This is a genomic window from Streptomyces sp. TLI_185, from assembly GCF_003814765.1.
In the GTDB taxonomy this organism is placed as follows: Bacteria; Actinomycetota; Actinomycetes; order Streptomycetales; family Streptomycetaceae; genus Streptomyces.
Genome location: NZ_RKRB01000001.1, coordinates 6,502,650 through 6,960,343, shown reverse-complemented (window position 1 = coordinate 6,960,343; position 457,694 = coordinate 6,502,650). Strand labels below are relative to the sequence as shown.

The window sequence follows — 457,694 nt, the reverse complement described above, 5'->3', positions numbered from 1 at the left end:
GGCGGACTCCTGGTCCTCCTCCGTCGGCAACCTGGACGTCCACTACTCGTCCGGTGTCGCGAACCACTTCTTCTACCTGCTGTCCGAGGGCAGTGGCTCGAAGACGATCAACGGCGTGACCTACAACTCGCCGACGTCCAACGGCTCCACGGTCACCGGCATCGGCCGGGACAAGGCGCTGCAGATCTGGTACAAGGCGCTGACGACGTACTTCACGTCGACGACGAACTACAAGGCGGCGCGTACGGGTACGCTCTCGGCCGCGTCCGCGCTGTACGGCTCCAGCAGCACGGAGTACAAGGCGGTCGCCGCGGCCTGGTCCGCGGTCAACGTGAGCTGACCCGAGGGGGGTCGGCGGGCGGTACCCGGGAGGAAGGCATTCCCGGGTGCCGCCCTACTCTTGTGTCCCATGCGCCTGGAGGACTTCACCTACGACGACGTCGGCGGCACCCGCCGCGTCGGTTTCTGCCCGCCGGGCTTCCGCCCGATGCATGTGCGCACGCGCATCGGCGAGGGCGAAAAGGTCTTCCGCAGAGCCTCCGAGGCGATCCTGACCTGGGAGATGCACCGGGAGCTGGGTGTCGGCATCGACGCGAGCGCGGACCGGGCGGCGCCCGGCGTCGAGGTCACGGTCACTCTCGCCGGAATGATCAAGGCGCCGTGCCGGATCATCTACACGGTGGACGAACCCCGTCGCGCCGGCTGGGCGTACGGCACGCTGACCGGTCACCCCGAGTGCGGCGAGGAGGCGTTCGTCGTGGACCGCACCGGTGACGGCACGGTGTGGCTGACCGTGGATGCGTTCAGCCGCGCGGCGAAGTGGTACGCCCGGGCGGGTGGTCCCGCGACGCGCGGCCTTCAGCATGCGTATGCACGGCGGTGCGGCAAGGTTTTGCAGCAGTTGTGTGCGCCGCTCTCCGAGGGGTGAGCGGGGGTCGGCGCACCGTTGACTGGGGGCTGCCGCCCCCAGACCCCCGCTTCGGCCTGAACGGCCTCGTCCTCAAACGCCGGACGGGCTGAAAAGATCAAGCCCCGCCCGGGACTGAAGTTGCTCCCCCGGGGCTGAAACGGCCTACCGCATCAGCACTCCCGCCTCCTCCCCCATCTCCTCCGAAGGCACCGCCACCAGACCCAGCTCCACGCCGGACGCCAGGAGTCGATGGGCCGGCAGGATGCGGACCGTGTAGCCGTAGGGGCCGGTGCGGTCGAGGGAGAGGGGGCCCTCGTAGAACCACCTGCCTTCGGCGTCGGGGCCGCCCGCCGGTTTCAGGGGGACGGTCGTCGCGTCCGCGATGCGGTCCTCGGGGTCGACGCGGCCCGAGACGACCTGGACATCCACGTCGTCGGGGCCGAGCTCGCCGAGGCCCACGCGCACCCGTAGTCCGAGCGTGCTGCCGAGTTCCGCGGTGGCCGTGGCGGCGGACGTCTCCACGTGGTCGACGGTGACGCCGTGCCAGGCCGCCCGCACCCTTGCCTTCCAGGCGGCGAGTTCGCGGGCGGAGCCGGGGTCCATGGCGCGGTGTGCGTGGGCGGCCGGGGCGTAGAGGCGCTCGACGTACTCGCGGACCATGCGGCCGGCCAGCACCTTCGGGCCGAGCAGGGTCAGGGTCTGGCGGACCATCTCGATCCACCGGTCGGGCAGGCCGTGCTGCCCGCGCTCGTAGAAACGCGGGGCGACTCGCTGTTCCAGCAGGTCGTAGAGCGCGTCGGCCTCTATGGCGTCGCGGTGGTCGGGGTCGGTGCCCGCGCCGTCGGCCGTGGGGATCGCCCAGCCGAAGTCGGGCTGGAACCACTCGTCCCACCAGCCGTCCAGGACGGAGAGGTTGAGGCAGCCGTTCAGCGCGGCCTTCATGCCGGACGTGCCGCAGGCCTCCAGGGGGCGCAGCGGGTTGTTGAGCCAGATGTCACAGCCCGGGTAGAGCTTCTGCGCCATCGCCATGCCGTAGTCGGGGAGGAAGACGATGCGGTGGCGCACCCGTGGGTCGTCGGCGAACCGGACCAGCTCCTGGACCAGGCGCTTTCCGCCGTCGTCCGCCGGGTGGGCCTTGCCCGCGACCACGATCTGGATCGGGCGCTCCGGGTGCAGGAGCAGGTCCATGAGGCGATCGCGGTCGCGCAGCATCAGGGTCAGGCGCTTGTACGAGGGGACGCGGCGTGCGAAGCCGATGGTGAGGACGTCCGGGTCGAGGACGCCGTCGATCCACCCCAACTCCGCTGTTCCCGCGCCGCGTTGACGCCAGGAGGCACGCAGCCGCACCCGTACCTCGTCCACCAGTTGCTCGCGCAGATTCCGCCTGAGCTCCCAGATGTCCTGGTCGGGGATGTCCCCGACGGCGTCCCAGCGGTCCGAGCCGCCGACGGTCAGCGCGTCCTCGGTGCGCTGGGCGCCGATCTGCCGGGCGCCGAGCCGGAAGACCTCGGGGGCGACCCAGGTGGGTGCGTGCACTCCGTTGGTCACGGAGGTGATCGGCACCTCGTCGGGGTCGAATCCCGGCCACAGTCCGGAGAACATCTCGCGGCTGACGTGACCGTGCAGAAGGGAGACGCCGTTGGCGCGCTGGCCCAGGCGCAGGCCCATCACGGCCATGTTGAAGAGGTTCGGTTCGCCGCCGGGATAGGTCTCCATGCCCAGGCGCAGGATGCGTTCGACGTCGATGCGCGGGAGTTCGGCGTCGGGGCCGAAGTGGTGGGCGACCAGCTCGCGGTCGAAACGGTCGATACCGGCGGGGACCGGGGTGTGGGTGGTGAAGACGGTCCCCGCGCGGACCGCTTCCAGGGCGGAGTCGAAGTCCAGCCCGCCGTCGCAGAGTTCGGCGATCCGCTCCAGGCCCAGGAAGCCGGCGTGGCCCTCGTTGGTGTGGAAGACCTCCGGCTCGGGGTGGCCGGTCAGCCGGCAGTAGGTCCGTACGGCCCGCACACCCCCTATGCCGAGCAGCATCTCCTGCAGCAGCCGGTGCTCGCTGCCGCCGCCGTAGAGCCGGTCGGTCACCCCGCGCTCGCCGAAGTTGTTGTCCTCGACGTCCGAGTCGAGCATCAGCAGGGGGACGCGGCCGACCTGGGCGAGCCAGATGCGGGCGTGCAGCTGCCTGCCGCCGGGCAGGGCGAGGGAGACCTGGGCAGGGGTGCCGCCGGGTTCCTCGAGGAGGGCCACGGGCAGCTCGTTGGGGTCCAGGACCGGGTAGTGCTCCTGCTGCCAGCCGTCCCGGGACAGCGACTGGCGGAAGTAGCCGTGCCGGTAGAGCAGCCCCACGCCGACCAGGGGTACGCCGAGGTCGCTGGCCGCCTTCAGATGGTCGCCCGCCAGGATGCCGAGGCCGCCGGAGTACTGGGGCAGGGCGGCCGTGATGCCGAACTCGGGCGAGAAGTAGGCGATGGCGGCTGGGAGTTCACCGGAGTGGCTCTGGTACCAGCGGTCGCCGGTCATGTAGTCGTCCAGGTCGCCCGAGACCTCCGTCAGCCGGCGCAGGAAGCGGTGGTCCCCGGCCAGCTCCGCGAGCCGCGCCGGCGACACGCTGCCCAGGAGCCGTACGGGATCGCCGTCCGAGGCGGCCCAGCGCTCGGGGTCGACGGACTGGAACAGGTCGCGGGTCTCCGCATGCCAGGACCAGCGCAGATTGCGGGCCAGATCGCTGAGCGGCCGCAGGGGTTCGGGGAGAACGGGTCGGACGGTGAATCGACGGATCGCCTTCACTTTCCACCTCGACGCGTGTCGCTGTGCGGACGCACAACGCTGTGCGCCTCGTCGTCAACCTCGACGGTATCCGTGCGGAGGGCTCCGCAACCACGGCACGTCCAAGAGCACGCCACACTCCTACGCCGTCCGGAAAACGCCGCAACCTTCACGCGTCCGCCATGGCGGACATGGCCGATTCCGCCCCGTAGGCCCTCTTGTGGGCCTTCTACACCGCACGAGAGGCTGCCAAGTGGAGTCAATGGAGGGGAAATCGGACCATGGCACGGACGCGAACACGGCGTCTGCGCTGGACAGGGGCTTTGACCGCGGCGGCCTGCACTGCCGCGCTCTCGGCCGTCACCCTGCCCGCGCACGCCGCACCGGAGGGTCAGATACTCGGCGCCGGTGAGCCCGGCTCCGTCAGCGGAAGTTATCTGGTGACACTCAAGGGGGGAACGAAAGCTCCGTCGGCGAACGGAAAAGGCATCGCCGAGAAGTACGGGGCGAAAATAAGCCACACCTATGGCTCGGTCCTCAACGGCTACGCCATCAAGGCCGACGAGAGACAGGCCAAGCTGCTCGCGGCCGACTCCCAGGTCGCCTCGGTCGTCCAGGACACGCGCGTGTCCCTCGACCACACGCAGAAGAACCCGCCGTCCTGGGGCCTGGACCGGATCGACCAGCCGAGCCTGCCGCTGAACAGGAGCTACACCTGGCCGGAGTCCGCGGGCGCCGGGGTCACCGCTTACGTGATCGACACCGGTATCCGCATCTCGCACAAGGACTTCGGCGGCCGGGCGAGCTACGGCTGGGACTTCGTCGGAAACGACAAGGTCGCGGCTGACGGCAACGGGCACGGCACACACGTCGCCGGCACCATCGCCGGCACGAAGTACGGCGTCGCCAAGAAGGCCAAGGTCGTCGCCGTCCGCGTCCTCGACAACGCCGGTTCCGGTACGACGTCGCAGGTCATCGCGGGCATCGACTGGGTGACCAAGCACGCGAGGAAACCGGCGGTCGCCAACCTCAGCCTGGGCGGCTACCACAACGCCCAGCTGGACGCCGCCGTACGCAACTCCGTCGCGTCGGGCGTCACCTACGCGGTTGCCGCGGGGAACGACGGCCTCCCGGCCGCCCTCTACTCCCCGGCGGACGTGCAGGAGGCACTCACGGTCGGCGCGACCGACAAGACGGATGCGCGGGCGAGCTTCTCGAACTTCGGCTCGGCCGTGGACCTGTTCGCGCCCGGGGTGTCGATCACCTCGGACTCCTATGCGAGCGACACCGGGAAGGCGACCTTCTCCGGTACGTCGATGGCGACCCCGCACGTCACGGGCACGGCCGCGCTGTATCTGGCCGACCACCCGAAGGCCACTGCGGCCCAGGTCTCCAAGGCACTCGTGAAGCTGGCGGTGTCCGGGAAGGTCTCCGGCCGGGGCCTCGGCTCACCGGACGAACTTCTGCAGGTGCCGCCTTCTTAGTGGCACAGTCCCCGGACCGGTCCCGTTCGTTCACGAACGGGACCGGTCTTGTGTGTAGACATACGCGTGAGTAGTTAACAAAGTGCCGGATTGCGTACCCGAATAGGGTGGGAAGGCTCCTCCGGTACACCACACAGGCAGTTCACGGGAACCACCCGCAGGACCCACCTCCCCACAGCCATCCGCCCACCCACGTTGACGCGGACAGGAGCGGTCATGCCCGCCACGCACCACTCGTCAGCACCCCCGACGACCAGCACCGAAGCGCCCCCCGTGCGCCTCGCCGACGCCGGACCGCCGGCCCCGGAGCCACCCTCCGCGGGCGACGCTCCGGGCATCGGGCGCATACCCGTCCTCGATGTCCGCCCGGTGGTCCAGCACGGGCGAAGGCCGGCCAAGGCCGTGACCGGGGAGTCGTTCGAGATCTCGGCCACCGTGTTCCGCGAGGGCCATGACGCGGTCGCCGCCAACGTCGTCCTGACGGATCCGGAAGGCCGTCCCGGTCCCTGGACGCCGATGCGGGAACTGGCCCCGGGCACCGACCGCTGGGGCGCCACGGTCACCGCCGGCGAACCCGGCCACTGGACCTACACGGTGGAGGCCTGGGGCGACCCGATCACCACCTGGCGCCACCACGCCCAGATCAAGATCCCGGCGGGCATGGACACGGACCTGGTCCTGGAGGAGGGCGCGCGGCTGTACGAGCGCGCGGCCGACGGCGCCCCCGACGGCCGACGCGACGTGCTCCTCGCCGCCGTCGCCGCCCTGCGGGACGAGACCCGCCCGGCCGCTTCGCGTCTGGCGGCGGCGTTGACGCCGGAGGTGGACGCGGTGCTGGCCCGGCACCCGCTACGGGAGTTCGTCACCGCCTCACAGACCCTGCCGCTGCTGGTGGAACGCGAACGCGCCCTGTACGGCGCCTGGTACGAGTTCTTCCCCCGCTCCGAGGGAACCGAACAGCAGCCGCACGGCACCTTCCGCACCGCCGCCCGCCGCCTGCCGGCGATCGCCGCCATGGGCTTCGACGTCCTCTACCTGCCGCCCATCCACCCCATCGGCACCACCTTCCGCAAGGGCCGCAACAACACCCTCTCCGCCGGCCCCGACGACGTCGGCGTGCCCTGGGCCATCGGCTCCCCCGAAGGCGGCCACGACACCGTCCACCCCCAGCTCGGCACCCTGGAGGACTTCGCCTGGTTCGTCCAGCAGGCCCAGGCACACGGCCTGGAGGTGGCCCTGGACTTCGCCCTGCAGTGCTCCCCCGACCACCCCTGGGTCCAAAAACACCCCGAGTGGTTCCACCACCGCCCCGACGGCACCATCGCCCACGCCGAGAACCCGCCCAAGAAGTACCAGGACATCTACCCCATCGCCTTCGACGCCGACCTGGACGGCCTGATCACCGAGACCCTGCGAGTGCTCAGGGTGTGGATGGGCCTGGGCGTGCGGATCTTCCGCGTCGACAACCCCCACACCAAACCGGTCGCCTTCTGGGAGAAGGTGATCGCGCAGATCAACGCCGCCGACCCCGACGTGATCTTCCTGGCCGAGGCGTTCACCCGCCCGGCCATGATGCACACCCTGGCCCAGATCGGCTTCCAGCAGTCCTACACCTACTACACCTGGCGCAACACCAAGCAGGAACTCACCGAGTACCTCACCGAGCTGTCCGGCGAGGCGGCCGCCTACATGCGGCCCAACTTCTTCGTCAACACCCCCGACATCCTCCACGCGTTCCTGCAGCACGGCGGCCGCCCCGCCTTCGAACTGCGCGCGGTCCTGGCCGCCACCCTCTCCCCCACCTGGGGCGTCTACTCCGGCTACGAACTGTGCGAGAACGTCCCGCTGCGCGAGGGCAGCGAGGAATACCTCGACTCGGAGAAGTACCAGCTACGCCCACGCAACTGGGAGACGGCCGAACGCGAGGGCCGCACCATCACCCCCCTGATCACCCGGCTCAACGCCGTCCGGCGCTCGAACCCCGCCCTGCGTCAGCTGCGCGACCTCCACTTCCATCACGCGGACAAAGAAGAGGTGATCGCGTACTCGAAGCGGAGCGGCTCGAACACGGTTCTGGTGGTCGTCAACCTCGACCCGCACCACACCCAGGAGGCCACGGTCTCGTTGGACATGCCGCAACTCGGCCTGGAATGGCACGAGTCGGTGCCGGTGCGGGACGAACTCACCGGCGAGACCTATCACTGGGGCAGGGCAAATTACGTACGCCTACAGCCTGGCCAGGCACACGTGCTTACTGTCGGCCGGGGGTCCGGGGGTTGGCCCCCGGATGAGCACAGCAGCGTCCTGCGACCGTCCAACCCGCAGATCGGGGGGTCACCCACAACATGATCGTCAATGAGCCCGTTCAGGACACCTTCGAGGACACGCCCGCCAAGGACCGCGACCCGGACTGGTTCAAGCGGGCGGTCTTCTACGAGGTCCTCGTCCGTTCCTTCCAGGACAGCAACGGCGACGGCATCGGCGACCTCAAGGGCATCACCGCCAAACTCGACTATCTGCAGTGGCTGGGCGTCGACTGCCTGTGGCTGCCGCCCTTCTTCAAGTCACCGCTCAGGGACGGCGGTTACGACGTCTCGGACTACACGGCCGTCCTCCCGGAGTTCGGTGACCTCGCCGACTTCGTCGAGTTCGTCGACGCCGCCCACCAGCGCGGCATGCGCGTGATCATCGATTTCGTCATGAACCACACCAGTGACCAGCACCCGTGGTTCCAGGAATCGAGAAAAGACCCCGACGGGCCCTACGGCGACTACTACGTCTGGGCCGACGACGACAAGCAGTTCCCGGAAGCGCGGATCATCTTCGTCGACACCGAGGCCTCCAACTGGACCTTCGATCCGGTCCGCAAGCAGTACTACTGGCACCGCTTCTTCTCCCACCAGCCGGACCTCAACTACGAGAACCCGGCCGTCCAGGAGGAGATGATCTCCGCTCTGCGGTTCTGGCTGGACCTGGGCATCGACGGCTTCCGGCTGGACGCGGTGCCGTACCTGTACCAGCAGGAGGGCACCAACTGCGAGAACCTTCCGGCGACCCACGAGTTCCTGAAGCGGGTGCGGAAGGAGATCGACGCCTCCTACCCCGACACGGTGGTGCTGGCGGAGGCCAACCAGTGGCCGGAGGACGTCGTCGACTACTTCGGCGACTTCGAAAGCGGCGGCGACGAATGCCACATGGCATTCCACTTCCCGGTCATGCCACGCATCTTCATGGCCGTACGGCGGGAATCCCGCTACCCCGTCTCGGAAATCCTCGCCAAGACACCCGCCATCCCCGCGGGCTGCCAGTGGGGCATCTTCCTGCGCAACCACGACGAGCTGACCCTGGAAATGGTCACCGACGAGGAACGCGACTACATGTGGGCGGAATACGCGAAGGACCCGCGTATGCGCGCCAACATCGGCATCCGCCGCAGGCTCGCCCCGCTCCTCGACAACGACCGCAACCAGATCGAGCTGTTCACCGCCCTGCTGCTCTCCCTGCCCGGCTCGCCGATCCTGTACTACGGCGACGAGATCGGCATGGGCGACAACATCTGGCTCGGCGACCGGGACGCCGTACGCACCCCGATGCAGTGGACACCGGATCGCAACGCAGGTTTTTCGTCCTGTGACCCCGGGCGGCTGTTCCTGCCGACCATCATGGACCCGGTCTACGGCTACCAGGTCACCAACGTCGAGGCGTCGATGTCGTCGCCCTCGTCGCTGCTGCACTGGACCCGCCGCATGATCGAGATCCGCAAGCAGAACCCGGCCTTCGGACTCGGGTCCTACACGGAACTCCAGTCCTCCAACCCGGCGGTGCTGGCCTTCCTGCGGGAGTACGAGGACGATCTCGTGCTGTGCGTGCACAACTTCTCGCGGTTCGCGCAGCCGACCGAGCTGGATCTGCGGATCTTCAACGGGCGGCATCCGGTCGAGCTGTTCGGCGGTGTGCGCTTTCCGGCCATCGGCGAGCTGCCGTACTTGCTGACCCTGGGCGGGCACGGCTTCTACTGGTTCAGGCTCCGCAAGGACCCCGCGTAGAGCCGCGCAGCGCCCACGCAGAACCCGGGGTGGGGCGGTTTCTCCTGTCCCACCCGGGGCACGCATCAGTAACACCCCGACCACCCGGGGAAAGGAATGTGACACCATGGCAGAAACTGTCACACTTTCCGGCAAGACAAGTCCTGGCCTGCTCGCGTCCCTGGATCCCCTGCTGCGGGAATGGCTGCCGCGGCAGCGCTGGTTCGCGGGCAAGGGGCGGCCGGTCACCGGGTTCTCGCTGGTCGCGGCCACCGAACTGTTGCCGGCCGACGGCAGGCTGGGCCTGTTCCATCTGCTGGTGCGCGCCCATCAGCCGCTCACGCTCGGCGCCGAGCCCCACCCCGGCGACTGCTACCAGTTGCTGATAGGCGTGCGCGAGGCGCTGCCGCCCCGGCTCGCGCCCGCGCTGATCGGACACGTGGATCAGGGCCCGCTCGCCGGACGCACGGTGTACGACGCCCTGTACGACTCCCGGCCCGCCGAGGTGCTCCTGGAGGCGCTGCGCACCCAGGCCCGCATCGGCGGGCTGCGCTTCGAGCGGGAGCCCGGCGAGGAGATCCGCACCGGGCTCGTCCCGCGGCTGGTGACCGCCGAGCAGTCGAACTCGTCGGTCGTCTACGGAGATACGTTCATCCTCAAGCTGCTGCGCCGAGTCGTGCCCGGCGTCAACCCCGACCTGGAACTGCCGCTGGCGCTCGCCCACGAGGACTGCCCCCGGGTGCCCGCGCCGACGGCGTGGCTGCGGGCGGAGCTGGCCGGGGAGTCGTATGTACTCGGCGTGCTCCAGCCGTTCCTGCAGGGTGCCATGGACGGCTGGGAGCTGGCGCTGCGCGAGCTGGCCAAGGGCGAGGACTTCGGCGCGGAGGCGCGGGCACTGGGCCGCGCCACGGCCGAGGTGCACACGGCACTCGCCCGCGCACTGCCGACCGTCACCCTGGGCCACACCCAGCTGCAGCTGCTGGCCGACGGCATGATCGAGCGCCTCGAGGTGGCCGCGCAGGCGGTGCCCGCGCTGCGGCCGTACGCCCCCGCCCTGCACACCGCGTTCACGGCGCTCGCCGACCTGGCCGCGGAGGGCCGTACCTGGACCGCGCAGCGCATCCACGGCGACCTGCACCTCGGGCAGTGCCTGCGCTCACCGGCCGGCCAGTGGTGGCTGATCGACTTCGAGGGCGAGCCGTCCAAGCCGCTGGCCGAACGGCGGATGCCGCAGCCACCGGTGCGGGACATCGCGGGAATGCTGCGGTCCTTCGACTACGCGGCCCACTCCGCCGTCCCTCAGTCAGAGGGCTGGGCCGAGGCGTGCCGAGCGGCGTACTGTTCCGGATACGCCGAGGTCAGCGGCCGAGATCCGCGCATGGATCCGGTACTGCTGCGCGCCTACGAAACGGACAAGGCGATCTACGAGGTCGTCTACGAGGCCCGCCACCGCCCCGACTGGCTGCCCGTGCCGATGGCGGCGATAGAGCGTTACGCCGCATCCGACCCCCTCTGACCCACACCCCCTCAGCCCACCCCCGACCGACCTCACCTTCGCCGAGGAGGCGCCGCCCGTGACCCCCCGCCCCACGCCCAGCGGTTCGGATCCGAAGAAGAAGGCCGCGAAGGCCGCGGAGAAGGCGACCGAGCCCAAGAAAACGGTGAAGAAGGCGGCGGCGAAGACCACCGCCAAGAAGGCAGCCGCGAAAAAGGCCGTCGCGGCGAAGACCACGGCGGCCGGGACAACAGCGAAGAAGAGCCCGGCAAAGAAAAGCACGGCGAAGAAGACAGCCACCAAAGAGACAGCCGGCAAGCAGACAGCGGCCAAGCAGGCGACGGTCAAGAAGACAGCGGCCAAGAAGACAGCAGCCACAAAGACACCCGCCAAAAAGGCCGTCAGCGCCGCGAAGAAGGTCGCCGCACAGGTTCCCGTTGCGTCCCCGGAGGTGCCCGTCGGTGACCGCGAGCGGCTGCTCGCCGGTACCCATCACGACCCGCACACCGTGCTCGGCGCCCACCCCGTCCCCGGCGGGGTCGCCTTCCGGGTCTTCAGGCCGTACGCGCTGTCCGTGACCGTCGTCGCCGCGGACCTGCGGGCCGAGCTGCACGACGACGGGGACGGGTTCTTCTCCGCCCTGCTGTTCCTGACCGAAGTCCCCGAGTACCGGCTCCTCGTGCGGTACGAGGAGACGGCCCTGGAGACCGAGGACGCGTACCGCTTCCTGCCCACGCTGGGCGAGCTCGACCTGCACCTGATCGGCGAGGGGCGGCACGAGTATCTGTGGCAGGTGCTCGGCGCGCGCCCGATGACGCACCAGGGCGTGCCCGGCACCCGTTTCTCCGTGTGGGCGCCGAACGCGCGCGGTGTGCACGTGGCCGGCACCTTCAACTTCTGGGACGGCACCGGCCATCCGATGCGTTCGCTCGGCTCCTCGGGTGTCTGGGAGCTGTTCGCGCCGGGGATCGGCGAGGGCGAGCTGTACAAGTTCGAGATCACCCGGCCCGACGGTTCGAAGACCCTGCGCGCCGACCCGCTGGCCCGGCGCACGGAGGCCCCGCCGAACACGTCGTCGATCGTCACCGCCTCCCACCACGAGTGGCACGACGCGCAGTGGCTCGAGCAGCGTGCGGAGGTCCCCGCGCACGAGGCGCCGTTCTCGGTCTACGAGGTCCACCTCCCGTCCTGGCGCCCGGGCCTGACGTACCGTCAACTGGCCGAGCAGCTCCCCGCCTACGTCAAGGATCTCGGCTTCACCCACGTGGAACTGATGCCGATCGCGGAGCACCCGTTCGGCGGCTCCTGGGGCTACCAGGTCACCGGTTTCTACGCCCCCACGGCTCGCCTGGGCACCCCCGACGACTTCAAGTACCTGGTCGACGCCCTGCACCAGGCGGGCATCGGTGTCCTGATGGACTGGGTGCCGGCGCACTTCCCGCGGGACGACTGGGCACTGGCGGAATTCGACGGCCGGCCCCTGTACGAACACGAGGACCCGCTCCGCGCCGCGCACCCCGACTGGGGCACGCTGGAGTTCGACTACGGCCGCCGTGAGGTGCGCAACTTCCTGGTGGCGAACGCCATCTACTGGTGCGAGGAGTTCCACATCGACGGCCTGCGCGTCGACGCGGTCGCCTCCATGCTCTACCTCGACTACTCGCGTGAGCCCGGACAGTGGGTCCCGAACGAGCACGGCGGCCGGGAGAACCTGGACGCGGTGGCCTTCCTGCAGGAGATGAACGCGACGGTGTACCGGCGGGTGCCGGGCGTGGTCACGATCGCCGAGGAGTCCACGGCCTGGGACGGCGTCACCCGGGCCACGCACCACCGGGGCCCGGGCGGCTTCGGCGGGCTGGGCTTCGGCCTCAAATGGAACATGGGCTGGATGCACGACTCCCTCGACTACATCAGCCACGAGCCGATCCACCGCAAGTACCACCACAACGAGATGACCTTCTCGATGGTGTACGCGTACAGCGAGAACTACGTGCTGCCCATCTCGCACGACGAGGTGGTCCACGGCAAACGCTCACTGGTGTCAAAAATGCCGGGCGACTGGTGGCAGCAGCGCGCCAACCTGCGCGCCTATCTGGCCTTCATGTGGGCCCACCCCGGCAAGCAGCTCCTCTTCATGGGCCAGGAGTTCGCCCAGGGCGCGGAGTGGTCGGAGGCGCACGGCCCGGACTGGTGGCTCCTGGACCCCGCGTACGGCGCCGAACCCGACCACCGCGGGGTCCGCGACCTGGTTCGCGACCTCAACATCGTCTACCGCCACACCCCCGCCCTGTGGCAGCGGGACACCGACCCGTCCGGCTTCCAGTGGATCGTGGGCGACGCGGCCGAGGACAACGTCTTCGCGTTCCTGCGCCTCGCTGCCGACGGGACCCCGCTGCTGGCGGTCTCCAACCTCTCGCCCGTCGTCCGCCACGACTACCGCCTGGGGGCCCCCGACGACGTACCCGCCTGGCACGAAACCCTCAACACCGACATCGGGAAGTACGGCGGCAGCGACGTGACCAACCCCGACATCATCAAACCGGAACCCCAGGGCCACCACGGCCGCCCGGCCAGCATCAGGCTGACCCTGCCACCCCTTGCAACGGTCTGGCTGCGCCCGGCCTGACCCCCGCTCCTCAAACGCCGGAGGGGCTGGTCTTTCAGCCCGTCCGGCGTTTGAGGACGAGGCCGTTCAGGCCGAAAGCGGGGGTCTGGGGGCGGCAGCCCCCAGGGTCGGGACGGGAAGGGGCGGCGGGGGCGCTGCATCCATCAGCGGCTCCGCCGCGGGCCCGTTCAGGCGAACGCCGCAGCCAACGCCTTCGGCAGCGCCCGGCTGTGCAGCACCCCCAACCGCTGCGTAGCCCGAGTGAGCGCCACATACAGATCACTCGTGCCATACAGCCCCGGCTCAACCACCAGCACCGAGTCGAACTCCAGCCCCTTCGACTGCCGAGGATCGAGCAGAACGACGCGCTGCGTCAGATCGGGCTCACCCCCCGCCACCACCCCGTCCAGCCGAGCGGCCAGCTTCCCGTGCAGATGCCGCGGCGCAATCACCGCCAACCGCCCCTCCGCAGGCGTCAGCTCCTCCACCGCCTTGGCCACCGCGTCCGGCAGATCGTCCACCGCCCGCACCCACGGCCGTACACCCGTCGAACGGACCGAACTCGGCGGCTCGAAGTCCGGCTGCTCGGCCCGCACCACAGCCGCCGCGACCTCCATGATCTCTGCCGGCGTGCGGTAGTTGACGCCCAGCCGGGCATGCTCCCAGCGGTCCTCGACATACGGTTCGAGAATCCCGGCCCACGATCCGACCCCTGCCGCCTCCGCCGTCTGCGCCGGATCCCCGACCAGCGTCATCGACCGCGTCGGGCAGCGCCGCATCAGCAGTCGCCACGCCATCGGCGACAGCTCCTGCGCCTCGTCGACGATGATGTGCCCGAACGCCCAGGTCCGGTCGGCCGCCGCACGCTCGGCGGCGCTGCGGTGGTCGTCCTCCTCGTGCCGCTCGGCGAACCGCTCGGCGTCGATGATGTCGTGCGCGGACAGGACCTCGGAGTCCTCCTCGTCCTTGTCCTCGAACTCGTAGGTCCGCGAGGCGTACGAGACGTCGAGCACGCCCTGCGCATACGCGACCTGCGACTCCCGCTCCCGCTCGGCCCGTGCCCGGGCGACCCGTTCGTCCACGCCGAGCAGTTCCGCGGCCTCGTCCAGCAGCGGTACGTCCGCCACCGTCCATGCCCGTGTCACCGGACGGCGGATCGCGGCCGCGTCCTCGTCGGGGAGATAACCGACGGGATCGGCGAGGAAGTCCGCGACCAGGCGCTGCGGGGTCAGCCGCGGCCACAACTGGTCGATGGCGGCCCACACTTCGGGGTTCTCGGCGATCTCGTCGCGGATCTGCGTGATGTCGCTCGGGTCCAGCAGACTCGTACCGTCGAAGGGGTCCGTCCCGACCCGCTCGGCGTACATCTCGGTGAGCGTATTGAGGATGTGCCCCTCGAAGTGCTCCCGGGCCACGTTGTGCGGCAGCCCGGCGGCACGGGTGCGCTCGCGGGCCATCTTCACCAGGCCGTCGTCGAGCATCAGGATCTCCCGGTCGTGCTCGATCGCGATCACCGGGTCGGGCAGCGCCTGCCAGTCGCGTACGGCCTCGGCGAGGACGTCCGCCATGTCGGCGCGGCCCTTCACCGCGGCCGCCGCGCGGCTGTCGCCCGCCGTCGCCTTCACTCCGGGGAACAGCTCCCCGACCGTCGCGAGCAGCACCCCCGTCTCACCGAGCGAGGGGAGCACCTCGCCGATGTAGCCGAGGAAGGCGGGGTTGGGGCCGACGATGAGGACGGCCCGCTTGGCGAGCAGTTCCCGGTGTTCATAGAGGAGATACGCGGCGCGGTGCAGGGCGACGGCCGTCTTGCCGGTGCCCGGGCCGCCCTCGACCACCAGCACACCCCGGTGCGGCGCCCGGATGATCTCGTCCTGTTCGGCCTGGATGGTCTGCACGATGTCGTGCATACGGCCGGTGCGCGCGGCGTCGAGGGCGGCGAGCAGCACCGCGTCACCGGTCGGGTCCTCGTGGCCGGTCCGCTCCCGGTCCCCCAGGTCGAGGATCTCGTCGTGCAGGGCGGTCACCCGGCGCCCCTCGGTGGTGAGGTGCCGGCGCCGGCGCAGGCCCATCGGGGTGTGGCCGGTGGCCAGGTAGAAGGGGCGGGCAACGTCGGCACGCCAGTCGATCAGTACCGGTGTGCGCTCGGCGTCGTCGGTGCGCAGCCCGATGCGACCGATGTGGTGCCGGGTGCCCGAGGTGAAGTCGATACGGCCGAAGCACAGCGAACCGTCGACGGCGTTCAGCGCGGCGAGCAGCCCGGACCGCTCGGCGACCAGGATGTCCCGCTCCAGCCGGGCCTGCATGGGCGTGTTGCCCTGGCCGAGCGCATCCGTGACGCCCGCCTCGGTGTGGCCGCGCAGGGCGTCCACGCGCGCGTACAGGGCGTCGATGAATTCCTGTTCCCTGCGAATTTCATCGCTGTTTGACAATTCCACTCCCGGGCAGATACAATGACGCCAGTGAACTTCTTTGCGACCCAATCCCCTTGAAGTCGCGAATCATTAAACTTACACAGAGAAATCCCCCGAGCGCAATTGCTCGGGGGATTTCTTGTGTGTACTGCGTGAGGTCAGAGGACGTCCGCCAGCTCCGCCAGCAGCCGCCGCTTGGGCCGGGCCCCCACCATCGCCTTGATCGGCTCACCGTCGCAGAAGACCATGAACGTGGGCATCGAGAGGACCTGGTAGGCGTTCGTGGTCACCGGATTGCGGTCCACGTTGAGCTGCACCACCTTGAGACGATCGGCCTCCTCGGCGGCGAGGGCGTGCAGGACCGGTCCCATCTGCCGGCACGGCGGGCACCAGTCCGCCGTGAACTCCACCAGCACCGGCAACTCGGACCCGATCACCTGCGCCGCGAAATCCTCGTCCGTCACGTCGATCACAGTTCCTGCCCTCCCAGTTCGCACAACGGTGATTCCACGTCGGCCATGGCCGCCAGCCGCACGCCGATCGTCGCCCGCACGGCCTGCAGCTCGCCGATCAGCGCGTCGAGTTCGTCCAGCTTGCGCCGGTAGACCGCGAGCGAGGCCGGGCAGGAGTCGCCCTCGGGGTGCCCCGCCCGCAGGCACTCCACGAACGGCCGCGTCTCCTCCAGGTCGAACCCGAAGTCCTGCAGCGTCCGGATCTGCCGGAGCAGCTTCAGATCGCTCTCGTCATAGGTGCGGTACCCGTTCCCGCCGCGCCGCGCGGGCAGCAGCCCGCGCGACTCGTAGTACCTGAGCGTCCGCGTCGTGGTCCCGGCCCGTTCGGCCAGCTCGCCGATTCGCATGCATACGAACGTAATCCTTGACGCCGACGTCAGGGCAAGGGCGGCAGCAGCGGCTTCCGCTCGACCGGGGACGTGAGCACGATCGAGGTCGTGGTGCGGCCCAGCACCGAGGTCTGTTCCAGGATCTCCTCCAGGTGGACCGTGTCCTGGACGGCGACCTTGAGGATCCAGCAGTCCTCGCCGACCACGTGGTGCACCTCGGTGATCTCCGGGCGCGCGGTCAGCTCCAGGGTCCTGGGGTGCCTCAGGTTGTAGCCGCCGTGCGGGTTGACCCGGACGAACGCCTGGATGCCGTAGCCGAGGCGGGCCGGGGCGACCTGGGCGCCGTACCCAGTGATCGCACCCGTCGCCTCCAGCCGCCGCACCCGCTCGGTCACCGCGGCCGGGCTCAGCCGGACCCGGCGCCCCAGCTCGCTCAGCTTGATGCGGCCGTCCGTCTGGAGCAGCTCCAGGATCTGCCGGTCCACCGCGTCGAAGCCCACCGAGGATTCGTTGGCGGCGGCTCGCGGATGCCGTGGTTCTTTCGGTGCCGCAGCCTGAAGTCCCATGTCTCCCCCTTCGGATCGCGCTGATGCGCCGGGAGAATTATGGTCATGGAAAAGGAACGCGGAGCCGGGACGGACGAGGCAAGGACCAGAGAAGTACTGGTCATCGGCGGAAACCGCTATTTCGGCAAGCGGCTGATCGCCCGTCTGCTGGCCGCGGGAGACCGGGTCACGGTCCTCAATCGCGGTTCGTCGGCGCCACCCGCCGGAGCACGGCAGCTGATCGCCGACCGCAATGACGAGAACTCGCTGTCCGACGCCCTCGGTTCACGCACCTTCGACGTCGTCGTCGACCAGGTCTGCTACACTCCGCGCCAGGCGGCGATCGCCCGCCGGGTCTTCGCCGGCCGCACCCGGCGCTATGTGATGACCTCGACGGTCGAGGTGTACGAGTACGAGGACTCGCTCACGCTGGTGAGGGAGGAGGACGTCGATCCGCGTACGGTCGCCGTGGACCTCGAACTCCCCTGGGACGACCAGGAGTTCCTCGAATCCCACTACGGCGAGGGGAAGCGCCAGGCGGAAGCCGTTCTCGCGGCGGCCGGACCCGGGTTCCCGTACACGGCCGTGCGCGTGGCCCACGTCCTGGGCGGCGAGGACGACTTCACGGGACGGATGCACCACTACGCGGAGCGCATCCGCACCGGCGAACCGATCTCCGTGCCCGTCACCAACCGGTCGGCCACCTACATCCACGTCGAGGAGATCGCCGACTTCCTGCACTGGGCGGTGGGCGAGGACTTCACGGGCCCGGTCAACGCGGCCTCGCACGGGCTGCTCACCACGGAGGAGCTGTGCGAGGCGGTGGCGGCCCGCTTCCCGGAGGGCAGGACGGTCCTCCGGCCGGTCGAGGTCGGCGAGGTCTCCCCGTTCTCCTTCACCCGCTCCTACGGCATGGACAACTCCCGGGCCACCCGGCTCGGTTTCACCTTCGGTGAGGTTCGGCACTGGCTGCCGGGCGCAGTAGCCGAGACTCTCGGAAAGGGCGGCAACTGACATGCGGTACCGCATACTCGGCGACCGGCGGGTGAGCGCGATCGGCCTCGGCGCCATGCCCCTGTCCATCGAGGGCCACCCGGACGAGGCGCGCGCCCTGGCGACCGTGCACGCCGCACTGGACGCAGGCGTGACCTTGCTGGACACCGCGGACTCGTACCACCTCCCCGGCGCCGAACCCGGCCACAACGAACACCTCGTCGCCCGCGCCCTCGCCACCTACGGCGGTGACACCGCCGACGTACTGGTGGCCACGAAGGGCGGCCGGGGCAGGCCGGCCGACGGCAGCTGGACGGTGAACGGCACCCCGCGCCATCTCAAGGCCGCGGCCGAGGCCTCCCTCAAACGGCTGGGCGTCGAGGCGATCGGCCTCTACCAGTTGCACAAGCCAGACCCCGAGGTGCCCTTCGAGGAGTCGGTCGGCGCGCTGCGTGAGCTCCTGGACGAGGGCAAGATCCGGCTGGCCGGCGTCTCCAACACGGATGTGGACCGGATCCGCGTCGCCCACGCGATCCTCGGCGACCGTCTGGTCTCGGTGCAGAACCAGTACTCGCCCGCCGTACGGGACAGCGAGGCCGAGCTGCGGTTGTGCGCGGAGCTGGGGCTGGCGTTCCTGCCGTGGAGCCCGCTGGGCGGTATCTCCCAGAGCTCTCTGGACGGGCCGTCGAGGGTTGGGGGTCAGGTGCGCTTCGGTGCGTTCCACGCAGTGGCGGCCGCGCACCGGGTCAGCCCTCAACAGGTCTGTCTGGCCTGGCTGTCGGCACGGTCTCCGGTCGTCGTCCCGATTCCGGGGGCGAGCCGTCCGGAGACGATCCGGGACTCCGCGGCCGCGGCGGACCTGGTTCTCGCCACGGAGGAGCTGGCACGGCTGGACGAGGCGGTCGCTCCGGCCGGCTGAGGAGTCCCGCGTCCGGACGTCCGCCCGTCAGCGGGGAGACCGGCCGGGGCGCGGGCCCAGCAGCCACTCCCCTGAAGGCGGTCCGCCGTGACCCCGAACGTCCACGTCGTCGTCCTCGTCCTCGTCCTGAGCCGAGAACCACTCCTCGTCCTCGCTTCCGTCCCGCACCCCGAGCAGCCGGCGCGTGAGGCGGTCGCGGTCGGAAAGGAGTTCGTCGAGGGCCTCGCGGACGTCGGCCGGTTCGGTGCGGGGGGCCTCGCGTTCCGCCGCGATCAGGACCGAACGCCGTACGAGCTCCTTGGTGAAGGACGCCGTCGTGCCCTCCGTACGAGCCACGACCTCGTCCGCGATGTCCTTGCCGAGGCCGAGCCCCGCACCGTAGAGGGCGAGCAGGGCGGCGCGGCCCTCCGCGTCCGGGAGCGGGATCTCCACGGCGAGGTCGACGCGGCCGGGGCGCTGGACGAGGGCCGGTTCCAGCAGGTCGGCGCGGTTGGTGGTGAGGAGGAAGGCGACGTCGGCGTCGTCACCGAGGCCATCCATCTCGTTCAGCACCTGGAAGAGCAGGGGCTGCTCCCCGCCGCCGTAGTCACGGGCCTCGGCGATCAGGTCGCAGTCCTCGAGGACGACGAGGGCGGGCTGGAGCATACGGGCCAGGGCGCAGGCCGGGCCGATGGCCTCGATGCTGGTGCCGGAGAGGATGACCGCCGTGAACTGCGGGAGATGGGAGAGCAGATAGCGGATCGTGTGCGTCTTGCCGGTGCCGGGCGGCCCGTAGAGCAGCAGGCCCCGGCGCAGGTGCTGGCCGACCGCGCGCAGCTGCTCGCGGCGCCGGGCCACGCCCACCACCTGGCGCTCCACCCGCTCCAGCAGGCCGGCCGGCAGCACGATGTCGTCGCGGGTCAGGCCCGGCCTGCGGTGGAAGCGGAAGGGGCCCAGGCCGTGCCCGAACTGCGAGCCCTCGAAGGACAGGACCTGGCCGCGGAAGATGTTGTGCTCGCGCACGATCGCGTCGATCTCGGCCAGCAGCCGGTCCGCGAACTCCTTGTCCTGCGCGAGGACCTCGATCTCGACCTTGTTGCGCCCGTACTCGTCCGCCGGTCCGCGCAGCAGCACCGCGAACCGCTCGTCGCCGGCCGTACCGAGGTAGAAGCCGCAGGAGACACAGGCCAGTTCCTCGTCCGGCGAGACGGGCAGGTGCGCGTAGTCGACCGCGCCGATCGTGAACCGGTCATAGCGGTCTGCGGCTTCGAGGATGTCGCCGAGGGTGAGCTCGCCGTGGTGCTGGGCGCCGCGCATGCCGATCAGGTCGTAGGAACGGCCGTCCGCCGCGAACCAGCGCTCCAGCGCCAGGTGCACGTTGGGCAGGTCGTAGGGCGGATACGCGGCCTTGACCACCGGGCGGTCCGTCGGAGCCGTACCCAGGTGCTCGCGCAGCCGCTTGGTGAGGTTGCGGCGGTCGTCGTCCTCCTTGCGCCGGGGGTGGGCCACGGCGGCGAGGAACTCGTGAAACAGCTCGTTGACCTGCTCCATCGACAGCGGCGACGGCTCACGGTCCGCGCCGTACCGCCGCTCGTACTCGGTCGAGCTGACGATTTCGACCCGTTCGGACTCCCCCATGTCGCCTCCGTGCGTCCGGCCGTGCGCTCCGAGGTCCTCCAGCCTGGGCCCAACCGGCCCGGGAGGCAAAGGATTTAGGGCAAGTGTCGCCAAACGGTCGCCTGGCATGCCCGGAGTGCGTGCCAGAGCCCGCGGCGCCGGGCTGATCCGCCGGACAGGTCCTGGAACGCCGGGACGGGCCTGGACGGCTCAGACGGCCTGCGTGGAGTGGGCCGGCACGCCGGCCGACTCCTCGACCTCCAGCAGCGACGCGCTCTCCCGCTCCTCCTCGAAGGCCTTACGGCCGCCCCGGAGCCCGAACAGTCGCTTGGCGAGGGCGATGTAGAGCACGGCGAGGATGTTGAGGACCAGGGTCGCGATCTTCAAGTAGCTGACGTGCTCGGTTAGTTCGTAGATCTCCAGCGGCAGGAAGGCGGCGGTGGCGACCACCGTGAGATACTCCGCCCAGCGCTTGGCGTACCAGAGGCCGACCGCCTCGACGAGCTCGATCAGGGCGTAGACCAGGAGCAGTACGGCCACCAGCACCAGCGTGGAGTGCTTGTAGCCGAAGGTCTTCTGGATCGTGCCGACGATCGGCGAGTTGTCGAGGTCGTAGTGGAAGTGCCGGAAGACGGGCCGGAAGACGTCGAGGTACTCGTCGAAGAGCCGGCGCACCGAGTCCTGGCTGTTGCTGAACTTCCACACGGCCAGCGCCACCAGCACGATGAACACGCCGCGCACGGCCCGCTCGATCGCCAGGAAGCGCAGGATGAACAGGTCGCGCAGGACCTTGCCGCGCGGCACGAGGGGCGCGTGGTCCGCGGGCCCCGAGCCGTGCGGCTCGCCGAGTACGAAGTCGCCGCAGCGCAGACAGCGCCAGACGTCCCCGAGAGCGGTCTGTGCATGCAGTCGCGCCTTCAGCCCCGGCTCTTCCGGCGCATAGGTGACGTGCCCCTTGCGGGCACACGTGCGCCGATCCCAGTCGATCTTCATCCCCCGTGCCTCCAACCAACGAAAACGCGCCGCGCGTGTACTGCACCGGCGCGGCACGCTAGTGGACTTCGGTAAGAGATCGGTGAGGATCACCGGGCGTCAGCGCGAGGAGATGACGAAGCCGAGCGGTCGGGTCCACGGGGGAGGAACCCGACCGCTCGGCTTCCCGGCCGGGCGGCTGACCGACGGGGGAGTGTTCAGCCGCCCGGAGTCCCGGCGGGGCTCAGGCCTTCGCCAGTTCCTTCTCGCCGCCCTGCTCCGGCACCTCGGCGAGCGGCTGCTCCTCCTCGTCCAGGAGGGTCGTCTCGTCGAAGGGCAGTTCACCGGCGAGGACCTGGCCCACGCGGTCCTTGTCGATCTCCTTGGTCCAGGTGCCGATCAGGACCGTGGCCACGGAGTTGCCCGCGAAGTTCGTCAGGGCGCGCGCCTCGCTCATGAAGCGGTCGATGCCGACGATCAGGCCGACGCCGTCCACCAGGGCGGGCTTGTGCGACTGCAGACCACCGGCCAGGGTCGCGAGGCCGGCACCGCTGACGCCCGCCGCGCCCTTGGAGGCCAGCAGCAGGAAGAGCAGCAGCGGGATCTGCTCGCCGATCGCCATCGGCGTACCCATGGCGTCGGCGATGAACAGCGAGGCCATGGTCATGTAGATCATGGTGCCGTCGAGGTTGAAGGAGTAGCCCGTCGGGACGGTGATACCGACGACCGACTTGCTGACACCGAGGTGCTCCATCTTCGCGATCAGCCGCGGCAGCGCGGACTCGGAGGAGGAGGTCGACAGGATCAGCAGGAACTCACGGCCCAGGTACCTGAAGAACGTGAAGATGTTGAGCCCGGCGACGATCCGCAGCAGCGCACCGAGCACGATGAAGACGAAGAGGAAGCAGGTGAGATAGAAGCCGACCATCAGGATGGCCAGCTGCTTCAGCGCGTCGAGACCGGCGGACCCGGTGACGGCGGCGATGGCACCGAAGGCACCGATGGGGGCCGCCCACATCACCATGCCGAGGATGCGGAAGACGAGCTTCTGGAGGTGCTCCACACCGCGCAGGATCGGCTGCCCGGCCGAGCCCATGGCCTGCAGGGCGAAACCGGTGAGCAGGGCGACCAGCAGGGTCTGCAGCACCTGCTGCTGAGTGAAGGCCGAGATGAAGGTCGTCGGAATGATCGACAGCACGAAGTCGACCGGCGGCAGCGCCTCACTGTCCACCTGGTCGTGCCCGGTCGCCTTGATCGCGTCGGTGATGTGCAGCCCGTCGCCCGGGTGCAGGATGTTGCCGACGACCAGACCGATGGTCAGTGCGACCAGCGACATCGCCACGAAGTAGCCGAGCGCGATACCGCCGACGGCGCCGACCTTGGCGGCCTTCCGTACCGAGCCGATACCGATCACGATCGTGCAGAAGATGATCGGGGAGATCATCATCTTGATCAGGTTCACAAAGCCCGTACCGAGCGGCTTGAGCTCGACGCCCACGCTCGGCCAGATCAGACCCACGGCGATACCGAGGGCCACCGCTGCGATGACGGCGATGTAGAGATAGTGGGTGCGGTCCCGCTTCCCAGCGGGTGCGGCAGGTGCCGTATCGGGGGTGCTGGCGGCCACGGCTGCCCTCCTTGACGTCTTCGTCGGCATCACCGGCGTGCGGCTCACGTCCGGGGGATGGGGATGGGGGTGCGGATCTCTGTGGGGAGGCGGTGGCTGGAACCGTACGGCCCGCTTCCACTGCTTCCTCGATGCGGTGACTATCCCGTGCCCTGTGAGGGCGGTCACCCTTCCGTTCATTTAGTTCACACTTAACGTGAGAGGCACACTGACGACATGCGCATCCCCGTACCGCGCCCCCGCAGCCTGGCCGCCCAGCTCTTCGCCATGCAGGCCGTGCTGATAGCGGTCGTCGTCGCCGGTTACGCGCTGTTCACGTACGTCAGCGACCAGCGCCAGGCCGAGGACGCCGCGCGCCGCCAGGCCACGGCTGTGGCCCGTTCGGTCGCGGACTCGCCCTCGGTGCGGGAGGCGATCGGCACGGCGGATCCGACGGCCCGGCTGGAGCCGTACACGCTGCAGGTCCAGAAGCACACCGGGGTCGACTTCATCACGATCATGAGCCCGGAGGGGATCCGCTGGACCCACCCGGTCCGGTCGCAGATCGGCAAGCGCTTCCTCGGCCACATCGGTCCCGCCCGGCACGGCCAGACCTTCACCGAGAGGTACACCGGCACGCTCGGCCAGTCCTGGCGTGCCGTGACGCCAGTGTGGAACGGCAACCGGGTCATCGGCCTGGTGAGCGCCGGCATCAGGGTGGAGGCGATCAGCCAGCGGGTGCAGGACCAGGTGACGGCCCTGATCGGCGTCGCGGCCGGAGCGCTCGGGCTCGGTGCCATCGGTACGTACGTAGTCAACGCCCGCCTGCGCCGGCACACCCACGGCATGAACGCGGCCGAGCTCAGCCGGATGCACGACTACCACCAGGCCGCGCTGCACGCGGTGCGGGAGGGGCTGCTGATGCTGGACGGGCAGTACCGGGTGGCGCTGATCAACGACGGGGGTCAGGAACTGCTGGGGGTGCCGTCCGAGGAGGGCGTGGTGGGGAAGTCGGTCGCGGAACTCGGCCTGCCCGCGCCGCTGACGGGGGCGCTGCTCGCATCGGAGCCCCGGGTGGACGAGGTGCATCTCACCGCGGACCGCGTCCTGGTCGTCAACACCTCCCCGGTGTCGGGCGGCGAGCGCCGAGGCACCGTGGTGACCCTCCGCGACGTGACCGAACTCCAGTCCTTGATGGGCGAGTTGGACTCCGAGCGGGGCTTCACCCAGGCGCTGCGCTCGCAGGCGCACGAGGCGGCCAACCGCCTGCACACCGTGGTCTCCCTGATCGAGCTCGGCCGGGCGGAGGAGGCCGTGGACTTCGCGACGGCCGAACTGGAACTGGCCCAGGCGCTCACCGACCAGGTGGTGGCGGCGGTGAGCGAACCGGTGCTGGCGGCACTGCTGCTGGGCAAGACGGCGCAGGCCAACGAACGGGGCGTGGAGCTGGTGGTCTCGGAGGACAGCCGCCTCGACGACGGGCTGCTGCCGCCGAGCCTCCCGGCCCGCGACCTGGTGACGATCCTCGGCAACCTGATCGACAACGCGGTGGACGCGGCGCAGGGCAGCATCGGCGCCCGGGTGACGGTGACGGCGTACGCGGAGGGCGCGGAGCTGGTGATGCGGGTCGCGGACACCGGCACGGGGGTGGATCCCGCCCATGCCGAGCTGGTATTCCAACGGGGGTTCTCGACGAAGCCGGCCGGTCCGGGCGGGCGGGGCCTCGGGCTGGCGCTGGTACGGCAGGCGGTCACCCGGCAGGAGGGCACGTTGACGGTGGCGGAAGGTCAGGAGGGCGGTGCGGTGTTCGAGGTACGGCTGCCGCTGGGAGCGTCCGCCTCTCCGGCCGACGTGACCGGGCGCGCCGCGATGAGAGGTGACGCATGACGAACCAGCAGCCCATCCGCGTCCTGGTCGTGGACGCCCCCGTGGCTCCGGACCCGCACACCGGCCGGGCGCCGGACAGCGCCGGCCTCCGGGACCAGCGCACACGGCCTGCCGCGGAGAGGCAGGAACGCGGCGCCGCGTTCGGAGCACGGCTGCCTCGGGACGCAGCGGCCCGGCCCACCGGAGCGACCGGGCACGCCGCCACGAGAGGTGACGCATGACGACCCAGCAGCCCATCCGCGTCCTGGTCGTCGAGGACGACCCGGTGGCCGCCGACGCTCACGTCATGTATGTCGGCCGGGTCCCGGGCTTCGTGGCCGTCGGCAAGGCGCACACGGGCGCGGAGGCCCGCCGCCTGCTGGAGCGCACGCCGGTGGACCTGCTGCTGCTGGATCTGCATCTGCCGGATGTGCACGGGTTGCAGCTCGCGCGGTCGCTGCGGGCGGCCGGGCATCACGCGGACGTGATCGCGGTGACGTCGGCGCGGGATCTGACCGTGGTGCGGGAGGGCGTGTCGTTGGGCGTGGTCCAGTACGTGCTGAAGCCGTTCACCTTCGCGACGCTGCGGGACCGGCTGGTGCGGTACGCCGAGTTCCATGCGGCGGTGGGCGAGGCGAGCGGCCAGGACGAGGTCGACCGGGCGCTGGCTTCCCTGCGGGCGCCTTCGCCTGCGGCGCTGCCCAAGGGGCTGAGCGCGCCGACGCTGGAGCGCGTGACTGTGGCACTGCGGGACTGCGGGGAGGGGCTGACTGCGGCGGGGCTGGCGGAGGCGGTCGGGATCTCGCGGATCACCGCTCGGCGGTATCTGGAGCATCTGGTGGACGCGGGGCGGGCGGCGCGGGCTCCGCAGTACGGGACTGTGGGGCGGCCGGAGTTGCAGTACCGGTGGGTCAGCGGTCCTTGACCGCTCTCTAGCGGAACGGCCTTGCATATACGACGACTTGGACGCCGAGGCCGATGACGGTGAGCGCCTCGGCGACGGACAGGACCAGGAGACCGGCGGTCGTCTGCCCCGCCGCCCAGTAGACGGTGAGACCGGCGAAGGGGACGACGCAGAAGGCCAGCAGGTCGATCGCGCACTGAATGGCCTTGCGTGAACGGCGGCGGGTGTCGGTCCGGTGCGCGGTCTCCCAGGCGAAGGCGCTCTCGGCCTGGGCGAGCCGGGAGAGGCGGGGGCCGAGGTCGTCGCGGATGAAGCTGCCGATCGCGGAGATCTTCTCGTCGTTCACGAGGTACGTCCATCCGAGGACGACGGTGACGGGCGGGAGCGCGAGCAGCATCGAGGACTGCTCGGCCTGGGCGGCCGCAGCGATGACGGCGGCGACCACGGTGAGGGTGACGTAGAGGAGGTTGTCGCGGAAGCCGATGCGCGTTTTCTGCTCGTCCTTGATGGTCTGGTATTCGGCGAGGAGCAGCTGGGCGGCGGTGACGCCTTGTTCCGGATGCTCCGGTCGTTCCGGCATGTCGTCTCCCCCGGGTTGGCGCCAACGCGACGTCTGTGCAGGTCACTTGGAAGTACCTTAAAGGCGTGACGCAACCCACTGTGGCGGTGCTGACCGCGTTGTCGTTGGAGTACTCGGCCGTGCGGGGGCACCTGACGGACGTACACAGGATCACGCACGAGCGGGGGACGGTGGCCGTGGTAGGGCACCTGCCCGACACGCCGTGGGACGTCGCTCTGCTGGAACTCGGCGAGGGCAATCTGACGGTCGCGACGCTGACGGAACGGGTGGTGTCGTGGCTCGACCCGCAGGCGGTGCTGTTCGTCGGGGTTGCCGGGAGCTTGAAGAGCGACATCGGGTTGGGCGACGTGGTGGTCGCGACCAAGGTGTACGGCATCCATGGGGGCAAGGAGACGCCCGACGGGTTCCTGGTGCGCCCGGAGGCGTGGCGGGCCTCGCACCGCCTGGAGCAGGCGGCGCGGGAGGCGCTGCGGGACGATCCACGGACGCATCTGAAGCCGGTCGCGGCGGGGGACGTGGTGCTTGCGTCGGCGGAGTCGGCGTTGGCGGCGCATCTGAAGACCCACTACAACGACGCGGCGGCCATCGAGATGGAGGGGTCCGGCGTTGCCACCGCCGTGCATCTGGCGGGCGGGGATGCGCTGGTGATCAGGGGGATCAGCGATCGGGCCGACGCAGAGAAGTCCGAGCGTGATGCGGAGAACTGGCAGCCTCGCGCGGCGGAGAAGGCCGCGGCGGTGGCGGTGGCCGTGTTGCGGGAGCTGCAGCCGTTTCGGGGGCGGGGGCGGGCCGGGGACTCCGGGCGAGAGGGGCGTCCGGACTCTGAGGAGGGGCCCCATCTGGGGTCCACGTATGGAGGGGATCACCTCGACTTCAGGGGGAGCACCTTCAACGGGCCGTTCGTGGCCAAGCAGGTGGAACGGGGGGATGGGGGGCGGTAGTGGGTCGGGGCGGCGGGGGGCCGTCCATGGACCGGTGCCGGTGGCCACGGCCGCGTTGCCGGGGGTGCCTGCTGGGTTCACCGGACGCGAGGACGACCTTGCCCGACTGCTCCCGGTGCTGAAGCCCACCGCGGGCTCCGGCCTGCCCGTGGTCATCTGCGCGGTGTCGGGGCTGGGCGGAGTGGGGAAGACGTCACTGGCGTTGTACGCGGGGCACCAGGCGGTCCGGGACGGGTGGTTTCCGGGCGGCACGTTGTTCGTGGACCTGCGGGGGTACGACGAGGATCCGGTCACCGCCGACCAGGCACTGGTGGCGTTGCTGGACGGCTTCGGCATACGCGGGACCGACCTGCCGCAGACCTCGACGGCCCAGTACGCCCTGTACCGCACCCTGCTCGCCGCACACACCGAGCCGATGCTCCTGGTCCTGGACAACGCCTCGGATCCGGATCAGCTCACACCCTTGATCCCCGGTGCTGACCGGCACCGGGTGCTCATCACCTCCCGCGACCGCCTGACCGATCTGCCGGCGCGGCAGATCGACCTCGACGCTCTGAAGCCGGAAGATGCGGCCGCTCTCATCGCCAAGTCCCTGCTGCTCAGCGACGAACGGGACGACCGGGCGGCTCGCGAACCCGGGGCGGTCGCGGAGCTGGCGGCGGCCTGCGGCTTTCATCCGCTCGCCCTCCGGGTTGCGGCCGGTGCGCTGCGGAAGCGGCGCTATCGCACCATCGCCTCGTTCGTGGACGAGCTACGGGGCAGCGACGACCGGAGCGGGGCTCTGGGCCTGCGGCCGATCTTCGAGAAGGCGTACGAGCAGCTTTCGTCGGAGCAGCGGCGGTTGCTGCGGCTGCTGTGCCTTGCGCCGGTGGCGGAGGTCAGCACGGAGGTGGCTGTCGCGCTGGCCGATCTCCCGACGGTCCGGGCTGTCGAGCTGCTCGAGGAGCTGAGCGCCTGCCACCTTGTTACGCCGGTGCCGACGGGTGGGAAAGTGCGGTGGCGGTTGCATGACTTGGTGCGGGCGTTCGGGGTGGGGGTGGTGGAGGGGGATGCAGGGTTTCGGGAGGAGGGGGATGCGGCGCAGGAGCGGGTGTTGGGGTTCTATCTGCGGTGGGCGAGTGCGGCGGATGACTGGTTGCGGTGGCTGCCGGGGAGGCCGGAGCCGGAGCGGTTCGCGGACCGGGCGGGGGCGCTGGCGTGGCTGGATGGAGAGCGGGGCGGGCTGGTGGCAGCGGTGCTGTGGGCGCGGGAGGAGCGGTACACGGATGCGGCCGTGCGGCTGTCCCAGCGCCTGGGGGAGTATCTGAACTGGCGGCGCTATTTCGACGACTGGATCACCCTCTGTCGTGTCGCGCGGGAGGCCGCCCACCGCGCCGGGGACCGGGTTGGCGAGGCCAGCGCGTGGAACAACCTGGGCCTCGCCCTGCGGCAGGCTGGCCGGGCGGGGGAGGCGATCGACGCCCACACCCGCGCTCGCGACCTGTGCCAGGCCGCCGGGGACCGCCACCGCGAGGCCGGCGCGTGGAACAACCTCGGCATCGCCCTGCAGGAGGCCGGCCAGGCGGAGCAGGCCATCGACGCCCACACCCGCGCCCTCGACCTGTACCAGGCCATGGGCGACCGCCACCGCGAGGCCAAGGCATGGACCAACCTCGGCCCCGCCCTGCAGGAGGCCGGCCAGGCGGAGCAGGCCATCGACGCCCACACCCGCGCCCTCGACCTGTACCAGGCCATGGGCGACCGCCACCGCGAGGCCATCGCGTGGAACAACCTCGGCATCGCCCTGCAGGAGGCGGACCGGGTGGAGGAGGCGATTGAGGCGTACGGGAAGGCCCTGGAGGTGTACCGGGAATTCGGGGACGGGTATCGGGCAGGCCACGCCCTCTCCAATCTGGCTCTCGCCCACGAGGCCGCCGCGCGCCCTGCCGAGGCCCGCGCCCACTACCTCCAGGCCGCCGACGCCTACACCCGAGCCAACGCGCCCACCGAAGCCGCCAACTCCCAATCCCGCGCAGACGCATTGACCTGACTAGACCACTCCTCCTACCTTCACCGGGCAACCATCTCGGCCGACAACGACGTTAGGCCCGCAGGAGGTCATGCCCGTGCGCCCCACCGCCGCTCTCCCCACCCTCCTCCTCACCACCGTCCTCGCCGCAACCACCCTCACGGCCTGCGGCAGCGGCTCCGGCAGCAGTCCGGACACCGTGAAGGTCTCCTTCAAGCAGTCCACGGACAACTCCATCAAGGTGATGGACACATACCTCGCGGACATCAAGAAGCAGTTCGAGAAGAAATACCCCGGCAAGAAGGTCGAGCTCATCCCCATCAAGGCGCCGGACTCGGAGTACTACACCAAGGTCCAGCAGATGCTCCGCTCCCCCAAGACGGCCCCCGACCTGGTCTACGAGGACACGTTCCTCATCAACTCCGACATCACCAGCGGCTACTTGAAGCCCCTCGACCCCTACCTCGCCAAGTGGCCGGACTGGAACCAGTTCATCGGCACGGCGAAGAACGCGGCCGAGGGCGAGGACGGGAAGACGTACGGCGTCCCGGACGGCACCGACACCCGCGGGCTCTGGTTCGACAAGGGAATCTTCAAGAAGGCCGGCCTGCCCGCGAACTGGCAGCCGAAGACCTGGGACGACGTCCTGACCGCCGCCCGCACCATCAAACGGAAGGTCCCCGACGTCACCCCCCTCAACGTCTACACCGGCAAACCCGCCGGTGAGGCGGCGACGATGCAGACGTTCGAGATGCTCCTCTACGGCATTGGCGACGGCACGTCCGACCCGCTGTACGACAAGGCGTCGAGGAAATGGATCGCGTCGAGCCAGGGGTTCAAGGACGCGCTGTCGTTCGTGCACACGGTGTTCCAGGAGAAGCTCGGGCCCGACGTCTCCACCGCCCTCGACCCCAACATCCAGACCATCGTGGCCGGCGAGCTCCTGCCCAAGGGCAAACTGGGCATCGCCCTCGACGGATCCTGGTTGCCCCAGGCCTGGCTGAAGGGCAGCGGGCACGAATGGCCGCAATGGTCGAGCGAGTTGGGCCTGGCGTACATGCCGACCCAGCACGGCCAGGCCCCCGGCAAGGTGAGCATGTCTGGCGGCTGGACCTGGGCGATCCCCTCCAAGGCGGGCAACCCCGACCTGGCCTTCGACTTCATCAAGACGATGCAGACCAAGGCGAACGCCGAAAAGTGGTACATCGCCAACTCCGGTATCTCGGTGCGGAAGGACGTGGCCGCCGACTCGGCGTATGCCAAGGCCCAGCCCGGCATCAAGTTCTTCACGGATCTCGTCGCGAGCACGCACTACCGGCCCGCCTACCCCGCGTACCCGAAGGTCTCCACGGCCATCCAGGAGGCGATGGAGGGCGTGACGACGGGCGACATGTCGGCGGACAAGGCAGCGAGTTCGTACGACGACGCGCTCAAGTCGGCCACGAACAACCAGGTCGTCCAGAAGTGACCGGCGGCGACCACCGATGACTGCCGTACCGCAGCACGCGGGCCCGGACATGGCCAGCACCCCTCCGGGCCCAGCGCCTCACACCCCCGCCCGTCACCCCCGCTCCCGCCCCCACCCCCTCCTCCGCACCCTGACCCGCGCCCTCCCCCTCTCCCCCGCCCTGGTCCTCCTGCTCCTCTTCCTCGTCGGCCCGATCGCCTACTGCGCCTACCTCGCCTTCACCGACCTCCAGCTCACCGGCCAGGCCCACTCCTCCTTCGTCGGCTTCGCGAACTTCCGTACGGCCTTCAAGGACGAGGAGTTCCTCAACGCCGTATGGCTGACGGTCGTCTTCACGGTGCTGTCGTCGCTCATCGGCCAGAACACCCTGGGCCTGGCGCTGGCGGCGCTGATGCAGCGCGCGTCGAAGCCGGTGCGCACACTGACGGGCGGGATCGTGATCACGGCGTGGGTACTGCCGGAGGTGGTGGCGGGCTTCCTCCTCTACGCCTTCTTCCGGCGCGAGGGCACCCTGAACGCCATCCTCGACTGGCTCCATCTCCCGTCCCAGAACTGGCTGTTCACGCTCCCGATCCTGGCGGTGTCGTTCGCGAACGTCTGGCGGGGAACGGCCTTCTCGATGCTGGTCTACTCTGCCGCCCTGAACGAGATCCCCCAGGAGATCACGGAAGCGGCGGAGGTGGACGGCGCGGGCGGCTGGCGCCGCATGTGGCACATCACGTTGCCGATGATCCGCCGCTCCATCGGCACGAACCTGATGCTGAACACCCTCCAGACCCTGTCCGTCTTCGGCCTGGTCTGGGTGATGACGAGAGGCGGCCCGGGAAACAAGAGCCAGACCCTCCCCCTGTACATGTACGAACAGGGCTTCCAGAACAGCATGATCGGCTACGCCACGGCGGTCGCCCTGCTGCTCCTGGTCGTCGGCTCCCTGTTCTCGGTCGTGTATCTGCGCCTGCTGCGGACGGAGGTCTGACGCATGCCACGCCGACGTACGACCCTTGCAACCCGCCGTGTCTCCCACCGCCTGGCCGCCGACGCGGGCCTCCTCGTCGCGGCCGCCGCCTTCGCGCTCCCCCTGGCCTGGGTCATCCTGTCCTCCCTGGACCCGCAGGCCGGCCTCAAGGTGAAGGCCCCGGACAGCCTGACCCTGGACAACTTCGACGCCGTACTGAAGCCGGACATCACCCTCACACCCCTGCTGAACAGCCTGATCCTGTGCGGGGGCGGGACGCTGCTGACGGTGTTGTGCGCGGCGCTGGCGGCTTATCCGTTGTCCCGGTTCCGGTCGCGGTTGAACCGTCCCTTCCTGCTGACGATCCTCTTCGCGACGAGTCTGCCGATCACCGCAATCATGGTGCCGGTGTACGCCTTGTTCGTGCAGGTGAATCTGATCGACACCATGCAGGGCACGATCTTCTTCTTCGCCGCGTCCCAACTCCCCTTCGCCATCTGGCTGATGAAGAACTTCATGGACGGGGTGCCGAAGGAACTGGAAGAGGCCGCGTGGACGGACGGGGCGGGATCCCTGCAGTCGCTGGTGCGGATCGTGCTGCCGCTGATGGGGCCGGGGGTGGCGGTGGTGACCGTCTTCTCGTTCGTGATGATGTGGGGGAACTTCTTTGTTCCGTTCATGCTGCTGCTTACGCCGGATCAGATGCCGGCGAGCGTGAGCATCAATGAGTTCTTCGGGAATCGGGGGATGGTGGTTTATGGGCAGCTGGCGGCGTTTTCGGTTATTTATTCGACGCCGGTGATTTTGCTTTATGTGCTGGTGGCGCGACGGTTGGGTGGGGGGTTTGCGTTGGGTGGGGCGGTCAAGGGGTGAGGCCCCGCCAGGGCGGGCGCAGGCGACGTCAGGGCAGTCGGTCGGCCCAGCCGCGCGCTTGGTCAGCCTTGGCGGCATCACCGGAGCGGATGTACGCGTCGGCTGCCTTGAGGTAGTTGATGCGGGCCTCGGCCGGCTGGTCGGCCTCCTCGTGCGTGGCTCCCAGGTTCCCAAGGGTCACGGCCGCCCCGTACCAGTCCTCGAATTCCTCGCATATTTCCAGGTCCTTGCCGTACGCCTCGATCGCCTCCGCCACCCGGCCCGCCAACCGCAGCGCGTTGCCGAGGTTGTTCCACACCCCTCCCTCGGCGTGGCGGTTCCCGGCCGCCTGGTGCAGGACGAGAGCACGCGTGTGGGCGTCGACCGCCTCGTCCGCCCGGCCCGCGTCCTGCAATGCGGCACCGAGATTGGTCCAGGCACCGGCCTCACCCTGAGAATCGCCCGCGGCCTGAGTCAGGTCGCGGGCGCGGATGTAGGCATCGAGCGCCTCCTCCACCCGGCCAGCTTCCCTCAGCGCACTACCCATGCTGTTCCACGCCGCGGCTTCCCTGCGCACGTCTCCGGTGGCCCGGAACAGGTCGCGTGCCTGGGCATGGGCGTCGACCGCCTCCTCCGCGCGGCCCGCCTCGCGCAGCGCGATGCCTAGATTGTGCGACGCGATGGCCTCTGCAAGTCCGTCCCCCCGCTGATGGGCGGCATCCCGCGCCGCGCGGCCCACAGAGATCCAGTCATCAAGGTACCGCCGCCACCTCAGATACGTCGACAAGCGCGAGGCCAGCCTCGACACGGCTTCCGCGTTCCGCTCCCCTGGAGCCCACTGAACGGCCGCCACCAGTCCCTGCCGCTCCCCGTCGAGCCAGGCAAGCGCCTGCCCCCGGTCCTCGAACAGCTCGGGCACCGGCATTCCGGGCAGCCACCGCAACCGGTCATCAGCCGCGTCCGCCCGTCGTAAGTAGTACCCCAACACCCGATCCCGGGCCGCCGCCCCCTCCTCCCGCAACCCCGCATCCTGCGCGACGACACCCGCTCCATATACCCGCACCAGGTCATGCAACCGCCATCGCCCCCGCCCGCTCCCCTGTTCGACGAGATGGGCGCGGGACAGCGCGTTCAGGACTCTGGTCGGTGCGTTGTCCGCCCCTGTCAGGACAGCGACGACATCGGTGGTCGCCTCGGGCCCCGGGGCAAGGGCGAGCAGGCGGAGCAAGCGAGCCTGCTCGGGCGGGAGACGGCGGTACGACAGGTCGAAGGCGGCGCGGACGCTCCGCTCGCCGTCGTCCAGGTGGGCGAGACGGTCGCTGAGCTCGGTGAGTTCCGCGACGAGTTCGGCTACCGGTTTGTCCCGGTCGAGTACCAGGCGTGCCGCCGCGATCTGGAGGGCCAGTGGCAGGTGTCCACAGCAGGAGGCCAGTTCCGAGACCGCCTCGCGCGCGTCCGCGACACGACGGTCGGCCGGGTCGGCGATCCGCAGGGCCCGGTCGAGGAGGTCGAACGCTTCCTTCCCCGGCAGCTCGCCCAACGACAATAGTCGAGCGCCCAGTTGAGGCAGCCTGTTCCGTGAGGTGGCGATGAGCCGGTGCCACTTGCCACCGGGAAGTAGCGGACGGACCTGCTCCGCCGAGGACGCGTTGTCGGACAGGACCAGCACAGCACCCCGCTCGCGCCCCCGCTTCGCGAGCGCCGAGCGGTACAGCGCCGCGCGCGCGTCCGCCCCTGGCGGAATGTACTCCGGGTCGATGCCTAGGGCTCGCAGCAGTGCTTCCAGTGCCTGTTCCGCCGTGATGAGATCGTCGTCGTAGCCGTGGAGGTTGACGAAGAGCACCCCGCCCGGGAACCAGCCCCTCTCGCAGGCCGCGTGCGCCGCCTCCACCGCCAGGGCGGTCTTTCCGATGCCCCCGAGCCCGGAGACGGCAGCGACCAACACGGCTTCCGGCGTTTCGCGCCCATCCGGGTCGAGCGCCCCGAGCAGTTGCCCCAGTTCACTTTCCCGCCCGGTGAACCCGGCCACCCTCGGAGGCAGGGAATCGAGCGCGGTGGGCGCCGGCCCGTGCTCGTGATACTCCGCCTTTGCGTAGAAAGGCCCGTTGAACTCCCCGCCCCGGAAGTCCTGGTGATCCCCGCCGTACTGGTCGCCCATCGCGCCGTCCCCCGTGCCGCCCCGAACCTTGGGTACCACCACGGTACGCCCGCTCCGCCCGCCCAACACCCGCTCTGGCCAGGCGACTTGGCAGTACCGTGAAGACGTGCCCGCCACTTCGCCCACGGTCGCCGTCCTGACCGCACAGCCGCTCGAATACACGGCGATCCGCGCCCGTCTGACGGACATCGAGAAGCAGGTTCACCCGACGGGCACACGTGCCGAGACGGGCCAACTCCCCGGCACTTCTTGGCGCTTGGCCCTGCTGGAGCTGGGCGAGGGCACGCGCGGAGCCGCCACGCTCACCGAACGCGTGATGTCGTGGTTCAGGCCGGAGGCAGTGCTCTTCGTCGGTACGGCGGTGGGACTGCCGGAGGACATCCACGTCGGCGACGTCGTGATCGCGACCAAGGTGTACGCCGTCCACGGCGGCAAGGAGACCCCGGACGGCTTCCTCGACCGCCCGGAGACCTGGCACGCCCCGCACCGCCTCGACCAGGCGGCCCGCCACGCCCTCCGGGGGCACAGGTACATCCACTCCCACTTCAAGCCGATCGCCGCAGGCGACGTGGTCCTCGCCGACCCGACCTCCCCTCTCGCCCAGCGCATCCACCATCGCTTCAACGACGCCGTGGCCATCGAGACGGAGGGTTCCGGCGTCACTCACGCGGCTCATCTGGCGGGCACGACAGGGGCGTTGATCATCCGGGGGATCAGCGGCGGGGCGGGCGCGGAGGCCGACCACCGGACGGCAGCGGCAAACGCGGCGGAGGCGGCCGTAGCCGTACTGACGGAGTTGGAGCCGAAGCCGACCCCACACGACCGGGGCCAGGCCCCGGCATCGAAGCCGGACACGACGCACGGCCCGGTGCCGATCGCCACGACCGTCCTCCCGCCCCGCCCCCTCGGCTTCACCGGCCGATCGGCAGAGCTTGGCCGCCTGCTCCCCCACCTCGCCCCGGCTCCACCCGATGCACCGGGCCTGCCCGTCCTGATCTTCGCCGTCACCGGAATGGGCGGCATCGGCAAGACGGCACTGGCGATCGAGGCCGCGCACCAAGCCCGTAGCGAGGGCTGGTTCCCGGGTGGAACGCTCTTCGTCGACCTCCGCGGTTACGACGACAACCCCGTCACCGCCGACCAGGCCGTCCTGGCTCTGCTCGACGCGCTCGGGGTACGCGGCCCGGATCTGCCGCAGACGACAGCCCGCCAGTACGACAGATACCGCGAGCTCCTCACCGAGCGACGCGAGCGCACGCTACTCGTCCTGGACAACGCCTCGGACCCGTCCCAGTTCCTCCCCCTCCTGCCCGGCACGGACCACCACCGGGTGCTGATCACCTCCCGGGACCGTCCGCACGCCCTGCCGGTGCGCCTCATCGACCTCGAAACACTCACTCCGGAAGAGTCGGTTGCACTCCTCACCCGCGCCTTACACGACAGCGACGAGAGAGACGACCGACCGAAGCGGGAGCCTGACGCAGCACGCGAACTGACCGACCTGTGCGGGCACTTGCCCCTCGCGCTCCAGATTGCCGCCAGCATGCTGCGCAAGCGCTGGCCACGTGACATCGCCTCGCTGGTGGCCGAGATCAAGGAGGCCGAGGACCCCACCGCCGTACTCGACAACGGCAGTCCGGGCAGTGATCTGTACGGCCGCTCACTTGTCCTCCGGCCTGTACTGGAGACCTCGTACCGCCGACTGCCGCCCGACCAGGCCCGGTTGCTGCGACTGCTGGCCCTGGCCCCGGGCCCGGACACGGGCACGGAGGCGGTGGCTGCGCTGGCTGATGTCGCCGTGGAGGCTGCCCTCGCCTTGCTGGAGGATCTGGCGGCGACTCATCTGGTCGCGCCGGTCCAGGGTGTCGATGGCGCGGCTTCCGGAATGCGGTGGCGGTTGCATGACTTGGTGCGGGTGTTCGGGGTGGGGCTGGTGGAGGGAGATGCGGGGCTGCGGGAGGAGGGGGATGCGGCGCGGGAGCGAGTGCTGGCGTTCTATCTGCGGTGGGCGAAGGCGGCCGATGGCCGGTTGCGGTGGCTGCCGGGAAGGCCGGAGCCGGAGCGGTTCACGGACCGGGCGGGTGCGCTGGCGTGGTTGGACGTGGAGCGGGCCGGGCTGGTGGCGACCGTGCAATGGGCAAGCGAGACCCGGCATGCGCAGACGGCGGTGGAGGTGGCCGCGTGCCTGGCGGAGTACCTGCGCTGGCGGCGGTACTTCGACGACGGGGTCACGGTGGCGGTTGCCGCACGGGAGGCCGCCCACCGCGCCGAAGACCGCGACGGCGAGGCCGATGCGTGGACCGACCTCGGCCTAGCCCTCGGGGAAGCCGGGCGGGTGCTTGAGGCGATCGACGCCCACGGCCACGCTCGTGTCCTGTACCGGGCCGTCCGGGACCGCGTCGGCGAGGGCATGGCGTGGGACAACCGCGGCACCGCCCTGCGGGAGGCTGGCCGGGCGCAGGACGCCATCCACGCCCACACGTACGCACGCAACCTGTTCCGGACCGCCGGAAGCCGTCACGGCGAGGGCATGGCGTGGAACAACCTCGGCAATGCCCTGCGGGAGGTCGGCCGGACAGAGGAGGCCATCTACGCCCACGCCCACGCGCTGGGTCTGTACCAGGCCGCAGGGGACCGCCACCGCGAGGGCACGGCGTGGCACAACCTGGGCAACGCGGTGGGGGAAGCAGGCCGGGTGGAGGAAGCATGCGAAGCGTACGGAAAGGCCCTTGAGATCTGCCGCGAGTTCGAGGACTGGTACGGGGCGGGCCACGCCCTCTACAACCTGGCCCGCATCCACGCGACCACCCGCCATCTCGTCGAGGCCCGTGCTCTCTACCTTCAGGCCTGCGACGCCTACACCCAAGCCAACGCCCCCACCGAAGCCGCCGAAGCCCACACCCAAGCCGACTCCCTGAACTAAGCCCCCACACCACCCACGCTTTACCCCATCCCTGCACAACCTCCCACCCCCACCCCCACCCCCACCCTCGGCAAGACCGCCCACATCCGAGTCCCACCCCCAGGTTCCCGAGCCTCCCCAAACCCCCACTCCCCCTCGCACCCCCGCACCACGCACCCCAACACCCGCAAAGCCGCCCGCCGCCGAGCATCGCAAGCCGCAGCGAGCCGCGGATGCGCATGCCGGGGATGCCCGTCCCACACGATCACCCGTAGCGCGCCCTCCCGATACCGGAGCGACACGTACATCTCGGCATCACCCGCGAACCGGCATGCGCAGGCGGCCAGTTCACCCACCACCTGCACTGCCCTTCCGTCATGTCGTCCAGCCCGTGCGTGTGCAGGACGGCCCGTGTGGCGGTCCGCGCGACACGCGAACTCGCCGGTCCGGCGGGCAGGGTGAGGCTGTAGGCGAGCGAATCGGGACACGGCGCCAGTGTCCGGTCGACGTCGGTGGAGATGGGGCACGCAGAGACAGCGTGAGTTGCGAACACGAGTAACTCCCTGAACTGAAGCGGACGTTCGACGACATGAGCACAGCGATGCGAACCGAACCGACAGCTGGACGGTGGCTTGTCTCCCTGGCGCGGACCCACCCCTCCCAGGGAAGGAGAATCCGGGCAGGCTCGCGCGATGCGCTTCCGACGACGTCGTTCCGTAAGCGGCGCATCACCGACTGTAGAGGAAATCGGGAGTACACGTACTACTCTCACCGAAGTTCCCGGTGGACCGACCGCCCGTCACCCCGGCAGACTGACCCCGTCACATGGCTGAACGGGAGGGGCGGATGCCGCCGAGGAGTACACCGACGGCGCGTCAGAGACGGCTCGGCACGGAATTGCGGAGGCTGCGAACGGCGGCCGGCATGACCACAGAGCATGCCGCCGGACTGCTCAACGTGCCCCGCACCAACGTCCCGAACATGGAATCCGGCCGCTCAGGAATCAGCCCCGACCGCGTCCGCACCCTCGCCCGGAACTACGGCTGCACGGACCAGGACCTCGTCGAGGCACTGGCCGCCATGGCCGCCGACCGGGACAAGGGCTGGTGGGAGGCGTACCGGGGCCAACTGCGCGACGACTTCCTGGACATCGCCGAGCTGGAGTGGCACGCAAAACGGCTGCGCCTCTCCGTGACCGTGCACCTGCCGGGACTCCTCCAGACCGAGGAACACGCGCGTGCCGTCTTCGACGCCGTGATCCCGCGCCTGCCCGCCGCCGACGTCGACATCCGCGTGGCGCACCGCATCGACCGCCAGCAGGTACTCGACCGCTCCGAGCCCCCGGCCCTCGACGCGATCGTCCACGAGGCCGCACTGCGTATGGAGTTCGGCGGACCGGCCGTGGCGCGGCGGCAGTTGGAGCACCTGCTGCACATGACCGAACGCGACACCGTGACCGTTCGGGTGATCCCGTTCAAGGCGGGCGGCTTCCCCGGCGCCGGGCAGTCCGTCATCTACGCCGAGTCGACGGTCCCCCAGCTCGACACCGTCGAACTCGACAGCACACACGGGCCGGAGTTCATCCACACGGAGGCGCAGCTCCGCAAGTACCGAGCCCAGCTCGACGCAGCATCGTCCGCGGCACTCAGCCCCGGCGCCTCGCGCGAGTTCATCCACACCCTTGCCGACGACCTCTAGGAGAAGCGATGCCGGACATCACCTGGGAAGAACCCTTCTGCGGCGAGGGAGCCAACTGCTTCCGCATAGGCACCGACCAATCCGGCAACGCCTACATAGCCCTCGCCGGCCAGGAAGACCACTACCTCACCGACACCCGCGAAGCCCTCCGCACCCTCATCCGCGACATCAAGGCCGGAAAAGCCGACCACCTGCTGTGAGTCCTCGGCCTCCAGCCGTCGCCCCCCAGCCCCCTACTCCGGCAGCACCCCCGCCCGGAACGGCTCCACCCCCACAACCCTCCGCACCCGCACCGGCTCGATCAACAACATCACCCGCTGCTCCCCGGGCAGCAGCCAGGGATACCGGTCCTCGCCGATGTACTTCCGCGCCAGCCGGTCCATGCCCCGCTCCGCCTCCTCGCCCTCCACGAACCGGACGACCCGCCCCCGGATCTCGGCCCGGTCGTAAGGGTTCTCGGGGTCATGATGAGACAGCGAGACGTTCGGATTGAGCCGCAGGTTGTCGATCTTCACGCGGCCGATCGACGTATTGACCATGGCGTACTCGTCTTCGATGTCCGCCCACATGGGCGAGACGTGCGGCATCCCGTCCGCGCCCACCGTGGCGAGGTGCCAGAAGTTCGGCGCCAGCAGACGCTCGCGAATATGCCCCTCGAGCTTGACGTTCACAAAGTCACCGGCCTTTCCCGCCGCCCGCCCGGACGGCTTCGCGCCATCCTCGCCAGCGCGCCCGCCCCGCCGACAGACGATCTTCGGCCACCCCGTACGGCCCGTACGCGTGGCCGAATCCGTACGTTCCTACAATCCGTGATCCTGGCCGAACAGACCGTAGTCACCGCGTCACGGCCCGCCTACGTTGTGGCCCGTGCACCAACGTCCAGCCCGCTCGAACCAGCCCGCCCCGCCCTTCGACGCCCCCGCCGCCCGCCGGCTCCGTACGGCCCTCAACATGGGCCCCGAACATGTCGCCTATGGCCTGCGTGTCTCGTACGGGCTGCCGTATGTCTCCCCGGATCTGGTCCTCGCCTGGGAGCGCGGTTCCATCTCCCCTTCCAGTCCGGAGCTCACCGCTCTCGCAGGCGTGTTGTGGTGTTCCCCCGGTGAGATCACCGGCCCGCCCCGCACCCTGCGCGAGCACCGCATAGCCCGCGGCCTCGCCCCGGAGGACGTCGCCCGCACCGTCGGCCTGGAGTTCCTCGCCTATATGCACATGGAGGAGCACAACGCCTGGCGCGGCAACGAGCGCCAGGCGGCCGCCCTCGCCGACCTCCTCGCCCTCTCGCTCCCGGACTTCGTCACCGTCACGGGGCGCGAGCCGAAACTGGCCGAGCTGCTGCGCAGTGCGGTGACCACGCGCTGGCAGGCGTACGTCCGCCCGGTGGCCAAAACCGTGCCCCTGGACCGGCACCTCCTGGAGGACGCCCTCCAGACGCTGCACCAGGACTACCAGGGGCAGATGGCCGCTTCGCTGAGCTGGGCCGACGGAAACGCGGCCGGCGACTCGAGTGACGCCGGCCGCGAGTTCCTGGAGCGGATCGTCGACCGCTTCTGGGCCACGATCCAGCACAACAGCAGCTGAAGGGGTCGGCTCCGGAAGTGCCCGCACGGAGCCGGTTCGATCATGGTTGAATGCTGCGCGTCGTGGCGCTCGGGGGGGTGCTGATGCTGCGCCCCTGCCCCCCTTTGCGATGTGATGCGGGTCACACCGACCTCACGTCACGAACGGAAGGGCAGCTTGCGTCTGGTGGTCGTCCGCACAGCGGGAACGACCGACACGAAAGAGGCAGCAGAGCGATGGACGCGACAGCAGCGCAGCAGCACGAGGTCCTGGTCCTGGGCGCGGGCTACGCCGGGCTCTCCGCGGCGATCCAGCTCGCGGCGCGCACCAGGAAGCGCGGGAACCTGCGAGTGACGCTGGTCAACCCCTACGACACTTTCACCGAGCGGCTCCGCCTGCACATGACTGCCACCGGCCAGGGGACCGCCGCGATGCACATCCCGGAGCTGCTGGACGGCACCGGCGCCGGCTTCGTACGCGGCTGGGTCACGGCCGTGGACACCGAGGCCAAGACCGTCCGGATCGACGACGACCGGGTCCTGCGCTACGACACCCTGGTCTACGGCCTCGGCAGCATCGCGGACACCGTCGCCGTCCCCGGCGTGGACGACCATGCCTACACCCTCAACAGCCCGGAGGACGCCGCCCTCCTCGCCGACCGACTGACCCGGCTCGACGGCGGGACCGTCGTGGTCGGCGGCAGCGGCCTCACCGGCGTCGAGGCCGCCGCGGAGATCGCCGAGCGGCACCCGCAGCTCCAGGTGGTGCTGCTGGGCCGGAACGAGCCGGGCGCGAGCATGCACCCGAAGGCCAAGGCCTACCTTGACGCGGCGCTCGCCCGGCTCGGCGTGCAGGTGCGCAGCGGTGTCGAGGTGGCCAAGGTGCTGCCGGACAGTGTCGAGCTCGCGGACGGCTCCGGCATCCCGGCGGCCGCGGTGCTGTGGACGAGTGGCACCCGCGTCTCGCCGCTGGCCGCCGCCGCCGGCCTGACCGTCGACGAGCGCGGCCGTGTGGTCACCGACAGCGCGCTGCGCTCGGTCTCCCACCCGGACGTCTACGCCGTGGGCGACGCGGCGGCGATCCGCCAGGGCTACGGCGTGATGCACGGGACCTGCCAGGGGGGCATGCCCACCGGCGTGCACGCGGCGCTCTCGATCCTGCGGGTGCTGGCCGGCAAGGAGCCCAAGCCCTTCCGCTTCGGCTACTACCACACACCCGTCAGCCTGGGCCGGAACGACGCCGTTGTGCAGTTCACCCGTCCCGATGACAGCCCGCGCCGGATCGTGCTGACAGGCATGCGGGCCGCGAAGTACAAGGAGACGGTCACCGCCGCGCCGTGGCCGACCTTCGCCCGCATGAAGAAGATGCCCGCCTCGGGCGCCCTCTGGCCGCACGGCGGCCGCTACACCCGGATCCGGAGCGCCAAGTGACCCAGCCGCAGCAGGTCGGCCCCGACCAGCTCGCCTTCCAGCAGTACCGCACCCTGCTCTTCTCCGTCGGCTACCGCATCCTCGGAACCGCCGCCGACGCCGAGGACGTGGTCCAGGACGCCTGGCTCAAGTGGTCGGCGGCCGACCGTTCCCAGGTCGCCGACCCCAAGGCATATCTGACCCGAATCGTCTCCAACCTGGCGATGGAGCGGCTTCGTTCGACCCGCCACCAGCGCGAGACCTATGTCGGGCCATGGCTACCCGAGCCGATCCTCACCGGCCCGGACACCGCCGACGGCGTCGCCGCGGCCGACTCGGTCTCCATGGCCCTGCTGGTCGTCCTGGAGACGCTGAGCCCCCTGGAGCGCGCGGTCTTCGTCTTGAAGGAGGTCTTCGCCTTCACTTACGCGGAGATCGCGGAGGCGGTGGAACGCTCGGAGCCGGCGGTCCGGCAGGCCGCGCACCGCGCCCGCGAGCACGTCCGGGCCCGCCGGCCCCGTTTCACGGCGGACCGCGCCCGCCAACGCGACGTGACCGAGCGTTTCTTCGCGGCGACGACGGGCGGGGACATCAACACCCTCATGGAACTGCTCTCCCCGGACGTGACCCTGTGGACCGACGGCGGCGGCAAGGTCCGCCAGGCCCTCAAGCCGGTCGTCGGCCTGGAGACCGTGGCCCGTTGGTTCGCCGGGCTCGGCACCGTGACCTACCAGGGCATCGAGCCCGCGCAGATGCGGGCGGAGCTCACCTGGATCAACGGCGGCCCGGGCGTGGTCTTCCGCGGCCCGGACCGCGTGATCGCCACGCTGACCTTCGACTTCGACCCGGAAGGCCGCATCTCGACCATCCACAACGTCGCCAACCCCGACAAGCTCCACGCCGTCGCCGACGGCACTCGGCACGAACTCTCCTGAGCCGCCCGATCGTTGACGAAGCCCTCCGGAAACCCCGTGAGTGTCCGGGTCTGCTGCCCCAGCACGGCCCGGGCCCAGGTGGAGCCGACAGGCACAGTCGAGGGCGTCCAAGCCCTGAGTGAGTCGACCACAGCTCTCGCCGAGGCGCGGCATACGGGCCCAGTCCTAGAAGACCGACTCCGCCTCGTCCATCCGGTCCTTCGGAACCGTCTTCAGCTCGGTCACCGCCTCCGCCAGCGGCACCATCACGATGTCCGTGCCGCGCAGAGCCGTCATCCGGCCGAACTCACCCCGGTGCGCCGCCTCCACCGCGTGCCAGCCGAAGCGGGTGGCGAGGACGCGGTCGTAGGCGGTGGGGACGCCGCCACGCTGCACATGGCCGAGGATGACCGGCTTGGCCTCCTTGCCGAGCCGCCGCTCCAGCTCGTACGCCAGTGCCGTACCGATGCCCTGGAAGCGCTCGTGGCCGAACTGGTCGATCTCGCCCTTGCCGTAGTCCATGGTGCCCTCGGCGGGGTGGGCGCCCTCCGCCACGCACACGACCGCGAACTTCTTGCCGCGGGAGAAGCGCTCCTCGACCATCTTGACGAGGTGGGCCGGGTCGAAGGGGCGCTCGGGGAGGCAGATGCCGTGCGCGCCGGCGGCCATGCCGGACTCCAGGGCGATCCAGCCCGCGTGCCGGCCCATGACCTCGACGACCATCACACGCTGGTGCGACTCGGCCGTCGTCTTCAGACGGTCCATCGCCTCCGTGGCGACCCCGACCGCGGTGTCGAAACCGAAGGTCCGGTCCGTGGACGAGATGTCGTTGTCGATCGTCTTCGGGACGCCGACCACCGGCAGGCCCGCGTCGCTGAGCATCCGGGCCGCGGTCAGCGTGCCCTCGCCGCCGATCGGGATCAGCGCGTCGATGCCGAAGTCACGGGCGATGTCGGCCGCGCTCTCGCAGGCCTCGCGCAGCCGGTCCCGCTCCAGCCGGGACGAGCCCAGGATCGTACCGCCGCGGGCCAGGATGCCGCCGACATCGTCGAGGTCGAGGGAGCGGTAGCGGCCGTCGAGCAGACCGGCGTAGCCGTCCTCGAAGCCGATGACCTCGTCGCCGTACTGGGCGACCGCTCGGTGCACGACCGACCGGATCACGGCGTTCAGGCCGGGGCAGTCGCCGCCTGCGGTGAGAACTCCGATGCGCATCGTGCTGTGTCTCCTGCTCGCTGTCGTTACCGGTGAGCCAGCCCGGTGGTTCCGGTGAGCCGGTCCGATTGTTTCATGCCCGACAGGACGATATCCGCTCTGCCGCCTATGACCCGATTGGCCCCATCGGGACGCCCGTCCCGCCCCCGATCCTGACGGGCGCCTTATCCAGCGTCAGGGGTATTGTCAAGAGGGTTCTGCTCACCTCGGTGGGCGATTTTTGTACCGGCGTAAGGAAACGGAGAGCACGCGTGACGCGCAGCGTGTACGTGACCGGGATCGACCGAGGAGACGGCCGTCAGGTCGTGGAGCTGGGGGTCATGGAGCTCCTGACCCGGCAGGTCGACCGGGTCGGGGTGTTCCGGCCGCTCGTCCACCACCAGCCCGACCGCCTGTTCGAGCTGCTCCGCGCCCGCTACCGGCTCTCCCAGGACCCGGCCACGGTCTACGGCATGGACTACCACGAGGCGTCCGCCCTGCAGGCGGAACGGGGGACGGACGAGCTGGTGTCCACCCTCGTCGAACGCTTCCTCCTCGTCGCGCGCGAGTACGAGGTCGTCCTCGTCCTGGGCACGGACTTCGCCGACACCCAGCTCCCCGACGAGCTCTCCTTCAACGCCCGGCTGGCGAACGAGTTCGGCGCGTCCGTGATCCCGGTCGTGGGCGGCCGGGGGCAGACCGCCGAGTCCGTGCTCGCCGAGACGCGCAACGCCTACCGCGCGTACGAGAACCTGGGCTGCGACGTCCTCGCCATGGTGACCAACCGGGTCACGCGCGACGACCGGGAGGAGATCGCGCAGAAGCTCGGCTCCCGCCTCCCCGTGCCGTGCTACGTCGTCCCGGACGAGCCCGCCCTCGCCGCCCCCACCGTCTCGCAGATCGGCCAGGCGCTCGGCGCCAAGGTCGTCCTCGGCGACGACTCGGGGCTGGCGCGCGACGCCCTGGACTTCGTCTTCGGCGGTGCCATGCTGCCGAACTTCCTGCCCGCCCTGACCCCGGGCTGTCTGGTCGTGACCCCCGGCGACCGCGCCGACCTGGTCGTCGGCTCGCTGGCCGCGCACAGCGCCGGCACCCCGCCGATAGCCGGCGTGCTGCTCACCCTGAACGAGGTGCCGAGCGACGAGATCCTCACCCTCGCCGCCCGCCTCGCCCCGGGCACCCCGGTGCTCTCGGTCGCCGGCAACAGCTTCCCGACCGCCGCCGAACTCTTCGCCCTGGAGGGGAAGTTGAACGCGGCGACGCCCAGGAAGGCCGAGACCGCGCTCGGACTCTTCGAGCGGTACGTCGACACCGGCGACCTCATCAAGCGGGTCTCCGCGCCCAGCAGCGACCGTCTCACCCCGATGATGTTCGAGCACAAGCTGCTCGAACAGGCCCGCTCCGACAAGCGCCGGGTCGTCCTCCCGGAAGGCGCCGAGGAGCGCGTCCTGCACGCCGCCGAGGTGCTGCTGCGCCGCGGGGTCTGCGACCTCACGCTGCTCGGCCCGGTCGAGCAGATCCGCAAGAAGGCCGCCGACCTCGGTATCGACCTCGGCGGGTGCGAGCTGATCGACCCCGCCACCAGCGAGCTGCGCGACTCCTTCGCCGAGAAGTACGCACAGTTCCGCGCCCACAAGGGCGTCACCGTGGAACTGGCGTACGACGTCGTCTCGGACGTCAACTACTTCGGCACGCTGATGGTCCAGGAGGGGCTCGCCGACGGCATGGTGTCGGGATCGGTGCACTCCACGGCCGCGACAATCCGCCCGGCCTTCGAGATCATCAAGACGAAGCCGGACGCCGACATCGTCTCGTCCGTCTTCTTCATGTGCCTCGCCGACAAGGTCCTCGTCTACGGCGACTGCGCCGTGAACCCCGACCCGAACGCCGAGCAGCTGGCCGACATCGCCATCCAGTCGGCCGCCACCGCCGAGCAGTTCGGCGTGGAGCCGCGGATCGCGATGCTGTCGTACTCGACGGGTACGTCCGGCTCGGGCGCCGACGTCGACAAGGTACGGGAGGCGACCGAGCTGGTCCGGGAGAGGCGTCCCGACCTGAAGATCGAGGGGCCGATCCAGTACGACGCCGCGGTGGAACCGACGGTCGCGGCGACCAAGCTGCCGGAGTCCGAAGTCGCCGGGCAGGCAACGGTTCTGATCTTCCCTGACCTCAATACAGGTAACAACACCTACAAGGCCGTGCAGCGTTCGGCCGGCGCGATCGCCGTCGGACCGGTGCTGCAGGGTCTGCGCAAACCGGTCAACGACCTGTCCCGGGGCGCGCTTGTCTCGGACATCGTCAACACCGTCGCCATCACCGCCATACAGGCCCAGCACCCGAACGAGAAGGCGTCCGCACAGTGAGCCCGACCCGTGTCCTCGTCCTCAACTCCGGTTCCTCGTCGGTGAAGTACCAGCTGCTCGACATGCGGGACAGCAGCCGGCTCGCCGTGGGCCTCGTCGAGCGGATCGGCGAGGAGACCTCACGGCTGAAGCACACGCCCCTCGCGAGCGGCGGCGCGTCCCGGGAGTGGAGCGGGCAGATCGCCGACCACGAGGCCGCCCTGAAGGCCGTCTCGGAGGAGCTGGCGAAGGACGGGCTGGGGCTGGACTCCCCCGAGCTCGCCGCGATCGGGCACCGGGTCGTGCACGGCGGGAAGTCCTTCACCGAGCCGACCGTGATCGACGGCGCCGTGCTCGCCGAGATCGAGCGGCTGATACCGGTGGCGCCCCTGCACAACCCGGCCAACCTGACGGGCATCCGTACGGCACAGGCCCTGCGTCCCGATCTCCCCCAGGTCGCCGTCTTCGACACCGCGTTCCACACGACGATGCCGGAGTCGGCCGCCCGCTACGCGATCGACGTGAAGACCGCCGACGAGCACCGGATCCGGCGGTACGGCTTCCACGGCACCTCGCACGCGTACGTGTCCCGGGCCACCGCCGAGCTGCTCGGGAAGGCCCCCGAGGAGGTCAACGTCATCGTGCTGCACCTCGGCAACGGGGCGTCCGCGTCTGCCGTACGGGGCGGGAAGTGCGTGGACACCTCCATGGGGCTGACGCCTTTGGAGGGACTCGTGATGGGTACGCGATCCGGGGACATGGATCCGGCCGTCATCTTCCATTTGATGCGTGTTGGCGAAATGTCCACGGACGAGATCGACACTCTTCTCAACAAGAAGAGCGGGTTGATCGGGCTGTGCGGTGACAACGACATGCGGGAGATCCGTCGCCGGGTCGACGAAGGTGACGAAGAGGCACAGCTCGCCTTCGACATCTACATTCACCGGCTGAAGAAGTACATCGGCGCCTATTACGCCGTACTCGGCCGGGTGGACGCGGTCGCCTTCACGGCGGGGGTCGGGGAGAACGCGAGTCCGGTGCGGGAGGCTGCCGTTGCGGGCCTTCAGGAGCTGGGCCTGGCGGTGGACAGCGAGCTGAACGCCGTACGCAGTGACGAACCGCGGCTGATCTCGCCCGCGCAGGCGCGCGTGGCGGTCGCCGTGGTGCCGACCGACGAGGAACTGGAGATCGCCACACAGACCTATGCACTGGTCGGGCAGTAACGATATGCGGCTTCGTCGCATGACCGGCTGAAGAACCCCGAGGAATACACCGCAGTAACACGCCTGAGCGCGGACCCGCCCATTTGTATCTTCCGCCAGACGGAATATTCCGCGGCGAAACAAACCGATAGGATCGCCCCATGCGCCGTTCGAAAATCGTCTGTACTCTCGGCCCCGCGGTCGACTCCCACGAAATGCTGGTCTCGATGATCGAGGCCGGAATGAACGTGGCCAGGTTCAACTTCAGCCACGGCACCCACGCCGAGCACCAGGGGCGGTACGACCGCGTCCGGGCCGCCTCCAAGGAGACCGGCCGTGCCATCGGTGTCCTCGCCGACCTGCAGGGTCCGAAGATCCGTCTGGAGACCTTCGCGGAAGGCCCGGTCGAGCTCGAGCGCGGTGACGAGTTCGTCATCACCATCGAGGACGTCCCGGGCGACAAGTCCATCTGCGGTACGACGTACAAGGGCCTGCCCGGTGACGTCGACCGCGGCGACCAGATCCTGATCAACGACGGCAACGTCGAGCTGAAGGTCCTGGACGTCGAGGGCCCCCGGGTCAAGACGATCGTCATCGAGGGCGGTGTCGTCTCCGACCACAAGGGCATCAACCTGCCCGGCGCGGCCGTGAACGTCCCGGCGCTGAGCGAGAAGGACGTCGAGGACCTCCGTTTCGCCCTCCGCATGGGCTGCGACATGGTCGCGCTGTCCTTCGTCCGGGACGCCAAGGACGTGGACGACGTCCACCGGGTGATGGACGAGGAGGGCCGTCGCGTCCCCGTCATCGCCAAGGTGGAGAAGCCGCAGGCGGTCGACAACATGGAGGCCGTCGTGATGGCGTTCGACGCCATCATGGTCGCCCGTGGTGACCTGGCCGTCGAGTACCCGCTCGAGAAGGTCCCCATGGTGCAGAAGCGCCTCATCGAGCTGTGCCGCCGCAACGCCAAGCCGGTGATCGTGGCGACCCAGATGATGGAGTCGATGATCACCAACTCCCGTCCCACGCGCGCCGAGGCCTCCGACGTCGCCAACGCGATCCTGGACGGCGCGGACGCGGTCATGCTGTCCGCGGAGTCCAGCGTGGGCGCCTACCCGGTCGAGACCGTGAAGACGATGTCGAAGATCGTCGCCGCGGCCGAGCAGGAGCTGATGAGCAAGGGCCTGCAGCCGCTGGTGCCGGGCAAGAAGCCGCGTACGCAGGGTGGTTCGGTCGCACGCGCCGCGTGCGAGATCGCGGACTTCCTGGGCGGCCGGGGCCTGGTGGCCTTCACGCAGTCCGGTGACACGGCCCGCCGGCTGTCGCGCTACCGCGCCCAGCAGCCGATCATCGCGTTCACCACCGACGAGAACACCCGCAACCAGCTCACCCTCAGCTGGGGCGTCGAGTCGCACGTGGTGCCGTTCGTGAACACCACGGACGAGATGGTCGACATGGTCGACCAGGAGATCGCCAAGATCAACCGCTTCAACCCGGGCGAGATCGTCATCATCACCGCCGGCTCGCCCCCCGGCGTCCCCGGCACCACCAACATGCTCCGCGTCCACCACATCGCGGGCGGCGGCACCAACTGACGAGCCCGCAAAGGCTCTTGTGCGGCATAGAGGGCGCCCTCCGCTGAGTGACAGCCGGGGGGCGCCCTCAGTCGGCGCACGGCTCTTCTTCCGCAAGGTCGACGGCGGCTTCAGGATCGTCGGTAAGTCCGACAAGCCGAACGAGTCGGATGTCATCAAGGAGTTGCTGAAGATCTATGGCTCATGAGCCACTGGTGACCGTGGAGACGGCCGACTTCTCCGTCACGTATGTACTCGCCCTGGATGACGATCCCGAAACCGTCGAAGACGTCGACGCGATCATCCGTGCCCGTGACAGTAAGAAGGGGTGGACCGCGACCTGCATGACTCCTCGGATGATCGCCGAGGAGATGGACCACCGGTCCACCACCGGCGAGTGCGCCGGCGGTCTGTACCTGCGGATCCCTGACATCGTGATCGTCCGTGAAGGCGGCCTGGACGCCATGACCAGAGCCCTGGTCGACCTCTTTGGCAGATACGGCATGGACACCGATGTCCTGCCGTGCTTCGAGGACGACGAGGACGAGGACGACTGACCTCAGGTACCCGCCCCACCGAGCCCCGGCGGAAGGCACCCCCTCCCGCCGGGGCCCCGGCTCAGCGGCTCCAAGCCACCGGCCCGTAAAGGCGGTTGTACGGCACTGAGGGCGCCCTCTGCGACAGGGGGCGCCCTCTTCCTTGTGCGCTCAGCGGTGCCGGAGGGCATCCACGGCAGCCTGCCTGATCCTCTTGGTCCGGCCTTTTCGGGAGACGACACGCAGGACATCCTGGTCGGCGGTCGCTCCGACCGCTCTCCCTTGAAGCCAGTCGGACCAGCCGTCGATGAGATCGTCGACGGCCGCTGCCGGCACGGCGCCCTGCTCAAGCGATTCCAGGACCCCGAGGTCCCGCGCCCGTCGGGCCGAGAAGCCGCGCACCGCCGGCGGGAGGATCCCTACCCATCGCTCGCGCTCGTCCCCCGGAACGCGTTCCAGTACGTCCCCGACGACTCCGGATGCCAGAGGGCCGTCCGGCTCCAGGGACACCGCGTCGAACAGGAACGGCAGTGCGGCGGGGGTGTCCATCGCCGCACGGTAGAGGGCCCAGCGGTCGTGACCGTCGGCGTACGAGGCATCGTCCTCGTATCGGCCGACAGCCCGGGCGAGGTGCCGCAGCGCCTCGCCCAGAGCCGGGGAGGGATCAGCAGCCACGCGCCTTGAACCTTTCCATGGCGACTCGGATGTTCTCCCTGATCGTACGGATGTTCTCGGTGACCACGGACTGCTGGTGCCTGGTCAGTTCCGGGTCACCGGCCAACGGCTTGCCGTTCTGGCCGATCCGGACCTCCGCGCCCTTGCCCTTCACGTGCGCGTGCGGCGGTGCGTGGTCGTTCGAGTAGATCTGGATCTTCACTCCGTCCTGGTTCACGATCGTACCGACCCCCGGGAAGTCCGAGCCCTCCGCAGCCGGTGCGGAGGCAGCCCCCACGATCAGGCCCTTGGCGGACGGCGCCGCCAGAACCTTGGGCTTGACCGGACAGGTCTTCACCTTCCCCTCGCGGATGTCCTTGATGAGGGCCCGCATCTTCTCGAGCGTCCGCTTGGCCGTCACCGACTTCTCCAGGAAGCCGGTGACGCGCGTGCCGATGCGTACGAGTGCCTTCGCCACCGCGGGGAACTTCGTGACGGGAATCGCCACACCGACAGCGTCCACCAGGGTCCACAGGCAGCTTTCGACATCGCCCTCGGTGAAGCACCGCTTGATGTCGTTCACGCCGATGTACTCGAGGATGATCTCGGCGCCGTTGGCCTTGATCCAGTCCAGCACTCCCTGCCCGGCGAGTGCTCTGGCCTCCCGGAACTCCTCGACGCACTCCGGTCCGCAGCCGTCCAGGAGCAGCGACTCCTCATCGGCCGTGAGATCGGAACCGGCGCCGGAGCCGTTCTCCTCCAGCAAGGCCTGGGCGGCCTTCCGTTCCCGCTCCCTCTCCTCCTCCTCGGCGCGGGTGGCGGCCGCGTCCGCCTCCTTCGCCGAGTTGTCCGCGTTGGACGCCGCCTTCTCGGCCTTGACGGCGTCGGACTCGGCCTGGGTGGCGGCCCGGCCGGCCGCGGCTGAGTCGGACTCGGCCGTAGTAGCCGCGGAGCGGGCACCTGCGGCGTCCCTCTCGGCCTCCGTGGCGTCGCGGTCGGCCTGGGCCGCCGCCGATTCGGCCTCGTTCGCGGCGAAGTTCGCGTAGAAAGCGTCGGTGCCCGCCTGCTGGTCGTACTTCTGGGCGTTCGCGTCGGCCTTCCTCGCAGCTGCCGCGTCCGTCGCGGCGGCGGTGGCGGAAGCGTTGGCCGCAGCGGCGGAGTTGACCGCCTGGACCGCGAAGTCCGCGGCGTCGGCCGCCGCCTGGAGGGCGATCTTCGCGTCGCCGGCGGCCTTCTCGGCGAGCGCCTTGGCCTGTGCCGCCGCCTTCTTCGCCTCGTCCGACTTGGCCTTGGCCGCGGTGGCCTGCTGCTCCGCGAGCGTCTTGGAGGTCTGCCCGATCAGCACCGCGTACGCCGCCGAGGTGTCGCTCTCGCGGTACGGGGAGCCGATGGTGATCGCCTCGTCGGCCGCCTTGGTCACCGCGGTCGCGGCGTCCCGGGATGCCTGGGCGTACTGGGCCGTGGCGAGGGCGTACCCGGCGGTCTTGGCCGACCACGCGGCCGTCTTCGCCGCCTCGGCCACCGCCGCGGTGGCCTCCTTGCGCGCGGTGACCGCCGCCGCCTGGGCCTTCTTGGCCTCGGCATCCGCCTTCTTGGCGTTGTCCTTCGCGGCCGCGGCCGCGTCGATGGCCTCGGCTGCCGCGGCATGCGCGGTGGCGGCTGCCGCGTGCGTCTTCGCGTACGCGGCCTGGGCCGCCTCGGCGGCGGACCGGGAACGCTCGGCCGCGCCCTGCGCACGGGTCGCCGCCGCGCGGGCGTTGACCGCCGCCGTGGTCGCCTCGTTCGCCGCGGTACGGGCCCGGGTCGCCGCGCCCGCCGCTTCGGTGGCGGCGGAACGTGCCTCCGTGGCCGCCTGCCGGGTCTCGGCCGCGGCCGCGGTGCCCTCGGCAGCAGCGGCGGCGGATTCCAGCGCGGCCGCCCGGGAAGCGGTGGCGTTCTTCTCGTGCTCGGCCTTGACCGCCTCGTTGCGGGCCTTGTAGGCGCGCAGTTCGGCACCCTCCGCCGCCGCCAGCTTCTCCGCCGCCGTCGAACCCGCGGTCTCCGCGTCCGTACGGGCCGTCCTGGCCTTGTCCGCCTCGCCCCGCGCCCGCTCCTCGGCGGCACTGGCCTTGGCACGCTCACTCGCAGCGGTGTCGCGCTCGCGCTCGGCGGTGGCCTTCTCGGCCTCCGCGATGCCGCGCTGCCGCTTTGCCTCGGCGGCCTGGTCCTTGGCCGTCTGCTCCGCCTTCTCGGCGGTCGCACGGGCGTTCTTCGCGGTGGTGGCGTTGGCCGCGGCCTCGGTGGCCAACTTGGCCGCGGAGTCGGCTGCCGCCTTGGCCTGCGCCTTCGCCTCCAGCGCCGCCGTCTTGCGGAACTCCGTGTTCAGTGCGTGCGCCTGGGTCTTCGCCAGCGCCAGCAGGGTCTGGGAGTCGGCCACCGTGGCCTTCGCCGCGTTCGACGCCGTCAGCGTGGCCTTCGCCGCCGCCTGGGTTGCCGCGGCCGAGGCCTTGGCGACCTGCACCGACTGCTGCGCGTACAGCAGGCCCCGGCCGCGCGGCAGCTTCGCGGCGTCGGCGATCGCCCACGCCTTGGTCTGCTGGGTTCCCGCGGTGTCCGCGGCCGTCTTGGCCCGGCCGGCCGCCGCGTCCGCCACCGCCACCTGGGCCGCGGCCTTGGACTTCGCCGCGTTCAGGTCCGTCGTGGCCTTGGTGAACTCGGCCTTCGTCGGGTAGTCGATGGAGTCCTTGTGCGCGGCCCAGTACTTCTGCCAGTACAGGATCTGGTCCGCCTGCCACGCCTGCCGTACCGCCTCGATCATCGCCGCAGTGGCGGCCCGGGTCTCCTTCGCCGCAGCGGCCTCGGCGCCGACGATCGCCTTGCGCTGCTCGGACTGGCCGGAATACTCCGCCTCCCACTCCGAGTACGCCTGCACGACCGGCCCGGTCAGCACCCGGTAGTGGTCGATCGGGTTGTTGCTGTCACAGGCCGCCCAGGCCGTCTTCAGCGCCTCGACCTCGGTACGGAACTCCAGCGAGTCCGGCTCGGGGGCCTTGGTCGGAAAGCCACCGAAGCGCAGGAAGGTCGCGACGTCGTTGGCCGAGGAGTAGCCCAGGTTGCTCGTGTCGAGCAGTTCCTTACCGGCGACGTCCTTGTACGCGGCAGCCCACTCGTCGCCGCCGGTGTCGAACGCGTCGAGCACCTTCTTGGCCTGGTTCAACGAGGCCTGGCCGGGCCTCGGTGTCGGGTTCTCCCACGTCCTGTCGTACAGGTCCTGCTGGGGGCCGAGGGTGAAGGCGACGATGTCCTTGCCGAAGTCGGGCGCGAAGTAGTCTCGCCCGCCGGAGGAGTTCACCGCGGCATAGGGCTTGTTGGCGGCGTTCAGCTTGTCCTGGCGGTCCCGGTAGGTCTGCAGGTCGGCCAGGCTCGCGTCCTTGTCCCGCCGGTGGGCATCGCCGAGTTCGCCGAACGTCCAGTTCGCCACGATCGTGCGCAGGTCGGCGTCGGTGCCGGCGAGTTTGGTCGCCGCGTACGTCTTCATCTCGGGCCCGCCGAAGTGCACGGCCCGCGCCACCTGGCATCGGTCCTTGCGGGCCTGGGCGCCGAGGCTGATGCGGAGGGTGCGTTCGTGCGGATTGGCTGGGTTGTCCCCCGGTTCGTCGGCGGCCGCGGGGGCCGTGGAGACGAGACCGCCGAGCACGGCCGTCGCGGTCACCAGCGCGACTGCCGCGAACTTCCTTCGTGCACGCCCTCTCGGGAAAGGTCTGTGGGGTCTTCTTCGTGTCGTTCGCACGTCTGCCTGCCTGGATGGTCAGTCCGAATGGTCGGTCTCGTCCGCGCGGGAAGAAGGCACACCAAAGCGTCGGCGGTGCCCGGCCGGTGGTCATGCCGTTTCGGACCCGCCATGCGAGAAAGTCAGGAAATGAAGAGATCCCCGTCTGTATCGCGTGTGGTCAACACGCGCCCCCGCGCCCCTCCCCAGGGGACGCGATCATCATGGCATCGAGAAAGATTTTACGAAACCCTGGATCGCTTTTGAATTCGACTGAGGGGCCCGCGTCGCACGGCAGGACCGGCACAACTGTGCCCCCGCCGGGTCAACGCCTGGCGGGGGCACAGTCTTTTGCGGCTCCCGAACGGGTCTGTGACGGCGCTCAGCCGGTTCCGTCGGTCGTGTAGACGTGCATACCGGGCACGTGCAGGGTGCCACCGAACTGAGCGGCCTGGACGACCTTCACGTTGGTGAAGTAGATCTCCGGGAGGTTCAGCGGAGGCGGGCTGTCCGGGGTGAACGTGAGCGGGATCAGACCGAGCAGGTTCCCGGAGATGGACTCCGTGTACATCGTCGTCGGGCCGCCGGTGATCTTGGACGTCGTACCCCGCCCGGCCTGCACGTGGTAGGTCTTGTTGATGTCGTGGTCCTTGACCGTCTGGTGCAGGTCGCCGATGTCGGTGCCGCCGGAGATGACGTACTTCAGCACCCTCTTGATGGTGCCGTTGGCCGTCCTCACCTTGACGATGCCCTGGTAGTCGGCACCCTTCAGCGTCAGCGAGCTGGCGTTCAGGTACCAGGGGTCGTCCGCCACCGGCACCTTGTTGTCGACGCCGCCCGTGTCGTCCGTGGCGGCCGGGCAGTTCTCCGCATCCGTGGACGAGCTCGGCGAGGGGCTGGCAGAGGTGGCCGAATCGGCCGCCTTCTGGGCCGCCTTGGTGGCCTCCTCGACCGTCTTGGTCGCCTTGTCGGTCGTGTCCTTCACGGTGTTGTTCACCGTGTCGGTGACCTTCTTGGTCGTGTCCTTGAGGGTGTCCGAGGCGCTTGTGTCCGAGGACGACGAGTCCGTGCTCGTGCTCGTGCTCGCCGAGGCGGACGGCGTGGGCGTCGGGCTCGCGCTCGACGTCGAACTGTCGCTGCCGCCGGTGAAGATGCCGGTGATCGCGTCGCCCAGGTCGCCCAGCAGGCCGCCACCGCTGCTCGCGGACGCCGAGGGGCTCGGCGTGGCGGTGTCGCTGCTCGACGTGTCCTTGCTCGAGCTGTCCGAGGGGGACGGCGTGGGCGTGGCCTTGTCGCCGGAACCTGAATCCGACGAAGAGGTCTTGCCCGAGTCCGAGGAGTCCTTGGACGTGCCCGCGGAGGACGAGGGCGAGGGCGTCGCCTTGTCGGTCGTGTCACCGGAGCTTGCCGAGGCGGACGGCGACGGCGAGGCCGAAGCGTCGTCGCCCAGCGCGGTCACACAGTCCTTGTACTCGTCCGCGGTCAGGCTCTTCGACGACGGCGACGGGGTGCCACTGCTGGCGGCGAGCGCGAGCGACGACGTGAACCCCATTCCCATGAGGACTGCCGTGGGCATCGCCACCGTGGCTATCGCCTTGCCCGCCGGCATGTGGAACCTGGTGAACAGCGGCTTCCTGGGGGCCGCATGGCGCGGCCCGGTTCTCACACGGGACTCGTCCACATCAGTCCCGTGGGTCACCTCGTCAGCCGGCACTGTGCCTCCCGTTCGCCCCGTTCGCCGGGCTCGTTCCTGACAGATCGTTCGGCTCGCCCACCACGGGCTTGAGGATCGTGGTGTCCGTGTCCATCGCCTGAGGGGCGCCGCCCGCTCCCGGCGCGTACTCCTGCGCCGCCTCGGCCGGCGGCTCGCCCGGCGACCAGGCCACGGCCATCGCCCCGCCGACCAGGGCGAGCAGGAAGCCCATCAGGAAGCCGCCGAGGTTGGACACGGGAATCGACACCAGCCCCAGCAGAATCGCCGCGACGCCCGCGAAGGTACGCACGTGCTTCTGGAACCAGAGGCTGAAGCCCAGGACGATCAGCAGCACGCCGATGATCAGGGACCCGGCCCCCGCGGTGGTGGACATCGCCAGTGTCAGATGCCCCACCTGCAGGTGGGCGTACGGGAAGTAGGCGATGGGGAGTCCGCCGAGCATGACGAACAGACCGGCCCAGAACGGCCGGGTGCCCCGCCAGGCGCGGAACTGCGCCCTCCGGCGACTGAACTGGCCGGCGGGTACGGCAGGAGTCTCGGCGCTCATGGAAAACAGCTCCCTGGTGCGGCTTTGCTGTGGTGATGGTGCTGTGGTGGTGAGTTGCAGTACGTGTGAAGAATGTGATGGAAGGTGGACGGGCGGGGGCGCCATCGGCTCCCCCGCCCGTCACGGAGTGCTTAGTAGCACTCCTTGGCATCCGTCGAGATCGACATCCTCAGTCCGCTGAGCTTGAAGGTTCCGGCCGTGGTGGCCCACGCCGTCTGCTTCACACCGGTCAGCGAGGCATGCCTGGCCTCTTGCGCGAATCCGTTCGGGTTCGTCTTGTCGTTCTCCGCGATACCCGGACCCTTGGTCGCGGACTTGGCGGCGACACCGATGTTGATGTCGCTGAAAGTCGCGTCGGCACTCAGGTCATCGAGGTCGATGTACAGCTTGTCGGCCTCGACCTCTTTGGCGCCGGTGCGCGGGTCGCCCGCCCTCAGGATCAGGCTGACCTTCCCGAAGATCGGGACGTTCGGCGTGACCACTGACTGGCACAGGTTGGTGATCTTCGCGGAGTTGAACGCCGAGACCGCCACCGGACGAACCGTCGACTTGCCTTCGAGCGTGTAGCCCGCGTCGACGGCACCGTACTGCTCGAAGCCATCACCTTCCAGCGAGTCGGCCGAGACCTTGAACTGCTGACCCGACACGCTGAACGACGCGGCGAGAGCGCCCTGCGCGAGGGCGACACCTATCGCGGCCGTAGCGGCGACGCTGGGCACCATGACCACAGCGAACCGCTTCCATCTGGTCCCGCCACGCACCTGGGACTCCATATTTCCTCCTTCTCGGACGTACATCTCCTGGCCCTGACTGCTGCCTGTCGGCGGCTCAGCCGGGCAGGGATGGGAGAAGTGCTACGTCCTCGGGAAGGAGAGCGCCCGCACTCGGAGGCGCAAACCGCGCACCGATCACCGGCGATCACCCCCGAGCGACAACCACTGGTCGCGCCTGACACACATCACGCACAACCTTGCTGGACAGGCTTCGCCGAGCCGGCGAAGACCCCCCTGCCCAAGAGCCGGCGCCAGGGGCGCAGGCTCTGCTCGGTGGGGACCCAGGAACTCCCGCAACCCAACCGGCTGTCGGGGTACGGGAAAGGACCGAGCGTCGCCGATCGTGGTGCATTCTCGCCGCCCGCACAAGGGGCTTCGTTACTGGGTAGTAACGGCCGGATAACCGAAGGACGACCCACAGGTCTCGGGCGGCGACAGAGGGTGCTGTCAAGGGGAGGGATAAAACTATTGATCATTGGACAGAATCCGACAGATCGACGCCCAGAACTTACTTGCAGTAACAGCGGCCGCGTTTACCAAGTTTTGGTAAAGCGCGGCCGCACTGACGTTCCTTCGGCAAATCTTTCACTCGGGCATCACATGCCCTGGTGTTTAGCGACTGGTCAGAACCGGGCCGCCGCCCTGCTCAGAACAGTGCCCGCGCGAGCGCCCTGCGGGCCGCCGCCACCCTCGGATCATCCGCCCCAACGACCTCAAAGAGCTCCAGCAGTCGCAGACGTACCGTGTCCCGGTCGTCACCCGCCGTGCGCTGGATCGTGGCGATGAGCCGCCCGAATGCGTCCTCCACATGACCGCCGACCAGATCCAGATCGGCCGCGGCGATCTGGGCCTCGGGGTCGGCCGGCTTCTCGGCGGCATCCTTGCGCACCCGCTGCGGGTCGAGTCCGCCCACGCGCTGCAGCAACTCGGCCTGGGCGAGGCCCAGTTTGGCCTCCGGGTTGCCCGGGTCCTCGCTCAGCACGTTCTTGTACGCCTGCACCGCACCGCCGAAGTCCCCCGAGTCCAGGGCCCGTACGGCCGCCTCGAGCAGCGCGTCGTAGGGTCCGGCAGGCTGAGCCTCGGGCGCGGCCTGGCTGCCGCCCGGCTCGGCGTCGGGGTCAACGGTCAGGCCGGTCAGGCCGAAGCGCTGCTCGGCCACCTGCACGAGCTGGTCGAGGGTCTGGCGGATCTGCTGTTCGCCGGCGGCCCCCTGGAAGAGCGGCAGCGCCTGCCCCGCCACCACGGCGAAGACGGCCGGGATCCCCTGGATCCCGAACTGCTGCATCAGCATCTGGTTGGCGTCGACGTCGACCTTGGCAAGGAGGAAACGCCCGTTGTACTCGACGGCGAGTCGCTCCAGGACGGGGCTCAGCTGCTTGCAGGGCTCGCACCACTCGGCCCAGAAGTCGATGACGACGGGCACCTCGGTGGACCGCTGCAGGACCTCGCGCTCGAACCCGGCCTCGTCGACGTCGATGACGAGATCGGCCGGGGAGACGGCTCCCGGGCCGCCGCCCTGGCGGGCCGCTTCGGCGCGCGCCTGCTCCGCCTTCGTCTTGGCCTCCTGGGCCGCCTTCACCGCGGCGAGGTCGACGACTCCGCTCATGGACATGTTCCGTGGCTGCATGCGTCTATCCTCCCCCGTTCCCGCGCATGAGTGAAAAGCGTTGAGAAAGCCGGTCCTGTTGCGTTCTGTTCGACGCGGGGTCCCCACCCCATGCCAGTGGTCGTCGCCCATGGAGTCACTCACGAGCTTTCGCTACGAGTCGTAGCGTAATGGCACCGAGTGCCTCCGGAAAACCACCCCCTGGTGATCTCCCTCACGGCCTCACAGGAACCGCCGGTTATGGTCGTGGGATGCAGAGCCGCACTCCCGCCACCCGCGCCTCGGGACGCCCGCGCAGCGCCGAGGCGGACGCCGCGATCCTCGCGGCCACCCGGGAGGCCCTGGTGGAGCTGGGCTGGTCGAAGCTCACCCTGGGAGACGTCGCGATGCGGGCGCGGGTTGCAAAAACCACGCTCTACCGCCGCTGGTCCGGCAAGAACGAGCTCGTCGTCGACGCGGTGGCCGAGCTCTTCGACGAACTGGTCCTCCCCGAGCGCGGCAGCCTGGCCGCCGACATCGAGGGCGTGGTCCTGCAGTTCGCGGCGATCCTGGCCCGCCCGGAGGCGGCGAGCGGCCTGATGGCGGTGATCGCCGAGTCGACCCGCGACGACGCCCTGCGCGAGCGCATCCGCTCCTCGATCGTGGAACGCCAGAAGAGACTGGTCCTGGAGGGCCGCGCCCGTGCCCAGACCCGCGGCGAACTGCCCCCCGAGACCGACCCCGAGGAGGCCGTCCGCACGGTCGACCTCATCTTCGACGTGGTCGCGGGCGCCGTGGTCCACCGCACCCTGGTGAGCGGCCGCGCCGCCGACGAGGAGTGGGTACGCGACTTCACCGCACTGCTCCTCGGCGGCCTGGGAGCGGGCACCCCGGAGCCGTAGCCGCCCCCGCTTCCAGGAGGTCTACGACGCTGGGCGGGCCGGCGGGGCGCCGGTGACCGCGTCGCCGTAGAGCTGACCGACGCTCTTGCCGAAGTAGGCGCTGTAGGAGATCTGCGAGGTGTAACCGCCGGTGTGGTAGCCGCCGATGACGCCTACCACCGCCCAGCCGCCCTTCCACGGCACCAGCATCGGTCCGCCACTGGTGCCGCCCACGAACGCGTCACAGGCGATGCGCGGATAGCTGCCGGGCTCGTCGGGGTCGTCGCTGTCGTAGCGGGTGGTGCGGCTCCAGCACTCCAGCGGCTTGTCCGCGCCTCCCGGGTAGCCGATCATCCGCACCGGGGCGTGGTGGTACCCGGTGTCGGTGAGCAACTGCACCGCGCCGGCTGCGTCCTGCACCTGCTTGCCGTCCTGGTTGGGCTCGGTGACGGCGAAGCCGTAGTCGTACTGGGCGCCGGCGTGCTCCTTCAGGTCGTAGTACTGCTGCGGGACGTAGACGCCGTTGACCCGGACCGGGAACACGCCGAACGGCTTGAGTCCGTCGTGGTACTGCGGCACGAAGGCCAGATTGCGGCGCGGAGAGGTGCCGGAGTACCCCCTCAGACAGTGGCCCGCGCTCAGCACCAGGTCGTGGCCCGGACTGCGCACCACGGAGCCGCTGCAGGTGCGCCCGGTGCCGCCGACGTCGGTCCAGAAGAAGGTGCCGGTCTGGGGCATGCCGTCGAAGCTGTGGCTGGGCGGGATGAACTCGCCGGGCATGGGGCCGTCCACCGAGGAGGAGGCGGCGGCGCCGGTGTCCGGGGCGGTGGAGTAGAGGGAGTCCCTGTCCAGGCCGGTGTCGACGGGCAGCGCGGCTGTCAGCCGGGCCGGGTTCCAGTAGGCGTCCAGCCTTTGTGCCACCGGGTTCGCCGGCGGCGCGACGGAATGCGCGGACGCGACCGGGACGAGCGCGGCGCACGGCAGCACGGCCGCCGCGACCGCGACGGCGGCCCGTACCACTCTGGGTCTGAAAAACCTACGCACCGTCAGTTCCCCTGAGCATCGGCGGACTCGACGAGCCGATGCTATGCACGGGAACGATCGCAGGAAAGGAGGCAGGTCACATTTTCATAAACCCTTCCCCTTTTCGTAAACCCTTCTCCGCTGCCGGCCGTCAGAACCCCGCCGGCTCGGTGTACACCCCCCACTCGTCCCGCAGCACCCCGCAGATCTCACCGAGGGTCGCTTCTGCGCGTACGGCGTCCAGCATCGGCTCGATCATGTTGGCGCCCGAGCGGGCGGCGGCGAGCATGGCATCCAGGGCCGCCCTCGCCCCGGCCTCGTCCCGCGCGGCCCTCCGGCCGCCCAGCACCCGCACCTGCTCCCGCTCCACCTCATGACTGACCCGCAGGATCTCCAGGTCCCCGGTGACGGACCCGTGGTGGACGTTCACGCCGACGACCCGCTTGTCACCCTTCTCCAGGGCCTGCTGGTACCGGAACGCCGACTCGGCGATCTCGCCCGTGAACCAGCCGTCCTCGATCCCTCGCAGAATCCCGGAGGTGATCGGACCGATGGGGTGCCGGCCGTCGGGATGCGCCCGCAGCCCCCGCTCCCTGATCTGCTCGAAGATCTTCTCCGCCTCCGCCTCGATCCGGTCCGTCAGCTGCTCGACGAACCACGAACCGCCCAGCGGATCGGCCACGTTGGCGACCCCGGTCTCCTCCATCAGCACCTGCTGCGTGCGCAGCGCGATCTCCGCCGCCTGCTCGCTCGGCAGCGCGAGGGTCTCGTCCAGCGCGTTGGTGTGCAGCGAGTTGGTCCCGCCGAGCACCGCCGCGAGCGCCTCCACGGCCGTACGCACAACGTTGTTGTACGGCTGCTGGGCGGTCAGGGAGACACCGGCGGTCTGCGTGTGGAAGCGCAGCCACTGCGCCTTCTCGGACTTCGCCCCGTACACGTCCCGCATCCAGCGCGCCCAAATGCGCCGTGCCGCGCGGAACTTGGCGATCTCCTCGAAGAAGTCGACGTGCGCGTCGAAGAAGAAGGACAGCCCGGGCGCGAACACGTCCACGTCGAGCCCGCGGGACAGGCCCAGTTCGACGTACCCGAAGCCGTCCGCCAGCGTGTACGCCAGCTCCTGTGCGGCCGTCGCCCCGGCCTCGCGGATGTGGTAGCCGGAGACGGACAGCGGCTTGTAGGCGGGGATCCCGGCCGCGCAGTACTCCATCAGGTCGCCGATGAGACGCAGATGGGGCTCCGGCTGGAACAGCCACTCCTTCTGGGCGATGTACTCCTTGAAGATGTCGGTCTGCAGCGTGCCGTTGAGCACTCCCGGATCGACACCCTGCCGCTCGGCGGCCACGAGGTACATGCAGAAGACCGGGACGGCCGGACCACTGATGGTCATGGACGTCGTCACGTCACCCAGCGGGATGTCCTTGAACAGGACCTCCATGTCGGCGGCGGAGTCGATGGCGACCCCGCAGTGCCCGACCTCGCCGAGCGAGCGCGGGTCGTCCGAGTCGCGCCCCATGAGGGTCGGCATGTCGAAGGCGACGGACAGACCGCCCCCGCCGTTGGCGAGGATCTTCTTGTAGCGCTCGTTGGTCTGCTCGGCGTTCCCGAACCCGGCGAACTGCCGGATGGTCCATGTACGCCCCCGATAGCCGGTCGGATACAGCCCGCGCGTGAAGGGGTACTCCCCCGGCCACCCGATCCGCTCGAAGCCGTCATACGTGTCCCCTGGCCGGGGCCCGTACACGGGCTCCACGGGATCCCCGGAGAGCGTGGTGAAGTCGGCCTCACGCTTGCGCGAAGCGTCGTACCGGGCCTGCCAGCGACGGCGGCCCTCCTCGATGGCGTCAGCGTCCATACCCTCGAATTTACTTGGACGTCCTAGTAAATGTCGAGAGCAGCCAGAGGGCGGCCGTCCGATCCGAAACGGTCGGCGCCCTCTCAGAAATGCCCTACCTTGTGCCGTATGACGCCTGATGGACCACGCCATCTGCTCGTGCAGGCCCGGGGCGAGCCGTCCCCCCTGTACGAGCCCGCAGGCGGCCCGTGGGACGAGGATCCCGATTCGTTCACCGTCGGCCTACCGCTGGAGGACACCGCTCTCGCCCTGCCCGCGGACCTCCTGGACACCCTGCGCTCCTGGTCCCTGTCCGGCCCTCCGCACGACGAGCGGGGCCTGACGGCGACACAGCGCCTGGCCCGGCACCTCGGCCCGTCCTGGGCGGTCCGCTACTGGGAAGAACGCCGTCGCACGGTGAAGTGGGTGTGCTGGGGCTGCGACCGTCTCCACTGGGAACGCGACAGCCACGGCGCCCCGCCGCATCCCGTGGACATCACGGTCGAGGGCGAGTTCAAGTACGGTCCGCTGCGCTCCGACGGCTTCGGGGACTTCTTCCCCGACGATCCTGCCGCCGCGCTGGACCTGTCCGACGGCCTCGTCGCCGATCTGTACACGTGGGCCAAGGGCATCGACGACACGCTCAACCTGGAACTGCGGGACCGGGAGGACGGCAAGAACGACGCCGAGTGGGAGCGGCTCTTCCGTGAAGGCTCGGCGCTGGCGCAGCGGCTCGCGCACGAGCTGGGCCCGTCGCGGACGGTGACCTACAAGGGACTGGCCAACGGCGGCCTGGCGGCCATCACGTCGGTCAGCCGGCGAGGGGGCCGCCAGGTGTAGAGCAGCCGCCAGGTGTAGAGCAAGGGTGTGTACCCAGCGGGCCTCCCGCCGGGTACACACCCCGATTCATGCCTGCGGTGGCCGCTACGCCTTGGCGACCACGGGCGAGCCCTCGGCGAACTTCGCCTCCAGCTCGTGGCTGATCTTCCGCTCGACGAAGAAGGCGGCCGTCGGGATCGTGCCGGCGAGCAGCACCCACAGCTGCTTGCCGACCGGCCACTTCGCCTTGGAGCCCAGGTCGAAGGCGAAGATCAGGTAGACCACGTAGAGCCAGCCGTGCGCGATGGCGACGACGCGGGTGAAGTCCGCGGCACCGTCGACGTCCAGGCCGTACTTGGCGATCATGCTCAGGCACAGCAGGACCAGCAGCACACCGGTGACGTAGGCCATGACGCGGTAGCGGGTCAGCACGCTCTTCTTCATGGCGTCGAGCGTAACCGCCCGTTCCGGGAGATCTTGGGCCGGGTCAGTCCTCGGCGAAGTCGCTCGCCGCCACCCGCAGCGGTCGCAGCATCGCGAAGATCTCCGCGCACTCCTCGGCGTCGTACGCACCGAGGCCGAAGTCCATCGCCATCAGGTCGCGGGTGGCCGCCTCTACGACCTCGCGGCCCTTGTCGGTGATGGAGGCGAGGGTGCCGCGCCCGTCGTTGGGGTTGGGGCGCTTGGCCACCAGACCCGACTTGACCAGGCGGTCGACGGTGTTCGTCACCGAGGTGGGGTGCACCATGAGCCGCTCGCCGATCTTCGACATCGTCAGCTCGCCCTCCTTGGAGAAGGTGAGCAGCACCAGCGCCTCGTACCGCGCGAAAGTCAGTCCGTAGGGCTTGACCACAGCGTCGACCTCGGCGAGCAGGATCTGGTGCGCGCGCATGATCGAGGTGATGGCCGCCATGGACGGCACGTTTCCCCAGCGCTGCTTCCAGAGCTCGTCGGCGCGGGCGATCGGATCGAAGGGAAGACTGAGCGGCTTTGACACGGAACCGACCTTACCGGCCGGTCACATGGTGGTCAGCCCCGTCTCGCCTTTCGGTCCGCCGGGCTTCCAGAGCGAGCACCGCGCAGCACACCGCGCCCAGCGCTCCGGCCCCCGCGACCGTGGCCGGCACCCCGGCGAACTCCGCGACGACTCCCGCCAGCGCCATCCCCACCCCCTGGATCGTCATCAGCCCGGCGGTGAGGAGGGTCATGGCCCGTCCGCGCAGTTCCTCGGGCACGGCCCGCACGAACCACTGGTCCAGGCCCAGCGTGTACGCCGAGCCCGCCCCCGAGAGCAGGAGCAGGAGCAGGGAGGGGGCGAGGCCGGGGTGCAGGACGTAGCCGAGGTACGGGAGAAGGGTGACGGCGACCAGGGGAAGGGCGATGCGTTCGCGGGTCGCGGGGCGCAGGCGGGAGCCCGCGTACAGCTCGCCGGCGATCGTGCCCACCGGCAGCGCGCACATCAGGAGGCCGAGGCCGACCGAACCGGCGGCCAGTTCGTCGGCATAGGGGGCCGCCAGTGCCTCCGGCGCCACGGCGAACATGGGCGGCACCCAGAAGAGGAGGAGCAGGGCGCGTACGCGACGGTCGGCGAGGAGCTGGCGGGCGCCCTTGAGGGAGTCCTTGACCAGGGCGTTCCCCGCCGGGGTGCGAGCGGGTCTGCGCCGGGTGCCGAAGCGCAGGAGGGCGGCGGAGGCGCAGAAGCCGGCCACGGTGATCAGGAGGGCGTGGCGCGGGGTCACGGCGATCAGGAGCAGTCCGCCCAGGCCGAACCCGACGAGCAGCGCGCTCTGCGACACGATCCGCAGCAGGGAGCGGCCCAGCACGAACAGGTCGCCGTCGCCGAGGATGTCGGCGAGCGTCGCCATCCTGGTCCCCTGGAACACCGGTGAGACGAGGGCGACGCAGCAGCGCAGGGCGAGCAGGACGGCGATGTGCGGGCCGGCCGCCACCATCAGCGCCACGCACGCCGCCTGTGCCATGTCACACACCACCAGCACCCGCCGGGGCGGGAAGCGGTCGGCGACCCCCGCGAGGAGGGTTCCGCCCACGACGTACGGCAGAAAGCCCAGCGCGAAGGTGAGCGCGCTCATCAGGGGCGAGCCGGTGAGGTCGTAGACGAGGACGGACAGCGCGATCTCGCTGACGATCACACCGAGCAGGGAGAGCGCGTGCGTCGCGAAGACGGCACGGAACTCGCGGACGGCGAACACGTCGGAATAGCGGCCGTGACCGGCGGGAGGGGCCTGAGCTGGTGCGGGCAGGGTCGTGGTGCCCTCGGGCTCGTCTGGTGGCATGGGCAGCAGCGTCCTCGGCCGGGGTGGGGCATCCTAGAGAATCGGCAGCAGCCGAATGTCGACGTCACCCGAATGTCGATGTCACCCGAATGCCGAGGGAGGCCCGTGCCGTCACGGCTGCACTTCGGGGAGGACGACTTCCTCCGGTGCCGCTTCGCCGTGTCCCCGCTGTGGGAGGCCCAAGAGGTCGTACGGATGCTCAAGCGGCCCGAGCGGCAGGGCTACCACGCCCACTGGCTGCGCCGTACGGGCCGGGTGGCGGCCGGGCTCGACCTCACCGCCCTGTGGCTGCTGATGCCCCGGCGCGGTCACTGCCCCGACTGGCTCTGCCCGCCCCCGATCGGCCCTGCCGCCACCTTCGAGGAGGAGATCGCGGCCGTACGGGCGAGCGACCCGGAGGCGGCACGCGCGGACACCGCGATGTCCCTTGCAGACACCCCGGGCGCCCTCGACTCCCCTCGGGCCCAAAAGTGGCTGCAGGACCCCGTCCGCATGATCGAGGAACTGTCGGACGCGATGGAGGAGGCCTGGCGCGCCCTCATCGCCCCGGACTGGCCCCGGCTGCGCACCCTCCTGGAGGCCGACGTCACCTTCCACTCGCGGCGGCTGGCCGAGGTCGGGCTCGGCGGACTACTGCCGGAGATCAACCGGCGGTTCGGCTGGCAGGCCGGCACGCTCACCGTCGAGTTCAAGGGCCGGCACGAGCGGCGGCTCGGCGGGCAGGGCCTGGTCCTGATGCCGAGCGTCTTCATCTGGCCGGACGTGGTCAGCACCTTCGATCCCCCGTGGCAGCCCACCCTGGCCTACCCGGCGCGCGGCATCGGCGGCCTGTGGGCCGAGCCCGCCGATCGCGCCCCGGACGTTCTCGTACGGCTCCTCGGGCGCGGGCGGGCGGCCGTGCTCGCCGCGCTCGACGAACCCGCCACCACCAGCGCCCTCGCCCACCGCCTCGGCCTGGCCCCGTCCTCCGTCTCCGCGCACCTGACGCTGCTGCGGGACGCCGGCCTCCTCACGGCACGGCGGTACGGCCATCAGGTGCTGTACGAGCGCACGCCGCTGGGCATCGCGCTGGTGTCGTCGGACGCCTGACCGGTCGCGCGGCTGCCATGTCGAACCCTGCAGCCTCAAATCCCTTGTGCAACGATTACTGACGAATCATCAGTAAATGTCACCTTCGCCCCAGGGAGCAGCATGTCCCGGCTGATCCACATCCTCGCGGCTGTCGCGGTCCTCGGGCTTGCGGCGGGCTGCTCGTCCGCGTCCGACATCGACACGGCCGCCGCGGCGGGCCGCGCCGCGAAGAAGGCGGCCCGCGCCGGCGCCCTGGACTTCTGGGTCGACCCGGACAGCCCGGCCGCCAAGCAGATCAAGGAGTGGCGACGGGCGGGCCGTGCCCAGGACGCGCACCTGCTCAAGCGGATCGCGGACGAACCGGAGGCACTGTGGCCGGCCGGCGAGATCGACCCGGGCCCCATCGTGAAGGCGGCCGTCGAGTCCGCGGCCGAGGAGAACCGCACGGCGCTCTTCGTGGCATACGACATCCCGCACCGCGACTGCGGCCAGCACTCCGCGGGCGGGGCAGCCGACGCGGACGCCTACCGGGAGTGGATCGGCAGGTTCGCGGACGCTCTCGGGGACGGCAAGGCCCTGGTCGTCCTCGAACCGGACGCGGTCGCCCACATCGTGGACGGCTGCACACCGGCCGGCTACCACGACGAGCGCGAGCAGCTGCTGAACGAGGCGGTGGTCCGCCTGAAGCAGCAGCCGAACACCAAGGTGTACCTGGACGCGGGCAACCCGGCCTGGATCCGAGATCCGTGGAAGCTGGTCGACCCGCTGAAGCAGGCCGGCATCGAGAAGGCCGACGGCTTCTCCCTCAACGTCTCCAACTTCCAGACGGACGAGCTCACCAAGGCGTACGGCCTCGAGCTCTCCGCCGACCTCGGCGGCAAGCACTTCGTCATCGACACCAGCCGCAACGGCAACGGCCCCCTGTCCGGCGCCTGGTGCAACCCGCCCGGCCGCGCGCTGGGCACCCGCCCGACGACCGACACCGGCGACCCCACCCTCGACGCCTACCTGTGGATCAAGCGGCCCGGGGAGTCCGACGGGACGTGCGGGAGCGGGCCGGCCGCGGGGAAGTGGTGGCCGGAGTACGCCCTGGAGCTGGCACGCAACTCCAAGCCGTAGCAGCCGAGTCGGGCATCGGGCCGGATCAGCGGGGCGGGTCAGCGAGGCGGGTCACTTCACCTGGATCCACCTGGCCTCGGACGGCGTGCCCTGCGCGTCCGTCACGAACAGCATGTACCAGCCGGGCGGCACCAGGGCCCGGTCGTCCGGTACGGAGACCGTCACCGAGTGCGCGTCCTTGGTCAGGCCGAGCTCGATGGAGCGCTGCTCGACGTCGGTGGTGTGGGTGACCGCGCTGGGCCGCATGAGCCGGGCCTTCGCCACCCGTTCGGGGTGGTCGGTGCGGTAGGTCGCGCGGCGGTCCTTGCCGAGCTCTCGCGGGCCGCCCTCCAGTACGGGGCGGTTCTTGCCGTTGCGATGCAGCGCGGGCGGTGTGAAGACCTCCATGCGCTGCTCGAAGTGGCCGAGCTTGGTGTTCTGCTGGTCGTCGAAGAGCGGGTCGGAGCCGAAGGTGGCGACCCGGCCGTCGGGCAGCAGCAGGGCCTCGGAGTGGTAGTTGCGGCCGACGGTGGGCGCGGCCGCCTCGTGGAAGGCGTTGCTCTTCGGGTCGTAGAACTGGGCCTTGAAGATGTTGCTGGCGCTGCGGCCGCGGTAGTCCTCGGAGCCGTTGGTGGTGAACACCGAGTCGTCGGGCATGATCACGCTGTTCAGGTACCGCGTGCCCTGGGGGAGGTCGGGCCCGTCCTTGAAGACCGGGTTGTCCTGCTTCAGATCGACGACGGCCGTGCGCGGGGTCGACCTTCTGGACTCGCCGACGCCTCCGCCGCCCAGGATCATCACCTTCTGGTCCTGCGCGGGCGGCAGCAGCAGGGAGGAGGAGGTCTCCGTCTCGTCGGGGTCGCGCAGCCCCGGCACCTTCCGGAAGGTGTTGCTCCTCAGGTCCCACAGCCCCGGTTCCCGCCCCTGGTCGGCGGGCCCGTAACCGGCGTTGGAGGACGTGTAGAAGAGCTTGCCGCCCTTGGTCAGGAAGAGTGCGGGGTACGTGGGGAAGTACCGCTTCGGGCCGGGCGACCACTTCTTGGTCCTCGGGTCGTAGATCTCGTTGTCCCCGGGATCGATCATGCCGACGTCGTCCAGCCCGGAGACCGCGAGCACCCGCCCGTCGTCGAGTCCGACCAGCGTCGGATACCAGCGGGCCTTCTGCATCGGGTCGACGGGCACGTACCGCTCGGCCACGGGATCGAACTCGTAGGCGGCCCGGATCCCCTGGAAGTCCTGCTTGTCGAGGGTGATCTTCTCGCTCAGCCCGTAGGTGTTGGCCGCGTCCTTGCCGGTCAGCCCGACGATGTCGTACTGCGCCTGCTTCTCGGTCACGGACATCGGACCGGCGTCGACGGCCTCGACGAAGACGCGGGCCTCGCCCGCCACCACCGGCGCCGGAGCCGGGGCCGGGGCCTGCCCGGGCCGCACCGCGCCGCCGGCGCCGGCCGCGGGTGCGGCTGCGGGCTTGGCCTTCGGGACGGTGACGTCGAACCTGCTGACGTACTCGACGCCCGCGGGCGAGCGGAAGCGGGTGCCCTTCTTCAGGAAGACCGGCTTCAGGGGGTTCTCGTTCTTGATCCGCATACCGCCGCCGGCCCGTTTGACCTCGCCGTCGAGCAGTTCGTAGCGGGCCGTGCCGCCCGCCACGAGGAGCCGCCCGTCCGGGAGCTGGGTGTGGCCGGAGCAGAAGAAGTCGGCGGGGGTGGGGATCTTCTTGAAGGTGTTCGCCTTCGGGTCCCACAGGACCGTGTCGAAGGACCCGGCATTGAATTTCTTCTGCTCGTTGCCCGACCCGGCGACGATCAGCACCTTGCCGGTGTGCAGGAGCGCCGCATGGATGGCGTTGGTGCGGTACTTCGCGGGGATGTCGACCCGCCGCCAGGAGCCGTACTTCGCCTGGTACTCGGGCTGGGCGATCTTGTACTCGTGGTACTCCTCGCCGGCGAACTCGACCGCGGCAGGGGCGTTGAGCCCGGCCAGGACCATGATGCCCCCGACCCCGAGGACGGTCCTCCTGGTCGTCCTGTTCCTGGAACTCTTCCGGTACTTGTTCTCAGCGTTCCGGGCCATGGCGCTAGCTGCCTCCTGTCGTGGTTCCGGAGACCGGGGAGCCCGCGCCGCTGGTGGCGAGGGCGGGCTCCGTGCCGTCGACGGCACGAGTGGTCCGATGCGGTGCCTGCCGCTTCCGCCGCTCCTTGAGAAGCGTGGAGCACCACACCGCGACCGGCGCGAGGGCGATGGCCATGGCCAGGACCGCCCAGGTGCGCATGGCCGCATGGGTGTGGTCCAGGACGACCGAGGCGGCCAGGGAGACCGCGAGGAGGATCGCCCAGAAGAGGTGGATACGGAAGGTGAGCAGCCGGTCGGCACTGGCGTCCGCGCCCTTGGGGGTCACGACGAACCTGCTGGGCCGGCGGACGAGCGCCTCACCGAAGGACTTGAGGTAGATCGGGGCGGCCAGGGCCGACATGGCCATGCCGGCGAGACCGCCGGACCCCTCCGGCTCATGGGGCGAGATGTTGTGCCGACGGTTCCACAGATACAGCCCGATCTGCAGAGCGGCGGCATCGCTGTAGAGCATCAGCCACACCGAGGAGGCCACCTGCGTGCCCGAGGCCCCGAACCAGAGGAAGAGAACACAACTGAGGATGCCCAGAAGCCAGTTGACGGCCGTCATCGGGTAGTAGACGAGCATCAGGGTGTACGAGAACAGCCGCCCCGGGGGCATCCTGAACAGCGCTCTCCCGTACTGCTTGAACAGCGTTTCGTAGGTCCCCCGCGACCAGCGCATCTGCTGCGTGAAGAAGTCGGTCCAGGAGGCGGGCCCCTCTCCGACGGCGAGTACGTCCGGTGTGTACACGGACCGCCAGTGGTTGCCGGTGACGGGATTGCGCCGCTGGTGTATCTCGAAACCGGTGGCCATGTCCTCGGTGATCGAGTCGTACAGCCCGCCTATCTGCTTCACGGCGGCGATCCGCACCACATTGTTCGTACCGACGAACATGGGCGAGCGATACCGGTTCCCGGCACGCTGGATCAGCGCATGAAAGAGGAACTGCTGCGACTCGGCGGCCTTGGTGACGGGATGGTCGGCATAGTTCCCGTACACCTGGGGCCCGACCACGAAGGCGACATCGGGATCCCGGAAGTACCCCATCATCCTTTCAAGAAAGTTGGGGCGCGGGACGTGGTCCGTGTCGACGGAGGCGAAGAAGTCGTACGCGTCGCCGTGCACGGCGATCCAGGCGTTGTAGTTGCCGTGCTTGGTCAGGGCCTTGTGCACACCGCCGGCCTGGTTCCACTCCGCAACGCCACGCCGGGTGAAGTGCCGGACCCCGAGCTCCGCGCACAGGGCCTTCGCCTGCTCGTCGTCACCCTCGTCGAGGAGCCATACGTCGAGGACGCTGCCGGGCCCTGTGTGGGTGATCCGGACGGCTCCCTCGAGGGTGGCGCGGACCATCGAGAGGGGTTCCTTGCCAGGGACGTACGTGGTGAGAAAAGCGACGCGGGTACCGGCTTCGGGGACGACCGGAACGGGGTCACGGGCCACCAGCGTGGCATGCGCGACGGAGGCGACATTGACCACCATGAACAGCTCGATGAGCCCGATGGATATGAGCATCGAGACATCGAGCCCGACCAGCCAGCTCTCCCCGCCGTCACGCTCCACCCAGTGGGTCGGCCAGACGAGGTACACGAGCAGCGTGCCGGTGAGCACCGGGGCAAGGGTCATCAGCAGGACAGCGTGTATTCGGCGCGGCTCACTGGAGAGCAGCGAGGTGTACTGCACCTGGTACGACGACGCGTCGCTCGGCTCCGTGAGAGGTCCGGCCAGTCGGCTGTGGGTGTCGTATGCGTAGCCCTCCGACTGCACGGCGCCCTCCAGTGAGTGAGGTGTGATCGGGAGACGAATACCGATCACCGATCACTCCATACAAAAGTGGACTTTCGGGGCCATGGCGACCTGGGGGCGTCCAGCCGGGTGGGCCGAGGGCACCCCCCGCACCCCGCCCTCGCGCCCCACCGAAGGAACGACACCCACGACGAAAGCGGCACCTCCCGCCAGGAAGGGGGCTCCCGCCAGAGGGGGACCTACCGCCGGAAGGAGACCTCCCCCCGGAAGGGGACCTCCCCCCGGAAGGGGACCTCCCGCCGGAAGGGAGAGACTCCCGCTGGGAAGGAAGCGACTCCCGCCAGACAAGGGCGGCTCCCGCCAGAAGCAGCGACTCTCGACGGGCGGGGCGACTCCCGTCGGACAACGGCATCTCCCGCCGGAAGCAGCGACTCTCGACGGGCGGGGCGACTCCCGTCGGACAACGGCGACTCCTGCCGGAAGCAGCGACTCTCGGCGTACTGGGCGACTCCCGTCGGACAACGGCAACTCCCGCCGGACTGCGGCGACTCCCGCAGAAGCAGCGACTCCCGCCCGACTGGGGCGACTCTCGGCGGGCTGGGCGACTCCCGCCGACGGGGCGCTGATCTTCGCCGGCCGGGGATCGGTCTTTCAGCCCGTCCGGCGTTTGAGGACGAGGCCGTTCAGGCCGAGCGGGGGCCTGGGGGCAGAGCCCCCAGCGGGGCTCCGGGGCAGCGCCCCGGGACGGGACGGGTAGGGGCGGCGGGGGCGAGAAAACCCCCGCCGCCCACACCCCTCACCCCCGCCCCACCCGCCGCAACCGATGCCGCACAGCCCGCTGAGCCACCGGCCCGAGCTCCTCCAACACCGCCACCACAGCCCCCAGTTGCTCCAGCGCATCCAACGCCGCAGAAGCCCCCACCGCATCCACCCCCTCGTACAACTCGATCCCCACAAACGCCGCCGCCACAGCCCGAGCCAGCCCCACCGGATCCGCAAACTCCCCCAGCGGCGTATCCGCCAGCACCCTCCCCAGCACCTGCTCGATCTCCACGATCCACAGATCGAGCCCCGCAGCAGTCGCCGGCCCCAGCGTCGCGTGCGTCTGCGCCCCCGCCAACAGCTGGCCGAGCAGCGCGACATGCCCCCCGGCACGCTCCGCCTCGTGCATCTCCCGCCCCACGGCGAGCAGTTCGGACAGCGACGTCACCGCGGCGAACCGTTCGCGATACCGCGCCACCGACTGCTCCGCCCCGTACCGGCAGGCCGCCGCGAGCAGTTCGTCCACCGAGCCGAAGTGGTAGAAGACCAGCGCCTGGTTCACTCCCGCCGCCGTCGCGATCGTACGGGCCGACACCTTCGCGATCCCCTGCTCGGTGAGCGTCCGCAACGCCCCCTCGAGGAGTTTGGCCTTGGTCTCCTGGGACTTCGCCGTCTCGGGACTCACGCGCGCCGCTCCTCGCGCACGGGCCGCAGCCCGGGCCGCACCCCACAGGCCCGGATGTCCGTGTACGTCGCCTCGAAGGACCCCTCGTAGCCGAACAGCGGCCCGAAGTACCTGTTCACCACCCGGACCCGGATACGGAACCGCCCGGCCACGTCGTCGAACGACTCCCGCACCTCGGCGCTCGCTCCGACCAGCTCCGGCACCCGCACGTCCACCACCCCCTCCCGGAACCGGTGTTCGCCGGAGCGGATCAGCAGCGACCCGTCGGGCTCGGCACGGAAGTACAGGTCGCTGGCGAGGTGCTGGTGGGTCCCGAGGTAGTCCAGGATGCGGTCCCCGCGCGGGCTCAGCACCATCTGGGCGTCGAAACGCCGGGAACGTCCGGGCAGGTCGAAGGTGCGCACGAAGGTCACCGTCTCACGCCCGAAGGTGTCGACGTACGGCACATTCTCGATCACAAAGGGAACCTGACGGCCCGGCCTCGGGACGAGGATGTTGCGCGTGGTGCCGAGCGCGAGAAAGGGCTTCACAAAGGATCCGCCGTGCCAGATACGGTCCATCACGCCGCGGCCGGTGCACGCCTCCCCGCTCGCCAGACCGACGGAGAAGCGGCGCTGCAGCTGGGGGTGGAGGCGGTCGAAGTCCGCACCCATGACCGTGCGGAAAATCGAGTCCGTCGAGTCCGTCGAGTCCGTCGAGTCCGTGGAGTCCGTGGAGTCCGTGGAGTCCGTGGAGTTCGCCGTCATCGGTGGTTCTCCAGAGTGCGCAGAACCCGCGGCGCACGCACGCGCGTGGGCGGCGTCCGCAGACAGCGGCGAGCGGCCGGGGTGGCGGACAGCGGCGGTGCGAGGAGAGCCAGCGACAGGGCGACCACCGCCAGCAAGGGCATGGCGTAGAAGAACAGCGGGGCGAACGGTCCGGTCAGCTGCAGCAGGTTGCCGTAACCGAAGCCCGTGCCGGCGAGGGCGATCACCAGGATCCGCACCAGCAGTTCGACGAGCCAGTTCGTCCGCGCCCGCTCCGGAGTGATCCCGCGCTCCAGCCACAGCCGGAGCCGGTCGAAGGACCAGGCCGTCGCCCAGCCCATCAGCGGGCGGAAGAGGAACCGGTCGGCGAGTGCGCCGAAGCCGCCCCAGCGGGGCCGGTAGTCGTAGCCGGTGAGGAAGCGGACGCCGTCTCCGTCGGGGATGTAGCGCCAGTACCCGCTGCCCTCGGCCAGCAGCGAGAGCGGATGCGGCGAGGCGAAACGGAGCGCGGACGTCCGGGTTCCGTCGGGACGCTCCCGCTCGCCCGCCGAGACTCCGGTGCCGGCGACCGTGAGGAAGGGCAGCACCTTTGTGGCGTACCGGAAGCGCTGCGGTCCGCCCTCCGCGTGCGGGAGGTGGTGGATCTCGGTGAAACGGAGGTCCCAGCGCTGGTGCTGGGACGGGTCCTGCGTGCGTGACCACAGTTGGTCGAGGTCGGTGCGGATCCGCGCCTCTATGTAGAGCCCCGAGTGCGTCATATGAATCCCCCAGGTCAGTCCACTGTTTGAGCGAATGCTCAAACAGCTCGACCATGAAAGTACACCTCTTTGAGCGATCGCTCAAAGAGGTGGCACAAGAAAACCCCGGCCCGCGCGGGCCGGGGTTTCACACGAAGGGCTCTTACGACGCCCTGGAGGCTCTACTCGGCGAGATACCGCTCCACCGTCTCCACCTTCGCGGTGAGACCGTCGGTCACTCCCGGGCGGATGTCCGCCTTGAGGACCAGGGACACGCGCGGCGCCCGCGCCTCGACGGCGGCGACGGCGCGCTTGACGACATCCATGACCTCGTCCCACTCACCTTCGATCGAGGTGAACATCGCGTCGGTGCGGTTGGGCAGGCCGGACTCGCGTACGACGCGGACGGCGTCGGCGACGTACTCCCCCACCTCGTCGCCGACACCCAGGGGCGTCACGGAGAAGGCGACGATCATGCGTTGACGATCCCTTCCTTTTCCTTGCGCGCGCGAGCCGCGATGACCTCATCCTCGGCGGCGCGGCGCAGTGTGCGCTCGATGATGAAGCCACCGCCCGGGATGATCGAGTATGCGAAGTAGAGGGCGGCCTTGCCCTTGTTCCACTTGGTGCGGTTCCAGGCGTCGGCCCAGAAGAGCACATAGAGGATGAACAGCACGCCATGGATCGGGCCGAGCACGCGGGCGACGTCGACATCGGGGTTGATCGCGTACTTGATGACCGTGCAGCTGAAGAGAATGATCCAGGACACACCCTCCGGCACGGAGATCAGTCGGAGGCGGCGGATGGCGGAGGCTGTCTTGAGGTCCACGGGTCACCTTCGGGAGTTGCGACGTCGGTCTGCCGGTTTGTGAACGCACGCACAAGCGTCCGCCTATTGTGACAAACGGTTCCCCTGAGGGTGCGGTCAGGGTGCGTCTCCACCCCCGGGCCCTGTGCGGTGCACCCGCCCAGCGGCTACCTTCACGGCGTGGCGATGTTCCGACTGCAAGGCAGCAAGGTGCTCGCCGTCGACATGACCGGGGACGCCGTGAAGGCGAAGAACGGCTCGATGGTCGCGTACGACGGGCAGATGGCCTTCAAGAAGATGAGCGGCGGCGGTGAGGGCATCCGGGGCATGGTGACCCGGCGGCTCACCGGTGAGCAGATGACCGTGATGGAGGTGAAGGGGCACGGGACGTGCTGGTTCGCGGACCGGGCCTCCGAGATCAATCTCGTGAGTCTCCAGGGGGACAAGCTGTATGTGGAGTCGAGCAATCTGCTCGCGACCGACGCCGGCCTCAGGACCGGCACGACCTTCACCGGGCTGCGCGGCGCCTCGCAGGGCAACGGGCTGTTCACGACGACCGTCGAGGGCCACGGCCAGGCGGCGATCATGTCGGACGGCCCGGCGGTGGTGTTGCGGGTGAGCGCGCAGTACCCACTGACGGTGGACCCCGGCGCCTACATCGCGCACCAGGGGAATCTGCGGCAGTCCTTCCAGTCCGGTGTGACGTTCCGCACGTTCTTCGGCGAGGGCGGCGGCGAGGCCTTCCAGATCCGGTTCGAAGGGGACGGGCTGGTGTACGTACAGCCGAGCGAGCGGAACACGATCGCGGGGGATGTGTGACATGCCCTTCCGTGAGATCAACTCCAAGATGGTCGAGGCGACGGTGCTGCCCGGCCAGCGGCTGTTCAGCCAGCGCGGCGCGATGCTCGCGTACAAGGGCGAGGTGTCCTTCACCCCCAACATCCAGGGCGGCCAGGGCGGGATCATGTCGATGATCGGCCGCCGCGTGGCCAACGAGGCCACGCCGCTGATGTCCGTGGAGGGCAGCGGCACGGTCCTGTTCGGGCACGGCGGTCACCACGTCCAGGTCATCAACCTCACCGGCGACACCCTCTACGTGGAGGCGGACCGTCTGCTCGCCTTCGAGGGCACGCTCCAGCAGGGCACGATGTTCATGGGCTCGCAGGGCGGGGTCATGGGCATGGTCCGCGGCCAGGTCACCGGCCAGGGGCTGTTCACGACCACCCTCAAGGGACAAGGCTCGGTGGCCGTGATGGCCCACGGCGGTGTCTTCGAGATCCCGATCACCCCCCAGCGGCCGGTCCACGTCGACCCGCAGGCGTACGTCGCCCACCACGGCGACGTACGCAACAAGCTGTCCACGGCGCTGGGCTGGCGCGACATGGTGGGCCGCGGCTCCGGCGAGGCCTTCCAGCTGGAGCTCAGCGGCAACGGCGCGGTGTACGTCCAGGCCTCGGAGGAGAAGCTGTGAGCGCGTACGGCACCCCGGGCGGCCCGACGGTCTTCGACCCGATGACGCTGCCGGTGGACGACAACGTCAACAAGTACACCTTCTGCGTGGAGCTCAAGGGGAGCCAGTGGTTCCTGCAGAAGGGGAAGATGATCGCCTACTACGGCTCGATGGAGTTCAACGGCATCGGGCACGGCCGACTCGACCGTCTTGTCCGTACGTCCTTTCATTCGCCACTGCATGCGAGCGACTGGGTCGTGGCGGAGGGCTCGGGCAAGATGCTCCTCGCCGACCGGGCCTTCGACGTGAACTCGTACGACCTCGAAGACGGCAACCTGACCATTCGCTCGGGCAATCTGCTCGCTTTTCAGCCAAGTCTCGCGCTCAAGCAATCGATTGTTCCGGGTTTTCTGACCCTGATCGGAACCGGAAAGTTCGTGGCTGCATCTAACGGTCCGGTGGTGTTCATGGAACCGCCGATCCGGGTGGACCCGCAGGCGCTCGTCGGCTGGGCCGACTGCCCGTCGCCGTGCCATCACTACGACCATGGCTACCTGACGGGTGTCATGGGCGGTCTACGTGCGATGACGGGCCTCGGCGGGGCCTCCGGGGAGGAGCACCAGTTCGAGTTCGTGGGGGCCGGCACGGTCCTGCTCCAGTCCTCGGAAACCCTCATGGCCGAGCAGGCCACGGGGGCGGTTCCGCCGGAGCCCGGGGTGCCGGGTGGGGGCGGGGCACAAACGGGCCCTTCACAGCAAGCCGGCTCACCGCGCCTTCCCGGACAGCTGGGGGACCTCCAGCGTCGCTTCGGGCTGTGAGCGGTAGTCTGCGGAGTGTGACGTCGAACGTGTGCGCGCCGACATCACACCACCCTCACTAGTTCGCCTTTCAACATTTTAGGTAGACTTCATTCATGGAGACCGAGACGGCCACGCGCTGGCTGACCGATGCGGAGCAGTGCGCCTGGCGCACCCACCTGGAGGTCAACAGGCTGTTGACGTACCAGCTCGAGAGGGACCTGCAGCCGTTCGGCCTGACTATGAACGACTACGAGATCCTGGTGAACCTCTCCGAGTCGGAGGACGTACGGATGCGGATGAGCGACCTCGCGTCCGCCACCCTCCAGTCCAAGAGCCGCCTCTCCCACCAGATCACCCGGATGGAGAACGCGAACCTGGTCCGCCGTGAGAACTGCGAGTCCGACCGCCGCGGGCTCTACGCGGTCCTCACGGAGCACGGCATGGAGACGATGAAGAAGGTCGCTCCGCATCATGTGGCGTCGGTGCGCAGGCACTTCATCGACCTGCTGTCCCCCGAGGCGATGGCGGAACTCGACAAGGCCCTGAAGCCCATCGCGGAGCACCTGCGCGGGCAGCGGGGACGCCCCTAGCGGTTCAACGGCGCAAGCGGCAGGCGGAGTCCGAAGACGGCCCCGCCTGCCGGTGCGTCCGGACGGCATTCCGCCGTGCCGTACGGCGTGCTCGGGTGGTCCCGAAGAATGGCGATCACTCGCCCCAACTGCCCTTACGATCCAGCCACTTCCGTACGGCAACGACGGCTGACACGTCGTCAGGCTGTGGGGGCGATCTCCTGGCCGCTCCGGTCCGGCACCGCCCGAACGGTGCTCCGCTCACGGCCGCGCCGCACGGTCGCGAGGGCCGTCAGCAGGGCTGCCGCGCCGGCCGCCGTGAAGCACAACGCAGTCGGCAGCCCTCCCACCAGGAGCCCCGCCACGGCCGCGCCTGCCGTACCGCCCGCGTTCACCCCCGTGTTGACCCAGGCACCGGCCCGGACCCGAGCCTCGGGGGCCGCCGCGTCGTCGGCGATCAGATAGGCGGTGGTCAGCGTCGGCGCGACGAAGAACCCCGCGGCCGCCAGCGCGACGGCGAGCGTGCCGAGCCCGGGGGCGAACCCGGCACCGAGCAACGCCACCCCCAGGCCCGCCACCGTCAGGGGCAGCCGCACCGGGGCCGGGACACGCCAGTGGACAGCCCCGTTGACCAGACCGCCGACCGCACTCCCGGCCGACAGCGCAGCCAGCGTCCAGGCCACGGCGCCATCCCCGTAGTGCCGCTGCTCGGCAAAGGCCACCACCACCAGGTCAACCACCCCCAGCGTCAGCCCGACACCACCCGCAGCAACAACGGGCTGCAGAATCCCACGCAGCACACCCGGCCGCCCCGCCCCGCCCCGCAGCCCAACCCGGCGCCCCACGCTCCGCCCGTCAGCCCCCGGCCTGAGCCCGCGCAGCCGACCAGGCGCGATCCCACCCCACCCGGCACGGACTCGGCGCACCACACTCCGCCCAGCAGCCCCCGGCCCGAAGAGCAGCCCGCGCCGCGCCCCCTGCGCGACCGCACCCAGCCCGGCACGGACTCGGCGCAGCACACCACCCAGTCCAGAGACAAGCCCACGCAGCCATCCGCCCACGCCCGCGCCCCGCGCAGAACGGGGCCCGCGCAACGATTCCCGCGCGGCAACACCCCTCCCCGAACGGCATCCACACAGCGCACTCCCCCCAACAGCACACGACTCGCAGAGCACCTCACACCGCGACCTCCGCACGAGCACGCCCCGCCCGGACACGAGCCCACGCAGCCATCCGCCCACGCCCACGCCCCACGCAGAACGGGGCCCGTGCAGCGCACTCCGCCCTGCGCCACTCCGCCCGGGGCCAAGCCCCCTCAGCCACCCCCGCGCGACCACGCCCTGCGTGGGGAGCAGCCCACGCAGCCGTCCCCGCATGCCCGCATCCCGCTTGCCCCCACCCGTGCCCCCTTCGACGGCCCTCGCCGCCCCGACAGCCGGCGACATGACGAACCCGGCCGTGCCTGCCACGATCAGCGCCGTGCCGAAGACGATGCCGGCCGTCGGTGGAGCGAAGCCGACGAGGATGCCGACCAGGAGCGGTCCCGAGACGAAGAGGAGTTCCTCGGCGACGCCGTCGAGGCTGTAGGCGCGCTGCAACAGGGCGCGGTCCGGGGCGATCCTGCCCCATACGGCGCGCATGGTCGGGCCCAGCGGAGGAGTGCAGGCGCCCGCCGTGGCGGTCACGGCGCCCAGGACGAGCGGTGAGACGGCACCGGGGCGCCGGACGAGCAGCGTGAGCAGCCCGAGCAGGGCCGCATACGCCGTGACCATCGGGACGAGCGTGCGGCGCGGCCCGTGCCGGTCGATCAGGGCGGCCCGCGCAGGCGACAGGAAGACGCTGGTGGCGCCGAACAGCGCCATGACGGTGCCCGCCACCGCGTACGACCCCGAGGCGCGGGTCACGGCGAGCATCACCGACAGGGGGACGATTCCGTACGACAGCCTGCCGAGCAGGGCGGCGGCGAAAGTACGGCGGGCATGCGGAATGCGGAGGACGGCGGCATACGACGGCCGTCCCGCTGGCGTGGAAGACACGGGAGTTCCTCGACTCGAGGCGGAAAAGGGGACGCCTGTTCGCCGCGGCGGCCGTGCAGTCAGTCAGTCGGTTCGTCGTTCGACTGCCGCTCGCCGTACGCGGGCCTGGGCGTGCCCTATGCCAAGAGGAGGTACATGCGCATCAACGTAACAGCGCGGGCCAGGAGTTGGCCACGCCATACGTCGCCTCAGCCCTGCGTCAGCCCCGCCACCAGTTCGTCCGCCGCACGGTAGGGGTCCAGGTCCCCGGCCACGATCCGTTCCGCCAGTGCGCTCAGGCGGCGGTCGCCGTGCAGGTCGCCGATGCGTTCCCGTAGGGCCGTCACGGCGATGGTCTCCACCTCGCGCGAGGCGCGGGCCAGGCGGCGTTCCGCCAGTACGCCCCGCTCCTCCATCCATGCGCGGTGCTTCTCCAGGGCTTCGACGACCTCGTCGACGCCCTCGGCGCGCGCTGCGACCGTCTTGACGATCGGCGGGCGCCAGTCGCCCGGGCCGCGGGACTCGCCCAGGCCCAGCATGTGGTTGAGCTCGCGGGCGGTGGCGTCGGCGCCGTCGCGGTCGGCCTTGTTGACGACGTAGACGTCACCGATCTCGAGGATTCCGGCCTTCGCCGCCTGGATGCCGTCGCCCATCCCGGGGGCCAGCAGCACCACGGACGTGTCGGCCTGGGAGGCGATCTCGACCTCCGACTGGCCCACGCCGACCGTCTCGACCAGGATCACGTCGCAGCCCGCCGCGTCCAGCACCCGGATCGCCTGCGGGGCGGCCCACGCAAGCCCGCCCAGGTGGCCTCGGGTCGCCATCGAGCGGATGTACACGCCGGGGTCGGAGGCGTGCTCCGACATCCGCACGCGGTCGCCGAGCAGGGCGCCGCCGGAGAAGGGGGACGACGGGTCGACGGCCAGGACGCCGACCCGCCTGCCCTGCTTGCGGTACGCCGTGACGAGCGCGGACGTGGACGTCGACTTGCCGACGCCCGGCGAGCCGGTCAGACCGACCACGTACGCATTGCCCGTCAGCGGAGCGAGCGCCTCCATGACCTCCCTGAGCTGCGGGGACGCCCCCTCCACCAGGGAGATCAGCCGGGCCACGGCCCGCGGCCGGCCTTCCCTCGCCTGGGCGACGAGTGTGGAGACGTCCTGCATCACAGCTCCGTTCAGAGAGGTACGTGGAGAGAGGGTTCAGGCCTTGGGTACCCGCACGATCAGTGCGTCACCCTGTCCGCCGCCACCGCACAGCGCGGCCGCACCCACACCGCCGCCCCGGCGCTTCAGCTCCAGCGCCAGATGCAGGACGAGCCGGGCACCGGACATGCCGATGGGGTGGCCCAGGGCAATCGCGCCGCCGTTGACATTCACCTTTTCCGTTGAAACTCCGAGGTCCTTCATTGACTGCACGGCCACGGCGGCGAAGGCCTCGTTGATCTCGATGAGGTCCAGGTCCTCGACCTCCAGGCCCTCCTTCTTCAGGGCGTGCAGGATCGCGTTGGACGGCTGCGACTGAAGCGAGTTGTCCGGGCCCGCCACATTGCCGTGGGCGCCGATCTCGGCGATCCAGTCCAGGCCCAGCTCCTGTGCCTTGGCCTTGCTCATCACGACCACGGCCGCCGCACCGTCCGAGATCTGCGAGGCGGAACCGGCCGTGATCGTGCCGTCCCTGGTGAACGCCGGGCGCAGCTTGCCCAGGGACTCCGCGGTCGTGTCGCCGCGGATGCCCTCGTCCTTGCTGAAGAGGACCGGGTCGCCCTTGCGCTGCGGGATCTCCACCGGCGTGATCTCGGCCTCGAAGATGCCGTTCTTCTGGGCGGCGGCCGCGCGCTGGTGGGACAGGGCGGCGATCTCGTCCTGCTCGGGGCGCTGGATGCCCAGGCGCGTGTTGTGCTTCTCCGTGGACTCGCCCATGGCGATGTTCTCGAAGGCGTCGGTCAGGCCGTCGTACGCCATGGCGTCGAGCATCTCGATCGCGCCGTACTTGAAGCCCTCACGGGACTTCGGCAGCAGGTGGGGCGCGTTGGTCATGGACTCCTGGCCGCCCGCGACGATCACGTCGAACTCGCCGGCGCGGATCAGCTGGTCGGCGAGCGCGATGGCGTCGAGGCCGGACAGACACACCTTGTTGACGGTGAGTGCCGGGACGTTCATCGGGATGCCGGCCTTCACGGCGGCCTGGCGTGCCGGGATCTGCCCTGCCCCGGCCTGCAGCACCTGACCCATGATCACGTACTGCACCTGGTCGCCACCGATCCCCGCACGGTCGAGGGCGGCCTTGATCGCGAAGCCGCCGAGGTCGGCTCCGGAGAAGGACTTGAGGGAGCCCAGCAGTCGTCCCATGGGCGTACGTGCCCCCGCGACGATCACCGAGGTGGTGCTGTTCGATCCAGACATGAGCTGCGATCCCCTTCCGGCTGCACTGCCGAGGAGTGAACGAGGGTTTACTTCGAATGTACTGAGTGGCACTCCGTGCCGTCACCCGGCAGTCGGTGTGATCGCTGGCACGTTGCGTAACCACCTCCGGAGCGCTGCACTAACACCATGCTGACGCGAATCGACCACATCGGAATCGCCTGTTTCGATCTCGACAAGACCGTCGAGTTCTACCGGGCCACATACGGCTTCGAGGTGTTCCACTCCGAGGTCAACGAGGAGCAGGGCGTCCGCGAGGCCATGCTCAAGATCAACGACACGTCCGACGGCGGAGCCTCCTACCTGCAGCTTCTGGAGCCGACGCGACCGGACTCGACCGTCGCCAAGTGGCTCGACAAGAACGGCGAGGGTGTCCACCACATCGCTTTCGGTACGGCAGACGTGGACGCCGACGCGGCCGAGATCAAGGAAAAGGGCGTACGCGTTCTCTACGAAGAGCCCCGACGCGGCTCCATGGGGTCACGAATCACGTTTCTGCACCCCAAGGACTGCCACGGCGTTCTGACAGAACTGGTCACTTCGGCGCCTGTTGAGTCACCTGAGCACTGACCCCCGTACATATGGGCCGGTAGGGTTGGGGGCGGTCGCCGCTATTTGGGGGGTGACCGCACGCCGGGGTCCGGGTTTCGGGGGGCGAGCGTCGGGGCAGCAGCCCATGCTCCGCCGTTGATCTGACACCATTCCCCGGGGGCCCCGTTCGGCGGATGGACGGAGCTCGTTTGGCCAGACTTGCGACCAGGGGACGGATGGGACCGCGCAGTGCGGGGCTACGAACGCCAGGAGCGAGAGCCGGCGGCTGACGTCGACCACCTCTCTCGGTTCGAGGCCGAGATGGAGCGGCTGAAGACCGAGCGGGAAAAGGCGATCCAGCACGCCGAGGACCTCGGCTACCAGGTCGAGGTGCTGCGCGCCAAGCTTCACGAGGCGCGCCGCACCATCATGTCCCGGCCCTCCTTCGACGGCGGTGACATCGGCTACCAGGCCGAACAGCTGCTGCGGAATGCGCAGATCCAGGCCGACCAGCTGCGTCAGGACGCCGAGCGCGAGCTCAGCCAGGCGCGGGCGCAGACCCAGCGCATCCTCCAGGAGCATGCGGAGCAGGCCGCCCGGCTGCAGGCCGAGCTGCACCAGGAGGCGGTCACCCGCCGCCAGCAGCTGGACCAGGAGCTGGCGGAGCGCCGGCAGACCGTCGAATCGCACGTCAACGAGAACGTGGCCTGGGCGGAGCAGCTGCGCGCCCGTACCGAGTCCCAGGCGCGCCGGCTGCTCGACGAGTCCCGCGCCGAGGCCGAGCAGGCCCTGGCCGCCGCCCGTGCGGAGGCCGAGCGGGTCGCGACCGAGGCCAGGCAGCGGCTGCAGAGCGAGGCCGAGGAAGCCCGCGCGGAGGCGGACCAGCTGCTGCGCCGGGCGCGTGCGGACGCCGAGCGGCTGCTGAACGCCGCGTCCACGCAGGCCCAGGAGGCCACCGACCACGCCGAGCAGCTGCGCAACTCCTCCGCCACCGAGTCGGACTCCGCCCGCCGCCAGGCGCAGGAGCTGAGCCGGGCCGCCGAGCAGCGCATGGCGGAGGCCGAGGAGGCGCTGCGCAAGGCGCAGGCCGAGGCCGACAAGCTGGTCACCGAGGCCACAGCGGCCGCCGAGAAGGCCCTCGCCAGCGCCGAGTCGACGAACGAGCAGCGCACGCGTACGGCGAAGGAGCAGGTCGCCCGCCTGGTCGAGGAGGCCACGAAGGAGGCCGAGGCCACCAAGTCGGACGCCGAGCAGGCCGTCGCGGACGCCCGATCCGAGGCCGAGCGGATCGTCGCGGAGGCCTCCGAGAAGGCCCGCACGATCACGGCCGAGGAGAGCGCGACCCAGCTGTCCAAGGCGGCCAAGACGGCCGAGGACGTCCTCAACCGGGCGCAGGAAGACGCGAAGAAAACCACCAAGGCCGCCGCCGAGGAGGCCGAGCGGATCCGCTCGGAGGCCGAGGCCGAGGCGGACCGGCTGCGCGCCGAGGCGCACGACATCTCCGAGCAGCTCAAGGGCGCGGCCAAGGACGACACCAAGGAGTACCGCGCCAAGACGGTCGAGCTGCAGGAGGAGGCGCGCCGGCTGCGCGGCGAGGCCGAGCAGCTGCGCGCCGACGCTGTTGCCGAGGGCGAGAAGATCCGCGCGGAGGCCCGCAAGGAGGCCGTACAGCAGATCGAGGAGGCGGCCAAGACCGCCGAGGAGCTGCTGGCGAAGTCCCGGCAGGACGCGGACGAGCTGCGCCAGAAGGCCACCACGGACAGCGAGAAGGTCCGTACGGAGGCCATCGAGCGGGCGACCACGCTGCGCCGGCAGGCCGAGGAGACCCTCCAGCGCACCCGTCAGGAGGCGGAGCGGCACCGCGAGGAGGTCGTCGAGCAGTCCGAGGGCATCAAGGCCGAGGCCGAGCGGGCCGCGCGGGAGCTCCAGGAGGAGACCGAGCGGGCCCTGGAGGCACGCCGCGCAGAGGCAGCCGAGGAGCTGACGCGGCTGCACACGGAGGCCGAGGAGCGCCTCGCCGCCGCCGAGCAGGCGCTGACCGACGCCCGCGAGGAGGCGTCGCGGATCCGCCGCGAGGCCGCCGAGGAGAGCGAGCGGCTGCGCGGCGAGGCCGCCGAGCGGATCCGCACCCTGCAGGCGCAGGCCGAGGCGGAGGCCGAGCGGCTGCGCAACGAGGCCGCGTCGGACGCGTCCGCATCCCGGGCCGAGGGCGAGGCCATCGCCGTACGTCTGCGGTCCGAGGCCGCCGCGGAGGCGGAGCGGCTGAAGTCGGAGGCGCAGGAGAGCGCCGACCGGGTGCGGGCGGAGGCGCTGGCCGCCGCCGAGCGGCTCGGCACCGAGGCGTCCGAGACGCTGGCCGCCGCGCAGGAGGAGGCCAACCGGCGCCGTCGTGAGGCCGAGGAGACCCTCGGCGCCGCGCGCACCGAGGCCGACCAGGAGCGCGAGCGGGCACGCGAGCAGAGCGAGGAGCTGCTGGCCTCGGCGCGCAATCGCGTGGAGGAGGCGCAGGCCGAGGCCGTGCGGCTGGTCGAGGAGGCCGACCGGCGCGCGAACGAGATGGTCTCGGGCGCCGAGCAGCACGCCCAGCAGGTACGGGACTCGGTGGCCGGGCTGCACGAGCAGGCCCAGGAGGAGATCACCGGGCTGCGCAGCGCCGCCGAGCACGCGGCGGACCGTACCCGCCGCGAGGCGCAGGAGGAGGCGGACCGGGTCCGCGCCGACGCCTACGCCGAGCGGGAGCGGGCCAGCGAGGACGCGGGCCGTATCCGGCGCGAGGCGAACGAGGAGACCGACGCCGCCAAGTCGCTTGCCGAGCGCACGGTTGCGGAGGCGATCGCGGAGTCGGAGCGGCTGCGTTCGGACGCGGCCGAGTACGCGCAGCGGGTGCGTACGGAGGCGTCCGACGCGATCGCCGAGGCCGACCAGGCGGCGGCGCGCACCCGGGCCGACGCCCGCGGGGACGCCAACCGCATCCGCTCGGACGCGGCGACGCAGGCGGACGCCCTCATCACCGAGGCGCGCAGCGAGGCCGAGCGGCTCACCACCGAGACGGTCCGGGACACCGACCAACTGCGCACCGAGACGGTCGCGGAGGCCGAGCGGGTGCGGGCCGAGGCGGTCGCCAAGGCGGAGAAGCTCATCGCGGACGCCACCGGGGACGCGGAGCGGCTGCGCGCCGAGGCCGCCGACACGGTCGGGGCGGCGCAGCAGCACGCCGAGCGGACCCGCAGCGAGTCGGAGCGGGTCAAGGCGGAGGCAGCGGCGGAGGCCGAGCGGCTGGTCAACGCCGCGCGCGAGGAGGCCGAGCGCACCCTCGACGAGGCCCGCAAGGACGCGGGCAAGCGGCGCCGGGACGTTGCAGAGCAGGTCGACACCCTCATCACGGAGACCACGGCCGAGGCCGACAAGCTGCTCTCCGAGGCACAGCAGCAGGCCCACAAGACGACCGCGGACGCCGAGGCGCAGGCCGACACCATGGTGGGCGCGGCCCGCAAGGAGGCCGACCGCCTGGTCTCGGAGGCGACGGTCGAGGGCAACGCCCGGGTGGAGAAGGCCCGTGCCGACGCGGACGAACTGCTCGTCGGCGCCCGTCGGGACGCCACCTCCATCCGCGAGCGCGCGGAGGAACTGCGCGACCGCATCACCGGTGAGATCGAGGCGCTGCACGAGCGGGCCCGCCGCGAGTCCGCGGAGACGATGAAGACGGCGGGCGACCGCTGCGACGCGCTCATCAAGGCCGCCGAGGAACAGCTGGCCAAGGCGCAGGCGAAGGCCAAGGAGCTGGTCTCGGAGGCCAATTCCGAGGCGGGCAAGGTCCGTATCGCCGCCGTGAAGAAGGCCGAGGGGCTCCTGAAGGAGGCCGAGCAGAAGAAGGCGGCGCTCGTGAGGGAGGCCGAGGAGCTCAAGGCCGAGGCGATCCGCGAGGCCAAGCGCACCGTCGAGGAGGGAAAGCGCGAGCTGGAGATCCTGGTGCGCCGGCGCGAGGACATCAACGCCGAGATCTCCCGTGTCCAGGACGTCCTGGAGGCGTTGGAGTCTTTCGAGGCCCCGACTGCGGGCAAGGACGGTGGCGTCAAGGCGGGCGCCACGGTCGGCGCCCCTCGTTCGGGTAAGCCGTCGGACAGCTGATCGACAGGTCCAAATGGGGGGCCGTCTGGGGCCTTTGACCAATTTTTTGGCAAGCCGTCCGCCGGTTAGCCACCCAAAAGGGGTCTCATTCTGCAGATCAAACACGTATCCGCTCGATGACACACCGCTTCGGCCCCTAGGATTCCCCCTATCACCTCACCGGTCTCATTTGACAGGAACCCCATGAGCGACACTTCCCCCTACGGCTTCGAGCTTGTGCGGCGTGGGTACGACCGCGCTCAGGTGGACGAACGAATCTCCAAGCTCGTCTCCGACCGTGACAGCGCTCTCGCCCGCATCACCGCTCTGGAAAAGCGCATCGAGGAGCTCCACCTCGAGACGCAGAACGCCCAGGCCCAGGTAACCGACGCAGAGCCGTCGTACGCCGGTCTCGGCGCGCGTGTCGAGAAGATCCTCCGCCTCGCCGAGGAAGAGGCCAAGGATCTGCGCGAGGAGGCCCGTCGCGCGGCCGAGCAGCACCGCGAACTTGCGGAGTCGGCGGCCCAGCAGGTCCGCAACGACGCAGAATCGTTCGCTGCGGAGCGCAAGGCCAAGGCCGAGGACGAGGGCGTCCGGATCGTCGAGAAGGCCAAGAGTGACGCCTCGCAGCTGCGTTCCGAGGCGCAGAAGGATGCGCAGTCGAAGCGCGAGGAGGCCGACGCCCTCTTCGAGGAGACCCGCGCCAAGGCCGCGCAGGCCGCCGCCGACTTCGAGACGAACCTCGCCAAGCGCCGCGAGCAGTCCGAGCGCGACCTGGCGTCCCGTCAGGCCAAGGCCGAGAAGCGCCTCGCGGAGATCGAGCACCGCGCGGAGCAGCTCCGCCTGGAGGCCGAGAAGCTGCGCACCGACGCCGAGCGCCGCGCCCGCCAGACGGTGGAGACGGCTCAGCGCCAGGCCGAGGACATCGTGGCCGACGCGAACGCCAAGGCCGACCGGATCCGTTCGGAATCCGAGCGCGAGCTGGCCGCCCTCACCAACCGCCGCGACAGCATCAACGCCCAGCTGACGAACGTCCGCGAGATGCTCGCGACGCTCACCGGTGCGGCCGTGGCCGCCGCCGGTTCGCCGGCCGAGGACGAGCCGATCTCCCGTGGGGTTCCGGCGCAGCAGACCCGGTAACACCGCCTGACGGCAGCCAAGGCCCGCACCATCTCCCCCGAGGGTGCGGGCCTTGGCATGTTTTCACCGCGGTCCCGTACGAGGCTCGCCGTGCTTCTGCAACGCGGCGGTGGCATGTGCGCAGCCTTCGCCCGCACCTTCCCGTGGACCGCCCTCTTCGCCTTCCTCGCGGCCGGCATCGCGCTCCTGCTCCCCGCCCGGCGCCAGGAGACGGGCCCCGAGCCCGCTCGAGTGGCAGCCCCCGAACGCCGGTCTTAGCGTGACTTCATGATCGAGCTCGAGGGCCTGACCAAGCGGTACGGCGAGAAACTGGCGGTCAACAACCTCACCTTCACCGTCAGACCCGGCATGGTGACCGGGTTCCTCGGGCCGAACGGGGCCGGCAAGTCGACCACGATGCGGATGATGCTGGGGCTCGACCGGCCCACCGCGGGGGACGTCCGGATCGACGGCAGGCACTACGACCACCTCAAGGACCCGCTGAGGTACATCGGCGCCCTGCTGGACGCCAAGGCCATGCACGGAGGCCGCAGCGCCTTCAACCATCTGCTGTGTCTCGCGCAGAGCAACGGCATCCCGAGACGGCGGGTGGCCGAGGTCCTCGACACGGTGGGTCTCACGGCGGTCGCGAGGAAGAAGGCCAAGGGGTTCTCGCTGGGCATGGGACAGCGGCTCGGGATCGCGGGTGCGCTGCTCGGCGACCCACGGATCCTGATGTTCGACGAGCCGGTCAACGGCCTCGACCCCGAGGGCATCCACTGGATCCGCAATCTGATGAAGTCCCTGGCCGCCCAGGGGCGGACCGTCTTCGTCTCCTCCCATCTGATGAGCGAGATGGCGCTGACCGCCGACCATCTCGTCGTCATCGGACAGGGGCGGCTGCTCGCCGACACTTCCATGGCCGACTTCATCGAGCGGAACTCCCGCTCGTACATCCGGATCCGCTCCCCGCAGCGCGAGCGGCTGCTCGACGTGCTGCACGAGGAGGGCGTCACCGTCATCGAGTCCGGCAGCGGGGCGCTGGAGGTGGAGGGCGGCAAGGCCGAGCAGATCGGCGAACTGGCCGCGCAGCACCAGATCGTGCTGCACGAGCTGAGCCCCCAGCAGGCCTCCCTGGAGGAGGCGTTCATGCAGCTGACCGCGGGGGCGGTGGAGTACCACGCGCACGCCGACACACCCCTCGGGACACGCTTCGACACGCCCTTCGAGACGCGCCCGCAGCGGCAGCACTGGGGCGAGGACTGGAAGAGGAGATGAGCATGGCGGCGATGCAGGTCGTACGGTCCGAGTGGACCAAGATCCGGTCGGTGGCGTCCACGGTGTGGACGCTCTCCCTGGCCGTGGTCGTCACCATCGCCCTCGGCATGCTGATCTCGGCGCTGTCCAGACACGAGTTCGACAAGATGAGCCGGCAGGACCGCCTGACCTTCGACCCGACCTTCATCAGTTTCGCGGGCATGAGCCTCGGCCAGCTCGCGATGATCGTGTTCGGGGTGCTCGTCGTCTCGAACGAGTACAGCACCGGCATGATCCGCACCTCGCTGGCCGCCGTACCGCAACGCGGCACCTTTCTGTTCAGCAAGATCGCCGTGGCGACCGGCCTCGCGCTCGTCGTCGCCATGGCGACCAGCTTCGTCGCCTTCTTCCTCGGGCAGGCGATGCTCGGCTCGCACCGCGCCTCGATCGGCGACCCGCACGTGCTGCGCGCCGTGATCGGCGGCGGCATCTACATGACCCTCATCGCGGTGTTCTCGATGGGTGTCGCCGCGATGCTGCGCTCGCCCATGCTGTCGCTGGGCATCCTGATGCCGTTCTTCTTCCTGATCTCCAACATTCTGGGCAATGTCGACGCGACGAAGAAGATCGGCCGGTTCCTGCCGGACCAGGCCGGCAGCAAGATCATGCAGGTGGTCCCGCGGATCGACGAGGACAGCCCGTACGGGCCCTGGGGCGGCCTCGGGATCATGGTGCTGTGGGCGGTCGCGGCCCTCGCGGGCGGCTATGTGCTGCTGAAGAAGCGGGACGCGTAGCGCTCCCGGGACATGACTCTCCGCCGGGAAGTGGAGTCACATCGCTTTACTTTCATTTGAGCGGAACCGTCAGCTCCTCGATATCCTCCTAACCCTTACGGGGGCGTGTGCCCCGCTGTCCTGAACCTTTCGATGGGTGCGGAGCATGATCGAGGCTGTAGGCCTGACCAAGCGCTACGGCGACAAGACCGCCGTGTACAACCTTTCCTTCCAGGTGCGGCCGGGTGCCGTCACCGGCTTCCTCGGGCCCAACGGCTCCGGCAAGTCGACGACGATGCGCATGATCCTCGGCCTGGACAACCCCACCGCGGGGCAGGTGACGATCGGCGGCTACCCGTACCCGAAGCTGCCCAACGCCCCCCGCCAGGTGGGCGCCCTGCTCGACGCCAAGGCCGTGCACGGCGGCCGGTCGGCCCGAAGCCATCTGCTGTGCCTGGCCCAGCTGTCCGGCATCCCGGCGCGCCGGGTCGACGAGGTGCTGGGCGTGGTCGGGCTCCAGGAGGTGGCCAGAAAGCGCTCCAAGGGCTTCTCCCTCGGCATGGGGCAGCGGCTCGGCATCGCCGCCGCACTCCTCGGCGACCCCCAGGTGCTGCTCTTCGACGAGCCGGTCAACGGCCTCGACCCCGAGGGCATCCTCTGGGTGCGCAACCTCATGAAGGCGCTCGCGGCGGAGGGCCGTACGGTCTTCGTCTCCTCCCATCTGATGAGCGAGATGGCGCTGACCGCCGACCACCTCATCGTGATCGGACGCGGGCAGCTACTGGCGGACATGAGCGTGAAGGACTTCATCTCGGCGAACTCCGCCGACTTCGCGCGCGTGCGTACGCCGGACACCGAGCCGCAGCTGCGCGAGAAGCTGACGGCCGCGCTCACCGAGGCGGGCGGGCACGTGATGCCCGAGCAGGACGGCGCCCTGAGGATCACGGGGCTGGCACTCCCCCGCATCAGTGACATCGCGCACGACGCCGACGTACGCCTGTGGGAGCTGTCACCGCACCAGGCGTCGCTGGAGGAGGCATACATGCGGATGACGCAGGGGGCCGTCGACTACCGCTCGACCATCGACCAGAAGGCGGGGCTGCAGCAGCCGCTGCCCCCCGGTGTGCAGCCGCCGATGCCGGTGCCCGGACAGGGCCAGCCCGACTGGTACGCCCCGCCGTCGCCCCAGGAGGGCGGGCAGCCGTTCGCGATGCCGCAGGGACAGCCGGGGCCGTACGGCGCCGGGCAGCCCCCGGCGGGCCCGTACGGCACTCCGGGCGCCCCGGGCGCGGGTCAGCCCAATCCGTACGCCCAGTCGGCGCCCGCGGCGCGCAAGGCGCCGGCCGCGCCGCCCCAGCCCCCCGCCTCCGCCGCCCCCGCCGACGTGACCAAGCCCGAGGACGCCCGATGAGCACCCCGCAGCCCCCGATGCCGCAGGCCGCCGCACCCGACTGGCAGGCGGCGGCGCCCGGTTCGCCGTACCCCACCTACACCTCGCCGATCCCCGTCGTGCGCACCCATCTCGGACACGCGATCTCCTCGGAGTGGACGAAGATCAGATCGGTGCGCTCCACGATGTGGACGCTCGGCGTGTTCCTGCTGCTCGTCGTCGGCATCGGGCTGCTGGTCGCCGTGCTGGTCGCCGCCAACCAGGGCGAGGACAGCCTGAAGGGCCAGAACCCGCTGTCCTTCGGCGTGTTCGGGCTGCTCCTCGGCAGCATGTGCATCATCACGCTCGGCGTGCTGACCACCGCCTCGGAGTACGGCACCGGCATGATCCGGACCACGATGACCGCGTGCCCGTCACGCGCGCGCGTGCTGACGGCGAAGGCGATCGTGTTCTTCGCGGTGGCGTTCACCGTCACCTTCGCCTCGGTGCTCCTGGTCGCCGTCGCGGACGTCGCCATGCTGAAGGGTGCGAAGGACCCGTCCGCCGGCGAGTGGTTGAGGGGCACGTTCGGCATCTCGCTCTACATCGCGCTGCTCGGGCTGCTCTCGCTCGTCGTCGGCTCGATCATCCGGCACTCGGCGGGCGCCATCACCATCATGATCGCCCTGGTGCTGGCGCCGCTGGTGATCGCGCTGTTCATGTTCTCGTCGGCCCTGGAGAACGTGCGCCAGGCCCTGTTCGACTACTCGATCCCGAACCAGCTCAGCGCCTTCTACACCAACACCCTGAGCGACACCGGCCCGACCGGCTGGGACCCGGTGTGGATCGCCCTGGGCGTGACGGCCGTCGCGTTCGCCGGCGCGGTCGCGCTGCTGCAGCAGCGCGACGTGTAACCGGCTTCAGAACTTCGGCGCGTTACGGGACCGCTGCACCCGCGTGGTGCGGCGGTCCTTCGCGTTCCAGCACGCCTTGTGCCAGTGGCGGCGCTCGTCGACGCCCGAGTGCTCGGGCCAGGCCACCACGTGCGGGACTCCGGAGGGGATCATCTGGTCGCAGCCGGGGCAGCGGTACGTCTTGCCCTGCGCGCTAGCGCCCGCCACGTGCCGCACGCTCCACTCCTCCCCCTGCCAGCTCTCGGTGGACTGCCAGCCGCCGTAACGGCCGGACCGGTCGTCCTCGCCGCTCCGGCCGGGCGAGCCCGACGGGTCGGCACCCTTGGGTCGGTTGCGACGCGGGGACACGGGACACCTCACGGGGCTATACAGGGAGCACGGGTCGTGTCCAGCCTACGGGGCGCGGACGGGGGTAGGCGTAGAGCACCGGCCGCCCCCCGCCCCGCCGCGACCACCCATTCTGCAGACAATCCGCAAATCTCTTCGCCAGGCCGTGTCCTCGGCACGTGTCAGACGGTTATGCGGGTGGGGGAGCTCCGCGTCGGAGCCAAGGAAGCAGGAAAAGCAATGCGCGTAGGAAGTTTCGTGTTGGCGGCCCAGTTCCCGGGGCAGGGCCAAGGGGAGGCGCTGCACCGCGCGGTCCGCTCGGCCGAGGTCGCCGAGGAAGCGGGTCTCGACTCGGTCTGGCTGGCCGAGCACCACTTCGTGCCGTACGGGACATGCCCGTCGGCGATCACCCTGGCGGCGTTACTCCTCGGCCGGACCCGCAGGCTCCGGGTGGGCACGGCGGTCACCGTACTGCCCACCGCCCACCCGGTGGCGGTCGGCGAGCAGGCCGCCCTGTTGCACATCACCTCCGGCGGGCGCTTCTCGCTGGGCGTGGGGCGCGGCGGACCGTGGGTCGACCTGGAGGTGTTCGGCTCCGGCATCAAGGCGTACGAGGAGGGGTTCCCCGAATCACTCGATCTGCTGCTGCGCTGGCTGCGCGAGCCGTCGGTCGGAGCCATGGGGGAGCGCTTCGGTTTCCGCGAAGTGCCCGTCGTACCAAGGCCGTCGGAGTCCCTGTCGGAGGTGCCGGGCCCCGAGGTCGTCGTCGCGTGCACCTCGCCGTCGAGTGTGCGGCAGGCCGCCGAGCGCGGGCTGCCGATGCTGCTGGGCATGCATGTGGGTGACGAGGAGAAGGCCGAGATGGTCTCCCTGTGGCGGCAGCTCGCGCGCGCCGCCGGACACTCCGCGGAGACGGTCCTGGGCGCGGCCCATGTCTCGGCCGGCGTCTGCCAGATCGCGGACCGGCGTACGGACGCCGTGGAGGCGCTGACGAAAGCGATGCCGGGCTGGCTGAAGCAGGGGCTGGAGGCCCATGTCACGGTGGACGGCCGGACCCGGCAGATGCGCGACCCGCTGGCCTACACCGAACTGCTCTGCGGACTGCACCCGGTGGGCACCCCGCGCCTGTGCGCCGACCGGCTCGCCGCGACCAGCGAGCGGACCGGCATCTCCCGCTTCGCCCTGCTCGTGGAGGGCTCGGGAGACCTGGCGGCCACCGAGGAGAACGTACGGCGGCTGGGCGCCGAGGTGCTCCCGCACCTCGGTTGAACGGGCCTGCCCGGCTGCGCGGAGCTTGCCGCCCCAGTACTGAATGCACCTCCCGCGTACGGAGCGGCAAGCAAGCGGCTTGCTCCTCAGCAGTCCCGGAACTCCGGGGACTGGTTGAGTACCTGACTGCGGACCGAGGTGAAGCGGGCCAGCGTCTCGTCGACCGAGGCGTCCAGCGGGAACACCGCCACCCGGTGGCAGTTCTGGAAGGCCAGCCGGACACCGAAGTGCCTTTGCAGCGCGCCGCGTATCGCGTCACTCGCGAGCGCACGCAGCAGCTGTCCGCGTGCCTGCTCGTCCGGCGGGGGCGTCTGGTTGTCGGCGAAGTTGCCGCCGTCGACCTTCAGCTGGGCCACCAGGGAGCTGATCATCTCCCATGCGTAAGGCAGGGAGGTCCGGACGCAGTCGACGAATTCTGCTTCGTCGACCTCGCCTCGCTCGGCCTTCTCGAGTAGGGCCGGTGAGACGTCGAGCGACATGGGTTCTCCTCTCGCACCCCCGTGGTCGACAGGGGTTGCCGGACAGATAAGGGAGTTCGCGATACCGAACACGCTGAGTACTCGTCTCGCGACCTCCCGTTTACTACCGTAAGCAACGGACGGTGACGGCACCAGGAAAATGCGTACATGGAGCGCCCTCTTTGGGCACACAATCAGCCACGAATGAACATGGGTTGTCTCGGGTCTTCCAGGACAACAAGGGCGGCCCGGAGGGCCTCGTTCAAGGGTGGTGGTGGGAGACGGGAGGGCGAATCGCGTGGACCCGCACCCGTCGAGTAGCGTTGCCGACCATGCGTCTCGTCATTGCCCGATGCTCCGTGGACTACGCGGGCCGGCTCACCGCCCATCTCCCTTCGGCGCCCCGCCTGATCCTGGTGAAGGCCGACGGCAGCGTCTCCATCCACGCGGACGACCGCGCCTACAAGCCCCTGAACTGGATGTCCCCGCCCTGCACCCTGAAGGAGGGTGCAGGCGACGACGAGGGCGTCTGGACCGTCATCAACAAGGCGGGCGAGAAGCTCATCATCACGATGGAGGAGATCCTCCACGACTCCTCGCACGAACTGGGCGTGGATCCCGGCCTGATCAAGGACGGCGTGGAAGCACACCTTCAGGAGCTGCTCGCCGACCGCATCGAGACGCTCGGCGACGGCTACACGCTCATCCGCCGCGAGTACATGACGGCCATCGGCCCGGTCGACATCCTGTGCCGGGACGCCGAGGGGCAGACCGTCGCGGTCGAGATCAAGCGGCGCGGCGAGATCGACGGCGTGGAGCAGCTCACCCGCTACCTCGAGCTGCTGAACCGCGATCCCCATCTCGCCCCGGTCCGCGGCATCTTCGCGGCCCAGGAGATCAAGCCGCAGGCCCGGGTCCTCGCGACGGACCGCGGGATCGGGTGCGCGGTGCTGGACTACGACGCCCTCAGGGGCATCGAGGACGACAAGTTGCGGTTGTTCTGACCCCCGTTGCCACGCGCAAGAGGGCCGGGTCCGTCGAGACGGACCCGGCCCTCTTGCGTGTACGGGACCTCACATGACCGGGCTGGAGCTGCTGCTCTGCGGCGCGGTCGCCGAACTGCTCGTCGACGCCGGGGCGCTGGAGGACGCGGGAGCGCTGGACGCCGGGCCGCTGGCCGAGGTGGACGTGGTCGGGGACGACGGCGGCTGCGATGTCGGCGTGGGCGTCGGGGACGGCGAGGGCGGAGGCGTGGACGGCGGCGGCGTTGTCGGCGGCTTGGTCGTCGGGCTCGACGACGGCGGCTTGCTCGTCGGGGACTTCGACGGCGAGCTCGACGAACCGCCGCCCGACCCCTTCGTGCCGCTCGGGTCGTCCGACGGCCGGGTCGTGCTCGACGGCGGTGTCGGGTCGTCCGAGGTGCCGTACGTACCGTCGGGGCCCGGGTCCGTCGGACGGCTGGTCGCGGTGCCCGTGTCGCCGTTGCCCGAGTCGTTCTTCGGGGTGTCCGCGCCCAGGCTGCCGTCGTCGGCGCCCTGGCTCGCGGACGGGTTGACGCCGACCTTTTCGGACGGGTTGTTGGCGTCGTTGTTCGACGTGGCCCCGAGCGTCACGACCGTGCCGAGCACGGCGGCGAGGAGTGCGCCCGCACCGGCCGCGACGAGGTTGCGCCGGGCGAGGCCGCGGATGCCGCCCCGGTGGGTCTTGGGCGGCGAGCCGGACACGGCCCGGTTGACGACGATGGTCGAGGTGTCGCCGGACGAGGGCGGCGGGCTCGCCGGGAACGCGGCCGGCACGCCGCCGGGCGGCGACTGGGACTCCTCGTAGCGCGCGTCCGGGACCTCCTCGCCCGCGGTCGAGCCAAGGCCCGGCGTGGTGCCGGAACGGTCGGAGACCAGGGCGAGGGCGCGGCGGCCCGCGACCGTACCGCGCTTGTCGGCGAGCGCGCCGCGCAGCCCGATGGAGGACTCCAGCTCGGCGCGGGCCCGGTCGAGCTGTCCGCCGCAGAGCGCGAGGATGCCCAACTCGTGGTGGAAGTAGGCCTGTTCCGACACCTCGCCGGCGAGCCGGGAGGCCTCGGCACCGGACCGCAGCGCCCGCTCCCAGGCGCTCCAGTGCAGGCCGGCCGCGAACGCGGGCGCCGCCGTGCGGGCCAGCTGGACGGTGACGCTCTCCTCGCCCTCGGCCGGGGCGGTCGTGCCCGGCACCAGAATGCCGAGCGCGGCGAGCAGGGCGTCGGCTTCGGCGCACACCCGCTCCGGGGTGACCGAGGGGTGCCCCGCCCACCAGGCGTAGTGCTGGGCGGCGGTCAGGGCCTGCGCCTCGATGTCGTCGCCGTATCCGGCGGCCTCGAGCTGGGCGAGGACCCCGGCGGCGAGCCGGTAACGGGAGCCGACCGGCGAGACCAGGCCGCAGGAGGCCAGTTCGCCGAGGGCGGCGTCCGCGTGGGTGTCGCCGACCAGCGCGGGCAGATGCGCCTGGTGCGGCACCTCGCCGCCGAGCGCGACGGCGAACCGGAGCGTGGCGCGCGCCGAGGCGCTGAGCCGGGAGGCCAGCAGCGGCGCGGGCGCGGCGGCCTCGCCGAGCGACGGCAGGGGTACGTCGTCGCCGTCCTCGGCGTCGAGAGACGCGTCGAAGGGCGCGTCCACGGGGATCGCGTCCTCGAAGACGCCGAACGCCTCGACGGCGCCGGTCCCGGCGCGCTGCTGGTCGCGCTGGCGCAGCAGGGCGCCGGCCTGGACGAAGCGCAGCGGCAGGCCCTCGGACTCGAACCAGAGGTCGCCGGCCCAGTTGGCCTCCTCCTCCGTCAGCACCCGGCCGACGGCGCGCTCGATGAGCTCCACGCCGCCCGCGCGGTCGAGCCCGCCGAGGAAGACCTCTTCGAGGGTGGAGTCGGCGGAGGGCGCGGGCACCTCGGGCGTCGCGCCGATCACAAAGGCGCACTCGGGCGTCGCGTCGAGCAGTTCGTCGAGTCCGGCGCCGCCGAACTCGACGTCGTCGAGAACGACGACTGCGCCGATCTCCCGGACCAGTTCGAGCAGTTCGTCCTGTTCCGGGCGGTGCAGGGGTGCGTTGTAGACGGCGTAGAAGAGGTCGTACAGCAGGTCGCTCGCCGTGCGGTGGAAGCCGCTGAGGCGGACGACACCGTCGGGGGCGAGGTCCGCGCAGTCCTCGGCGACGAGGTCGAGGAGGGCGGTGCGGCCGGAGCCCGCGGGGCCGGTGAGACGCACGGAACGACCGCGGGCCAGCAGCCGGACCAGGCGCTCGCGCTCGTCCTGGCGTTCCAGGAGATGCAGCGAGGGCCGGGCCGGGCCGGGCGGAACGGGCGGCTTGGCCGCGCGGTTCACCTCGGCACGCTCGGCCACCGTGAACTTCTCGGGCCGCCCCGGGCGCTCGCCCGGCGGGCAGGCCTCTATCTCGCTGCCGTCGACGGGATTGACGGTGAGCAGGTAGTCGCCCGTGACGAGCTGTACCGTGCGCGCGAGCGCGGGCGAGTGCTGGCCGAAGTCGGGTGTGAGGGGGTCCCTGGGCGGGCGCTGGCGCGGCGCGCTGCTGTCGCCGTCATGGCCGTACTCCTCGGGTCCCCGGCTGTTCGGGTCCATAGGTTCAAGCCCCCCAAAAGCGTCGTGTGTGCGTTGAGCCCCTCCCGGCCTTGCTGCACACCGCGCTGTCGCTTCTGGTCCGGGCCCGCTCGCAGGGATGTCAGGCAGCGGGCGACCGAACCTTAAACCTTTGCCCAGTATCTACGACAGTCCGGAATGCCGCGCCGTGCGAGACGTCACAGTCTCATGAGGATTGCGCGCGACGGTCACACACGGGGCAGTGACTCCACCCCGATGCCGCCCTCGATCGCCAGGATCCGGTGCAGTCGGGTGGCCACCAGCAGGCGCTGCATCTGCGGCGGAACGTCGCGCAGCACCAGGCGCCGGCCGCAGCGGCCGGCCCGCCGGTGGACGCCCATGATCACCCCGAGTCCGGTGGCGTCCCAGGAGTCCAGTTCGGACAGGTCCAGCACCAGGTCGCCGACTCCGTCGTCGACGGCCGAGTGCAGGACCGTACGGGCGTCCGCCGCGCTGCGGACGTCGAGGCGGCCCCCGACGACCAGCTCGGCGTGGTCGCCCCTGATGTACATATGCGCTCCCCGAGAGTGCGGTGACGTACTCCGTGACGGTGGCTGTGCAACGTCTGACTGCTTCAGCGGCGACGAGGTTGCCGTCTGTAAGCGAACCGATACCGAATTCACCCCCGCGGGTGATACCCGCGGGGCCTGTGCGGTTTCAGTGGCTGTACGTACTGATGTGTCAGTACGTGTAGAAGCCCTGCCCGCTCTTGCGCCCGATGTCACCGGCGTCAACCATCCGGCGCATCAGCTCCGGCGGCGCGAACTTCTCGTCCTGCGACTCGGTGTAGATGTTGCTGGTGGCGTGCAGCAGGATGTCGACGCCGGTCAGGTCCGCCGTGGCCAGCGGACCCATCGCGTGTCCGAAGCCCAGCTTGCAGGCGAGGTCGATGTCCTCGGCGCTCGCCACGCCCGACTCGTAGAGCTTGGTCGCCTCGACGACGAGCGCCGAGATCAGACGGGTCGTCACGAAGCCCGCGACGTCCCGGTTGACGACGATGCAGGTCTTGCCGACGGACTCGGCGAACTCCCGCGCGGTGGCGAGGGCTTCGTCGCTCGTCTTGTAGCCGCGGACGAGTTCGACGAGCTGCATCATCGGCACCGGCGAGAAGAAGTGGACGCCGACGACCCGCTCCGGGTGCTCGGTGGCCGCCGCGATCTTGGTGATCGGGATCGCGGAGGTGTTGGAGGCGAGCACGGTGTCCGGGCGGACGATCTTGTCGAGCGCCCGGAAGATCTCGTGCTTCACTTCCAGCTTCTCGAAGACGGCCTCGACGACGACGTCCGCGTCGGCGGCGGCGTCCAGGTCGGTGGTCGCGGTGATGCGGCCGAGGGCGGCGTCGGCGTCGTGCGCCTCCAGCTTGCCCTTGCTCACGAACTTGTCGTACGAGGCCTTGATGCCGTCGGTGCCACGCTTGAGGGCTTCGTCGGTGACGTCACGCAGGACGACGTCCCAGCCCGCCTGCGCGGAGACCTGGGCGATGCCGGAACCCATCAAGCCGGCGCCGATGACGGCAAGCTTCCGTGCCACGTTTACGACTCCCCTTTGAAACGCCTTACACACCGTTTATGTATGCCTCTTCGGCGGACCTTAGCGCTCGTGAGGTGCCGTGTGACCGGTAAGTAATGCGCGTCACGTCTCATCTGACGGACATCACACCGGGGCGGGTCATTCCGTGCCTCGGACGGCGTAGTTGAGCACCTTCTCGCCCAACAGCTCCTCGATGTCGTCGAGGAGGACCAGTACCTCTCGTGACACTTCGCGCGGATTGCGCCCCTTGACCATCTCGCGGCCGATGACGCCCATCACACAGCTGTGCACCCAGCCGAGCTGACCGGCAATCAGATGCGGCATCGGGTCCTCGTCGGCCGCGCCCGTCTCCTCGCGCAGGGCCTCTTCGAGATTGGCCTGAACCTCCTGCCCGATCGCCCACAGCCGGGAGCGCAGCCCGGGCGCGTTCTCGATGACGCGCATGAAGGCGGCGTACCCCGGAATCAGTCCGACCCTCGGCGAGACCGCTTCGACCTCCTCGCGCAGCTCCCGCAGGACCGCGGCGGCGGCCGACTCCCCCTTGTTCCGGCCGCGCACCCATCGCCCCATCCGGTCCACGAGGCCGGCGGAGCGGTCGAAGAAGAGGTCCTCCTTCGCCGGGAAGTAGTTGTAGACGGTGTTGACGGAGACGTCGGCGGCCTCGGCGATCTCCGCGACGGTCACCGAATCAAACCCGCGCTCGACGAACAGGCCCGTGGCGACGTCCGAGATGTACTGCCGGGTCTGCCGCTTCTTCCGCTCCCTGAGCCCCTCTGTCATGTCCGAATCCTACCTTTCGCTGGGTCCACTGAAAACTTGGTGTCATTGCAAAATTTAAGGGACTCTGTTTTTCTGGTCGGCATGACAGCAGTCATCAGCGCGGCCGGACTGGCCCGCACCTTCCAGACCAAACGCGGCCCCGTGGAGGCCGTCCGTGGTATCGACCTCACCGTCCGCGAGGGCGAGATCCTCGGCTTCCTCGGCCCGAACGGCGCCGGCAAGACCACCACCCTGCGCATGCTCACGACCCTGCTCGCCCCGACCGGCGGCGCGGCCACCGTCGCGGGCCACGACCTCGACGCCGACCCGGCGGGCGTACGGAGGGCCTGCGGTTACGTCGCCCAGTCCGGCGGGGTCGACGGGCAGATCAGCGTGCGGGAGGAACTGGTCACGCAGGGCCGCCTCTACCGCCTGACAAAGCCGCAGGCGATCGCGCGCGCCGACGAGTTGGCCCGTGACCTGGGCCTCGCCGACCTCCTCGACCGCAAGACATCCGCGCTCTCCGGCGGTCAGCGGCGCCGCCTCGACATCGCGATGGCCCTCACCCACCGCCCGAAGGTCCTGTTCCTCGACGAACCGACGACCGGCCTCGACCCCGGCAGCCGCGCCGACCTCTGGGACCTGATCCGCCGCCTGCGCGACGAGCACGGCACGACCGTCTTCCTGACCACCCATTACCTGGACGAGGCCGACGCTCTCTCCGGCCGTCTGGTGATCGTCGACCAGGGAGTGGTCGTGGCGGAGGGCACGCCCACAGCGCTCAAGCTCCAGCACGGCGGCTCGATCGACGCGAGCCTCCAGGACACCTTCCTCGCGATCACCGGCCGCGGTCCCGCCCCGGCCGACGCCGCCCCCGTAGCCGTATAGGAATCCGATGCTGCTTCACGACACCGCACTGATCTACGGCCGCTACCTCCGCCAGTCCCTTCGCTCCCGCTTCGCGCTGCTCTTCGGCGTGCTGATGCCGCTCCTGTACCTCCTCTTCTTCGGACCGCTGCTGACGGGCCTGCCGCTCGGCGGGCGGGGCAGCTCCTGGCAGCTGCTGGTGCCGGGGCTGCTGCTTCAACTCGGCCTGTTCGGGGCGTCGTTCGCGGGATTCTCGATCATCATCGAGAAGGGGCAGGGGGTGGTCGAGCGGATGCGGGTGACGCCCGTCAGCCGGCTCGCGCTCCTGCTGGGCCGTGTGCTGCGCGACGCCACGGTGTTCGTCTTCCAGGCGGTGCTGCTGGTGGTCGCGGCCGTGGCGATGGGGCTGCGGGCGCCGCTCGCCGGGGTCCTGATCGGCTTCGGGTTCGTCGCCCTGCTCACCGTCTCGCTCGGCTCGCTGTCGTACGCGTTGGCGATGAAGGTCCACACCCCGCAGGAGTTCGGGCCGCTGATCAACGCCATGACCATGCCGTCGATGCTGCTGTCCGGGCTGATGCTGCCCATGTCCCTGGCCCCGGTCTGGCTGGACGTGCTCTCGCACTTCATGCCGTTCCGCTATCTGGTGGACGCCGTGCGGGACGCATACGTCGGGTCGTACGCGACGGATCACATGCTCTACGGGGTGCTGGTGGCCCTCGCCTTCGCAGGTCTGGCCGTGACAGTGGGCACACGCGTGTTCCGGACGGCCGGAGCGTAACTACGCTGGTCACATGGTCAATCTGACGCGCATCTACACCAGGACCGGCGACCAGGGCACGACCGCCCTCGGCGACATGAGCCGGGTCGCCAAGACCGATCTGCGGATCTCCGCGTACGCGGACGCCAACGAGGCGAATGCGGTGATCGGCACGGCGATCGCGCTGGGCGGGCTGGAGGAGGAGATCGTCAAGGTCCTCACCCGTGTCCAGAACGACCTGTTCGATGTCGGGGCGGACCTGTCCACACCGGTGGTGGAGAAGCCGGAATTCCCGCCCCTGCGTGTCGAGCAGTTCTACATCGACAAGCTGGAGGCGGACTGCGACCGCTTCAACGAGCGGCTGGAGAAGCTGCGCTCCTTCATCCTCCCGGGCGGTACGCCGGGCGCGGCCCTGCTGCACCAGGCCTGCACGGTAGTACGGCGGGCCGAGCGCTCCACGTGGGCTGCCCTGGAGGTGCACGGCGAGGTGATGAACCCGCTGACCGCGACCTACCTCAACCGGCTCTCCGACCTGCTGTTCATCTTGGCGCGCACGGCCAACAAGGACGTCGGCGACGTGCTGTGGGTGCCGGGCGGGGAGCGCTGAGGCACAGCGCTCCCCGCCCTCCCCCCTCTTCTCAGCGGTCCGTGTCGTCCTGGGTCGCGTCCTGGTCCGCCCGGGCCACCGCGGACTCGGCGGCGGCCACCTTCTTCTGCATCTCCGGGTAGCCGGAGGGGGTGGCGGGTGTGGCGGGCGCCTTGTCCGCCGTACCGCCGTGCGGCGTGCAGCCCGCGGTGAGCCCCGCGAGGAGGGCCACCGCGACGGCCGCGACCTTCAGGCGCATCAGCTTGCGCCCTCGTTGTTGTTCCGGCACCAGGTCCGGACGTCGGACAGGTCCTTCTGCCGTTGCTGCAGCGTCGTCACCAGGGACTTGCGGAAGGTCAGCCGGTCCTGAAGGTAGGTGGCGATCTCGTTGTGACCCGCCGCCTTCGCGTTGTCCACCCGCTGCTGCAGCCGGGCAATGGAACCGCGCTTGTCGGCCCCGGCGTTCAGCCGCTTCAGGGCGCGGTCGATGCGGTGGTCGATCTTCGGCGCCCGCTTGCACAGGGCCTGTGCCCCGTCACCGGTCGGCGTCGCCGCCGGCGCGGGTGTGCTGTCGGCCGCCGCCAGGCCGGTGCCGGTCGCCAGAAGGGCCGCCGCGGCCAGCCCCACCAGGAGGGTGCGCCGCCTTCGTCGTACGTACATCTCAGCCTCCGTTCCGCGGACGGCCCCCTTCGTCCGTCCGCCTGCCGTGGAGGCTAGGAAGGCTCTTTGGGGAAACTCTGTGACCGGTTTGCCCCGGCTGTGCCGATCAGCCAGTCCCGGCGGGCCGGCGGGGCCGCGCCCGTGGACGGCAGCCGTACCTCGAAGCGGGCCCCGACGCCGTGCGGCCCGGCCGTCACCGTGACGCTCCCCCGGTGCAGGGCCGTCTGCTGGGCCACCAGTGTCAGGCCGAGTCCGGAGCCCGAGCTGCCGGGTCCGCGGGCGAAACGCTCGAAGATCCGGGCGCGGGCCGGCTCGGGCACGCCGGGCCCACGGTCGTCGACCGTGATCACGATCTGCCCGCCCGCCTGCCGCACCCCGACCGTCACGGTCGCCTGCCCGGCCGCGTCCCGCCCGTGCGCCAGGGCGTTGGCCAGCAGGTTGTCGAGGAGCACGCGGAGGCCGGGTTCCCAGCCGTGGACCGTGGTTCCGGGTGCCGCCTCCAGGGTGATGCGGGCGTCCGGTGCGCGGCGCCGGGCCTCGGCGACCGCGGCGTCCGCCGTCTCCGTCACATCCACCGTCCGGAAGGCCTCCGCCTCGACGAGGTCGCCGCGGCCCAGTTCGCGCAGCATCACGAGCAGGTTCAGCAGGCGGGCGTGTTCGCTGCGCAGGTCGGCCAGGACCTCCGTGCGGTCCGGCTCCGGCAGGTCGGGGTGGTCGACGAGGATGTCGAGGTTGGTGCCCATGCTCATCAGCGGGGTGCGCAGTTCGTGGGAGGCGGCCGCGGAGAAGGAGCGGGCCGTGTCCAGTGCCTCGGCGGTGCGGGCGGCCTGCTCGTCGTAGCGGGCGAGGACCGTGCGCAGGGTGGTGGCCAGTTCGTCGACCTCGGTCACCCCGGTGGGCTTGTCGGGCGGCCGGGCGGCGCTGGTGCGCGGGTCGAGTCCGGCGGTACGGCGGCCGAGGCGCCGCAGCGGACCGGTCGCACCGGTGGCGATGCCCCAGGCCAGCAGGCCGGACAGGGGCGCGGCGAGCAGTGTCGTCACCGCCACCCGGCGCCGTACGAGCCGTAGTTGGGCCTGGTCGGCGGCGTTGGGCGAGAAGACCCACAGGGTCCCCGCACCCCGGGCCGTGGTGATCGGCACGGACAGCGCGCGCCAGCTGCTGCCGCCGTCCCGGACGGTGACCGGCGCGCTCGCCTGCGCCGGCAGCGGCACCGAGGCGTCCGGCTGCGGCCCCCCGCTGAAGGTGGCGTCCGGTCCCATGACGCGTACGCCGACGTCGAGGGCCGCGCTGTAGAGGAGCCGCTCCTTGTTGTCGGCCGCCTTGGGCCGGCCGTTGGCACTGGCCCTCAAGAGGGCGCGGGCGTCCGGGACCACCGCTGTGGCACGCGCCTGCAGATGGCTGTCCTCGGCGCTGTGCAGATCGTGGTTGACCAGCTGCAGCAGCAGCCAGCCGGAGGCGAGCACGAGGAGCGGCACGGTGACCCCGACGGCGAGCCCGATGCGGGTGGAGAGCCTCACGGCGACTCGTCCCGCAGCACGAATCCCACCCCGCGCACGGTGTGTACGAGCCTTGGCCGTCCGTCCGCCTCCAGCTTGCGCCGCAGATAGCTGACGAAGGTGTCGACGGCGTCCGTCCGCACGTCGAAGTCGTAGCCCCATACCCGTTCCAGGAGCTGGTCGCGGGTGAGGACGAGCCCGGCGTTGCGGGCGAGCACCTCAAGGAGTTCGAACTCGCGCCGGGTCAGCTCCAGTGGCCTGCCGTCCCGCTCCGCGGTGCGGGCCGCCGGGTCGATCACCAGGCCGGCGACCCGCAGCGCCTCCCCCGCGGGCGGGCGGCGGCGCAGCAACGCGCGCAGCCGCAGCACGAGTTCCTGCAGGGCGAACGGCTTGACCAGGTAGTCGTCGCCGCCCGCCTGGAGCCCGGCGATACGGTCGGCGGTCTCGTCGAGCGCCGACAGCATGAGGACGGGGAGGTCCTGGCCGTCGTCGCGGAGCCGTTCGCAGACCTCGATGCCGCTCATGCCGGGCATCGAGACATCGAGGACCAGGACGTCCGGGGGCGTCTCCTCGATCACCGCGAGCGCCTCACGACCGCCGTCCACCGTCCGCACCCGGAAGCCGCTCAGCCGCAGCCCGCGCTCCAGAGAACGCCGGATGGCGGGGTCGTCGTCCACGACCAGCACCGCCCCGGGGCTGCCCGTCTCGCTCATCCACCCCTCCCCTCACCGTCCGGTCAGGGTACGGCTCTCCTCCGAGGGCGCGGCAGCCTCTGCCGGGGCCTTCTTGGGCCAGATCAGATACGTCAGCGCGATCACCCCATGGACGCCCAGGGTCCGCAGCGCCGTCCACTGGAAGGCCCGCAGCGACGAGGTGTCGCCGTCGCCGACGTACCAGATCGCCGCCTGGAGCAGGACGCAGGCGACGGCCGCCGCGAGGAGGGTGCGCAGCCAGAGGCGGCCCTCGTGGCGGGCGCGGGCCAGACCGTGGCGGGGCGGCTTGGGCGGGCGGGGGCCGCCGGCGAGGCGGTGGGCGGCGTGGCCGTCGAGCCAGGTGATCGTGTAGTGGCCGTAGGCGACCGTGTAGCCGATGTAGAGGGCGGCCAGGCCGTGTTCCCAGCTCGGGTCGGCGCCGTTCTTCAGGTCGACCGCCGTCACCACGAACAGGACCAGCTCAAGCAGCGGCTCGCACAGCAGCAGCGCCACGCTCGTGCGACGCCATTTCAGCAGGTAGCGGACGGCCAGCCCAGCCGCCAGCAGCACCCAGAACCCGACCTCGCAGGCAATGATCAACCCGACGACCAAGACACGCTCCTTCCCTCGTCCTTCCAGGCTTCCGGCGGGTTCGGGCGCTTTCGTCGTCGGCGGTGACGAACTCGCGGTACATCGAAAGATGCAGTCCAGGACCGTTCGCGGGGATCACGCGGTGAGCACCCGTCCCGTGTTGGATGGGGACATGGCCGTACGACTGCCCCGCCCGCACCGCTTCGACGTGTACATCGCCATCGGCGGGCTGCTCGGCGGCCTGCTGCTGGCGGGCATCGGCCTGGCCACGCGGCCCGCCAAGGATCCGATCACGCTCTTCGACGGCCCTTGGCCGATCCTGGTGCCGCTCGTCGTGATGGCCGGCTGCGAGCTGCTGCGTCGGACGGCCCCCCGCGCAGCCCTGCTGATCGGCACACCCGCGATCTGCGCGGACGTCGTGACCCAGGGCAGCCTGGCCACGATCCTGATGTTCACCGACATCGTCTACGCGGCCGTGCTGTACGGCCCGCTCGCCTCGGCCCGCCGTATCCAGTGGATCACCGGGCTGCTCACGGTGGCCGGCACACTGGTGCCGTTTGCGGTGTGGCGGGTGCCGCAGGCACTGCTGATCGGCGTGGTCGTCGGTGTCGTGGCGTACGGGCCCGCCGCCACCGGCTGGATCGTGCGCAACCACCGCGACGCCGCCGAGGCCGCCCGGCTGCGTGCCGAACAGACCGCGCTGCTCGCCGAGCTCGACCGTTCGCAGGCGGTCACCGCCGAACGCTCCCGGGTGGCAAGGGAGTTGCACGACATGGTGGCCAACCACCTGTCCGCCATCGCCATCCACTCCACGGCCGCGCTGTCCCTCGACGATCCGAAGACCTCCAAAGAGGCCCTCTCCGTCATCCGGGAGAACAGCGTCGAAGGGCTCGCCGAGATGCGCCGGCTCATCGGCATCCTGCGCGACAGGGGCAACGACCACGCGCCCGCTGCCACCCCCACCCTCGACGGCCTCGCCGCCCTCGTCGACGGCGCCCGCTCGAACGGCCTCGACATCACCCTCGACACCGAGCACGGCACGGTCCCCGCGCCGGTCGAACTCGCCGCCTACCGCATCGTCCAGGAGTCCCTGACCAACGCCCTCAAGCACGCCTGCCCGGGGAAGGTCACCGTTGCCCTCGCCCAACGGGACGGCGTCCTCCGCGTGCGGGTGGCCAGCCCCTACGGCCACCGGGACGGCCCGCGCGCCCCCGGCTCCGGCGCGGGCCTGGTCGGTATGCGGGAGCGGGCGGCGCTGCTGGGCGGCACGTTCGAGGCCGGCCCCGACGGCGCGCTGTGGACCGTACACGCCACGCTCCCCCTGACCGAAGGAGATTCCGCATGATCCGCGTCCTGGTCGCCGAGGACCAGTCCGCCGTCCGCGCCGGGCTCGTCCTCATCCTGGGCAGCGCACCCGACATCGAGGTGGTCGGCGAGGCGGCCGACGGGGAGGCCGCGGTGGCGCTGGCACGGGAGTCGAGGCCCGATCTCGTGCTGATGGACGTACAGATGCCCCGTCTGGACGGGGTGTCGGCGACCCGGCAGGTCGTCGGAGAGGGGCTCGCCGACGTCCTCGTCCTCACCACCTTCGACCTCGACGAGTACGTCTTCGGGGCCCTGCGCGCCGGCGCCGCCGGCTTCCTGCTCAAGAACACCGAGGCGAAGGACCTGTTGGAGGCGGTACGCACCGTGGCGCGCGGGGAGGGCCTGATCGCCCCGGCCGTCACCCGCCGTCTGATCGCCGAGTTCGCCACCACGTCCGTACGCGAACCGACGGCCGATCCCGCCGTGCTCGACAGCCTCACCCGCCGCGAACGCGAGGTGCTGTCCTGCCTCGGCGAGGGCCTGTCCAACGCCGCCGTCGCGGCCCGCCTCGACATGGCGGAGGCAACGGTGAAAACGCACGTCAGCCGCCTCCTCGGGAAGCTGGAGCTGCGCAGCCGGGTCCAAGCGGCCGTACTGGCCCAGGAGTTGGGGATCTAGCACGCCTGCTCCAGAGTGGTCCAGACCTATTGACCGATGGTCCAGACCTTTCTATTCTCGCGGCACTGTGGGCGTGAAGGCTCAGTCATGCCCCCCAACTCCCCTAGGAGGCGCAGCATGCGCTTCAGACACAGAGCCGCGGCAGGCTTCGCAACCCTGTTGCTGCCGCTGGCCGGTCTGGTCGGCCTCGCAAGCCCCGCCCAGGCCGCGACCACCGCGACGGCGACCTACGCCAAGACCCAGGACTGGGGCACCGGCTTCGAAGGCAAGTGGACGGTGAAGAACACCGGCACCACGGCCATCAGCTCCTGGACCGTCGAGTGGGACTTCCCCTCCGGCACATCCGTCACCTCGGCCTGGGACGCGGACGTCACGTCCTCCGGCACCCACTGGACCGCCAAGAACAAGTCCTACAACGGCTCCATCGCCCCGGGCGCCTCCGTCTCCTTCGGCTTCAACGGCGCGGGCTCCGGCTCCCCCTCCAACTGCAAGCTGAACGGCGACAGTTGCGACGGCACGACGGTCCCCGGCGACGCGGCACCCTCCGCACCGGGCACCCCCACCGCCTCCTCCGTCACCGACACCTCGGTGAAGCTGTCCTGGAGCGCGGCCACCGACGACAAGGGCATCAAGAACTACGACGTCCTGCGCGACGGCAAGGTCGTCTCGACGGTCACCACCACGTCGTACACGGACACCGGCCTGACCGCCGGCACCGACTACTCCTACACCGTCCGGGCCCGTGACACCGCCGACCAGACCGGCCCGGCGAGCGGCTCGGTCGCCGTGCACACCACGGGCGGCACCACCGACCCGCCGCCCACCACCGGTGGCAAGGTCAAGCTCGGCTACTTCACCGAGTGGGGCATCTACGGCCGCAACTACAACGTCAAGAACCTGGTGACGTCTGGTTCAGCCGCGAAGATCACGCACATCAACTACGCCTTCGGCAACGTCACCAACGGCCAGTGCGCGATCGGTGACTCCTACGCCGACTACGACAAGGCCTTCACGGCCGACCAGTCCGTCAGCGGGGTCGCCGACACCTGGGACCAGCCGCTGCGCGGCAACTTCAACCAGCTGCGCGAGCTGAAGGCGAAGTACCCGAACATCAAGGTCCTGTGGTCCTTCGGCGGCTGGACCTGGTCCGGCGGCTTCGGACAGGCGGCGGCCAACCCGACCGCCTTCGCGAACTCCTGCTACAACCTGGTCAAGGACCCGCGCTGGGCGGACGTGTTCGACGGCATCGACATCGACTGGGAGTACCCGAACGCCTGCGGCCTGTCCTGCGACACCAGCGGCGCGGCGGCCTTCAAGAACGTGATGTCGGCGCTGCGCGCGAAGTTCGGCTCCAGTGCACTGGTCACCGCCGCGGTCACCGCGGACGGCTCGTCCGGCGGCAAGATCGAGGCCGCCGACTACGCGGGCGCCGCCCAGTACGTCAACTGGTACAACGTGATGACGTACGACTTCTTCGGCGCCTGGGACGCCCAGGGCCCGACGGCCCCGCACTCCCCGCTCACCTCGTACAGCGGCATCCCGAAGGCCGGGTTCACCACGGCCGACGCGATGGCCAAGTACAAGGCGGCCGGCGTCCCCGCGAGCAAGCTGCTGATCGGCATCGGCTTCTACGGCCGAGGCTGGACGGGCGTGACACAGGACGCTCCCGGCGGCACCGCGACGGGCCCGGCTGCGGGCACGTACGAGCAGGGCATCGAGGACTACAAGGTGCTCAAGACGTCCTGCCCGGCCACCGGCACCGTCGCCGGCACGGCGTACGCGCACTGCGGCAGCAACTGGTGGTCGTACGACACCCCGTCGACCATCGCCGGAAAGATGAACTGGGCCAAGTCCCAGGGTCTCGGCGGTGCGTTCTTCTGGGAGTTCAGCGGTGACACCGGCAACGGTGAGCTGGTGAGCGCCATCAGCAACAACCTGTGAGTACCTAGGCCACGTTGACGCGCTGACCGGGCGGGGCTGCCTCCAGCCACGCGAGGAAACCGGTCAGCGCGTCTTCGCTCATCGCGAGTTCGAGACGCGTGCCCCGGTGCAGACAGGTCAGGATCACCGCGTCGGAGAGCAGCGCCAGCTCCTCCTCGCCCTCGGGGAGGCGGCGGCCGGCGACCTCGATCGCGGCGCGCTCCAGGATGCGGCGCGGGCGGTAGGCGTAGGAGAAGACGCGGTACCACTCGATGCGGTCGCCGTTGTAGCGGGCGACTCCGTAGCTCCAGCCTTTTCCGCTGGTGTCGGGTTTCTCCGCGACGTCCCAGCGCAGGCTGCAGTCGAACGTGCCGCCCGAGCGCTGGATCAGTCTCCGGCGCAGGCCGAAGACGAACAACCCCAGCACCACTAGGGCGACCACGACTCCGCACACAGTCAGAGCGAGGACCATCGACACCGACCTCCTCGTCTCCTAGGTACCGAAAATAGGTAACGGAACGGAAAAAACCCTTATATCTGCCTCAGCCGCGGTCGGCTCCGGATTGCTCCGGTGCCGGCCGCGGCTGAGTGACGTCTTCACATGGTGTGTGGCTTCAGCGGGTCGCCGTCGCCGCACGCAGTCGTACGTCCGCGCGACGCTCGGCAGAGGCATCGCCCTCCGCCTTCGCGCGCTCCAGCTCTCGCTCCGCGCGCTGGACGTCGATCTCGTCCGACAGCTCGGCGATCTCGGCCAGCAGCGACAGCTTGTTGTCCGCGAACGAGATGAAACCGCCGTGCACCGCGGCGACGACCGTTCCACCATCACTCGTACGGATGGTCACCGGGCCCGACTCCAGCACACCGAGCAGCGGCTGGTGACCGGGCATGACGCCGATGTCGCCGGACGTGGTGCGCGCGACGACCAGGGTGGCCTCGCCGGACCAGACCTCTCGGTCGGCCGCGACCAGCGCGACGTGCAGCTCAGCAGCCAAGGTGGCTCCTCGGGTCACCACCCGGCGGTTCGGCCGGGTGTTGGTTACAAGTCTAGTGGGCGTGGATGAGGGGGCGGGACGTGCCCCGCCCCCTCAGGTGTGAACCACAGGGCTCACTTCGAACTCAGGGAGTTCAGGAGACGCCCAGCTCCTTGGCGTTGGCCTTGAGGTCCTCGATGCCACCGCACATGAAGAACGCCTGCTCCGGGAAGTGGTCGTACTCGCCGTCGCAGATCGAGTTGAAGGCCGCGATCGACTCGTCCAGCGGGACGTCCGACCCGTCGACGCCGGTGAACTGCTTGGCGACGTGGGTGTTCTGGGACAGGAAGCGCTCCACGCGACGGGCACGGTGGACGACGAGCTTGTCCTCCTCGCCGAGCTCGTCGATACCGAGGATCGCGATGATGTCCTGGAGGTCCTTGTACTTCTGCAGGATCGTCTTGACGCGCATGGCGGCGTCGTAGTGGTCCTGAGCGATGTAGCGCGGGTCCAGGATGCGGGACGTGGAGTCCAGCGGGTCCACGGCCGGGTAGATGCCCTTCTCGGAGATCGGACGGGAGAGAACCGTCGTCGCGTCGAGGTGGGCGAAGGTGGTGGCCGGAGCCGGGTCGGTCAGGTCGTCCGCGGGGACGTAGATCGCCTGCATCGAGGTGATCGAGTGACCACGGGTCGAGGTGATGCGCTCCTGGAGGAGACCCATCTCGTCGGCCAGGTTCGGCTGGTAGCCCACCGCGGAGGGCATACGGCCGAGCAGGGTCGACACCTCGGAACCGGCCTGCGTGAAGCGGAAGATGTTGTCGATGAAGAACAGCACGTCCTGCTTCTGCACATCGCGGAAGTACTCCGCCATGGTCAGACCCGCGAGGGCCACGCGCAGACGGGTGCCCGGGGGCTCGTCCATCTGACCGAAGACCAGCGCGGTCTTGTCGATGACGCCGGAGTCCGACATCTCCTCGATGAGGTCGTTGCCCTCACGGGTGCGCTCACCGACACCGGCGAACACGGAGACACCGTCGTGGTTGTTGGCGACGCGGTAGATCATCTCCTGGATGAGCACCGTCTTGCCGACGCCGGCACCGCCGAACAGACCGATCTTTCCACCCTTGACGTACGGGGTGAGAAGGTCGATGACCTTGACGCCGGTCTCGAACATCTCGGTCTTCGACTCGAGCTCGTCGAAGTTCGGGGCCTTGCGGTGGATGCCCCAGCGCTCGCCCTCGTACTTCTCGTCGACGTTCAGCACCTCACCGAGGGTGTTGAACACCTTGCCCTTGGTGAAGTCGCCGACCGGCACCGTGATGGAGTTGCCGGTGTCGGTCACCGGGGCCTGGCGGACCAGACCGTCGGTGGGCTGCATGGAGATGGTGCGGACCAGGCCGTCACCCAGGTGCTGGGCGACCTCCAGGGTCAGGATCTTCTTCTCGCCGGCGTTGGCCGGGTCGGCCACCTCGACGTGAAGCGCGTTGTAGATCTCCGGCATCGCGTCGACGGGGAACTCCACGTCGACGACCGGGCCGATGACCCGGGCGACGCGGCCCGTGGCCGTCGCGGTCTCAACAGTGGTGGTCATTAGCGGTCACTCCCCGCGGTCGCGTCGGCCAGGGCTGCGGAGCCACCGACGATCTCGCTGATTTCCTGGGTGATTTCGGCCTGGCGGGCCGCGTTGGCAAGTCGGGAGAGCGTGGTGATGAGCTCTCCCGCGTTGTCGGTCGCCGACTTCATCGCGCGCCGTGTGGCGGCGTGCTTCGAAGCGGCCGACTGGAGGAGCGCGTTGTAGATACGGCTCTCCACGTAGCGCGGCAGGAGGGCGTCGAGGACGTCCTCCGCCGAGGGCTCGAAGTCGTACAGCGGAAGGATCTCGCCCTTGGGCGTGGCTTCCTTCGCGACCTCTTCGAGGCTGAGCGGCAGCAGACGGTCGTCGAGGGCCGTCTGCGTCATCATCGACACGAACTCGGTGAAGACGATGTGGAGTTCGTCCACGCCGCCCTCGGCCGTCTCGGTCTCGATGGCCTCGATCAGCGGCGCCGCGACCTTCTTGGCGTCCGCGTACGTGGGCTCGTCGGTGAAGCCGGTCCACGACTCCGCGACCTTGCGCTCACGGAAGTTGTAGTGCGCGAGACCACGGCGGCCGACGATGTAGACGACGACCTCCTTGCCCTGGCGCTCCAGCCGCTCGGTGAGCTGCTCCGCCGCCTTGATGGCGTTGGAGTTGAAGGCACCGGCGAGACCACGGTCGCTCGTGAGGAGCAGCACCGCGGACCGCGTGACCGTCTCGGCCTGCGTGGTCAGCGGGTGCTTGGTGTTCGAACCGGTGCCGACCGCCGTGACCGCACGCGTCAGTTCCTGCGCGTACGGCGTGGAGGCCGCCACCTTGCGCTGCGCCTTGACGACGCGCGAGGCGGCGATCATCTCCATCGCCTTGGTGATCTTCTTGGTCGCGGTGACGGATCGGATGCGACGCTTGTAGACCCGGAGCTGGGCTCCCATGAGTCAGGTCCCTTCCTTACGTCACTTGGCGGCGGCCGGGGCGTCCTCGCCGAGAAGCTTGCCGTCCGAGGTCTCGAACTGCTTCTTGAACTCGGCGATCGCGTCGGCAACAGCGGTGAGGGTGTCGTCCGACATCTTGCCGCCCTCGCGGATGGAGGTCATGAGGCCCTGCTCCTTGCGGTGCAGGTACTCCAGGAGCTCCTTCTCGAAGCGGCGGATGTCGGCCACCGGGACGTCGTCCATCTTGCCGGTGGTGCCGGCCCAGACGGAGACGACCTGGTTCTCGGTGGACATCGGCTGGTACTGGGCCTGCTTCAGGAGCTCGACCATGCGCTGACCGCGCTCCAGCTGGGCCTTCGACGCGGCGTCCAGGTCGGAACCGAAGGCGGCGAACGCCTCCAGCTCACGGAACTGGGCGAGGTCCACGCGGAGGCGGCCGGCGACCTGCTTCATCGCCTTGTGCTGCGCGGAACCACCGACTCGGGAGACGGAGATACCGACGTTCAGCGCGGGGCGCTGACCGGCGTTGAACAGGTCCGACTCCAGGAAGCACTGGCCGTCGGTGATGGAGATGACGTTGGTCGGGATGAACGCCGAGACGTCGTTGGCCTTGGTCTCGACGATCGGCAGACCCGTCATCGAGCCGGCGCCCATGTCGTCGGAGAGCTTCGCGCAGCGCTCCAGCAGACGGGAGTGCAGGTAGAAGACGTCACCCGGGTAGGCCTCACGGCCCGGCGGGCGGCGCAGCAGCAGCGACACGGCGCGGTAGGCGTCGGCCTGCTTCGACAGGTCGTCGAAGATGATCAGGACGTGCTTGCCCTCGTACATCCACTGCTGACCGATGGCCGAACCGGTGTACGGCGCAAGGTACTTGAAGCCGGCCGGGTCGGACGCGGGGGCGGCGACGATGGTCGTGTACTCCAGCGCGCCGTTCTCCTCCAGCGCGCGGCGGACCGACGCGATGGTGGAGCCCTTCTGGCCGATGGCGACGTAGATGCAGCGGACCTGCTTCTTCGGATCGCCCGAGCGCCAGTTGTCGCGCTGGTTGATGATCGTGTCGACGGCCAGGGCGGTCTTGCCGGTCTGGCGGTCACCGATGATCAGCTGACGCTGACCACGGCCGACGGGGGTCATCGCGTCGACGGCCTTGTAGCCGGTCTCCATCGGCTCGTGCACCGACTTGCGCTGCATGACCGTGGGGGCCTGCAGCTCGAGGGCGCGGCGGCCGGACGTCTCGATCTCGCCGAGGCCGTCAATCGGGTTGCCGAGCGGGTCGACGACGCGGCCGAGGTAGCCCTCGCCGACTGCCACGGAGAGCACCTCACCGGTGCGCTGCACCGGCTGACCCTCCTCGATGCCGCTGAACTCACCGAGGACGATGGCACCGATCTCGCGCTCCTCGAGGTTGAGGGCGAGGCCGAGGGTGCCGTCCTCGAACTTCAGCAGTTCGTTGGCCATGGCCGAGGGCAGGCCCTCGACCTTCGCGATGCCGTCGCCGGCAAGGGTGACCGTACCGACCTCCTCGCGCGAGGCCGCGTCCGGCTTGTACGACTGGACGAAGTTCTCCAGCGCGTCCCGGATCTCCTCCGGCCGGATCGTGAGCTCCGCCATCTGGGTTCCCTGCTCTCCTTGTTGGGCCCGAAGTTTCAACTTGGGGGTCTGGGGGCGACCCCCAGGAATCCTCTGCACGACCCAACCGGGCCGTAGGTACGTACTGCTGTACTGCTGTTCTGCTTATGAAGTTGCTGCTCAGCCCGCCAGGCGGCGACCGGCGTCCTCGATGCGGTCCGCGATCGAGCCGTTGATGACCTCGTCGCCGACCTGCACCCGGATCCCGCCGAGGACCTCGGGGTCCACGTCGATGTTGAGGTGCATCTTGTGGCCGTAGAGCTTCGCGAGAGCTGCGCCCAGGCGCTGCTTCTGCGAGTCGCTCAGCGGCACCGCCGAGGTGACGACGGCGACCAGCCGGTGCCGGCGCTCGGCGGCGAGCTTGGACAGGGACTCCAGTCCCGACTCCAGGCTACGTCCCCGCGGCGCGGTCACAAGGCGCGTCACAAGCCGCTCGGTCGACGCAGCGGCCCGGCCGCCGAGCAGCCGGTGCAGCAGCTCGATCTTGGCCGCGGTGGTCGCGGCGCGGTCGGTCAGCGCGGCACGCAGCTCGGTGTTCGAGGAGACGATCCGCCCGAAGCGGAACAGCTCGTCCTCCACGTCGTCGAGCCTGCCGGTCTTCTGCGCGGCGGTGAGCTCGGCGGTGTCCGCCAGCTCCTCCAGCGCGTCCACCAGGTCACGGGACTGCGACCAGCGGGAGCGCACCATGCCGGACACCAGGTCGGCAGTCGCCCCGCCGACCTGGGAGCCGAGCAGGCGCTGGGCCAGCTCGGCCTTCGCCTCACCGGCCTGCGCCGGGTCGGTCAGGACCCGACGCAGCGACACCTCGCGGTGGAGCAGCGCGGTGACGGCGGCCAGCTCGTCGGCGAGCTTCGTCACGTCGGCGGACGTGGAGTCCGTCAGCGCGTCGAGACGCTCGCGTGCGGCGGCCAGTGCCTCGCGGCTCGCTCCGTTCATCGCGCGGCCTCGGCCTTCTCCTCGAGGTCGTCGAGGAAGCGGTCGATGACGCGGCTCTGCCGGGCGTGGTCCTCGAGGGACTCGCCGACGAGCTTGCCGGCCAGCTCGGTTGCGAGGTGACCGACGTCCTGCCGGAGCGCCTGCGCGGCGGACTTGCGGTCGGCCTCGATCTGCGCGTGACCGGCGGCGACGATCTCCTCGCGCTGCCGCTGGCCCTCGGCGCGCATCTCGGCGATGAGCGCGGCACCCTGCTCCTGCGCCTCCTGGCGCAGACGCGCGGCCTCGTGCCGGGCCTCGGCGAGCTGGGCCTTGTACTGCTCGAGAACGCTCTGCGCCTCGACCTGAGCGGCCTCGGCCTTCTCGATGCCACCTTCGATCGCCTCGCGGCGCTCCTCCAGAACCTTGTTGATGTTCGGGAGCAGCTTCTTCCAGAAGAAGAAGAACACGATGGCGAAGGCGATGGCTCCAACAAGCAGCTCGGGGCCGGCCGGGATAAGCGGGTTCTGCTTCTCCTCGGCCGCGAGCGCTACCAGGTTGGCGATCACATCAGTGCCTTTCGTCGGAACGTGTCAGGTAAGGCGGATCAGGTACCGAACACGAACGGCATAACGATGCCGATGAGGGCGAGAGCCTCACAGAAGGCGAAACCCAGGATCTGGTTGGCGCGGATCAGACCGGCCGCCTCGGGCTGACGGGCCAGGGCCTGGGTGCCGTTACCGAAGATGATGCCGACGCCGACGCCGGGGCCGATGGCCGCGAGGCCGTAGCCGATGGAGCCGATGGAGCCGTGGACGGTGTCAGCAGCAAGTGCCTGGAGAGCGGACATGCCGATTCTTCCTTCTCTTTCATGGACCGGTGGGGGTTGGCCACCGGACGTCTCGAGGGTGCGGGCGGGTGGTACTCGGCTCAGTGGTGCTCGGCGAGAGCGCCCTGAACGTAGGAGCAGGCCAGCAGCACGAAGACGTACGCCTGGACGGCCTGCACGAAAAGCTCGAAGAGGATCATGACCACGGTCATGACGAAGGAGACACCGGCCGCCGGGACCATCCAGCTGTTCATCAGGTACCAGGAGGCGACGGTGAACATCACCAGCATCAGGTGGCCGGCGAACATGTTGGCGAAGAGTCGCACCGCGTGCGTGAACGGGCGGACCAGCAGGTTCGAGAAGAACTCGATGACCATGACGAGGGGCAGCACGCCACCGAGCGACTTGTCGTAGCCCGTCACGTTCTTGAAGAAGCCGACGAAGCCGTGCTTCTTGAAGGTCAGCGAGACCCACGTGATGTAGACGACCGCGGCCAGCACCACCGGGAAGGCGAAGACCGAGGCCACCGGGAACTGGGCCAGCGGAATCACGGACCAGATGTTCATGATCCAGATGAAGAAGAACAGCGAGACCATGAGCGGGACGTACTTCTCGCCCTCGCGCTTGCCCAGCGTCTCGTAGACGATGCCGCGGCGCACGAAGTCGTAGCCGGCCTCGGCCACCATCTGGAGCTTGCCCGGGACCACCTTGGCCTTACTGAAGGCCAGCGTGAAGAAGGTGACGACGAGCAGCGTGGTGATGAGCGCGAGCAGCATCACCTTGTTGAACTCGTAGCCGCCCACGGTGAACAGGGGCTTGAACAGGAAGGAGTGCAGGCCCGGAGCCGGGAAGCCACACCCGTTGTCGGACATGATCCGACAACTCCAGTCAAAGGCGAGCTGGGTCTGGTCAGCACTCACCGCGGGCTCCTTCGGCGTGACGCATGGGTACGGCAACCTCGTTGTGTCGGCGCGGCGCGCAGCCGCGGGTCGGCACTGGACTGGTGTTACGGATGTGAGGGCGGCTGGGGGGCATCAAGCCTCGCGATTGAGCAGGCGTCAGCTCAGATGCCCGCGCCCGCGATGCCGCAGTTGGCACCGGACGATAGCAGGAGATCTCACAAGCCTTTATCCCGCCCCTATCCCTCACGACGACGACCCTGTCTTCTCGGACTTTCCACTCTTCTCGGAGTCGGGGTCGATGTAGAAAAGCTTGGCCTTCATATGCGCACGAGCCTGCGCAGCCATCCACACGACGGTCGCGACGACGAGCGAGACGGCGAACGTCTTCGCGTTGAAGAGGGTGGTGTCCTTGAAGACGGCCACGAAGATCAGGAGCAGCAGGAGCTGAGCGACGTACAGCATCAGCCCCATGGCCTGGAACAACTGCGGGAGCGTTTTTGCCGTCCACTGCAGGACGTACAGACCGATTCCCATGAACAGGATCGCGAGCAGTGTGCCGACCGCCGCACCGAGCGCACCCTTGCCGCCGGCGACCACAGCGCTGACGGCGACGACGATCGCGCCGACAGCCGCTGTGGGCACAGCGGTCTGCAAGAGGTTCCGGGCGTCATTGGACGGCATGGCGGCAACTCCGCTTTCACAGGGGGGCAGGTGTCGTCATGGACGAGCGTAGTCCCGGATCGAGAGGGGAACTCACGGCCAATGGGCCGTCGCACTGCGGCCCTTCAGCTCTCTCCGGGGTTCTCGTGAACCGTATCACAAACTATTTGATGCGGTCTTTACCTAGCCGGTGTGCTTGCTGTCACACATGAGAGTGACAGTGCGCGTCTGTGCAGAAACAGAACCGGCTTGTCTGGTATTGGGGGACTTTGCTCCCCCACGAGTTGGCAATGCTCTAGTCAGATTCTTACCTTGCCGAGTCAGCGCGGGGTACCGGCCTTCCGGCGGTCCAGGAAGCGCGGACGGGCGCCGAGGGCGGTCGCACCGTTGACCCCTGCCACACCGGCCACGACGGGTGCGCGCTGCTCCTCTTCGACCCCGGCCGGGTGCGCGGGGGTCGAGGCGGATTCGGCGACGGCCCTGCGGCGGCGGTAGCGCGGCGGCACGAAGTGCTCGGCCCAGCGCGGGGCACGCGGGGTGAAGCGCGGCAGCAGGAGGAGGAGCAGGCCGATGGCGCTGAGGATCACGATGCCCAGGACGATCCACATGGACGCCGAGTTGACCGAGTACGCCAGGGCGCCGAAGGCGATCAGCGCCGACCAGAAGTACATGATCACCACTGCCCGGCTGTGCGAGTGCCCGATCTCCAGCAGACGGTGGTGCAGATGCCCGCGGTCCGCGGCGAACGGCGACTGGCCGCGCCAGGTGCGGCGCACGATGGCCAGGATCAGGTCGGCCGCCGGGATCGCGATGATCGTCAGCGGCAGCAGCAGCGGGATGTACACCGGGACCATCTGGTGCACGGCCTGACGCTGGGACCCACCGAACAGGCTGTCCGGGTCGACCTGCCCCGTGATGGAGATCGCGCCCGCGGCCAGTACCAGCCCGATCAGCATCGAGCCCGAGTCGCCCATGAAGATGCGCGCGGGGTGCATGTTGTGCGGCAGGAAGCCCAGGCACATGCCCATCAGGATGGCCGCGAACAGCGTCGCGGGGGCGGCGGCCTCGATGCCGTACGAGTACCAGAGGCGGTAGGCGTACATGAAGAACGCGGCGGCGGCGATGCACACCATGCCGGAGGCGAGTCCGTCGAGGCCGTCCACGAAGTTGACCGCGTTGATGGTGATGACCACCAGCGCCACCGTCAGCAGGGTGCCCTGCCACTGGGTCAGCGCGACGGTGCCGACGCTCGGGATCGGCAGCCACAGGATCGTCAGACCCTGCATGACCATGACGCCGGCGGCGATCATCTGGCCGCCGAGCTTGATCAGGGCGTCGATCTCGAACTTGTCGTCCAGGACGCCGATGAGCCAGATGAGCGCCGCTCCGGAGAGCAGCGCCCGCGGTTCGTTGGACTTCTCGAAGACCTCGTTGAGGTTGGTGAGATGGTCCGCGACCAGCAGGCCCGCGCACAGGCCGAAGAACATGGCGATCCCGCCGAGGCGCGGAGTGGGCTCCCGGTGCACGTCACGGGCCCTGATCTCCGGCATGGCTCCGGCCACGATCGCGAACTTACGTACCGGCCCTGTCAGCAGATACGTCACCGCGGCCGTGATGCAGAGCGTCAGCAGGTATTCACGCACAGGCTTCCCCACAGGTCTCGCTGGCCATCTCAGCCCCACACCCTAGCGACGCACGCATATGAATGGGGACTGCCGGGTAGCGACGATGGTTGCACGCGTGCCTGTGCACGCAGGCTGCACCCAGTGGTACGCAGGTGCGTCTACCCCCGCTCAGCCGGTGTACGGCTGAAATCTACCGGTGAGCTCACGCACCTGATCACGCGCCTTCTGGCTCTCGGTCTCGCCCCGCAGCACACCCGCCAGCAGCGCGGCGATTCCCGCCATTTCCTCCTCTCCCATCCCCTGTGTGGTCACGGCCGCCGTGCCCAGCCGCAGGCCACGGGCGTCCCCGTGCGGGAGGGCACAGCAGTCCAGCACCATTCCGGCCGCGGCGAGGCGGCCGCGCGCGGTGCGTCCGTCGACGCCGAGGGGCGCCGGGTCGGCGGTGATCAGATGGGTGTCCGTGCCGCCGGTGGTGACGACCAGGCCCTCGGCGGCCAGCAGAGCCGCCAGTGCCCGGGCATTGGCGACCACCTGATGGGCGTACAACTTGAACGCCGGTGTTGCCGCCTCGCCGAACGCGACGGCCTTGGCGGCGATGGTGTGCATCTGCGCGCCGCCCTGGGTGAACGGGAAGACGGCCCGGTCGACCCGCTCGGCGAGTTCGGCGCCGCACAGGATCATCCCGCCGCGCGGCCCGCGCAGCACCTTGTGCGTGGTCGCGCAGACCACGTCGGCGTACGGCACCGGGCTGGGCGCCGCTCCCCCGGCGACGAGCCCCATGGGATGGGCGGCGTCGGCGATGAGATACGCCCCGACCTCGTCGGCGACCTCGCGGAAGAAGGCGTAGTCGATGTGCCGGGGGTAGGCGATGGAACCGCACACGATCGCCTTGGGGCGGTGCGTACGCGCGAGGGTGCGCACCTGGTCGTAGTCGATGAGCCCGGTCTCGGCGTCGACGCCGTAGCCGACGAAGTCGAACCAGCGGCCGGAGAAGTTGGCGGGCGAGCCGTGCGTGAGGTGGCCGCCGTACGGGAGGCCGAGGGCGAGGACGGTGTCGCCGGGCCGCAGCAGTGCCGCGTACGCGGCGAGGACTGCCGAAGATCCGGAGTGGGACTGCACGTTGGCGTGCTCGGCGCCGAACAGCGCCTTCGCGCGGTCCACGGCGAGGCGCTCGGCGACGTCGACGATCTCGCAGCCGCCGTGGTGGCGGGCGCCCGGGTACCCCTCGGCGTACTTGTTGGCCAGCGGCGAGCCGAGCGCGGCCAGCACCGCGGGCGAGGAGAAGTTCTCGGCGGCGATGAGCTGCAACGTCGTCGACTGCCGGTCGAGCTCACCGAGCAGGATCTCGGCCAGCTCGGGGTCCTGCCGGCGCAGGACATCGGCCTCGAGGCTATGAGTGACCGGCATGATGGGCTCCGGGGGCGTCGACGGTGACGTACGACCAATGTAGGCCCGGTACCGGTGAGGTGCTCGGTTGTTACGCCCTTCGCAGGTACACCGGTGAGCGCTGGGACGACCGGAACCCGGTCTCCGCGCGTCCCGCGTCAGGCGCGCGCAGGCCCCCGTCAGCGCCGTCACCACCGGAGCCCAATCCGGGGCGCGACCCGTTTCAAGCGCGCGCAGGTACCCCCGTCAGCGCCGTCACCACCGGATCCAGCGCCTGGTGTATCTCCTCCCCGATGGACCGGAAGAAGGTCAGCGGGGCGCCGTACGGGTCGTACACCTCGTCCGCCTCGGCGGTCGGGGCCAGGAGCCACCCGCGTAGAGCCGCCGCAGCCCGGACCAGCGCACGCGCGCGTGCCACCACACCGTCCTCCAGGGGCGGCAGGGTCGCGGGGTCTATCGCCCGCACCAGGCGGGTGAACTCCTTCAGCGTGAAGGTGCGCAGGCCCGCCGAGTGGCCCATGGAGATGACCTGTGCGCGGTGGTCGCGGGTCGCCGTCAGGACGAGGTCGGCCATGATGACGTGCTCGTCGAGGAGTTCGCGGCCCATGAAGCCGGAGGCGTCCGCGCCGAAGTCCGCGAGGACCGCCTCCGCGTTGGCCTCCATGGGCGCGCCCTCGTGGCCCCAGGTGCCCGCGCTCTCCACGATCAGCCCGCCCCACAGGGGGTCGCCGAGCCGGTCCGCCAGGGCATGGCGGGTCAGCCGCTCGGTGATCGGCGAGCGGCACACGTTGCCGGTGCTGACGTGGAGGATGCGGAAGTTGGTCATGGGTACCCCGAAGGTCCCTGTCTCTACCCCGTTGCCTATGCCACGCCCCGCGTCAGGGGCCGTCAATTCGCCACCTCGAGGTCGGGTACGACCTTCCGCAGCTCGTCCGGCGAGATCGCGCCCTCGCGCAGCAGCACCGGCACCGGGCCGGTGACGTCGACGATGGAGGACGGGACGTTGCCGGGGGTCGGGCCGCCGTCGAGGTAGACGGAGACGGAGTCGCCGAGCATCTCCTGCGCGGCGTCACAGTCCTCGGGGGCGGGGTGGCCGGTCAGGTTCGCCGAGGACACGGCCATGGGGCCGACCTCGGTCAGCAGCTCGATGGCGACCGGGTGCAGCGGCATACGGATGGCGACCGTGCCCCGGGTGTCCCCGAGGTCCCACTGCAGGGACGGCTGGTGCTTGGCGACGAGCGTGAGCGCACCCGGCCAGAAGGCGTCGACGAGCTCCCAGGCCAGCTCGGAGAAGTCGGTGACGAGACCGTGGAGCGTGTTCGGGGACCCGATCAGCACGGGGGTGGGCATGTTGCGGCCCCGGCCCTTGGCCTCCAGCAGGTCGGCGACCGCCTCCGAGGAGAACGCGTCGGCGCCGATGCCGTACACGGTGTCGGTCGGGAGGACCACGAGCTCGCCACGGCGGACGGCGGACGCGGCCTCGCGCAGACCGGTCGTGCGGTCCGTCGCGTCGTTGGTGTCGTATCGCCGAGCCATGTCTAGCGGGCCTCCTCGTACACGTACATCGGGAAGTGGGTCGTCGGGGTGCTCACGGCAGTGCCTTGCGGGCCGTCGCGAACCGGGGGCGGTTGTTGAGGTCCGGGTGGTCGGCCGCGTCGGCCCAGCCCCGCTCCTCGGTGAAGATCCACGGCACCTGGCCACCCTGGGTGTCGGCGTGCTCGATGACGACGACACCGCCCGGGCGCAGGAGCCGGTGTGCGGTCCGTTCCAGACCGCGGATGAGATCGAGGCCGTCCTCCCCCGAGAACAGGGCGAGTTCGGGATCGTAGTCCCGCGCCTCGGGAGCGACGTACTCCCATTCCGTCAGCGGGATGTACGGCGGGTTGGAGATGACCAGGTCGACCTGGCCGTCGAGGTCCGGGAAGGCGTCAAGGGCGTTGCCCTGGCGCAGGTCGACGCGCGAACCCTCGACGTTCTTGCGGGTCCACTGGAGCGCTTCCTCGGACAGCTCCACGGCGTGCACGCGCGAGCGCGGTACCTCCTGGGCGAGCGCGAGCGCGATGGCGCCGGAGCCGGTGCACAGGTCCACGATGCACGGCTCGACGACGTCCATGGCGCGTACGGCGTCTATGGCCCAGCCGACCACGGATTCGGTCTCGGGCCGCGGCACGAACACGCCCGGTCCCACCTGGAGTTCGAGGTAGCGGAAGTAGGCCCGCCCGGTGATGTGCTGCAGCGGCTCGCGCTGTTCGCGCCGGGCGATGACCTCCCAGTACCGGGCGTCGAAGTCCGAGTCCTTCACGGAGTGCAGTTGGCTGCGCTTCACGCCGTGCACGAACGCGGCGAGCTCCTCCGCGTCGGTGCGCGGCGAGGGCACGCCGGCGTCGGCCAGCCGCTGGGTGGCCTGTGCCACCTCTGCGAGCAGCAGGTTCACGCATTCCTCCGTGTCGTACTGGGTCGTGCGCAGATGCCTTTATGCAGCCGCCAGCTTCGCCGCCGAGTCCGCGTCGACGCAGGCCTGGATCACCGCGTCGAGGTCGCCGTCCAGGACCTGGTCCAGGTTGTAGGCCTTGAAGCCGACGCGGTGGTCCGAGATGCGATTCTCCGGGAAGTTGTACGTGCGGATCTTCTCGGAGCGGTCGACGGTGCGGACCTGGCTGCGGCGGGCGTCGGCGGCTTCCTTCTCCGCCTCCTCCTGCGCCGCTGCGAGCAGCCTGGAGCGCAGGATACGCATCGCCTGCTCCTTGTTCTGCAGCTGGCTCTTCTCGTTCTGGCAGGAGGCGACGACTCCGGTCGGGATGTGCGTGATGCGCACCGCGGAGTCGGTGGTGTTGACGGACTGGCCGCCGGGTCCGGAGGAGCGGTAGACGTCGATGCGGAGGTCGTTCGGGTTGATCTCGACGTCGACCTCCTCCGCCTCGGGCGTGACGAGGACACCGGCGGCGGACGTGTGGATACGGCCCTGGGACTCGGTGGCCGGCACGCGCTGCACGCGGTGCACACCGCCCTCGTACTTCATCCGCGCCCAGACACCCTGCCCGGGCTCGGTGGCGCCCTGGCCGCCCTTGGTCTTCACGGCGACCTGTACGTCCTTGTAGCCGCCGAGCTCCGACTCGGTGGCGTCGATGATCTCGGTCTTCCAGCCGACGCGCTCGGCGTACCGGAGGTACATGCGCAGGAGGTCACCGGCGAAGAGCGCGGACTCGTCGCCGCCGGCGCCGGCCTTGATCTCGAGGATCACGTCCTTGTCGTCGGACGGGTCCCGGGGTACGAGCAGCAGGCGCAGCTTCTCGGTGAGTTCCTCGCGCTGCTTCTCCAGCTCCTTGACCTCGGCGGCGAAGTCCGGGTCGACGGCGGCGAATTCCTTCGCCGTCTCGATGTCGTCGCCGGTCTGCTTCCAGGAGCGGTACGTGGCGACGATCGGGGTGAGCTCGGCGTAGCGCTTGTTCAGCTTGCGCGCGTTGGCCTGGTCGGCGTGGACCGACGGGTCGGCGAGCTTCGTCTCCAGGTCGGCGTGCTCACCGACGAGTTCCTCGACGGCCTCGAACATCTTGGGCTCCTGTACTGCGTGGAAAAGGGCGGAAGGCGGGCGACCAAAAACGCCGGTCCCGGCACGCCTGTTTCAGGGCGCGGCCGTGGACCGGCGGATTGGAGCCAGCTACTTCTTGGAGCCGGCAGCAGCCTTGCCGAAGCGGGCCTCGAAGCGGGCCACACGGCCACCGGTGTCGAGGATCTTCTGCTTGCCCGTGTAGAACGGGTGGCACTCGGAGCAGACCTCGGCGCGGATGTTGCCGCTCGAGATCGTGCTGCGGGTGGTGAACGACGCGCCACAGGTGCAGCTGACCTGCGTCTCGACGTACTCGGGGTGGATGTCGCGCTTCAAGGTGTCTCCTAGTTTCGGGAGGGCGCCGGGTCGCTCCCGCGGGGTGCAGGGGCGTGAACCGGGGCCGACGTACCAGTCTGCCAGGACTGGGGCCATCCCCCAAAACCGGGGGCGACTGCAGATTGTTCCCTGCAGGCCGGTGGGGGCTTGTCGCGGCCCGCGGCGGAGCCGCAAATCGACACAGCCCCGCGCCCCTAATTACCGGCGGTGACCACGCCCTTGGCTTCGCCCGTCGCGGTGCCCTTCGTGGCGCTCGCCGGGATCGCCTGGTCGTTCTTCAGGGCCGTCCAGACCTGCTGGGCCTTCGTCTTCTCCACGATCACGCGGTTGGGATTGGACGGGTCGTACTGGACCGGCATCGTGATCATGTGCATCTTGCTCGAGCTGATGCTCTTGAGGCCGTTGGCGAAGCCCATGAGGGAGTTGACCGAGCCGAGGTCCGAGTCGGTCGTCACGGCCTTGGTGGCGGTGTCGGCGAGGTCGTAGAGCCTCTTCGGGCTGGTGAAGATGCCGACGTGCTTGACCTGCTCGACCAGGGCCTTGATGAAGGCCTGCTGGAGCTGGATGCGGCCGAGGTCGGAGCCGTCGCCGACGCCGTGCCGGGTGCGGACCAGGCCGAGGGCCTGCTCCCCGTCGAGCTTGTGCGTGCCGGCCTTGAGGTTCAGATGGCTCTGGGAGTCCTTGATGTCCTTGGTCGTGGTGACCGGGACACCGCCGAGCTCGTCGATGAGCTTCTCGAAGCCGCTGAAGTCGACCTCGAGGTAGTGGTCCATGCGCAGCCCGCTGATCGACTCCACGGTCTTCACGGCGCAGGCGGCGCCGCCGGTGGAGTACGCGGTGTTGAACATGACGCCGGACGCGGCGGGATGCGTCTTGCCTTGGGTGTCGGTGCACTCGGGGCGGTCGATGAGGGTGTCGCGCGGCATGGAGACCACGCCGGCCTTCTTGTGGCCCTTGTAGACGTGCACGATCATCGCCGTGTCGGAGCGGGCGCTGCCGTCGTCCGTGCCGCCGCCGAGCTTCTTGTTGCTGCCCGAACGGCTGTCCGAACCGAGGACCAGGATGTTCTCGGAGCCGTTGTCGACCTTCGTCGGCCGGTCCGTGCCCAGGGCCGAGTCGATGTCGACGCTCTTGATGTTGCCGTTGAGCTTGAAATACAGGTATCCGGCTCCGGTGCCGCCCAGCACGACGATGCCCGCAGCGGTCCACGCCGTGATCAGCAGGCCTTTGCGGCGCGTGCTGCGGGGCTTGCGACGACGGCCCTTGGCTCGGCCGCGCGTGCCGTTGGTGCCGGACCCTCCCGGTATGCCGGGTTCCGGCGTGCTCTCGGCGGACATGTGCTCCTCGTTCTCGTCCGGTCGGTTACCCCCTGCTGTCGGGATCAGGCTTGGTCGATTCGCCCGTACCGCACCATGTTCACCCCGGCTGGTCAGACGGGAGAACTCGGGAAAGGGTTGCACAACGCACTGTGCCCGACTTGTGGAAAGTCGGGCACAGTGCGTAACGGGTTATTCGGGGCGTGCCCCTCTCACCTGCGGCATCAGCCCCAGATGTCGTACGCCTGGAAGCCGGTACCGACCGAGATCCTTGTGGCAAAGATCTCGCTCGTGGCCTTACCGGTGCCCGCGTACAGGTAGAGCGTGCCTCCGGACGTACGGGCCAGGAAGTCGGCCTTGCCGTCGCCGGTGATGTCGCCGACCGCGTCGAAGGCGTTGTAGCCGGTCCAGGCGCTGCGCACCTTGATACGGCTGGAGAAGGCGCCGGAGCCGGAGGTGCCGGTGCCCTTGTACAGGTACACGTCGCCGGTGCTGCCCTGACGGGCGATCAGGTCGGCCCTGCCGTCGCCGGTGAAGTCACCGTGTGCGCGCAGCGAGTTGTACTGGCCCCAGCCGGAGCCGACCTCGACACGGCTGGGGAAGGTGCCGTTGCCCTTGCCCTGGTAGATCCACAGGATGCCCGAGGAGTCGACCGAGAGCAGGTCGGGCAGGTAGTCGCCGGTGACGTCACCGGGGGCGACGATGAACTTGCGGGTGGACCAGTTGCTGAAGGTCTGGGTCTTGCTCCAGCTCTGGGTGGACGGGATGTAGTGCAGCCAGAAGACCGCCCCGTCGCTGCTGCGGCGCAGGATGAAGTCCTGGTAGCCGTCCCGGTTGAGGTCCGTCTGCAGGATCGTGTTGTAGCCGCTGAAGCTGCCCCAGGAGATGCGGGACCCGAACGAGGTGCCCTTGGAGTCCTTCTCGTAGCCGGTGTTCGTGGAGTGCTCGCGCACGAACATGTCGGCCTTGTGGTCACCGCTCAGGTTGGTGTCGTCGATGCGGGGGTATGCCGCGCCGACGTACGCCTTCACCTTGGTGAACACGCTGTACGCGCCCTTGGCCACGCAGTCCTGCACGCCCCACGACACGATGCCGACGATCCGGTTGTTGACGATCAGCGGACCACCGGAGTCGCCGTTGCAGGCCGTGGTGGTGCCGGAGTCGCTGCCGGTCGCCGGGGTGCCGGCGCAGACCATGTGGCCCGCGATGAAGTCGCTGCCGTAGTAGCCGGAGCAGGTGCTGTCGGACTGCACGGGCAGCGTCGCCGACTGCAGGGTCTGCGAGATGTCGTTGCTGGTGGAACTGGTACGGCCCCAGCCGTAGACCTTGGCGCTGGTTCCGGCCGCGTACGACGCCGTGTCACTGGAGGTCGTCATGCGGATCGGGGTGGCGGTGATCGGGTTCGGCAGGGTCAGGACGGCGACGTCGTTGTCGACGGTCGTCGAGTTGTACGACGGGTGGTTCCACTGCCGCCAGATGCCGGAGACGGTGCCGCCGTGCAGGTCGGTGTTGCCGGAGCTGTCGGTGGTGGGCAGCTGGTCGGTGCCGGTGACGATCGCCCCGTACGCGTGCCAGTTGAAGCCCTTGACGCAGTGCGAGGCGGTGAGGATCTTCGTCGGCGCCACGACGGTACCGCCGCAGAAGAAGCCGATGTCGTCGCTCTCGTCGGTGGTGCCCTTGTCGTCGTAGTACCAGAGCTGCGCCATCCAGGGCGCCGAGGTGATGCTCGTCGAGGTGCCGCCGATGATCATCGGGCTGACCGGGGAGGTGGACGAGGTGCCGGACGAGGTCGAGGTCGAGGACGTGGACGACGTGCTCGACTTGTCCGTCTTGGCGTCCTTGGTCTTCGACGCCTTCTTGAAGTCCTTGTCGGTGGCGAGCGCGCCCGCGACACGGACGGTCAGCTCGGACAGCGAGGCGGAGCTGGTGCTGGGCTTGACGGTCGGATCCGCCGACGCGGTCGCGGCGTTCGCGGACGACATGAACAGCGCGGCGGCCACCGCCGCGGCAACGCCCGTCGCGACGACGGGCAGGGCGATACGTATCCGGCGTCTGTGACGACCGCTGCCGGACATGGGTGTGGTCAAGGAAGTCCCCCACAGAGACATGAGTTTGGGAGGGGCGCACGCTGCGCCCCTCCCTCTCTGCGCCAAAAGGCCACCCCCCGTTACCGGAGTAACGGGGGGTGGCCTGAGTGAAGGCTGTGCCTCAGTCGCCGTTGCCGGGCATCGGCGTCGTCTTCTGAATCTGCAGCAAGAACTCCGCGTTGGACTTCGTCTGCTTCATCTTGTCCAGCAGCAGCTCGATCGCCTGCTGCTGATCGAGCGCGTGCAGCACCCGGCGCAGCTTCCAGACGATGGCGAGCTCGTCGCTGCCGAGCAGAATCTCTTCCTTACGCGTACCGGACGCGTCGACGTCCACCGCCGGGAAGATCCGCTTGTCCGCGAGCTTCCGGTCGAGCTTGAGCTCGGCGTTACCCGTGCCCTTGAACTCCTCGAAGATCACCTCGTCCATGCGGGACCCGGTGTCGACAAGAGCGGTCGCCAGGATGGTGAGCGAGCCACCGTCCTCGATGTTCCGCGCCGCACCGAAGAAGCGCTTCGGCGGGTACAGCGCCGTCGAGTCGACACCACCGGACAGGATGCGGCCGGAGGCGGGCGCGGCCAGGTTGTAGGCACGGCCCAGACGCGTGATGGAGTCCAGCAGGACGACCACGTCGTGCCCGAGCTCCACCAGCCGCTTCGCCCGCTCGATGGCGAGTTCGGCGACCGTGGTGTGGTCCTCGGCCGGGCGGTCGAAGGTCGAGGAGATGACCTCGCCCTTGACCGACCGCTGCATGTCGGTGACCTCTTCCGGACGCTCGTCGACCAGGACGACCATCAGGTGGCACTCGGGGTTGTTGTGCGTGATCGCGTTGGCGATCGCCTGCATGATCATGGTCTTGCCGGTCTTCGGCGGGGCCACGATCAGACCGCGCTGGCCCTTACCGATGGGCGCGACGAGGTCGATGATGCGGGTCGTCAGCACACCCGGGTCGGTCTCCAGGCGGAGCCGGTCCTGCGGGTACAGAGGCGTCAGCTTGTTGAACTCCGGGCGGCCGCGGCCGTGTTCGGGCGCCATGCCGTTGACGGAGTCGAGACGGACCAGCGCGTTGAACTTCTCGCGCCGCTCGCCTTCCTTGGGCTGACGGACCGCGCCGGTGACGTGGTCGCCCTTGCGCAGGCCGTTCTTGCGGACCTGGGCGAGGGAGACGTACACGTCGTTGGGACCCGGCAGGTAGCCCGACGTACGAATGAAGGCGTAGTTGTCGAGGATGTCCAGGATGCCCGCGACGGGGATCAGGACGTCGTCCTCGTTGAGCTGCGGCTCGGCGCCGCCCATCTCGTCACGGCCACGGCGGCCACGGCGGTCCCGGTAACGGCCCCGACGGCCGCGGCGGCCGCCCTCGAAGTCGTCGTCGTCCTGCGGGCCGTTGTCGCGCTGCTGGCGGTCCTGACGGTCCTGGCGGGCGCCGCCCTGCTGGCGGTCCTGGCGGTCCTGGCGCTGGCCACCGCCCTGGCCGCCCTGGCCGCCCTGCTGCTCGTCGCCCTTGTTGCCGCGGCGGTCGCGGTCGCGGCCTCCGCGGTCGCGGTCCCCCCGGTCCCGGCGGTCACGGCGGCCCTGGCGGCCGTCACCGTCGGCGGCCTCGCCCTGCGCCTGCGGGGCGGGCGTCTCGGCCTTCGGCTCGCTCTTCGCCTCGGCGGCGACCGTCTCGGGGCTGCCCGCCTCGGCGGTGGCGCGACGACGGCGACGCTCCGCGGGAGCGGCGTCCTCGCTGGCCGGCTGGCCGGGGATCTCGATCTGCTGCTGGGCCACGGCCTTCTCGGCCGAGGCGGCCGCCTTCTTCTCGGCGGCGGGAGCGGCGTCCTCGCCCGTACGAGCCTTGGAGGTGGCGCGGCGCTTGGGCTTGGTCTCGGCGGCGGCCTCGGCCTTCGCCGGGGCAGCACCGCCTCCCGCCTGCGCCTCCTTGATGACCTCGATCAGCTGGCTCTTGCGCATGCGCGCGGTGCCCCTGATGCCGAGGCCGGATGCGACCTGCTGCAGCTCGGCCAGCACCATGCCCTCGAGGCCGGTACCGCGGCGCCGCCGGGAGCCTGCACCGGTGGCAGGCGCGGAGGCGTCCGTGGCGGGCGCGGCAGCGGTCTCCTCGACACGTGCGCCCATCAGATCGGTGGTGTCGCTCACGAAGGGTCCTTCCCTGGAGCGGACGTCGGCCTGTCTGGCTCGGCGACCGGTTGTGCTTCCGGCTTCGGTCCTTGCTGTGTGGACCGTGCCGGGGCGGTGGTCCGCCAAAGGTGGCGGAGGCAATATCTGGGATGGCGCTTCCCAAAGCCGTGGCCGTGGCACCGAGTGTCGGTGTCACGTGGCTTGGTCGCACCGATTCCGGAGCGTGCCCGGCAAGTCGCTCAGTGCCCGCGTACGAGGTACTGCCCGCGTACGTCGTACGGAACACAGTGCGGCTTGGGAGGCTCCCGGAAGAATGTCTGTCCCGGACGGGGACACGAAGCACCTCGCCATGGTGGGGTCGGGTGCAGACTTGAGATTAACACTACCGGATCCAACAAACATTCCCCCTCTCGAAATCCGGCAACCGTGTGTCAGGTCGCAAGCGGCAGCACGCTCGCTCCCTGGGCGTCGAGGTCGAGCCGGTTCGCGGCCCACCCTTCGCCTGCCAGATGGGCGACCTTGTCGGCGCTGTCGGCGTCGGCCAGCGCCAGCACAGTGGGTCCGGCACCCGAGATGACTGCCGGGACTCCGTCGGCCCTCAGTCGCTCCACCAGCGCGGCGCTCTCCGGCATGGCGGGCGCGCGGTACTCCTGGTGGAGACGGTCCTCGGTGGCAGGCAGCAGCAGCTCGGGGCGCCTGGTCAGGGCCTCGACGAGCAGGGCGGCACGGCCCGCGTTGGTGGCGGCGTCGACGTGCGGCACGGTGCGCGGGAGCAGGCCGCGCGCGGTCTCGGTGAGGACCGGCTTTCCGGGCACGAAAACCACCGGAACGATGGAATCGGCGGCATCCATCCTGATCGCGCGGGCGGCGCCCGCCTCCATCCAGGACAGCGTGAAACCGCCGAGCAGACAGGCCGCCACGTTGTCGGGGTGGCCCTCGATCTCGGTCGCGAGCTCGAGCAGGGCCGTGTCGTCGAGCTTCGACTCCCCGCCTATGGTCACGGCGCGCGCGGCGACGATGCCGGCGCAGATGGCGGCCGAGGAGGAGCCGAGGCCACGGCCGTGCGGGATCCGGTTGGCACAGACGATCTCGAGGCCGCGCGGCTGTCCGCCGAGGAGGTCGAAGGCGGTGCGCAGCGAGCGTACGAGGAGGTGTTTCTCGTCACGCGGCAGCGTCTCGCTGCCCTCGCCCGCGATGTCGATGTGCAGCCCGGAGTCGGCCACCCTGACGACGACGTCGTCGTAGAGCCCCAGCGACAGGCCCAGGGCATCGAAGCCCGGGCCGAGGTTGGCGCTGGTGGCGGGGACGCGCACCCTTACGGCGGCGGCGCGGAAGGCGGGACCGGCCATCTCTCGATGACTCTCCTTGAGCTGCGTGATGGTCGAAAACATTCGATACGACATCGGATACGTACGTGGAGACCCTCAGGCCGCAAAGACGGCGCGGCACCGTCCAGACGCTCCATGGGCGGAGGCATATGCGGCGGGCGGGTTCGGTACAGCCTATCGAAGGATGCTTCTGTGGCGACATAGGGCGCACAGGAGGCGCACGATGCGTGCCGTAAGCCCCCTGTGCACCCCTCGGAGGGAGTTCCCGGTCGGGCCGGACGTCAGGCCAGACCGAGGCGCTCGGCCGCCGTCACCGCGTCGACCGGGACGGTGACGGGCTGCGGGGCGCCGGCGACGGCCCAGTCGGGGTCCTTCAGGCCGTTTCCGGTGACCGTGCACACGATCTTCTGGCCCGGGTCGACCTTGCCCTGCTCGGCGGCCTTCAGCAGACCGGCGACGGACGCGGCGGACGCCGGCTCGACGAAAACGCCCTCCTGCGCGGCCAACAACCGGTAGGCGCGCAGGATCTCACGGTCCGTCACCTCGTCGATGAGACCGCCGGACTCGTCCCGCGCGGCGAGCGCGTACTGCCACGATGCCGGGTTGCCGATGCGGATCGCGGTGGCGATGGTCGAGGGGTCCTTGACGATCTCGCCGCGCACGATCGGCGCGGAGCCGGAGGCCTGGAAGCCCCACATGCGAGGGGTGTGCGTGGCGACACCGTCGGCGGCGTACTCCTTGTAGCCCTTCCAGTACGCGGTGATGTTGCCCGCGTTGCCGACCGGGAGGACGTGGATGTCCGGGGCGTCGCCGAGCATGTCGACGATCTCGAAGGAGGCCGTCTTCTGGCCCTCGATGCGCACCGGGTTGACCGAATTCACCAGCGCCACGGGGTAGTTGTCGCTCAGCGCGCGGGCCAGGGTGAGGCAGTCGTCGAAGTTGCCGTCGACCTGGAGGATCTTGGCGCCGTGCACGAGTGCCTGGCCCATCTTGCCGAGGGCGATCTTGCCCTGCGGCACGAGAACGGCCGAAACCATGCCGGCGCGTACGGCGTAGGCGGCGGCGGAGGCCGAGGTGTTGCCGGTGGAGGCGCAGATGACGGCCTTCGCACCCTCCTCCTTCGCCCGCGTGATGGCCATGGTCATACCGCGGTCCTTGAAGGACCCGGTGGGGTTCGCACCCTCCACCTTGAGGTGGACCTCGCAGCCCGTGCGCTCGGAGAGCACCTGCGCGGGCACGAGGGGCGTGCCGCCCTCGCGGAGCGTCACGACCGGCGTGGTGTCGGATACCGGCAGTCTGTCCCGGTACTCCTCGATGATTCCGCGCCACTGGTGGGTCATTGCTGGTTACTCTCCTTCAACCCGCATGATGCTGGCGACACCCCGCACGGTGTCGAGCTTGCGCAGCGCCTCGACGGTCCCGGTAAGGGAGGCGTCGGACGCGCGGTGGGTGACGACGACGAGCGATGCGTCGCCGTCCCCTTCTGGCCGGCCTTGCTGGCGAACCGTATCGATGGACACACCGTGCTCCGCGAAGACGGTCGCCACCTGGGCGAGAACACCCGGTTTGTCCGCCACGTCGAGGCTGATGTGGTAGCGGGTGACGACGTCACCCATGCCCGACACGGGCAGCGCGGCATACGCCGACTCGCCGGGCCCCGTTGCCCCGCTGAGCCGGTTGCGGCAGACGGCGACGAGGTCGCCGAGCACGGCGGACGCGGTGGGCGCACCGCCGGCACCGGGCCCGTAGAACATGAGCTGCCCGCTCGCGTCGGACTCGACGAACACGGCGTTGTACGCGCCGCGCACGGAGGCGAGGGGGTGGCTCAGCGGAATCATGGCGGGGTGCACGCGCGCGGTGACCGAGCCGCCGTCCTGGGCCCGCTCGCAGATGGCGAGCAGCTTGATGGTGCACCCCATGTTCTTCGCCGAGGCGAAGTCGGCCGCGGTGACCTCGGTCATGCCCTCGCGGTAGACGTCGTCGAGACGCACCCGCGAGTGGAAGGCGATGCCGGCGAGGATGGCGGCCTTGGCGGCGGCGTCGAAGCCCTCGACGTCGGCGGTGGGGTCGGCCTCGGCGTAACCGAGCGCGGTGGCCTCGTCAAGCGCCTCCTGGTACCCGGCCCCCGTGGAGTCCATCTTGTCGAGGATGAAGTTGGTCGTCCCGTTGACGATCCCCAGCACCCGGTTGACCTTGTCGCCGGCGAGGGACTCGCGCAGCGGGCGGATCAGCGGGATGGCGCCGGCGACGGCGGCCTCGTAGTAGAGGTCCTTGTCGTGCTCCTCGGCGGCGGCGTGCAGAGCGGCGCCGTCCTGGGCGAGCAGCGCCTTGTTGGCGGAGACGACGGACGCGCCGTGCTCGAAGGCGGTGGTGATGAGGGAGCGGGCGGGCTCGATGCCGCCGATGACCTCGACCACGACGTCGATGTCGCCGCGTTTGACGAGCGCGGTGGCGTCGGTGGTGACGAGGCTCGGGTCGATGCCCTCACGCACCCGGTCGGGCCGGCGCACGGCCACGCCCGCCAGTTCGACGGGCGCCCCGATCCTGGCGGCGAGGTCGTCGGCGTGCGTCGTCATGATGCGCGCCACCTCTGAGCCGACAACCCCACAGCCCAGCAGCGCCACCTTCAGCGGACGCGTACGCATCATCCGACCTCGTTTCCTCATACCGTCTACGGTTGGACCAGTCTCACTCACCGGACGGGACTTTCTGCCCCATGTCCGGATCGTGAGACATCTATTTCATTTGTACGGGGGCGGAAGACAGGAGATCTTCCACCCCGCCGGAATATCCGGTTGCCCGTTCCTTATCCGACGTCTCTTATCCGACGTCGAGACGCAGGAGGTCCTCCTCCGTCTCACGGCGGACGATGACGCGAGCCTCGCCGTCGTTCACGGCGACGACGGGCGGACGGAGCACGTGGTTGTAGTTGCTGGCCATGGAACGGCAGTACGCACCCGTGGCGGGCACGGCGACGAGGTCACCCGGTGCCAGGTCGGAGGGCAGGAAGGCGTCCTTCACCACGATGTCGCCGCTCTCGCAGTGCTTGCCGACGACACGGGCGAGCATGGGCTCGGCGTCGGAGGTCCGCGACACGAGCGCGACGCTGTACTCGGCGTCGTAGAGCGCGGTGCGGATGTTGTCCGACATACCGCCGTCGACGGAGACGTAGGTACGGAGGTTGTCGAGGGGCTTGATGGTGCCGACCTCGTAGAGCGTGAAGGCCGTCGGACCGACGATGGCGCGCCCGGGCTCGACGGAGATGCGCGGGGTGCGCAGCCTGGCCGACTCGCACTCCCGGGTCACGATCTCGGTGAGCGCCTTGGCGATCTCGTGCGGCTCACGGGGATCGTCGTCGCTCGTGTACGCGATCCCGAGCCCACCCCCGAGGTCGATCTCGGGCAGCTCGACGCCGTGCTCGTCACGGATGTCCTTGAGCAGCCCGACGACCCGGTGCGCGGCGACCTCGAACCCGGACATGTCGAAGATCTGCGACCCGATGTGGCTGTGGATCCCGATGAGCTCGAGCGAGTCGAGCTGGAGCGCACGGCGGACCGCTTCCGCCGCCTGCCCTCCGGCCAGCGGGATCCCGAACTTCTGGTCCTCGTGGGCGGTGGCGATGAACTCGTGGGTGTGGGCCTCGACGCCGACGGTGATACGAATCTGCACGCGCTGCCGCTTGCCGAGTTCCTGCGCGACGTGGGCGACGCGGACGATCTCCTGGAAGGAGTCGAGGACGATCCGCCCGACACCGGACTCGATGGCCCTGGTGATTTCGTCGACGGACTTGTTGTTGCCGTGGAAGGCGATGCGGTCGGCGGGCATGCCGGCGGAGAGCGCGGTGGCGAGCTCGCCGCCGGAGCACACATCCAGATTGAGCCCCTCCTCGTGCAGCCACCGCACGACGGCACGCGACAGGAACGCCTTCCCGGCGTAGAAGACGTCGGCGTCGGCCCCGAAGGCGCTGCGCCAGGCCCGCGCCCGGGCCCGGAAGTCGGCCTCGTCGAGGACGTAGGCGGGGGTGCCGTACTGCTCGGCGATGGTCTTCACATCGATACCGCCGACGGTGGTCACACCGTCCTCGTCGCGGGTGACCGTCTGGGCCCAGACCTTGGGGTCGAGGACGTTGAGGTCGGTGGGCGGGGCGGAGTAGTGGCCCTCGGGGAGGACGTCGGCGTGACGGGGCCCGGCGGGGTGTGCAGAACGGCTCATCTTCTTTGCTGGCTCTCTAGAGGTGTTGGGGTGCGTCGATGCCGAGCAGGGACAGGCCGCCGGCCAGCACCGCCCCGGCGCCTTCGGCGAGCGCGAGCCGGGCACGGTGGGCGGCCGAGGGTTTCTCGTCGCCGCGCGGCAGCACCACGGGAAGGACGGCGAGAACGGCGTCGGCGACGGTGACGAGGTGCCGGGCGAGGCTGTCGGGCGTGCGCTGCGCAGCCGCGCGGGCGAGAACGCGGGGGTGATCGGCGAGGACGGCGAGCAGGGCGGCCACGTCCTCTTGTACGTGCTCCACGTCTCCGGGCTCGGGGGTGAAACCCAGGTCGGCGGCGTTACGGCTGAGGGCCCGGGTGCGGGCGTGGGCGTAACGGACACGGAAGAGAGGGTTGCTCTCGCGCTGGACCAGATGATCGGCGGTGATACGGGGCCGGTCGTGGGCGGCGGGGTGCAGAAGCGCCCAGCGGGCGGCGTCGGGACCGAGGAGCGCGGGGTCGTCGGGGGCCGGGACGGGCCGGAGGTTCACCGGCTCGCCGTGGTCGACCTCGACGCGGCCGCCCTGGGAACCGACGATGCGCACGAGGGCGTCCGCGACGACTTCCGCCCGGACCTCGTACGGGATACGCAGCTCGACGACCTGCCCGGCGAGTGCGTCACTGTGACCGTACGCCGTGCCGTCCCGGAGGATCTCGCGCGTCAGGGCCGCAGCGGTCGCCCCTGCCCCGTGCAGGCTGATGTTGATGAACCCCGGCCCGGTGACGACGACGTCCTCGACGCCGTCCGTCCGGGCGAGGTGCTGCTGCAGGATCTCGGCAACACGCCGGGGCGGCTGCCCGGCGGGCCGGGCGAGCTGCAGGGCGATGTTGGTGGCGTAGTCGCCACAGCCACCCGGACCGGGCGGCACCACAACGGCCCGTTGCGGCACGGCCACGCTCAGCTCCCCCTCGTCGACAGCACGACGCACCGCGCGCAGCACGGTGCGGGAGAGCTCGACGGGGGTCACGGCACAAGCGTATGGGAGGAGGGGGGTGGGTAGGCGAGTTGGTTTGGCGAGGGTCCGGGATGTGGACGCGGCGCGTGGACGGCAGGACGTCCGCCCGGATCAGCCGCCGGCCCGCCCGGCCCGCTCGGTCTCACCGAACCCGAGAACACTCCCGAGCCCGGCCCCACCGCCCTCTCCCCTGCCCCTCCCGCTCCTCCTCCGCTCGATCAACTGCTTTACGAGACAGACGAGTTCGGCAGGCTCGAACGGCTTGGCAAGGAAGGCGTCGACCCCCACATCCAGCCCGGTCTCGACCTCGTACGGCGTGCAGGCGCTGACGATGGCAAGGGGAAGGTCACGGGTCAGCGGATCGGAACGAAGCCGGGAGGCGGTCCGCAGCCCGTCCAGTCGGGGCATGACCACATCAAGGGTCACGACGTCGGGCCGCACCTGATGAACGACATCCAGACACTCGGCACCGTCAGCCGCGGTCACCACCTCGAAACCCTCCAGCTCGAGATTGACCCTGATCAGCTGCCGGATGACCTTGTTGTCGTCCACAACAAGCACCCGGCCCGACGCGCCTGGCACAACTCGAGAGTAGGTCCGGACCGGCCACCGCGTCCGGGTTTTCCCTACTTCTGGCCCTTGCGGGGGACGGGGCTCCGCCGGCCACCGGAGCGCGCGCCGACGCCGGAAACCCGTTCATGAACACCCCGGATGAACTGGTAGTGTTCTACCCGTCGCCGCGCACAGCGCAGCGGACACGCCCCCGTAGCTCAGGGGATAGAGCAACGGCCTCCGGAGCCGTGTGCGCAGGTTCGAATCCTGCCGGGGGCACTCGCCGAGGATCAGCAAGAATCAAGCGCTGACCAGGGCGGATGCCGACATAGAAGAGCGGGGCCCAGTCTCACTGGGTCCCGCTTTTTGTCGTTGGTGAGCACTGGTCGCGATAGACCTGCGATAGACGGCGACGCCGTGAGAAACGGGCGCACCGACGCCTGGCGCGTAGACCGATCTGAGCGCCGTCACTTGCCCGTCCGGCCCACCGTCTGTGCGCCCAAGTCAGCAAGACGGACGCATGGAAGAAGATCGCCGACGAGAACCACTAGCCCCGAGATTGAAGCCCGAGAGCGAACCTCCACCAGGGGTGAGCCGCCTCATACCGCGCCACCTCCCGATCAACCGCCTGCGCGGCACGTGCTCTCACAGCCTCAAAATATTCCTCGGCCGTAATGTCTCCGGAGGCTGCCTGATGGGCCTTGATCGCAATGTCCCGCTCAGTGATCTCATCATTGAGATCGCTCCCCCGCTGCGGGGTGGTGGCCTGCGCCATGGCTTCCTCCAGGTGAGTGCCTACTTAACGGGATTTTGAATGCTGTGCACGTGGGCCAAGCCGGTAGCCAGGATGACGGCGAGCATACGCAACGCTTGACCATCCGTGGAAGTGAAACTCGTAGCGTCCTTGGAGTCGACCGCCAGCAGCCCGTATGCCTTGTCGTCAGTGTAAACAGGTATCGACACGAAGCTTCGGTAGTGTTCCCCGCTTGCCCGCCCGCGTGAGGTCTCCTTCTTCACATCCTTGAGGATGTCTGGAGAAGGTGTGTCATGGGCTGCAGCACGCACCCAGGCAACTACATTCCGCTCCGGGCTCACGTCAGGCTGAAACACATCACGAGGCCTCGGATCCTCCCGTCGACCTCGCTTGTCAACGTACCGGAGAGCATCCCCATTGAACTCGTATATGACGGATCGGCGCTTCTCTCGATCCCTGCGGGGGTAGGGGCCGCACGCCTCCCTTGCGGTCTCCAGTACCGAACTCCGCAAGCGATCTAGCGCCGATTTTGCTGATGCCTCATCAACTGACTTGCAAACAGCTGACAGAGACTCAAGCACCAACAGCCCGGAGCCGTACACGCGCTCAAATGCCTTGTCGGCAGCATCGTGGTACCCACCAGCCCGCTGGCTGCTCAGTGCCACTCTTACCGCGTTGGCAAAGGTGACGACCAAGGCGTACGCGAACAGATTGATCCACTTCGCCGTACCACTGGTCAGCGCGACCGCCGGACCAGCGCCAAACAACGCCACCGTGAGTACAACGCCGGTCGCGGGATGCAGCAGCCACACTTTGAGGTTCTGCCTCACGCCTTTTGGTCCTTCTATGGGCATAGTGCCCCCCAGAAACCTGTTGGCGAGCCTTTCACCCTAGATGTTCGATTTTACCCGTATGTCGCATCTCTTCGCTCGGGAGAGTCCTGCGGGGGTAGCAAGCTTTCGCCCGCAGTCCTGGGCCCCACGAGGCCCAGGACGTGGCTCTGCTACCCCCAGCCAAGCTCTTGTTCGATCTTCTTGTTCATGGCCTCTTCCTGGCCGTAGATGCACCCCTCATAGACGCGGTGGATCACCTCGGGCGAGTTGCCGACCCGACGGGCGACCTCGGCCACGGGCACGCCGGCGTTCAGCCATGTCGTGATACAGGTGTGCCGCAGGTCGTACGGCCGACCCCCGAGGATGGATGCCTGAAGGTCCGGCGAGAGTGCGTACTCCCGAGCATCCCGCCACACACGCCAATAGGTGCTGCTGCCCACGAGACCGCCCCGCTCGTTCGTAAAGAGCCGCCCGTCCTTGGCCGTGCCGAACTCCTTCAGGTGGGCGCGGAGCATGGCCACGAGCGGCGGCGGAATCGGGACCGGCCGGTCTTCCTTCGCCTCCCTCGACTTCAGGCCGCGCTTATCGTGGCGCTCTCCGCTGTCTGTCCACTGCTTGCCAGACACGGGGTGGGTGTCGTGGAGCGTCAGAACGCCCCACCCCTTCTCTGGGAGGAAGCAATCAGCCTTCCTGAGCCCCACAGCCTCACTCGGACGGAGCCCCGCGAAGTACATGACCGCGTAGAAGCCCACCAGGCGCCGGCCCTTCTTGCGATCCCATGTCCCGACGTACGAGACCGACGCGAGGAGTTGAGCAGCCTGCGTCTTGTTCACGAGAACACGGGGGTCCACACGGTCCGATGAGGAACTCTTCACTTTCTTGAGGGCGGTGAGTGGGTTCTCCGTCAGAAGCTTGCGCTCGATGGCGTATTCAACCGCCGTGTTGAGCGCGCGCCGCCGACGACGGGAGGTCTCCCCCGCGGCGGGGGTGCCGTCCAGTTTGAAGGAGATCCGATACTGAACATCGCGGAGAATCTTCGGGTCTTCCAGCGAGGAGACGAGAAGCGATTTCTTGGAGATCCACCCATAGGCGTCTTCAAGTTCCTCTGGCGGGTCAAGTTCGGCGTTCTTGGGAATGACCGCCCACCGGAAGGCGAGGCGCAGCTCTTCCGGTGACGGCATCTTCTGTTCCTGCTCCACCAGGGCCAGCGTCACCGCTGCGAGCCCGTCGGCGATTCCCTCACGGGTCTTGGCCGCAGCGGTCGGCCAGCGCATCGCCATGTACTCGCGGCAGAATGCGAACCAGGGAAGTTCCTCACGGACTTGCTCCGCAGTGGCCTCAGCCCGTACCTCGGATTCAGGCAGACCGTCGGCGATGCGGAATGCCTCGCCGCGGCGCATTGCCTGCCACAGTTCAGATCTGCGGCTCTCTGCGAGAGCCACCGTGGCGAAGGTGGCACTGTTGACCTTTCCTCCGACTTTCCAACGGAGTTGGTAGGGACGCGTCTTGCTCTGCGCCCTGGCGACTTTCCACAGGCGCACATCGAGCGAGAACCCGTCCGGGGCCGAGCGGTTGTTCTGCTCGGCCCCGTTGTCGGTGTCTTTCGTCACGCGCTCTCCTCCAGCGTCTGGAGCCACCGACTCAGTTCGGACCTACGGATTCGCACCGCGCCGTTCGGGAGCTTGATGGACTTCGGGCCCTTCTTGTACTGCCGCCAGCGGTAGAAGGTCGCTCGCGGTACGCCTATCTCTTCGATCACTTCGGGGATGGTCAGCATCTCGTCGCGGGGCTTGGCCACGACTCCTCCTTGGGCGAGAGAGCAAGGGAAGGTGGTGGGACCAGCCGAGAGCCGCCACAGAAACCACGAAAACCACAGAAACCCTGGATTGGTGGGCTGACCTGCGGTGATGCCGCGCGGTGGGAGCTGCCACAGAAATCGCGGGAAGTTCCACAGAAATAGGTGGCCGGACCGGTGGTGCCGGCGCCGGGTTATTTCTGTGGCTTCTCGGTTGGTTTCTGTGGCAGCGCTCCGCGAGCCCCTGACCGGGCTGTCTGTGCTGGTCAGGGGCTTGTCAGGGGTATTTCTGTGATTCTGTGGTTTCTGCGGCGGGGGTCAGGCGGTCGGGTCGGTCAGGCGGGGGTGGATGAGGTAGCGGGGGGAGGGTGGCCGGCCACGTCCTCCGGTGCGCTGGACGGCTTGGGCGCGCACGTAGCCGTGGTCTTCCAGCAGCGCCAACACGGGGTCGAGGTCGTTGGCGGTGCGGAACTCGGAGCGGGAGAGCTTGACCATCAGGTCCCGCTTGCTGACCTCACGCCATCCGTGGGTGTGGAGCACTTCCAGCACGGTGCGGGCGCGCTCGACGATGCGGTCGGCGCCCATCGAGTCGAACGCGGCGAGGCTGTGGCTGATGAAGTACTCCGCCAGCGCGATCGCATCACGCATGGTCGCTTCCGCCACAGGCACCATGTGCCCCTTGGTGAGGTGTTCGGCGAGGTGGAGCAGGGCGGCCATGCGCGCGGTGGCACCGACCAGCTTGCCGCCCCAATCGCCGATCTGGCCCATGATGCCGCCGCGAGCTTCCAGCATCGGTTCCACCCGTGCCTGAAAGGCTTTCAGGGCCGCGACGGCCTCGGGGGTGAGCTGGATGAGGGCCGGATCGGTCCACTCGGCGAGGAACAGCGTCAGGTCGAGGACGTGACGCCGATAGGTCTCCATCACCTGCTCGGGGATGGGCTCCGGCTCGATCTTGCGGCGGCCGACCAGCGACTCGGGAACCGAGTAGAGGAACCTGCCGAGCAGGCCGCGGCCCTTGAACCCGTCCTGGCGTCCGATGTCGTCCAGGACCTGCGGCTGCACGCACAACCCCATGGTGAGGGCGGGGTGTTCGATGTATTCCTCGCGGGTCTGCCGGTCGACCTTGAGCCGGTCTCCGGCGTGGCCTTTGAGGAAGACGCCCATGTTGGGCTTGCCGGAGTAGCGTCCGGCGATGATGTCGAAGATGTCGCCCTCCGCGGACATGACGGAGATCCGGCCGCCCTGCTCGGCCATGCGGGAGGTGACGGTCTCGGCGGTGGTGTCGTCGGCGAGCAACTGTGGTTTGGCCGGCACGCTGACGCTCTCCGCGGTCTGCGCCAGCGCGATCGCAGTGGAGACCAGTTCGTCCCGCTCGTCCGCGCCTGCCGTGGCTGCCTTGGACGCGGCCTTGTCGGCTGCCTCCTTGGCGAGCCGGGCGGTCATCTCGGCTTCCACGATGGCCGGTTGGGTCAGCGTCCGGAGTTGCTGTTCCGCCTCGTACAGCGGGTCGGTGAGCAGCCCGAACACGGCGGATTTGCGGTTGGCGGGCGGCAGCGAGACGACGACGTAGAGGTTGGTGGGCTCGCGCCAGTGCCCGCGCACCTGCACGACCGCCCTTCCGCCCGCCGCGGTGGCGAGCACGGACAGGGCGATGCATCCGGCGAGGTCGACGGGGGTCTGTGTCTCCTCGGCGACCGCGGCCACGAACTCCCGCAGCCACCCCGGAAGGGAGGCGGTGGGGAAGGGGGCGAGCTTGCGGGGTCCGGCGAGGGGAACGGGGTCCTCCCACACGGGTGCGGGCGGCTCGTCGAGGGTGGGCAGTCCGGCCCACAGGTCGGTGTTGTCCACAGGCTATGCGGTCATGAGGCTGCCCTCCCTTCGGTGGGATCGCCGACGTGCGGGTCAAGGCCAAGAGCAGTGCGGACGCCTTCGGCGACGTTCCTTCGGTCGCCTACGGTGACCCGTAGTGCGGCCTGTGTGGCGTTCCGAGGCTGTTTCAGGGGATTGAATGGCTTATAGGTCATGCGGCGCCCCTCTCGGCCGCGGTGAGCCCATTGGTGACCGCGCGGCGGGCGTAGGGCTCGGGGACACCGACCGAGATGGCCGCGGCCACGATCTCTTCCCCGATCACGTCCAGTCCGCACGGTCCGGGGCAGCCGGTGTGCTGGGCGGCGAGGAACCGGGCGACGCCGAACGCCTGTGATCCGGCACCGGATTCGATGCGGGAGCGCACGAGGGTGAGGCCGCGTTCCAGGCCGGTGCGGACGTAGCCGTCGGTGTGGCGGCATCCGGTGGCAACCGTCCGGTCCCACGTGGCGCGCTCGGGGAGGGAAGAGACCACATCCCCGCGGGCGGGGGTGGTCTCTTCCTTCACCACCAGGGCGCGGACGGCCGACGGTAGATCGGCCGTGCGGCCGACGCCCGGACCGAGCCAACGGGCATACGACATCGCGGACTTGATGTCGACCCCTGCCCGAACCGCGTTGTGCGAGCCCATGACGCCCCGGTAGATCCAGTGCTCACCGCGCGTCGTCGCCACGGTTCGGGTGGCGGGCAGGGTCTCGCGGGCCCAGGAGACGGCCGCCGCGTTGTCGAGGTCGACCACGGTCAGCCCCGCTCCTCCGGGGTGGTAGCCGACGCACACGGCCCGCTCCCATGCCGCCACCCACAGCGGCGAGGTGATGACGTTCCGGTCGGTGGTGGCAGCGGCCCACGCGTGGCAAGGGGCGGGGCAGCGGCAGGTACCCGCGCGCTTCATGTTCGGCCGCCCGCCGCACGCGTTCTTGGCGCACGCGCGGCAGTTGCCGAACGGCACCTTCCCGTCCCGCAACGGCAGCACTGGCACACCGGCGGTGGCCAGCTGGAGGGCGGTCTGCAGGCGGCTCGTGTCGGGGTGGTTCCAATCGAGGGGGAGCCGGGTCTTGCGGGCAGGTGTCATGCTGGAGGTCTCCTGTTTCTGTCGAAGGGACGGAGAACCGGGGCGGTCGCGGTCTTTGGCGAGAGGCGACCGCCCCAGCCATAGCTAGTGGTGCCTGACCCAGTGGGCGTATTCCTGGCGGACGTAGCCGCGGGGGTTGGCGAGGGTGTCAGCCGCGATGGTGGAACCGGCCTTGTCCGTGTGGAGAAGGCGCAGAGCTGCCCCTACAGCGGTTTCGGTGGCGTCGCCGTGCGGTTCGTCAGGCTCGTCCAGGAGCGCGATGCGGTCGAGTAGGGCCGCTTTGCGCAGGTAGAAGTCCCGTTCCAGCGCCGTGAAGCACTTCGTGGCGGCCAGGGTACGGGCCGTCCATCCGATCTCGCTGATGATGCTCGGGGCGAGCGCGTACGCCTCTTCCGGCGTCGGCCACGGTCCCGGCTCGGTGCGGTGGTCAGCGGTGACGTACAGGCGGGTACGCTCACCGTCGCGGGTGGGGTAGGTGCGCACGGCACCGGTGGCGAACGCGCCACTGAGAGCGGTGGTGACGTGCTCGGTGTCGGCCGGGTCACAGATGATGCGGATCTCGAACATGACTTCCTTTCGTCAGGCCGCGTCGAGGAAGGGCTGTTGCCAGGGCGGCAGGCTGGCCAGGACGCGGGTACGCCAGCGCATGGCGTAGTCGATGCAGTTGGCGCAGTTCTTGTGCGTGTGGCCGGGCAGCGGGGGCCTACGGCGGGCGTGATAGCTCCACGCGGCGGAGTCGGCCGATGCGAGCAGGTGGCCGACCCGTTCCAGTCCCAGCGTCTTGAAGCCGAAGCCGTGCAGCTTCAGCCCGCGCGCGGCCATCGCGGTCACGATCGCCGCTCCCTCGCGGGTGGACTGCAAGCGGCAGACCGAGCCGAGCCCCACCGTGGGTTCGCGGGTCAGGTCGACCCCGGCACGCTCGTACAACTCGGCACACGACTCGTAGTCCGCGACCGTCCGGCCCTGAAGGACAGGGGCTATGCGCAACTCCGGGGCGAGGGAGCGCAGTTCGAGGAAGTTGGCGACAGTGCGGCGGATGTGCTCCGGCACGCTGAGATGGGTGCCGACGAACACGTTCGGTCCGGCGGTGCCCCCGTGGATGATGAGGTCTTCGCACATCCAGTCCTGCGGAGCGGCCCAGTCATACGGGCCGACGCATTCCCAGATACGGCGCAGGTCCTCGATGTACTGGCGCGGGGAGCGCGTCCAACGGCCGTGTCGCTGGAGCTCCGAGAACCCGCCCGAGTCCACCGCGTACGGACCGCGCGCCGCATCCAGCTTGACCGCGTTCACGAAGTGCTCGGACTTCAAGAACAGCGGCACCCTGGTCAGCCGAACCCAATGCCGCTTATGGGTGGTCAGGTAGAACCTCACCGATCCCCCCGCGGGATCTCCGGGAGTCCCGCGGCTTCCAGCGCCTTGGGGTCGAAGCCGGGCAGCGTGGAGCGGGTGACGAGTGCCTGTGCGAGCTGTTCGGCGTACGCGGCTCCGGTGCGGGCGACCTCGATCTGTGTCGTGGCGCGCAGGGTCTCGACACGCTCGACGTGGGCGTACTCCTCGCGCCGCTCGCTCGTCTGCCGCTCGTACGCGACGGTCTCGCGGCGGTCGTGGCGCCAGTAGCGGGCGGCGAGGCCGTAGGCGCCGGCGGTGGCCAGGGACCACAGCAGCAAGGGCAGCGAGAGCCCGTCGGCGTATCCGGCCACGCCCGCGAAGGCGAGCGCCCCGGAAGCGGCGAACGCGGTCCCCACGAGGACGGAGTCACCGGTTGCGTTGCCCGCGGCCACGCCCGCGGCGGCGGCCCCGGCGGACAGGACGGCCATCAACGCGGCGTTGCCGGTGGAGTGTTCGGCGCCGTTGGCGTTCCAGATCCGGGCGAGCGCGAGCACGGTGGTGGTGGCGAGGGCGGGCGCGGCCTTGGGCGCGGCGGCGGCGAGCCAGTGCCGCGCGACGATGGGTTCGTTCACGAGTACTCCTCGGGTCAGTTGCCGAGCTGGGACAGGAAGCGGGCGAAGGACGCCACCAGGTCGTGTATGGGGCCGTAGGCTCCGGTCCCGGCGGTGAAGAAGCCGAACAGGAACAGCAGCACCGCACCGCCCGCGTTGGCGGCTCGGGTCTTCACCGCGATGACGGAGGCGATGCCGAAGAGCAGCACGGCGGAGATGGTCAGGGTCATCGCGAGCCCTCCGGGCGCGGGGTGTCGGTGCCCGCGCGGTAGATGCGGGCCCAGCGGTTGTAGAGCCAGCGGCCGACGCGTATGCGCTTGCCCGTGGCCTGGCAGCGGCGGCAGTCCTTGCCGCGCTTGAGCCGTCCCTTGCGGTCGGTCTTGAGCTGGTGGCCCATGCCGCGGCACCTGCGGCAGTTGCCGAACGGCGAGGCTGCACACACGGCGGCGTAACACAGCGTGACGCCAAGCAGGAGCGTGATAGCGAGCAGGGTGAGGGTCATGAAGTGCCCTTCCAGGCGGGTTTCAGGGGTTTCCGCAGGTGGGCTGCTATGCGCTAGCGGCCTGATCAGGGATGGTTTGGGCCGCTATCGGGGCCGCTATCGATAGCAGGGTGTGGCGCTATCGATAGCGGCCCCGCAGACTCAGCCCGCGTCCCGCTTTCCGTCACGCTCCGCAATCGCTGCGGTGACGTGGGAGCGGTCGATCCCCCGCTTGTTGGTGAACTTGCCCTCGATGCGGCGCCCCACCTGGACGGTGGAGACGCCGCGCGGCTTCAGGGCCGCGGCGAGCGCGTCGGAGTCCCAGCCGTCGTAGACCTCGGGGCGCAGTTCGGCGAGCCGCGCTACGACGGTCTCGGACCACGCCTTGGTCTCCTTGGCGGGGACCACGGCGAGGATGTCGGCGAGCAGGTCGTAGCCGGTGCTCGCGTCCGTCTCCGGCTCCTCCCCGAGCGCGTGCCCGGACAGCAGTCCGGCCAGCTCACGGGCCTTGCGAGCGCGGGCGGCGATGCTGTCGGCGCCGGGCCCGTCGACGTACACCGAGCCCACGATCCGGGCGTCCGAGCCTTCACCCACGAAGTAGTGGATGCCCTTGTCGCCCCAGGCGAACATGGTCGCCCGCACGCCCCGCTTGTAGGCGGACGTGCCGAGCACCATGTCGTTCTCCAACTGCCCCATGACCTTCAGGCACCAGCGCGCCGACGCATTCGCGCTGATGCCCGTGGGCAGCGCCTTCGCGTCCGGTCGCTGGGTGGCGAGCAGCAGCACGATACCGGTGGCCGGACCGCGCTTGACCAGGTCGGTAGCGATCTCCTCGAACTCGTCCTTGTGCTTGGGGTGTTCGAAGAGCACCTGGCACTCGTCCACCCCGATCACGATGGGGTGCAGACCAAGGGAGCGCTTGTCGGCGAGTTCGCTGGTCACCTTCGACTCCGGGCAGATGTCCCGCGGAAGCGAGCGGATCACCTTCGTGCGACGGCGCAGTTCCTCGCGCAGCGCCCGGAAGTCCTTGAGCGCGTACTCGATGGCCTCGTCATCGTCGCCCGCGGCGTGCCGGTGCGAAACGGCGTTGCCGACCGGGTCCAGATCGCCGGTGCCCTTCATGTCGTAGGTATGCAGCTCAGCCCGCGGATCCAGCGCGGCGATCAGCAGCAGGAGGCGGAGCAGGAACGTCTTGCCCATGCGCGGGATGGCACCGATGATGCCCGCGATGTACATCAGAGTGACCTCGACCCAGCGTCCGCGCTGGTCGGTGCCATAGGCGACGGGCTTGAACAGGTTCACCGAACCGCTGGTCAGCAGCGGCCACTTGGGCTTGCGGGAGGTCGACATGTCCTGATCGCCGACCCACAGCACCAGGTGCCCGGTGTGCTCGTTCGGTACCGCCTCGGGCCACACACACCCGAGCGGCCTGCGCAGACCGGAGGCGAGCCGGTCGCGCCGCTCGATGACGTCCGTGACCGTGACGCCGTACGGGAGGTTGCCCTCCGCACGCCAGCCCGGACCGTCCCGCGTGATCGGGGCGGTGAACTCGAACCCGTCACGGCCCTTGCCCTGCGCCTGGTTGATCGCGGGAATGCCGAGCGAGCCGAGCGCACGCAGCACAATGTCACTGGTGAGCTTGACCGCCTTCGGGAGCTCCACCGCACGGTGGATGACCGGGTCGTCCGCCTTGCGTCCGGCGAACCCGAGCGCCATCACGACCGCGCTCACCGACACCGCCTGAAGCCAGTCGGGGGCAAGGACGTAGATGGCGAGCGCGGAGCCGAGCCCGATGAACATCGCGAGCACGGCCACGAGGGTCCGGAGTCGGACCCGACCATCACGCTGCCGCGACAGCTTCAGGTACTCGGCCGCGTCCTCGCGTCGGACCGCGGCGAGGCGGACCGGTTCGCCCTCGCGGTCGGCCACCCACCGCAGGGTGCCGCCCAGGAACTTCGCGGCCCCGGACGGTGCCTGCAGCGTGAGCCGCGCGGCGTAGACCGGCGTGCGCAGCGCGTGGTAGCCGACCGAGTGGGCGTAGTGGCGGGCCACCCATCCGGTGGCGGTCTTCAGCTCCGCCGTGGACTTCAGCCACGCCGGAACGACGTCACGGCGCTGCGCGGCGAGCAGCCGACCGAGGTAGCCCGGACCGGCCGCCTTGGCGGTCGGAAGGTCGACCAACCGGCGGGCGGTCGGGTCGCCCGATTCGGCAGCCGACCGACGGTTCTCGGGGTCGGCCGACGGGTCGGAGTCGGGTCGGGTGGTCGGGTCGGCCGACTCGCTGCGGGCCGATCGCGCCTTGTCGAGGTCGACCACCTCGCCGCCGGAGTCGGCCATTTCGGCTTCCAGCCGGTTGAAGAGTTCGTTGTCGTCGTCGGGGTGCTTCACTTAGATTCCTTCCACTTTCGGGTGTGAAAGAGAGCGGGTCCGGCCGACGCTGTAGGAGGTGAGCGGCCGGGCCCGTGGGGTTACATGCCGGGCGGGAGCGCGCTGCCGTGGGGGAACTCGAAGACCGTGACCAGGACTTCAAGGCCGGGATCCTCGACGTAGGCAACGCGGGTGTAGATGACCGTCAACGGGGTGCCTTCGCGGCCGGTAGTCGGATAGGAGCGGACGTCATGTCCCCAGGCCCGGCGGCGGCTGACCGTGAACCGGGCGTAGGACGCCGGGATCACGCCGTGCACGCCGAAGTTGCTGCCGGCCAGGCAGACGACCCGCGCGGAGTCGGAGGGTAGCGGCCGACCGAGCGAGTCACCCGAGCCGCGGAAGTGACGGGTGATCCGTTTCAGGTTCACCACCAGCTCGACTTCCTCTTGGGCACGAGGTACGGGCAGCCGTTGTTCATGTGGTCCAGGCACGGCCGGCAGTCCTCGCGGGGGCGGAGCCTGCGGTGGATGCTCCGGTCGTGGGCGTGCTGCCAGCACTGCGGACACTCGCCCGGAGGCGTCTCCCGTGCAGCCATGGTCACCACCACCCCGAAGACTTCTTGGCGGCCTTGGCGGCGGCCTCGTTCACGATCCGCTGCCGCTCCCTCTGCAACGCGGTCAGCTCCGCGGTGAGTCGGGACTGCACCGACTGCCACAGCGTCTCCAGCTTCCGTTCCGCGCGGCCGGTGCTCTTGCCTCGGACGACCTTGTACGAGCCTGCGGCGAGCGCCCGCAGCACCGCCCGCCGCTCCTGGCCGGTCAGCGGCCACATCTCTTCCTTGCGGACCGCTTCGAGCTTGCGTTCCGTCTGCCGGATCTCGCGGTCCAGGCGGCTGGTGTTGGGCTTGGCCATGGTTAACCCCTCCTCGGGGTGTCGGAGAAGGCGCAGGGCACGCACAGGCCGATCGAGGTCGGGATGACGTATCCCGCGTCGGTGCGGCACTGCGGGCAGGTGCGGCGTGCGCACATCGCCTTGGCGAGCGCGGCCCGCTTGCCGGGCGTCATCGGCCGCACGGGCTTGGCGCGGTCGATGCGGTAGAGGTAGGCGACCAGCGGGCCGCGGCGGTAGCGCGGGCGTAGCACCTGAGCCGCGATCGGCTGACCGCCCGGACGTAAGCCGCGGGCGCGCAGTTGGCGGCGCGTGGCGAGCCCGTCGGGGGCGTAGCGCCACGGGTAGGTGGGGATGCCGTACTGGCTTCCGGCCGGGTCGTAGCACTTGCCGAATGCCGCGGGCATCAGGCGGCCTCAGCCTCGGTCGCCTCGCCCTCCGCGTCGTCCACGGAGTGCAGCGGGCAACCGTCGGCGCGCTCGGTCTTCAACGCGTCGCGCAACGCACGGGCGTTGGTTGCCGAGCAGTGCACCGCGGCGCGGATGCGGTCCGCGGTCAGCTCCGCCTGGGTCCATTCCGCGGTGACCGTGCGCGCCTCGGTCAGCAGCTCCTCGAAGGTGCGCTGTGCCTTCACCTTGGTCTTGGTGGCGGTTTGCCGGCGGGGGCGCGGCTTGGGGGCGGCCGGGGGTTCCGGCGTGTCCGCCGGGGGCGGGGCGGGGGTGGTCTCTTCGGTGGTGGGGGCGAGGTCGCCCATGCGCAGCATCACGCGCTCGCGCCGCGGGGTCTTGGACCGCCACTTGCGGCCGTACTGCTCGCGCAGGTCCGCGCGAGCCAACTGCCGCTCCTTCTCCCGCGCCAGCGCCTCGGTGTAGGAGGTGACCTCCCACAGCGTCATGCGGCGCCACAGCGCGAAGGTGGAGGGGAAGGCGAGCAGCCAGCGGGAGAACCGGATCTTCTCCATCCGACGGCCGGTGGCTGCGCCGATCCGCACGGCGTAGATGTGCGCGCCGATCTCGGAGAACACCACCCACAGCAGCGGCATCGTGCCATGCGCGACCTTGGCCGACAGGGAGTGTCCGGCCGCGATGTTCAGCCCGCACGTGATCAGCGTCAGCGCCCAGGGCACGAACCGCACCCACCCAAGCGCCATATCCATGCGGATCAGCAGCAGATTGGCGACGGTGAACACCGGAATGGCCACGTCGATACCGACCGGCAGCATCCACGGCGAGTGGAAACCCCAGCTCAGCGCGGCGGCGGACACCGCGTCGAAGGAGGAGATCAGACCCAGCGCGCCGACCGCGGCGGCAGCGAACGCGCCGACTCCGGCAAGTCCAAGCTCGGGGCGGGTCAGCGGCGGCACCCCAGGCGCGGGCGCCTGGGGGGCGGGGGTGGTGGTCATGCCGCAGCCCCCTTGCGGGCCGTGCGGCGGCGGGCGGGACGGACCAGGGAGACAACGTCGAACAGGTCCGGGTTCTCCTCGATGACCTGCGCAGCGACGCGGATCAGGTCGTCGGGAAGGTTCGGGTTCTCGGCGAGGATGTCGCGCGCCGCGTCCTCGCGGGCCGCGCGCTCTTCGTCCGTCTCGCCCGCGACCCCGAGCCACAGCTCAACCGGGGTACCGAGCGCCAGTTCCGCGAAGTCCTCGGTAGAGATGGCCTGTTGGCGGCCGATGTAGGTACGCATGGCAGTTCTCCTGACATCGAAGGGAAGCCGGGGCGGTCGCGGTCTTTTGGCGAGAGGCGACCGCCCCGGAAGACGAGAGCCGCACCGCAGACGGGGGGCGGGGTGGTGCGGGGTGAGCGGGGAGGGTCAGACCGTGGCGATGATGAGCGCGGCGACCAGCAGCCACAGGTGATGGAAGGACTGGTCAAGCGCGTAGGCGCCGGTCCCGATGTGCGGGTTGTCGTCGCGGCCGGCGCGCGGAGCTCCGAGCCGGTAGAACTCGCCCTTGCCGGTCACCCTGGCCAGCCACGCCAGCGTGCTGCGCCGGTCCGCCCACCAGTGCGTAACCGCGTCGATGCCGAGCCCGGCGAGGATGCCGAGCACCGACATGCGCAGGTCCAGCAGCCAGACGACCGGCAGCAGGACCACCAGCTTGGTGGCCGTCAGGGTGGCGACGTGCCGGGCGTCGGCGAGGCAGCCGACCCAGCCGGGGCGACCCTTGTGCGCGGCCTGGTGGGAGCTCTGCACCCAGTGGTCGCCCACGCTGTGCGCGACGTACAGGGCGACGAACACGGCGGCGAAGGTGGCAGCGTGCACGGCGGTCACCGGCACTCGTCGCGGGACTGGACAAGCTGAATGGCCAGCCGGGCGAAGTGCGCAACGGCGTCGAAGTCCGCGAACGTCACGCCGTAGGTCTCGGCCGCCTGAAGCATGCCGTGAAGGATCGAAGCGGCATCGGCCACCTGAGCGGCCGTCGGCCGGTGACCGGGGGCGAACTCCATGGCGGCCGAACCGATGCGGTGAGCGATGTTGTCGAGGTCGCGCTGATTCACGGATTTTCTCCTGGTGTCGAGGGACTTGAAGTCGAGGCGGTCGCGGTCCTTGGCGAGAGGCGACCGCCTCGCGGAGCGTGGCGGCGGGGCCAGAGACGATCCCGGCTCCCCTCAGCGCTGCTCGTACGAGACGAGCAGCGGAGGCAACCGGCCGCCGTGCCAGAGCGCGGCGGCGAGGTGAGGTGGTGCGTTGTCTCCTTCATCGCGACCGCGCTCCCGTGTCAGGTAGAGCTGTCCGGCCTCGAAGTAGGCGTATGGAGACGTGACCTTGCGGTCTAAGCCCTCCGGTTAATGCCAAGGCGCCGGGTCGCCTCCCCCCGTCCGATGCGGGGCTCCTGGTCGTGCGCTCGTTCGGGTTGCTGCCGCGACCCGAACGAGAGGAACATGTATTACGTGTTCCTCATCTTGCAGAGAGAGGTTCGCCCCGTCAAGCCCTTCGGCTGTTGGAGGTCTGCGAGCCCCTCGCGCTCGATGTACCTACAGACTGGCGTCGGCAGCGACGACGTTCGACTTCGCGGTTGCGCGACTCAGGTCGTCCTTAGCTACCGTGAAGTCGAACCAAGTCGTCCCAGGAAGTCGGAGGTTGGTGTGGCTAACGAGCGACTGCGCGGCGCGATAGTGGACTTGGGCCTGACGCTCGATGAGGTCGCCGAACGACTCGGGGTGGCGGCCAAGACGGTCGAGCGATGGATCAACGAACCTGAGCGCAAGCCATACCGCCGCTTCCAGTTCGCAACAGCATCGCTGTTGAGGTGCGAGGTGTCGTACCTGTGGCCGGACGAGCGCACGTCAGCCGAGGTCGCGGCCGCCGGCAACGCGGAGTTGGTCAGGCTCTATCCGCACCGGTCCGTCGTGATGCAAACCCTCTGGACCAGTCTCTACTCCAAGGCGACCCGTCAGTTCGACCTGTTGGTGTACTCCGGGTTCTGGCTCACGGAAGACGCGTCGTTCCACCGCATCGTGAAAGAGAAATCAGCCGACGGAGTGCCCATCCGCTTCATCCTGGGGGAGCCCACCTCGCCGGCCGTAGCGGTGCGCGGCGAGGACGAAGGGATCGGTGCGGCGATGGCTGGCAAGATCCGGAACGCCCTCATCAACTACGGCCCACTCTTCGGCCTTCCCGGAGTGGAGTTCCGGCTGCACAGTACGACCCTCTACAACTCCATCTATCGGGCCGACGACGAGATGCTGGCGAACGGGCACCTCTACGGCGTCGGCGCCTACATGGCACCCGTACTGCACCTGCAACGCGTGCCCGGCGGTGAACTCTTCGACGCCTACGCTGAGAGCGTTGAGAAGGTCTGGGAATCGGCCCGCCCCATCTCGTCACCTGCCGATTGGGAAGGCACTGCCTGATGAGCCGCATCGACTACTTCCGCGACCCGAACGCTCCTCACGCCAACTCTGTGGTGCCCTCGGTCACCGCGGTCGTCCGAGACGACGCGGGGCGGTTGCTGCTGATCCACAAGACGGACAACGATCTGTGGGCACTGCCCGGCGGTGGCCACGACATCGGCGAGCGCATCGGTGACACAGCCGTCCGTGAGGTCGCGGAAGAGACCGGCATTGACGTTGAAGTAGACAGCATCGTAGGGCTCTACACCGACCCTGAACACGTGCTTGCGTATGACGACGGAGAGGTCCGGCAACAGTTCTCCATCTGCTTCCGAGCCCACCCCATCGGCGGTTCCCTGCGTACGAGCAGCGAGTCAAAAGAGGTCCGCTGGGTTGACCCAACGGACCTTGACGGATTGGACATTCATCCGTCGATGATGCTGCGCATCCGCCACGGTCTCGACGACACGCGGCGAGAGCCCTACATCGGCTGACTGTCAGCAGAGACCTGTGCCAACCGACCATCAACACGCTTCGCCGCCGCGTGGATCTCAGGTGCCGCGCGCTGGATGAACCGTCCGACGATGGTGTCCGGGCCGTACCGCTGCACGATCTCGTCGAGCCGCTCGGTCGAGGTGGTCGGCGTCCCATCGGGCGTCGTCGTCATGTCGCAGTACAGCAGAGCGTCGACCAGGTCCGGACGCTCTAGCTCGAACTCCCCCTCTAGCTCCTGCCTCAGCCCGCGCTCCTCGGCTTCCAGCAGGGCGCAGGAGTGGTGGGCCACGAGACGAACGACCCGCTCGTCTGCCTTCTCCTGGTCTCTGAGGAACCGCGCACCATCCAGGGGGTGAAAGCCGGTCGTGGCGATGGCCGGCGAGTACCCGATGTCATGCAGCACTGCCGCAGCTTCCAGCAACTCCGCATCGTCCCCCATGATCGGGCCCAAGGAGCGAGCGCGCTTGGCGACCCCCAGCGAGTGCGCCCACCGACGCGGGAGCGGATCGGACAGCAGCGATTCGGAGAGCGAGTACGCCCACTCAGTCAGTCCCATGGCGGCCAAGACTACGGCTGGACGGTGGACGTCGGGAGAGCGCGCACTGTTCGCCCCTTCCCATGAACAGTGGTGAGCAGACCGTTCCCCTCCATCTGAGCGAGGACGCGACGCACAGCCGTACGAGAGGCCTCGAACCTCTCGCACAGCTTCGCTTCGGATGGGTAGGTGTCGCCCACTGAGAGCGCGTCATCTGCGATCACGCCCATCATCCGCTCGGCAAGAGACCGACGATCGCCACCTTGGGCTACGCGCCACCCGATGCCGGGCGCCGACTCAACGAGACCGTCGGCTTCGAGAATCTTGAGGGCTCGACGGATTGTGTTCCGGCCGACGCCGTGCGAGCGCATCAGCTCAGCCTCGGAGGGGAGAGCGTCGGTCCCCTCCCTCTCTGCGATCTCGGTTCGCAGTGCCTCCGCAATGACCAGGTAGGTTCCACGAGGACTGGCCTCCGGCACTTCGGCTCCTCTCGCCTCGCTCCATTGCTCCAGGCCAAGGATCCCACGACCCTGGAGCACGCGGTGGGTCCTCTACCCCAACTCGCGCTCCTGTCTCCTACTCCGTGCAGGAGAGTTAAGGGGTCCGACCCCAGCAGAAGCAGCACCAAGGAGTGGCCGCGGTGCTACATTACTATTATGTCGCAGCGAAGCGCCGAAAATGCTTCGAGCGTTGAAGAAACAATGCTCAAGCTACATAAGTCGTGCAGGGATCACATCGAGCAAGCAACGAGATCAAATGAATCTGAAATAAATCGGGTTCTGCACCTTGAAGCCGATCTCGCCGTATGGCTCGAAGTGCTGGAATCACAACCAGAAGTGCAGCAGCTTCAATCTGCGCATCGCGACTTCGGATTCGCATTCTATGCCGCCATAACCGGACTTTACCGTCAGGCGTTCTCCAGCCTTAGGTCATTCCTCGAAGTAACAACCGGAGCGGCCTATCTCAGCGCCCTGGAATTCAAACGTCGTCAATGGGTAAGTGGAAAGATAGACATAAGCTGGTCGGCAATTACTTCGCCCGACGATGGTTTGTACTCGGCGCCGTTTCTCAGAGAGTTCTGCCCCGAAGCACTCGACGAACGAGAGGAGATGCTTACCAGCCTCAAGAAGGCTTACAGGAGATGCTCTGAGTACATACATGGAAACATCCCAACTTCCCAACTGCTGCCCACCGAGATCTCATACCGAGACGACATCACCAAGGAATGGCTGTCCGTTGCAGACTCTACCCTCACTGCAACAATTCATTTTTTGATGGTTAGATACTACAAGGATCTATCTCAAAGCCAAAGAGGGCCCGTTGAAGGCTCCCTTGAGGATCATTTTTCACATCTGATCTCCGCAAGAAAACTGCTTGGTCTTCCGCTGGAGGAAGGAACATCGTGAGCGCGAACGAACTGCACTTCCGAACGGAAGACCTCACACTAGAGGACGTCGGCAATTATTTTGTCGAAACAGAATTTGACCGCTCGACGATCAATGACCTGAAAAGCAAGAAGACCGTCGTCCTTCAAGGCGCACGCGGCGTCGGAAAATCCTTTCTTCTGAAGGTCGCCCAGAAGGAGTTGGATGAGGAATTCCCGGCATCCAAGACCCTAGCCGTATATGTGACTTTCAATAAAGCCGGGCTCCTCCAAACCTCTGACGCCCAACAGTTCAAGCATTGGATGCTAGCAAAAATCTGCAATAGGGTCATCCGTGAGGCGCGGAAGAAGGGTGTTCTTCAAAGTCAGAGCAGTGTCTTTGCGCAACTCTCAAACGGCCAAAGCGACGAAGCCGTCGCCTCTCAGCTAGAGACCCTTTGGAAGAGTCTGGAAGACGCCTGGAAGAACGAAAGTGCTCCCGTCGAAGCCAACTCTGGGATTGACCCGGAGATGATTAAGGATGCGGTCGAGGACCTGTGTGATCAGACAGGTTTGGGAAGAATCGTGCTACTCGTCGATGAAGCGGCACATGTCTTCATTCCCGAGCAACAACGTCAATTCTTTACCGTAATGCGTGACCTGCGGAGCCCATACCTCTCGGTCAAGGCTGCGGTATATCCAGGCGTAACGTACTTCGGCGACTCTTTCCAGCTGAGTCACGACGCAGAATTGATCAACGTTAATCGCAATATCCTGGATCCAAGCTACCTCGGCTCCATGCGGGAAATTGTGATCCGCCAGGACGCTTCGCTGGAGGCATCAATAACCAGGAATGGGGGAATATTCGACGCTCTAGCCTTTGCCTCAAGCGGTAATCCGAGAACTCTACTCAAGACAATTTCAGCCACAACATCACTGAACACGAGCAACGCACAGCGCGTCATGAGGGAGTATTACCGCGACACCATATGGAGCGAGCATTCCTCCCTAGGCGATCGATATATTGGCCACCGAGCCGTGATCGATTGGGGTCGCGAATTTCTGCAACAGCATGTAATCCCTATGTTGAGAAGGAGGCAGCGCCAGACAGGAGATCCCGACAAGCGAATATTTATATGGATCCATCGTGATGCCCCTGCCGCCGTAAAGGAAGCACTTCGCCTTCTCTGCTACAGCGGAATTCTTCACGAGGCCGGGAGCGGGTTGGTTGCGACTCGTGGCCTCACTGGAACCAGATACATGTTGAATATCGGCACACGGACCGGGCCTGAAGCCGATCCAGTAACCGCAACGAATTGGCTACGTGGATCCATATCGATCAAGCGGATGGTCGAATTTGGGGCCAACCATGAACTCTACGAGAGCATCGCTCGACTTGATGTCGAAAAGATGGACGAAGAGCGGCAAGAATTCATCAAATCACAGCTTGGCCGGACAGTCGATGAGCTAGATATGACCGCTTTTGCCCGTGGGCGGCTCAGGGAGCTTGGTTTCGATACGGTGGGCAAGATTCTCGCAGCCTCCGAGAAAGACTTTCAGCAGGCAAAATGGGTGGGCCCGGTACGGTCACGTCAGATGATGAACATAGCAACGGCAGCGGTGATGGAGTACCTGTCCGGCTGACACATGTGAGTGCTGCTAGCAAGTCACGGCGTATACAGGCCCGGGCCGGCACCTCGGCTCCCAGACCTGAGTGCCTAATTGCGTGACAATAACCGCGTACGGCGGGCGCACGTCCACGCATATTCAGGAACAGTCGGCCTAGGTCAGCGCAGTGATTGCCGCTAGCCCGATCACTGCCAAGCTTGCTTCGGGACGAAGAGGTCGTGGTACGCACAGCCGCATCCCGGGACTCAGGGGCAACCAGCTCGCAGACTCTGTGCATGACATGCGATAGAGATCCCGCATCCGGTCGACGGCATCCGACATAGATGCAGGTCAAAGCGGGTTTGGGCCGCACTCTAGGCATGCCCTCCGGAGCCGTGTGCGCAGGTTCGAATCCTGCCGGGGGCACCCTGTATGAGGTGCCCAAAGACCCCGTCACCAGCGGAACCGCTGAGGCCGGGGTCTTCGCGTATGTGCAGTCGTATGCCACTCTGAGCGGCCCTATGTCAGACTCCGTGGACTATTTGTGGACACGATCTTGAGGCATCGGCCCAGGTCAGCCCCGACAAACGGCAGGCCCTGGAAGGTTGAGAAGCCGGGCAGCAGGCACCACACGGAAAAGGGGCGCCCCGGATGCCATGCCTCAGACTGCTCCCTCGGCGATCACTAGCGTTTGGACCAGGGCTTACACGCGCAATGGCTACGGTCTGCACGTCAGGGGAATTCAGGTGACTGCCAGGGGGTGTGGGGATGTCCGGCGCGACTGTCTCTGTAATCGTTGCAATCGTTGGTGTAGGCGGACACTGGCCTCGTCAGTGATCACTCAAGTCCTCGCCCAGCGAGCGAAGTCGCGGAGGTCGGACCGGGAAGAACGGGTCCGCATCGCGGAACAGCGAGCTTCTGAAGATCAGCGCAAGATCGATCAGCTGCGGAGCTGCTACGTGCAGCTGAGTGCACATGACGGAGCCGCGTCGAACTCGTGCTCTTTGAGGGCGAGGAGATGGGCGAGGAGGGCGTGCGCGATACGCGGCGCTGGGCGTTCCACCATGGCATCGTGGCGGAAGACCGCGCCCGCGTTCACCATGCCGCCGGCCCGGGCCTCGCCCTCTGCCTTCGCGCCATCAAGCCGTTTGTGGGCGGTCTGGAATGAGCCGAGCTCGTAGGGGGAGGTCCCGCCAGGGCGAGTTGGCGCGGCGCTTCCACGCGATGGCATCGAGCGTGCGGCGGTGGTCAGTCCACCGCCGCACGCGAACTGGATCGGCCGGCATCAGCGGCTCGTCCTGCTCCTCAACGCATGAGTGGTCAGTTGATCGATCGGACAGACACGTCCGATCAACTGACCTGCCCATCAAGGAGACACGCGCTAGCGGGACCCCTCGCTGGTGCCGTGTCTGGTGTCGGCGAGCCAGCAGGCACCGCCCTGGGGGCGCCAGTCGAACCCGTCGAGCATGGCGACGACTCGCCGCACCAGAGCCTCGGGGCTCCCGCTCCACGCCTCGAAACCGCTGTGGCCCAGGTCTCCCACGGCCATCAGCCCACCGCTCAGCAACTCGGTGAGTACTTCCACGGCCACGGCCCGGAAGTCGCGGCCGGACTGTTCGGCGGTCTCCTGTGCGAGCCCGATCAGGCGGTCGATGGGCACCCAGTCGTCCTGCCCTTCCTCCAGCAGCTCGCCGATGATGAACTCCATGCTCATGACGGCAGGTGCACCTTCTTTCCCTTGCCTGTGACGGGGAAGATATCGATGGTCTCGCCACCCGAGGCGGATGACGCACGCCACTGGATGATCGTGCCGTCGGGGAGCTGGTACACATCCGGGATCTTCGGTCCGCGGGCGGGCAGCCGCTTGGCGTCCTTGGTCCACCGCTCGAAGGTCTTGCGGAGCTCCGCGGCGGTCGAGATCTCCTTCACATGACTCTGCTTGCCGTTGGGGAGAGCGTCGAACTCGGCCTTCCACTTGCCGCAGCCGTTGGTGTTGTGAACCAGCAGCGGTGTGCTGCCGGCCAAGACGTAGAAGGTGTGCAGATCATCGACGGAGAGGTTGCGGACCTTCTGGTCGGAAGCGGTCCAGGCCCTCACCGCGCCGACCTGCACCCGGGTACCCGCGCTGGTCCGGAGCCAGGCTCCCGGTCGCAGCTGGTCCGCCGTCGCCCAGGCTCCGAGGTCGTCCACCCAGAACGGGTGCTCGTCCGTGGCCGTGACCGTGGCGGGCCCTTGGTCGGTCTGCACGGTGACGTCGACGAGGTTCTTCTCGCCCTGACCGGTGATCAGATCCGTGACCGGCTCGGGCTGCCGGCGGCCGGTGTCGGGATCGGCGGCCAGGACGCGATCCCCTTCCTGGACCTGTTCGATGGGCACCTGGGAGCCGTCCGCCATCAGCACCCTGGTGCCGTCGGGGAAGCTGTTGCAGGTGACGACCTGTTCACCCTTGCGGGCCTTGCGTATCTCGTCCGCCGTGAGCAGTCGGTCGCCGGTCCGCAGCCAGCTCAGCACGGACACGCCGCCGAGCAGGCGTTCTTCGGTGGTCAGCTGCTGTCCGGTGGCCAGGTCCTTGCCGACGAGCGCCTCGACTACGCCCTTGCCGTCGCCGACCCCGGGCAGCAGGTCCAGCAGCAGTGACATCCTCCGCTGCTGCTCGGCGTCGTCCAGGAGGGACTTTCCGGAGGCCCAGGTTTCCCCGAGGCCGGAGAAGTCGAAGTCGAGCCCCGACATGTCGCGGAGTTTCTCCGCGCCCTTCTTGATGCCGGGTACGTGCTTGTTCGCCTCGTCGACTCCCTTGTTGGCCTGGCGGATTCCCTCGTTGAGCTCCTTCATGCCCCTGTTGGCCTTGTCGATGCCCTTGTTGGCCTCGGCCAGGCCCTTGTTGACATCGCGGACACCCGAGTTCATCGTGTCCAGGCCGCGGTTCATCTTGGCGAAACCCGCGTTGATCTGGTCCAGCGTCTCGTTGAGCTCGTTCAGCTCCTTCTCGAAGTCGAAGACCGGCTTCGCCTCCGGGTACTTCTTCTGCTCGGGGAAGTACTCGCCCAGCGCGACGGTCAGGAAAGTGAGGGCGAGCAGGGAGTCGTTCTGGTCCCCGAGCAGGGAGTCCGCCTTGGCCAGGTTCTCCCCGAGCTTGTCCAGGTGCGGCCGGGCGCTCTTGAAGGTCTGGACGGCCTTTTCCAGAAGCTTCAGCTGCTCCGCGGGATCCGGCGACTTGCTGGGATCCACGAGATCCAGCGGCTTGAGGGCTTCGATGCCCTTGATGTTCTTGTCGAGGTCCTTGAAGCTCGCTCCGTGGTCCTTCATGGCGTCCTGCGCGGTGTAGAGGAACACCCCTACACCGACGCCCAGCGCGATGGCCTTGCCCGCGAACTGCTTCAGGCATGCCGGCCGTTCAAGCAGTGGCAGACGGTCGCAGTTCGCGTACTGGGCCACCTTGCGGACGATCTCCGCGAGCCTTTCCACTCGACCCTGCTCCGTGGCCTGGGCACTGGCCGCGGAACCCACGCAGCCCGTGAAGGCGACGGCCAGGGCGACGAAGAACGCCGCGATTCTTGATCTGAAATTGTTGTGCATGCATTCCTTGACCGGCGCGCGCGAATATCGGTCGGCGCATCGGCTTTAATTCCCCGTGCCGGAAAGGCAACTTAGCTACTGACCGGTAGTCAGATGGTCGTGAGCACTATAACAGGGACGGAAATGCTCACCGCGGCCGGCGCAAGAGTTGCGCTCGGGCAGCGATGAGCGCGCGGACCGGAGAGGGCGGACGGCTCTGCCGGGATTGGGTGACCTTCCTGCCAGACGCATGCGCGAACGGCCATCTATGCTCGAAGCCGCCAGGGCGTCGTGCAGTGTCAATCCGCGGTTGTGATAGTGCGGGCCAGCTCGGGACAGGCCTCCTCCCATACAGCGCGAATGTGACGGCTGATCAGCCTGCGCAGGACGGCCCACTGCTCGATCAGCACGTCTGAGCCCTCGGCGGGCTCGATCTCTACGTTGCACCAGCTCGCCTCTACCTCGTAGGCGTCCCAGGAGGACGACCTCGCCCTCCAGCCGGCCCGCACAAAGCGCTCGGCAACACACGAGGCATCCCGGCAACCGCGCACGATGCCGCATACGTTGTTGTCCGCCTCGGTCCACTCCTGATCAAGCTTTGGGCCGTCGTCGGATACGTCCACGTCCACGCTCGGGGTATGAAGCATCACGCATTGCAGGTGCGCCTCTAGTCGGACTCGCGCAGCAGCTCTCGACCTTGCGATCACAAATAGATCCGTCGGGCGGTGTCAGGCCGTGCGTTTGCGGGATGTCGTCTTCTTTGCGGTGGTCTTCTTGGCGGCGGTCGTCGTTTTTGCTGTGGTCGTTTTCGCCGCCGTCTTCTTCGCACCCTGCGTCGATTTCGCCGTCGACTTCTTTGCTGAGGCCGACGCCGTCGTCTTCTTCGCGGTTGTCTTCTTGGCCGTGGACGTCGACTTCTTTCCGCTGGGCTGCTTCGGGGCCGTTCGACGGGGCGGGAGGCGTCTGACCTCTGCCGGCTCCTCCTCGCCGCGCGACTCCTTGGCGGCCTTCACGCTCTTTTCCAGTGCTGCCATGAGGTCCAGGACCTTGCCGCCCTTCGCCGGTTCCGGGGCCTCCGGTGGTGCCTCGCCGGCCGCCTTTGCCGCCACGACCTCCTCGAGCGCCTCGCGGTACTCGTCGTGGAGTTCGTCGAGCTCGATGCCGCCCAGGGTGTCCATCAGGGCGTCCGCCAGGTCGAGTTCCTTGTCGTTGATGCTGACCTTTGCGTCGGGGGCCACGCCCTCGGGGGCGCGGACCTCGTCCGGCCACAGGAGGCCGTGCATGGCGATGGCGTCCTCCACCACCCGCAGCATGCCCAGCCGTTCCCTGCCACGCAGGGCGTACTTGGCGATCGCCACCTTGTTGCTGCGTTTGAGGGCCTCGCGCAGGAGGGTGTACGGCTTGGCGGCCGGGGCGCCGCCCGCGGCGAGGTAGTACGCCGCGTCCATCTGGAGGGGGTCGATGCTGTCCGCCGGAACGAAGGCCACGATCTCGATCGTCTTCGCCGTGGGGAGCGGCAGATGGGCCAGGTCCTCGTCCGTGATCGGGATGATCGTGCCGTCCGCGTCCTCGTAACCCTTGCCGATCTCCGACCCGCTCACCTCCTTGTCCTCCAGTTCGCAGACCTTTCGGTAGCGGATGCGGCCGCCGTCCTCCACATGGATCTGGCGGAAGGAGATCGAGTGGCTCTCGGTGGCGTTCACCAGCTTGATCGGGATGCTGACCAGGCCGAACGAGATGGCGCCGTTCCATATGGATCGCACGTGCAGCACCCTTTCGGTCGGTTTGCGCCATTTACGCAGCTCTCTTGTGGTTTGCGTGACATTCTCATCGTATGACGCCGATCACAGAGGTGGAGGGGAGACGGCTCGCGCTCAGCAACCTGGAGAAGGTGCTGTATCCCGGGAGCGGGTTCACGAAGGGGGAGGTGCTGCACTACTACGCGACCACCGCCGAACACCTTCTCCCTCACCTGCGCGATCGGCCCGTCTCCTTTCTGCGGTATCCCGACGGGCCCGGCGGTCAGGTGTTCTTCGCCAAGAACGTTCCGCCGGGTACGCCCGACTGGGTCACGACAGCAGACGTGCCCCGTTCGGAGGGGCCCGCGCGGATGGTCCTGCTGCAGGATCTGGCCAGCCTCATGTGGGCCGCCAACCTCGTCACCGAGTTCCATACGCCGCAGTGGGTCGTCCAGGACCCGGGCGTCGCCGACCGGATCGTCTTCGATCTCGATCCCGGCGCACCCGCCTCCGTCGTCGACTGCTGCGAGGTCGCCCTCTGGCTGCGGGACCGGCTCGCCGCCGACGGTGTCGACGCCTTCGCCAAGACCTCCGGGTCCAAGGGGCTGCACCTGCTCGCCGCCGTACGGCCGACCCCGTCCGAGCAGGTGAGCGAGTACGCCAAGCAGCTCGCGGTCGAGGCCGAGCGGGCCATGCCCCGGCTCGCCCTGCACCGGATGACCCGGAGCCTCAGGCCCGGGAAGATCTTCGTCGACTGGAGCCAGAACGCCGCCCGGAAGACCACCGCCACCCCCTACACACTGCGCGCCCGGCCCGAGCCCACTGTCTCCGCGCCCGTCACCTGGAGCGAGATCGAGGAGTGCGGGGCGCCCGCGCAGCTCACCTTCCGCGCGCCCGACATCGCGCCCCGCCTCCAGGACTACGGCGATCTGCTCGCCCCGCTGCTGGACCCGGAGGGTGCCGCGCCACTGCCCTGAACCCGCCACCCGGCACCGCAAACCCACGTAAACCGCTCAAACGGGTGCACCATGCACGCCGTTCGCTGGGCACCTCATGACCGGGGACTCCAACACGCACGGCAACACGCATCGCAACACGCGCAGCACCACACACCGCGAGCCACGCTTCAGCACCAAGGAGCAGCATGGAAGCACGACCGCCCTCCCGCACCCGTCGCACCCTGCTCGTCGGCCTCACCGCCCTCGGCCTCGGTGCCCTCCCCCGGGTCGCCGCCGCGAGCCCGCGGGACGGATCGCGCGCCGCCGCCGACGCGGGCGTCATCGCCGACTGGAACAAGACCGCCGTCGACGTCGTCGCCGGTGACGCGCAGCGCCCGTCCGCCGAGCCGTTCCTCTGGTACGGCTTCGTCCATGCCGCCGTGTACAACGCGGTCGTCGGGATCGAGGGGCGGTACGCCGGGTACAAGTGGGACGTGCGGGGGCCGCGTCACGCCTCCTCCGAAGCTGCCGCCGCGGCTGCCGCCCACCGCATTCTGCTCACGTACTTCCCGGCCTCACAGGCCCGCATCGACGCCGCCTATTCCGCCTCCCTCGCCAAGATCCCCGCCGGGCCCGCCGCGGACCAGGGTGTCCGGTTCGGCGAACGCGCTGCCGACCGCATCATCCGGCTCCGGCAGGACGACGGTCGCAACGCCGACGTGCCCTTCGACCCGGCGCCCGCCCCCGGCGTCTGGCGCCCCGCCCCGCCCGGCTACAGCCCCGCCGTCGACGCGTGGCTCGGCAAGGTGCGGCCCATGACCTTCGACTCGCCGGACAGGTTCATGCCGGGGCCGCCGCCCGCGCTGACCTCGCAGCGGTACGCCCGGGACGTTGCCGAGACGAAGGCCGTGGGCGGGAAGAACAGCGCGGCACGGAGTGCCTACGGCACCGAGACCGCGCTCTTCTTCTCCGATCCGCTTCCGCAGCAGTTGCAGGCCGGCTACCGCGATCATGCGGCGCGCCACCGGCTGGACATCGTCGAGGCGGCCCGGTTCTTCGCCGCCCTCAACACCGCCGCCGCCGACGCGACGATCACCACCTGGAACGCCAAGTTCACGTACGCCTTCTGGCGGCCGATCCATGCCATCCGGCTCGCCGACACCGACGGCAACCCCGCCACCGTGGCCGACCCGTCCTGGGAGCCACTGCTGCGCACGCCGCCGTACCCGGAGTACATCGGCGGGCACTGCACCAACGACGGCGCCGTCATGGCCGTACTGGACGGGCTGACCGGTGGCGACATCGACCTGCGGCTGTATTCGGCCGTCACGGACACCAGCCGTACGTACACCCGGTCCGCCGACTTCAACCGTGACGTGATCAACGCCCGCATCTGGAGCGGGATCCACTTCCGTACCGCCGATGTGGTGGGGAACCTGATCGGGCGGGACATCGGCCGCTGGACGCTCGCGCACCACTTCCGGCCCCTGCGGTGACACTGTCGCCAGGGGACGGCCACCTCTGCCGACCGCACCACACAGCGGCTCAACCGCGGACGGGAACCCTCACACCCGCGTCCACGTCCCCCTGTCCCGCGCCATCGCGTGCAACGCCTCCACGTCCGCCGGCTTGAGGACGCCGCCGAGGCGGGCCAGGCCCTCCAGTTCCGTGTCCTTCAGGACGCGGACCTCGCGGAGGGGGGCCGGGATCGTGACCTCCGCGGGCTCCACGAGGGCCAGGACCGGGTGGACCTCGGCCGTCAGCGCGTACGACGCCCGGTCGGCGTCCGCGCGGACGCGGCGCAGCAGGGGGTGGGGTTCGCGGCGGCCCAGGGTGACCATGGGGTCGGCGACCGTCACCTTCTGCTTTCGGGCGTACACCGTGTGGACGGCGAACAGGCCGCCCGGGCCGATCGCCAGGTGGTGGATGCGGTCGCCGCCGGGCAGCGGGATCGAGTGCAGGGCGTGCCAGCCCGCGCCGTCGAGGCGGTCCAGGGCCTCGCCGACCGTCTGTTCCGCGGCGAGCGCCCGGCGGCGGGGGTCCGGACGCAGCCGGTGCGGCGATCCGGGTTCCCGGTCCAGGGCGACCAGCAGCGCCTCGCCGGGGCGGTTGGGCGCCAGGTCGTCGTCGGGATGGAGGGAGAGCCGGGCCAGCTCGGCCGGAGTCGGGACCGGCGGCGGGCCGACGGTCACCGGGCCGGTGAGGAAGGGGCCCAGAGCCTGCAGCACGCCCTCCCTCTCGTCCTCACTGAGCAGGTTGACCCTGGCGGCCTCCCTGTCGTACCAGGCGACGTTCCGCCCGTCCGTGAGGCATACGTAGAGCCGCTCCTGGCCGTGCCGCCAGGACGGTACGACACGCAGTCCGGTCATGCACCATCACCCCTTGACCATGGGAACAGGCGGGGTGCTCCCCGGGCAAGAACCCGGTTACCTTTGAAGAGGAGTTGGGCTCCACGGAAGCGGCGCTTGGGGAGGCGTGATTGCGTACCCGCAGGAAGCAGCCCGACGTACCGGCTCCGGACAGTCCATGGAGTGAGATAGTGCCCGGACTGTGGATGGGCGGGCACGAGTTCAGAGGTCACACCGGGCAACTGGAGTTCGCTGTCGTGCGGGGCGAGTTCGATCTCGTACAGACCCTGCTGAGACTGCCGGGGCACGGGCCCGACCCCGGTGTGGAGCACCATGTGTGGGCGATACCGGACGGGCCGCTGGACGGCACCCAGCTCGCGGGTGTGATGCGTCTGGCGCAGGCCGCGGGCGAGGCACTGGACGAGGGCCGCAAGGTCCTCGTCCGCTGTTACCACGGGTACAACCGCTCGGGGCTGGTCGTCGCGCACGCCCTGGTCCGCCGGGGGCACGCCACCGAGGAGGCGATACGGCTGATACGGTCCCGCCGCTCGCCCTGGGCGCTGCACAACGAGCTGTTCGTGGACTATCTGCGGGCCGGGCTGTCCACGGCCCGGCTGCTGGAGGAGCTGGCCGAGTAGCGAGGTAATCGTTTCGCCGGACGAATAGGGTGTACCGGGTCACCGATCGTTCTCAGCCACAGGAGTACAGTGCTCCGCACTCGCGCCGCATGCACCGCCCTCGCCACTGCAGTCCTCGCCCTGCTGGCGGCGGGCTGCGGTGACGCGGGCGGGCTGCAGGGCGCCGGGGCGACCCCGACCGCGACCAGCCCGGCCAAGCTGTGGCCGACTCTGAGCCCCGCGGCCAGCCCTGCCTGGAACTACGACAACGGCGAGTCCGAGGCCATGAAGGGGATCACCGCTCCGGGCGACGACATCCGCAAGGTGGATCCGGTGGCCGTCGTCAGGGCCGAGATGTCCCAGCATCCGGACGACTACTCCGGCTCCAAGGCGCCGTACCGCGAGACGGCCCGCCGTATGGCGTACTGCGGCAAGCAGCCGGCGAACCCGAAGTGTCCGCTGCTCAAGCCGTACTACCAGGACATCACGGGCGACGGGCGCGCCGACCTGACGCTGGGCTTCCGGCTGCTGCCCGGCAACCAGACGGCCGTGCGCGTGTACACCGTGGAGGCGGGCCGGGTGGTCCAGGTGATGTCCAACAACGACGCGGTGAGCGGCGTCGAGCTGGCCGGGCGTTCCGTGATCATCCACGCGCCGTCCGATCTCGCCGACTACGAGTACCGCTTCCAGTGGACCTGGGACCCGGACCAGCGCGTGATGCTGCTCACCCACGACGAGATGCTGCACATCGGCAAACGCGAGCGCCTGACGAGCCCCAACGCAACGCCGTCCGCATCGCCCTCCGTCTCCCCGTCCCCCTCGGCGACCCCATGACGAGGCTCGCGCTCCCCCAGTGGGCCGGCACGCTCGCCCTGAAGGCCGCCGTCTTCATCGCCGTGATGTGCTGTGCGCTCGCCGCGCTGCTCGGCGTGCTCGTGCACGTCTCGGTGACGAACCAGACCGTCGGCCAGGCCCGCGACCTCGCACTGTCGCGCCTGACGGACGCGACGAAGGCGTACAAGGCCGGGGACTCCCTGCTGCCGGGCGCGGGCGTCGACCCTCCGGGGCTGCCGACGGCACTGCGGAGGCTGGCGGTGGACGGGGACCGCGGCACGATGGTCTCCGAGCACCACGGGCATCCCACGATGTGGGCGGCGGGTCCCGCGGACCGGAACAGGGCGCTCGCCGTCGAGGTCGACTACTCGCAGCAGTCCCGCACGATCGCCGGGCTCGACCGGGCGATCCTGTGGTCCTCGGGCCTGGCGATCACGGTGACGCTGCTGGTGGGCGCGTTCGCGGTGACCCGGGTGACGCGGCGGCTGCACGCCACGGCGCAGGTGGCCCGGCGGATCAGCGGAGGCGACCTGGACGCGCGCGTCGACGACCCGCGTACGAAGGATCCGACGCACCCCCAGGACGAGGTGGCCGCCGTCGCCGCCGCGCTGGACTCCATGGCGGCCTCGCTGCAGGGCAAGCTGCTGAGCGAGCAGCGGTTCACCGCGGACGTGGCGCACGAGCTGCGCACCCCCCTGACCGGGCTGCACGCGGCGGCCGAGCTGCTGCCGCCGAGCCGGCCGACGGAACTGGTGCGGGACCGGGTGGCCGCGCTGCGCACGCTCACCGAGGACCTGCTGGAGATCTCCCGGCTGGACACCGGGCGGGAGCGGCTGGAGCTGGACGCGGAGGAACTGGGTGCGCTGGCGACGCGCGTGGTGCGGGCGTCGGGGACCGACACGGAGGTCGTCGTCCTGCGGGACGCCCGCGTGGAGACGGACCGGCGGCGACTGGAGCGGGTGCTGGGGAATCTGGTCGCCAATGCGCACAAGCACGGGCGGGCGCCGGTGTCCCTGACAGTGGACGGGGCGGTCGTGACCGTGCGGGATCACGGGGACGGGTACCCGGGCTATCTCCTTGAGCATGGGCCGCAGCGGTTCCGCACAGAGGGCGGTGCCAAGGGGCACGGGCTGGGGTTGACCATTGCGGTCGGGCAGGCGGAGGTCTTGGGGGCGCGGCTGGAGTTCGCCAATGCGGTGGACGGTGGGGCGGTTGCGATTCTGACGCTTGGTTCGGGGGACTGAAAGCTCGGGGCTGCGGCTCGTTGGTTGTACGCGGGCCGGTGGGGGCTTGTCGCGCAGTTCCCCGCGCCCCTTCAAGGGCGCTCCTATGGACCAGCGTGACAGGCGCAGCCCGGCCCCTCCTCCTAATGTGGCTGGCATGTGGCGAATAGTCAGCTTCGCCCCCGTTCATGGAGGTATCCCCCATGTCCCTGCGCTCCACCCTCATACGCCTGGCCACCGCCACCGCCGCCTGTGCTCTCGTCAGCTCTGCGGCCGTCTCCCCCGCCCTCGCGGACGACGAATGGGGCGACGGTGGCGGGGACCCCGGCTTCGGTCAGGGGGACGACCACCACCACGACCGGCTCGCGCAGGGCGTCGTCACCGCGGGCACGCTGTTTCTGCGCAGTGCGCCGAACCGAGGCAGCCAGGTGATCCGGGTGGCCCACCGGGGCGATGTGGTCTCGATCTTCTGCAAGACCCCGGGCCAGAGCGTCGACGGCAACAACCTCTGGTACCTCCTCCCGGACGGCACCTGGGCGTGGGGCGCGGCCCGCTTCATCGACGTCACCGGTCGCGAACCGCGCTGGTGCTGAGGCACTGAGATCACAAGACCGACTATTTGGGTAGGTTCCGGACATGACCAACGCCGGACCCACCGTGGCACAGGCGGAAACCCCGGACACCCTCGCTCCCGTGACCCGCCTGCCCCGGCGCCGTGGCATCGAACTCGCCCTCATCGTCGTCGCCGTACTGCTCTGCGTGTACGGTTACTGCGCCGTGGGCCTCGCCAGGAACGGCACCGTCCCGCCCGGCGCCGCCGGTTACGGCGCCGGGCTCGGCGTGCTCGCGCTGCTCGCCCACTGCGCGGTGCGGCTGCGGGCGCCGTACGCCGACCCGCTGCTGCTGCCGATCGGCGTGCTGCTCAACGGCATCGGTCTGGTGCTCATCCACCGGCTCGACCTGGAAACCCCCCACGACCGTGCCGCTCCCGCCCAACTCGTGTGGTCCACGCTGGGCGTGAGCCTGTTCATCGTGCTCGTGCTGATGCTCCGGGACTACCGGGTGCTCCAGCGGTACGCGTACGTCTGGGTCGTCGCCGCGCTCTTCCTGCTTGCGCTCCCGATCCTCTTCCCGGCCGTGAACGGCGCCCGCATCTGGGTGCGGATCGCCGGATTCTCCATCCAGCCGGGCGAGTTCGCGAAAGTGCTGCTGGCGGTGTTCTTCGCCGCGTATCTGGCGGCCAACCGCAGCGCACTCGCGTACACCGGGCGTCAGGTCTGGCGGTTCCGGAGGGTCCAGCTGCCCACGGGCCGGGTGCTCGGTCCGATCCTCGCCATCTGGCTGCTGAGCGTGGGCGTGCTGGTGCTGGAGCGCGACCTCGGCACCTCGCTGCTGTTCTTCGGCCTGTTCGTGGTTCTGCTGTACGTCGCCACCGGCCGCACCGGCTGGATCGCCGTCGGACTGCTGCTGGCCGCCGCGGGCGCGGTGGCCGTCGGCTGGCTGGAACCGCATGTGAACAGCCGGGTCCAGGACTGGCTGCACCCCTTCGCGACGATCGAGGCGGGGCAGGGCCCCAATCAGGTCGCGCAGTCCCTGTTCGCCTTCGCGGCGGGCGGCGTCCTCGGCACCGGCCTGGGCCTCGGCCATGCGATCCTCATCGGCTTCGCGACGAAGTCCGACTTCATTCTCGCGACGGCCGGGGAGGAACTGGGCCTGGCGGGCCTGTCCGCGCTCTTCATCCTCTACGGCCTCCTCGTGGAGCGCGGCTACCGGGCCGGCCTCGCCCTGCGCGACCCCTTCGGCCGGCTGCTGGCGGTCGGGCTGGCCTCGATCGTGGCGCTGCAGGTGTTCGTGATCGCGGGCGGTGTGACCGGGCTGATCCCGCTGACCGGCATGGCGATGCCGTTCCTCGCGCAGGGCGGTTCGTCGCTGGTCACCAACTGGGCGATCGTGGCGCTGCTGATCCGGGTGAGCCATTCGGCACGGCGTCAGTACAACGGGGAGGTGGCGCCCTGATGGCGAAGCACATCCGGCACGCCGCGTTCTTCTGCGCCCTCCTCCTCGTCGCGCTCCTCGTCAACGCCGTCCGCATCCAGATCTTCAGCGCCAGGTCATTCGACGACAATCCCGCCAACCGCCGTGCCACCATCGCCCGTTACGAGCGGCCGCGCGGCAACATCCTGGTCGGCGGAGAGAGCGTCACCGGCTCCCGGGACTCCGGCGAGCAGCTCCGCTACGAACGGACGTACACGGACGGCCCGTTGTACGCGCCCGTCACCGGCTTCGCCTCGCAGGTGTACGGCACCACGCTGCTGGAGCACACCGGGGACTCCGTGCTGTCCGGCACCGACCCGATGCTCTCACCGTTCCCCCTGGTGGGTGACCTCACGCGCGCCCAGGGCCGGGGCGGCAACGTCGTGACGACCCTCAACCGGGCGGCGCAGCAGGCGGCGTACGAGGGCCTCGACGGGCGCAGGGGTGCGGTGGCGGCGATCGAGCCGGCGACGGGGCGGGTGCTGGCGCTGGTGTCGAGTCCGTCGTACGACCCGGCCGTGCTGTCGGGGAACGCCGCGGCTACGGAGCGGTCCTGGACCCGGCTGAACGAGGATCCGGACAAGCCGATGCTCAACCGGGCGGTGCGGCAGACGTATCCGCCGGGTTCGACGTTCAAGGTGGTCACCGCGGCGGCCGCGCTGGACTCCGGTGTCGTCCTGGACATCGACCGGCCGACCGATTCGCCGGACCCGTACCGGCTGCCGGGTACCACGACCATGCTGATGAACGAGGGCGACGGCTGCGAGGACGCCCCGCTGCGGGAGGCCTTCGCGTGGTCCTGCAACACGGTGTTCGCGAAGCTCGGTGTGGATGTGGGGGTGAAGCGCATGGGGGCCGCGGCGAAGGCCTTCGGCTTCAACGACGCCCGGCTGCGGATCCCCTTCTCCGTGGCGCCGAGCACCTTCGACACCTCCGTCGACCGGGCGCAGCTCGCGCTGTCGTCGATCGGGCAGTACAACACGCGGGCCACGCCGTTGCAGATGGCGATGGTGGCGGCGGCCGTGGCGAACGCCGGGCAGGTGCGCGCGCCGTATCTGGTGGAGCGGACGACCACGGGCAACGGCGCCACGATGACCACGGCGGGCTCGCGCCCGGTGCGCCAGGCCATGCGCCCGGAGACCGCCGACGTCATGAAGCAGCTGATGGAGGACGTCGTGACGGACGGCACCGGCACGAACGCCGCGATCCTGGGCGCGATCGTCGGCGGCAAGACCGGCACCGCCCAGCACGGGCTCGGCAATGCCGGTATGCCGTACGCCTGGTTCGTGTCCTGGGCGCAGAGCGAACGCGAGGTGGTGCCGAAGGTCGCGGTGGCCGTGGTGGTGGAGGACGCGTCGGCGGAGCGGGAGGACATCACCGGGGGCGGTGTGGCCGCGCCGATCGCCCGCGACGTGATGCAGGCGGTACTGAACTCCTCACCGGACACCGGAAGTTGACGTCCGTCCCGGCAAGCTCCGACCACATGGCGGCCGGGAAACGGCCGGGGCGACGAGGAGCACGCCGATCACCCGAACCGGCACACCCATCGTGCTGAACCCCTCACCCGACAACAGCAGTTGACGGCTGCTCCTGCACCAGCTTGGCCGGCAGGGCGACGTATGCGGTGACGCCCGTGCCCTGGGTGGGGCGCAGTTCGACGTGGGCGCCCAGGCGGGCCGCGAGGGCGCCGACGACATGGTGGCCGAGGAAGCGGGTGGGGGCCGCGAGCAGGGCGCCGCCCCGGCCGGTGAGCAGGGAGTTGGCCTGCGCCATCCTTTCCCGTGTCATGCCGATCCCCCGGTCGACGACGGCGAGGCAGTACTCGGTGCCGTCCCGCCAGCCGTAGATCTCGACCGGCTGCTTGGGCGGGCTGAACATCAGGGCGTTCTCCACCAACTCGGCGAGCAGATGGGAGAGTTCGGCGACGGCGTGACCGCGGATGCGGCCCTGTTCGAGGTCGACGGCGGTGACCCGCTGGTACTGCTCGACCTCCGCGACGGCCGACCGCACCACGTCGGCGACGGCGATCGTGCCGGACCAGGAACGGGCCGGGGACTCCTCGCCGGCCAGCACGAGCAGCGACTCGGCGTTGCGGCGCATGCGGGTGGCGAGGTGGTCGAGCTCGAACAGCTCCCCGAGGGCGTCCGGGTCGAGTTCCTGGCTCTCCAGGGTGGTGATCAGGCCGAGCTGGCGGTTGAGGAGGGTCTGGTTGCGGCGGCCGAGGCTGGCCAGGGACTCGGTGCTGTTGCGTCGTAGCACGGCCTGTTCGGCGGCGAGGTCGACGGCGGTGCGCTCCACGTTGCGCAGCGCGGCGGCGAGGCGGGTGATCTCCCGAGCGCTGCCCGGGAGCCCGGCGCTGCCTTCCTGCGCGGGCGGCGGGGTGTCCGGGTCGGCCTGCTGGATGCGCCGGACCGCTTCGGGCAGCCGGTGCCCGGCGACGGCGTCCGCCTCGTCGGCGAGGGCTCCGAGGGGGCGGGTGATCGAGCGGGCCGAGACCACGGCGAGGGCGGTGGCCACGGCGAGGATCAGCGCGCCGAGGGCGAGGTAGCCGACGAGTTCCCGGGTGGCGGAGTCGCCGGTGTCCGCCGCCTGCGCCCGTACGTCGTCGCCCACCTGCTTCTGCACGCGGTGCAGGTCGTCGACGAGGGTGGTCATGTCGGCCCACCAGCGGGCGGGGGCGACGTCGAGCCTGGACCCGTCGGCGCCGGACTCCGCCTGCTTCTCGTACCCGGAGACCCGGTGGGCGGCGGCGGTCGCGAAGGCCTTGTCGAGCGCGGACTCCTGTGCCCCGCCCGCGAGTTGGCGGAACTGGCCGAGGGCGGCGACGCGGGTGGCGCGGATCTCGGTGAAGTCGAGGTACTCGCCGGAACGGAAGTGCTTCGCCGCGAACACGCCGTTCAGGGAGCCGCGTTCGAGGGCGACGGCCTCGGTGGCCCGGGCGAGCGCCTGGAGCGCCTGCACCCCCTGGGCGATCCGGCCGTCACCGCCCGGCGCCCCGGCGGACTCGGCGTCGATGAGGGCGGTGACGGCTTTGGTGTAGGTGTTCAGGGTGGCGGTGCGGTCGGCGGTGCCGGCGTCCACGCCGGTACGGGTGGAGGTGAGCGCGGCGAGGGGAAGCTCGGCGGCGTCGAGGGCGGTGACGGCGGCGCGGGGCAGGTCGCCGCGCTCGTCGTCGAGGGCCGCCGTCAGCTTCTCCTCCGCCGCGTCGGTCCGCTCCCGCTGCTTGCGTACGTCGTCCCGGTACTCCTCGGCGCCGCCCAGCAGCCCGTTGGTGAGGCCGCGTTCACGCTGCACCTCCCGTACGACGTCCTGCACGCGCAGCAGGACGCCGACGTGCGCCTCGGTCGCCCGTGCGGCGGACCAGTCGGAGGCCCGGCCGGCCACGCCCAGCCCGGTCAGGGCGAGCAGGAGGCAGGTCGGGACGGCCAGGACGATGGCCATGCGGCCGCGGATGGAGTTCCAGCCGGGCAGCGCGGGCAGGCGGAACCAGGCAGGTCGGAGGGTGGTCGATACGTTCCCCGTCATGCTCGCCGAGACTACGGACGGGCCGGTCAGAGCGCGGTTTCTCCGCCGTAAGGTGCCGGTGCACAGGAGCTCACTCGGACGGTGGGAGGACTGTGAAAGGCGGACATTGCTCACATGCTGAGACGGGGTCTGGGAACGCGCGGCCCTCCCGACCTATCGTTCGGTCCATGACGACACCCGATGCCGCGTACCAACTCGCCCAGGTCAACATCGGACGCCTCAAAGCCCCGCTGGATTCACCGCAGTTGAAGGCCTTCGTCGACAACCTCGACCCCGTGAACGCCGACGCCGACACGGCGGACGGTTTCGTCTGGCGGCTCCAGTCCGACGGGGGCGACGCGACGGACATCGCGGTCTTCGGCGACGAGTGGCTGATCATCAACATGTCGGTGTGGCGGGACACCAACGCCCTGACCGCGTACATGTACCAGGGCCGCCACCGCGAGATGCTGGCCCGCCGCCGGGAGTTCTTCGAGCGGGTGGAGGAGGCCATGGTGGCCCTGTGGTGGGTCCCGTCCGGCCACCGCCCGACGGTGGCGGAAGCGGAGGAACGCCTGCTGCACCTGCGGGCGAACGGTCCGACGCCGTATGCCTTCACGCTGCGGACGTCGTTCCCGCCGCAAGGGGCGGAGCCGGTGTCACTGGCGGTTCCAGAGGATCTGGGGTGCTCGGTCTAGCGGCGGCGGTTGATCGCGGTGAGGTCGATATCGATGCGGAACGGGACGGTCAGCTTGAGCTTGTCGTGGAAGATGCCGGTCAGGCCATAGGCCTGGGTCGCGGGGTCGAGTTCGTAGACGTAGACCACCGGAAGCCCCTCGTTCTCCTCGACACGCCAGTAGTGCGGAATGCCTGCCTCGGCGTACTTTCGCGGCTTGACCTCCCGGTCACGGTCCTCGGAGTCCTCCGAGACGACCTCAACGGCGATCACGACGTCTTCCGGGCGATACCAAGTCTGCTTCGGCCCCGTGTCAGCCCCGGCACGGAACACCAGGACATCGGGTTCCGGTCGATTGCGCTTGTTGAGCTTGATGGTCATCTCGCGGATGACATCCAGCTCATCCGGGACCTGACCCAGCAGGGTGTTGTCCAACAGGCGGATCGCACGTGAGTGGAAATTGGTCTGCGGACTCACGAAGACGAGGCTCCCATCGATCAGCTCCGTGTGCGGAGGAAGGTTGGGAAGCTCATCAAGGTCGTCCGCAGTCCAGCCACCCTCCGGCGGACGGGCCCACTCATAGTCCTCGTCCAGCCCGTACTCGCGTGCGGCGCTCATGATCACTCCCATGCGGTGGAGCCTGGCAGACACGGCCAGCCTACCCAGGCAGAACGCCAGATCGCCCCTCCCGCGAGTGACAGCCGAGCGCACGGTTGACGTTCACGTCATTCGATCGCCTTCCGCATCTCCGAGCGGACCTGGAGGGTCGCCACGGCCGCCTTGTTCAGGTCCACGTCGGCCGGGTTCTGGGTTCTGGTGGCGGCCGCGGCCTCGGCCATCGACCCGCTCGTGTTGTCGTCCGCCCAGCCGCAGAGGGTGACCGTCACCTCCGTGCCGAGCTCCGTCTGGGTGCTGACCTCGCAGGTGATCGTGAGGCCGTCGGAGCCGTCCGGGTGGAAGTCCTTCGGCCCTACGGCCACCTTGGCGCCCTCGGCGTCCCCTCCGCCCTTCATCATCCCGTTCCGGATCGAGTCGGGGTACTTGAACCGGCCGTACATGCCCGTCACCGCGAGTGTGCCCTTCGCCTGGTCACCGCCCAGGCCATAGTGCCCGACCACGACCCCGTCGAGCTTGCCGTCCCAGGCCCCGGCCGCCTGGTCCTGGAGCTTTCGACCCTCGGAGTCGGAGAGGTCCTCGGCGAGTTGGTAGCGGCCGTTCTCCAGCGTCTTGGGCAGCGAGAGCTCGTACTCGGCCTCCGGGAAGCCGCTGTTCGCCATCTTCGAACCCGCGAAGAGCACCACCGCGATCATGGCGACGACTCCGCCGACGATGCCGAACACCAACCCGGTCCGCCGCTTCGACGGAGGCGGCGACATCGGCGGCGCGCCCCAGCCGTAGGGCTGCTGTTGGGGGTACGGGGTCTGGGCATACGGGGTTCCGTACGGCGGCTGCGGCTGCGGCTGCGGTGCGAGCGGCTGGCCATACGGCTGCTGAGCATTCGGGCCGGCTGCGTAAGGACCCTGCGGCGGCGGCTGGCCGTAGGGGTTCTGCGGCCCGTACGGGCCTTGAGGCGTGGACACGTCAGAACGTTACTGCATGCGCGTGATCCGTCACTCCTCGGCGGCCCCCGCCTCGATCGCCTCCTCCACCTCCGCGACCCGCTCCCGCTCCTCCACCGCGAACCGTTCCGCGTCCAGTTGCTCGGCGATCTCCTCGTCCTGGGCCATCAACAGGTCCAGGTTCGAGTCACCCATCTCGAACACGCCCATGTCGACGTACGCCTGCTGGAGCCGCTTGCCCCACAGGCCGATGTCCTTGACGCAGGGGACGATGCGGGAGAACAGCAACTGCCGGAACAGCGCGAGGAATTCGGACTGCTCGCTGTACTCCTCCGCCTCGGCCGTCGGGATGCCGAAGTTCTCCAGGACCTCGACCCCGCGCAGCCGGTCCCGCATGAGATAGCAGCCCTCGATGACGAACTCCTCGCGTTCGCGCAGTTCGGCGTCGGTGAGCTGCTTGTAGTAGTCGCGCAGCGCCATCCGGCCGAAGGCCACATGCCGGGCCTCGTCCTGCATGACGTAGGCGAGGATCTGTTTCGGGAGCGGCTTGTCCGTCGTGTCGCGGATCATGCCGAAGGCGGCCAGCGCCAGGCCCTCGATGAGGACCTGCATGCCGAGGTAGGGCATGTCCCAGCGGCTGTCGCGGAGGGTGTCGCCGAGCAGGGACTGGAGGTTGTCGTTGATCGGGTAGAGCATCCCGATCTTCTCGTGCAGGAAGCGGCCGTAGATCTCCGCGTGCCGTGCCTCGTCCATGGTCTGGGTCGCCGAGTAGAACTTCGCGTCCAGATCGGGGACCGATTCCACGATCCGGGCCGCGCAGATCATCGCGCCCTGCTCGCCGTGCAGGAACTGGCTGAACTGCCAGGAGGCGTAGTGCTTGCGCAGCTCGCCCTTGTCCTTGTCGGTCATCTTGGCCCAGTGCTTGGTGCCGTACAGCGACATCGACTCGTCGGGGGTACCGAGGGGGTCGTACGGATCGACTTCGAGATCCCAGTCGATCCGCTTCCGGCCGTCCCACTGCTTGTCCTTGCCCTTCTGGTACAGGGCGAGCAGGCGGTCGCGGCCGTCGTCGTACTCCCAGCTGAAGCGGGCCGCGCCGGTCGCCGGCACCTGCCAGAGAGGGTCTCCCGAGTCCTTGGCGTACAGGTCGTAAGTCGGCATGCCTCGCAGGCTCACACGTGGTAGACGCCGGGTCAACAAGTCGCGCACAGGGGATTGACGAGCTTGCTGACAAGCAGTCTCATAAGCGGTGGAGGATGTGACCCCGGGTAACAGAGGTGGGAGAAAGATGACGACCCTGACGGAAGCCGACGCGCTGGACGGTCTGCGCGACGCGCTCGGGCTGCTCAAGGACCGCGAACAAGTGGCCGAACGGCTCCTCGCCTCCTCCGCCAAGCACTCCTTCGACCCCGACAAGGAACTGGACTGGGACGCGCCCTTCGAGGAGGGCAAGTGGTTCTGGCCGCCGGAACTGGTGTCGCTGTACGACACGCCCCTGTGGAAGCGGATGGGCGAGGAGCAGCGGATCCTGCTGTCGCAGCACGAGGCGGCGGCGCTGGCCTCCCTCGGAATCTGGTTCGAGCTCATTCTCATGCAGCTGCTCGTCCGGCACATCTACGACAAGGCGGCCACGAGCGCGCATGTGCGGTACGCGCTCACGGAGATCGAGGACGAGTGCCGGCACTCGAAGATGTTCGCGCGGCTGATCTCGCGCGGGGACGCGCCGTGGTACCCGGTGGCCCGGGTGCACCAGAACCTGGGGCGGCTGTTCAAGACGATCTCGACCACGCCCGGGTCCTTCACGGCCACGCTCCTCGGTGAGGAGGTTCTCGACTGGATGCAGCGGCTGACGTTTCCGGACGAGCGGGTGCAGCCGCTGATCAGGGGGGTCACGCGGATCCATGTCGTGGAGGAGGCTCGGCATGTGCGGTACGCGCGGGAGGAGCTGCGGCGGCAGATGGTCACCGCGCCGCGGTGGTCGCAGGAGTTCACCAGGGTGACGTCCGGTGAGTTCGCGCGGGTGTTTTCCGTCGCCTTCGTCAACCCCGAGGTGTACACGAATGTCGGGCTGGACAAGCGGGAGGCGATGGCGCAGGTGCGGGACAGCGGGCATCGGCGGGAGGTCATGCAGACCGGGGCGAAGCGGTTGACTGATTTCCTGGATGACATCGGGGTGCTGCGGGGTGTCGGCCGACGGCTGTGGCGGTCATCGGGGCTGCTGGCCTGATGCAGTCTGCGGGTCGGTGGGGGTTGCTCGCGCAGTTCCCTGCGCCCCTGAAGGGGCGCAGGGAACTGCGCGACCAGCCACAACGAACCCGCACCCGGCCGACTACCCTGCGAGGCATGACCCCCTCCGCCCCCGCGTACCGTCGACTCAGTGTCGAGGAGCGGCGAAGCCAGCTCCTCGACGCCGCGCTGAACCTCTTCGCGCACCGCGCCCCCGAGGACATCTCCCTCGATGACGTGGCGGAGGCCGCCGGGGTCTCGCGGCCGCTGGTCTACCGGTACTTCCCGGGGGGCAAGCAGCAGCTGTACGAGGCTGCGCTGAGGTCCGCGGCGGACGAGTTGCAGCAGTGCTTCGACGAGGCACGGGTCGGGCCCCTGCTGCCGAGGCTGGCCCGGGCTCTCGACCGGTATCTCGCCTTCGTCGACCAGCACGACGCCGGGTTCAGCGCGCTGCTGCAGGGCGGCAGCGTGGTCGAGACGTCCCGGACGACCGCCATCGTGGACGGGGTGCGGAGGGCCGCCGCCGAGCACATCCTGAGTCATCTGGAGGTCACGGACCCCGGGCTGCTGCTGCGGATGACGGTGCGGATGTGGATCACCGCGGTCGAGGCGGCCTCCCTGATCTGGCTCGACGAGGACAAGCAGCCGCCGCTCGACGAACTGCGGGACTGGCTGGTCGAGCAGTTCGTGGCCGTCCTCTCGGTGACCGCGGCCCGGGACCCGCAGACCGCCGCGCTGGTGCAGGCGCTGGCCGAGGATGTCTGAGACTGGTGCCGTGAAGAGCGAAGAGACACCGTTCGAGGGCGGGCCGATGGACGGCCGTGTGCTGCCCGTCCTCGTGGGCCCCACCGGGCACCCGCCCAAGACGTACCGCATCCCCGTACCGGACGCCGCCGGAGGCTCGCCCACCGTGCTCGTCTACCGGCGCGTCCCGCGCGGCCACAGCAAGCGGCTCGGGCTGCCGCAGGGGTGGAAGTACACGTACGACCCCGAGGGCAAGGCCACGGACGGCAAGCTGAAGTGGCCGTGGTCCAAGCCGGACGCCGATCCAGACGCCACGCCGAACCGCAAGCCGGACGACACCGACGGGTGACGAGGTTGCGCCGATCAGCGCACACGCGGCGCGTCTTTCGCCGTAGAGACGTCAACACCTGACTGTGCGGAGCAGAGGGGCTGCCCCGCACCGGAGGTGATGATGTGTCAGGAAAGTTGCTGCGCCTGGTCTGTACGGTGGCGATGGCCGCCGGCGCTCTCCTCGTACCGCCGCCCGCCGCGGCCGTCCCCGGGCCGGAGCCCGGCGGGCGTACCGTCGCCGCGCAGCTGACGGACCTCCAGCGGCTGTACCGGGAGGCCGAGAAGGCCACCGAGACCTACAACGCCACCGCGGAGAAGCTGACGAAGCAGCGCGCGGAAGTGGCCCGCCTCGACCGCGAACTGGCCTTGGCCCGCCGCTCGCTGCACGACAGCCGGGTCGCCGCGGGACGCCTGGCCAGACAGCAGTACCAGGGCAGCACCGAGATCTCCGCGTACGTACGCCTGCTGCTCGCCCGCAACCCGCAGCAGGCGCTCGACGAGGGGCATGTGATCGGCCAGTTGGCGCGGGAGCGGGTCGAGGCGGTCGGCCGGCTGACCGCGAGTGAGAAGCAGGCCGGCGAGCTGGACCGCGCGGCGCGGAAGGCCCTCGACGGTCAACTCGCCCTCGCCGAACGGCAGAAGAAGGACCGCGACGACGTTCAGGCGCGTCTGAGGGACGTCGAGAAACTGCTCGCCTCCCTCACCCCCGGACAGCTGGCCGCGCTCGGCGAGTTGGAGAAGAAGGGCACCGACGCGGCGCAGCAGCGGCTCATGGCGTCCGGCGTGCTGAGCAGCACACGCCGTCCCTCACGGAAAGGCAACCGGGCCCTCGGGTACGCGGTGCGGCAGATCGGGAAGCCGTACCGGTGGGGAGCGGAGGGCCCGAAGTCGTACGACTGCTCGGGTCTGACGTCTCAGGCCTGGGCCAAGGCCGGTAGGCCGATCCCCCGCACCAGCCAGGAGCAGTGGGCGCGGCTGCCGCGGATCCCGCTGAAGAAGCTGCGCCCGGGCGACCTCGTGATCTACTTCCCGGATGCCACGCATGTGGCGATGTACCTGGGCGAGGGCATGATGATCCAGGCGCCGCGGACGGGCGAGACGGTCAGGGTCTCGCCGGTCGCGTCGTACCCGATCCTGGGAGCCGTACGTCCGGACCAGCGCCGCAAGGACGCCTAGCCGGTCACTTCCGCGAGGTAGGCAGCGGTCTTCTCCGGCTCGTAGAAGAAGTTCTCGTAGTCGGACGGGTCGTTGAAGCCGTTGGCGAAGCGGTCGGCGACCGGCTGCAGCTGGCCGGCCGCGCCGATCAGGTTGAGGATGTGCTCCGGCGGCGGGGCGAGCATCGCGTTCGTCCACTTGGTGACGTGCTGGGCGGTGTCCCAGTAGCGGTCGAAGGTGGCCTGCATCCAGGTCTCGTCGAACTCCTTCTCGCCGTTCTCCAGGATCGATGCGAGATACGAAGCCGCGCACTTGGAGGCCGAGTTGGAGCCCTGGCCGGTGATCGGGTCGTTGGCGACGACGACGTCCGCGACGCCGAGGACCAGTCCGCCGCCGGGCAGTCGGCCGATGGGGTTGCGGACCGTGGGGGCGTAGCGGCCTGCCAGCGTGCCGCCCGCGTCGGTCAGTTCGACCTGCTTGGCCCGCTCGAACTCCCAGGGCGTGAACTTCTCCATGAGTTCCAGGGTCAGGGAGAGGTGCTCCGCCGGGTCCTTGACGCCGTTGAAGACGTCGAGCGGGCCGCCGGGTATGCCCTCCCAGAAGAGGATGTCGGCCCGGCCGGAGGTGGTGAGCGTCGGCATGACGAACAGCTCGCCCACGCCGGGGACCAGGTTGCAGCGGACCGCGTCGTAGTCGGGGTGTTCGGGGCGGGGGCCCAGACCGTGGACGTACGAGACGGCGAGGGCGCGCTGCGGCTCGGCGTACGGCGAACGGGAGGCGTCCCGGCCGAACATGGACACCAGCTCGCCCTTGCCCGCCGAGACGAGGACCAGGTCGTACGTACGGGAGAAGTAGTCGAGGTCGGAGACCGCCGCGCCGTGGATGACCAGCTGGCCGCCGCGCTGGGCGAAGGTCTCCATCCAGCCGGCCATCTTCACCCGCTGGTCCACGGACTGCGCGTACCCGTCGAGTGTGCCCACCCAGTCGATCGCACGCTGCGTCGGGCCCGGGTCGTGCGAGCCGGGGGCCGCGACCGAGACGCCGAGTCCTTCGATCTTCGGGGCCTGGGACTCCCAGAAGTTCAGCTGGAGATCGCGCTCGTGCTGCAGTGCGGTGTGGAACATGCACTGCGTCGACATGACCCGGCCGGAGCGGATCTCGTCCGCCGTCCGGTTCGACATCAGGGTGACCTCGTACCCGTGCGACTGGAGTCCGAGGGCGATCTGGAGACCGGACTGGCCGGCTCCTACGACGAGTATCTTCCGCATGCGGGGCTGTTCTCCTACTCGGGGACTGCTCGGGGGGCTGCCGGGGCTACTCGGGGGTGACGTCCAGCGCGTGGCCCACCAGGGACAGCAGGGTCTCGATCACCGAGATCCGGCGGCGCGCGTCCATGATCATTACAGGTATGTGCGCGGGGATCGTCAACGCCTCCCGCACGTCCTCCGGTTCGAACAGCTCGCTGCCGTCGAAGTGGTTGACCGCGACGACGTACGGCAGTCCGCAGCTCTCGAAGTAGTCCAGCGCGGGGAAGCAGTCCTTGAGGCGGCGGGTGTCGGCCATGACGACCGCGCCGATCGCGCCGCGCACCAGGTCGTCCCACATGAACCAGAACCGCTGCTGGCCCGGTGTGCCGAACAGGTAGAGCACCAGGTCGTCGTCGAGCGTGAGACGGCCGAAGTCCATGGCGACGGTGGTGGTCAGCTTGCCCGGTGTGGCGGTGAGGTCGTCGGTCTCCTCGCTCGCCTCGGTCATCAGCGCCTCGGTCTGCAGGGGCGTGATCTCCGAGACGGCGGTGACCAGGGTGGTCTTGCCTACGCCGAAACCGCCCGCCACCACTATCTTCGTGGCTATGGGGGCGCGGGTACGGTCCGTCTGCCAGGGCTGTACGGGCCCCTCTTCGTCGAGGAACGAGTCGGGGCGGGGGGAGACACCGCGAGCGGCGTCAGAGACGACGGAGTCCACTCAGCACCCTTTCCAGCAGAGCGCGGTCCGGACGGCCCGTGCCGTGACCGGTACCTGTTCCGTACACGCGGATCCTGCCCTGGTCCGCGAGGTCGCTGAGCAGCACGCGGACCACACCCAGTGGCATCTTCAGCAGTGCTGCTATCTCGGCCACCGTGCGCATACGGCGGCACAGTTCGACGATGGCCTGCATCTCCGGCATGACCCGGGTGCTGAGGGAACCATTCGTCAGTTCCTTTCGCTCCTCGGGGGCGTCGAGCGCGGCCACGAACGTCTCCACGAGGAGGACGTGGCCGAAGCGGGTACGGCCGCCGGTGAGCGAGTAGGGGCGGACGCGGGCCGGCTTGCGGACGCCGCCACGCACGGGAAGCCTCTCGGGCGTACTGCTCATCGGGTGCTCCCAGCGGATTCCGACTCCAGGGATTTTCGTAGCTCGCTGCGGAGCTCCGGCGTCAGGACGTGGCCGGCCCGGCCCACGAACAGGGCCATGTGATACGCCACCACGCTCATGTCGCAGTCCGCGGAGCCGTGCACGCCGAGCAGGCTGCCATCGCTGATCGACATCACGAACAGGCTGCCCTCGTCCATCGCGACCATCGTGTGCTTCACGGGGCCGGAGTCCATCAGCCTGGCCGCGCCGATGGTGAGGCTGCCGATGCCGGAGACGATGGTGGCGAGGTCGGCGGAGGAGCCCCGGGGGCCCGTGGGCTTCGTGTCCCGGGTCTGACGGGCCTCGTCGTTGCGTCCGGGGTCGGAGGAGAGCAGGAGCAGGCCGTCCGAGGAGACCACCGCTACTGACTGGATGCCCGGCACCTCCTCGACCAGGTTCGTCAGCAGCCAGTGCAGGTTGCGGGCTTCACTGCTCAGTCCGAAGGTACTGGGCGCGGTCAACTGCTTGCCTCCTCGACAGTGCCCCCCGTGACTTCTTCGGATACGGCTGGTTCGGTGCCCGGCACCTGGTTCTGGGCCGTGTGTTCGGCGATCTCCGCTTCTACGGCGCGGTAGCCGGCCTGGGCGCCTGTCCGGAAGCCGCCGAGTCTCCGGCGGAGTGCTTCCGCGTCCACAGTGCCTTGCCGCCGGGACGGGGCCTCTGCGGGGGCGGTGATCTTGGGGGTGCGCTTGGGGAGGCCCTTGTCGGTGAGCTGCTCCTCGTCCGGGGCGCGGGTGTGTTCCGCCTCGGCTTCGCCTTCGGCGTGGATGTTCCCACCCGCACCACCCGTACTGCTTTCGTCGTCGGGTGCGGGTGGCCCCTGTGGGGGTTCCCCGCCGTCGGCGGCCGCGGGCCCGTCGTGGGTCTGCTCCGGCTCCGGGGGGGTCGCCTGCTCCGGGATCAGGAGTTCCATCGTCGTCTCGGCGGGGGGTGCCTCGTGCTGCAGTGCCTTTTCCGCCAAGGCCACCAGGGGGTCCGTCGGCTTCGGGCGGCCGTGGAGTTCGTTGGAGTTGGCCTCCGCGTCCGCTCCCGGGAGGGAGAACGTGAGCGTGCCGCCGGTCGTGGGGGCGGTCGACGACGGGACCGCGGCGGACGGGGCCGGCGCCAGCAGGGGGTTCGGGAGGACCACCACCGCCGCGACGCCGCCCTGCTTCTGCTCGCGCAGCTGGACGCGGACGCCATGGCGGTGGGCGAGGCGGGCGACGACGTAGAGGCCGAGGCCCAGGCCCTCCTCGCCCTCCTGGTCGTAGGGGGACTCGGGGTCGAACTCGGCGAGGCGGGTGTTGAGGCGGGTCAGTCGTTCGGCGGTCATGCCGATGCCCTCGTCCTGGACGGAGAGCATGACCTCGCCGTTCTCCAGGAGCCAGCCGGAGACCTCGACGGGCAGGTCCGGTGGGGAGAACGAGGTGGCGTTCTCCATCAGTTCGGCCAGCAGATGGGAGAGGTCGTCCGCGGCGAAGCCCGCCACGTGCGCGTGCGGCGGCAGCACGGCGATGCGGACACGCTCGTAGCGCTCGATCTCGCTGACCGCCGCGCGGACGACGTCGACGAGCGGGACGGGGTGCGCGCTCTGCTGGACGTGCTCGGTGCCGGCGAGGACCAGGAGGTTCTCGCTGTGGCGGCGCATGACCGTCGCGAAGTGGTCGAGCTTGAAGAGCGTCGCCAGGCGGTCGGGGTCCTGTTCGCGCTCCTCCAGGCTCTCGATGACGGCGAGCTGGCGCTCGACCAGGCCGAGGGTGCGCAGGGAGAGGTTCACGAACGTGCCGCCGATACTCTCGCGCAGCCGCTCCAACTGGGCTGCCGATTCGGCGAGTTCGGCGCGCAGTTCCTCACGGGCTTCCGCCATCTTCTGGCGCTGGCCGACCAGGTGCTTTCGGTCGGCCTCCAGGGTGACGATGCGCTCGTTCAGAGCGGCGGCGTGCGCGTGCAGGGCGTTGACGGAGCGGACCACCTGCGCGAACTCGTCGTTGCGGCCGGTGAAGGTGACCGGTTCCTCGGCGGCGGGGTCCGCCGCCTCGGCGAGCCGGGCCGAGCCGCGGCGCAGGACGGAGAGCGGCCGGGTGAGGGTGCGGGCCATCGCCGTGGCGATGCCGACGGCGAGCAGCATCAGGGCGCCGAGGACGGCGATACGGAGCTCCAGCGCGCTGACGTCGTCGTCGCGCAGCTGGGCCAGGTCCTTGGTGCGGCGGTCGTAGAGGGCGGATTCCGCGCCCCGCATCGCGTCGATACGGGCGGAGAGCGCGGCGTCGACCTTCGAGGCGCTGGTGCCGAGTTCGGATTCGGAGAACGTCGGCTGGTCGGTGAGGGCGGCCAGGTACTTCTCGGCGGAGTTGACCTCGGGGCCGGTGACCGTGGAGTCGTACGACGTCCGGGCGGCCTTGGTCGCGGTGTCGTGGAAGTCGGCGAGGGCCGCGTCGGAGCGCAGCCGGGCCTGCTGGGCGGCGGCGGTCAGCGCGCCCCGCTGCCTGGTGTCGGCGGCCGAGGAGGAGGTGACCGTGGTCGGCAGTCCGGTGACCGGGCTGATGACCGTCTGGGTGGTCCTGGGCACATTGAGCGCCGCGAGGAGCAGGCCGCGGGCGGCGGCGGCCTGCTGCACGGCCGAGTCCAGCTCGGCGAGGGCGTAGGCGCCCGATCCGGCGCGGGGCGGCATCTGCTGGGCCAGCTGCTCGGCGAGCCCGTGCAGTTCGGTGATGGCGGCGGAATAGGCGTCGTGCGTCTGCAGGGCGTCGCTCTTGCCGGTGAGCGCGGAGCGGCGCAGCGCGGCGATGCCGTCGAGGTCGCTGCGGAGGGAGGGGGGTGTGTCGGTGTTCTCCCGGAGCTCCTCGAGCTGCCGGTCGACGCGGGCGCTGCGCTGCTCGGAGGGCGCCTTGGACTTGGGCCGTCCGGCGGCGATGTAGGACGTCACCTCGTCGCGCTCGTCGGCGAGCGAATGAGCCAGGGCCAGGGCGTCCTGGGTCTGCCCGGCGAGCGTCACCAGGTCCTGGGAGTCGCTGAGCTGCCCGGAGGCGGTGAGGACGGAAGGGACACCGGCCCCGGCTATTGCGGCGGCCACCACGGCCACGGCGACGACGAGCCGGTTGCGTACGTGCGTGGGCCGGCCCTTGCCGGTGGTGTTGCCGGTGCTGCCGGGCGTGCCCTCCACGCCCGCTGCGGGATCCGTCTGCTTGCCTGTGCGACGAGGCCGCGTCTTCTGCACCGGTGCTCGCATTCCTGACTCGTGATACTCATGGGCCCGGGTGACGCTCCGTCAACTGACGTCGACCGTGCGTACTCCCAGTACGGTGCCGACCCTCCCAGTGCCGGTGGGCAGTGGACGAGCATCACCTGACCCGCCACCCGAAGGAGTGAACATCGGAGGAGAGTTGGCGGGCAAGTTCCTGGGAACGGTTCAGCGGCCCTGTGCGGCAGGCCGGTTGGACGTCCGCGCCGGGCGGTGGCAGTATTCGCCGCCACGGATTCCCGGAACAACGAATTCCACCCCAAACAGGGCGCCTGACCTGCGCGAGTGCGTCAATTACGCGACCGATGCCAGGCTTTGGCGAACCTTGTGAAGACGTCGTGCAGACTGGCCGAATGCATACGGAACTCGCCTCGGAGCCCGGTGATCCCGACTACCCCAACGAGGACTTCGCCGCGGCCGCACTCCCCGCTTCCGGCCAGGGCGGCACCCTCGTCGCCCTGGACGGAGTGACGCCACCGCGCGGCGGGACGGGCTGTCTGCATTCGGTCCCCTGGTACACGGCCCGCCTCGGCGGAGCCCTGACCGAACTGACCGTTTCCCTCCCGGATGTTCCACTGCAGGAGGCGCTGGCCCGCGCCATCGAACGTACGGCCGAGGCCCATGCCGCCACCTGTGACCTTTCTCACCCACGCACCCCACAGGCAACGGTGGTTGTGGCGCGGTGGGGCGTGGAGACGGTCGAGTACCTGGTCCTGTCGGACTCGGCCCTGCTGGTGGAGTCCCCGGACGGCGTGGTCGCGTCCCTCCTGGACGACCGCCTGTCCCGGCTGCCGCGGTCCTCCCTGGCCACCGACGCCCTGGTGGACTCCACCCTCCGCAACAAGGAAGGCGGCTTCTTCACGGCGGCCGCGGATCCGACGGTGGCGGCGCGGGCGGTTACGGGGGTGCTGCCCCGGGGCGACGTGCGGGCCCTGGCCGCCCTGACGGACGGCGCCACCCGGTGGGTGGAGAAGTTCCGGGAGGGCGACTGGGCGGACTGCTTCCGGTTCGTACGGAAGGAGGGGGCGCAGGCGCTCGTGGACCGGGTACGGCAGCTGGAGCGGGCCGACGCGGAGGAGCGGAGGTATCTGCGGCGCAGCAAGACGCATGACGACGCGACGGTCGTGTACGTGGAGTTGTGAGCCGTGGGCTACTTGGCGGCGCCGCGTATGAACGCCGTCCAGGCGCCTGCGGAAACGATCAGGACCGGGCCTTCCTGAACCTTGCTGTCCCGGACGGGGACGATGCCGGGGAAGCCGTCGGCGACCTCGACGCACGCGCCGTTGTCCCCGTTGCTGTACGACGACTTGCGCCAGCGGGCGGAGTGCAGGTCGTACGTGCCGCTCATAGTGAGTAGTCCTTCGCGAGTAGACCTTCGACGAAGGCGAGGGACGCCTCCGGCGAGAGGGCTGCAGCCCTGGCCAGATCGTAGGACTTGGTGCAGCTCGCGACCAGCGCCGGATCCTCGGTCAACTGCCCCGAATAGGCAGACTCGGTGTACATCACAGGCGGCTCGTCGACGAAGGTCATGAGGGTTGTCGTCCCATAGAGGAGTGGGCTCAACCCGGCCGAGAACGGCATCACCTGGATGACGGCCTGATCGCTTCGCGCCACCTCGGCGATGTGCTCCAACTGCTCTCGCATCATCTGGTTCCCACCGGGGGCCTCCATGTGCAACGCCGCTTCATGGAGGATGAACCACAGGTCGGGGTCAGCCGGGTCCTTCAGCAGTGCGTGCGCCCGCTCCTGCCGTAGGTTGACGCGCCGTTCGACCTCCTCAGGGTCGACCCGGGGACGGCTGGCCCGGACGAGGGTGCGGGTGTACTCGGGGGTCTGCAGCAGCCCGGAGATGCCCGACGTGTCGAACTCGCAGATAGTCAGAGCCCGCTGCTCCAGCTCGGCAGCGGTCGCAAAATACGAGGCGAACTTGGCCTTGGACGCCTTGATGATGGCCTCGCAGAGCCGCCGGAAGAACCCGTCGTCTTAAGGATCGTGTCGATCTGCTCGGACATGTCCAACTGCGGGCTGCGGGTGGCCACTTCCATCTGCCCGATGTACGACCCCGAGCAGAAGAGCAGCTCCCCGAGCCCGGACTGTGAGAACCCCGCATCCTCACGTCGCCGCCGCAACTCGGCGCCGTAGAACTCCTTCATGGAGGCGGGGTCCAGATTCTTCGGCTGAGACAAGTTCCGAGAGCAGGCACGCAGTGAAGCCGGTCGGGCACGGACGGTGAAATTCATGGTCCGGGTGTCGAGCCCGTGCGCGAGCGTGCGCGGCGTGCGGCCGGTACTGGCCGTTCACGGGGGGCCGGTTGCGGCGGATCTACCCGCTGAACAGCCGACGGGCTGCGGCCCGGCTCGGCCTCGATGGCCCGGACCGTGGCCTTCTCCCGCAGCCGGTCGGCGATGCGTCTCCGCTCGTCCTCGCCGAGATGACGGGAGTCGCCACGGACCTCGACAAACCGCGTCGTCGCAGACCGGACCGCGACCGCCGACGCGTCCTGCGCCCGCGGTCGCGGTCTCTTCACCCGGCCTTCGGGCCGTTCGTCACGCCAGTCCCGGCCGGTCCGGGGACGCACCCCCACGATCCGGTCGGCCTGCGTGCTGCTCATCCCTTGATCCACAAGGGAAAGGCAGTGCTCACGCTCCGTCAGGAGCTCCCTGGGGCCTGCGGCCTCCGATCCTTCCGGATCTCGAAGTCCATCGCGTTCCCCTGCATCGGAGTGCTGCAACGACCTCTGGAACTGAAGTCCGGTCCCGGGGTTCCTGCCGCCCCTGTGACTGACTAGAACTTACCGACGTAGATGAAGGCCTTGTGGTGGTTCCGCGTGAACCGCACGTCACCGGTGCTGATCGCACGCACGAACCGGTCCGTGCCCGTCCTCTCGCCCTCCCCGCTGGGGTCGTGGTCGAAGGTGTGCGCGATGTACCCCCGGAACGATCCCTGGTGGTTCCGTGACGACTGGCCCGCACCGCCCTCGTTCATGAACTCCCGGAGCCAGTCGAGGCCCCGCCAGAGCTTCAGGGTCTTGTCCTGCACCTTTCCCGGAGTCAGCTTTCCGGGGTTCTGTGCGTCGCCCGTGATCGGCGCCTTGCCCTTGTCGGGCTGCCCGCAGTTCGAGGACGACCCAGGGGGGCACTGGGGGGAATCGGCGGCGTGCGCGGTGGCGGTCAGGCCGAGCCCGCCGACGGTGAGGCTGAGCAGCATGGCGGGAACGGCGACCATCCGGGCACGCCGCCCTGCGAGGCCGCGCCGCTTCCCGGGCGGCGTCTCCAACATCTCGGATGAGGACATGATGGCTCCTTGGTCTTGTCTCGGGTCCTGGTTCCGGACCCTTTCCGGGGCCGTGCGCCCCGGCTGACCAAAGAAGACCAGCCGCGCATGACAGTGGCCCGGCGGCCGGATCACGGCTGCCGGACGGAAATGACGTACGGCTGTTACAGAGATGTGGGAGCGCTTCCATCCGTGGAGATGCCCGGATCGCCGCCTCCGTGAACGCCATGGCTGACGCGCTCGCCGCCCGGCTGGAGGCCGAGCGGCGGGTGACGGCCGACATCGCTCACGAACTGCGGAGCCGCCGTAGTACTCCGAGGCCGGGAGAACCGGCCACATGGGAAGAGCCCTGGTTCCCCCAGGGCCGAGTGCCGGGTGGCAATGATCCGAGTCACGCCAGGAACGCCGACGCGCGGCTGTTCGTCGGCTGTGCGGCGACCACGTATCGATGTCGATGACACATCGCCGGGCAGCTGTTACATGTGCAGGTCAGGCAGCTGTTCTCGGATGACGCCGGCGGAAGCGCGGCCTTGCTCCGGGCCGTGGGACGGCCGTACGACGCCGACGCCGCTGCCGCCCCTGAATGACCGGCACCGACCGGCCGTAGCATGGCTTCCGCTTGTGGAGAAACGATCTCCCCAGGACCCGGCAGCCCGGAGGAAGGAGCAGGGATGCGGCTTCGCCGACTCGTGCCGTGGGCCGTGCTGGCCGCCTGCCTGACCGGGTGCGGCGGCGTGGACGGCGGCGTCCGCGTCGAGGGTCCGGCGGTGACGACGGTCCCCTGGACGGGGCCGGTGTTCGTGACGAACTTCAACGGCCGGCCCTGGCAGCACCCCAAGGAGATCGAGACGCAGTTTGTCCTCCTGGGCAAGCTGACATGGCGGGACTGGGGCTCGCCCCGGGCGCGGGCCACCGGCGTCGCCAGGGACTCGAGCTGCCTGTCCGGCTGCCCCGACGGCTTCGACAACCCGCCGCCGAGCTACCGGGTCAACGTCGTCCTGAGCGATCTGGCCAGGCGTGGGACCGTGGCGTTCTACAGCCACATGACCCTTACCCCCGTACATCCCCCGGCGCCGTCCTGGGCGAAATACAGCGCCGATACGGACCTGGAAGTACCGAATGCCTGAGTACGGCACGGGAGAGGACCGTCGGAGAGGGAACGCGATGCACGCTGCTCAGGAGGTGCTGCTGGTCGAGGACGACGAGCTGATCCGGGAGGCCACGCGGCTCACGCTTCAGGAGCGCGGCTACCGCGTCCGTACCGCGGCCGACGGCCTGACCGGGCTCGCCCTCTTCCGCGAACGACATCCGGACGTGGCCGTCCTCGACATCATGCTGCCGGGCCTCAACGGGGTGAGCGTGGCCGGCCGGATCCGCGAGGAGTCGGGGGTGCCCGTACTGCTGATCTCGGCGCGCAACGACCCGGTGGACGTGGTGCTGGGCCTGGAGGCGGGCGCCGACGACTACGTCACCAAGCCGTTCGACGGCCCGGTCCTCGTGGCCCGCATCCGCTCCCTGCTGCGCCGGGCGGCACCCGCCGAGCAGCCGGATCACAGCCCGCGCCTGCGCTTCGGGGACCTGGAGTTCTGCCCGGCGTCCCTGACCGTGCACCGGGACGGAAAGCCGCTCGCGCTGACCACGACCGAGCTGAAGCTGCTGAGCGAGTTCGCCGCCGCGCCGGGCACCGTGCTCTCCCGGGACCTGCTCCTGGAGCGGGTCTGGGACTACGCCTGGTCCGGTGACACCCGGGTGGTGGACGTCCATGTGCAGCGCCTGCGCGCCAAGATCGGCCGGGAGCCGATCGAGACGGTGCGCGGCTTCGGCTACAGGCTGCGCCCATGAGACGGCCCGCCTTCAAGAACCTGCGGCCGCCCACCTTGAACGTGGGAGCGAAGGTCGCCCTTGCCGTCGCCGCCGCGGCCCTCTGCGTGGCGGGCGCGATCGGGGTGCTGGTGCACCGGACCACCGCCGCCGAACAGCTGGCCACCGCCCGCTCCGGCCTGGACCAGCAGCTGCTGAGCGCCGCCAAGGACCACGCCGACGGACGCCCGTCGGACGCCAGGGTCGACCCCCCTGATCTGCCCGGCCCGTTGGCACGTGCCGTGCCCGACGGCCTCCGGGTGACCTACCTGCAGGAGGGCGGCAAGGAGCCGGTGCTGTGGGCGGCGACCCGGCTCTTCGACGGGACGGTGCTCGCGATCCGCCGTTCCTACGGCCCCGAGGAGGAGTCGCTGGCCGCACTCGACCGGACGCTGGCGGCCACGGGCGCTGCCGTCACCGTCCTGGTGTCCCTGGCCGGACTGGTGCTGGGGGTGCGCATGGGACGGCGGGCCACCGTCGCCGCGCGTACGGCGGAACGCATCGCCGACGGCGACCTCGACGCCCGGGTCCGCCCCCACGGCCATGACGAGATCGCCCGGCTCGCCGCCTCCGTCAACACCATGGCGGACGTGCTCGGCGCCCGTCTGGAGGCCGAGCGCCGGGTGACCGCCGACATCGCGCACGAACTGCGCACACCGGTCGCGGGCATGGCGACAGCCGTCGGCCTGCTGCCGCCCGGCCGGGCGTCCGAGCTGGTGGCGGGCAGCGTGCAGAAGTTGCGCGGGCTGGTGGAGGACGTGCTGGAAGTGGCCCGGCTGGACTCCCAGGCGGCGGCGGTGGAGACCGAGGAACGTGAGGTCAGCGCGATGACCCGGCGCGCGGTCGCCGGGCTCGACGACGTGCGCGTGACGGTGGTGACGGACGCGGTCGTGGCCACCGACCCGCGCCGCGTCGAACGCATCCTGGCCAACCTGGCCGCCAACGCCCTGCGGCACGGTGCCCCGCCCGTGGAGATCGAGGTCGACGGCCCCGTGGTCCGGGTCCGCGACCACGGCCCCGGCTTCCCGCCCGATCTGCTCGCGGTGCTGCACACCTCCGGCCCCCAGCGCTTCCGCACGGGCTCCAGCACCGGCGGCACCGGCCTCGGCCTGACCATCGCCACCGGCCAGGCCCGCCTGCTCGGCGCCCGCCTGACCTTCCGCAACCGTCCGGAGGGGGGCGCGGAGGCGACCCTGCGCCTCATCGAGGACGGCGGCGCCGACGCCTGAGGGGCGGTCGGGTGCCGGGTGCAGCCTACTTCTCCATCCCCCGGTTCAACTCCCCCAGCAGCCGCGCCAGTTCCGCCACCTCGCGCCGGTCCCAGTGGGCCAGCTGGCTGACGTAGCGCGCCCGCCGGGCGTCACGGACCTTGCTCACCCGGCGGTGCCCCTCGTCGGTGAGGCGGACCAGCCAGGCCCGCCCGTCCGCCGGGTCGGGCTCGCGGGCGACCAGGCCCAGGTCCTCCAGGGCGCGCAGCTGGCGGGACATGGTGGCCTTGCCCACGCCGATGTAGGCGGCGAGCTCGGTGGCGCGCAGGCGGTCGTGCTCGTCGAGGCGTACGAGGAGGCCGTACGCGGCGGACTCCAGGTCGGGGTGGACCTCGCGGGCCATCTCGCCCTGGCTGGCCCGGGCGCGCCGCAGCAGAACGGTCAGTTCGCGCTCCAGGGACAGGTACTCCTGGTCCGCGCCACTCGGTGACGTCTGAGCCGGAAGTCGGCGCTCGTCCCGGTTTCCGCCTTCGTGCACGTCAGCCCCTGCCTCGGTTTCCCGATCCTGAAAGTTTCCGCCAGACCCCGTCGTTGCCGCAGCTCCACAAGTATTTCGCAGGGCTAGACCAACGGCAGCCTCCGGCCCCCCTTCCCACCCGCTCTTCCACGTGCGTAGCTTCCTTACCAGGCAATGGCCGGCTTGCCCACGCCGACGGCACCTCGGCACTTCAGCGCTTCCTCACCGAGCATCACCGAGCCTTCGGAGGCACGCTATGCCCGTGCACAGACCCGGATCGGTTCGCCCCCGGCGCCTCTTCCGCGCCGGACTCCTGCTCGCCGCCCTCTCCCTTGCCCTGCCCTTCGCCGTCCCGGCCTCCGCCGCAGACGGGCCCGCCCGCGGCTCTGCTCACATGGGCATGGGCGTCCTCGCCCACGACGGCCGGCGCGGCACCCCTTCCCCCACCGCCGTCACCCAGACGGAGGGTGTCGACGTCTCCGCCCACCAGGGCAACGTCGCCTGGTCGACCCTGTGGAGCAGCGGGGTCAAGTGGGCCTACACGAAGGCGACCGAAGGCACGTACTACACGAACCCGTACTTCGCCCAGCAGTACAACGGCTCGTACAACGTCGGCATGATCCGCGGCGCGTACCACTTCGCCACCCCCGACACCACCAGCGGCGCGACCCAGGCGAACTACTTCGTCGACCACGGCGGCGGCTGGTCCAAGGACGGCAAGACCCTCCCCGGCACCCTCGACATCGAGTGGAACCCGTACGGCGCCGACTGCTACGGCAAGTCGGCGAGCGCGATGGTCAGCTGGATCGCCGACTTCCTGAACACGTACAAGGCGCGTACGGGGCGGAATGCCGTGATCTACACGGCCACGAGTTGGTGGAGCGCCTGCACGGGGAACTACGCGGGGTTCGCCTCGGCCAACCCGCTGTGGATCCCCCGGTACGCGTCGGACGCGGGGACACTGCCGGCGGGGTGGAGCTACTACACGATGTGGCAGTACACGTCGTCCGGTCCGACCGTAGGGGACCACGACAGGTTCAACGGGGCGTTGGATCGGGTGCAGGCACTGGCCAACGGCTGATCCTCCGCCCGTACGTACGGGCGGAGGCCCGGGCCTCCCTCACGGGACCCGGGCCTCCCCTATCCGGTTGCGTCCGTCACGCCGCCACCGGAACCTCCGGCCTCGCGTCGCTCGTGGCGGGCGCGAGGGCCAGTTCCAGGACCTGGCGGACGTCGGTCACGGCGTGGACGTCGAGCTTGTCCAGCACCTCCGCGGGGACGTCGTCCAGGTCGGCTTCGTTGCGCTTGGGGATGATCACCGTGGTGACACCCGCCCGGTGTGCGGCGAGCAGCTTCTGCTTCACGCCGCCGATGGGCAGGACCCGGCCGGTCAGCGAGACCTCGCCGGTCATCGCAACGTCCGTGCGGACCAGGCGGCCGGACAGGAGGGACGCCAGGGCCGTCGTCATCGTGACGCCCGCGCTGGGGCCGTCCTTCGGGACCGCGCCCGCCGGGAAGTGGATGTGCACTCCACGGTCCTTCAGGTCCGCGACCGGCAGCTCCAGTTCGGCGCCGTGGCTGCGCAGGAAGCTCAGCGCGATCTGCGCCGACTCCTTCATCACGTCGCCCAGCTGGCCCGTGAGGGTGAGGCCCGCCGCGCCCGTCTCCGGGTCGGCCAGGGACGCCTCTACGAAGAGGACGTCGCCGCCTGCTCCCGTGACCGCGAGACCCGTCGCCACGCCCGGGACCGCCGTGCGGCGCTCCGCCGGGTCCTGAGCGGACTCGGGCACGTGGTGCGGCCGTCCGATCAGGTCGCGCAGGTCGCCGTCCGTGATGGTGAACGGCAGCTCACGGTCGCCCAGTTCGTGCTGCGCCGCGACCTTGCGTAGCAGCCGCGCGATCGAGCGCTCCAGGGTGCGGACGCCCGCCTCCCGGGTGTACTCGCCGGCGAGTTTGCGCAGCGCGCCCTCGTCGACGGCGACCTCGTCGGACTGCAGTCCCGCGCGCTCCAGCTGACGCGGCAGCAGGTGGTCGCGGGCGATGACGACCTTCTCGTCCTCGGTGTAGCCGTCCAGGCGGACCAGCTCCATACGGTCGAGCAGGGCCTCCGGGATGGCCTCCAGGACGTTCGCCGTGGCGAGGAAGACGACGTCGCTCAGGTCGAGTTCGACCTCCAGGTAGTGGTCGCGGAAGGTGTGGTTCTGCGCCGGGTCCAGGACCTCCAGGAGCGCGGCCGCGGGGTCGCCGCGGAAGTCCGAGCCCACCTTGTCGATCTCGTCCAGCAGGACGACCGGGTTCATCGAACCGGCCTCCTTGATGGCGCGGACGACACGGCCGGGGAGGGCACCGACGTACGTACGGCGGTGGCCGCGGATCTCGGCCTCGTCGCGGACGCCGCCGAGGGCGACCCGGACGAACTTGCGGCCCATGGCGTGCGCGACGGACTCGCCGAGCGAGGTCTTGCCGACACCGGGCGGGCCGACGAGAGCCAGTACGGCACCGCCGCGCCGGCCGCCCACGACACCCAGGCCGCGCTCGCTGCGGCGCTTGCGCACCGCCAGGTACTCGGTGATGCGCTCCTTCACGTCCTCCAGGCCGGCGTGCTCGGCGTCGAGGATCGCCTTGGCGCCCTGGATGTCGTACGCGTCCTCGGTGCGCTCGTTCCAGGGGAGTTCGAGGACGGTGTCCAGCCAGGTGCGGATCCAGGAGCCCTCGGGGGACTGGTCGCTGGACCGCTCCAGCTTGTCGACCTCTTTGAGCGCCGCCTCGCGGACCTTCTCCGGCAGGTCGGCGGCCTCCACGCGGGCTCGGTAGTCGTCGGACTCCTCGCCGTCCTGCTCGCCGTTGAGCTCGCGCAGTTCCTTGCGTACGGCTTCCAGCTGGCGGCGGAGCAGGAACTCGCGCTGCTGCTTGTCGACGCCCTCCTGGACGTCCTTGGCGATGGTCTCGGCGACATCCTGCTCGGCGAGGTGGTCGCGCAGGTGCTGGGTGGCCAGCTTGAGGCGGGCGACCGGGTCGGCGGTCTCAAGGAGCTCGATCTTCTGATCGGTGGTCAGGAAGGGCGAGTAACCGGAGTTGTCGGCGAGCGCGGAGACGTCGTCGATGGCCTGCACCCGGTCGACCACCTGCCAGGCGCCGCGCTTGCGCAGCCAGGCGGTGGCAAGGGCCTTGTACTCCTTGACCAGTTCGGTGACGTGACCCGGCAGCGGCTCGGGCACACTCTCGTCGATCCTCGTCCCCTCGACCCACAGCGCCGCACCCGGGCCGGTGGTGCCGGCGCCGATCCGCACGCGGCCGCGGCCGCGGATCAGGGCGCCCGGGTCACCGTCGGCGAGCCGGCCGACCTGCTCGACGGTGCCGAGCACGCCGGTGCCCGGGTAGCTGCCGTCGATGCGTGGCACCAGCAGGACCTTGGGCTTTCCCGGCTCGGAGCGGGCGGCGGCCTGGGCGGCCTCCACCGCGGCGCGTACGTCGGTGTCGTTCAGGTCCAGCGGAACCACCATGCCGGGCAGCACGACCTCGTCGTCGAGCGGCAGCACGGGCAGGGTGAGCGGTGTGGACGTCGAAGCCATGATCTACCCTCCGGCAGTCAAGTTGAGTTATGCCGACTCAATGCACGGCGCTCCGCTAATGTTCCCGGGGCGCCGTTCGCTGTCAGCGATCACGGCGGTGAAGTGGGCGTTGCTGGGGGCTTGCAGCCCCCGGACCCCCGCCTTTCGGCCTGAACGGCCTCGTCCTCAAACGCCGGACGGGCTGAAAAACATCCCCGCGCCCCAAAGGGGCGCGGGGCTGTGTCGATAAGCGGCTCCGCCGCGTGGGCGCGACCAGTCACGACGGCGCGGCGCACGATCAACGACCCGTTGCGGCACTCCCAGCGGAGCGCTCCGTCGCCGTGCGGTACCAGCGGCGGATCATCGGCCAGGTCGCGATGCCTATGGCCAGCGAGATCAGATGGCCCCAGTTGGTCATCGGGTCCGTGAACTCGATCAGGTCCTCGACCAGCATGCTGCCGAACAGGACCAGCACCGGCCAGCGCAGCCAGGGCGTCAGCAGCCCGGCCAGGGCGCCGACGCTGGCGGCGACGCCGAAGCTGATGCCGTAGTCGAGGCGGTGCAGGGAGCTGTCGGGGAGGTGGCCGACGAGCACGGCCAGGCCCACGGGGACCTCGGTCGCGAGTGTGGCCAGGACATGGCCGAGCAGGAAGACGACTGCGGTGCGCGCACCGCCTATCCGCCGCTCCAGCGCCGTCAGGACGAGCAGGAAACAGATCGCGTACGGCGACGCGAGCCCGCCCGCGATCCACAGCGCGCTGGCGAGCAGCACCAGCACGGGCGTCTGCACGAGGTGCGCGACGTCCGTGCTGGAGGCCTGGTACAGGGTGACCACGAGGGACGGGGCGGCGTACGTGGCGAACACTGAGGTGAGGGCCAGGACCGCCGCGTAGGCGAAGGTGAACGGCGTACCGGTGGGGGTCGGCAGGAGGCGCCAGGGGCGGAGGGTGGGGGCCGCGGGGACGGGCACCTGCACGGTCGGTACGACGAGGGTGGCCGCGCCGCGCTGACGCGGCATGGCGTCGAGGAGTCCGGACACGTCGGGAAGGGGCGCGACCGAGGGTTCGTTGTCGGCCGTCGCGATGGGTTCCACGTTGCGGCGCTCCTTCCGTTGCGCCCCACCCTTCGCAACCACAGGGGTCCCTGTCTGTGACCGACGCCACGCGAGAGGCGATTCACAGCAACCTCTCATGCTTTTCTTGCATCAGAGGACAACCCCCGCTTCGAACGGGTTTCCTCACGGCCTCAGCAGGTCGACCTCCCTCGTGTGGGCAGCCTGTGTCGCCGGGTCCCAGTCGCCGGTGCAGTACACGGACGCCTCGCTGATGGCGCCGTCGCGGATGTCGGCGCGCATCAGCTCCCTGCAGTACCAGGTGCCGCCGTGCTCGTCCTCCCACTGCTCCTCGAACTCGAGGACGAGGCCGGTGGGCGTGGCGTCGACGCGGTGGCGCGGCACGGTGCCGAGGAAGGGGTGACTGCGGCGGCGTGCGGCGACGAGATCGTCGCGGCCGGAGGCCTGCAGCCGCCACTGAGGGACGGTCAGGTCGAGGAAGACGTCGTCCGTGAACAGCCCCTCCGGGGCCGTGTTGGTCTCCAGGAATCGCACGAAGAGGTCGGCGAGTTCCTTCACTCGGGTGCCGGTGTCGTCATCGGTGTCGGTGTCGGTGGTCATGACTGCGCTCCCGCGAGGTTGCGGCCGACGACCTCCATGGTGCGGTTCAGCTCCGCGGTGGGGCTGAACTCGACGATCTCGGTGCCGGCGAAGATCAGGGGGAGATGGCCGGGGGCGCCGTAGTAGGCGTCGCCGGCGTGGAAGACCTCGTCGTGGTCGGCGTACCGGAACACGATCCGGCCGGAGACGACCTGGCCCCAGTGCGGGCACTGGCAGCGGTCGTCGGGCAGGCCCCGGAAGAGCGGGGCGGGGTCCATGTCCTCCTTCATCGACTCGTACGAGACGGTGTACGGGCCGAGCTGGGCGTAGCGCCCCTCGATGACGGGCTCGTCGACCTTGAGTTCGGCCTCGGCCTTGGTGGTGCGTGGCATGGTGTCCTGCCTTCCCTGGGTGCTTTCGGGTGCTTCACCCAGGAGGCGTGAGATCGGACATCACGGTGTGGGACGGGGCCTCACAGCCGCCACTCGGGCGTCCGTTCCGGCTGGTAGACGCAGAGAGTGCCGGTGTGCAGGGCGGTTTCGAGGTGCCGGCCGAGTTCGGGGTGGGCGGCGGCGATCCGCCGCACGGCGGCCCGGATGCGGGCGGTGACGGTGGTGCGGGCGCGCTCGGCGTCCGATCCGGTACGGCGCACCCGGCCGCCGATGCCGTACGCGGCCGCGAGCTGCCCGACCAGGGCGTCCCGCTCGACGGCGATCCGCTCCGACCGTCCGGCGTCCCCGGCCTCGTCGGCGTCCCGGGCCTCCTCCTCCAATTCCCGCAGCCTGCGCCGGTAGGCGGCCCGCGCGGCGGCGTCGACGACCTCACCGGTGTCGCCCTGCGGATGCAGGCCCTCGACGTGCTCCCCCTTGGCGGCCGGTGCCGCCAGCTCGACCGCGGGCACGGGTGTGCCGGGACGTGCGAGCAGGACGGCGATGTCGTTCAGCCCCTTGCTGTCGGGGAGACGGATGTCGTGACCGGCGTAGCGGAGGTGCCAGAGGGGGCCTTCGCGCTGGAAGAGCGAGGGGCTGGAGGTATCGGGCGGAGTGTCGGCCTTCGCCCCGCCGCCCCGCCCCCTGCCGGTCGTCTCGCCCGCCATGCGCTCTGCCAGTGCGACCGCACCCGCCGCCCCGGCCGCCCGCAGTGCCCTCTCGCGGTGTTCGCGGGCGCGGTCCGGGTCGCCCATGGCCGCCGCCAGCAGCGCCAGATGGCGGTCGACCGGGCCGCGCACCGCAGCACCGATGCCCTCCACCGCGAACAGGCCGGCGTACGGGGCGAGGAGGTCGTAGAGGGCGGGCGCGCAGGGGTGGGAGCCCACGGCGGCGACCGTCTCCGCGGCCTGTGCCAGCATCGGCAGCCACTCGCTGTCCCTGGGCGCACCGCCGAGCCGGGGTGCGACGGCCGACAGACGGCGCGCGGCCTCGTCGAGCCGGCCGGACTGTGCCGCCACGAGCGCGAGTGCGACGCGGGGCCAGAGCATCGGGGAACGCTCCAGCTGGGCCGCCTCCCCCTGCACCCGCTCCAGCCCGGCCGCGTCGCCCGTCTCGGCGTACAGGCACCAGCGCTGGGTGACGGCGAGCATCGCCGCGTTGGCGCTGCCGGCCCTGCGGCCCAGTTCCTCGACCTCGTCGAGCGCGGCGGCGCACGCGTCGTACCGGCCCTCCATCAGGGCCCGCGCCCCACGCCACAGGGGCACGTACCAGGCGTACAGGGGGCGCCGCAGCGGTCGTACGGCCGTCTCGTACGCGACCGCCTCCGCGTCGGCCCCGGCGAACTCGCCCGTCTCCATCAGCGCGACCAACCGCAGCCGCCGGCCGAGGAGTTCGAGCACGGGGTCGCGCAGGTCGCGGGCGGTCGTCACGATCTGCGTGGACCAGTCGAGCCGGTCGCGGCAGTGGTCGGGGCCGGGCCGGGCGTCGCACAGCGCGGCCAGGGCCGGGCCGAGGGACGCCGGATCACCGGCCTGACGGGCGGTGCGGACGGCCTCCTCGGCCAGCGCGATGCGGTGCTTCTCCGGTTCGACCAGCCCGGCGGCGAGCGACAGCCGTGCGGTGACGGCGGCGCGCAGCGCGGCGTAGGCAGGCTCGGCGGCCAGGGCGGCGCGGGCCTCGGTCAGCAGGTCGAGCTGTTCACGATCCTGAAGGTCGACCTCGAACCCGACGGCCCCGGTTCCGAGCCCCAGCGCGGCCCGCGCCAACAGATCGGCCCGCCCGGCCTCCCGCGCCAGCGCCGCGGCCCTGAGCAGCGCGGCCCGCGCGGCCTCCCGCTCCCCGGCCCCGAGCCGCGCGGATCCGAGCCCGAGCAGCACCTCCACGAGTTCCACGCGCTCGGCACTCGCGGCGCCCCACGCCTCCACCGCCCGCTGGTACCACCGGGCCGCATCCTCGAACGCGGACAGCGCCTCCGCCCGGACCGCCGCCTCGCGGGCGTACCTCGCGGCCTCCCCCGCCTGCTCGGGGCCGGACAACAGCAGGTGGTGGGCGACTTCCGCGGGGCCGGTGTCGCGGCCGCGGCGGGCGTATCCGGCGAGGACCTCGGCGGCCGCGTGGTGGAGGGCGGCGCGTGCGGCCGGGGCGAGGGTGTCGTAGACCGCGTCCCTGAGCAGGTCGTGCCGGAAGGCGGCCCGGTCGGACCCCGCCTCGGCCAGCAGCCCGGCCCCGGCGGCCTCCCCCAGCAGTGTGCGCAGCTCGCCGAGGGGCACCTCCGCGGCCTCGGCGAGCACGTCGAGCCGGAACCGGGTGCCGAGGACGGCTGCCACGTCCAGCACGCGCGCGGCCCGCGGGGTCAGATCGTCCAGCCGGTCCCGTACGGCGGCCCGGACGGCCACCGAGGAGACACCGGGGCCGCCCCCGTTCCCGGGCGGCGCAGCGCCCCAACTCCCGGCCCGCAGCAGCTCGGTGACGAAGAACGCGTCCCCGCCCGTACGCCGCACCAGCGCACGCACCGCATCCGCCTCCGGTGCGGCCCCCGTCACGGCCTCCACCAACACCGCAACGTCCCGCTCCTTCAACGGCCCGAGTCCCAGCGCCCGCCCCCGCCGCAGCAGTTGGGCCCGGGCCCAGCCATCGTCCCCCCAGGCCGCATCCTCGTCGCGAGCCGTTGCCAGCAGCAGGACCGGGCAGGTGCGGGCTGCGTCCGCGGTCTCCAGCAGCAGCCTCAGCGAGGAGGCGTCGGCGGCATGCACGTCGTCCAGCACCAGAAGCAGGGGACGGCGGCGCGCGGCCGTGGCCAGGAGCTCGGAGACATCGCCTGCGAGCCGCAGCCGAGCGGTCTCCGGGTCGGCACCCTGCAGGGCGCCGGTCGCCGCACCCGAGACCAGGGCCCGTAGCGGCGGTGACGCGGCCACCAGCCGCCCGCAGGCCACATCCTCCGCGACCAGCTCCCGCAGCAGCCGCGACCAGGGCCGGAAGGCGCGTCCGGCAGTCTGAGGCGGACACCAGGTCCACAGGACGCGAAAGGCTCCGGCGCGCTCGGCGACCTCCTCGGCGGTACGGGTCTTACCCGCGCCGGCGGGCCCGGTGAGGGTGACAAGCCCACCCCTGCCGGACCCGGCGCGCTCCAAGGCAGCCCGAAGCTCACCGAGCACGTCCTCACGTCCCACGAACGGGTGCTGCATCGTCCCGGGGGCCGCTCTGTCCGATTGCCGCTTCGCGGCGGGCCGGACCCCCGGCAGAAAAGCAGGCCGGCCAGCGGGACCGGCGCTGACATCGCGCGGCAAACCCGAGTCATTCACGGCCATGCCGGTCACCACCCACTTCCAGCAGGCCTCGCAGCTCTCTCAGCCCTGAGCGGCCCTGAGGAAGTCGGCAGCGGCCGCAGCGCCCCGGAAGGGGCGCGGGGAACTACGCGACCAGCCACGACGGCCCCGCAGACGATCTGCAACCCATCGCGCCCCTTCCCGCGGAGCGCTCCGCTTCGAGGGTAGGCACGCCCCGCACCGCGCGCGAGGCGCGCGCCCCCCGTCCCGGCCGCACGCGCGCCCCCCGGGACCCCCGCCCCCCGGTAATTCCCCTCGCCGTAAAGCCGAGTTCATGCAGGATGGAGCCATGACCGCCACCTACGACACCCCTGTGGTCCTGGACCGTCGCGAGGGCCCGTACGGCGAGGTCGTGCTGCGCCGGCACGGCGAGTTGCTGCAGATCATCGCCAACGGCTGCTTTCTGATGGACACCTCGGACGGCCGCTCGGAGCGGCTCCTCGTGGACGCCGCGCTCGACGCCCTGGGCCCCCGCAAGGAGCCGGACGTCCTGATCGGAGGCCTCGGTGTGGGCTTCTCGCTCGCCCATGCGGCGGCCGACCCCCGCTGGGGCGCGATCACCGTCGTGGAGCGCGAGCGCGCGATCATCGACTGGCACCTGAACGGGCCCCTCGCCGCCCTGTCGGCGCAGGCCGTCGCAGATCCGCGCACGGAGATCGTGGAGACGGATCTGATCGAGTACGTCCATGAGACATCCGCCACTTATGACGCCCTGTGCCTGGACATCGACAACGGCCCCGACTGGACCGTCACCGAGGGCAACGACGATCTCTACTCGTCCACCGGACTGACAAGCTGCGCAAGGGTGTTGAAGCCGGGCGGGGTGCTGGTCGTTTGGTCCGCCCAGCCCTCTCCGGATTTCGAAGAAACCTTGCGGAATGCCGGGTTCCAGCGGGTGCGTACCGAAGAGATCCCGGTTGCCCGTGGCGTTCCCGACGTTGTGCACATCGCCGTCCGACCTGGATAGCCGAGGAACGGTGACTCCCCGTACTCTGCTTCTCTGGCGCAGATCATTCAAGCGTCAATCGCAAGCATGCGCAGGCATGAGCCAGGTAACGGATCACCCCACGGATTCCGGAAAGCAACTCAGGGGCGGGCGATGGAGCAGACCCACACATCCCACAACGGCACGACGGCGACTCCGGGCGCACAGCGCAGGGTCCTGGTGGTCGAGGACGACGCGACCATCGTCGACGCCATCGCGGCCCGCCTGCGCGCAGAGGGTTTCCTCGTGCAGACCGCGGGTGACGGCCCGGCCGCCGTCGACACCGCCGAGGCCTGGCAGCCCGACCTGCTGATCCTCGACATCATGCTGCCCGGCTTCGACGGCCTGGAGGTCTGCCGCCGTGTGCAGGCCCAGCGCCCGGTGCCGGTGCTGATGCTGACCGCGCGTGACGACGAGACCGACATGCTGGTCGGGCTCGGCGTCGGCGCCGACGACTACATGACCAAGCCCTTCTCCATGCGGGAGCTGGCCGCACGCGTGCATGTGCTGCTGCGCCGGGTGGAGCGGGCCGCACTGGCCGCGGCGACCCCCAGAAGCGGCATCCTGCGCCTCGGCGAGCTGGAGATCGACCACGCCCAGCGGCGGGTGCGCGTGCACTCCGAGGACGTGCACCTGACGCCCACCGAGTTCGACCTGCTGGTGTGCCTCGCGAACACCCCGCGCGCGGTGCTCTCCCGTGAGCAGCTGCTTGCCGAGGTGTGGGACTGGGCGGACGCCTCCGGCACCCGCACCGTCGACAGCCACATCAAGGCGCTGCGCCGGAAGATCGGCGCCGAGCGGATCCGCACGGTGCACGGCGTGGGCTATGCGCTGGAGACCCCGACGCCATGAGCGGCGGTCCGGCCGGCCGGAGAAGCCCCGGGGAGCCCGAGCCCTGGGGCGGTGTGAGCCCGTTCTCGATCAAGACCAAGCTGGGCGCACTGGTCGTCATCGCGGTCCTCATCACCACCGGGCTGATGATGATCGCGATGCGCACGGCGACCGAGCTGCGCTTCATCACGGTCTTCTCGATGATCGCCACCCTGCTGATCACGCAGTTCGTGGCGCATTCGCTGACCGCGCCGCTGGACGACATGAACGCCGTCGCCAGCGCCATCTCGCACGGCGACTACACCCGCAGGGTGCGCGAGAACCGTCGTGACGAGCTGGGCGACCTGGCGCAGACGATCAACCGCATGGCCGACGACCTGGAGGCCCAGGACCGCCAGCGCAAGGAGCTGGTGGCGAACGTCTCGCACGAGCTGCGCACCCCCATCGCGGGCCTCAGAGCAGTCCTGGAGAACATCGTCGACGGTGTCTCCCCGGCCGACCCGGAGACCATGCGCACGGCCCTGAAGCAGACCGAGCGGCTGGGCCGGCTGGTGGAGACGCTGCTGGACCTGTCCCGGCTGGACAACGGCGTCGTACCCCTGCGCCGGCGGCGCTTCGAGGTCTGGCCGTACCTGTCGGGCGTGCTGAAGGAGGCCAACATGGCCGTGCCCGCCCGCGCGGGCATCGCCTCCGGCTCCGGCAGCCACACGCGCACGGACGTCCATCTGCACCTCGACGTGTCCCCGCCGGAGCTGACCGCGCACGCGGACCCCGAGCGGATCCACCAGGTGGTGGCGAATCTCATCGACAACGCGGTCAAGCACAGCCCGCCGCACGGCCGCGTCACCGTGAAGGCGCGGCGCGGTACGCACCCGGAGTCGCTGGAGCTGGAGGTGCTGGACGAGGGCCCCGGCATTCCGCGCTCGGAGTGGCACCGCGTCTTCGAACGGTTCAACCGGGGCGGCGCGAGCGCCTCCAACGGACAGGGCGGCGACGGCGGTACGGGGCTGGGCCTCGCGATCGCCCGCTGGGCCGTAGACCTGCACGGCGGCGGGATCGGAGTGGCCGAATCCGAGCGGGGCTGCCGGATTCTCGTCACCCTCCCGGGAGAGACATCCGTTCAAAGTTGACGTAAAGTCCGAACCGGAGCCTCAAGATCCACCGCGGTCCGCCCTGACGGACACGTGTGATCAGGCACACGCCCGCACGCTGCGCGTGCAGGGCTTGCTCCGGCGTTTCCCGCCACCCTCGTTCCGTAGCGGAACCGCGTTTGTTTCCCGCCATTTCCAGGCCCGAAACACGGTTTCCGATGTGACTTACACGACGATGAACCTGCCCGGCCTGACCTTCCGGGTCTTGGGGGCGTAGCCTTTATTCCCGCTGTCCATCACCTTGTGAAGCGGAAGAGGGCGGTTGCCGCCGTGTCGCCACAGTCCCCCAGTAACTCGAGCATCTCGACCGACGCAGACCAAGCGGGCAAGAACCCCGCTGCGGCGTTCGGCCCCAACGAGTGGCTCGTCGACGAGATCTATCAGCAGTACCTCCAGGACCCGAATTCGGTAGACCGAGCCTGGTGGGACTTCTTCGCCGACTACAAGCCTGGGGCGGCTGCCGCCTCGGCTCCGGCGGGTACTGCGGCCGCGGGGGCCGCAGAGACCACCACCGCGGCGCCCGCTCCGGCCGCACAGGCCCCGGCCGCCCCCGCGGCTGCCGCGCCGGCCCCCGCGGCCCCGAAGCCCGCGGCCGCCGCTCCGGCGCCCGCTCCCGCGAAGCCGGCCGCCGCTGCCCCGGCTCCGGCGAAGCCCGCCGCTGCCGCCAAGGCCGCTCCCGCGACCGAGGCCACCGGCGGCCCCGAACTGGTGACCCTGCGCGGTCCCGCCGCCGCCGTCGCGAAGAACATGAACGCCTCGCTGGAGCTGCCCACGGCCACGTCCGTGCGCGCGGTCCCGGTGAAGCTGCTGTTCGACAACCGCATCGTCATCAACAACCACCTCAAGCGCGCCCGGGGCGGGAAGATCTCCTTCACGCACCTGATCGGCTACGCGATGGTGCAGGCCATCAAGACGATGCCGTCGATGAACTGGCACTACGCGGAGAAGGACGGGAAGCCCACCCTCGTCAAGCCGCCGCACGTCAACTTCGGCCTGGCCATCGACCTGGTGAAGCCGAACGGCGACCGCCAGCTCGTCGTCGCCGGCATCAAGAAGGCCGAGACGCTGAACTTCTTCGAGTTCTGGCAGGCCTACGAGGACATCGTCCGCCGCGCCCGCGACGGCAAGCTGACGATGGACGACTTCACCGGCGTCACGGTCTCCCTGACCAACCCCGGTGGCCTCGGCACCGTCCACTCGGTCCCGCGTCTGATGCCCGGTCAGTCGGTCATCATGGGCGTCGGCTCCATGGACTACCCGGCCGAGTTCCAGGGCACCAGCCAGGACACCCTGAACAAGCTCGGCATCTCGAAGGTCATGACGCTCACGTCGACCTACGACCACCGGGTCATCCAGGGCGCCGCCTCCGGCGAGTTCCTGCGGATCGTCGCGAACCTCCTCCTCGGCGAGAACGGCTTCTTCGACGAGATCTTCGAGTCCCTGCGCATCCCCTACGAGCCGGTCCGCTGGCTCAAGGACATCGACGCCTCGCACGACGACGACGTCACCAAGGCCGCCCGGGTCTTCGAGCTGATCCACTCCTACCGGGTCCGCGGCCACGTCATGGCCGACACGGACCCGCTGGAGTACCGCCAGCGCAAGCACCCCGACCTGGACATCACCGAGCACGGCCTCACCCTGTGGGACCTGGAGCGCGAGTTCGCCGTCGGCGGCTTCTCCGGCAAGTCCCTGATGAAGCTGCGCGACATCCTGGGCGTGCTGCGTGACTCGTACTGCCGCACCACCGGCATCGAGTTCATGCACATCCAGGACCCGAAGCAGCGCAAGTGGATCCAGGACCGCATCGAGCGCCCGCACTCCAAGCCGGAGCGCGAGGAGCAGCTGCGCATCCTGCGCCGGCTGAACGCGGCGGAGGCCTTCGAGACCTTCCTGCAGACGAAGTACGTCGGCCAGAAGCGCTTCTCCCTGGAGGGCGGCGAGTCCGTCATCCCGCTGCTCGACGCGGTCATCGACTCCGCCGCCGAGTCGCGCCTGGACGAGGTCGTCATCGGCATGGCCCACCGCGGCCGCCTGAACGTGCTCGCCAACATCGTCGGCAAGTCGTACGCGCAGATCTTCCGCGAGTTCGAGGGCAACCTCGACCCGAAGTCGATGCACGGCTCCGGCGACGTGAAGTACCACCTGGGCGCCCAGGGCACCTTCACCGGCCTGGACGGCGAGCAGATCACGGTCTCGCTGGCCGCCAACCCCTCCCACCTGGAGACGGTCGACCCGGTCATCGAGGGCATCGTCCGCGCCAAGCAGGACATCATCAACAAGGGCGGCACGGACTTCACCGTCCTGCCGGTCGCCCTGCACGGTGACGCGGCCTTCGCGGGCCAGGGCGTGGTGGCCGAGACCCTGAACATGTCGCAGCTGCGCGGCTACCGCACGGGCGGCACGGTCCACATCGTCATCAACAACCAGGTCGGCTTCACGGCCGCCCCGGAGTCCTCCCGCTCGTCGATGTACGCGACGGACGTGGCGAGGATGATCGAGGCCCCGATCTTCCACGTGAACGGCGACGACCCGGAGGCCGTGGTCCGCGTCGCGCGGCTGGCCTTCGAGTTCCGCCAGGCGTTCAACAAGGACGTGGTGATCGACCTCATCTGCTACCGCCGCCGCGGTCACAACGAGTCGGACAACCCGGCCTTCACCCAGCCGCTGATGTACGACCTGATCGACAAGAAGCGCTCGGTGCGCAAGCTGTACACCGAGTCGCTGATCGGTCGCGGCGACATCACCCTGGAAGAGGCCGAGCAGGCCCTGCAGGACTACCAGGGCCAGCTGGAGAAGGTCTTCACGGAGGTCCGCGAGGCCACCTCGCAGCCGGGCGTCGCCCCGGTCTCGGACCCGCAGGCCGAGTTCCCGGTCCCGGTGAACACCGCGATCACCTCGGAGGTCGTGAAGCGGATCGCCGAGTCCCAGGTCAACATCCCCGACACCTTCCACGTGCACCCGCGTCTGCTGCCGCAGCTGCAGCGCCGGGCGACGATGGTCGAGGACGGCACGATCGACTGGGGCATGGGCGAGACGCTGGCCGTGGGGTCGCTGCTGCTTGAGGGCACCCCGGTGCGCCTCTCCGGCCAGGACTCCCAGCGCGGCACCTTCGGCCAGCGCCACGCGGTCCTCATCGACCGCGAGTCGGGCGAGGAGTACACCCCGCTGCAGTACCTCGCCGAGGAGCAGGCCCGCTACAACGTCTACAACTCCCTGCTCTCCGAGTACGCGGTCATGGGCTTCGAGTACGGCTACTCGCTGGCCCGCCCCGACGCGCTCGTGATGTGGGAGGCGCAGTTCGGCGACTTCGTCAACGGCGCGCAGACGGTGGTCGACGAGTACATCTCGGCGGCCGAGCAGAAGTGGGGCCAGACGTCCGGCGTCACGCTCCTGCTCCCGCACGGCTACGAGGGCCAGGGCCCGGACCACTCCTCGGCCCGCGTCGAGCGCTTCCTGCAGCTGTGCGCGCAGAACAACATGACGGTCGCGATGCCGACCCTGCCGTCGAACTACTTCCACCTCCTGCGGTGGCAGGTGCACAACCCGCACCACAAGCCGCTGGTGGTCTTCACCCCGAAGTCGATGCTGCGCCTGAAGGCCGCCGCGTCGAAGACGGAGGAGTTCACGTCGGGTCAGTTCCGCCCGGTCATCGGCGACTCCACGGTCGACCCGGCCGCGGTCCGCAAGGTCGTCTTCGTGGCGGGCAAGCTGTACTACGACCTGGAGGCCGAGCGCACCAAGCGCGGCGCCACGGACATCGCCATCGTCCGTGTCGAGCGGCTGTACCCGCTGCCGGGTGCCGAGCTCCAGGCGGAGATCGCCAAGTACCCGAACGTCGAGAAGTACCTGTGGGCCCAGGAGGAGCCGGCGAACCAGGGTGCCTGGCCGTTCATCGCCCTCAACCTGATCGACCACCTGGACCTGGCGGTCGGCGCGGACGTCCCGCACGGCGAGCGGCTGCGACGCATCTCGCGTCCGCACTCGTCGTCTCCGGCGGTCGGTTCCGCGAAGCGGCACCAGGCGGAGCAGGAGCAGCTCGTTCGCGAGGTGTTCGAGGCCTGAGCCTCTGCACGTGCCTGGCCGAGGGCCCGGTTCCGAGACATGACTCGGGGCCGGGCCCTCGGCCGCGCGGGCGAAGCGGCCGGACTCAACCGGGTTCCCCTTCCGGGGGCCGCAGTTGGGCCGCGAGCTCCTGGTACGCGCGCTCCGCCGGCTCCGCGAGCGCGCCTTCCCCCACCCGCCGAGCCTCGTCCGCCGCGCGCCGCCAGTGCCCGGCCGCCTCGTGCAGCAGCGTGAAGTCACGGTTCCGCCAGCCGAGTTCACGCTTCACGAGACCCAGCTCGTACCAGGCTCGGGCGACGGCTGCGGGCGGCCCCGCGGTCCCCGTGGCGCGGCTCAGGACGCGTTCGGCCTCGTCCGGGTCGGCGCCGCGCAGCGCACGGCCGAGCAGGACGAGCCGCCCCACCAGCGCGGAACTGTCCGCGCGGGTGGCGCCGACGCAGTCCGTGAGCACGCCGACCGCCTCGTCCAGGGCATCCGCGCCGGTGTCGGCCAGGAGGAGCAGGGTGGTGCCCCACTCCTCCAGTACGGCCGCCCGCTCCGGGTCCCAGTCGGGCAGCAGCCCGGCCGCGCGCCCGAAGGCGTCGGATGCGAGGTGCAGTGCCTCGCTGCCACCGGCGGATGCGGACCGGGCCAGGTGAGTACGGGCGATGCGCAGCGCCACGGCCACGCGCTGCCCCGGTGCGAACTCCGTGGCCCGCTCGGCCTCTTCAAGAGTCCGGAGCACGGAGGCGGTGTTCTCGCCGCTCCGCTCCCGGGCTTCGGCGAGATCGAGCAGCAGCGAGGTCATCCGGCCAGGTCCGTCCGCTTCGGCCGCCAGCACCTCGCGGGCCGCAGCCAGTTCCTCCGCCGCGTCGGCGGCGTACGGCCGGGCCCGCTCCGGGGCCTCGGCGGTCGCGACGCCCAGCAGGACCCGCCCCAACCGGAGCCGGAGGTCTGCGGTGTGCGGGGCCCAGAACGACTGGGCCCCGGCGATCGCCCGCAGGCTGCCCGCCGCCTCGTGCAGCAGCGCGAGGTCACCGCACAGCCGCCACAGCTCGTAGAGGACGTCGGCGCGTTCCAGTACGGCGTCGAGCCCGGCGCCGGTGTCGGGGGCGAGCCGGCGCACCGCCTGGTACAACTCCCGGTCCGCGGAGCGCAGACAGGCGCAGGCGCCGTCGGTGTCGCCCGCCGCACGCCGGTTGTCGGCCTGCGCGCGCAGCAGCCGGCCCAGGGTGAGCAGAGCTCGGCCGTGCCACGGGCCGGGCCGGTCCGAGTCCGGTTGCTGTGCCAGACATGCCTCCACCCCGCTTCGTGCCTCGTCCAGCGTGGCCGGGTCGCGTTCGCTGCGGTAGAGCGCGAGCAGCGCCTCCGCGAGCAGCGCGCCGGCCTCGACCGGTGCGTGCTCCCACCCGCTCGCCCGGTACTCGCGCAGTAGCCGCACGGCCGACAGCAACGCCCGCCCGTCCTGCTCCCGTTCGTATGCGGCCAGGAACTCCCGTGCCCGGGCCAGCTGTTGACCCGGCGAGGGGGGCGGGACGTCCGGCTCGGGCAGGAACCTGCGGACGACCTCGGCCGACACGACGGCGAACGGCGCGGGTGGCCGGGACGCGTCGGGCGCGTCCGGTGTCACAGCCAACACAGCCTCAGCGCCACCGAGTTGGGCGACGGCCAGCGCCGGGAAGTTGCGCGTCCGGCCGCTGAACCGTGCTTCCACGTACTCTGAGCAGGTCTTGAGCACCAGAGCCGCCTCGTCCCTGGTGAGCCGGCTCAGCAGGAGGTCTCGAACGCCGGGCGCGAAGTCGTACCACGTCTCGCCCCGCGTGCCCGCCGGGTTGGCGTGCGAGAGAAGGCCGCCGAGCAGTACTTCCGCCAGTTCCGCCGGGCCCGACTCCTCCTTGAGCATGGCCCGTTGGACCAACAGCATCACCGGCAGGACAAGGGGTGCCGCGGCCAGATAGGCGGCGAGCCGTTGAGCGGTGGGCGAGGCGTCGGCACGGAACCGGCTCACGCGCTGATCCGCAGTGCGCCACGGTCCGGGGGCGGTCGGTGGGGGTACCTGGGTGTGGTCCGGCCGTACCCAGGCCGCGGCCCCTCTGATCCGGGTGGGTGCCAAGCCGGTGAGGAGGCCCGCCCAGCGCTCGAGGGCGCGCGGCGACGGCGGCAGCACCGGGACCGGGAGCGCGGTGCCGTGCGGCTTGGCCGAGGGGTCGGCGGGAGTGAACGCGCACTCCAGTCCCTGGGTGCCGCGCAGCCGCAGGGTGCCGGGCTGAGGCAGCAGCGCGGTGCGCGGCCACAGCCGCTGGGGCAGAGGTTGCAGTACGGCGACTGGTGCCGGCTGCTCGGCGAGCCGGTACAGGAACCGCTGGGCCGTGCCGGTGCGCCACAGCGGTCCCGCGCAGTCGCTGATCAGCAGGGTGAAGGTGCCGCCGGTGGGGTCGAGGACACCCCGGGCCGGGCGCGGGCGCTCGCCGGGGCCCCGGCCGGTGGAGACGAGGATGTCACCGTCCGGTCCCGGATGCAGATGGTGGCGCCGTACGTCGCGGAACGCCCCGATGCGGATCAGGACCTGGGTGAGCTCCTCCACCACCCGCTCCCACACCACCATCGACGAGGAGGAGTCCACGAGGAGTTGCAACGAGGCGGTCCGGCTCCGGACGCTGGTGAACATGGGAAGGATCACGCCGGTGCTGGCCCGCAGTTCGGCCGTGGCCGGTTCGTCCAGCGCCCCTGCGGCGGGGCGGCCCGTGGTGCTGCGGTGCCGTCGCAGCGGGCTCAGTGCCCTTTGGAGCTCCCGCAGACCCGGCAGGGAGTCCGGGGCCGGGATGGATCTGGGCGGTACATGGCGCGGGGGCGCCACGGGGGTGGGCGTCAGCAGGACCCGGTGGTCCGGCTCAGCAGCGGCCGCCGCATGCGCCAGCCCGCCGGGAACGGCGGGAACAGGGACCGCGAAGTCGGCGGACCGCCCTGCGGCGGCGGGGGCGGGGGTGCCGTGTGAGGTCCCGTCGTTCGAGGCGTCCGACGGGGGTGTCCACTGCGCCAGCCACAGAGCGTCGGCGAGGGACCGCGCGTCGGGTTCGCAGCCGCCCGCGCGCAGTCTCCCGATCAGCTCGTCGCCGGACAGATCCGTCACCAGGTATCACCCCTGTGGGTCGAGGGGCCTCATGAGGAGGTCCGCGAGCCGTTCCCGGGTCATGTCGTCCTGCCCCGTGAACCCCGCGAGGTAGAGGGCGTTGAGCAGTTGGTCCACGGCGAGCACATCACGGCCGCCGCGATCGAGGAAGCGCGCGATGTACTCCGCCATCCGGCCGTCCGCCGAGTCCCCGAAATGGGCCCGCACCATCGCGGCCAGCCGTCGCTCGTCGGGGCGGGGCATCTCCAGGTGCAGGCAGCGTCGCAACAGGGGGGCGGGGAAGTCCCGTTCGCCGTTGCTGGCCAGCACGACGAAGGGGAAGGCGCGGCAGCGGACACGGCCGCCGCGTACGGTGACGCGCAGGCCGTCGTCCGTGAAGACCGTGGCCTCGGGGATCCTGTCGGCGGCCCGCTCCAGTTCGGGAATGGCGAACTCGCCCTCCTCCAGCACGTTGAGCAGGTCGTTGGGCAGATCGATGTCGCTCTTGTCGATCTCGTCGATGAGCAGTACCCGGGGCAATCTCGACGGCAGCAGTGCCGTTCCCAGCGGGCCGAGGCGGATGTACCTGCCGATGTCGTCGACGGCCGCTCCCAGTTGGGAGTCCTGGAGCCGGCCGATGGCGTCGTAGGAGTAGAGCCCGTCCCGGACGTTCGACCGGCTGACGATGGGCCATCGCAGCACCCGGCCGAGCCTGAGCTCATCCGCGACCGAGTAGGGGATCGTGCTCTTTCCCGACCCGGGGGCGCCGGTGATCAGGAGTGGTCGTCGCAGGTAGAGGGCGGCATTGATGATGTCGAGTTCGTCTCCGCCGGGCGAAGCGCCGGCCGCACGGGACCCGCCCGAGCCGAGACGTCGCCGGGAAAGTGCCCAGTCTGGTTCCGGATCGGCCGTGACGAGGGGCCCTCCGTCGAAGTCGCGCCAGGGGGGCGGGGCGGGGAGCATCTCCGCCCCGTCGTGGGGCTCCCCCGTACCGCGGTAGATCAACCAGTCCGTCACGTCGTCACTCCTCGGGCCGTCACGGTGTGTCCAGGAGATCGCTGGTCAACGCGGATCGCAATACGGGATCGTCCCAGAGCAGTGCGATACCGTGCGCCCAGTCGGAGGCCGGATCGTCCGGGCCGGAAGTGGCACGCAACTCGGCCACCGCGGCAGGGAGTTCGCCGAGATTCCGCAGGCCCAAGACCAACTCCCGTACTCCCCGGTCGAATCGCTCGCACACCTCGGGTCCCGCCTGGTCACGGCGCCACAGGACCACGGCGTGCCAGGCGTCGAGGGCAACGCGCAGGGCGTCGGCGGCGGGTCCGGTGCTGATCGGGCCGCAGTGGTACAGAACGGGGGCCGGGGCGCCGGGATCACGCCCAGGACCGTCCCTGTACCCGCGCCCAAGGCCGTAATCGCGCCCGTACTCGCCGAGCAGCGGCACCGCACGCGGCGTGGTGTCCTCGGGTGGCCACTCCCGGGAGAACCTGCGCACTTCAGGGGCGGTACGGCCGTACGACAGCTGGTCGACGACGCTCACGAAGCGGACGGCGCCCAGTCCGGCGCTCTCGTGGCGTGAGGAGCGGCTGATCTCCCATTCGTCCACGGGGATGTCGAACAGTTCCTGCGGCAGGACCACGCACAGCGGGGCGATGTTCCTGCCCGCGTCGGCCTGCAGGAACACCTCGCGCAGCGCGTCGGCCAAGTCCGGTGGCGGACGGTCGAGGCCGTCCACGGGCACGCCCTGGCCCACGGCCATGAGTTCCACGTCCCCGGTGTGACTCATCAGCCGCACGGTCCAGCTGTAGAGGCCCTCCAGCCACCAGTCGCCGCGGAACTCCAGCAGGACGACGGCCGATCCGTCGGTCAGCGCCGCTTCCGGGTCGGGCCGGGGCCCGGACTCGGGGCGGGAACTGCGACGGGGGCCGGACCGGCCGTGCGCTCCGAAGGCACCGTTCGGGTCGAAGGCGCCGTTCGACGCTCCGTTGGGGTCGGAGGCCTGGTCGGCGCCCGGCTCCTCCCGCTCCGCGTCGGCGCGGTGCACCAAGGGGCCCGGGTCCGCGGCGAATCCGCCCGGTGCGTCCGACCGCACGCCCGCGTGGCCGATCCGGATCGGTTCCGGGGCCGCGAGGCGGGCCAGTTCCTCGCGCTCGTCCGGGCGCAGCGACCGCGCACGTTCGAGGGCCCAGTCGATGAGCTCTCCGGCCGGGCCCGGTGCCGCGCGACGCTGCTGCCGGGCCACGTTTACGAGGTAGCCGAGCACGGCCTTCTCCTCGCGCTTGTCGAACGGGTCGTACAGAAGCCCGGCGCCATCCCGCCAGGCGCCCGGCCTCTCCATGCGCGAGGTGCGCTGGCCCGGACAGACCTCGTCGACGAGCTTCCCGATCGTGCCCACGTCCGGGGCGGGCGGAAGCTTCGCGAGCAGGCCCAGGGCCTGTACCCGGTCGAGGGGGCGCCAGGGTCTGCCGCGGCTGAGCAGGTGGGACTGGACCGAGGCCCAGGTGTGGTTGTCGGCCCCATGCCGTTGTTGCGCGTCCCAGTGCCAGCCGTCGTGGGCGAGGATCAGGTCCTGGTAGGGATCCTCACCGAGCGTTCCGGCCGACCGCAGAGCGCGGAGCGCCGTGACACGGACGCAGTTTCCGCCGTCCCGGTCGTTGCGCCGCGACTTGATCACGCCGACGACCGCGCCCCGTCCCAGATCGACCACGGGCCCCCCGGACAGGCCTTCCTTGATCTCTCCCCCGTGGCCGGTCAGCCGCAGCACGTACCGCCCGTGTACGCCCGCGACCTGGCAGTAACCCTCCCAGTCGGAGAGGGAGCCGTACTCGTCGTAGGTGAATCCCCGGTACAGGAGCCATCCGCCGCTGTCGCTGGGCGGTGTGGACAGGTCCGAGAGCCATACGCAGGGGTGGTCGACGTGCTCGGTCAGTTCGACGATCGCCAGATCGGGCGTCGGCCACAACCCCCGCCGCCCTTCGGGCACTTCGTCCATGCCGGGCAGGCAGTGCCACAGCCGCCCCGCCACCGTCGCCTCGCCGGAGCCGTCCGGCGTGCGGTACGTGATGCGTATCTCCCCGTCCCCGCGCCACACCCGTCGGCCGTCGACCAATTCGGACAGCACATGCGCACAGGTCAGCACCCGGCCCGGCGCGACGAAGAAGCCGCTGCCCCAGATCCCGGGGGACCGGCCGTCACCGGCGTCCATCGGCCCATGGACCTTGACGGTGGCGTCCTGGACCAGGCCGCTGAGACGTTCTTCCATCTGCCGGCGCTCTTCCGAGCCGTGCCGACGTTCGCCGCCCTCGGGCATGGTCTCGTCCGGCACCCGATCAGGCGCCGGCCCCGTCCGCGTCACCTGGGCCGTCGGCATCACCACCCGCTGTGCCGCGCCGGGCACCGCGGTCGCTCCAGGTCAGGGTCACGACGATCGATCCCTTGGCCTCGCCGTCGGCCAGGACGCTCACCACCCGGCCCGGCTTGGCCGCCAGCTCGACCCCGAAGGCCACGCTCACCTCGTCGGGTTCCGCGGCGACCGTCGCCGCGCGCATCGTCGTGGCGACGCCCCGCACGAGCTCGGTGAGACCTTCGAGGCGTGCGGTGAACGCCTCCGACCACCCGGTGTCGCTGTACTCGCCCGCCCTGTCGCCCAGCAGTTCCGCGTCGGACACCCGCGCCTCGACGAGCGTGCCGTCCGGCAGCTCGATCCGCGTCACCTCGTCGGCCATGCTTCCCCGCCCCCGTCCTCAGTGACCTCGATTATCAGCCGGACATCACCCATCGCGCGAGGGATTCGGTGTACTCCCCGCCCGGACCGGGGAGCGGGAAGTCCGGATAGCCTGGTGGTGTACGTGTCAGCCGACTTCCGTCCGGAGCATCCGTGTACTTCACCGACCGAGGCATCGAAGAACTCGAGAAGCGTCGCGGCGAGGAAGAGGTCACCTTCGAGTGGCTCGCCGAGCAGCTGCGTACGTTCGTCGACCTCAACCCGGACTTCGAGGTTCCGGTGGAGCGGCTGGCGACGTGGCTGGCGCGGCTGGACGACGAGGACGACGAGTAGGAGTCCGGGGAGTCGGGGGTCCGGCTGTCGGGGCGCCCGCGTGGCGCCCCTTTTTTCGTGCCCCTCGGTCCCAGGGCATTCGTGTCCCTGAGTCCCAAGGCTTTCGCAGCCCTCGGTCCCGGGGCTGCACGGCCCGCAGTCCCAAGGCTTCCGCGGCCCGCAGTCCCAGGGCTCACGTGGCCCTCAGTCCCACGGCCACACCAGGTCGTACGCCAGCCCCACCGCCCCGTGCGCCAGCAGCAGCACCCCCGCCGCGGTCCAGCCGCCGCTGCGGTGCCGTAGGCCCCATGCCGTGAGCGGGAGCCCGGCCGCCACCTGGGCCAGGGCCAGAGCGCTCGCCCGTGGCGTCCCCGACCACGGGAGCCACGGGCCGGGACGACTGCTCTCGAGGGCGTCGAGTTCCGCCCGTACCGCCTCGCGCCAACCCGGCCACTCGGCAGGGCGGGCGTCCGGCAGGGCTTGCGCGGCCTCGCGCAGGCGGTCGGCGGGCTCGCCCGGGGTGATGCCCTCGGGGAGAGCGACTCCCGCGCGCGTGAGGACGGCGATCAGGGCGCGCAGACGGGCGCGGGCGTCGGTCCCGGGGTCGGGCTTCGTGAGGTGGTCCAGGTCCTGTACGTCGAGCACGGGGTCCAGGCCCAGGCGGGCCGCGAACGTGCGCATCGCCTCGTCCTCGCCGGCCGGGGTGCCGTTCGCGAGCCAGACATAGCCGACGGGGCGGCGGAAGCCGGACGCGAGGGTGAAGCCGGCGCGGTCGGCGTCCCACCACAGGGCGAGTACGGGCCAGGGGGCGCCGACGGCGAGAGCGGTGGCCCAGCCGGTGAGGACGCGGTCGACGGGTTCGCCGCCGTGCAGCCAGGGCCGGCCCTCGGGAAGGAGCACGCTCCAGGCGTCGCCTGCCGGGGCGAGCAGCATGCGGTCGCGCAGCAGGTGGGCGGCGGGGGCGACGGACGCGGGCTGCGCCCGGCACAGGAGCAGGGCACCGACGTTCGACATGCTCACACGCTAGGGCGATTCGACCGCTTTGGTCATTTCCGAGACCGCGGAGATCACCGGAACGAGTGTCTTGACTTTCCCTGTCCGCGATATATCGTGAATTGCAGGAGACGCGATATGGCGCGTTGTGACGGGGAGGTCTGCACCATGTCCGAGTGGTCTGTCGGTGAGCCGCGGAAACTCACCTTCGACAAGCCCGTGCGCGAACTCCACGTACGCATCGTCAACGGAACGGTGAACGTGGTGGGCACGGACGAAGGTTCCGCCCGACTGGAGGTCTCCGAGATCGAGGGGCCACCCCTGCTGGTGAGCCAGCAGGGCGGCACGCTCACCGTCGCGTACGACGACCTGCCGTGGAAGGGCTTCCTCAAGTGGCTCGACCGCAAGGGTTGGCGGCGCAGCGCCGTCGTCTCCCTCGCCGTCCCGGCCGACACGCGCGTAGAGGTGGGCGTGGTCGGCGCCGCGGCCGTGGTCTCCGGAATCGACGGGCGTACGGAGGTGAAGGGGGTCACCGGGGACACCACCCTGGTGGGGCTGACGGGCCCGGTGCGCGCCGACACCGTTTCGGGGAACCTTGAGGCGCAGGCCCTCCGCGGCGACCTCCGTTTCAACTCCGTCTCCGGTGATCTGACCGTGGTCGAGGCGGGCTCCTCGGTCAAGGCGGACTCGGTGAGCGGCTCGATGATCGTCGACCTGGATCCGGCGAGCCGCCCGACCGACATCGTCCTGGCGAACGTTTCCGGCGAGATCGCCATCCGGCTGCCCCACCCGGCGGATGCGGAGGTGGAGGCGAACACGGCGAGCGGGACGGTCTCCAACGCCTTCGAGGACCTGCGGGTCAGCGGCCAGTGGGGCGCCAAGAGGATCACCGGCCGGCTCGGCTCGGGCAGCGGAAGCCTGAAGGCGACGACCGTCTCGGGTTCGATCGCCCTGCTGCGGCGGCCCCCGGCGGAGGAGGAGCCGTGGGACGTGGCTCCGGAGGACATCGGCCCCCTGGTCGAGGACACGCCTCCGGCGGATTCGGACCCGTCCGCGCAGACCGGCCCGGCGAGCACCCCGGCGGACGGACCACACAACGACTCGGGGGACAATTCCGTTTCCGGCCAGGACGACCAATCGACCGACGACTCGACCGACGACCCGGCCGACGGCACGACCGACAAGAAGGTGCTCTGACATGCCTCCCGTCTTCGCCCACGGCCGCCTCCGCCTCTACCTGCTGAAGCTGCTGGACGAGGCCCCGCGCCACGGCTACGAGGTGATCCGCCTCCTCGAGGAGCGCTTCCAGGGGCTGTACGCACCGTCGGCGGGCACCGTCTACCCCCGCCTGGCCAAGCTGGAGGCCGAGGGCCTGGTCACCCACACCACCGAGGGCGGCCGCAAGGTGTACGCCATCACGGACGCGGGCCGCGCCGAACTGGCCGACCGCAGCGGCGAGCTGGCCGACCTGGAGCTGGAGATCCGCGAGTCGGTCGCGGAACTGGCCGCCGAGATCCGGGCCGATGTGCGCGGCGCGGCGGGCGATCTGCGGCGCGAGATGCGGGCCGCGGCCACGGAGGCCCGGCGGGGTGCCGGCGGCAAGGGGCGCGGCGAACAGGACGGCTCCCTCGGCGACTTCGGGGAGTACGCCGACAAGGAGTCGTGGCGTGTCGCGAAGGAGGAGATGCGGCGCGTCAAACAGGAGTGGAAGGAGCAGGCGCGGCGCGCCAAGGACGAGAGCCGCCGGGCCCGCGAGGAGGCCCAGCGCGCCCGGCGCCAGGCCAAGGAGGCGCAGGAGCAGGCCCGGGCCCAGGCCCAGGAGGAGCTGCAGCGCATCGCCAAGCGAGTGCAGGAGCAGGTGCAGGACCACTTCGCGCGGGGCGACTGGCCGACGGGGGTGCGGGAGGGCCTGACCGAACTGGCCAAGGAGTTCGGGGACTTCGGAAGGGAGTTCGGAAAGGACTTCGGGTTCGGACGGGGCGGCACCGGCACCTCGGCACCCCAGCCCGAGTACTCGCACACCAAGGAGGCCTTCCCGGCGGAGTACGAACCCTCGTGGGCGCACGAGGCCACCACCGGAGACCCGGCCCGCGACCTCGACCGCCTGCTCGACCGCTTCCGGGACGACATCCGTGACGCGGCCCGGGACCACGGCGTCACGGACGAACAGCTCCGCGACGCCCGCCGCCATCTGTCGACGGCGGCGGCGCATATCGGAGCGATACTGCGCGCACCGAGGGTCTGAGAGCCGGCGGGCCGCTTTCCGCGAAGGCAGTCGTCAGACGCTCAGGTGCACTGCCAGAGGAAGCGGCCCTCCTTGCCGTCCGGGGAGAGGAAGGCATAACCGACGCCCGCGTCACCGAAGTTGACATCGAAGGGCAGCTTCCCGGAGTCCAGCTGGACCACCAGCTGCCATCCGTCGCCGGGCGTCTCGTCGCCCTGGAGCCAGTGCGGTTCGACACCGGGACCGCCGAGGAACTGCCAGGGCCGACGGTCCTCCTCCTCATCGGAGTGCTCACCGGAGCCCTCGCTGGAGCCCTCGCCGGAGTCGATGTGCCGCGGCAGATGGTCGGCCCCCGCGCTCGGGCCCTCCGCCCGCCGTTCGACGGTCACGAAGTCCGGGATGTGGCCGCCGGGTTGGATCACCAGGGCGTTCTCCCCGCCCTCCGGCTCCCACGTGCCGTCGACGTACTCCCCCTCGTCCCCGGTCATGAACAGATGGGCGAGCCGGCCGCCCTCCAGGGCGAACTGGCCCAGGAACTCCATCGGCCGGCCGGTCTGACGCGACAGCGGCCACTGCGGCTCCTCCAGCCACACGGGCTGCCCGCCCGCCTTGGTCACCGCCTCGCGCACGACCCCGTCCGCGGGGACGAACACGAGCGGCACGGGCTCGGACGCGGTCATGAGAGCTCCTTCGAAGGACCAGGCCAACCTCGGCAGGCCCCACCCTAGGACCCGCCACAGACACCCAAGGCCCAGCACGCCCGACCTCCGCGACCGCCTCCGCCTCCGACTCCGACTGTGTACGCCCCCTGGAAAGCGCCCGCCACGGACACCCCCGGCCCAGCACACCCGCCCTCCCCGACCGCCCTCCGACCCCGCCCGCGTACGCCCGCCCTGGAGCGCACCCGTCACGCGCGCCGGGCCAGGAACCCGGTCATCCGGCCTTCGCATCACCGCCCCCGCCGAACAGCACCCGTATCAGCGACTCGTGTGTCACCCCGCGGTCGGCGAGGACTTCGGCGGGGATCCCGGGGCGGGCGGTCAGCGCCAGGAGGATGTGCTCGTCGCCGATGTGCCGGTCCCCCTGGGCGACGGCGGTGTGCAGCGACGTCGTGAGGATCTGCTTGGCACCCCGGCCGAAGCTGCGGCGCCCCGACCACGAGCCCTTGTCCCTGCGGTCGCCGGACATCGCCCCGACGCCGTGCACCTCCTCGACGCGGGCGACGATCTCCGACACGTCGATCCCCAGCCCGGCGAGCGCGTCGGTCTCGGACTGGGACAGCCCGGCCCGCCGACGGGCCTCGGCCACCGCCTCCCGCACCGATTCCCTGCGTTCGCCGGCCACCCCCAGCGAGGTGAGCGCGAACGAGGCGCGGCTGCCCTCGCGGTCGAGCAGCGCGAGCAGTATGTGTTCGGCGTCGACGGACGGCACCCCTGCCCGTTCCGCGTGCTCGACCGCCGTCCGCACCACGTCACGGGCGTCCTTTGTGAACCGCTCGAACATCAATGCCTCCCGTACTTCTTGTGCACGGCCTGCCTGCTGACTCCGAGTTCCGCGGCGATCTCCTGCCACGACCAGCCCTGATGGCGCGCACTGCGCACCTGCACCGCCTCCAACTGCTCCAGCAGCCTGCGCAGTGCGGCGACGGCGCGCAGTCCGACCCGTGGATCGCGGTCGCCCGCGCGCTCGGCGAGATCCGTTGCTTCGGTCATGATGTCAACTTACGTTGACAGTCCCGCCATGTCAACCATGGTTGACAAACGCCGACGGCCGACCCGGTTCCGGGTCGGCCGTCGGCGAAAGGGGCTGTCAGTCGTTGGTGAGCACGATCTTTCCGAACTGCTCCCCGGATGCCATCCGTTCGAAGCCCTCCCGCGCCCGGTCCATCGGCAGCACTTCGTCGATGACGGGGCGCACGCCGGTGGCGGCACAGAAGGAGAGCAGGTCCTCCAGCTCGTCCTTGGTGCCCATCGTGGAGCCGACGACCTTGAGTTCGAGGAAGAAGATGCGGGTCAGTTCGGCATGCGAGGGCCGGTCACCGCTCGTCGCCCCCGAGATGACGAGCGTGCCGCCGGGCTTCAGCGACTTCACCGAGTGCGACCAGGTGGCGGCCCCGACGGTCTCGATGACGGCATCGACGCGCTGCGGCAGCCGCGCCCCCGACTCCAACGCCTCGACGGCACCCAGTTCCACGGCCCGCTTCCGCTTGGCCTCGTCCCGGCTGGTGGCGAAGACCCGCAGCCCCGCAGCCTTCCCGAGCACGATCGCGGCCGTCGCGACTCCGCCCCCGGCGCCCTGCACGAGGACCGAATCGCCGGGCCGTACGCCCGCGTTGGTGAAGAGCATGCGGTACGCCGTCAGCCAGGCGGTCGGCAGACAGGCGGCCTCCGCGAAGGAGAGCTCCTTGGGCTTGGGCAGGATGTTCCAGGTCGGCACGGCGACCTGCTCGGCGAACGTGCCCTGGTAGTGCTCGGTGAGGATGGAACGGGGTTCCCTGGGGCCGACGCCGTGACCGCTCTGTCCGATCACGGAGTGCAGGACGACCTCGTTGCCGTCCTCGTCGACACCGGCGGCGTCGCAGCCGAGGATCATCGGCAGTTTGTCCTCGGACAGGCCGACGCCCTTGAGGGACCAGAGGTCGTGGTGGTTGAGGGAGGCGGCCCTGACGTCGACGACACTCCAGCCGGGCCGGGCCCCGGGAGCGGGCCGGTCCCCCAACTCGAGGCCGTTCAGTGGCTGGTCACGGTCGATTCGGGCGGCGTAGACGGCGAACATGACCTTGACGATAGGCGGCACACCGGCTCGACGGAACCGCAGGGCTCTGTGACACACACCCTCTTGCCGGCACCATTTCAGCCCGTCCGGCATTTGAGGACGAGGCCGCTCAGTCGGAAGGGGGGTCTGGGGGCACAGCCCCCAGGGCCACAAGCCCCCACCCACCGGCAGCCGCCGCCGGCGGGCTCCACCCACGACAGACGTGCACCGCGTCAACCACCCGAACGGGCGGGCGCGTGGGCAAAAAAATGGTCCCGCCCACCCGGGCGGGACCATTCAACAGACGGTACGTCAGCGCCGCGCAACACCTTCGGCCCGAGCCGCAGCCGCAACAGCCGCCGTAACAGCCGGAGCAACCCGCTCATCAAAGGGTGACGGAATCACATAGTCCGCAGCGAGGTCGTCCCCGACGACCCCGGCCAGCGCCTCGGCCGCCGCGATCTTCATCCCCTCGGTAATCCGAGAGGCACGAACCTGCAGCGCGCCCGCGAAGATGCCCGGGAACGCCAGCACGTTGTTGATCTGGTTCGGGAAGTCCGACCGTCCGGTCGCCACGACCGCCGCGTACTTGTGCGCGACGTCGGGGTGCACCTCGGGGTTCGGGTTGGCCATGGCGAACACGAACGCGCCCTCGGCCATCGAGGCGACGGCCTCCTCCGCGACCGTACCGCCGGAGACGCCGATGAAGACGTCCGCACCCTCCAGAGCCGCCTCCAGCGACCCGGTGATGCCGGCCTTGTTGGTGAACCCTGCGAGCTCCCGCTTGACGGACGTCAGGTCGTCCCGGTCGGCCGACACGACACCCTTGCGGTCGGCCACCGCGACATCCCCGATACCGGCCTCGACCAGCATCTTGGCGATGGCGACACCGGCCGCACCGGCACCGGAGATGACGGCCCGCAGATCCCCGATGGCCCGCCCGCTCAGCCGCGCGGCGTTCCGCAGGGCCGCCAGCGTCACGACCGCCGTACCGTGCTGGTCGTCGTGGAAGACCGGGATGTCCAGCCGCTCCTGCAGCTTCCGCTCGATCTCGAAGCACCGCGGCGCCGAGATGTCCTCGAGGTTGACGCCGCCGAACGAGGGCGCGAGCCGCACCACGGTCTCGACGATCTCGTCGACACCCGTGCAGTCGAGCGCGATCGGCACGGCGTCGACGCCGCCGAACTGCTTGAACAGAATCGCCTTGCCTTCCATCACCGGAAGGGAGGCCTCGGGGCCGATGTCCCCGAGTCCGAGCACCGCCGTGCCGTCGGTGACCACGGCCACGACGGACGACTTCCACGTGTAGTCGTGGACGAGCTCCGGCTGCTCGGCGATGGCGCTGCACACCTTCGCAACGCCGGGCGTGTACGCCAGGGACAGGTCGTCCTTGTCACGGACCGGCACGGTGGCCTGCACGGCCATCTTGCCGCCGCGGTGCAGCGCGAACGCCGGATCGAAGGAATCGAGGGGCTCGCCCCCGCCGTCCTGATCCGTACTGCTGTCGCTGCGAGGATTGACGATCTCCGCTGCCACTTTGTTTTACCCCTTAAGTCTTCATTGGTTGAGGGTGGCCACTCCTGGTGAGGGGTGGGCGGGCACCGCGTCAGTCCCGGTCGGTGTTGCGTACGGGTCCTGCGCGACGGGCGCGCCGCACACGCGCCCTGAGCCCCGGATGAGGGGTGTAAAGAACCTTCTTACCGGACGCACCGGGCCAAGGACGAGTCCAATAAGTGCAAGGTCACATCGCGGAACCCGAAGGTCACATCTCGGCCACAAGGTTCGTCCCGAAATATAGGGACCCGTCCCCGACGAATCCGCGACGAGCCCTTGACTGGCGGCCGAACAGTGATCAACACCTCGGAGCGCAGGTCCGCATCCCGAGATGCGTCGAAGATCTTCCGGCCGGAACGCCGGATTCCCGCAGATGGTCCGGCCATGTTGTACCGGCCTGGTGTGGTTCGGGGGTCACCCGTTATCCGATTTTGACATGACGGGTCCCCTGAAGGGCTGAGTCCGAATGGCAAGATGCCGTAAACCCACGAGGTCGCGACACTCGAAGGTGTGTGTTCTCGTCGACCGATCGGCAACTCCACCCATCCGCCGGAGGAACCCAAAATGACCGCAAGCTCCACCCGTCGTACGACCGCCGCACGCACCCGTCTGGCAGCGGTCGGTGCGGTCGCGGTCGCAGGCGCCCTGATCCTCACCGGCTGCGGTGACCAGACGGACAAGGGCGGCAGCAGCTCGGATTCGGCGTCCTCGTCCTCGGCGCCGCTCGCGAGCAAGCTCCCCGCCGACATCCGCAAGGCGGGCGTCGTCAAGGTGGGCTCCGACATCGCCTACCCGCCGGTCGAGTACATGCAGAACGGCAAGGCCGTCGGCATCGACCCGGACGTCGCGGACGCCCTCGGCAAGCAGCTGGGCGTGAAGTTCGAGTTCCAGAACGGCAAGTTCGACCAGCTCATCGTCGGTCTGCAGTCCAAGCGGTTCAACGTGATCATGTCGGCCATGAGCGACACGAAGGACCGCCAGGAAGGCATCGACTCCGACACCGGCAAGAAGGCCGGCAACGGCATCGACTTCGTCGACTACTTCACCGCCGGCACCTCGATCCTGGTCCAGAAGGGCAACCCCAAGGGCATCAAGTCCCTGGACGACCTGTGCGGCAAGGTGGTGGCACTGCAGCGGGGCACCACCTCCGAGGGCATCGCCAAGACCCAGAGCACCAAGTGCAAGAAGGACGGCAAGAAGGCCATCACGCTGCAGACCTTCGACACCGACCCCGAGGCGCTGCTCCGCCTGAAGCAGGGTGCGTCCGTCGCCGACCTCAACGACTTCCCGGTCGCGGCCTACAACGCGAAGACCTCGGGCGGCGGCAAGGACTTCGAGGTCACCGGCGAGCAGATCGAGGCCGGCCCCTACGGCATCGGCGTCAGCAAGGAGAGCACCCAGCTGCGGGACGCCCTGCAGGCCGCCGTGAACGCGATCATCCAGAACGGCGAGTACAAGAAGATCCTGGAGAAGTGGAACGTCACGGACGGCGCGGTGACCGAGGCCAAGGTCAACGGCGGTTCCTGACCCCTGCCTGACGCAACGCTGAAGGGCAGTCACTGTGACTGACATTGTCGACAAGGTTCCGGCGCCATCGGTGCCGCCGGAGCAGATCAAGGCCATCCCGGTGCGCCACTACGGCCGCTGGGTGGCCGGTGCCGTGGTCATCGGGCTCCTGGTTCTGATCGGGATCGCATTCTCCAACGCGAAGATCAACTACGACATCATCCCGGACTACCTCACGGACGATCTGATCCTGTCCGGCCTCTGGCACACGCTGTACATCTCCGTGCTCGCCATGGTGCTCGGACTCGTCCTGGGCGTGATCCTTGCGGTGATGCGGATGTCGTCGAACCCGGTCACCAGCACGGTGTCCTGGCTCTACATCTGGTTCTTCCGCGGCACCCCGGTACTGGTGCAGCTGCTGCTCTGGTACAACATCGCCCTCGTGTTCCCCGTCCTCAACCTGGGGTTCTACAAGGACGAAATGAACGACGTGATGACGCCGTTCCTGGCGGCCCTGCTCGGTCTCGGCCTGAACGAGGCCGCGTACATGTCCGAGATCGTCCGGGCCGGTATCCAGTCCGTCGACGAGGGACAGACCGAGGCCTCGCACGCGCTGGGCATGACCCACGCCAAGACGCTGCGGCGCGTGGTCCTCCCGCAGGCGATGCGGGTGATCGTGCCGCCGACCGGCAACGAGTTCATCAACATGCTGAAGACCTCGTCGCTCGCCTACGCGGTCCAGTTCAACGAACTGCTCAAGCGGGCCACGGACGTCTCCAGTACCTCGCTCGCGGTCGTCGAGATGTACTTCGTGGCGTCGATCTGGTACCTGATCCTGACCAGCGTCTTCAGCGTCGGCCAGTACTACCTGGAGCGCCGCTACGCCCGCGGTTCGTCGCGCAGCCTGCCGCCGACCCCCTTGCAGCGTCTGAGGAAGAACCTCCGTCTGTTCGGTTCGTTCCGCCGCCCGGAGGTGACCCGATGACCCGTCTCGGCAAGGACATCGCCAAGAGCACGAGCGGCCATCCGATGGTCAAGGCGGAGGGCGTGCACAAGTCCTTCGGGCTCGCGCACATCCTCAAGGGCATCGACCTGGAGGTGAACCCGCGCGAGGTGTTCTGCCTGATCGGCCCGTCCGGTTCCGGCAAGTCCACGTTCCTGCGGTGCATCAACCACCTGGAGAAGATCAGCGCCGGCCGGCTGTACGTCGACGGCAGCCTGGTCGGCTACCGGCAGAGCGGCGACAAGCTCTACGAACTCAAGGAGAAGGAAGTCGCCGCGCAGCGGCGGGACATCGGCATGGTGTTCCAGCGCTTCAACCTCTTCCCGCACATGACGGCCCTGGAGAACGTCGCGGAGGCGCCGATCCAGGTCAAGGGCGAGTCCAAGTCCGTCGCCCGGGAGCGGGCGCAGCGGCTCCTGTCCCGGGTCGGCCTCGGTGACAAGAAGGACCACTACCCGGCCCAGCTCTCCGGTGGTCAGCAGCAGCGCGTCGCCATCGCCCGGGCGCTGGCGATGGAGCCCAAGCTGATGCTCTTCGACGAGCCGACCTCGGCCCTCGACCCGGAGCTGGTCGGCGAGGTACTCGACGTGATGCGGGACCTCGCGGAGGACGGTATGACGATGATCGTCGTCACCCACGAGATGGGCTTCGCCCGCGAGGTCGGCGACTCGCTGGTCTTCATGGACGACGGGGTGGTCGTCGAGTCCGGCCACCCTCGCGAGGTCCTGACGAACCCGCAGCACGAGCGCACCAAGTCGTTCCTGTCCAAGGTGCTGTAGCAGTACGACGGGAAAGGGGCGGTACGGGCATCCCGTACCGCCCCTTCTCAGTTCCGGCCGGCTGACATCACTTCAACGCCAGCAACAACGTGTCCGCCGGCGAACACCACACCGCCCGGGCCTCCCCGAACCCCTTCTCCTGCAGCACGCGCGCGTGCCACTGAGGCGAGGGCATGTCGCCGTCCGCGTGGTCGCCGTAGATCTCGAAGCGGCGGGCCGTGGGGCCCGCGAGGGCCGGGTCCTTGGCGGCGAGCTGCCACCACTGGGCCCAGTCCAGGGCTCCGTCCCGCATGGCCTGATCCATGCGGGCGTGGCGCAGGCTGCGCTCCGCCGCGTTGATCCGGGGCGTGCTCTCGTCGATCATGTGGTCGGCGTTCATGAAGACGCCGCCGTGGCGGACCAGCCCGGCGATCCGGCCGTACAGGGCCGCGAGGGGGGCGCTGTGCAGCCAGTGGAGGGCGGTGGCGGTGAGCACCGCGTCATACGTCTCGTACGGCAGCCGCGCCGGCCAGTCCGGGTCCTTGAGGTCGGCCTCGACGAAGGTGACCCGGTCGTCGCCCTCGAAGGTGCCGCGCGCGATGGCGAGGAGCGCGGGGTCGAGATCGATGCCGGTGCTGGTGGCGTCCGGGAAGCGGGCGAGCAGCCGGGCCGTGATGCTGCCGGTGCCGCAGGCGAGGTCGAGGATGCGCGGCTCGGTCCCGACGCAGGCCTCGACCATGTCGAGCATGATGCGGAACCGCTCCTCGCGGTCCGGCATGTACACCTCCTGCTGCCGGTCCCAGCTCTCTTGCCAGCCCTGCCAGTCGGTCCCCGTGGTACCTGTTCCGGTTGCAGTGGTTTCCGTCATGGAAGCCCTCTCCCCTCACCCGCGTAATACCCTGGAAGTACAGGCAGTCGTTACCTCTTCGCACCCACGACCATAGAGCGCCTTCGTAAGGACCACAAGTGGAACTGGCCTATTACTCGGACTACGCCGTACGCCTCGTCAACACCGAGGAACCGGCCCGGGGCAAGGACACCCTGACCTCCGTCGAGGCCGTCCGCGACCTGTTCGGCGGCAACGCGTCGGCGGCCCGCCGCGCCACCGACGCCGACGTGACGCGCTTCCGCTCGGTCAGGGGCCGGCTGCGCGCGGTCTTCGAGGCCGCCGACAAGGGCGACGAGACGCTCGCCGTGGACCTGCTGAACTCACTCCTGCTGGAGTTCCCGGTCAGCCCGCAGATCTCGGGCCACGACTTCCGGGACGACGACGGCCGACCGCTGTGGCACATGCACCTGGCCGACCATCCCTCGAACGCGACCGCCGGCTACGCGGCCATCGCGGCGATGGGCCTGGCCTTCCACCTGACGGAGTACGGCGTCGACCGGCTGGGCCTGTGCGAGGCGGCGCCGTGCCGCAACGCCTACCTGGACACGTCCACGAACCGCTCCCGGCGCTACTGCTCCGACCGCTGCGCCACCCGGGCCAACGTGGCCGCCTACCGCGCCCGCAAACGCCTGGAGGCCGACCGGTCCGACAGGACGGGCCTCGCGGCCGACAGCACCCAGCGGGCGAGCGCGAACGGCGAGCGCTGATCCGCCTTCAGCGGCCGGTACCGAAAGCGCACCTTGCCGAGGACCAGATCCTCCGGGACGGTCCCGTAGTCCGTGCTGTCGCCGCCCGCGTAGGCGTTGTCGCCGAGTACCCACCAGCCGCCGTCGCGCCGCTCCGCGGCCCGCTTCACGACCAGCAGGTCCTGCTGGAACGGATGCCGCAGGACCACCACGTCACCAGGCCTGATCCGGGCGCCGTACTGCACCACGAGCCGGTCCCCGTGGTGGAGCGTGGGCACCATGGACGGGCCGGTCACCTCTGCCGCCCCGAAGGGCAGCAGCGCCCGCCCGCGCTCGATCTCCTGCGACAGCTCCGGCATCCCCGGCACCTCCCCGGTCCGATCCTCCACCAGTCTCAGTCTCACCCCGGACTTTTGTCCTAAGCCCATGGGGGCACCCGCGAAATCCCCTCCCCCAGGGAGTAATGTCCCACCTGAGAAGACGATCACGAGGAAGGAATGCTCCATGCTTTCCCGCCTGTTTGCCCCCAAGGTCAAGGTCAGCGCACACTGCGACCTGCCCTGCGGTGTGTACGACCCGGCCCAGGCCCGCATCGAGGCGGAGTCGGTGAAGGCCGTGCAGGAGAAGATGGCCGCCAACGACGACCCGCACTTCCAGGCGCGCGCCACCGTCATCAAGGAGCAGCGCGCCGAGCTCGCGAAGCACCACGTCTCGGTGCTCTGGAGCGACTACTTCAAGCCCCCGCACTTCGAGAAGTACCCGGAGCTGCACCAGCTGGTCAACGACGCCCTGAAGGCCCTCTCGGCCGCCAAGGGCTCGACCGACCCGGCCACGGGCCAGAAGGCTCTGGACTACATCGCCCAGATCGACAAGATCTTCTGGGAGACCAAGAAGGCCTGACGAACGCCCCGTTCGCGTGACCCGCGATCGGTGCACCATCGCAGGTCCACGGGCACTCCGAAGGGGTCCGGCCGGGAAACGGCCGGGCCCCTTCCGCTTCTGCCGCGAGGCGGTCTCACCGACGGCAGAGCAGGATGCCGCTCCTGCAGCTGATCTCGAACGCTCCCCGCCGGGCGATGTGGTCCGCGAGGAGGGCGCGAGCGCGTTCGACGGTTTCGGCGAACGGCACATCGTGCTGGTCCGCCCATGCCCGGTACGAAGCCATGTGCGCGATGACCGGCCCGGGATCGCGGACGGTGATGGTGCCGGGCAGTTCGATCGTCTCCACGCAGCCGAACTCGTCCCCCAGGAAGGCCGGAGCCTGCTCCAGGGAGAAGCGGGCGCTGAGCGAGATGCGTGCAGGGCCGCGACCGGTGCCGAGGACGTCGCCGGAGGACCGCTGCCACAGGTCGTCGAGTTCGGGCTTGTCGCGCGCGCTGTTGGTGGAGACGACCAGCAGCCCGTCACGGGCCACGACACGGGACAATTCCCCGATCGCTCGGGCGATGTCAGGGACGTGGTACAGCATGTGCATCGCCAACGCCGCGCCCACGCCCGCCGTCGCCAGCGGCAGACGGGCGACGTCCGCCACGGCCACCGGACCGGGGACCCCGGCGAGTATGCCGGGAGCGATGTCGAAGCCCAGCACCTCCAGGTCGGGCCTGTCCCGGCGGAGTCGACGGATGTACCTGCCGTTGCCGCAGCCGACCTCGACGACGCGTCCGCGCACCTCGCTCAACTGCTCGGCGACGATGCCGGGCAGGTCGTAGCGGGGCGTCTTCCACTCGTAGAGCGCCTGGCGTGCGGCAAGGTCTCGGTCGCTGCTGTAGGCGTGCCCGGCGAGCCGGGCCCGGTCGGTGACGGCGGCAGCCTGTGCGGCGGACAGTTCGGTCATGTCGGGAACGGTGACATGCCTACCGACCGTCGGCCAGCCCCCCGTGATCGTCCTCCCCGGCCTCCAGCAGCCCCGCGGCCGCCCCCACGATCCGCGGATCGGGGCTGCCGACGACCTCCTCGTCCTTGCCGGTGTAGTCGAAGCGGGCGAGCACACTGCGCATGGCCTCGACGCGGGCCCGTTTCTTGTCGTTGCTCTTGACCACCGTCCAGGGCGCGTGCTCCGTGTCCGTCTCGCGGAACATGGCGACCTTCGCGGCGGTGTAGTCGTCCCAGCGGTCCAGGGAGGCCAGGTCCATCGGGCTGAGCTTCCACTGCCGTACGGGGTCGACCTGACGGATGGTGAAGCGGGTGCGCTGTTCGCCCTGGGAGACCGAGAACCAGAACTTGATCAGGTCGACACCGTCGTCCGCCAGCATCCGCTCGAACAGCGGGGCCTGGCGCATGAAGCGCCGGTACTCGTCGTCCGAGCAGAACCCCATGACCCGCTCGACGCCCGCCCGGTTGTACCAGGAGCGGTCGAACAGCACGATCTCGCCCGCGGTCGGCAGGTGTTCGACGTAGCGCTGGAAGTACCACTGCCCGCGCTCGCGTTCGGTCGGCTTCTCCAGCGCCACCACCCGGGCCCCGCGCGGGTTGAGGTGCTCGGTGAAGCGTTTGATGGTGCCGCCCTTGCCGGCCGCGTCCCGGCCCTCGAAGACGATGACGAGCCGGCGCCCGGTCTCCTTGATCCAGCTCTGCAGCTTCAGCAGCTCGATCTGCTGGAGCCGCTTGTGCCAGTCGTACTCCTTGCGCTCCATGCGCTGCCCGTACGGGTAGTTCTCCCGCCAGGTGTCGATCGGGCTGCCGTCCGGGCGGATGAGCACCGGGTCGTCGGGGTCGGTGTAGTCGACCTTCAGGTCGGCCAGCAGGGGTGGCGTCGTCATCCCGATGTCCTTCCGAGTCCTTCCGATGTCCTGCTGATGCGCTTCCGGCTGATGTGCCTTCCGGCGCTCAGTGGAACTGCGGCACGATCAGATAGATCCCGTACGCCACCACGGCCGCGCAGGCGAGGAAGCACAGGCCGGCCTGGGCGAGGCCGATGGAGGAGGTCCCGCCGCCATCCTCGCGTGCCCCCTCGAAGCGGGCGAGGCCGAGTACGCCGAGGGCGAAGACGACGACCACGGCGACGGTGACGCCGATGCTCACCGCGGTGACCTGGCCGAGTGCGTTCCAGTCGAGGCTCATTCTGCGAACTCCCCGTGTTTCAGGCGGCCGTGCCGACGTGGGCCGGCGGTGCGGTGCGGACGGCGACCTCGTGGTGGTCGTTGACGTTGTTGGCGTGTACCGGGTTGCGGCGCGAGACGACGACGATGCCGGCGGCCACGGCGGCGCCGACCAGCGCGACGACGACCGTGCCGAAGTTGCCGCCGTGCTTGACCGCGGCCGCGGAGATGCCGCCGACCAGCGCGGCCGAGGGCAGCGTGATCAGCCAGGCGGCGACCATGCGGCCCGCGACGCCCCAGCGGACCTCCGCGAGGCGCCGGCCCAGGCCCGCGCCGAGGATGGAGCCCGAGGCGACCTGCGTGGTGGACAGGGCGAAGCCGAGGTGGGCGGAGGTGAGGATGACGGCCGTGGAGGCCGTCTCGGCGGCGAAGCCCTGCGGGGACTGGATCTCCGTCAGGCCCTTGCCCATGGTGCGGATGATCCGCCAGCCGCCCAGATAGGTGCCGAGGCCGATGGCGAGACCGGCGGAGGCGATCACCCAGACCGGCGGGCCGGCGTCGTGGCCGAGGGCGCCCGCGGAGATCAGGGTCAGCGTGATGATGCCCATGGTCTTCTGCGCGTCGTTGGTGCCGTGGGCGAGCGAGACCAGCGAGGCCGAGGCGATCTGGCCGAGGCGGAAGCCCTTGGTGACGGAGTCCTTGCGGCCGCGGGCGGTGAGCTTGTAGGCGAGGTAGGTGGCGAGCAGGGCGGCGACACCGGCGACGACCGGCGAGGCCACCGCCGGGATCAGCACCTTCTCGACAACCTTGTCGAAGTGCACGCCGTTCGAGCCCGCACCCACCCACACAGCGCCGATCAGGCCGCCGAACAGGGCGTGCGAGGAGCTGGACGGCAGCCCGACCAGCCAGGTCAGCAGATTCCACAGGATTGCCCCGACCAGCCCGGCGAAGATCATTCCCGGACTGACGAGGGTGTCGTCGACTATTCCCCCCGAGATCGTCTTGGCGACCTCCGTCGACAGAAAGGCTCCGGCGATGTTGAGGACTCCGCTCACGAGCACCGCTGTTCTCGGCTTGAGCGCGCCGGTGGCGATGGAGGTGGCCATCGCGTTGGCGGTGTCGTGGAATCCGTTGGTGAAGTCGAACGCCAGGGCCGTGACGATGACTACCGCCACGAGGAACGTGATGTGGTCCATTCCCTTATGGGAACAAGCGCTTTCATACAGCAGGCGAACTGAAGGCAAAGCCCACGCCAGAACCCAGCGCCCAGCCGGTGAGGGTCGTGCGATGCTGACGTGGTGAATCGTGAGGATCTGGTACGACTGCGCAAGGCACGCGACCGCATGGACCGCGAGTACGCCGAGCCCCTCGATGTGGCCGCCCTCGCGAGCACCGCCCTGATGTCGCCGGGGCACTTCCAGCGCAGCTTCCGCGAGGCGTACGGCGAGACCCCGTACGGCTATCTCATGACGCGCCGCGTCGAACGCGCCAAGACCCTGCTGCGCCGCGGCGACCTCACCGTCACCGAGGTCTGCATGGCGGTGGGCTGTACCTCGCTGGGCTCCTTCAGCGCCCGTTTCACCGAGCTGGTGGGCGAGACGCCGAGCTCCTACCGGGCCCGCTCGCACGAGGAGAGCGCGGAGATCCCGCCCTGCGTGGTGCGGGCGTACACGCGTCCCAGACGGACGTGAGGCCGTATCGACCTTAGGTTGGACCCATGGACCTGAAACTGAACAACTGTTTCATCGCCGTCGACGACCACGACAAGGCGATCGCCTTCTACTGCGACGTCCTGGGCCTGGAGATCCGCAACGACGTCAAGTACGAGGGAATGCGCTGGACGACCGTCGGGTCGCCGCTGCAGCCGGACGTGTCGATCGTCCTGGAGCCGCCCGCGGCCAACCCCGACCTCTCCCCCGCCGACCGCGACGCGATGGAGCAGCTCCTGGCCAAGGGCGTGCTGCGCGGGGTCAACTTCACCACCGAGGACTGCGACGCCCTCTTCGCCCGCGTCCAGGAGTCCGGCGCCGAAGTGCTCCAGGAACCGACGGACATGCCGTACGGGGTCCGGGACTGCGCGTTCCGGGATCCGGCGGGGAACATGCTGCGGTTCATGGAGCGGAAGGGATGAGCCGACAGGTCCGGTGGACCTATGCCTTCGTGGACCGGCCGGCCGGACTCCTCGCGTCCGCCTGCGAGTTCTGGACGGCCGTCACGGACACGCGTCTGTCCGGACTCCGGGGCGGGAACAAGGAGTTCACGACCCTTCTGCACGAGGGGGCCGACGCCTGCGTCAAGGTGCAGGGGGTGGCCTCGGGTCCGGGCGGCGCGCATCTGGACTTCCCGGTCGCCGACGTACGGGAGTTCATGCGGTCGGCGGTGGCTCTCGGGGCCGAGGTCGTCGCCGATCACGGGACGTGGGCCGTGCTGCGGTCGCCCGCAGGACAGCAGCTGTGCACCATGCCGTGGCGCGCGGAGACGACGCGCCCGCCCGTGGTGCGGGGCAGCCGCCTCGACCAGGTCTGCGTCGACATCGCGCCTTCCGCATACGACGCCGAAGTCGCCTTCTGGAGCGCCCTGTTGCCCGAGTGGCAGTCGCGGCCGGGCTCGCTCCCCGAGTTCCATGTGCTCACGCCGCCGGCGGGCCTCCCGATCCGCATCCTCCTCCAGCGCCTCGGCGAGGAACGCCCCACCACCGCCTACCTGGACCTGGCCTGCACCGACATCGAGGCGACCCGCGCCGCCCACGAACGTCTCGGTGCGCAGCCGGTCGCCCTCGGGACGCACTGGACGGTGATGCAGGATCCGGCGGGCGGCACGTACTGCCTGACGGGACGCGATCCGGAGACGGGCGGGTTGCCGGCGCAGGAGGGCCGGGGCTCCTGAACGGGTGGCGCGAATTCCGCTGCGGGTGGGGCGAATTCCCCTGCGGGTCAGGCGGAGCCCGCTGCGGGTCGGGCCAACTCCGCTGCGGGTCGGCCGCGCCCTGAAGGGGCGCGGGGCTGTGTTGAATATGCGGCTACCGCCGCGTGGGCGCGACCAGCCACGACGAGCCCGCTGACGACCAACGGCCAGTCGCGGCACTCGCTGCGGAACGCTCGGGGCCGCGGAACGCTCGGGGCCTGCAGATCAGCTCGGCGTCGCGGGCCCTCAGGGCCAGGCATGGACGCACGCAACGGCCGTGGCCTCGTCGTCGTGCGGGCACTCGGTGGCATTCAGCAGCGGGGCGGCCGGCTCCTCGGAGGGATCTGCCCGTTCCCAGCCGACCGGCGGCCGCGGTTCCGCGGAGTCCTGCAGCCAGAGGGTGAGCCCTCCCCCGACGGCCACGGCAATCGCCCACACCACCACGGCCCACCGCCACGCACGGCGGCGCGATGCCCTCAACTCGCCTGTCATGGGGTCACGTTACGACCTCAGCCGGGCCGCCCGCCCCTGCAGATAGCGCTGTTCGGGCAGGCTCAGGGTCTTGGCAGCCGCCGACTCGTAGGCGGAGCGGGCCTCCTCGTAGGCCCCCGCGCGCTCCAGGAGGTGGCCGCGGACCGCGTCGAGGCGGTGGCCCAACCCGGGTTCCAGCAGGTCGAGTTCGGCGAGCCCGGCCTCCGGGCCGTGCACCATGGCGACGGCCACGGCGCGGTTGAGGCGTTCGACAGGGCCCGGGACCAGGCGCACCAGCACCTCGTACAGACCGAGGATCTCCTCCCAGTCGGTCGCCCGGGCGGACGGCGCCTCGTCGTGTACGGCGGCGATGGCCGCACGCACCTGGTAGGGGCCCGCGCAGCCCCGGGACAGCGCCCGGGTGACCAGGGCGACGCCCTCCTCGATCGCGGCCTTGTCCCAGCGGGCGCGGTCCTGTTCGTCGAGGGAGACGAGCTCGCCGTGCGGTCCGGTGCGGGCGTCGCGGCGGGCGTCGGTGAGGAGCATCAGGGCCAGCAGGCCGGCCACTTCGCCGTCGTCGGGCAGCAGGCGGTGGACGGTACGGGCCAGCCGGATCGCCTCGCCGGCCAGTTCGCGGCGCTGCAGGACCGCTCCGGACGTCGCCGTATAGCCCTCGTTGAAGATCAGGTAGAGGGTGTGCAGGACGGCGGGGAGCCGCATCTCCCACTGGTCCGGCCGTCCGAAGCGCACGCCCCGCACCTTCTGCTTGGCCCTGCTGATGCGCTGGGCCATCGTCGCCTCGGGCACCAGATACGCGCGGGCGATCTCGGCCGTCGTCAGACCGCCGACCGCCCGCAGGGTGAGCGCGATCTGGGCCGGCGGGGTGAGGTCCGGGTGGCAGCACAGGAAGAGCAGCGTGAGGGCGTCGTCCTCGCGGGGCGCCCGGTCCGGTCCGCTCGCGAGCCGTGAGGCCAGCGCCGCCGCCCTCTCCTCCCGCGCCCGCCGGGCCTGCTCCGACCGCAGCGCGTCCGTCAGCCGCCGCGAGGCCACCTTGATCAGCCAGCCGCGCGGGTTGTCCGGCACACCCGCCGAGGGCCACTGCCCGGCCGCGGCCAGCAGTGCCTCCTGTACGGCGTCCTCGGCGGCGTCGAAGTGCCCGTACCGCCGGACCAGCGCGCCGAGGACCTGCGGCGCGTGCAGGCGCAGCAGGTCCTCGACCTCGATGGTCGTGCCCATGGACGCTCAGACGTCCGCGGAGCCGTTGTCGATGGGCCGGATCACCACGGGGTAGCTGTTGGCCCCGGCGGGCTGGGGGCACTGGAGGATGCGCTCGGCGATCTCCGTGACGCGCTCCAGGCTCGCGCAGTCCAGGACCCAGTAGCCGGCCAGCAGCTCCTTGGTCTCGCTGTACGGGCCGTCGGTGATCACGGGCTTGCCGTCGTCACCGAGGCCGACGAGCCGGGTCTTCGCCGGCTCGCTCAGGCCCTGCCCGTCGATCATCTCGCCGGTCTCGGCGAGATCGTCGTTGAGGGCGCCCATGAAGGCGTACATGGCCTGCACGTCCTCCTGGCTCCAGGCCGGAGAGGTCGCGTTGGCCCTGCCCTGCATGCCCTCGTAGTCCGCCTGCGTGCACTGCACCATGACCAGGTACTTCATGACTCTGCTCCTTCGGCTCGTACCGCCCGCGGTGGCGGCTCTCACGGGGGACGTCGGAGCCGGGCCGGGATTCTCGACACGGGGCTCAGGAATTTTTCGCGGCGGGTTTTCCGGGCTCCTGGACCGGTGCGGCGCCTTCGGCGACGTACGCCTCGCACGCGGGGTTGCGGCAGGGACCCGGCACCCAGACCGGGACCCACGCGCCCAGGGTCTTGTGGCGCTTGACGACCGTTTCCACTGGCTGTCCGCAGACCGGACAGACGCTTTCTGAGCTGTCCATGCCCTCAGCGTAGGCCGGTCAGCGCCGGCGCGCGTATGTGCGGAGGAGGACGCCGTTGCCGAAGGTCCGCACCGACTCCAGCGTGAAGTCGGTGACGGAGAAGCCGACGCCGAACACCGGCAGGCCCGAGCCGTACACCTGCGCGTACGTCCTGGACGGCGTGCTGCCCGGGGTCGGGGTGCCGGAGGGGCTGGTGGAGCGGATCGTGGCGACGGTCGTTCCGGAGAGGTAGCGGCCGTCCCGGAGCGGCAGGTCAGCCGCGGGGCTCCCGCCACATCGGCCACATCTGCGGGCCGTTCGGGAGGTCGAGCGGGCGGCCGGTGAGCTCGAAGCCGAGGCGCTCGTACAGCCCGCGGCTGCGGGCGCTGCTCGCCTCCAGATAGGCGGGCAGACCCTCGCGGTCACAGCGGTCGAGGACGTGCTGGACGAGCGCGCTGCCGATCCCCTCGCCCTGGTGCTCCGGAGTCACCCCGATCATCCACAGGTACTCGTGGGCGCGACCGGCAGGGTGGATCTCCGCGGTCAGCCGGCCGATCAGCTCGATGCGCTCGTTCCCGGGATCGACGGCGGCGCGCAGTCGGGCGGGCCCGTCGTCGGCCGCGTCCTCTTCGGCGTCGTGCTGTCCTGCGTCGTGCTCTTCGGCGGGCACGGACAGCCACAACGCGCACGCGCTGCCGTCCTCGGTGACGTCGATCCGCCCCTCGGCGAGCACGATCCCGGTGAAGGCGGCCATCAGCCTGTGGTGGGTCGTACGGCGGTACTCGTCCCCGGGAAAGACCCAGCCGCTGACCGGATCGTCCTGGAAGGCCTCGTCCAGCAGCCGCACGACCAGTTCTTGGTCGCCTTCGTCCGCCGTCCGGATCGCCACGCCCATGTGCCGCCCTTTCCCCTCAACCAACCTCGGCCGTACGGCTGTTGAGCCTATACGGGACTGTCCATGGGGGAGAGGCAGGCCCCGCACACCGTGGGGATGTGCGGGACCCGCCCGGCCGGAGCCTCGACGGCCGGGCGGGGTCAGGAGCCGCGCGGCCGCCCCGGTGGGCTCCGGGGTCTGTGAGGACTGCAGTCAGCTGGTGCGCCGCGTCACGAACTCCGCCAGCGCGAGCAGACCGCCTGCCGCCTCCGGGTCGGGGACCGCGCGGGCGAGCTCCTGCATCGCGCGGGCCATCCGGTCGGCGGCCTGGGCCTGAGCCCAGTCGCGCCCGCCGGCCTGCTCGACGGCGAGAGCCGTACGCGCGAGTTCCCCGTCGCCCCCTTTCCCGTACGCCACCCCGTACAGCTCGGCCAGTTCCGAGGCCGCCGGGGTGCCCGAGGTGAGCGCGGCGACCACCGGCAGGGACTTCTTGCGGGCCATCAGGTCCGCGCCGACCGGTTTTCCGGTGCGGTGCGGGTCGCCCCATATGCCGATGACGTCGTCGATGAGCTGGAAGGCGAGCCCGGCCTGGCGGCCGAACGCGTCCAGCGCCTCGACGTCCTCGTCGGACGCCCCCGCATACAGCGCGCCCAGGGCGCAGGCGCAGCCGAGCAGCGCGCCCGTCTTGGCCTCCGCCATGGTCAGCACCTCGTCGAGGGTGATCTCGGCGGGGCCGCGCCGCTCCATCTCCGTGTCCGCGTGCTGGCCCGCGCACAGCTCGACGACGCAGGCCGCGAGCCGGGCCGCGGCCGGCCCCGACGCCGGGTGCGGGTCCTCGGCGAGCAGCCCGAGGGCCAGTGCCTGCAGGGCGTCCCCGGCGAGGATCGCGTCGGCGTCGCCGAACACGCTCCACGCGGTGGGCCGGTGCCGGCGGGTGGTGTCCCGGTCCATCACGTCGTCGTGCAGCAGCGTGAAGTTGTGCACCAGCTCCACCGCCGCGGCCGCCCGCCTCGCCGCCTCGCGCGCGCCCGGGCCGCCGAGCGCGGCGGCCGCGGTGAGGACGAGCGCGGGACGGATCGCCTTGCCCGCGTTGCCCGCCGCCGGGGTGCCGTCCGCGTGCTCCCAGCCGAAGTGGTAGAGCGCGATCCGGCGCATGGAGCCGGGCAACGAGTCGATCGCCGCGCGCAGTTCGGGGTCGACGCAGGACCGGGTGCGCTCCAGGATCGCGGCCGCCTCGTGCCCGTCGAGCGGCTGCGCCCCCGTGGTGCGCTGCTTCTCCTCCGTCATGAACTCGGCCATGGGATCTCCCTCGGTCAGTTCGCGGACGGTGGCGCTTCCGCTGTGGCTGGGCGCATACGACCGGGGTGTACCCGCCCCGGAGGGCGGGGACACGGCTCCCAGGTGCAGAAACGTCACCGCCACCGGCCGATCTCGACGTTCTCCAGCACGCCGAGCGCGTCCGGCACCAGGACCGCTGCCGAGTAGTAGGCCGTCACCAGGTACTTGATGATCGCCTGTTCGTTGATGCCCATGAAGCGCACGGACAGGCTCGGCTCGATCTCGTCCGGGATGCCGGCCTGCTGCAGTCCGATGACGCCCTGCTCGGCCTCGCCGGTACGCATGGCGATGATCGAGCTCGTACGGGCCTCGGAGACCGGGATCTTGTTGCACGGGTAGATCGGCACACCGCGCCAGGTCGGGATGCGGTTGCCGGCCACCTCGATCGTCTCCGGGACGAGTCCGCGCTTGTTGAGCTCACGGCCGATAGCGGAGATCGCACGCGGGTGGGCGAGCAGCAGCTTGGTGCCGCGCCGCCGACTGAGCAGCTCGTCCAGGTCGTCGGGGCTGGGCACGCCGTCGTGCGGCTGGAGCCGCTGGTCGTACTCGCAGTTGTGCAGCAGTCCGAACTCGCGGTTGTTGACCAGTTCGTGCTCCTGACGCTCCTTCAGCGCCTCGACCGTGAGCCTGAGTTGCTGCTCGGTCTGGTTCATGGGCTGGTTGTAGAGGTCGGCCACGCGCGAGTGGATGCGCAGCACGGTCTGGGCGATGCTCAGTTCGTACTCGCGGGGCCGGGCCTCGTAGTCCACGAAGGTGTGCGGGATGTCCGGCTCGCCGCTGTGGCCGGCGGCGAGGTCGACGGCCTTCTCGCCGTACTTGTTGGTGCGCTGCTCCGGGATCGCGCGCAGCTGCTGGAGGTGCTCGCGCAGGGAGTCGCTGCGCTCCGCGACCAGTTCGACGTCCTGGCGGGAGAGGGTCAGCACCGTGCACGCGGTGTCCGCGCGGGCCGTGTACTCCCAGATGGCGTCCGGGTCGAGCAGCGCCGCGTCGCCGAAGTAGGCGCCGTCGGCGAGCACCCCGAGGACCGCGTCGTCGCCGTACGGGCCCGTGCCGATCTTCTCGACCCTGCCGTGTGCCAGCAGATACACCTCGTCGGTCTGGCTGCCGAACGAGGCGATCACACTGCCGGGCGCGAACTCCTGCTGCCGGCAGCGCTGGGCGAGCTCCGCCAGCACCTCCTCGTCCTCGTACGACCGCAGCGCGGGAAGTTCGCCCAGCTCCGCGGGGATGACCTCGACCCGGTCGCCGGTCTTCACGAACGTGATGCGGCCGTCCCCCACTGCGTAGGTCAGTCGCCGGTTGACCCGGTACGTACCACCCTGGACGTTCACCCACGGCAGTGTGCGCAGCAGCCAGCGTGAGCTGATCTCCTGCATCTGGGGTGCCGACTTGGTCGTCGTGGCCAGGTTCCGCGCGGCGGCAGTGCCGAGGCTCTGCTGCGGCTTGCCCTGCTCCGAACGGACCTCTTCGCCTACCGACATATGAGAATTGCCCTCCCGCTCCCACAGCCGGCGCGTTGTGCGCCGCTGCATCGATCTCCGCGGTGCAAGCCTTCCATCACGGAACGTGTCTGTGCTATTACCCGAAAGAGCGGGAATGGATCACCGCCCACTGGGCACAAATGGGGATCCTGTCCAAGAGCCAGGCCGCGCGGAGTGGCCGGATCCGCTCCCTCGCCGTGAACACCATGTGTGACGGCATCATTACTTTCGGTACAACCCCCTGCACAGGCGGTCGCGTCGGGCGGCCGTCGGCACGGTACGAAGGAGGCGGTCATGGCCTCACCCATGTCCGCGGGCAGTTTCCTCGACGGCCTCAGGGCGGAGGGCCTCACCGTCGTCGAGGTCGGCGACTGGGAACATCACAACCGCAACCACAAGGGGCCCTGGGGCCCGGTGCACGGCGTGATGATCCACCACACCGTCACCAGCGGCAGCGAACGCACCGTCGAGATCTGCCGGGACGGCTACGCCGGCCTGCCCGGCCCTCTCTGCCACGGCGTGATCACCAAGGACGGCACGGTCCACCTGGTGGGCTACGGCCGCGCCAACCACGCGGGCCTCGGTGACGACGACGTGCTGCGTGCGGTGATCGCCGAGAAGGCGCTCCCGCCGGACAACGAGGCGAACACCGACGGCAACCGTCACTTCTACGGCTTCGAGTGCGAGAACCTCGGCGACGGCGAGGACCCCTGGCCCCAGGCCCAGCTGGAGGCCATCGAGAAGGCCGCGGCAGCGGTGTGCCGGCACCACGGCTGGACGGAACGGTCGGTGATCGGTCACCTGGAGTGGCAGCCGGGGAAGGTGGATCCGCGGGGGTTCACGATGGCGTGGTTGCGGGAGCGGATCCACGAGCGGCTGAAGTGACGGCACCCGGCGGTGGTGCGCGCCCTGCTGGGGGCTGCTTCTTGAACTCCCCCACTCTCGGCTTCGCTCGAGCGGGGCCCCCATGACGGGCTGAAAGACCAAACCCCGGCAGGCGGAATACCCGGCCGGCGTGACAATGGTGCCGTGGTCAGCCCAGACGTCCCCGATCTCGCCGCTCTGCACCCCCGGCTGCCCTCCCCCCTGCAAGAGCTCGAGGACGACCGCTTCACCAGCCGCGGCCTGCGCCTTCTCCTCAAGCGCGACGACCTCATCCACCCCGAGCTGATCGGCAACAAGTGGCGCAAGCTGGCGCCCAATCTCGCCGCCGCGGCCGGTCGTACCGTCGTCACCTTCGGCGGTGCGTACTCCAACCATCTGCGCGCGACAGCGGCCGCGGGCCGGCTCCTCGGGCTGCCGACCGTCGGTGTGGTCCGCGGCCAGGAGCTGGCCGACCGCCCCCTCAACCCCTCCCTGGCCCGGTGCGCGGCCGACGGGATGCGGCTGCACTTCGTCGACAGGTCGACGTACCGCCGCAAGACCGAACCGGACGTCCTCGCGCGCGTGCTGCGCACGGTCGGCGCGGAGGACGCGTATGTCGTCCCGGAGGGCGGCAGCAATGCCGAGGCCGTACGCGGCTGCCGGGCGCTGGGTGAGGAGCTGCGCGGGCGGGCCGATGTCGTCGCCCTCGCCTGCGGTACTGGCGGAACGCTGGCCGGGCTGGCCGCCGGGCTCGCCCCCGGTCAGCGCGCGCTCGGCGTACCCGTCCTCAAAGGCGGCTTCCTGTCCGCCGGCACAGAGAGGCTCCAGGAGCGCGCATTCGGCGGCCGGTGCGGCGCGTGGACCCTCGACGACCGCTTCCACTTCGGCGGCTACGCGCGCGTGCCCGGCGAACTCGACGCCTTCGCCGAGGACTTCGAGGAGCGTCACGGAGTGCCCGTCGAGCGTCTCTATGTCGCCAAGTTGCTGTACGGACTTGTCACCCTGGCCGACGAGGGCGCGTTCACGCACGGGACGACCGTCGCAGCCGTCGTCACCGGGCGGCCCTTCCCTCAGGAGCCCTCCACCGTCTCCCGGTAGGCCGCCGCCTCCTCCAGGTCCAGCCTGCGCAGCAGCGTGCGCAGCATCTCGTCGTCGATGTAGCGGCCGTCCCGCAGCCTCACGAACATCGCGCGCTCGGCGCCGATCATCTCCCGGGACAGCCGGCGGTAGGTGTCGTCGACGGATTCACCGGTGACCGGGTTGGTCTGCCCGAGGCGTTCCCAGACGGCGTTGCGGCGGCGCTCCAGGACCTGGCGCAGACGGTCGGCGAGGGGCGGCGGGAGGGCGTTGCGCTCGTCGGTGAGGAGTTCGTCCAGGCGCCGCTCGGCGACCCGGGAGGCCTGCGCCTGGGCGTTGGCCTCGGCGAGGGTCTCGGCCTGTACGTCCCGGCCGGGGAACTTCAGCAGGCGGATCACCGGGGCCAGGGTGAGGCCCTGCACCACCAGGGTCCCGATGACCGTCGTGAAGGTCAGGAAGAGGATGAGGTTGCGCTGCGGGAAGGGGCCGCCGCCGTGCACGGTCAGCGGGATCGAGAAGGCAATGGCGAGGGAGACGACACCGCGCATCGCGGCCCAGGAGGTGACGATCGGCCCTCTCCAGGTGGGGTTGTCCTCGCGTTCCCTGATCCGCGCGGACAGCATGCGGGGCACGAACGTCCCCGGGTACACCCACACGAACCGGGTCACGACGACCACCAGGAAGACGGCGACCGCGTACCAGGCGGCGTCCACGCCCTCGTACTCACCGAGGCCCTTGAGGACCACGGGCAGTTGCAGGCCGATGAGGGCGAACACCGCGGACTCCAGGACGAACGCGACCACCTTCCACACCGCCTCCTCCTGGAGACGGGTGGCGAAGTCGACCTCCCACGCGCGGTGCCCGAGGTAGAGGGCGACGACCACGACGGCGAGGACACCGGAGGCATGCACCTGCTCGGCGACGGCGTAGGCGACGAACGGGATCAGCAGGGACATGGTGTTCTGCAGCAGCGCCTCCCTCACGTGCGTGCGCAGCCAGTGGATCGGCAGCATCAGAACCAGCCCGACCACCACGCCGCCGACCGCCGCCAGCAGGAACTCGCCGATCCCGCCGACCCAGGAGGCGCCCTCCCCGACGGCGGCCGCGACGGCCACCCGGTACGCGGTGATCGCGGTCGCGTCGTTCAGCAGCGACTCGCCCTGCAGGATCGTGGTGATCCGGGAGGGCAGCCCCACCCGGCGGGCGACCGCCGCCGCGGCGACCGCGTCCGTCGGCGCCACCACCGCGCCCAGCACCAGCGCCGCGGGCAGGGGCAGTCCGGGCACGACGAGATAGGCGACCCAGCCGACGACGAAGGTCGCGAACAGCACGTAGCCCACCGACAGCAGCGCCACCGGCCGCATCGTCGCGCGCAGATCGAGGTACGAGCTCTCGACGGCCTCCTTGTGCAGCAGCGGGGGCAGCACCAGCGGCAGCACGATGTCCGGGTCGAGGGTGTAGTCCGGTACCCCGGGGACGTACGAGACGGCGAGCCCCACCGCGACGAGCAGCAGCGGGGCCGGCACCGGGGTGCGCCGGGCCACGGCGGCGATCGCGGCGCTCCCCGCCACCAGCAACAGCAGTGGCATCACGTCCATCGTCCTCGCCCGCCCTCGTTTTTCCGCGCGGTCATCCGCACACCCGTCGTAATCTGGCAATCATGAAACAGTGCACGCACGCCGACGCGCTGCCCGATCCGGAACCCGGTCCACGGACCGAGACATGTCCGGAGTGTCTGGCAGCGGGCACGCACCCGGTACAACTGCGGCTGTGCCTCACCTGCGGCCACGTCGGCTGCTGCGACTCCTCGCCCGGCCGGCATGCGACGGAGCACCACAAGGACTCCGGCCACCCGATCATGCGCACATTCGAACCCGGCGAGAACTGGCGTTGGTGCTTCGTGGACCACGTTCTCGTGTGACCCTGGACAGCCGGGGGACGACCCACGATCCGGACGGTTCGACCGTCTGACGTCTGGGTACGTCAACCCGGCGCGCGTTCTTCCCAATTGGAGCCGCAGACCCCTAGACACGGAGCGTGTCCACAGTTTTACTGTGAGTGACGGCAAGGGGTTGGGGTCCCGGGGACGGGAAACTTGAGAGCGCGATAGCGTCACCGCTGAACCACACATCGCGTTATCCCGGGGGGCAACCCTCGGCCCCGAGAAGCTTGTACCACCTTGGAGGTGAGGGTGTCCCAGATCGCAGGCGAGCCCGCGACCCAGGACTTCGTGGAAGTCCGGCTGCCGGCTGCGGGTGCCTACCTGTCGGTGCTGCGTACGGCGACTGCCGGCCTCGCGGCCCGTTTGGACTTCACCCTCGACGAGATCGAGGACCTTCGCATCGCGGTGGACGAGGCCTGCGCGATCCTGCTCCAGCAGGCCGTGCCCGGCTCGGTGCTGAGCTGCGTCTTCCGGCTCGTCGACGACTCGCTCGAGGTCACCGTCTCGGCACCGACCACGGACGGCCACGCCCCCTCGCGGGACACCTTCGCCTGGACCGTCCTGTCCGCACTCGCGGGCAAGGTCTCCTCCGCCGTGGACGAGGACAAAACCGTTTCGATCAGCCTCTACAAACAGCGCGGCGCGGGACCCGGGCCGGCGTGAGGACAGGGGACGGGCCGGTGCGTGACGAAGAGCGCGGCACACGAGAGCTGCCGGCCGAGGGCGCAGACGGGTCCCGACGCATCGGGGACTCCGTGGGCGGCGCCGACGGCATCGACGGCATCCCCGAGCAGGCCCGGCCGCATCCGGAGGACGACGCCGACAGCGCAGCGGCGGCCGGCTTCCCGGAGGACGGGCAGCGGGATCGGGAAGGTGCCGTGCAGAGCACGCCTCTGGACGGACGGAACGGGGTCACCCCGGTCCGAGCGGAGGCGAGGGCTCGGAGAAGGGCGACGGGCGGGACGATGAGCGAGCACGAGCGAAACGCCGAGGGCGACGGGCAGGACGCGCAGCGCGTGCCGCAGGCCACGCAGCACGACGCACAGGACCGCAGCGGGGCGCGCAAGATGTTCATCGAGCTGCGCAGCCTGAAGGACGGCAGTCCGGAGTACGCGGAGCTGCGCAACAAGCTGGTCCGCATGCACCTGCCGCTCGTCGAGCATCTCGCGCGCCGCTTCCGCAACCGCGGCGAGCCGCTGGACGACCTCACGCAGGTCGCCACCATCGGCCTGATCAAGTCGGTCGACCGCTTCGACCCGGAGCGCGGCGTCGAGTTCTCGACGTACGCGACCCCGACGGTCGTCGGTGAGATCAAGCGCCACTTCCGCGACAAGGGCTGGGCGGTGCGCGTGCCCCGGCGCCTGCAGGAACTGCGCCTGGCTCTGACGACGGCGACCGCCGAGCTCTCCCAGCAGCACGGCCGCTCCCCCACGGTCCATGAGCTCGCCGAGAAGCTGGCGATCTCCGAGGAAGAGGTCCTGGAGGGCCTGGAGTCCGCCAACGCGTACTCCACACTCTCCCTGGACGTCCCGACACGGACGACGAGTCCCCGGCCGTGGCCGACACCCTGGGCGCCGAGGACGAGGCGCTGGAGGGCGTCGAGTACCGCGAGTCGCTCAAGCCGCTCCTGGAGGACCTCCCGCCCCGGGAGAAGCGGATCCTGCTGCTGCGTTTCTTCGGCAACATGACCCAGTCGCAGATCGCGCAGGAGGTCGGCATCTCGCAGATGCACGTGTCCCGGCTGCTGGCCCGCACACTGGCCCAGCTGCGGGAGAAGCTCCTGGTGGAGGAGTAGGACTACTGCTTGCCGTCCTGCGCACGGCCCGGGCCCTTGATCCCGAGGGCCTGGGTCGTCGCCGGATTCACCAGCAGGACCAGCGCGACGACGGCCACGACGGCGAGCGCGATGCCGGCCGGGATCGCCACGCTGTCGGCCTGCAGCAGGTTGTAGGCCACCGGCAGCGCCATGATCTGCGTGATCACGGCCGGTCCCCGGCTCCAGCTCTTCTGCTTGAGCAGCCCGCGTGCGGCCAGCAGCGGCAGCAGGGCGAGGACGACCAGCGTGATACCGCCGGTGACGGCGGACCGGCGGTCGTCCGGGGCACCCGTGAGGCCCTCCACGAGCATCCAGACGCCTCCGACGGCCAGTGCAAACCCCTCCAGCGCGGCGAGCGCCGCGGCGTACGTCAGGCGGCGCGGGCGGGGGCCGGTGTCTTCCTCGGTGGCGGGGGTCTTCTCACTGGTCACCCCTGAAGGGTAGCCCTGGGGGCGTGCGCCGCCAGGGCGAGCCCGGGGGACGCGGACCGCCGGGGCGGAGTTGAGCCGCAACCCGTGGTGAGCCTCACGCCCCCACCTCTTACCTGATCCCTACCTCGACCTGTGCCCGGTACTTCCCAGTAGGTACGCTGCAACTCATGCGTGCACTTCTCGTGGCCAATCCGGCAGCAACCACCACAAGCGCACGTACGCGCGATGTCCTGACCCATGCGCTGGCGAGCGAGATGAAGCTCGAGGCGGTCACCACGGAGTACCGCGGACACGCGCGCGACCTGGGCCGGCAGGCGGCGGAGAGCGACGACATCGACCTCGTCGTGGCCCTCGGCGGCGACGGCACGGTCAACGAGGTGGTCAACGGTCTACTGCACGCGGGCCCCGACCCGGAGGGCCTCCCCCGTCTCGCCGTGGTCCCCGGCGGCTCCACGAATGTCTTCGCCCGCGCCCTGGGCCTGCCCAACGACGCCGTCGAGGCGACCGGCGCACTGCTGGACGCCCTGCGTGAGGGCAGCGAACGTACGGTCGGCATGGGCATCGCCGAAGGCACGCCGGGCAGCGAGGACGAGGCGGTGCCGTCCCGCTGGTTCACCTTCTGCGCGGGGCTCGGCTTCGACGCGGGCGTGGTGGGGCGGGTCGAGCAGCAGCGCGAGCAGGGCAGGAAATCCACGCATGCCCTGTACCTGCGCCAGGTCGCACGCCAGTTCCTGCAGGAACCCAACCGGCGGCACGGGTCGATCACTCTGGAGCGGCCCGGCGAGGAGCCGGTGACCGATCTGGTGCTGTCGATAATCTGCAACACGTCACCGTGGACCTATCTGGGCAATCGTCCGGTGTACGCGGCGCCTAAGGCCTCGTTCGATACCGGGCTCGACCTGCTGAGTCTCAGCCGTATGTCCACGGTCTCGGCTGCCCGGTATGCCACGCAGTTGCTCACTTCGTCCCCCGAGCGCGGACCCCATGGCAAGCACGTCGTATCCCTGCACGACCTGGACCGGTTCACCTTGCATTCGAAGGTGCCCCTGCCCCTCCAGATGGACGGCGACCACCTGGGGCTGCGTACGAGCGTGACGTTCACAGGCGTACGCCGTGCACTGCGTGTGATTGTGTGAGCAGAAAGGGCTGAAGTCCTTTCACTCGAACGTTTAGGCCAGGATCCACCCCATGGAAGTACGGCTGTGACCTAGTCGACACCGAGGAATCAAAAAAAACTTTCCGGAAGGGGTTGTATCCGCCGCTGAGGTTTGCGAGTCTCTACGTGGCGATCGAGACGGCCCGCAACACCGGCCTCACCAGATCACCGGAACCCCTCTCCAAATCACAGGACCTCGCCAGGGAACCTGGCGCTCGGCCCTTCACTTGTTGAGGGATTCGTGAAAGCGTTCACATTCACAAGCAACCTGCATGTAATACCAAGGAGAGGTAGCAGCCATGGACTGGCGTCACAACGCCGTTTGCCGCGAGGAAGACCCCGAGCTCTTCTTCCCCATCGGCAACACCGGTCCTGCGCTGCTGCAGATCGAGGAAGCCAAGGCCGTCTGCCGCCGCTGCCCCGTCATGGAGCAGTGCCTGCAGTGGGCGCTCGAGTCCGGCCAGGACTCCGGCGTCTGGGGTGGTCTCAGCGAGGACGAGCGTCGCGCCATGAAGCGCCGTGCCGCCCGCAACCGGGCACGTCAGGCCTCCGCCTGACAACCCGCCCCGCAACAGCCTGAGCTTGGCGGCGCGTACAGCGAGTACGCATCTCCCGCCCCCGAGCCGCAGCGCGCAGTACCCCCGATGCGCAGCACAAGCTGGCAACGAGCATTTCAGCCCCGGACCTGGGAACGGTCCGGGGCTTCTTGCTGTGCACGGACCTGTCGTACGGCACCTCTTGTGTACGGCGCTACTTGTTCGCCCGCACCGGAACGTCCAGGATCACCCGCGTCCCCCGCTCCGGCGCCGGGACCATGTCGAACGTGCCGCCCAACTCCCCCTCCACCAGGGTCCGTACGATCTGCAGCCCCAGGTTGCCGGCGGTATGCGGGTCGAAGCCCTCGGGCAGGCCGACGCCGTCGTCCTGGACGGTGACCAGGAGGCGGGCCTCCTTTGTCGTGCCGCCGCGGACCGCCGAGACCTCGACCGTGCCGGTGTCGCCCTCGCGGAAGCCGTGTTCGAGCGCGTTCTGCAGGATTTCCGTCAGGACCATGGACAGCGGGGTGGCCACCTCGGCGTCCAGGATGCCGAAGCGGCCGCTGCGCCGGCCGGTGACCTTGCCCGGCGAGATCTCCGCGACCATGGCCAGCACCCGGTCGGCGATCTCGTCGAACTCCACGCGCTCGTCGAGGTTCTGGGAGAGCGTCTCGTGCACGATCGCGATCGATCCGACACGGCGGACGGCTTCTTCGAGGGCCTCCCGGCCGCGGTCGGACTCGATGCGCCGGGCCTGCAGGCGGAGCAGGGCCGCGACCGTCTGGAGGTTGTTCTTCACCCGGTGGTGGATCTCCCGGATGGTCGCGTCCTTGGTGATCAACTCGCGCTCGCGGCGGCGCAGTTCGGTGACGTCACGGAGCAGGACCAGCGAACCGATGCGGGTGCCCTTGGGCTTGAGCGGGATCGCGCGGAACTGGATGACCCCGTCCCTGGCCTCGATCTCGAACTCGCGGGGCGCCCAGCCGCTGGCCACCTTGGACAGCGCCTCGTCCACCGGGCCGCGGGTCGGGGCGAGTTCGGCGGTGGTCTTGCCGAGGTGCTGGCCGACGAGGTCGGAGGCGAGGCCCATGCGGTGGTACGCCGACAGCGCGTTCGGGGAGGCGTACTGGACGATGCCGTCCGCGTCGAGGCGGATCAGGCCGTCGCCGACGCGCGGCGCGGCATCCATGTCCATCTGCTGGTTCGCGAACGGGAAGGAGCCGGCCGCGATCATCTGCGCCAGGTCCGAGGCGCTCTGCAGATACGTCAGCTCGAGGCGGCTCGGGGTGCGCACGGTCAGGAGGTTGGTGTTGCGCGCGATGACGCCGAGGACGCGCCCGTCCCGTCGTACGGGGATCGACTCGACCCGGACGGGAACCTCCTCGCGCCACTCGGGATCACCCTCGCGCACGATCCGGCCTTCGTCCAGCGCCGCGTCCAGCATGGGGCGGCGGCCGCGCGGGACGAGGTGGCCGACCATGTCGTCCTGGTAGGAGGTGGGGCCGGTGTTGGGGCGCATCTGGGCGACGGAGACGTAGCGTGTGCCGTCGCGGGTGGGGACCCACAGGACGAGGTCGGCGAAGGAGAGGTCGGACAGCAGCTGCCACTCCGAGACCAGCAGATGGAGCCACTCGAGGTCGGAGTCGTCGAGGGCGGTGTGCTGGCGGACCAGTTCGTTCATGGAGGGCACGTGTGTGAGCGTACCTGGGGGTATGTGCAGGTCCTAAATACGACCTAAGGACGACCGGAGGTCCGTACAGGCCCTGAGAACACCCGCGGGCCGCGGCGCCTGGGAGGGACCCTCAACCCTCCCGGCACCGCAGCCCGGAGCAATATCGGCCGCGGGGTGTGCGGTCCCGGATGGCCGAAGGATGAGGAGCCGGGGCAGTCAGGGCAGAGAGCTCCGGATCCTCCGTCCGTCTTCCTGTGCGGGGAAGACGGAAGTCTCACTACTTCAATTGTGGACTAGACCACTGTGCGTGTCCATGCGTTGGAGCCTGTTCGTTGTTGTTATTTCCCGGACCGACTCCAACAGGTTGGACGCCCCTGGTGTCCACCACGCAGCCTAACCCGTGTGGGTTCATGTGCGGGGCCAGATGGACATGGCAATTTCCGCGAGCGCTTCCGGCTCCTCGCGACCGAGGGTGCTCATCTGGCCCTGTAGGACACGCAGGGCGTCCGGCGGGGCGGCGGGCGGCTGCCGCCGAGACCGCGGTGGGGCTCAGTGCGTCTCCGTCACCTTCGCCAGCGCGCGCGGGGCGTCGGGGTCCTGGCCGCGGGCGATGGTGATCTCGTGGGCCAGCAGCTGGAGCGGGATGATCTCCAGGATCGGCTGGACCTCCTCGGCCACGCCCTCGGTGGGCAGGACGAAGCCGGCCGAGGCCTGCTCGACCTGGTGCGCGGGGCCGACGACGAACAGGTCGGCGCCGCGGCCGCGCAGCCGGTCGAGGACGGGCTGGAGGGCCTCGCCGCCCCTGCCGTCGGTGACCACCGCGATGACCGGGGAGACGTTGTCGACCATGGCGAGGGGGCCGTGCAGGAGGTCGGCGCCGGAGTAGGAGAGGGCGGGGATGTAGCTGGTCTCCATGAGCTTGAGGGCGGCCTCCTTGGCCGTGGGGTAGCCGTAGCCGCGGGAGGTGATGACCATGCGTTCGGCGAAGCGGTAGCGGGCCGCGAGGGCGCGGATCTCGTCCTGCCGGGCGAGCAGCTGCTCGGCGAGGTCCGGCAGCACCTTCGCGGGGGCGCCGTCGCCGCCGCGCAGGCCCTCGACGAAGAGGTAGAGGGCGAGGAGGGAGGCCGTATAGGTCTTGGTCGCGGGGAGGGCCTTCTCCGGCCCGGCCATGATGTCGAGGTGGTACTCGGAGACGCCGGCCAGCGGTGAGCCGGGGTTGTTGGTCACGGCCAGGGTGATCGCACCGGCCTCGCGGGCGGCGCGGGTCGAGGCCACCAGGTCCGGGGAGCCGCCGGACTGGCTGACGGTGACGACGAGGACGTCGGTGAGGTCCGGGCGGGCGCCGTAGGCCGTGGTGGTGGACATCGAGGTGAGGCCGCAGGGCAGGCCGAGGCGGATCTCCAGGAGGTACTTGGCGTAGAGGGCGGCGTTGTCGGAGGTGCCGCGGGCGGTCAGCAGGACGAAGCGGGGTCTGCGGGCGGCGATGTCCTGGGCCACCTGCCGGATGCCGGGGGCGCCCTCCTCGAGGATGCGGCGCAGCACGGCGGGCTGCTCGGCCATCTCGCGGGCCATGATCCGGCCCGGGACGTCGGTCCGGGGGTCCGGTGTCGCGGCGGTCATGGTGGGGTCCTTCCCGGTCGGCTGCGGAGTGCTGCGAGGTGCTGCGCAGGGCAGCACCGCCCCCATTCGACTCCCCCACGGCGAATGGCGTCTGTCCTCCGCATGGAAAGACGATGACCCCACTCGACCTGGGCCACAAGGGGCGACTCTGTTAGATTGGTCTAAACCACATAGCCCGTTCCGGGTGCCGGTTGAGCCCCCCTTCGGACCGTTTCTTCAGATCGGCAGGCCAGCGTGGAAGTTGTCATCGTTCCGGACGCCAAGTCGGGCGGCGAGCTCATTGCCGAGGCCATGGCGCAGCTTCTGAGGCGCAAGCCCGCGGCGCTGCTCGGCGTGGCCACCGGCTCCACCCCGCTGCCCATCTACGAGGCGCTCGCGGCCAGGGTGCGCTCCGGTGCCGTGGACGCCTCGCGGGCGCGGATCGCGCAGCTCGACGAGTATGTGGGGCTGCCGGCCGAGCATCCGGAGTCGTACCGTTCGGTGCTCAGGCGTGAGGTGCTGGAGCCGCTCGGGATCGGGATGGACGCGTTCATGGGGCCCGACGGGACGGCCGAGGACGTGCAGTTGGCGTGCGCCGCGTACGACACGGCGTTGACCGAGGCCGGCGGGGTGGATCTGCAGTTGCTGGGGATCGGGACCGACGGGCACATCGGGTTCAATGAGCCCTGCTCCTCGTTGGCCTCGCGGACCCGGATCAAGACGCTGACCGAGCAGACCCGGGTCGACAATGCGCGGTTCTTCGACGGGGACATCGAGCAGGTGCCGCATCACGTGATCACTCAGGGGATCGGGACGATTCTTGAGGCACGGCATCTGGTGCTGCTGGCGACCGGTGAGGGGAAGGCCGACGCGGTCGCCGCCACTGTTGAGGGGCCGGTGGCTGCGGTGTGTCCTGCCTCGGCGTTGCAGATGCATGCGCATGCGACGGTGGTTGTCGATGAGGGGGCGGCTTCCAAGCTGAAGTTTGCGGATTACTTCCGGCACACGTATTCCAACAAGCCTGACTGGCAGGGGATTTAAGGGCGGTCTCGTCTGCCGGGTTCGGTTTTCTGCCGGGTGCGGGTTGATTGTGGCTGGTCGTGCCCACGCGGCGGAGCCGCATATCGATACGCCCCGCACCCCTACGGCACAACTGGCGCCGGTCCCCTTGAAAGGGGACCGGCGCCAGTTGTGCCGTAGGGGCTATGCCCCCGCAATGACCTCCGCCGCCGCCCTGCCGCAGACCCGGGCCGCCCCATGAGTGGCGATGTGGAGGGCGCCTCGGGGAGTGGCCTGGGGGAGGCCCATCTCCACCACGATCGTGTCGGGGCGGGCCGACAGCAGGGTGTCCAGGGCGGATGCCATCCAGGGGTGGCGGTGTTCGTCGCGGACTACGGCCACGATGCGGCGGGGGCCGGCCGCGGCCAGGGCGGTGCGGCCCGCGTCCTCTCCGGCGAAGCTGCCCGTCTCCGTGCCGGGGAGGAGGCGGAAGAGTTCCGCCGCGACGCCCCAGGGGGTCTCGTCACCGACCGCGAAGTTGGCGACGGGAGTGAGGGCGGCGACGTAGGGCGGTTCGGTGAGCGGGGTGAAGGGCTCCGCGGCGGTCGTCCTCAGGGCGCGGCGGGCTGCGCGGAGGCCCACCTCGGTGTCGGGGGTGCGTTCCGTGTCCGTTGCCTGCGGGGCGGCGGTCCAGCGGGCCAGCGCCCGGACCCGTTCCGCCGCCTCCGCCAGGCGTTCCTCGGGGAGTTCGCCGGTGCGGACCGCCGAGACGAGGGCGTCGCGCAGGCGTCGTACCGTGTCGTCGTCGGCGAGGCCGCCGCCCACGCAGATCGCGTCGGCGCCGGCGGCCACGGCGAGGACGCTGCCGCGCTCGATGCCGTACGTACCCGCGATGGCCTGCATCTCCATGCCGTCGGTGACGATGAGGCCGTCGTAGCCGAGTTCGCCGCGGAGCAACTCCGTGAGCACGCGCGGCGACAGGGTCGCCGGCTGGTCCGGGTCCAGGGCGGGGATCAGGATGTGCGCGCTCATCACCGCGCGGGTTCCGGCCGCGATCGCGGCGCGGAACGGGGCCAGTTCGCGGGACTGGAGTACCGACGTGTCCACGTCGATGCGCGGGAGCGCGTGGTGGGAGTCGACGGCCGTGTCGCCGTGGCCCGGGAAGTGCTTGGTGCAGGCGGCGACTCCGGCGGACTGCAGACCGGTGACGTAGGCGGCGGTGTGCCGGGCGACCAGTTCGGTGTCGGCGCCGAAGGAGCGTACGCCGATCACAGGGTTGGACGGGTTGGAGTTCACGTCGGCCGACGGGGCCCAGTTGAGGTTGACCCCGCAGGCGGCGAGGCGGCGGCCGAGTTCGGCGGCCACCTCCGTGGTCAGCTCGACGTCGTCCACGGCGCCCAGCGCGTTGTTGCCGGGGAAGGAGGAGCCGTTGCGGACCTCGAGGCGGGTGACGTCGCCGCCCTCCTCGTCGATGGCGACGAGGACGTCGTCACGTTCGGCGCGCAACTGGGCGGTCAGAGCGGCCAGTTGATCGGGCGAGGCGATGTTGCGGCCGAACAGGCCGACCGAGGCGAGGCCTTCGCCCAGGCGCCGCAGCAGCCAGTCGGGGGCGGTGGTGCCGGTGAAGCCCGGCTGCAGGACCGTCAGGGCGTCGCGCGTCAGAGTGTCGGTACCGCTGGCGAAAGTCGTCATCGGGTGGCGTTATCCCTTCACTGCGCCGGCGGTCAGGCCCGCGGCCATCTTGCGCTGGACGAGGAGGAACAGGGCGACGATCGGCACGGCCATCATCGTGGCTCCGGCCATCATCGGGGCGTATTCGGTGCCGTGCTTGGTGGTGAAGTTGCCGAGCCAGACGGTCGCGGTCTGGTTCTTCTGGCTGAGCAGCATCAGGGCGTAGAGGTATTCGTTCCAGGCCTGGATGAAGCCGTAGACCGAGGTGGCGACCATGCCGGGGGCCAGGAGGGGGAAGACGACCCGGATGAAGGCGCCCGTGCGGCTGCAGCCGTCGACCATCGCCGCCTCCTCCAGTTCCTTCGGGATGTTGACGATGAAGCCGCGCAGCGTCCACACCGTGAAGGGGAGGATGAAGGTCAGGTACGTGATGATCAGGCCCGAGAGCTTGTCGTACTGCTCAAGGTCGTTGAGGAGCAGGAAGATCGGGATGATCATGGCGACCAGGGGGACCATCTGGACCGCGAGGATGCCGACGATCACGATCTTGCGGCCGCGGAAGGCGAACCGGGAGATGGCGAGCGCCGCCAGCATCCCGACGACGATGCCGATCGCCACGACCGAGACGGAGACGATCAGGCTGCGGCCGACCGGGCCCCAGAAGTCCGCGATGGCCAGCGCCCGGCGGAAGTTGTCGAGGGTGAAGCCGGTCGGGAACAGGCTCGGGTCGGGGTCGATGGTGTCCTTGGCCGGCTTGATGGCCGTGTTGAGCATCCAGTAGACGGGGAAGCCGGCGGTGAGGAAGACCAGCAGGCCGAGGAGGTTCCAGCCGGCCTTCGTCTTCCGGGGCCCCCCGGTGGTGGTGGCGGGTCCCCCGGCGGTGGTCGCGGGTCCTCCGGTGGTGATCGCGCTCATTCGACCTCTCCGATCTTCAGCATCTGGCGCATGTACACGGCGACCACGCCGAGCAGCAGCACCACGGTGATCAGGGCGATCGCGGAGCCCTGCGCATAGTCGTTGACGACGAAGGCACGGTCGTAGGAGTAGGTGGTGAGGAGCTGGAACTCCGCCTCCGGGTGGCCGTTTCGCATCACGAAGACCTGCGGGAAGACGCCCATGTCCCAGATGACCGACAGGGTCGTGAGCATCACGATGATCGGCTTGAGGATGGGCAGGGTGACGTACCGGAAGACGCCCCAGGCGCCCGCGCCGTCGAGGCGGGCCGCTTCCTCCAGTTCGGCGGGGACCTGGGTGAGGCCGGCGCTGAGCGTGATGACGACGAAGGGGACGGCTCCCCAGACCACCAGGAGCATGATCACGGCCAGGCCCTGCGGGCCGCTGGCGAACCAGTTGTGGCCGATCAGCTCGACGCCGGGCAGCTTGCTGAGCAGGGCGTTGAGGATGCCGTAGTCCGCGTCGAACAGCCACTTGAAGACGGTGGTGGCGACGATGATCGGCATGCCCCAGCTGGCCACCAGGACGATGTTGACCAGTGTCTTCATCCAGCCGGAGACCCGCTGCAGGAGCAGGGCGATCAGCATGCCGAGCACCATCGTGAAGACGACCGAGCCGGCCGCGAAGACGATCGTGCGCAGCACGACCTGCCAGAACTCGCCGTCGCCCAGCACCCCGGTGAAGTTGTCGAACCCGACCCACTGGGCCGGCAGGAAGCCCCACAGCTGGGACTGCCCGAACTTCTGGAAGGAGAGGGTGACCAGGCGGACCAGCGGATAGCCGAGGACCAGGCCCAGGATCAGCAGACAGGGGGCGAGCAGCAGCCAAGGGGTGGCTGCTCCGCCCGAAGTCCGGGCTCTGCGTGGGTTCCTGGCGACCGGCGGGGGTGGCGGCGCCTGCCGCGGCGGCGGCACCTTGGCAGGGGTGGTCGTGTCTGCGGCACTCATCGCGCGCTCCTCAGCGGTCCCTCAGGTCGTACGGAGAGCGGGGTTCCGCCCAGGCGGAACCCCGCTGCAGGTCACTTGGTGTTGATGACCTTGTCGATCGCGGCGTCCGCGTCCTTGGCGGCGGCCTCGACCGACTTCTTGCCGGTGCCGATGTCCTGCAGCATGGTCTGCAGGACCTGCGCCTTCTCGACCTGGCCCCAGCCGGGGGCCATCGGGACGAACCAGTTGGACTCGGCCGCGGTGGCCGGGACCGCCGTCGCGGGGTCGTTCTTCAGCGTCGCGAGGTCGGTCTTGTTGTTGGGCAGGTTGCCCTTGGCCATCAGGCCCTTCTGGCCGGAGGGGCCGGTGAACGCGTTGATCCACTCGGCGGCGACGGCCTGCGCCTTGGACTTGACCGGGACGGCGAGGTCGGAGCCGCCCAGGAAGACCGGGAGGTTCTTGCCGGACGGGCCGGGGACCACGAAGTTCTCGAGGTTGTCCTTGAGCTTGCCGGTCTTGTCGTTCTTCGGGTCGGCCGAGGTCGCACCCTCCCAGGCGGCGCCGAAGATCATGCCGGACTTGCCCTGGCCGTAGACGATGTAACGGTCGGACTCGTCCTTGGTCTTGTCGCCGTGCATGTACTTGTCGACGACGTTCTTGAACTCGGTGAGTCCCTTGACCGACTCGGGCGAGGAGAGGCTGGCCTTCCACTGGCCGCCCTCCTCCTTGGCGATGGAGCCGCCGGCGTCGTAGACGAAGGACATGGCCGCGTACCAGTCACGGGTGGGCTGGTACCAGGCGGAGAACTTGTTCCCCTCCTTCTTCTGCACCTTGTCGAGGTCGGCGGTGAGCTCGGCGTACGTCTTCGGCGTGGACTTGACGCCCGCCGAGGCGAAGACGTCCTTGCGCCAGTTGCCGACCCGGCCGCCCGCGTAGTACGGCACGCCGTAGGTCTTGCCGCCGTAGGTCACCGAGGCCTTGAGGCCGTCCAGCCAGGCGGCGGAGTTGCTGAACTTCGCCGGGTCCAGGGGAGCGAAGGCGCCCTTGACCATGTAGCCCAGCATCTCGGTGTTGCCCATCTCGACCACGTCGGGGGCCTTGTCGGTGGCGAGGACCGCGTCGAGCTTGGTGTTCTTGTCCGGCCAGCCGTAGTACTCGTGGTTGATCTTGATGCCGGGGTGCTTCTTCTGGACGGCCGCGTCTGCGGCCTTCACCAGGTTCGGCCAGTTGTTCTGGGCGTCGACGGTGAGCCAGACGGTCAGCTCCTTGGCGTCCGCGCCGCTGTTGGAAGAACCCTTGCCGTCGCTGCTGCCACACGCCGCGATGGAGACCATCATGCCCGCGATACCGATCGCGGCTATGAGCTTGCGCTTCACGCCACCCTCCTCAGGGATGCCCACACCTCCCCGCTCATGCGCCGGGACCTGAACCAATGGTGTAGACCAGTACCGGGAGCTTGGACCAGACCAGCAAGCCTGTCAAGGGTGCTCGAAACGGCTCTGACCAGCCGTTATGCGACCTACATATGCAGGAACCTTTAAGTAAGAAGGCAGCGAAATCAGCGGTGCCGGAGTACTCTCGTCCGCTAGACCACTTGGCCCTCCGTGGACTAGACCAAAAGAGCTGGCGACGGTATACAGAAGGGATCACGAAGTGACCCGCATCCGGAGCCGGGAAGGCAGAGCATGAGCAGCGACGTCAGCAGTGCGGAGACCGAGGGCGGGGCAGGTGTCCGTACCGCGCGCGTGCCCAAGTACTACCGCCTGAAGAAGCACCTGCTCGACATGACGGAGACGCAGTCGCCCGGCACTCCGGTACCGCCCGAGCGCACCCTCGCCGCCGAGTTCGACACCTCGCGCACGACGGTGCGGCAGGCGCTGCAGGAGCTCGTCGTCGAGGGCCGCCTCGAACGCATCCAGGGCAAGGGCACCTTCGTCGCCAAGCCGAAGGTGTCCCAGGCGCTCCAACTCACCTCGTACACCGAGGACATGCGCGCCCAGGGCCTGGAGCCCACCTCGCAGCTGCTGGACATCGGCTACATCACCGCCGACGACCGCCTCGCCGAGCTCCTCGACATCACGGCCGGCGGCCGGGTGCTCCGTATCGAACGCCTGCGCATGGCCAACGCCGAGCCGATGGCCATCGAGACGACCCACCTGAGCGCGAAGCGCTTCCCGGCACTGCGCAGGTCTCTGGTGAAGTACACATCCCTGTACACGGCGTTGGCCGAGGTCTACGACGTCCATCTCGCCGAGGCCGAGGAGACCATCGAGACCTCCCTGGCCACCCCGCGCGAGGCGGGCCTGCTCGGCACGGACGTGGGCCTGCCGATGCTGATGCTCTCCCGCCACTCGTACGACAAGACGGGCGAGCCGGTGGAGTGGGTGCGGTCGGTGTACCGGGGGGACCGGTACAAGTTCGTGGCGCGGCTGAAGCGCCCTCAGGACTGAGCCCCCGCAGTACTGCACGCGGTGTAGCGCTGTCGCCGCTCCTGTTCTACGGTCCTCCCGACTCCGTCTGGACGGGAGGACCGCCTCGTGCGTACCGCGAACGTCCGCTCCATCGTCATCTGGACCCTCGTCGCCCTGGTCGGAGCGGCGGGCTGGTCCGTGCTCGCGCTCTCCCGGGGCGAGAACGTCTCGGCCGCCTGGATGGTCGCGGCCGCCCTCGGCTCGTACGCGATCGCCTACCGCTTCTACGCGAAGTTCATCGCGCACAAGGTGCTCAAGGTCGACGGCACCCGGGCCACCCCCGCCGAACGCCTCGACAACGGCATCGACTTCCACCCCACCGACCGCCGCGTCCTGCTCGGCCATCACTTCGCAGCGATCGCCGGTGCCGGACCCCTGGTCGGGCCGGTGCTGGCCGCGCAGATGGGCTATCTGCCCGGCACCATCTGGATCATCGCCGGTGTCGTCTTCGCGGGCGCGGTCCAGGACATGGTGGTGCTGTTCTTCTCCACGCGCAGGGACGGCCGTTCGCTCGGTCAGATGGCCCGCGAGGAGATCGGCCCCTTCGGCGGGGCGGCGGCGCTGATCGCCGCCTTCGCCATCATGATCATTCTGCTCGGGGTGCTGGCGCTGGTCATCGTCAACGCGCTCGCCGCCTCGCCGTGGGGCACCTTCTCCATCGCGATGACCATCCCGATCGCCCTGCTGATGGGCTTCTATCTGCGGGTACTTCGCCCCGGCCGGGTCGCCGAGGTCTCCCTGATCGGGGTGGCCCTGCTGCTGCTCGCGCTGGTCGCGGGCCGCTGGGTCGCCGAGTCGTCGTGGGCCGGCACGTTCACCCTCGCGCCCTCGACCCTGGTCGTCTGGCTGGTGGCGTACGGCTTCATCGCCTCGATCCTGCCGGTGTGGATGCTGCTCGCGCCCCGCGACTACCTGTCCACCTTCATGAAGATCGGCACGATCGCGCTGCTGGCACTGGGTGTGGTCATCGCCCTGCCGACGCTGAAGATGGACGCGGTGACGGACTTCGCCTCGCGCGGCGACGGCCCGGTCTTCGCGGGGTCCCTGTTCCCCTTCGTCTTCATCACCATCGCCTGCGGGGCCCTGTCGGGCTTCCACTCCCTCATCTCCTCCGGCACGACGCCGAAGATGATCCAGAAGGAGACGCAGGTCCGGATGATCGGCTACGGCTCCATGCTGATGGAGTCGTCGGTCGCGATCATGGCGCTGGTCGCGGCGAGCATCATCGACCCGGGGCTGTACTTCGCGATGAACGCACCCTCCGGCGCGATCGGCACCACCGTGCAGAACGCCTCGCAGGTGGTGACCGGCTGGGGCTATCACATTACCCCCGCCGACCTCGCCCAGGCCGCCAAGAACGTCGAGGAGTCGACGCTGCTCTCCCGCACCGGCGGCGCGCCCACGCTCGCCATCGGTGTCTCGGAGATCTTCTCCAAGGTCACCGGCGGGAGCCTGAGGGCCTTCTGGTACCACTTCGCGATCATGTTCGAGGCGCTGTTCATCCTGACCGCGCTGGATGCCGGTACGCGAGTGGGCCGGTTCATGCTGCAGGACATGCTGGGCAACGTCATCCGGCCCTTCAGGAACGTGAGTTGGAAGCCGGGCCTGGTCATCACCAGCGCGGCCGTGTGCGCGCTGTGGGGGTACTTCCTCTGGGTGGGCGTGCACGAGCCCCTCGGCGGCATCAACCAGCTGTTCCCGATCTTCGGCATCTCCAACCAGCTGCTCGCCGCGGTCGCGCTGGCCGTCTGCACGACCCTGCTGGTGAAGTCGGGGCGCCTCAAGTGGGCCTGGATCACCGGCATTCCGCTGGCCTGGGACGCGACCGTGACGTTGACGGCCAGCTACCAGAAGGTGTTCTCCAGCGATCCCAAGGTCGGGTTCTTCAAGCAGCGGTCCGTGTTCCAGGACGCGATCGACGCCGGGAAGGTGCTGCCGCCCGCCAAGAGCATGGACGACATGCACACCGTGGTCACCAACTCCACGGTGGACGGCGTCCTTTCGGCGGTCCTGGCCGTCCTGATCGTCGTGGTGATCGCGGACGCGTTGCGGGTCTGCATCCGGCACATCCGCCGGCCCGCCCTTTCCTCGCTGAGCGAGTCGCCGTACGTCGAGTCGAGGATCACCGCCCCGGCCGGGCTGATCCCCACCCGGGAGGAGAAGGAGGAGGAGCGCCGTGCGGTCGTCGGTACTGCTGCGCCGGGCGATTAGGGGTGTGCGCTGGTATGTGCGGGAACTGACGGACGAGTCGGCGTACGACCGTTATGTCGCGCATCTGCGCAAGACCCGCCCGGGCGCGCAGGTGCCGTCCCGGCGCGAGTTCGAGCGGATGCGGACGGACCGTCAGGAGGAGGATCCGCGCCAGGGCTTCCGTTGCTGCTGACAGCGATGTCTGGCCGATGTCGCACCGATGTCGGGCCTTCACGGAATCGACATACCGATATGCGGACGAGGTCTTCCGCTCTCGCGACACCGTGACCTAGATTGCCTGCGCATTACACAGGTGATCAGTTCAGGTGATCACAGGTGATCGGTACAGGTGATCGGTGAGGGGACGGAGCCGGTATGTCAGATGTGTCCGAGGCGAGACCACCGGTGGTGACACCGGTCCGCGTGGTCATCGCCCTCTGTCTCGTGGCGCCCTTCGTGGCGATGCTCTGGGTCGGCTCCTACGCCAGGACGGACCCGGCGCTCGGCGGCATCCCGTTCTTCTACTGGTACCAGATGCTGTGGGTGCTGATCTCCACGGCGCTGACCATGACGGCGTACAAGCTGTGGCAGCGTGACCAGCGCGCCCGCGCCGCACAGAAGGGCGGTGCGTCGGAATGAACGACGGCGTGAACGGCGTCGCACTCGGCGTCTTCATCTTCTTCTTCCTGGCCGTCACGGTCATGGGCTTCCTGGCCGCGCGCTGGCGCAAGGCCGAGAACGAGCAGAGCCTCGACGAATGGGGCCTGGGCGGACGGTCGTTCGGCACCTGGATCACCTGGTTCCTGCTCGGCGGCGACCTGTACACGGCGTACACCTTCGTCGCCGTACCGGCGGCGATCTACGCGGCGGGCGCGGCCGGCTTCTTCGCCGTGCCCTACACGATCCTGGTGTACCCGCTGATCTTCACGTTCCTCCCCCGCCTGTGGTCGGTCTCGCACCGGCACGGGTACGTGACCACGTCGGACTTCGTGCGCGGCCGCTTCGGCTCGAAGGGCCTGTCGCTGGCGGTGGCCGTGACCGGCATCCTGGCGACGATGCCGTACATCGCCCTGCAGCTGGTGGGCATCCAGGCGGTCCTCGACGTCATGGGCGTCGGCGGCAGTGCGAACTCCAACTGGTTCGTGAAGGACCTGCCGTTGCTGATCGCCTTCGGTGTGCTGGCGGCGTACACGTACTCGTCGGGCCTGCGCGCGCCCGCCTTGATCGCGTTCGTCAAGGACGCGCTGATCTACATCGTCATCGCCGTCGCGATCATCTACATCCCGATCAAGCTCGGCGGGTTCGAGCACATCTTCGCCGCGGCGAACGACAAGTACACGGCGGCCAAGGCCGGTGGACTGGTCCCCGCCGAGGCGAACCAATGGACTTACGCCACGCTGGCGTTGGGCTCCGCGCTCGCACTGTTCATGTACCCGCACTCGATCACCGCGACCCTCTCCTCGAAGAGCCGTGACGTGATCCGCCGCAACACCACGATCCTGCCGCTGTACTCGCTGATGCTGGGCCTGCTCGCGCTGCTCGGCTTCATGGCGATCGCCGCCGGGATCAAGGTCACCAACGGTCAGCTGGCCATCCCGCAGCTGTTCGAGACGATGTTCCCGAGCTGGTTCGCGGGAGTGGCCTTCGCCGCGATCGGCATCGGCGCGCTCGTCCCCGCGGCGATCATGTCCATCGCGGCCGCGAACCTCTTCACCCGCAACATCTACAAGGACTTCATCAAGCCGGACGCGACGCCGGAGCAGGAGACCAAGGTCTCAAAGCTCGTGTCCCTGCTGGTGAAGGTCGGCGCCCTGGTCTTCGTCCTCACGATGGACAAGACGGTCGCGATCAACTTCCAGCTGCTGGGCGGAATCTGGATCCTGCAGACCTTCCCGGCCCTGGTCGGCGGCCTGTTCACGCGCTGGTTCCACCGCTGGGCGCTGCTCGCCGGCTGGGCGGTCGGCATGGTCTACGGCACGGTCGCCGCGTACGGCGTCGCCTCCCCGACCAACCCGGGCCAGAAGCACTTCGGCGGCTCCAACGCCGCGATCCCCGGCATCGGCCAGATCGGCTACATCGGCCTGACGTCGTTCGTCCTGAACGTGCTGGTGACGGTGGTTCTCACGTTCGTCCTGAAGGCGCTGAAGGCCCCCGAGGGCGTCGACGAGACGAAGGCGCAGGACTACACGGCGGACGCGGGCGACCCGGGCGTCCAGGTGGAGCTGCCGCCGGCGACCGCCGGGGCGTCCCACTAGCGGCTACGGCGATCAGCGGGCCGCCGGAGAAATCCGGCGGCCCGCTGTCGTACCCCTCCGGCAGACTCGGTGCCATGGACATCGTGATCCGGCAGGCGGAGCCAGGCGAGTACGAGACCCTCGGCGAGATCACCGCCCAGGCCTACCTCGGGGACGGGCTGCTCGATTTCGAAGGCAGCGACTGGTACCTCGGCGAGCTGAAGGACGTCGCCAAGCGGGCGGCCCACGCTCAGGTCCTGGTCGCCGTGGAGAACGACCGGGTGCTCGGGGGCGTGACCCTCGTGCCGTCCGGCGGCCCCATGTCCGAGACGGCCGGGCCCTCGGAGACCGAGATACGGATGCTCGCCGTCGCCCCGGCCGCCCGCGGCCGGGGCATCGGCGAGGCTCTCGTGCGCGCCTGCATCGACCGGTCCCGGGCCATCGACGGCCGCACGGGCCTCGTCCTGTCGACCCAGGGCTCGATGCGTGCCGCCCACCGGATCTACGAACGCCTGGGCTTCGTCCGCGTCCCCGAGCGCGACTGGCATCCGGTTCCGGGGAACGACGACATCCTGCTGCTCACCTATCAGTTGACGTTCTGACACGCTCCGAAGTCGCCGCGACACAACATATGGGGGTGCTGTTCTCACCCGGCACAAGATGTATGCTCATGCTCGCTGTCGCCGCAGGGGAATCCGGTGCGAATCCGGAACTGTCCCGCAACGGTGTACTCATGCGTGTTCGCACACGTATGGGAGTCAGTCCGAGGACCTGCCGACAGTGCGCCCGGCCCATCCGGCCCGGGTGCTTTGACGTCCGGGCCTCGTGGAGTGGGCCGGTGGACGCGACGCCGTGCGCGCTCGTGACTGCCCCCTGCCCTCCGCAAGGCCCCCGTGCCGAGCGAGGGAGAGCCTCACGTGACCATCGCGCCAGCAGCCCCGGTTTCAGCGAACACCGCCGTGGCCGACGACGGTCCCGGAGCCGCGCTGCTGCGGACCCTGACCGAGCTGACCGCCGACCTCCCCGACGCCGACCCCGGCCGGGTCGCCGCCGCCGCGCTGCGCGGCCGGTCCGCGCGTGCGGACGAGACGGAGCTGCGCGAACTGGCCACGGAGGCAGCTGCCGGCCTCATCTCGGAGGACCCCGCCTACTCGCGGCTGGCCGCACGTCTGCTGACGATCAGCATCGCCGCGGAGGCCGCCTCGCAGGGCGTCACGTCCTTCACCGAGTCCGTCGCCGTCGGCCACCGTGAGGGGCTCATCGCCGACCGCACGGCGGAGTTCGTCCGCGTCCACGCGACCCGGCTCGACGCGCTGATCGACGCCCAGGGCGACGACCGCTTCGGCTACTTCGGTCTGCGCACGCTCCACAGCCGTTACCTCCTGCGGCACCCGATCACCCGCCGCGTGATCGAGACGCCCCAGCACTTCATGCTGCGGGTGGCGAGCGGACTGGCCGAGGACGACACGAGCCGGTCTGTGGACGAAGTCGCAGCGCTCTACGGCCTGATGAGCCGCCTCGACTACCTCCCCTCCTCCCCCACCCTCTTCAACTCCGGCACCCGGCACCCCCAGATGTCGTCCTGCTACCTCCTCGACTCCCCCCTGGACGAGCTGGACTCCATCTACGACCGCTACCACCAGGTCGCCCGCCTCTCGAAGCACGCCGGCGGCATCGGGCTGTCGTACAGCCGGATCCGCTCCCGCGGCTCCCTCATCCGCGGCACCAACGGCCACTCCAACGGCATCGTCCCGTTCCTGAAGACCCTCGACGCCTCGGTCGCCGCCGTGAACCAGGGCGGCCGGCGCAAGGGCGCCGCGGCCGTCTACCTGGAGACCTGGCACTCCGACATCGAGGAGTTCCTGGAGCTGCGCGACAACACGGGCGAGGACGCCCGCCGTACGCACAACCTGAACCTCGCGCACTGGGTCCCCGACGAGTTCATGCGCCGGGTCAACGCAGACGAGCAGTGGAGCCTGTTCTCCCCGTCCGACGCGCCGGAGCTGGTGGACCTGTGGGGCGAGGAGTTCGATGCCGCCTACCGCAAGGCAGAGGAGGCGGGGCTCGCGAAGAAGACCATCCCGGCCCGCGACCTCTACGGCCGCATGATGCGCACCCTCGCCCAGACCGGCAACGGCTGGATGACCTTCAAGGACGCCGCCAACCGCACCGCCAACCAGACGGCCGAGCCGGGCCACGTCGTCCACTCCTCCAACCTCTGCACGGAGATCCTGGAGGTCACGAACGACGGCGAGACCGCGGTCTGCAACCTGGGGTCGGTCAACCTCGGCGCGTTCGTGGCCGGTCAGGACATCGACTGGGAACGGCTGGACGAGACGGTCCGCACGGCCGTGACCTTCCTGGACCGCGTGGTCGACATCAACTTCTACCCCACCGAGCAGGCAGGCCGGTCGAACGCCCGCTGGCGCCCCGTCGGCCTCGGCGCGATGGGCCTCCAGGACGTCTTCTTCAAGCTCCGTCTGCCCTTCGACTCCCCCGAGGCCAAGGCCCTCTCCACCCGGATCGCCGAGCGCATCATGCTCGCCGCGTACGAGGCCTCCGCCGACCTCGCCGAGCGCAACGGCCCGCTGCCGGCATGGGAGAAGACCCGTACGGCTCGGGGCGTGCTGCATCCCGACCACTACGAGACGGACCGTGCCTGGCCCGAACGCTGGGCCGCCCTCCGCGAGCGCATCGCCACCGTCGGTCTGCGCAACTCCCTGCTCCTCGCCATCGCCCCCACCGCGACCATCGCGTCGATCGCGGGCGTGTACGAGTGCATCGAGCCGCAGGTCTCCAACCTCTTCAAGCGAGAGACCCTCTCCGGCGAGTTCCTCCAGGTCAACTCGTATCTGGTGCAGGAACTCAAGGAACTCGGTGTCTGGGACGCCCGTACCCGCGAGGCCCTGCGTGAGGCGAACGGCTCGGTGCAGGACTTCGCCTGGATCCCGGCCGACGTACGCGCCCTGTACCGCACGGCCTGGGAGATCCCGCAGCGCGGCCTGATCGACATGGCGGCGGCCCGCACCCCCTACCTCGACCAGTCCCAGTCCCTGAACCTCTTCCTGGAGACGCCGACCATCGGCAAGCTCTCCTCGATGTACGCGTACGCCTGGAAACAGGGCCTGAAGACGACGTACTACCTGCGCTCCCGCCCGGCGACCCGCATCGCCCGCGCGGCCCAAGCCACTGTCCCCGTTCAGCAGGCAGCCGACCCTGACGCGATCGCCTGCTCCCTGGAAAACCCCGAGTCCTGCGAGGCCTGCCAGTAATGACCACCCGTAACGCCAATCTCCTCGACCCGGGCTTCGAGCTGACCCTGCGCCCCATGCGCTACCCGGACTTCTACGAGCGCTACCGGGACGCCATCAAGAACACCTGGACCGTGGAGGAGGTCGACCTCCACTCGGACGTGGCCGACCTCGCGAAGCTCACGCCCGCCGAGCAGCACCTGATCGGCCGCCTGGTCGCGTTCTTCGCGACGGGCGACTCGATCGTGGCGAACAACCTGGTCCTGACCCTGTACAAGCACATCAACTCCCCGGAGGCGCGCCTGTACCTGTCGCGCCAGCTGTTCGAGGAGGCCGTCCACGTCCAGTTCTATCTGACCCTCCTGGACACCTACCTCCCCGACCCGGAGGACCGCACCGCCGCCTTCGCGGCCGTCGAGAACATCCCCTCCATCCGCGAGAAGGCCCAGTTCTGCTTCAAGTGGATGGACTCGGTGGAGCGGCTGGACCGCCTGGAGTCCAAGGCCGACCGTCGCCGCTTCCTGCTCAACCTGATCTGCTTCGCCGCCTGCATCGAGGGCCTGTTCTTCTACGGCGCCTTCGCGTACGTGTACTGGTTCCGCAGCCGGGGCCTCCTGCACGGGCTGGCGACGGGCACCAACTGGGTCTTCCGCGACGAGACCATGCACATGTCCTTCGCGTTCGACGTGGTCGACACCGTCCGCAAGGAGGAGCCGGAGCTGTTCGACGACGAGCTCCAGCAGCAGGTGACGGACATGCTGAGGGAAGCCGTCGAGGCCGAGCTGCAGTTCGGCCGCGACCTGTGCGGGGACGGTCTGCCCGGCATGAACACCGAGTCGATGCGCCAGTACCTGGAGTGCGTCGCCGACCAGCGCCTCACCCGCCTCGGGTTCGCCCCGGTGTACGGATCCGAGAACCCCTTCTCCTTCATGGAGTTGCAGGGCGTCCAGGAACTGACCAACTTCTTCGAGCGCCGCCCTTCGGCGTACCAGGTGGCGGTGGAGGGGACGGTCGACCTGGACGAGGACTTCTGAGGGCCCGGCTGTGATATGCCGGGAGGGTGATCGGCCGCCTCCCCCTCGATGACCAACTCGACTCCCTGCGTGCGGTGTTGTCCCGCAACAGCGTCCTGACCGAGGTGCTGGAGCGGACCGCGACGATGGCGCTGCCCGGCTGGTGTCTCACCGCCGACGCCGGCGACCTGTCCGGGGAGGCCGAGGATGCAGTGATCAAGGCCGGCCGGGAGATCTTCGCGGATCTCCCGGCCGAGGTCGAGGTCCGCAACGAGGCACGCGTGCACCTCTGGTACGAGGACAGGTTCGGAGTGCCGTGCCCCCCGTACGACTCCACCGAGGCGGCGATCGACAGCTTCGCCGCCACAACCTGCTGCCTCGGCGTACGGCCGGCGGCCGGTGGCGGGTCTACGCACCGCACGGTCTCTCCGACGTCTTCAACCTCGTCGTGCTGCCCAACCCCGTACTCGCACCACGGTCCGTATACGAAGCCAAGTCGGCGCGCCGGCTGACGCAGTGGCCGGAGTTGACCGTGCTGGACCGGCCTCGCCGGGTCTCGTCCATGGAGCATCCATAGGGCCTCCATCGGACGGCCATGGACCTCCCACGGGGCGGCAAAGTTCTTCCTTCCCATCTGTTCCGGGCTGCTCGCCTCCCGCTACTTTCTGGCCGTCCTGCCATGTACACACAACACCGGCGCAGGATGTCCTAAGTGTCATGCCCATGACGGCACCGCGCACCGCCGCCGCTACGCGCGTCACAGGCCTGCCACCAGCGTCGAGAACCCCACTCCAACGACGGAGGCAGTACCCCCATGCGTGAGAAGCCCAGACGGAGCCTGCGAAGACTCCTGGCCACCGCCATACCCGCCCTCGCCCTCGGCCTCGCCGGCCTCGTGGCCGCACCGGCACATGCTGCGCCCGCGGCGACGCACACCACCCGGACCGCCCAGAACGCCAAGGCCCTCACCTCCCCCGAGCGGCAGACGTTCCACTCGACCGGCAAGGCCGGCCAGAAGGTGCCGACCACGCACCTGTGCGCCACCGCCGCCCCGGGTCACGCGTCCTGCTTCGCCCAGCGCCGCACCGACATCAAGCAGCGGCTGGCCTCCGCGGTCGCCGCCGCCGCGCCCTCCGGCCTCAGCCCGGCCAACCTGCACAGCGCCTACAACCTGCCGTCAACGGGCGGCTCTGGCCTGACCGTTGCCGTGGTGGACGCCTACAACGACCCCAACGCCGAGTCGGACCTGGCCACGTACCGCTCGACGTACGGCCTGTCCTCCTGCACCAAGGCCAACGGCTGTTTCAAGCAGGTCAGCCAGACCGGTTCCACGACCTCGCTGCCCACCAACGACACCGGCTGGGCGGGTGAAGAGGCGCTGGACCTCGACATGGTCAGCGCCGTCTGCCCGAACTGCAACATCATCCTCGTCGAGGCCAACTCCGCGAACGACACCGACCTCGGCATCGCCGAGAACGAGGCCGTGTCGCTCGGCGCGAAGTTCGTCTCCAACAGCTGGGGCGGCTCCGAGTCCTCCTCCCAGACCAGCGAGGACACCTCGTACTTCAAGCACCCGGGTGTCGCGATCACCGTCTCCGCCGGTGACTCCGCCTACGGCGCCGAATACCCGGCGACCTCGCAGTACGTGACGGCGGTCGGCGGTACGGCGCTCTCCACGTCCTCCAACTCCCGCGGCTGGTCCGAGTCCGTGTGGCACACCAGCTCCACCGAGGGCACCGGCTCCGGCTGCTCCGCGTACGACCCGAAGCCGAGCTGGCAGACCGACAGCGGCTGCAGCAAGCGCATGGAGGCCGACGTCTCCGCCGTCGCCGACCCGGCCACGGGTGTCGCGGTGTACGACACGTACGGCGGCTCCGGCTGGGCGGTCTACGGCGGCACCAGCGCCTCGGCCCCGATCATCGCGGGCGTGTACGCCCTCGCCGGCACCCCGGGCTCCAGCGACTACCCGGCGAAGTACCCCTACAGCCACACCGGCAACCTGTACGACGTGACCAGCGGCAACAACGGCTCCTGCTCCACGGCGTACTTCTGCACCGCCGGGACCGGCTACGACGGCCCCACCGGCTGGGGCACCCCCAACGGCACCACCGCCTTCACCTCGGGCAGCACCTCCGGCAACACGGTGACCGTCACCAACCCGGGCAGCCAGTCGACGACGACGGGCAGCTCGGTCAGCCTGCAGATCAAGGCGAGCGACAGCGCGGGGGCCACGCTGACCTACAGCGCGAGCGGCCTGCCGAGCGGGCTGTCCATCAGCAGCTCCAGCGGCCTGATCTCCGGTACGGCCTCCACCGCGGGCACCTACCAGGTCACCGTCACCGCCAAGGACTCGACCGGCGCCTCCGGCTCGACCTCCTTCACCTGGACGGTCGGCTCCAGCGGCGGCACCTGCACCTCCTCCCAGCTGCTGGGCAACCAGGGCTTCGAGTCGGGCAACACCACCTGGACGGCGTCCAGCGGTGTCATCACCAACTCCAGCAGTGAGTCGGCGCACGCCGGTTCGTACTACGCCTGGCTGGACGGCTACGGCTCCTCGCACACCGACACGCTGTCCCAGTCGGTGACCGTGCCGAGCGGCTGCAAGGCGACCTTCACCTTCTACCTGCACATCGACACCGCGGAGACCGGCAGCACCGCCTACGACAAGCTGACGGTCACCGCCGGTTCGACCACCCTGGCCACCTACTCCAACGTCAACGCGGCCTCCGGGTACGCCCAGAAGTCCATCGACCTGTCCTCGTACGCCGGCTCGACCGTCACCCTGAAGTTCAGCGGTGTCGAGGACTCCTCGCTCCAGACCAGCTTCGTCCTCGACGACACCGCCGTCACGACCAGCTGATCCCGATCCATCCCGTTCGACCCCGGGCCCCGGCCGCCGTCTTCGCGGCCGGGGCTCCGTGTGGATCCGGACGCGGGGGTCACACGTCACAGAGGTGAGGAGGCCCCCCCCATGCGCCGAACGATCCGCCACACGACATTCGCCCTCGCGGCACTGACCCTCGCCCTGGCCGGCTGCGGCAACCAGACCGACAGCGGCAAGGGCGGCAACAGCAACAGCGTGTCGTCCTCCCCCACCCCCCACAAGAGCCCGCCGGCCAGCCCGACGCCCAGCCCCACGGGCGGCTGTACGACGGCCTCGACGCTCGGTGCCGCCGACAGCGGCCGTATGGTCTGTCTGGCGGTGGGCGACACCGTCCGGATCAGCCTGGACGGAACCGCGAAGCGACCCTGGAAGCCGGTCACCGCGAGCGGCTCCGTCCTGGAGGCCGCCAACAGCGGCTTCGTCCTGCAGCCCGGCGATGCGAGCGCCGCCTTCAAGGCCGTGGCGGACGGGAAGACCCGGCTGCAGTCCACGCGGCCGCTGTGCGCCGCCCAGACCGGCCGGGTCTCGTGCCTGGGGATTCAGGAGTGGTGGGTCACCGTGGTGGTGAAGTAGCGCTGCCGGCGAGCGGGACGCCCGGCGGGGCCGAGGCCCTCGGCCTCCCGGCGGCCCTGCTCGGCCTCGCGGATCTGCCGGTCGATGCGCCGGTCGCGCGCGATACCGAGCACGGACGGGAGGACCAGGAGAACGAAGATGGCGAGAACGGTCAGCATTCCGATCAGTCCTTCGAGGTGTGCCGTATCCATGGACACCACTGTCGCGCCGATTGCTCCTGACAAACAGTGGCAGGACTGCCGTAGACCCTCGAAATACTGCCAATGGCGAGGCACACTGGTGACATGCTGCAGAACGTTGCCGCCGTGGTCCTGGACGGCGTGAATCCCTTCGAACTGGCCGTCGTCTGCGAGGTGTTCGGCACAGACCGCAGCGACGACGGACTGCCTGTCTACGACTTCGCGGTCGCCTCGGCCGAGGGTCCGGTGCTGAGCACGCGCGCGGGCTTCTCCATGAACGTCGAGCACGGTCTGGAGCGGCTGGAGGAGGCCGACCTCATCGCCGTGCCGGCCGGCGCCCGCTTCGAGACCCGGGAGTTCCCGCCCGAGCTGCTGGAGGCGCTGCGGCGCGCGGCCGACCGGGGCGCCCGCATCCTCAGCGTCTGCTCCGGCGTCTTCGTGGTCGCCGCGGCCGGGCTGCTCGACGGCCGGCGCTGTGCCGTGCACTGGTACCACGCGGAGGAGCTGGCACAGGCGTACCCGCAGCTGACGGTCGAACCCGACGTCCTGTACGTCGACGAGGACCCGGTGATCACCTCCGCGGGCACCGCCGCCGGCATCGACGCCTGTCTGCACATCGTGCGCAAGGAGCAGGGCCCGGAGGTCGCCAACAGGATCGCCCGGCGGATGGTGGTGCCACCGCACCGGGACGGCGGGCAGGCCCAGTACATCGAGCGCCCGCTGCCCCTCTCGCACGGCGACACCGTCGCCGAGGTGCTGGTGTGGATGGAGCGGCACCTCGACGAGGAGGTCACGGTCGAGCAGCTCGCCGACCGCGCCCACATGTCGCCGCGCACCTTCGCCCGCCGCTTCCAGCAGGAGACGGGGACGACTCCCTACCGGTGGATCCTGCGGCAACGCGTGCTGCTGGCCCAGCGGTTGCTGGAGGGGACGGACGAGACGGTGGACGCGATCGCGGGCCGGGCGGGGTTCGGCAACGCGGCCGCACTGCGCCACCAGTTCGTCCAGGCGATCGGAACGACCCCGAACGCCTACCGGCGCACCTTCAGGGGCCCCGAGGCGGCCGCCTGACCCTCGCCGGGGCGCTCAGTCGTTGGCGACGACGGGGTAGCGCGGCTCGTTCTCGGCCATCTGCCGCAGCGCGTCCTTGCGCTCACGCTTGGACAGCCGGTCGATGTACAGGTAGCCGTACAGGTGGTCGGTCTCGTGCTGCAGGCACCGGGCGAAGTAGCCGGTGCCGCGGACCTTGATCGGGTTGCCCTTCTCGTCCTGGCCGGTCACCTCGGCGTAGTCGGGACGGGCGAGCGGCGCATACGCGGTGGGCACGGACAGGCAGCCCTCGTTGCTGTCGTCCAGACGGCGCCGCTCGGCGGGCAGGTCGACCAGCTTGGGGTTGCAGACGACACCGACGTGCCGGACGCCCTCGTCGTCACCGCAGTCGTAGACGAAGACCTTGAGGTCGACGCCGATCTGGTTGGCGGCCAGGCCCACACCCTCGGCGGTGCGCTGCGAGGCGAACATGTCCGCGACCAGCTGCTGCAGTTCCTCGCCGAACTCAGTGACGTCCTTGCACTCCTTGTGCAGCACCGGGTTCCCGACGACGGTGATCGGCCGCGAGGTGCCCCGCTCACGCCAGGCGTTCTCGCGCTCCTCGGTCTCCTCGGTGTCGATGACGAAGCCCTCGTCGTCCACGGGGAGCACGCCCACGTGCTGCTGATCGGTGTCCTGCTGCGCCATGACCGACGTATGCCTTCCTCAGAAAAACAGGGGTGCGATGCGGATACAGGGTACGGGGGAACGCGCCCCGACAGGGGCGCGGGACTGTGTCCATATGCGGCTCCGCCGCGTGGGCGCGACCAGCCACAACAAGCCCGCACCCGGCAACGGCGCTAGCAGACCTCTTCGAGATCCCGCCAATCCCGCGAGTCGGGACTATCGGCGACCCACCCGTCCAGCAGCCCCCTGACCAGCGAAGCCGGGGCGGCCACGCCACACTCCCGCTCAGGCACCCAAAGCTGCCCATCGGTCCGATGCCCCAGCGGCCCCGGATGCCCGGGCTCACTGTGATCATGGGGATCCAGATGTTCCCCGTCCCCCTCGTCGGACGGCATCCGCGACTCCGAGCACATACGACAAAGCAGCCGCACCGAGGACGACCAGTCCTCCGCGGCAAACCCCGCGTCCGCAGCCAGCTGCTCCAAGGCATCCCGGTCCGCCTCCGTGGCGGCCTCCAACAGCACCACCCACGTCGGCACCGGCGACGGCGCCCAAAGCTCGATCTCGTCGAACACCGGGTAGGCATGCCCGGCAGCGGTCGTCCGCTCCCCGTGGGGAACGCCGTCGTGCAGCACGACCTCACCCCAGCGCCGCCCGGAAGACGGCAGCGGAATCGACAGCACCTCGATGCGCGCGGGGTCCAGCCGCCGCCCCCACACCACCTCGGCCTCCCCCTCCGGGGACAGCCGCACCGCAGCGCTGCCCAGCTCCATGCCGACGGGCTCACCGTTGGCCGCGGCAGCCCCCGGCACCCGCAGCCCGTACGCCTGCCAGGCCCGCCGGGCCAGCGGCCAGTCCTGCAGGGCGGTGGCCGCGATGCCCACGTTCCACCAGTCGGGGGCGCCGGTCTCCCGGTCGAGCAGGGCGACGGCGCGCAGGCCTGCGGCGCGGGCCTGCTCCCAGTCGTGCCGGAACTTGTGCAGCAGGGCGAGGTTGAACCAGGACTCGGACAGCCAGGGCTCCAGGTCGGCGGCACGTGTCAGCAGCGCTCCCGCGTCCTCGTACCGGCCGTCGCCGATCAGCGTGAACGCGCGGTCGGTGGCCTGCCGCCAGGAGGCGGAGGGCCGGTGCCGTCCCTTGCCGAAGATCCTCACGATTCCCTGCCAGTTCCGTGGAGTGGGCTGGCTAGTGCTGCCCCCGGACACACCCTCTCATTCGCATCCAACCACGTACGGCTGGAAGGGCGCTCATTACCCATGGGTTACCCAGCCGCAGGCAGGGTCAGACAGTCCCGTGCGAGGACCCGGGCCAGCGATTCCACCACTTCGGGCGCATAGTCCCCGGCGGTGGCGAGCCGCAGCTCCTCCAGCGCCGTGAGGGGCCCGCCGGGCCCGGCGTCACGTGCTTTCTCGTCGTACGCGTTGACGGCCCGCACGATCCGGGCGGCAAGGGGCTGCTCCCGGTAGGGGTCGGCCTGCCGCTCGACGACCACGGCGACCGCCGCATCGACGCCGGTCTGGCGTACGACGGCCCCGCCGAGCAGGGCGATGCGGCGCTGCTCGGCCGTGGGCAGGCCGGCGGTGGCGCCCGCCGGTACCGGGTCGACCAGGCTCAGCTGTCCGATGTCGTGCATGAGGGCGGCGTACTCCAGCACGGTCAGTTCGGGCCGGGTGAGTCCGAGGTCACGTCCGACGGCACGGCTGAGGGCGGCCACCCGGCGGGCGTGCCCGGCGGGGGTGTACCCGGCGATCTCGGTGGCGCGAGCCAGGGAGGTGATGGTCTGCCGGTAGGTGGTCCGTACGGCCGCGTACCGCTTGAAGGACAGCTGGGTCAGCAGCAGCGGCAGCGAGAAGACGGGAAGCGCCCACAGCCCGACGACGGCGACCGCGAGCGCCATCACCGCGCCCGTGGCGCACACGGCGGAGCCGATGCCGAGGAGGGCGTGCAGTTCGTCCCGCAGCAGCGGGCCGAAGGGCCACCGGGTGCGGGAGTGGGCGAGTGCGGCGGCGAGCACGGCGTCGCACAAAGCGGTGAGCGCGAGGAGGGCCAGGAGCAGCAGGGCGTAGGCGGGGCCGCGCCATTCACCGAACGCCCCCCGGTTGTACAGGGGTTGGAAGCAGACCGCGGCGAATCCGACGGTGAGCACGCGGCGCGCAAGGTGGTCGAGCACAGGTCCGCGTCCGCAGGCGATGTGCGGCACGCTGCCGATGAGGGCGGCGGCGAGGACGACGGCGACGACCTGGGTGACGCCGTGGTGGGTGGGCTGTCCGGCGTCCTCCCCGAGCAGGGCGTACGACATCGCGCCGGCGGCCCCGAGCGGCGCGGCCTCCCGGACCCGGGCGCCGGTCCAGCGGCTGAGTTCGCCGATGGTGACGAGCAGGCCGAAGGCGAGGGCCGTGGGGCGCTCCTCCAGGCCGGTCCGGTGGGTGACGGCGAGGGAGACGGCGGCGAGGACGGCGGCACAGGCGTGGATGAGGAGCATCAGCGGCGGCCGGGCGCTCATCGGCGGCCTCCGGGCCGACTGGAGAGGGTCGCGGCGGGTGCAGGCAGGCGGGGCCGCTCCCTCATCGCGACCACCGGGCGCTCATCCCCGACCCCCCGACCGGCTGAAGACAACCGCACCAGATCCAGGAACACACGGCAACTCCCCCACCGCGACCACCAGGCGCTCATCCCCGGGCTCCCGGCCGACTGGAGACGGCCTGGGCGGGTGCCGGAACGCGCGGTTGCTCCTCCGCGGTGACCGCGGGATGCCAGCCGCACCGGCCGAGCGCCTGCACCAGTGCCGCGACCATGCGGGGGTCGAACTGCGCCCCCGCACACCGCTCCAGCTCCTCCAGGGCCACCGGGACGGGCCGGGCGCGCCGGTAGCAGCGCGTGGACGTCATCGCGTCGAAGGCGTCCGCGACGGCCACCACCCGTGCCGATTCGGGGATCTGGCTTCCGCGCAGCCCGTACGGGTATCCGCTGCCGTCAAGGCGTTCGTGATGGTGGAGCACGGCGGCCCGGGCCTCGCCCAGAAAACCGATTCCGCGCACCATTTCGTGGCCGTACTCGGGATGCAGCTCGATCACCCGCCGTTCTTCGGGGGTCAGCGGCCCGTCTTTCCTCAACAGCCGTGTGGGGACGCCGAGTTTGCCCACGTCGTGCAGGATTCCGGCGAACCGGAGGACCTCGACGCGCTCGTCGTCCATGCCGAGTTCCCGGGCGATCATCATGGACGCCTGACCGACCCGCTCGCTGTGGCCGCGCGTGTACTCGTCCTTGATGTCGACGGCCTGCACCAGCGCCCGGATCGTCGCCTGGTGGGCGGCGCGCTCCCGGTGGTACTGCGTGAACACCCACCAGGACACGCACATCGGCAGCAGCACCAGCAGCGCGGCGACGGGGCCGTACGGGCTGCGCCACAGGACGGCCATCATCAGCCCGGCGAGGCCGTGCACGACGACCGGCGCGAGGGACCGTACGAACAGCCCACGCCAGGCCCGCCGCACCGGTACCCGCTCGGCCAGCACGCGGATCCCGCCGTCGAGGGCGGTCAGCACCAGGCAGAACGCCAGCACCGCGGCGCCCGCGGGCACGAGCGCGTACGGGAAGTCGGAGGCCACGACCGCGTCCCGCCCGCCCAGCGACCAGTGCACCCGGCCGGCGGCCCACACGCCGAGGACCAGCTGTGCGGCCCGCCAGCACCGCCGCAGCCTGCGCGGCCGCTGGTCGACCCGGGAGAGCAGCGCCCCCGGCAGCGCGACCAGGGCCGCGGCCGGGGGCGGCAGCAGGAAGGCACCGGCGAGCAGCACCGGGTAGAACGTTCCGGCAAAGCGCCATCGGGTGGCGGCCTGCTCGCAGCCGGCGTACAGCAGGGCGAGCAGGGCGACCGCCCGCCAGGAGGTGTGGACGGCGCGCAGCGGAAGCAGGCACAGCAGCGCGCCGAGGACCGTACAGGCGACGTACGCGCGTGCCCGTGCCGGAACCGCCTCCATCACGCCCCTCCCGGCCGAACCTGCTCCGGCTGAGGAGACTAGGGCGGCCCGGGGGGACTCCGCGGGCTTATGAACCGCGGATTAGCACGTTCGAGTGACGACAGCCCGTTCCCGGCATTCCGGACGAAGGTCCGGGGGAGTTCAGGATTCCTGCGGGGTCGCGGTGATGTCGTGCTCGGGGACAGGCTGCCCGGAGCGGATCAGGTCGAGCCGCCCCAGGACCTTGGCGCGCAGGTCGGTCGGTACGTCGTCATGGCCGCAGCACCGCTTGACCAGCTTCTTCACGGCCTGCTCCAGGCCGTACTTCTCGAGGCACGGCGAGCACTCCGTGAAGTGCTGCTTGAACTTGTCGCGGTCGACGTCCGGCATCTCGCTGTCGAGGAACTCGTAGAGATGGTCGAGGACCTCACTGCAGTCCGTCTCGTGCGGCTCTCCGCAGCTCATGAGCCCGAGCCTTTCGCTTCGTCCGACTCTCCGGCGCCGGCCGGGACCAGCCCGCGCTCGCGCGCGTAGTCCTCGAGCATGCCGCGCAGTTGACGGCGGCCCCGGTGCAGCCGGGACATCACCGTACCGATGGGTGTCCCCATGATGTCCGCGATCTCCTTGTATGCAAAGCCCTCGACGTCGGCGAGGTACACGGCGATGCGGAACTCCTCGGGGATCGCCTGGAGTGCTTCCTTCACGTCCGAGTCGGGCAGGTGGTCGAGCGCCTGCGACTCCGCGGAGCGCAGACCGGTCGACATGTGCGACTCGGCCCGGGCGAGCTGCCAGTCCTCGATCTCCTCGGCCGCGGAGCGCTGGGGTTCGCGCTGCTTCTTGCGGTACGAGTTGATGAAGGTGTTGGTGAGGATCCGGTACAGCCACGCCTTGAGATTGGTGCCTTCGCGGAACTGGTGGAAGGACGCGTACGCCTTCGCGTACGTCTCCTGCACCAGGTCCTCGGCATCGGCCGGGTTGCGCGTCATGCGCAGCGCCGCCGAGTACATCTGGTCGAGGAATTCGAGCGCGTCCCGCTCGAAGCGCGCGGTGCGCTCCGCGGTCGACTCCGCACTGATGCCCTGGCCCTCGGGCAGCTCCGCCTGGCCGTTGTCGGTCCCTGCGTCGGTACCGGTGACCGGACCCACCTCCTCAAGATTCCGGGCAGCACCGAAACCGGTGTCGCCAGAATCGGAGGATAGACGACGACCCGTCCCCGCCGCCCCTCGAATAGGGGTGGTCTTGGCCGCAGTCAGCACCGTCCAGTCCAGGTCAGTGCGGCTGCTGCGGCTCGGGCATACGGTCGAACCCATGCGGCGGACTTCCTCTCCCACGACGATCTGTGCTGGTCTCCAGCACTTCTGTCCGCCTCAACAGTGGCCGCCCGCCCGGCATTCCCCGCCGTCACCCGAGTGACGCGGTCCACCGGGTGACGCCGTCCGTGATGATCTCCAGCGCCTGCTCCTGCGTGATCTCCGCCCGCTTGGGCACGGCGAACCCGTGGTCGCCGTAGGGCACATCGACCAGCTCGTACGTCCCTTTCGGGAACTCCTCGGGCTTCCCGAAGGGGTCGTTCCCGCCCTGTACGACGAGGGTGGGCACCCCGGACCCGAGCAGCTCATCGGCGCGGGACTTCTCGGGCCTGCCCGGCGGATGCAGCGGGAAGCTGAGGGCGAGGACGGCACGGGCACCGAGCTCGACGGCCGTACGACAGGCGACCCGGGCTCCCGCGCTCCGTCCGCCCGAGATCACCGGCAGTCCGGGCTCGGCGAGCGCGGGCCAGATCCCGCGCCACCCGAGGTCGAGCGTCTTCGGGGCGGGCGCCAGCTTCTTGCCGGCCACCCGCCAGGGCTGTTCGACGAGGGCGACCGTCACTCCGTGTCCGGGCAGGACCTGGGCGAGGGCCTGCAGGTCCCGTGCCTCGATGCCGCCGCCGGCGCCGTGACTGACGGCGAGGACGAGCCGCGGCTGCGCGGCGTGACGCCAGGTGATGCGGGCCGGACCGGCACCGGTGTCGACGTCCTGTGTCACTTCTGTCAGCTCTGTCACATCAGAAGAGTGTGCCTTCTTCGGGGCCCTCGAGCTCCTTCAGCAGCTCCGGTCCGTTGTTGCGGACGTTGCTGACCGCGGTGGACACGGGGTAGGCGCGCATCAGTCCGGCGGGCGGCGGCTCCAGGAGCGACCGCAGGTCCTCGGGGTCGGTGCGGGCCGGGTCGAGCCAGGCGTCCCAGCGGTCCGGGGTGAGCATCAGCGGCATCCGGGGGTGGATGTCGGCGAGCGCGTGCGGGCCCTCGGCCGGGGCGACGGCGAGCGGTGTCGTCTCCGCCTCGGTCGTGATCACCGAGCAGGTCACCCACCAGGCCTGCGGGTGGTCGTCCGGCAGGGTCTTGTCCCGCCAGAACTCGTACAGCCCGGCCATCGCGAAGACCGACCCGTCGGCGGGCAGCACGAAGTACGGCTGCTTGCGGGGCCGCTTCTTCTTCCCCTCGACCTCCAGGTCCCGCTCCCCCTGGCCGGTGACCCACTCGTAGTAGCCGTCGGCGGGGATGATGCAGCGGCGGGAGGAGAAGGCCCGCTTGTACGACGGCTTCTCATGGACGGTCTCCGCACGCGCGTTGATCATCCGCGCCGCGCCCTCCGGGGTCTTCGACCAGGACGGCACCAGGCCCCACTTCAGCTTCCGCAGCTGCCGAACCGGCCGCCGGTCGTCGACGTCCTTAAGAGGGCGGTCCAGGACGGCGTAGACCTCCTTGGTGGGGGCCACGTTGTAGTCGGGCGCCAGGGTCTCCTCGGGTTCCCACTTCTCGATCTCAAAGATTCCTGCGAGATCCTCGGGCCTACGACTCGCTGCATACCGTCCGCACATACGTGCCACACTGCCAGATTCGACGAGACCCATGGGAGCCACCGCCGACAATGGACAGCCTCGCTATCGCCTCGCTCGCCTCCCTCTGGGACCGGGTCTTCGGAGACCAGCCCGACCCCGACATGTGGGTGGTGATCGCGACGCTCGTCGCGGCGCTCGCCGCGATCGTCCCGCAGGGTGTCTGGCGCATCTCGCGCAACGCCATCACCATCGCCCACGAGGGCGGCCACGGCCTGATCGCCCTGCTCACCGGCCGCCAACTGACGGGCATACGACTGCACTCCGACACCAGCGGTCTCACCGTCAGCCGCGGCAAGCCGCACGGCCTCGGCATGATCCTCACCGCGGCCGCCGGCTACACCGCTCCCCCGCTCCTGGGCCTGGGCGGCGCGGCCCTGCTCGCCGCCGGCCACATCACCCTGCTGCTGTGGCTGGCGACAGCCCTGCTCGTCGCCATGCTGGTGATGATCCGCAACGCGTACGGCGCCCTGACGGTGGTCCTGACCGGCGGCGCATTCCTGCTGGTGTCGTGGCTGGCGGGCCCCCAGGTACAGGCGGCGTTCGCGTATGCGGTGGTGTGGTTCCTGCTGGTGGGCGGGGTACGCCCGGCCTTCGAGCTGCAGGCGAAGCGGATGCGAGGGGGTGCCGGGGACTCGGACGCGGATCAGCTGTCGCGGTTGACGCATGTGCCGGCGGGGCTGTGGCTGTTCCTGTTCCATGCGGTGAGCCTGTGCTCGCTGATAGGTGGGGGGCGTTGGCTGCTGGAGGTGTGACAAAGCCCCGAAGGGGCGAGTCACGCAGGGGCGCGGGGCCCCGCCGCGGCAGCGGCTGATGTCACAGCCGATCAGCGGCTCCGCCGCGATGGGGACACCCCCGCTCGAGCGAAGCCGAGAGTGGGGGAGCGACCAGCCCCAACGGCGCCGCAGCTGAACGACCGCCTCCTTATAAAGTGAACCCATGGCCCAAAACCCCGCCGCACACACCGCCCTCTGGCCCGCCCCCCTCGCGAGCGGAGCCGTCGACGCGACGGTCCACGTGCCGGGGTCCAAGTCGGTCACCAACCGCGCCCTGGTGCTCGCGGCTCTCGCCAGCGAACCGGGCTGGCTGCGCCGCCCCCTGCGTTCCCGCGACACCCTGCTCATGGCGGCAGCGCTCCGCGCGATGGGCGTCGGCATCGAGGAGGGCGTGGGCCCCGACGGCACCGGCGAGACCTGGCGGGTGCTCCCCACCGGACTGCACGGCCCGGCCACGGTCGACGTCGGCAACGCCGGCACGGTGATGCGCTTCCTGCCCCCGGTGGCCGCGCTCGCCGACGGCCCCATCCGCTTCGACGGCGACCCGAGGTCGTACGAGCGTCCCCTGAACGGCGTGATCGACGCCCTGCGCGTGCTCGGCGCCCGCATCGACGACGACGGCCGCGGCGCACTGCCCCTGACGGTGCACGGCGGGGGCGCCCTGGACGGCGGCCCGGTGGAGATCGACGCCTCGTCGTCCTCCCAGTTCGTGAGCGCCCTGCTGCTCTCCGGCCCGCGCTTCAACCAGGGCGTCGAGGTCCGTCACATCGGCAGCTCCCTGCCCTCCCTCCCGCACATCCGCATGACCGTCGACATGCTGCGCGCGGTCGGTGCCCAGGTGGACACCCCGGAGTCGGGCGGCGAGCCCAACGTGTGGCGGGTGACGCCGGGCGCGCTGCTCGGCCGGGACCTGACGATCGAGCCGGACCTGTCCAACGCGCAGCCGTTCCTGGCGGCCGCCCTGGTGACCGGCGGCAAGGTCGTCGTCCCCGACTGGCCGTCCCGTACCACGCAGCCCGGCGACAAGCTGCGGGAGATCTTCACCGAGATGGGCGGTGCCTGCGAACTGACCGAGTACGGCCTCGAGTTCACCGGTTCGGGCGTGATCCGCGGTATCGACGTGGACCTGGGCGAGGTCGGCGAGCTGACCCCCGGCATCGCGGCGGTCGCAGCCCTCGCGGACTCCCCCTCCACCCTCCGCGGTGTGGCACATCTGCGGCTGCACGAGACGGACCGGCTGGCCGCGCTCACCAAGGAGATCAACGAGCTCGGCGGTGACGTCACCGAGACCGCCGACGGTCTGCACATCCGCCCGCGCGCCCTGCACGGCGGGATCTTCCACACGTACGAGGACCACCGCATGGCGACGGCCGGCGCGATCATCGGCCTCGCGGTCGAGGGCGTGCAGATCGAGAACGTGGCGACGACGGCGAAGACCCTGCCGGACTTCCCCGACATGTGGGCCGGGATGCTCGGAGCGTAGGGACTCACGCCATGCGCCGCTACGGCAAGCACACCGACGAGGACGACATCCGCAGCCGCCCGAACCGCAAGGGCACCCGGCCTCGCACTAACATCCGCCCCGCCCACGAGGACGCGGCCGAGGGCATGGTCCTCACCGTCGACCGGGGCCGGCTGACCGTCCTCGTCGACGACCGGATCGTGATGGCGATGAAGGCCCGCGAACTCGGCCGCAAGGCGGCGATCGTGGGCGACCGGGTGGCCCTCGTCGGTGACATGTCCGGCAAGAAGGACACCCTCGCGCGCATCGTCCGCATCGAGAAGCGCACCTCGGTCCTACGCCGCACCGCCGATGACGACGACCCGTACGAGCGCGTGGTCGTCGCCAACGCCGACCAGTTGGCGATCGTCACGGCCCTGGCCGACCCCGAGCCGCGGCCCCGTCTGATCGACCGCTGCCTGGTCGCGGCGTTCGACGGCGGACTGACCCCGCTGCTGGTGCTGACGAAGTCGGACCTCGCCCCGCCCGACAAGCTCCTCGAGTTGTACGGCGCCCTCGACATCCCGTACGTCGTGACCAGCCGTGAGGAGCTGGAGAACGGCAGCGCGGTCGCCCGCGTGCGCGAGCAACTCGACGGCAAGATCACGGCGTTCGTCGGTCACTCGGGCGTCGGCAAGACGACCCTGGTCAACGCGCTGGTCCCGCTGGAACAGCGGCGTTCGACCGGACATGTGAACGCGGTGACCGGCCGCGGCCGCCACACCACCACCTCCGCGCTCGCCCTGCCGCTCGCGGACAGCGACGACGGCTGGGTGATCGACACCCCGGGCGTACGGTCCTTCGGCCTGCACCACATCGATCCGTCCCGCGTCATCCATGCCTTCCCCGACCTGGAACCGGGCACGGAGGGCTGCCCGCGCGCATGCAGCCACGACGAGCCGGACTGCGCGCTGGACGAGTGGGTGGCCGAGGGCCACGCCGACCCTGCCCGGCTCTATTCGCTGCGCCGACTGCTGGCCACGCGGGAACGCACGGAGGGCGACTGACCTCCGCGTTGTTTGTGAGGCGCCGAGCCCGGTAAGTGCATAATCGCACCGAGCCGGACATACGGGAGGACAGCACATGGCGTGGCTGCTGGTAGTGGTGGCCGGGTTGCTCGAGACGGGTTTCGCCGTGTGCCTCAAGCTCTCCCACGGTTTCACCCGCCTGTGGCCGACGATCGCGTTCTGCGTCTTCGCCCTGGGCAGCTTCGGCCTCCTCACCCTGTCCCTGAGGAAGCTGGACGTCGGCCCTGCCTACGCGGTGTGGACCGGCATCGGCGCGGCGGGCACCGCGATCTACGGCATGATCTTCCTCGGCGACCTGGTGTCCACGCTGAAGCTCGTCTCGATCAGCCTGGTCATCGTGGGCGTGATCGGCCTCCAGCTCTCCGGATCGGCCCACTAAACGTCCTGCCGTACGGGCGGGAAGAGGACCTGGTCGGCCATCTCGTACGAGAACGCCCGTGAGGGGAGGGCGAGTTCGGGGACGCCGACGAGGTCGAGCAGTTCGACGGCGCGTTCCGGCGTCTGTTCGCGGGTCATGTCCTGGCGCGGATATGCGTCAACTCCCGTGCCCCGGCGCCGACCAGCTCCTGCCCGTCGAGCCGTACCTACCCCCGCACCTCCGCGTTTCCCGGCAGCAGTCCGAGCACGGTCGGCGCGGTCGGTGACTTCGCGGGCCCCGACTCGCCGACCAGCCCCAGCACTTCGCCGCGCTCCAGCGTGAGGTCGGCTCCTGGAAGCTCGGCCACTGCGTCGCGCTCTGCCGGCGCCCGCAGATCGTCCCCGTCCGCAAGCACCTCGCCGACTACGCAGCGGAAGGGCTCGCGAGCCTCGACCACACGAGGGTTCGGCTGACGCAACCCCTCACACCGCCTGCCGGGGCAGGGTCGTGCGGACCAGCTCCGCCACCCCGCCCTCGCCCGGCGGCGCCGCCACGCAGGACAGGGCGAGCCGCACGACCAGCTCACAGGAGCGCGCCAGATCCGCCGTGTCCGACTTGACCGCCCCCGGCTTCGACAGCACCGCCACGGCCCGGTCCCGGACGATCGCCACGAAGTCGCCGGGAGACGGCAGCGGACCGTCCGCCCGCCGCTGCGCCGGCACCGCGGAGGAGGACGGCACCGCGGACAGCGTCGGCGAGGGCAGCCGTTCACTCCAGCAGCCGGTCAGCATGGCCCGTACGAGTGCGTTCTCGCGCGCCGTGGACGCGGTCCATTCGGCGGTCGCGGTGAGCCGGTCGCGGGCGTCGCTGTGGGTGGCGAGCGCGCGTTCGACCCCGGCGAGGTAGCCGTCCGCCTCCCTTCTCACAAGCGCCCTGGCGAGCCCCTCCTTGCTGCCGAACTCGTTGTAGAGGGTCTGCCGGGACACTCCGGCGGCCGAGGCGACGTCCACCATCCGTACGGCGGACCACGGTCGGCGCGCCAGCGCCGTGTACGCGGCGTCCAGTAGGGATTCCCGCGCTGCAGGCATCATCGCCTCCCTGGGGCGAGCGGCTCTGCGCCCAGATTTGACGCGCACAAGGGCACTGTCAAGGGTTCGCGGGCGCACGCGGGGGCGCCATTCGGCCGCCATGTGCCGTCCCCCGGGGCGGCAATGTGCCGCCAAACCGTGAGCATGGCCTGGTGGCCCCATCGCGACCTCGCCGGATAGCGTTCGTTCCATGCCGGACTACCTCGACGATCTCCGTTTCGCCCACGTCCTCGCGGACGCCGCCGACGCGGCAACGATGTCCCGCTTCAAGGCGCTCGACCTCAAGGTCGAGACGAAACCGGACATGACCCCGGTGAGTGAAGCGGACAAGGCGGCGGAGGAGCTCATCCGCGGCCAGCTCCAGCGCGCCCGCCCCCGCGACGCGGTCCTCGGCGAGGAGTACGGCCTGGAGGGCACGGGCCCCCGCCGCTGGGTGGTCGACCCGATCGACGGCACCAAGAACTACGTGCGCGGTGTCCCGGTGTGGGCCACCCTGATCTCCCTGATGGAGGCGGGCGAGACCGGCTTCGAGCCCGTCGTCGGCGTCGTCTCCGCCCCCGCCCTGGGCCGCCGCTGGTGGGCCGCGAAGGGCCACGGCGCCTTCACCGGCCGCAGCCTCTCCTCCGCCTCCCGCCTGCAGGTCTCCCGCGTCGCGAAGCTGTCGGACGCCTCGTTCGCGTACTCCTCCCTGACGGGCTGGGAGGACCAGGGCCGGCTGGGCGGCTTCCTGGACCTGACCCGCGAGGTGTGGCGCACGCGCGCGTACGGCGACTTCTGGCCCTACATGCTGGTCGCCGAGGGCGCCGTCGACATCTGCGCCGAGCCGGAGCTCTCCCTCTGGGACATGGCCGCCAACACGATCATCGTCACCGAGGCCGGCGGCACCTTCACGGGCCTGGACGGCCGCCCGGGCCCGCACAGCGGCAACGCGGCCGCGTCCAACGGCCTGCTCCACGACGAGTTGCTGGGCTATCTCAACGAGCGCTACTGAGGAGTACCCGCAAAAGCACAGATGAGCGCGTGCGCCCTCAATTGGCCGCACGCGCCCTCTTGTTGACCCCCGCTTTACCTGCGACTCTGAGAGTCCCCCCACTTGTGAACTTGTGAATCCCTGCACTAGATGGATTCCTTTGGAGGTGGCTCCATCCCATGCTCGTCCGCGACGCCATGAGCACAGTGGTCCTCACCATCGGCCCCGCCCACACCCTCCGCCAGGCCGCAGCCCTGATGTCCGCCCGCCGTGTCGGCGCGGCCGTGGTCCTCGACCCGGACGCCGGCGGTATCGGCATCCTCACCGAACGCGACATCCTCAACTCCGTCGGCCTCGGCCAGAGCCCCGACACCGAGCGAGCCCACGACCACACCACCAACGACGTCGTCTTCGCCGCCCCGTCCTGGACGCTGGAGGAGGCGGCCCGCGCCATGGCCCACGGCGGCTTCCGCCATCTCATCGTCCTCGACCACGGCGAGCCGGTAGGCATCGTCTCGGTCCGCGACATCATCCGCTGCTGGGCACCGGTACGGCAGCACGTGCCCGCCTGACCTCGCAGGGGGACCAGAGGCCATATTGGACCAAGTCCAAGTCCAGCAGCGATCCAAAGTCACACCTGTTCGGAAAATGGTCCCCCTGCTGTTAGGCTGGATTTCATGAGTGACCTTCTGGAACGGCTGCGCGGACGCGGATGGCGGATGACCGCGCAGCGGCGCGTCGTGGCCGAGGTTCTCGACGGCGAGCACGTGCATCTGACCGCCGACGAGGTCCACTCCCGGGCCGTCGCCAAGCTGCCCGAGATCTCCCGCGCGACCGTCTACAACACGCTGGGCGAGCTGGTCTCCCTCGGCGAGGTGCTCGAGGTCTCCACCGACAAGCGCGCCAAGCGGTACGACCCGAACGCGCACCGGCCGCACCACCACCTGGTCTGTGCCCAGTGCGGCGCGATCCGCGACGTCCACCCGAGCGGCAACCCGCTCGCCGACCTCCCCGACACGGAGCGCTTCGGCTTCACCGTCTCGGACGTCGAGGTCACGTACCGCGGCATCTGCCCGAACTGCGCGGCGGCGTAACCACCTTCTCGCGGGCGGCGGGCTCCGCCGCCCGACCGCACGCCGGCAATTCTGGAAACACCGAGGGCCGGAATCCATTCACTGGATTCCGGCCCTCGGCCTTCAGTAGCGGGGACAGGATTTGAACCTGCGACCTCTGGGTTATGAGCCCAGCGAGCTACCGAGCTGCTCCACCCCGCGTCGATGAACGCAACGTTACGTCAGTGACGACGGCGATGGCAAATCGCTTCTTTTCAGCCCGTCCGGCGTTCGAGGACGAGGCCCTTCGGGCCGAACGGGATCCAGGTCAGAGCCCCTGGGGACGGGACGGGTAGGGGCGGCGGGGGCGAGAACACCCGGGCCCCGCCACGGCACCCCTACGCCGACAGCTCCTCCCGCAGCGCATCCCGCAACCGAGTCGCCCGCTCCGAAACAGCCACCGGTCCCAGCGCCACCGCCCGCTCCGCCCACCGCTGCCCCTCCGCCAGCTCACCCCGACGCGCGTAGACCAGGGCCAGCCGCAGCGCGGCCCGGCCGTGCCCCGCGTCGGCGGCCCGCGTCCACCACACGGCCGCCTCCGGCTCGCTCCCCTCGCGGGCCAGCAGCAGCCCGAGGTTGAAGGCGCCGTTGCGGGACCCGGCCTCCGCGGCCGCCCGGTACCAGCGCGCCGCCTCCACCACGTCCCCGCGGGCGGCGGACATCATCCCGACCCGCACCTGCGCCCGCCGGTGCCCCTGGGAAGCCGCGCGCTCGTACCACTCCTCGCACTCGGTCTTCTCGTGCGCGGACTCCCCGAGCTCATGCGCGGGCGCAGGCGGCCGCCGGGCGTCCAGGACGGTCGCCAGCCGGTACGCGGCCTCCGCGCTGCCGCCTCCTGCCGCGCAGCGCAGATGCCGCTCCGCCGCGCGCTCGTCCCCGCCCCGCAGCCGCGCCATGCCGACCTGCAGCGCCGCCTCCGTGTGCCCGGCGGCCGCAGCGCGCTCGTACCAGCGCAGCGCGACGTCGTCCTCGGCGCGCCCGGCGTGCAGGATCCCCAGGTTGAACGCGGCGTCCACGCTCCCGGCCTCCGCGGCCTTGGAGAACCACGGCTCGGCACCTGTCGTGTCGCCGCCCTGGAGCAGCAGGATGGCCAGCGCGTTCGCCGCCTCGCGGTGTCCGGCGTACGCGGCGCGGCGGTACCACTGCTCGGCCTGTGCGGTCCTCCCCTGTGCGGCGCAGAGCAGCCCGAGGTTGTAGGCGCCGTTGTCGTCGCCGGCGTCCATCGCCGCCCGGTACCAGCGCTCGGCGGTCTGCGTCTCCCCGCGCTCGGCGTGGAGGGCGCCGAGCGCGTTGGCGGCGTTGCCGTCCCCGTCCTGCGCGGCCCTGAGCCACCACACGGCGGCGCTCTCGGTGTCGCCGGCGTCCCGCAGCAGGAAGCCCAGCGCGCAGGCGGCGCGCGCCTCGCCGTCCTTGGCGGACGTCAGATACCAGCGCCCGGCCTCCTTGAGCTCACCGCGCTTCTCCAGGATCGCGCCGAGGTGCAGCGCGGCCCGCCGGTGGCCGCGCGCGGCGGCCTGCCGGTAGAACTGCTCGGCCTGGGCCAGCAGTTCGACACCGTTGTCAGCCCCGTCTTCGCCCTGGCAGGCCGCCTTGCGGTCGAGCGCGCGCGCCAGGCGGTACGCCGCCTCCCGGTGCCCGCGCTCCGCCGCGGCCCGCATCCAGTCCTCGGCGCCGGTGTCCCCGCGGTGCTCCAGCAGATCGGCGAGCGCGTAGGCGCCGAGGGCGTGCCCCTGTTCGGCGGACTGCCGCAGCCAGTACTCGGCGGCGGGCTCGTCCCCGCGCTCGCGGTGATGGCGCCCGAGCGCGTGTGCGGCCGCCGCGGACCCGGCGACGGCGGCGATGCGCCACCAGCCGGCGGCGTCGTCGGCGTATCCGCGCTGATGGAGAAGGACTCCCAGGTTGTTGGCGGCGGCACGGTCTCCCGCGGCGGTGGCGGCACGCAGATGGGGCTCGGCTCCGTCGAGATCACCGCGGCGCAGCAGCATGGCCCCGAGGACACTCATCGCCTCGACGTCGCCGGCCTCGGCGGCGAGCCGCTGACGAACTTCCTCGACGGCCTCCTCAGCCACCTCCCCGGCTTCGCCGGGTTCGGAAGGCTGCACAAATCGCCCTGTCTCGAACAGAGTTGCCTTGTCCCCCATAACGTCCATCGTCGCACCACCTGCAACCTGGGTACACCTGGTATACCGCAGCCAGTGAGGTCACTTCAGCGTTTTGTCGACATGCCCACAGAGAGACAAGTCAAACACAGTTGTCCCAACTCCCCGAGGCGGCATGACGATCCCCCTGACCGGCACATGCGTTCGCACATCACGAAGGCCCGGATCCTTGAGGATCCGGGCCTTCGACTGCAGTAGCGGGGACAGGATTTGAACCTGCGACCTCTGGGTTATGAGCCCAGCGAGCTACCGAGCTGCTCCACCCCGCGTCGTTGTGTGGCAACCGTACCACGACGCGGGGCGGGCATGATCAGCCGCTGCCGGAGCTGCCGCTCGGGCTCGGACTGCCGCTCGGACTGGGGCTGCTGCTCTTGTTGCCGCCGCCACCCGTCTTGCCCGCCTTGGCCTGTGCGTCCTCGGCCCGCTTGAGGGCGTCCTGGAGGTCCTTCTGCGCCTTGCCGTACGCCTGCCAGTCGCCCTTCTTCAGGGCTTCCTGACCGGCGTCGAAGGCCTTCTGGGCGTCGTTCAACGCCTGCTGGACCGTGGGATTACTGGACGTCGGCGGTGGGGTCGTTCCCGTGTCCGGCGGCGGTGTGGTCGAACTCTCCGCCCCGAAGACCTTGTTGAGGGCCTCGTCCAGAGTGTCCTCGAAGGCGGTGTTGCCTCCGTAGGTCACCAACACCTTGCGCAGCAGCGGGTACTTGAGTCCACCACCGCGTACGTAGACCGGCTCCACGTAAAGCAGTCCTCCGTCGAGTGGCACCGTCAGCAGGTTGCCGTACTCGATGTCGGAGTCGCCGCCCTTGAGGAGCTTGATCGCCGCGGCGATGTCCTGTTCGGAGTTGAACTTGCTCTGTACCTGTTTGGGTCCGTCGACGGTCGTGCTCGTCGGCAGTTTCAGGATTCTGATCTTGCCGTAGTCACCGGTGCTCGCATCGGCGTCGACCGCCATGAACGCACTGAGGTTGTCCCGTCCGTTCGGCGTGAAGGTCGTCGTCAGCGAGAACGCCTGCGAGGACTGGCCGGGCATCTTCATGCTCAGGTAGTACGGCGGCACCGCGTTGCCCGACTTGTTGGTCGGGTCGTCCGGCACCTGCCACACCTCGCTGCCGGTGAGGAAGGTCTGCGCGTCCGTCACGTGGTAGCGGCTGAGCAGCTCGCGCTGGACCTTGAACAGGTCCTGCGGGTAACGGAAGTGGGCCTGCAGGTCGTGCGTGATGGCCGACTTCGGCTTCACCGTGCCCGGGAACGCCTTCATCCACGTCTTCAGGACGGGGTCCCCGGTGTCCCACTGGTAGAGCTTGACGTCGCCCGTGTACGCGTCGACGGTCGCCTTCACCGAGTTGCGGATGTAGTTGACCTGGTTCTGCTGGGCCACCACCGCGCGGTTGGTGTTGGTCGCCGTCAGCGAGTCGGCGGTGGTGTCGCCGAGGGTCGTCCGGGAGGCGTACGGATATCCGTTCGTCGTCGTGTAGGCGTCGACGATCCACTGGATACGGCCGTGCACCACCGCCGGGTAGGCGTCGCCGTCGATGGTCAGCCAGGGCGCCACCGCCTCGACGCGCTCCTTGGGAGTGCGGTTGTAGAGGATCCGCGAACCCTTGCCGATCGCCCCGGAGTACAGCATCTGCGGCTCGTTGAACGCGACCGCGTAGGCGGCCCGGTTGATCGGGTTGGCGAGGTTGACGCCGCTGTTGCCCTTGTAGCTGGTGGTCTTCTCGCCGCTGTCGTCGGAGTAGTCGATCTCCTGCTGGGGACCGCCGACGATCGAGTAGGTGGTGGTCTTCTCGCCGTAGTAGATCTGCTGCTTGTACTTTCCGAGGTCACCGGTGGACGGCAGGTCGGACTCGGTGAAGACGGGCTGGCCGTCCTCGACCTCGGTGCCCTTGGCGGCGACCACGCCGTAGCCGTGGGTGTAGCGGAAGTGGTCGTTGATCCAGTTGTTCTTCGGAATGCCGTTGAGGTTCAGCTCGCGCAGACCGATGACGGTGTCCTGCTCCTTGCCACCCTTGCTGTAGCGGTCGACGTCCAGGTTGTTCGGGAACGCGTAGTAGTTCCTGATCTGTTGGAGCTGCTGGAAGGTGGGCGAGACGATGTTCGGGTCCAGGATCCGGATGCTCGCCGCGTCGTCGACGCCGTCGCGCAGCTTGGTCTTGTCCTTGGCGGTGCTCGTCCCCGAGTACTCGCTCACCTTGGTGTCGTCGATGCCGTACGCCTCGCGTGTCGCCTTGAGGTTCTTCTGGACGTACGGCGCTTCCTTGGCCTGCTCGTTGGGCTGGACCTGGAACTTCTGGATGATCGCCGGGTACAGGCCACCGATGAGGATCGCCGAGAGCACCATCAGGCCGAAACCGATCACGGGCAGCTGCCAGGTGCGCCGCCACAGGGTGGCGAAGAACAGCAGTGCACAGATGACGGCGATGCAGAACAGGATCGTCTTGGCCGGCAGGTAGGCGTTCGCGTCGACGTACCTGAGGCCGGTCCAGTTGTCCGTCGCCTTGAAGTCGCTCGACTTCACCGCGAGGCCGTACCGGTCGAGCCAGTACGCGACCGCCTTCAGGGCGACGAAGATGCCGAGCAGTACCGAGAGATGACTGGTGGCGGTGGCGGTTGCGCGCGCACCCGGGGAGGTGATCCTGAGGCCGCCGTACAGGTAGTGCGTGAGCGCGGCGGCGATCAGGGAGAGGATCGCGGCGGCGAAGCCGAAGCCGAGCAGGAAGCGGTACCAGGGCAGGTCGAAGGCGTAGAAGGAGACGTCGAGGTGGAACTGCGGGTCCTTCTGGTGGAAGGGCACGCCGTTGACCCACATCAGCCAGGTGCGCCACTGGCTGGACGCCGAGGCGCCGGCGATCAGACCGACCAGGGCGGTGATCCCGAGCAACAGCCAGGTCTTGTACGGGGCGATGCCCATCCGGTAGCGGTCGAGGCTCTGCTGCTCCATCGACATGGCGCTCAGCGGCGGTCGCAACCGGTGCGCCAGCCAGATGTTGAAGCCGACCGCGAGGGCCATCAGCAGACCGAAGACGAAGAACAGTCCGATCTTGGTCCACAGGGTGGTGGTGAAGACGGACGAGTACTTCACGGAGCGGTACCAGAGCCAGTCCGTCCAGAAGCCCGCGAACATGGTGAACGCCATGCCGAGGACGGCAAGGACGCCCAGTGTCATGAGCAGGGTCCGGACTCGCCGGGACGGGCGGCCCACTCTGATCCGTGGCCCCGTCGGGCCTCCGCCGCGGTCCGGCATCTGGAAAGCCAAGGTGCGCACCTCGAAGTCGCTGTCGGTTCGTCAGGCCCCCGCGTGTTCGTGAGCCCCTCCGTGGCCCCCGTGATCGCGGGCCCACACCTATGCAACTTACTCACCGTTTACTCGGTTCCCGATTCCGGCCATGAACGAGGCAGGATTGTGACCATGTCCAACACTCCCATGGCAGCGAGCCCGCTCACCCGGGCCGTACTCGAGATCGACGAGTACACCTCCGGCCTCGGCTGGGACCAGCCCGCCCGCCTCTTCGCCCTCGTAGACACCGCTCGGCTGCGGTCCCAGGAACCCGCGCTCGCGGCTCAGCTGGGTCTTGCGGACGAGCCCGACACCACCGGTCTCACCCCGGTCGAGCAGGACGAGATCCCGGCCGGCAAGCCGCTGGACGAGTTCCTCGCGACGATCGCCTGGCCCGACGCGGTGGCCGGCTGCGCGCTCACGGTGGAGCGGCTGATGCTGCCGCCGTCCGCCGAGTCCCAGGTCCCCGAGGGGCTGGACGAGGCCGGGCTGGCGAAGTGGGTGGCCGGGCACCCGGACCGTCAGGAGGTCCGGATGACGGTGGCCGTGCTGCGCGACGGTGCCCGCGACTCGGCGCTGCGGCTGCGCGAGAAGGACACGCCGACAGAGGTCCTCACGGGCTCCGACCTGGTTCCGGGCCTGGCTCAGGCCCTGGCCGCGACCTTCGAGGAGTAGGCGGTCGTAGCCCTTCGGGCTACTTGGCCGTGCACTTCGGCAGGTCGGCGGTCTTTCCGGTGCGGAGGTCCTTCAGCGCGCCGAGGGCGTCGTCGATGGTGTTCACCTTGACCAGGGTGAGCCCGCTGGGGGTGTCCTTGGCGGCAGCCTTGCAGTTCTCGGCGGGCGTGAGGAAGTACTGGGCGCCCTTGTTGCGTGCGCCGACCGTCTTCATCTCGATGCCGCCGATCGGGCCGACCTTGCCGCTGTCGTCGATCGTCCCGGTGCCCGCCACGAACCTGCCGCCGGTCAGGTTGCCCGGGGTGAGCTTGTCGTAGATGCCGAGCGCGAACATCAGACCGGCGCTCGGCCCGCCGACGTCGGCGAGCTTGATGTCGATGGTGAACGGGAAGGTGTGATCGGTCCCCGCGGAGATCCCGACGATGGCGCGCTTCTTGGCGCTGTCGTCGGAGGTGGTGGTCGTGATCGTGATGTTCCGGGTCTTCGTGGCCGTCGCGTTCTTCTTCTCGGCGGCGGCCTGCTCCTTGCCAGGGACGATCGTGAAGACGACCTTCTGGCCCGGCTGGTGCTTGGTCACGAGCTTCGCGACGTCGGCCGGCTGCTTCACGGCCGTACCGTCGACGGCCTTGATCACGTCTCCGGCGTGCAGTTCGCCCTGCGCGGGGGAGCCCTTGACCACGGTCGAGACGATCACCCAGCTCCTCACCGGGATGCCGAGTTCCTTCAGGGCGGCGACCTTGGCGCTCTCCTGGGACTGGCTGAACTCCTCGGCGTTCTCCTGGGTCGACTGCTCCTCGGTCTTGCCGTCCGGGTAGAGCGTGTCGTGCGGCACGACCTTGCTGTCGTGGGCCAGCCAGCCGTAGACGGCCTCGACGAGGTTCATCCTGTAGTCGGCGCTGGTGACCCGCACGGTGGTCATGTTCAGGTGACCGTCGGCCGCATAGGTCTTGCGTCCGGAGATCTGCAGCACCGGCTCGCCGTCGTGGTTCCCGAGCGTGTTGACCGTGGGTCCCGGGGACATCTCCGAGTACGGCACGGGAATGAAGACTCCCGCGCACAGGAGCGCGATCAGCATCAGGGTGGAGGCGAGCATCGTCGCGGTGCGGCGTGGCATGCCAAGACAGTACGGGAAGGTCCTGTCAGCGCACCGTCAGCCCTACCTCTGTCATGTCACGTACCGGAGTGGGGCTTCTCCATGGCCTCACGGAAGCGGGCGTAGCCGTCGAGCTCGGGCCCGTCTCCGCGGACCCTGCGGGTCCGGTTGGCCCAACTGCCCCACAGCCCGGCGCCGATCGCTGCCATGAACGGAATCAACAACCACAGGAGCGCCCCCATGCCGACCTCCCGACCCCAGTGAGCGACCGCAAGAACTGACTGATCAGCAGATTAACCAGCCACACTGAGAACGCTGACGCCAGGGGTGCAGTTACGCAACCTGGGTGTGGCGCAGGGGTTCAGCAGGCCCCGACCCATTCCTCCGTACCATCGCTGAAGGTCTGGTGCTTCCAGATCGGCACCTCGTGCTTGAGATCGTCGATCAGCTTCCGGCAGGCCTCGAAGGCCTCGCCCCGGTGCGGACACGAGACGGCGACGACCACGGCGAGATCCCCGACGGCCAGGTCACCGACCCGGTGGACGGCGGCCAGGGCCCGCACCGGGTATCCGGCCACGACCTTCTCGGCGATCCGCCGCATCTCGGCCTCGGCACTGGGATGGCACGAATAGCCGAGCCGGTCGACATCGGATCCCCCGTCGTGGTTCCGCACGGTCCCCACGAACAGTGCGGTGCCGCCGGCGGCGTCGTCCCCGACGGCCTGGAAGACCTCGTCCAGCGAGAGCGCGGTCTCACGGACGGCGATCAGCTTGATGGGGTCCTGCGCGGCCTGCTCGCCGGGATGGTCGTTGGTGGGTGCCATGCCCCCATCGTGCCGCACGCGTCTGACAACCCGGAATACAACTTTCACCAGGCACACGCGCGTGCCCTTTTGGAGGCTCCTACAGCCACGCCGAGCCTGCGGACATTCGTGCCGCCCAGTGCGGCTCCCGACCCAAAGAAATGCGGCACCCCGCCCGCGCCGGGCTGCGCACCCGCCCTCCGCCCAGCCCCCACGCCGGGCCCCTTCCGGAGCCTCCTCAGATGCGCCGCCGGGCCTTCCGCGCCCGCCGCACCACGGCCGCCGCCCCCAGCAGCGCCACCGTCGCACCCGCGGCCCCCGCCGCAGTCGCGTCCTTCCGCCCGAGCCGCCGCCCCGCAACCGTGTGCCGCCCGGAGACCTCCTCCAGGAGCTCCGCGAGCACTTCCTCGTTGGTCCACTGCGGCCGCCAGCCCGCGTCGTGCAGCCGGCTTCCGCTGACCACCCAGGGGTACATCGTGTACGCCAGGTCCCCGGCCGGGGACGGTGTCAGGCCGATCCGGTGCAGCCGGGCAGCCGCACCAAGGGCGACAGCCGACGGCAGCTCCATCCGCCGGATCCCGCTGAGCTCCTCGACCTCCTCCTGCTCCAGCCACCCGTCGCATCCCACCGTGAGTTCCCCGTCGACCTTCTCCAGGACGGCGTACTCCAGGGCGCTGCACAGGTCCTCGACGTGGCAGAACTGCCAGGCGGGCCGCGATCCGGCGACGACAAGCAGCCGGGGGGACTCGAAGTACCTGGTCAGCGCGGTGTCGGTGCCTCCGACGAGCACTGCGGGCCGTACGACGGTGACATTGAGTCCCGGGTGGGCGCGCGGCGCGCGCCGGGCGAGCCGCTCGATCTCCAGGAGGTCCCCGACGCCGGTGGCCTCGGCCGTGGCCCGCAGCTCCGCGTCCTCGGACAGCGGCAGCTCGTTCTCCGGCAGCGCCCCGTACACCATGGCGGACGTGCACAGCACGACCCGGTGGACTCCGGCCGCGGCGGCCGCGGTCAGCACGGTCTGCGTCCCCCGTACGTTGTAGGCCGTACGGGCGGCGGGGTCGGTCTCCAGATCCAGATCAAGCGCCAGGTGCACCACCACGTCGGCGCCCCGCAGCTTGTCCGCGATGGCCGGATCCCGTACGTCCAGGATGTGCCACTGCGCCCCCGCGCACTCGCCGCGCCGTTCGTCGATGGCGATGACCTGCTTGATCTCGTCGGAGGCGACGAGCCGTTCGGTGAGCAACGCGCCGATGCCGGACGCGGCGCCGGTGACCGCGACGACGGGCCCGCGCGTGGCGGAATTGGTTGACTCGTTTCGCGCTGCGCGAACCTGCGGATCTGGGGAACTCACCGGGCGTCTCCAGCGGTTGTCTTCAGTACGAACGCGAGTGACGCGTCCGTACCAGGTGGCATCCATCCTGCCGCAGGCCAAGAGTCGGCGAAGCACCGAGGCCCGATCCGCCCATGGTGTCTACGCTGGGTGGTGTTATCGGGCAGTCGTGCCGTCGGAGACAACCGGCGGCCTTACCAGCCGAGGAATCCCGTGAGTGACACCCCATTCGGATTCGGCCTTCCGCCGGAGGAGCCGGAAGACGGCGACGAGGGCAAGAAGAAGGACCAGGAGAGCGGTGGTGGTCAGGGACCGGCCAACCCGTTCGGTTTCGGCGGGCTGCCGGGGGCCGGAGGCTTCGGCGGCCCCGGTGCGGACAATCCGCTCGCTGCCATGTTCGGTTCGCTGAACCCCACCGACCTGGGCGCCGCCTTCCAGCAGCTGGGCCAGATGCTCTCGTACGAGGGCGGCCCGGTGAACTGGGAGATGGCCAAGCAGATCGCCCGCCAGACGGTCTCCCAGGGCACCCCTGACGGCACCAAGGACGCGAGTGTCGGCGCCGCCGAGCGCACCGCGGTCGAGGAGGCCGTCCGCCTGGCCGACCTGTGGCTGGACGACGCGACGTCGCTGCCGTCCGGCGCCGGCTCCGCGGTGGCGTGGTCCCGCGCGGAGTGGGTCGAGGCGACCCTGCCCGCGTGGCAGGAACTCGTCGACCCGGTCGCCGAGCGGGTCGGCGCGGCGATGGGCGATGTCCTGCCCGAGGAGATGCAGGCCATGGCGGGCCCGCTGATCGGCATGATGCGCTCCATGGGCGGCGCGATGTTCGGCACGCAGATCGGGCAGGCCGTCGGGGTGCTCGCGGGAGAGGTCGTCGGTTCCACCGACATCGGCCTGCCGCTGAGCCCGGCCGGAAAGGCCGCGCTGCTGCCGGTGAACATCGAGGCGTTCGGCAAGGACCTGGGCGTGCCGAAGGAGGAGGTGCGGCTGTATCTCGCCCTGCGCGAGGCCGCCCACCAGCGCCTGTTCGCGCATGTGCCGTGGCTGCGCTCGCACCTGTTCGGCGCGGTCGACGGGTATGCGCGCGGGATCAAGGTCGACACGGCCAAGCTGGAGGACGTGGTCGGCCAGTTCGACCCGCAGAACCCGGAGCAGCTGCAGGACGCCCTCCAGCAGGGCATGTTCCAGCCGGAGGACACCCCGGAGCAGAAGGCGGCCCTGGCCCGTCTGGAGACGGCTCTGGCGCTCGTCGAGGGCTGGGTGGACGCGGTGGTGCACGCGGCGGCGAAGCCGCGTCTGTCGTCCGCGGACGCGCTGCGTGAGACCCTGCGCCGCCGCCGTGCGACGGGCGGGCCTGCGGAGCAGACGTTCGCCACGCTGATCGGCCTGGAGCTGCGTCCCCGCCGCCTGCGTGACGCGTCCCGCCTGTGGGCGTCCCTCACGGACGCGCGCGGGGTGGACGGCCGGGACGCCCTGTGGTCCCACCCGGACATGCTTCCGACGGCCTCCGACCTGGACGACCCGGACGGCTTCGTGCACCGCGAGCAGCTGGACTTCTCCGAGCTCGACAAGATGCTCGGTGAGGCGGCGGGCGGCGGCTCGGCACAGAAGCCGAACCTGAAGAAGGACGACCCCTCCCAGGACGACGACAAGGGCGACGACACCGAGTGAGCCTGTACGACGACGCGGTCCTCGTCCTGAAGGGGTACGAGGACCAGGAAGAGCTGCGCCAGGCGTATCTGGACCACTTGGCGGCCCATCCGGACGGCATGTGGAAGGCCTGTCAGGCGGGTCATGTCACGGCGAGCGCCCTGGTGATCGACCCGTCCCGTGAGCGCGTGCTGCTGACCCTCCACAAGAAGCTGCGGATGTGGCTGCAGATGGGCGGCCACTGCGAGCCGGGGGACGCCACCGTGGAGGCCGCGGCACTGCGCGAGGCGACCGAGGAGTCCGGGATCGCGGGACTGACGCTGCTTGCAGGCGGCCCGGTGCGGCTGGACCGGCACCCCATCCCGGCCCCCTGCCACTGGCATTTCGACGTCCAGTACGCCGTCCTGGCACCGTCCGGGGCCGTCCAGGAGATCAGCGACGAGTCGCTCGACCTGCGCTGGTTCGCCTACGACGAGGTGGCGGACGTGGCGGACGAGTCCGTCGTACGGCTGCTGGAAGCGACGCGCGCCAGGCTGTGAGCCTCGGGAGTCTGCGACTCTCAGCGACGCGTAAGGGGCGCCCGCAAAGCGGGCGCCCCTTACGTTGGATTGCTGGACGCTCAGCTCCAGACGTTCCCCTGGTTCTGCGCCCGCGCCCCGTGCTGCCCCACGCCGTACTGCGCGGCGAGACCCTGGCCGATCTGGGCGTTCTGCGGAGGCAGCAGCTCGCTCGGCTGCACGAGCGCGTAACCGCTGCCCATGAAGCTGAGCTCCCAGCCCTCGCCGGTGTTGCCGCGGCGCCGCCACACGCCCGAGGAGTGCGTCTGGGCCTGCATCTGGACGCGCAGCCCGGTCGACCAGGCGACGATCGCGTCGGCGTCGCAGTTGACGTACTTGTCGGGCGTCACCTGCATCATCAGCGGCGCACCCGAGGTCATCAGGGCGACCTTGCCGCGGCCGGTGATGTTGAGCTGGTACTTCCCCGAGCCGGAGATGCCGTAGAGGCTGTCGACGGCGATGACCTCGTGGTGCAGCGAGGAGTCCATCGCGAGGACGTAGCTGCTGTCGACGGTCAGACCGTCCTGCTCCACGTCCACCACATGGATGTGCTGGGCGAGGTTGGCGAAGTAGACCGTGCCCTGCCCGTGGCAGCGCATCAGGCTGAGACCCTCGCCCGTGTGCGCACGCGCGCGTGCCTGCTGGTTGCTCCGGTACTCGGCATCGAACTCGACGAGCCCCTGGTAGGCGACCATGGTGCCCTTGCGGGCCAGGATGTCGTCGTGGCCCTCCAGGGTGACGCGCAGCATCTGCTTGTTCTGCAGGCTGTAGCGCTCCTGGGACTGCGAGTCGTTGAAGGCGAAAAGCGGACTCTGCATGACGTTTCTCGCTCCCCCTCAGCCCCGGAACCGCAGGCGGTCGGTGCTGTCCTCGCTGGGCTGGACGACGACGATGCCCTGACCGGAGAAGGCCATCTGGTAGGCCTCGCCGCTGCCGCGGCCGATCAGCGACTGCGCCTTGAAGCTGCGCTTGCCCTTCACCTTGAGGTTCGGGGACCAGGCGACGAGCGCGTCCGGGTCGACGTATGTCTCGTCCTCGCCGCCGCCGCAGTCGACGACGATCGGCTTGCCCCGGGAGGTCAGCGCGACCCAGCCCTGCCCGGAGATCTTGGTGTTCCACAGACCCTGTCCGGCGAACTTCGCCAGCCCCTTGACCCGCTCCACGCCCCAGGTGAGGGACGCGTCGAAGGCGAGCAGGTTGGTGGCGTTGACGGAGATGCCGTCGCCGTTGAGATTGATGACGACGACGTCGGCTCCGTAGTCGGCGAGGTAGAGCAGTCCGTCGCCTGAGCACTTCATCAGGGGGGCGCCCTCGCCGGTCATCCAGTCGCGGGCGATCTGGCGCACGGCCGGCGGGTTGGGCTCGTACTGGATGAAGCCTTCGTAGGCGATCATCGAGCCCACGCGCGCGAGGAGGTCGTTTCCGGTCTGCATGGCGACCTTCAGCATGTTGTTGCCGTGGTTCTCCATGCGGGCGGTGACGGGTGCGGGGGCGTAGCCCGCGAGTGGCTGGTTCATGACGGGCTCCCTCAGACCTCGTACGGCTGGACGACGATGAAGTTGCCGGGCGCGCCCCGGAACTGCAGGTTGACGCTCTCGCCGGTGTCCCCCGGGTAGGCGTTGCGGCGCATGCGGACCTGGCTGGAGACGATCACCTGGGAGGCGGCCGACCAGGCCACGACGGCGTTGGCGTCGGCGAACGTGGTCGGCGTGACCGGCAGGACCACGGGCGTGCCGTGCGTCTTGACGACGATCGTGCCGGTGCCCTGGAACTGCATCGTGAACAGCGCGCCCCCGGGGATGCCGTGTCCCTCGATGCGGCGGACCTCGTACTGGAGGCTCTCGTCGAAGGCGAGGACGCTCTCGGCGGAGACGCAGATCGCGTCACCCTGGAGCTCGACGGGGTGCAGATGCGTGGCGTTCTCGGCGAGGAACACCTGACCCTGGCCGGTACAGCGCATCAGCTGCATCTCCTGGCCGGTCGCGTTGCCCACGATCCGGCCCGCGAAGCCCGCGCCCTTGTAGCCGAAGTCGACCTTGCCCTGGTAGAGCACCATGCTGCCCTGCCGGGCGAGCACGGGCTGCCCGCCGATGCCGAGGTCGACGCGGATCAGCTTCTTGTTCTGCTGCGTCCAGCGCTGCCCGGTGGGCGTCTCCTTGAACATCTGGAGCGCTGCGGTCACCCCGGCGCCGCCCTGGGGGGCGCCCTGAGGCCCGCCGTAGGGCGCCTGCTGTCCCGGGACCTGTCCGAAGGGCGGCTGCTGGCCGTAGCCGGGCGGCGGGCCCGGGGCGTGCGGAGCCGGGGGCTGGCCGTAGCCCGGCGGCGGCGGTGCGCTCTGGCCGTACGGCTGCTGCTGGGGCGGCTGGCCGTAGGGCGCGGGCGCCGGACCGGGGGGCGGCACTTGGGCGCCGCCGGGCGGGGACACGGGCGCGATGATGGTGGGCGCGGCGTGCACATTCGGCGCGGGCGCGGGGGCCGGGGGCGGAGTCGGTGCCGGGGGCGGGGCGAAGCCCTGCGGAGCCGGGGCGGGCGCGGGCGCGGGGGCCGGGGCGCCGAACGCGGGCGGGGCGAAGCCGGGAGCGGCTCCGGTCTGGGGCTGCGGAGCAGGCGCCGCAGGTGCCTCCTCCTCCATGACCTCGCCGCCGAAGTTCTTCAGCAACGCATCGAGGCCGCCGTCGAAGCCCTGCCCGACGGCCGCGAACCGCCACACGTCCTTGAGGTAGAAGTCGCCCAGCATGACGGCCCGTTCGGTGGAGAACTCCGAGCCGTTGAAGGCGTACCGGGCCACCTCCTCGCCTCCCGCGACGATGCGGATGTACCCGGGGGCGATCTGCGACATCTGCCCGGCGCCGTCGAGCGTCGCCGTGAACGACAGCTTCTGGATCTGCGCCGGGATCTTGTCGAGCGTGACCCGGAAGGCCTCCGTGTCGCCCGCCTGGCCGCCCAGGAGCTGGATGGACTCCTCGGGGGACTTCGGCTGGTTGAAGAAGATGAAGTAGCGGTCGTCCGAGAGCCGTTCGTCGGCGTCAAGACCGAAGCAGCTGATGTCGAAGGTCAGTCCGGGGCCGCTGATCTGCACGCCTACGTACAGATCGGTGCCCGCGGTGAGGTCACTGATCCTGGCCTTGTGGCCGCGTTGGAATTCCCTGGCCATGCGTAACGACCGTCCCCCATCCCGAATGTGAGTGCGTCGCGCCAGGTTAACGGCTAACTCGGACACCGGAAGAAGTCGGTACAGACCCGGTACACAACCACCGCCCCAGGGCGGCCGTCACTCCCCGCGCGCCCCCGGCAGGTGCGGCAACCGTTCTGCGGCGACCACTCCTTCGAGGTAACCCCGGGCCCGCTCCGTGCGCGGATACGCCTCGAGGAGCCGCCAGAAGCGGGGACCGTGTCCCGGCACCAGCAGATGCGCCAGCTCGTGGACGAGGACGTAGTCCACGACGTACTCGGGCATGCCCTGCAACCGGTGCGACAGACGGATACTGCCTTCGGACGGGGTGCACGAGCCCCAGCGCGTGTTCTGATTGGTGACCCAGCGCACCGAGGTGGGCCGGGCACGGCCGTCGAAGTACTGGACCGACAGCCGCTCGGCGCGCTCGGCCAGCTCGTCGTCACCGAGGACCCGTTTGCTCTCCTGGGCGGCCAGCTTGTCGAGCATGACGGTCACCCAGCGCTGCTCCTCCGCCTCGGACATCCGGGCAGGGATGAGTACAACGGTGCGATCGCCCTCGCGGTACGCGGAGACCGTTCTGCGTCGACGGGAGCTCCTGCGGACCTCGATCGCGCTCGCCCCCGAGCCGCTCGGCGGCTGGCTCGTCGTGCTGCGCTGTGGCATTCCGGCGCGGTGCAGTGGGTCGGCGGGCACGCCCCGACGTTACCCGCTGCACACGGGGGAAGTCCCGACTCCTGGACGGTTCCGTCTCGATCCGCCACCAAGCGTTTGATTTGTACGACGAATATCCACCGCCTGTGGACAACTTTCGGCACCTGTCCGCCCGTCCAGGCATGCTGGTGTTCGCCGGGACAGCCTCGGCGGACCGTCGACCGACCATCGACGGCCCGCCGACCGAGCTGACCCGGCGGACGGGAATGATCTACGAGGGCTACGGGGGCCTGTCATGGATGCGATGGTTCCGCTTGCGCCGGCGGTGAAGCCCGCGCTCAGGCGCGGCTGGCGCGATCTCAACACCGTGCAGTTCGGTATGGCACCGGCGCACGCGCTGACGCTGGGGCCGGTGGACACGGCAACGGGCAGCTTTCTCGACTTGCTCAACGGCACCCGCGGACTGCCTCTCCTGCGCGAGGAGGGACGCCGTATGGACCTGCCAGACGGTCATGTCGACAGACTGGTGGAGCGGCTGGCACGGGCCGGCCTCCTGGACGACGCAAAGGGCGGCGGGCCGGCCGCCGACGCACTGCGCGGCAAGAAGGACGTCCTCGCCCGGCTGCGCCCTGACCTCGCCTCACTGTCCCTGACCACCACCGAACCGGGCGACGCGATCAGCCGCCTGGCCGCGCGCCGCTCACTGCGGGTGCAGGTGCGGGGCGCGGGCCGGGTGGGCTCGGTGCTGGCCTCACTGCTGGCGGGCGCCGGCATCGGGGAGGTCGACGTGCGGGACGTCGGCCGGGTCGAGGCGGGCGACGTGGCGCCGGGCGGGCTGCCCGCCGAGTCCATCGGCGACCGCAGGGACGAAGCCGCCCGGCAGGCCGTACGCCGGTCCGCCCCGGACCGCCCGCCACGCCGCGGCAACACCACCCCGCCCGCGGACGGCGAGCCCGGCTTCTCCCTGGTGATCCTCGCCCCACGCGACGACGTCGCCGTCCACGCCCCCGCGCCATCCACCGCCGAACCTCTCATCGCCTCGGGTACACCGCATCTGTACGCCGGCGTCGTGGAGGCGACCGGCGTCGTCGGTCCCCTCGTCCTGCCCGGTGAGACGGCCTGCGCAGGCTGTCTGCACGAAGGCCGCACCGACCGGGATCCGGCCTGGCCCCGGCTGGTCGCGCAGTGGCGCTCCGGCGCCCCGCGCCAGCCGCGGCCCTGCGACCTGGCGCTGGCCACTACGGTGGCCGGGCTGGCGGCCGCACACGCGCTCGCGTTCCTGGAGGGCCGGGTCACGACGAGTGCCGGAGCACGCTGGGAGGTCTCCCTGCCCGCTCTGACCTGGCATGCGCGACCGGTGTGGGCGCATCCGGCATGCCCGTGCGGGGCCGCGGAGAAAGGTAAGGGAGAACACACCTCCGAGGACGAGGAGTCACACGAGACAATGACGGGGCAACGGTCGCCGAAGGAGCTCTGCCGTACGGCAGAAGCGGCGCGGCCGGCAGGGACTTGGAGGGCGCATGTCTGATCTTCCCCGCAAGGCGGTCACCCGGACCGCCAAGCTCGCCGCGCTCCCGCTCGGCTTCGCCGGACGGGCGACCTGGGGACTGGGCAAGCGGATCGTCGGCGAGTCCGCGGAGATCGTCGGCCGCGAGCTGCAACAGCGCACGGCGGAGCAGCTGTTCAAGGTGCTCGGCGAGCTCAAGGGCGGGGCGATGAAGTTCGGCCAGGCCCTGTCGGTCTTCGAGTCGGCGCTGCCGGAGGAGGTCGCCGGTCCCTACCGTGCAGCACTGACGAGGCTGCAGGAGGCGGCGCCGCCGATGCCGACCAGCACCGTCCACCGGGTACTCGGCGAGCGGCTCGGCGAGGACTGGCCCGACCTGTTCCTCGAGTTCGAGGACAAACCCGCCGCCGCGGCCTCGATCGGACAGGTCCACCGCGGAGTGTGGCACGACGGCCGCGAGGTGGCGGTCAAGGTGCAGTACCCGGGTGCCGGCGAGGCCCTCCTGTCGGACCTGAACCAGTTGAGCCGTTTCGCCCGCCTGCTGGGTCCGCTGATCCCCGGCATGGACATCAAGCCTCTGATCACAGAACTGCGGGACCGTGTCTCGGAGGAGCTGGACTACGGTCTGGAGGCCCAGGCCCAGCAGGCGCATGCCGAGGAGTTCACGGACGATCCGGACGTGGTGGTGCCGGGTGTGGTCCACCAGTGCGACCAGGTCCTGATCACCGAGTGGATCGACGGAATCCCTCTCTCGGAGATCATCTCGGACGGCACCCGGGAACAGCGCGACCGGGCCGGTCAGCTCCTGGCCCGCTTCCTCTTCTCCGGCCCGGCCCGCACCGGCCTGCTGCACGCCGACCCGCACCCGGGCAATTTCCGGCTGCTGCCCGGTGGCCCGGGAGGCGAGGACGACTGGCGTCTGGGCGTCCTGGACTTCGGCACGGTCGACCGCCTCTCGGGCGGCCTGCCGGCCCCCATCGGCGACTCCCTGCGCATGACCCTCGACGGCGAGGCGGAGGCCGTCTACGAACTCCTCTGCGCGGAGGGCTTCGTCAAGGAATCGATCGAGCTGGACCCGAGCGCCGTCCTCGACTACCTCCTGCCGATCATCGAACCGGCCCGGGTCGACGAGTTCACCTTCACCCGCGGCTGGATGCGCAGCCAAGCGGCCCGCATCGCCGATCCCCGCTCCCCCGCCTACCAACTGGGCAAGCAGCTGAACCTGCCACCGGCGTACCTCCTGATACACCGGGTGACATTGAGCACAATCGGCGTGCTGTGCCAGCTGGGGTCGACGGTGCGACTGCGCGAGGAGTTGGAGGAGTGGCTTCCGGGGTTCGCAGAGGAAGCCACTGACGAGGAGCCGGCCGCGGAGGCTTGATCGGGGGTGCCGGGCTGCGGGCTGCCGCCCTGCTGTGGGCTGCTGGGCTGCGGGCTGCTCAGCTCCGGGCTGCTGAGCTCCGGGCTGTGGGCTGCTGGGCTGCGTGTCCGAGGGGTGGGGGTGGGGCGGGGGGGGGAGGCCCCAGAGGAACGGTCTCACCACCAGGCGGAGTCCAGCCGCCCCTCGATAGCCCTGAGGTTCTCCCGCGAACAGGCGTCGCAGAAATACTGGCGGGCACCGTTTTCCACGGAGCAGGTCCAGGTGGGCTGCGGACCTCCCGCCCGGGCGCCGCAGCGGCCGCACACCAGAGGTTGGGGCTCCGCGGGGGAGCCTGAGTCGTCACTGCCTCTGGGAAGACTCGTCACCCGGTGACGATAACGCCGCGGTGGGTGGATCGCAGGCACAACGCACCGCGGGGGCCGGTCCGTTCGGACGGACCGGCCCCCGCGGGGAGCTACTGCCTCCCGGGGTCGGGAGGCCACCGCTTCAGGTGTGATCGGTTACTGCATGACCGCCATGGCGAGCGCGCGGCGGGCACGCCGCGAGGCGCGCTCGGCCCGGCGCTGCATCCGGTGGGCGCTCGCCAGGCGCACTGCCTGGCGTTCCCGCTCGGCCTCATGCAGTCGGTCGTGCATATGCGCACGAGCCAGGGCTTCTTGGAGGAGTTGCATCTCTCGGGTCCTGTTCTGACGCGAGTCCGTCGCGCCTGTGGTGGTGAAATCTTCGATCGCGGAGCCGGCGGGCTCGGTGGTGGACGGCTTCATCGGGGCCTGCTTCTTGGGGTCGTTCGTGAGGGGGCGGTCGATGGTTCCGGTGAGGTTCATGCTGTGACCGGGTTCTTGCGCGGGCGGCCACGCGGCCGCTTCCGGGCGACGACGACACCCTGGACGAACAGCTCGCCACCCCAGACGCCCCAGGGCTCACGCCGCTCCTTGGCGCCGGCGAGGCAGGCCTCGATCAGCGGGCAGGTGCGGCAGAGGGACTTGGCGTACTCGACGTCGGCCGGCGACTCGGCGAAGAAGACCTCCGGGTCGTAGGAGCGGCAGGGGACGGGTACGCCGAGGTTCTCGATGGCGTCGTCGAGCGCGGTGAGCGCAGTGAGCGGGATCAAGGTGGAGTCCTCCGTGAGGCCGGGCGGGGGGATCGTTTCGGAAGGCGGTACGGACGGGGCGTGCGCTTCGAGTTGCACGGTTCGTCTTCCTCGTCTGGTCGTTCCGGCCCTGTTGGGCCGGGTGGCGGCTGGTACCGGGTTCAGCTCTTGTCCCGAGGCCCCTTCGCTCCGTCGTCCCCGTTCGGGGAAAACAGAAGGGCCGCGGATCCCGGATGGGGTTCCGCGGCCCTGAAGGCGCCGGCCTGATCGGCGATCAGGCTGGATCACTCCAGGGTTCTGGCCCACGGAAGGCCCACATCAGGTGGTGCTGCGTCGTCTGCTTCCGGCTTCCGGCACCGGCCGCCGTAAAGGCATAGGCCTGCGCCTGTGCCACTACTGCTTCCAGTGCCTTGGTCGGTCGCTCATTGCGCTCACGGTTGGGAAGACCCGCGAGAGAAACGGGGGCGGACGCCAGACGACCGGCAGGAATGCCGGACAGACCGGTGCCCTGGTTCGAGGCGCCGAGCATGCACGTGGAGACGACCGAGCGATCGGTCAGTTTGGCGGTGCTGATGGAGCTGGTGCTGATGCTGATCACTTCAATCGCCTCCTCTCGGCGTCTCGGGGGACTGGGGGTGAACCAGTCCGACGGATATGCAAGTAGAACACGGAATTGGGGCCTCCGAGAAGGCCTCCATCCCCGTGGCTAAGAACCTATGGGGATTGCTGGGGCATGCGCAAACTATTTTTTCGACGAGTTTGAATCAGTCCCCTTCGTCCTGTTCTCCGGGTTCGCGACCTGCACACAGGGCCAGTACATCGGCCCCGTAGCGGTTGAGCTTGCGTACGCCGACCCCGGGGATCCGCGCCAGTTCGCCCTCCTCGTCGGGGGCGGCCTCGGCGATGGCCATCAGGGTCTTGTCGGTGAAGACGCAGAAGGCGGGCTGTCCGCTGCGCTGCGCCTGGTCCGCGCGCCACTCGCGCAGGCGCTCGTAGAGGCCCTCGTCCATGTCGGAGGGGCAGTCCTCGCAGCGCATCAGTTTCATCTCGCCGGCGTCGGTGAGCGTGCGTCCGCACACCCGGCAGCGGGCCGGGGTGCGCTGTGTGCGCCGGGGTACGGCGTCCGGTCTGCTCGTGAAGCCCCGCTCGACGCCCCCTGCGCTGCCGGCCGCGGTGCGGCCGACGGTGGCGGTGGAGCCCGGGCGCAGCCCGTCCAGGAAGCGGCTGGGACGACGGTTCGGGCGGCCGCCGGGTGAGCGGGACAGTGACCAGGAGACGTGGAGGTGCTGCCGGGCCCGGGTGACGCCGACGTAGAGGAGGCGGCGTTCCTCCTCGATCTGTTCGTCGGTCTTTGCGTAGGTGATCGGCATCATGCCCTCGGCGACGCCGACCAGGAAGACGACGTCCCACTCCAGGCCCTTGGCGGAGTGCAGGGAGGCCAGGGTGACGCCCTGAACGGTGGGGGCGTGCTGGGCGTTGGCCCGCTCGTCGAGTTCGGCGACGAGGTCGCCGAGGGTGGCGGCGGGTTTGGCGGCGGCGAAGTCGTGCGCGAGGTTCACGAGGGCGGCGAGGGAATCCCAGCGCTCTCGGACCGCGCCGGAGCCTGCCGGGGGCTGCGGGGTCCAGCCTTCCCCGGACAGCACGGCGCGGACCTGGGAGGGCAGGTCCACGGCGTCGTCGAGGAGGGAGTCGTTGCCGCCGAAGCGGGCCGCGCCGCGCAGGGCGATGCCCGCCTTGCGCACCTCGGGACGGTCGAAGAACCGCTCGGCGCCGCGCAACTGGTAGGGGACTCCCGCGTCGGCGAGAGCCTGTTCGTAGGTCTCTGACTGGGAGTTCGTGCGGTACAGGATGGCGATCTCGCTGGCGGGGACGCCGGCGTCCATGAGTTCGCGGATGCGGCGGGCGGCGCCCTCGGCCTCGGCGGGTTCGTCGGTGTACTCGGTGTAGCCGGGTTCGGGGCCCGGGTCGCGTTGCGAGATCAGTTCGAGGCGGTGGTCGGCTGCGCGGCCTCGGGCCTGGGCAAGGAGGCCGTTGGCGAGATGGACGACCTGGGGGGTGGAGCGGTAGTCGCGGACGAGTTTGACGACGGTGGCTCCGGGGTGGCGGGTGCGGAAGTCGAGGAGGTGGTCGGGGGTTGCTCCGGTGAACGAGTAGATCGTCTGGCTGGCGTCGCCGACGACGCACAGGTTGTCCCGTTCGCCGAGCCACAGGTCGAGGAGGCGCTGCTGGAGGGGGCTGACGTCCTGGTACTCGTCGACGACGAAGTGCTGGTACTGGGAGCGGACCTGGTCGGCGATGTCGTGCCGGTCCTGGAGGATGGCGACGGTGAGCAGCAGGACGTCCTCGAAGTCGATGACGGAGCGGTTCCGTTTGAGGTCTTCGTAGACGGAGTAGAGCTGCGCGATCTCGGCCGGGTCGCGGGGGGTGTCGCGGCCGGCCTTGGCGGCGGCGGGGGCGTAGTCGGCGGGGACGGTCTGGGTGACCTTGGACCATTCGATTTCGGCGGTGACGTCCCGCAGTTCGCCGCGGTCGAGGCGGATGCGGCAGGCGGCGGCTGCGTCGGCGACGAGTTGGATCTTGCGGTCGACGAGCCGGGGCATGGAGCCGCCGACTGCTTTCGGCCAGAAGTACTGGAGCTGGCGCAGGGCGGCCGAGTGGAAGGTGCGGGCCTGGACTCCGGCGGCGCCGAGGTGGCGCAGCCGGCCGCGCATCTCGCCGGCAGCGCGGTTGGTGAACGTGACGGCCAGCACGCTGGAGGGCTGGAGGATTCCGGCGCGTACGCCGTAGGCGATGCGGTGGGTGATCGCTCGGGTCTTGCCGGTTCCGGCGCCCGCCAGTACGCACACCGGTCCGCGCAGGGCGGTGGCCACCTCGCGCTGCTCGGGGTCGAGCCCTTCGAGCACGGCATCGGGCGTGGCCGGTACCTGCGGGAAGAGCGTGGAGTGCGTTGCTGCTGTCACATGGCCATGCTGCCAGGTCGTCGGAGACGGGTGCGGCGGTTGTCCACAGGCAGGTACCTGCAGTCGTACTAATGCGGCAGGCGTCACGTCCGGTGCGGTACCGCGTGTGGGAATGGTGGCTCTTTCAAGTACGTTCCATCACTGCGACCAAGCATCCCCGAGCAGCTGAGGAGCGCGAGAGACATGCCGGGCACTGTGACGATGTACAGCACCACGTGGTGTGGCTACTGCCGTCGGCTGAAGAGCCAGATGGACCGTGAGGGCATCACGTACAACGAGATCAACATCGAGCAGGACCCGGATTCCGCGGCGTTCGTGGAGAAGGCGAATGGCGGAAACCAGACGGTGCCGACGGTGCTGTTTCCGGACGGTTCGACGCTGACGAACCCGTCGCTGGCGCAGGTGAAGCAGAAGATCGGCGCGTAGGCGCTGCGCGTTTTCGTTCGGAGGGCGGTTCCTGGGTCGGTTCAGGAACCGCCCTCTTGTGGTTTGTCCCACACTGCGGTGTAGCGCCACAGCAGTCGGCGGCGGAAGCGGCAGCCGGGCAGCAGGCGGTGGGCCGCTTTGCGGGCCTCTGCCCAGTGCATGGCCGAGTCCTTGACGGGCATGCCGGCCGGGCCCCGTTTGCCGCCGCGCAGCCGTGCGTTCAGCAGGCTCGCGGGCAGGCCGCAGCCGCTGATCACCCAGTCCAGGGCGGTGTGGTTGTACGCCATCCCGACGATCACCAGCCGGCCGCGGGGGGCGAGCAGTCGTACCAGGCCCTGCACCGCGTCCTCGAACCGTGTGTGGTGGACCACGGCGACGGCGCTGACGAAGTCGTACTTGCCCTCGGTGAGGGTCGCGTCGTCGAGGTAGTCGCCCTCCTGGAACGTGACGTTGTCCGGGGTCTGCTGGCGGGCCAGCCGGATCATTTCCGGCGAGCGGTCCACGCCTGTCACCGATTCGGCTTTCTGTGCCAGCTTGCGTGCGAGCAGCCCGTCGCCGCATCCGACGTCCAGGGCCGCCCGGCAGCCGTCGGGGACGGCTTCGAGGACGACGGGGTGGTACTGGACGTTGTGGTTCCAGTACGGGTCTGTCATCGCGGCGTCCGGCTCAGACGAAGCTCCTCGTCGGCAGGGGCTTGCCGTACCACATCTCGATCAGGCGGGCGGCGATGGAGATTCCGTAGGGGGGCAGTACCTCTCCGGCTTCGAAGGCGGCGCCCAGTTCGTCCCGGGAGAACCAGCGGGCTTCGTGGATCTCGTCGCCGTCGACGTTGATCTCGGTCGAGGTGGCGCGGGCCATGAAGCCGAGCATGAGGCTGGACGGGAAGGGCCAGGGCTGGCTGGCGACGTACTCGACCGTGCCGACGGTGATGCCGGCCTCCTCGAAGACCTCGCGGCGTACCGACTGCTCGATGGACTCGCCGGGTTCGACGAAGCCGGCGAGCGTGGAGAAGCGGCCTTCGGGCCAGTGGACCTGGCGGCCGAGCAGGATGCGGTCCTGCTCGTCGGTGACGGCCATGATCACGGCGGGGTCGGTGCGCGGGTAGTGCTCGGCGCCGCAGGCGGAGCAGCGGCGGATGTGGCCGGCGGCGGCGATGACCGTGCGCTCGCCGCAGCGGGAGCAGAAACGGTGGGTGCGCTGCCAGTTCTCCAGGCCGACGGCGTGCACCATCAGGCCTGCGTCGCGGGGTGACAGCAGGAGGCCGGCCTCGCGCAGGCCCGCGGGGCGTGCGGACTGGTCGATGCGGCCGGGCAGGGCGTCCTTCTGGAGCGCGAAGTAGCTGACGCCGTCCTCGTCGGTGCCCAGGAAGTAGCGGTGGGCCTCGGTCAGGGGGGCTTCGAAGGAGGGGGTCATGACGAGTTCGGTGCGGCCGTCGGCCGTCTCGTCGATGAGGACCTGGCCGCCGGAGACCACGAAGCAGCGGGTCGTGGGGTGGCTCCATGCCGCTGCGAGCCAGGCCTCGTCGAGGCGGTGGTGGGCGGCGCGATCGATGCCGCTGGGGGCGGTGAGGGAGATGGGGCGGTCGGCGGTGTGGTCGGTCCAGGTGGTCACGGGTGCTTCCAACTCCCCCAGTGGAACGGATTGTTTCGGCAGGCGGTTCGGCGGGATGCAGGGCGGGAGGCGACTGGATCCGGCGGGGCTGGGCGGTGCGGGGCGGCCTTTTCAGTGTGCCCCGTGGGCGGTGGCGCTACGGACGGCGCTGGGCGCTCAGGGTGCATGGCGCCAGGTCTCGGCGAGGTCGTCCCACAGGTACGCGCTGGTCTCGACGCCTTTGAGGAGCAGGTCGAGCTCGACTTTCTCGTTCGGTGCGTGCCAGCCGTCGGAGGGGACGGAGATGCCCAGGAAGAGCACGGGTGTCCCGAGGACTTCCTGGAGGTCGGCGGCTGGTCCGGAGCCGCCCTCACGGGTGAAGCGGACGGGCTTGTCGAAGGCACGGCCCATGGCGCGGGCGACGGACTGCAGGGCGGGGTGGTCCAGCGGTGTCAGGCACGGGCGGGTGGCCGCGGCGAACGTGATCTCGTACCGGATCCCGGCGGGCACCTGTTCGGCGGCCCATGTGCGGACGGCCTTCTCGATGTGGTCGGGGTCCTGGCCCGCGACCAGGCGGAAGGAGAGCTTCACCATGGCCTTGGACGGGATGATCGTCTTGCTGCCGGGGCCCTGGTAGCCGCCGCCGATGCCGTTGACCTCGGCGGTGGGGCGGGCCCAGATGCGCTCCAGGGTGGTGTGGCCGGCTTCGCCGTGGGTGGCGTACGACTTGGCGGTGCGCAGCCACTGCTGCTCGTCGAAAGGCAGTTCGGCGAAGAGTTCGCGCTCGCGGCCGGTGAGTTCGACGATGCCGTCGTAGAAGCCGGGGATCGCCACGCGTGCGTGCTCGTCGTGCAGTGCGGCGACCAGGCGGGCGGCGGCGGTGGCCGGGTTGGGGACGGCGCCGCCGAAGGAGCCGGAGTGGATGTCCTGGTCGGGGCCGGAGAAGTGGATCTCGCACTCGGCGAGGCCGCGCATGCCGGTGCACACGGTGGGGGTGTCCTCGGCCCACATGCCGGTGTCGGAGACGATCACGGCATCGGCGGCGAGTCGGGCCGCACGCTGTTCGACAAGGGTGCGGAAGTTCGGCGAGCCGGACTCCTCCTCGCCCTCGATCAGCAGCTTCAGGTTGACCGCGGGGGCCGTGCGGCCGGTGGCGGCGAGGTGGGCGCGGACGCCGAGTGTGTGGAAGAACACCTGGCCCTTGTCGTCGGCCGCCCCGCGCGCGTGGAGACGGTTTTCGCGGACGACGGGTTCGAAGGGCTCGCTGTCCCAGCCGTCCTCGCGGGCGGCGGGCTGCACGTCGTGATGGCCGTAGACGAGGACGGTGGGTGCCGCGGGCTCGGTGGCGGGCCACTCGGCGAAGACGGCCGGGGCGCCCGGCGTCTCCCAGACCTCCGCGGTCGTGAAGCCGGTCTCCTTGAGTTTGGCGGCGAGCCAGTCTGCGCTGCGTCGCACATCGGGTGCGTGGTCGGGCTGGGCCGACACGGACGGGATGCGCAGCCACTCGGCGAGGTCGTCGAGGAAGGCGGCGCGGTGCTGCTCGATGTACGTACGGACGGCGCTGACGGCACTGTCAACGGGCTGGCTCATGGTCACGAGCCTATCGGCCCGCACCGACATCCTCGTTGGGCGGTTCCTCACAGTTTGCTGCCGCGGCCGGCTCGTCCAGCAGCAGCCGCTCCAGTGCGGACCGGTCCGGCAGGCCGTCCGGTCGTACAACCTCACCAGTGCGTACGTAAAGGAACGCGGCGTTGACGGACTCCAGGGGCACGTCCTGCTGCTCGGCCCAGGCGAGCCGGTACAGGGCGAGTTGGAGTGGGTCGGCGGTGCGCGAGCGGCTGGTCTTCCAGTCGACGATCTCGTACGTCGTCCCGTCGCCGTCGTCCTCCTTGTAGACGGCGTCGATGCGGCCCCGGACCACACGGCCGGCGATGGCGAGCTGGAAGGGCGCTTCGACGCGGTGGGGTGTGCGGTGGGCGTACTCGGTGCGTTCGAAGGCGTCCTTGAGGGCTTCCAGCTCGCGTTCGTCGGCGATCTCGGTCTCGCTGCCGGGCAGTTCCTCCGGCTCCAGCATCGGAAGGGTCAGTTCTTCGAAGCGGGCCTCGATCCAGGCGTGGAAGCGGGTGCCCCGGCGTGCGGCGGGTTGCGGAGGGCGCGGCATGGGGCGTGCGAGTTCCTGTGCGAAACCGTCCGGGTCGGTGGCCAGGCGCAGCACCTGCGAAGCGGTGAGGGACGCGGGGAGGGGGACGTCCGTGACGGCCTCCCGGGCGCGCAGGAGTTCGCCGGTGAGGGTGTCGAGGTCGCGGTCCCAGGAGGCGAGGGTGCGGGCCTCCTCCGGGGTGAGGCGGGTGGGGGCGGCGGCGCGGGGGCGCCCGGGGGCGGTACGGGCGCGCTCCGCAGCGGATTTCGGCGTGGCGGGGTGCGGGCGCGCGCCCTGGTTGCCGGTTCCCTCCGGAGCCGCTGCCTGGTGCGGGACGGTCGGGCGGGCTGTGGACCAGGCGTCCCAGTCGGTCGGGTTCTCCCCTGCGAACGGGTCCTCGTCGGCGAACGGGTCCTCCTCTTCGTACGGCATGTCCTCGTCGTCCGGCGGCGGGGGCCACTCCGGGTCGTCGTGGCTGTCCGGGTCGTGCGTGGCCGCGGGGTGGCCGTCCTCGTGGGAGGCGAGGTCGTCCAGGTGGGCGAGGACCGTTTCGGCGGCCGTCCGGCGCCGGGCCAGGGATGCCTCGTCCAGGGGCAGGGGCCAGACCTGGTCGGCGGTCGCCGTGTGCAGGGCCGGGTTCTCCTCGCCCTCGGCGGGTTCGTCCGCCCACACCTCGATCGCGCCGTATCCGGCGGCGCAGTGGTCGTGGAGGGCCTCCAGGAAGTCGGACGGGCCACGGGGCTTCTTCTGGGTGGGGCCCCACCAGTGGCCGGATCCGAGGAGGAGGGAGCGGGGGCGGGTGAAGGTGACGTAGCCGAGGCGGAGTTCCTCGGTGTGCTGGTGTTCCTTCATGGCCTCCTGGAATGCCTTGAGGCCCCGGGAGTCCCAGGCGTCGACGTCGGGCAGGGTGTCGGCGTCGCCGCGCAGTTCGTGCGGCAGGACCTTGCCCTGGGCGGTCCACTTCTCGCGGCCCTGGGTACTGGGGAAGGTGCCGGTGACCAGGCCGGGGACGGCGACGACGTCCCACTCCAGGCCTTTGGACTTGTGGGCGGTGAGAACCTTCACGGTGTTCTCGCCGCCCGGGAGGGCGTTGTCGAGGCCCTTCTCGTACTGGGCGGCGGTGCGCAGGAAGCCCAGGAAGGCGAGCAGGGTGGCCTCGCCGTCTCCGGCGGCGAAGGAGGCAGCGATGTCCAGGAAGTTGGAGAGGGTCTCGCGGCGGCGGGCGGCCAGGGCGTGCGGGGACGCCGACAGCTCCACCTCGAGGCCGGTCACGGCGAGGACGCGGTGCAGGACGTCCATGAGCGGGTCGGCCAGCGAGCGGCGCAGGTCGCGCAGTTCGGCGGCCAGGCGGGCGAACCGCACGCGCGCGTCCGGGGAGAAGGGCAGCCCGTCGTCCTCCTGTTCGGCGTGAAGCGGCATCTCCAGGAAGGTGTCGAGGGCGTCCGCGAGCGAGGTCACCTCGGAGGGGTCGACGCCCTCGACGGCTTCGGCGAGCCGGCGGTCGCGGTCGTCGTCGCCGTCCACGCGCGCGTGGGCGACGAGGAGCCGGGCGCGGCGCCCCAGGAGGGCGAGGTCGCGGGGGCCGATGCGCCAGCGCGGGCCGGTCAGCAGGCGGACCAGGGAGGCATTGGCGCCGGGGTCCTGGAGGACCTCGCAGACGGCGACCAGGTCGGCGATCTCGGGCAGGTGCAGCAGCCCTGACAGGCCGACCACCTCCACGGGGACGTCCCGGGTGACGAGTGCGCCCTGGATCTCGGCGAAGTCGGTTGCCGTACGGCACAGGACGGCGATCTCGCCGGGCGCCTTGCCGGTGTTCACCAGGTGGGCGATCGAGTCGGCGATCCAGTCGATCTCCTCGGCGTGGGTGGCCAGCAGCGCGCAGCGCACCGTGCCGTCGCGTTCGGCACCGGGGGCCGGGCGGAGGGCCTCCACGCCCGCGTGCATGGCCCGCAGGGGCGTGGCGAGGCCGTTGGCGAGGTCGAGGAGACGGCCGCCGCTGCGGCGGTTCTCGCTGAGTGCCTGGCGGGTGGCGGGGTGGCCGTCGGGGTGCGCGAAGTGCTCCGGGAAGTCGTCCAGGTTGGCGACGGAGGCGCCGCGCCAGCCGTAGATCGCCTGGCAGGGATCGCCGACGGCGGTCACGGGGTGGCCGGTGCCGTCGCCGAACAGGCCCGCCAAAAGGATGCGTTGGGCGACCGATGTGTCCTGGTACTCGTCGAGGAGGACCACGCGGAACTCGTCGCGCAGGATGCGGCCCACCTCGGGGATGCGGGCGAGCTGTGCGGACAGGGCGATCTGGTCGCCGAAGTCGAGGAGGTCGCGCTCGCGTTTGGCGGCGCGGTAGCGGACCACCAGGTCGGCGAGTTCGCGGCGGGCGGCAGCCGCTTCGGGAACCTTGCGCAGGTCGGCGTTGGTGAGCTTGGCGCCCTCCAGGGTGCGCAGCAGCCCGGCGTCGTATGCGCGCAGCTCCTCGGGCCGCACGAGGTGCTCGGCGAGTTCGGCGTCGAGGGCGAGCAGGTCGCTGACGAGGTCCGCGAAGGAGCGGGTGAGCGCCGGGTAGGGGCCCGGGGCCTCGCGCAGCACGCGCGCGGCGAGCTGGTAGCGGGTGGCGTCGGCGAGCAGGCGGGCGGTCGGTTCGAGGCCGATGCGCAGGCCGTGGTCGGTCAGGAGGCGGCCCGCGAAGGCGTGGTACGTCGAGATCACGGGCTCGCCCGGCGGATTGTCCGGGTCGATGACGTCCGGGTCGGTGACGCCTGCCTTGACGAGCGCCTTGCGGACGCGCTCGGCGAGCTCGCCGGCTGCCTTGTTGGTGAAGGTGAGGCCGAGGACCTGCTCGGGTGCGACCTGGCCGGTGCCGACCAGCCACACCACTCGTGCCGCCATCACCGTCGTCTTGCCCGAGCCGGCTCCGGCCACGATCACCTGCGGGGCGGGCGGCGCGATGATGCAGGCCGTCTGCTCCGGGGTGAACGGAATCCCGAGGAGCTCCTTGAGCTGATCGGGATCGGTGATACGGGGCGGCACGTCAGAGAGGCTAGCGGCGACCACTGACAGTGGAGACCGGATCGGCCTCCGGGCGGGGAGAAGCGCAGGTCAGCACGCGTGGTGCGGTCGATCACAATGAGCCCGGAAGATCATCCGCGTCACTCGACCACGTGCCGTCCTTCGGGTCTCGCACTGCAGGACGCCTGGAAGGCGCAGTGCGTGCAGTGCTGGCCGGCGCTGGGTGTGAACCGTTCGTCTAGGACCTTTCCGGCGGCGTTGGCCAGCAGTTCGCCGACCCACTCCCCCGCCGCGCCTTCGATGGGGTCCTGGGCCTGCACCTTGGGCAGGGTCTCGCCGCCGTCGCGCCGGGCGGCGCCCTGGCGCAGCTGAACCAGTTCGGCGCCGCCGGGTTCGGGACGTACGCCGTCGAAGGCCTCGTCGACGGCGCCTTCGCGGACGGCGAGCTGGTAGACGGCGAGTTGGGGGTGGCGTGCCACCTCACGAGCGGTGGGCGCCTGTTTGCCGGTCTTGAAGTCGACGACGTAGGCGCGGCCCTCGCCGTCGGCCTCGACGCGGTCCATGGAGCCGCGGATGCGGACCTCGTAGTCGCCCGCTTCGAGGGTGACGTCGAAGCCGTGCTCGCTGGCCACCGGGGTGCGGCCGGTGCGGGCGCCACTGGTGTCGACATGCCACTTCAGGAAGCGTTCAAGCGCCACGCGCGCGTTCTCCTTCTCCTGCGCCGACTTCCAGGGCGCGTCGAAGGCGAGCGCGTTCCACACGGAATCGAGGCGCTCCATGAGGACGGCGAGGTCGGCGGGGGTGTGTCCGGAGGCGACCTCGTCGGCGAGGACGTGCACCACGTTGCCGAAGCCCTGGGCGGCCGTGGCGGGGGCGTCGGCCTTCACCTCGCGGCCCAGGAACCACTGCAGGGCGCAGGTGTTGGCGAGCTGGTCGAGGGCGCTGCCCGAGAGCACGACGGGCTGGTCGCGGTTGCGCAGCGGCACCTTGCTCTCGGTCGGCTCGTACATGCCCCACCAGCGGTAGGGATGTGCGGACGGGACGAGTGGGCGGCCGTCCTCGTCGGCGAGCGCGGCGAGCCGGGCCAGGCGGTGGGCGGCGGCCTCCCTGAGGGTGTCCGAGACGCGCGGGTCGACGGTGGTGGCGCGCAGTTCGGCGACGAGCGCGGCGACGGACAGCGGGCGGCGCGGGCGGCCGGTGACGTCCCTGGGTTCGACGCCGAGTTCGGTGAGGAAGCGGGAGGGCTGGTCACCGTCGTCCGCGGGAGCCTTCACGGCGGTGACGACGAGGCGTTCACGCGCGCGCGTGGCGGCCACGTAGAACAGGCGGCGTTCCTCCGCGAGCAGCGCGCCCGGGGTGAGCGGTTCGGCGAGTCCGTCGCGGCCGATGCGGTCGGCCTCCAGGAGGGAGCCCCGGCGGCGCAGGTCCGGCCACAGTCCCTCCTGCACGCCCGCGACGACGACCAGGCGCCACTCCAGGCCCTTGGAGCGGTGCGCGGTCATCAGGCGTACGGCGTCGGGGCGCACGGCACGCCGCGTGAGGGTGTCGGCTGCGATGTCCTCGGCCTCGATCTCCTCCAGGAAGTTGAGGGCGCCCCGGCCGCCGGTGCGCTCCTCCGCGCGCGCGGCGGTCGCGAACAGTGCGCACACGGCGTCCAGGTCGCGGTCGGCGTTGCGCCCGGCGGCGCCGCCGCGCCGCGCGGACCGCTCCAGCCGTGCCGGCCACGGTGTGCCGTCCCACAGGTCCCACAGCGCCTCTTCGGCGGTGCCACCGCTGGCGAGGCGCTCACGGGCGCTGCGCAGCAGTGCGCCGAGCCGCTGGGCGCCACGCGCGTACGTGGGGTCGTGCGCGACCAGGCGCTCCGGCTCGGCCAGCGCCCGCGCGAGCAGCTCGTCCGAGGGCGGCGGCAGCATGTTGCCCGCGGCCCGCTCCTCGTCGCGCAGGGCACGCCCGAGGCGGCGCAGGTCGGCGGCGTCCATGGCGGCGAGGGGGGAGGCCAGCAGCGTCAGGGCGGTCTCGGTGTCGAGCCAGCACGCGGCGGTCTCGGGCTCTTCGGTGACGAGCCCCTGGGAGAGGGCCTCTTCGGGACCGTCCTCCTTGGGCACGGTGCCTTCGGAGGCGGGCTCGGCACCTGACCCCTCCGGCGCATCGGTCCGCGCCGCCTCCGCCTCGGCCACCGCCCGCAGCGCCGTCAGCAGCGGCGCCACGGCCGGTTCGTGCCGCAACGGCAGGTCGTCACCGTCGATGTCCAGGGGCACGCCCGCCGCGGTGAGCGCCCGGCGGACCGTCGGAATCGTGCGCGATCCTGCCCGCACCAGTACGGCCATCTCACGCCAGGGGACACCGTCCTCCAGGTGTGCCCGGCGCAGGATGTCGGCGATGTTGTCCAGCTCCGTGCCGGGCGTGGGGTACGTGTACACCTCGACGCGGCCGCCGTCCCGCACCGGGGCGAGGTCGCGATGCGCGCGTACCTTCTCCGCCGGGAGCCGGGTGAGCGGCATGCGCTGGGTGAGCAGCCGGGTCGCGCCGAGCAGGGCGGCACCGGAGCGGCGCGACGTGCGCAGGACCTCGACGGGCGCGGGGCGGCCGTCCGCGCGCGGGAAGGCGCCCGGGAACTCGAGGATGCCGCCCACGTCCGCACCGCGGAACGCGTAGATCGACTGGTCGGGGTCACCGAAGGCGACGAGGGTGCGGCCGGCGCCCGCGAGGGCGTGCAGCAGCCGTACCTGGGCGGCGTCCGTGTCCTGGTACTCGTCCACGAAGACGGCGTCATAGCGCGCGGCGAGCCGCTCGGCGGCCTCGGGACTGCGGGCGAGGAGAACCGCGCGGTGGACCAGTTCCGCGTAGTCGAGCACGCCCTGCAGGTCGAGCACGTCGAGGTACTCGGCGAGGAAGGTGGCCGCGGCACGCCAGTCGGGGCGGCCGATGCGGCGGGCGAAGGCGTCCAGGGCGCCGGGTCCCAGGCCCAGTTCGCGGCTTCGGGCGAGGACCGCGCGGACCTCGTCGGCGAAGCCTCGGGTGGTCAGGCAGGCCCGCAGTTCGTCGGGCCAGCGCACATGCGCGAGGCCGAGCCGCTCCAGGTCGGTCTGGCCCGCGAGCAGTTCACGGACGGTCACGTCCTGCTCGGGGCCGGACAGCAGGCGCAGCGGCTCCACGAACAGCTCGTTGTCCTGGTGGGCGCGGACCAGGGCGTAGCAGAACGAGTGGAAAGTGGTTGCCTGGGGCGCACGTGCCGCTCCTATGCGCAGTGCCATGCGGTCGCGCAGTTCGACGGCCGCCTTGCGGCTGAACGTCAGCACCAGGATGCGTTCGGGGTCCCCGCCACGGGCGATCCGGGCCGCCACGGACTCGACGAGCGTGGTGGTCTTGCCGGTGCCCGGACCTGCGAGGACAAGCAGCGGTCCGCCCTTGTGGTCAACCACGGAGCGCTGAGGCGCGTCCAGACGAGGGGGGTCCTGTCGGATCGGCGGGGTACGCACCAGTCGGTAGGCGCCACGGCCCCCCTGCCGCACCTGGGGGTGCGACAGGCGCCTGGTGGAGGAAGAGGAGCTCACGTGGTTCGCCGGTCCTGGTGGTTGTACTGGTCGTCGCACCACCGCCCGTGCAGGGCGGTGATCGGGAGGTGAGGGGGGCATGTGCAGCCGACGCTACGCCGACGCATGTTGCGGAAGCAGGGCTTCCTCTTCTTCCCTCGTGGCACTCGCACCCCGCAGACCCCTCGCCCCACGAACGTACGCCATGCCACAAACGTGCCCCGGTTCCCCCGTACGGATCACGGGTCACACACCCGCCCGTCCCATGGCGGAAGCTTTCAGGTGTGACCGTCTGCGCGCTCGCCGCCGTCCCATCGCGCCCGCCTCATGTCGAGGCGCGGCAGGTGGCCCTCGGCTGCCCTGCTCGCCTCCTTCAGGGGCGTGCCCTCGGCGCGGTAGTGATCGAGAGCACGCAGTTCGTGCCCCGGGAGCAGGGCGCCGTCCGCGCGCACGACGCGCCACCACGGAACGGCTCCCCCGTAGAGGGCCATCACCCGGCCGACCTGACGGGGCCCGCCCTGCTCCAGCCATTCGGCGACGTCCCCGTACGTCATGACACGCCCGGGCGGGATCAGTTCGGCGACCTCGAGGACGCGCTCGGCGTACTCCGGCAGCGCGTCCGCGTGCTCCGGGCCGGCATCCCGCGGAAGGCTCTCCTCGCTCATCCGGCCCATGCTGCCGCATGCCACCGACAGTGTGACGCGCTCGCAACGATGCGTATCCCTCGCCCCGGGGCGGCGCTTCCGGCAGACTGTCGCCCCCGCTCCTGCACCCTGATGCCCCCGTGTGTCGGTGGAGCATGCCACCATCATGCGGGCGGTGACTGGTGATACGAGATCAAGAAGAGACGATGAAGCAGCAGGGTGCGAACCCGGAGGACGCGAAGAGCACCTCTGACGCTTCGTCGCGCCCCGGAAGCGGCTCCGGCTCCCGCACCAGCTCGGACACCGACGGCAAGGACACCGCTTCGAAGGACGTCAACAGGGGCGAGGACGACTTCCTGGACGAGGCGCACATCGACGAGGTCGAGGGCGACGAACCGCTGCTCCCCGCGCGCGTGCACCGTCCGTCTGATCTGATGCGCCTCCTGGTGGGCGTGCTGGGGATCATCCTGCTGCTGGCGATCGCCGCGTTCGCGCACGGCACCACCTCGGGGCTCGAACAGGACATCAACAAGGGCACCGGGCAGGCACCCGACCTGCTCATCAAGATCGCTGGACTGGCCTCCAGCATCGCGATCCTGCTGGTGCCGGTCGCGTTCGCGATCGAACGACTGATCAAGCGCGACGGGCTGCGCATCGCCGACGGCGTCCTTGCGGCGGTCCTCGCCCACGGAGTGACTCTCGCCACAGACCTGTGGGTCGCCAAGGGCGCCCCCGGCTCCATCCAGGAGGCGCTCACCCAGCCCTCCCCGGGCGACATCCACGCCCTGACCGACCCCGTGCACGGCTATCTCGCACCGGTCATCGCGTACATGACCGCCGTCGGCATGTCGCGGCGGCCGCGCTGGCGTGCGGTGCTGTGGATCGTGCTGCTCCTCGACGCGTTCTCGATGCTCGTCACGGGCTACACGACACCGTTCTCGATCATCCTGACGGTGCTGATCGGCTGGACCGTGGCCTACGGGACGCTGTACGCGGTCGGCTCGCCCAACGTCCGCCCCACCGGGCGGACGCTGATGGCGGGCCTGCGGCACGTCGGCTTCCGCCCGGTGACGGCGTCGCGCGAGGAACTGCCGGAGACACCGGAGACCGGCGACCGCGGACGGCGCTACTTCGTCACACTCGAGGACGGCCCGCCCCTGGACGTGACGGTCGTCGACCGGGAGCAGCAGGCGCAGGGCTTCTTCTACCGCGTGTGGCGCAACCTGACGCTGCGCGGCTTCGCCACCCGCAGCAGCCTCCAGTCGCTGCGCCAGGCACTGGAGCAGGAGGCCCTGCTCGCCTACGCGGCGATCGCGGCCGGCGCGAACGCACCCAAGCTGATCGCGACCTCCGAGCTCGGTCCCGACGCCGTGATGCTCGTCTACGAGCACACCGGTGGGCGCACCCTCGACACCCTCGCGGACGACGAAATCACCGACGAGCTGCTGCACGACACCTGGCACCAGGTACGCGCACTGCAGTCCCGCCGCATCGCGCACCGCAGGCTGGTGGGCGACGCGATTCTGGTGGATCGTTCCGGCACGGTCATCCTCACCGACCTGCGCGTGGGCGAGATCGCTGCCGGCGATCTGCTGCTGCGCATGGACATCTCGCAGCTCCTGGTGACGCTCGGACTGCGGGTGGGCGCCGAGCGCGCGGTGGCGTCGGCAGTGGGCGTGCTCGGTCCCGACGACGTGGCCGACTGCCTGCCGATGCTGCAGCCCATCGCGCTCAGCCGCACCTCCCGCGCGACCCTGCGCAGGCTGGCCCGGGAACGGGCCCAGCGCGAGCGCGAGGCGGTCCTGGAGGCCACCCGGCAGGCCAAACAGGTCCGCCTGGACGAGGCCTCGGACCAGACCGGGCCCGTACTCGAAAAACCCGACAAGAAGGCCGTACGCGCTGAGCAGCGGGCCGAGAAGCGGGCCATCGACGAGGCCATCGAGGAGGCGCGCGAGGAGGACCTGCTCACACAGATCCGGCACCAGGTGCTGCTGATCAGGCCCCAGGCGCCGGTCGAGCCTGCCCGGCTCGAGCGGGTACGGCCGCGGACGCTGATCAGTTTCATCGCCGGTGCCATCGGCGCGTACTTCCTGCTGACGCAGCTCACCCACATCGAGTTCGGTCCTCTGGTCGCCAACGCGCAGTGGGGCTGGGTCGTCGCGGCCGTGCTGTTCTCGGCTCTGAGCTACGTCGCGGCGGCCATGGCCCTCCTGGGGTTCGTACCGGAGCGGGTGCCGTTCCTGCGGGCCGTGGCGGCGCAGGTCGCCGGATCGTTCGTCAAGATCGTCGCGCCGGCCGCGGTGGGCGGTGTCGCCCTCAACACGCGTTTCCTGCAGCGCGCGGGGGTGCGCCCGGGGCTTGCGGTGGCGAGCGTCGGCGCCTCGCAGCTGTTCGGGCTCGGCTGCCACATCCTGATGCTGCTGTCGTTCGGCTATCTGACCGGCACCGAGAAGACGCCGTCCCTGTCGCCGTCCCGAACCGTCATCGCGGGTCTGCTGACGGTGGCCGTGCTCGTCCTCGTCGTCACCTCTGTGCCGTTCCTGCGGAAATTCGTCTCCACGCGCGTGCGGTCGCTTTTCGCGGGTGTCGTGCCGCGCATGCTGGACGTGCTGCAGCGGCCGCAGAAACTCGTCACCGGCATCGGCGGCATGCTGCTGCTGACCGCCTGCTTCGTGATGTGCCTGGACGCCTCGATCCGCGCCTTCGGCCAGGAAGGCACCTCGCTCAGCATCGCCAGCGTCGCCGTCGTCTTCCTCGCCGGCAACGCGCTCGGCTCCGCGGCCCCTACCCCGGGCGGCGTGGGCGCCGTGGAGGCGACCCTGACGGTCGGCCTGATCGCCGTGGGCCTGCCCAAGGAGGTGGCGGCCCCCGCCGTGCTGCTGTTCCGGCTGCTGACGCTGTGGCTGCCGGTGCTGCCGGGCTGGCTGGCCTTCAACCAGCTGTCGCGCAAGGGTGCGCTGTAGTACCAAGACCGTAGCCGTCCTACCTCTTACGGCCTGTGCTCCGAGCGCCCCCGCGCGCGTGACGCCAGGATGGGAGCATGCCGAACCCTTCCCGCCCGCGCGCGGCCGCGCTGACCGCCACCCTCCTGCTGCTGTCCTCCGTACTGGCGGGCTGCAGCGACAGCTCCAAGGACGCCAAGGACGAGGACCTGTCGGCCCAGAAGCTGGACTGGGAGGACTGCCCGGCCCCGTCCGCGGCGGAAGGCGGCGGCAACGCCCCGTCACCTCTGCCGAACGGCGGCCAGTGGCAGTGCGCCACCATGAAGGCACCCCTCGACTGGACGAAGCCCAAGGGCGACACGATCGGCATCGCACTGATCCGGGCGAAGACGAGCGGCGACAGCAACAAGCGCATCGGCTCGCTCGTCTTCAACTTCGGCGGGCCCGGCGGCTCGGGCGTCACCACGCTGCCCTCCTTCGGCCAGGACTACGCGAAACTGCGCACCCGCTACGACCTGGTCAGCTTCGACCCGCGCGGCGTCGGCGGCAGCGCCCCCGTGAAATGCGAGAACGACCAGCAGCTCGACGCGTACTTCCAGCAGGACGCGACCCCCGACGACGCCGGCGAGCGCACCACGTACCTGGACAGCACAAAGAAGTTCAACGCGGCCTGCGAGAAGAACTCCAAGAAGGTTCTGCCGCATGTGCGCACCACCGACGCAGCCCGTGACATGGACCTCATGCGGCAGGTCCTCGGCGACGACAAGCTGTACTACTTCGGCATCTCGTACGGCACGGAACTCGGCGGCGTCTACGCCCACTTGTTCCCGAAGAAGGTGGGCCGCGCCGTCCTCGACGCGGTCGTCGACCCGACGCAGAACGCCGAGCAGAGCTCGCTCGGACAGGCCGAGGGCTTCCAGCTCGCGCTCGACAACTTCGCCGCGGACTGCACGTCGAAGGCCAGTGCGTGCCCCATCGGCGACACCGCGCAGGACGTGAAGGACCGTATCGCCAAGCTGCTCAAGGACCTCGACGCGGAGCCCATCTCCGGCATCCTCCCCCGCCGGCTGACCCAGACCGCCGCGACCAACGGCATCGCGCAGGCCCTGTACTCCAAGGACTACTGGCAGTACCTCACCGAAGGCCTGGAGCAGGCGTACGACGGCGACGGCAAGGTCCTCATGGCGCTGTCCGACTCGCTGAACGGGCGCAGCGAGAACGGCGAGTACAGCAACATCACCGCCGCCAACATCGCCATCAACTGCGCCGACGAGAAGCCCCGCTACAGCCCCGGCTACGTGCAACAGAAACTGCCCGAGTTCCGGTCCGCCTCACCCCTGTTCGGCGACTTCCTGGCCTGGTCCATGGTCAGCTGCACCGACTGGCCCGTCGCGGGTGCCGCCGACCATCCGGACGTGAGCGCGCCGGGGGCCGCGCCGATCCTCGTCGTGGGCAACACCGGCGACCCCGCCACGCCGTACGAGGGTGCGAAGAAGATGGTGGACGCGCTGGGCAAGGGCGTCGGCGTGGAGCTGACCTACAAGGGGCAGGGGCACGGCTCCTACGACAGCAAGAACAAGTGCGTGCAGGCCGCCGTGAACGGCTATCTGCTGGACGGGAAGGTTCCGGCGGCCGGAACCGTCTGCTCCTGACACCCGACGCAGGTTCGCGGTAAAGCAGCAGGTCAGAAGGTTATCCACAGGCTCAGGCAGGTCTGACTTGATCCGCCTACGATGGCCTGACAGCCGTCTGCTGCTCGATGCGGACGGCCCGTGAGGGGGGACGCACATGGCGCGATTCGTACGGTGGACGGCTCTGGGGGCCGCCGCAGCGCTCCTGGTGGGGGGTTGCAGCAGCGGTTCGTCGTCCGACGACGACAATGGCGGCGGGAGAACGAGCGCGACCGCCTCGCCCTCGTCCGGCTCCTCCGGCACGACGGCCGCTCTGCCCTCCTCGCTGACCGAGCAAAAGCTCGCCTGGGGCCGCTGCAAGGCCACCGCCGATTCCCCGGCGCCGGGCAACGACTGGCAGTGCGCGACGCTCAAGGTGCCGCTGGACTGGTCGAAGCCGCAGGGCGAGACGATGGGCCTCGCGCTGATCCGTGCCGAGGCCCGCGGAGGCAAGCGCATCGGCTCGCTGCTGTTCAACTTCGGCGGCCCCGGCGCCCCGGGCGTCTCCTACCTGCCGTCCTTCGGCCCCACCTTCGCCAAACTCCGCGAACAGTACGACCTGGTGAGCTGGGACCCGCGCGGCGTCGGATCGAGCGGGGGAATCCGCTGCCGCAGCGACAAGGAGATCCAGGCCGCGGAGTCCGTGGACACCACACCGGACACCCCGGCCGAGGAGAAGGCGTACCTCCAGGACGCCGTCGACTTCGGCAAGGGCTGCCAGAAGGCCGCCGGAAAGCTGATGTCGCACGCGTCGACCACCGACACCGCCCGCGACATGGACCTGATGCGCCAGATGCTGGGCGACTCCGACATGCACTACTTCGGCATCTCGTACGGCACCGAACTCGGCGGTGTCTACGCCCACTTGTTCCCGAAGAGGGTGGCTCGGCTCGTCCTGGACGCCGTGGTCGACCCGAGCGCCGACATGGTGGGCCACGCCGAGAACCAGGCCAGGGGCTTCCAGCGGGCGCTGGACGACTACCTCAAGTCCACGGGACAGGACCCGGCGCAGGGATCCCGGAAGATCTCGGCCCTGCTGAAGCGGATCGACACCCGCCCGCTGCCAACCTCGAGCGGCCGCAAACTCACCCAGACGCTCGCGCTGACCGGGCTGACCTACCCCCTCTACTCCAGGCAGAGCTGGCCCAGCCTCACCAGCGCACTGAACGCCGCCGAGGACGGAGACGGTTCGGAACTGCTGTCGCTGGCCGACGGCTACAACGGCCGGGACGCTTCAGGGCGCTACGAGACGACGACCCACTCGCAACGGGTCATATCGTGCCTGGACAGCAGGCTGCGGCCGACACCCGCCGAAACGAAGAAGCGGCTGGCGCAGTTCGAGAAGATCTCGCCCGTTTTCGGCGACTTCATGGGCTGGGACACCGCCGGGTGGTGCCACGACTGGCCGGTGGCGGGCCAGTGGAACACCCCGCCGGCCAGCGCGCCCGGTGCGCCCCCGATCCTCGTGGTCGGCAACACCGGCGACCCGGCGACGCCCTACGAGGGCGCCCGGAAGATGGCCGACGAACTGGGCAAGGGCGTCGGTGTGGAGCTCACCTGGAAGGGCGAGGGACATGGTGCGTACGGGAACGGGAGCGACTGTGTCGACTCGACGGTGAACGCGTATCTGTTGAACGGAACGGTGCCGAAGGACGGAAAGGTCTGCTCCTCGTAGCCCGGGCAGCAAGACTCGCAGCCCGGACAGCGGAAAGGGGCCCGGCACGCGTGGTGCCGAGCCCCTCCCGGGAAGGCGTGCGCCTAGTAAACCGGCTTGTGCGGCTCGATCTGGTTGACCCAGCCGATCACGCCGCCGCCGACGTGCACGGCGTCGGCGAAGCCCGCGGACTTCAGGACCGCGAGGACTTCCGCACTGCGGACACCCGTCTTGCAGTGCAGGACGATCTTCTTGTCCTGCGGGAGGGTCTCCAGGGCGGCGCCCATGAGGAACTCGTTCTTCGGGATCAGCTTGGCGCCGGGGATCGAGACGATCTCGTACTCGTTGATCTCGCGGACGTCGATGATCTCGATGTTCTCGCCGTCGTCGATCCACTCCTTGAGCTGCTTCGGAGTGATCGTCGAGCCGGCGGCCGCCTCCTGGGCCTCCTCGGAGACGACGCCGCAGAAGGCCTCGTAGTCGATGAGCTCGGTGACGGTGGGGTTCTCGCCGCAGACCGCGCAGTTCGGGTCCTTGCGGACCTTGACCTGGCGGTACTGCATCTCCAGGGCGTCGTAGATCATCAGGCGGCCGACCAGCGGCTCGCCGATCCCCGCGAGGAGCTTGATGGCCTCGTTGACCTGGATGGAGCCGATGGACGCGCACAGCACGCCCAGGACGCCGCCCTCTGCGCAGGACGGGACCATGCCCGGCGGCGGGGGCTCCGGGTAAAGGCAGCGGTAGCAGGGGCCGTGCTCGGACCAGAAGACGGAGGCCTGGCCGTCGAAGCGGTAGATCGAACCCCACACGTACGGCTTGTTGAGCAGCACGCACGCGTCGTTGACCAGGTAGCGGGTCGCGAAGTTGTCCGTGCCGTCGACGATCAGGTCGTACTGGCTGAAGATGTCCATCACGTTGTCGGCCTCGAGCCGCTCCTCGTGAAGGACCACGTTCACGTACGGGTTGATGCCGAGGACGGAGTCGCGCGCGGACTCGGCCTTGGAGCGGCCGATGTCGGCCTGGCTGTGGATGATCTGGCGCTGCAGGTTCGACTCGTCGACCTCGTCGAACTCCACGATGCCGAGCGTGCCGACGCCCGCCGCGGCCAGGTACATCAGCGCCGGCGAGCCCAGGCCGCCGGCGCCCACACAGAGCACCTTGGCGTTCTTCAGCCGCTTCTGCCCGTCCATCCCGACATCGGGGATGATCAGGTGGCGGGAGTACCTGCGGACCTCGTCTACGGTGAGCTCAGAGGCTGGCTCGACCAGGGGTGGCAGCGACACGGGGACTCCGTTGGTCGGTCAATCACTACAGTTGTTCTCCCCGTAACACTGCCACGGCCTTCTTCATTCCGAGACACCCGTTCCGATCCGCGAGACGATTTCGTCCCAGTAGCCGGGCATGGTCTCCCAGGGGTCGGCGCGGCCGCCGCGGTCGGTGCGGTCGGTGAAGTAGATGGTCGAGGCGCCCTGCCAGCGGGCGATGCGCAGTGCTTCCTCCAGGTGGGGGCGGGGCACCCCGTGGACGAAGTGGCAGAAGCGCTCGGGCGGATGGTCCGCGGTCCACTCGGCCACCTGCGACCAGCGGTAGTCGCTCCAGGAACCGGAGAAGGTGACCAGCTGGTCGGCCATCTCGGCGTAGCCGGGGTGCGGGTGGGTGCCGTGGCCGAGGACGATGTGGGCATCGTCACGGACCCCGCGGAGCGTGGTGACGGTGCGGCGGACCTCGGGGAGCGAGACACGTTCGGCCGGGCAGCGGTCCAGCAGGAAGCCGTCGACCCGGTACCAGTCGATGTAGCGGTGCGCGTCGGAGATCACCTCGCCGAAGGTGCGGGCCCCATACGCGGTGTCGAGGTGACCGAGGACCCGCACACCCGCGTTGCGCAGGCGGCCGGCGGCCTCCAGGCAGTGCGGGTCGGGGCGGGAGCCGGGGCCGTCGGCCACGTTGAGGACGACCCAGTGCAAGGGCGTTCCCGGGCGGGTGAGTTCGCCCCACTCGGTGGGTGCGACAAGGGGGTGTGCGTATCCGGGGATGCCGAAGCCGGTGCGGACGTCGGTGCTCGCGGTGCCCGCTTTGGTGCTGGTCAGATACGGCATGCCGCCTCCATCCAGATGTCGGCGAGGGACTCTTCGAGGTTGATGCGGGGCCGCCAGCCGAGCCGGTCGCGTGCGGTGCGCACGTCGGCCTGCTGCCAGCTGCCGCAGCCGTCGGGGTACGGGTACGCGACGGGGGCCGCGTGGTCGGATTCGCTGCGGGGGTGGCCGATGGTGGACCGCAGCGGGCCGGGCGGGCCGTCGAGTTCGTGGAGCGCGCCGCCGTATCCGGCCACGCGGGCGAGCATGGCGGCGGCGTCACGCAGCCGGACGGCGCGGCCCGAGCCGATGTTGATGACGCCCTGCGCGGCGGAGAGCGAGGCGGCGTGCACGGCACGCGCCACGTCGCGTACGTCGATGAAGTCGCGCTGGACACCGAGGCCGCCGAGCTTGAGCTCGCCGTCGCCGGACTGCATCGCGCGGCGCATGGCCTCGGCGAGCCGGCCGAGCGGCGAGCCCGCGGGGGTGCCTGGGCCGGCCGGTGAGAAGACCCGGAGGACGACCGCGTCCAGGCCCGAGCCCAGGACCAGTTCGGTGGCGGCGAGCTTGCTCACGCCGTACGGGCCGCCGGGCCGCGGAACGGCGTCCTCCGCCGTCGACGAACCCGGCTGGCTCGGGCCGTACTCGGCGCCGCAGCCGATCTGCACCAGGCGGGCGCCACAGCCACTGCGGCGCAGGGCTTCGCAGACGGTGGCGACGGCGACGGTGTTGTGGCGGGTGAGGTCGCGGGCGCCGCCCCGGGTGGCACCCGCGCAGTTGATGACGACACCGGGGTGGACCGCGTCGAGGAAGCGGGTGAGGGCTCCGGGGCTGCCGGACGCGAGGTCGAAGCGGACGTCGGCGTCGTCGCCGCGGCCGAGCGCGGTGAGCTGGACGGCCGGGTCGGCGAGCAGACGGTCGGCGACGAAGCGGCCGAGGTAGCCGTTGGCTCCGATCAGCAGGACTCTCATCGGGCGGCTCCCGGGGCCGAGGCGTCGGGTCGGGAGGTGATCATCTGGGGTTCTCCTTCGGAGGGGGTGGTGCGCTTGCCTCGGGCGGCGGGGCCGGGCGCCTGCGGCAGGGCGTGGGCCGACGCGCGTCGGCGTGCATGCGACCCGTGGAGGTGCGCCGGGGACGGCTGCCGCGTCAGCACGGCTGGTCCGTTGGCGCATGGGCCGAGGCCCGGGTGAGGGTGCGGGTCGCGTGGATCAGCAGGGTCAGCGCGGCTGCCCCGCAGACGAGGGCCGGGAGGCTGCCGGGGCCCCAGTCGTCGACGAGGATCTCCGCGGGGGTGGCGAGGAAGCCGCACCCGGGGAGGCGGCTCGCGAAGACCGTGGCCGTGGAGGTGACCTCAGCCGTGGCCGTGGCGGTGAGGACGAGCGCGGGGGCGTGGGTGAAACCGTGCGTGGTGAGGAGGCGGGCGAGGAGCAGCAGGGCGCCCAGGGTGACGGTCTGGGCGTAGGCCGCGGGCTCGCCCAGGGCCGCGCCGCACAGTGCGAGCAGGGCCGTCAGCGCGCACAGGAACAGGGCGAACGTGCCGAGGAGGAGCGGTCGTACGGAGGCGGCGTACTCCTCCAGGGCGCGGCTGGCGGTCAGTCTGCGGCGGGCGTGTACGGCGAAGAGGTGGGCGCTCCAGGCCGCGGGGGCGCAGGCCAGCATGAGGGCCAGGACGGGGGCCGTGGCGAGGGGCCAGGGGCCGCCGGCCGTGCCGGTGGGCGTGCCGTCCGGGCCTCCGGCGAGGGCTGCGCGCAGGAAGCCGTCGCCGAGGAGGGCGTACGCGAGGAGCCAGTACGTGCACACGCGGCTGCCGTGTGCGTGCGGGAGGGATCCCGGGGGCCTGCGGTCCGTCGCGCCGAGGGGGCCGCGGGAGAGCGCCGCGCGCAGGGCGAGAGCGACGGCGAGGACACCGACGGCGACCCCGATCGCGCGCGCCTGTCCGTGGGCGAGGTGGAGGGCGGCGACGGTCGCCGCGGACAGTGCTCCGGGCAGGAGGGTGAGCAGGACCCAGTCGGCGCGTGCCCTGGGCACGTTGAGGGCTGCTGGGCGGGCAGGGGCGCCGTCGTCGCGGGGTACGCGCGCGTACATCTCCTCCGCCAGGGAGAAGACGTCCCGGTGACGGAAGCGTGCGGCGGTCCGGTCGGTGACGCCGTGCGCCTCCAGGCCCGCAGCGATCTCCAAGGGGGCCACCGCCCGCTCGCACAACTCGCGGTGACGGTGCATCAGCGCCTTCACGGGGTCGGCGGCGGCGCGCCGGGGAGCAGCGGGTTCCCGGCGGGCGGCCGGGGGGTCGGCGTCGGCATGCGCAGGCGCCGTGGCTTCGGCCTCTGCACGCGTGTGTGCCGGGGGTTCGGCGTCAACAAGCGCGCGGGCCGGGGCTTCGGTGTCGCCACGCGTGCGTGCCAGAGCGTCATCGCCGCCGCGCGTGCGTGCCAAGGCTTCGGTGTCGCCACGCGTGCGTGCCAGGGCGTCGTCGCCGCCGCGCGTACCAGGTGGCGTCTCGCCTGCGGTGGTGTCCGAGGCGGAGGTCTCCCCCGCGAGCCATCCCTGTGACCGTTCGTCCCAGGCTCCGGGGCTGTCCGGGGTGCCCGGGCGGTCCAGTGCTCCCAAGTCGCTCATCGCGCCCCCTCGGTGGCCGGCATCGGGGGTGTTGTCCGCGGCGGCGTCGCGGACACCGGGGTGCCCGTCGCCCAGCCGGGCCCGCCGCGGGCCACCAGACGCGCGTCCCGACGGGTCCAGCGGCCGGGGACATGAGCCTCGGCGGGGACGGCGAACGGCAGGGGCTCCCCCGCGTCGTCGAGGAAGACGCGGCGCACCGGGATGTGCGAGACGATCTCCAGGTAAATGCCGTGAAATGCTGTGGTGTTCTGCTCGACGGTGAACAGTTCGAGCGCACGCGCGCGTGCGGCGGCCCCCAGGCGCTCCCGGCGCTCGGGGTCGCGCAGCAGCGCCAGGCATGCCTCGGCGAGCGCCCGCGGGTTGCGCGGCGGCACGACGAGCCCGGTGCCCCCGATGACCTCCACGACCGCGCCGACATCCGTCGAGACGGTCGCGCGGCCGCAGAACATGGCCTCGACCAGGCTGATCGGGAAGCCCTCGACGACGCTGGACAGCACGGTCACCGCTCCGGCGGCGTACGCGTCGGCGAGGCTCGGCACATCCGGGCCGCCGATCTCCTCGAAGGAGACGGGGTTGTCGCCGACGGCGTGCAGCCCGGCCGCCTCGTCGGGGAAGAGCTGTGCCGCCAGCGCCCGGCAGTGGCCGAGATAGGCCTCGCCGTCAGGGCCGTCCGGGGCACCGACGATCCGCAGCAGGGTCTTCGGCGCCTCCTTGCGGATCTCCGCGAAGGCGTGCAGCAGCGACACCAGGTCCTTGGCCGGTTCGACGCGGCCGACCCAGACCAGCGTGTCGGGGTCCGCGGACTCCGGGGTCTCACCGACCTCGGCGAACCGGGAGGCGTCCATGCCCGGGTAGACCGTGCGGAGCTTCGCGCGGTCGGCGCCGCACCGTTCCTGCCAACGGCGGGCGTGCGCGTTGCCGGGCGTGACGATTGCGGCCCGGTGGTAGATCTCGGCGGCGAGTCTGCCGTGGAAGGCGGCGAGCAGGGACCGTACGGCGGGCGGGGCGTCCGTGGCGGCCAGGTAGTGCGTGCGCAGCCGCACGCCGTACTCGGTCAGCAGCAGGGGTACGCCGTGGAAGTGGTGGGCGAGCAGTCCGGGCAGGGCCGCGGGGCCGCCGGATGTCGCGTGGCACAGGTCGGCCGAGCCGAGTCCGTCGTCCTCGTACCAGTCGAGCGAGAGGGGGCGCAGGGCGCGTTCCAGGTGGGCGGCGACCGCGAGCAGATCCGGTACGCGCGCCTCACGTGCCGCCCCCAGGGCGCCCGGCGCACGACAGGCGCGCTCCAGGGCTCGTACGGCGGCCTCGGAGCGGAGCGCTCCCACCAGGCCGCCCTCGTCCCGGGCGAGTTCGGCGAGCCCGTACAGGGCGCTGCCGAAACGGTCCGCCTCGGCGGCCGGGGCCTCCCTCGAAGCGCCGGAAGGATCCCCGGCGTGCCCGGCACACAGCGCGGCCGCCAACTCCCCATAGCACTCCGCGAACCGCCGCCGCGCCCGGCGGCCGTGGATCGCCCCGTCGTCCTCGGCCGTCCACAACGGCGCCGTCCGCACCCGGGCGACCTGCGGCGGCAGCGCGACCCAGCCCTCGTTCTCCTGGCGTTCGCTGCGGCTGAGCGCGTAGACGTCGAACTCGTGCTGCCCCAGCCCGCGCACGAGCCGGTCGCACCAGAGCCTGGCGTCACCGCTCACATACGGATAGCCACCCTCCGTAAGCAGTCCGATGCGCACGAGCGCACCCCCGATCTCCCGTATGGGGAGCCGCCGTTGACCCGGCGGCTCGCAGCGGGAAGAACGTATGCGGACAAGGCGGTGGCGCGACGGACGGTTGTCCATCGCGCCACCAAAAGGGGTGAACGGTCGTAACTTTCCCGTGCGGATCGCGTTCGATCGCGCTAAGAGATCAAGCAGTTACGTTACGTCAGGCCGCGGCGAGCTCCCGCCTGGCGGCCCTGCGCCGGGCTGCGACCTGGGGGTCGAGTGCCGGTACGGCGGCGAGCAGCTGCTTGGTGTACGGGTCCTGGGGGTCGTCGTACACCTCGTCGGCGGGCCCGGACTCGACGATCCGGCCGCGGCGCATCACCGCTACCCGATCGCTGACCTGTCGTACGACGGCGAGGTCGTGGGCGACGAAGACGAGCGCGAGCCCGAGTTCGCGCTGCAGCTCGCCGAGCAGGGCGACCACCTGGGCCTGGGTGGTCACGTCCAGCGCGGAAACGGGCTCGTCGCAGACGATGACGCGCGGGTCGGCCGCGACCGCCCGTGCGATGCCCACACGCTGGCGCTGGCCGCCACTGAACTCGTGCGGGTAACGGTCGTAGTGCGCCCCTTCGAGCCCCACGCGCTCCAGCAGTTCCGTCACGCGACCCCGGATGCGGTTCTCGTCCCGCTCACCCCGCGCGCGCAGCGGATCGGCGATCGACTCGCCCACACTGCGGCGCGGATTGAGGGAGGAGACGGGGTCCTGGAACACCATCTGAACGGCCGGATTCACGCCCACGCGCGCGTGCCCCTCGTAACGGACCTCTCCGGCCGTCGGCTCCAGCAGCCCGACCAGCATCCGCCCGAGCGTGGTCTTGCCGCTGCCGCTCTCGCCGACGATCCCGAGGGTCTCGCCACGGCGGAGAGCCAACGACACGCCGTCCACGGCGGCGAACGCCCGCTTGCCACGCCCGAATTCGCGCCGCAGCCCGGCCGCCTCCAGGACTACGTCCCCGGAAGCACCCGAAGAGACACCCCGGGCGTTCTCCGTCACGGTCGCCGGGGAGGCAGCCTCGGCGCGGTCAGCCGAACCACCCGAGGAACCGGCCCCGCCGTCCCCAGACGCAGCACCCGGGGGCGCCGCCGCGACACCGCCCGACAAGACAACCTCGACGCCCTCAGCCGAACCACCCGAAGAACCGACCCCGCCGTCCCCAGACACAACACCCGGGAACGCCGCCGCGACACCGCCCGACAAAACATCCTCGGCACCCTCAGCCGAACCACCCGCGGAACCGTCCCGGGTTCCCCGCGCCGAACCACCCGAGGAACCGTCCCGGGTGCCCCGCGCCGAAGCGCCCGCAGGGACCGCCGCGGCGTCACCAGGCGCAACACCCGGGGAAACAGCCCCGCCATCCCCTGACGAGACGGCCTTCGCGCCCTCCGCCGAAGCCTCTGGCATGGCGCCCCCGCCATCCCCCGCCCCGGCTTCCGAGACGACCCCAGGTGCCGTCCGCCGCACGTCCACCCGCGGAACCGCCGCCAGAAGGTCCCGTGTGTAGGGCTCCGTAGGTGCGTCCAGCACCTCCGCGACCGGCCCGTGTTCGACCACGCGCCCGTGCCGCATGACGAGGACCTCGTCGACGCTCTCGGCGGCGACGCCCACGTCGTGCGTGACGAGGAGCAGACCCATGCCCGTCTCCTCGCGCAGGGTGTGCAGCAGGTCGAGGATCTGGGCCTGGACGGTGACGTCGAGCGCGGTCGTCGGCTCGTCGGCGATCAGCAGGTCGGGCTCGCAGGCGAGCGCCATGGCGATGAGCGCGCGCTGGCGCATGCCGCCGCTGAACTCGTGCGGACGGGAACGGGACCGGCGCTGTGCGTCCGGAATTCCCACCCGGTCGAGTACCTCCACGGCACGCGCACGTGCCGCCCGTCGTGACACGCGCGTGTGCACGCGGTACACCTCGGCGATCTGGTCGCCGATCGCGTAGTACGGGTCGAGGGACGACAGGGGGTCCTGGAAGACCATCGCCGCCTTTGCCCCCCGCAGCCGCCGCAGTTCGTCGTCGGACGCCTGCTGTACGTCGGTACCGGCGACCTCGATCGAGCCGCCGACCCGCGCGCCCGTGCCGCGGTGCAGCCCCAGCAGGGCCGAGGCGACGGTGGACTTCCCGGAGCCGGACTCGCCGACCAGGGCCAGGGCGGCTCCCTGCTCCAGGCGGAAGGAGAGGCCGTCCACGGCCCGCAGGTCGCCGAACTCGACGGAGAGATCCGTGACTTGGACGAGACTCACGTCAGTACCACCCGTCGGTCGGCCACCGCGTACAGCACGTCCGCGACGGCGTTGGCGAGGACCACGAAGAAGCCGATCACCAGGACCATGCCGACGACGACCGGAAGGTCGACCACATTGACGGCGTGGACGAGCTCCTGGCCGATGCCGGGGAGGCCGAAGAGGGTCTCGATGAGAACGGCGCCGCCCACTGCACTGCCGAAGTCGTTGGCGTTCAGGGCGATGATCGGCGCCAGTGCCCCCCGCAGCGCGTGCCGGCCCACGAGCGACCGCTCGCCGACGCCGTAGGCCCGGAAGGTCCGGATGTGGTCTTCGGCCAGCGTCTCCAGCATCGATGCCCGCGTCAGCCGGGCGAAGTAGGCGGCCTCGTTCAGGGCGAGGGTGAACCACGGCAGCAGGAGGCTCCAGGCCCACTGCTCCGGGTCGTCGGTGAAGGAGACGTACTCCGGGAAGGGCAGCAGCTCCAGTTGCCCGCAGATCACGATCATCAGCACTAGGCCGATGACGAAGACCGGAGTGGCCACGCCCGCGAGGGTGAGGCCGGTCAGCGCGCGTTCGCTGAACCGGCCGCGCCGCCAGGCGGAGAGCACCCCGGTGCCGACACCCATCAGGAGCCAGAGCACCATCGCGCCGACCACCAGGGACAGGCTGACCGGCAGTTTGGTCAGGATGATCCGGGTGACCTGCTGGTCGCTCTGGTACGACTGGCCGAGGCAGGGAGCCGAGCAGTGCGCGACGGAGGTGCCCGTCGAGTAGTCCTGGCCGACGAGGATGCCCTCCAGGAAGTGCCAGTAACGCAGGTACAGCGGGTCGTCGAGCTTGAGCTGCTGGGCGACCTGGTGCACCTGTTCCGGTGAGCAGCGCGGGCCGCAGGTGATCTGGGCGACGTTGCCCGGAGTGGCGTAGAAGACGACGTAGATGATCACCGAGATGACGAGCAGGGTGATCACGGCGCCCAGGGCGCGGCGCAGCGCGAAACCGGCGAAGCCGCTCATGACCGTACTTCCTTCGACTGCGCTTCCTTCGACTGCGCTTCCTTCGACCGCGCTTCCTTCGACCGCGCTTCCTTCGACCGCGCTTCCTTCTCGGCGGTCGCCTTCGCCTCCCGCTTGCCGCCTGTTCCGACGCGCAGGCGGGAGGCCGCACGCGGGTCGAGGGCGGTGCGTACGCCGTCGCCGAGGACGGTGAGCGCGAGGACGGTCACGAACAGGGCGCCCGCAGGCAGCAGCAGGTACTGCGGGGCCGCCTGGTACCAGACGTTGGCCGAGGTGAGCATCTGCCCCCAGGACGGGGTGGGCGGTTTCACGCCGACGCCGAGGAAGGACAGGGCGGCCTCGATGGCGATGTTGGCCGGCACCATGAGCGCGGCGTAGGTGATGACGGGCGCGGCCAGCCCGGGCAGCAGCTCCCGGCGGGCGATCCGCCAGGTGCTCCAGCCGCTCAGCCGGGCGGCGGCGACGTAGTCGAGTTCCTTGAGGGTGAGCGTCTGGGCGCGGGCGATCTTGGCGATGGTGCCCCAGGCGACGAAGCCGATGATGAGCGCGACCAGGACCGGCCTCGGGAAGTTGCTGGGCACGATGGCCAGCAACGCCAACGCCATGATCATCAGCGGCATGGCGACGATGATGTCGGTGGCCCGGCTCAACAGTTGATCAACCCATCGGTTGCCGAGCGCGGACGTCACGCCCACGACGACACCGAGAAGCACCTGCACCGCGGTGGCGCCCAGCGCGACCCCCAGCGAGACCCGCGCCCCGTACACCAGCCGAGCGAACAGATCCCGCCCGGTCTGCGGCTCGACGCCCAGCCAGTGGTCCCCACTGATGCCCCCGAAGGAGCCGATCGGCACGCCTCCGCGCGCGGAGTCGACGAGCGACGGGTGGTAGGTGGTGGGGTCCTGGCCCTCGATGGCGGTGAGGAGGGGTGCGGCGAGCGCGACCAGGACCAGCAGCGCGACGACGGCCGCCGCGACGAGGGCGGCGCGCTGCGTGCGCAGCCGCCGCCAGAACTGACGAGCCCCCGAGGCGCCGGGGACGGGCTCCACGCCCGCCCCGGCGGCCTCGGCGGCGACAAGTGCCTCGCTCACGGCGCTACTTCACCGCGACCTGCGAGATGTCCAGCACACCGGTCCAGTCGCTGATCACGACGTTCCTGATGTCCTTGCCGACCAGGCGCTTGTAGACGGGGTGGAACAGCGGCACGGTCAGGGCCTGCTCGCCGATCTTCTTGTCCAGTGCACCCCACCTCTTGGCGGCAGCGTCAAGATCGGTCAACTTGTTGATCGCGTCAATCTCGGCATTGACCGACTTGTCATTGAGCAGGCCCGTGTTGAAGTTCGCGCCGTCCTTGACGATCTGGCGGCCGTCGAAGATCGGGGCCAGGAAGGGACCGCCGGAGGGCCAGTCGGCACCCCAGTGAGTGAGGAAGAACCCGGGCTCGGTCTTCACGTTGTGGATCTTGTCGGAGTAGTCGTTGTCCTCCAGACCCTGCAGCTTGACCGTGATCCCGGCCTTCTTCAGCGCGTCCTGGACGGCGGTCGCGACCTCGGGGCTGGTCTCGAAGTTCTTGGCGTTGGAGTGCGTCAGCGTGACGGTGAGCCCGTTCTTGTAACCGGCCTGTGCCAGCAGCTCCTTGGCCTTCGCCGCATTGCCCGTCTGGCCCGCCGGGAAGAGGTCGTACGGCGTGTAGCCGAAGGACTTCTGGTTCGGCAGGTACGTGGTCGCGGCCTCGGCGAGCGCGGACCCGCCGGCCGCATTGATCACGGACGACCGGTCGACGGCGTACGAGATCGCCTGCCGCACCTTGACGTTGTTGAACGGCTTGACGGTCGGGTTGAACGCTATGTAGTCCGTCTGGCCGAAGTGGCCGGTGCCGACGCGCGAGGCGAGCTCCTTGTCGCCCGTCACCTTGGCGAGCTCGGCCGGACCGAGGTTGGTGTCCACCGTGACGGAGGTCGCGTCCGCACCCTGAGACGCGGACAGCCGCTGGTTGATCACGGACGAGTCGAGGCCCGACTTCACATCGACCTTGTCCGGGTAGGCCTTGCGCTCGGCGTCCGTCGCGGTCGACCAGTACGTGTTGCGCTCAAGGACGATGTGCTCGCCGTTGTTCTCGTTCTTCACGACCTTGTACGGGCCGGACGAGACCGGGTGCTCCGCGTACTTCGTGCCCGTGTCCTTGGCCTTCGGGACGGGCGTGAACTGCGTCTGCGTGGCCAGGTACGGGAACTCGCCCTCGGGCTTGTTCAGGTGGAAGACGATGGTTTGGGCATCCGGCGTCTCGATCGCCGACAGGCCCTTCTTGTCCTTGTACGGCCCCTGGTAGTCGGCCGCGCCGACCAGCCAGTCCCTCAAGTAGGGGGCGCCGCCGGACAGTTCGGGCGCGAAGGAGCGCTCGATGCCGTACTTGATGTCGGCGGAGGTGATCCCGGTGCCGTCCTCGTACTTGAGGCCTTTCTTCAGGGTGTACGTCCACACGGTCGCGTCCTTGTTGGGACGCCCGGTGTCGGTGGCGAGGTCCGGGACGACCTTGGCGCCGGCCGCGCCGTTCTCGCGGTTGCGGGTGGTGAGCGTACGGAAGACCAGGGACGGGACGTTGCCGCCGCCGGAGGTGTACAGGCGGGCGGGGTCGAAGTTCTCTGTCGGGCCGGCGTTGAGCACCGTCAGGGTGCCGCCCTTGTGGGGCGTGGAGTCGCCACCGGAGCCCTTGGCATCGTTGTCCTTCGGCCCGCAGGCGGCGGCGCCCGCTGCCAGAACCAGGCCTACGGATGCCGCGGCCACGCGGCGCGCTCTGACGGACGGTTGACGCATCGGAATGACGACCTCTCGGAGTGGTTCGGGCCCTGATGAACCGGAATGAGCCCGAATGGTGAGACGGATGGACGAGGAGTGAGACGAAAGTGAACAGACCTCTGCCCGGGCGTCAGGTCGTCGAAAACCGTGACCGAGTCACGGAAGAGGAAAAAGATCGCGACGCGAACGCCTGAGGGCGAGCGTCAGCGACAGTGGATGTCGGCCACGCAGAGCGGGGTCACGCCGATGAGCGCCAGCTCGATGGCGGCGCGGTCGGAGGCGTGGGGGGTCGACATGCCCAGAAATATGTACGAACTTTCTGCGCATGTCAACGTGACCCATGAGGCGCCTGTCAACTCCCGGGATACGGCCAGGGGTTGGGCAGACAGTGGATCCCGTCGTGGTCGAGGAACTTGGTCTGCTGCTGCATGACCGGCGCGAGCTGGCCGTTCTTGCTGCAGGTGACGTGGCTGTAGCCGAGCCGGTGACCGACCTCGTGGTTGATCAGCATCTGCCGGTAGGCGTGAATTTGATCACCGTATGTCTTCGATCCCTGCGCCCATCTGTACGCGTTGATCATCACGCGCTCGGTGGCGGCCGAGTCGCACGAGACGTTGTCCTCAGTCGTGTCGAGTCCGGACTTCGCGCACCATTTCGCGGTCGTCCCGGGGCTGGCGAGCGTGATCACGAAGTCGGGCTTGCCGGTGTAGATGCGCTCGAAGGTGCGGGCGCCGTTGTGGGCCCAGCTCCGGTCGTCGTTGAGGGTCTTCTGCACGGCCTGGGCGAAGAGTGCGCCGTCGAGCCCCAGCCCCTGCTCCACGTCCACGCGGTAGGTGTACTTCTGTCCCGTGCCCGGCGCCTTGTCGAACCCCGGAACCGCGTCGAACTTCCCCGGCCCCTTGAGCGTGGCGCCGAGCGGGTACTTCTCCCCCATCGCCTGCGCGTACGTCAGCGTCGCCAGGCTGGGCGACGAGGACGGCGACGGCTCCGAGTCCCGGGCGTCCCGCGCCTGGTCGGTGGCCGACCGCGTCCCTACGCCGGTGGCCTCGCGTCCGTTCGTGACCTGGCCGGCGACGACGACGGCCAGCACGGTGGTGACGGCGGCGGCCGCGATACCGGTGAACGTCCGCCCCTTGCTGCCCTTGGCCTGCGCGGGCACGCCGGTCGGCGGCGCGTCGTCGTCGGTCTCGGAGGGCACCCCGACGCCGGTGCCGGGGTCCCGGTCGGTGACGGAGGCATACGGGTCCGAGGAGTGCGCCGAGGCCCCGGTGCGGGGCGCGAAGACGTCGTCGTCCTCGTCGAAGGCCTCGAGGTAGTCCTGCCGCGGCCCACCGGGCGGCGCCTGCCGCTGCCGCGGTATGGCGACACCGGGCCCGGCGCCGCCCGGCCCCCTCAACTCGCCCCAGCCACCACCGGCTTCACGCTGCTCGGGGTGACCGCTGCGGACCTGGGGGGTGCCGTGCGCGGGCGTGCCGTCGGAGAACCGCGGCGTCCCATGGGCAGGCGTGCCGTCCGGCAGTCGCGGCATCCCGCGCGCAGGCGTGCCGTCAGGAAATCGCGGCACCCCGCGCGCAGGCGTGCCATCGGGAAACTGCGGCACCCCATGCGCAGGCGTGCCGTCAGGCAGTCGCGGCATCCCATGGGCGGGCCTGCCGTCCGGAAAACGCGGCACGCCGCGCGCGGGCGTGCCGTCCGCCGTCCCCGGCGGCCCGTACATCGGAGCCCGCTGCTGCCCGCCCGACGGCCCGGGCACCCGACGGCCCCGCGCCCCGCCCTGCTGCACCCCCGGAACGGACCCGGGCCCAGCGGTCGGCCGGCCGCCCTGCCCTGCACCTGTGTCACCGGTGTCACCCTTCGCGGCGGCGGCGCCCCCGCGGCGGCTGTGGCGTCCCACGTCGGCCCTCAGCTCCCCGCGCTCTCGGCGGCGGCCTCGCCGTCGTCGACGAGCGGGCCACCTCCGTCGGGGGTGGCCGGGCCTGCGACGGAAGCCGGTTTCCCGGCCGGGAAGCCGCCGACCAACTCTCCTGCCTCGCCGAGGAGTTCGCAGAACGCGCGAGCCACCGTGTCGGGGTACTCCATCATCGCCACGTGCCCCGCGTCCGGCAGGGTGAGCAGACGGGAGTCACGGAAGGCCCGGGCCGCCCGCTGGGCCATGCGGAAGCCGACGAGCTGGTCCCGGCCGCCGTAGACGAGCAGGGTCGGGGCGAGGACGCGCTCGGCCTGGCGCCACAGGCCGTGCTGACCGCCCAGCGTGTAGGCGTTCACCACCCCGCGCGCGGAGCGCGTCAACGCGTCCCAGAAGTACGGCAGTTGGAGGCGCCGCTCCATCTCCTCGACCGCGTTGCGGAAACCTTCCGGCGTCACCCGCCCGGGGTCGCCGTAGCAGAGCGCCATGACCCCGCGGACCCGCTCCTCCGCAGACCACTCCTTGGTGAACCGGGTGAAGAGTGCGGTGACCCCGGGCAGCGCCAGCAGGGCCGTGGGAACCGCGGTTCGCTGAACGCGGATCTCCGGCAGCGCCGGCGACACCAGTGTGAGCGTCCGTACGAGGTCGGGCCGCAGCGCCGCTACGCGGGTGGTGACGGCACCGCCGAGCGAGTTGCCGAAGAGGTGCACGGGCCCGCGGCCGGCCGCGTCGAGAAAACGGATGACCGCGCGCGCGTGCCCGGTCACCGAGTAGTCGCCGTCGTCCGGCGGCGGCGAGTCGCCGAAGCCCGGCAGGTCGATGGCCTCGCCGTCGACGACGCCCTCCAGCTGCTGCATCAGCGCCGACCAGTTCTGCGAGGAACCGCCGAGCCCGTGGACGTACAGCGCGGGCGGCAGTCCCTCACGGGCCGGTGGTCTCGACCGCACCGACAGCGTGATCCCAGGCAGCCCGACGGACCTGAGCTGCTCACCGTCCGCGACCCTGACGGGCGCCACCTTCGGGAGCGCAGTGGTCGCCGGCACGGAGGGCAGCTCGGTCGAAGACATGCGGCAATGTTACGAGACGATCACGCAGTGACTCATGTGTTCGCCTGTGTTCGCGGTCACAGATCGCATGCACACCGCATAGCGTCCGGATCGCGTGTCTCCTACGCTCGTAAAGAGGGCACCCGCTGTGGCCCCTGCTTCTTCCAGGGACATTCGTAGGAAGGGAGCCCAACCATGGCCGTAGACCCCACCGATCCCGAGACGTTCGAGGACGAGGACACGCAGGAAGCCCAGGAGATCGACGTCGAGGCCCCCGAGAACGACGCCGCGGAACAGTACGCGGACCTCACACCGGACCGCGACGACCCTCTCGAGGACGTGGACCCGGCCCGCGCGAACGAGGCCGACCTCGTCGAGCAGCGCCGCGTCGTCTCCATCGACGAGGACGACTACCGCTGACAAGCGCTTGCGGGGCGCCGGAGGGTGCCGCTGAGCTGGAACGGGGTGACCCGCTGCCCGCTTCGGCCTGTTTTGAAACCCTCTGTACGGCTTTCGCCACCGTCCGGTCCGTGAAATTCTGCGCTCGCACCGCGCACGACAGGGTTACCGAAAAGTACGATGGCCGCGCGGCGCACACCGCATGTGGACGATTTTGGGAGGCGGCGTGACAGCCATCGAGCAGACAGAGGCGGCACGCCCGCGGGGCACGCGCCTGCCGCGCCGTGCCCGACGGAACCAGTTGCTGGGCGCCGCACAGGAAGTCTTTGTGGCGCAGGGGTACCACGCGGCCGCGATGGACGACATCGCGGAGCGGGCCGGCGTCAGCAAGCCGGTGCTCTACCAGCACTTCCCGGGCAAGCTCGACCTGTACCTCGCACTGCTGGACCAGCACTGCGAGTCGCTGATCGGGGCGGTACGCGGGGCACTCGCCTCGACCACCGACAACAAGCAGCGCGTGCGGGCGACGATGGACGCCTACTTCGCGTACGTCGAGGACGACGGCGGCGCCTTCCGCCTGGTCTTCGAGTCGGACCTGACGAACGAGCCCGCGGTGCGCGAGCGCGTCGACAAGGTCACGAACGAGTGCGCGGAAGCCATCCGCGACGTGATCGCCGAGGACACCGGCCTCTCGCCCGCGGAGGCGATGCTGCTGGCCTCGGGTCTCGGCGGCCTCGCCCAGGTGGTGGCCCGGTCCTGGTTGCACAGCGACCGCAGCGTGCCGCGCGACCAGGCGGTGCAGCTGCTGACGTCGCTCGCCTGGCGCGGTATCGCGGGCTTCCCGCTGCACGGCACCGAACAGCCCCACTGACCCGCACGCGCGCGTGCAGGTCGTTTGTTCCCGCCCGCTGTTCGCTCCTGGCGTGCAGGCGCGGAGGGTGTACGTCCCCTCACCGGGCTAATGTGTGCTGGGTACGGCGCGTAAAGGTCGCGCACTTCACTGACCGTCGGAGGGACATAGCCGTGGAGGTCAAGATCGGCGTGCAGCACGCGCCCCGCGAGATCGTTCTGGAGAGCGGTCAGAGCGCCGAGGAGGTCGAGCGGGTCGTGGCCGAGGCACTGGCCGGGAAGTCGCAGCTGCTGACCCTCGTGGACGAGCACGGCCGCAAGGTCCTCGTCCCGGCCGAGCGCCTCGCCTACGTCGAGCTCGGCGAGCCGGCCCCGCGCAAGGTGGGTTTCGGAGCGCTGTAGGCGCACAACAGCACAGCAGAAGAGGGGCCCGGCGACCGATGGTCGCCGGGCCCCTCTCGCTGCACCCCGAGATGTTTTTTTCTCCACAACCGGAGCACAAGTCACGCACAGGGGAGGATTGCATTCCGCAGGTCACGGGTATGACGGGCTACGACCGTGATGGGCAGTGTGGCCGTGTGGGAGGGACTCCATGATGTTGTTCGAAGCGCTCGGCTCCGCACTTCTCGGTCTCGTGCTGGCAGGGGCGGCGATCCACCGCCTGTCCGACCGTCTGCCCACCCGTTCGCTGGTGCTCGCGACCGGTGTCGCCGGAGCCCTCTTCGGCGCCTTCGTCACCCACAGCGCGCTGGACCCGGGCAACTTCCTGCTGATCCTGCTCGGCGCGGCGATCGTCTCCGCGGCCTCTCTGTCGCTGCTGGTGCGCCCGGCCGGGAGACTCCGCCGGCGATCAGCGCCGGCGTAATCCCGACCGGGACGACCAGGACGACCAGGACGACCAGGACGACCAGGGAAGCGAGAGCTAGGCGGCAAGCCCCAGGGCGGCCATCCGCTTGGTGTGGGCCTCGGTGATCCGCGAGAACATCCGGCCGACCTCGGCGAGGTCGAAGCCGTCCGCGACGCCGCCGACGAGCATCGTCGACAGCGCGTCGCGGTCCGCGACCACCCGCTGGGACTGCGACAGGGCCTCGCCCATGAGACGCCGGGCCCACAGCGCGAGACGACCGCCCACGCGCGGGTCGGCGTCGATCGCGGCGCGCACCTTCTCCACGGCGAAGCCCGCGTGCCCGGTGTCGTCCAGCACGGCCAGCACCAGTTCACGCGAGTCCGCGTCGAGCCGTGCGGCGACCTCGCGGTAGAAGTCGCTGGCGATCGAGTCGCCGACGTAGGCCTTCACGAGCCCTTCCAGCCAGTCCGAGGGCGCCGTCTGCTTGTGGAAGCCGTCCAGCGCGGCGACGAACGGCTCCATCGCGCGCGTGGGCTCCTCGCCGATCTCCGTGAGCCGGTCGCGCAGCCGCTCGAAGTGGTGGAATTCCGCCGACGCCATCTTGGCCAGTTCCGCCTTGTCCGCCAGCGTCGGGGCCAGCTTGGCGTCCTCCGCGAGCCGCTCGAACGCCGCGAGTTCGCCGTACGCGAGGGCACCGAGGAGGTCGACGACCGCTGCCCGGTACTGGGGGTCCGCGGAGGCCCGGGCCCAGTCCTGGGCGGCCACTCCGGTCTGCTCGGCGGGTGCGTCAGAGGTGTTGTCAGGCGTCGTCATGAAGCGCACAATAGTCCGCTTGCCGAGTCCTGGAAGTCCCTGGTCAATCAGTGTGATGACGGCTACGTGACCAAATCGGCCATCGCATGTGCGGGATTCCGGGGTATGGTGGTAATGCGCCTGCCGACTACTCGACGGGCCGCACGTATGAGGATGCCCGGTCGGTGGCCCGATCGGCTCCGACCCGACAGCCCTCCATATCCGTACGGCACATTGCGTACGGCATCCGGAGGGACATCCCTCAGCGGTACGAGCGCTAGAGCGTCGGCAGAGGTCCCGTGCCCTACGGCAAGCCCGTAAGGCAGCCGACGTCCCCGGCACGGTCCGTCAAAGACCCCCGCGCTCGCCTCGCACCGCGCACACAGAAGAGGCAGCACCCTGACTACCACGTTCAGAGATCTCGGCATCCTTCCCGAGACCGCCGAGGCCCTCGAGGCCGTCGGCATCATCACCCCCTTCCCCATCCAGGAGATGACCCTCCCCGTCGCCCTCTCCGGCACGGACGTCATCGGCCAGGCCAAGACCGGCACCGGCAAGACGCTGGGCTTCGGTCTCCCGCTCCTCGAGCGCGTCACCGTCCCCGCGGACGTGGAGGCGGGCCGCGCGAAGCCCGAGGACCTCACCGACACCCCGCAGGCGCTCGTCGTCGTCCCCACCCGCGAGCTGTGCACGCAGGTCACCAACGACCTGCTGACCGCGGGCAAGGTGCGCAACGTACGCGTTCTCGCCATCTACGGCGGCCGGGCCTACGAGCCCCAGGTCGAGGCCCTCAAGCAGGGCGTCGACGTCGTCGTGGGCACCCCGGGCCGGCTCCTCGACCTCGCGGGCCAGAAGAAGCTCAACCTCAAGCACGTCAAGGCCCTTGTCCTCGACGAGGCCGACGAGATGCTCGACCTGGGCTTCCTGCCCGACGTCGAGAAGATCATCAACCTGCTGCCGGCCCGCCGCCAGACGATGCTGTTCTCGGCGACCATGCCGGGCGCGGTCATCGGTCTCGCGCGCCGCTACATGTCGCAGCCCACGCACATCCGCGCCACCGCGCCGGACGACGAGGGCAAGACGGTCGCGAACACCCAGCAGCACGTGTACCGCGCGCACAACATGGACAAGCCCGAGCTGGTCGCGCGCATACTGCAGGCCGAAGGCCGGGGACTGGTCATGGTCTTCTGCCGTACGAAGCGCACCGCGGCCGACCTCGCCGACCAGCTCAAGCAGCGCGGATTCGCAGCCGGCGCCGTCCACGGCGACCTCGGCCAGGGCGCCCGCGAGCAGGCGCTGCGCGCGTTCCGCAACGGCAAGGTCGACGTCCTCGTCTGCACCGACGTCGCCGCCCGCGGCATCGACGTCGAGGGCGTGACGCACGTCATCAACTACCAGTCTCCCGAAGAGGAGAAGACGTACCTGCACCGCATCGGCCGCACGGGCCGCGCGGGTGCCAAGGGCATCGCGATCACGCTCGTCGACTGGGACGACATCCCGCGCTGGCAGCTGATCAACAAGGCGCTGGAGCTCAAGTTCAACGACCCGCCGGAGACGTACTCCACGTCCCCGCACCTCTTCGAGGAACTGAACATCCCCGCGGGCACCAAGGGTGTTCTGCCGCGTGCCGAGCGCACGCGCGCCGGGCTCGACGCGGAGGAGCTCGAGGACCTGGGCGAGACCGGCGGCCGCGGTGCACGCGGTCGTGGCGGTCGCCCCGAGCGGGGTGGCCGGGGCGAGTCCCGGTCCACCGAGCGCGAGCGCACGGAGCGTACGCCGCGTCGCCGCCGCCGTACCCGCGGCGGGGCGCAGTTGGACGCAACGGCCGCTCCGGCGGCCTCGACGGCGGTCTCGCCGTCCGAGGAGACCGCCGGTCCCCGCACCCCGCGGCGTCGCCGCCGCACCCGTAATGGTTCGGCATCGGAGCCGGTGACGGCCACGGTCACGGCACCCGAGGCCGCGGAAGCCGCCGTCACGACGGCGGAGGGCCCCGCCCTGGACGCCCCCGAGACCCCGTCGCAGCCGCGCCGCCGCCGCACCCGCAAGTCGGCGGAGAGCACGACGCCCGCGGAGGCGCTCGCCGCTGAGGCTCCGGCGACAGAGGAAGCCCCGCCGGCCACGGAGCCCGAGGCCCCCGCCGCCACCCCGCGCCGCCGGACACGCAAGACGACGGCTGCCGCGGAGAGCGCGGTCGACACCGCCGAGGCCACCGAGGCCAAGCCCCGCACCCGGACCCGCAAGGCGACGGCTGCAGCGGCGACTGCGGTCGACACCGCCGAGTCGGCCCCGGAGCCGACGGAGACCGCACCGCGCCGCCGTACACGCAAGGCGACGGTTGCCGCGGAGCCGACGGTCGACACGGCCGAGGCCACGGAAGCCAAGCCCCGCCGCACCCGCAAGACGGCTGCCGCAGCTGAAACCGCCGTCGACACCACCGAAGCAACCGAGTCCAAGCCCCGCACCCGGACCCGCAAGACCGCGGCCGCCGCCGAGGCCACGGCCGAGACGGCCGAGGCCAAGCCCCGCCGCACCCGCAAGACGGCTGCCGCAGCTGAAACCGCCGTCGACACCGCCGAAGCAACCGAGGCCAAGCCCCGCACCCGGACCCGCAAGGCCACGGCCGCCGCGGAGTCCACGGTCGACACCGCCGAGGCCACCGAGGCCAAGCCCCGCCGCACCCGCAAGACCGCGGCTGCCGCAGAGGCCGTCGCCGATGCGGTCGAGGTGAAGCCTCGCCGTACCCGCAAGGTCGCCGCTGTGGCCGAGATCCCGGCGCAGGCCGCCGAGGAGTCCGAGGCCAAGCCGCGCACACGGAAGGCGGCGGCTGCGGCGGAGGCCGTGGTCGACACCGTCGAGGGCACGGAAGCCAAGCCGCGCCGTACGCGCAAGACGGCCGCCGCCGCGGAAACCACCGAGGCAGCGCCCCGTCGGCGTACCCGCAAGGTCGCCGAGTCCTCCGACGCCGCCCCGGCGCCGGAGGTGGCGAACCCGCGTCGCACGCGCAAGGCGACGGCCGCGGTCGACACGGCGGAGGGCACGGAGGCCAAGCCGCGCACCCGCAAGACGGCCGCCGCGGAGCCCGCCGAGGAGGCGAAGCCCCGTACGCAGAAGGCTGCGACCGCCGAAGCCACCGAGGCCAAGCCGCGCCGCACCCGCAAGGCCACCGCCGTCGCCGAGATCCCGGCGCAGGCCGCCGAGGAGCCCGAGGCCAAGCCGCGCACCCGCGCCCGCAAGGCCGCGGCACCCGCCGAGGCCGCTGCCGATGCGAAGCCCAGGGCGCGTCGCACGCGGAAGGCCACGGCCGCCGCGGAGCCCGCGGAGAGCTGACTCGCTCACCCGACGGCCCGGTCCCCCACCCACAGGTGGGAGGCCGGGCCGTCGGCGTTACGGCGCCGGCGTGCGTGCCCTCTCCGGTCACTCCGGATGCCCCGGCCCGTCCCCCTCCCCGACACCGAGCCGGATAACCTCACCCCATGAGCAGGCCCCCGACCTTCATCCCGCCCCCCGGCGCCCGCGCGTACTCGCTGCGCACCGCGCGCGGAGAGTTCGCCGTCGTCGACGCGCCCGTGGCGGACGGCGTCGCCGCCAAGGGAACCGCGCTGCTGCTGCCCGGCTTCACCGGCAGCAAGGAGGACTACAACCCGCTGCACGAGCCACTCGCGGCACGCGGTTACCGGACCGTCGCGGTGGACGGACGGGGGCAGTACGAGTCCGACGGCCCCGAGGCCGACGAATCGGCCTACGCCCAGGGCGAGTTGGCGCGGGACGTGCTCGCCCAGGCCGCCGCACTCGGCACCCCGGTGCACCTCGTCGGCCACTCCCTCGGCGGGCAGATCGCACGAGCCGCGGTCCTGCTGGACCACGCCCCCTTCCTCTCCCTCACCCTCATGGCCTCCGGTCCCGCCCAGATCTCCGGCTCCCAGCAGCAGCGCGTCAAGCTGCTCCGCGACGCGCTCGCCGTGATGAGCATGGCCGAGGTGTGGGAGACGATCCAGGCCATGGAGCCGCCGGAGGAGACCGACACCGGCGAGTCCGGGGAACTGGACGGCGGCCTCGACGACCAGGACGACCTGCGCCGCCGCTGGCTCGGCAACAAGCCGGCCCAGCTCATCGCGACGGGCCGCCAGTTGTGTGTCGAACCGGACCGCGTGGCCGAGCTGGCCGCCCTACCGCTGCCCTTCCATGTCCTGTCGGGTTCCCGCGACGACACCTGGCCGGTGCCCCTGCTCGACGACATGGCGCAGCGCCTGCGCGCGCACCGCACCGTCGTCCAGGGCGCCGAACACTCCCCCAACACCGACCGTCCCCTCGACACGGCCCGCGCCTTCGCCGACTTCTGGGACCGCACGCAGGCCCGCCCGTAGGCGCCGCCGCTAGTACTGCGCCTGCAGGTGCTCCCAGAACCCGTCCCGCAGCGCGCGCCGCAGGTCCGCCTGGCCGCGCAGGGAGTACTGCAGCAGGCCCTCCGCCTCCACCAGCAGGTCCTGGTCCACCGAGCCCGGCAGGTAGGGGTGACCGGGCAGCAGTTCCGCCAGGGAGTCGCGCCCCCGCGCGGCCAGCCACTTCGCGGCGATCTGCGCGCCGACGAAGCGGACGTCCTCACGGCCGGGCCGGGCGGCGGTGGCCTCGTAGGCGGCCGCGGTGCGCCGGGAGACGTACGGCTTGAAGAAGTCGAGGTCGAGGGTGCGCTGGCTGTCGACCTCCCAGAGCAGGGGCTCCGCCTGGTTGCGCCCCTCGGGGGCCTCGATGCCCCACAGGTGGACGCGCGCCCCGTACCCCTGCGCCGCCTCGACCGCCGACACCAGGTCCTCGTCGCCGCCGAGCAGCGCCGCGTCGCTGATCGCCCGGTGTCTGGCCAGTGACTCCAGGTCCGACCTGATCAGCGAATCGACGCCCTTCTGCTGGTTGTTGGCGTTCAGGTTGCCCAGCCGGACCTTCACATCCGGCAGTTCGGCGATGGACTGCTGCTCGGCGGTGTGGATGCGGCGTCGCGCGCCGTCGTACCAGTAGACGCGGAGCAGCCGGCTGTCCGCGAAGATCGTGCGGGCCCGGTCGATGAGCGCCTCGATCAGGCCCTCGGCGTCCAGGTCGAAGGCGCGACGGTCCTCCGTCCCCGCCACCAGCCGGCCCGCAGCCGCATACAGGTACCCCGCGTCGACGAAGATCGCATGGGTCGAGGGTGTCTTCGCCACCTCGGCGAGCATGCGCTGCAGCAGCTCGTTCGTGCGGTCGATGCGGGCGCTGAGGGCCGCTGGGTCGTCGTTCATCGCCTCCATTGTCCCGGCGGTCACGCTGCGAACACAACTGGTCCCGGTCGGTCTCCCGGGCAGTGCCTTACCAGCTAGTAGTTAGCCGTTCGAAAAATTTCTTTAGCGTAGGGAATGTTTGTAACACGCAAGCCGTTGACTACTACGTACACAGCGAGACGAAGACGAAGGGAGAGGCCGTGCGCTTCGAAATCATGCGACTCGACGAGGTCAACGGCACGACCGTGGACAGCAAGGTCGTGGACGCCGCCTCCGTCAACCGGATCGTTCAGCAGGCCGCCGCCATCGGGCAGCGCCTCTGGATCCGGCCGGCCGAGGAATCGGCCGCGTAACCGACGCGGATCACCGCAGCAGCTTCAGAGCCCCCGTACGGCATCGACGCCGTACGGGGGCTCTGCACATACCCGGCACGCTGCGGGGCTCAGGCGCCCTTGATCACTTGCGTGATGCCGTTGATGATCTGCTGCACGGCGATCGCGGAGAGCATCATGCCCGCGAGCCGCGTCACCAGGACCACGCCCCCGTCCTTGATGACCCGGATGATCAGCAGCGAATACCGCATCACCAGCCACAGCACGACATGGATGGCGAGGATCGCCATCCACACCGACATCTGCGTGGCGACGCTGTCGGCCTTCTGCACGGCGAGGATGACGGACACGATGGCGCCGGGGCCGGCCAGCAGCGGCATGCCAAGCGGTACGAGCGCCACGTTGACGTCCTTGGTCTGCTTCGGCTCGTCGGTCTTGCCGGTCAGCAGGTCGAGGGCGATGAGCAGGAGCAGCAGCCCGCCCGCGATCATCAGCGCGGGCACGGAGACATGCAGGTAGTTGAGGATCTGGTGCCCCAGCAGCCCGAAGACGGTGATCACCCCGCCCGCCACGCACACGGCCTGGAAGGCCATCCGCTTCTGCACCTTGCCGGGGCGCCCGGCGGTCAGCGCGAGAAAGATCGGGGTGATCCCGGGGGGATCCATGATGACAAAAAGGGTCAGGAACAGGGAGCCGAAGACGGCGACGTCGAACATGGGTGAGCTACACGCCTTGCAGGAAAAGGTGACGGACGGGAACGGGGGGTGCGGAGGGGTTCCTCAGGCTCCGCCGGTTCCCGGCACCGGGAAAGCCCCGGTCGCCCGCCGGGTGATCTCCCCGTACACCTCGGGATCCGTGACGTACTCGCCAAGGACGCAGGTCTTCCGGCTGCCGTGGTAGTCGCTGGACCCCGTGGTCAGCAGCCCCAGCTCCTTGGCCAGCCCCCGCAGCCGCGCCCTGGTCTCCTCGTCATGGTCCATGTGATCGACCTCGATGCCGTCGAGCCCGGCGGCGGCCATCTCGGCGATCGCGGACTCCGGCACCGTGCGGCCGCGCTTGCTGGCGCCCGGGTGCGCGAAGACGGTGACCCCGCCCGCGGCCTTGACCAGCCGGATCGCCTCGAAGGGATCCGTCTCGTGCTTCTCGACGAAGGCCCTACCGCCGTCGGCCAGCCAGTCCTCGGTGAAGGCGTCGCTCACGGTCGGTACGACGCCGAGCTCGACGAGCGCGGTCGCGACATGCGGCCGCCCGACGGAACCGCCCCCGGCGATCCGCTCGACCTGCTCCCAGGTGACCGGCACGCCCAGCCCGTTCAGCCTGGCGACCATGCCCTTGGCCCGCGGCACCCGGTCGTCCCGCACCAGCTCGCGCTCGGCGAGCAGTGCCGGCTCCTCGGGATCGAAGAGGTAGGCGAGCATGTGCATGGAGACACCGTCGACACGACAGGACAGCTCGGCACCGGTGACGAGCGTGAGCCCCGCCGGCACCGCGGCGATCGCCTCGGCATACCCACGAGTGGTGTCGTGATCGGTCAGCGCAACGACGTCCAGCCCGGCCGCGGCAGCATTCCGCACCAGCTCGGCCGGGGTGTCCGTACCGTCGGAAGCAGTGGAGTGAGCGTGCAGATCGATACGCACTACGCGGACTCCAAGCGGTGACGGCAGGAAAGGGAACGCTCAAGGATAACCGGCTTTTCAAGGCCCCCTGTCACACCCGCACCCGCCGAGCACCCCCTACCAACACTGCCGGTCGAAGGGGCGCGGGGCTGTATCGATCTGCGGCTCCGCCGCGTGGGCGCGATCAGCCCCCACACAACCCGCACACGCCACACAACCCCGCACCCCACCCCGGTGGGCGCTACGGCTCAAGCAAGCGCGGCGACAACGCCCCGCACGGCACCAGCTCGACCTCAGCCCCGGCATCCCGCAAATCCGTCAGCACCAGCTCGTCGTACATCAGCAACCCCGACTGCTCGGGCCACACGACCGCCCACAGCCACAGCCCACGCGCCTCGCCCGCGAACACCGCCCGGTCGTCGGGGCTGCCGGCGACATGCCAGAGCGGCGTGGGCCGGCCACCGGCCAGCACCTTCGCCTGAGGGGGCTTCTCGACGTTCATGTACGGCCCCGGGTCCGGGCCGTCGATCCCCGCATACCGCGCACCGAGCCCGACACCGAGCTCCTCGGCGACCAGGATCAGCTCCCCTATCCCGCCGAGCGGCCCCGGACCCGAGCAGGCCACCGCGGTGGCGCGACCGCCATGGCGGTCGTCACCCGCGCAGCCCACGCCCGTGAACAGCCAGCCGATCGGCAGCGGCCACGGCATCCACACCGGCACCTGCGTGCGATGCACCACGACACTGAGGGCCTCGACGCTGGGCGGGATCACGGGCTGCAGCGGATGCACGGTGCCGTGCACGTCGCACTGCCAGGTGTCGGAGAAGAGGCCGGGAGCCCTGACCCGGCCACCACACTTCGGGCAACTGGGTTCGCCCCTCATAGGGCCCCACGGTCCTACCCTCGCTCCGCCACGTCAAGGACGATCACCCGTCCGGACGGAACCCTTCACCGGAACCCTCACCACCGGAACGGGATGCGCGGGGTCACGGCCTTTGCCAACTGACCCGTTCCGGCCGTGTGTTGGTGAGCTTGCTCACTCGCCGGTCAGTCCAGTGGGACGGACATGCGGGACGGGTCCCTCAGGTCCGTGCCGTTCGTCAGCCAGCGCTCCTGGAGGGCCTGGGCGCCGTGCACGCGCTTCCAGGCGGCCTCGTTCGGCGTCATGGGGAGCAGGGGCAGGAAGCGGACCGGATCGAGGGGCTCGTCGAGATCGAGGTCCTCGACCAGGCCGCCCGGCTCGGCGACCAGGACGGAGCTGAACGGGGCGCCGGGCCACAGGGGTCCGCCGACGTCGAGCGAGGCGCCCGGGGCCACGATCACGCCCTCGACCTGCGGGGACGCGGCGAGTACGGCGAGCGGGCGCAGCGCCTTGTCGGTGTCGGCGAGGCCGCCGCGCACCGAGAGGACCAGCTCCGCGCGCGGGCCCTTGACCGGGTCGGCGAGCACCGCGGTGGGGTCGCTCATCGGCTGCGCGGACATGCCGAGCGTGGCGTAGCGGACGATGGCCCCGTCCCCCGAGTCGTCCCGGAAACGCAGCACCTCGATGCGGTCCGTACCCAGGAACGTGACCGCCGCGCGCGCGTCCGGTTCACCCAGCGCGCTGCGCAACCGGGCCTCGACCAGAGGGAGAACATCAACCATGCGGCGAGCATAGAACTCGTCAGCACCGGGCAAAGCGGCGCCTTGACAGTTTGGGCGGCTGATACTCTGGCCCGGTCGTTCGGGCAGCACGCAGATGCGTCGCGATCGAGTCCCGACGCCGATTGAGACTCCCTTACGAGGGACCGGCCGGAGGAGGTGGGGCTGTCATGGATCGAAGTCACCCGTGCAGTACCACTCGCTCTTCCCGCCGCTGATACAGCTGATCCGGCTCCGGCTGACCGCCGCCTTTCACGCTCACGTCTTCATGCGGAAGAGCACTTCGTTTTGCCTGATCTGTCTGATCTGAATCAGTAACGAAGCTCGCCACCGCGATGGTGCGGTGCTCCCCGCTTTGTGGACGTGCCAAACACCCGAAGTCAGGACGTCCCCATTCCGGGCAGTTCCATCCGTCGTCGGCGCCCTTGCGTTGCCAGTCACGAAGGAGCCAGCCATGTCGATGATCCGTGACCTCCGCGCCGCGGTCCGGCCGTCCCGCATCTCCCTGCGCAAGGACACCGGCGTGTACGACACGACGCGCGACCCCTCGACGCCGTCCGCGGTCGTCGACTGCGCCGTCTACCGCGACGGGGCCCGCGTCGACACCGGCAAGCCGATGACCCCGCACGAGGCGATGCGCCTGGTGCGCCGCGACGGCGGCTTCGTGTGGATCGGGATGCACGAGCCGACCGAGGCCGAGTTCGCCGGGATCGCCCGCGAGTTCGGACTGCACCCGCTGGCCGTCGAGGACGCCGTCCAAGCCCACCAGCGGCCCAAGCTGGAGCGGTACGACGACTCCCTGTTCACCGTCTTCAAGACCATCCACTACGTCGAGCACGACCAGCTCACCGCCAACAGCGAGGTCGTGGAGACCGGCGAGGTCATGTGCTTCACCGGGCGGGACTTCTTCATCACCGTCCGGCACGGCGGCCAGGGCTCGCTGCGGGCGCTGCGGCACCGGCTGCAGGACGACCCCGAGCTGCTCGCCAAGGGCCCCTCGGCGGTGCTGCACGCGATCGCCGACCACGTCGTCGACGGCTATGTCGCGGTCGCCGACGCCGTCCAGGACGACATCGACGAGGTGGAGACCGAGGTGTTCTCACCGGGGCGGCGGGGCGGTGTCTCGCGCGGTGTGGACTCGGCGCGGATCTACCAGCTCAAGCGTGAGGTGCTGGAGTTCAAGCGGGCCGTGTCGCCGCTGCTGCGCCCCATGCAGCTGCTGAGCGAGCGGCCGATGCGGCTGATCGACCCCGACATCCAGAAGTACTTCCGGGACGTCGCCGACCACCTCGCCCGCGTCCAGGAGCAGGTCATCGGCTTCGACGAGTTGCTCAACTCGATCCTCCAGGCCAACCTCGCGCAGGCGTCCGTCGCGCAGAACGAGGACATGCGGAAGATCACCGCCTGGGCCGCGATCATCGCCGTACCGACCATGGTGTGCGGGGTGTACGGCATGAACTTCAAGTACATGCCGGAGCTGCACTGGAAGTACGGCTACCCGGTGATCATGATGCTCACCGGGGTCATCTGCCTGGGCATCCACCGCACGCTGAAGCGGAACGGCTGGCTGTGAGGCGCCTCGATAGGCTGGGCTCATGACAAGCGAGCTGCTCGACCAGGCCCTCGTCGAGGAGGCCACCAAGAAGTCCGGCCTCATCTGGGTCAGGGGCCCGGGTTCTGCGGCCCGTGCGCTGTGGCACGTATGGCACGAGGGTGCCGCGTGCGTCGTCGGCGACGGGCCGGGCGAGCAGCCGCTGCCGGGGCTTGCCGACGGTGGCGGCGCCGAGGTGACGGTACGCAGCAAGGACAAGGGCGGGCGGCTGGTGTCCTGGCCGGCGAAGGTCGTGGAGCTGACGCCGGGTTCCGAGGAGTGGGAGGCGGCTGCCGCCGAGCTCAAGGGGAAGCGGCTCAACGCCCCCGACGGTGAGGCGATGACGGGCCGTTGGGCCCGGGAGTGCCGGGTGCTGCGGCTGGAGCCTGCGGGTGCCTCGGCCCCTCTGCCCGACGGCAGCCTGGCGGAGGCGCCTTTGCCGTCGCCGGCCACCACTCGTCAGCCGATCCCTGCGGGGTTGCCGCGGCTGCTTTTCCGGAAGCGCCGGCGCGGGTGAGCTGCCGCTCGTAGTGCCGCGCTCGGCTGTTTGTCGTCTGCGGCGCCGTCGTGGCTTGTCGCGCCCACGCGGCGGAGCCGCATATCAGACACAGCCCCGCGCCCCTTCAGGGGCGCTACCGCACCGCAGCGGTTTCGCCCCACTGCTCAGCGGGTCACGACGTCGGCAGCTTCTTGCCGTAGTCGACCGTCTCGTTCTTCTTCGGCTCGGTCAGGGCGAAGTCCTTGCCCCAGGAGGAGAAGGTCAGGGTGCCGGCGCCGCCTGCGCGTTCCAGGCGGAGGGGGTACGGGGTGCCCTCCAGGGAGACGTCCAGTGTGCCGCCGGAGCCCCCGTCGCCGGTGATGCGGATGGTGCGGGTGCCCGCCTGCTCGTGGTGGCCGTCCGTGGCGAGTGCGCCGTGCAGGGTGAGCAGGCCGTCGAGGAGGACATCCTTGTCCGTGAACCCGCTGAACTTCTTGTACGAGGGGTCACCCTGCGGCACCTTCACGTACTTGCCGTCGAGCGCGCCCCCGGCCGACGCGTCCTTGTTGCCGTCCGCGTGGTTCCAGAACTCCGCGCCGGCCTTCAGATACAGCTGCTCACCGATCCGCAGCAGCCCGAAGGCCACCCCCTTCGAGGTGACCGAGCCGCTGCCGCCGCCGGACTTCAGGCGCATGTCGAGGGTGTACGTCCGCCCGTTGGTGACCACGGTTCCGGAGAGCCGTACCGCCTCGGCGGATTCGGCGGCCGCCCTGGTCCTCGACTGGATCTTGTCGGCCGGCAGCTTGCCGACCCCGTTGGTGCCCGCGTCGGGGTCCTCGCTGCATCCCGCAAGCAGCCCCGTCCCCGTCACCACCAGCGCGCACACCGCGCTCACCAGCGAGGTCCGACGGGTTCGGCCCAGGGCAATCGCAGTCACAGGTGGGGCTGCCTTTCAGTCGAGGGACGCGGGGCCCTGTCGCCACTTTCCCGTCGTCCGCCCGCAGGGCAGGCGGGAATGCGGCGACAGGGCGCCCGCAGCGTACGGCAGAGTAACGGGTGCCGTTCGGGCCGAGCGGAGCCGGTCCGTCCGGACCTCCCACCAGGGCGGATCCGATCGGTACGGGCTAGCCTGAAGCCCATCCGAGCGGGCAATTCGGTAAAGATGCACAGCAGCGACACGCAGTACTGGACACCCGTACGAAAAGGAGGCGCAGCCATGGCAGCCGGCGCGCCCCGGATCTTCGTCTCGCACCTCGCCGGCGTCGCGGCCTTCGACCCCAACGGCGACCAGGTGGGCCGCGTGCGCGATCTTGTCGTGATGCTGCGCGTAGGGCGACGGCCCCCGCGGGTGCTCGGGCTGGTCGTCGAACTGCCCAGCCGGCGCCGCATCTTCCTGCCCATGACCCGGATCACCAGCATCGAGTCCGGCCAGGTCATCACCACCGGCGTGCTCAACGTCCGCCGCTTCGAGCAACGCCCCACCGAGCGCCTCGTGTTCGGCGAACTCCTCGACCGGCGCGTCACGCTCGCCGAGACCGGCGAGCAGGTCACCGTCCTCGACGTGTCGGTGCACCACCTCCCGGCCCGCCGGGACTGGGAGGTCGACCGTGTCTTCGTCCGCAAGGGCAGGAAGGGCAGCGCCTTCCGGCGGGCCAAGGGCGAGACCCTGACCGTCGAGTGGTCCGCCGTCACCGGCTTCTCCCTGGAGGAGCACGGGCAGGGCGCCGAGAGCCTTCTCGCCACCTTCGAGCAGCTGCGCCCCGCCGACCTGGCGAACGTCCTGCACCACCTCTCCGCCAAGCGGCGCGCCGAGGTCGCCGCCGCCCTCGACGACGACCGCCTGGCCGACGTACTCGAAGAGCTCCCCGAGGACGACCAGATCGAGATCCTCGGCAAGCTGAAGGAGGAGCGCGCCGCCGACGTCCTGGAGGCCATGGACCCGGACGACGCCGCCGACCTGCTGGCCGAGCTGCCGGAGGAGGACAAGGAGCGGCTGCTGACGCTGATGCAGCCCGCCGAGGCGGCGGACGTGCGTCGGCTCATGGCGTACGAGGAGAAGACGGCCGGCGGGCTCATGACCACCGAGCCGATCGTGCTGCGGCCCGACGCGACCGTCGCGGACGCCCTCGCGCGCGTGCGCAACCGCGACCTGTCGCCCGCCCTCGCCGCGCAGGTGTATGTCTGCCGCCCGCCCGACGAGACGCCGACCGGCAAGTACCTCGGCACGGTCCACTTCCAGCGGCTGCTGCGCGACCCGCCGTACACGCTGGTCAGCTCGATCATCGACGACGATCTGCAGCCCCTCGACCCCGACGCCGCGCTGCCCCTGGTGGCAGGGTTCTTCGCGGCGTACGACATGGTCGCGGCGCCCGTCGTCGACGAGGCCGGGTCGTTGCTCGGCGCGGTGACCGTGGACGACGTACTGGACCACATGCTGCCCGAGGACTGGCGGGAGACCGAGTTCCACCTCGAGGACGACGAGGGGGCTGCCCCCCATGCCTCCTGAGCGCGAGACCGGGCGCGAGCGCACCCCGGCGGGTGCGACGGCGACCACGCGCACGCGTCCCCGCCTCGACCAGCCGCGGCCGCCGCGCCGCCGGATCCTGCCGGAGTGGGACCCGGAGGCCTTCGGGCGGCTCTCGGAGCGCATCGCGCGCTTCCTGGGCACCGGGCGGTTCATCGTCTGGATGACGGTCGTCATCATCGCGTGGGTGATGTGGAACGTCTTCGCACCGCACGACCTGCGCTTCGACAACTACCCGTTCATCTTCCTGACCCTGATGCTGTCGCTCCAGGCCTCCTACGCGGCCCCGCTCATCCTGCTCGCGCAGAACCGGCAGGACGACCGGGACCGGGTCAACCTCGAACAGGACCGCAAGCAGAACGAGCGCTCGATCGCCGACACCGAGTATCTGACCCGTGAGATCGCCGCCCTGCGCATCGGCCTCGGCGAGGTGGCGACCCGCGACTGGATCCGCTCCGAGCTGCAGGACCTGGTCAAGGAGCTGGAGGGACGGCAGGACGGTCACCACGAACATGCCGTATTCCCGGCAGAACGGTCGCGCGGACGTGACGTAGACGACCGGTGACGGGCTTTCCGGCGCCCGGCTACCGAGCCGTACCATCGTTCCTATGGCTAGCGAAGACGCGGTGCGCGAGGCACTGGCGACGGTGAACGACCCCGAGATCAACCGGCCCATCACCGAGCTCGGGATGGTGAAGTCGGTGGAGATCGGCGCTGACGGAGCGGTCGCGGTCACCGTGTACCTGACGGTCTCCGGCTGCCCGATGCGCGAGACGATCACCCAGCGCGTGACCGAGGCGGTCTCCCGGGTCGACGGCGTCACCCGCGTCGACGTCACCCTCGACGTCATGAGTGACGAGCAGCGCAAGGAGCTGGCGGCCGCCCTGCGCGGCGGCACGGCCGAGCGCGAGGTCCCCTTCGCCAAGCCGGGCTCGCTGACCCGCGTGTACGCGGTCGCGTCCGGCAAGGGCGGCGTCGGCAAGTCCTCGGTGACGGTGAACCTGGCGGCGGCGATGGCCGCCGACGGCCTCAAGGTGGGCGTCGTCGACGCCGACATCTACGGCCACTCGGTGCCGCGCATGCTCGGTGCGGACGGGCGTCCCACCCAGGTCGAGAACATGATCATGCCTCCTTCGGCCAACGGCGTGAAGGTCATCTCCATCGGCATGTTCACGCCGGGCAACGCCCCGGTGGTCTGGCGCGGTCCGATGCTCCACCGCGCGCTGCAGCAGTTCCTGGCGGACGTGTACTGGGGTGACCTGGACGTCCTGCTCCTCGACCTCCCGCCGGGCACGGGCGACATCGCCATCTCGGTCGCCCAGCTGGTCCCGAACGCCGAGATCCTGGTCGTGACGACCCCGCAGCAGGCGGCCGCCGAGGTCGCCGAGCGGGCCGGCTCCATCGCCGTGCAGACCCACCAGAAGATCGTCGGTGTGGTCGAGAACATGTCGGGCCTGCCCTGCCCGCACTGCGGCGAGATGGTCGACGTCTTCGGCACGGGCGGCGGCCAGACGGTCGCCGACGGCCTCACCCGCACGACCGGCGCGACCGTCCCGGTCCTCGGCGCCATCCCGATCGACGTCCGCCTCCGCGAGGGCGGCGACGAGGGCAAGCCGGTGGTCCTTACCGACCCCGACTCCCCGGCGGGCGCGGCCCTGCGCGGCATCGCGGGCAAGCTGGGCGGCCGCCAGCGCGGCCTTTCGGGGCTGTCGCTGGGGATCACGCCGAAGAACAAGTTCTAGTTCTAGGGCTTCTACGGCAGAGGGGGCGCTGTCCTGGTGGACAGCGCCCCCTCTGCCGTATCCCTGACTAGGCGTACGTGCTGATGTCCTTGATCATGGCGAAGCCCAGGCCGTAGGCGCTCATGCCTCTCCCGTATGCCCCCACGTGCACCCCTTGCTGCGTGGAACCCGCGAGGACCCAGCCGAACTCGGACTCGCGGTAGTGGAACGGCGTCGGGACACCGTCCACCGGCAGGGACAGCGTCGACCAGTCCGGACCGGCCAGGTCGTCCGCGAGGGCCCAGGCCGTCTCGGTCTGCTGCTCCAGCCAGTCGTCACGCAGGGAGTGGTCCATCTGCCCCGGCCAGGTGAAGGACAGCAGCCCCACACCCGCGAGCCAGGCCGCCGAGGACACCGAGGTGGCCTCCAGGAGCCCCGTGCCGTCCGCGCTGCGCCGCACGGGGTTGGCCGCGACCGTGACCACGACCGCGAACTTCTCCTTGGGCTCGCCGGCCGTCCCGACCGCGTACTCGTTCTTCACGGAGGGCTCGTCGCCGTGCCCGATCGAACCGTGTTCGACAGCTTCTTCGGCCGCCGTCCCGACCTGCATCAGCCAGCGCGGGCCCGTGAAGGCCTCGTCGAGGCCGTACCACGGGAAGGGCGCCAGCAGGTAGCCGTCGACCGTGCGCCGGGCGGAGGGCAGCTGTTCTTCGCCCTCCGCGGCCGGCGCCTGCGCGACTGCCTGACTCGTCGTCTCCATGTGCCCGGACGCCTCCTCGCTCTCGTCGGACCGGAGCGGCCCGCCCCCCTTCGGGCGGCGTTACTCCTCGAAGTACGGTCCGCACAACAACTCGGCAGCATAGCCACCCCACTCAGGACAGCACGGAAACCGTCCGGCGCGTGGGTCGCACCGAGGGCGGGTTCAGGCCGTGCGGAGGCGCCGTGGACTATGAAACGCGTCACGTACGGCGCAGGGGATCAGCCGGGGCGTACGGCTGAGAACAGGCTCTCAGGTGGCGTCCGCGTCGAACGGCGGGCGGTCGTCCTCCTCGGGCTTCTTCGTCATGTCGACACGGCCGCCGGTGGAACCGGAGGACGAAGAGGTCGAGGAGGACGAGGAGGCAGAGGGGGAGGAGGGGGAGGAGGGCGCGTCGGTGCCGTGGACGGCGTCCGTGACCTCGGCCATCTCCTTCTTCAGGTCGAAGCCGTTGCGGATCTCCTTGAGCCCCAGTTCGTCGTTGTCCAGCTGCTTGCGGATGAACGTCTTCGGGTTGAGGTCCTCGAACTCGAAGTCCTTGAACTCCGGGCCAAGCTCGCTGCGGATGTCCTGCTTGGCGCTCTCCGAGAACTCACGGATCTTGCGGATCGTCCGTGTGACGTCCTGGATGAACTTCGGGAGCTTTTCCGGACCGAAGACGAGCACGGCAAGGACAACGAGCGTCACCAGCTCGAGCGGTCCTATGTCATTGAACACCTGAAGCTCCTTGCGATGTCCTCGGTCCTCGGCCCTCGGTGGTCTGTGCGGGTCTTCCGTGGTCCGGGCCGGATCCACGGTACCCGGCGATCCCGTACGACCGGTACTGTCCCGAGGTTTCCGAGTGCGTCTTCCTGCGCGGTTTTGGGGGATGTTTGCCTTGTGGGGCTGTGCTTGGGGTCGTACCTGTGAGGTTTGTGTCCATCAGTCGCCACCGGCGGAACCGAGCACCAGCGAGATCTGCTTCTCCTTGCCGTCGCGCCGCACGGTCAGCTCCAGGCGGTCGCCCGGGCGGTGGGCGCGGGTCTTGACGATCAGCTCCTCGCCGGAGTGCACACGCTGGCCGTCCACCCCGGTGATGATGTCGCCCGCCTTGATGCCGGCCTTGTCGCCCGGTCCGCCCGCGTTGACGGCGGGGCCGCCGCCGGAAGCCTTGGTACCGACGCGGGCGCCGTCGCCCGTGTAGTCCATGTCGAGGGTGACGCCGATGACGGGGTGGGTGGCCCTGCCGGTGTTGATGAGTTCCTCGGCGACCCGTTTGGCCTGGTTGACGGGGATGGCGAAGCCGAGCCCGATGGAACCGGCCTGACCGCTCTCGTCGGAACTGCTGTCGGCGGACGGGATGGCGGAGTTGATGCCGATGACGCGGGCCTTCGAGTCGAGGAGAGGCCCGCCGGAGTTGCCGGGGTTGATCGGCGCATCGGTCTGCAGCGCGTCGACGTACGACACATCGCTCCCGTCGGAGCTGTCGCCGCCGGCGGTGATGGGCCGTTCCTTGGCGCTGATGATGCCGGAGGTGACGGTGCCCTCCAGGTCGAAGGGCGCGCCGATGGCGACGACGGGGTCGCCCACCTGGACGTTGTCGGAATTACCGAGGGCCATGGGCTTCAGCCCGCGCACATTGCTGACCTTGACGACGGCGAGGTCGTAGCCGCTGTCCCGCCCCACGACGGTGGCCTTGGCGGTGTCCCCGCTGTTGAAGGTCACGGATATGTCGCCTGTATCGCCTGTCGACCCGGCGGCCGGTTCGACGACGTGGTTGTTGGTGAGGATGTGGCCCTGGTCGTCGAGCACGAACCCGGTCCCGGTGCCGGACTCGTCGGCGCCGGTTACATGCAGGGTCACCACGCTGGGCAGGGCCCGGGCGGCAATCCCGGCCACACTGTCCGGAGCCCGCCCGGCAGGCTCCTTCCCAGCCTGCGGCAGCTCTACGGCCCCCACGCCGCCGTTGCGCTCGAGATACGCCCCGATGCCCCCACCGACCCCACCGGACACAAGCGCCAGCACCACAGCACCCCCGACAAGCCCCCTCCGCACCCGCCGACGCCGCTTGTCCTCACCCTCGACGACAGCCCCGGTCTGCTGGAGGGGGGCGGGAGCCCAGGGGTCGTAGTTCTGCCAGGGGGTGGAGAGGAGTGCGGGGGCGGCGAGGGCCGGTGGGCCGGGGGGCTGCGTCGCGGTGGGTGCGCTGTGCAGCTCGCCAGCGGCAGGGGACCGCACCGACGCCGATATGCCGGGAGGCTGGGCGGGTGCGCCATGGGGCTCCTGGGCCGAAATGCCGGGAGGCTGCGTGAGGGCCGGCGCGCCGTGGAACTCGCCAACGGCAGGGGACCGCACCGACGCCGATATGCCGGGAGGCTGGGCGGGTGCGCCATGGGGCTCCTGGGCCGAAATGCCGGGAGGCTGCGTGGGGGCGGGTGTGCTGTGGGGCCCGGGGGCCGCCAGGGGGGTGGGGCCACCGGCGACGGAAGTGCCCGGGGCCGACGGAGGCAGCGGGGTCGGCGTGGCGTGGGGCGTGGAGGCTGCCGCCGTGGCAACAGGGGTACCGGCGAGCGGCACCGGGGTGGGTGCGGCGTGGGGCGGTGTCGGCGACGGTATCGCCGTGCCCTGGGCGGGTCTGGCCGCCGGGTGCTGTACCGGCGGGGCAGGGGCCCAGGGGCCGGGCTCGCCGTATGGCGGGGTGCTGTAGGGATCCGGGTCGTGCAGCGGTTGGGGACGCTCGGCGCCGGGCGGCGCAGAGCCGGTAACCGCAGCCGAGTCCTTGTCGGCGAAGCGTGCCGCCTCAGCGGGCGGGTCCAACTCGAAGTCGCCCTCGGCGCGCGCCTCGTCCGAGCCCGCCCCCTCGGGGGCGCTCTGCAAGCCGCCGGCCAGGCCTCCCTCGGCCTCGGACCCGGTCATATCCTGCGGAGCCCTCAACTCGAAGTCGCCCTCGGGGAGGCCACCTCCTCCGCCACCGACCACCGCGGGACGCCGCGGCTCAACCTCCCCGCCTGTAGAAGCTGCGCTCTCGCCCTCGGCGACAGCCGCGCCCTTACCGGAAAATCCTTCCGGCTGGCCCAGCTCGAAGTCACCCTCGGGCAGAACACCTCCGCCGCCACCGACCACAGCGGGACGCCCCGGCTCAACGTGCCCGTCCCTAGAAACGGCGCTCTCGCTCCCTGCATCACCCTCGGCGACAGCCGCCCGCCTACCGGAAAAACCCTCTGGTAGGCCCAGCTCGAAGTCACCCTCGGGCAGAGCACCTCCGCCGCCACCGACCACGGCGGGACACCCCGGCTCAACCTCTCCGCCCGTAGAAACCGCACTCTCGCCCTCGGCGACAGCACTGCCCTTCCCCGAAAAACCTTCCGGTCGGCCCAGCTCGAAGTCGCCGTCGGGGACTGCCGCGCGGTCGCCGCCCGCACTCTCCGGCCGACCCGGCTCAACCGCAGCCTCGGAGGCGGCTGTCCCGCTGTGTACCCCGGCCGGGGGGCCCAACTCGAAGTCGCCGTCGCCGGCACCGTCATGTGCCGGGGCCGCCCCGCCGTCCACCGGTGCCGTCCCGGACACAGGTCGCGGCGGCGCATCCACAGCGTCCGTCAGACCGGCCGCGGCATCTGCGGCCGCCGGTCCGACGGCCACGTCCACAGACCTCGGCGAACCGGCAGCGGCACCCGCCGCATCCGTGACCGCCGTCGAACCCGCCTCACCCGCAACCGCCGCCGCACCCAGTGCCGCCTCCGCAGCCCCCGACGACCCCGCCTCGGCGGCGATCGGCCCGCTCGTCGCGCTCGGTGCGGGCGCCGTGCCCGTCGGAGGCGCCGCAGGGGTCTGCGGGCGTGGGCGGTTCCACCACTTCGGCTTCGTGGGCTTCCCCTCGTTCATGCTCTCCCCGCAGCTGGCCACGACGCAGCACGCCTCGTCGGCAGTGGCCTCAGTTGTCGACTCCGCGCGCGGCTGTCTGCCGTGGACGCGGTCCACCTGGATTCAACCAGGTTCGCGGACCGTCGCGCAGGGGCCGGTTAGCGGGAGGCGTGGGGGGAGGAGGGAGCGGAAGGCGAGTCGGGGAGGGGAGCGGCCAGGAGGCCGGGGGACGAGGCCTCGGGGGCCGTGGACCACGAGGTCAGGGTGAGCAGCGGGGTCGTGGTGAGCGGACGTATCAGCGGGGACATCACCGCGGCACCCGCCACCACGGGGGTGGTCAGCGTGTGCATGGTCTGCGCCGCGCCGGCCGGGCTCGGTACCCCCGGCAGCAGCGGTGCGGACACCTCGGTCGGGGCCACCGGGGCGTCACCGAGCGACTGCCGGCCCTGCGCGAGCAGCGGGCCGACGCCACGGCGCCGCTGGGTCTCGGGAGCCGTCGCGGCGCCCGTCCCCTGCGTACGCATCGGGGTCACATTGCTGCCCGCCCCCGTGCCGCCGCGCGTATCCGTGGTGTCGACGGGGGTGCCCGTCGTGACGCCGCCCAGCGCGACCGCGGCGAGCGACACCGCACCGGCGGCGACGAACGCGAACCGCATCCCGCGCGAGGCCGACCGTTCGGCCTCGTGCCGGCTGACGTCGTGTATACGGAAGCCGCGGTCCGCGGACGGCGGGAGCATCGGGGCGTGCGAGGAAGAGGAGGGGACGTAGCCGAACTCGAAGCGCTCACCCCGCTTCAGGCCGAAGACCCCGGTGAGGCCCGGTCTTCCGGGGGCTCCTCCGAGGAGTCCTCCCCCGCCGAACGGCGAGCCACCGCCGTCCGGATCATCTCCCCCCGGAAGGCCCTGCAGACGGGCCAGAAAGCTCTCGGAGGGCGGCGGCGGAGCCGCCTCCGCGAACACGTTCTTCAGCTGTCGCTGCGCATCGGCCTCCGCCTTGCACTTGGCGCAGGTGGCCAGGTGGGCGAGGACACGCTCGCGCGACTCATGACCGAGCTCTCCGTCCACCAGGGCGGAGAGTCGGTCTCCCAGATGCTGCTCGGCCAGACGCCTCTCGGCGGGGCTGGGTCGTGTTCCACTCACGCGGTCGCGCCCCCTCCCCCCAGTGCGGGTACACGAGGCACGAAGGAGCGGCGCTCGGAGGCCCGGGCCTCCGGCGAACGGTGCGCGAGAGCCTTGCGCAGCTGCGAGCGGCCGCGGTGGATCCGGGAGCGGACCGTGCCGAGCTTGACGCCGAGGGTCGCGGCGATCTCCTCGTACGACAGGCCTTCGATGTCGCACAGGACGACCGCGGCACGGAACTCGGGCGCGAGGGTGTCGAGGGCCTGCTGGACGTCCGCGTCGAAGTGCGCGTCGTTGAAGACCTGCTGGGGCGACGGCTCGCGGCTCGGCAGCCGCTCGGCCGCGTCGTCGCCCAGGGCGTCGAAGCGGATGCGCTGCTTGCGGCGGACCATGTCCAGGAAGAGGTTGGTGGTGATCCGGTGCAGCCAGCCCTCGAAGGTGCCGGGCGTGTAGGTCGACAGGGAACGGAAGACGCGGACGAAGACCTCCTGGGTGAGGTCCTCGGCGTCGTGCTGATTGCCGGTCAGGCGGTAGGCAAGGCGGTAGACGCGGCCACTGTGTGTGCTGACGATCTCCTCCCAGGTGGGCGGAGTCCACGCCTGCCCGTCCGCGTCGGTGGAGAAAGTCGCGGTCTGGGCTTGGTCAGCGGCGTGGCTGGGGTCAGCAGCGGTGTCGTTCACGGATTTCGGCCTGCCTGCCGATCCGAGAAAGCGCCGCAGCACTCCTCCCCGATCCACAGGCGCAGCCGCACCTCCCCTGTCGGCTCTGGTGGTGTCCAGTGGAGCCCCTACCATAGCCACCTCGCCCGTTAGCTCCGGATAAGCGGTTTTACGAGAATTTGATCTGGGCTGATACCGCTCGGACCCCTGCTTTCGCAGTTGCTCGGGCCGCTGCCCCTCATCGTGATCCAACTGTGTCCCCCCGTGCCGTCTCCTACCCCTCTAAACGCCCGGTCCCATCTGCGGGTTCCCGGCCCCAACGGATACAGTCACGCCCAGGCAACCACGGGGACAGGAGAGGGTCATTACCGGCAACCGGCAGACGAGCTGGGCGTTCGCCGACGCCTACGTCGCCGAGGACGAAGTGCTGCGCTGGGCCCGTGACCGGGCCCGTGAGGCGGGCCTGCGCTCGGTGTCGCCCGGCACGGGCTCCGCGCTGCGGTTGCTGGCGGCTTCGGTGGACGCGAAGGCGGTGGCGGAGATCGGCACCGGCACCGGCGTCTCCGGTATCCATCTGCTGCACGGCATGCGCCCGGACGGGGTGCTGACCACGGTGGACCCCGAGCCCGAACACCAGCAGTTCGCCCGCCAGGCCTTCCGCGCCTCCGGCTTCGCCAGCAACCGCGCCCGGTTCATCCCGGGCCGCGCCCTGGACGTCCTGCCCCGGCTCGCGGACGCCGGCTACGACCTCGTCTTCTGCGACGGCGACCGCCTGGAGTTCCTCGACTATCTCGCTGAATCGTTGCGCCTGCTGCGCCCCGGTGGCCTCGTCGTCTTCGAGGGTGTTTTCGCCAACGGCCGCACCGTGGACTCGGGCCCGCAGCCCACAGAAGTGCTGCGGCTGCGGGAGCTGCTGCGCGCCGTGCGCGAGAGCCAGGAGCTGGTGCCCTCGCTGCTGCCGGTGGGCGACGGGCTGCTGTGCGCGGTCAAGAGGTAAGGGCCTCGATCAAGCGGTCAGGTGCCGGGAAACGAGCGGGGGCGGCCCGGCAAACAGCAACCCCGGCACCTCTTGGATGCCGGGGCAGCTGAAAGGGTATGGTCGCTTCCGCGTCAGCCGACGACCTTCTTGAGGGCGTCGCCGAGCGCGTCGGCCTCGTCAGGGGTCAGCTCGACGACGAGCCGACCGCCGCCTTCGAGCGGAACGCGCATGACGATGCCCCGCCCCTCCTTGGTCACCTCGAGCGGGCCATCGCCCGTCCGCGGCTTCATGGCCGCCATGCTCGTTCCCCTTCCTGAAACCAGCTCATCGTCAAAGCCGACGGCCCTGGGAGGGCACGCGTGCAGCGTGAGACACGCGACACCGGCATCGAACACATTGCTTCCAAGCCATTATCCCGCATCTCAGGACCCGATGACCAACATCAGTCGGCATCGCTTGGGCAACGCGCGCGAGCAAAACCACTCAATTCGGCGATGTGACTGCGATACTGCGCGGCCGCACGGAGTTCCGCCGACCGGAAACCGTCCCGAATTCTTTGACGCAGGTCACACGTCCACTCCGGTCCCCCGGCGGTGATCTCCGCCATGCTGTCCTACGGACAGGGGCGTACCGGCCGGTACGCCTGAACCGCGACAGCCGAGGGGACACACCATGGCCGACACCGTGCTCTACGAGGTGAGCGACGGACTCGCGACGATCACGCTGAACCGCCCCGAGGCGATGAACGCGCTGAACATCGCGACGAAGGTCGCCCTGCGGGAGGCGGTTCGCTCCGCGGCCGAGGACGATGCCGTACGGGCGGTGCTGCTGACCGCCGCCGGGGAGCGGGCGTTCTGTGTGGGGCAGGACCTCAAGGAGCACATCGGGCTGCTGGCGCAGGACCGGGAGACGGGGTCCGGGCAGACCATGAGCACGGTGAAGGAGCACTACAACCCCGTGGTGCGGGCGATCGCCGGGATGCCGAAGCCGGTGGTGGCGGGGGTGAACGGGGTTGCCGCCGGGGCCGGCTTCGGGCTCGCCCTCGCCGCGGACTACCGCATCGTCGCGGACACGGCTGCCTTCAACACGTCCTTCGCGGGGGTCGCGCTGACCGCCGACTCCGGCATGTCCTGGACCCTGCCGCGGGTCGTCGGGCCGGGGCGCGCCGCCGACCTGCTGCTCTTCCCCCGGAGCATCAAGGCTCAGGAGGCGTACGAGCTGGGGATCGCCAACCGGCTGGTGCCGGTCGGCGAGCTGCATTCCGAGGCGGAGAAGGTGGCTCGGGCGCTGGCCGAGGGGCCGACGGTGGCCTATGCGGCGATCAAGGAGGCGGTGGCTTACGGGTTCTCGCACACCTTGTCCGAGACATTGGACAAGGAGGACGAGCTGCAGACTCGTGCCGGGTCCTCGGAGGACCATGTGATCGCGGTGCAGGCGTTTGTCAACAAGGAGAAGCCGAAGTACTTGGGGCGGTGAGCTCGGGGCTTGAGCGCCATCGGGGGCTGCGGGTTCGTTGTGGTGGATCGCGCCCCCGCGGCGGAGCCGCATGTCGACACAGCCCCGCGCCCCTTAAGGGGCGCTCCTGGCCACGCAGGTTTCCAAGTGGTCGTCCACCAAGCCGCACGCCTGCATCAACGCGTACGCCGTTGTCGGGCCGACGAAGCGCAGGCCCCGCTTCTTCAGCGCCTTCGAAAGGGCCGTCGACTCGGGTGTGACCGCCGGGACGTCTCCGAGAGTCTTCGGGGCCGGTCCCGGCGCCGGTGCGTAGGACCAGATGAAGGAGTCCAGCTCGCCCGGCTCCCACTCCGCCAGCACGCGCGCATTGGCGAGCGTCGCGTCGATCTTGGCTCGGTTTCGGATAATGCCTGGGTCGGTGAGGAGGCGGGCCCGGTCCGTTTCCGTGAAGGCGGCTACCTTGGCGATCCTGAAGTCGGCGAAGGCTGCGCGGAAGCCGGGGCGGCGGCGCAGGATCGTGATCCAGGACAGGCCGGACTGGAAGGCCTCCAGGCTGAGGCGCTCGTAGAGGGCGTCGTCGCCGTGGACCGGGCGGCCCCACTCCTCGTCGTGGTACGCCACGTAGTCCTCGGTGGACAGCGCCCAGGGGCAGCGCAGGGCGCCGTCCGGGCCGGCGATGGCGGTGCCGTCGCTCACTGCTGCTCCTCCCGGCCGTGCATCGGCTTGTCCATGGAGACGTGGTGCGCGGCGGCCTGGGCGCCCGCCAGTGCGGACTCCAGGTCGGCGATGCGGGCGTCGCGCTCGGCGAGTTCGGCGCCGAGGCGGTTGAGGGCGTCGTCCACGTCCGACATGCGGTAGCCGCGGGCGGCGAGCGGGAAGCGGAGGCTGTCGACGTCGGCGCGGCCTACGGGCCGGTCCAGCGGCAGCGGGTCCTGCAGCCGCTCGGGGGCGACCTCGGGCAACGGGCCCTCGCCCTCCCCGCCGCCCACCACGGCCAGTGTCACGGCGGCGACCACGACGGCGAGAGCGACGACCAGGAACAAGAACATAACCATCGCTGTGGTCCCCACGCTCGATGTTCGGAAGCTGGATGAAGCTGACGATGAAGCTGGATGTGTCAGGGTCCGATCGTGCCATGCGAGTCTGACAGTTAGGGTCGCAGGCGGCCGAGGAACCGGCCTTACCCAGGTCGTACTACGAGAGGTCACAGGGGATGCTCAGGCTGGGCAGGCGCGAATTCGAGCCGCACGAGCCGGTGATCATGGCGATCGTGAACCGGACCCCGGACTCCTTCTACGACCAGGGCGCGACCTTCCGGGACGAGCCCGCCCTCGCGCGCGTGGAGCAGGCGGTGTCGGAGGGGGCTGCCATCATCGACATCGGCGGGGTCAAGGCCGGTCCGGGCGACGAGGTGTCGGCCGCGGAGGAGGCGCGGCGGACGGTGGGGTTCGTCGCGGAGGTGCGGCGGCGCTTCCCGGACGTGGTCATCAGTGTGGACACCTGGCGGGCCGAGGTCGGCGAGGCCGTGTGCGAGGCCGGGGCGGATCTGCTGAACGACGCCTGGGGCGGCGTCGACCCGGGGCTGGCGGAGGTCGCGGCGCGGTACGGCGTCGGGCTGGTGTGCACGCACGCGGGGGGCGCTCAGCCGCGGACTCGTCCGCATCGGATGACGTACGACGATGTCGTGGCCGACATTCTGCGGGTGACGCTGGGGCTGGCCGAGCGGGCGGTGGCGCTGGGGGTGCCCCGGGAGTCCGTGCTGATCGATCCCGGGCACGACTTCGGGAAGAACACCCGGCACAGCCTGGAGGCCACGCGGCGGCTCGGGGAGATGGTCGACACGGGGTGGCCCGTCCTGGTCTCCCTGTCCAACAAGGACTTCGTGGGCGAGACCCTGGACAAGCCGGTGAAGGAGCGGGTGGTGGGGACGCTCGCGACCACGGCCGTGTCGGCTTGGCTGGGGGCGCAGGTGTATCGGGTGCACGAGGTCGCCGAGACCCGGCAGGTGCTGGACATGGTGGCGTCCATCGCGGGGCATCGGCCTCCGGCCGTGGCGCGGCGGGGGCTGGCGTAGGGCCCGCGGCGGAGCCGCTCATGGATGCAGCCTCGCCCCCGTCGCCCCTTCCCGTCCCGACCCTGGGGGCGCTGCCCCCAGACCCCCGCCAGACCCCCGCTCCTCAAACTCCCCCACTGCCTTAAGGGCGTGGGGGGACCCCCAAGGGGCTGGAATCGCCCGGCAGGACCTACCGGGCCGCCTCCTTCGAGACCAGCGCGACCGCCTCGTCCACGTCGTCCGTGACGTGGAAGAGGAGCAGGTCCTTCTCCGATGCCTTGCCCTGGGCGATCAGCGTGTTCTTGAGCCAGTCGACCAGGCCGCCCCAGTACTCGCTCCCGAACAGCACGATCGGGAAGCGGGTCACCTTCTGGGTCTGCACCAGGGTCAGGGCCTCGAAGAGCTCGTCCAGGGTGCCCAGGCCGCCGGGCAGGACCACGAAGCCCTGCGCGTACTTCACGAACATCATCTTGCGGACGAAGAAGTAGCGGAAGTTCAGGCCGATGTCGACGTAGGGGTTCAGGCCCTGTTCGAAGGGCAGCTCGATGCCGAGGCCGACCGAGATGCCCTTCGCCTCGCAGGCGCCCTTGTTGGCCGCCTCCATGGCGCCCGGGCCGCCGCCGGTGATCACCGCCCAGCCCGCCTCCACCAGGCCGCGGCCGAGCCGGACGCCCGCCTCGTACTCCGGGGAGTCGACGGACGTGCGCGCCGAGCCGAACACGCTGATCGCGGGCGGGAGTTCGGCGAGGGTGCCGAAGCCCTCGATGAACTCCGACTGGATGCGCAGCACCCGCCAGGGGTCCGTGTGGACCCAGTCCGTGGGGGCGCGCTCGTCCAGCAGCCGCTGGTCCGTCGTGCTCTCCGTCACCTGGCCGCGCCTCCGGAGGACCGGTCCGAGACGCTGCTCATCCGGCGGCACCTTCTTGCCCTCGGGGTTCCCGGTAGCCATGTGCGCTCCCTCCGCTTGCAGGTGTATCCACCTCAGAGTAGATCTACGCGGGTTACGGACGGGGGACGTGAGCATGTCCGCCGTGAAGCGCTGTACGGGCTATGCCGTCAGCCAGGCCCGCAGACGCTGCTCACCGGCCAGGATCTTCGCGGTTTCGACCCGTTCGTCCCGCTTGTGCGCCAAGTGCGGGTTGCCGGGGCCGTAGTTGACCGCGGGGATGCCGAGGGAGGAGAAGCGCGAGACGTCCGTCCAGCCGTACTTCGGCTGCGGGGTTCCGCCGACCGCCTCGATGAAGGCCGCCGCGGCCGGGTGCGAGAGGCCGGGCAGCGCCGCGCCGCTGTGGTCGTCCACCACGAACTCCTGCACCCCGCAGTCCGCGAAGACCTCCCTGACGTGCGCGATCGCCTCTTCCTCGGTGCGGTCGGGCGCATAGCGGAAGTTGACGGTCACGACGCATTCGTCGGGGATGACATTGCCCGCCACGCCGCCCGAGATGCCGACCGCGTTCAGTCCCTCGCGGTACTCCAGGCCGTCGATCACCGGGTAGCGGGGTTCGTACGAGGCCAGCCGGGCCAGGATCGGCGCGGCCGAGTGGATGGCGTTGGAGCCCATCCAGCTGCGCGCCGAGTGCGCCCGCTCGCCCGTGGTCTTCAGCAGGACCCTGAGGGTGCCCTGGCATCCGCCCTCGACCTCGCCGTCGGACGGCTCAAGGAGCACCGCGAAGTCGCCCTCCAGCCACTCGGGGTGCGCCTCGGCCACGTGCTTGAGGCCATTGAGGTCCGCCGACACCTCTTCGTTGTCGTAGAAGACGAAGGTCAGGTCGCGGTTGGGCGCCGGGACCGTGGCCGCGATCCGCAGCTGCACCGCCACTCCCGACTTCATGTCGCAGGTGCCGCAGCCCCACAGGACGCCGTCCGCGTCCAGCCGGGACGGGACGTTGCCGGCGATCGGCACCGTGTCGATGTGTCCGGCCAGGATCACCCGCTCCGGCCGCCCCAGGTTCGTCCGTGCGACGACGTTGTTGCCGTACCGCTCGACCGTCAGGTGCGGCAGGGCGCGCAGGGCGGTCTCGATCGCGTCGGCGAGGGACTTCTCGGTGCCGCTCTCGGACGGGAAGTCGACGAGCTGCGCGGTGAGCTCGGCGGCGTCCAGGGTGAGGTCAAGTGGGGTGTCGGCCATGCCGTCGACCCTAACCCGCCGCCGCCTCGGCCCACCGTCCCCATCCGGCACGTGGGTCTCAGAGCCCTCCGCTACCTTGTACGACGTGCCAGAGCCGTCATCCACCCTCAAACGCCGTGGCCGCCTCTTCCGTATCGGGGCGGCCTTCCTGGTCCTGATCGCCGTCGCGGGCTATCTCGCGGTGCAGTACGTCACCGGGGGCAGAGGCGGATCCGGCTGCAAAGTGGTCTCGGGCGAGGCCGACGGGGCGGCGTACGAGTTCACGCCGGAGCAGGCGGTGAACGCGGCGACGATCGCCGCGGTGGGCACCGGGCGCGGTATGCCCGAGCGGGCGGTGACCATCGCGATCGCGACCTCGCTGCAGGAGTCGGGGCTGCGCAACATCGAGCACGGCGACCGGGATTCGCTCGGCCTGTTCCAGCAGCGGCCCTCGCAGGGCTGGGGCACCAGGAAGCAGATCCTGGACCCGACGTACGCGGCGGGCAAGTTCTACCAGCACCTGGCCAAGGTGCACGACTACGCGGAACTCCCCCTCACGGTCGCCGCGCAGCGTGTACAGCGCAGCGGATACCCCGAGGCGTACGCCAAGCACGAGCCGGACGCCGCCCTCCTCTCCGCCGCCCTCACCGGGAACTCGGCGGCCACGCTGACCTGCGCCGGCCTCCCGGCCACCACCACGCAGGCGGCGGGGCCCGACGCCGTACGGGCCGCTCTCGTACGGGACTTCGGGCGCGACGCACTGCAGCCGGCCGCCGCGGAAGTGAACGCCGCCTCGACACCGGCCCCCTCGCCGACCGAGAGCACGGGGACGAGCGCCCGGACCGTCACCGTCCCCCTCGCCGCCGGCAAGAGCCCCGCCAAGGGCCGCAGCGTCAGCCGGCGCGGCTGGCAGCTCGCCCACTGGGCCGTGGCCAACTCCTCCGCCCTGCACATCGAGCGCGTCTCCTACGGCGGGCGGGAGTGGACCGCCGGAAACGCCGACAACCCGTGGCACACGGCCGCCGCGGAAGGCGTCGGCGGGGTCGAAAAGGCCGCCGGCGCGGTCCGAATCGTCACTGCGCAGTAGTACGGTCCTTCACTCGCACGGGTTATGCCCGGCATGCTTGATCCATGGTGTGGGCAGGTTTTCGCACCGTCACCCCTGCATCCGTCAAAGCCCTTGACAACAAAGGGATGTAAGGATTCGGCACGCTTTCCGAGCGGACACTTTTTGCCCGTTTTTATCCGCAGCCGATAATGCGACGCATTGCCAACTCTTTACGTTGGGACGCCGCAACCTTCGGGGCCTTCGAGCGGTAGTCACATCGTCCGAGCCCGGACGATCAACATCCATCGAAGGAGCATCATGTCCCTCCCCCTGACCCGTCGGATCGCCCGTGCCGCGCTGCTCGTCGCAGCGGGAGCGGCTGCCGGGGTCGGTGCGGCCGGCTCCGCGAGCGCGGCCCCCGAACTGCCCGCCGCCCCGACCACGGCAGGTCTGACCTCGCTGGACGGGGCGAGCGTCGGCAACACCGTCGACGGTGCGGCGCAGAACGTGACCGGGCTTGCGGGCGACGCCGGCAGCAACGCGGTCAAGAAGGCGGTGCCGAACGCGGGCAAGACCGGTGGCAGCGTGGCGAAGAAGGCGGCTCCGGCTGCGCAGCGTGCGGCGGGCGCCGCGGCGGGCTCCGTCGGCGAGATCGTCGGCGTCACCACGCAGACCGCGAGCCAGAACGGCGGCGCCCTGCCGGCGGGCTCGCTGACCAAGGGCGGCCTGCCGAACACCGGCAACCTGCCGGTGAAGGGCCTCCCGATCGGCGGCTGAGCCACCTGTAGCGCGGAGGGGGCCCGGGACACCGTCCCGGGCCCCTCGTCGTTTCTGCGGCGCCTACAGGCGCTCCACGGCCGCCCGCACCCGCTCGTCCGTCGCCGTCAGCGCCACCCGTACGAACTTCTCGCCCGCCGCGCCGTAGAAGTCGCCCGGCGCCACCAGGATGCCGAGCTCGGCCAGGTGGGCCACCGTGTCCCAGCAGGACTCGTCGCGTGTCGCCCACAGGTAGAGGCTGGCCTCGCTGTGCTCGATACGGAAGCCGTGGCCGAGGAGCGCCGCGCGCAGCGCCGTGCGCCGGGCCGCGTACCGCTCCCGCTGCTCCTGGACATGGGCGTCGTCACCCAGGGCCGCCACCACGGCCGCCTGCGTGGGCGCCGGCGTCATCATGCCGCCGTGCTTGCGGATCTCCAGGAGGGGGCCGAGGACGGCCGGGTCACCGGCCAGGAAGGCCGCCCGGTAGCCCGCCAGGTTGGAGCGCTTGGAGAGGGAGTGGACGGACACGATGCCCTCGTACGAGCCGCCGTTCACGTCGGGGTGCAGGACCGAGACCGGGTCCGCCTCCCAGCCCAGCTCGAGGTAGCACTCGTCGGAGAAGAGCAGAATCCCGTGCTCGCGCGCCCACGCGACGATCCGCGTCAGCTCCTGCTTGTCCAGCACCTGGCCCGTCGGGTTGGAGGGCGAGTTGAGCCAGAGGAGCTTCAGGTTCGTCGGGTCGAGGTCCGTGGGGCCCGGCGCGTCAGCGCCTGATGTGTGCGTGTAGACCTCGTAGTCCGCGCGGGCCAGGCGGGCGCCCACCTCGTACGTCGGGTAGGCCAGCCGCGGGTACGCCACCTTGTCGCCGGGGCCGAGCCCCAGCTGGGTCGGGAGCCAGGCGACCAGTTCCTTGGAGCCGACGATCGGCAGGACGTGCCTGTGGGTGACCTCACGGGCCCCGAGCCGGCGCTCGACCCAGCCGGTGATCGCGTCGCGCAGGGCCGGGGTGCCCCAGACCGTCGGATAGCCCGGGGAGTCCGCCGCGTCGATGAGGGCCTTCTGGACCAGCTCGGGGACCGGGTCGACCGGGGTGCCGACGGAGAGGTCGACGATGCCGTCCGGGTGCGAGGCGGCCGTTTTCTTGTACGGCTCCAGCTTGTCCCAGGGGAAGGTGGGCAGGCGGTCGGAGACTGCGGACACGGGATCTGGCTCACTTTCTGGTACGGCAGAAGGCCCTCAGGCCCTGGTACGGCAAACGCCTCGGCCCCGTACGGCGATCACCAGGGCGATCTGGCCGTACGGGACCGAGGCGGCACGGTGTGCGGGCCGCTTACGTGATTACTCGGCCTGCGGCGGCAGCGCGGCGATGAAGGGGTGGTCCCGCTCGATCAGGCCCAGCTTGCTGGCGCCGCCGGGGGAGCCGAGCTCGTCGAAGAACTCGACGTTCGCCTTGTAGTAGTCCTTCCACTCCTCCGGAGTGTCGTCCTCGTAGAAGATCGCCTCGACCGGGCATACCGGCTCACAGGCACCACAGTCGACGCATTCGTCCGGGTGGATGTACAAGGACCGCTGGCCCTCGTAGATGCAGTCGACCGGGCACTCCTCGATGCACGCCTTGTCCTTGACGTCGACACAAGGCTGCGCGATGACGTAGGTCACGCTGTCGTTCCTCCTCGATAGGGCGCTGGCGGGCCTCCTCAGGCTCCGCCGCCTGGCGCGCGGGAGCGCGGCGTCGTCGATGCCCGCCCCTAGTATCTCCGTTCTTGGGCATGATCCGAACAGGAGGGGTGAACTGACCTGTGGAAATCTCGGCCGGCGGACGTCTCGAGGTTCGTATCACCGCTGCTGACGTGGGGAAACGGGTCTCGGTACGACGCTTGATCGACCCTGGAGTCCCGGAAGAGAAGTTCACCGACACGGTGGGTGTTCTCACATCATGGGACGGCGGTGTGCTGCTGATCACACGCAAGGGCGGCGAGAGCGTCCGGATTCCGGAATCCTCGCTGGTCGCGGGAAAGGTCGTGCCCGCCGCATCGGCCCGTCGGAGGGGTCCTGCCGCCTCCTATGAGGAGCTCGCGCACGTCGCCTCGCGCGCGTGGCGGCCGCTGGAGAGCGAGCGGCTCGGCGAGTGGGAGCTGCGGGCCGCGGCCGGATTCACCCGGCGCGCCAATTCGGTGCTGCCGCTCGGCGAGCCGGGCGTGCCGCTCGACGAGGCGCTGGACGTCGTACGACGGTGGTACGGCGACCGTGGGCTGCCCGCGTACATCCAGACCGCGACCGGCGCCGAGGGCACGCAGGAGCTGCTCTGTGCGGAGCTGGAGCGGCGCGGGTGGGTGCGTGAGGTGACCGCCGAGCTGTGGATCGGGGCGCTGGCGCCGGTGGCCGACCGGGCGGAGGCGTCCGGGGTCGTGCTGTCCCGGGAGGCGGACGAGGCGTGGCTTGCGCGGTATCAGCGCAAGGGGGTGAGCGAGGTGGCGCTGAAGGTGCTCGGGAGCGGGCCGTCGGTGTGGTTCGCGACGGTGCCCGGGGAGCAGGATCCTGCTGCGATCGGGCGGTGTGTCGTGGACGGGCGGTGGGCGTCCTTCGCGGCCGTCGAGGTGGATCCGGCGCTGCGGCGGCGCGGGCTGGCCACCACCGTCATGGCCGCACTGGCCGGGCGGGCGCTCGACGAGGGCGCCTCAGCAGCGTGGCTCCAGGTCGAGGAGGACAACGCGGGGGCGCGGGCGCTGTACGCCGGGATGGGCTTCGCCGCGCACCACGCGTACCACCACTACCGGGAACCGGCGGCTCCCGGCAGCGGCCAGTAGTACCGATCGCCGGGAGAGGGCACCAGCCTGCTATGCGTCCCCCATACCCCCCACCGCCCGAGCGGTCCGCCGAACTGCGGCGGCGGTTCGCCGAGGAGGCGCGGTCCGAGCGGCCCGACCTGTCGACGCTGTGTCTGCTGGTGGGCGCGGAGGCGGACGGGGCGCTGGACGAGGCGGGCCTGGACGCCGCCCAGATGGAGCTGGACCGGCTGGCGGGACGGGTGCCGTTCCGGCCGGGCGGTCCGATGGCGTGGGCAACCGCGCTGCACCACCTGCTCGGGGTGCAGGACGGCTTCCGCGGCTCCCCCGCCGACTACCAGCGCCTGGAGTCCTCGCTGCTGCACGAGGTGCTGCTGCGGCGGCGGGGACTGCCGATCCTGTTGTCGGTGGTGTGGATGGAGGTCGCCCGGCGGGCGGGGGCGCCGGTGTACGGGGTCGCGCTGCCGGGGCACTTCGTGGTCGGGTTCGGGCCTCCGGAGAGGCAGGTGCTGGTGGACCCGTTCGGCGGGGGGCGGGTCCTGGGTGCCGGCGACGCGGAGCTGTTGGTGGCCGGTGCCACGGGCGCTGCGCTGGATTCGTCGATGTTGACGCCGGCGGATCCGCTGGACGTCGTTCTGCGGATCCTCAACAACATCCGGGCGTGGGCTGCGGCGCGGCCCGAGCGGTCGGATGTTTCGTTGTGGGCGGTCGATCTGTCGCTGCTGTTGCCCTCGCATCCGGCGCGGTTGCGGTATGAGCGGGCTCAGTTGCTGGTTCAGCGGGGTGACTTCGTCGATGGGGCGGCGGAGCTGGAGGAGTACGCGGAAGTTTTGGCGGGCGTTGATGAGGCGGCCGCGGAGCGGGTGCGGGGGCAGGCCCGGGCGGCCCGGGCTTTGCTCAACTGAGTTCGCCTGATCGGCATTCGGGTTCTGAAATTGCGCGAGTGATGGTTCGTTGTGACTTGTCGCGCCCACGCGGCGGAGCCGCACATCGATACAGCCCCGCGCCCCTTAGGCGCGTTACAGCCAGCCTTTTTCTCGTGCAATCCGTACCGCTTCGGCTCTGTTGCGTACCGCCAACTTCTGAATTGCCGTCGACAAGTAATTACGGACCGTGCCCTGTGACAAATGCAGTGCTGCCGCCAACTCCGCATTCGTCGAGCCGTCGGCCGCCGCGCGCAGCACCTCGCGTTCCCGGTCCGTCAGGGGATTGGCGCCCTCTGCCAGGGCCGCTGCGGCGAGGGTGGGGTCGATGACACGCTCCCCCGCCAGTACCTTGCGTACCGCCTGTGCCAGTTGGGCTGCGGGGGCGTCCTTGACCAGGAAGGCGTCGGCACCTGCTTCCATGGCGCTGCGCAGGTAGCCGGGGCGGCCGAAGGTGGTGAGCACGACCAGTTTCACGCCGGGCAGGGCCTTGTGGACCTGGGCCGCCGCCTCGATGCCGGTGCAGCCCGGCATCTCGATGTCGAGGAGGGCCACGTCCACGGCGTGCTCGCGGGCGGCCGCCAGCACCTCGTCACCGCGGGCCACTTGGGCCACGACCTCGATGTCGTCCTCCAGGCCGAGGAGCGCGGCCAGCGCCTCGCGGACCATCGACTGGTCCTCGGCGAGGAGCACCTTGATCGTAGAGCTCATGCCCCGGATCCTACGGCCGACCGGGTGTCGGCGGGGACGCGGGCGACCAGGCGGAAGCCGTGCTTGATGCGGCCTGCCTCCAGGGTGCCGCCGGCCTTCGCCAGGCGTTCTGTCAGGCCCGTAAGTCCATTGCCCGGGCCCTTGCCGGAGCCGCCCGAGCCGTTGTCCTCGACGGCGAGTTCGAGGACCGCGCCGTCCAGGGTCTGGCGGTGCAGCACCTCCACCGTGCAGCGGGTGGCGCCGCTGTGCCGTACGACGTTGGTGACCGCCTCGCGCAGCGCCCAGGCGAGGGCGGACTCGCTCTCCTCGGGGACGCCGGTGAGGTCGGGCTCGCCGGGCACCTCGGCGGTGACGCCGGCCGCTTTCAACGCGACCTGCGCGCCCGCCAGTTCGTCGGGCAGGCGGGTGCGTCGGTAGCCGGAGACGGCCGCACGGACGTCGACGAGGGCCTGTCGGCTGACCTGTTCGATGTCGGCGACCTGGGCGGCCGCCTTGTCGGGGTGGTCGGGGAGCATACGGCCCGCGAGTTCGCTCTTCAGCGTGATCAACGACAGCGAATGCCCCAGCAGGTCGTGCAGATCCCGGGCGAGACGCAACCGCTCCTCGTTCGCGGCCAGTTGGGCGACCGTGGCGCGGGCCTTGCGCAACTCTATGGTCGTCCGCACCAGTTGCTTCACGCCCATCATCGCGAAGCCCAGGAGCAGTACCACCAGGACCAGGCTCCAGTCGTCCTCGCCGACGCGCAGGCCGACCAGGACCATCGCCAGCGTGTTCGCCCCCACCGCCCAGTACGCGACCCGCTGCGGCAGAGTGGCGCCGCACGTGACGGAGACGTACACGAAGAGCCCGATCCACTGGTTGCCGAGCGTGAGCGACAGGACGACGGCGAGCGAGCCGAGCAGGGCGACCAGGGCGCCGACGGTCGGTCCGGAGAACGGCCGGCCCATGTTCCGGAAGACCAGGGTGAGGTAGAGGCCGGTGAAGGAGGCCAGGGCCACCCAGCCCGCCGCGGTCGCGGCGGTCGAGTGGTGGCCGGAGGTGAGGTCCTTCACCGGCGAACCGAGGAAGATCAGCCACGGCAGGATCCAGACGATCTTGCGTGCCGCCTCGACCCGGTTGCGGGGCGGCTGGCCGACCCGGATCGCGTTCTCGGCCCGGAGTTCTGCGGGCAGCCCGTCGTCCGTCATCGTGCTCACGCCTTCAGCGTGTCCTTCCGGTACAGCCACGCCGCGCCGCCCGCGAAGATCAGGAAGAAGGCGACAAGGATGGCGATGTCCTGGGCATGGGGGGCCTGGCTCTGTTCGATGGCCCGTCCGAGGGCAGCGTACGCGTGCGTGGGCAGCCACTTGGCGATGTCCTGCAGCCACTGCGGGAAGGTCGTGGACGGCATCCACAGGCCACCGAGGATCGACAGACCGAAATACGTGATCATCGTGATCGGGCGGACCGCGTCCCCGGTGGCCAGGTAGCCGATGGCGACTCCCAGCGCGGCGAAGACCAGGCTGCCGGCCCAGATCACCCCGGTCAGCGCGAACCACTGCCAGGCGTCCAGCCGTACGTCCCGCACGGCCGCGGCGACCAGGAAGACGACCACGATGGACGGCAGGCTGACGACGGCGGCACTGGCCGTCTTGGCGAGGACGTAGCCGCGCCCGGGCAGCGTGGTCAGCCGCAGCTGCCGCACCCAGCCGCCCTCCCGCTCCTTGGCGATGCGCTCGCTGTTGCCCATGAGGACCGCGGTCAGAGCGCCGAAGGAGGCCATGGAGACCATGACGTACGAGGCGACGCTCAGGCCGGTGCCGTCGACCTTCCCCGTCTGGTTGGAGACGAGCAGGAAGATGACCGACGGGTAGATCACCGAGAAGAAGAGGAACTTGCGGTTGCGCAGGGCGCGAGTGAGTTCGAGCTTGATGAGGCCCCGCGAAACAAATGTATTCAGCATGACTGCTTGGCCTCCTCGGCGGCGGTGATGGCGACGAAGGCCTGCTCCAGACCGAGCCCGGCGACTTCGAGGTTGCGGGGGTAGACGCCGAGACCGTAGAGGGCGTGCACGGTCGCGTCGGCGTCGGTGGACTGGATGCGGATGGTCTGGCCGCTGCCCGCGGCGGAGCCGCTGTTCGACACACTGACGGACGTCAGGAAGGGCAGCGCCTTGATCGGCTCCTCGTCGACGGGACCCTCCAGGTCGAAGGACACCCGCCTCGCCCCGGCCTTCGCCTTGATCTCGGCGGCTGTGCCGTCCGCCAGCAGCCGGCCCCGGTGCAGGACCAGCACGCGGTCGGCGATGGCGTCCGCCTCCTCCAGATAGTGCGTGGCGAACAGGACCGTCCGGCCCTGGTCGGCCTGCTCGCGCATGGTGGCCCAGAAGGCCTGGCGGGCGGAGACGTCCATGCCGGTGGTCGGCTCGTCGAGGACGATCAGATCGCTGTCGCCGGCCGTGGCGAGGGCGAAGCGGACGCGCTGGGCCTGGCCGCCGGACAGCTTGTTGACCTTGCGGTCGGCGATCTGGGAGATACCGGCGCGGGCGAGCACGTCCTTCGCCTGGTACGGCTTGGGGTGCAGACCGCAGGCGAGCTTCACCAACTCGGCGACCGTGACCTCGTCCATCAGCCCGCCGCTCTGCAGCATGGCGCCGACGCGCCCGGCGACGATGGCCTCGCGAGGGCTGGTGCCGAAGACGCGGACCGTGCCGCTGTCGGCGTTCTTGAGGCCGAGCAGCAGGTCGAGGGTGGTCGACTTGCCGGCCCCGTTCGGCCCCAGCAGGGCCACGGTCTCCCCCGGGTGCAGGGCGAGGGTCAGCCCGTCGACGGCCCGTACGGACCCGTACGTCTTGCTCACCTGGTCGAAGCCGACCACCGGGGCGGCGGTCGCTGTCGCTGTCGTCGTCATGGGATCCATCGTGGCCGCAGGGACCCAGGTCACGGCAGTGTCGGCGGTCCCGACTGCCGGATGACAGATGTCATACGGCGGACGGTGACATACGGCGAAGGGGGCACCCGGCGCCTGCCGGGTGCCCCCTTCCGGGCCTGACGTCAGCTGGGTTTCGTCTGGATGATCCCCACCCGGTTGGTCTTGCTCAGCAGGGCCTGACGCAGGGCGACGTAGACGTCCTGCGGGGTGACGGCCGTCTTCTTGCCGGTGCCCCGGGTGATCAGGACGCCGTCGAACTGGCGGCCGTAGAGCTCCTTGAGCGCCGCGAGGTCCGGCTTGTCGACGAGCTTGCCGCCCACGGCCGAGACCCTGAGGAACTTCCACAGGGAGTTCTGCGGGCTGAGCGGCAGCGAGACGCCCGTGTCCGTCTTGACCGTGACGAGCCCCGACATCGCGGGCTCGGCGAAGGCCTTCATCTCCCGGTCGACCTCGGTGTTCGTGACCGTCGGCTGCTGGGTCGTGGTCACGACCGCGACCGGGTCGGTGGAGTTGGTCTCCACCTGGCTGCGGTACGCCTCCTCGACCGCCTGGGCCGACCTGGCGGCGTCGATGCCCTTGCCCGCCTTGCCGTAGACGGCGACGGCCTTGCCGGACTTGAACTCGATCGTGCCCTCGGTCATCGAGCCGGAGCCGCCCGCCGTGGCCTTCAGGGCGGCCGCCAGCTTCTCCTCGTCGACGGGCATGACCGGGTCGACGACCCGGTGGTTGCCGAAGAGGGAGCCGATGACGGAGATCGGGTTGTAGTCGGCCTCCGCGGCCGCCGCGACCGTGGCCTGCTCGTCGAACTGCAGGCCCGCCTGGTCCGGCTTCAGCTCGACCGTCTTGCCGCCGACGGACAGCTTCAGCGGCTTGTTCACACGGTCACCGAAGGCCGCGTCGAGCTTCTTGACGGCCTCGTCACGGGTGCCGCCGCCGATGTCGACGCCGAGCACGGTGGTGCCCTTGGGCACGTCGGAGTGGTTCATCAGCAGTCCGGCGCCGTAGGCGAGACCGCCGACGATGACCACGCCGGTGCCCAACAGCACCAGCTTGCTGCGCCCCTTCTTCTGCTTCTTGGGCGCGGAAGCGGCCGACGTGTTCTGGCCGGCCGGCTCGGGCAGCTTCGGGGGCGTGTGCGGCAGCGGGCCGTCGGTGTGGGAGCCCGGGCCGAACGGTGAGTTCGCGCCGGGCGACCCGACCGGGACGCCGCTGGTGACGGTGTGTCCGGAGATGTTGTCGGGCGCCGGGAAGCCCTGCTGACCCGGCTCGGGGGCCGGCTTCTGCGGGGTGAGGATCGCGGTGTCGTCGCTGAGGCCGCCACCGGGGCCGAGCCCCGCGCCGTGCGTACCGCCGAGGGTGCCGGGGCCGCCAGGGCCGCCGATGCCCGCGGGTCCGCCGAGGCCGGCAGGTGCGCCGGAAACGCCAGGTCCCTTGGGCCCGGCCGGTCCGGTGGGTCCGGCGCCGAAGGGCGAGGTCACAGGGCCGTCACCGGTGACCGGACCGACGGTCGGGCCCGCGGGGCCCTGGCCGCCGCGGCCGTTCGGCCCGCTGAAGTCGCTCGCGCCGCCCGGGCCGCCGTAACCGCCCTGACCGTTCTGCCGGTTCTGTCCGTTCTGGGTGCTGCGCTCGCCGTCCGAGAAGTACGGGAGCTCGTCACGGCGGGGCTCGCTGCCGCCGCCGCCGGGGCGCGCGCCGTTGCCGAGCGGTCCCGCGGCCAGCGCCTCGGTGACGTCGAAGGAACCGGTGCCGCCGCCGTGCCCGGGGGCCACGGGCCCGCCGGTCGCTCCGGGGAGCCCGGCGCCGTTCGTCCCGCCGGGGCGGGGGGCGCCGCCGGGCCGTGAGCCGCCCGGCACGCTCATGGAGCCGACCACGCCGCCGGGTCGTCCGGCGCCCGGACGGGAGCCGCCGGAAGGGGCGCCCCCGCCGAAGGGCCCGGCACCCGGTGCGGCCGGCGCACCCGCGCCCGAACCACCCGGCAGACCGGCCCCGTTGGTGGAGCCGCCGCCCTGACCGCCCTTGGCGGGCGCCGACTTGCGGGGCGCGAACCACCCGCTCGTCTTGTCCTCGGCGGGCTGAGCGGGGTCGGCCGGGGGCTCGACGGCGCTCATGGCCTGGGTGGCACCCGGCGCCGGAGCCTCGGTCTCCCCGGTGTCGCCGGAGCCCTCGGCGTCCGCGACGGGCGTACGCACGACGACCGGCGGGATGGGCCGCGACCCTGGGATGTTGATCCGGATCCGGGTCGTCAGTGTGGTCTCGGTCTTGCGGTCCTCCGGCTGCGCGGCCGAACGGCCCGCATCCGTACCGGCGTCGGAAGCCGTGGGGGTCCCGTACGGCGGCGTGCCCGACGGGTATGCGGCTCCGCCGCGCCCGTTGGGCCCGGAGGACGGAGTGTCAGTTTCACGACTCAAGGCAGGTTCTCCCGGTTGGCTCCACCGCCCGACACAACCTCACGGGCGGCTCGGCGGCGCGCACCACCATACTGGCCACTTCTGGCGCGTATCCCATGACCGCCGGGGAAACCCACACGGGACTCCCACGCGCGGTTAATGGCGAAGTGGTACGTCACTTGCCAAGTCGGACGTCACGGCCACCTGGTTGCCGCCCCTGTCCAAGGGTGGCGCAGATCACAGCGACGGCCATTCCTCCGAGGAGGAAGAGATAGGAGCCGCCTCCTGCGCCGAAGAGGAAGTCTCCTTCGGGTCTGCTGGCGGTGAGCAGGATGACGGAGATCATCCATCCGGCGGCAGGTGCGAGCGCCCCGCCGCGGCTGCCGGCGGCCCGTCCGCCGCCGAGGCAGAGCCCGGCCTCGCCCGCGAGCGCGAGCAGCAGCCCGCCGGGGAACCAGCCGGCCTGCACCAGCGAACCGGCCGCGCCGACGACCGCGCCGAGCACGAAGAGGCCTACGTACAGGAGCGTCCGTCCGGCGGAGGGCCGCTGCAGTGGCTGGGCGAGCAGGGAACCGCGCTCCGTCATGACGCCTCCTCGACACCGGCGAACCCGATCCCGGCGAAGAGATCGGTCTCTCTCTGCTCTCCGCCTGCCCCGCGCACCAATTCGTAGTACTCGGTGGTGAAGAGGGGTTGTGCCTGTTCGTTGGAGAGTGCGAAGTACGGCTGAGCGACCTCGATCTGGGTGGCGTGTGCCCGCATCGCGGCCGCCTTGGCGGCGGCGTGCGCGGTGCCGTCGATCTCGGCGGTGATCCGGTCGTCGGGCACGACACCCGGTACGTCGTCGATGACGGCGGCCTTGGAGAAGGGCAGACCGGGCAAGTCGTCCGCAAGTCGGGCGAAGGCACCCTCGGCCGCGGACCGCGGCACGCGGTTCCAGTAGATCTTGGGGATCTCCCACCCCGCCCCCGCGGCCAGTTCGGCGGCACGCATGGCGACGCGGTGGGCCTGGATGTGGTCGGGGTGGCCGTATCCGCCGTTGTCGTCGTAGGTGACGAGGACCTGGGGGCGTACCTCCAGGATCACCTCGACGAGGTGGGCGGCCGCCTCGTCGACGTCCGCCTGCCAGAAGCAGGCCGGATCGTCGTTGTCGGCCAGGCCCATCATTCCGGAGTCGCGGTAGCGGCCCGGGCCGCCGAGCTGACGGAAGTCCTCGACGCCGAGCTCACGCATGGCGGCCGTGAGCTCCTGCAGCCGGTACTCGCCCAGGGCGGTGCCGGTGAGGTGCTGCAGCTCCGGCGGAATGACCTCGCCGAGCTCGCCCAGAGTGCAGGTGACCAGCGTCACGCGGGCACCCCCGGCCGCGTACGCGGCCATGGTCGCGCCGTTGTTGATCGACTCGTCGTCCGGGTGCGCATGCACCAGCAGCAGACGCCGGGAGGGCTGTTCCGTCATGGAGCCACCCTACGAGGCGGCACCGACAGCGCAGTGCAGCCCGGGGTCAGAACTTGATGCTGCCGATCATCCCCGCGATGTTCGTCGTCAGCTCGCTGATGGTGGGAGCGACGGTCGAGGAGGCCAGATAGAACCCGAGCAGCATGCAGACGATCGCATGCCCCGCCTTCAGTCCTGACTTCTTGATCAGAAGGAAGACGATGATCGCCAGCAGCACCACCGCCGAAATCGAGAGTGCCACGGCGGCTCACCTCCAAAGGTCCCAAGAGCGCGGGGGTCGGACTTAGGGGCCGGACAAAACCACACAACAACCAGCAGGTTGATACCCACTATGCGCTAGTGATCATAACTATCCGACCGCGCGCATCGATCGGCGCACGGCCGCACAAGGGGGCGCATGGCCAATATGGTCAGGGCATGACGACGACGTCCGACTCCTTCCCCCGCAGGCACGCCCGCACCCAGCGGTTCACCCTGGGCGCGCCGCGCGCCTTCACCGTGGCGCCCGACGGCACCCGTGTCGTGTTCCTGCGCTCCACCTCCGGTACGGACAGGGCGAGTTCCCTGTGGGTTCTCGACGTACGGGACGGCGGGGAGCGCGTGGCGGCAGACCCGCGCGCCCTGCTCGGCGGCGACTCGGAGGAGCTCCCGCCCGAGGAGCGGGCGCGCCGCGAACGCAGCCGCGAGGGCGGCGCCGGCATCGTCGGCTACGCCACCGACGCGGCCGTGGAGTTGGCGTCTTTCGCCTTGTCAGGGCGGCTTTTCACGGCGGAACTGCGGGCCGGCACGGCACGTGAACTCCCCACCCCCGGACCGGTGATCGACCCGCGCCCCTCCCCCGACGGCCGGCACGTCGCCTACGTCGCGCAGGGAGCCCTGCGGGTGGTCGGTGCCGAGGGCAAGGACGAACGGGCCCTTGCGGAGCCGGAGTCGGCGAACGTCACCTACGGGCTGGCCGAGTTCATCGCGGCCGAGGAGATGCAACGCCTGCGTGGCTTCTGGTGGTCCCCGGACTCGGACCGGCTGCTGGTCGCGCGCGTGGACGACACGCCGGTACGGCGCTGGTGGATCTCCGACCCGGCCCAGCCGGAACGTGAGCCACAGCACGTCGCCTACCCGGCGGCGGGCACGGACAACGCGGACGTACGGCTGTTCGTGATCGGTCTGGACGGGGCGCGCACGGAGGTCCTCTGGGACCGGGTGCGCTATCCGTACCTGGCACATGTGCACTGGTCAGAAGCGGGCGCACCCCTGCTTCTCGTACAAGCGCGCGACCAGCGCAGCCAGTTGTTCCTGGCCGTGACCCTGGAGACGGGCGCGACCCGGCTGGTGCACGCGGACGAAGATCAGGTTTGGCTTGATCTTTTCCCCGGGGTGCCCTGCTGGAGCCCGTCCGGGCAGCTGGTGCGCATCGTCGACGAGGGCGGCGCGCGGGTCCTGGCGGTGGGTGAACGCCCGCTGACGGGGCCGCAGTTGCATGTGCGGGCAGTGCTGGACGTCTCGGACGACAATGTGCTGATCGCTGCGTCGGCCGGAGAGGAGGCCGAGGCCCCCGAGACCGGCGAGGTGCATGTCTACCGCGTCAACGAGCTCGGTCTGGAGCGTGTGTCGCAGGAGCCCGGCGTGCACTCGGCGGTGCGCGCCGGGGGCGTGACCGTGCTGGTGTCCGCCGCACTGGACCGGCCGGGCGCCCGCGTACAGGTACTTCGCGACGGCGACCGAAGGGAGATGGGGGTCCCCCCGGCCGGAGGCTGGGGGAATGCCGCGACCATCGCCTCGCACGCGGAAGACCCCGGCATGACACCCCGCGTGACCCTCACCGAGGGGGGCGCACGGCGCATCCCGTGCGCCGTGCTGCTTCCTCGCGATCACGACGGCAAGACCCCGCTCCCGGTCCTCATGGATCCCTACGGCGGTCCGCACGGCCAGCGGGTGGTCGCCGCCCACAATCCGCATCTGACCTCGCAGTGGTTCGCCGACCAGGGGTTCGCGGTCGTGGTCGCCGACGGCCGCGGCACCCCGGGCCGCTCCCCGGCCTGGGAGAAGGCCGTCCGCGACGACCTCGCGGGAGCCACGGTCGAGGACCAGGTGGACGCGCTCCAGGCGCTCGCCGGCCGCTTCCCCCTGGACCTGACCCGGGTCGGCATCCGCGGCTGGTCCTTCGGCGGCTACCTGGCGGCGCTCGCGGTGCTGCGCCGACCGGACGTCTTCCACGCGGCCGTGGTGGGCGCCCCCGTCACCGATCTGCGGCTGTACGACACCCACTACCAGGAGCGCTACCTCGGCCACCCGGACGAACAGCCGGAGGTCTACCGCCGCAACTCGCTCATCGACGACGCGGGCCTGGTCGACGCAGCCGAGCCGCACCGTCCGATGATGATCATCCATGGTTTCGCCGACGACAACGTGGTGGTCGCCCACTCCCTGCGGCTGTCCTCGGCCCTGCTGGCCGCCGGCCGGCCGCACGAGGTGCTGCCGCTGTCCGGCGTCACGCACATGACCCCGCAGGAGTCGGTCGCCGAGAACCTGCTGCGGCTCCAACTCGACTTCCTGAAGCGGTCGCTGGGGTAGGCCCGGGCACGGCAACGGGCCGGGGCTACATGGCGAGCCCCGGCCCGTTTACGGCACCCGCACGGCCGTACGCTCTAGAGACTGACGCGTCCGTATATCGGAACCGGGTCGGCCAAGTTGCCTGCGTGTTACTCCTCGGTCGGCACGCTGCCCGGCGCGGAGCGCCCAATTGTCAGCGTCTCCTCCGCGAAGTGGCAGGCCGAGTCATGGGCGGCCGGACCGCGCACGTCCCGGAACTCGGCCGGCACCGCCAGCAGCGGCACCTCCAGCGCGCACCGCTCCTGCGCCTTCCAGCACCGTGTGCGGAAGCGGCACCCCGAGGGGATGTTCGTCGGTGACGGCACGTCTCCCGAGAGGATGATCCGCTCCCGGCGCTCCCGCGCCACCGGGTCGGGCACGGGGACGGCGGACAGCAGCGCCTGTGTGTAGGGATGCGTCGGATGGTCGTAGATCTCGGCGTCCTTGCCGGTCTCCACGATCCGCCCGAGGTACATCACTCCGACCCGGTCCGAGATGTGCCGGACGATCGACAGGTCGTGCGCGATGAAGACGTACGACAGCTCGAACTCGCTCTGCAGCCGGTCCATCAGGTTGATCACCTGGGCCTGCACGGACACGTCCAGCGCGGAGACCGGCTCGTCGGCGACGATGATCTCGGGGCGCAGCGCCAACCCCCGTGCGATGCCGATGCGTTGGCGCTGGCCGCCGGAGAACTGGTGCGGATAGCGGTTGATGTACTCGGGGTTGAGCCCGACCACGTCCAGCAGCTCCTGGACCTTCCCCCGCCGGTCGCCCTTGGGGGCCACCTCGGGGTGGATCTCGTACGGCTCCCCGATGATGTCGCCCACGGTCATCCGGGGGTTGAGGGAGGTGTACGGGTCCTGGAAGACCATCTGGATGTTGCGCCTCACGGCTCGCAGGGCCTTGCCGGACAGCTTGCCGATGTCCTCGCCCTTGTAGCGGATCTCCCCTGCCGTCGGCTTCTCCAGGTTGACCAGCATCTTGGCGACCGTCGACTTGCCGCAGCCGGACTCTCCGACGATGCCGAGGGTTTCACCTCGGGCGAGTTCGAAGTCCACGCCGTCGACGGCCTTCACCGAGCCGACCTGCTTCTTGAAGAGAATCCCCTGAGTGAGCGGATAGTGCTTGAAGAGCCCTCTGACCTGCAGAATCGACTCAGCCATTCATGCACTCCCTCCAGAAGTGGCAGGCGCTGCGCCGGGCCGGCTCTTCACCGTTCACCTCGTACAGCGGCGGCTCGTCGGTCCGGCACACGTCCTGGGCCATCGGGCAGCGGGGGTGGAAGGCGCAGCCCGGCGGGATGTGCATGAGGTTCGGCGGCAGGCCCTGGATGGCGTAGAGCTCCTGGCCCTTCTGGTCGAGCCGCGGGATCGACTCCAGCAGGCCCTTGGTGTACGGGTGGGCGGGCACCTTGTAGATGTCGTGCACCGGGGCCGACTCGACGATCCGGCCCGCGTACATCACGGCGATCCTGTCGGCGACGTCGGCGACCACGCCCAGGTCGTGGGTGATCAGGATGAGCCCCATGTTGTACTCACGCTGCAACTCGGCGAGCAGGTCCATCACCTGGGCCTGGACGGTGACGTCCAGCGCCGTCGTCGGTTCGTCGGCGATGATCAGCGCCGGCTCCAGTGCCAGCGCCATCGCGATCATGATGCGCTGGCGCATACCCCCGGAGAACTGGTGCGGGTAGTCCTTGACCCGCTCCTTGGCCGCGGGGATCCGCACCCGCTCCATCAGCTCGACGGCCTTCGCCCGCGCGTCCTTCCGCGACATCCCCCGGTGCACGACGAACATCTCGCCGAGCTGGTCGCCCACGGAGAGCACGGGGTTGAGGGAGGACAGCGCGTCCTGGAAGATCATGGCCATCTCGGCGCCGCGGACCTTCCTGCGCTCCTCCTCCTTCAGCTTCAGCAGGTCCCTGCCCTGGAAGAGGATCTCGCCGCCCGTGATCCTCCCGGGCGGCATGTCGAGGATGCCCATGACCGCCTGCGCGGTGACGGACTTGCCCGACCCGGACTCGCCGAGCACGGCGAGGGTCTCCCCGGCGTCCACGCCGTAGTCGACCCCGTTGACGGCCTTGGCGACCCCGTCCCGGGTCCGGAACTCCACGTGCAGGTCTCGCACTTCGAGCAGCATGACGGCGGCTCACCTCAGCTTCGGATCGAGGGCGTCGCGCACCGCGTCGCCGAGCATGATGAACGCCAGCACGGTGACCGCCAGCGCGCCGGCCGGCCACAGGAGCATGTGGGGCGCGTTGCGGATGTACGGGGAGGCCGCCGAGATGTCGATGCCCCAGCTGACCGTGGGCGGCTTCAGACCGACGCCGAGGTACGACAGGGTCGCCTCCAGCGCGATGTACGTGCCGAGCGCGATGGTCGACACGACGATCACCGGCGCGACCGCGTTCGGCGTGATGTGCCGCAGCAGGATGCGGGAGTCGGAGGCACCGAGCGCACGGGCGGCCTGCACGTAGTCGTTCTGTTTGGCGGTGATGACCGAGCCGCGGGCGATGCGGTAGACCTGCGTCCAGCCGAGCAGCACGATGAACCCGATGACCGGCCAGATCGTGTTGCTGGTCACCACGGAGAGAAGCACGAGACCGCCGAGCACGACCGGGATCGCGAAGAAGATGTCGGTGATCCGGGACATCAGCGAGTCCCAGCCCCCGCCGAAGTACCCGGCGAGTCCGCCGAGGACCGAGCCGAGGAGCGCGACGCCGAGCGTGGCCAGGACGCCGACGCTGATGGAGATGCGGGTCCCGTACACCGTGCGCGTGTAGACGTCGCAGCCCTGGCCGTCGTAGCCGAAGGGATGGCCGGGCTGGGAGCCCTCCTGGGCCTTGGCGAGGTCGCACTTGAGGGGGTTGCCGGAGGCGATCAGGGACGGCCACAGGGAGATCACGACCAGGAACAGGATCACCAGCGCCGAGATGATGAAGACGGGGTTGCGGCGCAGGTCGCGCCAGGCGTCGGACCACAGGGAGCGCGGCTTGCCCGCCGGTCCCGTGCCCTCCGGCCCCCCGGGGGTCCGCTCCAGGGTCTGCGCCTCGGTCACCGCGAGGTCCATCGCACCGCCCGTGCCCGCTGAGGAGATGGCGCCCTCGGACTCGTACTGCTCAGGCATAGCGGATCCTCGGGTCGAGTACGGCGTACAGGAGGTCGACCAGCAGGTTGGCCACCAGGAACACGAGGACGAGTACGGTCACGAAGCCGACGACGGTCTGGGTGTTCTGCCGGAGGATGCCCTGGTAGAGCTGGTAGCCGACGCCGTGGATGTTGAAGATCCGCTCGGTGACGATCGCGCCGCCCATCAGTGCCCCGATGTCCGTGCCGATAAAGGTGACGACGGGGATCAGGGAATTGCGCAGCAGGTGCCGGACCACCACCCGGCGCCGGGGCAGGCCCTTGGCGATGGCCGTGCGGACGTAGTCGGAGCGCCGGTTCTCCGCGATGGAGGTGCGGGTCAGCCGGGTGACGTAGGCGAGGGATACCGACGCCAGGACGAGACCGGGCACGATCAGTTCGCCGAAGGTGGCCTCCGTGGAGACCGAGGGTTTGATCCAGCCCCACTCGACGCCGAGCAGCAGTTGCAGCAGCAGGCCGGTGACGAAGGTGGGCACGGAGATGACGACGAGGGTGCCCAGGAGGACCGAGGTGTCGACGGGCCGGCCGCGCCTGAGGCCCGTGACGACACCCAGCGTGATGCCGATGACGATCTCGAAGAGGATCGCGACGATCGTCAGCCGGATGGTGACGGGGAACGCCGTCGACATCAGCTCGGTGACCTTCTGGCCGTTGAACGCCGTACCGAAGTCGCCGGTGAAGACGTTCCCCATGTAGGTCAGGTATTGCTGCCACACCGGCTTGTCGAGGCCGAACTCCTTCTTCAGCTGGGCGGCCGTGGCCGGGTCGCACTGCCGCTCGCCGCACAGTCCCGCGATGGGGTCGCCCATCACGTTCACCATCAGGAAGATCAGCAGCGTGGCCCCGATGAACACCGGGATCATCTGGAGCAGACGCCGGACCACGTACCGTCCCATGCGCGGTCAGCCGACCTTGATCTCGTTGTAGACGGGGACGCTGAAGGGGTTCAGCGCGACGTTGGACAGCCGGTCCGACCAGCCTGCGCTGCCGTTCTGGTACCAGAGCGGGATGGCCGCCATGTTGTCGCGGACGACCTTCTCGGCGTTCTGGAACAGCCCGATCGCCTTGGCGGTGTCGGTCTCGGTGTTGGCCTGGTTGACGAGGCTGTCGAAGTCCTTGTTGGACCAGTGGCCGTCGTTGGAGGAGGCGTTGGTGTAGTAGAGCGGCTGCAGGAAGTTCTGGATGAGCGGGTAGTCCATCTGCCAGCCGGCCCGGAAGGGACCCGACATCTTCTTCTGCGTGATCTGGTTGCGGAAGTCCGCGAAGGTGCCGACCGGGTTGCCGACGCAGGCCTTGTCGTTGCCGAGTGCGTTGTTGATGGAGTTGCAGACGGCGTCCACCCATTCCTTGTGCGAGCCGGTGTCCGCGTTGTACGTGATCTTGACCTGGCCGCCGGGGAGCCCGCCGCCCTCCTGGACCAGCTTCTTCGCCTCGCTGGGGTTGTACTCGCAACTGCTCCCGCACAGGCCGTCCTGGAAGCCGCCCTTGGTGCCGAGGACCGGTGAGGTCCAGTCGGTGGCCGGGGTGCGGGTCTTCTGGAAGATGGTGTTGGTGATCTGCTCGCGGTTGATGGCCATGGACAGGCCCTTTCGGACCTTCAGCGCGCCGCTCGTGTTCCAGTCCGGGTCGTAGAAGGGGAAGGCGAGCGTCTGGATGATGCCGGCCGGGGTGTTGAGATACCGGTCGCCGAGGTCGCTCTTGACGTTCTTGAGCTGGGCGGCCGGCACGTCGTCGACCAGGTCGAGGTTGCCGGCCATCAGGTCGGTGTAGGCGGTGTTGTTGTCGGTGTAGACCTTGAGGTCCACGCCGCCGTTCTGCGCCTTGTCCGTGCCGGGGTACGCGTCCCACTTCCTGAGGGACATCTTCGAGCCCTTGGTGTACGACTGCACCTCGTACGGCCCGTTGCCGACGGGCTTCTCGATCCACGCGGCGTGGTCGGAGAAGAAGGCCCCCGGCAGCGGGTCGTAGGCCGAGTAACCGAGGGTGTCCGGGAACGTCGAGAACTTCTGGGTGAGCTTGACGGTGAAGGTGTTGGTGCCCGTGACCTTCAGCCCGGAGAGCGTGTCGGCGGTCTGCTTCCCGCTCTCCGGATGGACCTTGTCGTAGCCCTCGATGTACCCGAAGAAGTACGCGTTCTTCTGGTTGTTCTTGAGGCTGGCGCCGTAGTTCCAGGCGTCCACGAAGGACTTGGCGGTGACGGCCTCGCCGTTGCTGAACTTCCAGCCGCTCTTGACGGTGATCGTGAAGTTCTGCGAGTCGGCGGTGTCGATCTTCTCGGCGAGCATGTCCTCGGCGGCACCCGTCTTCGGGTTGTACCGCTTCAGCCCGCGGAAGATCATGTCGAGGACCTTGCCGCCCTGCACCTCGTTGGTGTTGGCGGGCTCCAGCGGGTTCTGCGGGTCTCCCCAGGAGGAGCTGAGCACCGCACTGCTGTCACCGCCGCCGCTGCCGCTGCTGCCGCCGCAGGCCGTCGCGGCGAGTGCGAGCGCCGCGGCGCCTGCGGCCCATCTGGCGTGCGTGGCTCCAGGCATGGAGTGCCTCCTCGGGAATACCCAACCGTTACCGGCCAATATCCGAGCAAATGGAACACAGTGCACATTCGGTGCACCCATCTGCGGGACGGATCGCCCGAAGGAGGGATCGAAGACGGCAGAACACGCGCGCAGGTTCCGCGCTTGATGGGAATTTGAGAATTCCCGTCGCACGTGACCCACATCACATTATGCGATGCAGAGATCGAGCCAAATCCCCCAGAAAGTGATGAACGGTCACCCCCTTTTCTCCCTTGTGACCGCTTTGCCGTCAGGGCGCCCGAGTGTGAATTCAAGGAAGATCACATTGCGGCACGGAATGACGGTTGCCAACTCGACGGAACACGGCCAATCTTCAGTCGCTGCGTCTTGATCGACCGCCCGACAGCCGTCGACAGAAGGCCAGTTGACCAGCAGAACGGGGGTTCTGATGAGTGCTGATTTTCATCACGGTCGCAGGTGTCGCCATGCATTGGCGCGCCTTGGCACGAATACCTCCACGAACCAGCACCGATTCGTCCGTCGGGAATTGCCCGACCGAAGGGAATTCACTTCCGTGAGGAAAATCGTAAGCTCTGTCATCGCGTCTGCCGTCGTCGCCGGTGGCATGGTGGGAGTCGCCGCCGCGCCGGCGTCCGCCTCGTGCGCGCCCAGCCCGGGGACCGGCTACGAGATCTACGACAAGCACACGGTGTACCCGGGGACCAACCTCGCCAGCACGTGGGTCTTCGACAACACCGACCCCACCGTCAGCTACAACCAGAGCAAGACGGGAACCTGGACCGCCAGCGGCACCGCGGGCGTCGAGGCCGAGGCCGGGGTGATCTTCGCAAAGGCCAGCACGTCGTTCAGCGTGACCGTGGGCAAGTCGTGGTCGCACTCCGACAGCTGGAACTACTCGCTGCACGCCAAGGACAAGGCGGGCAAGACCCAGGTCCGGATGCGGCTGTTCCACGAGGCCAAGAAGTTCAAGGTCCGCAAGTACACGTACTACTACGACGGCCACTGCAAGTTCCACAGCACGACCAAGTGGCGCAAGCAGTTCACGGCGCCGGTGAAGAGGAACAACAACGTCTGGGGACTCGAGTACAAGTAGGCACAAGAAGCCCCGCAGCACGGCCCGCCGGTTTCCCGGCGGGCCGTTTTGCCGTCGGCCCGCCCGGCAGCGAGACTCCGGCCCCATGGCCTTTCATTTACGCGGGACCGTGCTCCCCGACGGCTCGGTCCGGGATGTGTGGACGCTCGGGGACCGCATCACCTTCGAGCAGCCCTCGCAGCCGGCCGACACCCTCGCCGACGGAGGGTTCCTGCTGCCCGGTCTCGTCGACGTGCACACACACCCGGGCTCCCCGTCCGAGGACGAACCGGCCTTCGACAGCGAGGCGTTCGCGGCACAGGTGGCCCAGCACCGGGACGCGGGGACCACCGCACTGCGCTTCCCGGGACTCCTGGGTGAGATACCTGCCGGGATGCGGGAAGCCCCCGACAGCCCGCGCATGGTGAGCGCGGGGCGTTGGCTGGCCTGGGCGGGGCTGTCGAGGAGCGCCCCCTTCCACACCGTCACCGACGACCTGGTCGCCGCCGCGGTCGCGGAGGCCAGGGCCCACGACGGCTGGTGCAAGCTCGTCGGCGACTGGGACTTCGAGGCGGATCCGGTGCCGTACGAGGTGCTGCGCACCGTGACCGACGCCGTGCACGCGGCCGGCGGCCGAGTCGCCGCGCACTGCCAGTCCGGGCGCGGAACGGTCAACGCCGCCCGCGCAGGGGTCGACTCGGTCGAGCACGGGATGGGGATGCCCGAGGAGTGCGTGGACCTCATGGCGGCGCACGGCACGGTCTACGTCCCCACGCTCACCACCTTCGCCCGGAGCGCCCCGCGCCGCACCCGGGACACCCCGCGTGGGCGACTGTGGCACGCCGGCCACGAAACCATGGTCCGGCGCGTGGGCGAGGCCCACGACGCCGGAGTCACGGTCCTCGCCGGCACCGACTCCGCGCCCTTCGGCAACGTGGCCACGGAGGTCGAGCATCTCATCGCGGCGGGCCTGCCCGCCGAGGCCGCCGTCGGCGCCGCGAGCTGGACGGCCCGCGCGTTCCTGGGCCTGACCGGCCTCACCGAGGGCGCCCTCGCCGACATCACCGTCTACGACGCCGACCCGCGCCGTGAACCCGCCGTGCTGCGGCATCCCCGCCGCATCGTGCTGCGCGGACGGGTGGTCCGCTGACGGGTCGTCCGTTCGCAACAGTCACGACATCATCACGGTGGCTGATTCCCTCCGTCGACGGCGTCAGCGCTCTACCAGGACCCCTTCACAGGTCTTGACCAATAGCGGGCCGAGCGAACATCAACTCGCCGTTTTCGCAGGCCACCATGGTTTCACGCGCCGTTGACGTGCGCAGACTGCCGCTGATAGACACACTCATCACCCGGCTGGCCCGTCACCAGGCAGAACCCGCTCCTGAAGTCCGAACAAGCCGTCCCTGTGCGAGCGATGACGTGAGGTCACGATCCATGAGCACACAAGACCAGCACGGCACCAGGCGTTCACATCCGAGAAGGCCGCGATCGCGCACCGCCCGGCTGGTGGCGGCCGCCGGCGCCGCCGCTCTGACCTTCTCGGCCGGCCTCGCGACTCCGCTCAACCCGGCGCCCCAGCGCGCGGAGGCCGCCCAGGGCAAGAAAACCCTCACCGTCGCGGTGGCGCAGAGCGTCGACTCGCTGAGCCCCTTCCTGGCGGTGCGTCTGCTCAGCACGAGCATCCTCCGGCTGACGTACGAGTACCTGACCGACTACGACCCCGGGGACGCGCACCCGGTCCCGGGCCTGGCCACCAGTTGGCAGCCGTCCGCCGACAAGCTCACCTGGACGTACACGATCCGTTCCGACGCGAAGTGGTCGGACGGGCAGAAGGTGACCGCCGAGGACGCCGCATGGACGTTCAACAAGCTGATGACCGACGAGGCCGCCGCCACCGCGAACGGCAGCTTTGTCACCAACTTCCGCAAGGTGACGGCGCCCAGCCCCACCAAGCTGGTCGTCGAACTGAAGAAGCCCCAGGCCACCATGACGGCTCTCGATGTGCCGATCGTGCCCGAGCACATCTGGAAGGACGTCAAGGACTTCTCGAAGTTCAACAACGACAAGTCCTTCCCCGTCGTCGGTGACGGACCGTTCGTCCTCAGCGACTACAAGGCGGACAGCTACGTCCGGCTCAAGGCCAACAAGAGCTTCTGGCGCGGGGCGCCCAAGTTCGACGAGGTGGTCTTCAAGTACTACAAGGACCAGGACGCGGCCGTGGCCGCCCTGCGCAAGGGCGAGGTCTCCTTCGTGGCGGGGGCGCCCGCCCTGACACCGGCTCAGGCGGCCTCTCTCAAGGGCCAGAAGGACATCAAGGTCAACGACGCCCCCGGCCGCCGTTTCTACGCCCTCGCCACCAACCCGGGAGCGCAGGCGAAGAACGGCAAGAAGTTCGGCGACGGCGACCCGTCGCTCCTCGACCAGCGGGTGCGGCACGCCCTGTTCATGGCCGTCGACCGCAAGACCATCATCGACAAGGTGTTCCAGGGGCACGCGGTCGAGGGCCAGGGCTACATCCCGCCGCGCTTCTCGACGTACTTCTGGAAGCCCTCAGCGAGCCAGACACTCTCCTACGACCCCACGAAGGCCGCCCAGCTCCTCGACCAGGCCGGCTTCAAGAAGAACGCCGACGGCAAACGGGTCGGCAAGGACGGCAAACCGCTGAACTACCGGGTCCTGTGCCACGCCACCGACCCCAACGACAAGGCGGTGGGCCAGTACCTCAAGGAGTGGTGGGCGAAGCTCGGCGTCGGTATGACGCTCGACTGCCTGGACAACGTCACCGACCCGTGGCTGGCAGGCAAGTACGACCTCGCCTTCGACGGCTGGTCCGTCAACCCCGACCCGGACTTCGTGCTGTCGATCCACACCTGCGCGGCGCTGCCCGCGACCCCGAAGGACACCGGCCAGACCGACAACTTCATCTGCGACAAGACCTACGACGGCCTGTACGCCAAGCAGCTCGCCGAGTACGACTCCGCCAAACGGGCCGACATCGTCAAGCAGATGGAGTCGCGGCTGTACGACCTGGGGTACATGAACGTCATGGCGTATCCGAACGCCGTCGAGGCCTACCGCACCGACCAGATCAAGTCGATCGAGACGATGCCCAAGGCCGCCGGCAACATCTACGGCCAGGACGGCTACTGGAGCTGGTGGTCGGCGGTCCCGGCCGACTCGGGCAGCTCCTCCGGGGGCAGCTCGACCGGGGTCGTCGTGGGGGTCGTCGCGGGTGTCGTGGTCCTCGCCGGCGCCGGACTGCTCTTCGCGCGGCGCCGTCGCGCCACCGCCGACGACCGCGAGTAGCCCATGCAGCCAACGGCACCTGACGCAGCGTCCGCCGCGGTCGACAAGGCCGCCGTACCGGTCCCGGCCGGTCCGGCCGTCCACGGACCACGGGCCCGCACCACCACCGCGTATCTGCGGTACGGGGCGGGCAAGGCGGGCGGCGCCGCCGTGTCGCTGCTCGCCGTGCTGGTCACCGGGTTCTTCCTGTTCCGGCTGATCCCCGGTGACCCCGTCAAGACGATGACCGGCGGCCGCCCCGTCTCGGCGGAGCAACTGGCCGCCTACCGCAGGGAGTTCGGACTCGACCTGCCCGTGTGGCGGCAGTTCACGGACTACTGCGGCAAGGCGCTCACCGGTGACCTGGGCACGTCCTACCAGTTCCGCACCCCGGTCGTCGACAAGATCGGCGAGGCGCTGCCGAACACGCTGCTGCTGACCGGCACGGCCTTCGTGCTCTACACCGCGCTCGGCATGTTCCTCGGCACCCGCTCGGCCTGGCGGCACGGCAAGCTCGGCGACAAGCTCAACACCGGTCTGGCGCTGACCCTGTACTCCGTCCCGTCCTTCTGGCTGGGGCTGCTGATCATCATCGTGTTCGGCGTGGGCCTCGGCCCCGTCCCCGGGCTGTTCCCGACCGGCGGCATGGAGTCGGGCGGCAAGGAGGGCTTCGCCTACGTCCTCGACGTCGCCCACCACCTCGTCCTGCCGGTGCTCACCCTGGTCGCCGTCGAGTACGGCCAGACGCTGCTGGTCACCCGCTCGGCGCTGCTCGACGAGATGGGGAGCGACTATCTGACGACCGCCCGCGCCAAAGGCCTGAGGGACGACCTCGTGCGGCGCCGGCATGCCGTGCCGAACGCGCTGCTGCCCACGGTCACCCTGGTCTTCGTCAACCTCGGGCGGACGGTCGCGGGCGTCATCCTGGTCGAGACGGTCTTCTCCTGGCCGGGCCTCGGCGGACTGTTCTACCAGGCCCTGAGCGTGCCCGACCTGCCGCTCGTCCAGGGCCTGTTCCTCTTCTTCGCCTCGGCGGTGATCGTCATGAACACTCTGGCCGACCTGGTCTATCCGCTGCTCGACCCGCGGGTGGGCCGATGACGACGGACACCGCGCCTGCCCCCGGACCCCGCGCGCTGGCCTGGCAGCGCCGCCGCCGCTCCGCCGCGCGGTTCTGGCGGGAGTACCGCACGCATCGCGCAGGCCTGGTCGGCCTGGGAGCGCTCGCCCTGTTCGCGCTGATCGCCCTGACCGCGCCGCTGACGGTCGGCTCCGACGTGGCCGGAGTGACCGACGCGCCGGGCAGTCCTCTCCAGCCGCCGAGCGGTGAATTCCCGCTGGGCACCGACCGGTTCGGGCGCGACCTGCTGGGCCTGGTGGTGTGGGGCTCCCGGGTCTCGCTGCTGGTCGGGCTGCTCGCGGCCGTGCTGTCAGTGGTGATCGGCACGGTCGTCGGAATCACCGCGGGGCACTTCCGGGGGCCGTACGCGACTGTACTGATGCGCATCACCGACTGGTTCCTTGTGATGCCGGCGCTGGTGCTGGCCATCGCGCTGGCCACCGTGATGACCCGTTCCCTGGGCACGGTGATCCTCGCGATCGGCGTCACCTCCTGGCCGACGACGGCCCGCCTGGTGCGCGCCCAGACACTGGCGGTGGAGTCCCGGCCGTACATCGAACGGGCCAAGGCGCTCGGCGGCGGCCACTGGCACGTCATGACCAGGCACGTCCTGCCCAATGTGATGCCGCTGGTCCTCGCCCAGACGACCCTGATGATCTCCTCCTCCGTCCTCGCCGAGGCCACGCTGGCCTTCCTCGGCCTCGGCGATCCCACGGTCATCTCGTGGGGCGGCCTGCTGCAGGACGCGCGCGAGGCCGGTGCGGTCAGCTCCGGCGACTGGTGGTACCTGGTGCCGCCGGGCATCGCGATCGCGGTGGTCGCGCTGACGTTCACACTGTGCGGCCGTGCGGTGGAGTCCGTCCTCAACCCCAGGCTGGGGGTGGCCCGTTGACGCTGCTGGAGGTCCGGAACCTCGAAGTGACCTACGCCGGCGGCGCGGCCGCGGTGCGGGGCGTGGACCTGTCGCTGGCGGCGGGACAGAAGCTCGGCATCGCGGGCGAGTCGGGCTGCGGCAAGTCCACGCTGGCGCTCGCGCTGCTGAGACTGCTGCCGGCCGATAGCCGCGTCGCCGGGGAAATCCTCCTGAACGGCGAGGACGTCCTGACCATGCGCTGGGGGCAGGTGCGGGCGGTGCGCTGGGCGGGCGCCTCGATCGTCTTCCAGGGGGCGATGCACTCGCTCAACCCGGTGCACCGCATCGGCGACCAGATCGCCGAGCCCGTCCTGCTGCACCGCGGGGCCACGGCGGCCGCGGCGCGGAAGCGGACCGGTGAGCTGCTGGAGCAGGTGGGCCTGCCAGCGGCACGCGCGTCGGCGTACCCGCACGAGCTGTCCGGCGGCCAGCGGCAGCGCGTCATGATCGCCATGGCGCTGGCCTGCGGCCCGCAGCTGGTCATCGCCGACGAGCCGACCACAGCCCTCGACGTGATGATCCAGGCGCAGATCCTGCGGCTGATCGAACAGCTCGTCGCCGAGCAGGACGTCGGCCTGATCATGATCAGCCACGACCTGGCGGTGCTGGCCGACACCTGCGACCGGCTCGCGGTGATGTACGCGGGCCGCGTCGTCGAGGAGGGCCCCGCCCGCCAGGTCTACGAGGACGCCCGGCACCCGTACGCGAAGGCCCTGTCGGCGGCTTTCCCGCGCATCGGCGACCGGGCCTCCCGGTTCGCCCCGAGCGGCCTGGCCGGCGACCCGCCCGATCCCGCCGCGCTGCCCTCCGGCTGCACCTTCCACCCGCGCTGCCCGGTCGCCCTGGACGAGTGCTCCGTCGAGGACCAGCGGCTGCGGGACGCGGGGCAGGGGCGGTGGGCGGCCTGTGTGCACGTGGGGGCCGCGGTCCCGCCGCCGGCCGGCCCGACGGAGGATGCGAGGAGCAGCACATGACGACGACTGCACCACCACCGCCCCTGCTCAGCGCTCAGGGCCTGCATGTGACCTTCCCCGGGCGGCACGGTGCGCCTGCGGCCGGGGCGCGCGTAGGGGCAGCGATGCCGCCGCCGGCCGGCCCGACGGAGGACCCGAGGAGCGGCACATGACCACCATCGCACCGCCCCTGCTCAGCGCTCAGGGCCTGCACGTGACCTTCCCCGGGCGGCACGGTGCCCCCGCGGCGCGGGCCGTGGACGGCGTCGAGCTCGACATCCGGGCCGGGGAGATCGTGGCGCTGGTCGGCGAGTCGGGCTGCGGCAAGACGACGTTGGCGCGCTCGCTGCTCGGCCTGGTGACGCCGGCCGCGGGCCGGATCACGTTCGCCGGGAAGCCCCTGGAGTACTCCTCCCGGGCACTGAAGGCGTACCGCAAGCGTGTCCAGCTCGTACTGCAGGACCCGACCGGCTCACTCAATCCCCGCCACACGGTGTACGACGCGGTCGCCGAGGGCCTGCGGATCCACGGCCGTACGGGGAACGAGCGGGCGGCTGTCGCCGAGGCCCTCGCCCACGCGGGCCTGCGCCCCCCGGAGCGCTTCTTCCTGCGCTACCCGCACGAACTGTCCGGCGGTCAACGCCAGCGAGTCGTCATCGCGGGCGCGCTCGTCCTCGAACCCGAACTGATCATCGCCGACGAGCCGGTGGCCTCGCTCGACGCCTCCGTACGCGGCGAGATCCTCGCCCTCCTGCTGCGCCTGCGCACCGAACTGGGCCTGTCCGCGCTGGTGGTCACCCACGACCTGGGCCTGGCCTGGAACATCGCCGACCGGGTCGCGGTGATGTACCTGGGCCGGATCGTGGAGACGGGGGACGTGGAGCAGGTGCTGACGGCCCCTCGACACCCGTACACCCAGGCACTGTTGTCGGTACTGCCGGAGGCTCAGGGTGACCCGGTGGTACTGACCGGCGAGCCCCCGGATCCGTCCCGCATCCCGTCCGGGTGCCGGTTCCATGCCCGCTGCCAGGTGCTGGCCAGTGGGGAGGCGGAGCGGGCGGGGGTAGCGCAGCGGTGCCGTAGCGAGGACCTGGCGGTGCTGGACGGTGGTGGCGGCGAGCAGGTGGCCTGCCACTGGGCACGGGTAGCGCTCTGAAGGGGCGCGGGGCTGTGACATATGCGGCTCCGCCGCGTGGGCGCGACCAGCCACGACGGCGCAGCAGACGATCCGCGTCCTCGAAAAACGCCGGTTCCCGGCACCCTCGGGGGTACCGGGAACCACGGGACAGCTGACGGCAGTCACACCGCGCCCACCACGTCCTTCTCCTCCGCGAAGTGACAGGCAGACTCATGCGCAGCCGGGGAGTCCGAGCCCTTGAAGCGCTCGGGAATCGCCAGCAGCGGGATCTCCTCGGCGCACTTGTCCTGGGCCTTCCAGCAGCGGGTGCGGAAGCGGCAGCCCGAGGGCGGGTTGGCCGGGGACGGCACGTCGCCGGTGAGGATGATCCGCTCGCGGTGCTCGCGGGCGTCCGGGTCCGGCACCGGGACAGCCGACAGCAGCGCCTGGGTGTAGGGATGCGTCGGGTGCTCGTAGATCTGCTCGTCGGTGCCGATCTCGGCCATCTTGCCGAGGTACATCACGCCGACGCGGTCCGAGATGTGCCGGACGATCGACAGGTCGTGCGCGATGAAGATGTAGGAGAGGTTGAACTCGTTCTGCAAACCCTCCATCAGGTTGATGACCTGTGCCTGGACGGACACGTCCAGCGCCGACACCGGCTCGTCGCAGATGATGACCTCGGGGTTCAGGGCCAGGCCGCGGGCTATACCGATGCGCTGACGCTGACCGCCCGAGAACTGGTGCGGGTAGCGGTTGATGTACTCGGGGTTGAGGCCGACGACGTCCAGCAGCTCCTTCACCTTGCGGCGCCGGTCACCCTTCGGGGCCACCTCGGGGTGGATGTCGAAGGGCTCGCCGATGATGTCGCCCACCGTCATACGGGGGTTGAGCGAGGTGTACGGGTCCTGGAAGATCATCTGGATGTTCCGGCGGACGGCCTTGAGCGCCCTGCCGGACAGCTTGGTGATGTCCTGGCCCTTGTAGAAGATCTCGCCCGCCGTCGCCCGCTCCAGGTTCATCAGGAGCTTGGCCACCGTGGACTTGCCGCAGCCGGACTCGCCCACGATGCCCAGGGTCTCGCCCTGGTACAGGTCGAAGGAGATGCCGTCGACGGCCTTCACGGCGCCGACCTGCCGCTTGATGACGATGCCCAGGGTCAGCGGGAAGTGCTTCACCAGGTTGCGCACCTGGAGGATCGGCTCGCCGCGCTCCACGTGTGCGTCCAGGGCGGCGACCGCCTCCTCCTCCGAGTGCACGTCGACGGCGTCCACCTCGGAGACGTTCGGTGTGGCGTCCGTCGGCTCGTCGGTCTTGGTCGACTCAGCCATGGATCGTCTCCTTCCAGAAGTGGCACGCGCTGGCGCGGCCGGGCAGTTCCGTTCCGTCCCGCTCGGTCACCGGGACCAGCAGCGGCCGGTCCGTACGGCAGATGTCCTGCGCCTTCTCGCAGCGAGGGTTGAAGGCACAACCGCTCGGCACCTTCAGCAGGTTGGGCGGCAGTCCCTTGATCGCGTAGAGGTCCTGGCCCTTCTGGTCGAGCCGCGGGATCGAGTCGAGCAGGCCGCGGGTGTAGGGGTGGGCCGGGCGCTTGTACAGCTCGTGCACCGGCGCCGTCTCCACGATCCGGCCCGCGTACATCACGGCGATCTTGTCGGCCACGTCCGCCACGACACCGAGGTCATGGGTGATGAGGATCAGGCCCATCTGGTACTCGCGCTGCAGCTCCGCGAGCAGGTCCATCACCTGGGCCTGGACCGTCACGTCGAGAGCCGTCGTCGGCTCGTCGGCGATGATCAGGTCCGGTTCCAGGGCGAGCGCCATGGCGATCATGATGCGCTGGCGCATACCGCCGGAGAACTGGTGCGGGTAGTCGTTCACGCGGGCCGCGGCGGCCGGGATCTTCACCCGGTCCATCAGCTCGATGGCCTTGGCCTTGGCCTGCTTCTTGGAGAGTCCCTGGTGGACGCGGAACATCTCGCCCAGCTGATATCCCACGCTGAGCACGGGGTTGAGCGAGGACAGCGCGTCCTGGAAGATCATTGCGATCCGGGCGCCCCGCAGCTTGCGCCGCTCCTCGCCCGACATGGCGAGCATGTCCTGGCCGTAGAAGCGGATCTCGCCCTTGGGGATGCTGGCCGGCGGCATGTCGAGGATGCCCATGATCGCCTGCGCGGTCACGGACTTGCCGGAGCCGGACTCGCCGAGCACGGCGAGGGTCTCCCCCGAGTCCACGGAGTAGTTCACGCCGTTGACGGCGCGGACCACGCCCTCACGGGTCTTGAACTCGACGTGCAGATCGCGCACTTCGAGCAGCGGGCCGGTGCGCTCCGGGTCGCCCGGGCGCGGGGCCGGGACGGCGTCCGTCGGGTCGATGATGGTCACGTACGCCTCCCTCAGCGTGACTTGGGGTCGAAGGCGTCGCGAACCACGTCGCCGAGCATGATGAACGCCAGCACGGTGATGCTCAGGGCCGCAGCCGGGAACAGCAGCGCGTGCGGGTTGGTCAGGAACCGGTCCTGGGCGTCACTGATCATCACGCCCCAGGAGATGTTCGGATACTGGATGCCGATGCCCAGGTAGGACAGGGCGGCCTCGGCGGAGATGTAGACGCCGAGGTTCATCGTGGTGATGACGATGACAGGGGCGAGCGTGTTCGGCAGGATGTGCCGGAACGCGATCCGCCAGGAGTCGGCGCCCAGCGCCTGTGCCGCCATCACGTAGTCGTTGTACTTGTTGGCGATGACCTCACCGCGCATGATCCTGAAGACCTGGGGCCAGCCGAGGATCGCCATGATGAGCGACACCGACCAGACGTCACCGCCGCCCCAGATCGACATGATCAGCAGACCGCCGACCAGAAGCGGCAGGGCCGAGAACACCTCGGTGATCCGGGAGACGACCGCGTCCAGCCAGCCGCCGACCAGACCGGCCAGCATGCCCAGCAGACCGCCGATGAGCGTGGTGACCACGGTCGTCACCACACCGACGACGATCGAGTTGCGGGTTCCGTACACGGTCCGCGTGTAGATGTCGCAGCCCTGGACGTCGTAGCCGAACAGGTGCCCGGACGACGGCCCGTTCATGGAGTTCTGCAGCTGGCAGAAACCGTCGGAGAACGGGGAGCGGGCGGTGAACAGGCTGGGTGCGATCGCCAGTGCGAGCAGGCACACGATGACGAAGCCGGTGACGATGAACATGGGCCGCTTGCGCAGGTCCACCCAGCCGTCCTTGAGCAGGCTCGCCTGCCGGGCCGCCGCCTTCTCCTCGGCCTCGATCTCCTTGGCGATGGCGGCCTCGTCGGTGGTGGGCCTCTCTATCGTCTTCTCACTCATAGCGAATCCTCGGGTCGAGCACGGCGTACATCAGGTCTACGAGGAGGTTGGCGACCAGGTAGATCAGTACGAGCAGGGTCACCAGACCGACGACGACGGGTCGTTCACGCAGATAGAGGCTCTGGGCCAACTGGCCGCCGATACCGGGCAGGTTGAACACGCGCTCGGTGATGATGGCACCACCCATGAGAGCACCGAGGTCGAAGCCCAGGAAGGTGACCACCGGGATGAGGGAGTTGCGCAGTGAGTGGATACCGATGACCCGCCGCTGCGGAAGACCCTTCGCCACCGCCGTCCGCACGTAGTCGGCGCGGTTCGACTCCGACATGCTCGCCCGCACCAGGCGCGCGATATAGGCCATGGAGGTCGAGGCGAGCACGATGGCGGGGAGGATGTAACTCTGCGGCCAGCCCTTCTCGATGCCGGCGACGGGCGTGATCTTCAGCTTCACGCCGAGCTCCAGCTGGAGGATGCTGCCCAGCACGAACACCGGGATCGAGATCAGCACCAGCGTCGAGATGAGCACGACGTTGTCGATGAACTTGCCCTTCTTCAGGGCGGAGAAGATGCCGGCGACGATACCGATCACGGCCTCGATGGCGAACGAGGTCAGCCCCAGCTTCAGAGTGATGGGGAACCGCTCGGAGACGATCTCGGAGATGGCACGTCCGTTGTACGTCTCGCCGAGGTCACCGGTGAAGACGCCGCTGATGTAGTGCCAGTACTGCTGGTACAGCGGCTCGTTGAGGTGGTAGTGCGCACGCAGAACCGCCGCGATGTTGGGGTCGGCGCGCTTGTCGCCGGCCAGCGCCTGGATCGGGTCGCCGGGCAGAGCGAAGACCAGGCAGAAGATGATGAACGTGACGCCTATCACTACAGGGATCACCTGCAGCAGGCGGCGCACGACGTATCGGCCCATGGGTACTCCAGAGGGGGTGCTCGGCCCGACCGTGGCCGAGGGGATGGCACAGTCGGACGGGAGACGGCAGCAGGAGTGAGCAGGGGAAGGCTATTCCTCCCCCTGCTCACCCCGTAATGCTGTGTCAGAACTGCTCAGAACCTGGGGTCAGCTGAGCTTGACCTGGTCCCACAGGATGTTGTGACCGGCGATCTTCATCGACTTGATCTTGTCGCTGAAGCCGGAGTTCAGGGTGTAGAAGTACACCGGGATGTACGGCAGGTCCTTGAGGATCACGTCGTCGGCCTGCTGGTACTTCTTGACGGCGTCCTCGTGCGTCGCGGCCTGGTCACCCTCGACGAGGAGCTTCTCGAAGTCCGGGCTGACGTAACCCGAGTAGTTGGAGCCGTTGGCGATGGCTTCCTTCGAGAAGATCGGACGGAGGTAGTTCTCCATGTCCGGGTAGTCCATGTTCCAGGCCATACGGAACGCGCCCTGGTACTTCTTGGCGTCCAGGTCGTTGAGGATCGTCTGGAACTGCTCGAACGGCTTGGCCGTCACCTTGATGCCCAGGTTCTGCTGGATCTGGTTGGCGACCGCCTCGATCCACGCCTTGTGGTCGCCGTCGGCGTTGTAGCCGAGCTCCAGCTTGTTGCCGGGCAGGCCGCCGCTCTTCTTGTAGAGCTCCTTGGCCTTGGCCGCGTCCAGCGTGCAGGCCTCACCACAGGCGCCCTTGCGGTAGCCGTCGATGATGGGGCTGATGAAGTCGTCCGCGGGCGTACGAGCGCCGAGGAAGATCTTCGAGGCGATCGTCTTCCGGTCGATCGACATGGAGATGGCCTTGCGGAGGTCCGCGTTCTGGAAGGCCTTGTTGTACTTGATCGGGAAGCCGATGTAACCGACACCCGAGTCGGCCTCGTCGATGTAACGGCCCGGCAGGTCCTTGTGGTACGTCGGCAGACCGGAGTTCGGGATGACGAGCTGGACGTCCAGGTTGCCGGCGACGAGGTCCTTGTAGGCCGTGTCCAGGTTCGAGTAGATCTTGAAGTTGACACCCTTGACCTCGATGTTCGAGGCGTCCGGGTACTTGTCGTACTTCGTGACGTCGATCTCTTCGTTGTGCTTGAACGTGCCCTTGATCTTGAAGGGGCCGTTACCGATGGGGGCGTCGCCGAAGCCCTTCGGGTCCTTGAAGAACGCCTTGGGCAGCGGAGAGAAGGCGAGGTAGGACAGCTGGGCCGGGAACGCCGAGAACGCGCCGTTCAGCGTGATCTCAAGCGTGCTGTCGTCGACGGCCTTCAGACCGGACATCTTGTCCGTCTTCGGCTTCTTGCCCTCGCCCGGGTTCAGGTCGCTGTAGCCCTGGATGTGGCTGAACAGCGGGTTGGTCTGCTGGGCGTTGGTCTGGTTGGCGCCGTAGTTCCAGGCGTCGACGAAGGACTGAGCGGTGACCTTCTCGCCGTTGTGGAAGGTGTAACCGGACTTCAGCTTGATCGTCCAGACCTTGTTGCCCTTGCTCTCGATCGACTGCGCCATGGCGTTGACGACCTTGTTGTCGGCGTCAAGCTTGGTCAGACCCGTGAAGAGGGCGTTGATGACCTGGCCGCCCTCGGTCTCGTATGTGTTGGTGGGGACCAGGCCGTTCTGCGGCTCACCGATCTCCACCGACACGACGCCGTTGCCCTTGCCCTTGCCCGAGCTGGTGTCGTCCCCGCCGCCGCCACAGGCCGTCGCACCCAGCGCCACTACGGCGGCTATCGCAACCCACTTGGCGCTCTTGGCACCACGCATGGGGCTCCTCCTCATGAGTCCATTGGTTCACCGCATGGAGGAGCACATGACACGTCACCGTCACCGGTGCCTGAAACGGTCAGGTGCCCCCGCGCTCGTGAGTCGACGCCGCATGCAGCGTGTTGACCCGTTGATCCGAGCTCTACGCGCCTAACTATCTGCCATGCGCCATGGCCGAACCACACTCATAAGGTCTCGGTTCGATCACACCTGACGCGTACATCTTCCAAAATCCGGACAAAGGGTTTGCCGAAAGATCCCTGCGAAACGGACTTGTTACACACCTATCGGACCCGCATGTCCGTATACCGAACGCGAAGGGCGTGAAAATTCAGTTGCGGATCCACCGCGGCTATGCATGGACCTTCGGCGGGCCAACGGGTCCGCGCCGCAAGGCCGTTCACACCCCTCGCACAGGGGGCTGATGGGATGCACGCTGGCCGAAGAATAGTGCGGTTCGATCCGCCTTTGCCGATCCAGAACGAGAACAAGGGTTTTCCCTACCCTCGGGCACGCAGGAAGGCCCGCGCCTCCCAGGCGCGGGAAGCCGGCAGCCTTCGGCCCCCGCCCATGCGTCACGGCCGAGAGCACCGCAAGAGGTACCTCCCGTTCGGCCTCCCGCGCATCGGCGATCAACGGCACGTTGTCCGGCCCAGCGGGCCGTGGAGCTGCACTGCGTGGTGACGATGAGCACGCGGCCCCCACAGCCAACTGAGAAGCCCGGGTGCCCCCAAGTCGGGGGCACCCGGGCCTCAAGTGGCCTGCCGTCAGCCGTGCTTGGCGCGGCTCGCCGCGCGGGCGCGCTCGCGGGCGTCCAGGTTCACCTTGCGGATGCGGACCGCCTCCGGGGTGACCTCCACGCACTCGTCGTCGCGGCAGAACTCCAGCGACTGCTCCAGGGAGAGCTTGCGCGGCGGGACGATCGCCTCGAACGTGTCGGCCGAGGACGACCGCATGTTGGTGAGCTTCTTCTCCTTGGTGATGTTCACGTCCATGTCGTCGGAACGCGAGTTCTCACCGACGATCATGCCCTCGTACACCTCGGTGCCCGGGTCGACGAAGAGCACGCCGCGCTCCTGAAGGTTCGTCATCGCGAAGGCGGTGACGGCACCGGCGCGGTCGGCGACCAGCGAGCCGTTGTTACGGGTCTGCAGCTGGCCGAACCAGGGCTCGTGGCCCTCGTGGATGGAGTGGCCGATGCCCGTGCCGCGCGTCTGGGTCAGGAACTCGGTACGGAAGCCGATGAGACCGCGGGACGGGACGACGAACTCCATGCGGACCCAGCCCGAGCCGTGGTTCGACATGTTGTCCATGCGGCCCTTGCGGACGCCCATGAGCTGCGTGACCGCGCCCATGTGCTCCTCGGGCACGTCGATCGTCATGCGCTCGACCGGCTCGTAGACCTTGCCGTCGACGTCCTTGGTGACGACCTGCGGCTTGCCGATGGTCAGCTCGAAGCCCTCGCGGCGCATCTGCTCGACCAGGATGGCGAGCGCCAGCTCACCGCGGCCCTGGACCTCCCAGGCGTCCGGACGCTCGGTGTCGAGAACGCGCAGGGAGACGTTACCGATCAGCTCGCGGTCGAGACGGTCCTTGACCTGACGGGCGGTCACCTTGCGGTCCTTGACCGCGGCCTTGTTGTCGGCGCCCTTGCCGGTACCGCCACGGCCGACCAGCGGCGAGGTGTTCGTACCGATGGTCATCGAGATCGCCGGCTCGTCGACCGTGATCAGCGGCAGCGGGATCGGGTTCTCGGGGTCGGCGAGGGTCTCGCCGATCATGATGTCCGAGATACCGGCGACGGCACAGATGTCACCGGGGCCGGCCTTCTCGGCGGGCTTGCGGGTGAGCGCCTCGGTCATCAGCAGCTCGGTGATGCGCACGTTGGACATCGTGCCGTCACGCTTGATCCACGTGACGGTCTGGCCCTTGCGCAGCTCGCCCTGCTCGACGCGGAGCAGCGCGATACGGCCGAGGAAGTTGTCGGCGTCCAGGTTGGTGACGTGCGCCTGGAGCGGGGCCTCGGGGTCGTACTCCGGAGCCGGGACGTGGGACAGGATCGTGGAGAAGAACGGCTCCAGGCTGTCGCTGTCCTGCGGGACCGTACCGTCCTCGGGCTTGGTCAGCGAGGCGACACCGTCACGGGCACAGGCGTAGACGATCGGGAACTCGATCTGGTCCTCGTCGGCGTCGAGGTCGAGGAAGAGGTCGTAGGCCTCGTTCACGACCTCGTCGATGCGCGAGTCGGGGCGGTCCGTCTTGTTGATGCAGAGGATGACGGGCAGGCGGGCCTGCAGCGCCTTGCGCAGCACGAAGCGGGTCTGGGGCAGCGGGCCCTCGGAGGCGTCGACCAGCAGGACCACCGCGTCCACCATCGACAGACCACGCTCGACCTCGCCACCGAAGTCGGCGTGGCCCGGGGTGTCGATGATGTTGATGGTGATGACGTCGCCGCCATCCTTCGGGTGGTACTTCACGGCCGTGTTCTTGGCCAGGATCGTGATGCCCTTCTCACGCTCCAGGTCGTTCGAGTCCATCATGCGGTCGTCGAGCGACTCGGCGGCGTGCGCCGCGAAGGCACCGGCCTGCTTCAGCATGGCGTCGACGAGGGTCGTCTTGCCGTGGTCGACGTGGGCGACGATGGCGACGTTGCGGATGTCGTGGCGCGTGGCCATGAAGGCGTACTCCTGGAGTGTGAGGAAGGCCGACGCGTACGTCTGTGTTACGCGGACCCTGCCGGGCTGAACACGCCACGGCCTTACACCATGGTACGGGGCCGCCGCAGCAGCGGCTCGCCGGGCCGCTGGGGTCAGGCGTTCCGGGTGGCCGGGGAACCCGCGCCGCAGGAGAGACGGGCTGCCTGGCGGGCCATCCGGTTGTCGACGGACTCGTCGCAGGACAGGACACCCTGCATGTCGACCGTCCAGTTCCGCGCGTGGCCTGTCGTTGCCCGACCGCCGGAACAGGTGTAGCGGAAGTCGCCCTCCCATTCCCGGACTCCGGCGTACTGCACCGTTTCACCCGGGCCGGACACCTTGGAGAGACGGTTGTGCAGGTCCGGAGCCTTCTGGTGCACGTCGGTGAAGGCCCAGGTGTCGCCGTTCACGTCAGCCAAAGTGGCGGCGTCGGAGTCGATCTCGCCGATCTTCTTGCCCAGTGAGAAGAGGATCTCAGCCGAGGACAGCGCGGGGCCCTCGGTGCGCACCACCGGCTTCGGGGTGTACACCGGCTCGATCAGGTTCGTCGTCCTGATGGTGCGGCCACCGCTGTGCTCCGGCGCCGAGACGCCGGTCAGCCGGTCCGCCTTCTTCACACCCGACCAGGTGAAGGTCCCGTTCGCGCAGGCCTTCGGCACGGCCGGCGCGCTGCTCGTGGCGGCCTTGTCGCCGTGCCCGCCACCGGTGCACCCGGCCAGCCCGACCGCCACCGTCACCGCGGTCAGCACCGCAACCCACGGCCCCCGCGTGATACCCCGCATGTGCCGCCCCGTTTCCCCCGCACACGGACGCCCGGCGCCCGCGGCATGATCAATGGTCGATTCATGCTGCGTGCGCCGGGCGCCCACCACAAGCGTTTTGAGCTACCTCAGAGCTACCACCCCGTCAGCCGTCCGACGACCCGCTCGCCGACGGCTTCGCCCCCTTCTCCAGGAAGCCCATGTCCTCGTAGACCGGCGTCTGGAACCCGAAGGCCCCCGCGTTCACCAGGTTCTTCGTCGCGGCCATCAGTTGCGGGCGCTGGTACAGCGGGATGGAGCCCGCGGCGGCCCAGATGCGGGAGTCGGCCTTGCGGACCAGGGAGAGGTTCTCGTCGGCGTCGAGGGTGGCGGCCGCCTGGTCGAAGAGGTGGTCGACCTGGTCGGTGCCGACGCGGGTGTAGTTCTGCTCGACGTCGAGGGAGCCGTCCGCGGCCGGTACCGGCTTGGCGTAGATGGGCCGGGCGTCGGTGGCCGGGAAGGCGGAGGCGGGCCAGGAGTACAGGGCGAGGTCGAACTCCCCGGACGCGATGTGGTCCTTGAAGTAGCTCTCGTCGGCGACCTTCGTGATCCGGGTGCCGATGCCGACCCGCTGCAGCATGGCGCTGATCCGGTCGGCCACGGTCCGCAGGGCCTGCGAGCCGGGTCCCGACGGCAGCACGAAGCGCAGGGTGAGCGGCTTGCCGTCCTTGGCCAGCACCCCGGCGGCCGCGCCGGCCGGGGCCGCGGTGCCCTTGGGGGCGTAGGCGCCGGGTGCGCCGCCGCGCGGCGGCTGCTGCCCGGCGTACTTGCCGTCCGCGAGGTGCGTGCCTGCCCGCTCGCCGCCCTTGGCCTTCTCGTCCTTCTTGGTGTGGTCCTTGGGGTCCTTGTGGTGGCCGCTCTTGCTGTCCCCGCCGTTGTCGTCCTCGCCGACGATGTACGTCCCGTCGTCGCCGTCCTCGGACTCGTCGGCCTTCCGGCCCTCGGCCCCGGCGGCCTTCTCGCCCTTCTGCTTCTTCTTCTCCTCCTTGACCGGACCGCCGCGCACCCACCCGGCGTCCGCGAGCAGCGCCTGCGCCTCGGCGGTGTCATGGCCGCCGAGCGCGCCGCTGTTGTCGGCGTAGGCGGCCTGCCCGGACAGCGCGAGATGGCTGCCGACGGGCACGGCGGGCAGCCCGAGCGGTTTGAGGACGGCCTCGGCGAGCGCCTTGCGGTCGAGGGCGCGGGCCACGGCCCGGCGGACGCGCTCGTCCGCGAGGGGGCCCTCGGCGCCGTTGAGGGCGAGCTGGGTGTAGACCGGCTCCAGCGACTTGCGCACCTCGAAAGCGCCCAGGTCCTCGGCGTCGGCGGGCAGGTTCTTGGCGGCGGCCCGGCGGGCTCCCGGGCCCTGCAGCGGGGTGGAGCCCTTGGCCTTGCCGGCCAGGTCGACGCGCTGGACGGCGGACGGGTCGATCTCTGCCAGGTCGATCTGCCCGTCGGCGAGCGCGGCGGGCCGCTTGTCGAGCGGTACGGCCTGCAGGTCGATCTCCGCCAGCTTGGCGGGCTGACCCCACCAGCGCGGGTTGCGGACCAGGCTGACCTGGTTGTTCTTGTGGTCGACCGCCTTCAGGGCGAAGGGCCCGGCGGTGACCTTGAGCGTCCTGCGCGCCCCGTCGTTGAAGGAGTCCGGGGTCCCCATGACGTCCTTGGGGTACAGCGGCGAGAACAGCGACTGCCAGTCGGCGTACGGCCGCGCGAAGGTGACCTTGACCTCGAGGTCGCTCGCGCCGCGTTCGATCTTCTGGATGCGGTCGTAGCCGGCGTTGCGGGCGGTCCAGTACGCGGTGTCCTTGCCGGACAGGGCGCGCCACTGGGCGGCGAAGTCGGCGGCGCCGATCTCACGGCCGTCGCTCCAGACGGCCTGCTGGGCGAGCTTGTAGAGCACGACCTGCTTGGGCTCGGTCTGGACGACCTTGGCGGACTCCAGGTAGTCGGCGTTGCGCTGCGGCCGCCCGCTGCGGTCCAGCCGGTACATGGACGGGAGGACGGCCTGCGCGACGCGGTTCGTGACCGCGTCGGCGTCCGACTGGAACGTGTTCAGGGTCTCCGGCACGTCGTCCACGGCCCACCGCAGGGTGCCGCCGTCGGCCACGAGGTCACGGCCGGCGGGCGCGATGTCCGGCCCGGCGAGCGGCTTGCCCGCCTCGTCGTCGGAGGCGCAGCCGGGCAGCGCGAGCACGCCCGCGGTCAGCAACGCGACCGCACGAAGCGCTCTGCGGGTGGTGCCACGATCGGCCGTCGATCGGCCGCGGGCACGCTGTGGCTGGTCGTGCCCGCGCGGCGGCAGCCGCAGATCCAACACAGCCCCGCGCCCCTTTGGGGCGCTGCCGAACCGAGGCTGACTTCGCCAGGGCCTGAGGCCGGCGCCGTCGTGGGACATCGCTGCTACCTCCGGGGGCCGCTCCCGCCGATGAATAAGTGGGGGTCTGATCACATTTGGCGGTATTTTGGAGTTGATCAGATGTACGGCCCCACTGAAGAGGAAAGGGTTCGCCCACCGGGGGCGACACGGCGACACAGCCGGAGAGCCCCACCCGTGTGGCCGAATGTGCGCCCCCCGCGCACACAGAGCGCTTGCAGGCGTGCACTGGAGGCGTGCAATCCGCCAATCGCTGCACATCCCTTCCCACCGGCAGGTGTGACGCGCAACACTCGCAGGCGCATGAACGTTGCCACCTGGGGCCTGACGGCCCATGGAAGTGAGGTCACGTCATGTCCGTGCAAGACGACCTGACGACAATGCAGCGCTGCCTGGACGACCTGTCCCGGTCCGTGGGCCGCCTGGAGAAGCAGCTGGGCAGTGGCGGCCTTGACATGCGCCGCGTCCGCGCCGACGCCGATCACCTGCGGGAGAGCGTCGCGCTCCTGCGCGAGGCGGCGTCGAGTCCGAGCGCACCGCGCAAGCCGGAACTCGTCACCATCCCCGACACCCCGTACGACCCCTCGCTGTGGATCGACACGGACGACGAAGGACTCGGCGCCCGCGACCGCCACGCCCCCTGAACCCGACCGGAGTCATGAGTTGGCCACTGGTACGGAACCACATCTGAACAGCGGCGGTGTGCGCACCGGTACGCGCGCCGCGATCGACGCCCCGCATCTGCGGACCGACCGCTGGTGGCTGGCTCCGGCCGCCACCGCGGCCGGGTTGCTGGCCTTCATCGTGTACTCGACGTGGCGGGCCTTCGCGAACGCGGACTACTACTCGGCGCCGTATGTCTCCCCGTTCTACTCGCCGTGTCTGGCGGAGAACTGCAAGAACATGCCCTCGGGCCCGAACGCCGACCTCTTCGGCAGCTGGTGGGGCATCTCCCCGGCGATCATCATCCTGATCTTCCCACTGGGCTTCCGCCTGACCTGCTACTACTACCGCAAGGCCTACTACCGGGGCTTCTGGGCCTCGCCCCCGGCCTGCGCGGTGGCCGAGCCGCACAAGAAGTACTCCGGTGAGACCCGCTTCCCGCTGATCCTGCAGAACATCCACCGGTACTTCTTCTACGCGGCGATCCTGGTCGCGGGCGTGCTGACGTACGACACGGTGCTGTCCTTCCGCGACACGGACGAGAACTGGGGCCACATGGGCCTCGGGACGGTCGTCTTCCTGATCAACATCACGCTGATCTGGATGTACACGATCTCCTGCCACTCCTGCCGGCACATCGTCGGCGGCAAGCTCAAACACTTCTCCAAGCATCCCGTGCGCTACAAGGCGTGGCAGTTCGTCGGGAAGCTGAATGCCCGTCACATGCTGCTCGCCTGGGCGTCGTTGGTGAGCGTGGCGCTCGCCGACTTCTACGTGTATCTGGTGGCGTCCGGCGCCTTCGACGATCCGAGGTTCTTCTGATGTCCGTGGTCGACCGCCAGGAGTGGGACGTAGTCGTGGTCGGCGCCGGGGGCGCCGGACTGCGTGCGGCCATCGAGGCGCGCGAGCGGGGTGCCCGTACGGCCGTGATCTGCAAGTCGCTGTTCGGCAAGGCGCACACGGTGATGGCCGAGGGCGGCATCGCGGCGGCGATGGCCAATGTCAACGAGCACGACAACTGGCAGGTCCACTTCCGCGACACCATGCGCGGCGGCAAGTTCCTCAACCAGTGGCGGATGGCCGAACTGCACGCCCAGGAGGCCCCGGACCGGGTGTGGGAGCTGGAGACCTGGGGGGCCCTCTTCGACCGTACGAAGTCGGGGAAGATCTCCCAGCGCAACTTCGGCGGCCACGAGTACCCGCGCCTCGCGCACGTCGGAGACCGCACGGGGCTCGAACTCATCCGCACGCTCCAGCAGAAGATCGTCTCCCTCCAGCAGGAGGACCACCGCGAGACCGGCGACTACGAGTCCCGGCTGAAGGTCTTCCAGGAGTGCACGGTCACCAGGGTGCTCAAGGACGGCAGCCGGGTCTCCGGTGTCTTCGCCTACGAGCGCGAGACGGGCCGTTTCTTCGTCCTGGAAGCCCCTGCCGTGGTGATCGCGACGGGCGGCATCGGCAAGTCCTTCAAGGTCACGTCGAACTCGTGGGAGTACACCGGCGACGGGCACGCGCTGGCGCTGCTGGCCGGGGCGCCGCTGCTGAACATGGAGTTCGTGCAGTTCCATCCGACGGGCATGGTCTGGCCGCCGTCGGTGAAGGGCATCCTCGTCACGGAGTCGGTCCGCGGCGACGGCGGGGTGCTCAGGAACTCCGAGGGCAAACGCTTCATGTTCGACTACATCCCGGACGTCTTCAAGGAGAAGTACGCGGAGTCGGAGGAGGAGGGCGACCGCTGGTACGAGGACCCGGACAACAACCGGCGTCCACCGGAGCTGCTCCCCCGTGACGAGGTCGCCCGCGCGATCAACTCCGAGGTGAAGGCAGGCCGCGGCTCCCCGCACGGCGGTGTCTTCCTGGACGTGTCGACGCGTATGCCCGCCGAGGTCATCCGGCGCCGGCTGCCGTCCATGTACCACCAGTTCAAGGAGCTGGCGGACGTCGACATCACCGCGGAGGCGATGGAGGTCGGGCCGACCTGTCACTACGTGATGGGCGGTATCGCGGTCGAGTCCGACACGGCCGCCGCGCGCGGGGTGCCCGGGCTGTTCGCGGCCGGCGAGGTGGCCGGCGGTATGCACGGCTCCAACCGGCTCGGCGGGAACTCGCTGTCCGACCTGCTGGTGTTCGGGCGCCGCGCGGGATGGCACGCCGCCGAGTACTCGGCGGCCCTGGCCTTCGAACGCCCCGCCGTCGACGAGGTCCAGGTCGACACGGCGGCCGCGGAGGCGCTGCGCCCGTTCTCCGCCGAGGGCCCCGCCCCCGGCGCGGACGACGGCCGCCCGCCGGAGAACCCGTACACCCTGCACCAGGAACTCCAGCAGACCATGAACGACCTCGTCGGCATCATCCGGCGCGAGGGCGAGATGGAGCAGGCGCTGGAGAAGCTGGCGGACCTTCGGGTACGGGCCCGCCGGGCCGGTGTCGAGGGGCACCGCCAGTTCAACCCCGGCTGGCATCTCGCGCTGGACCTGCGGAACATGCTGCTGGTCAGCGAGTGCGTGGCCCGGGCGGCCCTGGAGCGCTCGGAGTCCCGCGGCGGCCACACCCGCGAGGACCATCCGACGATGGACCGCAAGTGGCGCAACATCAATCTGCTGTGCCAACTGACCGACCCCACGGGCGGGTTGGCGGCCACGGACCCCGTCCGCGGCCAGATCGACCTCACCCGCGAGACCACCGAACCCATCCGCGCCGACCTGCTCGCCCTCTTCGACAAGGAGGAGCTGGTCAAGTACCTCGCCGAAGAGGAGCTGTACGAGTGAGCAGCTACGAGGCCCGCTTCAAGGTGTGGCGGGGCGACGTCAAGGGCGGCGGCCTGGAGGACTTCAAGGTCGAGGTCAACGAGGGCGAGGTGGTACTGGACATCATCCACCGCCTCCAGTCCACCCAGGCCCCCGATCTGGCGGTCCGCTGGAACTGCAAGGCGGGCAAGTGCGGTTCGTGCTCCGCCGAGATCAACGGGCGGCCGCGGCTGATGTGCATGACGCGGATGTCCGTGTTCACGCAGGAGGAGACGATCACCGTCACACCCTTGCGTGCCTTCCCGGTCGTAAGGGATCTCGTCACGGACGTCGGCTTCAACTACACCAAGGCGCGCGAGGTCCCCGCGTTCGTGCCGCCGGAAGGTGTGGGGCCCGGCGAGTACCGGATGATGCAGGAGGACGTGGACCGCTCGCAGGAGTTCCGCAAGTGCATCGAGTGCTTCCTGTGCCAGGACACCTGTCATGTCGTCCGTGACCACGAGGAGAACAAGACGGCGTTCGCGGGACCCCGTTTCCTGATGCGGGTGGCGGAGCTGGACATGCATCCGCTGGACGCGGCCGCCGAGGGCGGACTCGACCGCAAGAAGACCGCCCAGGACGAACACGGCCTCGGCTACTGCAACATCACCAAGTGCTGCACGGAGGTCTGCCCCGAGGGCATCAAGATCACGGACAATGCGCTGATTCCCTTGAAGGAACGGGCGGTCGACCGCAAGTACGACCCGTTGGTGTGGCTGGGGTCGAAGATCAGGCGCCGGTCTTCCTAGGCCGCGGGAGGGCGGCCGGGTTCAGCGCACCCAGCCGTCCCGGTACGCCCTCCAGTCCGCCTCCGTGGCCGCGAAGTCGACGTAGAGCGCGACACCGAAGCGGGATCGGTCCGCGTCCGTGCGGGACAGGCCCAGGCGGACGCCGCGGACGGCGGCCGGGACGGTCTCGGCATGGTTCCAGTGGCCGAACCGGTTCTCGTGGTAGAAGGGCAGGCCCATCAGCAGGTCGGTGGAGGGCGGGGTGACCTCCAGGGCGAGCGAGGTCTGCTGGGCGACATAGCCGCCGTACAGGCTCTGCAGCGGCTGCATGGTGTCGTACGACATCACGGCGATCTGGTCGACCCGGCGCGCGACCTGGCCGAAGAACCGCTGCGACCACCACTTCGGGTGCCCGGCGACCGTGCCCCAGAAGGCATGGAAGCCGGGGAGTGGGTCGATCTGGTGGGCGGCGACGGACAGCAGGGCGTGGTGCGCGCGGGTGACGGAGCGGAGGGAGTCGAGGAGGGTGAGGTAGTCGCGGTCGCCGGAGTGGAGGGGCTCGAGGTCGAAGTGGACGCCGTCGAAGCCGGCCGCCAGGATCTCGCGGGTCGAGGCGACGACGGCCGCGCGGGTCGCCGGCCGCTCCAGGCGCATCCCCGTCGGGCCCTCGGTCGCGAGTACGTCGCCAAGCCAGGCCTGGACGCGGAGGCGCGGCGCTCGGCCGTGCAGGGTTTTTGTGAGCCAATCTGCCTTGGCGTACGCGGACTTGGGGAGGGTGCCGTTGTGTTCCAGGGGGCCCGCGTGGACGTACAGGTCGCGGATGCCGGCGCCTTCCAGGCGGTGGGCGAGTGCGTTGACGTCGGCCTCGGTCTTGCGGCCGTCGACCCAGGCGTGGCCCAGCCAGATGGCGTCGCGGTTTCTGGTGTACGTGCCCTTCTTGGGGTCGCCGGTGTAGTTCAGGCGGAGGGCGGATTCGGCGGCTAGGAGGGGGACGAGGAGGGCCAGGACCAGGGCGAGGATGAGGCGTCGCCAGCGGCGGCGGGGTGGCTGCTTGGTCGCCTCGGCTTCGCCATCGGCTTTTTCGTTCCCACCCGCACCACCCGTACTACTTCCGTCGTCGAGCGCGCGTGGCCCCTGTGGGGGGTTCTCGCCATCGGCGGCTGCGGGGGTGTGCGTGGTCGTGGGCGGCTCCTCCACGGTGGTTTTCTGCGCTCCGTCGGCCGCAGAAGTCGCCGCGGCCGCGTCGTCGACGCTCGTGATCGGCTCGTCCGTCCCGCTGTCCTCGCGCGACCCCGTCCCTTTCGCAGCCCCTGTCTCTTCCCCCGTGCGATCCGTCTGCTCCATCCCCGCTCCCCCTCGTCGATCCCGTCCCGACCCCACCCGTGTGCACCGGCATTCGCCCGCCACAGCTCCCCCACCCCTGACCCACCCCGGTCGCGCGGCCGCATTCCTGCTCATACGCTCCGAAATGTGACGTCATCCTTGATCCGGGGCCGGCCGCGGCGCGCCACCGCTCACATATCCGTGCGGGTGCTGCACACCGTGGTGGGCGGGCTGGCCGCGGTGGTGTGGCTGGTGTTGCCGTGGATGACGATCAGCAGTGACGTGCCGGTTCCGGCCGCCCGTGCGCACCCGGCCGCCGCGAGCGCCGCCGCGCCGGAGCAGGACGGGACGTCGGTCGCCGACCTGGTGCTGCCGCTCGTTGCGGTGGGCGCGGTGGTCGTGGTCGCGGGGTACGGGTATGTGCGGCGCACACGGCGCGCCCGGACACGTACGACGCCCGGTGGTGGCGCGGCCCCGGCCGGGCCCGCCGCACCGCCGCTGTCCGAACTCGACCACCGGGTACGGGCCCTGCTGGTCGAGGCCGACGACTGGGTGCGCACCAGCCGGGAGGAACTCGGGTTCGCCGAGGCGCGGTCCGGGGCGGATTCCGTGGCGCCCTTCGTACGGGCCGTGCGGGATGCCGAGGCCGAGCTGTCCGCCGCCTTTCGGATGCGGCAGCAGTACGACGACGGTGTCCCGGAGGACGAGACGTCCCGGCGGCATGCGCTCGCCGGGATGATCGGACGGTGTCAGGAGGCCGGGCGGCGGCTGGACGCGGAGGCCGCGGGGTTCGACCTGCTGCGCGCGCTGGAGACGGCGGACGGTCTGGGCGAGGCGCTGGAGGTCGCCGAGGGCCGCTTCCGTGCGCTGGCCGCGCGCACCGGAGGCGCCGGGGCGACGCCGGCCGACCTCGGCAGGCGGTACGGATCCGGCGCGGTCGACGCCGTCATCGGGCATGCCGAACAGGCCAAGGACCGCCTGGTGTTCGCCACGACCCGGCTGAACCAGGCGCGCCAAGCGGCCGACATGGGGGAGGCAGCGGATGCGGCACGTCATCTGCGGGCCGCCGAGGGCGCGACAGCCCAGGCCGAGGTGTTCGTCGCCGGCATCGAGCGGCTCGCCGCCGATCTGGCCTCGGCGGCGGGACTGGTGCCGGCCGCGCTCACCGGGGCGGAGGCGGAGCTCGCGGACGCGCGGACGGCCCGTAGCGGCGCGGGGGACCTCCCCGCCGGTGAGCTGCACGCCCGCGCCGCGCACGCCGACCTCGTCCTGACGGCCGTACGAGAGGAGCTGACGGCCGGGCCGTACGACCCGCTCGACGCCCTCCGGCTGCTCGTGCGGGGGCTTGTGCCGGTGGGTGTGGGGCGGTTCGGGGTGCTGTCTGCCGCCGCGTCGCTGGTCGCGCGGAGTGCCGTGGCCGAGGCCGACGCCTTCGTCACGACGCACCGGGGAGCCGTCGGGAGCACGGCGCGTACCCGGCTGGCGGAGGCGGAGCGGCTGCTCGCCGAGGTGCCGCCGGATCTGCTCGCCGCCGACGCCCTGGCCCGCCGGGCACGCGACCTCGCCGAACGGGACGTACGGGTGCACGGCAACCCGGTCGCCGGAGCGGCCGAACACGAGACCGGCGCCGCGGGGGCGATCGTCGGCGGGATCCTGTTGGGCGCGGCCGCACAGGACGGCCCACCGGCCGGCTTCGGCGGCCCCCGCACTCGGGCCCGGTGGGCGGCACCGGCGTCCCCGGGACAGGCCGCCGGCTGACTCCGGCTGACAGGCCCTGAACAGGTCGGTCGAAGACCACGCCGGTTCGGCCGCGCCCTCCAGAGGCGCGGGGCTGTGTCCACATGCGGCTCCGCCGCGGGGCGCGACCAGCCACGACACGCCGGCAGACGACCGACGGCCCATTGCGGGCCCTGCCGAGAAGCCGCGACGCACACCGGACCAGTCGCGACGGCGCCGCAGCGGACCTGCACCTCAGTACAGCGGCCGCACCCCGAAGGCGCGGGGCTGTCTCCACATGCGGCTCCGCCCCGGGGCGCGACCAGCCACGACACGCCGGCAGACGACCGACGGCCCATTGCGCCCCGCGGCGGCGCGAATCCGCACAGCCAGCGGAGCGCCCCGGTCAGAACAGACTCAGCAGCGCCTCCGCCGGATCCGCCAGCCCCGTCTCCCCGTCCGGCAGCGGCAGTTCGAACCACACCGTCTTGCCGCGTGGGGTGCGGCGGGAGCCCCACGCCGCGCTCAGGAGGCCGACGAGCTGGAGGCCACGGCCGCCCTCGTCGGTGTCACGGGCGCGGCGCCGGCGGGGCTGGACGAGGCCGGAGTCCCAGACCTCGCAGACCAGGGTGCGGTCCAGCAGGAGCCGCAGTCTTATCTCGCCCTCGCCGTACCGCAATGCGTTGGTGACCAGCTCACTGACCAGCAACTCCGTTGTGTCGACGAGGGGTTCGAGGTCCCAGGACAGCAGCTGGCCGCGGGCGTACTCACGGGCCCTGCCCACGCTGCGCGGCTCGCGCGGCAGCGTCCAGTCGCCGACGGAATCGGCGGGCAGGCCCTGGACGCGGGCCATCAGCAGGGCGATGTCGTCCTCGCCGTGGTGGGTGTCGAGGGTGTTGAGGACGTGGTCGCAGACGTCCTCCAGGTTTCGATGGGTGTCGGCGCGCAGCGCCGTCGTTGAGGGGTGGTGGTCGGGTGACGGGTGGGCGGGGTCGGTGAGGGCCCCTACGAAGGCCTGGAGGCCCTCGTCCAGGGGGTGATCGCGGCTTTCGACCAGTCCATCCGTGTAGAGCGCGAGCAGGGCGCCTTCGGGTAGTTCGACCTCCACCTCCTCGAAGGGCTCTCCGCCGACGCCGAGCGGCATACCGGGCGGCACGTCGAGCATCAGCGCGTCCTCGCCGGGTTCGACCAGGACGGGGGGCAGATGGCCGGCGTTGGCGAAGGTGCAGCGGCGGGTGACGGAGTCGTAGACCGCGTAGACGCAGGTGGCGAGGTACACCTCCGACAGGTCCGCCTCGCGGGGGCGGCGGGCCGCGCGGGTCGCCTGCTGGACGCCGCCGGGCGCGCCGAGGCCCCGCGCGATCTCGTCCAACGCACTCAGCACTTCGGCGGGTTCCAGGTCGAGAAGGGCGAGTGTCCGTACCGCCGAGCGGAGTTCGCCCATCGCCACGGCCGCGCGCAGTCCGCGGCCCATGACGTCCCCGACCACCAACGCCGTACGGTGGCCCGGAAGTTCGATCACGTCGAACCAGTCGCCGCCGACCTCGCTGGGGCGGTCGGCGGAGGAGTTGCCCGGCAGATAGCGGCAGGCGATGTCCAGACCGGAGGCCACCGGGTCGCCCGGCGGGAGCAGCGACCGCTGCAGCATCAGGGCGCGCTCGTGCTCACGGCGGTACAGGCGCGCGTTGTCGATGCAGACGGCGGCGCGCGCCGCGAGCTCCACCGCGAGGTCCCGGTCCCGGTCCCCGAACGGCTCGCTGCCCTTCGTACGGGCGAACTGCGCAAGTCCTACGACGGTGTCGTGGGCGACCATCGGCACGGCAAGCGTGGACTGGACGAGGCCGCCCTCCTCGGCGGGGACGAGCTGGGTGCGGGCGGTGCGCAGGGCGTCCGCACAAGGGGAGTTGAAGGGGTAGTGGTGGACCGCGCCCACGGCGACGGGTGCGCCGCCGCCGACGAACGGTGCGTCGGAGACCGCGCTGGCGAAGGCGACCCGGCGCAGCTCCCCGCTGCCGTCGGCGAGGCCCGGCGGGGTCTCGTCGCCCGCCAGCAGCCCCTGGTAGAGGTCGACCGTGGCGAGGTCGCAGAAGCCGGGGACGACGACGTCGAGGAGTTCGCGGGCCGTGGTCTCCAGGTCGAGGGAGTTGCCGATGCGGGCGCCCGCCTCGTTGAGAAGGGCGAGATTGCGCCGCGCGGCAGCGGCTTCGCGGGCCGCGGCGCGGCGGGAGGTGATGTCGGTTCCGAGCCATGCCACGCCGATGGGGCGGCCGGACCCGCTGTGCACGCGGTACAGGTTGATGGACCAGTGCCGACGCTCCTCGGAGCCCGGCACGAAGCCCGTGACGTGCATGTCCGTGATGGAGTTGCCGGTCTCCAGGACCCGGCGCAGGGTCGCCGCGACCCGCTCGGCCTCGGGCCGCTGCAGATAGTCGTGGACGCCGCGGCCGCGGTGGTCGTCGGGCGTGCCGCCGAAAGTGTTCGCAAACTGCTGGTTGGCGCGACGGACCCGCAGATCGGTGTCGATCAGTAGGAAACCGAAAGGAGATTGACCGAAAATCGACTGCGAGGCGGCAAGGTCGGTCTCGATGCTGCGCAGGGTGCGTACGTCGACCACGATGCAGACGGCGGCCTTCTCGCCCTCCTCGGTCCGCGTCGGCATCACATAGACCTCGGCGAGCCCCTCCCGCCCGCTCTCCCCCGCCACCCCAGCGGGCTGCCGGAACGGGACCACTCCGGTCCACTCCCGCCCGTCGAGGATCTCGGCCATCTTGCGCTGACCCTGCTCCCGCAGGTCGGGGTCGATGAACGCCTCGATGGGGTCCATGCCGACCGCGTGCCCGGCGGGGATCCCGAAGAGCTGCTCGGCGCGCAGACTCCACTGGTCGACGAGCCCGTCGGGGCCGATGGAGAAGGACGCGACCTTGATGTAGTCGTAGATGGAGCCGGGCGGACTGCTCTGCCACATGGCGTCACCGTGAGGTGGTCCGTCGGTCCCGTCGAATCCGCCGAAGGAAGACAGGCCCGTCCCGCCCGCCGTCCCGCTCGTCACATCGGCCGCGGCATCACCCGCGGCCTCCGCCCTCGCGCCGTCCGACGGGTCCTCGGACTCCGTGGCCTTCGCTGGTATCTCGCTCACGCGAACCGTCCCCTCCAGCTCACCGCGTCCGGCACCGGTCACCGGGTGCGGCTGCCCGCAGTATCCAGCACTACGGCGCCGCACAACACGGTGTTCACGATCACAGCACGGTCCCGACGGTTTTCGGTCCCGGCTGCGACAACACTTCCAGTCTTCTAACCAGCCGACACCTCGTCGAATCACACGCGCCGGACACTGCCACCGGCCTGAACCAGTCTGTCGACAGGGCGGGCGTTCGCGTACAGCGCCCGAAGGGCCGGACCGGGAACCGGATCAGCCGGGCACAGCGAGTTCGAACCACACCGTCTTGCCCGCCTGGCCGGGCCGGGTGCCCCAGCGGCGCGAGGAGCGGGCGACGAGTTGCAACCCGCGGCCGCTCTCGTCCTCGGGGCGGGCGACGCGTTCGCGCGGCGGGTCGGGGAGCGGGTCGGAGACCTCCACCAGCAGGACGTCCTCGAGGCCGGCGGGCCGCACGAGGCGTACGCCGATGGGTCCGGTGGCGTGCCGCAGGGAGTTGGTCACCAGCTCGCTGACCAGCAGGGCCGCGAGATCTCCGAGGGCGTCGAGCTCCCAGGTGCGCAGTTGGCCGCGGACGGCGGCGCGGGCTCCCCGGACGGCGTCCGGCTCCGCGGGAAAGCTCCACTCGGCGCAGTCGCCTTCAGTGTCGATCACGCCGATCACTTCCCAGGCCCGAGCCCACCCATGTCTGTTTTCGTGGGGTTAATGGGGACATACCCGATATTCGGTTCGGAGTACCGTCCGCCGTGGCGGGCTTAGCCCCGCTGGTGGAGCCGCGCGCCTATGGCTCCGCTGGTCGAACAGGGCGCCTATGAGCTCGGGGGTGCGGGTTTGTCGGGCGACTGCGGGTGCGTTGTGGCTAGTCGCGCCCGGGCGTCGGTAGCCGCACATCGACAGGGGCCCCGCGCCCCTGAGGGGCGGGGCTTCACCCCTGCCCCCAGTGGGCGGTCAGCTCACGGACCGCCGGGATGTCCTGGTCCAGCCACGGCACGTCCCACAGTTCGTCCCGGGTGAGCCAGCGCAGTTCGTCGTGGTCCTGGAGGGGTTTGGGGTCGGGGGAAGCCGGGCGCAGGCGGGCCGTCCATACGTGCAGGACGTACGGCGGCTTCAAGGGCCACTCACCCGCTACGCGGGCCACGGCCTCGGCGTCCACGCCGAGTTCCTCGCGCAGCTCGCGTACGAGGGCCGCCTCGGGGGTCTCGCCCTGTTCGACCTTGCCGCCGGGCAGTTCCCAGCGACCGGCGAGTTCGGGAGGCGCGCTACGGCGCGCGGCGAGCAGGCGGCCGCCGTCGAACAGGGCGGCACCCACCACCACGATCCGTTCCGTCATGCGGGGGAGCCTACGGGAGTCAGTTGGCCGCGGCTGTTCCGTTCTGCCCGTTCTGACCTATGCGCTCGACCCAGTACAACTGCTTGTGTCCGCGGTCGTCGAGGCTGTCCGCGATCTTCTGGGCCTCGGCCCTGGTCGCGTACCGGCCCACGCGGTAGCGATTGCCGTTGTCGTCCTGCCGAATGACGAGCCAGGGAAGCGTGATCGTGCCGTCGTTCATCGCGCCCCACCGCTCCTTCCTGCCCCGGCCCGACCGCCCCTCGCCCGCGGTTCGTGCCGTGCCCCACCCTCTAAGGAAACCGCAATCCGCATATGCCCGAGCCTACGCCTTACCTTTACGCAGCGAACACGGCTTTTCACAAAGAGGTACGCAACCGGCCAGAACGAGGGGGGCGCACGGACTCGGATGCGCCGCACGCGGGCGTCGACGCATCCGGTCAGCGGCATCCCGGGCATGCATGGGGCGACCTGCGAGAACGGCCAGATTCCACCGGCGGAGGGGCAGGCTCCGAGAGTGCGCGGAGGGGGTCGTACGGGCAGGGCGGCGGGTCAACTGCCGTAAAGGTGTGCGCTACTTCACTGGGAGGTGGTACGCCACGCGGTAACGATCGGCGGGGATGACGACGTCGGCCGTCTCCACGGGGCGGCCCGAGGCGAAGAAGGTGCGCTGGATGACCAGGACGACATGACCGGGGACGCCGCCGAGGGTCACGAGCTCCTCGGCGAGGCCGGGGCGGGCGCCGACCTCCTCGGTGACGTTGTCCACGATCACGTCGATCGCCGCCATGCGCTCGACGACGCCCATACCGCCGAGGGGGCCCTCCTCGGGAAGCATCACGGGGGTGCGGCCGGTGACCGCGAGGGGCTCCCAGGACGTGGAGAGCATCATCGCCTCGCCGGCCTCGCGGAAGACGTACCTCGTGCACATCACGCGGTCGCCGGGCTTGATGTCGAGCCGCTCGGCGACGCAGCTGCTCGCCTGGGCCTGGGCGCTGTTGGACTCCCAGGTGCCGCGGCCGTCGCCGTCGGCCTGCTCCTGACGGAAGGGGGTCGCGCCGCCGGCCGGGCGGAACCCGGAGCGGGCCACGCTGCGGGGCACCGGGCGCTCGCGGACATACGTCCCCGATCCGGAGCGGCCCTCGACCAGGCCCTCCGCCATCAGCACCTTGCGCGCCTCCAGCGCGACGGTGTCCGAGACGCCGTACTCCTCGCGGATCCTGGCCTGGGACGGGAGGCGGGTGTGCGGCGGCAGCGAACCATTGACGATCTTCTTGCGGAGATCACCCGCGACACGCAGGTACGCCGGCTGCTCACCGAAAGTCACTGGCCGCTCCCATCAGGTTGTACAGACAGCAACAGCCTGGCAACCGTGGGTTGTGCCGTGCAAGCAAAGGCCAGAGAATCACTCGATGTGATGACATGTGCCCGCGGAGGGCTTTACGCAGGCACTTTCTCCCCGCTATAGCCGTGGTCACACCTCGAACTCGGAGCCACCTCCGGTGCCGTCCTCACCGTCCTCCTCGTCCCGGGATTCGGGCGGGGTCGCGGCCAGGCCCAGAGCCTTGCGGGCGGTGACAGCGCGGTCGGGTGTCGAGAGCGCCATGACGAGGTCGTAGTGCTCGTAGAAGCTGTTCGCGTCACCGGCCTTCGCGGCGCGCGCCCATTCCTCCTGTCGCGCCGCGACCTCCTTGGCGACCTTCGCGACCGGTGTCCTGGCACCGGCCGGCCAGGGGTGGTCGCGCAGCATCCGGGCCTCCTCGGTGAGCGCGGCCGACATCCGTCCGGCCCACTGGCGACTGGACCGCAGATCGTCGTCGGGGCTGTCCGGGGGCTGCCCTTCCAGGGCGGCGTTCTCGATGTCGACGGCCTTGAGATAGACGACCTGGTCGGCGTCCAGGGTCTGCTTGTCGTTGCGCAGCGAACCCTTCAGACCGGCCTTCTCGTCGGTGTTGCCGAACAGACAGGTGACCTCGCGGTCGCCGTAGCGCCAGCTCTGCCGGCTCGGCGTCAGGTAGTACACGTCGACGTCGTCGGGCACGGACCAGGCGTCCATGGCGTAGCCGTAGCGGAGCGCGTAGCACCTGGTGTCGGCGACGTCCGTGAGCCTGCCGTCGCCGGGGTAGTCGGCGCCGCCCGTCATGCGGAAGGTGGCGAAGACCTCGGCGTCGTGCAGGCCGCTGCAGGGCACCTTGTCGACGTCGTAGGCCATGCCCTCCAGGGATCCGCCCGGGGCGTCGAAGCACTCGCCCTTGGTGAGGGAGTAGGCGCTGCCGTGGTCGCGTGCGGCGTCCTTCACCCGGGCGTCGAAGGCGGCACCGCCGACCGGTACCGCCACCCACAGCACGAGCCCGAGCCCGGAGAGGACCGCACCGGTGACGGCCATGCCCCTGCCGCGTTCGCCGGTCCTCCTGATCTGGCGCAGCGCGACCAGCCCCAGCAGCAGTCCGAGGGCCGGAACGAAGCAGAGGATGCCGAGGACCAGGGCGGCAATGGCGACCCCGTTGACCGGCGCGGGGCTGTTGTACGGGCGGTAGCCCTGCCCCCAGGGCTGGTACGGGTACGGCCCGGGAGCCGCGTGGGGCCCCTGGGCGTACTGCCCCTGCGGGAACGGCCCTTGGGGTTCCTGGGGCCGGGGCCCGGGAGGCGGGGGTGTGGACACGGCTACCGTGCTCCTGGTTCGGACGACTGACACACGGAACTGGCGTACGACTGGGCGCATGGTAAGCGTGCGGTGAGGACAAGAGGACCCCCAGCCTCCGTTACGTGCCGGCCGTCGTCGGCACCGCAGCCGCTAGACCCGCCCGCGCTCCGTCTCCAGCAGTGCCACGCACCGCCCCAGCAGCCCGACCAGCGCCTCGCGTTCCTCGTCCGTGAACTCGGCGGCCAGGGCCCGCTCGACGCGTACGGCGCGGGCGTCCGCGTCGGCCATCACCGCGCGGCCCTCGTCGGTGAGACGGGTCTCCAGGACGTTCTTGTGCCACTCGTGGGGGGTGCGCTCGATCAGGGCGCGGTCCTGGAGGTTGTTCAGGACCGTGTTCATCGTCGGCGGGGTGACTCCGCACAGGCGGGCCAGGGCCGCGGCCGAGATGCCGGGGTTCTCGGAGAGGTGGAGCAGTGCCGAGTACTGCGCGACCGTCACGCCGGCCGGTTTGAGGACGGCCGTCTTGGTCGCGCTGAGAGCCTGTTCGGCCCGCTTGAGGTGGGAGCCGAGGCGCTCGGACACGGGCATGGACGTCATCTCCGCATGGTAGCGGCCCCTTTCAACGATCAACATGCATCCATTCGTTAATGCATTGACGAGGATTAGAGTTCTAATCTACGTTCATGCACACAGGAGAGTGAGTACCGAATCGACCCGAAAACGAGAGGCACCGACGTGTCCCGTTCGATCCACCGCCGTACGTTCCTGACCACCGCCGCCGCTCTGGCCGGCGCCGTGGCGCTTCCGGCGACGGCCGCCCGGGCCGCCGCCGCACCCCGCATCAGCACGGCCTTCACGCTTCCCGAAGACCGCGCCTACCCCGAAGGCATCGCGCTCGACGCGCGCACCGGCGACGCCTATGTCGGCTCGTACACGACGGGTGCCGTGTACCGGGCCGCGCGCGGCAGCCGTGCGGCCGAGGTCTTCCTCCCGTCCGGCACCGACGGCCGTACCACCGCCAACGGCCTGAAGGCCGACCGGGCCGGGCGTCTGTGGGTCATCGACTCCACCTCCGGGGTGGACGTCTACGACCTGCGCACCCGCGCCCTGCTCGCCCGCTTCACCGTCCCCGGCAGCGGCCCCTCCTTCGTCAACGACCTGGCGCTCGGGCCGGACGGCACGGCCTACCTCACCGACAGCTCCCGTCCGGTGGTCTACCGCGTCACCCCGGCCGATCTGGGCCGCGCCCGCGGTGGCAGCGCGACCCTCGACGCCGCCTACGACCTGAGCGCCGTGGCCCCGGCCGACGGGCTGCTCCTCAACGGCATCGTCGTCGGCGCCTCGGGGCGGTACCTGCTCGCCGTCGACATGACGGGCGGCGGCCTGTACCGGGTGGGCACATTTACCGGATCCGTACGCCAAGTGGCCCTGGAAGGCGGCGACTTGAAGCACGGCGACGGTCTGGAGCTGGCGCACGGCACGCTGTGGGCCGCGCACAACGCCACCAACACCCTCAGCCGCTGGCGGCTGTCCCCGGACTCCACCTCGGCCCGCCTGGAGCGGCAGTTCACCGACACCGCCCTGCAGATCCCGACCACCCTCGCCCGCACCCACGGCCGGCTGCTGGTCGTCCGCTCGCAGTTCGACAAGGGCGGGCCGATGGGGCCGGGAGTGCCCGAGGAGCCGTTCACCGTGGCGTGGGTGGACGGGATCTGAGGCCCGGTCGGGCGGATCAGTCGCGGAAGCCCGTGCGGCGGGTGCGCTTCTCCCAGGCGAGGACGTCGTCGCGTACCTGGTCGAGGTGGTCGAGGACCGCACTCACGCCGTCGTCGCCGAGCGGCAGGCGCAGCGGGGTCTGTCCGGCCTCCAGCGCGGCCAGGATGAGCGCCGCGGCCTTGGCCGGGTCCCCGGCCCGCTCGTCGAAGCCGGCGTCGACCATCGCGCGCGTCCCGCCCACGGTGGCGTACGCCCCGCCGTCGGCGCTGGCCTGCGTCCCGTCGTACAGCGACGTACGGAAGGCGCCCGGCTCGACGACGAGGACCTTGATGCCGTACTCGGCGACCTCGCCCGCGAGCGCCTCGGACATGCCCTCCAGGGCGAACTTCGTTCCGCTGTACGCCGAGAACCCGGGGTAGGACGTCTGCCCGCCCATGCTGCTCATCTGCACGATCGCGCCGGAGCGCCGGGAGCGCATGTACGGCAGTACGGCGCGCACCAGGGCGGCCGGGCCGAAGACGTGCACGTCGAACAGGGCGCGCAGCTCGTCCTCGGTGGTCTCCTCGAAGGCACCGACATGGCCGCGCCCGGCGTTGTTGACCAGGACGTCGATCCGCCCGTGCCGCGCCACCACGTCCCGTACCGCAGGTTCGGCGGCGGTCGTGTCCGAGACATCGAGCCGCAGCGCCTCGACCTGGTCGGGGTGGGCGGCCACGAGGTCGTCCAGCCCCTCCGGCCGCCGCGCGGCGCCGACCACGACGTCACCGTCGGCGACGGCCGCCTCGGCGACGGCCCGCCCGAGTCCGCTGCTGGCACCGGTGATCAGCCACACCTTGTTCACGAAGACTCACCCTCCCTGGGCAATGCTCGGAGTGACTCCCTGAGCACCTCGTGGACCAGGCTGCTCCTGTGGCGAGATGCCCGTCCAAGACCTACGGTGATAGCCGATGGCTATGACGGCGGACGTTCATGTGCGGGACCTGCGGTACTTCGTCACGGTCGCGGAGGAGCTGCACTTCACGCGCGCGGCCGAGCGGTTGTACGTCTCGCAGCCCGCGCTGAGCAAGCAGATCCGGGCGCTGGAGCGGCAGTTGGGGGTCGAGCTGCTGCGGCGCGACCGGCACGGCATGGCGCTCACCGCGGCGGGCGCGGCGCTGCTGCCGCACGCCCGGCGGGTGCTGGACGCGTGGGCGCAGGCCGCGTCCGTGGTGGCTCAGGCGCGGGCCGCGCAGCGCAGCACCCTGGTGGTGGGCATGAGCACCAGCCCCGGCCGCGGCGGTCTGCTGCCGGCGATCCGCTCCCGCTTCACGGCCTCGCATCCCGAGGCCGCGGTCCGTCTGCGCCAGGTGAGCTGGGACGACCCGTCCGCGGGCCTGGCGGACGGCGACACGGACATGGCCTTCGTCTGGCTGCCCCTGCCCGGCCAGGACCGCTACGCCTGGACGGTCGTCGCCGAGGAACCCCGCCTGGTCGCCCTCCCCGACACCCACCCGCTCGCCTCCCTCCCCGAGATCGACTTCACGGACCTGGCCGAGGAACCCTTCCTGGCCCTCCCGAAAAGCGCGGGGCCGCTGCGGGACTACTGGCTCGCGGTCGACGAACGCGCGGGCCGGCTCCCCCGCATCGGCGCGGAGATCGCCAGCACGGAGGAGACCTACGAGGCCCTGGTCGCCGGCCTCGGCGTCTGCCTCGTGGCGGTGGGCAACGTCCCGCTGATCACCCTGGGCGGGGTGGTGACCCGGCCGGTCCGCGGACTCACGCCAAGCCGGTATGTGCTGGCCTGGCGGAAGGGGGACCGCAGACCGCTGGTACGGGCATACGCGGAGGCTTGCCGGCGGGTGACGGACCAGGTCCGCGGAGGGCCGGGCCGCCCATCGGGGGTGGCCGGGACCAACCGCGATGAGACCGCGTGAGCGTCTGTGCCCTCCGCACTCAGCAAGCTGCACAGGGCCGCGATTGATCCTCGACAATCCACTCACACCGATCGATCAGGGCCTCGCCGGCGAGCGTCTGGCCAACCCCACACGGGCCGCAGGTCCGAGGGTTGCAGGACAGCCAGGAAGGCGGTCGCCCCTTGACGATCTCGTGGCCCGGGCCTGGCTGAGTCGCTACGGTTTAGCCATGACCGCACTGCCCGACTGGATGCGCCCGCCGCGCGAGGAAGGCTGGTTCGCGGAGGACCTGGACCGCCTCCCCGAGGCACCCCGCCACACCGAGCTCATCGACGGAGTCCTCGTCTTCATGATGTCGCCCCAGCGGTCCTGGCACGGCCGCCTCGTCACTTCCCTCACCACCACACTCATGGCGACCGCGCCCGCCGGTTTCGAGGTCGAGCGGGAAATGACGATCCGCCTCGACGAGCGCAACCGGCCGGAGCCGGATCTGCTTGTGACGACCGCCCCCTACGATCCGGACCGCACGTGGTACGCGCCGGAAGAGGTCCAGCTCGTCATCGAGGTCGTCTCGCCAGAGTCCGCCCACCGTGACCGCACAGTGAAGCTGCACAAGTACGCGGACGCCAAGATCCCGCACTATTGGTGCGTCGAGGAAGAGGGCGGCACGACTGTCGTCCACGTCTACGAACTCGACGAACCGACCGGCGTCTACGCACCCGCCGGCATCTTCCGGGGCACCCTGAAGCGGCCTGTGCCTTTCGAGATCAGCCTGGATCTCGACCAGCTCACCCCGCCGAGGAGCAAGTAGGGAGTCAGCACCAGGTCGGCACGGGAATGCGGAAGGGGCCGGGCTCACCGAGCCCGGCCCCTTCCGACCGCTCACACGTTGAAGGGGAACTCCACCACAACTACTCTGACCTGCGGTTATGCAGGCACATCCCAGCACCATCCCAGCACGGGATTCACTGCAAAGTACCAGAAGATCCAGAAGCGCCAAGACTACGCATCAACGCCCGCCCCGGATCCAGGCCGCACAGCGCTCCAGACGCTGTAATAGTTTCTGTACTAGACTTGTGGCCATGAAGTCATCCCGCCCCGGTGGCACGGAGAACATCTCCGTGTCGATGCCCTCCGAACTCCTCGGTGCCCTGCGCACCCGTATCGGTAAGCGCGGCGTGTCCGCATACGTGACGGCGGCAGTCCGGCATCAGCTCGCCATGGACGGCCTCGCCGAGATCGTGGCTGCCTACGAAGCCGAGCACGAGCCGCTGAGCGACGCCGAGGTCCAGGCCGCGCAGAGCGAACTGTTTGGTGACGCACCGGCGCCCTACGCGTCGAACGACAGCGCCGCGTGAAGGAGCCCGCGGCCAGGTCCCTGGTGCTCGACTCCCAGGCGCTGTCGCTACTGCTGCGCAACGACCGCCAGATGATCACCCGGATCGAGGCCGCCCGGCGCGTAGGCGTGCCCGTCCTCGTATCGGCCCTGACTGTGGTGGAGGCCGTCTACGGGAAGACAGATACCGCCCGGCTGCGCTGGGTACTCTCCCGCCTTCAGGTCCAGGACGTCACCCAGGCGGACAGCCTCACCGCGGTGCAGTTGCTGATCGACGCCGGTGGCTTGCACGGTCACAAGTACGCCATCGACGCCCTCGTCGCCGCGATGGTGCTCCGCTCGCCAGCGCCCGTCCTGGTGCTGACCTCGGACCGCGACGACTGGTCGAAACTGTGCGGCGACGGAGTACAGATCAAGGATGTCTGACCTCGGCGTTCACTCAGCTTGAATTCACCTGCTGATTGTGACCGGATCACGACATCTGGACGACGACCTTGCCCTTGGCGTGACCCTGTTCCAGGTGGGCAAAGGCGTCGGCGATCAGCTCGAATACGAGCGCTGTCTCGCCGACCCCGCGGCTGGGCCCAACGAACCCCGTGGGGTCATTTTGAAGGGCCCGGGAGGGGCAAGGTTGAGTGAGCGGTTCCACGGTCGGCTGCGCGAGGCATAGCGGATGAGTGGTGCCGGCGTACACGAGTTGCGCGACGGTGCAGTCCTCTGGCGATGGGGACCTTGGACCGTCTCCTCAGCGCGAGTAGTCCGCGAGGGTGAGTAGCAGGTGTGCCGACTCAGCGCGCACGTGATCGGAATGGGCACCTGCCGGATTGAGGTGGCGCCCGCGAACATACACGTCGGAGGCGTCGATGTTGACGAAACGATGGTCGAGCGCGGAGTGCGGATACCGCTCGTCGAGTGGCAGCAGGGGGGTGGTGAACATGGGCGCTGGGGCCGGACCAATTCCGGAGTGTCCGATGCCAGGTTGCTGCTCGGCCCGCAGGTGCCAGAACCCCGTCGCCCGGTCGTGACGGGAGTAAGTGGCGACGACGGGGCCCCTCAGCGGAGCGCCGTCATGCGCCTCGCTCGGCAGGATGTTCGGAAAGAGCGAGAGGAACGCGTCCCGGCTTGCGGCCATCTGGAATAGCAGCATGCTGTCGGCGGTGAACGGGCGGGATGGCGAGTGGTCCGTCACGCTCCAGCCAAGTGTGTCATCGAGGCGGGCGTCTGCCGACCATTGGACCGCCTCGCACAGGAAGCGGCAGCCGAAGGAGTGCCCGACGAGGTGGAGGTACTGACCGTCTCGGTTGGCGAGCACGGGCGCTGCTCCAGGGTCGGCGCGCTCGGCGTCCAGATAGCCGAGGAGCCGACCCAGGATGTGGGCGGCGTGGCCTCCTCCGTCGCGTGCGCCCATCGCGTGCGCCCGGTCCCGGATCCTGCGGTAGCCGGTGGGGGTGACCAAGCTGGATGATGGCCAGCGCACGACGACACACCATGGGCTGAAGCCCTTGACCGCTAGGGCCGGATAACGGGCCGGGGCTGTCACAAAGACGCCGTGCATCAGAGCCAACAGTCGCTCGGCGGTGCGGTAGGCGGAGTCGGGCGAGGTCTGCCAACCGTGGACATAGACGAGGATGTCCGTCGCCCAGACAGGCGGGGCGAGACGCTCCGCGAAGTAATGGCGCAGCCAGGCCTCGGGCACAGGCTCACCCGTGTCAGCGTCGAGCAGCCAGCCCGTCGCGTCCAGGTCAACGACCTCCACCGTGCCGACACGGTTCACGCCTCGCCTCCACTTGTCCGCTCCAGACGAGCATCCATGCCGCAGTGCAGACCGTAGGCGAACCCCAGGGGATTTCGGTATCGGGCGGCGAAGTCCCGGGCCAACTCATGAGTGATCTGGCCAGCGGTCGCCGCCCCGCGCAAGTAGCGGGTGACGAACTCGAGCGCGTACTCGGCAGCAAACGCCTGCGGCATCGCGATCTGCGGCCCGAGCACACCCTGCGCGCCGTGCTCGATGAACATGCTCCCAAGGAACGCTCGGTCAGCACTCGCCTCGGAGACTCCGGTGTGGCAGGCGTTGAGTAGGACAAGCGGTCGGAAACAACCGTGCCGGTAGTTTGCCCTTAGCTCACGTACGGTGTGGCCGTCGAAGGGGGTGCCGTCGGTGAGCCTGACGACCAGGGTCGGGGGTTCGGGAAGGTTGCCGACGAACTCTCCGTGGCACCAGAAGTACATCAACTGCTCGTCCAGCTCGGGCTTCCCCAGATCGCGGACGAGTTCCTCATAAGTCGTTCGCACGGTGTACTCCGTGCCCACCGCCAGTGCCTTCGCGACTTCATCCGCACGGGTGGCACTGCCCACGCGGACGTCGTGGTTCAGGCTGACCGAGGGCCGCTCGTGGGCTGCTCCTGGCGGCCCGATCCACGCGTAGGCATCACCGGTGTGCTCGATCTGATGCCGATGGCCGAGGAAGCGAGTGAAGAGAACCTTCAAGGTTGCAGGCACAGTGGAATCTTCAGTTGTGCACAGCAATGGCCAGGGCAAATGTAGATCGGAGTCGAACCGTACCCGCAGCCCCTCCTGGGACAAGGCCGAACGCAGGGAGATGCGGAACATCTTGATCGGTTCGTCGTCACCGCGTAGCAGAGTGCTAAACAGCAGTGATTCCCCGCTTCGAGCCAGATCGGCCACTATCCGACGCAGCTCCTCCTCAGGTTCAGCACTGAGGTCCGCGGTCGTTGCGTACGGGCGCCGTCGACCTTGTAGAGGCCGACCCAGGTCGTCGACCGGTTGGAAATCAACGAACTCCGATTTCCATCGGGCACGAAGCCGGGCCGCCGCCCCATGGACCTCATCAGGCCGGGCATGCAGGTCAACCTTATGCTCGGTGCCGTGGAGTGCCGGAACGGCCGATCCTGACATCCGCGCCCGGATCCGACCTCCACCGAGGACGTCGAAGCTGACGCGGAGGTCGGGAGCCTCCGTCGTCAGGTGCGGCAAGAAGCGGAAGCCGTCGCTGGGGTCCTGAACAATGCGGGTGGTCAATTCACGGGGCATCAGTCAGGCCCTCCCCGTGCGTGGCCGCAGCTGTCTATTCCCCGACCCGCTGGGCTTCGTCTCCGTGATGGACAGATCGGACTCCACCTGCTGCAAGACGGTGCCTGTGTCGTGATGTACCAGGGTGAACCGGATCCGGTGTGTGCCGGGCTCCAGGGCCGTGAAGCGGAACTGTCCGGATTCGGCGTCTCCAGGGTGGTACGCCATCGTGGCTGGTGCAACCTCCGCGCCGCTCAACGGCACGGCCACGATGTCCAGCGCAGGCCGCTCACCCGGGCGGGCCCATGGATGCTGGGGCTCAGCGATCAGCTTCAGTGTCACGTGTACTGGAGACCCCACACTGGGGTTGTCGTCCAAGAGCGTCAGATGCGCTCGGCAGCGTGGCGGTGCCGAAAGCGCCGGAGGTACCACGTCAACATCAACCACGCTGCCGGCGACTGCATAGGGGGCGACCGCTGCTTCGTAGAAGGCATCCGCGAGGGCCACGATGATCGAGTTGATCGCCGGCCCGTCGGTGAAGAAGTAGTCAGCCATCGTGTTGTGAGCGTCCTGGTTGTCTGCGACTGCCTCCGTGACGGCGGCTTGGAAGTCCTGTGACTCCAGGAACTGCTTCTTAGAGTTCACCTTGGTTTGCTGGACCAGGTTCGGGTCGGCGAGCAGCAGTTGCAAGAGGCCCTGTACAAACTCCCTGATCTGGGAAGCAGCGAACGTTTCGGCGCCGAAGAGGTCGTTCATCTTGTCTATGACGACCTGAAGCGCGACGTACTTCGGATCCTTCTTCGCTCCCGTACCGGCGGCGCTGATGCCCTTCAGCTGCCCGTCACCCACGAGTGAGATGTCGACCGGGATCGCCTTGTTGTGCTTGACCCCGACCAGCACCACGTCGGAGAGGTCTACGTCGGCCGCCCAAGCGGACTCGGCAATCACCTTCTCCAGCAGGCGCAGGAAGATCGAGAGCATCTCCATGTATGGATCGCCGTAGTCGACGATCTGGGACATGAAGTCGTAGAGCCGTACGTAGGTGGAGACGTCCTTGCGGAACAGGTCGAGCTCCTGGAGCTTAACCTTGTCCTCCTCTTCGATGGCCCGCGCGTAGCGGCGCCGGAAGTCGTGCTGCGCCGGGCTGATCGCCGCCGAGAGAGCGTTGTTGCCCTTCCGCGTCACCCACAGTTCGGCGACCTTGCGGACATCGTCCTCGGTGTAGACCCCGGCCTGGGCGAGCTTGTTGGCCAGGTGGACGACGACATACGGGTCGGTCTCGGTCTCCAGAGTCGCGTTCTTGAAGTACGGCTCGAAGGCCGTCTTGATGTCCTCGGGCTTGTTGGCGAAATCGATGACGAAAGTCTTGCGCTTCTGCTCCCCACCAGCGGTGCGGTGGGTGCGGTTGAGGCGCGAGAGCGTCTGTACCGCGGTGACCCCGGACAACTTCTTGTCGACGTACATCGCCGAGAGCAGGGGCTGGTCGAAGCCGGTCTGGAACTTGTTGGCGACCAGCATGATCTTGTAAGTATCGCCTTTGAACGCGGCCGCCAGATCAGCCCCGGCGCCGGGGTTCATGTTGGCCTCGGTAAATTCGTCGTCCTTCGACGGCTGCGGGCCCCAGTCGCTGTGCCAGGTCTCGTCCTCGGGCATGGTCACCCCGCCCGAAAAGGCGACCAGGGTCCGGTAGTTGTACGAGGCGTCCTCGGCGCGGCGCTTAGCGATGTAGGCGTCTATCGCCAGCTTGTATTTCACCGCGGACTTGCGGGAGTCGGTCACCACCATGGCCTTCGCCTTACCTTCGAGGAGGTAGGCGACGTTGGCGTGGAAGTGCTCGACGACGATCTGCACCTTCTGGCTGACGTTCGTCGGGTGGAGCTGAACCCACCTCATCAGCCCCTTGCGGGCGGCAGCCTCCTCGACCTCGCTTCCGTCACCGGCCTCGGCCTTGCCGGCGATCTGCAGCGCGGTGTCGTAGGACTGGTAGCCCTTGAGGACGTCGAGGATGTATCCCTCCTCGATCGCCTGCTTCATCGAGTACAGGTGGAACTCGCGCGGCTTGCCGTCGGCCCCCTTACGGCCGAACAGTTCGAGGGTCTTGTTCTTCGGCGTCGCGGTGAAGGCGAAGTAAGAGATGTTCTCCGATTCGGCACGCTCGGTCATCTCCGAGGCAAGCACCGACTCCACATCGACCTCGCCGCCCTCCTCGATCTCCTTGAGCTCCTCGGCTGTCAGTACCTGCTTCAGCTTCGAGGAGATCTGCCCCGACTGTGAGGAGTGCGCCTCATCAGCAATAACGGCGAATCGCTTGCCCTTCAGGCTGGCGTCGGTCCGGATCTCTTCCAGCGCGTGCGGGAAGGTCTGCACTGTCACCGCGATGATGAGCTCGCCGCTCTTCAACGCCTGCGCCAGCAAACCCGACTTCGACTTCGCGCCGGCCTTGCGGACGTCCTCGGGACTGATCGTCGCAACAATCTTCTTGTTCCCGTCGATCTGCCGGATCGCATCCTGCAGCTGGGAGTCGAGCACGGTACGGTCCACGACGACGATGACGGAGTCGAAGACTTTCTTGTCGTCGGCATCATGCAGTCGGGCCAGCCCGTGGGCGGTCCAGGCGATGGTGTTCGTCTTTCCTGAGCCGGCCGAGTGCTCGATCAAATACCGGTGCCCGACACCCTCCTCCTTGACTGCGGCGACGATGCTCGTGACGGCCTCCCACTGGTGGAAGCGCGGGAAGAGCATGCTCGTACGCCGCACCGAGGTGCCGGTGGTGACGTCCCACTCCTCCTTGGTCTGCACGATCGTCAGCCGCCCGATGACGTTCAGCCAAGCGTGCTTCTCCCAGACGCGTTCCCATAGGTACGCCGTCGCCGACCTGTTGTCCGCGCCGGGCGGGTTGCCGGCGCCACTGTCGAAGCCGATGTTGAACGGAAGGAAGTGGGTCTTATCCCCCTCCAGCTTCGTGGTCATGGCCGCCAGGCCGTTGGAGACCGCGAAGTGCACCAGCGCCCTGTGACCGAACGACAGCAGCGGCTCTGGGCGCCCGTTCGTCAGCGGGTTGCGGTCGTGCTTGTACTGGTTGATCGCCTCGTCCAGCGACTGGGTGAAGTCGGTCTTCAGCTCCACTGTGGCCACCGGGAGCCCGTTGACGAAGAACACCAGGTCGATGGTGCGCTGGTCAGCGGTCGAGAAGTGCACCTGCCGCACCACCCGCACCCGCATCGCCTCGTAATGCGACACGGTGGTTGCATTGAGAGAGGTTTCGGGGCGGAACTGCGCCATCTTCAAGCGGCCGCCACCGATGTACTGAACTCCGTTGCGCAGGATGTTCAGCGTCCCGCCGCCGTGCTCAAGCGGCTTGTCCAACGCTGCGGTCAGCACGTCAAGGAACTTCGCCTGCGACCCCGCCGCCTTCAGCGCCTTCTCGTACGCCGTCTTCTGCGTCGCCTCCAGCCAGGCGAACAGATCCGCCGGGAACAGCGCCCGCTCACGGTCGTACTCGCCACCGTCGTGGTCATTCACCGAGTACAGCCAGCCGCGTGCCTCGAGGTACTCGCAGATCTCCTTCTCGAAGACCGCCTCGTTGTGGTCGGCCATCACGGCACCTCGTGTACGTCGATCTGCCCAGTCACCGCAGCCGTGATCAACGCCGACCGGCGCTCCTTGGAGAACTCAATGAACCGCCCGGTCTCCTCAATGAGTGTGTCGATCTTCGCGGTCGCATGACCGACCTCCGCCACGAGCGCACGTTGTTCCTCAAGCGAAGGAACCGGAATGCGCAGGGAGCCAATAATGTCGGAGTTCAAGTTGTCCATCGTCGATCCAACGGAGGCCAATGCGAGTGCATCGCGGTTGCGCCGGCTGCTGAACACGACTGCTCCGAACGCTGGCTCGATGAAGGCCCGATTGAATCGGACTAGCGCCGAGCCCGTCCCGCAGAGGAAACCCACTGCAGGTGCCTCTACGACCGCACAGCGTCCAAGTTCTCCTCGACGGGCAGCGATCAAATCACCTTCTTCGAGAGCATGGCGCGCAAGCTGTGCAGCCTTGTCAGCACCGACCGCGACTCGCGGATCGGGGACGACCTCACCTGCGACGATATGGGATGGGTTGATGATCGGCATGCCGCCATCCTCATACTCATCGGACTTCAACTGGCTGCCGAACGGGCCCGTCTGAATCAAGGCGGTAACTGCCTTCAACGGCGTGTTCCAGTCAAGGAGCGCCACACTTCGCTCTACAACCGACCACCGCCGCTCGCGGAGCATCTCGATTAGCCGCTGCTGCTCCTCAATGAGTGTGTCAATGCGGGCCGTTTCGCGGTCGAGGTAGTCGGCGATGGCGCGCTGTTCTTCCAGCGGCGGCACTGGGATCGCCATGCTCAGGAAGACGTCGGGGTAGATCCGAAGGCGCGACGACCAGATGCCGCGGGAGAGGCGAGTCATCTCCATCACATACGGGGTCGATCGGTAGAGGTAGTCGTAAAACCCCGGGCAGAAGGCTGCGTTCGGACGCGGCCTGTACACACCGTACGCAGGGCTCACGATGCCTGCCTGCTTCGAGACGCCGAGCGCCCCCATCCACGCCCACATCGTGTTGATGACGAGATCGCCCGCGTCCACAAGGCGGTAGCCCTCGAGGCTCTCCGCTGCAGTCATCGTCACGTTCTTCTCCGACCTCGGGGTGATCCCGGTCAGATGCGACACGCTGAGAAGTTCCTCTGTGCCTTCGGGCGAGACAGACAGCGACTCCGCCAGGAGTTCTTTGTTTCTGCTCCAGCGCCAGTGGGATGGGACGTTGCCAGCCCAAGCCTGCTCAAGATCAAAATGTGCTTGTGTCATCCCTCAACCTCCCGCAGCAGATCGAGGATCTTGGCTACTTGCTTCTCCAGGTCGGCATCGATCTCCGCGAGTGGACGAGGCGGAACGTACTTGTAGAAGTGCCGCGTGAAGGGGATCTCGTACCCCGTCTTGGTCTTGGCCCAGTCAATCCATGCGTCAGGAACGTGCGGCTTCACCTCCACGTCGAAGTACGCCTGGATCACTTCGCGCTCCCCTGCCGCGCCGACTTTCGAGCCGCCGTAGGTGAAGGGCACATTCTCGGTGTCACGCTTCTTCGAATCGGGCTTCGGGTCACCCTTGCGGTTGACGACAGGGTTGCCGCCCTCGTCCAGCAGTGGGCGCTCTACGGTGACCGTCCAGTAGCCGAACTCGTCGTTGCGCAGCACCTTGGAGAGCTCGGGATCGGCGTCCTCGAAGTCGTCGTATAGCCGCAGGACCTCGGCGCGGTCGGCGTCGCTGATCTCGCGTCCCTTGGCACCGAGGTTCTTGCGCATCTTGGTCCAGAACGACGTGCCGTCGATCAGTTGCACCTTGCCTTGGCGGTCGGGGTGCTTGGTGTTGTCCAGGATCCAGATGTAGGTGGCGATGCCGGTGTTGAAGAACATGTTGGTCGGTAGGGCGACGATCGCCTCGACGAGGTCCTTCTCCAGCAGCCACCGGCGAATGTTGGAAGGGCCGGATTCGGCGGCTCCGTTGAAGAGCGGGGAGCCGTTCATGACGATGCCGACGCGGCCGCCCCCATCCTCGGGTGCGCGCATCTTGTGGGCCAGGTGCAGCAGGAAGAGCATCTGCCCGTCGGACGTCGCGGGGAGGCCCGGTGCGAAGCGGCCATAGGGGCCGGCGGAGTCTCGCTCCTCCTTGATCGCCTTGGCGTACTGCTTCCAGTCCACGCCATACGGCGGGTTGGACATGCAGTAGTCGAACTGTCGGCCCTTGAAGGCGTCGTCGGTGAGCGTGTTACCGAAAGCGATGTTGGTCGCGTCGTGGCCCTTGGCGAGCAGGTCAGACTTGCAGATGGCATACGACTGCGGGTTGTACTCCTGGCCGTACAGGCCGAGCTTCGCGCCGGGATTCTCGGCGAGCAGGTGCTCCTCGGCCAGGGAGAGCATGCCTCCGGTGCCAGCGGTGGGGTCGTACAGCGATCGGATGATGCCGCCCTCGGTGAGGTCGACGTCCTTCTCCGCGAAGAGGAGGTCAACCAGCAGCCGGATCGCGTCGCGCGGCGTGTAGTGGTCGCCGGAGGTCTCGTTCGCTGCCTCGTTGAACTTGCGGATGATGTATTCGAAGGCGTCGCCCATGTCGGAGTTCGACACCACATCAGGGTGGAGGTCGACCTTGCCGAATGACTTAACGATCTCGCGTAGGAGCCCGGCCTTCTCCAGGGCCACGATCTCCTTCTTGAAGTCGAAGTACTCGAACACGTCCACGTCGCTGGAGAACCGGTCGATGTAGTCGGCCAGGTTGTCCGCCAGCCCGTCCGCGTCGGCCAGCAGGTTCGCGAACGAGTAATTGGAGGTGTTGTAGAAGGTCCGGCCTGTGGCCTTCTTGACCTCGACCTTGAGCCGGTTCGGGTTCTCGAACTTCGCTGCCAGCTCTCGCACCGTCGCCTGATCGGGCTCAAGGATGCAGTCGAGCCGCCGCAGGATCGTGAACGGGAGGACCACGGTCCCGTACTGGTTGGGGCGATAGGGGCCCCGAAGTTGGTCAGCGATAGACCAGATGAAGCTACCGAGCGCGCTCACAAGTTCCTCACGAGAATCGTCTTTCAGTGCCGATCACTTTGCCAGAGCCAGCAGTCGCCGTCCCACGGTTCGGCCACTCACCTGAGCAGAACCCAGCACCGGCGCCGCATCCACGTCCCAGCACAATCCCAGCACGGTACGGATGACCAGGGATGACGACAGGTGACGAGGGATCAGCTATCCCAGCACCATCCCAGCACGGGAAAAAACCAAGGGCCCGACCCCGAAGAGCCGGACCCTCTCTGACCTGCATGTTTGCCAGATCAGCGACGTGGTGCTAAGTCACCCGCTACACGTTGAAGCGGAACTCCACCACGTCCCCGTCCTGCATGACGTAGTCCTTGCCCTCCATCCGCGCCTTGCCCTTCGCGCGGGCCTCGGCCACCGAGCCGGTCTCCACCAGGTCGGCGAAGGAGATGACCTCCGCCTTGATGAAGCCCTTCTGGAAGTCGGTGTGGATGACACCGGCGGCCTCGGGGGCGGTGGCGCCCTTCTTGATGGTCCAGGCGCGGGATTCCTTGGGGCCGGCCGTGAGGTACGTCTGCAGGCCGAGGGTGTTGAAGCCCACGCGCGCGAGGGTGGTGAGGCCCGGCTCCTCGGCGCCGACGGACTCCAGGAGCTCCATGGCGTCCTCCTCGTCGAGCTCGGCGAGGTCCGCCTCGAGCTTGGCGTTGAGGAAGATCGCCTCGGCGGGGGCGACCAGGGCGCGCTGCTCGGCCTTGAAGTCCTCGTCGACCAGCTCGTCCTCGTCGACGTTGAAGACGTAGAGGAAGGGCTTCGTGGTCAGCAGGTGAAGGTCGTGGAGGAGCTCCTCGTTGCCGGAGCCCTGGACGATGCCCGCCGAGAACAGCGTGTCGCCCTTGTCCAGGATCTCCTTGGCCTCCTCGACCGCCTTGACCTTCGGCGCCACGTCCTTCTTGATCCGCGACTCCTTCTGGAGCCGGGGCAGGACCTTCTCGATGGTCTGGAGGTCGGCGAGGATCAGCTCGGTGTTGATCGTCTCGATGTCGTCCTTCGGCGAGACCTTGCCGTCGACATGCACGACGTTCTCGTCCTTGAAGGCACGGATGACCTGGCAGATCGCGTCGGACTCACGGATGTTCGCGAGGAACTTGTTGCCCAGTCCCTCACCCTCGGACGCGCCCTTCACGATGCCCGCGATGTCGACGAAGTCGACGGTCGCCGGGAGGATGCGCTGCGAGGAGAAGATTTCGGCCAGTTTCGTCAGCCGGGCGTCGGGGACGCCGACGACACCCACGTTGGGCTCGATCGTGGCGAACGGGTAGTTGGCCGCGAGCACGTCGTTCTTGGTCAGGGCGTTGAACAGGGTCGACTTGCCGACATTCGGCAGACCGACGATTCCGATCGTGAGCGACACGTTGCGACTTCCCGTACGTGAGAGACATCAGGGGACTGGGGGCTGCGGGCCCGGTCCTTCTTCGGTGCACGGGCGGGCCGATCCACCAGTCTACGGCGTACCGGTCCCCGCCCCGGCGCCCCGTCGAACGCTTGGCCAGGCTCCGACCCTCGGCGTGTCTGAGGGGCGATTGCGCACATAAACCGACCTAAGTTGGTCCGGTGGAGCAACACGGGTCGGGACCACCGCACAACGGAACGCGACGCGGCACCTCCCCGCTGCCCCCGCAGGCGAAGCGCGGCGGAAGCGGTGGGGGTGCGGGCGGTGGTGCCCGACCTGCCGGACAGCGCCGCCCCGCGACCCGCCCGGCGACGCGGCAGCCCGGCCCGCCGCCGGTCGAGAAGGCACGGCGGCTGCCCAACCCGCGGCTGACCGGGCTGGGCAGCGGTCTGTTCTGCGGGGCGCTGATGTTCGCGCTCGGCTGTCTCGACCAGCTGCTCTTCGGGGCGTCGCTGACGCTGTACGGCGTGCTGTTCCTGCCGGTGTGCCTGCTGACCGCGGTCTGGGTGCGCAAGAGCGACCTGGCGACCACACCCGTCGTCGTACCGATCGCCTTCGCAGCGGGCCTGCTCCCGGTGGCCGACAGCAGCGGCGGGCTGCTCGGCCGGCTGATGGGCCTGGTGACGGCACTGGCCACTCAGGCCGGGTGGCTGTACGGGGGAACCCTCGTCGCGGGCCTGATCGTCACGGCACGCAAGGCCGCCCTGATGCGACGCCAGCGCACCGGCCGCCGTCCGCCCCGGTACTAGACCCTGACCGAGGCCCAGCCCTAGCTCTCCGCGGCGTGCATGGCCGCCCCCACGATCCCTGCATTGTTCTGCAGCTGCGCCGGGACGATCTCCGCCTTGATGCCGTCGATGAAGGGCAGGAACTTCTGGGACTTTCGGCTGACGCCGCCGCCGATGACGATCAGTTCGGGTGAGAACAGCATCTCGACGTGGGCGAGGTACTTCTGCACGCGGTGCGCCCAGTGCTCCCAGGTCAGCTCGCCGTCCTCCTTGGCCTTGCTGGAGGCACGCTTCTCCGCGTCGTGGCCGTGCAGCTCCAGGTGGCCCAGCTCGGTGTTGGGCACCAGGGTGCCGTCGACGAACAGGGCACTGCCGATGCCGGTTCCGAAGGTCAGCAGGATGACCGTGCCCCGGCGGCCCCGGCCCGCGCCGAAGTGCATCTCGGCGACGCCCGCCGCATCCGCGTCGTTGACCACCGTCACCGGCAGGCCGCCCAGGCGGGCGCCGAACAACGCGCCCGCGTCCGTGTCGATCCAGCTCTTGTCGACATTGGCCGCCGTGCGGATGGTGGATCCGCCGGTGACCACGCCGGGGAAGGTGAGGCCGACCGGGCCGGTCCAGCCGAAGTGGTCGACGACCTGCTTCACGCCGTCGGCCACGCCGTCGGGTGTAGCCGGGTTCGGAGTGAGCACTTTGCAGCGCTCCTCCGCCAGGTCGCCCTTGTCCAGGTCCACAGGGGCGCCCTTGATCCCGGATCCACCGATGTCCACACCGAAGATCTGCATGGCTCTACGTTACGACGAACGACTGACAGTCACTCCGGCGAGGTGCCGGTTCGCTCCGCGATCAGCGCCGCCGCCTCCTCGCGCAGGTCCCGGCGGAGCTCCTTGGGCAGCGAGAACGTGATCGACTCCTCGGCCGCCTTGACGATCTCGACGTCCTCGAAGCCGCGCTGCGCGAGCCATTCCAGGACCTGCTCGACCAGGACCTCGGGAACGGAGGCGCCGGAGGTGACGCCGACCGTGGACACGCCCTCCAGCCAGGCCTCGTCGATCTCGTCGGCGAAGTCCACGAGGTACGCCTCGCGCGAGCCCGCGAGCTTGGCGACCTCGACGAGCCGCTTGGAGTTGGAGGAGTTGCGGGAACCGACGACGATCACCAGCTCGGCCTCGGCGCCCATCTGCTTCACCGCGAGCTGGCGGTTCTGCGTGGCGTAGCAGATGTCGTCGCTGGGCGGCGAGATCAGCTGCGGGAACTTCTCCTGCAGTGCGTCGACGGTCTCCATGGTCTCGTCGACGGAGAGGGTGGTCTGGGAGAGCCAGACGACCTTGGACGGGTCGCGGACCTCGACCTTGGCGACGTCCCCCGGCCCGTCCACGAGCTGGATGTGCTCGGGGGCCTCACCGGAGGTGCCGATGACCTCCTCGTGGCCCTCGTGCCCGATCAGGAGGATGTCGTAGTCCTCGCCCGCGAAGCGGACAGCTTCTTTGTGGACCTTGGTGACGAGGGGGCAGGTCGCGTCGATGGTCGCGAGCCTGCCGCGCTCGGCCTCTTCGTGGACGACGGGGGCGACGCCGTGCGCGGAGAACATCACGATGTTCCCCTCGGGGACCTCCTCCGTGCGCTCGACGAAGACGGCACCCTTCTTCTCCAGGGTCTGCACGACGTACTTGTTGTGCACGATCTCGTGCCGGACGTAGATCGGAGCCCCGTACTGCTCCAGGGCTTTCTCGACGGCGATCACGGCGCGGTCCACACCCGCGCAGTAGCCACGGGGGGCGGCGAGCAGGACACGGCGGCCAGGCGAAGCAGTCATGCGGTCCATCGTAAGGCCGCGTTCGGGGGGACCGAAGATCGCATCGCCCCCGCCGCCCCGTCCCGACCCGACCCTGGGGGCTGCGCCCCCAGACCCCCGCTTTTTCGGCCTGAACGGCCTCGTCCTCGAACGCCGGACGGGCTGGAGTGTCAGCCTCGGCCGATACGCTCCCCGCATGGCTCTCAACACGTCCGCAGAAGCGCCCCTGCCCGTCGGTGAGGTGTCGCGGCTCATCGGTGGGTGGATCGACCGGCTGGGGGCCGTCTGGGTCGAGGGGCAGATCACTCAGCTCTCGCGGCGGCCCGGCGCCGGGGTGGTGTTTCTGACCCTGCGGGATCCGTCGCACGACATCTCCGTCGGCGTCACCTGCTACCGGCAGGTCTTCGACGCCGTCGCTGATGTGGTGAGCGAGGGTGCGCGGGTCGTCGTACTCGCGAAGCCGGAGTGGTATGCGCCGCGGGGGCAGCTGTCCCTGCGGGCCGCCGAGATAAGGCCGGTGGGGGTCGGTGAACTCCTCGCGCGGCTGGAGCAGTTGAAGAAGTCCCTCGCCGCGGAGGGGCTGTTCGCGACCGAGCGGAAGAAGGCCCTGCCCTTCCTGCCGCAGCTCATCGGGCTGGTCTGCGGCCGCGCCTCCGCGGCCGAGCGGGACGTCCTGGAGAACGCCCGGCACCGCTGGCCCGCCGTCCGCTTCGAGGTGCGCAACGTCGCCGTACAGGGCGTGCACGCCGTCCCGCAGGTGGTGCAGGCCGTGAAGGAGCTCGACGAGGCCGGCGAGGTGGACGTCATCATCGTCGCGCGCGGGGGCGGGAGCGTGGAGGATCTGCTTCCGTTCTCCGACGAGCAGCTCGTGCGCGCCGTCGCCGCGTGCCGTACGCCCGTCGTGTCCGCCATCGGGCACGAGCCCGACAACCCGCTCCTCGATTACGTCGCCGACCTGCGGGCCTCCACCCCCACCGACGCGGCCAAGAAGGTCGTACCGGATGTCGGGGAGGAGTACGAGCGCGTGCAGCAGTTGCGGAATCGGGCGCGGCGGTGCGTCGAGGCGCTGGTCGAGCGGGAGGAGCGCGGGCTCGCCCAGGCGCTCGCCCGCCCCTCGATAGAGGATCCGCACCGGATGATCGACGAGCGGGCCGATCATGTCGCCGCCCTGGTCGACCGTTCGCGGCGCACGCTCGGGCATCTCCTCGACCGCGCCGTCTCCGAGCTGACGCACACGCACGCGCGCGTGGTGGCCCTCTCCCCCGCCGCCACCCTGAAGCGCGGTTACGCCGTGCTGCAGAAGTCCGACGGGCATGTCGTCCGCACCCCGGACGAGGTGACGGCGGACGAGACGCTGCGGGCGCGGGTGGCCGAGGGCGAGTTCACGGTGGTCCGGGCCGACTGAGAACGCAGGGAACACGGCAGGGTTCGAGTCGATGCATAGGGTGGGTGGATGACCAGCAAGGTGGATGAGGCGCTCGGCTACGAGCAGGCACGGGACGAGTTGATCGAGGTCGTACGACGGCTCGAGGCGGGCGGTACGACGCTGGAGGAGTCCCTGGCGCTGTGGGAGCGGGGCGAGGAGCTGGCCAAGGTGTGCCGGCGCTGGCTGGACGGGGCGCGCGCCCGCCTGGACGCGGCCCTCGCGGAGGAAGAGGCCGCGGAAGAGACCGGCGGCGAGTAGCGCACGACAAGGGGCGGTGGCAGCGGTCTGCTGTGAAGCAGATCACCACACCCCGATTGTTGTTGAACTTTGAACCTTCCTTCGCGTACCGTCTGTTCCGTCAGTCGATCCGGACCGCGGTCCGGATCGGATCCAGGCGCCACCCCGAGGAAGTTCCCGCATGTCTCTCGTTCTTGACCCCGCCGCCCAGGACCTGCTCTTCCGCGAGGCCCGTACCGCGAACACCTTCACCGACGAGCCGGTGACCGACGAGCAGATCCAGGCGATCTACGACCTGGTCAAGTACGGCCCGACCGCCTTCAACCAGTCGCCGCTGCGCGTCACCCTGGTCCGCTCCGCCGAGGCCCGTGAGCGCCTGGTCAAGCACATGGCCGAGGGCAACCAGCCCAAGACCGCCGCCGCCCCGCTGGTCGCGATCCTCTCCGCGGACAACGAGTTCCACGAGGAGCTGCCGACCCTCTTTCCGCACTTCCCGGCCGCCAAGGACGTCTTCTTCGCCGAGCGCCCGGCCCGTGAGGGTGCCGCCGGCCTGAACGCCGCGCTGCAGGCCGCGTACTTCATCATCGGTGTCCGTGCCGCCGGTCTCGCCGCCGGCCCGATGACCGGCCTCGACTTCGCGGGCGTCCAGAAGGAGTTCCTGGACGACGACCACACCCCGCTGATGGTCGTCAACATCGGCAAGCCGGGCGAGGACGCCTGGTTCCCGCGCTCCCCGCGCCTGGAGTACGACCAGGTCGTCACCACGGTCTGAGCGACCCCGAACACGCCGAAGGCCCCCGCGTCACCGCGGGGGCCTTCGGCGTGCAGGAACGGCTACGCCAGTTTCAGCGCCTGCGCCATCTCCGTCAGCTGCTGGAACGAGCCCGTGCCCGCGACCACCGTCGTCGAGCTCTTGCCCGGGAGCACGAGGGCGTCGTAGCGGCCGCCGGTGTAGCGGGTCCACGTGCGGCCCGCGATCTCCTCGGTCGCCTTCGTCGCGTTCGACCCCTCGGTGGCCTGGTCGATGAACGTCGACGGCTTCTGAGTCGACTGCTCGATCTGCACGTACTGGCCGTCGGGCGTGTGGAAACCCAGGTGCCAGGCGTCGAACTGGTCGCCCTGGAAGCGGACCGAGGTCGCCTTCCAGTCCTTGGACAGGCCCTCGGGTGCGGCCACCGGGTAGGCCGCGGCGCGGCGCGCCGTGAGCAGTTCGACGCGGTAGTCGACCCGCGGGAGGTCCGGAGGCGAGTCGTCGTGCGGGATGAACACGTAGATGAGTGCCGCCGCGATCCCGATGAGGCCCAGGGAGAGGATCATGTCCCGGACCGTCTTCTGCTTGCCGTTCGAACCTGCCACGCCCCCTATCGTCGCAGGTGCCCGGCTCGCTCATCCGTGGGGTCCCCTGCTCATTTTGTCGGACTGACGATAGAGTCGAGGGTCGAACCCTCATCCGGCCGTCGTCGTATCAGAAAGGTGCGCCTCGATGACCGAGCATCATCACTTGCCGTCCGAACTCGAAGTCCCCAGCGAAGCCCCCGACCGCAACCTCGCCCTCGAACTCGTCCGGGTGACCGAAGCCGCCGCGATGGCCGCGGGCCGCTGGGTCGGGCGGGGCGACAAGAACGGCGCCGACGGTGCCGCGGTGCGCGCCATGCGGACCCTCGTCTCCACCGTGTCGATGAACGGCGTGGTCGTCATCGGCGAGGGCGAGAAGGACGAGGCCCCGATGCTCTTCAACGGGGAGCGCGTCGGCGACGGGACCGGGCCCGAGTGCGACATCGCCGTCGACCCGATCGACGGCACCACCCTGACGGCCAAGGGCATGCCGAACGCGATCGCCGTGCTGGCGGCCGCGGACCGCGGGTCGATGTTCGACCCGTCCGCCGTCTTCTACATGGACAAGCTGGTCACGGGGCCCGAGGCCGCCGACTTCGTCGACATCGACGCGCCGGTCTCCGTGAACATCCGCCGTGTCGCCAAGGCCAAGCGCTCCACGCCGGAGGACGTGACGGTGGTGATCCTCGACCGGCCGCGGCACGAGGGGATCATCAAGGAGATCCGGGAGGCCGGTGCGCGCATCAAGCTGATCTCCGACGGTGACGTCGCCGGGTCGATCTACGCGCTGCGCGAAGGCACCGGCGTCGACATGCTGCTCGGGATCGGTGGTACGCCGGAGGGGATCATCTCCGCGTGCGCCGTGAAATGTCTGGGCGGGACGATCCAGGGCAAGCTGTGGCCCAAGGACGACGAGGAGCGGGCGCGGGCGATCGATGCCGGGCACGATCTCGATCGGGTGCTCACCACCGACGACCTGGTCGCCGGCGAGAACGTGTTCTTCGTCGCCACCGGGATCACGGACGGGGAGCTGCTGCGGGGGGTTCGGTACCGCTCCGAGAACGCGACCACCGAGTCGATCGTCATGCGGTCGAAGTCGGGGACGGTGCGGCAGATCAACTCCGAGCATCGGCTGAGCAAGTTGCGCGCCTACAGCGCGATTGATTTTGATCGCGCCAAATAGCTCGGGGGCTTCGGAGCGTTGGCGGGTGCGGGTGAGTCGTGGTTGATCGCGCCCACGCGGCGGAGCCGCAAATTGATACAGCCCCGCGCCCTACGGAAGTGCAGCACCGCGCGCTCCGGAAGCGCCGGCAGAAATAGCAGCGATGGGGCGCCCCGGTGCGGAGGGGCGCCCCATCGGCGTGTGCGCCGGGCGGTCAGCCTGCTGCTGCTATGCGGCCCTGGGCTCGGGCCGTCTTCTTCAGTTCCATGTCGCGGCGGCGGCGCCTGGCGAGGACCACGCGGCGTTCGGCGGCGGTGAGGCCGCCCCAGACGCCGTAGGGCTCCGGTTGCAGCAGCGCGTGCTCGCGGCACTCGACCATGACGGGACAGCGGGCGCAGACGCGCTTGGCCGCCTCCTCGCGGGAGAGCCGGGCGGCGGTGGGTTCCTTGGAGGGTGCGAAGAACAGGCCGGCCTCGTCGCGCCGGCACACCGCCTCGGTGTGCCATGGAGCGTCTTGGTCCCTGTCCCGCACTGGCACCCGCTGGGCCGGAACGGCAGCTACCTGCAGGGACGAATGCGGCGGTTGCAGCACGGTCTACTCCTGACGACGGCTTCGCGAGCGAGCGACGATGCAGCAAGGCCTACCCGCTGTGCGCGAGCCTATGCACTGAGTTCCGAACCGCTGGATTTCGCGTGCTCGTGAGCGCCTCGGGTACGCGACCGCGGGTGGACCAATTCCCTTCTGGCGCGCCCCAATTCGCAACCGTCAACGATCCAGGTGTTTGCGCAAACTCTTGTCGACCTTGTGCTGGACGCGGTCGAGGATGTCCGCGACGAGCTTGCCCCGCTTCGGCCGCGCCTCGACGCTGCCCAGCACGGCCCAGCCATCGACATAGACCACCGGGGCGTCCGGATCGGTCGAGTCGAGGTTGTCCGCCTCGAAGCTGCCGAGCACGCCGCCGCCCATGCCGCGCAGCGACACGTTCTCCGGGACGCGGATCTCGACGCTGCCGCAGAAGGAGAACGTCTTGATCGCGACCTGCTGGTACTCGAAGAGGGCCTCGCTGAGGTCTATCTCCACGCTGCCGAAGATCGCGTACGCATGGATACGACGCCCCGCGCGCCAGCGGCCCTTGCGGACGGCGCTGCTGAACACCGCCACCACGTTGTCGTCCGGGTCGGCCGGGATCGCGCCCACCGTGGGGCGGTTCGGGGCGGCGGCGAAGGCGGGGGTCGCGCGGTGCCGGTGGGCCGCGGGCAGGTCCCGTATGAAGACCTCCAGTTCGCCGACCGTCTTGGCGGCGAGCACGCCCTCGACCCGCTCGGCGTGCTCGTCGGCGGTCAGGCGCCCCTCGGCGAGGGCGTCGCGCAGGATGTCGGCGATGCGGTCACGGTCGGCGTCCGAGGCGCGCAGTTCGGAAACCCGCGGTGCCGTGTCCTGGGGTCGGTCGCTCTTCTGAAGGTCCACGACAGCAGCGTACCGAAACGCGATAGATCGCGACTACCCCTCATCGGGACCTGTGGAAAACCCATGCGGTTCTCGAACTGAGCCTTACCTCACAGGCCCGGTGTCAGCGGCAGGTTCTACGCTGGTGGGCGCCCGCCAATGACGGCGGGCCGCCGTCTGTCGAGTGAGGAATGGGCTGAGATGCCTGAGTTCGCGTACACCGATCTGCTCCCCATGGGAGAGGACACCACCCCGTACCGGCTGGTGACCTCCGAGGGTGTCTCCACCTTCGAGGCCGACGGGCGGACGTTCCTCAAGGTGGAGCCGGAGGCGCTGCGCAAGCTCGCCGCGGAGGCCATCCACGACATCCAGCACTACCTGCGGCCCGCGCACCTGGCCCAGCTGCGGCGCATCATCGACGACCCGGAGGCGTCCAGCAACGACAAGTTCGTGGCGCTGGACCTGCTGAAGAACGCGAACATCGCGGCCGCGGGCGTGCTCCCCATGTGCCAGGACACCGGCACGGCGATCGTCATGGGCAAGCGCGGACAGAACGTCCTCACCGAGGGCGGCGACGAGGCGGCGCTGTCCAGGGGCATCTACGACGCGTACAAGAACCTCAACCTGCGTTACTCGCAGATGGCCCCGCTGACCATGTGGGACGAGAAGAACACCGGCTCCAACCTGCCGGCGCAGATCGAGCTGTACGCCACCGACGGCGGTGCGTACAAGTTCCTGTTCATGGCGAAGGGCGGCGGCTCCGCCAACAAGTCCTTCCTGTACCAGGAGACGAAGGCCGTCCTGAACGAGGCCTCCATGATGAAGTTCCTGGAGGAGAAGATCCGTTCGCTGGGTACGGCCGCGTGCCCGCCGTACCACCTGGCGATCGTGGTGGGCGGTACGTCCGCCGAGTACGCGCTCAAGACCGCCAAGTACGCCTCCGCGCACTACCTGGACGAGATCCCGGCCGAGGGCTCGGAGCTCGGCCACGGGTTCCGGGACAAGGAGCTGGAGGAGAAGGTCTTCGAGCTGACACAGAAGATCGGGATCGGTGCGCAGTTCGGCGGCAAGTACTTCTGCCACGACGTGCGCGTGGTGCGGCTGCCGCGGCACGGCGCGTCCTGCCCGGTCGCCATCGCGGTGTCCTGCTCCGCCGACCGCCAGGCCGTCGCGAAGATCACGGCGGAGGGCGTCTTCCTGGAGCAGCTGGAGACGGACCCGGCGCGCTTCCTGCCGGAGACGACGGACGAGCACCTCGACGAGTCGTCGGACGTCGTCAGGATCGACCTCAACCAGCCGATGGAGTCGATCCTCGCCGAGCTGACCAAGTACCCGGTCAAGACCCGTCTCTCCCTCACCGGTCCGCTGGTCGTGGCCCGCGACATCGCGCACGCCAAGATCAAGGAGCGGCTGGACGCGGGCGAGGAGATGCCGCAGTACCTGAAGGACCATCCCGTGTACTACGCGGGCCCGGCGAAGACGCCCGAGGGTTACGCGTCCGGTTCCTTCGGCCCGACCACGGCGGGCCGCATGGACTCCTACGTCGAGCAGTTCCAGGCCGCGGGCGGCTCCAAGGTCATGCTCGCCAAGGGCAACCGCAGCAAGCAGGTCACGGACGCGTGCGACGCGCACGGCGGCTTCTACCTCGGCTCCATCGGCGGCCCCGCCGCCCGCCTCGCCCAGGACTGCATCAAGAAGGTCGAGGTCGTCGAGTACGAGGAGCTCGGCATGGAGGCGGTCTGGAAGATCGAGGTCGAGGACTTCCCGGCGTTCATCGTGGTGGACGACAAGGGCAACGACTTCTTCCAGGACCCGGCGCCTGCGCCGACCTTCACTTCGATCCCGGTGCGCGGGCCTGGGCTGGCGTAGCGCCTGTGGTGCGGCGGGGGATGGTTTCGCCCCCGCCGCCCCTACCCGCCCCACTCCCAGGGGCTCCGCCCCGGACCCCGTCGGCCTGAACGGCCTCGTCCTCAAACGCCGGACAGGCTGAAGGACCAGACCCCGAACCCCGGACAGGGCGAGCTGATGGGCGTCTCGGGACGCCTGCGACATCGCCGTACGGCATGGCTGCGCACCTGGTTGCCGTCCCAGTTCGTCCCAGGAACGAGTGGGACGGCATCTTTGCGAGCTTCGCCGGAAACGCTCCGTGCTGACCGGATCGCAGCCCGTGATCCGCAGGTCATCTCGGAGGGACAAACCATGATCCGACGCACACTGCGCAACGGCCTTGTGGCCGCGTTCGCGGTCGTCGCCGTCTTCCCGGTGGCGGCCGTCGCCTCCGCCGGGCCGGCCGCGCAGGCCCACGCCCTGAACTCCACTCCCCCGCAGATCTCCGTGCCGGCATGGCAGCCGGCCCCCACGCCGGCCACGCTGCCCGCCAGTCCGAAGGCGCCGAAGTGCCACCACGGCCGCCACCACGCGAAGGGCCGTGCCGCGCGCCACCACCGCCAGATCCGGCACATCCGGAACATCCGGCACATCCACGGCATTCGGCACATCGTCAGGAACCACACCTGGGGCTACGTCGCCACCCACCGCCTGCCGCTGAACGTCCGCTCCGGGCCGGGCACCGGCTACCGCGTCGCCGGTTCGCGGGTGGTCGGCTCCAGTGTGGCCATCACCTGCAAGGTGCGGGGTTCCGGCGTCCGCGGCAACCACCGCTGGTACCGGCTCACCCACCACAGGGGCTACGTCGCCGCCCGCTACGTGCACAACCTCGGTACCGTCCGCTGGTGCTGACGCCCCCTCGACGGTGCCTCCCGGCAGGCCGCACCAGCCTGCCGGGAGGCGCCGTCCGGTAATCGTCCGATCACACCCCCGGTCGGCGTAATCGCAGGTCAACTCAGTCAACCCCCCTTCATATTCCGGTGATCGCGGTATGGCCGGGCGCCGCCGCCGGGAACACATCAGGGCGGTCACCCCGGCATGGCGAGGGAGCGAGATGGAGAGTGACGTGACGGTCCAGAGGCAGCCGCTGCCCGACGCGTCGCAGGACGAAGGGCGGCTCCTGACGGAACGGCTGCGTACCCTCAAGCAGCGGACGGGGCTGAGCCTGGCCGCCCTGGCCGCCGTCACCCCGTTCAGCAAGTCGACCTGGCACCGCTATCTGAACGGCGATCAGTTCCCGCCCCGGGCGGCCGTCGTGGCGCTCGGGCGGCTCGCCGACGCCGACGTCGGCCCGCTGCTCGCCCTCTGGGACTCCGCGGCACGGGCGCAGGCCGACGGGGCGAGCATCGCGAAGCAGCAGCCGGTCCCGTCCGTGCCGCCCGTCGCCGTACGGCGCCGCTGCCTCCCGCGGCCGAGTCGCGCCGTCGTCGCCCTCGCCACCATGGCCGCCACCGTGGCGGTCACCGCGGCCGCCGCGGACGTCCTGGACCCCGACCACGCCGCGGCGACCAGGGCGGCCGCCTCCTGCCACGACAGCGACTGCCAGGGGGAACTCCCCACCTCCGAGACCTGCGCCCGGGACGCACGCACCGAGAGCAGAGTCGCCAGGCCCGCCGAGGTGGTGCTGCTGCGGTTCTCGCCGTCCTGCTCCACGGTCTGGTCCGAGCTGCGCACCCGGACGGGCGGCGTGCGGGAGATCTGGATCAGGTCGGGCCAGGACGAGCTGTCCGCGGAGTACCCG

420 protein-coding genes, 3 tRNA genes, 6 pseudogenes and 1 riboswitch (2 of these 430 cut by a window edge) are annotated in these 457,694 nt (G+C 70.0%); of the genes and pseudogenes, 172 read left to right on the top strand and 257 right to left on the bottom strand.

From position 1 onward, the window contains the following. Together EDD92_RS32255 and EDD92_RS32250 are read left to right on the top strand one after the other, a co-directional pair. On the top strand, positions 1-340 hold the 3' portion of the coding sequence (locus EDD92_RS32255; RefSeq protein ID WP_123967575.1) for a M4 family metallopeptidase. It extends 1,328 nt beyond the left edge of the window; only the last 340 of its 1,668 coding nucleotides appear in the window; the start codon falls outside the window, past its left edge; it ends in the stop codon at positions 338-340. Between the two features lie 69 nt (positions 341-409). After that, entirely contained in the window at positions 410-928 is a 519-nt protein-coding gene (locus EDD92_RS32250) for a DUF1990 domain-containing protein (RefSeq protein ID WP_123967574.1), read from the top strand. Between the two features lie 144 nt (positions 929-1,072). Here the strand turns inward: EDD92_RS32250 and EDD92_RS32245 are convergent, their stop codons facing one another. Then, positions 1,073-3,691 (bottom strand): glycosyltransferase family 1 protein, encoded by a 2,619-nt coding sequence (locus EDD92_RS32245; protein WP_123967573.1) that lies wholly within the window; start codon positions 3,689-3,691, stop codon positions 1,073-1,075. A 260-nt stretch (positions 3,692-3,951) separates the two neighbouring features. Between EDD92_RS32245 and EDD92_RS32240 the strand changes: the two genes are divergently transcribed. The 5 genes from EDD92_RS32240 (at position 3,952) to glgB (ending at position 13,300) form a co-directional block, all read left to right on the top strand. Then, entirely contained in the window at positions 3,952-5,154 is a 1,203-nt protein-coding gene (locus EDD92_RS32240) for a S8 family peptidase (protein WP_123967572.1), read from the top strand. A gap of 216 nt (positions 5,155-5,370) precedes the next feature. Next, positions 5,371-7,503 (top strand): alpha-1,4-glucan--maltose-1-phosphate maltosyltransferase, encoded by a 2,133-nt coding sequence (locus tag EDD92_RS32235; protein WP_123967571.1) that lies wholly within the window; start codon positions 5,371-5,373, stop codon positions 7,501-7,503. Continuing rightward, positions 7,500-9,200, top strand: coding sequence for a maltose alpha-D-glucosyltransferase (treS, locus tag EDD92_RS32230; protein WP_123967570.1), 1,701 nt, complete (start codon positions 7,500-7,502; stop codon positions 9,198-9,200). The genes EDD92_RS32235 and treS overlap by 4 nt, the downstream gene beginning before the upstream one ends. 106 nt (positions 9,201-9,306) lie before the next feature. Beyond that, positions 9,307-10,695 carry a maltokinase N-terminal cap-like domain-containing protein gene (locus tag EDD92_RS32225; protein WP_123967569.1) on the top strand — a complete coding sequence of 463 codons (1,389 nt, stop codon included), beginning with the start codon at positions 9,307-9,309 and terminating at the stop codon, positions 10,693-10,695. A gap of 58 nt (positions 10,696-10,753) precedes the next feature. Further along, positions 10,754-13,300, top strand: coding sequence for a 1,4-alpha-glucan branching enzyme (gene glgB / locus EDD92_RS32220; RefSeq protein ID WP_123967568.1), 2,547 nt, complete (start codon positions 10,754-10,756; stop codon positions 13,298-13,300). A 167-nt stretch (positions 13,301-13,467) separates the two neighbouring features. Here glgB and EDD92_RS32215 read toward each other — a convergent pair whose 3' ends face one another. From EDD92_RS32215 to EDD92_RS32200, 4 genes are all read right to left on the bottom strand, one after another. Further along, positions 13,468-15,690, bottom strand: a complete 2,223-nt coding sequence (locus EDD92_RS32215) for a UvrD-helicase domain-containing protein (RefSeq protein ID WP_185124462.1) — start codon at positions 15,688-15,690, stop codon at positions 13,468-13,470. Positions 15,691-15,848: 158 nt separating this feature from the next. Then, positions 15,849-16,163: a co-chaperone YbbN gene (locus EDD92_RS32210; protein WP_123967567.1), complete on the bottom strand. Its 315-nt coding sequence runs from the start codon at positions 16,161-16,163 to the stop codon at positions 15,849-15,851. Further along, positions 16,160-16,549, bottom strand: a complete 390-nt coding sequence (locus tag EDD92_RS32205) for a MerR family transcriptional regulator (protein WP_030949160.1) — start codon at positions 16,547-16,549, stop codon at positions 16,160-16,162. Before EDD92_RS32205 ends, EDD92_RS32210 begins: the two co-directional genes overlap by 4 nt. Positions 16,550-16,578: 29 nt before the next feature. Continuing rightward, positions 16,579-17,097 carry an Lrp/AsnC family transcriptional regulator gene (locus EDD92_RS32200; protein WP_185124193.1) on the bottom strand — a complete coding sequence of 173 codons (519 nt, stop codon included), beginning with the start codon at positions 17,095-17,097 and terminating at the stop codon, positions 16,579-16,581. 39 nt (positions 17,098-17,136) lie between these two features. Between EDD92_RS32200 and EDD92_RS32195 the strand changes: the two genes are divergently transcribed. Then, positions 17,137-18,090, top strand: a complete 954-nt coding sequence (locus tag EDD92_RS32195; RefSeq protein WP_399184512.1) for an NAD-dependent epimerase/dehydratase family protein — start codon at positions 17,137-17,139, stop codon at positions 18,088-18,090. Between the two features lies 1 nt (position 18,091). Beyond that, entirely contained in the window at positions 18,092-18,988 is an 897-nt protein-coding gene (locus tag EDD92_RS32190) for an aldo/keto reductase (RefSeq protein WP_123967565.1), read from the top strand. A 27-nt stretch (positions 18,989-19,015) separates the two neighbouring features. Here EDD92_RS32190 and EDD92_RS32185 read toward each other — a convergent pair whose 3' ends face one another. The 3 genes from EDD92_RS32185 to EDD92_RS32175 form a co-directional block, all read right to left on the bottom strand. Further along, on the bottom strand, positions 19,016-20,605 hold the full coding sequence (locus EDD92_RS32185) for an ATP-binding protein (RefSeq protein WP_123967564.1): 1,590 nt from the start codon (positions 20,603-20,605) through the stop codon (positions 19,016-19,018). A gap of 189 nt (positions 20,606-20,794) precedes the next feature. After that, positions 20,795-21,577, bottom strand: a complete 783-nt coding sequence (locus tag EDD92_RS32180) for a DUF2127 domain-containing protein (protein WP_123967563.1) — start codon at positions 21,575-21,577, stop codon at positions 20,795-20,797. Positions 21,578-21,800: 223 nt separating this feature from the next. Next, entirely contained in the window at positions 21,801-23,183 is a 1,383-nt protein-coding gene (locus EDD92_RS32175) for a cation:dicarboxylate symporter family transporter (protein ID WP_123967562.1), read from the bottom strand. A 216-nt stretch (positions 23,184-23,399) separates the two neighbouring features. On the opposite strand from EDD92_RS32175, the gene EDD92_RS32170 reads away from it, so the two are divergent. From EDD92_RS32170 to EDD92_RS32160, 3 genes are read left to right on the top strand one after another with little or no spacing between them, the layout of a single operon-like run. After that, positions 23,400-25,049: a sensor histidine kinase gene (locus tag EDD92_RS32170; protein ID WP_123967561.1), complete on the top strand. Its 1,650-nt coding sequence runs from the start codon at positions 23,400-23,402 to the stop codon at positions 25,047-25,049. After that, entirely contained in the window at positions 25,046-25,270 is a 225-nt protein-coding gene (locus EDD92_RS32165; RefSeq protein WP_123967560.1) for a hypothetical protein, read from the top strand. The genes EDD92_RS32170 and EDD92_RS32165 overlap by 4 nt, the downstream gene beginning before the upstream one ends. Continuing rightward, positions 25,267-25,953, top strand: coding sequence for a response regulator (locus tag EDD92_RS32160; protein ID WP_123967559.1), 687 nt, complete (start codon positions 25,267-25,269; stop codon positions 25,951-25,953). Before EDD92_RS32165 ends, EDD92_RS32160 begins: the two co-directional genes overlap by 4 nt. A 7-nt stretch (positions 25,954-25,960) precedes the next feature. Here EDD92_RS32160 and EDD92_RS32155 read toward each other — a convergent pair whose 3' ends face one another. Further along, a complete protein-coding gene (locus EDD92_RS32155) occupies positions 25,961-26,512 on the bottom strand; it encodes a hypothetical protein (RefSeq protein ID WP_123967558.1) in 552 nt (183 codons plus the stop codon). 65 nt (positions 26,513-26,577) lie between these two features. On the opposite strand from EDD92_RS32155, the gene EDD92_RS32150 reads away from it, so the two are divergent. The 5 genes from EDD92_RS32150 to EDD92_RS32130 all read left to right on the top strand — a co-directional run bounded on the left by EDD92_RS32150 (position 26,578) and on the right by EDD92_RS32130 (position 32,757). Continuing rightward, the gene (locus EDD92_RS32150) at positions 26,578-27,453 is read left to right on the top strand and encodes a 5'-methylthioadenosine/S-adenosylhomocysteine nucleosidase (protein ID WP_123967557.1); all 876 of its coding nucleotides are present in this window, start codon (positions 26,578-26,580) and stop codon (positions 27,451-27,453) included. A gap of 40 nt (positions 27,454-27,493) precedes the next feature. Continuing rightward, positions 27,494-29,482, top strand: coding sequence for a tetratricopeptide repeat protein (locus tag EDD92_RS32145; protein WP_260326878.1), 1,989 nt, complete (start codon positions 27,494-27,496; stop codon positions 29,480-29,482). 70 nt (positions 29,483-29,552) lie between these two features. Next, positions 29,553-30,929 (top strand): extracellular solute-binding protein, encoded by a 1,377-nt coding sequence (locus tag EDD92_RS32140; protein ID WP_123967555.1) that lies wholly within the window; start codon positions 29,553-29,555, stop codon positions 30,927-30,929. A gap of 16 nt (positions 30,930-30,945) precedes the next feature. Next, positions 30,946-31,905 carry a carbohydrate ABC transporter permease gene (locus EDD92_RS32135; RefSeq protein WP_123967554.1) on the top strand — a complete coding sequence of 320 codons (960 nt, stop codon included), beginning with the start codon at positions 30,946-30,948 and terminating at the stop codon, positions 31,903-31,905. Between the two features lie 3 nt (positions 31,906-31,908). Further along, on the top strand, positions 31,909-32,757 hold the full coding sequence (locus EDD92_RS32130) for a carbohydrate ABC transporter permease (protein ID WP_123967553.1): 849 nt from the start codon (positions 31,909-31,911) through the stop codon (positions 32,755-32,757). A gap of 28 nt (positions 32,758-32,785) precedes the next feature. On the opposite strand, the gene EDD92_RS32125 is transcribed toward EDD92_RS32130, so the two are convergent. Continuing rightward, complete coding sequence (locus tag EDD92_RS32125; RefSeq protein ID WP_311736789.1) at positions 32,786-34,936, bottom strand: tetratricopeptide repeat protein; 2,151 nt, start codon at positions 34,934-34,936, stop codon at positions 32,786-32,788. On the opposite strand from EDD92_RS32125, the pseudogene EDD92_RS32120 reads away from it, so the two are divergent. The 4 genes and pseudogenes from EDD92_RS32120 to EDD92_RS32100 all read left to right on the top strand — a co-directional run. After that, positions 34,908-35,663: pseudogene (locus EDD92_RS32120) on the top strand (hypothetical protein); the annotation flags it as partial. The gene EDD92_RS32125 and the pseudogene EDD92_RS32120 overlap by 29 nt on opposite strands. 213 nt (positions 35,664-35,876) lie before the next feature. After that, complete coding sequence (locus tag EDD92_RS32115; protein WP_260327351.1) at positions 35,877-37,817, top strand: tetratricopeptide repeat protein; 1,941 nt, start codon at positions 35,877-35,879, stop codon at positions 37,815-37,817. 903 nt (positions 37,818-38,720) lie between these two features. Then, a complete protein-coding gene (locus EDD92_RS32105) occupies positions 38,721-39,494 on the top strand; it encodes a helix-turn-helix transcriptional regulator (protein WP_311736788.1) in 774 nt (257 codons plus the stop codon). An 8-nt stretch (positions 39,495-39,502) separates the two neighbouring features. Next, the gene (locus tag EDD92_RS32100) at positions 39,503-39,694 is read left to right on the top strand and encodes a hypothetical protein (protein ID WP_123967551.1); all 192 of its coding nucleotides are present in this window, start codon (positions 39,503-39,505) and stop codon (positions 39,692-39,694) included. A gap of 33 nt (positions 39,695-39,727) precedes the next feature. Here EDD92_RS32100 and EDD92_RS32095 read toward each other — a convergent pair whose 3' ends face one another. Further along, positions 39,728-40,165, bottom strand: coding sequence for a PPOX class F420-dependent oxidoreductase (locus tag EDD92_RS32095; protein WP_123967550.1), 438 nt, complete (start codon positions 40,163-40,165; stop codon positions 39,728-39,730). A gap of 280 nt (positions 40,166-40,445) precedes the next feature. Between EDD92_RS32095 and EDD92_RS32090 the strand changes: the two genes are divergently transcribed. The 3 genes from EDD92_RS32090 (at position 40,446) to EDD92_RS32080 (ending at position 43,398) form a co-directional block, all read left to right on the top strand. Next, the gene (locus tag EDD92_RS32090) at positions 40,446-41,075 is read left to right on the top strand and encodes an XRE family transcriptional regulator (RefSeq protein WP_311736818.1); all 630 of its coding nucleotides are present in this window, start codon (positions 40,446-40,448) and stop codon (positions 41,073-41,075) included. A gap of 215 nt (positions 41,076-41,290) precedes the next feature. Next, positions 41,291-42,484, top strand: a complete 1,194-nt coding sequence (locus EDD92_RS32085) for an NAD(P)/FAD-dependent oxidoreductase (RefSeq protein WP_123967548.1) — start codon at positions 41,291-41,293, stop codon at positions 42,482-42,484. Continuing rightward, entirely contained in the window at positions 42,481-43,398 is a 918-nt protein-coding gene (locus EDD92_RS32080; protein ID WP_123967547.1) for an RNA polymerase sigma-70 factor, read from the top strand. Before EDD92_RS32085 ends, EDD92_RS32080 begins: the two co-directional genes overlap by 4 nt. A gap of 165 nt (positions 43,399-43,563) precedes the next feature. Here the strand turns inward: EDD92_RS32080 and EDD92_RS32075 are convergent, their stop codons facing one another. Continuing rightward, entirely contained in the window at positions 43,564-44,589 is a 1,026-nt protein-coding gene (locus EDD92_RS32075) for an ATP-dependent 6-phosphofructokinase (RefSeq protein WP_123967546.1), read from the bottom strand. Between the two features lie 251 nt (positions 44,590-44,840). Between EDD92_RS32075 and pta the strand changes: the two genes are divergently transcribed. From pta to EDD92_RS32055, 4 genes are all read left to right on the top strand, one after another. Then, positions 44,841-46,931: a phosphate acetyltransferase gene (gene pta, locus EDD92_RS32070; protein WP_123967545.1), complete on the top strand. Its 2,091-nt coding sequence runs from the start codon at positions 44,841-44,843 to the stop codon at positions 46,929-46,931. After that, complete coding sequence (locus tag EDD92_RS32065) at positions 46,928-48,133, top strand: acetate kinase (protein ID WP_123967544.1); 1,206 nt, start codon at positions 46,928-46,930, stop codon at positions 48,131-48,133. The genes pta and EDD92_RS32065 overlap by 4 nt, the downstream gene beginning before the upstream one ends. Before the next feature lie 140 nt (positions 48,134-48,273). Beyond that, on the top strand, positions 48,274-49,704 hold the full coding sequence (pyk, locus tag EDD92_RS32060; protein ID WP_123967543.1) for a pyruvate kinase: 1,431 nt from the start codon (positions 48,274-48,276) through the stop codon (positions 49,702-49,704). Positions 49,705-49,880: 176 nt separating this feature from the next. Continuing rightward, positions 49,881-50,240 carry a hypothetical protein gene (locus EDD92_RS32055; RefSeq protein ID WP_260326877.1) on the top strand — a complete coding sequence of 120 codons (360 nt, stop codon included), beginning with the start codon at positions 49,881-49,883 and terminating at the stop codon, positions 50,238-50,240. 150 nt (positions 50,241-50,390) lie between these two features. Here EDD92_RS32055 and EDD92_RS32050 read toward each other — a convergent pair whose 3' ends face one another. The 6 genes from EDD92_RS32050 to EDD92_RS32020 all read right to left on the bottom strand — a co-directional run bounded on the left by EDD92_RS32050 (position 50,391) and on the right by EDD92_RS32020 (position 59,282). Next, positions 50,391-50,894 carry a hypothetical protein gene (locus EDD92_RS32050; RefSeq protein ID WP_123967542.1) on the bottom strand — a complete coding sequence of 168 codons (504 nt, stop codon included), beginning with the start codon at positions 50,892-50,894 and terminating at the stop codon, positions 50,391-50,393. Then, a complete protein-coding gene (locus EDD92_RS32045; protein ID WP_123967541.1) occupies positions 50,884-54,564 on the bottom strand; it encodes a DUF4160 domain-containing protein in 3,681 nt (1,226 codons plus the stop codon). Before EDD92_RS32045 ends, EDD92_RS32050 begins: the two co-directional genes overlap by 11 nt. 439 nt (positions 54,565-55,003) lie before the next feature. Continuing rightward, the gene (locus EDD92_RS32040) at positions 55,004-56,335 is read right to left on the bottom strand and encodes a hypothetical protein (RefSeq protein ID WP_123967540.1); all 1,332 of its coding nucleotides are present in this window, start codon (positions 56,333-56,335) and stop codon (positions 55,004-55,006) included. After that, positions 56,325-56,882: a DUF6114 domain-containing protein gene (locus EDD92_RS32035; protein ID WP_123967539.1), complete on the bottom strand. Its 558-nt coding sequence runs from the start codon at positions 56,880-56,882 to the stop codon at positions 56,325-56,327. The genes EDD92_RS32040 and EDD92_RS32035 overlap by 11 nt, the downstream gene beginning before the upstream one ends. A 131-nt stretch (positions 56,883-57,013) precedes the next feature. Then, positions 57,014-57,655, bottom strand: coding sequence for a DUF6230 family protein (locus EDD92_RS32030; protein WP_123967538.1), 642 nt, complete (start codon positions 57,653-57,655; stop codon positions 57,014-57,016). A gap of 646 nt (positions 57,656-58,301) precedes the next feature. Then, positions 58,302-59,282, bottom strand: a complete 981-nt coding sequence (locus EDD92_RS32020) for a tetratricopeptide repeat protein (RefSeq protein ID WP_123967537.1) — start codon at positions 59,280-59,282, stop codon at positions 58,302-58,304. A 230-nt stretch (positions 59,283-59,512) separates the two neighbouring features. Between EDD92_RS32020 and EDD92_RS32015 the strand changes: the two genes are divergently transcribed. Then, entirely contained in the window at positions 59,513-60,142 is a 630-nt protein-coding gene (locus EDD92_RS32015) for a TetR/AcrR family transcriptional regulator (protein ID WP_123967536.1), read from the top strand. A 21-nt stretch (positions 60,143-60,163) separates the two neighbouring features. Here EDD92_RS32015 and EDD92_RS32010 read toward each other — a convergent pair whose 3' ends face one another. Together EDD92_RS32010 and EDD92_RS32005 are read right to left on the bottom strand one after the other, a co-directional pair. After that, positions 60,164-61,165: a serine protease gene (locus EDD92_RS32010; protein WP_123967535.1), complete on the bottom strand. Its 1,002-nt coding sequence runs from the start codon at positions 61,163-61,165 to the stop codon at positions 60,164-60,166. Between the two features lie 130 nt (positions 61,166-61,295). Next, positions 61,296-62,996 (bottom strand): methylmalonyl-CoA mutase, encoded by a 1,701-nt coding sequence (locus tag EDD92_RS32005; protein WP_123967534.1) that lies wholly within the window; start codon positions 62,994-62,996, stop codon positions 61,296-61,298. 108 nt (positions 62,997-63,104) lie between these two features. Between EDD92_RS32005 and EDD92_RS32000 the strand changes: the two genes are divergently transcribed. Further along, a complete protein-coding gene (locus tag EDD92_RS32000) occupies positions 63,105-63,815 on the top strand; it encodes a hypothetical protein (RefSeq protein WP_123967533.1) in 711 nt (236 codons plus the stop codon). Positions 63,816-63,899: 84 nt separating this feature from the next. On the opposite strand, the gene EDD92_RS31995 is transcribed toward EDD92_RS32000, so the two are convergent. The 3 genes from EDD92_RS31995 to EDD92_RS31985 are packed head-to-tail and all read right to left on the bottom strand — an operon-like array spanning position 63,900 to position 66,088. Further along, positions 63,900-64,238 carry a DUF3817 domain-containing protein gene (locus EDD92_RS31995; protein ID WP_123967532.1) on the bottom strand — a complete coding sequence of 113 codons (339 nt, stop codon included), beginning with the start codon at positions 64,236-64,238 and terminating at the stop codon, positions 63,900-63,902. Positions 64,239-64,281: 43 nt separating this feature from the next. Next, a complete protein-coding gene (locus EDD92_RS31990) occupies positions 64,282-64,791 on the bottom strand; it encodes a MarR family winged helix-turn-helix transcriptional regulator (protein ID WP_123967531.1) in 510 nt (169 codons plus the stop codon). Between the two features lie 10 nt (positions 64,792-64,801). Beyond that, entirely contained in the window at positions 64,802-66,088 is a 1,287-nt protein-coding gene (locus tag EDD92_RS31985; RefSeq protein WP_123967530.1) for an MFS transporter, read from the bottom strand. A 105-nt stretch (positions 66,089-66,193) separates the two neighbouring features. On the opposite strand from EDD92_RS31985, the gene EDD92_RS31980 reads away from it, so the two are divergent. Together EDD92_RS31980 and EDD92_RS31975 are read left to right on the top strand one after the other, a co-directional pair. Next, positions 66,194-67,177 (top strand): DUF5937 family protein, encoded by a 984-nt coding sequence (locus EDD92_RS31980; RefSeq protein WP_123967529.1) that lies wholly within the window; start codon positions 66,194-66,196, stop codon positions 67,175-67,177. A 102-nt stretch (positions 67,178-67,279) separates the two neighbouring features. Beyond that, positions 67,280-68,278, top strand: coding sequence for a glycoside hydrolase family 6 protein (locus tag EDD92_RS31975; RefSeq protein WP_123967528.1), 999 nt, complete (start codon positions 67,280-67,282; stop codon positions 68,276-68,278). A 51-nt stretch (positions 68,279-68,329) separates the two neighbouring features. Here the strand turns inward: EDD92_RS31975 and EDD92_RS31970 are convergent, their stop codons facing one another. The 7 genes from EDD92_RS31970 to EDD92_RS31940 form a co-directional block, all read right to left on the bottom strand. Continuing rightward, entirely contained in the window at positions 68,330-70,330 is a 2,001-nt protein-coding gene (locus EDD92_RS31970; RefSeq protein ID WP_123967527.1) for a kelch motif-containing protein, read from the bottom strand. 4 nt (positions 70,331-70,334) lie between these two features. Then, positions 70,335-72,134, bottom strand: a complete 1,800-nt coding sequence (locus EDD92_RS31965) for a glycosyltransferase family 2 protein (protein WP_123970643.1) — start codon at positions 72,132-72,134, stop codon at positions 70,335-70,337. Positions 72,135-72,909: 775 nt separating this feature from the next. Continuing rightward, the gene (locus EDD92_RS31960) at positions 72,910-73,560 is read right to left on the bottom strand and encodes a TetR/AcrR family transcriptional regulator (RefSeq protein WP_123967526.1); all 651 of its coding nucleotides are present in this window, start codon (positions 73,558-73,560) and stop codon (positions 72,910-72,912) included. Continuing rightward, positions 73,557-74,213 (bottom strand): DUF4166 domain-containing protein, encoded by a 657-nt coding sequence (locus EDD92_RS31955; RefSeq protein WP_123970642.1) that lies wholly within the window; start codon positions 74,211-74,213, stop codon positions 73,557-73,559. Before EDD92_RS31955 ends, EDD92_RS31960 begins: the two co-directional genes overlap by 4 nt. 89 nt (positions 74,214-74,302) lie before the next feature. Beyond that, entirely contained in the window at positions 74,303-75,064 is a 762-nt protein-coding gene (locus EDD92_RS31950; protein WP_123967525.1) for a hypothetical protein, read from the bottom strand. A 161-nt stretch (positions 75,065-75,225) separates the two neighbouring features. Beyond that, positions 75,226-75,519 carry an MTH1187 family thiamine-binding protein gene (locus EDD92_RS31945; protein WP_123967524.1) on the bottom strand — a complete coding sequence of 98 codons (294 nt, stop codon included), beginning with the start codon at positions 75,517-75,519 and terminating at the stop codon, positions 75,226-75,228. Beyond that, entirely contained in the window at positions 75,516-75,872 is a 357-nt protein-coding gene (locus tag EDD92_RS31940) for a DUF3817 domain-containing protein (protein ID WP_123967523.1), read from the bottom strand. Before EDD92_RS31940 ends, EDD92_RS31945 begins: the two co-directional genes overlap by 4 nt. Before the next feature lie 165 nt (positions 75,873-76,037). Between EDD92_RS31940 and EDD92_RS31935 the strand changes: the two genes are divergently transcribed. The 4 genes from EDD92_RS31935 to EDD92_RS31920 all read left to right on the top strand — a co-directional run bounded on the left by EDD92_RS31935 (position 76,038) and on the right by EDD92_RS31920 (position 78,691). Continuing rightward, positions 76,038-76,670 carry an AIM24 family protein gene (locus tag EDD92_RS31935; protein WP_030950024.1) on the top strand — a complete coding sequence of 211 codons (633 nt, stop codon included), beginning with the start codon at positions 76,038-76,040 and terminating at the stop codon, positions 76,668-76,670. A 1-nt stretch (position 76,671) separates the two neighbouring features. Next, positions 76,672-77,322 (top strand): AIM24 family protein, encoded by a 651-nt coding sequence (locus EDD92_RS31930; RefSeq protein ID WP_123967522.1) that lies wholly within the window; start codon positions 76,672-76,674, stop codon positions 77,320-77,322. Beyond that, positions 77,319-78,119 (top strand): AIM24 family protein, encoded by an 801-nt coding sequence (locus EDD92_RS31925; RefSeq protein WP_123967521.1) that lies wholly within the window; start codon positions 77,319-77,321, stop codon positions 78,117-78,119. Before EDD92_RS31930 ends, EDD92_RS31925 begins: the two co-directional genes overlap by 4 nt. Positions 78,120-78,214: 95 nt before the next feature. Next, positions 78,215-78,691 carry a MarR family winged helix-turn-helix transcriptional regulator gene (locus EDD92_RS31920; RefSeq protein ID WP_123967520.1) on the top strand — a complete coding sequence of 159 codons (477 nt, stop codon included), beginning with the start codon at positions 78,215-78,217 and terminating at the stop codon, positions 78,689-78,691. A 179-nt stretch (positions 78,692-78,870) separates the two neighbouring features. On the opposite strand, the gene EDD92_RS52175 is transcribed toward EDD92_RS31920, so the two are convergent. The 4 genes and pseudogenes from EDD92_RS52175 to EDD92_RS31900 all read right to left on the bottom strand — a co-directional run bounded on the left by EDD92_RS52175 (position 78,871) and on the right by EDD92_RS31900 (position 83,090). After that, complete coding sequence (locus tag EDD92_RS52175; protein WP_311736817.1) at positions 78,871-80,046, bottom strand: MFS transporter; 1,176 nt, start codon at positions 80,044-80,046, stop codon at positions 78,871-78,873. A 45-nt stretch (positions 80,047-80,091) separates the two neighbouring features. Continuing rightward, positions 80,092-80,706, bottom strand: a pseudogene (locus EDD92_RS31910) (MFS transporter); the annotation flags it as partial. Between the two features lie 188 nt (positions 80,707-80,894). Then, positions 80,895-81,851 carry a methylmalonyl Co-A mutase-associated GTPase MeaB gene (gene meaB, locus EDD92_RS31905; protein WP_123967519.1) on the bottom strand — a complete coding sequence of 319 codons (957 nt, stop codon included), beginning with the start codon at positions 81,849-81,851 and terminating at the stop codon, positions 80,895-80,897. A gap of 36 nt (positions 81,852-81,887) precedes the next feature. Then, positions 81,888-83,090 carry an acetyl-CoA C-acetyltransferase gene (locus tag EDD92_RS31900; protein ID WP_030950035.1) on the bottom strand — a complete coding sequence of 401 codons (1,203 nt, stop codon included), beginning with the start codon at positions 83,088-83,090 and terminating at the stop codon, positions 81,888-81,890. 147 nt (positions 83,091-83,237) lie between these two features. Between EDD92_RS31900 and mce the strand changes: the two genes are divergently transcribed. The 8 genes from mce to EDD92_RS31865 all read left to right on the top strand — a co-directional run bounded on the left by mce (position 83,238) and on the right by EDD92_RS31865 (position 93,178). Beyond that, positions 83,238-83,678 (top strand): methylmalonyl-CoA epimerase, encoded by a 441-nt coding sequence (gene mce, locus EDD92_RS31895; RefSeq protein WP_123967518.1) that lies wholly within the window; start codon positions 83,238-83,240, stop codon positions 83,676-83,678. A gap of 210 nt (positions 83,679-83,888) precedes the next feature. Next, positions 83,889-87,767 (top strand): polarized growth protein Scy, encoded by a 3,879-nt coding sequence (gene scy / locus EDD92_RS31890; RefSeq protein WP_123967517.1) that lies wholly within the window; start codon positions 83,889-83,891, stop codon positions 87,765-87,767. 183 nt (positions 87,768-87,950) lie between these two features. After that, entirely contained in the window at positions 87,951-88,886 is a 936-nt protein-coding gene (locus EDD92_RS31885; RefSeq protein WP_030950047.1) for a cellulose-binding protein, read from the top strand. Between the two features lie 90 nt (positions 88,887-88,976). Next, positions 88,977-89,144, top strand: coding sequence for a hypothetical protein (locus EDD92_RS50045; RefSeq protein WP_185124192.1), 168 nt, complete (start codon positions 88,977-88,979; stop codon positions 89,142-89,144). 9 nt (positions 89,145-89,153) lie between these two features. Next, entirely contained in the window at positions 89,154-90,143 is a 990-nt protein-coding gene (locus EDD92_RS31880; protein WP_123967516.1) for an ABC transporter ATP-binding protein, read from the top strand. Beyond that, a complete protein-coding gene (locus EDD92_RS31875) occupies positions 90,140-90,916 on the top strand; it encodes an ABC transporter permease (protein WP_123967515.1) in 777 nt (258 codons plus the stop codon). The genes EDD92_RS31880 and EDD92_RS31875 overlap by 4 nt, the downstream gene beginning before the upstream one ends. 145 nt (positions 90,917-91,061) lie before the next feature. Further along, a complete protein-coding gene (locus EDD92_RS31870) occupies positions 91,062-92,306 on the top strand; it encodes an ABC transporter ATP-binding protein (protein ID WP_123967514.1) in 1,245 nt (414 codons plus the stop codon). Beyond that, positions 92,303-93,178, top strand: coding sequence for an ABC transporter permease subunit (locus EDD92_RS31865; RefSeq protein WP_123967513.1), 876 nt, complete (start codon positions 92,303-92,305; stop codon positions 93,176-93,178). The genes EDD92_RS31870 and EDD92_RS31865 overlap by 4 nt, the downstream gene beginning before the upstream one ends. A 6-nt stretch (positions 93,179-93,184) precedes the next feature. Here the strand turns inward: EDD92_RS31865 and EDD92_RS31860 are convergent, their stop codons facing one another. After that, positions 93,185-93,526, bottom strand: a complete 342-nt coding sequence (locus EDD92_RS31860; protein ID WP_123967512.1) for an ATP/GTP-binding protein — start codon at positions 93,524-93,526, stop codon at positions 93,185-93,187. Positions 93,527-93,745: 219 nt separating this feature from the next. Here EDD92_RS31860 and EDD92_RS31855 point away from each other — a divergent pair, with 219 nt between their 5' ends. Beyond that, complete coding sequence (locus EDD92_RS31855; RefSeq protein ID WP_123967511.1) at positions 93,746-94,774, top strand: LLM class flavin-dependent oxidoreductase; 1,029 nt, start codon at positions 93,746-93,748, stop codon at positions 94,772-94,774. Positions 94,775-94,860: 86 nt separating this feature from the next. On the opposite strand, the gene EDD92_RS31850 is transcribed toward EDD92_RS31855, so the two are convergent. Further along, entirely contained in the window at positions 94,861-95,253 is a 393-nt protein-coding gene (locus EDD92_RS31850) for an SCO5389 family protein (RefSeq protein ID WP_030928593.1), read from the bottom strand. Between the two features lie 311 nt (positions 95,254-95,564). On the opposite strand from EDD92_RS31850, the gene nucS reads away from it, so the two are divergent. Next, positions 95,565-96,236 carry an endonuclease NucS gene (gene nucS / locus EDD92_RS31845; protein WP_099931327.1) on the top strand — a complete coding sequence of 224 codons (672 nt, stop codon included), beginning with the start codon at positions 95,565-95,567 and terminating at the stop codon, positions 96,234-96,236. Positions 96,237-96,305: 69 nt separating this feature from the next. On the opposite strand, the gene EDD92_RS31840 is transcribed toward nucS, so the two are convergent. From EDD92_RS31840 to EDD92_RS31825, 4 genes are all read right to left on the bottom strand, one after another. After that, positions 96,306-98,834, bottom strand: a complete 2,529-nt coding sequence (locus EDD92_RS31840) for an ATP-binding protein (protein WP_123967510.1) — start codon at positions 98,832-98,834, stop codon at positions 96,306-96,308. Between the two features lie 206 nt (positions 98,835-99,040). Further along, positions 99,041-99,364: an STAS domain-containing protein gene (locus tag EDD92_RS31835; protein ID WP_030928603.1), complete on the bottom strand. Its 324-nt coding sequence runs from the start codon at positions 99,362-99,364 to the stop codon at positions 99,041-99,043. Positions 99,365-99,533: 169 nt separating this feature from the next. Next, positions 99,534-100,382, bottom strand: coding sequence for a 3-hydroxyacyl-CoA dehydrogenase family protein (locus EDD92_RS31830; RefSeq protein ID WP_030928606.1), 849 nt, complete (start codon positions 100,380-100,382; stop codon positions 99,534-99,536). Positions 100,383-100,520: 138 nt separating this feature from the next. Continuing rightward, complete coding sequence (locus EDD92_RS31825) at positions 100,521-101,162, bottom strand: TetR/AcrR family transcriptional regulator (RefSeq protein ID WP_123967509.1); 642 nt, start codon at positions 101,160-101,162, stop codon at positions 100,521-100,523. Between the two features lie 81 nt (positions 101,163-101,243). On the opposite strand from EDD92_RS31825, the gene EDD92_RS31820 reads away from it, so the two are divergent. Genes EDD92_RS31820 through EDD92_RS31810 form a run of 3 tightly spaced genes read left to right on the top strand, consistent with a single transcriptional unit; the run spans position 101,244 to position 103,372 of the window. Then, positions 101,244-102,029: an ABC transporter ATP-binding protein gene (locus EDD92_RS31820; RefSeq protein WP_123967508.1), complete on the top strand. Its 786-nt coding sequence runs from the start codon at positions 101,244-101,246 to the stop codon at positions 102,027-102,029. A 7-nt stretch (positions 102,030-102,036) separates the two neighbouring features. After that, complete coding sequence (locus EDD92_RS31815; protein ID WP_123967507.1) at positions 102,037-102,786, top strand: ABC transporter permease; 750 nt, start codon at positions 102,037-102,039, stop codon at positions 102,784-102,786. A gap of 13 nt (positions 102,787-102,799) precedes the next feature. Beyond that, positions 102,800-103,372 carry a cob(I)yrinic acid a,c-diamide adenosyltransferase gene (locus EDD92_RS31810; protein WP_123967506.1) on the top strand — a complete coding sequence of 191 codons (573 nt, stop codon included), beginning with the start codon at positions 102,800-102,802 and terminating at the stop codon, positions 103,370-103,372. 31 nt (positions 103,373-103,403) lie between these two features. Here the strand turns inward: EDD92_RS31810 and EDD92_RS31805 are convergent, their stop codons facing one another. The 5 genes from EDD92_RS31805 to EDD92_RS31785 are packed head-to-tail and all read right to left on the bottom strand — an operon-like array spanning position 103,404 to position 106,811. Next, complete coding sequence (locus tag EDD92_RS31805) at positions 103,404-103,610, bottom strand: hypothetical protein (protein ID WP_123967505.1); 207 nt, start codon at positions 103,608-103,610, stop codon at positions 103,404-103,406. Continuing rightward, a complete protein-coding gene (locus tag EDD92_RS31800) occupies positions 103,610-104,011 on the bottom strand; it encodes a hypothetical protein (RefSeq protein ID WP_123967504.1) in 402 nt (133 codons plus the stop codon). The genes EDD92_RS31805 and EDD92_RS31800 overlap by 1 nt, the downstream gene beginning before the upstream one ends. A gap of 53 nt (positions 104,012-104,064) precedes the next feature. After that, a complete protein-coding gene (locus tag EDD92_RS31795; protein WP_123967503.1) occupies positions 104,065-105,528 on the bottom strand; it encodes a HAMP domain-containing sensor histidine kinase in 1,464 nt (487 codons plus the stop codon). Beyond that, positions 105,525-106,220: a response regulator transcription factor gene (locus EDD92_RS31790; RefSeq protein WP_123967502.1), complete on the bottom strand. Its 696-nt coding sequence runs from the start codon at positions 106,218-106,220 to the stop codon at positions 105,525-105,527. The genes EDD92_RS31795 and EDD92_RS31790 overlap by 4 nt, the downstream gene beginning before the upstream one ends. Positions 106,221-106,232: 12 nt before the next feature. Beyond that, positions 106,233-106,811, bottom strand: coding sequence for a hypothetical protein (locus tag EDD92_RS31785; protein WP_123967501.1), 579 nt, complete (start codon positions 106,809-106,811; stop codon positions 106,233-106,235). 151 nt (positions 106,812-106,962) lie between these two features. On the opposite strand from EDD92_RS31785, the gene EDD92_RS31780 reads away from it, so the two are divergent. The 3 genes from EDD92_RS31780 to EDD92_RS31770 all read left to right on the top strand — a co-directional run bounded on the left by EDD92_RS31780 (position 106,963) and on the right by EDD92_RS31770 (position 110,714). Then, on the top strand, positions 106,963-108,135 hold the full coding sequence (locus EDD92_RS31780) for a sensor histidine kinase (RefSeq protein ID WP_123970640.1): 1,173 nt from the start codon (positions 106,963-106,965) through the stop codon (positions 108,133-108,135). Further along, on the top strand, positions 108,132-108,773 hold the full coding sequence (locus EDD92_RS31775) for a response regulator transcription factor (RefSeq protein ID WP_123967500.1): 642 nt from the start codon (positions 108,132-108,134) through the stop codon (positions 108,771-108,773). The genes EDD92_RS31780 and EDD92_RS31775 overlap by 4 nt, the downstream gene beginning before the upstream one ends. Positions 108,774-108,890: 117 nt before the next feature. Continuing rightward, positions 108,891-110,714, top strand: coding sequence for a glycoside hydrolase family 18 chitinase (locus EDD92_RS31770; protein WP_123967499.1), 1,824 nt, complete (start codon positions 108,891-108,893; stop codon positions 110,712-110,714). Positions 110,715-110,718: 4 nt separating this feature from the next. On the opposite strand, the gene EDD92_RS31765 is transcribed toward EDD92_RS31770, so the two are convergent. The 26 genes from EDD92_RS31765 to EDD92_RS31640 all read right to left on the bottom strand — a co-directional run bounded on the left by EDD92_RS31765 (position 110,719) and on the right by EDD92_RS31640 (position 138,633). Then, positions 110,719-111,165 (bottom strand): DUF2550 domain-containing protein, encoded by a 447-nt coding sequence (locus tag EDD92_RS31765; RefSeq protein WP_123967498.1) that lies wholly within the window; start codon positions 111,163-111,165, stop codon positions 110,719-110,721. 142 nt (positions 111,166-111,307) lie between these two features. Then, a complete protein-coding gene (locus tag EDD92_RS31760; RefSeq protein ID WP_123967497.1) occupies positions 111,308-111,685 on the bottom strand; it encodes a F0F1 ATP synthase subunit epsilon in 378 nt (125 codons plus the stop codon). A gap of 133 nt (positions 111,686-111,818) precedes the next feature. Then, a complete protein-coding gene (atpD, locus tag EDD92_RS31755; RefSeq protein WP_123967496.1) occupies positions 111,819-113,255 on the bottom strand; it encodes a F0F1 ATP synthase subunit beta in 1,437 nt (478 codons plus the stop codon). Continuing rightward, a complete protein-coding gene (locus tag EDD92_RS31750) occupies positions 113,255-114,172 on the bottom strand; it encodes a F0F1 ATP synthase subunit gamma (RefSeq protein ID WP_123967495.1) in 918 nt (305 codons plus the stop codon). Before EDD92_RS31750 ends, atpD begins: the two co-directional genes overlap by 1 nt. A gap of 21 nt (positions 114,173-114,193) precedes the next feature. After that, positions 114,194-115,783 carry a F0F1 ATP synthase subunit alpha gene (gene atpA / locus EDD92_RS31745; protein ID WP_123967494.1) on the bottom strand — a complete coding sequence of 530 codons (1,590 nt, stop codon included), beginning with the start codon at positions 115,781-115,783 and terminating at the stop codon, positions 114,194-114,196. Positions 115,784-115,921: 138 nt separating this feature from the next. Further along, a complete protein-coding gene (locus EDD92_RS31740; protein WP_123967493.1) occupies positions 115,922-116,737 on the bottom strand; it encodes a F0F1 ATP synthase subunit delta in 816 nt (271 codons plus the stop codon). Next, positions 116,734-117,282 carry a F0F1 ATP synthase subunit B gene (locus EDD92_RS31735; protein ID WP_123967492.1) on the bottom strand — a complete coding sequence of 183 codons (549 nt, stop codon included), beginning with the start codon at positions 117,280-117,282 and terminating at the stop codon, positions 116,734-116,736. The genes EDD92_RS31740 and EDD92_RS31735 overlap by 4 nt, the downstream gene beginning before the upstream one ends. A 38-nt stretch (positions 117,283-117,320) precedes the next feature. After that, positions 117,321-117,563, bottom strand: a complete 243-nt coding sequence (locus EDD92_RS31730; protein ID WP_123967491.1) for a F0F1 ATP synthase subunit C — start codon at positions 117,561-117,563, stop codon at positions 117,321-117,323. Between the two features lie 80 nt (positions 117,564-117,643). After that, positions 117,644-118,414: a F0F1 ATP synthase subunit A gene (gene atpB / locus EDD92_RS31725; protein WP_123967490.1), complete on the bottom strand. Its 771-nt coding sequence runs from the start codon at positions 118,412-118,414 to the stop codon at positions 117,644-117,646. 273 nt (positions 118,415-118,687) lie between these two features. Then, positions 118,688-119,125, bottom strand: coding sequence for a hypothetical protein (locus tag EDD92_RS31720; protein ID WP_123967489.1), 438 nt, complete (start codon positions 119,123-119,125; stop codon positions 118,688-118,690). 299 nt (positions 119,126-119,424) lie between these two features. Beyond that, positions 119,425-120,747 (bottom strand): MraY family glycosyltransferase, encoded by a 1,323-nt coding sequence (locus tag EDD92_RS31715; RefSeq protein WP_123967488.1) that lies wholly within the window; start codon positions 120,745-120,747, stop codon positions 119,425-119,427. 150 nt (positions 120,748-120,897) lie between these two features. Next, the gene (gene glyA, locus EDD92_RS31710) at positions 120,898-122,136 is read right to left on the bottom strand and encodes a serine hydroxymethyltransferase (protein WP_123967487.1); all 1,239 of its coding nucleotides are present in this window, start codon (positions 122,134-122,136) and stop codon (positions 120,898-120,900) included. A 202-nt stretch (positions 122,137-122,338) separates the two neighbouring features. Then, positions 122,339-123,007, bottom strand: a complete 669-nt coding sequence (locus EDD92_RS31705; RefSeq protein WP_123967486.1) for a protein-tyrosine-phosphatase — start codon at positions 123,005-123,007, stop codon at positions 122,339-122,341. Further along, positions 123,004-123,651: an L-threonylcarbamoyladenylate synthase gene (locus EDD92_RS31700; RefSeq protein WP_030928666.1), complete on the bottom strand. Its 648-nt coding sequence runs from the start codon at positions 123,649-123,651 to the stop codon at positions 123,004-123,006. The genes EDD92_RS31705 and EDD92_RS31700 overlap by 4 nt, the downstream gene beginning before the upstream one ends. A gap of 52 nt (positions 123,652-123,703) precedes the next feature. Then, the gene (gene prmC / locus EDD92_RS31695; protein ID WP_030928668.1) at positions 123,704-124,549 is read right to left on the bottom strand and encodes a peptide chain release factor N(5)-glutamine methyltransferase; all 846 of its coding nucleotides are present in this window, start codon (positions 124,547-124,549) and stop codon (positions 123,704-123,706) included. 39 nt (positions 124,550-124,588) lie between these two features. Further along, positions 124,589-125,665 (bottom strand): peptide chain release factor 1, encoded by a 1,077-nt coding sequence (prfA, locus tag EDD92_RS31690; RefSeq protein WP_123967485.1) that lies wholly within the window; start codon positions 125,663-125,665, stop codon positions 124,589-124,591. Between the two features lie 108 nt (positions 125,666-125,773). Further along, positions 125,774-125,998, bottom strand: coding sequence for a 50S ribosomal protein L31 (gene rpmE / locus EDD92_RS31685; RefSeq protein WP_123967484.1), 225 nt, complete (start codon positions 125,996-125,998; stop codon positions 125,774-125,776). A 194-nt stretch (positions 125,999-126,192) separates the two neighbouring features. Further along, entirely contained in the window at positions 126,193-127,335 is a 1,143-nt protein-coding gene (locus tag EDD92_RS31680; RefSeq protein WP_123967483.1) for an LCP family protein, read from the bottom strand. Positions 127,336-127,538: 203 nt separating this feature from the next. Next, entirely contained in the window at positions 127,539-129,389 is a 1,851-nt protein-coding gene (locus tag EDD92_RS31675; protein ID WP_123970639.1) for a trypsin-like serine protease, read from the bottom strand. A gap of 133 nt (positions 129,390-129,522) precedes the next feature. Then, a complete protein-coding gene (gene rho, locus EDD92_RS31670; protein WP_123967482.1) occupies positions 129,523-131,538 on the bottom strand; it encodes a transcription termination factor Rho in 2,016 nt (671 codons plus the stop codon). Between the two features lie 413 nt (positions 131,539-131,951). After that, positions 131,952-132,869, bottom strand: coding sequence for a homoserine kinase (gene thrB, locus EDD92_RS31665; RefSeq protein WP_030928684.1), 918 nt, complete (start codon positions 132,867-132,869; stop codon positions 131,952-131,954). Positions 132,870-133,129: 260 nt separating this feature from the next. Continuing rightward, positions 133,130-134,188 (bottom strand): threonine synthase, encoded by a 1,059-nt coding sequence (gene thrC / locus EDD92_RS31660; RefSeq protein WP_123967481.1) that lies wholly within the window; start codon positions 134,186-134,188, stop codon positions 133,130-133,132. Between the two features lie 6 nt (positions 134,189-134,194). After that, on the bottom strand, positions 134,195-135,496 hold the full coding sequence (locus EDD92_RS31655; RefSeq protein WP_185124190.1) for a homoserine dehydrogenase: 1,302 nt from the start codon (positions 135,494-135,496) through the stop codon (positions 134,195-134,197). Between the two features lie 172 nt (positions 135,497-135,668). Then, entirely contained in the window at positions 135,669-137,060 is a 1,392-nt protein-coding gene (gene lysA, locus EDD92_RS31650; protein ID WP_123967480.1) for a diaminopimelate decarboxylase, read from the bottom strand. Positions 137,061-137,076: 16 nt separating this feature from the next. Further along, positions 137,077-138,063 (bottom strand): ArgS-related anticodon-binding protein NrtL, encoded by a 987-nt coding sequence (gene nrtL / locus EDD92_RS31645; RefSeq protein ID WP_123967479.1) that lies wholly within the window; start codon positions 138,061-138,063, stop codon positions 137,077-137,079. A gap of 99 nt (positions 138,064-138,162) precedes the next feature. Further along, entirely contained in the window at positions 138,163-138,633 is a 471-nt protein-coding gene (locus EDD92_RS31640; protein WP_123967478.1) for a PleD family two-component system response regulator, read from the bottom strand. Between the two features lie 177 nt (positions 138,634-138,810). Here EDD92_RS31640 and EDD92_RS31635 point away from each other — a divergent pair. Beyond that, positions 138,811-138,882: transfer RNA gene (locus EDD92_RS31635), tRNA-Arg, on the top strand. 516 nt (positions 138,883-139,398) lie between these two features. On the opposite strand, the gene EDD92_RS31630 is transcribed toward EDD92_RS31635, so the two are convergent. From EDD92_RS31630 to EDD92_RS31540, 19 genes are all read right to left on the bottom strand, one after another. Next, entirely contained in the window at positions 139,399-140,187 is a 789-nt protein-coding gene (locus EDD92_RS31630) for a GAF domain-containing protein (protein WP_185124189.1), read from the bottom strand. A gap of 173 nt (positions 140,188-140,360) precedes the next feature. After that, positions 140,361-141,800, bottom strand: coding sequence for a tyrosine-type recombinase/integrase (locus EDD92_RS31625; protein ID WP_185124188.1), 1,440 nt, complete (start codon positions 141,798-141,800; stop codon positions 140,361-140,363). Beyond that, entirely contained in the window at positions 141,797-141,988 is a 192-nt protein-coding gene (locus EDD92_RS31620; RefSeq protein ID WP_101400676.1) for an AlpA family transcriptional regulator, read from the bottom strand. The genes EDD92_RS31625 and EDD92_RS31620 overlap by 4 nt, the downstream gene beginning before the upstream one ends. Before the next feature lie 315 nt (positions 141,989-142,303). After that, positions 142,304-143,833, bottom strand: a complete 1,530-nt coding sequence (locus EDD92_RS31615) for a YfjI family protein (RefSeq protein WP_123967476.1) — start codon at positions 143,831-143,833, stop codon at positions 142,304-142,306. A 172-nt stretch (positions 143,834-144,005) separates the two neighbouring features. Beyond that, the gene (locus EDD92_RS31610) at positions 144,006-144,923 is read right to left on the bottom strand and encodes a bifunctional DNA primase/polymerase (RefSeq protein ID WP_123967475.1); all 918 of its coding nucleotides are present in this window, start codon (positions 144,921-144,923) and stop codon (positions 144,006-144,008) included. Positions 144,924-145,007: 84 nt separating this feature from the next. Next, a complete protein-coding gene (locus EDD92_RS31605; protein WP_123967474.1) occupies positions 145,008-145,490 on the bottom strand; it encodes a hypothetical protein in 483 nt (160 codons plus the stop codon). A 12-nt stretch (positions 145,491-145,502) separates the two neighbouring features. After that, the gene (locus EDD92_RS31600; protein ID WP_260326874.1) at positions 145,503-146,246 is read right to left on the bottom strand and encodes a hypothetical protein; all 744 of its coding nucleotides are present in this window, start codon (positions 146,244-146,246) and stop codon (positions 145,503-145,505) included. 47 nt (positions 146,247-146,293) lie between these two features. Further along, entirely contained in the window at positions 146,294-146,887 is a 594-nt protein-coding gene (locus EDD92_RS31595) for a hypothetical protein (protein WP_123967472.1), read from the bottom strand. A gap of 14 nt (positions 146,888-146,901) precedes the next feature. After that, positions 146,902-147,096, bottom strand: coding sequence for a hypothetical protein (locus EDD92_RS31590; protein ID WP_123967471.1), 195 nt, complete (start codon positions 147,094-147,096; stop codon positions 146,902-146,904). Further along, positions 147,093-147,368, bottom strand: coding sequence for a hypothetical protein (locus EDD92_RS31585; RefSeq protein ID WP_123967470.1), 276 nt, complete (start codon positions 147,366-147,368; stop codon positions 147,093-147,095). The genes EDD92_RS31590 and EDD92_RS31585 overlap by 4 nt, the downstream gene beginning before the upstream one ends. Before the next feature lie 141 nt (positions 147,369-147,509). Then, complete coding sequence (locus EDD92_RS31580) at positions 147,510-149,735, bottom strand: cell division protein FtsK (protein WP_185124187.1); 2,226 nt, start codon at positions 149,733-149,735, stop codon at positions 147,510-147,512. Between the two features lie 80 nt (positions 149,736-149,815). Continuing rightward, on the bottom strand, positions 149,816-150,145 hold the full coding sequence (locus tag EDD92_RS31575) for a hypothetical protein (protein WP_123967469.1): 330 nt from the start codon (positions 150,143-150,145) through the stop codon (positions 149,816-149,818). Continuing rightward, a complete protein-coding gene (locus EDD92_RS31570; RefSeq protein WP_185124186.1) occupies positions 150,139-150,309 on the bottom strand; it encodes a pRL2-8 in 171 nt (56 codons plus the stop codon). The genes EDD92_RS31575 and EDD92_RS31570 overlap by 7 nt, the downstream gene beginning before the upstream one ends. 2 nt (positions 150,310-150,311) lie before the next feature. Continuing rightward, complete coding sequence (locus tag EDD92_RS31565; RefSeq protein ID WP_123967467.1) at positions 150,312-150,626, bottom strand: hypothetical protein; 315 nt, start codon at positions 150,624-150,626, stop codon at positions 150,312-150,314. 2 nt (positions 150,627-150,628) lie between these two features. After that, entirely contained in the window at positions 150,629-151,009 is a 381-nt protein-coding gene (locus EDD92_RS31560) for an RRQRL motif-containing zinc-binding protein (RefSeq protein ID WP_123967466.1), read from the bottom strand. Further along, positions 151,009-152,004: a DUF2637 domain-containing protein gene (locus tag EDD92_RS31555; protein WP_123967465.1), complete on the bottom strand. Its 996-nt coding sequence runs from the start codon at positions 152,002-152,004 to the stop codon at positions 151,009-151,011. The genes EDD92_RS31560 and EDD92_RS31555 overlap by 1 nt, the downstream gene beginning before the upstream one ends. Continuing rightward, positions 152,001-152,288 (bottom strand): hypothetical protein, encoded by a 288-nt coding sequence (locus tag EDD92_RS31550; protein WP_123967464.1) that lies wholly within the window; start codon positions 152,286-152,288, stop codon positions 152,001-152,003. The genes EDD92_RS31555 and EDD92_RS31550 overlap by 4 nt, the downstream gene beginning before the upstream one ends. A gap of 126 nt (positions 152,289-152,414) precedes the next feature. After that, positions 152,415-152,864, bottom strand: a complete 450-nt coding sequence (locus EDD92_RS31545) for a DUF3307 domain-containing protein (RefSeq protein ID WP_123970635.1) — start codon at positions 152,862-152,864, stop codon at positions 152,415-152,417. Between the two features lie 5 nt (positions 152,865-152,869). Continuing rightward, positions 152,870-153,100 carry a hypothetical protein gene (locus tag EDD92_RS31540; protein ID WP_123967463.1) on the bottom strand — a complete coding sequence of 77 codons (231 nt, stop codon included), beginning with the start codon at positions 153,098-153,100 and terminating at the stop codon, positions 152,870-152,872. Between the two features lie 588 nt (positions 153,101-153,688). Between EDD92_RS31540 and EDD92_RS31535 the strand changes: the two genes are divergently transcribed. Next, positions 153,689-154,456, top strand: a complete 768-nt coding sequence (locus tag EDD92_RS31535; RefSeq protein WP_123967462.1) for a helix-turn-helix domain-containing protein — start codon at positions 153,689-153,691, stop codon at positions 154,454-154,456. After that, the gene (locus tag EDD92_RS31530; protein WP_123967461.1) at positions 154,456-154,929 is read left to right on the top strand and encodes an NUDIX domain-containing protein; all 474 of its coding nucleotides are present in this window, start codon (positions 154,456-154,458) and stop codon (positions 154,927-154,929) included. Before EDD92_RS31535 ends, EDD92_RS31530 begins: the two co-directional genes overlap by 1 nt. Here EDD92_RS31530 and EDD92_RS31525 read toward each other — a convergent pair. Beyond that, positions 154,917-155,486: an HD domain-containing protein gene (locus EDD92_RS31525; RefSeq protein ID WP_185124185.1), complete on the bottom strand. Its 570-nt coding sequence runs from the start codon at positions 155,484-155,486 to the stop codon at positions 154,917-154,919. The genes EDD92_RS31530 and EDD92_RS31525 overlap by 13 nt on opposite strands. Before the next feature lie 11 nt (positions 155,487-155,497). Then, a complete protein-coding gene (locus tag EDD92_RS31520) occupies positions 155,498-155,944 on the bottom strand; it encodes a GntR family transcriptional regulator (protein WP_123967459.1) in 447 nt (148 codons plus the stop codon). A 177-nt stretch (positions 155,945-156,121) separates the two neighbouring features. On the opposite strand from EDD92_RS31520, the gene EDD92_RS31515 reads away from it, so the two are divergent. Then, complete coding sequence (locus EDD92_RS31515) at positions 156,122-156,871, top strand: hypothetical protein (RefSeq protein WP_123967458.1); 750 nt, start codon at positions 156,122-156,124, stop codon at positions 156,869-156,871. Next, a complete protein-coding gene (locus EDD92_RS31510) occupies positions 156,868-158,472 on the top strand; it encodes an AAA family ATPase (RefSeq protein ID WP_123967457.1) in 1,605 nt (534 codons plus the stop codon). Before EDD92_RS31515 ends, EDD92_RS31510 begins: the two co-directional genes overlap by 4 nt. Before the next feature lie 943 nt (positions 158,473-159,415). Here EDD92_RS31510 and EDD92_RS51430 read toward each other — a convergent pair. The 5 genes and pseudogenes from EDD92_RS51430 to EDD92_RS31475 all read right to left on the bottom strand — a co-directional run. Further along, positions 159,416-159,538, bottom strand: a pseudogene (locus tag EDD92_RS51430) (aminoglycoside phosphotransferase family protein); the annotation flags it as partial. A 279-nt stretch (positions 159,539-159,817) separates the two neighbouring features. Further along, positions 159,818-160,150, bottom strand: coding sequence for a hypothetical protein (locus EDD92_RS31490; RefSeq protein ID WP_123967456.1), 333 nt, complete (start codon positions 160,148-160,150; stop codon positions 159,818-159,820). Continuing rightward, a complete protein-coding gene (locus tag EDD92_RS31485) occupies positions 160,147-162,012 on the bottom strand; it encodes a polymorphic toxin-type HINT domain-containing protein (protein ID WP_123967455.1) in 1,866 nt (621 codons plus the stop codon). Before EDD92_RS31485 ends, EDD92_RS31490 begins: the two co-directional genes overlap by 4 nt. Before the next feature lie 278 nt (positions 162,013-162,290). Beyond that, on the bottom strand, positions 162,291-162,620 hold the full coding sequence (locus tag EDD92_RS31480) for a hypothetical protein (RefSeq protein ID WP_123967454.1): 330 nt from the start codon (positions 162,618-162,620) through the stop codon (positions 162,291-162,293). A gap of 99 nt (positions 162,621-162,719) precedes the next feature. Continuing rightward, on the bottom strand, positions 162,720-163,754 hold the full coding sequence (locus EDD92_RS31475) for a Ku protein (RefSeq protein WP_123967453.1): 1,035 nt from the start codon (positions 163,752-163,754) through the stop codon (positions 162,720-162,722). Between the two features lie 71 nt (positions 163,755-163,825). On the opposite strand from EDD92_RS31475, the gene ligD reads away from it, so the two are divergent. Both ligD and EDD92_RS31465 read left to right on the top strand, forming a co-directional pair. After that, positions 163,826-164,707 (top strand): non-homologous end-joining DNA ligase, encoded by an 882-nt coding sequence (gene ligD, locus EDD92_RS31470; RefSeq protein ID WP_123967452.1) that lies wholly within the window; start codon positions 163,826-163,828, stop codon positions 164,705-164,707. 167 nt (positions 164,708-164,874) lie between these two features. Then, positions 164,875-166,164: a vanadium-dependent haloperoxidase gene (locus EDD92_RS31465; protein WP_123967451.1), complete on the top strand. Its 1,290-nt coding sequence runs from the start codon at positions 164,875-164,877 to the stop codon at positions 166,162-166,164. Between the two features lie 69 nt (positions 166,165-166,233). Here the strand turns inward: EDD92_RS31465 and EDD92_RS31460 are convergent, their stop codons facing one another. Beyond that, positions 166,234-167,037 carry a nuclease-related domain-containing protein gene (locus EDD92_RS31460; protein ID WP_123967450.1) on the bottom strand — a complete coding sequence of 268 codons (804 nt, stop codon included), beginning with the start codon at positions 167,035-167,037 and terminating at the stop codon, positions 166,234-166,236. Positions 167,038-167,147: 110 nt separating this feature from the next. Between EDD92_RS31460 and EDD92_RS31455 the strand changes: the two genes are divergently transcribed. From EDD92_RS31455 to EDD92_RS31430, 6 genes are all read left to right on the top strand, one after another. Then, positions 167,148-167,654, top strand: coding sequence for a dual specificity protein phosphatase family protein (locus EDD92_RS31455; RefSeq protein ID WP_123967449.1), 507 nt, complete (start codon positions 167,148-167,150; stop codon positions 167,652-167,654). 69 nt (positions 167,655-167,723) lie between these two features. Then, on the top strand, positions 167,724-168,467 hold the full coding sequence (locus tag EDD92_RS31450; protein WP_123967448.1) for a hypothetical protein: 744 nt from the start codon (positions 167,724-167,726) through the stop codon (positions 168,465-168,467). Beyond that, the gene (locus EDD92_RS31445; RefSeq protein WP_123967447.1) at positions 168,464-169,711 is read left to right on the top strand and encodes a HAMP domain-containing sensor histidine kinase; all 1,248 of its coding nucleotides are present in this window, start codon (positions 168,464-168,466) and stop codon (positions 169,709-169,711) included. The genes EDD92_RS31450 and EDD92_RS31445 overlap by 4 nt, the downstream gene beginning before the upstream one ends. Positions 169,712-169,893: 182 nt before the next feature. Next, a complete protein-coding gene (locus EDD92_RS31440; protein ID WP_123967446.1) occupies positions 169,894-170,283 on the top strand; it encodes an SH3 domain-containing protein in 390 nt (129 codons plus the stop codon). Positions 170,284-170,326: 43 nt separating this feature from the next. After that, on the top strand, positions 170,327-171,706 hold the full coding sequence (locus EDD92_RS31435) for an FtsW/RodA/SpoVE family cell cycle protein (protein WP_185124184.1): 1,380 nt from the start codon (positions 170,327-170,329) through the stop codon (positions 171,704-171,706). Beyond that, positions 171,706-173,181, top strand: coding sequence for a penicillin-binding transpeptidase domain-containing protein (locus EDD92_RS31430; RefSeq protein WP_123967445.1), 1,476 nt, complete (start codon positions 171,706-171,708; stop codon positions 173,179-173,181). The genes EDD92_RS31435 and EDD92_RS31430 overlap by 1 nt, the downstream gene beginning before the upstream one ends. Positions 173,182-173,284: 103 nt before the next feature. Here the strand turns inward: EDD92_RS31430 and EDD92_RS31425 are convergent, their stop codons facing one another. Then, positions 173,285-175,249, bottom strand: coding sequence for a nitrate- and nitrite sensing domain-containing protein (locus EDD92_RS31425; RefSeq protein ID WP_123967444.1), 1,965 nt, complete (start codon positions 175,247-175,249; stop codon positions 173,285-173,287). 167 nt (positions 175,250-175,416) lie between these two features. Here EDD92_RS31425 and EDD92_RS31420 point away from each other — a divergent pair, with 167 nt between their 5' ends. Further along, the gene (locus EDD92_RS31420; protein ID WP_123967443.1) at positions 175,417-175,926 is read left to right on the top strand and encodes a DUF3291 domain-containing protein; all 510 of its coding nucleotides are present in this window, start codon (positions 175,417-175,419) and stop codon (positions 175,924-175,926) included. Here EDD92_RS31420 and EDD92_RS31415 read toward each other — a convergent pair. The 3 genes from EDD92_RS31415 to EDD92_RS31405 all read right to left on the bottom strand — a co-directional run bounded on the left by EDD92_RS31415 (position 175,923) and on the right by EDD92_RS31405 (position 178,624). Further along, positions 175,923-176,522: a Uma2 family endonuclease gene (locus tag EDD92_RS31415; protein ID WP_030928797.1), complete on the bottom strand. Its 600-nt coding sequence runs from the start codon at positions 176,520-176,522 to the stop codon at positions 175,923-175,925. The genes EDD92_RS31420 and EDD92_RS31415 overlap by 4 nt on opposite strands. Positions 176,523-176,629: 107 nt before the next feature. Beyond that, positions 176,630-177,484: a hypothetical protein gene (locus EDD92_RS31410; RefSeq protein WP_123967442.1), complete on the bottom strand. Its 855-nt coding sequence runs from the start codon at positions 177,482-177,484 to the stop codon at positions 176,630-176,632. A gap of 30 nt (positions 177,485-177,514) precedes the next feature. Further along, positions 177,515-178,624 (bottom strand): ferritin-like domain-containing protein, encoded by a 1,110-nt coding sequence (locus EDD92_RS31405; RefSeq protein ID WP_123967441.1) that lies wholly within the window; start codon positions 178,622-178,624, stop codon positions 177,515-177,517. 127 nt (positions 178,625-178,751) lie between these two features. On the opposite strand from EDD92_RS31405, the gene EDD92_RS31400 reads away from it, so the two are divergent. The 4 genes from EDD92_RS31400 (at position 178,752) to EDD92_RS31385 (ending at position 181,939) form a co-directional block, all read left to right on the top strand. Beyond that, the gene (locus tag EDD92_RS31400) at positions 178,752-179,690 is read left to right on the top strand and encodes a diiron oxygenase (RefSeq protein ID WP_123967440.1); all 939 of its coding nucleotides are present in this window, start codon (positions 178,752-178,754) and stop codon (positions 179,688-179,690) included. Between the two features lie 116 nt (positions 179,691-179,806). Continuing rightward, positions 179,807-180,454, top strand: a complete 648-nt coding sequence (locus EDD92_RS31395; protein WP_123967439.1) for a TetR/AcrR family transcriptional regulator — start codon at positions 179,807-179,809, stop codon at positions 180,452-180,454. Positions 180,455-180,464: 10 nt separating this feature from the next. Further along, positions 180,465-180,782, top strand: a complete 318-nt coding sequence (locus EDD92_RS31390) for a hypothetical protein (RefSeq protein ID WP_123967438.1) — start codon at positions 180,465-180,467, stop codon at positions 180,780-180,782. 104 nt (positions 180,783-180,886) lie between these two features. Continuing rightward, on the top strand, positions 180,887-181,939 hold the full coding sequence (locus EDD92_RS31385) for a C40 family peptidase (protein WP_260326870.1): 1,053 nt from the start codon (positions 180,887-180,889) through the stop codon (positions 181,937-181,939). On the opposite strand, the gene EDD92_RS31380 is transcribed toward EDD92_RS31385, so the two are convergent. From EDD92_RS31380 to EDD92_RS31360, 5 genes are read right to left on the bottom strand one after another with little or no spacing between them, the layout of a single operon-like run. Beyond that, a complete protein-coding gene (locus EDD92_RS31380; RefSeq protein WP_123967437.1) occupies positions 181,936-183,186 on the bottom strand; it encodes a styrene monooxygenase/indole monooxygenase family protein in 1,251 nt (416 codons plus the stop codon). The genes EDD92_RS31385 and EDD92_RS31380 overlap by 4 nt on opposite strands. A 46-nt stretch (positions 183,187-183,232) precedes the next feature. After that, positions 183,233-183,883 (bottom strand): ATP/GTP-binding protein, encoded by a 651-nt coding sequence (locus tag EDD92_RS31375; protein ID WP_123967436.1) that lies wholly within the window; start codon positions 183,881-183,883, stop codon positions 183,233-183,235. Further along, on the bottom strand, positions 183,864-184,274 hold the full coding sequence (locus EDD92_RS31370) for a DUF742 domain-containing protein (protein ID WP_123967435.1): 411 nt from the start codon (positions 184,272-184,274) through the stop codon (positions 183,864-183,866). The genes EDD92_RS31375 and EDD92_RS31370 overlap by 20 nt, the downstream gene beginning before the upstream one ends. After that, a complete protein-coding gene (locus tag EDD92_RS31365) occupies positions 184,271-184,774 on the bottom strand; it encodes a roadblock/LC7 domain-containing protein (protein ID WP_123967434.1) in 504 nt (167 codons plus the stop codon). The genes EDD92_RS31370 and EDD92_RS31365 overlap by 4 nt, the downstream gene beginning before the upstream one ends. Further along, positions 184,771-187,509, bottom strand: a complete 2,739-nt coding sequence (locus tag EDD92_RS31360; RefSeq protein WP_260326869.1) for a nitrate- and nitrite sensing domain-containing protein — start codon at positions 187,507-187,509, stop codon at positions 184,771-184,773. Before EDD92_RS31360 ends, EDD92_RS31365 begins: the two co-directional genes overlap by 4 nt. Positions 187,510-187,886: 377 nt before the next feature. Here EDD92_RS31360 and EDD92_RS31355 point away from each other — a divergent pair, with 377 nt between their 5' ends. Next, complete coding sequence (locus EDD92_RS31355) at positions 187,887-188,675, top strand: protein phosphatase 2C domain-containing protein (RefSeq protein ID WP_123967432.1); 789 nt, start codon at positions 187,887-187,889, stop codon at positions 188,673-188,675. A gap of 8 nt (positions 188,676-188,683) precedes the next feature. Here EDD92_RS31355 and EDD92_RS31350 read toward each other — a convergent pair whose 3' ends face one another. The 5 genes from EDD92_RS31350 to EDD92_RS31335 form a co-directional block, all read right to left on the bottom strand. Next, positions 188,684-188,881, bottom strand: a complete 198-nt coding sequence (locus tag EDD92_RS31350; protein WP_123967431.1) for a DUF397 domain-containing protein — start codon at positions 188,879-188,881, stop codon at positions 188,684-188,686. After that, positions 188,878-189,408, bottom strand: coding sequence for a DUF5753 domain-containing protein (locus tag EDD92_RS51425; RefSeq protein WP_260327350.1), 531 nt, complete (start codon positions 189,406-189,408; stop codon positions 188,878-188,880). The genes EDD92_RS31350 and EDD92_RS51425 overlap by 4 nt, the downstream gene beginning before the upstream one ends. Positions 189,409-189,410: 2 nt before the next feature. Then, complete coding sequence (locus EDD92_RS51420; protein ID WP_260326868.1) at positions 189,411-189,686, bottom strand: helix-turn-helix transcriptional regulator; 276 nt, start codon at positions 189,684-189,686, stop codon at positions 189,411-189,413. A gap of 83 nt (positions 189,687-189,769) precedes the next feature. Next, positions 189,770-190,144, bottom strand: coding sequence for a helix-turn-helix domain-containing protein (locus EDD92_RS31340; RefSeq protein WP_185124183.1), 375 nt, complete (start codon positions 190,142-190,144; stop codon positions 189,770-189,772). Between the two features lie 173 nt (positions 190,145-190,317). Further along, entirely contained in the window at positions 190,318-190,827 is a 510-nt protein-coding gene (locus tag EDD92_RS31335) for a hypothetical protein (RefSeq protein ID WP_123967430.1), read from the bottom strand. 650 nt (positions 190,828-191,477) lie between these two features. Here EDD92_RS31335 and EDD92_RS31330 point away from each other — a divergent pair. The 3 genes from EDD92_RS31330 to EDD92_RS31320 are packed head-to-tail and all read left to right on the top strand — an operon-like array spanning position 191,478 to position 193,895. Beyond that, entirely contained in the window at positions 191,478-191,933 is a 456-nt protein-coding gene (locus EDD92_RS31330) for a hypothetical protein (protein ID WP_123967429.1), read from the top strand. 37 nt (positions 191,934-191,970) lie between these two features. Beyond that, a complete protein-coding gene (cseB, locus tag EDD92_RS31325; protein WP_123967428.1) occupies positions 191,971-192,648 on the top strand; it encodes a two-component system response regulator CseB in 678 nt (225 codons plus the stop codon). Then, entirely contained in the window at positions 192,645-193,895 is a 1,251-nt protein-coding gene (locus tag EDD92_RS31320; RefSeq protein WP_185124182.1) for a HAMP domain-containing sensor histidine kinase, read from the top strand. Before cseB ends, EDD92_RS31320 begins: the two co-directional genes overlap by 4 nt. A 25-nt stretch (positions 193,896-193,920) precedes the next feature. Here EDD92_RS31320 and EDD92_RS31315 read toward each other — a convergent pair whose 3' ends face one another. Further along, complete coding sequence (locus EDD92_RS31315) at positions 193,921-194,412, bottom strand: MarR family winged helix-turn-helix transcriptional regulator (protein WP_123967427.1); 492 nt, start codon at positions 194,410-194,412, stop codon at positions 193,921-193,923. Positions 194,413-194,647: 235 nt separating this feature from the next. On the opposite strand from EDD92_RS31315, the gene EDD92_RS31310 reads away from it, so the two are divergent. Continuing rightward, positions 194,648-195,472, top strand: coding sequence for a lysozyme (locus EDD92_RS31310; protein WP_123967426.1), 825 nt, complete (start codon positions 194,648-194,650; stop codon positions 195,470-195,472). A 76-nt stretch (positions 195,473-195,548) separates the two neighbouring features. Here the strand turns inward: EDD92_RS31310 and lon are convergent, their stop codons facing one another. The 5 genes from lon to EDD92_RS31285 form a co-directional block, all read right to left on the bottom strand. Further along, complete coding sequence (gene lon, locus EDD92_RS31305; RefSeq protein WP_123967425.1) at positions 195,549-197,963, bottom strand: endopeptidase La; 2,415 nt, start codon at positions 197,961-197,963, stop codon at positions 195,549-195,551. A 277-nt stretch (positions 197,964-198,240) separates the two neighbouring features. Continuing rightward, entirely contained in the window at positions 198,241-199,035 is a 795-nt protein-coding gene (locus EDD92_RS31300; RefSeq protein WP_123967424.1) for a rhomboid-like protein, read from the bottom strand. A gap of 144 nt (positions 199,036-199,179) precedes the next feature. Then, positions 199,180-199,614 carry a hypothetical protein gene (locus tag EDD92_RS31295; RefSeq protein WP_123967423.1) on the bottom strand — a complete coding sequence of 145 codons (435 nt, stop codon included), beginning with the start codon at positions 199,612-199,614 and terminating at the stop codon, positions 199,180-199,182. Further along, positions 199,611-199,985 carry a hypothetical protein gene (locus EDD92_RS31290; protein WP_030928860.1) on the bottom strand — a complete coding sequence of 125 codons (375 nt, stop codon included), beginning with the start codon at positions 199,983-199,985 and terminating at the stop codon, positions 199,611-199,613. The genes EDD92_RS31295 and EDD92_RS31290 overlap by 4 nt, the downstream gene beginning before the upstream one ends. A gap of 80 nt (positions 199,986-200,065) precedes the next feature. Further along, positions 200,066-203,191 (bottom strand): AAA family ATPase, encoded by a 3,126-nt coding sequence (locus EDD92_RS31285; protein ID WP_185124181.1) that lies wholly within the window; start codon positions 203,189-203,191, stop codon positions 200,066-200,068. Positions 203,192-203,636: 445 nt separating this feature from the next. On the opposite strand from EDD92_RS31285, the gene EDD92_RS31280 reads away from it, so the two are divergent. The 4 genes from EDD92_RS31280 (at position 203,637) to EDD92_RS31265 (ending at position 210,376) form a co-directional block, all read left to right on the top strand. Further along, the gene (locus EDD92_RS31280) at positions 203,637-204,314 is read left to right on the top strand and encodes a spermidine synthase (protein ID WP_123967421.1); all 678 of its coding nucleotides are present in this window, start codon (positions 203,637-203,639) and stop codon (positions 204,312-204,314) included. 132 nt (positions 204,315-204,446) lie between these two features. Beyond that, complete coding sequence (locus tag EDD92_RS31275) at positions 204,447-205,184, top strand: response regulator transcription factor (RefSeq protein ID WP_123967420.1); 738 nt, start codon at positions 204,447-204,449, stop codon at positions 205,182-205,184. After that, positions 205,181-206,293, top strand: coding sequence for an ATP-binding protein (locus EDD92_RS31270; RefSeq protein ID WP_123967419.1), 1,113 nt, complete (start codon positions 205,181-205,183; stop codon positions 206,291-206,293). The genes EDD92_RS31275 and EDD92_RS31270 overlap by 4 nt, the downstream gene beginning before the upstream one ends. Positions 206,294-206,584: 291 nt before the next feature. Beyond that, the gene (locus EDD92_RS31265; protein ID WP_123967418.1) at positions 206,585-210,376 is read left to right on the top strand and encodes a multifunctional oxoglutarate decarboxylase/oxoglutarate dehydrogenase thiamine pyrophosphate-binding subunit/dihydrolipoyllysine-residue succinyltransferase subunit; all 3,792 of its coding nucleotides are present in this window, start codon (positions 206,585-206,587) and stop codon (positions 210,374-210,376) included. Positions 210,377-210,461: 85 nt separating this feature from the next. Here EDD92_RS31265 and EDD92_RS31260 read toward each other — a convergent pair whose 3' ends face one another. The 4 genes from EDD92_RS31260 to EDD92_RS31245 all read right to left on the bottom strand — a co-directional run bounded on the left by EDD92_RS31260 (position 210,462) and on the right by EDD92_RS31245 (position 217,189). Further along, positions 210,462-213,485 carry an SAV_2336 N-terminal domain-related protein gene (locus EDD92_RS31260; RefSeq protein WP_123967417.1) on the bottom strand — a complete coding sequence of 1,008 codons (3,024 nt, stop codon included), beginning with the start codon at positions 213,483-213,485 and terminating at the stop codon, positions 210,462-210,464. Positions 213,486-213,491: 6 nt separating this feature from the next. Further along, positions 213,492-214,481, bottom strand: a complete 990-nt coding sequence (locus EDD92_RS31255; RefSeq protein WP_260326867.1) for a MoxR family ATPase — start codon at positions 214,479-214,481, stop codon at positions 213,492-213,494. Between the two features lie 19 nt (positions 214,482-214,500). After that, the gene (locus EDD92_RS31250) at positions 214,501-216,726 is read right to left on the bottom strand and encodes a trypsin-like peptidase domain-containing protein (protein ID WP_185124180.1); all 2,226 of its coding nucleotides are present in this window, start codon (positions 216,724-216,726) and stop codon (positions 214,501-214,503) included. Positions 216,727-216,793: 67 nt separating this feature from the next. After that, positions 216,794-217,189, bottom strand: coding sequence for a CU044_2847 family protein (locus EDD92_RS31245; RefSeq protein ID WP_123967415.1), 396 nt, complete (start codon positions 217,187-217,189; stop codon positions 216,794-216,796). 152 nt (positions 217,190-217,341) lie between these two features. Here EDD92_RS31245 and EDD92_RS31240 point away from each other — a divergent pair, with 152 nt between their 5' ends. Next, a complete protein-coding gene (locus EDD92_RS31240) occupies positions 217,342-217,521 on the top strand; it encodes a DUF6104 family protein (RefSeq protein WP_003992906.1) in 180 nt (59 codons plus the stop codon). Positions 217,522-217,704: 183 nt separating this feature from the next. Here EDD92_RS31240 and EDD92_RS31235 read toward each other — a convergent pair whose 3' ends face one another. After that, a complete protein-coding gene (locus EDD92_RS31235; protein WP_123967414.1) occupies positions 217,705-218,514 on the bottom strand; it encodes a hypothetical protein in 810 nt (269 codons plus the stop codon). Positions 218,515-218,661: 147 nt separating this feature from the next. On the opposite strand from EDD92_RS31235, the gene EDD92_RS31230 reads away from it, so the two are divergent. Next, positions 218,662-219,690 (top strand): DUF4097 family beta strand repeat-containing protein, encoded by a 1,029-nt coding sequence (locus EDD92_RS31230; protein ID WP_185124179.1) that lies wholly within the window; start codon positions 218,662-218,664, stop codon positions 219,688-219,690. A gap of 1 nt (position 219,691) precedes the next feature. After that, entirely contained in the window at positions 219,692-220,738 is a 1,047-nt protein-coding gene (locus tag EDD92_RS31225) for a PadR family transcriptional regulator (RefSeq protein WP_123967412.1), read from the top strand. Positions 220,739-220,779: 41 nt separating this feature from the next. Here the strand turns inward: EDD92_RS31225 and EDD92_RS31220 are convergent, their stop codons facing one another. The 5 genes from EDD92_RS31220 to EDD92_RS31200 all read right to left on the bottom strand — a co-directional run bounded on the left by EDD92_RS31220 (position 220,780) and on the right by EDD92_RS31200 (position 225,007). After that, positions 220,780-221,397 (bottom strand): hypothetical protein, encoded by a 618-nt coding sequence (locus EDD92_RS31220; RefSeq protein ID WP_123967411.1) that lies wholly within the window; start codon positions 221,395-221,397, stop codon positions 220,780-220,782. 253 nt (positions 221,398-221,650) lie between these two features. Continuing rightward, complete coding sequence (locus tag EDD92_RS31215) at positions 221,651-222,220, bottom strand: Clp protease N-terminal domain-containing protein (protein ID WP_123967410.1); 570 nt, start codon at positions 222,218-222,220, stop codon at positions 221,651-221,653. Beyond that, positions 222,220-222,429, bottom strand: coding sequence for a helix-turn-helix domain-containing protein (locus EDD92_RS31210; RefSeq protein ID WP_030038196.1), 210 nt, complete (start codon positions 222,427-222,429; stop codon positions 222,220-222,222). Before EDD92_RS31210 ends, EDD92_RS31215 begins: the two co-directional genes overlap by 1 nt. 97 nt (positions 222,430-222,526) lie before the next feature. Further along, positions 222,527-223,492: a zinc-binding dehydrogenase gene (locus EDD92_RS31205; RefSeq protein WP_123967409.1), complete on the bottom strand. Its 966-nt coding sequence runs from the start codon at positions 223,490-223,492 to the stop codon at positions 222,527-222,529. Positions 223,493-223,783: 291 nt separating this feature from the next. Beyond that, positions 223,784-225,007 (bottom strand): NADP-dependent malic enzyme, encoded by a 1,224-nt coding sequence (locus tag EDD92_RS31200; protein ID WP_123967408.1) that lies wholly within the window; start codon positions 225,005-225,007, stop codon positions 223,784-223,786. A gap of 582 nt (positions 225,008-225,589) precedes the next feature. On the opposite strand from EDD92_RS31200, the gene EDD92_RS31190 reads away from it, so the two are divergent. From EDD92_RS31190 to EDD92_RS31180, 3 genes are read left to right on the top strand one after another with little or no spacing between them, the layout of a single operon-like run. Then, positions 225,590-226,552, top strand: coding sequence for an ABC transporter substrate-binding protein (locus tag EDD92_RS31190; RefSeq protein WP_123967407.1), 963 nt, complete (start codon positions 225,590-225,592; stop codon positions 226,550-226,552). 34 nt (positions 226,553-226,586) lie between these two features. Then, positions 226,587-227,516, top strand: a complete 930-nt coding sequence (locus EDD92_RS31185; RefSeq protein ID WP_123967406.1) for an amino acid ABC transporter permease — start codon at positions 226,587-226,589, stop codon at positions 227,514-227,516. Then, positions 227,513-228,313, top strand: coding sequence for an amino acid ABC transporter ATP-binding protein (locus EDD92_RS31180; protein WP_311736787.1), 801 nt, complete (start codon positions 227,513-227,515; stop codon positions 228,311-228,313). Before EDD92_RS31185 ends, EDD92_RS31180 begins: the two co-directional genes overlap by 4 nt. A gap of 67 nt (positions 228,314-228,380) precedes the next feature. Here the strand turns inward: EDD92_RS31180 and EDD92_RS31175 are convergent, their stop codons facing one another. Further along, positions 228,381-229,160: a trans-aconitate 2-methyltransferase gene (locus EDD92_RS31175; protein WP_123967405.1), complete on the bottom strand. Its 780-nt coding sequence runs from the start codon at positions 229,158-229,160 to the stop codon at positions 228,381-228,383. A gap of 98 nt (positions 229,161-229,258) precedes the next feature. On the opposite strand from EDD92_RS31175, the gene EDD92_RS31170 reads away from it, so the two are divergent. Continuing rightward, entirely contained in the window at positions 229,259-229,888 is a 630-nt protein-coding gene (locus EDD92_RS31170) for an ABATE domain-containing protein (RefSeq protein WP_123967404.1), read from the top strand. Here the strand turns inward: EDD92_RS31170 and sodX are convergent. Continuing rightward, complete coding sequence (gene sodX / locus EDD92_RS31165) at positions 229,792-230,226, bottom strand: nickel-type superoxide dismutase maturation protease (protein WP_123970629.1); 435 nt, start codon at positions 230,224-230,226, stop codon at positions 229,792-229,794. The two genes, EDD92_RS31170 and sodX, sit on opposite strands and share 97 nt — an antisense overlap. A 145-nt stretch (positions 230,227-230,371) precedes the next feature. Here sodX and sodN point away from each other — a divergent pair, with 145 nt between their 5' ends. Beyond that, positions 230,372-230,767: a superoxide dismutase, Ni gene (sodN, locus tag EDD92_RS31160; protein WP_007491258.1), complete on the top strand. Its 396-nt coding sequence runs from the start codon at positions 230,372-230,374 to the stop codon at positions 230,765-230,767. A gap of 115 nt (positions 230,768-230,882) precedes the next feature. Here sodN and EDD92_RS31155 read toward each other — a convergent pair whose 3' ends face one another. The 4 genes from EDD92_RS31155 to EDD92_RS31140 form a co-directional block, all read right to left on the bottom strand. Further along, the gene (locus EDD92_RS31155; protein WP_123967403.1) at positions 230,883-231,701 is read right to left on the bottom strand and encodes a class I SAM-dependent methyltransferase; all 819 of its coding nucleotides are present in this window, start codon (positions 231,699-231,701) and stop codon (positions 230,883-230,885) included. A gap of 19 nt (positions 231,702-231,720) precedes the next feature. Next, positions 231,721-232,626, bottom strand: a complete 906-nt coding sequence (gene ppk2, locus EDD92_RS31150; protein WP_123967402.1) for a polyphosphate kinase 2 — start codon at positions 232,624-232,626, stop codon at positions 231,721-231,723. 67 nt (positions 232,627-232,693) lie between these two features. After that, a complete protein-coding gene (locus tag EDD92_RS31145; protein WP_123967401.1) occupies positions 232,694-232,927 on the bottom strand; it encodes a hypothetical protein in 234 nt (77 codons plus the stop codon). A 19-nt stretch (positions 232,928-232,946) separates the two neighbouring features. Continuing rightward, positions 232,947-234,101, bottom strand: a complete 1,155-nt coding sequence (locus EDD92_RS31140; RefSeq protein WP_123967400.1) for an inorganic phosphate transporter — start codon at positions 234,099-234,101, stop codon at positions 232,947-232,949. Positions 234,102-234,203: 102 nt separating this feature from the next. Between EDD92_RS31140 and EDD92_RS31135 the strand changes: the two genes are divergently transcribed. Genes EDD92_RS31135 through EDD92_RS31125 form a run of 3 tightly spaced genes read left to right on the top strand, consistent with a single transcriptional unit; the run spans position 234,204 to position 235,791 of the window. After that, entirely contained in the window at positions 234,204-234,596 is a 393-nt protein-coding gene (locus tag EDD92_RS31135) for a helix-turn-helix transcriptional regulator (RefSeq protein WP_123967399.1), read from the top strand. Between the two features lie 26 nt (positions 234,597-234,622). Next, on the top strand, positions 234,623-235,036 hold the full coding sequence (locus tag EDD92_RS31130; RefSeq protein ID WP_123967398.1) for a VOC family protein: 414 nt from the start codon (positions 234,623-234,625) through the stop codon (positions 235,034-235,036). Then, a complete protein-coding gene (locus EDD92_RS31125; RefSeq protein WP_123967397.1) occupies positions 235,033-235,791 on the top strand; it encodes a VOC family protein in 759 nt (252 codons plus the stop codon). Before EDD92_RS31130 ends, EDD92_RS31125 begins: the two co-directional genes overlap by 4 nt. Positions 235,792-236,055: 264 nt before the next feature. Here the strand turns inward: EDD92_RS31125 and EDD92_RS31120 are convergent, their stop codons facing one another. The 8 genes and pseudogenes from EDD92_RS31120 to EDD92_RS31080 all read right to left on the bottom strand — a co-directional run bounded on the left by EDD92_RS31120 (position 236,056) and on the right by EDD92_RS31080 (position 241,888). Beyond that, positions 236,056-236,301, bottom strand: a complete 246-nt coding sequence (locus EDD92_RS31120) for a hypothetical protein (protein ID WP_123967396.1) — start codon at positions 236,299-236,301, stop codon at positions 236,056-236,058. A gap of 9 nt (positions 236,302-236,310) precedes the next feature. After that, complete coding sequence (locus EDD92_RS31115) at positions 236,311-237,516, bottom strand: RNA polymerase sigma factor (RefSeq protein WP_123967395.1); 1,206 nt, start codon at positions 237,514-237,516, stop codon at positions 236,311-236,313. Positions 237,517-237,522: 6 nt separating this feature from the next. Then, positions 237,523-237,936 carry a YciI family protein gene (locus EDD92_RS31110; RefSeq protein WP_123967394.1) on the bottom strand — a complete coding sequence of 138 codons (414 nt, stop codon included), beginning with the start codon at positions 237,934-237,936 and terminating at the stop codon, positions 237,523-237,525. Between the two features lie 85 nt (positions 237,937-238,021). Next, the gene (locus EDD92_RS31105; protein WP_123967393.1) at positions 238,022-238,216 is read right to left on the bottom strand and encodes a hypothetical protein; all 195 of its coding nucleotides are present in this window, start codon (positions 238,214-238,216) and stop codon (positions 238,022-238,024) included. Positions 238,217-238,234: 18 nt separating this feature from the next. Then, positions 238,235-238,369: pseudogene (locus tag EDD92_RS51415) on the bottom strand (dihydrofolate reductase); the annotation flags it as partial. Positions 238,370-238,469: 100 nt separating this feature from the next. Next, a complete protein-coding gene (locus EDD92_RS31090) occupies positions 238,470-239,090 on the bottom strand; it encodes a GNAT family N-acetyltransferase (RefSeq protein WP_123967392.1) in 621 nt (206 codons plus the stop codon). A gap of 192 nt (positions 239,091-239,282) precedes the next feature. Next, complete coding sequence (locus tag EDD92_RS31085) at positions 239,283-240,368, bottom strand: family 2 encapsulin nanocompartment cargo protein polyprenyl transferase (protein WP_123967391.1); 1,086 nt, start codon at positions 240,366-240,368, stop codon at positions 239,283-239,285. A gap of 113 nt (positions 240,369-240,481) precedes the next feature. After that, complete coding sequence (locus tag EDD92_RS31080; RefSeq protein ID WP_123967390.1) at positions 240,482-241,888, bottom strand: family 2B encapsulin nanocompartment shell protein; 1,407 nt, start codon at positions 241,886-241,888, stop codon at positions 240,482-240,484. Positions 241,889-242,182: 294 nt separating this feature from the next. On the opposite strand from EDD92_RS31080, the gene EDD92_RS31075 reads away from it, so the two are divergent. Beyond that, positions 242,183-242,773 carry an N-acetylmuramoyl-L-alanine amidase gene (locus EDD92_RS31075; RefSeq protein WP_123967389.1) on the top strand — a complete coding sequence of 197 codons (591 nt, stop codon included), beginning with the start codon at positions 242,183-242,185 and terminating at the stop codon, positions 242,771-242,773. Between the two features lie 144 nt (positions 242,774-242,917). Next, a complete protein-coding gene (locus tag EDD92_RS31070; protein ID WP_185124178.1) occupies positions 242,918-243,850 on the top strand; it encodes a 1-aminocyclopropane-1-carboxylate deaminase/D-cysteine desulfhydrase in 933 nt (310 codons plus the stop codon). On the opposite strand, the gene EDD92_RS31065 is transcribed toward EDD92_RS31070, so the two are convergent. After that, positions 243,823-245,427 carry a Na+/H+ antiporter gene (locus EDD92_RS31065; RefSeq protein WP_123967388.1) on the bottom strand — a complete coding sequence of 535 codons (1,605 nt, stop codon included), beginning with the start codon at positions 245,425-245,427 and terminating at the stop codon, positions 243,823-243,825. The two genes, EDD92_RS31070 and EDD92_RS31065, sit on opposite strands and share 28 nt — an antisense overlap. A 62-nt stretch (positions 245,428-245,489) precedes the next feature. Here EDD92_RS31065 and EDD92_RS31060 point away from each other — a divergent pair, with 62 nt between their 5' ends. The 3 genes and pseudogenes from EDD92_RS31060 to EDD92_RS31050 all read left to right on the top strand — a co-directional run bounded on the left by EDD92_RS31060 (position 245,490) and on the right by EDD92_RS31050 (position 247,566). Then, complete coding sequence (locus EDD92_RS31060) at positions 245,490-245,750, top strand: UBP-type zinc finger domain-containing protein (protein ID WP_030928987.1); 261 nt, start codon at positions 245,490-245,492, stop codon at positions 245,748-245,750. A 270-nt stretch (positions 245,751-246,020) separates the two neighbouring features. Beyond that, the gene (locus EDD92_RS31055) at positions 246,021-246,434 is read left to right on the top strand and encodes an anti-sigma regulatory factor (protein WP_004925829.1); all 414 of its coding nucleotides are present in this window, start codon (positions 246,021-246,023) and stop codon (positions 246,432-246,434) included. 17 nt (positions 246,435-246,451) lie between these two features. Further along, a pseudogene (locus EDD92_RS31050) lies at positions 246,452-247,566 on the top strand (RNA polymerase sigma factor SigF). A gap of 2 nt (positions 247,567-247,568) precedes the next feature. Here EDD92_RS31050 and EDD92_RS31045 read toward each other — a convergent pair. After that, positions 247,569-248,018 (bottom strand): hypothetical protein, encoded by a 450-nt coding sequence (locus tag EDD92_RS31045; RefSeq protein ID WP_123967387.1) that lies wholly within the window; start codon positions 248,016-248,018, stop codon positions 247,569-247,571. 167 nt (positions 248,019-248,185) lie between these two features. Between EDD92_RS31045 and EDD92_RS31040 the strand changes: the two genes are divergently transcribed. Together EDD92_RS31040 and EDD92_RS31035 are read left to right on the top strand one after the other, a co-directional pair. Then, complete coding sequence (locus EDD92_RS31040) at positions 248,186-249,154, top strand: diacylglycerol kinase family protein (protein ID WP_123967386.1); 969 nt, start codon at positions 248,186-248,188, stop codon at positions 249,152-249,154. Between the two features lie 319 nt (positions 249,155-249,473). Then, positions 249,474-249,731, top strand: a complete 258-nt coding sequence (locus EDD92_RS31035) for a WhiB family transcriptional regulator (RefSeq protein WP_016639615.1) — start codon at positions 249,474-249,476, stop codon at positions 249,729-249,731. Between the two features lie 193 nt (positions 249,732-249,924). Here EDD92_RS31035 and EDD92_RS31030 read toward each other — a convergent pair whose 3' ends face one another. Next, a complete protein-coding gene (locus EDD92_RS31030; RefSeq protein WP_123970627.1) occupies positions 249,925-251,391 on the bottom strand; it encodes a sensor histidine kinase in 1,467 nt (488 codons plus the stop codon). Positions 251,392-251,931: 540 nt separating this feature from the next. Beyond that, positions 251,932-253,002: an SIS domain-containing protein gene (locus EDD92_RS31025; protein ID WP_123967385.1), complete on the bottom strand. Its 1,071-nt coding sequence runs from the start codon at positions 253,000-253,002 to the stop codon at positions 251,932-251,934. A gap of 234 nt (positions 253,003-253,236) precedes the next feature. On the opposite strand from EDD92_RS31025, the gene nagB reads away from it, so the two are divergent. Continuing rightward, the gene (nagB, locus tag EDD92_RS31020) at positions 253,237-254,022 is read left to right on the top strand and encodes a glucosamine-6-phosphate deaminase (RefSeq protein ID WP_123967384.1); all 786 of its coding nucleotides are present in this window, start codon (positions 253,237-253,239) and stop codon (positions 254,020-254,022) included. A gap of 162 nt (positions 254,023-254,184) precedes the next feature. Here nagB and EDD92_RS31015 read toward each other — a convergent pair whose 3' ends face one another. The 4 genes from EDD92_RS31015 to EDD92_RS31000 all read right to left on the bottom strand — a co-directional run bounded on the left by EDD92_RS31015 (position 254,185) and on the right by EDD92_RS31000 (position 258,907). Then, a complete protein-coding gene (locus EDD92_RS31015; RefSeq protein ID WP_123967383.1) occupies positions 254,185-255,672 on the bottom strand; it encodes a glycoside hydrolase family 3 protein in 1,488 nt (495 codons plus the stop codon). A 9-nt stretch (positions 255,673-255,681) separates the two neighbouring features. After that, positions 255,682-256,566, bottom strand: coding sequence for a carbohydrate ABC transporter permease (locus EDD92_RS31010; RefSeq protein ID WP_123967382.1), 885 nt, complete (start codon positions 256,564-256,566; stop codon positions 255,682-255,684). Continuing rightward, positions 256,563-257,552 carry a carbohydrate ABC transporter permease gene (locus tag EDD92_RS31005; protein WP_123967381.1) on the bottom strand — a complete coding sequence of 330 codons (990 nt, stop codon included), beginning with the start codon at positions 257,550-257,552 and terminating at the stop codon, positions 256,563-256,565. The genes EDD92_RS31010 and EDD92_RS31005 overlap by 4 nt, the downstream gene beginning before the upstream one ends. A 71-nt stretch (positions 257,553-257,623) precedes the next feature. Beyond that, complete coding sequence (locus EDD92_RS31000) at positions 257,624-258,907, bottom strand: extracellular solute-binding protein (RefSeq protein ID WP_123967380.1); 1,284 nt, start codon at positions 258,905-258,907, stop codon at positions 257,624-257,626. A 309-nt stretch (positions 258,908-259,216) separates the two neighbouring features. Here EDD92_RS31000 and EDD92_RS30995 point away from each other — a divergent pair, with 309 nt between their 5' ends. The 11 genes and pseudogenes from EDD92_RS30995 to EDD92_RS30945 all read left to right on the top strand — a co-directional run bounded on the left by EDD92_RS30995 (position 259,217) and on the right by EDD92_RS30945 (position 272,147). Continuing rightward, positions 259,217-259,981, top strand: a complete 765-nt coding sequence (locus EDD92_RS30995; protein ID WP_123967379.1) for a GntR family transcriptional regulator — start codon at positions 259,217-259,219, stop codon at positions 259,979-259,981. Positions 259,982-260,068: 87 nt separating this feature from the next. After that, the gene (locus EDD92_RS30990; protein WP_123967378.1) at positions 260,069-262,213 is read left to right on the top strand and encodes a carbon starvation CstA family protein; all 2,145 of its coding nucleotides are present in this window, start codon (positions 260,069-260,071) and stop codon (positions 262,211-262,213) included. Continuing rightward, a complete protein-coding gene (locus EDD92_RS30985) occupies positions 262,179-262,385 on the top strand; it encodes a YbdD/YjiX family protein (RefSeq protein ID WP_123967377.1) in 207 nt (68 codons plus the stop codon). Before EDD92_RS30990 ends, EDD92_RS30985 begins: the two co-directional genes overlap by 35 nt. A 182-nt stretch (positions 262,386-262,567) precedes the next feature. Further along, entirely contained in the window at positions 262,568-262,831 is a 264-nt protein-coding gene (locus EDD92_RS30980; RefSeq protein ID WP_123967376.1) for a DUF3311 domain-containing protein, read from the top strand. Continuing rightward, positions 262,828-264,447, top strand: a complete 1,620-nt coding sequence (gene mctP, locus EDD92_RS30975; RefSeq protein WP_123967375.1) for a monocarboxylate uptake permease MctP — start codon at positions 262,828-262,830, stop codon at positions 264,445-264,447. Before EDD92_RS30980 ends, mctP begins: the two co-directional genes overlap by 4 nt. Positions 264,448-264,521: 74 nt before the next feature. After that, entirely contained in the window at positions 264,522-265,028 is a 507-nt protein-coding gene (locus tag EDD92_RS30970) for a GNAT family N-acetyltransferase (protein WP_123967374.1), read from the top strand. A gap of 87 nt (positions 265,029-265,115) precedes the next feature. After that, positions 265,116-265,198: riboswitch (cobalamin riboswitch) on the top strand. Between the two features lie 145 nt (positions 265,199-265,343). After that, a complete protein-coding gene (locus EDD92_RS30965) occupies positions 265,344-267,698 on the top strand; it encodes a ribonucleoside-diphosphate reductase subunit alpha (protein ID WP_123967373.1) in 2,355 nt (784 codons plus the stop codon). Beyond that, positions 267,698-268,711 (top strand): ribonucleotide-diphosphate reductase subunit beta, encoded by a 1,014-nt coding sequence (locus EDD92_RS30960; protein ID WP_123967372.1) that lies wholly within the window; start codon positions 267,698-267,700, stop codon positions 268,709-268,711. The genes EDD92_RS30965 and EDD92_RS30960 overlap by 1 nt, the downstream gene beginning before the upstream one ends. 26 nt (positions 268,712-268,737) lie before the next feature. Next, positions 268,738-269,267 (top strand): annotated as a pseudogene (locus EDD92_RS30955) (nucleotidyltransferase family protein). 237 nt (positions 269,268-269,504) lie between these two features. Further along, on the top strand, positions 269,505-271,550 hold the full coding sequence (locus EDD92_RS30950; RefSeq protein WP_123967371.1) for a S53 family peptidase: 2,046 nt from the start codon (positions 269,505-269,507) through the stop codon (positions 271,548-271,550). 111 nt (positions 271,551-271,661) lie between these two features. Then, positions 271,662-272,147: a hypothetical protein gene (locus EDD92_RS30945; protein WP_185124177.1), complete on the top strand. Its 486-nt coding sequence runs from the start codon at positions 271,662-271,664 to the stop codon at positions 272,145-272,147. Here the strand turns inward: EDD92_RS30945 and EDD92_RS30940 are convergent. Continuing rightward, complete coding sequence (locus EDD92_RS30940; protein WP_185124514.1) at positions 272,114-272,338, bottom strand: hypothetical protein; 225 nt, start codon at positions 272,336-272,338, stop codon at positions 272,114-272,116. The two genes, EDD92_RS30945 and EDD92_RS30940, sit on opposite strands and share 34 nt — an antisense overlap. A gap of 93 nt (positions 272,339-272,431) precedes the next feature. Between EDD92_RS30940 and EDD92_RS30935 the strand changes: the two genes are divergently transcribed. Then, positions 272,432-273,397 (top strand): GlxA family transcriptional regulator, encoded by a 966-nt coding sequence (locus EDD92_RS30935; RefSeq protein WP_123967369.1) that lies wholly within the window; start codon positions 272,432-272,434, stop codon positions 273,395-273,397. Between the two features lie 15 nt (positions 273,398-273,412). Here EDD92_RS30935 and def read toward each other — a convergent pair whose 3' ends face one another. The 8 genes from def to EDD92_RS30895 all read right to left on the bottom strand — a co-directional run bounded on the left by def (position 273,413) and on the right by EDD92_RS30895 (position 280,864). Further along, positions 273,413-274,063 carry a peptide deformylase gene (gene def, locus EDD92_RS30930; protein WP_123967368.1) on the bottom strand — a complete coding sequence of 217 codons (651 nt, stop codon included), beginning with the start codon at positions 274,061-274,063 and terminating at the stop codon, positions 273,413-273,415. 152 nt (positions 274,064-274,215) lie between these two features. Beyond that, positions 274,216-275,196, bottom strand: a complete 981-nt coding sequence (locus EDD92_RS30925; protein ID WP_123967367.1) for a hypothetical protein — start codon at positions 275,194-275,196, stop codon at positions 274,216-274,218. Positions 275,197-275,303: 107 nt separating this feature from the next. After that, positions 275,304-276,545 carry an HD-GYP domain-containing protein gene (locus tag EDD92_RS30920; RefSeq protein ID WP_123967366.1) on the bottom strand — a complete coding sequence of 414 codons (1,242 nt, stop codon included), beginning with the start codon at positions 276,543-276,545 and terminating at the stop codon, positions 275,304-275,306. A gap of 166 nt (positions 276,546-276,711) precedes the next feature. Further along, on the bottom strand, positions 276,712-278,022 hold the full coding sequence (locus tag EDD92_RS30915) for an HD-GYP domain-containing protein (RefSeq protein WP_123967365.1): 1,311 nt from the start codon (positions 278,020-278,022) through the stop codon (positions 276,712-276,714). A 141-nt stretch (positions 278,023-278,163) separates the two neighbouring features. Continuing rightward, positions 278,164-278,466, bottom strand: coding sequence for a mycothiol system anti-sigma-R factor (gene rsrA, locus EDD92_RS30910; protein WP_123967364.1), 303 nt, complete (start codon positions 278,464-278,466; stop codon positions 278,164-278,166). After that, the gene (gene sigR / locus EDD92_RS30905) at positions 278,463-279,146 is read right to left on the bottom strand and encodes an RNA polymerase sigma factor SigR (RefSeq protein ID WP_030929077.1); all 684 of its coding nucleotides are present in this window, start codon (positions 279,144-279,146) and stop codon (positions 278,463-278,465) included. Before sigR ends, rsrA begins: the two co-directional genes overlap by 4 nt. Positions 279,147-279,402: 256 nt before the next feature. Further along, the gene (locus EDD92_RS30900; protein ID WP_123970625.1) at positions 279,403-280,029 is read right to left on the bottom strand and encodes an alpha/beta family hydrolase; all 627 of its coding nucleotides are present in this window, start codon (positions 280,027-280,029) and stop codon (positions 279,403-279,405) included. Positions 280,030-280,048: 19 nt separating this feature from the next. Next, positions 280,049-280,864, bottom strand: a complete 816-nt coding sequence (locus EDD92_RS30895; protein WP_123967363.1) for an SOS response-associated peptidase — start codon at positions 280,862-280,864, stop codon at positions 280,049-280,051. A 50-nt stretch (positions 280,865-280,914) separates the two neighbouring features. Here EDD92_RS30895 and EDD92_RS30890 point away from each other — a divergent pair, with 50 nt between their 5' ends. The 4 genes from EDD92_RS30890 to EDD92_RS30875 all read left to right on the top strand — a co-directional run bounded on the left by EDD92_RS30890 (position 280,915) and on the right by EDD92_RS30875 (position 284,566). Next, the gene (locus tag EDD92_RS30890) at positions 280,915-281,637 is read left to right on the top strand and encodes a M50 family metallopeptidase (protein ID WP_030929087.1); all 723 of its coding nucleotides are present in this window, start codon (positions 280,915-280,917) and stop codon (positions 281,635-281,637) included. A 184-nt stretch (positions 281,638-281,821) separates the two neighbouring features. Next, positions 281,822-283,141, top strand: a complete 1,320-nt coding sequence (aroA, locus tag EDD92_RS30885) for a 3-phosphoshikimate 1-carboxyvinyltransferase (RefSeq protein WP_123967362.1) — start codon at positions 281,822-281,824, stop codon at positions 283,139-283,141. Between the two features lie 11 nt (positions 283,142-283,152). Continuing rightward, positions 283,153-284,166, top strand: coding sequence for a ribosome small subunit-dependent GTPase A (gene rsgA, locus EDD92_RS30880; protein WP_123967361.1), 1,014 nt, complete (start codon positions 283,153-283,155; stop codon positions 284,164-284,166). A 76-nt stretch (positions 284,167-284,242) separates the two neighbouring features. Next, positions 284,243-284,566, top strand: a complete 324-nt coding sequence (locus tag EDD92_RS30875) for a multidrug efflux SMR transporter (RefSeq protein ID WP_030929096.1) — start codon at positions 284,243-284,245, stop codon at positions 284,564-284,566. Here EDD92_RS30875 and EDD92_RS50035 read toward each other — a convergent pair. The 3 genes from EDD92_RS50035 to EDD92_RS30865 all read right to left on the bottom strand — a co-directional run bounded on the left by EDD92_RS50035 (position 284,563) and on the right by EDD92_RS30865 (position 285,636). Continuing rightward, on the bottom strand, positions 284,563-284,703 hold the full coding sequence (locus tag EDD92_RS50035; RefSeq protein ID WP_185124176.1) for a hypothetical protein: 141 nt from the start codon (positions 284,701-284,703) through the stop codon (positions 284,563-284,565). The two genes, EDD92_RS30875 and EDD92_RS50035, sit on opposite strands and share 4 nt — an antisense overlap. Positions 284,704-284,771: 68 nt before the next feature. Then, the gene (locus EDD92_RS50530; RefSeq protein WP_221268309.1) at positions 284,772-285,002 is read right to left on the bottom strand and encodes a hypothetical protein; all 231 of its coding nucleotides are present in this window, start codon (positions 285,000-285,002) and stop codon (positions 284,772-284,774) included. Between the two features lie 25 nt (positions 285,003-285,027). Beyond that, the gene (locus tag EDD92_RS30865) at positions 285,028-285,636 is read right to left on the bottom strand and encodes a TetR/AcrR family transcriptional regulator (RefSeq protein WP_123967360.1); all 609 of its coding nucleotides are present in this window, start codon (positions 285,634-285,636) and stop codon (positions 285,028-285,030) included. Positions 285,637-285,823: 187 nt separating this feature from the next. On the opposite strand from EDD92_RS30865, the gene hisN reads away from it, so the two are divergent. The 3 genes from hisN to EDD92_RS30850 all read left to right on the top strand — a co-directional run bounded on the left by hisN (position 285,824) and on the right by EDD92_RS30850 (position 287,697). Further along, entirely contained in the window at positions 285,824-286,624 is an 801-nt protein-coding gene (gene hisN / locus EDD92_RS30860) for a histidinol-phosphatase (protein ID WP_123967359.1), read from the top strand. A gap of 158 nt (positions 286,625-286,782) precedes the next feature. Further along, the gene (locus tag EDD92_RS30855) at positions 286,783-287,175 is read left to right on the top strand and encodes a cyclic nucleotide-binding/CBS domain-containing protein (protein ID WP_123967358.1); all 393 of its coding nucleotides are present in this window, start codon (positions 286,783-286,785) and stop codon (positions 287,173-287,175) included. A gap of 105 nt (positions 287,176-287,280) precedes the next feature. After that, positions 287,281-287,697, top strand: coding sequence for a Fur family transcriptional regulator (locus tag EDD92_RS30850; RefSeq protein WP_115906041.1), 417 nt, complete (start codon positions 287,281-287,283; stop codon positions 287,695-287,697). Positions 287,698-287,803: 106 nt separating this feature from the next. On the opposite strand, the gene EDD92_RS30845 is transcribed toward EDD92_RS30850, so the two are convergent. The 4 genes from EDD92_RS30845 to EDD92_RS30825 all read right to left on the bottom strand — a co-directional run bounded on the left by EDD92_RS30845 (position 287,804) and on the right by EDD92_RS30825 (position 293,118). Beyond that, positions 287,804-287,877: transfer RNA gene (locus EDD92_RS30845), tRNA-Met, on the bottom strand. A 176-nt stretch (positions 287,878-288,053) separates the two neighbouring features. Then, positions 288,054-289,865, bottom strand: a complete 1,812-nt coding sequence (locus EDD92_RS30835; protein WP_123967357.1) for an SEL1-like repeat protein — start codon at positions 289,863-289,865, stop codon at positions 288,054-288,056. Positions 289,866-290,069: 204 nt separating this feature from the next. After that, positions 290,070-290,143 (bottom strand) — tRNA-Met (locus tag EDD92_RS30830). Positions 290,144-290,184: 41 nt separating this feature from the next. Then, on the bottom strand, positions 290,185-293,118 hold the full coding sequence (locus EDD92_RS30825; protein ID WP_260327349.1) for a UPF0182 family protein: 2,934 nt from the start codon (positions 293,116-293,118) through the stop codon (positions 290,185-290,187). A gap of 165 nt (positions 293,119-293,283) precedes the next feature. Between EDD92_RS30825 and EDD92_RS30820 the strand changes: the two genes are divergently transcribed. Then, a complete protein-coding gene (locus tag EDD92_RS30820; RefSeq protein ID WP_123967355.1) occupies positions 293,284-293,826 on the top strand; it encodes a PPA1309 family protein in 543 nt (180 codons plus the stop codon). Positions 293,827-293,845: 19 nt separating this feature from the next. On the opposite strand, the gene EDD92_RS30815 is transcribed toward EDD92_RS30820, so the two are convergent. The 4 genes from EDD92_RS30815 to EDD92_RS30805 all read right to left on the bottom strand — a co-directional run bounded on the left by EDD92_RS30815 (position 293,846) and on the right by EDD92_RS30805 (position 297,072). After that, a complete protein-coding gene (locus EDD92_RS30815; protein ID WP_123967354.1) occupies positions 293,846-294,940 on the bottom strand; it encodes a PDZ domain-containing protein in 1,095 nt (364 codons plus the stop codon). Between the two features lie 56 nt (positions 294,941-294,996). Beyond that, positions 294,997-295,161 (bottom strand): hypothetical protein, encoded by a 165-nt coding sequence (locus tag EDD92_RS50030; protein WP_185124175.1) that lies wholly within the window; start codon positions 295,159-295,161, stop codon positions 294,997-294,999. 119 nt (positions 295,162-295,280) lie between these two features. Then, the gene (locus tag EDD92_RS30810) at positions 295,281-295,742 is read right to left on the bottom strand and encodes a molybdenum cofactor biosynthesis protein MoaE (RefSeq protein WP_123967353.1); all 462 of its coding nucleotides are present in this window, start codon (positions 295,740-295,742) and stop codon (positions 295,281-295,283) included. A gap of 217 nt (positions 295,743-295,959) precedes the next feature. Next, positions 295,960-297,072 (bottom strand): SDR family oxidoreductase, encoded by a 1,113-nt coding sequence (locus EDD92_RS30805; protein ID WP_123967352.1) that lies wholly within the window; start codon positions 297,070-297,072, stop codon positions 295,960-295,962. A 192-nt stretch (positions 297,073-297,264) separates the two neighbouring features. Here EDD92_RS30805 and EDD92_RS30800 point away from each other — a divergent pair, with 192 nt between their 5' ends. Together EDD92_RS30800 and EDD92_RS30795 are read left to right on the top strand one after the other, a co-directional pair. Then, positions 297,265-298,719, top strand: coding sequence for a zinc-dependent metalloprotease (locus EDD92_RS30800; protein WP_123967351.1), 1,455 nt, complete (start codon positions 297,265-297,267; stop codon positions 298,717-298,719). Next, positions 298,716-299,237, top strand: a complete 522-nt coding sequence (locus EDD92_RS30795; RefSeq protein ID WP_123967350.1) for an NUDIX hydrolase — start codon at positions 298,716-298,718, stop codon at positions 299,235-299,237. Before EDD92_RS30800 ends, EDD92_RS30795 begins: the two co-directional genes overlap by 4 nt. Positions 299,238-299,317: 80 nt before the next feature. Here the strand turns inward: EDD92_RS30795 and EDD92_RS30790 are convergent, their stop codons facing one another. The 4 genes from EDD92_RS30790 to EDD92_RS30775 all read right to left on the bottom strand — a co-directional run bounded on the left by EDD92_RS30790 (position 299,318) and on the right by EDD92_RS30775 (position 303,123). Next, positions 299,318-300,073, bottom strand: a complete 756-nt coding sequence (locus EDD92_RS30790; RefSeq protein ID WP_123967349.1) for an AIM24 family protein — start codon at positions 300,071-300,073, stop codon at positions 299,318-299,320. Between the two features lie 18 nt (positions 300,074-300,091). Beyond that, positions 300,092-300,772: an AIM24 family protein gene (locus tag EDD92_RS30785; RefSeq protein WP_123967348.1), complete on the bottom strand. Its 681-nt coding sequence runs from the start codon at positions 300,770-300,772 to the stop codon at positions 300,092-300,094. An 11-nt stretch (positions 300,773-300,783) separates the two neighbouring features. After that, positions 300,784-302,409: a TerD family protein gene (locus tag EDD92_RS30780; protein WP_123967347.1), complete on the bottom strand. Its 1,626-nt coding sequence runs from the start codon at positions 302,407-302,409 to the stop codon at positions 300,784-300,786. A 117-nt stretch (positions 302,410-302,526) separates the two neighbouring features. Next, positions 302,527-303,123, bottom strand: coding sequence for a M48 family metallopeptidase (locus EDD92_RS30775; protein ID WP_123967346.1), 597 nt, complete (start codon positions 303,121-303,123; stop codon positions 302,527-302,529). A 262-nt stretch (positions 303,124-303,385) separates the two neighbouring features. On the opposite strand from EDD92_RS30775, the gene EDD92_RS30770 reads away from it, so the two are divergent. Beyond that, the gene (locus tag EDD92_RS30770; protein ID WP_148096481.1) at positions 303,386-304,609 is read left to right on the top strand and encodes a TOMM precursor leader peptide-binding protein; all 1,224 of its coding nucleotides are present in this window, start codon (positions 303,386-303,388) and stop codon (positions 304,607-304,609) included. Next, entirely contained in the window at positions 304,602-305,966 is a 1,365-nt protein-coding gene (locus EDD92_RS30765) for an AarF/ABC1/UbiB kinase family protein (protein WP_123967344.1), read from the top strand. The genes EDD92_RS30770 and EDD92_RS30765 overlap by 8 nt, the downstream gene beginning before the upstream one ends. A 155-nt stretch (positions 305,967-306,121) precedes the next feature. On the opposite strand, the gene EDD92_RS51410 is transcribed toward EDD92_RS30765, so the two are convergent. From EDD92_RS51410 to EDD92_RS30740, 5 genes are all read right to left on the bottom strand, one after another. Beyond that, the gene (locus EDD92_RS51410) at positions 306,122-306,331 is read right to left on the bottom strand and encodes a hypothetical protein (RefSeq protein ID WP_123967343.1); all 210 of its coding nucleotides are present in this window, start codon (positions 306,329-306,331) and stop codon (positions 306,122-306,124) included. Positions 306,332-306,466: 135 nt separating this feature from the next. After that, positions 306,467-306,790: a hypothetical protein gene (locus EDD92_RS30755; RefSeq protein ID WP_123967342.1), complete on the bottom strand. Its 324-nt coding sequence runs from the start codon at positions 306,788-306,790 to the stop codon at positions 306,467-306,469. Next, positions 306,787-307,155: a WhiB family transcriptional regulator gene (locus EDD92_RS30750; RefSeq protein WP_010984500.1), complete on the bottom strand. Its 369-nt coding sequence runs from the start codon at positions 307,153-307,155 to the stop codon at positions 306,787-306,789. The genes EDD92_RS30755 and EDD92_RS30750 overlap by 4 nt, the downstream gene beginning before the upstream one ends. Positions 307,156-307,330: 175 nt before the next feature. After that, positions 307,331-307,654 (bottom strand): hypothetical protein, encoded by a 324-nt coding sequence (locus EDD92_RS30745; RefSeq protein WP_123967341.1) that lies wholly within the window; start codon positions 307,652-307,654, stop codon positions 307,331-307,333. A 166-nt stretch (positions 307,655-307,820) separates the two neighbouring features. After that, positions 307,821-310,016, bottom strand: a complete 2,196-nt coding sequence (locus EDD92_RS30740; protein ID WP_185124174.1) for an ATP-dependent DNA helicase UvrD2 — start codon at positions 310,014-310,016, stop codon at positions 307,821-307,823. A 183-nt stretch (positions 310,017-310,199) separates the two neighbouring features. Here EDD92_RS30740 and EDD92_RS30735 point away from each other — a divergent pair, with 183 nt between their 5' ends. Then, positions 310,200-310,442 carry a mycoredoxin gene (locus tag EDD92_RS30735; protein WP_030929162.1) on the top strand — a complete coding sequence of 81 codons (243 nt, stop codon included), beginning with the start codon at positions 310,200-310,202 and terminating at the stop codon, positions 310,440-310,442. Between the two features lie 41 nt (positions 310,443-310,483). Here the strand turns inward: EDD92_RS30735 and EDD92_RS30730 are convergent, their stop codons facing one another. From EDD92_RS30730 to EDD92_RS30705, 6 genes are all read right to left on the bottom strand, one after another. Next, a complete protein-coding gene (locus EDD92_RS30730) occupies positions 310,484-311,095 on the bottom strand; it encodes a bifunctional 2-polyprenyl-6-hydroxyphenol methylase/3-demethylubiquinol 3-O-methyltransferase UbiG (protein ID WP_123967339.1) in 612 nt (203 codons plus the stop codon). Positions 311,096-311,108: 13 nt separating this feature from the next. Continuing rightward, positions 311,109-312,053 (bottom strand): NAD(+) diphosphatase, encoded by a 945-nt coding sequence (nudC, locus tag EDD92_RS30725; RefSeq protein WP_123967338.1) that lies wholly within the window; start codon positions 312,051-312,053, stop codon positions 311,109-311,111. A 156-nt stretch (positions 312,054-312,209) separates the two neighbouring features. After that, positions 312,210-313,622 (bottom strand): dipeptidase, encoded by a 1,413-nt coding sequence (locus tag EDD92_RS30720; RefSeq protein WP_123967337.1) that lies wholly within the window; start codon positions 313,620-313,622, stop codon positions 312,210-312,212. Positions 313,623-313,632: 10 nt separating this feature from the next. Beyond that, positions 313,633-317,193 (bottom strand): ATP-dependent DNA helicase, encoded by a 3,561-nt coding sequence (locus EDD92_RS30715; RefSeq protein WP_123967336.1) that lies wholly within the window; start codon positions 317,191-317,193, stop codon positions 313,633-313,635. Positions 317,194-317,312: 119 nt separating this feature from the next. Continuing rightward, positions 317,313-320,726, bottom strand: coding sequence for an ATP-dependent DNA helicase (locus EDD92_RS30710; protein WP_123967335.1), 3,414 nt, complete (start codon positions 320,724-320,726; stop codon positions 317,313-317,315). 257 nt (positions 320,727-320,983) lie between these two features. Beyond that, positions 320,984-321,370, bottom strand: coding sequence for an MGMT family protein (locus EDD92_RS30705; protein ID WP_123967334.1), 387 nt, complete (start codon positions 321,368-321,370; stop codon positions 320,984-320,986). A 185-nt stretch (positions 321,371-321,555) separates the two neighbouring features. Between EDD92_RS30705 and EDD92_RS30700 the strand changes: the two genes are divergently transcribed. The 3 genes from EDD92_RS30700 to EDD92_RS30690 all read left to right on the top strand — a co-directional run bounded on the left by EDD92_RS30700 (position 321,556) and on the right by EDD92_RS30690 (position 327,636). After that, entirely contained in the window at positions 321,556-324,312 is a 2,757-nt protein-coding gene (locus EDD92_RS30700) for a lysylphosphatidylglycerol synthase domain-containing protein (RefSeq protein WP_185124173.1), read from the top strand. Between the two features lie 77 nt (positions 324,313-324,389). Beyond that, positions 324,390-325,943 carry an alpha/beta hydrolase gene (locus EDD92_RS30695; RefSeq protein ID WP_123967332.1) on the top strand — a complete coding sequence of 518 codons (1,554 nt, stop codon included), beginning with the start codon at positions 324,390-324,392 and terminating at the stop codon, positions 325,941-325,943. 136 nt (positions 325,944-326,079) lie between these two features. Beyond that, complete coding sequence (locus tag EDD92_RS30690; RefSeq protein WP_123967331.1) at positions 326,080-327,636, top strand: alpha/beta hydrolase; 1,557 nt, start codon at positions 326,080-326,082, stop codon at positions 327,634-327,636. An 83-nt stretch (positions 327,637-327,719) separates the two neighbouring features. Here EDD92_RS30690 and moeZ read toward each other — a convergent pair whose 3' ends face one another. From moeZ to EDD92_RS30635, 12 genes are all read right to left on the bottom strand, one after another. Further along, positions 327,720-328,898: an adenylyltransferase/sulfurtransferase MoeZ gene (moeZ, locus tag EDD92_RS30685; RefSeq protein WP_123967330.1), complete on the bottom strand. Its 1,179-nt coding sequence runs from the start codon at positions 328,896-328,898 to the stop codon at positions 327,720-327,722. A 63-nt stretch (positions 328,899-328,961) separates the two neighbouring features. Next, positions 328,962-329,711, bottom strand: a complete 750-nt coding sequence (locus tag EDD92_RS30680; protein WP_123967329.1) for a spherulation-specific family 4 protein — start codon at positions 329,709-329,711, stop codon at positions 328,962-328,964. Further along, on the bottom strand, positions 329,699-330,658 hold the full coding sequence (locus tag EDD92_RS30675) for an NAD(P)-dependent oxidoreductase (RefSeq protein WP_123967328.1): 960 nt from the start codon (positions 330,656-330,658) through the stop codon (positions 329,699-329,701). The genes EDD92_RS30680 and EDD92_RS30675 overlap by 13 nt, the downstream gene beginning before the upstream one ends. 175 nt (positions 330,659-330,833) lie before the next feature. Further along, entirely contained in the window at positions 330,834-332,303 is a 1,470-nt protein-coding gene (locus EDD92_RS30670; protein ID WP_185124172.1) for a hypothetical protein, read from the bottom strand. Next, on the bottom strand, positions 332,300-334,027 hold the full coding sequence (locus EDD92_RS30665) for a DUF3492 domain-containing protein (RefSeq protein ID WP_123967327.1): 1,728 nt from the start codon (positions 334,025-334,027) through the stop codon (positions 332,300-332,302). Before EDD92_RS30665 ends, EDD92_RS30670 begins: the two co-directional genes overlap by 4 nt. A 190-nt stretch (positions 334,028-334,217) precedes the next feature. Beyond that, the gene (locus EDD92_RS30660) at positions 334,218-336,290 is read right to left on the bottom strand and encodes an ABC transporter ATP-binding protein (RefSeq protein ID WP_123967326.1); all 2,073 of its coding nucleotides are present in this window, start codon (positions 336,288-336,290) and stop codon (positions 334,218-334,220) included. Next, the gene (locus EDD92_RS30655; protein WP_123967325.1) at positions 336,287-337,285 is read right to left on the bottom strand and encodes an ABC transporter permease; all 999 of its coding nucleotides are present in this window, start codon (positions 337,283-337,285) and stop codon (positions 336,287-336,289) included. The genes EDD92_RS30660 and EDD92_RS30655 overlap by 4 nt, the downstream gene beginning before the upstream one ends. After that, positions 337,282-338,376, bottom strand: a complete 1,095-nt coding sequence (locus tag EDD92_RS30650; RefSeq protein WP_123967324.1) for an ABC transporter permease — start codon at positions 338,374-338,376, stop codon at positions 337,282-337,284. Before EDD92_RS30650 ends, EDD92_RS30655 begins: the two co-directional genes overlap by 4 nt. Positions 338,377-338,380: 4 nt before the next feature. Then, entirely contained in the window at positions 338,381-340,099 is a 1,719-nt protein-coding gene (locus EDD92_RS30645; protein ID WP_123967323.1) for an ABC transporter substrate-binding protein, read from the bottom strand. Positions 340,100-340,284: 185 nt separating this feature from the next. Continuing rightward, a complete protein-coding gene (locus EDD92_RS52170; protein ID WP_311736786.1) occupies positions 340,285-340,377 on the bottom strand; it encodes an Ms4533A family Cys-rich leader peptide in 93 nt (30 codons plus the stop codon). Positions 340,378-340,433: 56 nt separating this feature from the next. Then, the gene (locus tag EDD92_RS30640) at positions 340,434-341,975 is read right to left on the bottom strand and encodes a DUF3152 domain-containing protein (protein WP_123967322.1); all 1,542 of its coding nucleotides are present in this window, start codon (positions 341,973-341,975) and stop codon (positions 340,434-340,436) included. An 8-nt stretch (positions 341,976-341,983) separates the two neighbouring features. Then, positions 341,984-343,054 (bottom strand): alpha/beta fold hydrolase, encoded by a 1,071-nt coding sequence (locus EDD92_RS30635; protein ID WP_123967321.1) that lies wholly within the window; start codon positions 343,052-343,054, stop codon positions 341,984-341,986. 174 nt (positions 343,055-343,228) lie between these two features. On the opposite strand from EDD92_RS30635, the gene EDD92_RS30630 reads away from it, so the two are divergent. The 4 genes from EDD92_RS30630 to EDD92_RS30615 all read left to right on the top strand — a co-directional run bounded on the left by EDD92_RS30630 (position 343,229) and on the right by EDD92_RS30615 (position 345,146). Beyond that, on the top strand, positions 343,229-343,453 hold the full coding sequence (locus EDD92_RS30630) for a hypothetical protein (protein WP_123967320.1): 225 nt from the start codon (positions 343,229-343,231) through the stop codon (positions 343,451-343,453). A 205-nt stretch (positions 343,454-343,658) separates the two neighbouring features. Beyond that, positions 343,659-344,303 (top strand): TetR/AcrR family transcriptional regulator, encoded by a 645-nt coding sequence (locus tag EDD92_RS30625; RefSeq protein ID WP_030929214.1) that lies wholly within the window; start codon positions 343,659-343,661, stop codon positions 344,301-344,303. 152 nt (positions 344,304-344,455) lie between these two features. After that, positions 344,456-344,683 (top strand): DUF3107 domain-containing protein, encoded by a 228-nt coding sequence (locus EDD92_RS30620; protein WP_030929216.1) that lies wholly within the window; start codon positions 344,456-344,458, stop codon positions 344,681-344,683. Between the two features lie 193 nt (positions 344,684-344,876). Next, positions 344,877-345,146 carry a hypothetical protein gene (locus EDD92_RS30615; protein WP_185124458.1) on the top strand — a complete coding sequence of 90 codons (270 nt, stop codon included), beginning with the start codon at positions 344,877-344,879 and terminating at the stop codon, positions 345,144-345,146. Positions 345,147-345,203: 57 nt separating this feature from the next. On the opposite strand, the gene EDD92_RS30610 is transcribed toward EDD92_RS30615, so the two are convergent. Continuing rightward, on the bottom strand, positions 345,204-345,941 hold the full coding sequence (locus EDD92_RS30610; protein ID WP_185124171.1) for a ferritin-like fold-containing protein: 738 nt from the start codon (positions 345,939-345,941) through the stop codon (positions 345,204-345,206). 471 nt (positions 345,942-346,412) lie between these two features. Between EDD92_RS30610 and EDD92_RS30600 the strand changes: the two genes are divergently transcribed. After that, the gene (locus EDD92_RS30600) at positions 346,413-349,247 is read left to right on the top strand and encodes a DEAD/DEAH box helicase (RefSeq protein WP_123967316.1); all 2,835 of its coding nucleotides are present in this window, start codon (positions 346,413-346,415) and stop codon (positions 349,245-349,247) included. A gap of 146 nt (positions 349,248-349,393) precedes the next feature. Then, positions 349,394-350,284, top strand: a complete 891-nt coding sequence (locus tag EDD92_RS30595) for an alpha/beta fold hydrolase (protein WP_123967315.1) — start codon at positions 349,394-349,396, stop codon at positions 350,282-350,284. A gap of 9 nt (positions 350,285-350,293) precedes the next feature. On the opposite strand, the gene EDD92_RS30590 is transcribed toward EDD92_RS30595, so the two are convergent. Continuing rightward, a complete protein-coding gene (locus EDD92_RS30590) occupies positions 350,294-351,187 on the bottom strand; it encodes an NYN domain-containing protein (protein ID WP_123967314.1) in 894 nt (297 codons plus the stop codon). Positions 351,188-351,366: 179 nt separating this feature from the next. On the opposite strand from EDD92_RS30590, the gene EDD92_RS50025 reads away from it, so the two are divergent. After that, positions 351,367-351,519, top strand: a complete 153-nt coding sequence (locus EDD92_RS50025) for a hypothetical protein (protein ID WP_185124170.1) — start codon at positions 351,367-351,369, stop codon at positions 351,517-351,519. An 89-nt stretch (positions 351,520-351,608) separates the two neighbouring features. Here EDD92_RS50025 and EDD92_RS30585 read toward each other — a convergent pair whose 3' ends face one another. The 4 genes from EDD92_RS30585 to EDD92_RS30570 all read right to left on the bottom strand — a co-directional run bounded on the left by EDD92_RS30585 (position 351,609) and on the right by EDD92_RS30570 (position 354,758). After that, complete coding sequence (locus EDD92_RS30585) at positions 351,609-352,214, bottom strand: MarC family protein (RefSeq protein WP_030929230.1); 606 nt, start codon at positions 352,212-352,214, stop codon at positions 351,609-351,611. A 63-nt stretch (positions 352,215-352,277) separates the two neighbouring features. Then, positions 352,278-353,135, bottom strand: coding sequence for a PHP domain-containing protein (locus EDD92_RS30580; RefSeq protein ID WP_123967313.1), 858 nt, complete (start codon positions 353,133-353,135; stop codon positions 352,278-352,280). A gap of 220 nt (positions 353,136-353,355) precedes the next feature. Continuing rightward, a complete protein-coding gene (locus EDD92_RS30575; protein WP_123967312.1) occupies positions 353,356-353,997 on the bottom strand; it encodes a DUF6758 family protein in 642 nt (213 codons plus the stop codon). Positions 353,998-354,161: 164 nt separating this feature from the next. Beyond that, positions 354,162-354,758: a suppressor of fused domain protein gene (locus EDD92_RS30570; RefSeq protein ID WP_123967311.1), complete on the bottom strand. Its 597-nt coding sequence runs from the start codon at positions 354,756-354,758 to the stop codon at positions 354,162-354,164. Between the two features lie 451 nt (positions 354,759-355,209). Between EDD92_RS30570 and EDD92_RS30565 the strand changes: the two genes are divergently transcribed. Both EDD92_RS30565 and EDD92_RS30560 read left to right on the top strand, forming a co-directional pair. Beyond that, entirely contained in the window at positions 355,210-356,328 is a 1,119-nt protein-coding gene (locus tag EDD92_RS30565) for a magnesium and cobalt transport protein CorA (RefSeq protein ID WP_123967310.1), read from the top strand. A 22-nt stretch (positions 356,329-356,350) separates the two neighbouring features. Next, positions 356,351-356,863, top strand: a complete 513-nt coding sequence (locus EDD92_RS30560; RefSeq protein ID WP_123967309.1) for a hypothetical protein — start codon at positions 356,351-356,353, stop codon at positions 356,861-356,863. A gap of 154 nt (positions 356,864-357,017) precedes the next feature. Here the strand turns inward: EDD92_RS30560 and EDD92_RS30555 are convergent, their stop codons facing one another. Then, complete coding sequence (locus EDD92_RS30555) at positions 357,018-357,761, bottom strand: hypothetical protein (protein ID WP_123967308.1); 744 nt, start codon at positions 357,759-357,761, stop codon at positions 357,018-357,020. Positions 357,762-358,040: 279 nt separating this feature from the next. Between EDD92_RS30555 and EDD92_RS30550 the strand changes: the two genes are divergently transcribed. Genes EDD92_RS30550 through EDD92_RS30540 form a run of 3 tightly spaced genes read left to right on the top strand, consistent with a single transcriptional unit; the run spans position 358,041 to position 361,090 of the window. Then, positions 358,041-359,330 carry a magnesium transporter MgtE N-terminal domain-containing protein gene (locus EDD92_RS30550; protein WP_123967307.1) on the top strand — a complete coding sequence of 430 codons (1,290 nt, stop codon included), beginning with the start codon at positions 358,041-358,043 and terminating at the stop codon, positions 359,328-359,330. Further along, positions 359,320-359,913 carry a DUF1003 domain-containing protein gene (locus tag EDD92_RS30545; RefSeq protein WP_123967306.1) on the top strand — a complete coding sequence of 198 codons (594 nt, stop codon included), beginning with the start codon at positions 359,320-359,322 and terminating at the stop codon, positions 359,911-359,913. Before EDD92_RS30550 ends, EDD92_RS30545 begins: the two co-directional genes overlap by 11 nt. Positions 359,914-359,956: 43 nt before the next feature. Further along, on the top strand, positions 359,957-361,090 hold the full coding sequence (locus EDD92_RS30540; protein ID WP_099931150.1) for an Mrp/NBP35 family ATP-binding protein: 1,134 nt from the start codon (positions 359,957-359,959) through the stop codon (positions 361,088-361,090). A gap of 67 nt (positions 361,091-361,157) precedes the next feature. Here EDD92_RS30540 and EDD92_RS30535 read toward each other — a convergent pair whose 3' ends face one another. From EDD92_RS30535 to sigE, 5 genes are all read right to left on the bottom strand, one after another. Then, positions 361,158-361,829 carry a hypothetical protein gene (locus tag EDD92_RS30535; protein WP_123967305.1) on the bottom strand — a complete coding sequence of 224 codons (672 nt, stop codon included), beginning with the start codon at positions 361,827-361,829 and terminating at the stop codon, positions 361,158-361,160. 249 nt (positions 361,830-362,078) lie between these two features. Further along, positions 362,079-362,543, bottom strand: a complete 465-nt coding sequence (locus EDD92_RS30530; RefSeq protein WP_123967304.1) for a sec-independent translocase — start codon at positions 362,541-362,543, stop codon at positions 362,079-362,081. A gap of 204 nt (positions 362,544-362,747) precedes the next feature. After that, on the bottom strand, positions 362,748-364,721 hold the full coding sequence (locus tag EDD92_RS30525; RefSeq protein WP_260326846.1) for a trypsin-like peptidase domain-containing protein: 1,974 nt from the start codon (positions 364,719-364,721) through the stop codon (positions 362,748-362,750). A 1,103-nt stretch (positions 364,722-365,824) separates the two neighbouring features. Beyond that, a complete protein-coding gene (locus tag EDD92_RS30520) occupies positions 365,825-366,805 on the bottom strand; it encodes an anti-sigma factor (protein ID WP_123967302.1) in 981 nt (326 codons plus the stop codon). Beyond that, positions 366,802-367,506 (bottom strand): RNA polymerase sigma factor SigE, encoded by a 705-nt coding sequence (gene sigE, locus EDD92_RS30515; protein WP_123967301.1) that lies wholly within the window; start codon positions 367,504-367,506, stop codon positions 366,802-366,804. Before sigE ends, EDD92_RS30520 begins: the two co-directional genes overlap by 4 nt. A 301-nt stretch (positions 367,507-367,807) precedes the next feature. Between sigE and EDD92_RS30510 the strand changes: the two genes are divergently transcribed. Continuing rightward, positions 367,808-368,440 carry an O-methyltransferase gene (locus EDD92_RS30510; RefSeq protein ID WP_099931145.1) on the top strand — a complete coding sequence of 211 codons (633 nt, stop codon included), beginning with the start codon at positions 367,808-367,810 and terminating at the stop codon, positions 368,438-368,440. Between the two features lie 113 nt (positions 368,441-368,553). On the opposite strand, the gene EDD92_RS30505 is transcribed toward EDD92_RS30510, so the two are convergent. After that, the gene (locus EDD92_RS30505) at positions 368,554-368,721 is read right to left on the bottom strand and encodes a DUF3117 domain-containing protein (protein ID WP_003966491.1); all 168 of its coding nucleotides are present in this window, start codon (positions 368,719-368,721) and stop codon (positions 368,554-368,556) included. A 373-nt stretch (positions 368,722-369,094) separates the two neighbouring features. Here EDD92_RS30505 and EDD92_RS30500 point away from each other — a divergent pair, with 373 nt between their 5' ends. Further along, positions 369,095-369,898 carry an enoyl-CoA hydratase/isomerase family protein gene (locus tag EDD92_RS30500; RefSeq protein WP_123967300.1) on the top strand — a complete coding sequence of 268 codons (804 nt, stop codon included), beginning with the start codon at positions 369,095-369,097 and terminating at the stop codon, positions 369,896-369,898. A 93-nt stretch (positions 369,899-369,991) separates the two neighbouring features. Here the strand turns inward: EDD92_RS30500 and EDD92_RS30495 are convergent, their stop codons facing one another. Further along, a complete protein-coding gene (locus tag EDD92_RS30495) occupies positions 369,992-370,573 on the bottom strand; it encodes a DNA-3-methyladenine glycosylase I (protein ID WP_123967299.1) in 582 nt (193 codons plus the stop codon). Beyond that, a complete protein-coding gene (locus tag EDD92_RS30490; protein ID WP_123970623.1) occupies positions 370,570-370,926 on the bottom strand; it encodes a DivIVA domain-containing protein in 357 nt (118 codons plus the stop codon). The genes EDD92_RS30495 and EDD92_RS30490 overlap by 4 nt, the downstream gene beginning before the upstream one ends. Positions 370,927-371,090: 164 nt before the next feature. Between EDD92_RS30490 and folP the strand changes: the two genes are divergently transcribed. Next, positions 371,091-371,951: a dihydropteroate synthase gene (gene folP, locus EDD92_RS30485; protein ID WP_123967298.1), complete on the top strand. Its 861-nt coding sequence runs from the start codon at positions 371,091-371,093 to the stop codon at positions 371,949-371,951. A 169-nt stretch (positions 371,952-372,120) separates the two neighbouring features. Here folP and EDD92_RS30480 read toward each other — a convergent pair whose 3' ends face one another. Next, entirely contained in the window at positions 372,121-372,879 is a 759-nt protein-coding gene (locus EDD92_RS30480; RefSeq protein ID WP_123967297.1) for a TIGR00730 family Rossman fold protein, read from the bottom strand. A 99-nt stretch (positions 372,880-372,978) separates the two neighbouring features. Further along, the gene (dapE, locus tag EDD92_RS30475; protein ID WP_123967296.1) at positions 372,979-374,058 is read right to left on the bottom strand and encodes a succinyl-diaminopimelate desuccinylase; all 1,080 of its coding nucleotides are present in this window, start codon (positions 374,056-374,058) and stop codon (positions 372,979-372,981) included. A gap of 85 nt (positions 374,059-374,143) precedes the next feature. Here dapE and EDD92_RS30470 point away from each other — a divergent pair, with 85 nt between their 5' ends. Together EDD92_RS30470 and EDD92_RS30465 are read left to right on the top strand one after the other, a co-directional pair. Further along, positions 374,144-375,124, top strand: coding sequence for a heavy metal transporter (locus tag EDD92_RS30470; RefSeq protein ID WP_123967295.1), 981 nt, complete (start codon positions 374,144-374,146; stop codon positions 375,122-375,124). Positions 375,125-375,403: 279 nt separating this feature from the next. Then, complete coding sequence (locus EDD92_RS30465) at positions 375,404-375,862, top strand: ATP-binding protein (RefSeq protein ID WP_123967294.1); 459 nt, start codon at positions 375,404-375,406, stop codon at positions 375,860-375,862. 63 nt (positions 375,863-375,925) lie between these two features. On the opposite strand, the gene EDD92_RS30460 is transcribed toward EDD92_RS30465, so the two are convergent. Beyond that, a complete protein-coding gene (locus tag EDD92_RS30460; RefSeq protein WP_123967293.1) occupies positions 375,926-377,041 on the bottom strand; it encodes a bifunctional succinyldiaminopimelate transaminase/glutamate-prephenate aminotransferase in 1,116 nt (371 codons plus the stop codon). Between the two features lie 138 nt (positions 377,042-377,179). Beyond that, positions 377,180-377,500, bottom strand: a complete 321-nt coding sequence (fdxA, locus tag EDD92_RS30455) for a ferredoxin (RefSeq protein ID WP_030929316.1) — start codon at positions 377,498-377,500, stop codon at positions 377,180-377,182. Positions 377,501-377,640: 140 nt separating this feature from the next. On the opposite strand from fdxA, the gene EDD92_RS30450 reads away from it, so the two are divergent. Both EDD92_RS30450 and EDD92_RS30445 read left to right on the top strand, forming a co-directional pair. Then, the gene (locus EDD92_RS30450; protein ID WP_123967292.1) at positions 377,641-378,648 is read left to right on the top strand and encodes a GNAT family N-acetyltransferase; all 1,008 of its coding nucleotides are present in this window, start codon (positions 377,641-377,643) and stop codon (positions 378,646-378,648) included. 32 nt (positions 378,649-378,680) lie between these two features. After that, positions 378,681-379,532 (top strand): transglutaminase-like domain-containing protein, encoded by an 852-nt coding sequence (locus EDD92_RS30445; RefSeq protein WP_123967291.1) that lies wholly within the window; start codon positions 378,681-378,683, stop codon positions 379,530-379,532. 114 nt (positions 379,533-379,646) lie between these two features. Here EDD92_RS30445 and EDD92_RS30440 read toward each other — a convergent pair whose 3' ends face one another. The 8 genes from EDD92_RS30440 to EDD92_RS30400 form a co-directional block, all read right to left on the bottom strand. Next, positions 379,647-380,261 carry a response regulator transcription factor gene (locus EDD92_RS30440; protein ID WP_123967290.1) on the bottom strand — a complete coding sequence of 205 codons (615 nt, stop codon included), beginning with the start codon at positions 380,259-380,261 and terminating at the stop codon, positions 379,647-379,649. Beyond that, on the bottom strand, positions 380,258-381,448 hold the full coding sequence (locus tag EDD92_RS30435; protein ID WP_123970622.1) for a sensor histidine kinase: 1,191 nt from the start codon (positions 381,446-381,448) through the stop codon (positions 380,258-380,260). The genes EDD92_RS30440 and EDD92_RS30435 overlap by 4 nt, the downstream gene beginning before the upstream one ends. Positions 381,449-381,453: 5 nt before the next feature. After that, positions 381,454-382,203, bottom strand: a complete 750-nt coding sequence (locus tag EDD92_RS30430; RefSeq protein WP_123967289.1) for an ABC transporter permease — start codon at positions 382,201-382,203, stop codon at positions 381,454-381,456. After that, on the bottom strand, positions 382,197-383,150 hold the full coding sequence (locus EDD92_RS30425; protein WP_123967288.1) for an ABC transporter ATP-binding protein: 954 nt from the start codon (positions 383,148-383,150) through the stop codon (positions 382,197-382,199). The genes EDD92_RS30430 and EDD92_RS30425 overlap by 7 nt, the downstream gene beginning before the upstream one ends. Positions 383,151-383,293: 143 nt before the next feature. Beyond that, complete coding sequence (locus tag EDD92_RS30420; RefSeq protein ID WP_185124169.1) at positions 383,294-385,579, bottom strand: hypothetical protein; 2,286 nt, start codon at positions 385,577-385,579, stop codon at positions 383,294-383,296. 154 nt (positions 385,580-385,733) lie between these two features. Beyond that, positions 385,734-386,144, bottom strand: a complete 411-nt coding sequence (locus EDD92_RS30410) for a DUF6113 family protein (RefSeq protein ID WP_123967285.1) — start codon at positions 386,142-386,144, stop codon at positions 385,734-385,736. Further along, positions 386,141-387,013: an N-acetyl-1-D-myo-inositol-2-amino-2-deoxy-alpha-D-glucopyranoside deacetylase gene (mshB, locus tag EDD92_RS30405; RefSeq protein WP_123967284.1), complete on the bottom strand. Its 873-nt coding sequence runs from the start codon at positions 387,011-387,013 to the stop codon at positions 386,141-386,143. Before mshB ends, EDD92_RS30410 begins: the two co-directional genes overlap by 4 nt. A 46-nt stretch (positions 387,014-387,059) precedes the next feature. After that, a complete protein-coding gene (locus EDD92_RS30400; protein WP_003992731.1) occupies positions 387,060-387,254 on the bottom strand; it encodes a hypothetical protein in 195 nt (64 codons plus the stop codon). A 176-nt stretch (positions 387,255-387,430) separates the two neighbouring features. Here EDD92_RS30400 and EDD92_RS30395 point away from each other — a divergent pair, with 176 nt between their 5' ends. After that, positions 387,431-389,584, top strand: a complete 2,154-nt coding sequence (locus EDD92_RS30395; RefSeq protein ID WP_123967283.1) for a S9 family peptidase — start codon at positions 387,431-387,433, stop codon at positions 389,582-389,584. Between the two features lie 128 nt (positions 389,585-389,712). On the opposite strand, the gene EDD92_RS30390 is transcribed toward EDD92_RS30395, so the two are convergent. From EDD92_RS30390 to EDD92_RS30370, 5 genes are read right to left on the bottom strand one after another with little or no spacing between them, the layout of a single operon-like run. Further along, positions 389,713-390,768, bottom strand: coding sequence for an ABC transporter ATP-binding protein (locus tag EDD92_RS30390; protein ID WP_123967282.1), 1,056 nt, complete (start codon positions 390,766-390,768; stop codon positions 389,713-389,715). Continuing rightward, positions 390,761-391,744 (bottom strand): ABC transporter ATP-binding protein, encoded by a 984-nt coding sequence (locus EDD92_RS30385; protein ID WP_123967281.1) that lies wholly within the window; start codon positions 391,742-391,744, stop codon positions 390,761-390,763. Before EDD92_RS30385 ends, EDD92_RS30390 begins: the two co-directional genes overlap by 8 nt. Positions 391,745-391,753: 9 nt before the next feature. Beyond that, a complete protein-coding gene (locus EDD92_RS30380) occupies positions 391,754-392,731 on the bottom strand; it encodes an ABC transporter permease (RefSeq protein ID WP_123967280.1) in 978 nt (325 codons plus the stop codon). Beyond that, complete coding sequence (locus tag EDD92_RS30375; protein ID WP_123967279.1) at positions 392,724-393,647, bottom strand: ABC transporter permease; 924 nt, start codon at positions 393,645-393,647, stop codon at positions 392,724-392,726. The genes EDD92_RS30380 and EDD92_RS30375 overlap by 8 nt, the downstream gene beginning before the upstream one ends. Positions 393,648-393,653: 6 nt before the next feature. Then, complete coding sequence (locus EDD92_RS30370; RefSeq protein ID WP_123967278.1) at positions 393,654-395,282, bottom strand: ABC transporter substrate-binding protein; 1,629 nt, start codon at positions 395,280-395,282, stop codon at positions 393,654-393,656. Between the two features lie 556 nt (positions 395,283-395,838). On the opposite strand from EDD92_RS30370, the gene EDD92_RS30365 reads away from it, so the two are divergent. The 8 genes from EDD92_RS30365 (at position 395,839) to EDD92_RS30335 (ending at position 403,787) form a co-directional block, all read left to right on the top strand. Beyond that, positions 395,839-396,378 carry a hypothetical protein gene (locus tag EDD92_RS30365; RefSeq protein WP_123967277.1) on the top strand — a complete coding sequence of 180 codons (540 nt, stop codon included), beginning with the start codon at positions 395,839-395,841 and terminating at the stop codon, positions 396,376-396,378. 85 nt (positions 396,379-396,463) lie between these two features. Beyond that, on the top strand, positions 396,464-397,507 hold the full coding sequence (locus EDD92_RS30360; protein WP_123967276.1) for an amidohydrolase family protein: 1,044 nt from the start codon (positions 396,464-396,466) through the stop codon (positions 397,505-397,507). Between the two features lie 287 nt (positions 397,508-397,794). Beyond that, positions 397,795-399,666 carry an ABC transporter substrate-binding protein gene (locus tag EDD92_RS30355; protein ID WP_123967275.1) on the top strand — a complete coding sequence of 624 codons (1,872 nt, stop codon included), beginning with the start codon at positions 397,795-397,797 and terminating at the stop codon, positions 399,664-399,666. Between the two features lie 3 nt (positions 399,667-399,669). Beyond that, positions 399,670-400,746: an ABC transporter permease gene (locus EDD92_RS30350; RefSeq protein WP_260326841.1), complete on the top strand. Its 1,077-nt coding sequence runs from the start codon at positions 399,670-399,672 to the stop codon at positions 400,744-400,746. Continuing rightward, positions 400,743-401,657 carry an ABC transporter permease gene (locus EDD92_RS30345; RefSeq protein WP_123967274.1) on the top strand — a complete coding sequence of 305 codons (915 nt, stop codon included), beginning with the start codon at positions 400,743-400,745 and terminating at the stop codon, positions 401,655-401,657. The genes EDD92_RS30350 and EDD92_RS30345 overlap by 4 nt, the downstream gene beginning before the upstream one ends. Further along, a complete protein-coding gene (locus tag EDD92_RS30340; protein WP_123967273.1) occupies positions 401,654-402,652 on the top strand; it encodes an ABC transporter ATP-binding protein in 999 nt (332 codons plus the stop codon). Before EDD92_RS30345 ends, EDD92_RS30340 begins: the two co-directional genes overlap by 4 nt. Further along, complete coding sequence (locus EDD92_RS50020; RefSeq protein ID WP_185124168.1) at positions 402,649-402,804, top strand: hypothetical protein; 156 nt, start codon at positions 402,649-402,651, stop codon at positions 402,802-402,804. Before EDD92_RS30340 ends, EDD92_RS50020 begins: the two co-directional genes overlap by 4 nt. Continuing rightward, complete coding sequence (locus tag EDD92_RS30335) at positions 402,801-403,787, top strand: ABC transporter ATP-binding protein (protein WP_123967272.1); 987 nt, start codon at positions 402,801-402,803, stop codon at positions 403,785-403,787. The genes EDD92_RS50020 and EDD92_RS30335 overlap by 4 nt, the downstream gene beginning before the upstream one ends. A 143-nt stretch (positions 403,788-403,930) precedes the next feature. Here the strand turns inward: EDD92_RS30335 and EDD92_RS30330 are convergent, their stop codons facing one another. The 8 genes from EDD92_RS30330 to EDD92_RS30290 all read right to left on the bottom strand — a co-directional run bounded on the left by EDD92_RS30330 (position 403,931) and on the right by EDD92_RS30290 (position 415,645). Next, a complete protein-coding gene (locus EDD92_RS30330) occupies positions 403,931-405,079 on the bottom strand; it encodes an ABC transporter ATP-binding protein (protein WP_123967271.1) in 1,149 nt (382 codons plus the stop codon). Further along, entirely contained in the window at positions 405,072-406,133 is a 1,062-nt protein-coding gene (locus EDD92_RS30325; RefSeq protein ID WP_123967270.1) for an ABC transporter ATP-binding protein, read from the bottom strand. Before EDD92_RS30325 ends, EDD92_RS30330 begins: the two co-directional genes overlap by 8 nt. Before the next feature lie 11 nt (positions 406,134-406,144). Further along, positions 406,145-407,083: an ABC transporter permease gene (locus EDD92_RS30320; protein WP_123967269.1), complete on the bottom strand. Its 939-nt coding sequence runs from the start codon at positions 407,081-407,083 to the stop codon at positions 406,145-406,147. Next, a complete protein-coding gene (locus EDD92_RS30315; protein ID WP_123967268.1) occupies positions 407,076-408,002 on the bottom strand; it encodes an ABC transporter permease in 927 nt (308 codons plus the stop codon). The genes EDD92_RS30320 and EDD92_RS30315 overlap by 8 nt, the downstream gene beginning before the upstream one ends. A gap of 147 nt (positions 408,003-408,149) precedes the next feature. Beyond that, complete coding sequence (locus EDD92_RS30310; protein WP_123967267.1) at positions 408,150-409,772, bottom strand: ABC transporter substrate-binding protein; 1,623 nt, start codon at positions 409,770-409,772, stop codon at positions 408,150-408,152. Positions 409,773-410,539: 767 nt separating this feature from the next. Continuing rightward, positions 410,540-412,447, bottom strand: coding sequence for a translational GTPase TypA (gene typA / locus EDD92_RS30300; RefSeq protein ID WP_123967265.1), 1,908 nt, complete (start codon positions 412,445-412,447; stop codon positions 410,540-410,542). A gap of 134 nt (positions 412,448-412,581) precedes the next feature. After that, positions 412,582-413,250 (bottom strand): hypothetical protein, encoded by a 669-nt coding sequence (locus EDD92_RS50015; protein WP_185124167.1) that lies wholly within the window; start codon positions 413,248-413,250, stop codon positions 412,582-412,584. Between the two features lie 124 nt (positions 413,251-413,374). Further along, positions 413,375-415,645, bottom strand: a complete 2,271-nt coding sequence (locus EDD92_RS30290; RefSeq protein ID WP_399184406.1) for an ABC transporter family substrate-binding protein — start codon at positions 415,643-415,645, stop codon at positions 413,375-413,377. A gap of 332 nt (positions 415,646-415,977) precedes the next feature. Between EDD92_RS30290 and EDD92_RS30285 the strand changes: the two genes are divergently transcribed. From EDD92_RS30285 to EDD92_RS30270, 4 genes are read left to right on the top strand one after another with little or no spacing between them, the layout of a single operon-like run. Beyond that, positions 415,978-416,268: a hypothetical protein gene (locus EDD92_RS30285; RefSeq protein ID WP_099931100.1), complete on the top strand. Its 291-nt coding sequence runs from the start codon at positions 415,978-415,980 to the stop codon at positions 416,266-416,268. 19 nt (positions 416,269-416,287) lie between these two features. Further along, positions 416,288-417,109, top strand: a complete 822-nt coding sequence (locus tag EDD92_RS30280) for a hypothetical protein (RefSeq protein ID WP_030929442.1) — start codon at positions 416,288-416,290, stop codon at positions 417,107-417,109. Then, positions 417,109-419,052: a fumarate reductase/succinate dehydrogenase flavoprotein subunit gene (locus EDD92_RS30275; RefSeq protein ID WP_123967262.1), complete on the top strand. Its 1,944-nt coding sequence runs from the start codon at positions 417,109-417,111 to the stop codon at positions 419,050-419,052. The genes EDD92_RS30280 and EDD92_RS30275 overlap by 1 nt, the downstream gene beginning before the upstream one ends. Further along, positions 419,049-419,819, top strand: coding sequence for a succinate dehydrogenase/fumarate reductase iron-sulfur subunit (locus tag EDD92_RS30270; protein WP_030929448.1), 771 nt, complete (start codon positions 419,049-419,051; stop codon positions 419,817-419,819). Before EDD92_RS30275 ends, EDD92_RS30270 begins: the two co-directional genes overlap by 4 nt. Before the next feature lie 21 nt (positions 419,820-419,840). Here EDD92_RS30270 and EDD92_RS30265 read toward each other — a convergent pair whose 3' ends face one another. Beyond that, the gene (locus EDD92_RS30265) at positions 419,841-421,142 is read right to left on the bottom strand and encodes a glycosyl hydrolase family 18 protein (RefSeq protein WP_123967261.1); all 1,302 of its coding nucleotides are present in this window, start codon (positions 421,140-421,142) and stop codon (positions 419,841-419,843) included. A gap of 126 nt (positions 421,143-421,268) precedes the next feature. Between EDD92_RS30265 and EDD92_RS30260 the strand changes: the two genes are divergently transcribed. Continuing rightward, on the top strand, positions 421,269-422,879 hold the full coding sequence (locus tag EDD92_RS30260; RefSeq protein ID WP_123967260.1) for a hypothetical protein: 1,611 nt from the start codon (positions 421,269-421,271) through the stop codon (positions 422,877-422,879). A 364-nt stretch (positions 422,880-423,243) separates the two neighbouring features. On the opposite strand, the gene EDD92_RS30255 is transcribed toward EDD92_RS30260, so the two are convergent. The 7 genes from EDD92_RS30255 to EDD92_RS30225 all read right to left on the bottom strand — a co-directional run bounded on the left by EDD92_RS30255 (position 423,244) and on the right by EDD92_RS30225 (position 430,559). Further along, positions 423,244-425,973, bottom strand: coding sequence for a SpoIIE family protein phosphatase (locus EDD92_RS30255; protein WP_123967259.1), 2,730 nt, complete (start codon positions 425,971-425,973; stop codon positions 423,244-423,246). 273 nt (positions 425,974-426,246) lie between these two features. Then, positions 426,247-426,654, bottom strand: a complete 408-nt coding sequence (locus EDD92_RS30250) for an ATP-binding protein (protein WP_123967258.1) — start codon at positions 426,652-426,654, stop codon at positions 426,247-426,249. Positions 426,655-426,916: 262 nt separating this feature from the next. Further along, positions 426,917-427,321 (bottom strand): (deoxy)nucleoside triphosphate pyrophosphohydrolase, encoded by a 405-nt coding sequence (locus EDD92_RS30245; RefSeq protein ID WP_123967257.1) that lies wholly within the window; start codon positions 427,319-427,321, stop codon positions 426,917-426,919. A gap of 19 nt (positions 427,322-427,340) precedes the next feature. Beyond that, positions 427,341-427,541, bottom strand: coding sequence for an SPOR domain-containing protein (locus EDD92_RS30240; RefSeq protein ID WP_030929468.1), 201 nt, complete (start codon positions 427,539-427,541; stop codon positions 427,341-427,343). A 351-nt stretch (positions 427,542-427,892) separates the two neighbouring features. Next, positions 427,893-428,645 carry a GntR family transcriptional regulator gene (locus EDD92_RS30235; RefSeq protein ID WP_123967256.1) on the bottom strand — a complete coding sequence of 251 codons (753 nt, stop codon included), beginning with the start codon at positions 428,643-428,645 and terminating at the stop codon, positions 427,893-427,895. 147 nt (positions 428,646-428,792) lie between these two features. Continuing rightward, positions 428,793-429,980: a DUF4190 domain-containing protein gene (locus EDD92_RS30230; RefSeq protein WP_123967255.1), complete on the bottom strand. Its 1,188-nt coding sequence runs from the start codon at positions 429,978-429,980 to the stop codon at positions 428,793-428,795. A 132-nt stretch (positions 429,981-430,112) separates the two neighbouring features. Next, positions 430,113-430,559, bottom strand: coding sequence for a MarR family winged helix-turn-helix transcriptional regulator (locus EDD92_RS30225; protein WP_221268137.1), 447 nt, complete (start codon positions 430,557-430,559; stop codon positions 430,113-430,115). A gap of 138 nt (positions 430,560-430,697) precedes the next feature. On the opposite strand from EDD92_RS30225, the gene EDD92_RS51405 reads away from it, so the two are divergent. Then, the gene (locus tag EDD92_RS51405) at positions 430,698-431,678 is read left to right on the top strand and encodes an SMP-30/gluconolactonase/LRE family protein (protein ID WP_260326838.1); all 981 of its coding nucleotides are present in this window, start codon (positions 430,698-430,700) and stop codon (positions 431,676-431,678) included. A gap of 16 nt (positions 431,679-431,694) precedes the next feature. On the opposite strand, the gene EDD92_RS30215 is transcribed toward EDD92_RS51405, so the two are convergent. Next, the gene (locus EDD92_RS30215) at positions 431,695-432,519 is read right to left on the bottom strand and encodes an SDR family NAD(P)-dependent oxidoreductase (RefSeq protein ID WP_123967254.1); all 825 of its coding nucleotides are present in this window, start codon (positions 432,517-432,519) and stop codon (positions 431,695-431,697) included. Positions 432,520-432,631: 112 nt separating this feature from the next. Here EDD92_RS30215 and EDD92_RS30210 point away from each other — a divergent pair, with 112 nt between their 5' ends. The 4 genes from EDD92_RS30210 (at position 432,632) to EDD92_RS30195 (ending at position 435,332) form a co-directional block, all read left to right on the top strand. Beyond that, positions 432,632-433,591, top strand: coding sequence for a LysR family transcriptional regulator (locus EDD92_RS30210; RefSeq protein WP_185124455.1), 960 nt, complete (start codon positions 432,632-432,634; stop codon positions 433,589-433,591). Positions 433,592-433,799: 208 nt separating this feature from the next. Then, positions 433,800-434,381 carry a Uma2 family endonuclease gene (locus EDD92_RS30205; RefSeq protein WP_123967252.1) on the top strand — a complete coding sequence of 194 codons (582 nt, stop codon included), beginning with the start codon at positions 433,800-433,802 and terminating at the stop codon, positions 434,379-434,381. A gap of 271 nt (positions 434,382-434,652) precedes the next feature. Further along, positions 434,653-434,928, top strand: coding sequence for a hypothetical protein (locus tag EDD92_RS30200; RefSeq protein ID WP_123967251.1), 276 nt, complete (start codon positions 434,653-434,655; stop codon positions 434,926-434,928). Beyond that, positions 434,925-435,332 carry a PIN domain-containing protein gene (locus EDD92_RS30195; RefSeq protein WP_123967250.1) on the top strand — a complete coding sequence of 136 codons (408 nt, stop codon included), beginning with the start codon at positions 434,925-434,927 and terminating at the stop codon, positions 435,330-435,332. Before EDD92_RS30200 ends, EDD92_RS30195 begins: the two co-directional genes overlap by 4 nt. Before the next feature lie 319 nt (positions 435,333-435,651). Here EDD92_RS30195 and EDD92_RS30185 read toward each other — a convergent pair whose 3' ends face one another. From EDD92_RS30185 to ychF, 6 genes are all read right to left on the bottom strand, one after another. Beyond that, positions 435,652-436,680: a hypothetical protein gene (locus EDD92_RS30185; RefSeq protein ID WP_123967248.1), complete on the bottom strand. Its 1,029-nt coding sequence runs from the start codon at positions 436,678-436,680 to the stop codon at positions 435,652-435,654. Further along, positions 436,677-437,957 (bottom strand): CHAT domain-containing protein, encoded by a 1,281-nt coding sequence (locus tag EDD92_RS30180; protein WP_123967247.1) that lies wholly within the window; start codon positions 437,955-437,957, stop codon positions 436,677-436,679. Before EDD92_RS30180 ends, EDD92_RS30185 begins: the two co-directional genes overlap by 4 nt. 3 nt (positions 437,958-437,960) lie before the next feature. Then, a complete protein-coding gene (locus EDD92_RS30175; protein ID WP_260326836.1) occupies positions 437,961-441,533 on the bottom strand; it encodes a type I restriction endonuclease subunit R in 3,573 nt (1,190 codons plus the stop codon). Further along, positions 441,533-442,777: a restriction endonuclease subunit S gene (locus EDD92_RS30170; RefSeq protein ID WP_185124166.1), complete on the bottom strand. Its 1,245-nt coding sequence runs from the start codon at positions 442,775-442,777 to the stop codon at positions 441,533-441,535. Before EDD92_RS30170 ends, EDD92_RS30175 begins: the two co-directional genes overlap by 1 nt. Then, entirely contained in the window at positions 442,774-444,519 is a 1,746-nt protein-coding gene (locus EDD92_RS30165) for a class I SAM-dependent DNA methyltransferase (protein ID WP_123967246.1), read from the bottom strand. Before EDD92_RS30165 ends, EDD92_RS30170 begins: the two co-directional genes overlap by 4 nt. Positions 444,520-444,808: 289 nt before the next feature. Further along, positions 444,809-445,897, bottom strand: coding sequence for a redox-regulated ATPase YchF (gene ychF / locus EDD92_RS30160; protein ID WP_123967245.1), 1,089 nt, complete (start codon positions 445,895-445,897; stop codon positions 444,809-444,811). Positions 445,898-446,097: 200 nt separating this feature from the next. Between ychF and EDD92_RS30155 the strand changes: the two genes are divergently transcribed. Next, positions 446,098-446,685, top strand: coding sequence for a DUF6542 domain-containing protein (locus EDD92_RS30155; RefSeq protein ID WP_123967244.1), 588 nt, complete (start codon positions 446,098-446,100; stop codon positions 446,683-446,685). Between the two features lie 20 nt (positions 446,686-446,705). Here the strand turns inward: EDD92_RS30155 and ppgK are convergent, their stop codons facing one another. Further along, positions 446,706-447,449: a polyphosphate--glucose phosphotransferase gene (ppgK, locus tag EDD92_RS30150; RefSeq protein ID WP_123967243.1), complete on the bottom strand. Its 744-nt coding sequence runs from the start codon at positions 447,447-447,449 to the stop codon at positions 446,706-446,708. 29 nt (positions 447,450-447,478) lie between these two features. Further along, positions 447,479-448,489: a 4-hydroxy-3-methylbut-2-enyl diphosphate reductase gene (locus EDD92_RS30145; protein WP_123967242.1), complete on the bottom strand. Its 1,011-nt coding sequence runs from the start codon at positions 448,487-448,489 to the stop codon at positions 447,479-447,481. 166 nt (positions 448,490-448,655) lie between these two features. On the opposite strand from EDD92_RS30145, the gene xseA reads away from it, so the two are divergent. The 3 genes from xseA (at position 448,656) to EDD92_RS30130 (ending at position 450,894) form a co-directional block, all read left to right on the top strand. Beyond that, positions 448,656-449,864 (top strand): exodeoxyribonuclease VII large subunit, encoded by a 1,209-nt coding sequence (gene xseA, locus EDD92_RS30140; protein WP_123967241.1) that lies wholly within the window; start codon positions 448,656-448,658, stop codon positions 449,862-449,864. Positions 449,865-449,912: 48 nt separating this feature from the next. Continuing rightward, complete coding sequence (locus EDD92_RS30135; RefSeq protein ID WP_123967240.1) at positions 449,913-450,143, top strand: exodeoxyribonuclease VII small subunit; 231 nt, start codon at positions 449,913-449,915, stop codon at positions 450,141-450,143. Positions 450,144-450,303: 160 nt separating this feature from the next. Then, a complete protein-coding gene (locus EDD92_RS30130; RefSeq protein WP_123967239.1) occupies positions 450,304-450,894 on the top strand; it encodes a malonic semialdehyde reductase in 591 nt (196 codons plus the stop codon). A 62-nt stretch (positions 450,895-450,956) separates the two neighbouring features. On the opposite strand, the gene EDD92_RS30125 is transcribed toward EDD92_RS30130, so the two are convergent. Then, positions 450,957-451,478, bottom strand: a complete 522-nt coding sequence (locus EDD92_RS30125) for a DUF4245 domain-containing protein (protein ID WP_123967238.1) — start codon at positions 451,476-451,478, stop codon at positions 450,957-450,959. Between the two features lie 127 nt (positions 451,479-451,605). On the opposite strand from EDD92_RS30125, the gene glpX reads away from it, so the two are divergent. After that, the gene (glpX, locus tag EDD92_RS30120) at positions 451,606-452,640 is read left to right on the top strand and encodes a class II fructose-bisphosphatase (RefSeq protein WP_123967237.1); all 1,035 of its coding nucleotides are present in this window, start codon (positions 451,606-451,608) and stop codon (positions 452,638-452,640) included. A gap of 193 nt (positions 452,641-452,833) precedes the next feature. On the opposite strand, the gene EDD92_RS30115 is transcribed toward glpX, so the two are convergent. Together EDD92_RS30115 and EDD92_RS30110 are read right to left on the bottom strand one after the other, a co-directional pair. Then, complete coding sequence (locus EDD92_RS30115; RefSeq protein ID WP_123967236.1) at positions 452,834-453,211, bottom strand: WhiB family transcriptional regulator; 378 nt, start codon at positions 453,209-453,211, stop codon at positions 452,834-452,836. 174 nt (positions 453,212-453,385) lie between these two features. Next, entirely contained in the window at positions 453,386-454,087 is a 702-nt protein-coding gene (locus tag EDD92_RS30110) for a DUF1707 domain-containing protein (protein WP_123967235.1), read from the bottom strand. A 180-nt stretch (positions 454,088-454,267) separates the two neighbouring features. Here EDD92_RS30110 and EDD92_RS30105 point away from each other — a divergent pair, with 180 nt between their 5' ends. The 3 genes from EDD92_RS30105 to EDD92_RS30095 all read left to right on the top strand — a co-directional run. Beyond that, positions 454,268-455,935 carry a fumarate hydratase gene (locus EDD92_RS30105; RefSeq protein ID WP_123967234.1) on the top strand — a complete coding sequence of 556 codons (1,668 nt, stop codon included), beginning with the start codon at positions 454,268-454,270 and terminating at the stop codon, positions 455,933-455,935. A 330-nt stretch (positions 455,936-456,265) separates the two neighbouring features. Continuing rightward, positions 456,266-456,805, top strand: a complete 540-nt coding sequence (locus tag EDD92_RS30100) for an SH3 domain-containing protein (RefSeq protein ID WP_123967233.1) — start codon at positions 456,266-456,268, stop codon at positions 456,803-456,805. 214 nt (positions 456,806-457,019) lie between these two features. After that, positions 457,020-457,694, top strand: partial view of an XRE family transcriptional regulator gene (locus EDD92_RS30095; protein WP_185124165.1) — the 5' portion only. Its footprint extends 126 nt past the window's final position; 675 of the gene's 801 nt are visible here — the first part of the coding sequence; its start codon is at positions 457,020-457,022; its stop codon lies beyond the right edge, outside the window.

Excerpts from the sequence above, each read along its gene's own strand:
- EDD92_RS31205 (WP_123967409.1), bottom strand. The coding sequence starts at position 223,492 with ATGTTCGCCGTCTACGCCGCCCGAATCGACCGTGACCAGCCACTGAAC.
- EDD92_RS31955 (WP_123970642.1), bottom strand. The coding sequence starts at position 74,213 with ATGGGTGCGGACTTCGACCGCCTCCACCCCCAGCTGCAGCGCCGCTTC.
- EDD92_RS30935 (WP_123967369.1), top strand. The coding sequence starts at position 272,432 with ATGCTGCAGAACGTTGCCGCCGTGGTCCTGGACGGCGTGAATCCCTTC.
- EDD92_RS32205 (WP_030949160.1), bottom strand. The coding sequence starts at position 16,549 with ATGCGAATCGGCGAGCTGGCCGAACGGGCCGGGACCACGACGCGGACG.
- EDD92_RS31875 (WP_123967515.1), top strand. The coding sequence starts at position 90,140 with ATGAGCATGGCGGCGATGCAGGTCGTACGGTCCGAGTGGACCAAGATC.
- EDD92_RS31355 (WP_123967432.1), top strand. The coding sequence starts at position 187,887 with ATGCATACGGAACTCGCCTCGGAGCCCGGTGATCCCGACTACCCCAAC.
- treS (WP_123967570.1), top strand. The coding sequence starts at position 7,500 with ATGATCGTCAATGAGCCCGTTCAGGACACCTTCGAGGACACGCCCGCC.
- EDD92_RS31880 (WP_123967516.1), top strand. The coding sequence starts at position 89,154 with ATGATCGAGCTCGAGGGCCTGACCAAGCGGTACGGCGAGAAACTGGCG.
- EDD92_RS31245 (WP_123967415.1), bottom strand. The coding sequence starts at position 217,189 with ATGGCCGACGAGGTGACGCGGATCGAGCTGCCGGACGGCACGCTCGTC.
- EDD92_RS31180 (WP_311736787.1), top strand. The coding sequence starts at position 227,513 with ATGACCCGTCTCGGCAAGGACATCGCCAAGAGCACGAGCGGCCATCCG.
- EDD92_RS30550 (WP_123967307.1), top strand. The coding sequence starts at position 358,041 with ATGGCAGCCGGCGCGCCCCGGATCTTCGTCTCGCACCTCGCCGGCGTC.
- EDD92_RS30380 (WP_123967280.1), bottom strand. The coding sequence starts at position 392,731 with ATGCCTGAGCAGTACGAGTCCGAGGGCGCCATCTCCTCAGCGGGCACG.
- EDD92_RS32140 (WP_123967555.1), top strand. The coding sequence starts at position 29,553 with ATGCCCGTGCGCCCCACCGCCGCTCTCCCCACCCTCCTCCTCACCACC.
- EDD92_RS31125 (WP_123967397.1), top strand. The coding sequence starts at position 235,033 with ATGAGCCGACAGGTCCGGTGGACCTATGCCTTCGTGGACCGGCCGGCC.
- EDD92_RS31445 (WP_123967447.1), top strand. The coding sequence starts at position 168,464 with ATGACGAGGCTCGCGCTCCCCCAGTGGGCCGGCACGCTCGCCCTGAAG.
- sodN (WP_007491258.1), top strand. The coding sequence starts at position 230,372 with ATGCTTTCCCGCCTGTTTGCCCCCAAGGTCAAGGTCAGCGCACACTGC.
- EDD92_RS31515 (WP_123967458.1), top strand. The coding sequence starts at position 156,122 with ATGTCGCAGCGAAGCGCCGAAAATGCTTCGAGCGTTGAAGAAACAATG.
- EDD92_RS30500 (WP_123967300.1), top strand. The coding sequence starts at position 369,095 with ATGGCCGACACCGTGCTCTACGAGGTGAGCGACGGACTCGCGACGATC.
- EDD92_RS30810 (WP_123967353.1), bottom strand. The coding sequence starts at position 295,742 with ATGGCACCCACCAACGACCATCCCGGCGAGCAGGCCGCGCAGGACCCC.
- EDD92_RS30315 (WP_123967268.1), bottom strand. The coding sequence starts at position 408,002 with ATGGGCCGATACGTCGTGCGCCGCCTGCTGCAGGTGATCCCTGTAGTG.
- EDD92_RS30135 (WP_123967240.1), top strand. The coding sequence starts at position 449,913 with ATGACCAGCAAGGTGGATGAGGCGCTCGGCTACGAGCAGGCACGGGAC.
- EDD92_RS31310 (WP_123967426.1), top strand. The coding sequence starts at position 194,648 with ATGCCCGTGCACAGACCCGGATCGGTTCGCCCCCGGCGCCTCTTCCGC.
- EDD92_RS31015 (WP_123967383.1), bottom strand. The coding sequence starts at position 255,672 with ATGACGACTTTCGCCAGCGGTACCGACACTCTGACGCGCGACGCCCTG.
- EDD92_RS30335 (WP_123967272.1), top strand. The coding sequence starts at position 402,801 with ATGACCACCATCGCACCGCCCCTGCTCAGCGCTCAGGGCCTGCACGTG.
- EDD92_RS30290 (WP_399184406.1), bottom strand. The coding sequence starts at position 415,645 with ATGTCCCACGACGGCGCCGGCCTCAGGCCCTGGCGAAGTCAGCCTCGG.
- EDD92_RS32035 (WP_123967539.1), bottom strand. The coding sequence starts at position 56,882 with ATGAGCGCCGAGACTCCTGCCGTACCCGCCGGCCAGTTCAGTCGCCGG.
- EDD92_RS30245 (WP_123967257.1), bottom strand. The coding sequence starts at position 427,321 with ATGACGGAACGGATCGTGGTGGTGGGTGCCGCCCTGTTCGACGGCGGC.
- EDD92_RS30600 (WP_123967316.1), top strand. The coding sequence starts at position 346,413 with ATGACCCTCCCCGTCGCCCTCTCCGGCACGGACGTCATCGGCCAGGCC.
- EDD92_RS31090 (WP_123967392.1), bottom strand. The coding sequence starts at position 239,090 with ATGGGCGTGGCGATCCGGACGGCGGACGAAGGCGACCAAGAACTGGTC.
- EDD92_RS31425 (WP_123967444.1), bottom strand. The coding sequence starts at position 175,249 with ATGACGGGGAACGTATCGACCACCCTCCGACCTGCCTGGTTCCGCCTG.
- EDD92_RS32105 (WP_311736788.1), top strand. The coding sequence starts at position 38,721 with ATGACCACAGAGCATGCCGCCGGACTGCTCAACGTGCCCCGCACCAAC.
- EDD92_RS30690 (WP_123967331.1), top strand. The coding sequence starts at position 326,080 with ATGGCGCGATTCGTACGGTGGACGGCTCTGGGGGCCGCCGCAGCGCTC.
- EDD92_RS50030 (WP_185124175.1), bottom strand. The coding sequence starts at position 295,161 with ATGGGGGCGCTCCTGTGGTTGTTGATTCCGTTCATGGCAGCGATCGGC.
- EDD92_RS30635 (WP_123967321.1), bottom strand. The coding sequence starts at position 343,054 with ATGTCTTCGACCGAGCTGCCCTCCGTGCCGGCGACCACTGCGCTCCCG.
- EDD92_RS30815 (WP_123967354.1), bottom strand. The coding sequence starts at position 294,940 with ATGCCACGCCGCACCGCGACGATGCTCGCCTCCACCCTGATGCTGATC.
- EDD92_RS31840 (WP_123967510.1), bottom strand. The coding sequence starts at position 98,834 with ATGGACCCGAACAGCCGGGGACCCGAGGAGTACGGCCATGACGGCGAC.
- EDD92_RS31175 (WP_123967405.1), bottom strand. The coding sequence starts at position 229,160 with ATGACGGAAACCACTGCAACCGGAACAGGTACCACGGGGACCGACTGG.
- EDD92_RS31800 (WP_123967504.1), bottom strand. The coding sequence starts at position 104,011 with ATGTACGTACGACGAAGGCGGCGCACCCTCCTGGTGGGGCTGGCCGCG.
- EDD92_RS30645 (WP_123967323.1), bottom strand. The coding sequence starts at position 340,099 with ATGCGTCAACCGTCCGTCAGAGCGCGCCGCGTGGCCGCGGCATCCGTA.
- EDD92_RS30130 (WP_123967239.1), top strand. The coding sequence starts at position 450,304 with ATGTCTCTCGTTCTTGACCCCGCCGCCCAGGACCTGCTCTTCCGCGAG.
- thrC (WP_123967481.1), bottom strand. The coding sequence starts at position 134,188 with ATGACCCACCAGTGGCGCGGAATCATCGAGGAGTACCGGGACAGACTG.
- EDD92_RS31250 (WP_185124180.1), bottom strand. The coding sequence starts at position 216,726 with ATGGAAGAACGTCTCAGCGGCCTGGTCCAGGACGCCACCGTCAAGGTC.
- atpA (WP_123967494.1), bottom strand. The coding sequence starts at position 115,783 with ATGGCGGAGCTCACGATCCGGCCGGAGGAGATCCGGGACGCGCTGGAG.
- EDD92_RS31865 (WP_123967513.1), top strand. The coding sequence starts at position 92,303 with ATGAGCACCCCGCAGCCCCCGATGCCGCAGGCCGCCGCACCCGACTGG.
- EDD92_RS30785 (WP_123967348.1), bottom strand. The coding sequence starts at position 300,772 with ATGAACCAGCCACTCGCGGGCTACGCCCCCGCACCCGTCACCGCCCGC.
- EDD92_RS30465 (WP_123967294.1), top strand. The coding sequence starts at position 375,404 with ATGTCCCTCCCCCTGACCCGTCGGATCGCCCGTGCCGCGCTGCTCGTC.
- EDD92_RS31210 (WP_030038196.1), bottom strand. The coding sequence starts at position 222,429 with ATGACCGAAGCAACGGATCTCGCCGAGCGCGCGGGCGACCGCGATCCA.
- EDD92_RS31950 (WP_123967525.1), bottom strand. The coding sequence starts at position 75,064 with ATGACGCACTCGGGGCTCTACATAGAGGCGCGGATCCGCACCGACCTC.
- EDD92_RS31080 (WP_123967390.1), bottom strand. The coding sequence starts at position 241,888 with ATGTCGGTAGGCGAAGAGGTCCGTTCGGAGCAGGGCAAGCCGCAGCAG.
- EDD92_RS32100 (WP_123967551.1), top strand. The coding sequence starts at position 39,503 with ATGCCGGACATCACCTGGGAAGAACCCTTCTGCGGCGAGGGAGCCAAC.
- EDD92_RS31350 (WP_123967431.1), bottom strand. The coding sequence starts at position 188,881 with ATGAGCGGCACGTACGACCTGCACTCCGCCCGCTGGCGCAAGTCGTCG.
- EDD92_RS31395 (WP_123967439.1), top strand. The coding sequence starts at position 179,807 with ATGACCCCCTCCGCCCCCGCGTACCGTCGACTCAGTGTCGAGGAGCGG.
- EDD92_RS32200 (WP_185124193.1), bottom strand. The coding sequence starts at position 17,097 with ATGGGACTTCAGGCTGCGGCACCGAAAGAACCACGGCATCCGCGAGCC.
- EDD92_RS31235 (WP_123967414.1), bottom strand. The coding sequence starts at position 218,514 with ATGTCGAACGTCGGTGCCCTGCTCCTGTGCCGGGCGCAGCCCGCGTCC.
- EDD92_RS31565 (WP_123967467.1), bottom strand. The coding sequence starts at position 150,626 with ATGGCCAAGCCCAACACCAGCCGCCTGGACCGCGAGATCCGGCAGACG.
- EDD92_RS30765 (WP_123967344.1), top strand. The coding sequence starts at position 304,602 with ATGTCTGATCTTCCCCGCAAGGCGGTCACCCGGACCGCCAAGCTCGCC.
- EDD92_RS30590 (WP_123967314.1), bottom strand. The coding sequence starts at position 351,187 with ATGAACGACGACCCAGCGGCCCTCAGCGCCCGCATCGACCGCACGAAC.
- EDD92_RS31335 (WP_123967430.1), bottom strand. The coding sequence starts at position 190,827 with ATGTCCTCATCCGAGATGTTGGAGACGCCGCCCGGGAAGCGGCGCGGC.
- EDD92_RS31220 (WP_123967411.1), bottom strand. The coding sequence starts at position 221,397 with ATGACCGCGTCCGAGCCCGTGCCGCTCGTGTTCGTCCCCGCGGACGGG.
- EDD92_RS30540 (WP_099931150.1), top strand. The coding sequence starts at position 359,957 with ATGGCTAGCGAAGACGCGGTGCGCGAGGCACTGGCGACGGTGAACGAC.
- EDD92_RS31460 (WP_123967450.1), bottom strand. The coding sequence starts at position 167,037 with ATGACCGGACTGCGTGTCGTACCGTCCTGGCGGCACGGCCAGGAGCGG.
- def (WP_123967368.1), bottom strand. The coding sequence starts at position 274,063 with ATGGCGCAGCAGGACACCGATCAGCAGCACGTGGGCGTGCTCCCCGTG.
- EDD92_RS31935 (WP_030950024.1), top strand. The coding sequence starts at position 76,038 with ATGTTCCGACTGCAAGGCAGCAAGGTGCTCGCCGTCGACATGACCGGG.
- typA (WP_123967265.1), bottom strand. The coding sequence starts at position 412,447 with ATGGCCACGCGCCACGACATCCGCAACGTCGCCATCGTCGCCCACGTC.
- EDD92_RS30275 (WP_123967262.1), top strand. The coding sequence starts at position 417,109 with ATGTCCGTGGTCGACCGCCAGGAGTGGGACGTAGTCGTGGTCGGCGCC.
- EDD92_RS31590 (WP_123967471.1), bottom strand. The coding sequence starts at position 147,096 with ATGACCCTGACCATCTCCGCCGTGCTGCTCTTCGGCATCGCCTCCGTC.
- EDD92_RS30490 (WP_123970623.1), bottom strand. The coding sequence starts at position 370,926 with ATGTTCTTGTTCCTGGTCGTCGCTCTCGCCGTCGTGGTCGCCGCCGTG.
- EDD92_RS30175 (WP_260326836.1), bottom strand. The coding sequence starts at position 441,533 with ATGGCCGACCACAACGAGGCGGTCTTCGAGAAGGAGATCTGCGAGTAC.
- rsrA (WP_123967364.1), bottom strand. The coding sequence starts at position 278,466 with ATGAGCTGCGGAGAGCCGCACGAGACGGACTGCAGTGAGGTCCTCGAC.
- EDD92_RS31525 (WP_185124185.1), bottom strand. The coding sequence starts at position 155,486 with ATGGGACTGACTGAGTGGGCGTACTCGCTCTCCGAATCGCTGCTGTCC.
- EDD92_RS31320 (WP_185124182.1), top strand. The coding sequence starts at position 192,645 with ATGAGACGGCCCGCCTTCAAGAACCTGCGGCCGCCCACCTTGAACGTG.
- EDD92_RS31585 (WP_123967470.1), bottom strand. The coding sequence starts at position 147,368 with ATGACCCTCACCCTGCTCGCTATCACGCTCCTGCTTGGCGTCACGCTG.
- lon (WP_123967425.1), bottom strand. The coding sequence starts at position 197,963 with ATGGCTTCGACGTCCACACCGCTCACCCTGCCCGTGCTGCCGCTCGAC.
- EDD92_RS30100 (WP_123967233.1), top strand. The coding sequence starts at position 456,266 with ATGATCCGACGCACACTGCGCAACGGCCTTGTGGCCGCGTTCGCGGTC.
- EDD92_RS31820 (WP_123967508.1), top strand. The coding sequence starts at position 101,244 with ATGACAGCAGTCATCAGCGCGGCCGGACTGGCCCGCACCTTCCAGACC.
- EDD92_RS30285 (WP_099931100.1), top strand. The coding sequence starts at position 415,978 with ATGTCCGTGCAAGACGACCTGACGACAATGCAGCGCTGCCTGGACGAC.
- EDD92_RS31340 (WP_185124183.1), bottom strand. The coding sequence starts at position 190,144 with ATGAGCAGCACGCAGGCCGACCGGATCGTGGGGGTGCGTCCCCGGACC.
- EDD92_RS32195 (WP_399184512.1), top strand. The coding sequence starts at position 17,137 with ATGGTCATGGAAAAGGAACGCGGAGCCGGGACGGACGAGGCAAGGACC.
- EDD92_RS30210 (WP_185124455.1), top strand. The coding sequence starts at position 432,632 with ATGACGGCGGACGTTCATGTGCGGGACCTGCGGTACTTCGTCACGGTC.
- EDD92_RS31975 (WP_123967528.1), top strand. The coding sequence starts at position 67,280 with ATGTCCCGGCTGATCCACATCCTCGCGGCTGTCGCGGTCCTCGGGCTT.
- EDD92_RS30675 (WP_123967328.1), bottom strand. The coding sequence starts at position 330,658 with ATGAGAGTCCTGCTGATCGGAGCCAACGGCTACCTCGGCCGCTTCGTC.
- EDD92_RS32240 (WP_123967572.1), top strand. The coding sequence starts at position 3,952 with ATGGCACGGACGCGAACACGGCGTCTGCGCTGGACAGGGGCTTTGACC.
- EDD92_RS30395 (WP_123967283.1), top strand. The coding sequence starts at position 387,431 with ATGACGACGACGTCCGACTCCTTCCCCCGCAGGCACGCCCGCACCCAG.
- EDD92_RS31415 (WP_030928797.1), bottom strand. The coding sequence starts at position 176,522 with ATGAGCGCCGCACGCGAGTACGGGCTGGACGAGGACTATGAGTGGGCC.
- EDD92_RS32190 (WP_123967565.1), top strand. The coding sequence starts at position 18,092 with ATGCGGTACCGCATACTCGGCGACCGGCGGGTGAGCGCGATCGGCCTC.
- EDD92_RS31275 (WP_123967420.1), top strand. The coding sequence starts at position 204,447 with ATGGAGCAGACCCACACATCCCACAACGGCACGACGGCGACTCCGGGC.
- EDD92_RS30700 (WP_185124173.1), top strand. The coding sequence starts at position 321,556 with ATGAAGCAGCAGGGTGCGAACCCGGAGGACGCGAAGAGCACCTCTGAC.
- EDD92_RS32135 (WP_123967554.1), top strand. The coding sequence starts at position 30,946 with ATGACTGCCGTACCGCAGCACGCGGGCCCGGACATGGCCAGCACCCCT.
- EDD92_RS50035 (WP_185124176.1), bottom strand. The coding sequence starts at position 284,703 with ATGACCCGCGAACAGACGCCGGAACGCGCCGTCGAACTGCTCGACCTC.
- EDD92_RS31110 (WP_123967394.1), bottom strand. The coding sequence starts at position 237,936 with ATGAAGTACCTGGTCATGGTGCAGTGCACGCAGGCGGACTACGAGGGC.
- EDD92_RS30435 (WP_123970622.1), bottom strand. The coding sequence starts at position 381,448 with ATGACGGACGACGGGCTGCCCGCAGAACTCCGGGCCGAGAACGCGATC.
- EDD92_RS31815 (WP_123967507.1), top strand. The coding sequence starts at position 102,037 with ATGCTGCTTCACGACACCGCACTGATCTACGGCCGCTACCTCCGCCAG.
- EDD92_RS50015 (WP_185124167.1), bottom strand. The coding sequence starts at position 413,250 with ATGCGGGGTATCACGCGGGGGCCGTGGGTTGCGGTGCTGACCGCGGTG.
- hisN (WP_123967359.1), top strand. The coding sequence starts at position 285,824 with ATGCCGGACTACCTCGACGATCTCCGTTTCGCCCACGTCCTCGCGGAC.
- EDD92_RS31700 (WP_030928666.1), bottom strand. The coding sequence starts at position 123,651 with ATGGCTCGGCGATACGACACCAACGACGCGACGGACCGCACGACCGGT.
- EDD92_RS30730 (WP_123967339.1), bottom strand. The coding sequence starts at position 311,095 with ATGACAGACCCGTACTGGAACCACAACGTCCAGTACCACCCCGTCGTC.
- EDD92_RS30995 (WP_123967379.1), top strand. The coding sequence starts at position 259,217 with ATGAGCAGCGACGTCAGCAGTGCGGAGACCGAGGGCGGGGCAGGTGTC.
- EDD92_RS30370 (WP_123967278.1), bottom strand. The coding sequence starts at position 395,282 with ATGCCTGGAGCCACGCACGCCAGATGGGCCGCAGGCGCCGCGGCGCTC.
- glyA (WP_123967487.1), bottom strand. The coding sequence starts at position 122,136 with ATGCCGGTCACTCATAGCCTCGAGGCCGATGTCCTGCGCCGGCAGGAC.
- EDD92_RS30545 (WP_123967306.1), top strand. The coding sequence starts at position 359,320 with ATGCCTCCTGAGCGCGAGACCGGGCGCGAGCGCACCCCGGCGGGTGCG.
- EDD92_RS30425 (WP_123967288.1), bottom strand. The coding sequence starts at position 383,150 with ATGACGACGACAGCGACAGCGACCGCCGCCCCGGTGGTCGGCTTCGAC.
- EDD92_RS31085 (WP_123967391.1), bottom strand. The coding sequence starts at position 240,368 with ATGGCCGAGTTCATGACGGAGGAGAAGCAGCGCACCACGGGGGCGCAG.
- EDD92_RS30615 (WP_185124458.1), top strand. The coding sequence starts at position 344,877 with ATGTTGTTCGAAGCGCTCGGCTCCGCACTTCTCGGTCTCGTGCTGGCA.
- EDD92_RS32165 (WP_123967560.1), top strand. The coding sequence starts at position 25,046 with ATGACGAACCAGCAGCCCATCCGCGTCCTGGTCGTGGACGCCCCCGTG.
- EDD92_RS31655 (WP_185124190.1), bottom strand. The coding sequence starts at position 135,496 with ATGATGCGTACGCGTCCGCTGAAGGTGGCGCTGCTGGGCTGTGGGGTT.
- EDD92_RS31985 (WP_123967530.1), bottom strand. The coding sequence starts at position 66,088 with ATGCCACCAGACGAGCCCGAGGGCACCACGACCCTGCCCGCACCAGCT.
- EDD92_RS31465 (WP_123967451.1), top strand. The coding sequence starts at position 164,875 with ATGGAAGCACGACCGCCCTCCCGCACCCGTCGCACCCTGCTCGTCGGC.
- EDD92_RS30345 (WP_123967274.1), top strand. The coding sequence starts at position 400,743 with ATGACGACGGACACCGCGCCTGCCCCCGGACCCCGCGCGCTGGCCTGG.
- EDD92_RS30820 (WP_123967355.1), top strand. The coding sequence starts at position 293,284 with ATGTCCAACACTCCCATGGCAGCGAGCCCGCTCACCCGGGCCGTACTC.
- EDD92_RS30945 (WP_185124177.1), top strand. The coding sequence starts at position 271,662 with ATGCGCCGAACGATCCGCCACACGACATTCGCCCTCGCGGCACTGACC.
- ppgK (WP_123967243.1), bottom strand. The coding sequence starts at position 447,449 with ATGCAGATCTTCGGTGTGGACATCGGTGGATCCGGGATCAAGGGCGCC.
- EDD92_RS30375 (WP_123967279.1), bottom strand. The coding sequence starts at position 393,647 with ATGGGACGGTACGTGGTCCGGCGTCTGCTCCAGATGATCCCGGTGTTC.
- EDD92_RS31885 (WP_030950047.1), top strand. The coding sequence starts at position 87,951 with ATGAGCGACACTTCCCCCTACGGCTTCGAGCTTGTGCGGCGTGGGTAC.
- EDD92_RS31380 (WP_123967437.1), bottom strand. The coding sequence starts at position 183,186 with ATGCGGAAGATACTCGTCGTAGGAGCCGGCCAGTCCGGTCTCCAGATC.
- EDD92_RS30865 (WP_123967360.1), bottom strand. The coding sequence starts at position 285,636 with ATGATGCCTGCAGCGCGGGAATCCCTACTGGACGCCGCGTACACGGCG.
- mshB (WP_123967284.1), bottom strand. The coding sequence starts at position 387,013 with ATGACGGAACAGCCCTCCCGGCGTCTGCTGCTGGTGCATGCGCACCCG.
- EDD92_RS50020 (WP_185124168.1), top strand. The coding sequence starts at position 402,649 with ATGACGACGACTGCACCACCACCGCCCCTGCTCAGCGCTCAGGGCCTG.
- EDD92_RS31835 (WP_030928603.1), bottom strand. The coding sequence starts at position 99,364 with ATGTACATCAGGGGCGACCACGCCGAGCTGGTCGTCGGGGGCCGCCTC.
- EDD92_RS31060 (WP_030928987.1), top strand. The coding sequence starts at position 245,490 with ATGAAACAGTGCACGCACGCCGACGCGCTGCCCGATCCGGAACCCGGT.
- EDD92_RS32185 (WP_123967564.1), bottom strand. The coding sequence starts at position 20,605 with ATGGGGGAGTCCGAACGGGTCGAAATCGTCAGCTCGACCGAGTACGAG.
- EDD92_RS31810 (WP_123967506.1), top strand. The coding sequence starts at position 102,800 with ATGGTCAATCTGACGCGCATCTACACCAGGACCGGCGACCAGGGCACG.
- EDD92_RS32005 (WP_123967534.1), bottom strand. The coding sequence starts at position 62,996 with ATGGACGCTGACGCCATCGAGGAGGGCCGCCGTCGCTGGCAGGCCCGG.
- EDD92_RS32235 (WP_123967571.1), top strand. The coding sequence starts at position 5,371 with ATGCCCGCCACGCACCACTCGTCAGCACCCCCGACGACCAGCACCGAA.
- EDD92_RS31750 (WP_123967495.1), bottom strand. The coding sequence starts at position 114,172 with ATGGGAGCCCAGCTCCGGGTCTACAAGCGTCGCATCCGATCCGTCACC.
- EDD92_RS32090 (WP_311736818.1), top strand. The coding sequence starts at position 40,446 with ATGGGCCCCGAACATGTCGCCTATGGCCTGCGTGTCTCGTACGGGCTG.
- EDD92_RS30525 (WP_260326846.1), bottom strand. The coding sequence starts at position 364,721 with ATGACCGGGTCCGAGGCCGAGGGAGGCCTGGCCGGCGGCTTGCAGAGC.
- nucS (WP_099931327.1), top strand. The coding sequence starts at position 95,565 with ATGCGTCTCGTCATTGCCCGATGCTCCGTGGACTACGCGGGCCGGCTC.
- EDD92_RS31270 (WP_123967419.1), top strand. The coding sequence starts at position 205,181 with ATGAGCGGCGGTCCGGCCGGCCGGAGAAGCCCCGGGGAGCCCGAGCCC.
- EDD92_RS30585 (WP_030929230.1), bottom strand. The coding sequence starts at position 352,214 with ATGTTCGACGTCGCCGTCTTCGGCTCCCTGTTCCTGACCCTTTTTGTC.
- EDD92_RS32030 (WP_123967538.1), bottom strand. The coding sequence starts at position 57,655 with ATGGAGTCCCAGGTGCGTGGCGGGACCAGATGGAAGCGGTTCGCTGTG.
- EDD92_RS30780 (WP_123967347.1), bottom strand. The coding sequence starts at position 302,409 with ATGGCCAGGGAATTCCAACGCGGCCACAAGGCCAGGATCAGTGACCTC.
- rsgA (WP_123967361.1), top strand. The coding sequence starts at position 283,153 with ATGCGCCGCTACGGCAAGCACACCGACGAGGACGACATCCGCAGCCGC.
- EDD92_RS30705 (WP_123967334.1), bottom strand. The coding sequence starts at position 321,370 with ATGAGCGAGGAGAGCCTTCCGCGGGATGCCGGCCCGGAGCACGCGGAC.
- EDD92_RS30350 (WP_260326841.1), top strand. The coding sequence starts at position 399,670 with ATGCAGCCAACGGCACCTGACGCAGCGTCCGCCGCGGTCGACAAGGCC.
- EDD92_RS32000 (WP_123967533.1), top strand. The coding sequence starts at position 63,105 with ATGACGCCTGATGGACCACGCCATCTGCTCGTGCAGGCCCGGGGCGAG.
- pyk (WP_123967543.1), top strand. The coding sequence starts at position 48,274 with ATGCGCCGTTCGAAAATCGTCTGTACTCTCGGCCCCGCGGTCGACTCC.
- EDD92_RS31030 (WP_123970627.1), bottom strand. The coding sequence starts at position 251,391 with ATGAACGAACTGGTCCGCCAGCACACCGCCCTCGACGACTCCGACCTC.
- EDD92_RS31330 (WP_123967429.1), top strand. The coding sequence starts at position 191,478 with ATGCGGCTTCGCCGACTCGTGCCGTGGGCCGTGCTGGCCGCCTGCCTG.
- EDD92_RS31740 (WP_123967493.1), bottom strand. The coding sequence starts at position 116,737 with ATGAACGGAGCGAGCCGCGAGGCACTGGCCGCCGCACGCGAGCGTCTC.
- EDD92_RS32250 (WP_123967574.1), top strand. The coding sequence starts at position 410 with ATGCGCCTGGAGGACTTCACCTACGACGACGTCGGCGGCACCCGCCGC.
- EDD92_RS51420 (WP_260326868.1), bottom strand. The coding sequence starts at position 189,686 with ATGAAGGAGTTCTACGGCGCCGAGTTGCGGCGGCGACGTGAGGATGCG.
- EDD92_RS31105 (WP_123967393.1), bottom strand. The coding sequence starts at position 238,216 with ATGGACAGCTCAGAAAGCGTCTGTCCGGTCTGCGGACAGCCAGTGGAA.
- EDD92_RS31190 (WP_123967407.1), top strand. The coding sequence starts at position 225,590 with ATGACCGCAAGCTCCACCCGTCGTACGACCGCCGCACGCACCCGTCTG.
- EDD92_RS30595 (WP_123967315.1), top strand. The coding sequence starts at position 349,394 with ATGAGCAGGCCCCCGACCTTCATCCCGCCCCCCGGCGCCCGCGCGTAC.
- mce (WP_123967518.1), top strand. The coding sequence starts at position 83,238 with ATGCTGACGCGAATCGACCACATCGGAATCGCCTGTTTCGATCTCGAC.
- EDD92_RS30855 (WP_123967358.1), top strand. The coding sequence starts at position 286,783 with ATGCTCGTCCGCGACGCCATGAGCACAGTGGTCCTCACCATCGGCCCC.
- EDD92_RS30575 (WP_123967312.1), bottom strand. The coding sequence starts at position 353,997 with ATGAGGGGCGAACCCAGTTGCCCGAAGTGTGGTGGCCGGGTCAGGGCT.
- EDD92_RS30960 (WP_123967372.1), top strand. The coding sequence starts at position 267,698 with ATGACCACCCGTAACGCCAATCTCCTCGACCCGGGCTTCGAGCTGACC.
- EDD92_RS31920 (WP_123967520.1), top strand. The coding sequence starts at position 78,215 with ATGGAGACCGAGACGGCCACGCGCTGGCTGACCGATGCGGAGCAGTGC.
- EDD92_RS30560 (WP_123967309.1), top strand. The coding sequence starts at position 356,351 with ATGACAAGCGAGCTGCTCGACCAGGCCCTCGTCGAGGAGGCCACCAAG.
- EDD92_RS31680 (WP_123967483.1), bottom strand. The coding sequence starts at position 127,335 with ATGTCCGCCGAGAGCACGCCGGAACCCGGCATACCGGGAGGGTCCGGC.
- EDD92_RS30445 (WP_123967291.1), top strand. The coding sequence starts at position 378,681 with ATGCGTCCCCCATACCCCCCACCGCCCGAGCGGTCCGCCGAACTGCGG.
- EDD92_RS30385 (WP_123967281.1), bottom strand. The coding sequence starts at position 391,744 with ATGCTGCTCGAAGTGCGAGACCTGCACGTGGAGTTCCGGACCCGGGAC.
- EDD92_RS30480 (WP_123967297.1), bottom strand. The coding sequence starts at position 372,879 with ATGGCTACCGGGAACCCCGAGGGCAAGAAGGTGCCGCCGGATGAGCAG.
- EDD92_RS30720 (WP_123967337.1), bottom strand. The coding sequence starts at position 313,622 with ATGAGCCAGCCCGTTGACAGTGCCGTCAGCGCCGTCCGTACGTACATC.
- EDD92_RS31230 (WP_185124179.1), top strand. The coding sequence starts at position 218,662 with ATGTCCGAGTGGTCTGTCGGTGAGCCGCGGAAACTCACCTTCGACAAG.
- EDD92_RS30330 (WP_123967271.1), bottom strand. The coding sequence starts at position 405,079 with ATGGCTGAGTCGACCAAGACCGACGAGCCGACGGACGCCACACCGAAC.
- EDD92_RS31280 (WP_123967421.1), top strand. The coding sequence starts at position 203,637 with ATGACCGCCACCTACGACACCCCTGTGGTCCTGGACCGTCGCGAGGGC.
- EDD92_RS30980 (WP_123967376.1), top strand. The coding sequence starts at position 262,568 with ATGTCAGATGTGTCCGAGGCGAGACCACCGGTGGTGACACCGGTCCGC.
- EDD92_RS30950 (WP_123967371.1), top strand. The coding sequence starts at position 269,505 with ATGCGTGAGAAGCCCAGACGGAGCCTGCGAAGACTCCTGGCCACCGCC.
- EDD92_RS32160 (WP_123967559.1), top strand. The coding sequence starts at position 25,267 with ATGACGACCCAGCAGCCCATCCGCGTCCTGGTCGTCGAGGACGACCCG.
- EDD92_RS31370 (WP_123967435.1), bottom strand. The coding sequence starts at position 184,274 with ATGAGCAGTACGCCCGAGAGGCTTCCCGTGCGTGGCGGCGTCCGCAAG.
- EDD92_RS30505 (WP_003966491.1), bottom strand. The coding sequence starts at position 368,721 with ATGGCGGCCATGAAGCCGCGGACGGGCGATGGCCCGCTCGAGGTGACC.
- EDD92_RS30170 (WP_185124166.1), bottom strand. The coding sequence starts at position 442,777 with ATGACACAAGCACATTTTGATCTTGAGCAGGCTTGGGCTGGCAACGTC.
- EDD92_RS30770 (WP_148096481.1), top strand. The coding sequence starts at position 303,386 with ATGGTTCCGCTTGCGCCGGCGGTGAAGCCCGCGCTCAGGCGCGGCTGG.
- EDD92_RS30940 (WP_185124514.1), bottom strand. The coding sequence starts at position 272,338 with ATGGATACGGCACACCTCGAAGGACTGATCGGAATGCTGACCGTTCTC.
- EDD92_RS30680 (WP_123967329.1), bottom strand. The coding sequence starts at position 329,711 with ATGCCGTATCTGACCAGCACCAAAGCGGGCACCGCGAGCACCGACGTC.
- dapE (WP_123967296.1), bottom strand. The coding sequence starts at position 374,058 with ATGGCCGACACCCCACTTGACCTCACCCTGGACGCCGCCGAGCTCACC.
- EDD92_RS31730 (WP_123967491.1), bottom strand. The coding sequence starts at position 117,563 with ATGTCCGCTCTCCAGGCACTTGCTGCTGACACCGTCCACGGCTCCATC.
- EDD92_RS31900 (WP_030950035.1), bottom strand. The coding sequence starts at position 83,090 with ATGTCTGGATCGAACAGCACCACCTCGGTGATCGTCGCGGGGGCACGT.
- EDD92_RS32170 (WP_123967561.1), top strand. The coding sequence starts at position 23,400 with ATGCGCATCCCCGTACCGCGCCCCCGCAGCCTGGCCGCCCAGCTCTTC.
- EDD92_RS31140 (WP_123967400.1), bottom strand. The coding sequence starts at position 234,101 with ATGGACCACATCACGTTCCTCGTGGCGGTAGTCATCGTCACGGCCCTG.
- EDD92_RS30205 (WP_123967252.1), top strand. The coding sequence starts at position 433,800 with ATGACCGCACTGCCCGACTGGATGCGCCCGCCGCGCGAGGAAGGCTGG.
- EDD92_RS31435 (WP_185124184.1), top strand. The coding sequence starts at position 170,327 with ATGACCAACGCCGGACCCACCGTGGCACAGGCGGAAACCCCGGACACC.
- EDD92_RS30630 (WP_123967320.1), top strand. The coding sequence starts at position 343,229 with ATGGCCGTAGACCCCACCGATCCCGAGACGTTCGAGGACGAGGACACG.
- EDD92_RS31145 (WP_123967401.1), bottom strand. The coding sequence starts at position 232,927 with ATGAGCCTCGACTGGAACGCACTCGGCCAGGTCACCGCGGTGAGCATC.
- EDD92_RS30180 (WP_123967247.1), bottom strand. The coding sequence starts at position 437,957 with ATGCCCCGTGAATTGACCACCCGCATTGTTCAGGACCCCAGCGACGGC.
- lysA (WP_123967480.1), bottom strand. The coding sequence starts at position 137,060 with ATGAGCCGTTCTGCACACCCCGCCGGGCCCCGTCACGCCGACGTCCTC.
- EDD92_RS31120 (WP_123967396.1), bottom strand. The coding sequence starts at position 236,301 with ATGACAGGCGAGTTGAGGGCATCGCGCCGCCGTGCGTGGCGGTGGGCC.
- EDD92_RS31570 (WP_185124186.1), bottom strand. The coding sequence starts at position 150,309 with ATGGCTGCACGGGAGACGCCTCCGGGCGAGTGTCCGCAGTGCTGGCAG.
- EDD92_RS31155 (WP_123967403.1), bottom strand. The coding sequence starts at position 231,701 with ATGACCGAACTGTCCGCCGCACAGGCTGCCGCCGTCACCGACCGGGCC.
- EDD92_RS31420 (WP_123967443.1), top strand. The coding sequence starts at position 175,417 with ATGACGACACCCGATGCCGCGTACCAACTCGCCCAGGTCAACATCGGA.
- EDD92_RS31610 (WP_123967475.1), bottom strand. The coding sequence starts at position 144,923 with ATGACACCTGCCCGCAAGACCCGGCTCCCCCTCGATTGGAACCACCCC.
- EDD92_RS31115 (WP_123967395.1), bottom strand. The coding sequence starts at position 237,516 with ATGGGCACGACCATCGAGGTCGAGGACCTGCTGCGCCTGCACGCGCCG.
- EDD92_RS31770 (WP_123967499.1), top strand. The coding sequence starts at position 108,891 with ATGCGCTTCAGACACAGAGCCGCGGCAGGCTTCGCAACCCTGTTGCTG.
- EDD92_RS30225 (WP_221268137.1), bottom strand. The coding sequence starts at position 430,559 with ATGACGTCCATGCCCGTGTCCGAGCGCCTCGGCTCCCACCTCAAGCGG.
- EDD92_RS30655 (WP_123967325.1), bottom strand. The coding sequence starts at position 337,285 with ATGAGCGGCTTCGCCGGTTTCGCGCTGCGCCGCGCCCTGGGCGCCGTG.
- EDD92_RS30755 (WP_123967342.1), bottom strand. The coding sequence starts at position 306,790 with ATGAACCTCACCGGAACCATCGACCGCCCCCTCACGAACGACCCCAAG.
- EDD92_RS31010 (WP_123967382.1), bottom strand. The coding sequence starts at position 256,566 with ATGAGCGCGATCACCACCGGAGGACCCGCGACCACCGCCGGGGGACCC.
- EDD92_RS30850 (WP_115906041.1), top strand. The coding sequence starts at position 287,281 with ATGAGTGACCTTCTGGAACGGCTGCGCGGACGCGGATGGCGGATGACC.
- EDD92_RS30360 (WP_123967276.1), top strand. The coding sequence starts at position 396,464 with ATGGCCTTTCATTTACGCGGGACCGTGCTCCCCGACGGCTCGGTCCGG.
- EDD92_RS31440 (WP_123967446.1), top strand. The coding sequence starts at position 169,894 with ATGTCCCTGCGCTCCACCCTCATACGCCTGGCCACCGCCACCGCCGCC.
- EDD92_RS31825 (WP_123967509.1), bottom strand. The coding sequence starts at position 101,162 with ATGACAGAGGGGCTCAGGGAGCGGAAGAAGCGGCAGACCCGGCAGTAC.
- ligD (WP_123967452.1), top strand. The coding sequence starts at position 163,826 with ATGACGCCGATCACAGAGGTGGAGGGGAGACGGCTCGCGCTCAGCAAC.
- EDD92_RS32180 (WP_123967563.1), bottom strand. The coding sequence starts at position 21,577 with ATGAAGATCGACTGGGATCGGCGCACGTGTGCCCGCAAGGGGCACGTC.
- cseB (WP_123967428.1), top strand. The coding sequence starts at position 191,971 with ATGCACGCTGCTCAGGAGGTGCTGCTGGTCGAGGACGACGAGCTGATC.
- EDD92_RS30735 (WP_030929162.1), top strand. The coding sequence starts at position 310,200 with ATGCCGGGCACTGTGACGATGTACAGCACCACGTGGTGTGGCTACTGC.
- EDD92_RS30145 (WP_123967242.1), bottom strand. The coding sequence starts at position 448,489 with ATGGACCGCATGACTGCTTCGCCTGGCCGCCGTGTCCTGCTCGCCGCC.
- EDD92_RS31970 (WP_123967527.1), bottom strand. The coding sequence starts at position 70,330 with ATGGCCCGGAACGCTGAGAACAAGTACCGGAAGAGTTCCAGGAACAGG.
- EDD92_RS30790 (WP_123967349.1), bottom strand. The coding sequence starts at position 300,073 with ATGCAGAGTCCGCTTTTCGCCTTCAACGACTCGCAGTCCCAGGAGCGC.
- sodX (WP_123970629.1), bottom strand. The coding sequence starts at position 230,226 with ATGCCGGAGCTGTCGCAGGAGATCGAGCGCGGGCGGGCGCTGCTGCCC.
- prfA (WP_123967485.1), bottom strand. The coding sequence starts at position 125,665 with ATGTTCGAGGCCGTCGAGGAACTCGTCGGTGAGCACGCCGACCTGGAG.
- EDD92_RS30695 (WP_123967332.1), top strand. The coding sequence starts at position 324,390 with ATGCCGAACCCTTCCCGCCCGCGCGCGGCCGCGCTGACCGCCACCCTC.
- EDD92_RS30565 (WP_123967310.1), top strand. The coding sequence starts at position 355,210 with ATGTCGATGATCCGTGACCTCCGCGCCGCGGTCCGGCCGTCCCGCATC.
- EDD92_RS32155 (WP_123967558.1), bottom strand. The coding sequence starts at position 26,512 with ATGCCGGAACGACCGGAGCATCCGGAACAAGGCGTCACCGCCGCCCAG.
- EDD92_RS30240 (WP_030929468.1), bottom strand. The coding sequence starts at position 427,541 with ATGAACGACGGCACGATCACGCTTCCCTGGCTCGTCATTCGGCAGGAC.
- EDD92_RS31025 (WP_123967385.1), bottom strand. The coding sequence starts at position 253,002 with ATGACCGCCGCGACACCGGACCCCCGGACCGACGTCCCGGGCCGGATC.
- EDD92_RS31530 (WP_123967461.1), top strand. The coding sequence starts at position 154,456 with ATGAGCCGCATCGACTACTTCCGCGACCCGAACGCTCCTCACGCCAAC.
- EDD92_RS31295 (WP_123967423.1), bottom strand. The coding sequence starts at position 199,614 with ATGACCACCGACACCGACACCGATGACGACACCGGCACCCGAGTGAAG.
- EDD92_RS31945 (WP_123967524.1), bottom strand. The coding sequence starts at position 75,519 with ATGATCGTCGCCTTCTCCGTGACGCCCCTGGGTGTCGGCGACGAGGTG.
- EDD92_RS31075 (WP_123967389.1), top strand. The coding sequence starts at position 242,183 with ATGGCCTCACCCATGTCCGCGGGCAGTTTCCTCGACGGCCTCAGGGCG.
- EDD92_RS30410 (WP_123967285.1), bottom strand. The coding sequence starts at position 386,144 with ATGACGGAGCGCGGTTCCCTGCTCGCCCAGCCACTGCAGCGGCCCTCC.
- EDD92_RS30535 (WP_123967305.1), bottom strand. The coding sequence starts at position 361,829 with ATGGAGACGACGAGTCAGGCAGTCGCGCAGGCGCCGGCCGCGGAGGGC.
- EDD92_RS30430 (WP_123967289.1), bottom strand. The coding sequence starts at position 382,203 with ATGCTGAATACATTTGTTTCGCGGGGCCTCATCAAGCTCGAACTCACT.
- EDD92_RS30200 (WP_123967251.1), top strand. The coding sequence starts at position 434,653 with ATGAAGTCATCCCGCCCCGGTGGCACGGAGAACATCTCCGTGTCGATG.
- EDD92_RS31805 (WP_123967505.1), bottom strand. The coding sequence starts at position 103,610 with ATGCGCCTGAAGGTCGCGGCCGTCGCGGTGGCCCTCCTCGCGGGGCTC.
- EDD92_RS30265 (WP_123967261.1), bottom strand. The coding sequence starts at position 421,142 with ATGGAGCAGACGGATCGCACGGGGGAAGAGACAGGGGCTGCGAAAGGG.
- xseA (WP_123967241.1), top strand. The coding sequence starts at position 448,656 with ATGGCTCTCAACACGTCCGCAGAAGCGCCCCTGCCCGTCGGTGAGGTG.
- EDD92_RS30610 (WP_185124171.1), bottom strand. The coding sequence starts at position 345,941 with ATGACGACGCCTGACAACACCTCTGACGCACCCGCCGAGCAGACCGGA.
- EDD92_RS30320 (WP_123967269.1), bottom strand. The coding sequence starts at position 407,083 with ATGAGTGAGAAGACGATAGAGAGGCCCACCACCGACGAGGCCGCCATC.
- EDD92_RS31215 (WP_123967410.1), bottom strand. The coding sequence starts at position 222,220 with ATGTTCGAGCGGTTCACAAAGGACGCCCGTGACGTGGTGCGGACGGCG.
- atpD (WP_123967496.1), bottom strand. The coding sequence starts at position 113,255 with ATGACCACCACTGTTGAGACCGCGACGGCCACGGGCCGCGTCGCCCGG.
- EDD92_RS31780 (WP_123970640.1), top strand. The coding sequence starts at position 106,963 with ATGGCCGTACGACTGCCCCGCCCGCACCGCTTCGACGTGTACATCGCC.
- EDD92_RS31605 (WP_123967474.1), bottom strand. The coding sequence starts at position 145,490 with ATGTTCGAGATCCGCATCATCTGTGACCCGGCCGACACCGAGCACGTC.
- EDD92_RS30835 (WP_123967357.1), bottom strand. The coding sequence starts at position 289,865 with ATGGACGTTATGGGGGACAAGGCAACTCTGTTCGAGACAGGGCGATTT.
- EDD92_RS31035 (WP_016639615.1), top strand. The coding sequence starts at position 249,474 with ATGGACTGGCGTCACAACGCCGTTTGCCGCGAGGAAGACCCCGAGCTC.
- folP (WP_123967298.1), top strand. The coding sequence starts at position 371,091 with ATGCTCAGGCTGGGCAGGCGCGAATTCGAGCCGCACGAGCCGGTGATC.
- EDD92_RS31555 (WP_123967465.1), bottom strand. The coding sequence starts at position 152,004 with ATGACCACCACCCCCGCCCCCCAGGCGCCCGCGCCTGGGGTGCCGCCG.
- EDD92_RS31675 (WP_123970639.1), bottom strand. The coding sequence starts at position 129,389 with ATGTCCGGCAGCGGTCGTCACAGACGCCGGATACGTATCGCCCTGCCC.
- EDD92_RS30355 (WP_123967275.1), top strand. The coding sequence starts at position 397,795 with ATGAGCACACAAGACCAGCACGGCACCAGGCGTTCACATCCGAGAAGG.
- glpX (WP_123967237.1), top strand. The coding sequence starts at position 451,606 with ATGACCGAGCATCATCACTTGCCGTCCGAACTCGAAGTCCCCAGCGAA.
- meaB (WP_123967519.1), bottom strand. The coding sequence starts at position 81,851 with ATGCAGGACGTCTCCACACTCGTCGCCCAGGCGAGGGAAGGCCGGCCG.
- EDD92_RS30915 (WP_123967365.1), bottom strand. The coding sequence starts at position 278,022 with ATGGAGGCGGTTCCGGCACGGGCACGCGCGTACGTCGCCTGTACGGTC.
- EDD92_RS31560 (WP_123967466.1), bottom strand. The coding sequence starts at position 151,009 with ATGCCCGCGGCATTCGGCAAGTGCTACGACCCGGCCGGAAGCCAGTAC.
- EDD92_RS32015 (WP_123967536.1), top strand. The coding sequence starts at position 59,513 with ATGCAGAGCCGCACTCCCGCCACCCGCGCCTCGGGACGCCCGCGCAGC.
- EDD92_RS31790 (WP_123967502.1), bottom strand. The coding sequence starts at position 106,220 with ATGAGCGAGACGGGCAGCCCCGGGGCGGTGCTGGTCGTGGACGACGAC.
- EDD92_RS30920 (WP_123967366.1), bottom strand. The coding sequence starts at position 276,545 with ATGAGCGCCCGGCCGCCGCTGATGCTCCTCATCCACGCCTGTGCCGCC.
- EDD92_RS31290 (WP_030928860.1), bottom strand. The coding sequence starts at position 199,985 with ATGCCACGCACCACCAAGGCCGAGGCCGAACTCAAGGTCGACGAGCCC.
- EDD92_RS52175 (WP_311736817.1), bottom strand. The coding sequence starts at position 80,046 with ATGCGGGGACGGCTGCGTGGGCTGCTCCCCACGCAGGGCGTGGTCGCG.
- EDD92_RS30310 (WP_123967267.1), bottom strand. The coding sequence starts at position 409,772 with ATGCGTGGTGCCAAGAGCGCCAAGTGGGTTGCGATAGCCGCCGTAGTG.
- ppk2 (WP_123967402.1), bottom strand. The coding sequence starts at position 232,626 with ATGACGACGCCACCCCTGCTGGCCGACCTGAAGGTCGACTACACCGAC.
- EDD92_RS32020 (WP_123967537.1), bottom strand. The coding sequence starts at position 59,282 with ATGCAGCCACGGAACATGTCCATGAGCGGAGTCGTCGACCTCGCCGCG.
- EDD92_RS30105 (WP_123967234.1), top strand. The coding sequence starts at position 454,268 with ATGCCTGAGTTCGCGTACACCGATCTGCTCCCCATGGGAGAGGACACC.
- EDD92_RS30570 (WP_123967311.1), bottom strand. The coding sequence starts at position 354,758 with ATGGTTGATGTTCTCCCTCTGGTCGAGGCCCGGTTGCGCAGCGCGCTG.
- EDD92_RS31850 (WP_030928593.1), bottom strand. The coding sequence starts at position 95,253 with ATGTCGCTCGACGTCTCACCGGCCCTACTCGAGAAGGCCGAGCGAGGC.
- EDD92_RS32055 (WP_260326877.1), top strand. The coding sequence starts at position 49,881 with ATGGCTCATGAGCCACTGGTGACCGTGGAGACGGCCGACTTCTCCGTC.
- EDD92_RS52170 (WP_311736786.1), bottom strand. The coding sequence starts at position 340,377 with ATGTCGACCCCCCACGCCTCCGACCGCGCCGCCATCGAGCTGGCGCTC.
- EDD92_RS31400 (WP_123967440.1), top strand. The coding sequence starts at position 178,752 with ATGACGACCCTGACGGAAGCCGACGCGCTGGACGGTCTGCGCGACGCG.
- EDD92_RS31930 (WP_123967522.1), top strand. The coding sequence starts at position 76,672 with ATGCCCTTCCGTGAGATCAACTCCAAGATGGTCGAGGCGACGGTGCTG.
- EDD92_RS31225 (WP_123967412.1), top strand. The coding sequence starts at position 219,692 with ATGCCTCCCGTCTTCGCCCACGGCCGCCTCCGCCTCTACCTGCTGAAG.
- thrB (WP_030928684.1), bottom strand. The coding sequence starts at position 132,869 with ATGGCCGGTCCCGCCTTCCGCGCCGCCGCCGTAAGGGTGCGCGTCCCC.
- EDD92_RS31775 (WP_123967500.1), top strand. The coding sequence starts at position 108,132 with ATGATCCGCGTCCTGGTCGCCGAGGACCAGTCCGCCGTCCGCGCCGGG.
- EDD92_RS30875 (WP_030929096.1), top strand. The coding sequence starts at position 284,243 with ATGGCGTGGCTGCTGGTAGTGGTGGCCGGGTTGCTCGAGACGGGTTTC.
- EDD92_RS31485 (WP_123967455.1), bottom strand. The coding sequence starts at position 162,012 with ATGCACAACAATTTCAGATCAAGAATCGCGGCGTTCTTCGTCGCCCTG.
- EDD92_RS31720 (WP_123967489.1), bottom strand. The coding sequence starts at position 119,125 with ATGCCGTCCAATGACGCCCGGAACCTCTTGCAGACCGCTGTGCCCACA.
- EDD92_RS31855 (WP_123967511.1), top strand. The coding sequence starts at position 93,746 with ATGCGCGTAGGAAGTTTCGTGTTGGCGGCCCAGTTCCCGGGGCAGGGC.
- EDD92_RS31405 (WP_123967441.1), bottom strand. The coding sequence starts at position 178,624 with ATGCCGACTTACGACCTGTACGCCAAGGACTCGGGAGACCCTCTCTGG.
- EDD92_RS31550 (WP_123967464.1), bottom strand. The coding sequence starts at position 152,288 with ATGCGTACCTACATCGGCCGCCAACAGGCCATCTCTACCGAGGACTTC.
- EDD92_RS31130 (WP_123967398.1), top strand. The coding sequence starts at position 234,623 with ATGGACCTGAAACTGAACAACTGTTTCATCGCCGTCGACGACCACGAC.
- EDD92_RS30895 (WP_123967363.1), bottom strand. The coding sequence starts at position 280,864 with ATGTGCGGACGGTATGCAGCGAGTCGTAGGCCCGAGGATCTCGCAGGA.
- aroA (WP_123967362.1), top strand. The coding sequence starts at position 281,822 with ATGGCCCAAAACCCCGCCGCACACACCGCCCTCTGGCCCGCCCCCCTC.
- EDD92_RS31065 (WP_123967388.1), bottom strand. The coding sequence starts at position 245,427 with ATGGACGTGATGCCACTGCTGTTGCTGGTGGCGGGGAGCGCCGCGATC.
- EDD92_RS32075 (WP_123967546.1), bottom strand. The coding sequence starts at position 44,589 with ATGCGCATCGGAGTTCTCACCGCAGGCGGCGACTGCCCCGGCCTGAAC.
- EDD92_RS30890 (WP_030929087.1), top strand. The coding sequence starts at position 280,915 with ATGGACAGCCTCGCTATCGCCTCGCTCGCCTCCCTCTGGGACCGGGTC.
- EDD92_RS32085 (WP_123967548.1), top strand. The coding sequence starts at position 41,291 with ATGGACGCGACAGCAGCGCAGCAGCACGAGGTCCTGGTCCTGGGCGCG.
- EDD92_RS31490 (WP_123967456.1), bottom strand. The coding sequence starts at position 160,150 with ATGAGCATGGAGTTCATCATCGGCGAGCTGCTGGAGGAAGGGCAGGAC.
- mctP (WP_123967375.1), top strand. The coding sequence starts at position 262,828 with ATGAACGACGGCGTGAACGGCGTCGCACTCGGCGTCTTCATCTTCTTC.
- EDD92_RS31870 (WP_123967514.1), top strand. The coding sequence starts at position 91,062 with ATGATCGAGGCTGTAGGCCTGACCAAGCGCTACGGCGACAAGACCGCC.
- EDD92_RS32225 (WP_123967569.1), top strand. The coding sequence starts at position 9,307 with ATGGCAGAAACTGTCACACTTTCCGGCAAGACAAGTCCTGGCCTGCTC.
- EDD92_RS31005 (WP_123967381.1), bottom strand. The coding sequence starts at position 257,552 with ATGAGTGCCGCAGACACGACCACCCCTGCCAAGGTGCCGCCGCCGCGG.
- EDD92_RS31430 (WP_123967445.1), top strand. The coding sequence starts at position 171,706 with ATGGCGAAGCACATCCGGCACGCCGCGTTCTTCTGCGCCCTCCTCCTC.
- EDD92_RS30440 (WP_123967290.1), bottom strand. The coding sequence starts at position 380,261 with ATGAGCTCTACGATCAAGGTGCTCCTCGCCGAGGACCAGTCGATGGTC.
- EDD92_RS31765 (WP_123967498.1), bottom strand. The coding sequence starts at position 111,165 with ATGGTCCTCGCTCTGACTGTGTGCGGAGTCGTGGTCGCCCTAGTGGTG.
- EDD92_RS30825 (WP_260327349.1), bottom strand. The coding sequence starts at position 293,118 with ATGCCGGACCGCGGCGGAGGCCCGACGGGGCCACGGATCAGAGTGGGC.
- EDD92_RS30970 (WP_123967374.1), top strand. The coding sequence starts at position 264,522 with ATGGACATCGTGATCCGGCAGGCGGAGCCAGGCGAGTACGAGACCCTC.
- EDD92_RS31040 (WP_123967386.1), top strand. The coding sequence starts at position 248,186 with ATGCGTGCACTTCTCGTGGCCAATCCGGCAGCAACCACCACAAGCGCA.
- EDD92_RS30670 (WP_185124172.1), bottom strand. The coding sequence starts at position 332,303 with ATGAGCGACTTGGGAGCACTGGACCGCCCGGGCACCCCGGACAGCCCC.
- EDD92_RS32130 (WP_123967553.1), top strand. The coding sequence starts at position 31,909 with ATGCCACGCCGACGTACGACCCTTGCAACCCGCCGTGTCTCCCACCGC.
- atpB (WP_123967490.1), bottom strand. The coding sequence starts at position 118,414 with ATGTCCGACAACGGGTGTGGCTTCCCGGCTCCGGGCCTGCACTCCTTC.
- EDD92_RS31995 (WP_123967532.1), bottom strand. The coding sequence starts at position 64,238 with ATGAAGAAGAGCGTGCTGACCCGCTACCGCGTCATGGCCTACGTCACC.
- EDD92_RS30390 (WP_123967282.1), bottom strand. The coding sequence starts at position 390,768 with ATGGCTGAGTCGATTCTGCAGGTCAGAGGGCTCTTCAAGCACTATCCG.